The sequence below is a fragment of the Bradyrhizobium sp. LTSPM299 genome (assembly GCF_000938235.1).
Classification (GTDB): domain Bacteria; phylum Pseudomonadota; class Alphaproteobacteria; order Rhizobiales; family Xanthobacteraceae; genus Bradyrhizobium.
The window spans coordinates 1-461,373 of the sequence record NZ_JYMU01000085.1 but is presented as its reverse complement, the minus strand read 5'-3'; the positions used below and the strand labels follow the sequence as shown (position 1 = coordinate 461,373).

Sequence of the window (461,373 nt, the reverse complement as noted above, 5' to 3'; positions counted from 1 at the left end):
CAAGCAGGCCGCGGAGGCACGCGCTATCGAGATGCTGAATTTGGTCGGCATCCCGGAGCCGGCGCGGCGCGTGCGCGAGTATCCGCATCAGCTCTCGGGGGGTATGCGCCAGCGTGTGATGATCGCCATGGCGCTCGCCTGCAATCCAAAGCTCCTGATTGCCGACGAGCCGACCACGGCGCTGGACGTCACGATCCAGGCGCAGATCCTGCAATTGATGCTGGACCTCAAGCGCCGCGTCGGTGCGGCGATCGTCCTGATTACCCATGATCTCGGCGTGGTCGCCGAGATCGCCGAGCGCGTCATGGTGATGTATGCCGGCCGCAAGGTTGAGGAAGCGCCGGTGGCCGAGTTGTTCCGCTCCCCCCGCCATCCCTATACGCAGGGCCTGCTCGGTGCGGTGCCCAGGCTCGGCTCGTCCCTCAGCGGCACCGCGCGGCGGCTTGCCGAGATCCCCGGACAAGTGCCCAGCCTCAAGAAGGCGATCGTGGGCTGCGTGTTTGCCGGGCGGTGTGCGCTCGTGACCGATCTCTGCCGTCAGGTCGCGCCGGGTCTCGAAGAGAAGGGCCCCGGCCACATCGCCGCGTGCCACTACGCTGCCAAAGAAGCTGCCGCGGCATGAGCGTCCCGCTGCTCCAGGTCAACGACCTCAAGAAGCACTTCCCGGTTCGCGGCGGCCTGTTCGGCCGCAGCTCCGGTTTGGTCCACGCTGTGGATGGCGTGTCCTTCGAGGTCAAACGTGGCGAGACCCTGTCGCTTGTCGGTGAATCCGGCTGCGGAAAGTCGACGGTCGGTCGGGCCATCCTGCGTCTGTTTGACATCACCGCCGGCCAGGTGGTGCTTGATGGCCAACGAATCGACGATGCTTCACCTGCCGGGTTGCGCGTCATGCGCCGCCGCGTGCAGGTGGTGTTTCAGGATCCGTTCTCCAGTCTCAATCCGCGGATGCGCGTGCGCGATATCCTGGCCGAGCCGATCCGCAATTTTGGTCTCGCCAAATCCTCTGCCGACCTCGAGGCGCGCGTTGTCGCGCTGATGGACACCGTGCGCCTGCCACGCGACGCGCTGAACCGGCGGCCCCACGAATTCTCCGGCGGTCAGCGCCAGCGCATCGGAATCGCCCGCGCGCTTGCGGCGGAGCCTGACCTGATCGTTTGCGACGAGGCGGTGTCGGCGCTCGACGTCTCGGTCAAGGCCCAGATCGTCAATTTGCTGCAGGATCTGCAGCAGCAATTCGGTCTTGCGCTGCTCTTCATCAGCCATGACCTGGCGATCGTCGAGCATATGACACACCGGGTCGCCGTGATGTATCTCGGCAAGATCGTCGAGATGGCGCCGCGGCAGCAAATCTTCACCGCGCCGGGGCATCCCTACACCAAGGCCTTGCTCTCGGCCGTGCCGGTGCCGGAGCCTGACGCTATCAGAAACCCGATCATCCTGAAGGGTGACGTGCCGAGCCCGATCAACCCACCGAGCGGCTGCCGGTTCAACACCAGGTGTCCATTCGTGTTCGATCGTTGCAAGGCAGAGGAGCCGGTGCTGCGGTTGGCCGGAGACAATCAGTGGGTGGCGTGTCATCTCGAGGCGCTGCCGGAGACGCCGGCCTCCGCCGCGTGATCGTCAGGCTTCGGCGGTCACCTTCAAGGCCTCGGTACGGATTTCCTCGACCAGCCGCTCCTTCAAAGCGACGAATTCGGGCGCCGTCTTGATCTTGTAGGAGCGGGGATGCGGCAGATCGACGGCGATCTCCGCCTTGATGCGGCCCGGACGGGCACTCATGACGACGACGCGGCTGCCGAGAAAGATCGCTTCCTCGATGTCGTGGGTGACGAACAGCACCGTCTTCTGGTCGCGCTCCCAGATTCCGAGCAGCATCTCCTGCATCAATGCACGGGTTTGATTGTCGAGCGCGCCGAACGGCTCGTCGAGCAGCAGGATTTTGGGATCATTCGCCAGCGCGCGCGCAATCGCCGTGCGCTGCTGCATGCCGCCGGAGAGCTGCTTTGGCCAATGATTTTCAAAGCCGGACAGTCCGACCTGCCGGATGAACCGGTCAGCGACCTTGTTGCGTTCGGTTTGCGAGACCCCGCGCTCGCGCAGGCCGAAGGCGATGTTCTCGCGCACCGTCAGCCAGGGAAACAGCGTGTAGGACTGGAAAACCATGCCGCGATCGGCACCGGGACCGGTCACCTCGCGGCCGTCGAGCATGACACGTCCGCTGGTCGGCCGGTCGAGCCCAGCGACGATGCGGAGCAGGGTGGATTTTCCGCAGCCCGAGGGGCCGAGGATGGTGACGAAGTCATTGTCGCCGACGGTGAGATCGGTCGGTTCCAGCGCCCGGGTCGGCGCACGGCCGGCGCGCGCGAGGAAAATGCGGGACACCTGATCGATCCTGAGCGCGGTCATGCCAGCTTCCACGGAAACAGCCAGGCGTTGAACGCCTTGAACAGGAAGTCCGAGATGAGCCCGATCAGGCCGATGACGATGATGCCGAAGATGATCTGGCCGGTGTTGAGCAGTGCCTGGCTGTCGGTGATCATGTGCCCGATGCCGGACGATGAGCCGATCAGCTCGGCCACGATCACATAGGTCCAGGCCCAGCCCAGAACCAGCCGCAGAATTTCGGCGATGTCGGGAGCCGAGGAGGGCAGCAGCACGCGGCGGATGACGCCGCGGTCGCCGGCGCCGAGCGTATAAGCCGCCTCGACCAGATCGCGCCGCGTGCCGCCGACGGTGACCGCGACCATCAGGATGACCTGAAAGACCGAACCGATGAAGATCACCAGCAGCTTCTGCAATTCGCCGATGCCCGCCCACAGGATCAACAGCGGGATGAAGGCCGAAGCGGGCAGATAGCGCGCAAAGGAGACAAAGGGTTCGAGAAAGGCCTCGACCGGCTTGTAGGCGCCCATCAGCAGGCCGAGCGGCACCGCGATGATAGCGGCGAGCGCAAAGCCGCCGACGACCCGCCAGACGGTCATGCCGATGTCGAACAGGAAGCCTTGTTTCGCGAGCAGTTCATAGCCCTCCTGCACCATGGTCAGCGGGTTGGCGAGGAACGTCTTCGACACATGACCGCCGAAGGTTGCCCAGCCCCAGAGCGCAACGAACAACACGAAGAACGCGAGGCCGTAAACCACGCGTTGCTTCGATGTCACGGGATCGAGAGGCCGCATTGCACTATGTATCCGGATGATTGTCGATCGTGCCCCGGTTCGGCCCCGCGATGCCGCACGGCCGAACCGGCTGCTCGTGCGTGCGTCTACTTGATGTAGCTCGCGTCGAAGAGGTCCTTGACATCAGGTGCGGCCTTGATGATGCCGACCTCGAGCAGGAGGTCTGCGGCCTCCTTGTTAAAGGCGAGGAAGTCGCCCGCGAAGAATTTCTGGTTGGCGGCCTTATCCTGCCAGCGCAGATATTTCGCCGAGCTGCCGAACTGCTCGCCGGACTGCTTCACGTCGGCGCCCATGATCTCGTAGGCCTTGGCCTGATCCTTGGCGATCATGTCCAGCGCCTCGAAATAGCTGTCGGCCAGGGCCTGCGCGGCCTTCGGATTGTCGGTCAGGAATTTCGGTGTGCAGCCGAACGTATCCATCACGATCGGGTAATCCAACGTCGTCGCGATGATCTTGCCCTTGTCCGGTGCGGCGCGCACGGTGGAGAGGTAAGGCTCATAGGTCATCGCGGCATCGTTCTGGCCGGCGACGAAGGCCTGTGCGGCGGCGGCCGGCTCCAGATTGACCACGGTGACGTCCTTGACCGTGAGGCCGTTCTTCTTGAGCATCCAGGCCAGCGCGAAATAGGGCGAGGTACCCGGCGCTGACGCCGCGACCGTCTTGCCCTTGAGGTCCTTGATCGCGGCGATGTCGGTGCGCACGGCCATGCCGTCGGCGCCATAGCTCTTGTCGAGCTGGAAGATCTGCTTGGTCGCAACGCCATTGGCGTTCCAGGAGATCCAGGTCTCGACCGTCGTCGCCGCGCACTGGATGTCGCCGGAGGCAATGGCGAGATGCCGGTCCTTCTGCGGGATCTTCTTCAACGCCACGTCGAGGCCGTTCTTCTTGAAGATGCCGGCTTCCTTGGCGAGCGTCAGTGGCGCAAAGCCGGTCCATCCGGAAATGCCGACGCCGACTTTGACGTCGTCGGCGAATGCCGGTGCCGACACCACGAGAGCAATGATTGCGGTCATGAGTTTGGAGCTACGCATGATTGTCTTCCTCTTAACTGCCGATTGAACCCTGTTGATCTCTGCATCCGCCGCGGCGGGTTGTCGCATCACCCGCGGCGCGCGATTCGTGTTGCATAGGATCTGTTGCATGAATTGTGCCGCATCCGACATTCTCAGCCTCCCTTGAAGCGAGCGACAAGACGGTGCGTGTCGCCGGGATAATGCAAGCGCACCGCGGTCAGCGTGCGTGCGCTGCGCCATGTGTAGCGGTCGATCACGAGACAGGGCGCGCCGATGGCGACGCCCAGCGCAGCCGCCGTGCGCTCGTCCGCCACAACGGCGCTGATCGTATGTTCGGCTTCCGTCCATGGGACATGATGAAGCAGCCATGAGCCGGGTGGCTCGACCGCAAAATCGGCGGTCGTGGCTTCCGGTACGGAATCGAGATCGATCAGCCGGTCTTCGATGGCGAACGGCACGTTGTCGGCGCTGTGCCGGCAGGCAATCGCGACCACCTTGCCGGTCTTGCGCACGCCGAGGCGGGCGCAATCGGCTGATGTCGCGGCGCGGCGCACGCAACGAAAAAGCTGGTAGCCGTAGCTGCGGCCGAGGGCGGTGATCTCGGCGCGCATGTCTGATATCTTGAGCACCGCCGACAGATGCTGCGGGCGGCGGACGAAGCTGCCGGCCCGCCGCCGTCGCTCGATCAGGTCGGCTTGCGCGAGCTCCGACAGCGCCTTGCTCACGGTCATGCGCGAGCAGCCATAGCGCGCCATCAATTGATGCTCGAACGGAATGCGATGTCCCGGCGGCCATTCGCCGGTCAGGATCGATGTCTCGATGTCGTGCCGGATCTGCTTGTAGAGCGTCGGCCGGTCCGCCGCCTCGACCTTGCCGCGATCAGCCGTGAGGCTCATGCCACGAGCCTCCGCACCGCCGCGTTGAAACGGTCGCGCGCTTTCGAGCGGAGCCGGTGCCGTCCGCCTTCGACGACCTTGCTGCCGCCGGCCCAGACGCAATCGATCGCGCCGCTGCCTGCCGCGAAAATCCAGCCGTCGATCGCGGCATCACCGCGGCGTCCGGCCAGCGATGGATGGTCAAGATCGAGCGTGACGATGTCGGCGCGTGCACCCGGTTGCAGTCCCACTGTGTTCTGCGCCAGCGCCCGGGCGCCGCCCGCCAGCGCGCCGTCGAATAGCGCACGGCCGGTCGACGCACCGGGAGCTCCGGACAGCACATTGCGTTCGCGGTGCTTGAGCCGCTGGCCATATTCGAGCTGGCGCAACTCGTCGGCGATGCCGACCAGCACGTTGGAATCGGTGCCGATGCCGTACCGGCCTCCTGCGTCGCGGAATTCGCGGGCAGGGAAGATACCGTCGCCGAGGCTTGCTTCCGTCACCGGGCAGAGGCCCACGATGGCGCCGGTGCGGGCAAGCGCGGCGACTTCGGATGCCGTGGTGTGGGTCGCGTGAATCAGGCACCAGCGCTGGTCGACCGGTGCATGTTCGAGCAGCCACTCGACCGGCCGTTGGCCGGACCAGGCGAGGCAATCGTCGACCTCTCTAACCTGTTCGGCGGCGTGGATGTGGATCGGGCCTGCTTCGGCGAGGGGAATGATCGCCGCCAGTTCGTCCGGCGCTACGGCCCGCAGGCTGTGCGGCGCGATGCCGATATTGGCTCCGGGCAATCTGCCGATGATCTCGCGCGAGGCGTTCATCAGTGCGGCAAACTGATCGGCCGAACAGATGAAGCGGCGCTGGCCGGCATGTGGCGCCGCGCCGCCAAAGCCGCCATGCGCGTAAAAACTCGGCAGCAGCGTGAGGCCGATGCCGGCGGTCCCGGCGGCTTCCGCAATTCGCGCGGCCATCTCGGCAGGGTTGGCATAGGGCGATCCGTCGCGATCATGATGGAGATAGTGAAATTCGCCGACGCGGGTAAAGCCCTGCTCGAGCATCTCGACATAGAGCAGGGTTGCGACATCGGCGACATCGTCCGGCGTCATCTCCAGCGCGAAGCGATACATCGTCTCGCGCCAGGTCCAGAATGTATCGGTCGTGTTGCCGCGTAGTTCGGCAAGCCCGGCCATGCCGCGCTGAAACGCGTGGCTGTGGAGGCTCGCCAGTCCGGGAACCGCGATTGGGCGGCGTTCGTCGGCGGTATCAGGCGCGACCCCGGCCGCGACGTCCGTGATCGTGTCGCCGGTGACGACCACCTGCACGTTATCGGCCCAGCCCGTGGGCAACAGCGCGGAAGTGAAATGCAGTCGGGTCATGTTTCCAGCCGGCTGGACAGAACGTCGACACGATTATATGTCTAGACATATCTGTCAAGCATCCCGAGTCGAGGGACTATCGCATGGCTGAGCGCTTCGACCGTATCTGGCACAATGCCCGGCTGGCCACGATGCGCGGTGATCGTCCCGATCTCGGCGAGCTCGAGCGCGGCCTGATCGCAGCGCGCGATGGCCGCATCGTCTATGCCGGCGCGCAATCGGACTTCCCAGGTGATGCCGACGCGACCGAGCGGATCGATTGCGAGGGGCGCTGGATCACGCCCGGCCTTGTCGATTGCCACACCCATCTCGTCTATGGCGGCAACCGGGCGCATGAATTCGAGTTGCGGCTGAAGGGCGCAAGCTACGAAGAGATCGCACGCGCCGGTGGCGGCATCGTCTCGACGGTCGCGGCGACGCGGAAGGCGACCGAACCCGAACTGGTCGCCGGCGCGCTGCCGAGGCTCGATGCGCTGATCGGCGAGGGTGTGACGACCGTCGAGATCAAATCCGGCTACGGCCTCAACACCGAGACCGAGATGCGGCAGCTTTCCGCCGCGCGTCACCTCGGCACCAAGCGGCCGCTCGCGATCCGCACCTCGTTTCTCGGCGCGCACGCGCTGCCGCCGGAGGCCGATGGCGACAAGGACCGCTACATCGATCTGGTCTGCAACGAGATGCTTCCGGCGGTGGCGCAGGCCGGGCTTGCCGACGCGGTCGACGCCTTCATGGAAGGCATCGCGTTTTCTGCTGAGCAAACGGCGCGGATTTTTCGTGCCGCAAGAGCAGTGGGACTACGGGTCAAGCTCCACGCCGATCAGCTGTCGAATCTCGGGGGCGCGGCGCTTGCCGCAGATTTCTCCGCGCTCTCCGCCGATCATCTGGAGCACAGCGACGGCGCCGGTGCGGCGGCGATGGCAAAGGCCGGAACCGTGGCCGTCCTGCTCCCGGGGGCCTTCTACTTCATTCGCGAAACCCAGAAGCCACCGGTCGAGCAGTTCCGTAGCCATGGCGTCAGGATGGCGCTGGCGACCGATTGCAATCCAGGCAGCTCGCCGCTGACCTCGCTGCTTCTTGCCATGAACATGGGGGCGACGCTGTTCCGGATGACGGTCACCGAATGCATTGCCGGCACCACGCGGGAAGGCGCCCGCGCGCTCGGCCTTCTCGATGACACCGGCACGCTTGAGGCCGGCAAATGGTGCGATCTCGCGATCTGGGACATCGATCGTCCCGCCGAGCTGGTCTACCGGATCGGCTTCAATCCGTTGCACAGCCGGGTGTGGAGGGGACGATGACGGAAGGGGACGCCCCGCTTGTCGTAGCGCCAGGAACGGTCAGCCTCGAGGATCTGGCGCGGGTGCTCGCGGGCGCATCCGTCGTGCTCGAGCCTTCGTTCTGGCCGCGCGTCGAGGCGGCCTCGCAGATCGTCGCGAAGGCGGCGCGCGCCGACGTTCCCGCCTATGGCATCAACACCGGATTTGGCAAGCTGGCCTCGACGCGCATTGCCGCCGACCAGACCGAGCTGCTTCAGCGCAATCTGATCGTGTCACACTGCTGCGGCGTGGGCCCGGCGACGCCCGAGCCGGTCGTGCGCCTGATGATGGCCCTGAAAATTATCTCGCTCGGGTGCGGCGCTTCGGGCGTGCGACGGGACATCATCGAGCAATTGCAGGCGATGCTGGCAGGCGGCGTTTGTCCGCTGGTGCCGCAGCAGGGCTCGGTCGGCGCCTCCGGCGATCTGGCGCCTCTGGCGCATATGACGGCCGTGATGATCGGCGAAGGCGAGGCGATCGTCGATGGCCGGACCGTACCGGGCCGGGAGGCGCTGGCGGCCGTCGGTCTTTCGCCTGTGACGCTCGGGCCGAAGGAGGGGCTCGCGCTGATCAACGGTACTCAATTCTCGACCGCCTATGCGATTGCCGGCTTGCTGCGCGCCCATCGTCTCGCCTGCGCCGCGCTCGTGACGGGCGCCTTGTCCGTTGATGCGACGATGGCGTCGACGGCGCCGTTCCGCCCCGAGATCCAGCAGTTGCGCGGGCATGCCGGACAGATCGCAGCCGGCGTGGCCCTGATGTCCTTGCTGGATGGGAGCGATATCAGACAGTCGCATCTCGAAGGCGATGAGCGCGTGCAGGATCCTTATTGCCTGCGCTGCCAGCCGCAGGTTGCGGGCGCGGCGCTCGATGTGCTCACGCAGGCCGCGCGAACGCTGACCATCGAAGCCAATGCCGTCACCGACAACCCGCTGGTCCTGGTGGAGAGTGGCGAGATCGTCTCGGGCGGCAATTTTCACGCCGAGCCGGTCGCCTTTGCCGCAGACCAGATCGCGCTGGTGGTGTCGGAGATCGGCGCCATCAGCGAGCGGCGCATCGCGACCCTGGTCGATCCCGCCCTGAATTTCGGCCTGCCGCCGTTCCTGACGCCGGATCCCGGCCTCAACTCCGGCTTCATGATCGCCGAAGTGACGGCGGCCGCGCTCTATGCCGAGAACAAGCAGCGCGCGGCTCCCTGCTCGATCGATTCGACGCCGACCAGCGCCAACCAGGAAGACCACGTCTCGATGGCCGCGCATGCCGCGCGGCGGCTGTCGGATATGGCGGACAATCTTGCCGCCATTCTCGGCATCGAGCTATTGGTCGCGGCGCAAGGCATCGGCCTGCGTCTGCCGCATCTGACCAGTCCGGCACTTGCTGCCGTCATCGCCGCGTTGCGGGAGCAGGTGCCGGCGCTCGGGCCCGATCGCTACATGGCCGACGACCTCGCGAAGGCAAAGGCGCTGGTCGAGGCCGGCATGCTGCCGCGCGTCGCCATGTCGGTGCTCGGGCAAAATCCGTTTCCATCGCTTGCCTGAAAGGTCGCTCCATGAATCGCCGACTGGACAACGAACGCATAATCCGGGCGCCCCGCGGCTCTGACATCAGCGCCAAAAGCTGGCTCACGGAAGCGCCGCTTCGCATGCTGATGAACAATCTTGATCCTGATGTCGCCGAACGGCCGGGCGAACTTGTGGTTTACGGCGGGATCGGCCGTGCGGCGCGCGATTGGGACAGTTTCGATCGGATCGTTTCCTCGCTGCGCAAGCTCGAGGGCGACCAGACGCTGCTCGTTCAATCCGGCAAGCCGGTCGGTATTTTCCGCACCCACGCCGACGCGCCGCGGGTCCTGATCGCGAACTCGAATCTGGTGCCGCATTGGGCGACGCTCGAGCATTTCAACGAGCTCGACCGCAAGGGCCTGATGATGTTTGGGCAGATGACCGCGGGCTCCTGGATCTATATCGGCAGCCAGGGCATCGTGCAGGGCACCTATGAGACGTTTGTCGAGATCGGACGGCGGCATTACGGCGGCAGCCTTGCCGGCAAATGGATCCTGACGGCAGGCCTTGGCGGCATGGGCGGTGCCCAGCCGCTGGCCGCGACCATGGCGGGGGCCTCGATGCTCGCGATCGAGTGCCAGCCGAGCCGCATCGAGATGCGGCTGCGCACCGGCTACCTCGACCGTCAGGCCAGCACGCTTGACGAGGCGCTCGCCATCATGGCGGAGAGTGCTGTGAGCAAGAAACCGGTCTCGGTTGGCCTGCTCGGCAACGCGGCCGAGATTTATCCCGAGCTGGTGCGGCGCGGCGTGCGGCCCGACGTCGTGACCGACCAGACCAGCGCGCATGATCCCATCAACGGTTACCTGCCGAAGGGATGGTCGCTCGGCGAGTGGGAGGCGAAACGCGAAGCCAACCCCAAGGCCGTTGAACTCGCGGCCAAGACGTCGATGGTCGATCACGTTCAGGCGATGCTCGATTTCCACGCCATGGGCATTCCCACCCTCGACTACGGCAACAATATTCGCCAGATGGCAAAGGACATGGGGCTGAAGAACGCGTTCGATTTTCCCGGCTTCGTGCCGGCCTATATTCGCCCGCTGTTCTGCCGCGGTGTCGGACCATTCCGATGGGCGGCGCTGTCGGGAGACCCTGAGGATATCTTCCGCACCGACGCCAAGGTGAAGGAGCTGATGCCGCACGACAAGCACCTTCACAACTGGCTCGACATGGCGAAAGCACGGATCAAGTTCCAGGGGCTGCCGGCGCGGATCTGCTGGGTCGGCCTCGGTGATCGCCACCGGCTGGGCCTCGCCTTCAACGAGATGGTGGCGCGCGGTGAACTGAAGGCGCCGATCGTGATCGGCCGCGACCATCTGGACAGCGGCTCGGTTGCAAGTCCGAACCGCGAGACCGAAGCGATGCGCGACGGCTCGGATGCGGTGTCTGACTGGCCGCTGCTCAATGCGCTGCTCAACTGTGCGAGCGGGGCCACCTGGGTGTCGCTGCATCACGGCGGCGGCGTCGGCATTGGTTACTCGCAGCATGCCGGCATGGTGATCGTTGCCGACGGAACTCCGGACGCCGCGCGCCGCCTCGAACGTGTCTTGTGGAACGATCCGGCAACGGGTGTCATGCGTCACGCCGACGCCGGCTACGAAAGCGCGGTCGAATGCGCGCGCGCCAACGGGCTCGATCTGCCCGGTCTGCCATTGTAGCGCACGGCAGAGCTCAAGAGCGTAGGTCTGGTCGGCGAATGCGGTTCGGACCTAACGGGGTTCGAACGGTGCGAAAGATCCGAGGTACGGTTTTGGTCGCGGCTGCGCATAAGCCCCGATCTTTGATGTCTTGAGGCCCAACGTACCGAATGCCTCTGCCAGCTTAACCGCGCTCGCGACCCCGTCGATGACGGGCAGCCCGTGGCTTTCCGAAAGCCGTGCGGCCAAATCGGCCATGCCGGCGCATCCGAGTACGACCACTTCGGCGTTGTCCTCCCGCTTCGATCGCTCGATTTCCGCACTGATCTGCGCGGCTGCATTGGACGCGGGGTCCTCGAGTGACAGAACGGGGACTTCGCACGCGCGCACCTTGGCGCACCGGCTGGCCAGCCCGTACTTCAAAAGATTGTTCTCGATGGCCGCGATGGACCGGGAGAGCGTGGTCACGACCGTGAAGCGATGGCCGAGCATCGAGGCCAAATGAAACGCCGCCTCGCCGATACCGATGACAGGAGCCAGCGAGATGCAGCGCGCCGCCTCGAGGCCGGTGTCGTCGAAACAAGCAATGATGTGAGCGGAAACACCTGTTGCGTCGCCCTTGGCGATTTCGGCCAGCAGCCCGGGCACTGAAAATGCCTCGTCATAATAGCCTTCGATCGAAACAGGCCCATCCGCCGGATTGACGGCGATGATCTCGGTTCCCGGGGCCGCGGCGGCACGGCCGGCCTGGCCGATCTTCGCCGTCATGGCGGCTGACGTGTTCGGGTTGACGATCAAGATGCGCATGAGGTCGATTCTATACCATTCCCTTGCCTGCGTCCGACCCGTGACGTCTTTGCCGGGCCTGAAGCACAAGAATGACAACCAGCGCCAGGAAAATGACTAGAAAGGAAACGGCGCTCGTCAGTGTTCCAAGCGCGTAAATATCCGGCTTCGTAACTGTTGTCGTCAGGCCCTGCAGATCGAGGGGCAGTGTGTTGACAGAGCCGATGGTCTGGCTTGAGCGTGCGAGCTCATCCCAGGACAAGGTAAATCCGAACAGACCAATACCCACGACAGACGGCAATATGATTGGCAGCACGACATGCCGAAATGTCTGCCACGGTGTTGCGCCGAGGTCGCGCGCCGCCTCTTCAAGACGGCCATCGAACCTGTTGAAAATCGCAAACATGATCAGGAGGCCAAAAGGCAAGGTCCAGGTCAGATGTGCACCAAGGCCCGACGTAAACAGCCCCATCGCCGTTGTCCAATTTGCAGCACCACTCTTGATGATGACATCGTCAAGCAGGCGGAATTCCAGGGCGATACCGAGCGAGGTAATGATCGACGGCATGATCAGGCTGGCGATGGCAACATAAAACAGGATGCTCGCGCCGCGGAACGATCTGCGGAAAGCCAGGCCGGCCGAAACGGAGAGAACGACCGTAAACACCATGACGACGAGGCCGAGCTGAAGCGACCGCTTGAAAGCCGCCCCGATGTCGATGATGCCCGAACCGGAGAACACCTTGCCGAACCACACAAGGGACACGCCGTTCATGGGAAAGGTCAGGCCACCATCAGGCCCCTGAAACGACAAGATGTAGATCGCGAACATCGGCCCATAGAGGAACAGGACGTAGGCCGTGAAAAACGCAGCGAGAACATAGAAGGATCGCGGCCGCTTCTCGCCCATCTCACAGTTCCTTGCGAATATCGACGACCTTGGTCAGCGCCGAAATGATCAGGATCGTGATGCCGAGCAGGATAACCGCATTGGCTGCAGCCGCCGGGAATTGCAGCGCATTCAGGCGCGCCTCGATGATCTTGCCTGCAGATGCAATCTGTTGGCCGCCCATCACACCTATCGTGACAAAATCACCCATCACGATCGTGATCACGAAGATCGAGCCAATGACGATTCCGGGTTTTGCCAGGGGAATGATGATGTTCACCAGGGTCTGCCATCCGGTGGCGCCGGCATCATAGGAGGCTTCGATCAACCGCTTGTCGATGCGAATCATCGAATTGAAGATCGGTACCACCATGAAGAATGTGAAGAGGTGAACGAGGGCAAGTACGACGGAAAACTCCGAGAACAGCAGCCATTCCAGCGGCTGATGGATCAACCCGGCACCCTGGAGGCCCTTGTTGACCAACCCGTTGCGGCCAAGCAGCGGAATCCACGCGATCATGCGGATCACATTCGACGTCCAGAACGGGATGGTGCAAAGCAGGGTGAGCACGATCTGCCAGGTCTTGGACCGGACGTGGAACGCGAGAAAATAAGCGACGGTGAAGCCGATCAGAAGGGTCAGGCTCCAGGTCAGCAGACATAATTTCAGGGTCTTCAGATAGGTCTTCAGGATGGTGCAGAGATTGGGCAGATCGGCAATACATCCCTCGAACGTATCGCTGTAGCCACGCAGGCTGAAGGCCGGGATCATTTCATATTCGTTGTAGTCCCACGCGCTGACGATCGTCACGAAAATCAACGGCAACAGGAAGAACAGCGCGAACACGAGCATCATCGGTGCGGCCTGAAGCCACGCAACGAAGGTCTTGCGGTCTTGCGTCATTGAAAGGCCGATCGCAGTGATGGCGAAGAAGGACTTGCCATGCGCTTTGGCACGGCAAGTCCTTTAGATTAAGTCCTTTGGATTGCATCAAGCGGCGATGAATTCATTCCACTTGCGCACCATGTAATCGTTCTCGTCCATCACGGCGTTCCAGCAGGCGACGCCACCCATGCGGTCGTCGTAGGATCCGCCGTCGCGCTTGGCGCCGGCCTTCTCGAGGATCGTACCGTCGGGCGCCTTGATGTCGGCGACGGCGGCCTTGCCTTCCATCCAGTAGCCCCACTCGTCGGCCGTCATGTTGGCCTTGGCGGTGGACAGCACAGCCGAGTAGTAGCCCTGGCGATTGAGATAGGCGCCAGCCCACCCCGACAGATACCAGTTCACGAATTCATAGGCCCAATCGAGCTTCGGTCCCGAAACCGCCTTCGACACGCAGAACCCTGACGCCCACGAGCGATAGCCTTCCTTGAGCGGCTGGAACGTGCAGGCGATACCCATCGAGCGCACCTTGGTGACCGCGGGCGACCACATCGACTGGATGACGGTTTCACCCGACGCCATCAGGTTGACGGATTCATTGAAATCCTTCCAGAATGCGCGGAACTGGCCCGCCTTTTTGGCTTCCGTCATGATCTTCATGGTGAGATCAATCTCGGCCTTCGTCATGTTGCCCTTGTCGGCATAGGTGTGCTGACCGGTGGCTTCGACCACCATCGCGGCGTCCATGATTCCGATCGACGGAATGTTGAGAATCGAGGCCTTTCCCTTGAATTCGGGATTGAGCAGTTCGGTCCATGATGAGATGGGCCGCTTGATCAGATCGGGCCGGATGCCGAGCGTATCGGCATTATAGACCGTCGGGATCAGCGTCACGAACTCGGTCGGCGTTTTGGAGAACGTCTTGGAGTTCGCTCCCTCGAGATAGAGCACCTTCCACGGCGCGGTACCCTGATTGCCGATCTTCTTGCCGTTCGGCAACTGACCCTTGGTGAAGACAGGGGTGATGTTGTCGAATTCCTTGATCTTCTTGGAGTCGAGGGCAAAAATATTGCCCGACGGCACCAGCTTCTTCAGCGAGAAATATTCCGTATCCAGCACGTCGAACGAGTTCGGCTGGGTGATCACGCGCTTGGTCACGTCGTCGGTGGTTGCCGTGATGTATTCGATCTTGATCCCGGTATCTTCCAGACATTTCTTTGAAATGTCGTCACCTTCGTTCACCGCCGTCCCGAGATAACGCAGAACTTTCGGCTCGGCTGAATGGACATAGGGAAATCCGGTAATTGCGCCCGAACCTGCCGCCAGGCCGACGGCTCCGGCTGCGCCCTTCAGCATAGCGCGACGGCTAACGCCGCCATTGAGTTTCGAAGATTTGCTCATGATGTTCTCCCTTGAATGTCACGCCGCCTTTTCAGGCGATCGGACGGTTACAGAACTGGTGGTCTTAAGTGGGCTGGCTTGCGTCGGGTCCCATGTGGCGAGAACACGTTCACCTACGGCGTAGTTGGCGGCATCGAATTCAGTTTCCGTGACTTGGGCCGAGATCTCGGATCCGCCCTCGATGGCGATGACGATGCGGACATAGGTTCCCTGGTATTCGACCTCGGTGATGGTGCCAGCAATCGATGGACCAGCGACGGTTTCGTTCGGTTTTTTCAGCATCAGCCGATCAACCCGAACGGCGAAGGTCTCGGGGCCCACAGCAATGACGTTGTGGCCGCCGATGAATTTCGCCGTGAACTCGGTTCGGGGGTGGTTGAAGATTTCACGCGGCGAACCCTGCTGTTCGATCCGGCCGCCATTCATGAGAACTACGATATCGGCCAGGGCCATCGCCTCGTCCTGGCCATGCGTCACATGGATAAAGGTAATCCCAAGTTCGCGCTGCAGCTTTTTCAATTCGGCTCTCATCCGCAGTCGCAAGAACGGATCGAGCGCCGAAAGTGGCTCGTCCAGGAGCAGGATTTGAGGAGAGGTGATTAGTGCGCGCGCGAGCGCCACGCGCTGCTGCTGGCCTCCAGAAAGCTGGCCCGGTAGCCTTGCCGCATACGGCTGCATATCGACGAGCTCGAGCAACTTGTTGGCTTCGGCATGGCGCGCAGCTTTGGCAACGCCTTTCATTTTCAAAGCGAAGCCAACATTGTCGATGACGGAAAGATGCGGGAACAGGGCGTAAGACTGGAACATCATCGCCGTGCTTCGATTGGCAGGGGGCAGGTCGGTCACATTCTTCGGTCCAACCAGGATGTCGCCTGAAGTCACCGATTCATGGCCTGCCACCATGCGCAGCGTCGATGTCTTGCCACAGCCAGACGGCCCGAGCAGGCAACAATAGGAGCCGGCAGGAATCTTGAGGTTGATGGCGTCAACGGCGGTGACGCCGCCGTACATCTTCGTCAATTGCACCAGTTCGAGCGCCGCCGTGGTCGTCATCCGCACCATTCCGTATCGTCTTGCCGAGGACCCTGGGCGACCTGTCGCCCCTGGACGCTATCCGTAGTTAGATGCAACAGATGTGCCAAAAATTGCGACAGATGAGACAAAAAGTGGGCAAATTCGGCTGTCCATGAAGTCGACTGCGCTGCTCCGGCCGAGAAATCGGAGGCCGGTTGCCGCGTTACCCCGCATCCGCAGCTTTACACCCGAACCTAAGCAATTGAGGCTATGTTGGAAAACGATCCTTTCGCAAGCCATCTTGTAGCGATCAAGCCGTTGCGCGCCCGGAAATGCCGGGAGCCGTGATGGCTTGCCATATCCTTTCGTCGGCCCGAAGATATCCGAAGGGAAGGGCATGCGCACAAAATCGGTCAACGTCTTTCGGATTTCCACCAAAGGCCCCGGGGACGCCTCCGGCCTGCTGGACCTGATCGAGCAAGGCAAAATTGATCCACGGTCGATCGTCGCGATACTGGGCAAGACCGAGGGCAATGGTGGCGTCAACGATTTCACGCGCGAATACGCCGTTTCAGCTCTCAGCGCGACCCTGGCGCCTTATGTCGATCTGCTGCCGCACCGCGTTGAGCAACGGATCGCGTTCGTGATGTCGGGTGGTACGGAAGGTGTGCTCAGCCCACATATCACCGTCTTCACGCGTGACGCTGCTCCCGGTCGCGATTCCGAAGACGTTGCCGGGAAGCGCCTCAGCATCGGGATGGCACACACGCGGGATTTTTTGCCCGAGGAGATCGGGCGCGGCGTACAGATCAGGGAAACGGCAAGGGCCGTCGCCGCCGCCATGGCCGACGCTGCTATCGTCGATCCACAGGACGTCCATTTCGTGCAGATCAAGTGTCCGCTTTTGACGAGCGACCGTATCGAGGCCGCGAGGGCGCGAGGCAATGAGACCGTGACCAACAGTGCGTACGGCTCGATGGCGTATTCGCGTGGCGCATCGGCGCTGGGCGTGGCCGTCGCGCTTGGCGAGATTGACGGCGCGATTGACGATGAGCACGTCCTTCGGCGGTTCGATCTATTTTCGTCGGTCGCGTCGACGTCGGCGGGCATCGAGTTGATGCATAATGTTGTCATCGTGCTTGGCAATTCGGCATCGTCGGCGGCCCCCTTCGAGATCGGACACGCCGTGATGCAAGACGCCATCGATTCCGCAGCCGTGATCGATGCACTGAAAAGTGTGGGACTGCAGGTCGAATACGACTCCAAACCGCCGACGGCGAACCGCCAGCTCGTCAACATCTTCGCCAAGGCGGAAGCCTCGCCGAGCGGCAGCATCCGTGGATTTCGTCACATCATGCTTGAGGATACCGACATCAGCTCAACCCGGCACGCCCGCGCTGCTGTCGGCGGATTGATCAGTGGCTTGTCGGGAACAGGCGCCGTCTATGTTTCTGGTGGAGCCGAGCATCAGGGGCCGCCTGGGGGCGGGCCCGTAGCCGTCATCGCCCGACTATTGACGACTAATTAAGGCTGAAGATTAGGCTCCGTTGCCGTTACGAGCGCGTCAATTTCGTCATAACGCCGCTTCGGCACGAAGGTGATGCCGCGCACTTACTTGGTGCCAAACATTCTGTCTCCGGCATCGCCCAAGCCTGGCACGATATAGCCGTGATCGTTCAGTCTCTCGTCGATCGCAGCAGTCCAGATCGGGACGTCAGGACACTCATCCTGGAATCGGGCAATCCCCTCGGGGGCCGCGAGCAGGCAGACGAACCTGATATCTCGGGCACCTCGCGATTTGAGCAGGCTAACCGCGGCGCAGGCTGAATTTCCGGTAGCCAGCATCGGGTCCAACAGGATCACGATGCGGTCCGATACGTCCTGCGGCGCCTTGAAGAAGTATTCCACGGCTTCAAGCGTTTCGGGGTCCCGGTAGAGGCCGATATGCGCGACGCGCGCTGCCGGAACGAGCGCCAGCATCCCGTCGAGAAATCCGACACCCGCCCGCAAGATCGGAGCGAAAGTGAGTTTCTTGCCCGCGATCTTCGGCGCCTTCATCGCGGCGACCGGCGTATCGATGTCGACCATTTCCAGAGGCAAGTCCCGGGTGACCTCATAGCAGAGGAGCATTCCGATCTCGTTCAGAAGCTCGCGAAAGCCCTTGGTGGAGCGATCCTTGTCGCGCATCAGCGAGAGCTTGTGCTGGACCAGGGGATGGCTGACGAGGTTCACGCTTTTCTTGGTCATGAGATCGCTTTATCCGGGGTGGCGCGGGTAGGATGTCGTGCAAGTGGCGTGCCCCATGCTGCTTCTGACCATCGAGCGCCGCTTCGTTCATGGGGCGGGCAAACCGAGGCGGCCTTGGCTGCATGGGTCATGATCGCGTCGTAAACCATAAGGTTAATGCCCGCGACGCTCCAAAACGGCCGTTGTGTTCAGCCGCGGTTCCGCCATACTGGAGAATCCTTCGATTGCTGGCAACCGGGCCTTGTGCGCCCGGCGGCAGTCAACATCTATTGGTGCGTGACAATGACTCGCTCTAATCGAACTGATCATATTCGGATTACATCCCACCCGGCGCCGGGCGCGAAGGTTGATTTCCCGATTCATTGGGGAGCGGCCACGGCGCGTGAACGCGGGCCGGTGATTGGGACTGTTTCACGCCCCCAGCAGCGCAATGTGATAGGCACCCACAGCGGCTCCTATTCGATCTATCGCGCACTGGCGGTCTCATCGGGCGCGCTCGATCCGATCCGGCGTCCGGACCTGACCAATACGCAACCTGCCGCCACGGTTGGGCCATTCCCGCAATGGACGGATCCGAACCGGATCGTCTCGCTCGATCCATGGGGACACCTGGCTGCGGAAGCGTTCTCGAAAGACATTGCCGAGGGTGTCGATATCCGTCCGAGCATTGCCATCACCCGCGCCCGCCTCGATTTACCCGAATTGCAGGCCGCGATATCAGCCGGTCGGCTCAAGCGCGACGGTGCTGTCGTTCACGAGAACGGAAGCGTCTCGGTCGTCAAGATTGCGATCGACCCGGTCTGGTATCTGCCGGGCATCGCAGCGCGCTTCGCCACGACCGAAAACAATCTGCGCAGGCAGTTGTTCGAGCAGACCGCGGGCATGTTTCCGGAACTGGTGACACGGCCCGACCTTCATGTGTTTCTGCCGCCGATCGGTGGCACGACGGTCTATCTGTTCGGCGATGTCGCCAAACTGCCGGACCATCGCACCAGCATCACCTGCCGTGTGCATGACGAATGCAACGGCTCCGACGTGTTTGGCTCGGACATCTGCACCTGCCGCCCATACCTGCTGCACGGCATCGAGGAATGCGCGCGCGCCGGACAGACCGGCGGGCTCGGCATCATCATCTACAACCGCAAGGAAGGCCGCGCCCTTGGTGAGGTCACCAAATTCCTGGTCTACAATGCGCGCAAGCGGCAAGAAGGCGGCGATGCCGCCGCCCAGTATTTCGAGCGCACCGAATGCGTTGCGGGTGTTCAGGATGCCCGATTCCAGCAGTTGATGCCTGACGTCGTGAACTGGCTCGGACTGAAACGCATCGACCGCTTCGTTTCCATGAGCGACATGAAGTATGACGCGCTGGTGAGCCAGGGCATCGATATCGTCGAACGCGTACCGATCCCGGACGATCTGGTGCCGGCCGATGCTCAGGTGGAGATCGCAGCCAAGAAGGCTGCCGGCTACTACACACCCGAGGAGCCAACCCAGCGCGACTTCGTCGGCCGTTCGCTCGACAAATATTGAGCGCGACCGTGCCCTCCGTGAATTCCGAGACGTCGGCGGCTTTGTCATTGCTCAATGCCGGGGCGGTGCGGGAGCGCGCGCACCGGCTGCTTGCCATCGGCCTTGAGGACCGGCTGCCGAACTTCCGCGTCCATCTCGACCGCATGGACTCGACGGCCGAACTGGTGGTGGAGACCACGCGCAAGGCGTATCCCTCGTTGGCTGTGCCGTTTCACTCGCGCTGGCGGCATTTCTCCATGAATGGTGTCGATCGCTGGAGGGGCTTGGCCGACCAGATCGCATGGCCGGATCCCGCGACACGGGCGCGTGCCGAATTCGATCTGGCCATGGTCAGCGTCTTTCTCGACGCCGGCGCCGGGCCGTCATGGCGCTACCACGACCCCGTGACCGGATCGGCCATCGGCCGTTCGGAGGGATTGGGACTGGCGAGCCTTGCGATGTTCGCCGGTGGCGCATTCTCGTCGGATCCGCGACAGCCGCTTCGAGCCGATGCGGACGCGCTTGCGAATTTATCCGTTGCGGACCTCGCACGGGGCATGCAGGTGTCGGATGCCAATCCGTTGGTCGGCATCGAGGGCCGGGTGAATTTGTTGCGCAGCCTCGGCCGGCTGGTGGCTGCGAAGCCTGAAGTCTTCGGACGCTTCGATACGCCGCGGCCCGGCGGGCTATTCGACCGGCTGGCATCGCTGGCGGACGAAGGCAGGCTTCCGGCGCCCGCGATATTGTCGGAACTGCTCAAAGAACTCGGGCCGATCTGGCCGTCGCGGCTGACGCTCGGCGGTATCGCGCTCGGTGATTGCTGGAAGCATCCGATGCTGACGACCGTGGATGTGACCAGCCACCTGATGCCGTTGCACAAGCTCTCGCAATGGTTGGCCTATTCGCTGATCGAACCGCTGCAGAATGCCGGCATTGGTGTGACCGATATCGATGGGCTGACCGGCCTTGCCGAGTATCGAAACGGCGGTCTGTTCGTCGACAATGGCGTGCTGACATTCCGCGACGAAGGCGATGCGTTCCGGGAGCATGATGTCGCTTCGCCGCTTGTCGTGGAATGGCGAGCGCTGACGGTGGCGTTGCTCGACCGCGTCGCGGATCATGTGCGGCGCCGTCTCGGGCTCGACGCAAACGTATTGCCGCTGGCGAAAATCCTCGAAGGTGGAACCTGGGCCGCGGGCCGACGGTTGGCGCGTGAAAGCCGCGCTGACGCGTCGCCTCCGGTTAAAATTATCAGCGATGGCACTGTATTTTAAGGCAGTATTTTAGGGCAGGGGCTCGGCATGGAAGGCGTCACGATCGTTAGTCACCCGCTGGTGCAGCACAAGCTGACACTGTTGCGCAGAAAGGACACTTCGACCAAGTCGTTTCGCGAACTCCTCAAGGAGATCGGGATGCTGCTATGTTACGAAGTGACCCGCGATCTGCCGCTGGCCGATGTCGATATCGAGACGCCGCTGGCGAAAATGAAATCGCCGGCGATATCAGGCAAGAAGCTGGTGTTCGCGCCGGTGCTGCGTGCCGGCGTTACCTTTGCGGACGGCATGCTCGACCTCGTACCGACTGCGCGTGTCGCCCATATCGGGCTTTATCGTGAGCCCGAAACATTCGTGGCGGTGGAATATTTTTTCAAGGCGCCGAGCGATCTACACGAGAGGCTCGTGATCGTGATTTCGCCCGTGCTGGCGACAGCCAACCTGTCCGTCGCGGCGGTGGACCGGCTGAAGGAGCGCGGTGCCAACGACATCCGGGTGGTCAGTCTGATCGCCTCTCCTGAAGGGGTCGAGCGCATGCGTGGCATCCACCCGGATGTTCCGATCTGGCTCGCCGCCATCGACGAAGGGCTGGACGAAAACGCTTATATTCTGCCGGGCCTTGGCGATGCGGGTGACCGTGCCTACGGGACGCGATAGATTAGAAGTCGAATAGCAGCCGCGATGAGGCCAGGCCCTCTCCCGCTTGCGGTGGGCAGCGTTTGCGGTATTTCGGAATATTAGAATAGTATCGCTGATTTGCCCGACGTGTCAAGTTGTTTGGTCGAACGTCGTCCGCCGCCGGCTACTTTGCATGGGGTTGTTTTCGATATTTTGGCAACGCGCCCCTGCTGACCGAAGGCCGCGTGATTAATTGTTGTCTTCGGATACATCCGGCAGTTCTGCGAGCCTCGGTATGAACCGCACCACGACGTTTGCTTCCTTCAGCATCGTGCCGGCAATCGCAAAATCCTGGGACCAATTGGAATTGGGCTGGTCGGGTTCATACCCAACGACCTCCGATATGCCCGATTGGATAATCGCCTTTGTGCATTCCACGCAGGGAAACCAGGGAACGTAGATCGTGCAGCCCTTGAGCGCTATCCCGATGCGCGCAGCGTTGAAGATGGCGTTCTGCTCGGCATGGCAGCTCCAGACGTATTTTGCGCCGGTTATGCGGGAGTGTCGCTCTTCCACCGCATCGTTAACCCCGCGTGGCAACCCATTGTACCCGGTCGAGCGTACTTCATTATCGGGCCCGACCACGACGGCGCCCACGCGGCGTCCCTTTTCAATGCTCCAGTGCGCCAAATGATGCGCCAGAAGCATGAACCGCTCATCCCATTTCTTGTCTCGCAATTCGTCCGACCTTGTTACGTGTGCCCAGCATCAAATAGACGCGAAAAACAGTTAATAGCCGGTTTTCCAATGCCTGTCGCATTATTCCAGACCTGTGCACGGGAGTACGAGCGGTACTCGTCTCACACTGGCCCGTTGACGCCAAGGCGACAAGTTTCGCGTTATCGAGGTCGCACAAGCGTGTTGAGGCTCTCACGAAAGCTGCGCGGCTGCGCCAGCGATGCGCTGGCAAGCTTCCTCGATCTCCACGATCGAGGTCGCATAGGAAATCCTGAAATACGGTGCGAGGCCGAAGGCCGAACCCGGGACGACGGCAACGCCGACGGTGCGCAAGAGATATTGCGCAAAGACGGTATCGCTCTCGATGACCTGTCCTTCGGGTGTGGTCTTGCCGATCAGGCCAGCGCAGCTTGCGAATGTGTAGAAGGCGCCCTCCGGGACGCGGCAGGTGATGCCGTCGATCCTGTTCAAAGCGCCGACGACCAGATCGCGCCGCTCCTGGAACGAGCGACGGCGGTCGCGGATGAAATCTTGCGGACCGTTCAGCGCCTCGACGGCTGCAGCCTGGCTGACCGAAGAAGGGCAAGACGTCGACTGGCTCTGGACGACGGCCATCGCGCGGATTAGGGCGTTCGGTCCGCCGGCGTAGCCGATGCGCCAACCGGTCATCGCGTACGCCTTCGACACCCCGTTCACGGTCAGCGTGCGCGCCCGCAGCGCCGGTTCGATCGCCGCGGGCGTGACGAAACGAAAGTCGTCATAGACGATGTGCTCATACATGTCGTCGACCATCAGCCAGACATGCGGATGCTCGAGAAGCACGTCGAGGATCGGCCGGTACTGGCCTTCCGAATAGGCCGCTCCGGACGGGTTCGACGGTGAGTTCAGCATAACCCACCGCGTCCGCGGCGTGATCGCGCGTTCGAGGTCTTCGGCCGACAGCCGAAAGCCGTTGGTTTCCGAGCACGGCACCAGCACGGGCACGCCGCCGGTGATCTGTACGATGTCGGCATAGGTCACCCAGAACGGCGTCGGGATGATGACCTCGTCGCCGGGATTGATCGTCGCCATCATGGCGTTGAACAGCACCTGCTTGGCGCCGGCGGATACCGTGATCTCATCCTGCGTGAAGTCGAGCCCGTTGTCACGCTTGAACTTGGCACGGACGGCGGCCTTGAGCTCGGGCGCGCCGTCGAGAGCGGTGTATTTGGTGGCGCCGGCGCGCATGGCGCGCTCGGCCGCATCCTTGATCGGCTCCGGCGTATCGAAGTCGGGTTCGCCCGCGCCCAGGATGATAACGTCCTGGCCCTGGCGCTTCATCTCGGCTGCGAGCCCGCTGATCTTCAGAATCTCCGAGACGCCGATCGCGGAGAGGCGGTTCGCCGGCCGAAACAGCGACGAGGTGTGTACGGGGGCGTTCATGCCTGTTTTCCCCTCAAGTCACGTCAAACTTGACGCCCTGGGCGAGCGGCAATGTCCGGCCATAGTTGATGGTGTTAGTGGCGCGCCGCATATAGGCCTTCCACGCATCCGAGCCCGACTCGCGCCCGCCGCCGGTTTCTTTTTCGCCACCGAAAGCGCCGCCGATCTCGGCTCCCGACGGGCCAATATTGACGTTGGCGATGCCGCAATCGGAGCCTCGCGCCGACAGGAAGGCTTCCGCCTCGCGCAAATCGTTGGTGAAGATCGAGGACGAGAGCCCTTGCGGAACCGCGTTGTGCAGGCCGAGCACCGCGTCGAAGTCGCGATATTTGATGACGTAGAGGATGGGCGCGAAGGTCTCGTGCTCGACCGGTCCGGTCTGATCTGCGATCTCGACCAGCGCCGGTCGAACGTAGTAGGCCTCGTCGGCGCCCTCGAACACGACGCGATCGCCGCCGAGCACCGAGCCGCCGGCGGCGCGCGCCTCGCCGAGCGCCTTCTGCATGCAAGAATAGGCCATGCCATCGATCAGCGGGCCGACCAGATTGCCATCCTCGCGCGGATTACCAACCGTCACGCTTTGATAGGCCCGCTTCAGACGCGGAACGAATGTGTCGTAGATGCTCTCGTGGACGAAGAGACGGCGCAGCGTCGTGCAGCGCTGCCCGGCCGTGCCCATCGCCGCGAACGCGACACCACGCAATGTCAAATCGAGGTCGGCGGTCGGCGTGACGATGGCGGCGTTGTTGCCGCCGAGTTCCAGGATCGCGCGGGCAAAACGCCGGGCGAGCCGCGGCGCGACGGCGCGGCCCATGACCGTCGATCCGGTCGCTGAAACCAACGGCACCTTGGCATGGTCGGTGAGGATTTCGCCGATGTCGCGACCGCCGAACAGCACGATCGAAAGCGCGTCCGGCGCATGACCGCCCTCCTGCCTGAAGCGTTCGAGGGCGCGTGCGAACAGGGCTTCGGTCGCAAGCGCAGTCAGCGGCGTTTTCTCGGACGGCTTCCAGACGATGCTGTTGCCGCAGATCAGGGCCAGCGCCGCATTCCACGACCATACCGCGACCGGGAAATTGAATGCCGAGATGATGCCGGTGACGCCGAGCGGATGCCACGTCTCCATCATCCGGTGCTCGCTGCGCTCGGTTGTGATGGTCAGGCCATAGAGTTGACGCGACAGCCCCACGGCAAAGTCGCAGATGTCGATCATCTCCTGGACCTCGCCGAGGCCCTCCGACGTGATCTTGCCGACTTCGATCGAAACGAGCTTGCCGAGGGCCTGCTTGTTGGCGCGCAGTTCTTCGCCAAGAAGCCGGACGAGTTCGCCGCGTTTCGGAGCAGGAACCAGACGCCATTCGAGGAAGGCGGCATGAGCCTTGTCGATCGCCGCCCGCGTCTCCTCGGCGCCGATCTCGTGAACATGGGCGGTGATCTCGCCGGTGATCGGCGACCGTGCCGCAAGCGTGCCGCCGACATGGCGGCTCCGCGCCACGCCGAGCTGGCTCAGGAGCGCGTCGACCTCGCTTGCCTGGGGCGTGACGGTGCGCGATGGGGCGTTGGACGTGACGGTCATGACAAGATCTCTTGGATGGTTGGGCTGACAGGGAAGAAGTCGGATCGCGTCATCGGTATCTCCATTGTTACGGAACACGCCCGCGGCGGCGTGCCTGATCCCACGGCCCGTTCATGCGATTTCGTTATGATCGTTGAAAATAGGCTTGCGAATGGCGCTGATTCAATCAATGTTTTCGCAGGAGATCATTCTGATTTGGAATGACTATGCAAACGCCTCGCCGCTTCCTTCCTTCCACGGCTGTCTTGGCGGCGTTCGAGGCCACCGCTCGGACCGGCAGCATGACCTTGGCCGCGCGCGAACTCAGCCTGACCCAAAGCGCGGTCAGCCGTCAGATCAAGATCCTCGAGAAACAGCTCGAGGTCGAACTCTTCGTGCGCGAGCGTCAGACCATTCGGCTGACCGCCGTCGGCGACACCTATGCGCGCGAGGTTCGCGAGGCGCTGCACAAGATCAGCACCGCCTCCTTCAATCTTCACGCGAACCCGAGCGGGGGAACGCTCAATCTCGCCATCTTGCCGACATTCGGTACGCGCTGGCTCGCGCCGCGCCTGCCCAGGTTCCTGGCGGCAAATCCCGGAATCACGATCAACCTTGCGACGCGCTTGTCCTACTTCGATTTCCGTACGGAAGCGCTGGATGCCGCGATCCATTTCGGTCATCCGGAGTGGCCCGGCGCAGAGATGGTGCTGTTGCGATCCGAGGAAGTGGTTCCTGCCTGCAGCCCCGCACTGAAACGGCAACACGGCTTCCGCGTTGCAGGCGATCTCAAGCAGGCTCCGCTGCTCAGCATCTCCACTCGGCCTCAGGCCTGGGATCGCTGGTTTTCGCTTCACGATGTGCCGGGCAGAACCTTTCAGGGGATGGTGTTCGACCAATTCGCGACCGCGGCCCAGGCCGCGATTGCCGGCGTCGGCGTCGCGCTGCTCCCGACGTTCCTGATCAAGGACGAACTGGCGAGCCGCAAGCTGGTTCGCGCCATCAATCTGCCGATGGAGAGTCCCGAGCGATACCACCTCGTCTGGCCCTCCGAACGCGCGACGTACCCGCCGCTGCAGGCTTTCCGGGAGTGGCTGGTGGCGGAGACCGCCCCCGATCGGTAAGTAGGTACGCTAGACTTGGGCCGGCGAAGTGCAATAATTCCCCATCATTTGGTCGAAAAACTATCAATCCGAAGGGGTAAAAATGGCCCGTCCAGCGGACGCCAGGAAGGACCAGGATCTCCTCAACATCTTGATTGCGAATGCGCGGACCTCTGTCGCCGATATCGCCAAGGCGCTCGGCGTGTCCCGCGCGACCGCGCAGGGGCGAATGGCACGGCTGGAGAAGCAGGGAACGATCGCCGGCTACACCGCCATTCTAGGCAAGGGAGATCATGTTACGGCGATCTCGGCGATTATCCTGATCGAGCTCGAGGTCAGGCAGCAGGGCAACGTCATTGCAGCTTTGCGCAAGCGAGCCGAAGTGGTCAATTGCTATACGCTGAGCGGCCCCTTTGATCTCTTTGTGAAGATCAATTGCGCGACCTCCGTTCATCTCGACGAGGTCATCGACTGGATCGCCGAGATGGACGGCGTTAGGCGCACCACATCGTCCGTTTTGCTCGCCAGAAAATTCGAAAGGTGAGTAGAAGCCAGGCGAAAGCCTGCCTGCGAGACGATCAGCGCGCCACATTCATGTGCAAAATTTCTCATTTCCCATCGAAACGGAGGTTAAGCCAGCGGAATGTAACAATATTATTCCTATAGCCGGCGGTTTGGATATTTATGTCGCGCCTATGCTCCTGAATAACAAAACAAGATCAAGGAGCGTTCGAAATGAATGGTGCAACTGCTCTCGTGAGCATGCTGTCGGGATACGGTGTTGATGTCATTTTTGGCGTTCCCGGCGACACCAATGTCGCGCTCTACGAGGCATTGAGGACGGTCAAGGACGCTCCGCGTCACATCCTGTGTCGGGACGAACGCTCGGCAGTCTTTATGGCGGACTGCTACGCGCGCCTTTCGGGCAAACCGGGTGTCGCGGAGGTGCCGAGTGGCGCCGGCGCACTTTATGGTCTGCCGGGCGTGGCCGAAGCCAACAAGTCCTCGGTGCCCGTGATCCTTCTCGTCAACGACATCCCGCAGCCTGGTGTCGGGCGCGGCACCTTGACCGAATTGCCCGTCGAAGAATTGTTCAAGCCGGTCTGCAAGCGCGCCGAGACGTTGGGTCACGTCGGGAAGTTGCCCGAGATCATACGTCGTGCCTTCCGCGAGGCGACCGGTGGTCGTCCGGGGGCTGTCGTGCTCGCGCTGCCCGAGGACCTTCTCTACCAGGATATGCCGGAGGAGGGGGTGTCGCTGCATGTCGAACCGCAATGCCGACAGGCGCCATCCTATCGGAGCAGGCCGCCGGATTGCGACCTCGACCCGGCGATCGACGCCATTCTCACCGCCGAGCGCCCGCTGATCGTCGCCGGCGGTGGTGCCAATCGGTCCGGCGCCGCAGCTTCCATCACCGCGCTTGCCGAACGGCTCGGCATTCCGGTCGTCACCACGATCACCGGGCAGGGAGTCATTCGCGATGACCACAAGCTCGGCATCGGCATCATCGGCGATAATGGCTTTCATCCGCACGCGGTGTGGGCGCTCGGACGCGCCGACCTCGTGATCTATGTGGGCTGTCGCATGGGGTCGGTCGCCACCATGAACTGGCAGTGGCCGATCCCGAACGGAGCGACAAGGATCATTCAGGTCGATCTCGAACCGGAGGTCATCGGCAACACCTATGCCATCGATTTTCCGCTCGTGGGCGATGTCCGCGCGGTCGTCGATGCGCTACTCGCCAAGGTCCCCGCGGATCGCGCGTCGTCGTCGGCGGGATGGGTCGCCGAAATCAACGGCCGCCGTGCGGAGTTCTGGGATGCGATGGCGCCGCAATTGGAGAGCGACGAGGTCCCGCTGCGCCCCGAACGGGTGATTGAAACGCTCAACCGCTGCCTGCCGACGCCCTGCAACGTGGTGTCGGACGCTGGCACGCCGACGCCCTACGCGACGCGCTTCCTCCGACTGCGCGATCCGCAGTCCAGGCTCGTGATCCCGCGCTTCTATGGTGGATTGGGTTACGCCATTCCGGCCGTCGTCGGGGCCTATTTCGCCGCCCCGCATTTGAGGCCCGTGGGCCTGTTCGGCGACGGCTCGCTCGGCATGTCGGCCGGTGAACTCGAGACGCTCTCGCGCCTGCAGATCCCGGCCGTGTTGATCCACTTCAACAATGCTTGCTTCGGCTGGATCAAGGCGCTGCAGCGGGTCGTCGACCGCGATCATGCCCGCAAGGCTTCCGCGCGCGGTGGTCGGGACGCGGCGACCAACGACCCGACATTCGGCGTCGATTTCGGCAAATATGATATGAGCAAGCTGGCCGCCGTCTACGGGATCCGCAGCTACCGGGTCGAGACGCCGGCGCAACTGGAGACAGCTCTTGGCGAAGCTTTCACGCTCAGCGAGCCGGTCTTTCTCGACGTCGCGGTCGAATCCATCGCCGATCGGCTGCCGCCGGTGTTCTCATGGCTGACGAAGGTGGGCGCCGATCCGGCGGCCGTCGGCGTCCAGGCTGCGCTCTAGAGAGGTTTCAACATGGTTCATTCGTCGAAAAACATCGCCGTCCTTGGTGCCGGGCAGATCGGCGCCGTCATCGCCGGGATGCTGGCGGAGCAGGGGCACAAAGTCACATTGGCTGACGCTTCAGAGACGCAACTCGCCTTGAGTGCCGGCCCAACCTTCGCTACCAAGGTCGTGGATGCCGGAGACCTCAACGCGGTACGCGGTTTCTTGATTGATCAGGATATCGTCGTCAGCGCCTGTCCGTATTTTCTCAACCAGGGTATCGCACGGATCGCTGTGGAAACCGGAACGCACTATTTCGATCTGACCGAAGACGTGGCGACGACGACGTACATCAAGGAGATCGCGGCGGGCGCCGACGTGATGCTGGCGCCGCAGTGTGGCCTGGCGCCGGGCTTCATCTGCGTGCTCGGGGCCGATATGGCGGCACGCTTCGACACCGTGAAGACCATCAAGATGCGCGTCGGCGCGTTGCCGCTCTACCCCACCAACGCCTTGCGCTACAACGTCACCTGGTCCATCGACGGCCTGATCAATGAGTACTGCAATCCCTGCGAGATCGTATTCGACGGCAAGTCGATATCGGTGCCGGCACTCGAGGGCGCCGAGAGCGTCATGATCGACGGCGTCGCCTACGAGGCCTTCAACACCTCCGGGGGCCTCGGCACATTGACCGAGACGCTGGCCGGCAAGGTCCGCGACATGAGCTACAAGACACTGCGCTATCCCGGCCACGCCGAGATCATGAAGCTTCTGCTGCAAGGGCTGGGGCTCGCCGACGATCGCGACACCATGCGCCGCATTCTTAGCCGCGCTGCGCCGTTCACGCGCAGGGATGTCGTGGTGATCTTCGTCACCGGCATCGGTGAACGCAATGGCCGCATGGAGGAGGACAGCATCGTGCTGCGCTACGATGGACGGCCGGAACTCGGCGCGATCCAGCTGACGACGGCGGCCGGCTGCGTCGCCATGGTCGAACTCTTCCTGTCGGGCAAGCTTCCGGCAAAGGGCTTCGTGCGGCAGGAGGATGCGAGCCTGTCCGATTTCCTGTCCACGCGCGCAGGCGGCAGGTTGGTCAGGGAGGCACGCAGCTCCGAAACCAGTGACTTTGCCATTCAATTCGCTACCAAGAGGGCTGCGTAAGTGCTGTGAGCCGGAGGCAGAATTCCGCAGCATCACGGCTTGAGGAATTCAACAAGAGGGGAAGTTTGCTATGGTCAGTCGTCGTGAAATCGGATCACTCGTTGGGCTCGGCGCCGCAGCGGTCGCTATGGCCGCCGGCTCTGCCGTCTCGCAGGCTGCTGCCGAAGGCCAACCTCCGGCGGAGAGCACGTTCGCTCAAATTCGCAGGACGAGGAAGCTTCGGATTGCCGGAGTCGTCGGCACGGAACCTTACTACCACAAGGATATTGCGACGGGGCAATGGTCGGGTTTTTGCGTGAGCATGGCTACGGACCTCGCCAAATCCATGGAGGCAGAGGTCGAAATCATCGAGTCGACCTGGGGCAACTCTGTTCTCGATCTCCAGGCCAACAAGATCGACATCATGTTCGGACTCAGTCCAATACCTTCGCGCGCCTTGATCCTCGAATTTTCGCGCCCGATCATGAACAACACTTTTACCCTCATCGCCAAATCCGGTTTCGAGCCAAAATTATGGGAAGATCTCAACAAGCCGGAGGTGCGGGTCGCTGTGGACATCGGCTCCTCCCATGATCTCTTCGCACGGCGAACCATTCCCAAGGCAACGCTCGTCGCGCTCAAGACTGCAGATGATGCCGTACTTGCCGTGCAGTCGGGACGGGCGGATTGCCTGATCCAGGTGGCGATGCTCTCTCTGGTGACGGTCAAGAAGAATGCGAAAGTCGGCAAAGTCGTCGTCCCGGCGCCGGTCGCGTCCCAGCCGACCTGCTGCGGCGTGCGCGTGGATTCCGATAGCCGCTTCCGCACCTATGTCGACAACTGGCTCGAATACAACCGTTCCCTCGGTGCGATACGCGAGTGGATCCTGTCGAGTCTCTCGCTCGTCAATATCCAGGAGCAGGACGTTCCTCCCGGGCTCCAGTTTTGACCCTATCGATCAGGCTGCCCGTGTCTTCGCATGACGCGGGCAGTTTTGCATCAGGAAGGCATTCAGGTTTGGACCAATCTATATCCGACGCGCCGGGGGACATTTGATCGATGCAACATGGGCGACATCCTCCGCTGGGCATCATTATGCTCGACATAGAGATCGCGTGTCGCGCGCATTCGGATTGCCGGTCTACGACATCATCACGCTCGGGCGCTGGTTCTATTCGGAGCTGACCCAGACCGCCTATTCGCAATCGATTGGCATGGGATAGGTGCGATGCATTACGACTGGAGTTTCGGGTTCCTCCTGCAATACAGCAGGGTTATCGGCGTCGGCGCCGCCTATACGATCGGCTTTACGGTCCTCACCGCGGTGACCGGCTTTGCGGTCGGCTGCGTGGTGGCGATCGCAAGCCTGTCCAATCTGAGGTTCGTTTCGGCGCCGCTCGTCATGCTTGTCGAGGTCTTTCGCTGTACGCCCGTGCTGGTGCAGCTGGTGTGGATCTACTACGCGCTTCCGGTCCTGATTGGTGTCGAGCTTTCGCCCGCGGTCGCGGCCTTCGTCGCGCTCAGCCTCTACGGCGGCGCCTTCTATTCGGAGATCATTCGCGGCGGGATCGTGTCGGTCGATATGGGGCAGTGGGACGCCGGCCGCGCTCTGGGTATGCGCCGCTTCGACCTGATGAAGCGCATCGTCATGCCGCAGGCGTTGAAGCGAATGATCCCGCCGCTGGTCAATCAGGCCGTGCTGCAACTCAAGAACACGTCGCTGCTCTCGGTGCTGGCGGTGCCGGACCTGCTCTACCAGGGACAACTCATCACCTCCGCAACCTATCGACCGCTGGAGACCTATACGATGATCGCGGTCATCTACTTCATCATTCTGTTCCCGATGACTCGTGTCGCCCGCGTGCTCGAAGCACGGCTGGCGCGGTGAAGCACGGCAATGTCCATCAAAAAGGGAAGTGGTCCCGTGTCTGATGCTCCGATGATCGAAATGGTTCACGTAAAGAAGTCCTTCGGGGCTGTCAGCGTCCTGAAAGACATGTCGCTGCGTGTACCCCGCGGCGGTGTCGTCGCGCTCATCGGACCCAGCGGATCGGGCAAGTCGACGCTGCTACGCTGCCTCAATCTGTTGACGCTTCCTGACAGCGGCGCCATCCGGGTTGGCGAAAGCACGGTGGATTTCTCCAACGGCGACAAATTGCCCCGCGACAGGGAGCTCGCGGCATTCCGCGCGCGCACCGGCATGGTATTCCAGAACTTCAACCTGTTTCCCCATATGTCCACGCTGCAAAACGTGATGGAAGGACCGGTCACGGTCCTAAAGGTTCAGCCGGAGGCGGCGCGCGCGACCGCCCTCGGTCTGCTGGAGAAGGTTGGGCTAAAGGACAAGGCAGACGTCGCGCCGGACAAGCTGTCGGGCGGCCAAAAGCAGCGCGTGGCCATCGCGCGTGCCTTGGCGATGAAGCCGCAAGTGATGTTGTTCGACGAAGCGACGTCTGCGCTTGATCCTGAATTGGTTGGCGAGGTTCTCGCGGTCGTGCGCCAGCTCGCCGCTGAGGGAATGACCATGGTGCTTGTCACCCATGAAATGGCCTTTGCGCGCGAGGTCGCTGATACGGTCGTCTTCATGCGAGACGGCGTCGTCGTGGAGGAGGGACCGGCGCGGCAGGTCATCGACGCGCCGCGCGATCCTGCGACGCGCGCTTTCCTGAGTCATTTTCACCGCAGCGGCCTACCGGCGGCAGTCGTCGCAAGCAGCTGATCGGGCGACGAGGAAGGCCGGAAATGGCGCACCAATGGAGAGGTACTCTGTGATCGAGGCAACGATTGAGCGCTTGCGGATTTTCCTGATCGAAAGTCCGATCAAGATGGCGCGCCTGCAAGGCGTTGGGAACGTCAAGGGCACGGTGAAGCGCGTGCTGCTCGAACTGACGTCAAGCGACGGCGTGATCGGCTGGGGCGAAGCAGCACCGTGGGAAGTGTTTACGGGTACGCCGGAGGCAGCCTTTTCCGCGCTCGACATCTATCTGCGGCCGGTCCTGCTCGGCAAGCCGGTCCGCCGCATCCGCGCGCTAATGGCCGAACTCGACCGCGCGCTGGTCGGGCATGCCGAGGCGAAGGTCGCGATCGAGATGGCGCTGCTCGACATCGTCGGCAACTCATCGGGGCTCTCGGTCGCCGATCTCCTCGGGGGCCGCGTGCGCGACACGATCCCGCTCTCCTTTTCGATCGCCGACCCGGATTTCGCCGCCGATCTCGAGCGCATGCGTAAAATGGTCCCGGACGGCAATGTCATCTACAAGGTCAAGACCGGCGTGAAGCCGCATCGCGAGGATCTCGACCATCTCGAAGCGATCCGGAACGAATTCGGCGACAAGGTCGACCTTCGCGTCGATTACAACCAGGCGCTAGCGCCGTTCGGCGCCATCAAGATCTTGCGCGATGTCGAGCAGTTTGCGCCGACCTTCATCGAGCAGCCGGTGCCGCGCAGATTTCTCGACGTCATGGCGCAGCTCACCGCGGCGCTGGAAACGCCGGTACTCGCCGACGAAAGCTGTTTCGACCGCCGGGACATGATGGAGGTGGTGCGCCGCGAGGCGGCCGATGCCGTCTCGATCAAGCTGATGAAGGCCGGCGGCCTGTTCGAGGCGCAGGCGATCATGGCGATCGCCGATATTGCCGGCCTGCCCGGTTATGGCGGCACGCTGTGGGAAGGCGGCATAGGGCTAGCCGCCGGGACGCAACTGATCGCGGCGACGTCGGGCATCTCGCTCGGCTGCGAATTCTACATGCCGCACCATGTGCTCACCGAGGATGTGTTGGAAGAGCGGGTCCTCAACCGCGGCGGCCATGTGGTCGTTCCCGACGGCCCGGGCCTCGGCATTCGCGTCAGCGAAGCTTCGGTACGCGCCAATGCCCGCGTTCTCGCTACCGCTTAGCGGCATCGGTATCCGGTCCGTGGGAAGCATATGAGTCAGCATGTTGTCGTCATCGGAGCGGGCATCGTCGGAGCCGCGACAGCGTGGGAGCTGGTCGCTGATGGACATCAGGTAACGATCATCGAACCGGAATTGCCCGGCGGCCGCCAGGCGGCAAGCTACGGCAACGGCGCCTGGATCAGCCCCGCGTCGATCATCCCGATGTCGATGCCCGGCCTGTGGCGCAAGGTGCCGGGCTATCTGCTCGACCACAACGGACCGCTTGTGTTGCGCTGGACGGCATTGCCCGCATTGGCGCCGTGGTTGCTGAAATTCCTGGCGGCAGGATGGACTGTCCCGAAGGTCGAGGAAACCGCCCGCGTTCTCGCCTCGATCCTGCATGACAGTCCGGAGCGCCACGTCGTCCTGGCGAAAGAGATCGGCAAGCCCGACTATATATCACGGACGGGTCTGCTTTATGCCTATCCCGACCGGAAGGCCTTCGCGGACGACGCGTTTGCGTGGCGGCTTCGACGAGAGAATGGGGTACGATGGGTCGAGCTCGACACTGAGGAATTGCGACGGCGCGAGCCGGATTTGAGTTCTACCTATCGGTTCGGCGCCTTCGTCGCAGAGGGCGCACATTGTACCGATCCGGGCGCCTATGTGGCGGCCATCGTGCACGCTGCGCGTGAGCGCGACGCTGTCCTTCGCCAGGCGCGCGCGACGGGCTTTGCCGTGGTCAAGGGTCGTCTCGCGGCGGTGACGACCGACCAAGGCCGGATCGATTGTGATCGCGCCGTGATCTGCGCCGGCATCCATTCCAAGGGCCTGGCGCATGCGGCGGGCGACCGGGTGCTGCTTGCGAGTGAGCGCGGCTATCACGGTGTCATCGCATCACCAGCAGCCGGTCCGCGGCTCCCGATCATGCCGAGCGATGGGAGAATGGCCAATACGCCGACGCCCGCGGGCTTGCGGCTCTCCGGGCAGGTCGAGCTCGCGCACGTCGACGCAGAGCCTGACTGGGCCCGCGTTGAGATCCTTGTTCGGCATGCCCTTGCGACGTACCCCGCTCTTGGCCCGCGCGCGGGCCTGACGATTGACCGCTGGATGGGGCATCGGCCATCGACGCCTGACGGTCGTCCCGTCATCGGCGTAGCCTCGGCCTCGCCGGACATCTTCCACGCCTTCGGTCACGGACATGTCGGTCTGGCATCGGGCCCGGTCACAGGCCGGATCGTGGCCGATCTCATTGCGGGCAGGGACGCCGGCATCAATGTCCGGCCGTTCGCGATATCGCGATTTGCCTGATCCGACGGACAACCCTGAATTTCTGTCGACCCAAAACTCAGCCATTCCGGATACGATGATAAAGCGAAATAACATCAACATGTTAGCCTACCGCTTTTCCGTCGCGCTAATGATGGATTGGACCGGGACATCTCGAAAAGCGAAACGCTAACAACACTTGAGCGTTGTGCCAGAATCCTTGCAGTACCAACTGCTCGCCGACGAGTTCTCGCTGGCGTACAAATTTCGGCTTACGACGGCGTTTGGTTGATCGTGAGATTGCGCGCTTCGCGGGCGATGTCGATCGAAGGAAAATCATCGACTGCTTTGAAAGAGCGGTCGGCGCCGGTATGGCCCCGACGTAGTCTCGGTATGGCCCCGACGTAGTCTGGGAGAAACGGATAACGTTCAGTTCTTCGCCGCTGCGACCGCTTTGATCTCGATGATTAGGCCCGGACGGGCCAGGCCCGCGATGTCCAGAATGGTCCATGTCGGGAACGGCGCCGGCACATACTTCTCCTTGACCTTCATGAAATCGGCCAGATGGTTATTGGTATTCAAGCCGACATGATAGGAAACGAGCTCGACCAGGTCGCTCATCTGGCCACCGGCTTCTTCGAGAACCAGCTTGAGACGTTCGAACGCGTTGACGAACTGCTGCTCGGGCTTTTCGGGCATCGAGCCGTCGGCATTGAGTCCGATTTGACCAGCGACAAAGATGAGGCCTGCGGCTTTCACCGCGGAGGAATACTGAAATTTGTCGAAAATGGTCCCACCGCCTGCAGCAGTGAAGATCGGGTTCTTGGAGGCATAGGGAGTTTTTGTCATTCGAGATACCTTTGGTTACGAATGTTAGAGCCGGGTTCCGGGAGTTAGTTCGAGGCCGAGCAGTAGACGACCATAGGCTTCGGCGATGGGCTCGGGCTGCAGCAGATAATGTGAGCTCATCGCGTGGATATCCCTGAAAAGACGCTCGATCCGAGTACCCTCCGGCAGCAGTGAGCCACCCAGCGCGGTGAACAACCGTTGCGCCGAGCTCAGCGCCTGGCGGGAGGCGATCGCGACCTTTGCGCGGCTCAGTCCACGCTCCTCGTGAGTGAGGGGGCCGCTTTGAAGTATCCGGCTTTCGATCGCGACCGTTTCAGAAATCAGGAAATCGCGGAGAAGGCTCATGGTCGCTGCGCTGCTGCCGGCGTCCACCTGCGCGATCTTGTCGTTGATCTGGGCTTGCTGATTGCCGGAACTGACGCGGCCTCGAATGATCTTGATGCATTCCTCGCTGCATGCGCTTGCAACGCCAAGCGTCGGAGCAAGAACCGACATCGCGTTGGCTGTGTTCAAGGGAAACTCGTAAACCGGCTCGGTGTTTGGGCAGGTCGGATGCTTGTTGCCTGCTTGCAGTTCTGCCCAACTCAGGAAGCGATGTGACGGGATAAACGCCTTGCTGAGGGCGATGTTCTTGCTGCCGGTGCCCCGCATGCCCATCACGCGCCAGCTGGCGTGGTCGATCGCGAATTCGGATTGGGGAACGAGGACTACATGAGGAGCCGGTACCTCGCCGGAACCCGGAATGTTGACCAGGAGGCCAAGCCAATCCGAAATGTCCACACCAGACGCATATCGCCATCGGCCGCCCAGGACGATGCCGCCCTCGACCGGTTCGATCTTGATGTCCTGGCCGACGCCGCCCGTCAGCATTGGGACGATCGGCGATACGCCGGGAGCGAAGATCTCCCGTTGGGCGTCGGCAGCGAACTTGCCGAGCATGATGATGTTGGCGCTTGTCAGTCCCGCGAGCCAGGCGGACGACGAGCAACCGAATGCGACCTTGAAGGTCGCCTCCCAGGCAAAGCGGGGAGAGACACCAAAGCCGCCGAAGCGCGTAGGGCGCATCAGGTTGAAAAGCCCGGTTTCGAAAAGGCGTTCCGCCACATCGTCCGGTATCCGCCGCGCCTCTTCGACCCGCGCAGCCTGCTCGCTCAGCCACGGTACAAGCTCGGCCGTTCGTTCGAGCACCTTCTCGGCCCCGGCTTCCATCGAAGTGGGGACTGTGGTCCGCTGAGCCAAGCCCATTGCGATTGCCTCCTCTCGCGCTATCATTCGAACGGAGTATCGCGGGGGCGGCATCTTTGCTGTATCGCCGGATACGTGTCGGTCGTTCCTTTCGAGGAATCAGCGGAGGGGCACGAATGGCGAAGAAGCCCGCCGCGACTTGGCGCATGACGGATGCGCTCGCGGCCAAACTGCAATCGTTCGAAGGGAAAGTGCGGCTGCGTCGATTTGCCGAAGGTGAGCAACTTTATCGGCAGGATGAAGTCAACAGGTGCTTCTACTTCGTGAAATCGGGCCTTGTTCAAGTATCGATCTTCAGACGGGATGGCACCGAATTAGTGCTGGAGAACATGGGGCCGAACGCCCTGTGCGGCGAGGGCGCTGCCTTCGACGGATTGCCCAGGTTCTCGTCGGCAGTCGCCGTCGAGGCGACCGAAGCTCTCGAATTCGATACCGCGCGCCTCGAGGGGCTGATGCGGGAAGATCCTGAATTCGCGTTGGCCTTGCTGAGGTTGACCAGTCTCAAGCAACGGATTCTTGCGCTGCGGCTGGAGCACCTCGTCTCCAACGATCCCGAAGAGCGTATACTCGAACTGCTCAGCCGGTTGAGCAGGATGTTCGCTGTCGATCACGAACGGGGCCGGAAGATTCTGACGTATCTCACTCACGAACAGATCGCGTCGATGACCGGGACCTCACGCGTAACTGTCACACGGACGCTCGGTCGGCTGCGCGACAAGGGGATGTTGTCCGTCGAGGATGGTTACACGATCCTGGCCAGGGATCTCGACGCCTGACGCGATATCAGCCGGTCCACCAGAAATCGTCGATGCGCTCGTATGGATCGATTTCGTTGTAGGGCAGGCGTGCGTACTTGCCGCCGTGGTAGAGCAGCGGCGTCGCCGCGATAGCGGGGCCGAACATCTCGTCGATGCCGCCTACGAGGATGCGGTGATCGCCTCCGGGATGTTCCGCGACGAGCCGGCAGCGAAACGTCGCGTTCGCTCCCTCGATCCACGGTATGCATTCGCTTTCCCGCCAACGCCATGTCGGCTCCGGCAGAGGTCGGCCGGCATGATGCATGGAGACGTCCTGTTGGTCCGCCGATAGTACATTGACGGAGAACGACCCGACTGCGGCGATCCTCTTTGCCGTCGCGCTGGTCAGCGATGCACAAAACAGCAGCAGCGGCGGATCGAGGCTCACCGGAGTCAGCGAGTTCACTGTCATGCCAATGGGGCCCGCTTCTCCCGCTACCGCGATCAAAGTCACACCGGTGGTCAGCCTGCGGAATAGTGTCCGAAAATCCTGAGCGGTGCATCCGTTCATGCCGCGGCTCTCCCTTTGTTGGTCTGTTCAGTAGATCGGGGGTCTACCGCTCCGGAGCCGGTGCCGGCTGTATCCAGCAGCACAAAATCGCAGATGTATCCGTAGATACAGCACCCGCGGCGCGGCGGTGCCACGATCTCGTCGACAATGGCAACAGTGAGGGATACATGAGAACGTCCATGAAGCGCGGGTTCATCGCACTCGGCGTGTCGGCGTTACTGGCCGCTGTATCCATCTCGAGCGCGGCGATGGCGCAGGACAAGCCCGAACTGCGCATCGCCGCGATCATCGCCGTGACGGGGCCCGCGTCGGCGCTCGGTGCACCGGAGCGCAATGCGGTCGAGCTGTTCGACAAGGCCTGGTCGAGCCGGACCGATCTGCCCTTCAAGATCAAGGTCATTTCATACGATGACGGTTCCGACCCCACCAAGTCCGTCAGCCTCACGCGCAAGGCGATCGAAGAGGACAAGGCGCACGTCGTCGTCTGCTGCACGACCACGCCGGGCTCCATGGCCATCATCGACACGGTGAGCGCCGCCAAGGTCACGATGATCTCGATGGCTTCCTCGCTGTCGATCGTCGAGCCGGCGAGTGCTCGCCCGTTCACCTTCAAGACGCCGACGTCGGACAAGCTGATGCTCCAACGCACGCTGGACTACATGAAGCGTCAGGGCATCAAGAAGATCGGCTTCTTCGGTCTGGAGGACGCCTACGGCGAGGGCGGACTGAAGGAGCTTCAGAACGTCGCCAAGGATACCGGCGTCGAGCTGGTCGCGACCGAGCGCTTTGCACGTCAAGACACCAACTTCACACCCCAGGCGCTACGCCTGAAACAGGCTGGGCTGGACGCGGCATATATCCACGCAATTCCGCCGTCGGCCGACCTCGCCCATGAGGCGTTGAAGCGGGTCGGTTACACAGGGCCGATCTATCATGGGGGCGGTTCGTCGATCAACGCGTTCGTCGACATCGGCAAGGCCAACGTCGAAGGTGCGATCGTCGGCGTCGGCGCGCTGAACGTCTACGACCAGATCAAGAAGGACAATCCACTTCGCCCGGTGCTTGCGAAGTTCGCCGAGCTGTACGACGGCGCTTACGGGAAGGGGAAGGTGGACCTCTTCGCTGGCCAGTCCTGGGACGCGATGATGCTGGCCGTCGACGCTTATCAGCGCGCGACCGCTTCCGGAGCGAGGGTCGACGATCTCGCGGCGACGCGCGTCGCGATCAAGGACGCCATGGAGCACACCAAGGAATGGCCTGGCGTGAACGGTATCTTCAACATCACGCCGACCGATCATCTGGGTCTCGACAAGCGCTCGACCTTCCTTTCGCAAATCAAGGGCGGTAAGTTCGTCCTGATCGAGGAATGACCGTTGCTTGACACGCTGCTCTTTCTGGTCGCGGACGGCATCACGAACGGCGCCGTCTACGGGCTCCTCGCACTCAGCCTCATCGTGATCTACACGGTGACGCGCGTGGTCAACATTGCGCAAGGCGAGTACGTGACGTTGGGTGCGCTCTCTTTCGCGAGTGCGTTGTCGGGTACGTTCAGCGTGCTGAGCGCCATCGTGGCCGCCGGCCTGGCCGCGTTCGCGCTGAGGGACATCGCTGAACGGCGTCTGACGGGCACAATGAGGATGCGCATCGTCCTTTCGCGGGCGCTGTGGATCCTCATCGTGCTCGCGACGGCATGGCTCGCCAATCTCCTGCCGGGATCCTATTGGCTCGCAGTTCTCGCATCGCTTGTGGCGACCGCTTCGCTTGGCACGCTGATCTATCGCCTGACGGTGGAGCCGGTTTCCGACGCCTCGCCAATCGTGCTGCTGATCGTCAGCGTCGGCGTATACATGGTGCTTCACGGGACGGCGGTGGTGATCTGGGGCGCGGAACCGAGGTCCGTTCCCCCGGTGGTCGACGGGGGCGTTGAACTCGGTCCCGTCTTCGTCACCTATCAGAGCCTATGGATCTGCGCTTCGTCGTTGGTCGCGATGATCGCGCTCTATCTCTTCTCCGAGAGGACGTTGACCGGTCAGGCCCTGCAGGCCACGGCCGTCAACCGGACCGGTGCGCAGCTTTGCGGCATCCCGGTCGGCATCGCTGGCCAGTTGAGTTTCGCGATCGGCGCCGGTTTCAGCGCGCTGTCGGGCCTCCTGTTGGCGCCACTCATCACGGCGAACTACGACATGGGTCTTCCTATCGGCCTGAAAGGCTTCGTTGCCGCGGCCCTTGGCGGAATCGTTGAATATCCGACCGCGCTGGTCGGCGTCCTGCTGGTGGGACTGACCGAGTCCTTTTCTGCGTTCCAGGTCAGTGCGTACCGCGACGTCGTCGTCTACCTGATGGTGATACCGATCCTGCTCTGGCGGAACGCGGTGCGCCCTCCCGAAACGCATGGGCATTGAGCATGTCGTTCCCGTCCAAGCAGCGAGGTTCATGGCGTACGCCCAATGTCGCGTCGTTCGCGGTCGCCCTCGGGCTGTTCGTCGTTGCCTCGCTGATCGCTGTGTCCGGTCCTCAGTACGACGTCACGCTTCTGGTGACGGTGGGACTCTCGGCCGTGGCCGCGATGGGTCTGACTCTGCTGCTGATCTCGGGACAGGTCTCGCTGGGGCAGGCGGCGTTCATGGCCGTCGGCGCCTACGTTTCCGCGATACTCGCCCGCGATCACGGTTTCCCCGCGACTTTGGCCCTGCTCGTCGGCGTTGCCGCGTCTTCGGTCTGCGGAGCGATCGTGGGTGGGATCACCTTGAGACTGAAGGGACACTTCCTGCCGCTCGCGACGCTCGCGATGGGCATGGCCTGCAGCGCAGCGATCGTAGCCGCCGGTCCCGTGACGGGCGGCGCCTCTGGACTCGGCCAGATCCCCCCGTTGTCGATTGGTCGTTTCGAACTGGTGGACGATCGCGCGTTTGCGATCGTGGTCTGGTCGATCGTCGCGATTGCCGCTGGCGGATTCTCGCGGCTGCTTAACACCCGGACCGGCCGCGCTATCGCGGCATTGAAAACCGATATCGAGATGGCGGAAGTGTTCGGTGTGAACGCCGCGCGCCTGCGGCTTCTGGTGTTCGTCGTGGCCGCCACCCTGGCGGGCTTGTCCGGAGGGCTTTACGCCTTCTACTTCAAGTTTATCAGCCCGGCGCCCTTCGGCCTGACCTCGAGCATCAATCTTCTGATCGCATGCATCTTCGGTGGGATGTCGCACCCTTTCGGCGCCGTGCTCGGCGCGTCCGCCGTCGCCGCGCTTGAAATGTTCCTGCAGAACACTGTCGCACGCATGCTTGGACTTTCCGGGAACGTCGAGATGATCGTGTTCGGCGTCGTGCTGATCGGAGTCTTGCTGAGATGGCCGGGCGGCATCTGGTCTGCGCTGCATCGTGTCTGGCCGGTGTTCTCGACGTCCAGGCCCGCTCGCAACATCGAACTCACGCCGTCCAAGCGAGGGGCGGACGGCGACGATCTCCTGTCAATCAACGGAATAGGGAAGAAGTTCGGCGGCCTCACGGCGTTGCGCGGCGTGTCGTTCTCTGTCGGCGCCGATCAGATCGTCGGCCTCATCGGCCCCAACGGTGCGGGCAAATCCACGACGTTCAACATCGCGACGGGTTTGACCGCACCGTCCGAGGGAACCGTGCTTCTCATGGGAGCGCCGCCGCCGTCACGGGTTTCCGATCTCGTCCACCGCGGCGTATCCCGCACCTTCCAGCACGTGCGTATCGTTCCGGAACGGACGGTTCTCGAGAACGTCGCGTTCGGCGCCTATGCGCAGGGGCGGTCCGGCATGATCGCCGGCATGTTCGGCCTGGACCAGGCCGAGGAGGCCGCGACCTTCGCGAAGGCTTGGCGCGCGCTCGAGATCGTCGAACTGGACGGACTTGCCCATGAACCCGCTGCGCGGCTGGCGATGGGGCAGGCCAGGCTGGTGGAAGTCGCGCGCGCGCTGATCAGCCGGCCGCGACTGCTTCTGCTGGACGAACCGGCCGCCGGCCTGCGTACAGGCGAAAAGCTCAAGCTCGTTACCTTGCTCCATCGTCTCAAGCTGGCGGGCATGTCGGTCCTGCTCGTCGAACACGACATGGATCTGGTCATGAATTGCGTCGATAAGGTCGTCGTTCTTGACCGCGGGCAGGGTCTGATGACCGGTCATCCGGAAGAAGTCCGCCGGGACCAGCGCGTCATAGCTGCCTATCTGGGGGCGTGATCATGCCGGACCTGCGCATCAACGGATTGAACGTGGGATATGGTCGAGCGACCGTGATCGAATCTCTTGATCTCGACGTGAAGCCCGGCGAGTTGGTGACGGTCCTCGGCGCCAACGGTGCCGGCAAGTCGACCCTTCTAAACGGCATCATGGGCCTTTGCCCGCCGCGGGCGGGATCGGTTACGCTCGACGGCGTGGACCTCGCCGGCCTTCGTCCGGAGCAACTGGTTGCCCGCGGTGTGGTCCTCGTTCCGGAAAGGCGCGAGCTTTTCGGCAATCTCCCTGTGGAGGTCAATCTCCGGCTCGGAGGTTATCGGACCGGTGCGCCGGCGCAGTCGCTGGACAGGATTTACGGGCTGTTTCCGATCCTGGCCGAGCGCCGTCGCCAGAAAGCCGCGACGCTGTCGGGAGGCGAGCAGCAAATGCTCGCGGTCGGCAGGGCCTTGATGGCCGAGCCCCGCCTACTGATGCTCGACGAGCCGTCGATCGGTCTGGCCCCGCTCATCGTTCAGGAAATATTGCGCGTTATCTGGCAACTCAAGTCCGAAGGACTGACGATCATCCTGGTCGAACAGAACGCGCGCCTCGCGCTCTCGGTGGCGGACCGCGGCTACGTTCTTGAGGTCGGCCGCATCGTGCTCGAAGGCTCCAGTGCCGAGCTTTCGGCGGACCCACGCCTGGGTCAGGCTTATCTCGGAGGCGCAGCGGATTACGCTGCCGCTCGAGATCAAGTCTACGTCGATTGAGAGAGCAGTCACCCAGGCCCGTTCAATGAACTACGACTGGTATCGCGGGATACTTATTTTCATCACCCAGACCTCTATTGTTTGCCGAACGTTTTTGGCTGTGCGGCATGGGGTCGAGCTATGACGACGTACGACGGAATAATCATTGGGGCCGGTCACAACGGTTTGATCACGCAAGCCTACCTGGCGAAGGCAGGTCTCAAGGTGATCTCGCTCGATGCCGGTCCGGTTGCGGGGGGCGGCCTGTCGACCGTCGAAGACGAAAAGCATCCCGGCTTCTTTCATAACCTGCATTCCTACTTTCACCGTGGCATTACCAGCATGCCATGGTTTTCCGATCTCGAGCTCGCGCGCTACGGCGTAGAGTATCTCGAAAACGATCTGTACGTATCGGTCCTGCAGCGGGACGGGAATGTGCTGCAGTGGTGGAACGACTTCGAGCAGACTTATCGGTCGTTTGCTACGATCGATCGAGACGATGCCGATCGCCTGCGCTACTGGCGCGATCGATTCATTCCAATCACCCGCGATATCATTCGTCCGGAGGCGGCAGCACCACCAGAGCCGGCTGCGGTGCGTCGCGAGCGGCTGCAGAGGTCCGAGAATGGTCGTCTGTTGTTGCAGGTCAGCGAACTCAGCCCGTACGAATTTGTCTCGCAGGAATTCAATCACCCGGCAATCAAGGGGGCGCTACTTTTCATAAACGGGATGCGTGAGGTGGACCTCCGCGCCAAGGGCTTCGGGCACCACCTGCCGTCGCTGTTTGCGTCGTCGGCACAGGTTCAGACTTGTCGAGGTGGCGCCGCGTCGCTGGCGCGCGCCTTGGTCCGTTCGATCGAAGCTTCGGGCGGGACCGTACGTACCAACGCGCAGGTCAGGCGCATCCTCTCCGACGAAGGGCGCGCAACCGGCGTCGAGCTAGAGAGCGGCGAGGTTCTGAAAGCGAGCAGGTTCGTCGTATCGAGCGTCAATCCGCACATCACTTTTCTCGATCTGATGGATCGGTCGGAACTGGCTCCGGGGTGGGCAAGCAAGGCCGAAGGATTCGAATACAACACGCTCGGTCCACTGTTCACGCTGCACCTCAATCTCATGGAAGCGCCGGTCTACAAGGCTGCGGATCGCCATCCCGAAGTCCAGAAGTCACTGATGGTGATCATGGGAATCGATAAAATTGACACCTTCCTCGAACTCGTCCGCAGTCACGACGAAGGGACGATCGGACCGCCGGTGCTATGGGGCGGAACCCCCACCGCGATCGATCCGTCGCAGGCGCCTGCCGGGTATCACACCGCGTTCATGTGGGAAAAGACTCCGTACGCGCTGCGCGGGAATTCCCGGAACTGGGTCGACGAGAAGTCGAAGCATGCCCAGCGCATGTTCGACCTCTGGTGTGAGTACGCTCCCAATCTGCGTGCGGCGACGATCGATAGTTTCGCTCAGAGTCCTCACGAAACGGCAATTCGCTATCCCAACATGCGCGAAGCGGACTTGCTGATTGGCGCATTCAGGAATGGGCAAGTCGGAGCAGGTCGACCCTTCGCCGGTGCGGAAGACTATCGCACTTTCCTGGGCGGTCTCTATCTGTGCGGGTCGTCTTCGCACCCAGGCGGCAACATTACCGGTCTGCCAGGGTACAACGCGGCAAAAGTCATCATTGGCGACCAGTTCGCGCGGCACGGCAGTGAGACGAACCACGCTATGATCGGTGTGAGGTGAGATGAATCGTCTTGTTGCTTTCCGCGACCGCCAGGTAGAGCCCGCTATCAACACGGCGTTCTTTGCCGAGTTGTTGTCGGGCGATCCGACGACGACCGCATGGAGAATCGCGATGACCGATGATGGTCAGGTTTCTTCGGGTTTCTGGTCGGCTACCCCCGCCAAGTGGCGAATGGACTACAAGGTTTGGGAGTTTTGCCAGATTCTAGAAGGGACCTGCGTCATCACGCCGGAAGGCGGTCTTCCCCAGGAGTTTGGCCTAGGCGACACCTTCGTGTGCGAGCCTGGACTTTGTGGAACATGGGAAGTGACCTCGTCTCTGAGGAAAGCCTTCGTCATCAGAAGAATCTAGCTTCTCTCTGCACTTATACGGCGGCGTTGCCGCTGGACGGGATCAAGTCCATGTCGATCGACGGAGAAATCGTACCACTGCACGAGCGCTACAAGCGCTGTGACGTGTCGCCGGTAGAGGTCGCGCGGGCGCAGCTCGACGCGATCGGTCGTTTGAACCCAGGCGTCAACGCCTTCGTTCTGGTCGACGACTCCGTCGTTTTAAAAATGGCGCGAGCGTCAGAAGCGCGATATCGCAAAGGCGAGGCGCTCGGTCCGCTGGATGGCGTGCCGATCACCATCAAGGATACACTCAACGTCGCCGGCTGGCCGACGCGGCGGGGATCGCGTACGACGTCGGATGTGGCCGCGCCGAGAGACGCGATCTCGATCGCGCGCCTTCGCGCTGGTGGTGCCGTTTTCCTGGGCAAGACCACGACGCCCGAATTCGCCTGGAAGGGGCTGACCGAAAGTCCGCTCGCCGGCGTGACCTTGAACCCGCTAGATCCGCTTCATCATGCGGGCGGCAGTAGCGGCGGCGCTGCGGCAGCGACGGCCTTGGGGCTCGGCGTCGTGGGAATCGGCTCCGATGCGGCGGGGTCGGTCCGTATTCCGGCCGCATTCTGTGGCGTGGTCGGATACAAGCCGACTTTCGGGACGATACCGCTGGATCCATATCCGGCTGCGTTCTGGCAGCTTCCGCATATCGGACCGATCACGCGGAACGTTGCGGACGCGGCGCTCGCCGCCTCCGCCATGAGCGGCGCGGTCGGTATGGATTGGACGTCGCTGGCTCGGACTTCGCTCGATTTCCACCTGCCGGAACGGCAGTGGCCGTCGAAACTCCGCATCGGGGTGCCGGCTGGACTGGCCGGCCATCTCGATCCGATCGTGAATAAGGCTTGGGAGGATGCACTTGCCGTCATCGCCAAGGACTCGCGGATTACGACCGTCGATGTTCCGATCAACGAGTCCCGAGACATCGTCGGCGCGCTCTATCGTCTCGGCTGCAGCTATGCCGTATCGCAGGTTCCCGAAGAGAAACGCACCGGCCTGCACGCTGCCCTGCTCGAGTTCATTGCACCGGTGCAAAGCCTGACGGCGGCGGATCTGCTCAGGCTACAGCGACGGCGCGAAGAGATCGCCGTCCGATTGTCCGCGATTTTGATCGATGACATCGACGTTCTGCTCACGCCTACCATGCCCTGCCTGCCGTTGCGTACTGACGACCCGACTGCCGCAGCGGTCGACTGGTTCGAATGGTGTCCGTTCACGCCGCTGTTCAATCTATCGCATGGTCCAGCCGTTTCGGTGCCCTGGCATACGGATGCGGGCTTTTTCCCCATCGGGTTGCAGGTCGGCGCAGCCCCTGGAAGGGACCGCGTGGCCATCGCCGCGGCAACGATGATCGAGACGCTCGACGATTGCAGGAATCCAGCGCGATCTCGGGCTTCCGTCCATGTCGGATGATCGAACGATGCGACATATGCTGGACGTCGGCCGCCTGGCCGCGGGCGGACCGGCCTATGTCTCGTTCCTGAGGGCGGGACGAGGAGTACCAGTTCTCCTCCTGCACGGCTTCGCTTCCGATGCGAGCGACGATTGGATCGAGACCGGATGGTTCGATGCTCTGGTGGCGGCGGGATTTGACGTGATCGCCCCGGACCTGCGAGGACACGGCCAAAGCGTGAAATCGCGCTACCCCGCGGACTATCGGCTGGACGCGTTTACCCGTGACGTTACTGCGCTGTGCGACCACTGCTGGGGAGATCGTCGGTTCAGCTTGATCGGCTATTCGATGGGGGCGCATGTCGCGATGTCCGTGACGCTTGTGTCCGCCGATCGCGCCGTGAACCTGGTCCTGGGCGGCATGGGCGACCGGATTGCCGCGACCGTCGGGCTCGCACCGGAATTCGCCGACGCTCTCGACGAACAGAATAGTCGGTCGGGAGATCGACGAGAGCTTCCGTCCTACGCGGTTCGCTTTAGACAGCATGCGGCATCACGGGCGTTCAACGACCTCGGGGTTCTCGCCGCGTGTTTGCGCGGGCAGTCCAGCGTTTTCGATCTCGGACGTCTGTCGGCCGTGACTGCGCCCACATTGGTGATCGTGGGCGAACAGGACAAGTTGGCCGGAGCCCCGTATCCGGTAGCGGCGCTCTTTCCCGCAGGCATCGGGGAGACCGTGCCGGGCGTCAATCACGCATCGGCGCTCGCCGATCGAAATTTTCGCAAGCGAGCGGTGGCGTATCTCGAATGCATGGCAGTGAACCCCGAACAATGAACGACAAATTCCAGAGTGGCCCAGTGATGCGCGAAGTGTCGCTGTCGGACAAGTTCGACTTGACGAGCGGTACGATTTTCATCACCGGAAAGCAGGCCTTGTCGAGGGTCCCGTTGCTGCAACGGGAGCTCGACAGCAGGCGTGGCTTGCGCACAGCGGGCTACATCTCGGGTTACCGGGGCTCTCCACTCGGTACCATAGATAACGAGCTCCTGAAGATCGCCGACCGGTTGAAGGCTGCAGACATCGTCTTCGAGCCGGGGCTGAACGAAGATCTGGCGATGACCGCGGTGTGGGGCAGCCAGCAGATCGACTTCGTGCCCGGGCGTCGCGTCGATGGCGTGTTCGGCATGTGGTATGGCAAGGGCCCCGGTGTCGATCGGTCCGGCGATGCGATCAAGCATGCCAATATGTCGGGGACCCACCCCAACGGGGGCGTGCTGCTGGTATTTGGCGACGACCATGCCGGCAAGTCGTCGTCGCTGGCGCATCAGAGCGATCTCGCTCTTGCCGCGCATGAGGTACCGATCCTTTATCCGTCGGACGTGCACGACATTTTCAAGTTTGGTCTTGCTGGCTTCGCGATGTCGCGGGAATGCGGACTGCTCGCAGGGCTGAAGCTCGTCAACGAGACGGCCGACTGCACCCAGGCCGTTGAGTTTTCGCTCGACGAACTCGCTCCCGTCCTCGAAGAGGCGCCGAAGGCCCGTAACGACGTCAGCATTCGTGTGGAAATGCTGGCGGTGACGGCCCAGGACCAGAGGATGGTCCGGAACAAGCTTCCGCGCGTGCATGCGTTCGCTCGACGGAATGGGATCGATCGTGTCGCGTTTGGGGCGGAGCGGCCTTCTCGTCTGGGCATCGTGACGGCCGGCAAGGCATTCCAGGATGTCATCGACGGACTGCGGCTTGCCGGTATCGATGGCGTCGTCGCACGACGGCTGGGGATCGGCGTTCTGAAAGTGGGGCTGATCTATCCGCTCGATCCGGAGCCTTTGAATGCGTTCGCGCGGGACGCTGCGGAGCTTCTCTTTGTGGAGGAGAAACGCCCGCACATGGAGCTCCATGCGGCCGCGCTCATGTATCATTGGGCACGGCGGCCGAACATTTCGGGGAAGCGTACGCCGGAAGGAGAGGTGCTCCTGCCGGCGGACGAACCATTGGATGCCGCCACCGTCGCGTTGGCCATCGGCCGTCGTGTCCTTGCCGTCGTTCCCGCCGATCTCGCGGAAGCTGCTGTGCTGCGCGCGGCGATCGAGAGGCTTTTCGGACGCGTTGCCTCGTTTAAACAGATCGACGTCGGACCGCTTGCGCGCCGTCCTGTCTTCTGTTCGGGCTGCCCGCACAACCGGTCGACAAAGCTGCCGGACGGGTCGTTTGGCGTCGCCGGGATCGGCTGCCACGGTCTGGTGCAGTTCATGGATCGTAACCCGTTGCCCTGCACCCACATGGGGGCGGAAGGAGTGAATTGGATCGGGCTGTCGCATTTCACGGACACCAAGCACGTATTCGTCAATCTCGGTGACGGCACGTTCTCCCATTCGGGGTCGCTGGCGATCCGTGCGGCAACCACTTCCAACGCCAACGTGACCTTCAAGATACTTGTCAACGACGTTGTAGCGATGACGGGCGGCCAGGCCGTCGAGAGCGGTCTGTCGGTCGAAGCCATCGTGCGACAGGTCCTTTTGGAGGGGGTAAAGCGCGTCGTGGTCGTGGCCGAAGATCCGGACGCAGTGCGATCTGCACAATCGATGCCCGCCGGGGTCGCGGTCCTTGACCGCACGCTCATGGAGAACGTGCAGCGCGAACTGCGCGAGATTCCAGGAACGACCGTGATCGTCTATGTGCAGATCTGCGCGACCGAGAAGCGCAAGAGGCGTAAGCGAGGGCAGGTCGCCGTCGCCTCCAAACGTGTCGTCATCAACCCTGCGGTCTGCGAGGGCTGCGGGGATTGTTCCCGGGCCTCGAACTGCATGTCGGTACAGCCGCTGGAAACCGAATTCGGCCGCAAGCGCCGCATCGATCAGGCTAGTTGCAACAGCGACATGTCCTGCCTCGAAGGGTTTTGCCCTTCATTCGTGACCATCGAAGGCGGCAGGCTCATGAAGCCTAGACCCATCGATCTCGACGCGGCAGTCGCCGGTCTGCCGAAGCCGGAAGCCGCCGACCTCCACGATGGAGCGTTCGGCATGCTGCTGGCCGGCATCGGCGGGACCGGGGTGGTGACGGCTTCCGCGATCGTCGGCATGGCGGCTCATCTGGAGGGCCGGGGCGTCGGCATCTATGATATGACCGGCCTCGCTCAGAAGGGCGGGGCGGTCTACAGCCACCTGCGGATCCTTCCCACGCCAAGCAGCGGGGCGCCGCTGCGCCTCGGGCTGGAAGACGCTGACCTCGTGATCGCATCCGACGTCGTTGCGGCCACCCAACTCGAAGCATTGAAGACGGTAGGGCGCTCGACGACAGTCCTCGTCGACGATCAGGTGGTGGCGACGCAGACGTTTCATGAGAATGGCAATATTGATCTCGACGTCGAGCGTCTCGTCCGTCGCCTCGAACGGCGAGCCGAGCGGCAGCCGGTTCGCGTGCCGGCGAACGATCTTGCGAGGCGCGCGTTCGGCGATCCTGTCTCTGCCAACATGATCATGCTGGGATACGCGTTGCAGATGGGCGCGCTGCGGCTGTCGCCGGAGGCGATGGAGCAGGCGGTCCGGCTGAACGGTGCGGATGTGGCCGGAACGCTGAGCGCCTTCCGCCTCGGAAGATTGTACTTCGCGAGTCCGGCGACAGTGGAGACCCTGTTGTCCGCGGATGAGACGGCGATGGCAATGGCACCCAAGCCTGTCGATACGTTGCGGGAGCGTATCGCCGTTCGTATCGGCGCGTTACGGGCCTACCAGGATGTCGCTTACGCCGAACGCTTCCGCAGCCTGGTCGACCGCGTGCGAAATGCGGAAGACAGCGCGGCCGTCGGCTCGACCCGGCTGACTGAAGTGGTGGCCAGAAATGCCTTCAAACTCATGGCTTACAAGGACGAGTACGAAGTCGCGCGGCTACTGACCGAACCATCCTTCTGGGGTGACGTGAGGCGCCGGTTCGACGGCGGCGCGCTCAAGCTGCATCTGGCTCCGCCCATCCTCTTTGGTCGTGATCCGGCCACCGGCCGCCCGCGCAAAAGGGCGTTTTCGGCGAAGTATCTGTTGCCGATGTTGCGTTTGCTGGCGCGAGGAAGAGTCCTGCGCGGTTCCGTATTGGACCCATTCGGTTGGATGCGCGAGCGCCGCATGGAGCGGATGTCGCGCGATCGGTACTTCGCTCTGGTCGAGGAGATCATCGTCCGTCTCTGCGGCGCGAACCTCGAAGCGGCCGTGGCTCTGGCTTCTTATCCGGACGATATCCGAGGCTACGGCCGGGTGAAAGATGAATCGGTGAAACGAACCGAAGCCCAAGTCGAGACGTTGTGCGCGCAATTCTTTGAGGGTCTGCCCGAAGGCCTGAACGATCCCGCCTAGACGCATCACCACCAGACGACGGGTAAGACAGAAATCATACCAAGAGAAATTGCCTGCATGCATGGTGATCTGAAAGATTCGCGGTTCCTTGTGATTGGAGGCAGCTCCGGCATCGGCCTGGCCGTGGCATCGGTCGCCGCCAGCGCCGGCGCCGCTGTCACTATCGCTTCTCGTTCGCAGGCCAAGCTCGACTTGGCTCGCTCTCGAAGCTCAACCGGAAGAACGTAGACGCCGGTCCTGGACAAGTTCGATGATCGCAAACATAACGATTACGACGATGAGGACGCCAACTGACGCCGCAGCAATGACCGGGCTGACTTGGAGGAGAACCCCGTCCCACATCTGCTTGGGCAATGTTGTCTTGATCCCGCCGCCGATGAAGAGCGCGACCGTCAATTCTTCGAAGGATTGAAGGAATCCGGTCACAAAGCCCACCGCCAGCCCGCTCGCGACCAGCGGAAGTGTGACGCGCCAGAAAATGCGCAGACGTCCTGCCCCGAGCGTCGAGGCCGCCGCATCCAGATTCCAGTCGTATCCCTTGAAGGTCGCCAGCATCACCATGAACACGACGGGCATGGCAATGACGGTGTGGCCAATGATGATGCCGACATCGCTCGCGACCAGCGATATCCGCGCGAACAGGTAGAACAGAGCGATCGCGATCACGATCGATGGAACCATCATCGGAGACAGGCACAGCAGGAACGCGACGCTGCCGAGCCGGCTGCGGGTTCGCGCGACGCCGAGGGCCGCCATGGCTGCGAACACCAATGTAATTGCTGCGGCCGCAAAGCCGATGCTGAAGGACCGGACCATCGCGCCGAGCCAGAGCGGCGAAGCGGCAAACTGCTCGAACCAGCGCAGGCTCCAGCTCGGCGGCGGGAACGACAGAAAGGTGGATCCGGTAAAGGCCATCGGAATGAAGGCGATGATCGGAACCAGCAGCATCGCGATCATGGTCCAGGCATAGATGGAGAGAAGGGCTCCGCTGCCGAGGCCGCGAACGTTGCGTTTCCACGCCTCTTCGATACGCCCGAAGATCAACCCTAAGAGACTGACGATTGCGAGCCCTGCGCGGCGGACCAGGTCGTCCGGCCGCGTCGGCCGTTCGCCACCCGTCGTCGCCGACGACAAGCCGAAGATCCAGTCGTAGACGAAGCAGGTGGCGATCGTGGAGATCAGCAGGATCGTGGCCAGCGCACTGCCGAGCTGCCAGTTCTGCAGCTCATTGATCTGCAAGATGATCAGCTGCCCGATCATTGTATCCCTGGCGCCGCCCACCAGTGCGGGCGTGATGAAGAAGCCGAGCGACGCGACCAGGACCAGCAGGCCAGCCGCGGCCGCGCCGCGTATCGAGAGCTGGAAAAACACCCGCCAGAATGCTCGCGAGCTGTTGGCGCCCAGGGTCGACGCCGCCATCATCAGGCGGCGATCAATCTGGTTCATCACGGGCAGCATCGTCACCACCGCGAGCGGCAGCAAGGTATGCACCATCGCAAACACGACCGTCGTGCGCCCGAACAGCAGCTGGTCGCCGCCGCTGACGCCGATCGCGGCCATGGTCTTCGCAATGATTCCATTGCGTCCGAGCAGGACAAGCCAGGAGAAGTTCTTGATCAGCGCACTGGTCCAGAACGGCAGCAGCACGAACAGCGCGGCTATTCGCTGCTGCCGCGGCGGCTTGCGGGACAGCCAGTAGGCGAGGGGATAACCGAGCCCGACGCACAACGCGGTCGTCCAGAGCGCGACCGAGAAGGTCGTCGACAGCACGGCAAGGTAGGGACCTCCGTTCCAGATCCTGGCGAAGGCCGAAAGGGACAAGGCGCCCGTGACCTTGTCAAGGAAGCTCAGCGACAGCATCTGCACCGTCGGCAAGATCAGAAACAGAGCCAGGAATCCGAGGCCGGGCAGGGCAAGCCACAACGAATCAAGCTTCAGCTTCCGACGCCTTAGCCGCTCGGCTACTCCGAGGGAAGCGATCTCGGCCATCGGTCAGTGCCCCTGCTCGATCCGTTGCAGCAACTGGACGGTTCTGGCTACGCGCGCTTCGCGACCGGCGATCCGGGCGCGGACGAAGCGTAACGATTTTCCGGACGCGACAGGCCCAAATGCTCCCGCAGCGTGCGGCCCTCATAGTCCTGACGGAAGACACCGCGGCGCTGCAGTTCCGGTACCACCTTCTCGACGAAATCTGAGAGTGTGCTTGGCAGGGCGACGAACGAGATCATGAAGCCGTCGCAGGCGCCGGCCTCGATCCAGTGTTCCATGTGATCGGCGATCTGCTTGACGGTGCCACAGAAGGTCGCCTTGTTGCGATTGTAGCGCTTTGCGATCTCGCGCAAGGTCAGGCCCTCGCCGATCATGCCGGCGATCTCGTTGAAATAGGCCTGGTGGTGATTGGATGACGTCGGAACGCGATGTTTCGGCACCGGCTCGTCCAGCGGCAGGTCCGAGAGGTCGGTTTCGAGGTCCATGCCTAGCCGCATCACGCCGACGTCAGGATGAATGAGATCCTGCCAGCTCTCGAGCCTGTCGCGGGCTTCCTGCTCGCTCTCGCCGATCACGACCGAAATGCCCGATGCGATCTTCAGGTCGTCCGGCCGGCGGCCGAACTTGCCGATCCGCTCCTTGAGGTCGCGATAGAACGCCTTGGCACCTTCGAGATTGCCGCTCGATCCGAACACCACTTCGGCATATTCGGCCGCGAAATCCCTGCCGGTGTCGGACGCGCCGGCCTGGATGATGACCGGCCGCCCCTGCGGCGGCCGTTCGATGTTGAGGGCGCCGTGCACGGTGAAGTATTTGCCCTTGTGGTCGAGCAGGTGCTGCTTCTCCGGCAGGAAGCTCAGGCAGGCTGTCTTGTCGTAGACGAAAGCACCGTCTTCCCAGGTGTCCCACAACGCTTCGACGACATCGACGAATTCCTTCGCCTTGGCGTAGCGATCGGCGTGCGGGGGAAGGCGGTCGAGCCCGAAATTGCGCGCCGCGTAGTCGTTGGCGGAGGTGACGACATTCCACGCGGCCCGCCCGTGCGTAATGTGATCGAGCGAGGCGAACTGCCGGGCGAGATTATAGGGCTCGTAGAAGCTCGTGGAAGCGGTTGCGCCGAGGCCGATCCGAGTGGTGGCGCCGGCGATCGCCGACAAGAGCGTGATCGGCTCCAACACGTTCATGAACAGGGGCGAGCGGCTCCAGACCTTGAGGTTCTCGGTTCGTGCCGCCGGGGTGTCGGCGATGAAGAAGAAGTCGAACTTGCCGCGTTCGGCCAGTTGCGCCATTTCGCGATAATAGTCGATATCGGTCGAGGCGTGCGGCCGCGCCTCGTCCATCAGCCAGGACGCCGCATGTGATCCATTGGCGTGAATCAACGCGCCGATCACCATCTGTTTCTTCGTCATGATTGTCTCCCGATCTTCTTGTTTGTCCGCCTGACGTCGATCGTCAGCGCTTTCCGCCCATCAGCAGCCATTCCTGGAAGCGATCGGAGACCGCAGCGTAGTTCTTGCCCCAATAGGCGAAGTCGCGCACGGTCAGGCCAGCAAGATTTTCCGGAAGGGTCGGAAGCACCTTTGCGCGTTCCGGCGCAATGAATTTGTAGGCCTTCAGATTGCTCGGACCGTTCGCGACGATGGTCGAATAGGCCGCCTGCCGCTCGGGCTGCATGCAGAACTGCACGAACTGGCGTGCCTGCTTGAGCTTCGGCGTGCCGCGTGGGATCGACCAGCCGTCGATCGAATACAACCCCTTCCAGACGATGTTGACGGGAGCTCCGGCATCGATCGCGGCAAAGGCGCGCGCCGACCATGTATCGGCCATGTCGACTTCGCCGCTCTGCAGGATCTGGGTGTTCTGGGCGCCGCTCGTCCACCATACCGCCACGTCCGAGCGAAGCTTGTCCAGCTTGGCAAAGGCGCGATCGATATCCAGTGGATAGAGATCCTTCGGCGCGACGCCGTCAGCCAGCAGTGCTGCTTCCATCACGCCCTTCGGATTGCGATACAGGCCGCGGCGCCCGGGAAACCTGGTCGTGTCCCAGAAGTCCGCCCATCCGGTCGGCGCATCCTTCTTGTAGATGTCGCTGCGATAGGCCATCACGATGCCATAGGCCGAAAAGCCAAACCAGTTCGGCATCAGTGCGCCTGGAATGAGTTCGTCATCCGGCCCCTGGGAGACCTCAAGTGGCTCTAGGTAGTTCTTGTCCGCGGTCAGCCGCGCCACGTCATCCGGCGTCACCATGCAGACGTCCCAGATCTTGCTGCCGGTGTCGACGACCAGCTTGAACTGGGTTACGGGATCCGATTCATGGGCGACGCCTTCGACGCGAATGCCGGTCGCCTTCTCGAAGGGATCGTAGAAGGCGCTCCGCAGCGCCTGACCCGGCGCGCCGCCGACATCGGCAACCGTGATCTGCTCGGCCGCGCCGGCCCGTCCGCTCCAGACCGCCGGAAGTGCAATGCCCGATGCAGTCGCGCCGGCAGCCTTCAGAAGCTTGCGTCGCGTGATCGTGGTGATGGCAGACATTTACTTTTCTCCGTGATGCAAAAGTCGGTTTCCGCAATCGATTGGTGCGCGGCTTGGCTTGCAGGCCTCATGCGATCGCCGCGGCTGGGCGGTCCGCGAGCAGGCGGGCCTGGTCCCGGTCCCAGCGCATGAAGACATTTTCGCCGATCGCAACCGGCGGTAAGCCGGCGCCGCGGCGTACGGTCAAAACGGTGTCGCTGGGGAGGCGGACCAGAAGCCGCGTCTCCGAGCCGGCATAGATGCTTTCCTCGACGCGGCCGCACAGCAGGCGGTCGGCGCTCTCGCAGAGCTGGAGCTTTTCTGGGCGGACAACCAGTGCGGCTTGTTCGCCCTCCGGCATGGCGCAACCATCGGGCAGCGCCAACACGCCGTCCGCGGTCTCGATGCGACCGCCCGCGGCAATGGTCCCGTAGATCAGGTTGGACGCCCCGATGAAGTCGGCGACAAACGTGTTGGCGGGCCGCTCATAGATGTCCTCGGGCCTGCCGAGCTGCTCGATCCGCCCGTCGTTCATCAGACAGATGCGGTCGGCCAGCGCGAGCGCCTCCTCCTGGTCGTGCGTCACGAAGATGATGGTCGCGCCGGTCTCTCGGTGCAGCCGCTTGATCTCGATCCGCATGCTGTCGCGCAGCTTCTTGTCCAGCGCGGACAGCGATTCATCCATCAGGATCAGCGACGGCCGGTAGACGAAGCAGCGTGCGAGCGCCACGCGTTGCTGCTGTCCGCCTGATAGCTCGCGCGGAAAGCGGCTGGCGAAATCCGACAGGCCGACCATTGCGAGCGTCGCCTCGACGCTGCTCCGCACCTTGCCTGCCGGCATTCCGCGCATCTGCAGCGGAAATGCGACATTCTCCTGCACCGTGAGGTGAGGGAACAGCGCATAGTTTTGAAAGACAACGCCGATATCGCGCTTGTCGGCTGGATTGTCGGTCTCGTCACGGCCATCGATGATAAGCCGGCCGCCTGACGGCTCGACCAGTCCGCAGATGATCTGCAGCAGCGTCGTTTTTCCCGAGCCAGATGGACCGAGAACCGCCAATAGCTCTCCAGCAACGACCTTCAACTCGAGCGGCTTGAGCACCATCGATGTGCCGTACGCTTTCGCGATGCCGCGAACATGCAGCTTGACCCGCGAGGACGGCTCGGCAGGCTCACCGGCCGGAGCCTGCTCCGATGCCGCATCGTCCGCATCCGGACCGAGATCGTTACGCGCCAGTCGCCACAACATCCGAAGCGCATCGCTACGGCGGCTTCGAAGGGGTGGAAAGGCGCGGATTGCGTGCATTGCAGGTCCTGTCGGGGTCAACTTGCGCAAAGTAAGCCTGCCGGAGCTGCGATGTGTAAATTACGAAATCCGGGCCCTTTGCTTAGACGAGGCCTAATCGGCCGCACTGCGGAATTATTGGGCTTTGGTTGACTATGCATTGATCTTTACGCCCGATGCGGCGTCACCTTGCAGCTATAGCTTGGCGGTAATCACCGGCCACAATTTTCCTATTTTACCCCACTGAGGGGAATCCGTAAATCTCAACTGCATCATTCGGGATGCCTTCAGGTTTTCGGAGCGACAGATGAACCATTTCGCCGACGCGTCGGATGAACAGCAACTTCGCATCGATCTTGCTGCGGCGTTCCGCATCATCGCCAAGCTTGGCATGCATGAGGCTGTCGCGAACCACTTCAGCGCCGCCGTTTCGACCGACGGCCGCAGGTTCCTGATGAATCCGAAGTGGCGCCACTTTTCCCGCATCAAGGCCAGCGACCTCGTATTGTTCGATCTTGACGACGCGAGGAGCGCAAACGACAGACCCGATGTCGATCCGACCGCGTGGGCGATCCATGGCCAGATGCACAGGCAACTGCCCCAGGCCCGGGTCGTGATGCATCTGCATCCGCCCTTCGCGACCACGATCGCGGCGCTGGCCGATCCGAGCGTCAGGCCGATCGATCAGAATACTGCTCGCTATTTCAACCGACTTGCCATCGACGAAAGCTACGCCGGAATGGCCGACAGCGAGCAGGAAGGCGCCCGCCTGGCCCGGCTGCTCGGAAACAAGTCGCGGCTGATGATGGGGAATCACGGCGTGCTCGTCACCGCCAACACGATCGGCGAAGCCTTTGATGACATTTATACGCTCGAGCGCAGCTGTCAGATCCTGGTGCAGGCTTACGCAACCGGCCAGCCGCTAAGGGTTCTGCCCGACGAGGTCGCAGAAAACACCGCGCAGGATTGGGAGCGGATTACCGACTTCTCGATCGCTCATTTCGAGGAGATGAAGCGTGTTCTCGACGCCGAAGATCCGTCCTACGCACACTGAGGTGCGTCCGAGACCATGACGCTTCGGAGCGCCGTGGTTCGGCTGCCGCTAAGCAGAGCGCCGGAAAGTTCTAATTTTTCTTTGCACGCCGATACGCCAGAGTGCCAACCAGCCGGGGCCATGCCACCGACACGATCAAATAGGAGCGGACATGATACGGACCGGTGAAGAATACAAAGCCTCGATTCGGGATAGCCGCGCCGTCTACATGAACGGCGAGAGGATCAAGGACGTCACCACGCATCCGTCGTTCAAGCCGCTGGTCGATATCCGCGCCCGCATCTACGACCTCCAGCATGACCCGGCGACCCGTCACCTGATGACCTATCGGGAGGACGGCGAAGTCCATGCCATCAACAACAAGCTGCCGCTGAGCCAGCAGGACTGGTGGGACAAGCGCCGCGCAACCGATACGGTGCTGGAAGATATCGGCGGGGTGGTCACGCGCGTCGGCGACGAGACCGTCGGTGAAATGTGGTCACTGTTCGATGGGCAGGACGTGCTCAACGAGGTGGACCCGCAATTCTCGAAGAACATCCGCAACCATATCTTCAAGGTTCTTCATACCGATCCCTTTCATGTCTCGGCGAATACCGATCCCAAGGGCGATCGTTCGAAGGCGCCGCAGGAGCAGGATCCGGACATGCTGCTGCATGTCGTCAAGGAAACCGACGCCGGCATCATCGTCCGTGGGGCAAAATATGAAACAGCGGCTGCTTATGCCAACCAGGCCTTCACCAAGCCGACGATCGCCAATTGGGGAGATGCCGCCTATTCGGACTATGCTGTCGGCTTCATTTGTGATCTCGGTTCGCCCGGGCTGAAATTCATCTGCCGTACCGGTTTCGCCGGCCGCGCACCGATCGACGATTATCCGCTGTCGAACCGGTTCGATGAGGTCGACACGCTCGTCATCTTCGATAACGTCCTGATCCCCTGGGAGAACGTCCTGTTCTACCGGCACACTAAGGCCGCGGTGTTCATCCGCGCCACGCTGCATCGCTATTCGGCCTTTGCCTTCGTGCAGCGCAATCTCAAGCTCGCCGACATGCTGATCGGCGCGGCGCTGTTCAACGTCCGCCAAACCGGGCTCGAGAAGCAGCAGGCGGTGCAGGAAAAGCTCTCGCGGCTTGCCATCTATCGGGAGGGCATCAACGCCCATCTCACGGCGGCGATCGCGTTGCCCGAGCGCAGTCCCGGCGGCTTGATGATGCCGAACCAGTCGCTGCTCTATACCGGACGCGTGCTGGCCTGCTCGCAGCTCCACGAGATGATGCATATCGCACGCGAATTGTGCGGAGGCCAGATCTGCGTGACCCCGGACAAGGCGGCCTTCGAGGATGCCGAGACCGGCCCATGGCTCGAGAAGTTCTACACGATCAATGATAAATGGATCGCCGACGATAGGCGGCGGCTGCTCGCCTTTGCGCGCGATCTCCTGAACTCCGATTATGCCGGGCATCGCCTGACGTTCCAGTTGTTCGCGCAATCGGCGCCGTTCGCGCATCTTGCCGCTGTCTACCGCAATTTCGATTGGGACGGTCCGCTGGACTTCGTTCGCAGATCGGCGGGGCTGTCCAAAAAGGTCCTCGACGAGAAGGGCGGCCGGACCGGCGATCGCGCCGTGAGCCAGTGGTTCGGTCAGGTCAGGGACGCCGCCGAATAGCAACCCACGCAGAGGAGGTCTTTCGTGTCAGCCATCAGCCTGGAACAGGCCGCGCCGGACATTCGTGCGCAATTCCTCGATGGAATGAGCCGTGCCGCATTCTGCGTCAACGTCGTGACGACAGACGGTTCGGCAGGCCGCGCCGGCGTTACGGTCTCGGCGATGTCGTCAATTTCTGCTGACGGCAACAGCCCGACGGTGCTGGTTTGCATCCATCACCAAAGCAAGACGGCGGCGGCGATCGTCGAAAATGGCGTGTTCTGCATCAACATTCTGCGCGACGATCAGTCCGGCATCGCCGACTGCTTCGGCGGACGCAAGCCTGGGGATGCCGACAAGTTTGCCTACGGCAAATGGGTCGAGGGCGATACGCGGGCGCCGCGTCTGGCCGACGCCGTCGTGGCGTTTGATTGCCGCGTGCTGTCAGCCGAACGGGTCGGGACGCATCACATCTTCATCGGCGCGGTGGCCTCGGTGACGATGGGATTTGGCACGGCGTTGATCTACGCCGACCGCGCCTATGGCAAGGCCCAGCGCATCGTCGCGCCCGAGCCAAAGTGAACATAACCGCCTGTGGTACGAACTCGTGCCGCTGGTCAAATCATATCTTTCCAGTGACCCTACGGGACAGCCGATGACTCACACGCGCATTCGCAAGTTCAACACCAAGGACAGCTATCCCGAGCAGAAGCTCGACAATGATCTTTGCCAAGCCGTGGTCGCGAGGGGCAGCATGGTCTTTGTGCGCGGACAGGTCGGGCAGGATCTCGACACCGCGGTGAATGTCGCCATCGGCGATCCCGTTGGTCAGACCGACAAGGCGATGGCCAACGTCAAGACGCTTCTGGAGGAGGCTGGCTCGCGACTCGAAGACATCTGCAAGATCACCATCTACATCACCGACCCACGCTATCGCGAGCCGGTCTATCGCAAGATCGGTGAATACCTGAAGGGGGTCTTTCCGGTCTCGACTGGTCTGGTGGTGTCGGCGCTGGCGCGGCCGGAATGGCTGGTCGAGGTCGACGTCACCGCCGTCATTCCCGACAACCGATGAGGCCGGCATGACCTTTTCCCTGACGGCCCGGTGCGCGGACACCGGGATGTTTGGAATGGTGATTTCGTCCTCCTCGCCGGCAGTGGCGGCACGCTGCGTTCATCTGCGCGCCAAAGCCGGCGCGGTCGCGAGCCAGAACATCACCGATCCTGCGCTGGGCCAGATCGGCCTCGACCTGCTGGCGCGGGGTTTGAGCGCCGGTGAAGTTCGTGACGCGCTTGTCGCGTCGACCCCCTTTATCGCATATCGGCAGCTTGCGCTTGTCGACGCAGTCGGGCGCGTCGCGTTCCATTCCGGCAGCAACACCCTTGGCATCCACGCCATCCATCCTGGCGATGGCGTGATTGCTGCCGGCAATTTGCTGGCCAATGACCAGGTGCCGGCCACTATGGTCCAGGGTTATCAGGCCAGCGTCGGCAAGCCGTTTGCCATGCGGCTGCTCGCGGCCCTGCAGGTTGGGCTCGACCAGGGCGGGGAGGCCGGACCGGTGCGCTCTGCGGGTCTTTGCGTGGTGCGAGATGTGTCCTGGCCAATCGTGGATTTGCGGGTCGACTGGAGCGACCGGCCGATCGCAGCGTTGGCGGAGGCTTGGACCTGCTACGAACCCCAAGTCGAAGATTATGTCCGGCGTGCGAGCAACCCGTCCGAAGCGCCCCGCTTCGGCGTGGCCGGTGAAAGCCGAATCTGAAGGTGGTCCGGTTCGGTCCGGTCAATCCTGCTATATTCCGCCCGAAGAAACGCGACCCGCGCCCCGATCGGGAAGAGGGTGTGATCGCCATCGGTCATCTTCCGCAGGGGTCAATAGCACCACATGAGATACACGCTACGCCAGATCGAGTACTTCATCGCGACGGCCGAGACGGGAAGCATCACTCTGGCCTCCGAGCGCGTCAACATATCGCAGCCATCGATCTCGACGGCGATCGCGCATCTCGAGGAGGAACTCGGAACCCAGCTTTTCATCCGTCGCCATGCACAAGGGCTCTCGCTTACGTCGGCCGGCCGGCTTTTGCTGGTCGAGGCCAAGCAATTGATCGAACAGGCTGAGCATGTCTATTCTGTCGCCTCCGAGGTCGGGGAGCGCGTCCGTGGACAATTGTCGCTGGGCTGCTTCATAACGCTCGCGCCGATGGTGATGCCGGAGTTGTCGCATTCGTTCACGTCGACCTATCCGGAATCGCGTATCGTCCAAACGGTCGCCGACCATGAGCAGTTGCTGGAGCGTCTGCTGAGTGCCGAACTCGACGTCGCGATCACCTATGACCTGTTGATTCCCGACGAGTTCGAGTTTTTGCCGTTGGCGAGCCTGCCGCCGCACGTCATGGTCAGTGAGGCGGGGCCCTTGGCGCGACACTCTGCCGTCAGTCTGCAGGAACTGGCACGCGAGCCATTGATCCTTTTGGATCTGCCGATCAGCCGCGAATATTTCCTCAGCATGTTCATGAAGGAAGGCCTCGAGCCCAACATCGCATCGCGGTCGACACACCAGGATGTGATCCGGACCATGGTGGCTAACGGCTACGGCTATACGCTCGCGAACGTTCGCCCGCGTTGCGAACTTGCGCTTGACGGACGGCGCGTCTCGCGGGTTCGCTTGTCGGGTGACCATCGGCCGATGGTGATCGGCGTGCTGACGTTGTCGCAGAGCCGCAAGTCTCGCTTGGTCACAGTCTTCGAGGAGCACTGCCGCCGGTTCGTCTCCGACGCATACATTCCGGGCATGGTGGCGCCGGTCATGGAGCGCCGTATCTTTCTGGGGCCGGTCGTTGGCGACGGGTCACTGCCCGGCGACGACTCGTCGAGTTGATGCGCCGGACGGCGGTTGCGGGTCGGCGAGGCCGTTGCTTCGTCCCCGGACGGGCGACCCGTATCAAGTCGTGTCCATCCATAAATGGCAACGGAAGGAGTGTCTGCGCCAGCCGGGACCGATGTTTCCAGAAGGTGTGATCTAATTCGGCAAGCCATGAATCGTCAATGCCGACCTTTGCAGAAGTTCATTCGCGGTCGGTGCGGGAGAAGATTGGCGAGCCGATTAGTACTTCGATGACCGAAGCAGTCTTCGCCGCTCGGTGCCCTCGCTAGTTCTCGATCCAGACGGTCATGCCTGGCTCAAGGCCTGCCGGCTCTGCCTCCGGGTCGAGGCGCAAGCGCAGCGTGTTGCGGTCGTGATCGCCAATGACCCGCTCGGCCTGCCAGGTCGCGAACGTTCCGAGCGGCCGCAGCTCGGTGATGACGGCTTTGGTCGCGCCATCGGCTCCGTTCCGCTTCACGTTTACTGTCGATCCGACCGTAACGCCATTGAGATGGTCCTCGCGTACATTAAACGAGAGCCACTGCTTGCCCGATGCCTCGACCATCAGGATGGGTTGACCCGCGCGAACGTTCTCGCCCACCTCTGCGGCGACCACGCTGACGACACCGTCGGCCGGCGCACGCAACACCATCTTGTCGAGACGGCGCTCAAGCACCGCGACCGCGGCCGCAGCGGCCTCGACCTGCGCGTCGGCGATGGCGCGTTCCTCCCGGGTGGGGCCCGCCACAGCGGCATCGTAGTTCGCTTGGGCTTCGGCCACGTCGCCGCGTGCGCTCGCAACGTCGTTTTCGGCCTGGTCGAGCGTCTGTTGGGATTCAAAGCTCTGGCGGGCCAATGTGCTGGTTCTGGTGAGCTGAGCCTGGACATAGTCGAGGCGGGCAGTTGCCTTGGCGATTGCCGATTTCAGAGAGTCGACCTGTTCGCGACGGACGCCGGCATAGACGTTGTTGCGGTTCGCGGTTGCCGACGCGAGTGCGGCGCGGGCCTGGTCTGCCTGTGCCGTCAACTCGACGGCGGAGAGTCTCGCCAGGACGTCGCTCGCGCGCACCTGCGCGCCCTTCGCGACAACAATCGACACCAGTTGGCCGTTCACTTCCGGCTCGACCCTGACTTCGGTCGCGCGCACGACGCCAACGATTGGGGCCGGGGATTCGGGACGACGCTCGAAATAGATCAGAGCGCCCGCGACGAGCACAAGCGGGATCGCAACCATTGCGGCTCGGCTAGCCTTGTGCATGTCGCTGTCCTCTCTTGACGGCAATCGCCGAGATCACGGCGAGCGCGAAATAGCCCAGTGCAAGACACCACAGTCCGAGCCAGTCATGCGCGACCTCCCAGATGCTGGCTCCGAGCTGGTTGATGCGCACCAGGCCATCGATCGCGGCGTCCGCCGGGAACAGCCGACCCAGCGCGACGGCCACGTCGGGGATTGCTTCGCGCGGCCATGCGAAACCAGCGGTGAAGAACTGAGGCAGGCTGGTGGCAAGGAGCAGGATCGTCGCGTTTTCGGGCCGCGTGAACCAGGCCCCGATGGCTTGCCCCAGGAAGCTCGTCGCGAGCAGGAAGACGGTCGCGAGCGCGAACAATTGTGGGAGATGGCCGAGCGTCGAGAAGCCATAGATGCGCGGCAGCACGATGAGATAGAGCGCGAGCGCTGGAAGGTAGATGGTGAGGTGGGCGATGCCGCGACCGAACACACCGGAAATCGCTCCGCCGGAGCTCGCCAGCGACGTGCGCGTCAGCATCGCCGCACCGATCAGGAGGGTTTGTTGCAGGATCAGCACAAACGCCGCCGGGACGACGTAGCTGGCGTAGCCGCCCACCGGATTGAAGATCGGCTGCAGCAGGACGTCCGCCGGGCTCAAGCTTGCCAACTTCGCCTTAACAAGGCTTCCGTCCGAGCGAGCGCCTCGCGAAACGAGGTCAGATGTCAATGCTCCGACGGCTGTGGCGACGCCGCTTGCAGTCGATCTGAATATGAACAGGTAGGTGCCATCCGCGTAGACCGGGATGTGAGCGGTGATCCCCTTGAGTACGTCGCGCTCGGTGCCCGGCGGGATATCGACGGCGGCAAAGGCCTCGCCACGATCGATTGCGGCGCGCGCTTCGGCGAGGGTGCGGGCCCGAACCGTAACGCTCAACGCGCCACTTGCATCCAGCGTCTCGACGATCTGGCGGCTGAGATCGCTTAAGTCGTTGTCGACCACCGCGATGGGAAGCTTGCGAAGGATCTGATTCAGATAGGGTTGTGGGTAATAGACCCCGTAAACCAGGGGAGCCAGGAACAGCAGGCTGAAGGCACTCTTCGTTCCGAGCACGCGGTGCCACTCCGCCTTGAAGGCGCCGCCGATGCCGCGTGGCGTCGGTTTGCTCGCGGTTGGCTCGGCCGGCCGTATCGCCTCGAACCAGCCCTTGCGCTTGAGGCTTGCCATGCGCCACAAAGCGAGGCCGGCAAACAGCACCGCCAGGCCAGCGAGCGCAGCGAACGGAACGGCGGACTCCGAGACCGGCAGTCCCCGTGCCGCTTGTCCCAACAGGACGGCCATGTACCAGCGCAGTGGCAGGATCGAGCCCCAGACTTGCGCAAACGTATTCATGCCGACTGAAGGAAAGCCGACGCCCGCATAGCCGAATGCAGGAGAGGCAATCAGGCCCGCAAGTCCCAGCCCCGTCGCCAGCTCGCCGACCAGGAGTTGCAGCAAGGCCCCCAGCGACAGATAGGCAATAATGAGGAGGGAGCCGGCGGCAAGCATCAATGGCAAATCACCCTTAAAGGAGATTTGCAGCATGCCCTCCAGAAGAAGCGGCACGGCCAGCATGATCAGGAAGAAGACACCGAACAGCGGCGCAAGCTTGCCGACCAGCGCGACGACCGGATCACCGCCGGCGCTTTCGAGCCAGGCTCGGGCGTCGCGGCGGCGGAATTCGGAGCCGACGGAGTAGCCCGCGGCGAGCGTGATCACCACATGGATGATGGTCGGCAGCAGCGCGCGCAACAGAAACTGCGCATAGTTCTTTTGCGGATTGACCAGCGCGATGGTCTCCGCTGTCATCGTTCCCAGCGACGTCGGCGCAGGTGCCGCGCGGGTGGCAGGAGCGGCGACAGCCGCCGCGGCGGACAGTGCATCGCTCAGGCCCGAGGATGCAATACCGGATGCTGTCAGGAACTGCTGGTTATAGAAGCCGACCACCTGCGGGCGGCGCGCGGCCTTCAGGTCACGCTCGAAGTCCGGCGGGATGTAAATTGCCGAGATCGCCTTGCCGGACCGTATGTCCTGCGCGGCGGTGGACAACGTACCGGAGCGGTCAACGATCTTCAGGCTGGGAGACGCGGCGACGTACTGCACCAGAGCCCGCGAAGCGTCCGACTTGTCTTCGTCGACGATCGTCACCCCAAGTCCCCGTATCACCGGATGGCTGAACACCGTTGTGAGAACCACGAACGCAAAGAGCGGCACGCCGAAGATCAGGAGCAACGCCACGCGATCGTGAAACAGCCACTGACACTCGCGCCGCGCGACCGACAGAAATCCCGGTTTTGACGCCGCCCTCATTGCCGTGCCCGCCAGTCGAGATAGGCGCTCATTCCCGGCCGCAGCTCGGGCACCCGCTCGACCGGGTAGGCGCGGATCGAAAACGTCCGCAAGTCGAAATCGCCGGTGGCGCGCGTCGCCCGCCAGCTTGCATACTCGCCCTTGGTGGCGATGAGCTTGACCTCGACCGCAAGGCGACGATCGTCGAGGGCCGGAATACGGACATCGAAGCGATCGCCGACCTTCAGGTTCTTGACGAGATCCTCGCGAAGATCGAAGTGGATCCAGACATCGGCGAGGTCGATCAGGGTCACCAGCGGCACGCCCGGCGATACGTATTCGCCCGGCTCCACATTGCGCTGATAGATCTGCGTGGCGACGGGGGCATAGACCACGAGTTGATCGATGATCGACTGCACGCTCTGGATATCGGCGTTGGCTTTTTCGACGTTGGCTTTCGCGATGGCGCGTTCTTCCTTCGTGTAGCCATTGACCGCCTGTTCGTAGGCTGACTTGGCTTGATCGACCCCGCGTTCGCTCTCATGCAGCGCATCGGTCGCCTGATCGAGGCGGGCCTGCGGCGCATTGCCTTGCTCGGTCAGCGTATGGGTGCGTTCAAAGGTCTTCTGCGCCAGCACCAGGGCCGCCTGCGCGCGCTCCATTTCGGCTTTCCGTGCGGCTATGGTTTCCGCCCGCGTTCCGACGAGCACGTTGGCAAGCTGTGCCTCGGCAACAGCCATCGCCGTTCTCATTTGTTCGAGCTTGGCGACAGTCTCCGGATTGTCGATCCTTACGAGCACAGCGTTCGCAGCAACGTTTTGGCCGCGTTCGACGGGGATTTCCTTGACCCGTCCGTCGACCCGCGCGGCAATATCGAACCGCGTTGCATCGGCCTCGCCCTGCACGAGCAGCGGTACCGGCCGCAGTAGATAGAAGAGGGATAGCGCCACAACAATAGCTGCGACGATACCGACGACAATGGCAGGAGTACGCGTCGCCGTGCGCGTGTTATTGTCCTGTCCGTCACGCGGTACGTCGGGCGCAGTTTGAACGTCCTCGCCAGAGGTCGGCGTGTCCATGCCTGTCTCCACTTGGTTCATGACCGTCTTGGTTGTCAGGCCTCGCCGGACTTCCATGCACCGTGTCTGACTTGGCGGCAAGTCGACTTAGCCAGTGCACAAATTTCACCGCTTGTCTGGAAGCGCTCCGGTTTGCAGGTTCGTGCGCTCAATTCCAGCCTAACCGGGGGAATGAGAGGGGACAAGTAGCGAAAAATAAGCTGTCGTACATTGGACCGAGATAGCGACGCCAACGCAGCACGAAATGTGCAAGCGCGTAGCAGGGGTGAGCTGTGCTGTGCGACAGCGAAGAAGAAGCACGACCATTCCAGCGACGATCGTCTCATTCAATATCGTGGCGGATATTCCCGGCACAGTCACGGTCAAGCGCTGACCAATGTCGCGTCAAACCGTCATACAGGTGTCGCATGTCTGAAGCCGTCACGAGGAACAACCGAAGCTCGGTCGCCGGCGCCGTCGCCTCTCGTCTCTTTGTCCTTGAGCTGAACGCCGGCCGCATTCACTCCATGAATACGGACGGCTCCGACCGCAAGACTATCGTGTCGGATTGCCATTTGCCGGACGGCATCGTCGTGGATACCGAAGCGGGGCATATCTACTGGACCAATATGGGCATCCCAAGCCTGGATGACGGATCCATCGAGCGCGCCGATATCGACGGCAAGAACCGCAAGACAATCGTCCCACAGGGAAACACCCACACGCCAAAGCAGATCATTCTCGATAAAACGGCTGGCAAGCTCTATTGGTGCGACCGCGAAGGTATGCGCGTCATGCGCTGCAATCTCGACGGCTCGCAGCTGGAGACGCTGATCGAAGCCGGCCGCGGCGAGGCCGATAGCCGCGATCAGACGCGATGGTGCGTCGGGCTGACGATCGACCCGAAATTCGGACATCTCTACTGGACACAAAAAGGCCCTGATAATGCCGGGCTCGGCCGCCTGTTCCGCGCCAATCTCGAAATTCCTGCCGGCCAGACTGCAGCGACCAGGTCCGACATCGAGATATTCTACGACGGTCTGCCGGAGCCGATCGATCTCGAGCTCGACGTCAAGAACCGTGTCCTCTACTGGACCGACCGCGGCGACCCCCCGCGCGGCAACACCGTGAACCGGGCCTCGATCGACAACAAGCCCGCCGAACCGGAGATCGTGGTGACCCATCTCATGGAGGGGATCGGCATCGCGCTCGACGTTCCAAACGATCGCATGTTCGTGACCGATTTCGCCGGCTCAGTCTATTTCGCGCGGCTCGATGGATCGGGTGAACGAAATTTCCTCTTCGCCCAGGGCAATCTCACCGGCATCGCCTACGCCGAAATCTGACAACGCATCGGAGAAATGACATGACCGATACCAAGCCTATTCGCCGCATCGCCATCATCGGCACCGGCGTGATCGGCGCGAGCTGGAGCTCGCTGTATCTTGCCAAGGGACTGCAGGTCGTCGCCACCGACCCCGCTCCGAACGCGGAAGCCGCGCTGAGGAAGTTCGTCGAGACCGCCTGGCCTGCGCTGAAACGATTGGGCCTCTCGTCGGGAGCGTCGCAGTCGAACCTGACGTTCACGCCCGACCTTGCCAAGGCGCTCGCCGGCGTCGACCTCGTCCAGGAGAACGGGCCGGAGCGGATCGATTTCAAGCAGAAGCTCTATGGGCAGCTCGATGAGCTGCTACCGCCCGACGTGATCATCGCGTCGAGTTCGTCGGGGCTCACCATGAGCGAAATCCAGAAGGGCGCCGCGTCTCATCCCGAGCGCTGCGTGATTGGTCATCCGTTCAATCCGCCCCACCTGATCCCGCTGGTCGAGATCGTCGGCGGTGCCAAGACCTCGGCAGCAACGATCCAGCGCGCGGATGAATTTTACACCTCGATCGGGCAACGGACGGTGCGCGTCAACAAGGAGATGCCGGGGCATGTCGCCAATCGGCTGCAGGCGGCGTTGAGCCGCGAGATTTATTACCTCGTCGCCGAGGGAGTAGTGAGCGCCGCCGATGTCGACACCGCCCTGTCCTGGGGGCCGGGTCTGCGCTGGGGCGTCATGGGCGGCTTGATGCTCAACCATCTCGGCGGCGGTCCGGGCGGCATCGAGCACTTCTTCCAGCAGTTCACTGGCCCGATGACCGCCTGGTGGAAGACTCTCGGCTCGCCGGTGCTGACTCCGGAAGTGCAAAAGAAGCTGATCGACAGCGTGCATGCCGAGGCGGGCTCGCGCACCATCCAGGAGCTGGAGGCGGAGCGCGACGAAGTTTTGCTCGGCCTGATCGAGCTGCGCAACAAGGTGGCGAGGTCGAGCCGAACGAAATCGCCGGCGTCGGTTGCCTGAGGCAAGGCGCCCTCGGCGAGATCGATCATTACGTCCAATCCGGTCCTTCAACTTTCTAGGCTTCCGAGCCGCAGCGAGGAGAGATTTCCAATGCCCACAGCAACCGCAGCAGGCAAGACCGGCACACCGAGGCCGGTGCCCGTTCCAAATGGCGACTTCTATCAGTTGGTCGACCTTCTCACCCCCGAGGAGAGAGCGACCGTCAAGAAGGTGCGGACCTATATGGAGAGCAAAGTCCAGCCGATCATCAACAAATACTGGTCTGACGACGCCTTTCCGTTCGAGCTTTTGCCATCGTTCAAGGAGCTCGGCATCGGTGGCCTTGGCTTTGAGGGCTACGGCTGTGCTGGCGGCAACCAGAAGCTGTTTGGTTTCGTCGCGATGGAGATCGCACGCACCGACGCGTCGATCTGTACGTTCTGGGGCGTGCACAATGGCTTGGCGATGGGCTCGATCTATCTCGACGGATCGGAGGAGCAGAAGCAGAAATGGCTGCCGCAGATGGCGCGTTACGAAAAGATCGGCTGCTTCGGCCTCACCGAGCCGCTGGTCGGTTCGGGAACGAGCGGCGGCATGACCACGACGGCCAAGCGTGAAGGCGATACCTGGATTCTCAATGGCCAGAAGCGATGGATCGGCAACGCGCCGTGGTGCGATCTCTCCATCATCTGGGCGCGCGATCTCGCCGACAACCAGGTGAAGGGTTTCATCGTCGAGAACAAATCGACACCCGGGTTTAGCGTCGAGAAGATCGAGCACAAGATCGCGCTCAAGGTGGTCCAGAACGGCCAGATCACGCTGAAGGACGTAAGGGTGTCGGAGGCGAACCGCCTGCAGGGCGGCAACTCGTTCCGCGATACCGCCCGCGTGCTGCGGATGACGCGATACATGGTGGGGTGGGCATCGACCGGGATCCAGATGGGCGCATACGAAGCGACCCTCAAATATGCCCAGGAGCGACTGCAATTCGGCAAGCCGATCGCGTCGTTCCAGATGATCCAGGATCTGCTGGCCAAGATGCTCGCCAACCTGACGGCGTGCCAGTGCCTGATGCTGCGGCTGGCGCAGCTGGACGACGAAGGCAAGCTTGACGACCATCATGCGGCGCTGGCGAAGGCGTTCTGCACGGCGAAATCCCGGGAGACGGTCTCGTGGGGGCGCGAGGTCCTGGGCGGCAACGGCATCGTCGCCGACTACAACGTCGCGCGCTTCTTCGCCGATGCCGAAGCGCTGTACTCCTATGAAGGCACCTATCAGATGCAGAATCTGATCGTCGGCAAGGCCATCACTGGTCACGGCGCCTTCATCTGACATCCCGAGCGTCGCCGGCGCTCCGACGCCGGCTGCCCTCCCAATCCAGGAGATACGATTATGGCTTCGCAAGCTGCACCGCTCACCCCTTCGCCTGCAACAGTACCCAACTCCTTGCCGCGGGCAGCGTTGGCGCTTGCGAACGTCCTGTACGAGAAAAAGGGTTCGATCGCCTACGTGACGGTCAATCGGCCCAAGGTGCTCAACGCGCTCAATACGCCGACCTGGACCGATTTGCGCGCCGCATTCGAGGATGCAAAGGCCGACGCGTCGGTACACGGCGTGATCCTCACCGGCGCAGGCGACAAGGCCTTCATCGCCGGCGCCGACATCAGCGAACTTGCACATGTCGATGCCTACGATGCCGAAGAGTCCAGCCGGTTCGGGCAGGGTGTGCTGGACCTCATCGAAAACCTTGGCAAACCGGTGATCGCAGCGATCAACGGCTTTGCGCTCGGCGGCGGCTGCGAGACGGCGATGGCCTGCACGATGCGGATCGCGGTGGAGCACGCCAAATTTGGGCAACCCGAGGTCAAGCTGGGCCTGTTGCCCGGTGGTGGCGGAACGCAGCGCTTGCCGCGTCTGGTGGGCAAGGGGCGTGCGTTGCAGCTGATCCTCACGGGCGAGACGATTTCCGCACAGGAAGCCTATCGCATCGGCCTCGTCAACGAAGTCGTTCCTGCGGCCGGCCTGATCGACCGTGCCGAGACGATTCTGAAGCAGATCGCGGCCAATGCGCCGATCGCTGTGAAGTTCTCGCTGGAGGCGGCCAACAAGGGGATGGACACCAGCCAGGCCGAGGGGTTCGCGCTCGAGGCGTCCTATTTCGGAATCTGCGCGGCAACGGAAGACAAGAAGGAAGGCACAACGGCCTTCCTCGAAAAACGCGCGCCGCAGTTTCGCGGTCGGTGAAACATTCCACATACGGCGATTTGGAAGGGACAGCTATGGCAAGCGACAATATCTTCTCTGGACTGAAAGTGGTGGATCTCGCGAGCTTCATCGCAGGCCCCAGCGCCGCGGTGATCCTGTCGGATTTCGGTGCCGACGTCATCAAGGTGGAGCCGCCGAGCGGCGAACTGTGGCGCCATGCCAACCATCTCCCGCCGCAGCCGGTCGCCGAGGATGCCTACCCCTGGCACCTTGCCAATCGCAACAAGCGTGGCATCGCCCTTGATCTGAAATCCCCGAGCGCCCATCAGGTTCTCGAGAAGCTGGTCAAATGGGCCGACGTTCTCATCGTCAACACGCCGCATCCCGCGCGTGCACGATTGAAGCTCGAATATCAGGATGTTGTGCAGTGGAATTCGCGGCTGATCTACGCGGACATCTCAGGCTTCGGCGACAAGGGGCCGGATGCGAATCTCCCCGGCTTCGACATAACGTCCTATTGGGCACGCAGCGGTTTGCTGTCGATGACGCGCGATGCCGGCGCGCCGCCGACCTGGCCGGTCGCCGGCAGCGGTGACAATGCCACCGCCGTCGGGCTTTATTCGGCGATCGTCACGGCCCTTTATCGTCGCGAGCGGACGGGGGAGGGGGCGCATGTCACGACCTCGCTGCTTGCCGAAGGCGTGTGGTCCGCCAGCGTCTCGATCCAGGCAGCGCTTTGCGATGCGAAATTCTTCGGGCTGCACGATCGCAAGAATCCAGCGAATGCGGCGATGAACGTCTGGCGCGCCAAGGATGACACCTGGTTCGTTCTCATCATCACGCCCGACAAGCTGGCGGCCGTCGCCAAGGCCATCGGCCGCCCTGACCTTCTGACCGATCCCCGCTTCTCCGATCCGGCGAAGCTGACGGCGAATATGCCACAGCTCACGGCGATCCTCGACGAGATATTCTGTGGCGAGCCGATGGCCCACTGGTACGAGGTGTTCAATGGCGTCCACGTGACGTTCGGAGCGGTACGTGGGCCGCAGGAGGTGATCAACGATCCTCAGCTCCAGGCGAACGATATCATCGTTCCGCTTAGTGGTGCCGGCGGCAAGCTGACGTCCACGATCAGCAGCCCGATGCAGGTGCATGGCGTCGCCAAAGTACCCGCCAAGCGCGCCCCGAAGATTGGAGAGCACAATGAGGAGGTTCTCCGGCAACTCGGATTTAGCGCGGCCGAGATCGACGGTTTGCATGAAAGCGGTGCGATTCCGAAAGCAAAGGAACATGCGGCCTAGCTCGGCGACACGCTCCGGGCGGCGGCAGCCGCCCCGAACCTCGATTTGCCATGAAATTCAGCAAACAAACCCGGAATTTGACAATGGATGATATCATTACCGAACACGCGGGAAGCGTCTTGCGCGTCCAGTTCAACCGCCCGACAAAGCGGAATGCGATGACGTCAGCCATGTACGTGGCTCTCGCCGGCATCTTCAACAAGGCGGCGAGTGACGAGAGCACGCGTGTCGTGCTTTGGCATGGCGCGGGAGATTCGTTCTGCGCGGGCAACGATATCGAGGATTTTCTCAAGAATCCTCCAGGGCCGGGCGAATCGCCACAAGCCGGCCTCATGCATGCGTTCGTCAACTTCGACAAGCCAGTCGTGGTGGCGGTCCACGGCGCCGCCATCGGTGGCGGCACCACCATGCTGACGCACTGCGACTTCATTTACGCGGGCGAGAGCGCGAAATTCCAGATGCCCTTCATCAATCTTGCTGTCGTACCGGAGTTCGGATCGAGTTGCTCGGTGCCGGCGCGGATCGGTCAGCTCCGTGCCGCGGAGCTGATTTTGTTGGGATCTCCGTTTGATGCCGGGCGGGCCGCGGAGTTGGGTCTGGTGACCGAGGTCGTATCCGACAAGGACGTCTTGGTAAAGGCGACCGAAACGGCCCGGAAATTGGCAGCGAAGCCGGCCGCAGCGCTGCAAGCCAGCAAGAGGCTCATGAAGCAGCCATTTCGCGAGCAGATCAAGGCCGCAATGAAGGCCGAGAACGAAGAGTTCAGCGTGCAAGTCCGCTCTGAAGACGCAAAGGAGGCGTTCTCGGCTTTCCTGGAAAAGCGCAAGCCCGACTTCACGAAGAGCACGAAATCTCCGGCGACCGCATGAACGTGGATAAACCGATGAACGTGTGCGTATTGGTTGGGAGTCTGCGGAAGGCTTCGATCAACGGGATGCTGGCGAATGCGCTGATATCACTCGCGCCATCTTCGATGACGCTTGAAATTGTCGAGATCGGGCAATTGCCGCTGTTCAATCAGGATCTCGAGACCGGCGCTTCGCCCGCGCAATGGACCGCGTTCCGGCAGCGCGTCAGGGCCGCTGACGCGGTGCTGTTCGTCACGCCTGAATATAACCGTTCGGTGCCGGCGGCTCTCAAGAATGCACTGGACGTCGGCTCCAGGCCGTATGGAAGCAGCGTCTGGGACCGCAAACCCGGTGCGATCATGAGCGGCTCGCCGAGCGCGATCGGAGCCTTCGGTGCCAATCACCATCTCAGGCAGTCGCTCGTGTTTCTGAACGTGCCGACCATGCAGCAGCCCGAGGCCTATGTCGGCCATGCCGACAAGCTGTTCGATGAACATGGCAAGCTCGTCAACGATGGCACCCGTAAATTCCTGCAGGAGTTCATGCAGGCGTTCGCGAATTGGGTCGAGACGATCCGCTCTTAAGGTCAGTGCATCCGATGGCTTGCGGCGAGCGCGGGCGGCGCATCGAAATCGCGGGGTGAGGCTCAAAATCGCATTGGACGCATCTGCTCGAATTCGTCGTGGCACGCCTCGCTGAAGCCTCGCAACAGATCGATCGTGCCATCGATAGCCATCTTGCGCAGTTCGACGAAGCTCTTGTCCGGCTCCAAATAGGTGTCCAGGATTTTTCGGGCAATATCTTCGGCACGATGGAGCACCGGCTTTGAAGATATCGCTCGCATCGCACTCAGCTTCGCGTAAAGACCGACAAGGCCGGGAATGTCGGGCTCATCGTGCTGGAGCGCGTCAATGTAACATTTGGCCGCGCCTTCGATGAAATCCCTGTAAAGGGTCTGCCGGCGGCTTTTCTCGTGAAGTATCCATTCGACGCGGATCTGGCTGCGGTGGTTCAGCCAAGTCGCAATTCCGCTCGTCAAGCCGCCGACGGCTGCTCCGGTGAGGGCGGCGAGTGCCGAGATGATGGAGACGTCCACGGGTGCAATCCCCAACCAACTGCCGGATAGTGACGACTACCGGGCCTCACTGCTGCGACGCGGACGATCAGGGCCCTTCGGAAATCAGCCGTGAGCTCCGTTGCCCGGACAGATAAGACCAGAACCATTGCGTCTGAACGCGGAACCGGTTCTGAAGCTGCGGCAGCGCGAGCACGTGTAGTGCCGCCCACACCAGCCAGGTCACAAAGCCGCTGCTGCGCAAGCGGCCGGACTCGAGGATGGCGAAGTTCTTGCCGACCACCGCCATATTGCCTTTGTTGCGGTATCGAAACGGCCGGCCGTCCTTGCGCCCCCTGACTCGGTTGGTGATGACTTGCCCGACAAATCGGCCCTGTTGAATGGCTGCTTGCGCCACTCCGGGGACGGGGTGACCATCCTGGGTCATCGCGGCGGCGTCGCCCGCTACAAACACGTTGGGCGCCTCGGGAATGTCCATGAAAGCGCCAACGAGCGCGCGCCCGGCACGGTCGGTCTGCGTCCCCAGCATTTTCACAACCGGCGAGGCGCTGACGCCTGCCGTCCAGAGCACGGTGGCGCTGGGAATCCGCTCGCCGGCCGCGATCACGCCCTGGTCGTCAACTTTCTCGACCTTTACGCCCGTCGAAACCTCGACGCCGAGCTTCGTCAGCCGCTTTGCTGCTTTTCGCGATAGCGGCTCTGCAAAGGTCGGAAGAATACGAGCACCGCCGTCGAGTAACAGAATTCGGCTCTTGGCGGGGTCGATCCTGCGGAAATTGTTGTGCAGGGTCACCGAAACCAGTTGAGCGATCGAGGCGGCGAGCTCGACGCCGGTCGGGCCACCGCCTACCAACACAAAGGTCATTTGCCGAGCACGCTCGTTCGGATCATCGGTCGATTCAGCCAATTCGAACGCGCTCAGGATCTTGGTTCGGATCGCTTCAGCGTCGTTGAGACTCTTGAGGCCCGGCGCGAATCGCGCGAACTCGTCATGACCGAAGTAACTCGGCCGCATTCCGCTGGCGATGAGCAGGAAGTCGTAGTCGAGTTTCCGGCTGCCAACGCCCGGACAAATGGTCTCGACCGTGCGGGCTCCGAGATCGAGCCCCTTAACCTCGGCCAGCAACACGCTGAGGTTCTTCTGTTTCGCCTCGAGTTGACGGATCGGCGCCGCGATCTCGGCGGGCGACAAAACAGCGGTGGCGACCTGGTACAGCAGTGGCTGAAAGATATGGTGATTACGCCGATCGATCAGCGTGATTTCGACATCGGCGCGTTTTAGCGCGCGCGCTGCCGCGATACCGGCAAAGCCACCGCCGACGATCAAGACGCGTTTCTTGCCCGGATCCGCCTTTAATACAGTTGGCTTCTCTTGCGGAAAGGATTTGGTCAGAACTGTAGTCATGGGTACACCGACGCTCTCTGGGGCTAGCCCCCCGATTGGCATTGGTACGGCGGGGCCTCACGCTATTCTTGGACCGCGCTGCGGCACGTTGAACGATCGTGCCTCATCATGCGGAGGAGGCACTACACGTTCGAGCAGCGCGCGCTGGAGGATCAGCCCGACTTCACGGCCATTCAAATTCATCAATTGCGTTGCGCGGTCCAGTAGCCAGAGCATCGCGTGCCCGCCGCGCTGCCGTTCCATCTTCCGCGACCCGCGGTTCCGGAAAGCCGGCCCGTGCCGGACGCAAATTTGTCGTGAACCGTTACTGACGCACGAACGGAACCGGATTTGGCGACGTATCCCTTGAATTTTACGAGATTGGGATGGGTCACAACGCCGTTGGAAATATTGACGGTGAAGTTATAGGCGGGATCGCAGGTGCCCGTTTGCGTCACGAAGACGAGGTCCCAGGAGCCGTCGTAGGCGGAGCGCGCGTGCGCCAACGATGCCGGAGTGACTAGGCAGGCGACTGCAATGATCCAGAGCGAAGGTGTCTTCATTGATAGCTCTCCGTCAGGTGCAGCGGTCGCTTCCAGGTAAACAAAACAGACCTCGTCGATCAGAGCTGGGAAGCGGCCTGTTGCGGTTGTTCGAACAGGGTCTGCTTTAGGAAGAGCTGGCGCAGCGCGCTTGTTGAAATGTGCTCGAACTATCCTGAAACGTGCGATCGCGGCGCGGCTCGTTAGATCGGAACCCGACAGCTGACAGTTTTGAGCATGATTGGCCCCAATCGAGCAGCCGCGTTCAATCGCTGCCGAAACTGACGACGCATATTGAATGCACACAGCGACAATTGTCCGAACTGAGCACGACAGCTCTTATTTTACGAACTCGGAGCGGCGAGATGAACGTCAAATCCATTGCTGGCGAGCTTGGGGAAAGACGAGCTCACCTTGCACTGTCGCCCCATTCGGCTCCTGCGTTGGCGGACCATCGGAGCTTGTACGACTTTATCGCCCTCACAAAGCCACGGGTGATGATGCTTGCCGTCTTCACCGCGCTGGTCGGATTGAGCCGCGCTCCGGTTCGACTTGACCCGCTAACCACCTTTGTCGCGGTTTGTGCCATTGCCGCGGGAGCTGCGGCCGCCGGCGCACTCAACATGTGGTACGACGCCGATATCGATGCGGTCATGACCCGCACTGCGATGCGGCCAATTCCCCGGGGCAAGGTCCCCCGGTTCGAAGCGCTTGTCTTTGGTCTCGTTCTGAGCGCGCTGGCAGTGGTGGTTCTGGCCTTGGCGACGAATCTCACAGCAGCCGCATTGTTGGCCGGAACGATCCTCTTTTACGTTGTCGTGTACACGGTGTGGCTGAAGCGGGCTATGCCACAGAACATCGTCATCGGCGGCGCCGCTGGCGCGCTGCCGCCGGTGATCGGCTGGGCGGCAGCAACCGGAGACGTCGGGCTCGAGCCGCTTGCGCTGTTCCTCATTATCTTTCTTTGGACGCCGCCCCATTTCTGGGCTCTGGCGCTCAATCGCACCGATGATTATGCCCGTGCCGGCGTCCCCATGTTGCCGGTCGTTGCGGGAAGGGCTGCAACGACGCGTCAGATCCTGATCTATAGCAGCCTCCTGGTCCTGGCCTCGGAGCTGCCCTGGGTGCTCGGATTTGCAGGGACCATTTATGGCGCGCTCGCCGCGATCTGCGGGGCACTTTTCCTTCTGCTCGCACTCCAGCTGAACAGAAGCATCGAGGCTGATCGCCATGCGGCTCGCAGGCTGTTCGTGTTCTCGATCGTCTATTTGTTCGTGCTGTTTACCGGTCTTCTGATCGACCGCGGCGCATTCTCGTCCACGCGATCGTCGCATGGTGACCGTGGCGTCTCGGTGCATGCCGAACGGCCTTCAGGCGCGGACTGCAGCGCATGCCGCATCGCCAACTTCAGCGAGGTCTAACATGCGATACGGTTTGGTTGCCGCTGTCCTGATCGGCGTCGCGACACTCGGCGGCTGCGCAGAAGGCGTGCTCGACCCTAAAGGGCCGATTGCCGCCGCCGACCGGCAAATTCTGCTCAACTCGCTTGGCATCATGCTGGCGATCGTGATCCCGGTGATCGTTGCCACGCTTGGCGTTGCGTTCTGGTTTCGTGCATCGAATGAACGCGCGCGCTATCGGCCAGATTTCGCGTATTCCGGCCGCCTCGAGATGCTGGTCTGGTCGATCCCGGCCATGACCGTGTTTTTGGTTGGCGGCGTCGCGTGGGTCGGCTCACACGAGGTGAGCCCGCGCAAACCGATCGTATCCACGGTGAAGCCGCTGCGGGTCCAGGTCGCCTCGCTCGACTGGAAATGGCTGTTCATCTATCCCGATCAGGGCGTCGCGAGCGTCAATCGACTGATTGTTCCGGTCGGCACGCCGGTCAGTCTGGAGCTGACGTCGTCGGGCGTGATGAACAGCTTCTTTGTGCCGCAGCTTGGCAGCCAGATCTACACCATGGCGGGAATGATCACCCGTCTTCATCTACAGGCCGACCATTCGGGAACGTATCGCGGGTTTTCTGCCCAGTTCAGCGGCGAAGGCTTTGCCGACATGCATTTCGACGCCGACGCCGTTCCGGACGAAAAGTTTGCACAGTGGATTGACGTAGCGCGTAGCGCCGGTCCGGAACTCGACGGGCAGAGCTACGCGCAGCTGGCCAAGCCAAGCGCGGCGGTCGCGCCATTCACCTACCGCTCCGTCGCGCCCGGTCTATTCAACAGCATCCTGGTTTCCGAAATGCAATCCGACGACGCGATGTGCCGCAAAGACCCGACGTCAATGAGGGCGGAAAAATGAATCTACTCGGCAAGTTGGATTGGAGCGCGATTCCGTTCGACCAGCCCATCATCATGGGCGCGTCTGGCGGCATGGTCCTGGTCATCGTAGCCATCCTTTCGTGGGTCACCCTCAAGGGTTACGTGCCTTACCTCTGGCGCGAGTGGATCACCTCGGTTGACCACAAGCGCATCGGCATCATGTACATCATCCTTGCGCTGATCATGCTGCTGCGCGGCTTTGCCGATGCCATCATGATGCGGGCGCAGCAGGCGGTCGCCGCGGGTGGTGCGCAGGGATATCTGCCGCCCGAACACTTCGACCAGATCTTCTCGGCGCATGGCACGATCATGATCTTCTTCATGGCGATGCCGTTCGTGATCGGGATGATGAATTTCGTGGTGCCGCTGCAGCTCGGCGTCCGCGACATGGCATTTCCGACCCTGAACTCGGTGGCCCTTGGGTTGACTGCGTCGGGCATCCTGCTGACGAATATTTCGCTGACGGTCGGCGAGTTCTCGAAGGCCGGCTGGGTTGCCTATCCGCCGCTGAGCGAGCTGCAATATTCGCCCGGCGTCGGCGTCGACTACTATCTCTGGGCGCTGCAAATCTCCGGCGTCGGCACGTTGATGACGGGCATCAACTTCGTCGCGACCATCCTGAAAACGCGCGCGCCGGGGATGAGCTATATGCGGATGCCGGTGTTCTGCTGGACGTCGCTCGCCGCGAACCTCCTCATTGTCGCGGCGTTTCCGGTCCTGACCGCCACCCTGGCGATGCTGCTGCTGGATCGTTACCTCGGCTTTCACTTCTTCACGATCGACGGCCAGGGCAACGCGATGATGTATGTCAACCTGTTCTGGGTCTGGGGGCACCCTGAGGTCTACATCCTGGTGTTGCCGGCCTTCGGGATCTTCTCCGAGGTCGTCTCGACGTTCTCTGGCAAGCCGCTGTTTGGTTACCGCTCCATGGTTGCCGCGACGATGGCGATTTGCGTGCTGTCATTTATTGTTTGGCTGCACCACTTTTTCACCATGGGCGCCAGCGCCAACGTCAATGGCTTCTTCGGGGTCATGACCATGATCATAGCGGTGCCGACTGGTGTCAAAGTCTTCAACTGGCTGTTCACGATGTATGGCGGCCGCATCCGGTTTACCGTGCCGATCTTGTGGTCGATCGGCTTTATGGTGACGTTCGTGATCGGCGGCATGACCGGCGTGTTGATGGCGGTGCCTCCCGCGGACTTTCAGCTACACAACAGCCTGTTCCTGATCGCGCATTTCCACAATGTCATCATTGGTGGCACGGTGTTCGGCTTGATGGCCGGGTACAACTACTGGTTCCCCAAGGCATTCGGATTCAAGCTCGACGAACGTTGGGGCAGAATTTCGTTCTGGTGCTGGCTGATCGGCTTCTACGTCGCTTTCATGCCGCTCTACGCGCTTGGTCTGATGGGCATGACCCGCCGCATGCAGCATTACGATGTCGCCAGCTGGCAACCGTGGTTGGTGGCCGCGGCGGTCGGCGTCGTCATTATCCTCGCGGGGATCGTCAGCCAGGTTATCCAGCTTGTGGTGTCGATCCGCGACCGCGACCGGCTGAAGGTGACCGCAGACCCATGGAACGGCCGCACCCTGGAATGGGCGACCGCTTCGCCGCCGCCGGCATGGAATTTCGCCGTGCTTCCACAGGTCAGAGATCTCGATGCTCTCTGGAACAAGAAGCAGCGCGAGCGCACGCAGGCCCAGCCGGCGCAGGAGCGAAAATTCGAACCGATCGAGGTACCGAAGAACAGCGCGACCGGCTTCATCGTTGCGTTTTTTTCCGTCGTCGCCGGCTTTGCGATGATCTGGCACATCTGGTGGATGGCGGGTGTGGGGGTGATCGGAATCTTTCTGACCATGCTTGCCTTCGCGTTTCGCGATGAAGAAGAAATCGAGATTCCGGCTGAGCAAATTGCGCGTTTCGAACGGGCAAATCCGGTGGAGATTGCAGTATGAACGTTGCTGTCGCCGTGCATGATGAGGTTCGTTACGAAGCGCGACCGGGTGCAGGTGAGGCCGGTCCCGCTACCAAGCGGGTCGTCGTTGGCTACGGCTTCTGGGTCTTCCTGCTGAGCGACATCGTGATGTTTTCGGCAATCTTTGCCGCTTACGCGGTGCTCAACCATGCGACCGCCGGCGGGCCAAGCGGCGTGCAGCTGTTCAACCAGCGCAGCGTGGCAATCGAAACCGGCTGCCTTCTCGCATCGAGCTACACTTGCGGACTGATGTCCCTGGCGATCGGCTCGCGGCGTTATGCCGCCACTTATTGGGCTGCCCTTATTACCTTTGTGCTGGGGGCGTTGTTCCTGGCGCTGGAGCTGCGGGAGTTCGCCGGCATGATCGCCATCGGTGCGGGCCCGCAACGCAGCGCATTCCTCTCCGCCTTCTTTACGCTTGTCGGCTGCCACGGGCTGCATGTCACCGCCGGCCTGGTCTGGCTGGTGGTGATGATGGCCCAGGTTGCCGTCAGGGGATTTCGCCAGACTGTGGAGCGGCGCCTGCTTTGCTTCTCACTGTTCTGGCATGCGCTCGACATCGTCTGGGTCTGGCTGTTCACCGTGGTCTATCTGATGGGAGTCCTTTCATGACCGACACACAGTACGATCGCGCGCCCGGAGACGCATCAGCACTTCCCGACGTGGAACAGGGCGCGTCGTCCGGCGTGCTTGTCTACACGATCGGATTAGGGCTCGCGGTCGGCCTCACAGCTCTGTCGTTCTGGGTCGCCAACACGTCGCTGCTCTGGGTCGGGGGCATCTCTCTCGGCCTGACGGTCCTCGCGATCGCGCAAATGGGCGTCCACCTGGTGTTTTTCCTGCATGTTACCACGGGGCCGGATAACACCAACAACGTGATGGCGCTGGCGTTTGGTGTGTTGATCGTCGCTCTGGTTGTCGTCGGATCGCTGCTGATCATGGCGGACCTGAACGACAGCATGATGCCGGCGCCAGAGCTGATGAACCTGCAAATGCAGCACTGAAGGTTGCGCGGTTTCGTATCAGCGTAACATGCGCATGAACCACCAAACGGTCACACGTTCGTCCAAGCGTTGGGAACGAGACCAACGCTAGCATTTCATGTTGAGGTCATGCGCGGCCACTAGGGAGGAGAAATGCTGAAAGGATTCACTGCGCCCCGGTCACCTCTGAGCGCTGCTGCATTGGTCCCGCCGCCTCCCTGGCATTTTGCGGGTGACGTCCTGGCGGTGGAATTCTGGAACGATCCCGATGTGTCGGCCCATATCCTTCCAGCCGGTGTCGAGCTTGACAGGAAATGTCCGGGTCACTCCGTCGCGCTGTTCACGGACTACCAGTTCACCGCGCAGAACGATGAGTATCTGGATCCTGCCAGGTATCAGTGTCGCGGGTTCAGCGTCCTCCTCGACGCGTTTTGGAAGGGGACACGAATAGCGTGGTGTCCATATTGCTATGTCGACAACGATGCTGCGTTGATGAGGGGCTGGATCCAGGGCTATCCGAGAAAGCTCGGGACAGTGCATCAGACCCGTACTTTCGCCACCGCGAGCGCAGCTTCGGCGCCACTCGTGCATGATGGCAGGTTCTCAGCCTGCATGTCGGCTCACGGCCGTTTGTTGGTGCAGGCCCGCGTTACCTTGCACGAAAAGGCCGAGCGACTTGTTGGCCTGCTTGATCGCCGGATCGTGGGACGGCGATATTTTCCGCGGCTCTGTGCCGGCATGCACGACAAGCCGGCCGTCGATGAACTCGTTCGATGTGTCTCGAACCAGCTCCTGATCACGAACGTCTGGAGCGGCTCGGGCGAGCTTAATTTTCCAGAGGCCTATGGCGAAGAGCTGGAAGTGTTGGGGCCGCTGAAGGTGGGGCGCGGATATCGCTTCTCGTTTTCCTATTCCGTCACCGATATCGAGATCCTGGCAGACCTTACCGCCTAGCAGTCGCGGCGGATCCCAACGTTCTGGTTTTGCGGCAAGAATAGACAAGTCGACGCACTTCAAGCAAATCAATTGCGGCTGGTCTCGGTAGCTTCTTTACCGAAAGTGATGCATCGGAAAACGGGAATGCTCAGGGGCTTTACAGTTCCGAAATCGCCATTCGGTCAGGCCGCGCTAACTCCGCCTCCACCCTGGCACTACGCCGGCGACGTTGTCGGAGTCGAGTTCTGGACGGACGCCGACGCGACGGCGGCGACATTGCCGAATGGTCTTTCCCCGGATCCGAAGTCAAACGGTCACGCCGTCATGATGTTCCTGGATTGGCAATTCACGGCACAGGACGACGAATATCTAGAGCCGGCCCGTTATCAATATCGCGAGGCGTTTATTTTGGTCGACGCCATGTATCGCGACGAGCCGGTGATGTGGTGCCCCTACATTTATGTCGACAATGACGCTGCGCTGGCGCGCGGTTGGACGCAGGGATTTCCCAAGAAAATGGGGAGCATTTTTCAGACGCGCTCCTTTGCGGCGTCAGGTCCCGCCGCAGCGCCGGTGGCACCTGGCAGCCGGTTTGGCGCCAGTCTTTCGGCGCACGGCCAACGTCTTGCGGAAGCCTGCGTCACCTTGCACAGGCCAGTCGCGAACGGAATATCTCTCCTCAGCCGACCCACGGTCCTATTGCGATACTTTCCGAGACTGGCGGCCGGATACCAGGACAAGCCAGCGGTAAACGAACTAGCGATGTCGATCACCGACGATCTCACGGTTACCGGCGCATGGATCGGGCAGGGCGAACTTAACTTTCCGGAAGCGAATGGCGAAGAACTCAACGCGCTCGCGCCGAAAAGGATCGAGTCCGGGTTTCGTTACTCAGTTTCCTACTCAGTCAGCGATCTGAAGATCCTCGAGGACCACGGCTCGTAGGTAACTGAAAGGACTCTCACTGTGACGGCGAAGCGTACACTCCCACGCTTTGCCGGGAGGGTCTTCGCGGCCCCCCTCCGGCCGGCTGAGACCCTCGGCCGAGGCGCTGGTGCGGACCTCGCGTCATTCATCGCATTTTCGATTTGGGCGCTTGCCGAGGTGTTCTGAATTGTTACGCCGCCGCGTTATAAAGCACACAACATATTGATATTCAAAACGAAAATCGTTCAGTGCGGTGCGGCAGCATTAACCTTCCATAACGCTGATTAACGAGCCAGAAGGCGCTCGCTGCTGCACTCTCCCGCCGATCCGAAGCTTCGGATGGTTCGGGGAGGGAGTGACCATGGAAGGATTTCAAGCCACCACACCAGAGTCTGTCCCTGCAGAGGATCAACAGTTTCACTTGGTTGCTAACAGCGTGGCCAAGCTGCTCGAAACCGCAAGGCGGGAGTTGGGGCGCGATCAGGAGGCGGCCAAGGCGTCGCTAGCGACGGCATCGCACATCCTGCAAGCGGAGATCGAACGTTGTTCGGGCGCTAACGGCCTCACGAGGGGCGGTCTGGCGGCCTGGCAGATCCTTCGCGTACGAGCTTACATTGACGACAACCTACACCGCACCATCCACATCCGGGATCTCAGTGCGGTCGCACGTCGGAGCCCGGCGCACTTCTCCCGGAAATTCAAACTGGCGGTTGGCGAGTCGCCACATGCCTACGTGGTGAGAAGGCGTCTGGAGAAAGCCTGCCACCTGATGATCACCGGGGCGGCGTCTCTGAGTGAAATCGCGTTGAACGTGGGCTTTTCGGATCAAGCACATTTATGCAGGCTCTTCAGGCAGGCTTTTGGCCAAAGCCCGGCCAATTGGCGACGCGAGCGCGGAACGCCTGGCGAGGTCACCTCAAGAACCGACATGGACGAGAATATCCCATGAGCGATCAGCGCGGCAAAGTGCTGAGCTTCGGCCCTTTCGAGCTGTCGATCCGAAACCGGCTTCTGACAAATGGCGCAAGGGTCGTACCGCTCGGCGCGCGCGCCATGGATCTCCTCATCGTCCTGGTGGAGCAGGCAAACAAAGTCGTCGGCCGGAGAACGCTGACCGAACGGGTTTGGCCACAGCGAGGTGCTGAACAGGTCAGCCTGCGCGTCCATATCTCGGCGTTACGGAAAGCGCTCGATCAGAGTGACCCTGGCAGGCGGTATATCGCGAACGTGCCCGGGCGGGGGTACAGCTTTGTCGTACCCGTGACGTCAGTGTCCGCGCCAGCGTCGGAGGATTTCAAGCCATTATCGAGGTCCCGACTGCCTGCGCGCTCGATGCGGATGCTCGGACGTAGCGGCGCGCTCGCCGAGATCCAGATGAAGCTGGCCGAGCAGAAGTTTGTGACGATCGTCGGGCCCGGCGGCATCGGCAAGACCACGGTAGCGGTGGCGGTTGCCCACGAGATGAGTATCACTTTCAGCAGCAGGATCTATTTCGTCGACTTGAGCGCCGTCGGAGCCGCTTCGCTTGTCGCGCCGAGCATAGCTGCAGCACTCAGCGTGTCGGTGCGAGCAAACAATGTTGTCCCGGCCTTGATCGAATGCCTGCAGGAAAAGCCGGCGCTTATCATTCTCGACGGTTGCGAACGCCTTGTCGACGGGGTATCTGCGGTGGCGGAAGAACTCATTTGTCGTGTCCCGACGCTCCATTTGCTCGCGACCAGCCGGGAGGCCATGCGTGTTGAAGGCGAACATGTCTATGAACTCGGTGGGCTTGAATGCCCTGTGGAGGATGGCAGCCTGTCAGCGCGGGACGCGCTGCAATATCCCTCCATTCAACTGCTGGTCGACCGCGTACGGGCGGTGCGAAGTGACTTCGAGCTGACCGATCCGGATGCGCCGACTGCCGCGAAAATTTGCCGGCGGCTTGATGGTATTCCATTGGCGATCGAACTCGCAGCCTGCAGGGTTGACATATTTGGTCTTGGCAGGACCGCAAGCCTGCTTGACGAGCGACTAAACCTGTCGTGGGTAGGGCGCAGAACCGCGCCGTCGAGACACCAGACGCTGAACGCCACGTTGGAGTGGAGCTACGATCTGCTCGGCGAGGCCGAGAAGCGCGTATTGAGCCGGCTCGGCGTTTTTGCTGGTGGGTTTACCTTCGAAGCGGCGGTCGCCGTTGTCGCCGATGAGACGGTGGATGAAGCAAATGTATCGGATTGCGTTTGGGAGCTTCGTTCGAAATCGATGATTGCCGCTCAGGGACAGGAGGGGCGGCTTTGTTTGCTCGACACCACCCGCGCTTTTGCATTGCAACGACTGGCCGGGAGCGGCGAGCAGAATCTTCTTCACCGCCGCCACGCCCTCTATTTCACCGACCTGTTCAGACAGGGTGCCGGGATGGATGGATCGGGCTGGTCCAAGGGGCTCGAGATAGAGGTCGACAATCTCAGAGCCGCTCTGAATTGGGCGTTCTCTGCCGCGGGCGATGCGAAAGTCGGCGTCGAACTCGCCGCGGCATCGGCAAGCACATGGATGGGTATGGCGCTGCTCACCGAATGCCGGGAATGGATGACAAAGGCCATCAGCCATCTCGATGGCATGAATTCCGGCACACGACAGGAAATGGTCCTTCAATCCGCCCTCGCAAGTTGCATGATGTTCACGGCAGGCATGACGGAAACATCATACGCCACGTGGGCCAAAGCGCTGCTACTCGCCGAGGGGCTTGACGATATCGAACATCAGGTGGACGCCTTGCTGGTGCTGTGGGCCCATGCGTTGCGCGTTCCGAATTATCCGGACGCAATCAAATTGGCGGATCGCTGCGGCGAGGTTACGGAAGGAACCGGCCGCATCGGCGCTGTCGCAACGGCCAACTATATGAGAGGTATAACCTACTACCACGCCGGACGAATTGCGGAAGCTCAAGGTTTGCTGGAATTGTCGCTGCATCGCGATGACGAAGCTTCGCGACAATTGCTGATCAAGCGGTTTGGCTATGATCGCAAGGTCGATAACCTGGCCGGTCTCGCGACCTTGGCCTGGTTACGCGGCTCTCCGGATCAGGCCCGCAGATTCAATCAAATGGCCGTAGCCGAAGCGCGCCAGTCAAATCGGGCCGTGAATCTTTGTGGTGCGCTGACTTTTGCGGGCCTGATTGCATACTGGACAAACCCAGATGACGGCGAAGCGGAGGCGCTCGTGGACGAGCTCTCCGGCCATGCGGGAAAGTACGCTCTGCAGAACTACCAGGGTTTTTGTCTCGGCATGCAGGCTCTCCACAAAATCAGGCGAGGAGGAGGGATCAGCGCCGCGTCGGTGATGTTCTACGCAGGTCTTGAGAAGTTGTCCGCCGCACGCTACGGAATCTTCAACTGGATCTTGCAAGCAGAGTTTGCAAAATCCATGGCGGTTGCGAACTGGCCGAGGGAAGGGCTTGACGCCTTCCTGCGTGCGAAGATCGATCTTGACGAAAGCCGATGGTACGGCCCGGAATTGCACCGCATCAGGGGTGAACTGGCACTGCGTAACGGCGAGGGAGTGGCGGTTGGCAGGCAATATTTCCTGCGCGCGATCGAACTGTCGAACAAGCAGGCGAGCCTGTCGTGGGCGCTCAGGGCCGCGACCAGCCTTGTCATCGCCGAAAAGTCGCTTGGGCGAAAGGAGGCCGCGTGGCGGACCCTGCAAGCCACTTACGTTAAATTTCGCGAAGGCCTTGAGACCGTCGATCTACGGTTGGCCAAGCAGGTGTTGACCGGCTCATACGGGTCCGACAGCGCCATCAACTCGTTACACTGACGCTTGTTACTGGAGGAGGTTTCGGCTAACACTTGATCGGCTGGGAGTGTATTTGCACAAGACCGACGACGAACGGTGCAACGACCGGACCGTCGGCGGGCTTGGCGGAATAACTCATGTCGATTCGACAAATTGGCTCCCCCAGTGCAATGCGGCTCGGTTTTGGCCCATTCGAACTCAACGTCGCCGAGCGTTCCCTCAGGAAGGCGAACCAGGTCATTCCGCTCGGTGGCAGGGCCTACGACATCCTGATTGCGCTTCTTGAAAACGCCGGTGAGGTTGTCCGAAAAGCCGAACTGATCGCGCGGGCATGGCCCGACGTAACGGTCGAGGAAGGCAGTCTTCGCGTCCATCTGTCGGCGCTGCGCAAGGCACTGGGCGATGGTCAGTTCGGTAACAAGTACATTGCGAGCATACCGGGCCAGGGCTACAGCTTCATCGCGCCGGTCGCTCACCTTCCCGTGAACCATGAGAGGGGCAATGCATCCGCGGGAATGTCCAGCCTGCCGCCCGCATTGGGCCGCATGGTCGGTCGCAACAATGTTGTTCTTGAGATTCGGGGTTTGCTCCAGGCCGGACAGCGCCTGATTACAATTCTGGGTGCTGGCGGTATCGGCAAGACGACGGTTGCCCTGTCAGTCGGACACGGGGCGCTGGCCGACTTCTCCGGCGCGGTATTCTTTGTCGATCTTGCCACGGTAAACCAGGAGCATCTCATCGGGGCGATTGCTTCCGCGGTCGGGCTCGGCCCGCAGTTGGTCGATCCAAAGCCGGCGCTGCTTAATTTTCTGCGCCCTCGCAGAGCGCTTATCATTCTCGATAGTTGCGAGCATCTCATCGGGAAAACCGCGAACATCGCCGGCTATATTTTTCAAAATGCTCCTGACATCTGCATAGTTGCGACCAGCAGGGAGGCATTGCACCTTGCTGGCGAACGCGTACATCGTCTTTGTCCACTGGATTGCCCGCCGGATCAGCCGGGGCTGACGGCGTCAGAGGTGATTGCCTATCCGGCCGTACGATTGTTCGCGGAGCGCGTCAGTGCTCGCCGCGGTGAGTTCTCGCTTCGGGACGACGAAGCTCCTATGGTTGCCGAGCTTTGCCGCAAGCTTGACGGCATTCCTCTCGCCATCGAGCTTGCCGCCGGGAGGGCCGCTGTCTTCGGCATTGGGAGTACGGTGGCCAGACTGGGTTCGCGGCTCGATCTCTTGAAGTTCGGCCGGCGAACGGCCAATCCGCGGCATCAAACGCTGATCGCAACGCTGGACTGGAGCTACGACCATCTTTCGGAGATCGAGCGAGTCCTCTTGCGACGGGTCGCAATTTTCGTCGGGCATTTTACGCTGGAGGCGGCGTTCGCTGTCGCGGCAGAAGCGGGGATGGACGGGTCCGAGATCGCGAAGGCGCTGGGCAATCTCGTCAATAAATCTCTCATCTGGGTTTGGACCGGCTCGCGGGGACCGTGTTACCAGTTGCTGGATACGACACGCGCCTATGCGTTGGAGAAGTTGGCCGTCAGCGGCGAACAAGATTCCATCGCCGAACGGCACGCGAGCTTCTCGATCCAAATGCTGGAAAGCAACCCGGTCAATCTCTTCGATCTGGAGTCCACGGAAGCCGCAGCCGACGCCGTGCGAGACGATCTTGGAAATATCCGTGCCGCGCTTGAATGGAGCTTTGGTCTCAATGGAGACGACGTTAAAGCCATAAGATTGGCGGCCGCAGCTTCGCAGCCGCTGCTGGCCATGTCGGATCTTTTGGAATGCAGAAAGTGGATGGAGAGAGCGATCGATCGGATGGCTGCGGACTGTGATCCGCGGGACCAGATGGAAATCCTTGCTTCGCTCGCATTGTCGCTGATGTTCACGGCCGGAAACAGTGAAAGGGTTCGCGAGGCCTTCAATACGGCGCTGACGTTGGCAGAGCGGCTTGAAGATACCTACCATCAATTGCGGCTCCTCAGCGGGCTATCGATGTATCTTCATCGTACAATCGACGCGGCTGGTAGCCTCGAAGTTGCGCTGCGCGCCGAGTCTGTCGCGAAGAAGACGGGAAACCGGGATGATGCGGCCCTTGCGGATGCGATGCTGGGAACCGCGTACTACATGCTCGCCGACCACGTCCGCGCTCCAAAGCACCTCGAACGGGCTCTCCACAGGTCGCAGACTTCCCCACGGTTCAACGCAACTCAATATCTGTTTGATCTACGTACCACATCGCTGTTCAACCTTACCCGATCGCATTGGTTCGCCGGCAATCTTCATAGGGCCGCCGCTTATGCTGAAAGAACCATCGAGGAGGCCGGGAGATCGAACCATCCGATCGCGCTGTGTCGGGCACTTATTCTGACGATGCCGTTCCACTTCTGGATCGGTCAATTGGGAGGGATCGAGAGCAGCCTCTCTGAGCTTGAGCTGACCGCGGAGAAATATTCGTTAGAGCCATTTCGCGCGGTCGCCATTGGCCTGAGGGGACGGCATTTGATTCACATCGGCCAGACAATGGATGGCATACGTCACCTGCAAGATAGCTTGGAGAAGCTACGAAGTCTGCGATACGAGATGCTTGTAACAGATTTTGTTTCCGAGTTGGCGGTTAGTCTGGCGAAGCAAAACGAGCGCAGGCAAGCGTTGGCTCTCATCGATGATTCGATCGCAACCCAGCTGAGCTCGAAGAGGCCTCTTCACCTTCCGGCCCTCTTTTTGGCGAAAGGCATGGCGCTTATGTGCGGGGAAGCCCGGCAGAGTGACCTCGCTCTGGAGTGCTTCAAGGAAGCGATGACCCTGGCCGGGCAACAATCCGCGCTATCGTTCGAGCTGCGGGCTGGCTTGGAACTCGCGCAGCTTTGGATTGGTCGAGGTCAAATCCGAAGAGCCCATGATCTCATCGACCCTGTCTACGGTCGATTTATCGAAGGTCTCACAACACCCGATCTTGTCTTGGCGAGGCAAATCCTCGAACAGACCAGCGCTCCGAACGATGCTTCATTGCGTGGTGACAAGGCCCAGGGTCTGCGCGCGTGATACGGCTTGCGCGCGCCGCTCCACACCCAGCTTGGTGAAAACGCTCTTGAGGTGCGACTTCACGGTTTCCGGACCGATATAAAGGCTCCGGGCGATTTCCTTGTTGGACTGGCCTTCCGCGATCAGCGTGAGAATGTCAGTCTCGCGAGGACTCAATGCGTGCAAAGCCGGGCTCCTGAAGGTCGGTACCAGGCGATCTTGCTGCGCCCTTTGGGAATCGGACAGGAGCCGATCAACATAAGACATTAATTGCGTGCTGATGCTGCCGCTCTGCTGGACCATCTGGACGAGGTCGGAAGTGACCGAACCCGCGTCCAAAATGATCTGATAGAGACCCCCGCCTGCGCAGGCTGCGAGAATGCGGCGAAACCGGTTCGTTGCGTCCGTCGCTTTGCCGAGGCGTAGCTGAAGGGCCGAGATTAGAATCTCAACTCGGATCAGGAAGTAGCGATGGTGGGCCGCTTCGGTTTCGCGCTGTAGCTCCCGAAGGATTGACATTGCCTCCTCAGGACGCTCCCGTTGCCCCAGCAAATGAGCGCGAGCCAGTTTGTGGTCCCATTGAATTTCCGACCATGCACAGGGCCTGGGCGCAGGGTACTTTCTCGCAAGTTGCTCTAGGCGATCAATACATGCGGCGCCTTCATCCACGCGGCCTTCGTTGAGGTAAAGCCGCGCTCGTTCTGCTGTTGCAGCTGCCGTCAGCCGTCCCCAATCCCGTGAGATGCCATGGCTTTCAGCCCGCTCCAGCAGCGTGTGGGCACGTTCGAGGTTCATCCGGGCAGCCGCGACTCTGGCCATCACGAAATAGGCGCTGCGAACGCAGTCGAGCATTGTCCCGGAGTTGATCAGCGATGCGCGATCGATCACCAGGGTTTCTGCCTCGTTCAGGTGGCCCTGCTCGTACAAAATCCGTGCAATCAGACTGGTAGGCAAGGCCGCTGCCACCGAGTGCGTGCCGACATATTGCTCCGCGATTCGCAACCCCTCACGGTAATGAGCCTCCGCCACGGTGAGACGTAGCTGCCGGACCTCTGCGACACCTTGAAGGCAGCGCCGATATACCGATGCGAACACGTTTCTCCGGTCTTCCTCCGGCGAATAGGGCATCCAGGGCGTCGCATGGAACTGCTTGAGGTCACCGGCTTGCATGTGGCCGAAGCGAACGACGTTTGAGGCAACATTCGCGGTCCAGGGATCCGATGAACGGTTCACGCAATCCTGTGCCAGAGGCAGCGCCCGCTCGCTGTCATCCGTCAGCGCGATAGCAACGGAGCGGATTGCCTGGCATGCGCACAGCAAATCGTCCTCGGGCAGCTGCGCAGCAGCGATATCGTTCTCAATTTCAGTTGCGAGCTGCAGGGCCTCATCGGAACGTAGCGCGAGCGCCAATCCCCAGGCGATCGCCAACCTGACCTCGGGCTGACCCCGCAGCAGTTCGTCCGGAAACTGACGCTGCCATTCGAGCAACGTGAAGAGATCGCCACGCTTTATCAAGGCCATTGCGCAATTGTTGATCCAGCCGATCGCACGGTCGGAATCGCCGGCTGCAATCGCGTGCTGAACTGCCTCAGTCCACAATTCGTGGGAGGCATACCAACCTGCGGCGCGTCCGTGCAGCTCGGGAATTGCGATGCCGCGGTCCGCCTTCAGCCGCTGTCTCAAATATTCGGAGAGCAGCGTGTGATAGCGAAACCACGCACCGTCATTGTCGAGCGGAGTGAGCAGCATTCGGCGCTCGGCGAGCGATGCCAGGATCGTGCGGCCCGAGCCCGAACCGGTTACGGCCTCACATAGCGGACCGGAGAGCCGATCAAGAATGGCCGTTCGTAGCATGAAGTCGACCATTTCGACGGGAAGCGTATCCAGCATCTCCGACAAATACGCTGCGATTGGACGCTGCGATCCTGAGAGACTTTGTACGTACTCCTTGAAGGCCAATCCGAACCGTGAGGGCATGGACGCAACAATTCGCAGGGCGGCGGGCCAACCTTCAGTCTTGCGGTGCAGGAGTTGGATGTCGGCAAACGCCAGGACGCCGGGCCTGGCGAGATCCAGAAACGCCTGTGTCTCCTGCATGTCGAATCGCAGGGCTGCGGAATCAATCTCGACCAGCTGATTCTGGGCTCGCAGGGTCGCGAGTGACAGGGGAGGTTCGGTACGCGTCGTAAGCACCACATGACAGTGCGACGGTGCGTGCTTCAGGAAATACGCGACCGTCTGATGGATGCGAGAAGCGCTGAGCCAGTGATAGTCTTCGAGAAACAGGTATACATCATCATCTATCTCTGCCAGATCGTTGATCAGGCTCGACAGGATCACTGTCGGGTCGATCAGGTTGTTCTCGAGGATCAGCCCAATCGCGCCGGCGCCAACCTCCGGACAGGCATGGTGCAGGGCCTGAGATACGTAAAATAGAAACCGCGTGGCCTCGTCGTCGTCTGAATCGATGGTCAGCCACCCAACACAGTTGCCGTCTTGCTCGAGCTGCTCGGCGCAAGCCGCCGCCAGCGAGCTCTTGCCGAATCCCGCCGGCGCCTTGATGACGGCAAGTCGCTTGGCCGGGAGTTCGGACAAGATTGCGGAAAGCCGGGGACGTGCGACCAGCCCGCCGAACCGTGCGGGCAAGATCTTGGTCGCGAGGAATGGCAGCTGTCCACTGGCAGGCAAACAAGCCGTTCCCATCGCAAGATTGCCCGATTGCGGCTCGATCAAGGGCTCCCCCCTTTATCGCCGGGAGTTCTTCCCCCATTCGGGGGGTACCCCCCGTAACGAAAGTGTACGATCTCTGTTGGCGTGAGGGAAGCGCCGGGCGTCATTTGGGCGAAGCTACCCGCAGAGAGCCGAAGCAAGCTTATGTCCACCAGGAACGCACGCTTGGGTTTCGCACGAATAATTGACCACCCGGACAAGCGAACCAGGTCCAAGCCAAGAGCCATGGTTGACGATGATTCCCAAAGAAAACTGCAGTTTGGCCCCTTTGAGCTTTCGAGCAAGGAGAGGGTGCTGCGGCGCGACGGTGTGGTGTTGCCCCTTGGCAGCAGGGCCCTTGATATCCTGATCTATCTTGCCGGGCGTCCGGGTGAGGTGATCGCAAAGCAGGAACTGATCGATCACGTCTGGTCGGACGTGACCGTCGAGGAGGGGAGCATCCGGGTCCACGTGGCCGCTATCCGCAAGGCCCTTGGTGACGGCCAGTTTGGCAACCGATACATCGCCAACATCAAGGGACGAGGCTACTCATTCGTCGGCACCGTTGTCGCCCTCGATGGCGGCACGGAAAGCAGGAAGGACAAGCCCCGACACCAAGGCAGGCTCCCGGTGCGGCCGGTTGTGATGGTCGGGCGTGAAGCGTTCGTCAGCGAGGTTAGCAACAAGCTCCGGGATGAGCGGTTCGTAACACTGCTAGGCCCCGGCGGGATTGGCAAGACGACCATTGCCCTGGTTGTTGGCCGTGCCGCAGCCGAGGAGTTTGGCGGGGACGTCTATTTTGTTGATCTGGGAAGCGTGACCGATCGGCATCATGTCACGGAGGCTGTCGCGACATCCCTGGGATTTGCGCTCAAATCGAAAGATCCCGATCTACAGCTGGTCGACCGCGTTCGTTCGCAAAAGCTTCTTATCATTCTCGATAGCTGTGAGCACGTGATCGAGACCGTCGCGTTGCTTGCCGAGCAACTCTACCAGGAAACGGAGCAGGTCTATCTCCTGGCGACGAGTCGCGAATTGCTGAAAGTAGAGGGCGAGCATTGTTGCCGGGTCCTTCCCCTTGATGTTCCACCAGACGGCTCGGAGCAGACGGCACATGCCGTGCTTCGATATCCGGCGGCACAGTTGTTCGTACGGCGCGTCGCGGCGAGGGCGGGAAGCGTCGTTCTCACCGACGAGGAGGCGCCGCTTGTCGCGGAAATATGCCGAAAGCTCGATGGCATACCGCTGGCAATTGAGCTGGCAGCGGGTCAGGTGGCGGCCCTCGGCCTCAAGAACACGGCTTCCCGCCTGGTGTCTCGGCTGGAATTGCTGAAACTAAGCCATCGGACCGCCGTTTCCAGACATCGGACCCTCAAGGCGACCTTGGATTGGAGCTACGATCTGTTGTCCGACGCAGAGAGGATTGTCCTTCGACGGATCGCTCCTTTCGTCGGCCATTTCACCCTAGAGGGTGCGCGGTCTGTCGCAGGTGAAGTCGGCGGAGTCGACGGAGAGATATTTGACGCGATCGCCGGCCTGGCTGAGAAGTCATTGATAGTAACCCGGATCGATGAAGCGCAGCCGCAGTATCGGTTGCTGGACACGACCAGGGCGTACGCGCTCGAAAAACTGGAGGAGCATAACGAGTTCGATCCGATCTCCCGGCGGCATGCGGAATACGTCATCCAGCAGCTCGAATCACAAAAGGAGAAGCTATCGGCTCGAACAAGGGCTGAAAGAGTTGCGGCCTATTCCTGGCAACTCAGCAATGTCCGGTCGGCGCTGGAATGGAGTTTTGGATCGCACGGCAACGACGAGATCGCGACAAGATTTGCGGCCGCTTCAGCGCCGCTATTTATGGATCTGGGGCTATTGATCGAATGGCAGGCATGGGCAGAGCGGGCGTTAGCCCGGCTGGGAAACCAGCATAAAAACGCCCGCCAGGGCCTTGTGCGCGAACTCATGCTTTTGACCGGACTGTTCATGTCCTCGAGTTGGACATCCGACACTCACCTCGCGCTCGATGTCGCGACGCGAAGCCAAAAAGTGGCTTTGAAAACCCAAGATCCCGACGGCATGGCACACGTTGAGTCGATGCTGGGATACGCCAATCATTTGGCGGGAAGGCATTCTGTTGCACAGGGACATTTCGAAGCCGGCCTGCGCCGCTTAACACCCGGCTCGCGCCTGCGCGCTGGACACCAATTGTTTCATCCCGCCAGCGCCTTGCTTGTCGGCATGACGCGCTCCCTGTTTTACAGGGGGATACTCGATCAATCATTGGACTACGCACGGTTCGCGATAGAGGAAGGAGAAAAATCCGGTCTTCCATCGATATTGGGCCGATGCCTGATCCTGCTCCTCCCCGTCTATCTGGCGCTGGATGATTGGCAGAGGTCGGAGCACTACATCGCGCAATTGACCGACCTTTCCGCAACTCACTCCCTGAAGATATACCATGCGATTGCAACCGGCTTGCGAGGCAAGTGGTTTCTTCTTCAGAGCAACGTTCGCGATGGCATTCCGTTATTGAAGAGGTCGTCGGAAGAGCTTGAGGCTCAAGGTGATGAAATGCTGAATATGGGTTTTGTCAGCGATCTCGCCGAAGGTCTTGCTGCTTCTGGCCAGCACGAGGAGGCGTTGACGCTGGTGGTGAATGCCCTTGATTTCCAGCAACGGGGCGGAAAACTCCTGAACGTGCCCGACCTGATGAACGCGAAAGGCCTCATCCTGGCATCCAGGTCGGCCGAGGACTATCCCGAAGCAGAAAGAAGCCTGTTGTCATCGATCGAGTGGGCAAGAGGTCAGTCCGCTCCCTTGTTTGAGCTGAAGGCTGCGACGGACCTCGCGGAGCTATTGCTGAAACAGGGGCGTGTGCCTGAAGCCTACAAGCATCTCCGCGCGGCTCTTGATCGAACACCAGCCGGGATACTATCTCGCGATCACAAGCGCGCCCTGCAAATCCTCAACCAGCTCCAATCCGGCACCACGGCCGTCGGCTAAAGCGGACGCGTTCGATGACTGTATGCCGTCTACGCAGGCGGATTCAAATTCCCGCATTCCCATACAAGCCCTACGTCCGCGCTTGGGTGCAAATTGTGGCAGGATTGGCCACAGCAGGGTTTGAATGCAATGGGCAGACTGGTTGCGGATATCATCGTTGAAGTCCTGCAGAATGCGGGCGTCAAGCATTGTTACGGGATCGTGGGCGACACGCTCAACCTGATCGCTCGCTCGCTCGAAAAAAGCGAAATCGAGTGGGTGTCGATGAGACACGAAGAGGCGGGAGCGTTCGCCGCGCAGGCGGAGGCGCAGGTCGCGGATCGCCTGACGGCAGTTGCCGGCAGCTGCGGCCCCGGAAGTCTGCATTTCATCAACGGGATATACGAGGCCAATCGCAATCGTGCGCCCGTTATCCTGATCGCAAGTCAAATCATTCGCGACGAATTGGGCTTCGATTTCATCCAGGAGGTCGATTTCAAGCAGGTCTACAGGGACTGCAGCGTCTTCTGCGACATGATCCATACGCCGGAACAGGCGCGCCGCAAGACCGTGATCGCCTGCCAAACCGCCCTGGCGAAACGCGGTGTTGCCGTCCTGATTGTGCCGGCGGATATCTCCGCCTCGGTGGTGGATGATAACATCCCCTACGCGGTGCATGTCGCCAGGCCCGTGACGCGGCCGAACGACGCCGATCTCGCCGAGATCGCAGAAATTCTCAACGGAAGCGAAAATGTCGTGCTGTACGGCGGGTCGGGCTGCCAGGGCGCGCATCAGGAGATTCTCGCGGTTGCCAACAAGCTGAAGGCGCCGATCGCGCATACGTCGCGGGCAAAGGACTTCCTCGAGTATGACAATCCATACAACATCGGAATGACCGGAATGCTCGGCAATGAGGCCGGCTACCATGCCTTGCTGGACTGCGATGCGTTACTGATGCTGGGCGCGGACTTTGCCTGGCGGCAGTTTTACCCGAACAAGGCAAAGATCGTGCAGGTCGATATTGACCCCACTCATCTTGGGCGACGTCATCCGATCACGAAGGGTGTTATCGGCGATGTGAAGGCGACGATGGAGGCGTTGCTGCCGATGCTGGTTGAGCGCACCGATGCCTCGTTCCGGAGCGCCTACGTCAAGCGTTACACGAAGTATCGGGAGTCCGAACAGGCTAAAGTCGCTGCCGGCCATGATGGCAGTATTCCCGGAAGCTATCTGACAAAGGTCATCAACCGCCACGCGGCGAAGGATGCGTTGTTCACGGCCGACGACGGTACCCCGGCCGCCTGGGCCTACCGCCATATCGACGCGAACGGTCAGCGCCGCATTTTCGCGAGTCTGCTGCATGGAACGATGGCCAACGGCATGCCGGGAGCCATTGGGCTCCAGAAGGCGGAGCCTGGGCGACAAGTCGTGTGCTTGGCAGGCGATGGTGGAATTTCGATGTTGTTCGGAGACCTGATGACGGTCGTCGGACAGGAGCTGCCCATCAAGATTGCCGTCTATGACAACGGCAAGCTTGGCTTTGTGGAGATCGAGCAAAAGGCAGAGGGGATGCTCGATACCTTTACGAAGTTGAAGAATCCGAACTTCGCAGGAGTTGCGCGCGCGTTAGGTCTCTGGGGCCAGACAGTTTCGGATGCGGACCAGCTCGAAGCCGCTGTGAAGGATTGGCTGGCGCAACCGGGGCCAGCACTTCTGCACGTGCACGTCAACCCGATGCAGCTCGTCATGCCACCATTCATGCAGGTAGAGCCGGCGATCGGGATGGCGCTTTATTCGACTCGCGCCATCTTGCATGGCCGGGGAGGCGACGTCTGGGAAATGGTGAAGGAGAATTTCCTCTAAAGAGGCTCGGCTATCCCAGTGAGGGCAGCGGCAGCTATCGGTGGTGCCCTTAGCTGGATATTTTATGGTTGTCGGAAGCGCTCTTGCTGCGCAGGCAAGCTGTCGGCGAAAAAGATACCGCCTGTCACAGCTTCGATGCATTAACGATGAAGATTCGATATGCGCGCGTTGTCGCTCGCCCAACGTTGCGCTGCCAATGTCGTGACTGAGGTGGTGAGCTTTGGCTTCCGAGCGATGATCTAGCCGCCGCCTAAGGGCTTGCCGCCGAGCGCGTGGGTCGCGCGGAGGGCACTGGCGAGCAAGGATTTCACCTGCTCGCTCGCAGGCTCCGTCTTCATGGAGCCCCGGGTGCCGGCCAGGCTCAAGGTAAACCGAAGGTCGCCGTTCCAATCGACGACCGGTGCCGCGATCGAGACATAGCCGCTCAGGTCGGCGCGGACGATGGCCGTGTAACCCTTTCGTCTGAGCTCGCGAATCGCATCCTCGGTGAATTTCCCGACATCGGCCTTGCCGCCGAACACCGTTTCCCACTCCTGTTCGATCAGAGGTGCCGTCAGGCCCGTCGGCATGCGGGCCGCGTAGATCTTTCCTGCCGCGGACGTCAGCATCGGGATGAGGCCGGTCCGAAATTCAAACGCGCCGCGTTGATCTCCGTCCTGCTTGAACAGGCTGATCGGGCCGTCGTCGGTCCATGTGGTGACGGCGGCACTTCGCCTGGTCGTGTCACGCAAATTGGTCACCTCGCGCCGGACGATCTCAAAGCCGTCGATCTGCTGTATCGCGCTGACGCCAAGGGAGAGGGCCGCGGGCCCCAGGCGGTAATAGCCCGCCTTTTCATCCGCCGCGGCGAGCCCGATTCGCACGAGGCTGACCAGATAATTGTTCGCGGCGCTGGCTGATAGTCCGGCCGGCGACGCGATCTCCTTCAGCGCCATTGCCTGCGGGCTCTTCTGCAGAACGCTGAGGATACGAAAAGCAATCTCAACCGACTGAATGCCCCGACGAGGCTTCTTTTCCTGCATCTGCTTCTATCGACCGGTCCGGTGATTCTGAGATCAAGATTGACACAAAAGGATGATCGCTCCAGTATACAACAATAGCATATGCATTCAACTATATTAAATAACTTCGTTCGACGCAATCGAGATGACTTTGCTGGCGGCCACCAACAAGGATGCTCATCATGAAGTTTGGTGTTTTCGATCAGAACGACCGCTCCGGGCTTCCGCTGGCGGAGCAGTACGAAAAGCGGCTTGCACTCGCCGAGCTCTACGATCGGCTGGGTTTCCACTGCTTCCACATGAGCGAGCATCACGGCACATCGCTGAGCATGACCCCGTCGCCAAGCGTCTGGATGGCGGCCCTGACGCAACGGACCAAGCGACTGAGGCTCTGTCCGCTGGTTTATCTGCTACCGACCTACCATCCCGCGCGTCTGTTCGAGGAGATCTGCATTCTCGATCACCTGAGCGGAGGCCGGTTCGAGTTCGGGATGGGTCGCGGAGCCTCTCCACACGAGCTCGATGCGCTCGGCATTGAATCGGCCAAGGCTGCCAGGATGTATGCCGAAGCTTTCGACACGATCCGGCGTTGCTTCGCCCAGGAGTCGGTCACGACATCGGGCGAATTCTGGAGCCTGAAGGACTACGTGACGGAAATGAAGCCGCTGCAGCGGCCGCACCCTCCGATGTGGTATGCCGTTGGCTCGCCCGACTCTGTGGTCTGGCCAGCACGCAACGGGTTGAATGTGGTCTGCGGCGGCGCGGTCTCGCGCGTGCGTGCGATTTCGGACCGCTACCGCGAGGAGGCGGCCGCTGCCGGACTTCAGGGCGGTACTCCGCTCATCGGGGCCAATCGCTATATCATCGTCGGCGGCACCGACCAGGAGGCGCATGACATCGGCCGTAGGGCATGGCCGGCCTTCTATGAGAACTTCATCAAGCTCTGGCGCAAGCACGGCACGGAGCCGGTCAACTTGAAGCTGCCACCGGGCTTCGACCAGCTCGTCGAGTCCGGGCACGCCATCGCGGGGTCGGCCAGAACGGTCACGCAGATCCTGGCAGATCAGGTCTCGCGCGGAGGCCTGAACTACGTCATCGGAAGCTTCATGTTCGGGACGATGGCGCATGCGGAAGCAACGGCGTCGGTTCGCAGCTTCGCCGACGAGGTCATGCCTGCAGTGCAGCTGGCCGAAGCGACGGCAGCATAACAGCGTAGACGCGGAACGCATGGGAGGTCGAAATGCAGGTCATCAGGTTCGAACAGACAGACTCGGTTGGTCACATTGTTCTGGCCAATCCGCCAAAGAACCTTATTGCATCAGCGTTCTCGGATGCCCTGAAGCGCGCCGTGCATGACGCCGGCGAAAGCGATATCCGGGCATTGCTGGTCAGGGCAGAGGGCCCCAATTTCAGCCAGGGAGGCGACGTCCTCGACTTCCTGGAGAAGGACACCAACCAGTTCCGGACTTTCATCGGCGAATGCAATCAGTCGTTCCGCGCGATCGAGGCGCTGCAGATTCCGACGGTTGCCGCCGTCCGTGGCGCAGCGTTCGGGGGCGCCTTTGAACTTGCCCTGGCGTGCGATTTCATTGTTGTGGCCGAAGACGCAGTGTTTCGCTGCATCGAGGCTTCGGTCGGGTCCGCGCCGGTTGCCGGCGCGGTGCAAAGATTGGCGGAACGGATCGGCCGCTCGCGCGCCGCGCACTACGCAATGCTTTGCGAGCCGATGTCGGGCGCCACTGCCGGGCAACTGGGGATCGCCAGTTATGTGGTGCCGGTGCACGAGGTCGAGGCGACCGCGCTGAAGTTCGCGCAGGATCTGTCGATAGGACCGACGCGGTCCTATGCGGCGATAAGAACCCTGCTGAAGGCCTGGTCGGGTGGTGGCGTTCCGTCCGCCGACTCCGTGATTCTGGATGTCACCATGGCGCTCCACAGCTCTGAAGATGCAAGACGCGGCCGCACCGCCAGAGCCGAGGCCATAAGGCGTGGAATTGAGCCGGCGAAGATCGTCTTCACCGGCCGATAATGTGACCGGGAGAGAGTGGGCGGAAAACGGTGCGGGACTTTAACGACCTCCAGTTCTTTGCGGCCGTCGTCCTCAATCGCGGATTCTCGGCGGCCGCTCGTGTGCTCGGGGTGCCCAAATCGCGCGTCAGCCGCCGGGTCGCCTTGTTGGAGGAACGGCTCGGCGTGCGGCTGCTCGATCGCACCACGCGAGGCCTCGGCCTGACCGACGTCGGCCAGCAGGTCTTCGAGCATGCGCGGGCTGCGGTCATCGAGGCTGAAGCCGCCGAGGAGGTTGCGCTTCGAATGCAGAGCGAGCCTCGCGGGCTGGTCCGATTGAGCTGCCCGCTTGGACTTCAAGGTGCGATTGCCGATCCGCTACCCGGCTTCCTTGCTGCCCACCCACACCTGCGTATTCAATGCATCGCAACCAATCGCCTGGTCGACTTGATTCACGAAGGAGTCGATGTTGCGATCCGCGTTCGGGAACGCCTCGATACCGACGCCGATATGCAGGTGAAGCGGATCGGTGTCAGCCGGCGCATCCTGGTAGCGAGCCCGGATTTGCTGGCGAGGACAGGGGTTCCGATGCTGCCGGCCGACCTTGCCAATTTCCCTCTGCTGCATCAGGACGAGCAGAGCGGCGGTACCTGGCAGCTGACGGCCGACAACGGTGAAACCAGCAGCGTGCCGGTCGAGCCTCGCCTTGCCAGCGGCAGCTTCGACATTTTGATGGCGGCTGCGCGCCAAGGCGCCGGGATTACGCTGCTGCCGGTCAGGTATTGCCAGGACGCCCTTGCAGCCGGTGCACTCGTCCGCGTGTTGCCCGAATGGAGCGGCACCGAGGGCATCCTGCATCTCGTCTTTGCCTCGCGGCGCGGCATGTTGCCGAGCGTTCGGGCGGTGATCGATTTCGTTGCGGACGCCCTGAGATCGTCGGCTGTCTCCTAGAGCCCGGTCGGGCGTTCACCAGATAGAACGGCGTGTCCGCAATCTGCTGTCTAATCAAGCCGTGCCTTGAGCGCCATAACCATGGCCGAAACGGACAATCATCGAGTCCGAACCCGAGGCACGGTTATGCTGCAACTTCGATCCAAGGAAACGCTCGATCACGGTGATCGCGGCTGGCTCAAGGCACGCCATCACTTCGTGGTGTCGGCTGACGGCAACAAGGCCAATAGCGCCCTCGGTGCCCTGGTGGTCTGGAACGACGACGAGATCGCGCCCGGCGCAGGCTTTGGCCGCCACTCCCATGCCGACATGGAGATCGTGACCTATGTCCGGCAGGGCGCGGTAACCCACGAAGACAGTGCCGGCAATGTCGGCCGAACCGTGGCTGGCGACGTTCAGGTCATCAGCGCCGGAACCGGGATCAGTCATTCCGAGCACAACCGCGACCAGGACCCCCTCAAGCTCTTCCAGATCTGGTTGCTGCCCCGCCATCGCGGCGGCACGCCGCGCTGGGACAGCCGCAAATTCCCCAAGGCGGATCGCGCCGGACGCCTTATCGAGCTCGCGAGTGGAGATCCGGAGAATTCCGAGACTCTCACGATCCGTGCCGATGCGCGGATCCTCGGCGCCACGCTCCTTGCCGGGACGACTCTGACCCATGCGACGTCTCGATTTCGGCACAGCTATCTCGCTCCCGCCCAGGGCGTGATCCTCGTCAACGGGCAGCGGGTTGCTGCCGGTGACGGCATCGCCGCCATCGACGAGCCCGCACTCATCATCACGGCCGAGGAGCATGCTGAATTCATTCTCGTCGATGCCGCCTGACCTCGCACACCAGCAAAGGAATAAACCCATGGACGCTATCCGCTATCTTCCGTTTCTTGGCCGTCTGTTGATCGGCCTTCCGTTTGCCATGAGCGGCCTTGGCAAGCTCGCCGCTTACGGTCAGACGACCGCAATGATTGCCGCCGTGGGTCTGCCGGTCCCGCCGTTGGCCTATGCTGTGGCTGTCATCGTTGAGCTTGGCGGCGGCCTTCTGCTCATCGCAGGTTATCAGACGCGCCTTGTCGGAACTGCGCTGGCCTTGTTCTCGATCGCGACGGCGGTGTCGTTCCACAGCAACTTCGCGGACCAGAATCAGATGATCCACTTCCTCAAGAACGTGATGATGGCCGGCGGCCTGCTTCAGATATCCGCATTCGGCGCGGGCGCGTTCAGTCTCGACAACCGCAGTTCCGGGCGACACGCGGCCGTTGCGTCAGCCCGCTAGCGAGCCTCGACTCCGCTTTATCAAGGCTCCTGGACGCGCCGTCTATCAGAGCTTCAAGGGCCTCGTTCCGATGAAGGTGGAACGGGGCTCTTGATTTCTGCTTGACGCTGTTTTCTCGCGCGTAGGTCCGGCCTTTGCCTGCGCGGATTGTCTCACCGGTAGAACGAGGCGTTCCACGAGAGTGTGGGATTATACTTTACGATCGTAAAGTAAAATGCCATGGTCCGTTCAATCGAGCGGGAGGCTTGCCTTCGATCTTCTCGACAAATTCAGTCGCCCACCAAGGGCGGCGCGAACATCCGGGGTGAAACGATGATCGAGGAACGCGACATCACCGTCGTCATGCGGGACGGCACGCGGCTTGTGGTCGACGTCTACCGCCCGGACGCCGCTGCCAAGTACCCCGTGTTGTATGCGTCAGCGCTGCACAACAAGGACATCCAGGGGCCAGACATCGCGGATATCCTGCCGCCGCAACCGGCGCACGCACCGCTCTGGTTCGGTCCGATCGAGGCGGGGGACACGCGGCGCTTCATCGCCAATGGTTATGTCCATGTGATCGCGCAGCCGAGGGGCTCTGCCAAGTCGGAAGGGCACTATGGCCACGAGGACACGGACCACTACGACCTGATCGAATGGATCACGCAGCAGCCCTGGTCGGACGGCAAGGTCGGGATGGTCGGCATCTCCGGCTATGCCGGTGAACAATGGCGCGCCGCAGCCCAAGGACATCCGGCGCTGAAGGCTATCTTCCCCTATGACGCCTGCAGCGCCTATGGCGGCATGTTCGGCTTCAGGGATTTCAATCCAGGCGGCGTGCTGCACAGCTTCCCCTATCTGCTCGACGTCTTCAGCACGGTTCACGAGTCCCGCGACCGTCCCGGCGAGCTTCCTGCCGCAGAGGAAGAGCTCTGGCGTCGGGCCATGAAGAATCCGGACTTCAAGCAGTACATCAATCTCTACAACATCCTCACGCAGAAGGGGCAGCGGACGTTCATCATGTATCTCATGATGACCCACCCCTGGGAGTTCGACGGCACCGTCGAACGCGCGGAGGAAACCTTCAAGAAGATCAAAATCCCATTCTACACCGGCTCGGGCGCTTATGCGTATACCTACAAGCTCCATTGGCTCGGTGCGCAGCACTACTTTCAGAACGTCGATGCCCCGAAGAAATTGCTATTCACGGGGCCGGCTCACCTCGAGCGTCCGTTCCATCAATATCACGACGAGATTATCCGTTGGTACGACCATTGGCTGAAGGGGCACGACACCGGCATCATGGACGAACCGCCCGTGCGCTACTGGCTCATGGGTGCCAACGAGTGGCGGACCGGAGCGGCTTGGCCGCTGCCGGAAACGCAGTGGACGAAATACTATCTTTCGCATTGGGAGACGCTGTCGACCGAGCCGCCGCGGCCTGCCTCCGAGGTTGGCGCCGCGGCACGCGAGCCTGACGTCTTCACGCAGATGCCGGTGACGCGGACGACAAAGGTCGAGCGCCTGCGCTACATGACCGATCTGTTGCCGCAGGACGTCACCGTCGCCGGCCCGATCACGCTCACGCTCTACGCGGCGATTGATCGGGACGACACCAACTGGATCATCGTGCTCAAGGACGTCGGGCCGGACGTTTCCGTTCGCACTGCGCGCGAGGGCGAAAGGGATGTCCCGACGTCGTTGCCCGAGCGCGAACTGACGCGAGGCTGGCTGAAGGCGTCGTACCGGGCGCTCGATGAGAAGCGCTCTAAGCCCTGGGAGCCATTCCACAGGCTTACGCAGAATGCCATTGCTCCCGTCAAGCCGGGCGAAGTGGTTGAGTATCAGATCCAGATTCTGGCGACCGCGAACCAGTTCAAGGCGGGCCATCGGATCTGCGTCGACATCACGTCCATGGATGTGCCGACCGGCACCGGCGCCATGACCAACGTCGAATACATTCCCTACCACGTCTGCAGCAGCACGACCGTCACCCACCGGGTCTACCGCGACGCGGAGCGCCCCTCGCATCTGCTGCTGCCGATCATCCCCGAGCCCACCAACCGGCGTCCAGTCTGACCCTGCATAGGAGCACGTGCTGCAATGACGACAGTCCGATTTAAACGAGACGGCGCCATAGGAAATATTGTGCTGGCCGATCCGCCCTTCAACCGGGTCGACTTGCACTTCGCGGAGACCTTGCGAACCGCCGTGCACGAGGCCAGCGTCAGCGACATCCGCGTGCTGGTGGTCCGCGCCGAGGGGCCTCATTTCAGCTTTGGCGGCGAAGTGCGGGAATGGCCGGGCAAGGACATCAACTGGTTCAGGACATTTGTCGCCGACGTGAACGTGTCCTATCGTGCGATCGAGGCGCTGAAGGTCCCGACGGTCGCCGTGGTGCAGGGGATTGCCTTCGGCGGAGGTTTCGAGCTGGCGTTGGCATGTGATTTTCTCGTCGCGGCCGAGAATGCGACCTTTCGCTGCGTCGAGGTGACGACGGCAATGCTGCCGATCGCTGGTGCCCTGCAGCGGATCGCCGAGCGTGCCGGCCGGGCGCACGCATCACGCTTTGCCATGCTCGGTGAGCCGATCTCCGGGCGCGAAGCAGGCGTACTTGGAATTGCGACACATGTGGTGCCAGAGAACGAGCTGTCCACGACTGCGGTGGCATTGGTCCGGCAACTCGCGACAGGGCCAACCAGGTCTTATGCCGCGACGCGCACCTTGCTCAAGGCGTGGTCAAGCGGAGGCGTCGCCGCCGCGGACCTCGTGATGCTCGACGTCGCGATGGAGCTTTACGACGGTCCAGATGCACAGCGCGGCTTTGCGAACACCGCGAAAGCCTTCGACAAGGATATCGAGCCGCCGCCACTCGTCTTCGAAGGTAAATAGATCGCCTGCGCGGACATCTGTCCGCGCGAGGTCGAAGAGTATCTCTACCGACACCCCGATATCCGCGATGTTCAGGTATTTGGTGTGCCTGACGCGAGGTATGGCGAAGAACTCTGTGCCTGAATTATTTCGAAATCCGGTGCCGCGCTCGACGAGGAGAGTGTGCGCAGATTCTGCCAGGACCGCATCTCGCACTACAATATCCCGCGGCATATCCGGTTCGTGGAGGGCTTTCCGTCCACTGTGACCGGCAAGGTTCATAGGTTCGCGATGCGTGCGGCGATGATCGAGGAATTTGCGCGCGCGGCGAAAGTCAGCGCGTAGGTAACGCATGGGAAGGCGCCAATGAGGCGCCCCCGCCGGTTGGGCTCATGCCGGCCCATCCTATACTCCGCGTGGAGTTTGATAGGAAGTTATGCTAGTCGAAGACCAAATGGTGAAGAAAACGAGGCTGGCGGCCGAGCGTCGCGGCCGTCCGCGCAAGAGAGCCGAGCAACAACGTTCGATCGAGACGCGAGCCTCGATCCTCGATGCCGCTATCGCGGAATTCGCTGAGCGAGGGTTCGAAGCAGCCAGTATTCGTGCCATCGCCGATCGGCTCGGCCTGCAACACCCGTTGATCACCTATCACTATCGCAGCAAGGACATCCTGTGGCGGGCGGCAGCCGAGCATGCCTTCGCGCAGATTCGCGCCCAGTGGGATATCTCGGCGCCCGAAGGATCCGATTTGTCACCGCTGGCGCGGCTCCGTCAGGAATACACGACCCTTTTCCGATACACGGTCGCGTTTCCTGAATTCCATCGATTCATGCGGCAGGAGACGTTGTCGAACAGTCCACGGCTGAAATGGGTGGCTGACGCGGTGTTGGCTCCGCTGCTCGGGCGACTGCTGCCGCAGATCGTGGAGGCTCAGAGACAAGGCTTCCTCCCCGCCGTCGATCCCATCCTTTTCCACTATATGATGGTCAGCCTCACCGCGACGCTTTCCGAATTTGGTCCTGAAATGCAGGTGACGAGCGGACTATCGTCCGAGGACCCGAGGGTCGTCGAGGCGTATTGGCGCCTCGTCGAGGAAATTGTTTTCGGGAAAGGGCTTAAGGGCAACGGAAGCGTACACAAGCGCTGATGGTGTCCCAACGAATGACGCCAGGATGTGCAGGGGATGCCAGTCGAGACCGGTCACAACACGGATGCCCTAAGCGGCGAATTTGGACTGGGTGAACTGGGTCAGCACGTCGGTCGCGCTTCGCCGACGGCCGTTCCTGCAGGATGTATTTGGCGAACAGCGCGCCCTGCGCGACATCGACCGGGTCGAACGGAATGATCCAGGGGGATCAGAATGTGCCGGGATAGGCGCCGCCATCGATCAGGATGTTCTGCCCGGTGATGTAGCCGGCCTGCGCGGAGCACAGGAACGCGCAGGTTGCGCCAAACTCGTCGGGATGGCCGAACCGCTTGGTCGGATTGGCGGTGCGGATCTCTTCCGTGACCTCGGCGACGCCACGCGAGGCGTTCTTCGCCAGCGCCGCGAGGTTTGATTTGAGCCGGTCGGTGTCGAACGTGCCGGGCAGCAGGTTGTTGACGGTCACATTGTGCTCTGCGACCGACCGCGCGAGCCCGGCGACGAAGCCGGTGAGGCCGGTGCGCGCGCCGTTCGAGAGCGCGAGCATCGCGACCGGCGCCTTCACCGCGTGCGACGTCACGTTGACGATGCGGCCGAACCTGCGGGCGATCATCCCGTCAAGCGTCGCCTTGATCAGTGCGATCGGGGCCAGCATGTTGCCGTCGAGCGCCTTGATCCAGTCGTCGCGCTCGAATTTGCGGAAGTCGCCGGGCGGCGGCCCGCCGGCATTGGTGACGAGAATGTCGGGGGCGGGGCATGCGGCAAGCAGCGCGTTGCGGCCGTCACTGGTCGTCACGTCGGCGACAACGGCCATCGGCCGGTTCCCGGTGGCGGATGCGATCTCATCGGCGGCGCTCTCCAGCACCTCGCGGCGGCGCGCCGCAATGACGAGATCGACACCTTCGCGTGCTAGCGCCATCGCGCTCGCCTTGCCGAGCCCCTGGCTCGCCGCGCATACGATCGCTTTGCGGCCGCTCAATCCCAGATCCATGTGCCCTCGTTGAATGCCGCGTCGCCTGGTGGCGCGCGATGCCGTGGTCAGTTGTTGGGAAGCGCCATGCCGGCGGGCTTGGAGCCCCACATGCAGAAGCTGGTCGGCTCGAAACCGAACTGTCGCGGCCGATGCGTCGCCTCATCCTCGATCTCGTCGACGCCGACGGAATATTCGAAGATCATGCCGTCCGGTCCCTTGAAGTAGAGGAAGCGGGCGCCCGATGTCGGGTGACGGCCCGGGCCGAACACGATCGGCACACGCTTCTCGTTGAGGAGATAGTAGGAGCGCAGCACGTCGTCGCTGCTTTCGACCTGATGGTTGATGTGCTGGATGCCGGCGCGCGGCGCGCGCACCAACGCGATGGTGTGGTGAATGGCGTTGACGCGCATCAGGGGGATATCGCCGATGCGGTCACTGACCCGGGCGTTGCAGACCTGGGTCCAGAACCGCTCGTCCCGCGCCGGATCGGTCGAATTCAGTCCGATATGGCTGAAGCCGGTGATCCCGGCGTCGCGGCTGGCAAAATAGCGGCGGCCCGCGCGCTCCGGCCGCGCCACGAGTTCGACGTGATTTCCGGTCGGATCGCGGAAGCCGATAAAGGCCTTCACCTTGCGTTGCTCGGCCTCCTGCGCGGTGCCGGCATGGACGGGGTGGCCGAGCGATTCCAGTGTGGCTGCGGCATCCTGCAGGCTCGCCTCGTCCTCGACCTCGAAGCCGACCGTCTGGTTGTTCGGATCGCCTTCCGAATAGCACAGCGTATGGGCGCGCGCGTCGGAGCGCAGATAGAGGTCCTTGCTGCCGCGCTCGGCAATCTGCAGGCCGAGGCAGGCGGTGGCGAAATGCTCCGCCGATTCCAGGTCGGGCGAACCGAGACGGACGTAGCTGACATCCCTAAGCTGGATCATGTGAGGTCTCCATGTTGTGGTCAGCCGGGCGCGCCCAGTTCGGGCACGTCCTTGCTTTCGCTGCCCCAGTCGCACAGCGATGTCGCGATGAGCGGGAATTGCCGCGCCAGCCGCGGCTTGTCGCCAATTTCGGCCATGCCGTTGACGTAGGACAAGATCAGGCCGTCCGGCCCCTCGACGTGCAGGAATATCTGCCGGGATGCCGGTTCGCGGCCTGGGCCTTGCACGATCTTGATCTGGCTTTCCTGCATGAAATAGCTGTTCTGCATGATCTGATCGAGCGCTTCGACCTCGAAGGCCGCGTAGAGCAGGCCATTGCGTTTCGAGGGGTAGAGCGCGATGCGGTGATGCATCCCGTCGATCCGCAGATAGGCGATGTTGCCGACCCAGTCGCTGACCTCGGCGCCGAGCGCCTTCCAGAAGGCGAGATCGCGGATATGATCGGTAGTGCGAAGGCCGACGCCATGGAATTGCACAATGCCGGCGTCGCGGGGCGGGAAATAGCGCCGGCCGCTGCGGCGGGGGCGCACCACGAGGTCGATCCGGTTCCGGGAGGCGTCCTCCGCGAGCAGGGCGGACTGCACGTGGCGGCGACGGCATTCCGCCGGCGTGGCTTCCTTGGCCGTAAAGCCGAGATCGCGCAGCCGCGCGCCGATCTGCTCCAGCGCCTTATCGTCCCAGACCTCGACACCGATGCTCGCATCATCGGCCGGATTCTTGCCGAGGCTCACCGTGCGAAACCGGTCGTCGGAGCGGAACGCGATCTCGCCGTCGTCATCGGCCACACGCTGCAGGCCGAAAACGTCGGACACGAAGCGCGCGCTGGCGTTCGGGTCGTTTGCCGCGAGGCGAACGTAGCAGACCGAATTGATCAGCGGTGTCGCATGGCCGTTGTTCATCGTGCCCGCGCCTTCGGATGTTGCGCTTCGAGGAAGATCTTGATCATGCGCCGCCACACCGCGAACAGTTCATCGAACCATTTCGGGTCATTGTCCCAAAGTGTGCGCAGCGCCATGCCGCGGACCAGGCTGAGCGTCAGCGCAACGATGTCGGCCGCCAGCGACGGTGCCACGCCGCTCGCGGCGAGCGCCTCGGTCCAGGCCGTCTCGACCGGTCGGCGGGCCTTGCGGGAGATCTCGAGGATCTGCTTGCGTACGGCGTCATCGGTCGAGGTCGAGAGCACGATGTCGATTGCCACCATGAAATGCTCGCTGAAGAAGAATTCGCGGGCGTCCTCGATCACGGCCTCGATCAGGTCGCGCGGCCGGTTGACGGCGGCGGCGCGGCGGCGGCTGAGGACCTGCGCCTGCTCGAACACATATTCCAGCGTGGCGACGACCAGCGAATCCTTGGTCGGGAAGTGATGCAACTGCGCGCCGCGCGACAGGCCCGCTTCGGCGGCGACATCGGCGGTGCGGAAGCGGGCATAGCCGCGGCGGCGGATCAGGTTCGCGGCCGCTTTCAGGATCTGCGTGCGGGTGGCCTCGGTGCGTTCGGCCTGGGTCCGCCGGCGCGGCGGGGCGAGCGCGCGGCGCGCGGATTTCCGTGGAGCGGTGTCGGGACGGCTTGCCATGTCAAACCTCGATCTGAACCTTCCCGTCAACGATGCTGACGGGGTATGTTTTCAACGGAATCTCGCAGGGCATACCGGTCGGCGCGCCGGTAGTGACGTCGAACGTGCCGAAGTGAAAGGTGCACTCCACGATCTTGCCGTTGAGCATGCCTTCCAGCGACAGCGACGCCTCGCCATGTGTGCACATGTCGGCGGTGGCATAGATATGGTCCTCGACGCGGTAGAGCGCGACGTTGGAGCCATCGGGCAGGGGGGCCTGCCTGATCTCGCCTTCGACCACCTCGTCGGCGGCGCAGAGGACGATTGTCTCAGCCATTGCGATCATCCTACAGCATGGTGCTGCCGCCGTTCACGCTGATGACCTGGCCGGTCACGAACGAGGCTTCGGCGGAGGCGAGGTAGGAGACCATGGATGCGACTTCCTCCATTTCGGCCGGACGGCCCATGGGGATGACGCTGACGAATTTGGCGGCGAGCTCCGGATGGCTCTTGGTGATCGCGACCATCTGCGGCGTGTTGACCGCGCAGGGTGCCACCGTGTTGACGGTGATGCCGTCCTTGGCGAATTCGCGTGCCATGCCGGTGGTCAATCCGTGCACGCCGCCCTTGGCGGCGTTGTAGGCGGCGTGATCCCACAGGCCATTGCGCACGGAATCCGCGCCGAGATTGACGATGCGGCCGTATCGCTGCGCCCGCATCCTGGGAACGGCGTACCAGGAACACCACAGCACAGTCCACAGATTGCGGTCGATCGTGGTCTTCAGCGTCTCCGGTGAATGCTCTGCGAACGCCTTGATGATGCCGCCGCCGGCATTGTTGACGAGGATGTCGAGGCGGCCGAAGACTTCGGTTGCTAGATTGATCGTCTTCTCGGCGGTGGCCTGATCGGAGAGATCGCCGGTGTGGCTTGCGACGTCGGCGCCGAATTCCTTCTTGAGATGCGCAGATGCCTGCCTCAATCCGGCTTCGTCGAGATCGGCAATCACGAGCTTGGCACCGTCCCGCGCCAGCCGTTCGGCGATGGCTAGGCCGATGCCTTTGGCAGCGCCGGTGACGATGGCAATGTTGTTGTGAAGCTTCCTGTCCATGTCCGTCTTGCCGTTAGAGGATGATACTGACGCGGCCCTGCGTGCGCAGCCCGTCGCTGTCGAGCAGGCAGCGCTTTTCCTTGATGCGCAGGCGGCTATTCTCGGCCACCAGGCGGTAGCGGTTGCTGCCGAAATAGGTGTCGGTCACGCTGTCCTTGGTGCGGTAGGTGATGAAGGACGATCCGACCTCGATCTCGTCGTCGCTGCGGTTCCGGATCCGGACATTGCTGACGAGATGGCGGGTACGCGAATGCGGAAATTCGGCATGCGCGGTCCGCTTCATCAGCCGCTTGACGCGCTCGGAGAGGCGGAAACGGTCGTCGGCGACATAGAACAGCTTCTTGTCCGGTGAAGAGTCGGGCGCAACGTCGGTCGACGGCACGTAGTAGATCCCGTCTTCCGTGAACAGTTCGAGCCACTCGGGCAGCCGCCATTCGTCGAGCAGGTCGGCCTCGGTGAAGAGGAAGTCCTCGATGTCGGCGCGTGAGATGTTTTGCATGATCACCTCCGCGTCAAACCGAGGCCTGGAACACGTGCCTGTTCCAGTTCGACCAGAATGCTCGCATCTGCAACTCGTCGTCATAGGCCGGTGTCGCCTTGCCCATGCCCTTGGAGATGTCATTCCACTGTGCATCGGCCGAGTTGCGGAAGCCGCGCTGGCACTGCTCCAGCGCTTCGACGTCGTCAGGGGTAGCAAAACCGCCGGGGCCGAGGAATTCGAGGAAATTGTACAGGCGATATTTGCGCGCCCAGTCGGTTTCCTCCAGCGGCGCCAGTGCCCAGGCGCTGATGTTCATGAAGTCGGGAGCCTGCGGATAATAGGTGCGGATCGTCACCGCCATGATGTCGTTGACGACGAGGTTGGGAAATATGAAGAGGTTGCGGTTGTAGAGCGCGATGCGCTTGGCGCGCTCCTCGCCGTAACGCCGCACCAGGCCCTGATAAAGGCGGTCGATCTCCGTCTTGCCGTCCTCGCCCCACATCGGGACCCATTGCGCGACCGGGCGGCCCCACGGCGCCTTGTATTCGAGCACCGCGTGGCCGTTGCCGAGATCGCGTGCCGCACCATCCAGCGGCACCGGCGCAAGCCCGCCCGTAGTGGCCTTCAAATAGTCGAAATAGGTCGCGTGCGTGGTCAGCGCGTGATAGCCGTCGATCGAGTTCTCGGTCAGTAGCTTCCAGTTGGCCCGCATGGAGTATTCCTGCGTGCCGCCGACGATGGTCATGCCGGTCTCGGCCTGGTCGGCGATGACGTCGAGATATTCCTTCGCCGCGCCGAGATAGTCGTCGAGGCTTTCAGCGTTGCGGTCGAAGCAGATGAAGTTGAAGTCGCGATAGCCCTCGAAGCGGGCGACCTGCTGCATATTGGAGGTGCTGCGCTCCTTGAAGTCGGGGGCGTAGGAGGACTCGCCGGGCTGGCTGCGCAGCGTGCCGTCGAGGCCGAACACCCAACCGTGGTAGAAACACTGGAACGACTTGGCGTTGCCGCGCTTCTCACGGCAGACCTGCGCGCCGCGGTGCGGACAGGTGTTGAGCATCGCACGCAGCGTGCCCTTGGCATCGCGCGCGAACAGGATGGTGCGGCCGCCGACCTGGCGGGTGACGAAATCACCCGGCTTCGGAACCTCGGAGCTATGGCCGAGATAGAGCCAGCATTTGTCGAAGATTTGTGCACGTTCGGCTTCGAGGATATCAGGATCGACAAAGGCCTGACGCGAGACCTTGAAGATCTGCTTCGCCTCATCGACCATGAGCGCGGTGTTCATTCGCTGGAACGCGTTCATTGCTATATCTCCCTCAAATGTTCTTTGTTCTTCATTTTAGTGCGGCCCGCAGGTCATAGGCCGATGATTCCAGGTCTGAGCAGGCCGGGCGCTTACAGGCCGCAATGACCCGCCGCAGCATCGCCATGTCCTTGGCCGAATTGACCGACAGTGCACCGACGACGTCAGTGCCGCGAATCGCGATGACCGAGAATTTGCCCGATGCAACGTCGCCGCGGAGGATGTGGTCGCTGTCGAGCATATCGCCGGCGACCTGGATGTTGAGGTCGTACTGGTCGGTCCAGAACCACGGCGGGTCGTTGTAATCCCTGGGCTCGCCGATCATGTTGGCGGCGACCGCGATCGCCTGGTTCTGCGCATTGGCCCAGGTCTCGACCCGGATGGCGCGGCCGTGACAGCGGCTCCACTGCAACGCCGCGTCGCCGGCGCAGAACACGTCGGGCGCTGCCGTTCGGCCGCAGGCATCGACCGCGATCCCGCCCGCGGCGGGCAGGCCGAGCCGCTCGGCGACGGTGGCGACCGGCTCGACGCCGATGCCGACCAGCACGAGATCGGCGGCAATCTCCGTGCCGTCGCTGAGCCGCATGCCATCAGACGTGGCGCCGCTCACGGTGGCGCCCAGCCTGAACGCGACGCCATGGCTGCGATGCTTTGCTGCGACGAGGTCGCTGACGATGGAAGGGAACGCGCGCGCGAGCAGGCGCTGCTCACTCTCGATCACGGTGACGTGGCAGCCATGTTTGGCGGCCGCGCAGGCCGCCTCCAGCCCGATCACGCCGCCGCCGACAATGACGATGCGCGATTTGTCCTGGATCGATCTGCGAAAGCGCAGCGCGTCCTCGACATTGCGCAGGTACTGTACCTCGAGCCCGGAGTTCTCGATCTGGGTGAGGCGGCGAGGCCGGGTGCCGGTCGCGACCAGTAGTCGGTCGAAAGCGAAGACGCGGCCATCTGATGTCGCGACTGTGCGGCGGTCGGCGTCGCAATCGGTCACGGGAGCGCCGGTCTCCAATCTGACGTTAAGATCGCTCCAGCCACCGGCCTGTTTGATGTAGGCCACGGGCTTGTCGGCGGCTGCAAGCATCTCCTTTGAGAGCTGCGGCCGCTCGTAGGGCGGGTGGGGCTCTTCGCCGAGCATCGTGATCGCGCCCTGAAAGCCGCGTGCGCGCAAGGCCTCGGCGGCGCGTCCACCGGCCTGGCCCGCGCCTGCAATCACGATATGTCGAGGCTGGGTCGACACGTTCCGCCTTCGCTCCCTGATGCCCTTGCAATTCGGCGGTGCGGGATCCGCGAGGCCGTCGCAATGATTGTTTCGATTGCATCGAAGTTAAAAACAGTCCAACCTGATTGTAAAGAGATATCGCGCGGCACGGCCTTCTGGCCCAGCCGCCGCGGTGCATAACAATGCCAGAGGAAGCGTGCTGTGGCCGAGGCCATCGATACCCATACCCACTTCGTCCCGCGCAGCATTCCGGCGGAACCGGGGCGCAATCCGCTATGGCCGTCGATCGAGTTGTGGGGCAGCGATGGCGCCGCCGCAGTGATGGTCGGCGGAAAGGTGTTTCGCGTCATCGATTCCCGAAGCTGGGACGCAGGCCGCCGCATAGACGACATGGCGATCGACGATGTCGATGTGCAGGTGATTTCGCCGATGCCGGAACTGCTGTCGCACTGGTTTCCGGCTGCGGACGCGGATTCGCTCTGTCGTCACATCAATGAGGGAATCGCGTCGCTTTGCGGCGCGCATCCGCGTCATTTCATCGGTATCGGGATGGTGCCGATGCAGGACCCGTCGCTTGCGGCAAAACGTCTCGGCGAGGTCAAGGCGCTCGGCCTCACCGGAATCGAGATTGGAACCCACATCAACAGCATCCCGCTCGGCGACACCAGGCTCGACGAGGTCTATGCGGCGGCGGAGCAGGCCGAGCTGCTAGTGATGATCCATCCGCTGCACCCGCTCGGCCTCGACCGCATGGGCGGCCGGCCGGAGCTCGCGGCGGTCGCCGCATTTCCGCTCGAGACGGCATTTGCGGCGGTGTCGCTGATGACCAACGGGGTCACCGAGCGCTTTCCGAAACTGCGCATCCTGCTTAGCCATGGCGGCGGCGCGCTGTCCTGGATCCTGCCGCGGTTGCGGCATGCGCGCACCATCGGACCGCCGCTGGATAGCTTGTTTCCGCGGGATCCGAGCGAGATGGTCAAGGCCTTCTATTACGACAGCATCCTCTATGACCGCGAAGCGCTGGCATATCTGGTCGCCAAGGTCGGCAAGGACCGCATCGTCGTCGGATCGGACTATCCGTTCACCATCAAGCAGGATCGTCCCGCGGCGTTTGCGGAGGAAACGCTCGGCATCGCACGCGAGACCTTCGCCGCCAACGCGCGCCGCATGCTCGGCGTCGACGCCGGAGTATCATCGTGAAGGACGGCTCGATGACCGAGGCCAATCTTGCCATGTGTTACTCCTACCGCCAGTTCTGCTCGCTCGGGCCGTTGCCGCCGCGCACGCCGGCGCGGCCGGATCCGCAGGTGCCGCGCGACCGCAAGCTCGGGCCGTGCACGCACGGCAAGATCGGCGCGTTCTATTTCTTCCAGGACGGCTCGGAGGACGATCCCGCCTTCGGCTTCTGCGACATCGAACTGTCGGTCCAGCAGGTCGCTCCCGGCAAGGTGCGGCTTGAACTCTACTGCATTGCCGACGGTTACCAGAGCCTTCGCGGTGTCGGCGCGCGTTATCCGCTGGAGATTGCGGTCATGGCAAAGGATCGCGTGCTTGGCGTGGCCGACTGGCACTTCGCCGACGTGTTCTGCGGCCATGCCGATCCGATGAACTTTGCCGCTGACCTTGATATCGCTGACGAATTGTTCGCGCGGATCGACCGCATCGAACTGGTGGAAACCAGGGGCGAGGCGAGGCCGTGCGAATGATGCCGGCGTGCGGCGGAAATTTGTGGAGCGCGGTATTGCGACATAAGAAACAGGATAGACTGCTTGTAAGTTGCAAACGCGTAGGCTAGCGTTCGGCCAGCCACAAGACTTGCAGGCAAGCGGGCGATGGCGACAGGGAAGAGAAGCGTTGCGGGAGACTTCATCATGCTCGGGCTGATGATGGATGCGCCATTGCTGACGACGGGCATCCTCAACTATGCCGCAGTCGCGCACGGCGAGACGCAGGTCGTGTCGCGCTGCGTCGACGGCAGCATTTTCCGTTACGGCTACTCGGATGCGCTTGCTCGTTGCCGTAAACTCTCGGCCGCGCTGCTGTCGCTGGGTCTGAGGCCGGGCGATCGCGTCGGCTCGCTGCTGTGGAACACGCACCATCATTTCGAACTGTTCTACGGCGCGACCGGTGAGGGCCTCGTACTGCACACCATCAATCCGCGGCTGTTCGACGACACGCTTGTCACCATTATCAATCATGCGGAAGACCGCTGGATCGTGGTCGACGCCGCTACCTTGCCGCTCGCCGAGCGGCTGGCGCCGCGGCTTTCGACGATTGAAGGCTATATCTATGCCGACAAGAGCGAAGACCTGCCCGACAGCACGCTGCCGAACCTGATCTCCTACGAGGTGCTGCTGCAATCGCAGCGCGACGATCATCAATGGCCGGAGTTCGAGGAACGGTCGGCCAGCATTATGTGCTACACGTCAGGCACGACCGGCGACCCCAAGGGCGTCGTCTATTCGCATCGCTCGATCGTGCTGGCGTCGCTGTTCATGAGCATGGCCGACATGGTCGGCGTTTTCCGGCCCGGCGAGCTCGAAGCCGTCATGCCGATCGCCCCGCTGTTCCACGCCAATGGCTGGATGATGCCGTTCACGGCGCCGATGAGCGGCCAGAAGCTGGTGCTGCCCGGACGTAATTTCGAGCCCGCGATGCTCTGCGAGCTGATCGCAGCCGAAGGCGTCACCGCGTGCGCGGCGGTGCCGACGGTCTGGCTTGGCATTATCCAGTATCTGAAGGAAACGGCGACCGCGGTCCCGTCACTGCGAGCGGCGCTGGTGGCCGGCACCAAGGCACCGAAGCCGATGGTCGAGGACCTCGAACGTCGCGGCATCGCGGTCGGTCAGGTCTGGGGCATGACGGAGGCCGCCGGCGGCGTCCGCGGGACGCCGGCGCCTGATACCGCAAGGCTCGGCAAGGATGAGCAGCTCGATCGAAAATTGCGGCAGGGGCGGATGGGCTACGGCACGGAGCTGCGTATCGTCGGCGACGACGGTGCGCCGCTGCCGCACGATGGACGGACCCAAGGGCATCTCGAGGCGCGCGGGCCATGCATCGCATCCGGCTACTACAGACACGCGAGCGAGAATGCGTCCGGCTGGCTGACCACCGGCGACGTCGCGCGCATCCATCGCGACGGCACCATCGAGATCGTCGACCGCTCCAAGGACGTCATCAAGTCGGGCGGCGAATGGATTTCCAGCATCACGGTGGAGCAGGCGGCGATGGAGCATCCAGCGCTGGCGCTTGCGGCTGTGGTCGGCGTCTCGCATCCGCGCTGGCAGGAGCGGCCGTTGCTGTTCGCCACGCTGAAGCCGGGCAGCGCGGCCTCGCGCGACCAGGTGATCGACCATCTCGCGGCACGGCTGCCGAAATGGTGGCTGCCTGACGACGTGATCTTCGTCAACGCGTTGCCGATGACGGCGACGGGGAAAATACGCAAGGCCGAACTGCGCGACGCGATTGCAAGCGGCGCCTACGGCGCGCTCGCGTTGCCGGAGGTCGCGATCTCGGCAACGGGGCGGTGAATAGACAAAAGAAGATAATGGGGAGAGATTAATGAGCGGGACATTTCGATTGAGTACAACGATCGTTGCGATCGGGTTGCTGGCCGCAGGCGGCGCTTCCGCTGCGGAGAAGAAATACGGGCCCGGCGTCAGCGATACCGAGATCAAGCTCGGCCAGACCGTGCCTTATAGCGGCCCGGCGTCAGCGTTCTCCAGCTACGGCCGCACCATGACCGGCTATTTCCAGATGATCAACGAGGCCGGCGGCATCAACGGCCGCAAGGTCACGCTGGTCTCGCTCGACAACGCATATAGCCCTCCGAAAGCAATCGAGCAGACCCGCAAGCTCGTCGAGGACGAGGGCGTGCTCGCCGATGTCGGCACTGTCGGCACCACGCCGAATGTTGCGATCCAGCAATACCTCAACCGCGCCAAGGTGCCGCACATCTTCATCTCCGCGGGTGGCCGGCGCTTCGCCGACGCACAGAATTTCCCCTGGAGCGTGCCGATGTATCCGGGCTTCGAGATGGAGGGCAGAACCTTCGGCCAGTACATCATGAAGCACAAGCCGAACGCCAAGGTCGGCGTGCTCTACCAGAACGACGATTACGGCAAGGATTTCCTCGTCGGCCTGAAGTCCGTGCTCGGCGACAAGAACAAGCCGGTGGCGGAAGTCGCCTATGAGATCACCGAGCCGACGATCGATTCACAGATCGTGCGCCTGAAGGACTCCGGCGCCGACGTGCTGCTCTATTTCTCCACTCCGAAATTCACCGCGCAGGGCCTGCGCAAGGTGAAGGAGTCCGGCTGGACGCCGCTGCAGTTCCTGGCGAGCCCGACCAATTCGGTGAAGACGGTGCTGGAGCCGGCCGGCTTCGAGAATGCGCAGGGCATCATGACGACGCAGTTCACCAAGCAGGCCGGCGATCCGGCCTGGGACAATGATCCCGAGGTGAAGGAATATGTCGCGTTCATGAAGAAGTGGGTGCCGAACGACAATCCGGGCGATTTCGTCGCGCTGTCCGGTTACGTGATCGCGCAGGGCATCGCGCAGGGGATCAAGCAGTGCGGCGACGACCTGACGCGAGAGAACCTACTCAAGCAGGCGACCAGCATGAAGGGGCAGCACTTCAAGATGATGCTGCCGGGCATTCAGCTCAACACCACGCCGGAAGATTATGCGCCCTATCGGTCGCTGCGCATGGCGAAATTCGAGGGCAATTCCTGGAAGCTGATCGACGACGCCGAAACCTCCGCCATGGCGAAGTAAGCACGATGTTCTGGCGGTCAACCTAGCGGATAGACTGACATGCAATTCACGGAAGATCAGATCGCGTTTCGGGACACGTTGCGGCGATTCATCGACAAGGAGGTCGCGCCGATCGCGGACGAGGTCGACCGCAACGACCGCTTCCCCAAGGAGCTGGTGCCGAAATTCGGCGACATGGGCCTGTTGCAACTCCGACTGCCCGAAGCTTATGGCGGGCCGGGCGCGAACCTGACCACCGTCTGCATCGCCGCCGAGGAGTTCGCCAAGGTCTCGGAGTCGATCGCCTTGATCAGCGGCCAGAATGGCATCGCCATGATCGTGCCGCTGGTCTATTTCGGCAATGAGGAGCAGCGCCAGCGCTTCTTCCCGGAGATTGCGGAGGGACGGACGCTGACGGCGGTTGCAATCACCGAACCGCAGTCCGGTTCCGACGTCGGCAGCATGAAGACGCGGGCGGTCAGCGACGGCAATGGCGGCTACATCCTCAACGGCGAGAAGTGCTTCATCACCTTCGCGCCGGTGGCCGATTACATCCTCGTGTTTGCACGGGTCGGCGACATCTCGGGCGGCACCCGCAACATCAGCGCCTTCATCGTCGATGCCAAAACACCGGGCGTCACCATCGGCAAGAATGAGCGCAAGCTCGGCTTGAACGGCATCCCGAATGCCCCGGTCTATCTGGAGAACGTCAAGGTGCCGGTCGAAAACCGGGTCGGCGAGGAGGGCGACGGCTTCAAGATCTCGATGCGCATCCTCGACATGAACCGCCCGACCATCGGCGCGGTCTCCGTCGGCCTTGCGCAGGGCGCGCTCGACGCCGCGATCAAATACGCAAAAGAGCGCAAGCAGTTCGGCAAGGCGATCGCCGAATTCCAGGGGCTGCAGTTCATGCTCGCCGATATGGCGATGAATATCGAGGCCGCGCGTTCGCTGGTGTATGACTGCGCAAGCATCGCGGATGCCGGTTTCGAGTCCGATGCGGCATTCCGTGCGTTCTCCGCCAAGGCCTCGATGGCAAAATGCTTCGCCAGTGATATGGCGATGAAGGTGACAACCGACGCGGTGCAGATCTTCGGCGGCGCCGGCTATATGAAGGACTTCCCGGTTGAACGCTACATGCGCGACGCCAAGATCAACCAGATCTTTGAGGGCACAAACCAAATCCACCGATTGATCGTGGCCCGACATCTGCTCGCTTGAGCCACTTTCCGCCCGTAGCGACAAAAGCTGAACCTCTGCAACTGAGATCAGTCGTGGATTCTCGCGCTCGCTCCAAAAAAAGCTCCCACGACGCCGCGGCGAGACGTCGAACGGCGAGGCGTCTCTACTGCTCAGTTGGACGCTCAGGACAGGTACCACCATGTCCTCGAGCACTTCTGCGGCCGGCCTTTCTCTGTAGCATGCGCCGGCCAGATCGCGGCTCGGAGAAACCACAGAATCCCAAGGGCCAGCCGCGATTTGCGATCGGCTTTCGACGCAAAGGTCACGTCGGGCGTCAGTAGCCGGCGGGCGCGGAAAATCCGCGGGGGTAGCGATCGTCGGGCCGCGCTGCGGGAGCCGGCCAGGCGGCATAGGCATCCGTGTTAGGGCTCTGCTGCCGGGTTGGCACCGCATGAGCCGCCTTGACATGACCGCGCTGCGCGGCCGCGGCAAACTGCACGGAGGTTAAGACGATCAAGGCCGAGCCGAGAATGGCGAGGATTTTTCTGCGCATTGTTCTTCTCCCTTTGGCCCCTTTGACGCTTTCCTGGCGAGGCACACGTGCCTTGCTTCTCAGCGCTCTGGTTGAAACTTATGACCGCGCCTGACGATTGTTACGGGTGCGCACATCACGAAGCGGCGAGCAAATTTCTTGGTCACGGCTAATAATTCAGCAGCAACGCTCGTCGGGCTGTATTAGACTGGTTTTTAACGAAAGGGTTCAGTGCGAGAATGTCCGTTGTGGTGAGGCCGATGAAGATAATCCTGCCGCTTGTTCTGCTTATGGCGTCGCCCGCCTGGGCACAGACCCAATTGGTACCCAAAGTTGCGACCGCAAAGAGTGGTACCGCGCGCTCCGTCGATAACTGTGCCCCGATCGGTCGGACCGCTAATGGTGAGTTGGTCTATTCGATGAAGTGCAACAATCTCCCGGCGCCGCCTCCGCCACCCCCGCAGGCCGAAGTCAGGGAAGCGCCGTCTCCAGAGCCCGCAGTGCGGAGCACAGGCATTTTCGGTCTGTCCCGCGACCTCCGAAAAGAATCCGAATAATCGCCGTCCGCGACTAAATCCAAACAGCGTCCGGAATGGTCCTTGCTTCCGCAATCTCCCGCACCTCGCCGCCGACACATTTGATATCTGACCGTGAAAGCGTGACATGCAGCAGAGATCGCTCAGTGACTTGAACGCCTGCAACAAGGACGATTTTGTCGCAGCGCTTGCGAATATCTTTGAGTACTCGCCATGGATCGCCGAACAGGCCGTGCTGGCGCGGCCTTATGCGGGCATCCATCAACTATTCGACGCGATGAGGGCGGCGGTCGATCGTGCCCCGGCCGAATTGCGGCTCGCGTTGATCAAGGCCCATCCCGACCTCGCCAACAAGACGCAGCGCGCCGCAGGACTGACCGCGGAATCCAATGCCGAGCAGAACAGCGTCGGCCTCGACCGGTTGTCGGATGCCGAATACGACGCCTTCGAGCGCGTCAACAACGCCTATCGCTCGAAATTCGGCTTTCCCTATATCGTCTGCGTTCGCCGTCATACCAAGGAGTCGATCCTGCGTGACTTCGAGCGGAGGTTGCCGAACGATACGACGACGGAGACGCGAGTCTCGATCGCGGAAATTTGCCGGATCGCGGCGCTGCGGCTCGACCAACTTGTCACGTCCGAGGATCGGCTTCAGGTGGCGGGCCGCCTGTCGACCCATGTGCTGGATACCCATAGCGGCAGGCCGGCGGCGGGTATCTCGGTCGAACTCACGGAGTTGTCCGATCTCGGCGCTCCCCGCCTGGTGACGCGCACCGTGACCAACAGCGACGGCCGCACCGATGCGCCCTTGATCGGCGGCCGGCCGGTGCCGATCGGCCGCTATGAACTGATGTTCAGTGTCGGCGAATATTTCACCGCGCGGGGCGTGCCGACGTCCGATCCGCCGTTCCTCGATCGCATCCCCCTGCGGTTTTCGGTGAGCGATCCCGAAGGCCATCTCCACGTGCCGCTATTGGTCACGCCTTGGAGCTATGCGACCTATCGAGGGAGTTGAGAGGCAAGCACCGGTTTATCCCTGTCATGGCCGGGAGCGCGGACAGGCTTATGGAGCGGATGGCGCAGATTTCGCTACCGGAAGCTTGCCGGATGGCACGAACGTTGCTCATTATTGCGCTCGGATCGGGCGAAAACCCGCAAATTTGACCTATTGAACGGGAGGCTGTCACGTGCCGCTGATCAAGAACCGATACGGAAAGGGCCGCGTCCGGGTGATGCGGATTCATCGCGACGGCGACAGGCACGAGGTCAGCCAGCTCAGCATCAAGGCCATGCTCGAGGGTGACTTCGCGCGCGCCTATACCGATGGCGACAACTCCACCTCGGTCTCGACGGACACCATCAAGAACGTGGTCAATGTCGTCGCCCGCCAGAATACCGGGTTGAGCGTGGAAGAATTCTGCCAGGTGCTGGCAAAGAAATATCTCGACACCTATCCACAAGTGACGTCCGTCGCGGTCACGTCGCATGAGACCAGATGGAGCCGGCTAAGCTTTGGCGGCAAGCCACACCCGCACAGCTTTGTGCTCGACAACAATGGCAAGCCGACTGTGGAAGCGACCGCAACACGGGCGGGATCGTCAACGCTGATCTCCGGGATCGACGGTTTTACCTTTATGAAGTCGACCCAGTCGGGCTGGGAGAATTACGTCAGCGATCGCTACACGACGATCCCGCCGACGGCCGATCGGATGTGCGCGACCAGCATGGTGGCATCGTGGAAATGGTCGGCCGAGCTGCAAAACTATCCGGCCACCAATGCGAAGATACTCGATACCCTGCTCGAGGTGTTCGCAACCACCTACAGCAAGAGCGTACAGGATAGTCTCTACCGGATGGGCGAGGCGGCGCTCGCCGCGGTGCCCGAAATTTCCGAGATCAGCATGGCCTGTCCGAACATGCATTTCATTCCGATGAACCTCTCGGCGTTCGGGATGGATAACGATAACGATGTGTTCCTGCCGACCGATGAACCGCATGGCCAGATCGAATGCACGGTGGGGCGGGGGTAGGCCCTCTCGATTTGCGGACGCGGCGCACGAGCACGGAGGTGTTATCCAAATTTCTCATGCAGCAGCGGCCAGAGCCGATCCGGCTTGAACGGCACGGCCGTGAAGCGGATGCCGGTGGCGTTGGCTATCGCGTTGCCGAGGGCGGCCGCGACCGGGTTGTAGGGGCTCTCGCTCATCGACTTCGCGCCCATCGGTCCAATCGAGTCGGAAGTGTCCGCGAAAAATACTTCGGTGCGAGGCACGTCGGCGAGCGAGGGCAAATGGTAATCGCGGAATTTCGGGTTGATCACGCGCCCGCCCTCGTCGATCACCATCTCCTCATACAGCGTGGCCCCGAGCGACTGCGCCACGCCGCCTTCGACCTGTCCGCGGCATTGCATAGGATTGGCGACCCGACCGGCATCGGCCGCCTGCACGCTCTTCAGAATCTTGATCTCGCCGGTTCCCCTGTTCACGGCGACACGGAAACCCTGCACATTGAAGGCGATGGATCGCGGTGAGCCGGCGGAGTTGCCGGTTCCGACCAGTTTCTTTCCGCGTGTCTTCGCGGCCTCGGCGAGCTCGGCAAAGGACAGGCGCTCTCTGCCGAAAATGACGCTATCGTTCTCGATCGCGCACGCGCCGGGATCGATTTCCCTGATGCGCGATACAAACGCCCCGATCTCGGCGGCGAGGTGTTCCGCTGCCGCCTGGGTCGCGCGGCCGGCGACGAAGATGCCGGCGCTGCCATAGGCGCCGGTGTCGTGGCCGCCATGCGCGGTGTCGGATTGCCTGAGGTGGATGCGATCGACGGTGGTCGCCAGCGTGGTCGCAGCGATCTGGCGGTGCACTGTGGAAGTGCCGTTGCCGAACTCGGCGGTGCCGACGGTCAGCTCGAAGCCGCCGTCGTCGCGCAGTGAGATCATGCAGTCGGCCAAGTGCCCGGCGGGAGGCACGGTATCGATCATGGTCAACGCGATGCCTTCGCCGATCAGCCACTCGACCGAAAGCTGCGGCTTCGGTGCCACGGCGACCATCGCGCGCTCGACCAGGTCGAGGCACTGGTCCAGCCCGTATGAGCCATAGATCACGTCGTGATATTCGGAGCCCGGCGGCGACAGCATGGGGTCGCCGGGCTTGATGACGTTGCGGCGGCGCATCTCGAACGGGCTGATGTCAAGTTGTTTTGCGATTTCGTCGATCGCGGCTTCGACCGCGATCAGGGTCTGCGGCAAGCCGTAGCCACGGAATGCGCCTGCCGGCACCGTATTGGTGTAGGCCGCGACCGCGTCGACCTTCTTGTTCGGGCAGTTGTAGACGCTGATGCATTCGCCGACAGCGTGGAACAACACCGGACCGCCGTGATTGCCGTAGGCGCCGGTGTTGGAGAGCACGTCGAGCTGTAACGCGGTTAACTGGCCGTCCTTGTCGGCGCCGGCCTTCACTTCGACGCGCATCGGATGCCGCGTTGAGGTCGAAATGAACTGCTCCTCGCGGGTCAATTCGAGCTTCACCGGCCTTCCGGTTTTGAGCGCGGCGAGCGCCAGGATGTCTTCGACGAACATTTCCTGCTTGCCGCCAAAGCCGCCGCCGACGCGTTCGCAAAACACCCGGACCTTGTCCAGCGGCAGCTCAAACAAATCTGCGAGCGTACGTCGCGTCAGGAACGGCACCTGAGTGCTGGAGCGGACGTGCAACACGCCTGATGCGTCAACCCAGGCGAGCCCGCCATGGGTTTCCAACGCCGCGTGCTGGACGCGCTGGGTGGTGAAGGTTCCCTCATAGGTGACGGCTGCCTCGGCCAGCGCGCTCGCGACATCGCCGTACTCTCCATGGGTTTCCGCGACGATATTGCGTTGGGAGTGGGCGACACGATGCGCCGTCGTCTTGTCGCCGTGAATCACCGGCGCGCCCGGTGCAATCGCCAGCGCCGGATCGAACACGGCTGGCAGGGTCTCGTATACGACCTTGAGCCGGCGGCAGCCTTCTTCGGCGGCGGCCTCCGTATCAGCAATCACGGCTGCGATTCTTTGACCGATAAACCGCACCACATTGTCCAGCATGCGGGTATCGTCCGGATCCATCCAGTCCTTTTCGTGCCGTGCGGTCGAGTACAGGCGATCCGGAACGTCTTCATGGGTCAGCACGGCGTGAACACCAGAAGTGTCAAGCGCCGCACTCTTGTCGATCATGATGATTCTCGCATGGGGATGCGGCGAGCGGAGAAGCTTGATATGCAACAGGCCTTCGATCGCCATATCGAACGTATAGCGCGCCGCGCCGCGCACCACCTGCGGGCCGGCGGGTGCTGGCAGGCTGCGGCCGAACGCGGTGCCGGCGATAGCATCTTCGGTATTGGTCTTGCCGTTGAGGGCATCCTCGATCGCGCGATAGCCGGTGCAGCGGCAGATATTTCCTTTCAACGACGCGCCGAGATCCTGGCGCTGGGCTTGGTTCAGCGACGCGCAGGTCAGGATCATGCCTGCGGTGCAGAACCCGCACTGAAATCCCTGCGCATCCAGGAAGGCCTGCTGCATGGGATGGGTGCCGCCATCGCCGGCAAGACCTTCGATGGTGGTAACGGCATGGCCTTCGGCGCGGAAGGCCGGGATCAAACAGCTATGCACCGGTTCGCCGTCGATCAGGACCGTGCAAGCGCCGCAGTCGCCGGCATCACAGCCTTTCTTCACGCCGAAATGACCGAGTTCCCGCAGGAAGGTGCGCAGGCATTGTGCGGGCTTCGGCGTTTCGGCGAACGCCTTGCCGTTGATCTCGAACGTCATGGCAGCGTTTCCAATTCGCGGCGGATTTCCTCGGCAAACCGCAATGTCATGTGCTTGCGCCACACCGGTTTGCCATGAACGTCGGTGTGGTAGAGATCGTCGGAGATTTTTTGCAGGATCGTTTCGCGCAGTTCCTTCGCGTCAGGCATTCTGGCAAACGACACCTGCATCGGCAGCACCGTCGAGGCGGTGACCGTCAGCGCAAAGGCGCCGTCGCCGGCGACGCTGCCGATCAGCAGAGCCGCTGAGCGGCCGACCGGCGTTAGTGAAATCTGGCGAAACGCCGAACGGCGTTTCATGGCCGCAAGCGGGATGTCGATTTGGCGCAGGAGGTCGCCGGGCGCGAGCACGTTCGATTGGTTGCCGGTGACGAAGTCGGCGACTGGAATCTTCTGCTCGCTGCCGTCCGCCTGCCAGATCGTGCAGACGCCATCGAGCGCTGAGGTCAGCGAGATCATCGGGCCGGCTGGCAGCGACATACAGATGTTGCCGCCGACGGTCGCCGTCTTCCAAATCTTGAAGGAAGCCAGGAACGCCCGGCAGCATTGATTGATCAGCGGTGAGGCGATCCATTCCGGTGGACAGGCGAAGGCGTCGAGCTGCGCCACGGTGCAGGTCGCCGCTACGGATAGGTCGTTCTCAGTGACCGTCAGCGCTGGCCATTTCAGGTCGGTGAGATCGATCAGCCGGGTCAGGTGAACCTGCGGTTCGGAGAACAGCCAGGTCCCGCCTGCCAGCCAAGCATCACCCGCCGTCCAAACGGGCAATTGCGCCCGCGATCGCGGATGGGCAATTTCGGATATGGTGTTCAAATCCATGGATACGCCAACGCTTTCAACAAGATGCATCTCCACTTAAGACGTCTTGCAAGACCAGCGCCAATTGTCGTCAAGGTTGGGACAGACTTTGCATTGTAATGGCGGGGTACGGCCTTGCCTCAAGGAGATGGTGGGATCATGAACCAAACGCAGCCGATCTGGATCCGGGATCCCCTCGCCATTCTCGCTACGGGGGCAGAACGTGGCGTCGTGATCCAGGATGGGAAAATCGTTGAGCTGGTACCCCACGGCGGCAAGCCGTCCACCGCCAACGTCGCCTTCTATGATGCCACCGGGCATGTAGTGCTTCCTGGGCTGATCAACACCCACCACCATTTTTACCAGACCCTGACACGGGCGCTGCCGGCGGCGCTGGACCGCGAGCTGTTTCCCTGGTTGCAGGCGCTTTATCCGGTATGGGCCCGGCTGACGCCGGAATCGCTTGATCTCGGCTTCACGGTGGCGATGTCGGAATTGCTGCTGTCGGGCTGCACCACCACGACCGACCACCATTATGTCTTCCCGGCCGGGCTGGAAGATGCCATCGATATCGAGGTGGCCGCGGCGAAACGGCTCGGCATCCGCGTGCTGCTGACGCGCGGCTCGATGAACCTGTCGCAGCGGGACGGCGGCCTGCCGCCCGACAGTGTGGTGCAGGACGAAGACACGATTCTGGCGGACAGCGAGCGCGTGGTCGCCAAACATCATCAACGCGGCGAGGATGCGATGGTGCAGATCGCGCTCGCGCCATGCTCGCCGTTCTCGGTGACGACCTCGCTGATGCGTGCGACCGCCGAGCTCGCCGAAAGGCTCGACGTTCGCCTGCACACGCATCTTGCCGAAACCGAAGACGAGAACAAATTCTGCGAGCAGATGTTTCGTTGCCGGCCGCTGGATTATCTCGAGCAATGCGGCTGGCTCAATGCGCGGACCTGGCTCGCGCACGGTATTCATTTCAATCCGGATGAGATGAAGCGGCTCGGCAAGGCCAAGACCACCATCAGCCATTGCGCCTGTAGCAACCAGCTTTTGGCATCGGGTTGCTGCCCGGTCTGCGAGATGGAGGAGGCCGGCGTTTCGATCGGGCTCGGCGTCGACGGTTCGGCCTCCAACGATGGATCCAATCTGATGCAGGAAGTGCGCGCAGCGTTCCTGTTGCAGCGCGCGCGCTATGGTGTCGGCCGCGTCAGCCACAAGGACGCGCTGCGCTGGGCGACCAAGGGGTCGGCGGCGTGCGTCGGCCGCCCCGAACTCGGCGAGATCGCAGTCGGCAAGGCTGCCGATCTCGCGTTGTTCAAGCTCGACGAGTTGCGTTTCTCCGGACATGGCGATCCGCTGGCCGCGCTGGTGCTCTGCGGCGCGTATCGCGCCGACCGCGTGATGGTCGGCGGCAACTGGGCGGTGATCGATGGTGCGATCCCCTCGCTTGACGTGGCCGATCTGATCCGGCGTCACAACGCCGCAGCGCGCGCGATGCAGGCGGGATAAGTCCATTCCGCGACGCATAGAGGAACAAGGTCCGGGCGTTGTCGCCCGGACCCCGTGGTCTCGGAACTGTCCGGCGTTACTTGCCGGGGATGCTGTCGTCGATGCCTTTGACATAGAAGTTCATGCCGAGCACCTGGCCGTCGGCGAGATGGTCGCCGTCCTTGCATTCGACATCCTTGCCGTCCTGACCGACGACCGGGCATTTAAACGGTTGAAGCTTGCCGGAGGCGAGGGCCGCCTGGGTGTCTTCGGCCATTTTCTTCACGTCATCCGGCATGTTGGTGTAGGGCGCCATTTCGAACATCTTGGTGTCGAGCCCGCCCCAGGTGTCCTCTTGCTTCCAGGTGCCGGCCAGTTCGGCTTTCACGCGCGCGATGTAGTAGGGCGCCCAGGTGTCGAGGATCGAGGTGAGCTGCGCCTTGGGACCGAACTTGATCATTTCGGAGTCCTGTCCGAACGCGAACTTGCCGCGCTCGCTGACGATCTGCATCGGCGCCGGCGAGTCGGTATGTTGGGTGATCACGTCGACGCCCTGGTCGAGCAGCGCCTTGGCGGCGTCGGCCTCCTTGCCTGGATCGAACCACGAGTTCACCCAGATGATCTTGACCTTCATGTTGGGATTGACCGACTGCGCGCCCAGCATCGTGGCGTTGATGCCGGAGACGACTTCGGGGATCGGGAACGACCCGATATAGCCGAGCACGCCGGACTTTGACATCTTGGCCGCGATCTGGCCCTGGATGTAGCGGCCCTGGTACCAGCGCGCCGAATAGGTCGACATGTTCTTGTCGCGCTTGTAGCCCGAGCAGTGCTCGAAGTGGACGTTCGGATATTTCTTGGCCACTTTCAGCGTCGGGTCCATGTAACCGAACGAGGTGGTGAAGACCAACTTGTTGCCGGCGCGCACCAGCTGCTCGATGGCGCGCTCGGCGTCGGGGCCCTCGGGGACGTTCTCGAGGAAGGTGGTCTCGACCGCGTCGCCGAATTCCTTGGCGAGGGCCTGGCGCGCAAGGTCGTGCTGGTAGGTCCAGCCGAGGTCGCCGACCGGGCCGAGGTAGATGAACCCGACCTTCAGCTTGTCGGCGGCAGAGGCCGTCGATAGTCCCATGCCGGTCGCCAGCAACACGGCCGCCGCCGCTATCAAATGCTTCTTCATACGCTTCTCCTGTGAGCCGAGGGAAATGGTCTTCAAAACGTCGCGCCTTACTTCGTGCACCTATCCGCTGTCTCTCATGCAAGCTGCAATTCTTGCGCCGTCTTCGGTCAGCCGATAGGTGACGAGCGGCCGGGTCGAAGGGCCGGATCTCGACACCTCCAGCACAAGACCACGGGCCATCAGGGATTCGAATGTTCGATAGAACCCGAACATGCTGGCGTCACGGCCCAACGACAGATTGAATTCGCCGAGCACGCTCAACTCGTGCTGCGAGAGCGGTCGCCTGTGAACGCGTCGGACGAGGTCCTCGCGCTGCTGAAGCCATTTGAGATCGGGCAGGATGGTTGACGTTTCCGTCGCAGCTGATTTTCTCGTTGCCGGCGGACGCGCCGACGGCCGGTCCCCCTCGTTGGCCTGCAGATCTCGTGCACGCCGGATTGCTTCGAGGCGGCCGTCGAGCAGGTAGGCATTCCAGAGCGGTTTGCGATCGACCATGACCGGCTCGGGTATGACCTGCTCCCGCACCAATCGCTCGAACAGGCCGATGGTCACGCCGACATGAGCTGCCGCCGACCGGCGATCCAACAGACGTGTCCTCTCCAGAGCGGGGGCATCCTGATCGATGAGTTGCGTCAAGGGCATCTGCCTCGAGTACGGACTTGGTGGACGGTGGTCGTTTCGGCTGCAGAGCGGTGCGTTCAAACATCAGGAACGATCTGGCTTTAAAGCCATTGGGCAGACCAGCGCGACCGGCTCGCCGGATTGGCACGACCGATGGATTGATCCCATACGTCTCCGGACCTGCTCCGCGAGGTGCAGATCGGGAGAAAACCTAACGGAAACCGAGTGCTCTCAAATAGCAGAGATTCTCGCACGGCTTGATGCCGAATCGGCATCGGTCTAGATTGGCGTCTTTGGCGGGCTCGGTTATGCGCTTCCACGCACCGGCGATCTATTACTTCCAAGCGGTGCGCCGGGCCGGCTCCATCCGCGCGGCCGCTCGCGTCCTGAACGTCGCCTCATCGGCGGTGAACCGCCAGATTTTGAAACTTGAGGAAGATATTGGCACGCCGTTGTTTGAGCGGACCATTCGCGGCCTGAAGCTGACGTCGGTGGGGGAGATGTTCGCCCGTCACGTCATGACCGTCACGCAGGATGAGGATCGGTTCAGATCGGATTTGCAATCGCTCTCGGGCACTTGGCAGGGGACAATCCGCATCGCCTCCATCGAGGCATTGGCCGGGTCATTGCTGCCGGACGTCATGAAGTGGCATCGGGATCGGGCGAAACGCGTGACTTTTTCGGCCCGCACCATGGGCTCGTTCGAAGTTCACGACGTACTGGTTCGAGGCGAGGCGGATATTGGGATTGCGTTCGCGCTCCGACACAGTCCGGAACTGCGTCAGGTGGCACTAAAGCGTTTTCGCCTCGGCGCAGTGGTGGCACAGGACCATCCACTTGCCTCCAAGCGCAAGGTTACACTGCCGCAGTGCATGCCGTTTCCCTTCATTCTCGCGTTCCCTGAGCTATCGATCCACGATCTGCTTCAGCCGTTGTTGGCGAGGCTTCCGCAAGGGGCGGAGCCGGCGATCCAGACCAACTCCATGGACCTCATGCGCGAATTAGCCGAGCGCAGTGTCGCCATCTCGTTTCAAACCCAGCTCGGGATTGAACGGCATCTGGAGGCCGGCCGGCTCAGTTTCCTCCCGCTGTACAACGGGGGAAGGCCTGTATGGTCCGACCTTGGCGTTTATGTCCGGTCCGAGCGCGCACTTCCCGCCTACATGGAGAGCTGCCTGCAGGATCTGGTGCGGGAACTCGACGAACGCGAGCAGCGGGAGAATGCGGCGTTTGCGTGAGCGCCGGATCCCAAATCGGCGGCGCGCGCATAATCGATCTCCAAACATTCGGGGTGAACCACACCCAGAACGTCGCTCCCTATCGCCGCATCCCGAAAGCAGACTCAGCGATCGGGTACGAACACGGTACCGAGCGCAGCGGGCGCGGTCGATCCGCCGGTGCGCGCGCGAGAAATCAGAACCAGAACGATGACCGTGGCCAGGTAAGGTAGCGACGACATGAATTGAGACGGAATTCCGATACCCCAACCTTGCGCGTGCAATTGGAGAATGGTCACCGCGCCGAACAGGTAGGCGCCGATCACCAGCCAGCCCGGTCGCCAGGATGCAAACACGGTGAGCGCGAGCGCGATCCAGCCGCGTCCCGCGGTCATGCCCGGAATGAAGAACGGGGTGTAGGCGAGCGGCAGATAGGCACCGGCCAGGCCGGCGCAGGCGCCGCCGAACATCACGGCATACATCCGGATTCGCAGCACCGGATAGCCCAACGCATGGGCTGAGAGGTGATTGTCGCCGCACGCGCGCAGCACCAGTCCCGCCCGGGTCCGATACAGGAACCACCAGACCGCGACGACCAGCGCCAGCGAAAGATAGACGAAGCCGTCCTCGCCAAAGAGGATGCGCCCAACGAACGGAATATCCGTCAGGACGGGAATGTGGAGATGCGGCGCCGGCGCAATTCTTTCGCCGACGAAGCCGGCGCCGATCAGGCCGGAGAGGCCAATGCCGAGAATAGTGAGCGCGAGCCCGGTGGCGACCTGATTGACTGCCAATCCCAATGTCATCATCGCGAAGATCAGCGAGAGCAGCGTGCCCGCGACGATGCCGCAGAGCGCACCGATGATGATCGAGCCGCTGAGCCAGGCGGCGCCGAAGCCGCAAGCCGCGCCGACGATCATCATGCCCTCGACGCCGAGGTTGAGCACGCCCGCGCGCTCGGTCACCAACTCCCCGGTAGCCGCCAGCAACAGCGGGGTGGACGCCGCCAGCACCGAAAGGATGATGGCTTCGACGAGTGCCACTAGACCACCTGTCGTGACGGGAAAATCAGCCGGAAGCGATACAGAATGAGGGAATCGCAGGCGAGCACATAGAACAGCAGGATGCCCTGGAAGACCTTGGTGACGTCCAACGGGATTTTCATCGCAATCTGCGCCTGCTCGCCGCCAATAAAGGTGAGTGCAAGGAAAAGGCCTGCAATTAATATTCCAATCGGGTTCAACCGCCCGAGAAACGCAACGATGATCGCTGTGAAGCCATAGCCCGGCGAGATGCCGGGCTGGAGATGGCCAACGGGACCGGCGACCTCGATAATGCCGGCGAGCCCCGCCAGTGCGCCGGAGATCGCGAAGGTCAGCAGGATTAACTGGTTGGAATTGAAGCCGCCGAAGCGCGCCGCGCGCGGGGCGGCGCCGACGACGCGGATTTCAAAACCCTTGATGGTCTTGCCGAGCAGCAGCGCACCGGCGGCGACCACGATCAGCGCGATGACGGCACCGAGGTGTAGGCGGCCGCCTTCGACCAGCAGCGGAACGGTCGCGACCGGATCGAACTCGGCGGTGGTTGGAAAGTTGAAGCCGGCGGGATCGCGCCACGGGCCGCGCACCAGATAGTCAAGGAAGAGATCGGCGACATAGACCAGCATCAGGCTGGTGAGGATCTCGCTGGCGCCGAACCTGACCTTGCAGATCGCCGGGATCAGCGCGTAGAGCGCGCCGGCGACCGCGCCGAGCAACAGCATCGCCGGCAGCACCCAGTGGCCGGCGTCGGTGCCCTGCGTCTTGACCGCAAGCCAGCTTCCGGCGACGGCGCCGATCAGGAATTGTCCCTCGGCGCCGATATTCCAGGCGTTGGCGAGATAGCAGAGCGACAGGCCGATCGCGATCATCACCAGCGGCGTGGCCTTCACCGCGATCTCCTGGAGCGAATAGCTGTCGGTCAGGGGATCGATGAAGTAGACGCCAAGCGCCGAGATCGGGTTCTTGCCGAGGATCAAGAACAGGATGCTCATGGTCACGATAGTCAGGCCGATCGCGATCAAAGGGGAAACCAGCGCAATCGTGTTCGAGCGTTCGCCGCGCTTCTCAAGCACTAACTGCATGAGGGGCCTCCTTCTGATCCAGGCTGCTGCCGCCCATCAGGAGGCCGAGTTTCTCGCGGCTCGCATCGGCCGTCGCGAGTGGCTCCGACAGACGGCCGTGAAACATCACGGCGATGCGGTCGGTGATCTCGGCGAGCTCGTCGAGGTCCTGGCTTGTCACCAGGACGGCGGCGCCGGCGGTGGCGAGATCGAGCAGCGCCTGCCGGATCACGGCGGCGGCGCCCGCGTCGACGCCCCAGGTCGGTTGGCTGACGACGAGCACCGCCGGATTGCGCAGGATCTCGCGGCCGACGATAAATTTCTGCAAGTTTCCGCCGGACAGGCTCGCCGCTTCCGGATCGCGCTTGGCCTTGCGCACGTCAAACGTTTCGGTAGCGCGGTCGACCGTCTTCAGCGTCGCTGCGGTGTTGACGAAACCGTGCTGCACCATGCCGCTGGCGGCATGTCCCGTCAGCAGCGCGTTTTCGGAAAGCTTCATGCGCGGCGCGGTGCCGTGGCCAAGCCGCTCCTCGGGGACGAAGGCCGCGCCGAGCTTGCGCCGTTGCGTGATCGAAAGATGGCCGGCGGCGATGCCCTCGATCACCACCGTGCCGGGATCCTGCGAAAGCCGCTCGCCCGAAAGCGCTGCGAAAAGCTCGTCCTGGCCGTTGCCGGCAACGCCGGCGATGCCCAATATCTCACCACCTTTCAGCTCCAGCGAGATATGTTCGAGCCTTGTGCCGTGGGGATCGTCGGGCGCGAGGTTGAGGTCGTTGACGACAAGCCGCGGCACGGTGATCTGCCGGTTCGCGGCCGCCTTCACTTGCTTGATTTCGCTGCCGACCATCATGCGCGCCAGCGAGGCCGCGGTCTCCGCCTTGGGATTGCAGGTCGAAACCTTCTTGCCGCCGCGCAGGATGGTGGCGGTGTCGCACAGCCGCTTCACCTCTTCGAGCTTGTGGCTGATGTAGAGGATGGCGCGGCCCTCTGACTTCAGGCGGTTGAGCACCGTGAAGAGCTGGTCGGCCTCCTGCGGCGTCAGCACCGCGGTCGGCTCGTCGAGGATCAGGAATTTCGGATCCTGCATCAGCGCGCGGACGATTTCGATGCGCTGGCGCTCGCCGACCGAGAGTTGCCAGACCTCGCGTTTGGGATCGAGCGGAAGCCCGTAGACACTGGACACCTGCTCAAGGCGCGCCGACATGTCCTTGAACGATTCCTTGCCGTCGAGACCCAGCGCCACGTTCTCGGCGACGGTGAGATTGTCGAACAGCGAGAAATGCTGGAACACCATGCCGATGCCGCGCCCGCGCGCTTCCGACGGCCCGGACAGAACCATCTTTTCGCCCCGCCAGCGCATCTCGCCTTCGCTGGGCTGGATCAGTCCGTAGATGGTCTTGACCAGCGTCGATTTGCCGGCGCCGTTCTCGCCAAGCAGCGCGTGGATTTGCTGCGGCCAGATATCGATATCGATCTTCTCATTGGCCAGGAAGTTGCCGTAGCGCTTGGTCAGGCCGACTGTCTGGAGCAGCGGCGTTCCGGCGGGGGGCTGCGCAGCAGGCGTCGAATCTAGCATTCGTTGTCACGGTCAAGAGGAATTGGCTGCCTCAATACTGTGCTAGATCGGACGCCCACGTAAGTAGAGAAAAAGCGCCAGTGCTTGCTCAACTCCTTGGCACGCGAGCGCGAGAGTGATTCTTGTTGGATTTCCCTGCATTATTGCCATCCGGAGGCTTGGCGGCGCGCCGCGCGAGACGAAACCGCTCAATTAATTGTTGCAGAAATGTTACAATCCATGCAATTCGAGACAGCACGGTCAGTTATGACGCAGAATTGAGCAGCTTCGCTCCGCTTGTGTACGACGCGGCTTCGTAAGCTTTTTCTCACAGGCATCGCTGCGCCAAATCGCCGCAGAAATTCCAGCAGTAACAGGCACAAGCGGAAAATTTGCGTCTCTACCTCAGATTGTTTCGCTGCCCCTCCGATCCCACCGGATTTTGCCGGAAAGCCGCTGATGCCGCAGCGGCTCCTGATCAATCGTGCGCCAAGGCGTGGAGAAAGTTGAGGCTTCTCACTTCATTCCAACAGCGCAAGGCTCGCCCCCAGAAAAGGACGTTAATCGTTTTCGCTCGCACACTTGGGGGTATTGAGCATGTCCAGTCTTCGCCGATCATTGGCAGCCGCGGCACTGTCACTTGCTACGCTTGCACCGGCGGGCTTCGCCAACGCGGCCGACTTGCCGGTCAAGGCCAAACCGAAGCCGGCCGCCGAGGTGCCGTTCTTCTTCGTGATCGACAACCGGGTCACCTATTCATGGATGCCCAAAGGTACCGATCCTGGTGTGTTCAGCGTCCGACCGAATGGTACAATCAATGGCACCACGGCAAAGAGTGTCTATTCGTTTACGCACTTTGACGTCTGGGGCTACGGTACCAACTTCTTCACCATCTCGGCGTTGAAGTCGGACCATAACGACCCGGCTGCGCCTTGCACGAACGCCGGAACCATCTTCGGCACGCCGGCGACCTGTGCGGGCGCCACGGAAATCTATGGCCTGTTCCGCTCGACCTTCGGCTGGAACGAACTCTTCAACACCAAGGCTTTCACCGCCGGTCCGCTGCACAACGTCTCATTCGAAGTCGGCATGGATGCCAATTCGGAAAACAGCTTCCTGGCACCCGCCAAGCGTGACGTCGTCGCCGGTCTGCAGTTCGCCTTCGACCTGCCCTACAAGGGCTACATCGACGTCGCACCGTTGATGTACTATGAGTTTTCCAACCACAACGCGTTCGACCAGTGCGGTCTGTTCGGACCGGGTACCCCCGGCGTGACGTGTATTGCGGATGGCAACACCTCTTTCCGCCCGACCTGGGCGGTCGAAATCAACTACTATATGGATCTCGGTTTCCTCCCCGAGAACATGCAGTATTTCGCTATCAGCGGCCGTGCCGGCTTCTATGGACCGAAGGGCAACCAGAACGAACCCCTGGGCCTCGCTGGAGGTGGAACCGCAACCAAGGTCGAAATCAACAGCGAGCCGATCCGCCTGACGTTTGACGCCAGCAAGGCGTTCTGGGGTCCGAAATACTCGCAGTTCGTGACCACCTGGGTCGCCTATCGCTACTGGCAGAACAAGTTCGGCCTCGATGCCAACAACAGTCCTACCTGCCTCTTTGCCCCAGGCGTCAGCAACAACAGCTGCACCGAAAAGACCGTCTACGCCGGTGTGACCGTGAAGTTCTAGCCAACTGACTCCAGGTGAAAAGCGATGGCGCCGCGATGTTCCCCGCGGCGCCATATTTTTCGCCGTCGATTGAAATGCGCGAAGCTATTTGTCCCAGACGCCTGTGTGTAAGGCCGCAGCCTCGTCCTCGAGCAGGGGGCCAATCACTTCCGTCGCCCGCTGTCCGCTGTCGAACACCTCCCGGCAGGGCAGGTCGAGCGTTGGATTTTCCGGGTGATTGCCCGTGAACTGCCGCAGCCTGTGTTCGCTCAGGCCATAGACCAGGCGGCCGATGCCAGCCCAGTACATTGCGCCAGCGCACATCGCGCAGGGCTCAGCGGAGGAGTAGAGCGTTGACGTCTTCAGAACTTCCGCGCTTAGCGTGGTGCAGGCCTGCGTCGCCAGCAAACGTTCGGCGTGCGCGGTACCGTCATGCTCGGGCATGTAGGCGTTCTCGGCCTCGATCAGCACATTGCCGCTCTGATCAACCAGGATCGCGCCGAAGGGATGGTTGCCATGGGTGACGGCGCGCCGGGCGACGTCGAATGAGCGCCGCAAGAATTCCTGGTCGCGTCCGGACATATCAGCAGCCATCAACGCCCCACCAAGTGCCGGCCGATGTCGGTGAGGTCCGCTTCGCCGGCGCGGGCCTCGTGGAACGAATTCGCCATGGAATATCACCACTGACAATCCGACAATTCCAGCCGCTCATCAAGATATTCGCTGACCGCCGCTAGTTACATCCGTAGTTCGGATGCAGCATTCCCAGATACCGGTTGGCGAACGAACGCGACCGCTATCTTTTGGTCGTGGCACCGCTGGTAGCGCCTCGCACCATCAGGGCAATCTGCCGGCCGACGTCGTCAACGCTTAAGCGGCCGCCCGCGGCGTACCAGAACACGGTCCAGTTCATGGCGCCGAGGATCGACAGCCGGAACACATGCCGATCGCAATCGGCGCGCAGAGGCAAATCGTCGATGAGGCTCGCGAAGATCTGCTCGTACTCGTCGCGCTGGCGGACGAGTTTTCGGACGCCCTTGAGATTGTAGTAGCGCGGCGGCGCGAGGATCGCGCGAGTCACGCTGCCACCGAGCAATATCCGGCAGTGCGCAACGATGGCCTCGTCGAGCCGTTTCCAGGGCTCGCTGATTCCGGCAATGGCGGTCTCGACCTCCTGGCGCATCGCCGTGAGGCTTTCCTGGTGCACCGTGAAGAGCAGATCTTCCTTGGACGGAAAGTGATAGTACAGTGAACCGGATAGAACGCCTGACGCGGCTGCGATATCGCGGATCGATGTGCCTTCAAATCCGTTCCGTGCAAACAGTTCGGACGCGGCGGCAATAATCTGCCGGCGGCGGTCGGGGCCTTTTCGTAACGATTTCGGCTTTTTCGTACGAGCCTTCGCGCGCGCCAAGGGCTTCGTCATTTTTTCTCAGTCCGTCAATGATGAAAAGCCCGGTCGCACATATGAGACCTGGCAAACTCCTAGCTTCCGTTTGCCTCGGCGGTGTCCGCAGAAGCCATCGCGATGGATCGCCGATCTGTACACTTTTGCAGGGGGATTGTCGAGAATCGATCAAGCGACCGATAGGCAAACTGCTCTGCTTCAGTCCGGCTTGCAGGACCGTCACGTCAGCGCCGATTCGCAGCCATCAGTACTGGCGTGAGCGGACAGTGAAGCAACGAAGACGCAAAGTCCGACATTGATCATGCAGTGCATCAATACGTGCAGACGGGACAAGCCTGCTATCTCCCGATCCTGGATTCGGCTTGACTTTCTATTCAACCAAGCGAACGATAGAATAAGAACTTGGCTCTTCCTACTGCCTCCGACCGACTCTCGGGCGAACCGGAAGACAAGCCGAGCGGGCAAATACGGGCGACAAAATTCCCCGACACGGGGCGCCGACGCCTTCCAGCCCCAGGGAGAAATCAAATGTCCGATTTCCTGATCGAGCATACGCCGTCGGCCTACAAATATCCCCTGCTGATCAAGCACCTCCTTCACGCCCCGATGACCCAGTCGGCCGATCAGGAAATCGTCTACCGCGATCTCAGCCGCTACACCTACCGTGATCTGCGCGAGCGCATCGGGCGTCTTGCGAGCGGTCTGACGTCGAAGGGCGTCCGGCGCGGCGATGTCGTGGGCGTGCTGGACTGGGACAGCCACCGCTACCTGGAATCCTATTTCGCGATCCCGATGCTCGGCGCCACGCTTCAAACCGTCAATATAAGGCTGTCGCCCGAGCAGGTCATGTTCACGCTCAATCACGCGCGTCCCCGGCTGCTGTTGGTGAATGTCGAGTTTCTTCCGTTGATCGAGCAGTTGCAAGGGCAGCTTGAATCCGTCGAAGGCATCATTCTGATGTCGGACGACGGCGTGTTCCCGAGCAGTCCGAGCAAAGTCGTCGGCCAGTATGAGGAGATGCTGGCAAACAGTTCGCCGGACTTCACCTTCGAGGATTTCGACGAGAATACCCGCGCAACCATGTTCTACACGACGGGCACCACCGGCGCACCGAAGGGCGTCTACTTCAGCCATCGCCAGCTCGTGCTGCACACGCTGATCGATCTGGTCGGGTTCGGTTCACCGGCGCGGCAAGGGCGGTTTCACCGCGAAGACGTGTACATGCCGATCACGCCAATGTTTCACGTTCACGGCTGGGGATTGCCCTATGCCGCGACCGCAGCGGGGGTCAAACAGGTCTATCCCGGCCGGTATCAGCCCGAACTTCTCCTGAACCTGATCAAGACCGAGGGGGTGACGTTCAGCCATTGCGTTCCGACGATTCTGCAAATGTTGCTGTCGGCGCCCAACAGCAAGGATGTCGATCTCTCCGGGCTGAAAATGGTGATCGGGGGCGCAGCGCTGACCAAAGCGCTGGCCAAGGCCGCGATGCAGCGCGGTATCGACATCTTTGCCGGTTACGGAATGTCGGAGTCGGGCCCTATCCTGACGATCGCGCAGCTCAGGGAGCATGAGCTCACCGGAAATCCTGACGAGGAAGTCGAACTTCGTACCAAGACTGGAACGCCGGTGCCCCTGGTCGACTTCCGCATCGTGGATGCCGAGATGAAGGACGTCGCTCACGACGGCAGCACCGCTGGAGAAATCGTCGTCCGCGCACCGTGGCTGACGATGGGATACCTCAACAATCCGGCCTCTTCGGAAAAGCTCTGGGAAGGCGGCTATCTTCATACCGGCGACATCGGCACCATGACCGCGCACGGCGTCGTTCAGATCACCGACCGGATCAAGGACGTGATCAAGACCGGCGGTGAATGGATTTCGTCGATTGAGCTGGAGGACATCCTGCTCCAGATGCCAGGCCTGAGCGAGGCAGCGATCATCGGCGTGGCGGATGCGAAATGGGGCGAGCGTCCGCTCGCCATCCTTGTCGCCCATCCCGGCGGCCCCGTCGACGATGCAGCCGTGCAGAAGCACGTCAAAGCCTATGTCGACAAAGGTGTCATCTCGCGTTTCGCCATTCCGGACAGGATCAGGTTTGTCGATGCAATCGACAAGACGAGCGTCGGCAAGACCGACAAGAAGGCGTTGCGCGCCAAGTACGGGGACGGTTAGCCGAGGGGAGGATACACGATCACATCCGGTCTGGCTGGTTAATCGAAGCCGGTCTGACTACGATATACGCAAAACAGCGACGTGGCAGCGGACCAAACAGCTCCACGCACAAATCAATGGATACCGGGAGGGAAAAATGGCCGGCAAGACAATGACGGACATGTTCGCCGATATGGCGAAGCAGATTAATCTGCCAAAGATCGATTACGAGCCATTTCTCGACATCCACCGCAAGAACATCGAGGCGATGCAGAAGTCCGCGGCGGTGCTGTCGCAGGGAGGCCAGGCGGTTTTCGCAAAGCAACAGGAAATCCTGGCCGAGATCGGGCGCGAGGCGCGGCAACTGATCGCTGATTTCAAGCCGGACGGTACGCCTCAGGAAATCGCGACCAAGCAGGCGGAATTGGCGAAGCGCGTGTTCGAAGCGACGGTCAAGAACACCAAGGATATCGCTGAGCTGGTGCAGAAATCCAGCAGCGAAGCGCCAAAGATCATTCTTGATCGGATGCGCGAGAGCTTTGCCGAGGCGCGGGCGGCCATCGAGTCCAGGAAGGCTTGACGCGGGTGAACGGGCTCTGCTGCAGCGCGGGAGAATTTTAACGGCGCCAGTCCCTCAAGACAGGGCCGTGCCTTTCGCAATGAACCGGCTTGCAGTGACGAGCCCAAAGGTTCGTACTGTCGGCCGGTGCGGAGAGCCGTAAATATGCAGTAAGGCCGCCGCCGATACCGAATGCTGAAACGTCTAACTCATGGGGTGAGCGTCAAGATGAAAAAAGAGGACGTGCTCAAGCAGTATACCACGCCGACAGGAGCTCCGGCGTTTGTTCCAGGCCCGCATCGCTTCACGTCGCGCGAGTATCTGAACATCACCTACCGGACGGATCGGGAAGCTCTCCTCAAGCAGGTGCCCGAGCCGCTTGAAGTCGACGAGCCGCTGGTGCGCTTCGAAGTGATGAATATGCCCGATACGACGGGATACGGTTCGTATGTCGAGTGCGGGCAGGCCGCGGTCGTGCGGCACAAGGAAGAAGTCGGCGAATACATCATCGGCATGTATCTCGACAATCTGCCGGCGATTGCCGCAGGCCGCGAACTGAGTGCGTTTCCGAAAAAACTCGGATCGGCAAAGCTGTTCGTCGACTCCGACACGCTGGTCGGAACGCTGGATTACGGCACGCTCAGCGTCGCCCGTGCAACGATGGGCTACAAGCACAAGCCGATGGATCTGGAAAAGGCGCGGCAGGAAATCTGCGTGCCGACGTTCATGCTGAAAATCCTCCCGAGCTACGAGAAGCGCCCGCGTATTTGCGAACTGGTGCGCACCGAGATCACCAACATTGTAGTGAAGGGTGCATGGCGGGGGCCGGCCCGTCTGCAACTGTTCGAGCACGTTCTGGCGCCGCTCGCTGACCTTCCCGTACGTGAGATCGTTTCCGCCACGCACATCCTGACGGATCTCACGCTTTCGCCTGCCGTCGTCATCTACGACTATCTCACTGACAGCGCGCCTTCGGCCAGTCCAAGGAAATAGGCAGATATCATGGCTACAGCTCAGCAGGATATTCTGAACCGATATTCGAAGGTTACCGTGATCGGCGCCGGCGTCATCGGCGCGTCGTGGACGGCGCTCTTTCTGGCGCACGGGCTGACGGTGGTCGTCAACGATCCGCGCCCGGATGTCGAGGCCATCGTCCGCGATTATATCCGCAACAATCTGTCGACGCTCAAGGAGCTCGGGCTGCCGACGGACAATCTGGAGGAGAAACTGAGCTTCCAGGCCGATCTCGAGCGCTCGGTCGCGGGCGCCGATCTTGTACAGGAAAACGGACCGGAGCGGATCGAGTTCAAGCAGGACTTATGGGAACGCATCGGCAAGGTCGTAGGAGAGCATGCGCTGATGCTTTCGTCGAGCTCCGCCAAGACCGCGACGGAGCAAGCGCTCAAGATGTCCCGGCCCGAGCGGCTGCTGGTCGGGCATCCCTTTAACCCGCCTCATCTGATTCCGCTGGTTGAGGTCGTCCCCGGCGAGAAGACGAGCCCAGAGGCGGTGGACGACGCGGTCGCGTTCTACGCCGCGCTCGGCAAGGTGCCGCGCGTGGTGCGCAAGGAAATGCCCGGTTTCGTCGCCAACCGTCTGCAACGGGCAATTTTCCGGGAATGCTGCTACCTCGTCATTCAGGGCGTCGTCAAAGTCGATGAGCTCGACGATATCGTGACAAGTTCGATCGGCCTGCGCTGGGCGGCGGACGGCCCATTCCGCTCGTTCCATCTCGGCGGCGGTGCCGGTGGGTTCAAATCGTTTTTCAAGCAATTCGGCCCCGGTCTGAACGAGGCCTGGAAGAATATGGCGCCGGTCAATCTGGACGAGGCTGCGCAGGACAAGATCATCGCGCAGGCCGAGGCATCCTTCGCGGCGCAGCCTCCCGAGCAGCTCGAAAGTGAGCGCGACGCCAAGCAACTGGCGATCATCCGCGCGCTCAAGGCGGTGCGGGCAGGTAAATAGCGCACGCTGCGATCGCGTCATCGAGGGGCGGAGCGGAGCGCGATCAACGGGAGGGACGAGATGGGACTTTTGTTCGAAGGCTTGAAGGTGATCGATTGCGGCAGTTTCATCGCCGCGCCGGCAGCGGCCACGATTCTGTCCGACTTCGGCGCCGACGTCATCAAGATCGAACCGCCGGGGGCAGGGGATCCTTACCGGCATCTGACAAAGCTTCCCGGCCATCCCAGGAGCGATCAGAACTACGCGTGGATGCTCGGTTCGCGCAATAAGCGCAGCCTCGCGCTCGATATGGGAAAACCTGAGGGCAGGACTGTTATCCAGCGTCTTGCCGCGCAGGCGGACGTGTTTATCACAAACTATCCCGCCGCCGTTCGCAAAAAGCTTGGCATCGGATATGAAGCACTGTCCTCGCTTAACGACCGGCTGATCTATGCGTCGTTCTCCGGCTACGGCGAAAACGGCGCCGAGGCGACCAAGCCGGGTTTTGATGTGACGGCCTGGTGGGCGCGGTCGGGATTAATGGACACCGTTCGCGCGTCGTCGGAATCGGTGCCGGTGCGGCCTGCGAACGGCATGGGCGATCACTCGGCGGGGTTCACGCTTTTTTCCGGAATCGTGATGGCGCTCTATCAGCGCCAGACCACCGGCAAGGGCACGGAGGTCACATCGTCGCTGGTGGCGAACGGACTTTGGGCCAACGGCTACAACGCGCAAGCAGCACTATGCGGCGCCACCTTCACAGACCGCCCGGCACGCGAGGTCGCATTCAACGCGCTGACGAACTACTACAAATGCCGTGACGGTCGCTGGCTGATCCTGACCATTCTCAATGAAGAAAAGCAGTGGCCGGAGTTCATGAAGTGCCTCGATCGCGAGGATCTGATCGATGACCCGCGTTTTGCCAAGAAGGTGGATCGGTTGTCGCGCTCGCGCGAACTGATCGCCTTGCTCGACAAGGAGTTCGAGAAGCAGGATCGCGCGGAACTGCGCAAGCGCCTGACGGAGAGGGGGATCGTGTTCGACGTCGTGGCCACTCCCGAGGATATTCCGTCGGACCAGCAGCTCCTCGACAACGATATTCTCATTCCCTTCGCCGGCAGCGAAACAAAGACGATCAACAGCCCGATTGCGCTGCGTGGCGCAGACAAGGTGCAACCAAGGATGCCGCCTTCGGTGGGCCAGCACAGCGACGAGATCCTGAAGGAAACGGGGTTCGATGCGGCGACTATCGCCCAGATGCGCGCCGCCGGCGCCGTTGGCTGAGTAACGACTACCACAACGCATTCCAGTTCAGCAGGAGCGACGCATGAAAATCGAAGAGCTGTTCTCGGTTCGGGGAAAGGTCGCCCTGGTCACCGGCGGTAGTCGCGGCCTCGGCGAAATGATCGCCCGCGCCTATGTGGAAAACGGCGCAAAAGTTTACATCACGGCGCGCAAAGCGGAGGCATGCGAGGCGCTTGCAAGAGAACTGTCGCAGTTCGGCGAATGTATCGCCATCCCGGCGGATCTGTCGCGCATGGAGGAGATCGCGCGCCTGTCCGGCGAACTTCACAAGCGGGAGAAAAAGCTCGACATTCTGGTCAACAATGCGGGCGCGAGCTGGGGCGCGACTTTCGCCGAGTTTCCCGAAAACGGCTGGGACAAGGTGATGGACCTCAACGTGAAGTCGGTGTTCTTCCTGACCCAGAGTCTGCTCGATCTGCTGGAAGCGGCGGGATCGGCGAATTCCTATTCGCGGGTGATCAACATCGGCTCGATCGAGGGCATCAGGACGTCGCATCTCGAAGCCTATTCCTATGCGGCGTCGAAAGCCGGCGTGAACCATCTGACACGCATCATGGCAAAGTTCCTGGCGCCGAAGCACATCGCGGTCAATGCGATTGCGCCGGGTTACTTCCCGTCGAAAATGACGGATGCGATCGATGAGCACGGCGCGAAGGAGGTCGTCGACGACGCGCCCATGAAGCGCATGGGACATGCGGACGATCTTGCGGGCATCGCCATCTACCTCGCCTCGCGGGCCAGCGGCTTCGTCTGCGGTGCGGTCATTCCGGTCGACGGCGGGTTGGCCACGACGGCTTGAGGCTGCGCGACGCCAGCGTTGCGCCGGCGGCGACGAACGAACTTCGTGAAATTCCCAAGAATTGGCGCCGTTTCAAGCGGCGCCGTTTCTCGTCGTGGTCAGGATCAGCAGACGTCTTTCGTCAGACGTCGGAGCATGATCCGGAAAAGTGTGTAGCGGTTTTCCGAAAAGATCATGCTCAAAACAAAAAGATAGGGCGGGGTGACGATTCGAAGAAGAGTCATCCCGCTCTGGTCCGATCCTGACGACCTTGCCGGCTCAGGTTTCGTCCGGGTCAGCGGCGCGCACGATCTTCAGCAGCAGCACGCCAGAGAGCAGATATGCTGCCACGATGAGATATGTGCTGTAGAGCGAGCTGCCTGTTGTCGCGGTAATATAGCCCGTGACGGACGGCGCGACTGCCGGGCCGAGATTACCAAGGCTGCTGATAAGCGCGATACCGCCGGCGGCGCTCGCCTTGGAAAGGTATTCAGTCGTTGTGGTGAAGAACAGCGGTGTCGCCGAGATGAACCCAAGGCCGGCGAGTGTCAGGCCTAGGATCGACGCCAGCAAATTGCCGTTGGAGAATGTTATGGCCAAAAGACCGATGGCTGCGACGGCCACGCAGGTCGCGTAATGCCATCGCCGCTCTCTTGTCTTGTCCGAGTGGCGTCCCATCAGAATCGTCCCGATGATGCCCGCGATCTGCGGCAAGGTGGCCAGCAGGCCTACGTGGAACAGATCGGCGACGCCCCAGCTTTTGATGAGCGAGGGAATCCAGAACACCATGGTGTAGGTCGCACCCAGCAGCAGGAAGTATGTGAACGCGAGACCGTAGACCTTCGGATCCTTCAGCATCTGGAAGAACCCGGCGTGGGACGCAGTCTCAACGTCTTTATGATCGTGATCGAGTTGGAAACGCAGCGCAGTTTTTTCTTCGGCGCTTAACCACTTGGCATCCTCGGGCTTGTCCTGAAGATAGAAGTAGGCAACGAGACCGAGGATCGTCGCTGGTAAGCCCTGCGAAATGAAGAGCCACTGCCAGCCGTGCCAACCCTCGATGTCGTTGAAATATTTCATCGTTGCACCGGAAAGCGGACCTGCGATCACGGACGCGATGGCCGTCGCGGTCATGAACATCGCGATGATCTGGCCGCGCCGCGCCGAGGGGTACCAGTATGTCAGATAAAGGATGATACCCGGAAAGAAGCCGGCCTCGAGCACGCCAAGCAGGAATCGGGCGATATAGAATTGCACCGGTGTCTGCACGAACGCCATCGCACAAGCGACAATTCCCCACGTGAACATGATGCGCAGCAGCGTCTTGCGAACACCAATGCGCTCAAGGAGCAGGTTGCTGGGGACTTCAAACAGGAAGTAGCCGACGAAGAATATGCCCGCGCCGAAGCCGTACGTCGCATCGCTGAAAGTCAGCGTCTGCTTCATTTGAAGCTGGGCATACCCGATATTGATGCGGTCCAGGAACGCAATCATGTAACAAAGAATCAGGAAGGGTAGAATCCGCCAACCGATCTTGGCGAACAGCTTTGTGACGGCGATCGGCTCCTTTTCAGCGGAAGGAATTGTACCGACGCTGGTTGCATGGATTGCCATTTGTTTGCTCCCCTCATTTGTATTCCCACGGAGTCTTTTGCTCCGATTTTGAACGTATTTTCTGCTTCACTCCTTGACATCAGGTGCGCCGCGATAACCGCGGCGGCTGGTCATAAAAATCTAAAGTGTTGGACGAGGGCCGTTCAGGATCGTGGCCGGTCGCGCCGTGCGCACGGCTCCGGATCCCTTGTGCGCTCTCTAGCACGCAGCCGGCATCGTGATCGACTTTCGGGCAAGAACCAAGGCCAAACGGCCATGCCAGCTTCAAAAGATCATTACTAATCTATCACTCGCTTGATTGTTTAGCAACAAACCGTGGCGGGAGCCAATTCGCGCCCAAGCGCCGTGTTGGTTATCAGGCAATAGGCATTGGGTACCCGTGATTTGTTTCCGGTCAGCCGGTTGCACCGAACGAACCCGTATGAACTGCGCGAGGATTGCCGATCGATCGGGGTCTGCGTCCCGGCGGTACCATTCCCGCTTCAAATTCGAGGAGTTGGGCGCAGCCAAAGTATTTGTCGAGGCCCTGTACTGCGCTGGCATCTTGGTACTGCCGTGCAGTACCGGGTCAGGTTGAAACAAGCGAAAATAATCGAGTGGTCGGATCAAGCCGTTGAAAAGAAAGCAAAATGCTTTAGGTCTATGCCTTCGATCATCTTTCGGCCCAGAAATCGGTTGGACCGACTCCGTCTGCGAAGATCAATGAAATCAACATGTTAATCCACCGCTTTTCCGTTGCACCCATGATGGATTGGGTAGAGAGTTTATAGAAATCAAATAGTTAGATGGGGGACGTGTGCAAATCCTGTGCACGAAGGTTCTACTTTTCTTTCACTTTCGTTCTCACGAAATGGCACGCGACGGCCGTCGAACGCTGCCGATGGCCGTTGTTACGCTTAGCCGTTGGCGGAAACAGCGAACCGATGAGCGACGAAGTCCCGGCGACCAGTGTTGGCCGGCAGGCCTCCGATCAGGAAGTCATCGAAAGCAGGACCAGTTTGCGATCTGCGTCTGTCAGCAAAGCTGAACGACGTCAGGTCATGCAATAAGACAGCTTTTGATTTCAACAGGGTCCACGCATCAGTCGGTTCGGCGACCGAACCTGATGGGTCCCGTCTGAGCGGCTACTGAATTCGGCGCTTTCCGGGGGCACCCATAGCGCAGCGTACTACGCCAATCTGTGCGATGGTGCTCCTTCGAACGAAAGGCGGCGTTCTGTCTCGTTTATCGAGGTGATGAGGCTGCGAATATCGCGCCCGCCGTTGTCACCGTTCGATGTTTGGGTTCAGCCGAATTTGAAAAGCTCAGCGGCCTTTCTCTACGCCTTTCGTCTCAACAAAAATGATCGAGGCCAGTCGTCGTCAGAGCTCAATTCGCAGAATGATGGATAGAATGACCGCTCTTTCTCGGTGGACTGATCGCGAGCGCGTCGCCAACTCGGAGTGCGCGAACGCTGGGGGTCCGGTACTTCGAGCGTCGCGAGCAACCGTTAGCCGATATCGCCCTGATCTGACCGACCCGCTCGACTCATAACTGAAGGTCACAGGTTCAAATCCTGTCCCCACAACCAAGTTGGTGAAAAGCTCCAGCGATCCCAATATATTGCTGGGGTTCTTTTTTGTGTGGTAATCGACCCTAACAACGATGACTTAGCTTATAGGCTCAAATCACCCTGCAACCGCTCCATTGATAGACACTTTCGTGGTGCCCAGTGAAATGATGAATTGGGATCTTTACCGAATTTTTCTGGCAGTCGCGGATGCCGGAAGCTTGTTGACCGCCAGCAAGCGTCTCAAGCTGAGCGCCCAGACGGTGAGCCGACGCGTTGCGGAGCTTGAGGATGGTCTCGGCCTTAAATTGCTGGCACGCAGCCGCGTCGGTCATTCACTCACACCTGCGGGCGAGCAGTTACGCGCGCGCATCGAAAGCATGGGGGACGTCGCGAGCAAGGTCGAGACGGCAATGGCCGACGCCAAGCATACGCCGGCAGGTGTGGTCCGAATTTCGATAAATGAGGTTTTGTCCGGCCCATGGTTGCTTGGGCACCTCGCCTCCTTCTACAAGGAGTTTCCAAGTCTGAATCTTGAAATTCGCGTTAGCGGCTGGCCAGCAAGTGTGCGCCGCCGGGAAGCCGATATCGTCTTGCGGCTGTTTGGGCCGGGCGAAGAAAATCTGGTCGGCCGTCGCATCGGCCGGGTCGGTGTGGCAATTTACTGCGCGCGATCCTATGCGCGCGACCATGGCCTTCCGACTTCCAGCGCAGAATGGGCAACACATAGCTCTATAGGCATGGTCGCCGATATACCGCTAATGAGCTGGTTCAACAGCGTCGCCGGGACGTCTCGGCGGGTACTTCAATGTTCGTCCCACACCGATGTTGTCGCCGCCGCCAAGGCCGGTCTGGGACTCGCGCCCTTGCTCTGCATCACCGCGGATCAGGAGCCGAATCTGGTACGGGTTCTTCCCGTCAAATTGCACCGCGCTGCGGATTTGTGGCTGTTGTCGCACCCTGATCTTGCCGATGCGCCTCAGGTCCGCGCCGTTCTGAATTTTATCGCCAATTGCGCCAAACGCGATGCCGCCATTCTGCTCGGCCATGATCCAATTCTGGAGTTACGAGATTCCAGATCTGGTAAACACGGCGCTGCCAGGAAACGTTAGGGTCAGGTCCTTGATGCAAAGGAACTCCCGATGTCGCTTCCCGAACTTCTCCATGGTCGGCTGTCGCTTCCCGTCGTCGCTTCGCCGCTATTCATCGTGTCCGGTCCTGAGCTGGTGGCCGCACAATGCAAAGCGGGAATCGTGGGGTCATTCCCGGCCCTGAATGCGAGGCCTGCGGAAATGCTCGACGACTGGCTGGTTCAAATCAAGGAGGAGGTTACGGAATACGCCCTTCAAAACCCGCTTCTGCCGGTCGCGCCATTCGCGGTAAACCAGATTTGCCATCCCTCCAATGATCGCCTGCAAGTTGATATGGCCGTCTGTGTGCGGCATCGCGTCCCGATCATCATCACGAGCCTTCAGTTGCCGCAGTGGATCGTCGATGCCACGCATTCCTACGGCGGGCTAGTGTTTCACGACGTCACCAACATCCAGCACGCCTGCCGGGCAGCGGCGATGGGCGTCGATGGTCTCATCCTGGTCTGTGCCGGGGCCGGCGGCCATGCCGGCACCCATTCGCCTTTTGCGCTGCTGCGAGAAATTCGCCAGTGGTTCGACAAGACTGTTCTTCTGTCGGGCGCGATTTCCGATGGTTTTGGCATCGCGTCGGCGCAAATGCTGGGTGCGGACATGGCCTATATCGGAACGCGCTTTATCGCCACCGAAGAAGCCAATGCAACGTCCGCCCATAAGCAGATGTTGATCGATTATGCTGCGAGCGACATCGTCTACACCAATCTGATTACTGGCGTTCATGGCAACTATCTGGGGCCCTCGCTGGTCGCCGCCGGGCTCGATCCGGCCAATCTGCCTCAGTCCGACAAATCGAAGATGAATTTCGGCTCGGGCGGCAACACCAAAGCGAAAGCCTGGAAGGATATCTGGAGCGCGGGGCAGGGCATCGGCGGCATTAAGGATGCGCCGGCGGTGGCGCGGGTCGTTGCGACCATGCGGGACGATTACGACAAGGCGGTCGCGAGTTTCGGCCACAAATACCCCGCGCCCGCGCCGAACGTTCGGGCATGATGACTTCATTTTCCGATATCAAGCCCCGGCTGAAGGTACCTCTGATCGCAGCGCCGATATTTCGCGTGTCAGGTCCGGACCTCGTCATTGCGGCTTGCCGTGCCGGCGTAGTCGGTTCGTTTCCCAGCACAAACTGCCGAACGCCTGACGAGTTCGACCAGTGGATCCACACCATAAAGTCGGCACTGCGGCCGCAGGATGCGCCGTTCTGCCCCAATCTCATCGTTCGCCGAGAGACGCTGTGGGATGATGTTGCTGCCGTGGTGCGTCATCGGTGCGAGATGGTGATCACAAGCGTGGGGGCGCCCGATGCGGTGGTCGTGCCGCTGCACGAAGCCGGATGCCTGGTATTTGCGGATGTTGCCTCGGTCCGTCACGCGAGAAAGGCCATCGCCGCCGGCGTCGATGGCTTGGTCCTGTTCTCCACGGGCGCGGGCGGGCAGACCGGCTGGGCCAACGCCGTTGCCTTTGTTAGCGCCGTGCGATCGTTCTACGACGGGTCCATCGTGCTGGCCGGAGGCGCTCCGGACGGAAGCGCGGTATTTGCTGCTGAGGTATTGGGTTGCGACCTTTGTTACATGGGAACGAAGTTCATTGCGACGAAAGAGAGCATGGCAGCGGAGGAATACAAGGCCATGCTCGTATCCTCTCAGCTCGACGACGTTTTGTTGTCGAAAGTGTTCACCCTTGAGTCCAATATACCTATCCCGTCCATTGTTGCGGCCGGTCTCGGCTCCGAAAATCCCCCCACTGACATGACAAATGAGCGCGCCAACGAGCTTTACGGCCGCAACGCGACGTTCGGTGTCAAGCGTAGGCACGACACCTGGAGCGCCGGACATTCGGTTTCGGACGTTAGCTCAATCCCGACCGTACACGAATTGATCGCGCAGACATTCGAGGAATATGCCGCCGCGCGACGGGCAACCCGCCGCCTTCTTGAGGAAGGTCGCCCGATGTCGTCGTCCCGACACACTTCAACCAGGACGAGCCTCTGACATGACGATTCAAGCGCTACCCACAATCTTTTCACTGACAGCCCGCGCGCTCACAGGTTGCGGCGATCGCATAGCTTTCAAAACCCGGACCGTACAATGGACGGGGACGGCGACGCTGGATTTCATCTCGCGCGCACAGCGGGTACTCGCGGGAAATGGAATAGAGACCGGTAGCAAGGTCGCACTGCTGACCGCCAATCGCGTCGATTCGTGGTGTTTTGGTGTCGCAGCGCAGGGACTCGGCGCTGCTGTCACATCGCTTCATTCAATGGGTTCCACCGACGCTCATCGCTTTCAGCTCGAGGATGCGGAAGTCTCAGTACTCGTCCTCGACAGCACCAATTATCTCGCGCGGGGCGCAGAACTGGCGGAGTTGCTGCCTGGCATCATCATCCTGACGCTCGGCGAGGCGCCATACGGAAAGAACGCGCTGACTCTTGTCGAGAGCGCGGGCACCGCGCGGCTCGGAGACGTTTCCTCACCGCAGGATATCGGAATGCTCAGCTACACGGGCGGCACGACGGGGCGACCAAAGGGTGTCGCGCGCTCAAACGCCGGTTCGGTCGCGGTGACGCTCAGTGTGCTGGCGGAGTTCGAGCTGCCGCATACGCCGCGCTATCTTGCTATTGCACCGATCAGCCATGTGAGCGGTACCAACGTGGTGCCGACGCTGTTGCGTGGTGGCACCGTCCATCTGCTCGAACGGTTCGACCCAGACGTATTGTTATCGACGATCGCGCGCGAGAAAATCAATTTCACGCTGATGGTCCCGACAATGATCTACGGTCTTCTCGATCATCCCGCGCTTGAAAAACACGACGTGTCGTCGCTGGAACTGCTTCTCTATGGCGCCGCGGCGATGTCGCCGGACCGTTTGCTGGAAGGCATAGAACGAATTGGGCCGATTTTCTCCCAGCTATATGGCCAGACCGAATGTTATCCGATTGCCGTGCTGCGCAAGGGCGATCACGATCGGGCGCGGCCAAAATTGTTCGAGGCGTGCGGCTTCCCGACCGCGGCCTGTTCGGTGCGGCTGCTTGACGACAACAATCAAGATGTTGCTCCCGGCGAGCCGGGTGAAATTTGCGTGCGCGGGCCGATGGTCATGAGTCACTACTGGAATCAGCCGGAGCAGACCGAGTCGGCGCTCGCAGGTGGTTGGCTGCACACCGGCGACATCGCGCGTGCCGATGCTGAGGGCCGCCTCTATATCGTTGACCGCAAGAAAGACATGATCGTCTCGGGCGGCTTCAACATCTACCCACGCGAGGTCGAGGATGTCTTGGCCAGCCATCCGGGTGTCAGCATGGCTACTGTGATCGGCGTGCCTGACAAAAAATGGGGCGAAAGTGTTTTCGCGCTCATTGTCCGCAAGCCGGATAGCGACGTTAGCGAAGCCGAACTCGTCGCGCTCGTCAAAGAGCGCAAGGGAAGCCTGCACGCGCCGAAAGAAGTGTCCTTTGTCGCGCAGCTTCCGCTGACGGCCGTGGGCAAGATTGACAAAAAGGCGATACGGGCTTCGTTCTGGCCCGCTCACGGTCGCATGGTCGGATGACCAAGCACGTCCGCCGCGTCAAAAAAAATGAAGGGATGAAGCATGAGATTTCGAGTGAAGATGGCGTCGCTTTTCGCAACCATTTTGGTGGCACCGGCTGCATATGCGCAGTCACCTGGTGTTACGCCGCAGCAGATTACGCTCGGGACCGTCCTTCCCTTTAGCGGGCCGGCGTCATCTTACAGCGTCAGCGGACAGGCCTCGATCGCCTATTTTGACAAGATCAATGCTGAGGGGGGCATTAACGGCCGCAAGATCAAGGTCATTTCCTATGATGATGCCTACAGCCCTTCGAAGACAGTTGAACAAGCCCGCAGGCTCATCGAGAGCGATGAGGTTCTGCTGCTGTACGGCACTTTCGGTACGCCCACCAATGTCGCAATCATGCGTTACATGAATGCCAAAAAGGTACCGCTGCTTTTCATCGTCAGCGGCGGGACGATCTTCGGCGACTATCGCAAGAGCCCCTGGACGATGGGATTTCGGCCGAGCTATCAGAGCGAAGGGCAGATTTACGCGAAGTATATTCTGAAAACGAAGCCGGACGCCAAAATCGCGGTACTCTATCAGAACGACGATTTCGGAAAGGATCATCTCACGGGTCTCAAGGCCGGCCTCCAAGATAAGGCTTCCAAAATGATCGTCGCGGAGGCGCCCTACGAGACGGCCGAGCCAACGATCGACTCCCAGATCGTCAGACTGAAAGCATCAGGTGCCGATGTTTTCATCTTGTTTTCCTCGAATAAGTTCAGTGCGCAAGCTCTGCGCAAATCCGCCGAAATTGGCTGGGGTGCCTTGAGGATCCTCGCTGGCGCGTCCTCGTCAGTGGGCGCTGTCATGAAGACCGCCGGATTCAGCAACGTTCAAGGCGTGGTTTCGGCGACGACGCAAAAGGATCCCGATGATTCGCAGTGGAGGGACGATGCCGGCGTCAAGCGCTGGCGCGAATTCATGGATAAATACTATCCGTCGGGTGATCAGCACGATCTGACTGTTGTGAGCGGATACAGTACCGCGCAGATACTCACCGGCATCTTAGGCGAATTAGGTCAAGATATCACGCGTGAACGCGTAATGGATGCCGCCTCAAATCTCCAGATCAACCAGCTCGACATGCTGTTGCCCGGCATTCAGCTGAAGACGTCTTCGACCGACCACTATCCGATCGAGCAGATGCAGCTTGTCAAATTTTCAGGCGAGCACTGGGCGCTCTTTGGTGACATCATCGATGCAGGTAAGATCGTTATCTCGGATTAATGGAATCCGCCGAGACTCCCGAAAGTTAGAGTTTGATGCTGCCGGGTCTCTCCGTAACCAACCCACCGTTTCGATTTTCCAGGGGCCGCGCGTTGGCGCGCGATAAGATCGCAGCTCTAGGAGAAGACAGCGAGACGATTCTGCAATCGGAGCTCGGTCTCAGTGCCGACGATATTCGCAAGCTGCGCGAGGCCGGCATCGTCGGCTGACGCCAAGGAAGCCCTGCCATGTTCCGATGATGCGGACCGTAGAAATCCCGACAGCGGGTAGACGACGCTTCGGCATTTTCGTTCTGGCGGACCTGCTGATGGGCGGATTTATCGCTCCGGGCAGCATTTAGTGCCAACTTGGCAAACACGCGCTTGACAAGATGCATCTTGTTCTCGATGACTAACAATATACGTCAAATAAGTAACTCGCTATGCAAATAACGAGGGTGGACTTGTTTGCCGCTGATGGCCGCGGGAACCGCCGGCTCACTTAGAACAATATTTGACGATCGCTCACCACGAGTCGTTCAGTCGAGACGCAGGGTTTGGAACGGCCACGATGGGCAACGAACGTGAAGTGAAGGTGGCTACGGAATTTTCCGGGGACGAAGATGCAGTTGTCCGCAAAGTTTATCGGCGGCTGGTGTGGTTCCTGATCCTGCTTTTCATCTGCTCGTATCTCGATCGCATCAACATCAGCTTCGCTGCCCTGGCGATGAACAAGGACCTCAATCTCACGGCGACCATGTTTGGGCTGGCGAGCAGCATCTTTTATGTTGCGTACATCGCCGCGGAAATCCCCAGCAATATGATGATGCCGAGGTTCGGTGCTCGGATATGGATACCCCGGATCATGATTACCTGGGGCTTGGCGTCCGCCGCGACGATGTTTGCGACCGGGCCGTACAGCCTCTATGCCTTGCGTGCGCTGACCGGTCTGGCCGAGGCCGGGTTCATGCCGGGCATCCTGCTCTACCTGACATATTGGTTTCCCTCCTCCTATCGCGCGCGTGCCACCGCGTTTTTCATCATGGCGCAGCCGATTACCATCATGTTCGGCTCATCCTTGTCCGGACTGATTCTCGATATGCACGGCTTCCTCGGCCTGGCCGGGTGGAAATGGCTGTTCCTGCTTGAGGGATTGCCCGCAGTCGTCCTCGGTGTCATCGCCTATTTCTATCTTGCCGACCGGCCCGAAACTGCGAAATGGTTGTCGCCGCGCGAGCGAGAGGTGTTGCTAGGGGCGCTCGCACGTGACGAGGCAAATACCCAAAAATCGCGTTCCGTCGCTTCGCAAGGCGGGATCTTCCGCGAGGTCATGAGCCCGCCGGTTCTGCTCCTTGCATTTACATATCTTGGCCTCGTCGTGTCGTTGATCACGAACTCGACGTGGGTGCCGCAGATCGTGCGCGCTGTTGTGCCTGATGGAAGTTTCGCAACCATCGGATTGATCGCGGCAATTCCACCGTTCGCGGCCATCTTGACAATGTCGTTCTGGGGAAAGCATTCCGATCGCCATCAGGAACGGCGATGGCACATCGTGCTTCCCATGAGTCTTGCGGCCTTGGGCTGGCTCTGCGTCGCACTGCTCGACAATCCGACCGGTAGGCTCATCGGGTTAGTGTTCTGCGCAGTTGGAACATTTTCCGCCCAAGGAATTTTCTGGACGTTGCCCGCAACTTTCCTGTCCACCGAGGCGAGGCCGATTGGCATCGCGATGATCAACACCATCGGAATGCTTGGTACGACGGTCGGTCCGATCGCCGTCGGCTGGCTCAAGGACTACACCGGGACTTTTGCTGCCGGTCTCGTGTTTGTCGCCGGCTGCATCTTGCTCGGTACCGTCTGCGTATTCGCAATACCAAGGGAGAGGAAAGGCATCTTGCAACCAGCCGCAGTCTAGGACGCGCGCTGTAGCTGTTGCCAGTTCTAGTTTTTGGAAAAAAATCAGGAGAGTAACTCGTGGGAATGTCCGGACCTAGCGACTTGCAAGGCACCAGCCGCAACGCGGTGCTGAAGCGCATGATGCAGCCGAAGTCTGTCGCGATCATCGGCATGTCGACCAAGCCCAATACTGTCGGGCATCTGGTTCTTCAGAATATCCGGGCAAACGGCTTCACCGGCGACATCCATCTGGTCGGCCGCAGCGCCGGCGAAATCGACGGGCTTCCAATTCGCGCGAACATCGCCGATCTTCCGGAGAATGTCGACGTCGCGGTGCTGTCCGTGCCGGCGGCAGGCGTGAGCGAAGCGCTTCAGGGTTGCATTTTGCGCAAGGTGGGGTCAGCTGTCGTCTTTGCGGGTGGCTTTGCGGAACTCGGTGATAAGGAGCGCGGCGAGCAAGAAAAGATCGGTCAGTTGGCCCGTGACAGCGGGATCGGCGTTATTGGTCCCAACTGCTTAGGCTACAACAACTACGTCAACGGCTTTTTGGTTAGCTTCACGGGTGTCACCAAACTTCCTCGTGTCGCACCCGGTACCAGCGACGGCGTGGCTTTGGTTGCCCAAAGCGGCGGTCTTGTCGGTCATTTACGATTGGCGCTGCTGTCACGCTCGGTACCTGTCACCTATTCGATTGCGACTGGAAATGAGGCGGATCTCGGACTTGGGGATTTCGTTCGTTATCTCATCCATGACGAGGCCACTCGGGTCATTACGATCTATGCTGAATCAGTGCGCCATGCGGGATCCTTCCTGCAGGCGGCCCAGGAAGCGCGTGCGCATGGCAAGCCAATCGTCATGCTGCACACCGGGCGCGGGGTGCGCGCGCAGGAGGCGGCAAAATCCCACACCGGCGCTCTCGCAGGTAACTATGCCGTCATGCGTTCCAAGGTGGAACGCGCCGGCGTTATCCTCGTCGAAACCATGGATGAACTCCTGGACGTCAGCGAAATCCTGTCGCGCTACCCGAAACCGCAAAAGGGAGGGCTCGGGATCGTGTCCTTTTCAGGCGCGTTTTGCAGTATCGCCCATGATATCTGCGAAGACCTTGGTGTTGAGGTGCCATCACTGTCTCCCGAGATTGAAGCGGCGCTCAAGCCGCAGGTTCCGGCCTTCATTCCTCCGAAGAATCCACTTGATTTGGGGACGCAGCCGCTTTGGCAGCCCGAACTTGTCCAGATCGGCGTCGAAGCGTTGCTGAGCGATCCGGCGATCGGCGGCGTGGCGATTTCGATTCCGCCCGCGGCTCCGGCCAACGCCAACGCATTTATCCAAAAGATCATTGCCGCCAAAAGCAAGAGCGACAAACCGGTCATGCTCGCGATGCTGGGCGATTCGTCGACGCTGCCGCCGGAGTTCATGGACGCCGCGCGCGAGAGCAAGGTCGTATTGTCGCGTTCGTCGGATCGAACTCTGCGAGCGATGGCCAAGGTCGTTGCTTACGGCAATCATCCCTACCTGGCTCCGACGTCTCAGGCGGTTCCGTTCGACGAACTGCCCGGGATGACTTCGGGAACGCAGCCCGAATGGCTTGGGAAAAAGGTACTCAGCGCGGCAGGGATATCGGTGCCGCACGGCGATCTGGCCAAGACAGTGGAACAAGCGCTCGAGATCGCAAACCGGATCGGCTTTCCGGTCGTGCTCAAGGCTCAAGCTGGCGCTCTCGCTCACAAGACCGAAGCGGGCGGCGTCATCCTGAATCGTGGGGATAGCGACGGAGTCCGCGTCGCGTGGAAAGACCTGCACGATAACGTTCAGCGCGCGAAACCCGGTCTGCAGCTCGACGGTGTCCTCGTCGAAACCATGTCGCCGCGCGGCCTCGAACTCGTTGTCGGTGCGCGACGCGATCCGCAATGGGGTACGGTGGTGCTTGTCGGACTCGGCGGAGTGCTCGTCGAGGCTCTGCAGGACGTACGCTTGCTTGCGCCCGATGCGACGGAGTCCGAGATTCTCTGCGAGCTTGATAAATTGAAGACGGCGAAGCTGCTTCATGGTTTTCGCAACATTCCGCCCGTGGACCGCGAGGCCGTTGCAAAGGCCGCGATGGCAATCGGACGCTTGATGCTGACGCATCCGGAAATCGTTGAGATCGATGTCAATCCGCTGATGGTTTACGGGAAGGGGCAGGGAGCGGTCGCTCTCGATGCGCTCATCGTGACGAACTAAGAGGGGGGCAACACGATGTCCACGGGATTGATCACATACGATGTCGAAGGCAAGGTCGCCCTCATCGGCCTCAATCGGGCTGACAAGCGTAACGCCATTAGCGAAGCTGTAATCACCGAACTTCGCGACGCGGTGCTTCGAGCCGGAGACGAAGCCGATGCCGGCGTTCTGTTCGGGCATGGCCAGAATTTTTCAGCCGGCCTTGATTTGGCGGAGTTGGCCGCGCGAATAGCGCCGGAAGCTCAGCGTCCGCGCAAGCGGCGCCCTCACTCTTGGCACACCACGTTCGACCTTATCTCGCGCGGCACGATTCCCTTCGTCGCGGCTGTTCAAGGTGCCGTAATCGGTGGAGGGCTGGAACTCGCGGCAGCCGCGCATATCCGCGTCGCCGACGACACTGCTTTTTTTGGCTTGCCGGAAGGTCAACGCGGAATTTTCGTGGGCGGAGGCGGCTCGGTTCGGATTCAACGGATCGTCGGATACGAGACGATGGCCGACATGATGCTGACGGGACGCCTGTTGTCGGCCGAGGAAGGGCGGCAGGCAAAGCTCGTCCAGTATATCGTGAAGCAGGGCGAAGCGCTGGCGAAGGCCAAGGAACTCGCTGGGAAGATCGCGCAGAACGCGCCCCAGACGAACTGGCAGATTACCAACGTGCTTCCGCGCATCAACGACATGTCGCATGATGATGGATTGTTCATGGAGTACATGAATTCAGCGATGACGAAACCCCCGGAATCGCTGGAGCGTCTTCGCGCGTTCCTCGACAAGCGTGCCGCCCCGTTGGACAAACCGCAGGGCGGAAAGCTGTCGTCAAAATAGATAGTTGGACGGCAATTGAAATGGAAAAGATCGAACCCGCTCTCGGATTGAGGGGTTCGTTTCTTCCGCTTCGCGGAGCCCGAGCGCCAGGGCCCGCCGTCATCATCACGCCGATCGGCAATGGAGCTATTGCTGGAACGCGCCGACATAGACGGCTGCCGTATCGTGACCTCGGGCTTTTGTGTCGGCGGGACCTTTCATAAGTTTCGCTCTGGCCTTAATCGCTGGCGCAGGGACATGCATCCCCAACCGGGAAGACACGAGCTGACGATAAGCGCTCTGCAACAAGTCTAGCCGAAAGCAGTTTTTCAACCGGCCGAGCTAGTCAAACTGCTTTTTATCTGCTCTGCCGGCTGTCGCGGCGTTTCGCTCGAAGCGTTTTGACCGGCGATGCGTCCGAATACCAGACATTGCGTGAGGTTTCCCGCACCATCATAGAGCGGTCCCCAAATCGAGCCAAGTTCGCCCGCTGCATATAGCCGGGGTATTGGGTTGTTGTTGGGATCGATGACCCGGGCCCTTGCGTCGCGTTTCGGTCCGCCTTGGGTATTGACCATCACGGGATGCAGGGGAATCGCATAAAATGGCGGCATGAGCTGTTCAAGCGAGGTGGGCTCCCTGTCGAATACGGAATCTTTTCCAGTCTCACATGCGGTGTTGTAGGTGAAGAAGGTATGTTTGAGGGTTTCTGAATGAACGCCAAGCCGTTCTGCCAAAAGATCAAGTGTGGCGGCCTTGACGATCCAGCCTCGATCAATCTCGGCCTGATTGTCCGCGCTCCATTGATATATATCCCGATTGTATCCGGCGATTGACCAGGTTAGTGGTCCTGCTTTCAAAGTCTTCTCGTTGAAGATCGCCCAACTCGGGATACGCGGATATTCGATGTTGACCGGATCGAAATGGGAAAAGACGCGATCGAAGTCATGCAACTCGATTGCAGTCTCATCTACGTAACGTTTCCCGTATTTATCTACATAGATGAAGCCGGGGCCGCGGAAGAAAATGCAGAACGCCGCATCATATTCAGCCGCTTTGTAGCCAATCAACGTTGCAGTCTGCGCCATGTGCCAAAGATCGGCGCCGACGAGTTGAGCCATTTTCACGCCATCTCCCGTGTTTCCCGGGCTACCAGCGAACATGATGGGTTTGGACGCCACGAAGTTATTCAGCAGTTCAGGGGCATTTTCGAATCCGCCACATGTTAGAACCACCGCGCGATTGGCGGAGACTCTTCGGAGTTGCCCATTGTGCTCGACAACTGCTCCGACAATTGCGCCATCGGCACCGCGTGTCAGTTCGCGCGCTCTGCAACTCAGCTGGATCTCGATACCCCTCCTGCTCACATGGCGCGATAGAAAATCCCACATGCGAAGGGCGGGCGGAAATTCCGCCGGCCCCTTGGCGACGCGGATGTCGAACATATCACGGGATGGCGCGATCTTTGGAAAGGCAGGACCTTCGACGACACCTGGAAATGTATTCGCCAACGCGCTGATACGAGGCACCAATTCACCACCAAGCGCAGAAAACCATTTTTCGAGTTGTTCTGAACCTTGGGCGTAGGCCTCGAAGACATCGTACGGTGTCATACCAAGGTTTAAACGGTCGAGATATTGGGCGAATGCAGCGGAGGCTCGGGGTCGGACGACGCCAAAAGTGCCCGCGCTATAGCACGAATTGCCACCTGCTCTCGGCATCTTCTCAACAATCATGACCTTCGCGCCGCAATCGTGAGCAGTAATTGCAGCTACGGCTCCTGCAAAGCCGTAGCCGATGATCAGGACATCGGTCTCCATATGCGGTATCGGCATTTCATTCAGGTGTTTCTGGAAAGCCGCTACAAAATGCTCGAGCGGGCAAATTTTTCAGTTGTATGTTGGTTCGCTTTTGCAAGGCGCGCGATCGATAAACTTGGGTGAGACCTAGTTTCCAGGAATGTTGGCCTCTTCAATTGCCGCTCGCCATCTAGCCCGGTCGGCTGCGACCGTCGCTTCCATTTGATTTGGCGTCATTCTTGCGACCTGAAGGCCCAATTCAGCATATTGATTGACGATATCTTGATCTTGTAGCGCTTCATTTACTGACTGATTGAGCTTTTCCACGACTGCAGATGTCGTATTCGGCGGCGCGAACAAACCAAACCAGGTGGTTAGGACGAGACCCTTGTAGCCGGCCTCTTCGAAAGTCGGGACATCCGGTAAGGAGGAAGAGCGCTCCTTGGAGCCGACGGCCAAAATGCGCATTTTACCCTCTCGAACGAACGGCAGAGCAGAAGACATACTGTCGATATAAAACTGAGCATCGCCCGAGAGCACAGCCAGCAGTGCTGGCGACGCGCCGTTATAGGGGATATGAACAGGCCCGGTTATGCCAGCAGCCTTCATGAGCAGGAGGGCACCGATATGAGCGTTTCCGCCGATGCCATTCGAGGCATAACCGATTTTTTCCGCGTTGGCATTTACGTACGAGACAAACTCTTTCATGTCCCGGGCGGGAAAATCAGCCCGCACCGTCAATACGAGCGGGGCGACCGCCAAGAGAGCGATTGAACGAAGCTTTTCGGGCTCATATGCAATTGACTTCTGAATGAACTGATTGACGATAATCGGGGAACTGGGTGAACTTAGAAGAGTGTACCCGTCCGGTTGCGCACGGTAGACAAAGGTCGACCCAATTGATCCCGATGCCCCAGGTCGATTTTCGACGATCATAGCGCGGTTCATCCGCTGATGAAGCTTTTCGCCGATTTTCCTTGTAATCGAATCGGCTATACCGCCTGGCTGGTACGGTACAGTGATCGAGACATTGCGACGCGGATAGCCTTCAGCATCGGGCTGTGCCTGAGCCTGGCTTGAGAGTGATGCCGCTAGGAGCGCAGTCGTTGCAATTGTTTTAACGATGGATCGATTTGCACTCACTGCGTTCCTCCGGTTGTTGGTGCCTCTTCGGGAAACTTTACGTCGTACCGTTTCGAGGTCAGTTATATTTGCTAAGCAAATAGATTATTTGAAAATACGATAGCGCCGGGATTAAGTCAATTTGCGTGCTCGTGGGCAATGCGGGCCGCTTTAGCCGTTAAGCAGCAGGTTACGTGCGACTGGAGTCGGAGACGAAGGCAGCGCCCGTTGGAGAGGGTCGTAAGGCGCTATCGCGCAGCCTTCGTGGGTGGTGAATGATTATCCGCGCTCGGACGAAACCGTGACGCAGGTCTTAATGACCCCGGACCACGACCGTAATTTCTGTGGAAGTGCCTTATCCTGGCGGGCTCCAATGGTTTCACCGCTGTCAGCCAGCCGATGGCTCGACTTGACAACCGGAGCTGGTCGGCAGATATTGCAAATAGGATATTCACCACGCAAATTGTGCGGAGCAACGGAGCCTGCAAACGATGTTCCGGACCTACCTAAGTCGGCTGTTAGACCTGGATTGGGTCTCGATGACGATGGCCGTGGCATACGGATCCGACGGCTTCGGTATCGTCAGACATGCAGAAGACTGGCCGTTGGCGAGTGTCCTTTCCAGGCCTTCCGCCGATGACACGAGCGCAGCGCGCTACGAGACAACCTCAGAGTAGGATAATCATGAAGCTTGTTAGGTTCGGCGGAGGCCGTATCGGTGTATTGCGGGACGGCAAGGTTTACGACGCGACGGATGCGGTCGGGGCGGATCCGAAAGCCTGGCCGCCGACCGGCATGATTCAACTTATCGCGGATTACGAGTCGCTCCGCCCCAAGCTTGAGCAGGCTCTGAAGGGCGAGGGGAGGCCGGTAGACAGCGTTGCCCTGGAGGCTCCGCTGGTCTGGCCGCATAAGCTCCTGGCCTACCCCGTTAACTACCTTGCGCACGGTCACGAGATGAACTCGAAGAACCGCGCTAATATTAATGGCTTCTTCCTGAAGTCGAATTCCTCGATCAGCGGCCCGCGGGATCCAATTGTTCTGCCGGACGTACCGTCGCGGGAGATCCATCACGAGTGCGAGTTGGGTCTGATCATCGGGAAGCGGGGGCGCCACATCGCGCTCGCCGACGCGCTGGATCACGTCTTTGGATACTGCTGCCTGATCGATTGTACGGTACGTGGCCAGGAGGAACGTGTGATGCGGAAATCGTATGACACCTTCACGCCGATCGGCCCCGCAATCGTCACCAAGGACGAGGTGGGTGATGCCTCCAACCTCGGCATGAAGCTGTGGGTCAATGATCAACTCAAGCAGGATGCCAACACCAGGGATCTGCTGGTCGACATTCCGAACATGATCGCTCTTGCGGCATCGGTCCTGACGCTGGAGCCTGGGGACATCATCGCGACCGGCACGCCGGCGGGCGTCGGCCCGATCCGGGCCGGGGATACCGTCAAAATCGAGATCGAGCGCGTAGGTCGGATGGAAATCCCGGTCGTGCAAGGCGAGGGTGGATCTAATCTCGCGATCAAAAAGGAGCAGGCACAATGAACAGGATGGTCTCCTCACCGGCAAGTCTCTCCAAGGCGCCGGATCTCGAAACTCTCTACCAGATGCTCGCGCCGTTATCGGTCGGCGCGGGCTGGGCGAAGCCGACGCCGTCGCTGTGGCCGGCTCCGCACAAGACGTTTCTTCCCGCGCACTGGTCCTATGAGCAGGGCAAGGCCGCGCTCGACGCCGCGGGCCGGCTGATCGACACCAAGCTCGCTGAGCGGCGCAATCTGATCCTGGCCAACCCTCTGGAAGGCAACACTTACGCCACCGCACGTACATTGATCGCGGCCTATCAGATGATCCTTCCTGGCGAAAAGGCGCGGTCGCACCGGCACACGCCGAATGCCTTGCGCCTGATCGTCGATGCCGAACCCGGCACCTACACCGTCGTCGACGGCGAGAAGTTGCCGATGCTGCCGGGCGACGTGCTGTTGACGCCGAATTGGCGCTGGCACGGGCACGGCAACGATGGAGTGGCTGCCGCCTATTGGATCGATTTTCTCGACGCCCCTTTGATTCAGCTCCTGGAACCGATGTTCCTCGAACAGCACCCTGATACGTATGAGCCGATCAAGGGCAGCGTGCAGAGCTCACCCATGTGGTTTCCCTGGACGGAAACGCAAAGGCGGCTGGCGCTCGCAAGCAAGACGCCTACGGCTGCCTATGCCACGTCGGTCGCACTTGGCGATCCTGCCATGGAGACGATCGGGCTTGCCATGATGGAACTCGCGCCGGGGATTTCGACTCAGACGCTTCGCACGACGGTGAATAACGTCTACGCCGTGGTCGAAGGCGCCGGCGAGAGCGACATCGACGAGCAAACGATCGAGTGGAACCGCGGAGATGTCTTCGTGGCTCCCTCTTGGCGGCCGCATTCGCACCGCTCGGAGGGCGGCGCGGTGCTGTTGCGCGTCAGCGACGAGCCGGTGATGTCTAAGCTCAATCTACTCCGCGCGCAGGTCAAGTCCGAGGCGGGGGCGGACTGGGAATGGGTCGCGGCGAAGTCGAAATAGTCTGTTGGAGTGATTGTCGTGACCTTCCGAACTCCGATTCTAATCGTCGGCGCCGGCCCGATCGGACTTGCCCTTGCAGGCGATCTTGCGTGGCGTGGAATTTCCTGCACGCTGATCGAACGTACGGACGGCAGCATCACGCAGCCGAAGATGGATCTGATCGGGCCGCGGACGATGGAGTTCTGTCGCCGTTGGGGCATCGCCGACCATGTTCGCGACTGCCCCTACAATCCCGACCAGCCACAGGACAACGTCTGGCTTGAAAGTTTTACCGGATACGAGTTCGGACGTGAACCCTTTCCGGCACCACGAGACGCGAAACCGCCGGCGCAGAGCCCCGTCAGACGGGAGCGATGTCCGCAGGATATGTTCGATCCTATTCTCAAGAAATGGGTCGAAGGCTTGCCGCAAGCGACGTTACGGTATCACACTGAATTACTTAGCTTCACCGAAAAGGTGGATGGCGTAACCGCCAAGTTACGCAACGCAGCCGGGCAAGAAGAGACGGTCGAGTCTGATTATTTGGTGGGAACGGATGGCGGCGCCAGTATCGTTCGTCAGTCGCTCGGCATCGAAATGACCGGCAAACCGGCGCTCACCTACACGACCAACGTCATCTTCAAGTGCAATAATTTCTGGCAGCTTCACGACAAGAAGAAGGGCTACCGCTTCATCTTCATCGGTCCGGAGGGGACCTGGAGCACGCTGGTTGCGATCGACGGCTTCGATCGCTTCAGGTTCTCTGTGGTAGGCGACGAGACGAAGCGCACGCTTTCGGAGGCCGATGTCCGCGCGCTCATCGTGCGCGCCATGGGCAAAGACTTCGACTTCGAGGTCCTGTCGATCGTGCCGTGGGTCCGGCGGGAGTTGGTGGCGGACAGCTACGGCTCGAACCGCGTCTTCATTGCCGGCGACGCCGCTCATCTGAATTCACCAACCGGTGCGTTTGGCATGAATACCGGAATGCAGGATTCGGTCGATCTCGGGTGGAAACTCGCGGCAATGATTGAGGGCTGGGGAGGGCAGCATCTGCTCGCCTCCTATGAGCCGGAGCGCCGGCCGGTTGCGCTACGAAATGTTGAGGAGGCCAGCGAAAACCTTCGTCGTATGCTCTCGCCTCGCCTCAAGCTGTCGCCGACGGTATTCGCGACGGGTGCTGCCGGAGACACAGCTCGGAGAGAATTCGGCGATGCCTACACCGAAATGATGAAGCGAGAGTGGTTCACCTTGCACATTCATCTCGGGTACATCTATGAGGACTCGCCGATTATCTGGCCGGATGGGACGCCTGCTCCCGACGATCCCGTCACGACATATACCCAGACGGCGCGTCCGGGCTCGCGCGCGCCACATGTTTGGCTGTCATCCGATCGCTCTACACTGGATCTGTTTGGGCGAGAGTTTGTGCTGTTGAAGTTTGATACCAGATTGCATGTGTCACCGTTTGTGCAGGCGGCGGAGCAGCGGAACGTTCCACTCAAGGTCGTCGAATTGCAACCTACCGAAGTCAAAAGCTGTTACGGCAGCAAGTTGGTGCTGGTGCGGCCGGACGGCTTTGTGTGCTGGCGCTCAGACAAAGTTCCGGCAAATCCTCTGGGCGTCATCGATCGAGTTCGCGGCGAGGTCATCGCTCAGGTTCGCAAAAATGCGCCCCTACAGGAACGAGCCGGTGAAACGTCGATTGGCACGCTCGCGGGTATCGCTGAGTCGCCCTAACAACCACGCAATATACAAGGCGCTGGGTTCGGGCTGCAGGTGACACGAGCCGCGCCATCCGGATGCAGTGGCGCATCAGGCCGGGACTATCATGATGGAAGCGATCCAACTGCGTGTTAACGGCGAACTTCGTTCAGTCGACGTCGAAGGGCGAACCCTTCTGGTCGAGCTGCTCCGTGACAAGCTTGGACTGACCGGAACGCATGTGGGTTGCGATACCAGCCAATGTGGCGCGTGCGTGGTTCACATCGACGGTGATTCCGTCAAATCCTGTACGATGCTTGCAAGGCAGGCGAACGGCCGCACGGTCACGACCATCGAAGGGCTCGCAGGTGACAGTGGCGAGCTTCATCCCTTGCAGGCGATGTTCAGGGAGCATCACGGTTTGCAATGTGGGTTTTGTACGCCGGGCATGATCATGAGCGGAGTCGACTTGATTCAAAGAAGCCCCGGAGAACTCAGTGAAAGTGACGTCCGCCACGGTCTGGAGGGCAACATTTGCCGTTGCACGGGTTACCACAATATCGTCAAGGCTATTCTTGCTGCGGCCAAGATGATGGCGAGCGATCGGGCGATTTCCCCCAAATCCGCTGGTGCATAGGCAGAAGCCGCGATGTACGATTTCGAATTCCTCTCACCGCATAGTGTTGCCGAAGCGGTCGCGATGTTGCGCGATCATGAGGAGAGCAAGCTTCTCGCCGGCGGACAAACGTTTATTCCCGTCCTGAAGCAGCGATTGAGCCGGCTATCGCACGTGATCGATCTCTCGGGGGTGGGCCTCGCGGGCATTTCATTTCAGTCGGACCGCATCGTCATTGGCGCGATGACGACGCACGCGACCGTTGCAGCCCATGCGGTCATCGGCGAGCGGATTCCGGGAATCAGCAGACTCGCGTCCTGGATCGGCGACCGTCAGGTTCGCCATCGTGGCACAATTGGCGGATCGCTCGCGAACAACGATCCGACGGCGTGCTATCCATCCGCGGTGCTCGCGCTGAACGCAACAATCAGGACCGATCGCCGCACAATCAGCGCCGACGACTTCTTCGATGGCCTCTTCACCACAGCTCTTGAGCCGGATGAAATAATCGAGGCTATCGAATTTCCCATTCCTGAAAAGTCGAATTATGCGAAATTTCGTCATCCGGCATCGCGATACGCGATGGTGGGCGTGTTCGTCGCCAAGACCGGCTCGGGCGTGCGCGTCGCCGTCACCGGGGCGAGCAACAATGGTGTCTTCAGACACCGGGCGATGGAGCTTGCTCTAAGCCAGGACTGGTCTCCCGGTGCCGTTGTCGGAATAGAGACGCCCTCCGATGATCTGAATGACGACCACCACGGAAGCTCAGCTTACCGCGCTCATTTGGTGAACGTAATGACGCGGCGCGCGGTGGCAGACGCCTCTTGAATAAATTGCATTCGATTGAACAATAAAAGTTATCAGAGGAAGCATGACAACAGGATCGGCGACATGGACTTAACCGGTGAGCGCAACATTGCGGCATCTCGGGACGTAGTATGGTCGGCACTCAACGATCCAATGATCTTGAAGAACTCGATTCCAGGATGCGAGGAGCTGGAAGCGCTGCTTGACGGAGGATTCACCGCTTCCGTGGGCGTTAAGATGGGATCTGGGCTTCAAGGCGCCAGAACTCGTTATTTCGGGATGATTGCCCGCGCGGCGATCCAATCGTCGTAGAACTCCTGCGTATAGGCTTGCTCCGGCGCTCGACGAACGAGTTCGTCGATTATATGGGCGTGGTGGCCGACCAATATACGCCACCGATCCGACTTGACACCGTCGAGGATGATCTTTGCGGCCGCCGCGGCCGTGAGGGGAGCGTTATCTTGGAAAGCGCGGTCTTGGTCGTCTATCATTCGTTGGATATCCAGATCCGACATGGCATCGTGATCCACCCCCGTGCGCGTTAATGTCAGACGCATTTTCGTGAGTTCGTCGGCACTGAGCTGGTCGCAATCTGCTCCGCTCAGTACCTTGCGCGTGTTAGCGTTCACAGCGGTCCCAACATGACCTGGCATGACCACGGCGCATTTGACGTGAGGCGCATTTAAGCGAAGATCATTGATCAGTGCCTCGGTAAAGCCCTTCACCGCGAACTTCGCGGCACTGTAAGCAGTGTGAGGTTGGCTAGGGCGGATCGCTGCCCAAAAGCCACTGATACTTGATGTGTTGACGATGCGCGCCTCGTCAGCTTTGATTAACAGCGGCAAGAAGGTACGCACGCCCAGATACACCCCACCCCAGCAAATATTAAAGGTGCGCTCCCATTCTTCGCGTGGGTCGGTCACAACACTGCCACCGCCCCCGATGCCGGCGTTGTTAAACAGGAGGTGGATCTTGTCGGTCGAATGCTGCTCGATGAGCTGCCCGCGAAAGCGCTTGTAATGATCTTCGACCGACACGTCGGCGAAATGGGTGGTCACGCGAACTTGCGCCGGATTTTGCTCTTCACATAGGCGTTTCGTTTCGTTCATTGCTTCAGTCGAGACGTCACAAATCGCCACATTACAGCCTTCCACGACCAGCTGGCGCGCCAACTCGCGGCCCATTCCTGAGCCGCCGCCGGTTATTACGGCTATCCTTTCGGCAAAATCTTTCATTGAGACTATTTCCTCCGTCTATGGCTCTCTTTAAAGAGCTCTCTGTTGTTCTGGCCGTTCAATCATCGTGGGATGAAGCAAGCTCTGATCTTCCTTGCACCGCTAAATTGTCCGTAGCCGAATGGATGGAGTATTACAGAACGTGAGGTAATGCACAATGCAGATAACTTACTCGAATGTGATTGCTAGTTGGCCTCCACCATTGTGACCGCAGAGCGCATTTCGGTTCCGCGGAAGACGGCGGCCGACAACGCCTGAACACCGGTTCGTCGCTCGCTACCCGAAAACGAATGTTCCGCAGCGGCAACTCGTGGTATCCGCACCCAAAAATGCTTGGCGATGCGCGTGGCCGCTCAAACCAGTCTCTTTCAGCGCGTCGACTTCGCGGCGCACAAGCACCTCTCAAGCCTTCGGCGCTAGATCGCTTGCCTAAGCCTTGCCTGTCCCGGTCGTAAGCATGGAAGAATCCCCTAAATCGCATATCAAATAAACTATTTGCATAGCAAACGGCCAATCGATACTATCCGGCAACGGCGGGCGGTGCCGATAGGGTTCCTTTAGAGGCCCAGTGGACCGTGACGCTTGGTAGCCAGCGCTTTGAATGTTCGCAAACTCAATGCGATGAAAGCAGCGCTACTGAAGACGGGAGGAAGAATGCAATGCCGTACTCACCGGTAAAGTCTAGTTGCCTGTTGCCTTACCTCACAAGGACGGTGGCGACCGCCGCGTTGGTTGCCCTTTTTGGGGTTGGCACGGTTCGCGCAGAGCCAAAGTATGGGCCTGGCGTCAGTGACAAGGAGATCAAGCTTGGTCAGACCGCTCCTTACAGCGGGCCAGCTTCAATATTCAGTATTAACGCCAAAGTCGAGTTGGCCTACTTCAAGATGCTTAATGAGACGCAGGGGGGCATCAACGGTAGGAAGATCAACCTGATATCTCTTGACGATGCCTACTCTCCACCCAAGACTGTTGAACAGACCAGAAAGTTGGTCGAGGACGACGAGGTACTTGCGATCGTCGGCATGGTTGGCACACTGGCTAACGTCTCGGTTGCAAAATATCTGAACTCCAAAAAGGTGCCTCAGATCCTGGGAACTACAGGTACCGACAAGCTGAACGATCCTAAGGCGTATCCCTGGACGACGACGTTTCTTTCAAGCCAGGATGTCGAGGGGAGGATGTACGCACGCTATATTCTGGATCAAATGCCGAAGGCACGGATTGGCGTATTGTATCAGAATGACGACTACGGGAAGGGTTATTACAATCCATTCAAGAGCGAGTTCGGCGAACGAGCCGATCAGATGATCGTTAAGGCGGAGCCCTACGAGATCAGCTCGCCAACGGTCGATTCGTATATTGTCTCCTTGAAGGCCGCTGGAGCGGATCTACTATATCTGGCGGTCACCCCCAAATTTGCAGCACAGGCGATCCGAAAGATCTACGAGCTTGCTTGGCATCCTACCGTGATCACTCTGACATCGACGGCGTCGATTTCATCCGTGTTTCAGCCTGCTGGCGTGGAGGCCTCTAAGGGAGTATTGACGGCTCTCTGGCGCAAAGACGTCGACGATCCGAAGTGGAGTGATGACCCCGACGTCGTTGAATACCGTGCGTTCATCAAGCAGTGGGTGCCAGAGTTTTCGCTTAATGATTCTACACAAGGCTATCAGACGGCGGTGATCATCGCCGAGGTGCTCAGGCGATGCGGCGACAACTTGACTAGGGAAAACCTCATGATGGAGGCGACGAACATCAAGGGCCTTCGTCTCCCGTTGAACTTAACTGGCGTTACGATCAATGTTTCGCCCGAGGATCGAATTCCCTGGCGCTCGGCCCATATGGCCAAGTTCGACGGCACAGGCTGGCAGTTCGTCACTGATCTTATGACCATCCCGCCGCGTCCGTAGTGCTCCCGGGCCTTCTGATCAAGAAAGAGGGCTGGTCGCTTCTTGATCGATAAGCCAGGTGACGCTCAATGAACTCGACCCGCCGGACGGTTACAAGATCTCGCGCGAGGGCGGGGCGGCCGGTCTCGCTAAGGGTGGCGCGACCGTGAAGCTGTCGGAGACCCATTCGAGGCAACGTCGCGCCATTCCATGGTCGGGACGACTTCACTTAAAGGACTATGGTCACTTAGAAAACACTTCGCTATTGGAGGAAACATGGTGGACGGCGCCAAGTACTCGAGTTGTCTAATCAGTGACTTCGATCCGTTTTGCAGGAAGTCCATGATTGATCCCTACCCAGAGTATGGGCGATTGCGGACAATCGGTCCTATCGCCCGTCTCGAGAAGTATGGGGTGTGGGCAATATCTCGATTTTCCGATGTCAACGCAGTTCTGTCGAACTCCGCGGTGTTTAGTAGTGCCGGCGGAACGGGGCTTGCCAACTATTTCAAGCAAAAGCCCTGGCGAACGCCGAGTTTATTGCTCGAAACGGATCCCCCTCTCCACACGAGAACACGGGCGGTGGTGGTTCGCACCATGACTCCGGTCGCTTTGCGGAAGCTACAAGACGGCTTTCGAAGAGAGGCGGAAACTTTGGTCGAAAAACTAATAGAGCGTGGCAAATTTGACGCCGTAAGGGACCTCGCAGAGGTCTTTCCGCTATCGGTATTCCCCCAGGCGCTCGGGATCGACAGCGATAACGATGAGATGTTGCTCACATATGGCGCAATGGTGTTCGCCATTTTTGGTCCAGAAGACGACTACTCCCGGGAGGCGATGTCACACGCATCTACCGTACTTCCGTGGATCGAGTCGAAGTGCCGGCGAGATACGTTGCGACCCGACGGCTTTGGCGCGCAGATCTACGAAGCAGCGGACGCCGGAGAGATCACGCCGGAAGAAGCTCCCCTCCTCGTTAGATCCTTTTTGTCGGCCGGCTTGGATACAACAATCAGTAGTATCGGCATGGCCATCAATTGTTTTGTCCGACATCCAGAACAATGGGCGGTCCTAACCGAAGATCCTTCGCTCGCGCGAAGTGCCTTCGACGAGGTGCTTCGATTTCAGACGCCAGGCCATGCACAGTTTAGGACGACAACTGACGAAACGGACTATGCAGGCGTTAGGATCGCAAAGCACGAGAAAGTCATGCTGCTGATGGCGTCTGCCAATCGCGACGAAGCGCGATGGGAAGAGCCGGACGCTTTCGACATTAGACGCAAGCCGGGGCATATTGCCTTCGGGACAGGGATTCACACTTGTGCTGGTCAAATGCTGGCAAGGATGGAGGGCGAAGCACTGCTGAAAGCTCTGGCGAGCCGGGTCAAATCGATCGAATTGGCGGGCGAGCCAGTGTGGCGACCGACCACTGCCTTGCGCGTCTTCTCATCTCTTCCAGTCTCGGTACAGGCAAAATGAAGCCGCGCGGTCGGAACGTTCCTGACCGAAAGTCTCCATCAAGTTTCTAAAGCAGTTCATGGCAACGCTGAATCGTCAGAAGGGACATGTGATGAGTCGAGCTCCTTCCAACCATCTCTGTGTTTGTGCGGTTACGGCGTTAATTGCGGCGGGGTTTAAAGTCCTAGCTCAGGATACATAGCTATCCTCTCTGATTATGCGTAGCAGCTGCCGCTGCAGTCATTGTGCTGGAGCGACATAAATCGTCATCCCCTCCAAGCCCACATGTGCCTTTACTTGGCAACTCAAGCGGCTGTTCGATTTCCGTGGCGCCGCTACGCCTTCGAGTAAGGCATTCTCTTCTTCTGACATCAACGGAAGATCGGCCATACGCTCCGGCTCGATATAAACGTGGCAAGTGGCGCACATCGCGTTGCCTCCGCATTCGGCGACGATTCCATCAACTCCGCTCGCGAGTGCGCCCTGCATTAGCGATGTACCATCCGCGAGGTCAACCGTCTGAGCAGCGTTTCTTGGGTCGACGTAGATAATCTTAGTCATGACGCGTCCGCTCTCTTTCGCACAATGCTATATAGTTAGACGAGCACGATCGACGAGGAATTCAGCACCTGGCGCAAGTCGCGCGCGTCATCGAGGGTGCGCATTTGAAAGACCCCAGGAAGGGTCTCTCCAGGCAGAAAGAGATCGGCCCCACGCACCAACGGCCAGTGTCAGATCGTCATTCCCATATTCTCTTAGCGCGTTTGCCACGATCATCCTCCGCGTTCGATCAATGCGTTTAAAAGACTCACCCAGGTTGAGTTCGATCGCCTGGTCCGAGTAAGAGGCTCGCGGACGCAACTCGATGGAAGGCGCCCCTCGATAAGATACGTCTTTGAAAGTGACGCATGGGTGAAGTCAACAAATGCGAATAAGTTACTCGAATAACAAATTGTCGATGACAATCTCCCCAATTGGCTGCCTTGTCCAGTACTTTTAGTCGGGAAGCAAAACAGGCTTGTGTCGTCTTGTGTCAAGAGGGGTAATGTCGTCGTCGGTCAAGGTTCCCCTCTCGTCGCATGAGATTTGGCCGATATGCACGACCATCTGCCCCTTCAATTTTGAAGCCTCGCGGTTTCGATCCATAAATCTGCTCATGCGATGCAAAGTACCCGCAAGTTGACTTGCCCTAAAATGTGGATAGATTATTCGCAAAATGGAACGGGGGATAACGCTTTGTGGATGCTGCGACCGGGCAAAATATGAACTTCCAGATGCCATGCGCGGTGCGCGATTGTCGCACCTCTGTTACCGCATCGACTAGAAGAGAGAGTGTCCAGCGGCTGGATTTTAGGGGGCTTCCTTCCCGATCCATCAAGAGCTGCAGCGCGCAGACATTCCTTGGCCTTGTGCGTTTCGTGCGTCGTCGCTCAAGGGACCGTTCCTTCGTAGCATTTGCTTTTTCCTTTGACGCTGCGGTCTTCGGCGGCCGGCGCAATCCTCGTTTTCTCTAATCAATCGCTTGCTGGTCGGATGCTACGATGAATCGCCGCAAGAAGATAAGCACCTCGCAGTTTCGGACTTAGATGCATTGCAGATCAATCTACGCGCAGGGCCTGAAGCGAGAACAGGCAAGGAGAGGAATAAGTGTACCCATCCGAGATCGAGGGTTACGTGGCGCCTTGCACGGTTCAGGAGGCCACGGAGGCTTTTGCGAAGTGGGGTGAAGAAACCCACTACATTGCGGGCGGCCAAAGTCTAATGCAGGCCGTGAAATCGCGCATGATCCGCCCGAGGTGCCTGGTAGATTTGCAGAAGATCGCCTCTATCCGGGGGCTACATGAGGACGGTTCTGGCCATCATATTGGTGCGATGACACCCTACTGCGACATCGCCAACAATCGTCGCCTGGTTGGAACTTTTGCAGCCCTGGTCGATGCTGCAAGCCATGTCGGCGATCGTCAGGTTCGACACCGCGGCACGATCGGCGGTAGCTTGTGCTGGAACTACATTTCAGCGTGCATGCCGGTGACTAACCTCGCTATCGGATCACAAATGAGCCTGGTTTCACCATCCGGAGCAACGCGCGAGCTCGGCGTCGACGCGTTTCTCGGAGCGCCAATGGAAACCGGACGAGAAGAAGGCGAGATCCTCATATCGATCAAGCTAACGCAACCCGCTGGGCGCGCCGGCAGCGCCTACCGAAAATGGAGCCTTCTGACGGACGGGCTTCCCGTGATCGGGGTCGCTGCCTTCCTCGTACTTGACGAGACCGACCGCTGCGCGCTGGCTCGAATAGCGGTGACGGGCCTTGAAAGCGGGCCTACGAGAGTGCCCACGGCAGAGCGTGCTTTGTTGGGACTTACAGGATCGGATCGTGCGGAAATCAATACGTTGTTGAAGGATAGTGCAGGCTCGCTTCAAGTCCATTCGGATGAAGCTGGTGATGCAGACTACCGAAAAGTCTTGTTTCATCAGTTGGGTCTCGAAGTGGTCATCAAGGCCTTCGGCCGCGCACTCGGGGCAAAAGAATGAAAGCAGAAGTTTCGATCACAATAAACGGAGTTGCATACGGGCGGACTGTCCCAATCAGGATGCTGCTGGTTGACTTCATACGATACGAAGCGGGGCTCACCGGCACTCATGTCGGATGTACGTTCGAAGGGGTCTGCGGCGCCTGTACGGTTCATCTCGATGGTAACGCGATCAAAGCGTGTCTCATGCTGGCGGTGCAAGCAGATGGTCGAAACATCACGACCGTGGAAGGGTTGGCCAAGGGCAACGAGCTGCACCCGCTGCAAGTTGCCTTCAACCGGCATCATGCTCTCCAGTGCGGCTTCTGCACGAGCGGGATGTTGATGTCGGGCTTAGATCTTATCGGGAAGACCCCTGAACTGAGCGAGGAGAAGGTTCGGCATGGGCTCGTGGGAAATATTTGCCGATGCGCGGGATACGCCAACATCGTGGATGCGATCTTGAGCGTTGCGCAGCAGGAGGAACATGAGAATGAACAATAATCAATTGAAAGACAAACAGGCAGACGGCATCGGCGCTCGGCTTCCTCGCAAGGAGGACATTCCAATCCTTAGGGGCGAAGGACACTATTTTTCTGACATCGCGGTCGAACGACAACTGCACGTGATGTTCCTTCGCTCGGTACACGCTCATGCGCGCATTTTGTCTATCGATACGTCAGCGGCAAGTAAGATGCCGGGAGTAGTTGCTGTGGTTACCGGCGCCATGCTCCAGGACGAAATTCTGCCTCTTCCGCAGGCAAGTACCTCAGCGGGACTTCCAGGGAGACTTCCGACATTCTGGCCGCTTGCCGTAGACAAGGTGAAGTTCCACGGAGAGCCCGTAGCGGCGGTTGTGGCGGAGACGCCCTATCTGGCCGAGGACGCGCTTGAAGGGATTACGGTCGAGTACGAACCTTTGCCATATGTGGGAGATATGGAGGCCGCCCTTGAGCCGTCATCACCACTTGTTCACGAGGACTGGAACGACAACGAGATTTTCAGATCCAACTATCAGGCGCTCCGGACGGCGGATGAGCACGCGGCTCACATCGAAGAGGCTAGGCGCCGGATCGCTGAGGCACCGTATGTAGTGAAGCAGCGGTTCAGGACGCATCGATGTGGCGTTACAGCTCTTGAACCGCGGGGAGCGCTGGCGGTCTGGGACAACAGAGATGGACTGACCATTTGGATGACGACGCAGCGGCCTCATGCGCAACGAGCGTGTTTTGCCGACGTGCTTCAGTTACCCCTTGCTAAAGTTCGTGTCATCACTCCACGAAACCAGGGCGGCGGCTTTGGAATGAAGGCGTCAGTTTACCGTGAGCCACTGTTGGTTGCCCATCTTGCGAGATGCCTGCGGCGTCCTGTGCGATGGCTGGAGACTCGCGAAGAGAACTTGATGAGTGCCGGGCAGGAGCGTGATCAGATACATGACCTCGAGATCGCAGCGGACGCCGAGGGAAATCTCGTGGCTTTGGCTGACGGGATAGTAGCTGATGCCGGCGACGCTTGCTTGGGCGGTAGTTGGGCCTTTCCGATAGCGAACGTCGGGGGCTTGCGGCTGCCGAATGCTTACGAGATACCATTTTGCGACATCGAACTGCGCGTGGCGGTAACCAACAAGGCATCGTTATGCGGAGCTCGTGGTCTCGGGATCTATCCGGGAAGGTTCGCAATGGAGCGGGCGATCGACATGCTGTCATGGAAGATCGGTATGGAGCCTGCGGAGTTCCGACGAAAAAATTTCATTACAACGTTTCCGGCACGTTTGGCGACCGGTCTCGGGTACAGTAACGGAGACTTCCTGAAGACGTTCGATAGGTTGATAGAAACCCTGGATATTGCCGCTTTCCGCGAGCGGCAGAAAGAAGCTTGGAGTCAGGGACGTTTTCTCGGGCTCGGCATCGCCGTGGGCGCAGAAGTCTCGGGTGTCGACAGTCTATCATATGTCTCGATGATGGGAACACCCAGCTATGCTTCGGTCGAAGTACGAGTAGATCCAGAAGGTCATGTTCAGATTTTCTACGGTGACGGCCCATCCGGTCAGGGTGAGGAGACGACGATTGCTCAGGTCGTCGCTGAAGAGCTAGGCATCGATTCAGAACATGTGTCCATAATAGTAGGCGACACGCAAACATCCACCTTCGCTCCCGGAACAGTTGCTTCGCGCGGAGCCGCAATGGTGCTGCCTTCCGTTGCGATGGCCTGTTGGAATCTAAAGAAGAAGATAGCGCGCGTCCTGGCCCACGATGCAGCCATCTTAGCCGGGGAAGACGATTTTATCTTTAAGGGCGGTTATGTCGTACATCGTGGAAACAGCAACATCAGGCGCAGTTTTGCTGAGCTTGCTTTCCGGATCGTAATGAAACCGATCGATCTTCCACCAGGTGATTCCGGAGGGCTGGATGAGCGAGCGACATTTGAGTCGACCAGAGGAAATATCTGCTTTGGAGCACATGCTGCGTTTGTGGAAGTCTGGCCGGAAACGGGTCGTGTAAAGATCGAGCGCTATGTTACGTCGGACGATGCCGGGGTGGTCATCAACCCCCTGATTGTCGAGGGGCAGATCCAAGGGGGCGTGGTTCAGGGTATTTCGAATTTCTTCTTCGAAGAGTATGTCTACGACGATCACGGACAACAGATGACCTCAACGCTGGAAGCCTACAAGATCGCAACGGCTGCCGATGTTCCACGGATCGAGATGTACCACGATGCGGGGACGCCAAATCCAACCAATCCGCTCGGAACGCGCGGGATAGGCGAGGGTTGTATTGCGCCGGTGCCTGGTGCACTCGGCAACGCGATCAGCGACGCCTTGCGTCCTCTTGGTATCGAGATCACGGACCTGCCCGTCCGCCCGTCGACGCTATTCCGCCAGATCGATGCTTCACGTCAGCGCAAACAGCAAGCGTCGTGACCAAACCTGGTTGTCAACGCGATGGAGCGACCTGCAGGTCCTCATCCGCTGCGAGAACGTTCGAAGTCGAATCTGGCAGACAGAAACCGCCTTGACAGAAAATGCAAATAGGTTATTCGTTTGTAGAATAACTTCAGAAACTATCCGAACGAGCATTTGTGGGGCGCCTTATCCCGGCCTGCCATCACTTCAGGCTGCTAGTTGTGTCAAGCCGTTAGCCTGCTCAAGCTGCAAGCCATAACTCGAAGAGCCGCAGCAATCTTGCTGGGTTGAGAAGAGGGCTCCGAGCAAAGGAGTCCCAAAATAAGGAGAGAAACATGAATAAGCATGAGCCCAGTCTGCGTCCCTCGTATCCCGGCTATTCGCTGAAGGAGCGCGATCGCCGGTGGGCGTTGGCCCGAACGCTCATGGATGAGGAGGGGTTGGATGGGCTTTTGGTCGCAGGGCAAGCGAACCGTGGGGCTCCGAACGTGGCTCCGGACGTGTACCTTTCCAACGATCGCGCCGGAGGCTGGTTGATCTTCCCGCGCAAGGGCGTTCCGTCATTGCTGTCGTGGAACGGCATGCACATACTCTGCCATGCGGTTGAAACGAAACTTGGGCATACTCCTTGGATTACGCCTGAGAACTTTTGGCCGACCAAAGATCCAAAAAATCTAAAGAAGGTCTTTGAGGCTGAGGGCCTGCAGTCGGCGCGGATCGGCATCATTGGGCTTGATGGAGGCGGACCGCGTCTAGAAAGCGCGATTTCCCAATCCGCCTGGGAAAATATTCAGGAGGCGTTGCCGAAGGTCAAGTTCGTCAAGGTTTGGCATAAATTTGCTCGAATGATCGTGGAACTAAGCCCCGAGGAAATTGAGGTTCTCAAGCAGTGTGCGGACGCTGGGGAGCGGATGTCTGAAGCCTTCGTTGACGCCGTTAAGGTGGGTGCGAACGAGACTGACGTTTATTCAGCCGTGATGGCCGCTTGCGTTGACGCTGGAGCGAATTGCTCCGGCTTTATCATCCATAGCGGCCCGAATACCCCCGCGTGGGGATTCCCCGACTGGCTCGTGCGTCCGGTCCGGCCGCGTGCGCTCCAAAACGGGGATATCGTGCAATGCGAGTTGTTTCCAAGTTACGGAACTATGGAGACCCAGCAGCAAGTTTGCGTAGCCTTGGGAGACGTACATCCCGATCATCTGAAGGCCGCGGAAGTGGCGAGGCAGGCTTACGAGGTCGGCCTGCAGAAGCTCCGTGTCGGGGTATCTTTCGGGGAGGTCAGTGAGGCCATGGACGCCGTCGTCAAGGGAGTTGGTGGTTGGTTCGTCACGCCGCATATTCATTCGCTGAACCCGATCGCAATTATGGCGGGTCTCTCCTCCTATGGAATGGACAAGTTTTCTGAAGCTGGCCGATATCCGCCGGTGGCGGAGAAACCCATGATTGGCGCTGACATCGTCATCAAGGCGGGAATGTCATTTGCGTTCGAACCGAATTGTCATCTCGGCGACCGGCGCATCAACATTGGTGGTACCGTTCTGGCCACCGACGCGGGACCGATCGAACTCAATAAGGTTGCCAATCGCATGGTGATGAAGCCGGCCTAGAGACAGCCGGCCGCGCAAGGAAATGCTAAGCCGGATGATACTTGAGCAGGTGTTTCATTATGAAGCCTGCGACAAACCGCATCGCGGAGAGTCACATCCGGCTTAGCCTGTCACTTTAGCTCGCCGCAGAGCACACCTCAGTATTCGCTTAGGGATCGGACGCTCCGCGTTCGTAACCTGTCCAGATATCTAGTTTGCGGTGAGGTTCACCCCCTTCGCGAGGCTGACGCGAGCACGCGCTCCAGCCTACCAGATTGCTCAAGCTTCGGAGTGCAGGATGCAGTTAAACGGTGTCGCCGTTTTCATCACCGGTGGGGGCTCCGGACTGGGAGCCGCTACCGCCCGTGCGATGGCCGCGAAGGGTGCGAAAATAACTGTCCTCGACCAGAGTAAGGGAAATGCGGAAAAAGTGGCGGCCGAGTTGAGGGGGGTCGCGATCGAGGCAGACGTCACCAGTGAGGAGCAAGTGAAGGCTGGCTTGGCAGAGGCAGAAGCCGCGCATGGCGTTGCTCGTGTGCTGGTGAATTGCGCTGGCATCGGCGGCACGCAGCGACTGCTCGACAGAGACGGGATCATTTACCCGCTCGAGAAGTTCTTTCGCATTATCAGTGTCAACCTCGGCGGCACCTTCAACTGCGTGCGGCTGTTCGCTCAGCGCCTAGTATCAGTCGAGGCTATTGGTGAGGAGCGTGGCGTTGTCATCAATGCCGCGAGCGTTGCCGCCTTCGAAGGTCGGGGCGACGGGATCCCCTATGCTGCTTCGAAAGCGGGGGTCGTCGGCCTCACGCTGCCGGCGGCGCGTGACCTCGCCGAGTACAAGATACGGGTCAATACGATTGCGCCTGGCTCGTTCGAAACTCCTCTGTTGATGGGTCTGCCAGAGGAATACCGAAAGCGTATCGGTGAACTTGTGCCTCATCCGGCGCGGCTTGGGCAGGCCTCGGAGTTCGCGGGACTCGCTGTTCACATAGTCGAGAATGGAATGCTAAACGGTGAAACCATCCGCCTCGACGGAGCCTATAGATGAGCATCTGGGTAAGCGGCATTAGAGCCGCTGTTGGGTAGAATACTTGACCGTCGAGTGCACGAAATTCGTTGCCCAGCAAACAGACATCGCTAGTCTAGAGGTCGATCCCGCGCTTGCGATGTCAATGATCGCGCAAACAAGCCGATACAAGGCTCGAGGTGGTAGTTTTTCAGTTGTATGTTGATTCGCTTTCGCGAGGCGCCCGTTCGAGAAACTTGGATGAGCCCTAGTTTTCAGAAATGTTGGCTTCTTCAATTATCGCCCGCCACTTGGCCCGTTCGGCTGCAACCGCCGCTTCCATTTGATTTGGCGTCATTCGTTCAATCTGAAGGCCCAATTCAGCATATTGATTGACGATGTCCTGATCTTGTAGCCCTTCGTTTACTGACTGATTGAGCTTTTCCATAACCGCAGTTGGTGTATTTGGCGGCGCGAACAATCCAAACCAGGTAGTTAGGACGAGATCCTTGTAGCCAGTCTCTTCGAAAGTCGGGACATCCGGTAAAGAGGAAGAGCGCTCCTTGGAGCCGATAGCCAAAATGCGCATTTTACCCTCTCGAACGAACGGCAACGTTGAAGACATGTTGTCGATAAAAAACTGCGCATCGCCCGAGAGCACGGCCAGCAGTGCCGGCGCCGCGCCGTTATAGGGAACATGAACAGGTCCAGTTATACCGGCAGCCCTCATGAGCAGGAGGGTAGCGACATGAGCGCCGATGCCATTCGAGGCGTAACTTATCCTTTCCGCATTGGCATTTACGTACGAGACGAACTCCTTCATGTTCCGGGCGGGAAAATCAGCCCGCACGGTCAATACGAGCGGGGCGACCGCCAAGAGAGCGACTGAACGAAGCTTTTCGGGCTCATATGCGATGGACTTCTGAATGAACTGATTGACTATAATCGGAGTGGGGGGCGAACTTAGAAGAGTGTACCCGTCCGGTTGTGCTCGGTAGACAAAGTTCGACCCAATTGATCCCGATGCCCCAGGCCGATTTTCGACGATCACCGCGCGGTTCAGCCGCTGATGAAGTTTTTCGCTGATTTTCCTTGTAACTAAATCGGCAGTACCGCCTGCCTGGTACGGTACCGTGATCGAAACATTGCGACGCGGATAACCTTCAGCATCTGACTGTGCCCGAGCTTGGCCCGAGAATGATGCCGTTAGGAGCACAGTCGCTGCAATTGTTTGAATGGCTCGATTTGCACTCACTGCGTTTCTCCGGTCGTTGGCGCCTCTTCGGAAAGTTTTACACCATGCTGTTCCGGGGCTGGACGGTCACCAATTTGCTAAGCAAATAGGATAGTTGAAAAATACGACAGCGCCGGGTCTGAGTCAATTTGCGTGCTCCCGGGCAATGCGGGCCGCATTAAGCATTGGGCAGCGGGTTACTTGCGACTGGAGTCCGATACCAAGCAGCGTCACGCCAGGGTGTTCAACGCACGCGGTGACACCTTGCGGTCTGCCGTCGAGCGCAAGCGACTGGACATCCAACTAGCACGGCGATCGAGATCGGGCTTCTTAATAGGGAATAGCCTGGCCGGAGCGCATGATGCCGCAGACTGTCGCAAGAATGATTACAACGATTGCCTCGATACTAGTTGAAGCGCTGGTTTTCGAGATGGTCGTAAGACCTATCGCGCAGCCGCTCATGGGACGCAGATGATTATCCGCGCTTGGACGGAGCCGAGACGCAGGTCTTAACGGGCTCAGACTCCGACCGTAATGACGGTGGAAGTGCTCCATCTGACGTTTTCATCGCTGTCTGCCAGCCGCGCCTGAGCCCGTAGGGTTGACTTATTCGTCGAGCGAATATCTTAGTTAGATGTTCATCCGGTCCGATTCTAGGTCTGCATATGACTAAAACCGCCAAGAAGAGACCCCCGAAGGACAGACAGTTCATCGCAGCTCTCGCAAAGGGGCTGCAGGTTTTGCAATGCTTCAGCCCTTCGACCCCCGAACTGGGTGCAAGCGAGATAGCGCGCATGACGGGAATGCCGCAGCCGTCAGTTTGGCGAATTTGTCACACCCTCATCCAGCTCGGCTTTCTCGTGGTGCTTCCCGGCAGGCAAACGATGCGCCCTGGGATTCCACTGCTGGGTCTTGGTCATGCGGTCCTGGCGGGATTGCCGATAGGCGATCTCGCACTGCCGGATATGCAATCGATCGCCAGCCGTTACGAGGGGGCCGTTTCGCTGGGAGCGCGCGACGGACTTAGCATGATCTACCTGCAGCGATGCCAGGGATCCGCAATTATCCTGGCGGATCTGAGGGTGGGGTCACGCGTTCCAATGGCGACGTCCGCCACGGGCTGGGCGTATCTCGCGGGACTCGAGACGGCGGAGCGAAACAAGTTAATGGCTGAGTTAAGCGCGTCGCTGGGCAGGCAATGGTCTACGGTCGAACCGAAACTTACCACTGCGCTTCGCCAATTCGAGAAGCAGGGCTATATCGTCAACAAGGGGTCGCTGCATGCGCGCATCAACAGCGTTGCAGTCCCCGTCAAATCACCTGACGGTTCCATTACCCTGTCTATCAGTTCGGGGGGCATCAGCGAAGTGTTCAACTCCGAAAAGTTGGCGGAAATCGGTTCGGAACTCACGGTATTGGCTGCCAAGCTCGGACCGTTGCTGTCCTACCAGCCGACGACCTGATTGATTGCGGGATTCACTCTTCTCTAGCGATTTTGGGAAGATAGAACGGTCGCAATGATACTCGAGGCCAATGAGACCTGTGCGTCCGGCTCCAGCCTTGCCGCGTGACGGAGATACTCCTTGACCCCTTGCAGCGCGGCTGCGGTGTTTTTCAGCATAAGATCGACCAGTTCGTCGCTTGCCGTGCCAAGCGAATCAGGTGGTACTACCTGACCCACAATTCCGATCTCGGCGGCCTGCCGGGCGGAAATTCGTTGTCGGGAATAGACGAGGTGGCTGATTGCCTTGTAAGGGATCCGTTCGGCCAGCGCAGAAATCACCAGCGTCGGCGGAATTCCATGGTCCATCTCCGGGACTGCAAACACGGCTGTCTCGCTTGCGATCGTGAGATCACACAGCGCCGCCAGGGCGCAGCCGACGCCGAGGGCTTCGCCTTGCACTACGCCGATGATGGGCGCGCGACACGCGCGGAAGGCCTGATAGAGACGAAGCGGCCCTTCGGCAATCGTCTGGCGAAACGCCAGCGCTGTGGCGGTGGCGCGATCGATGGGAGGAGATTTACGGCCACGGCAGAAATGATCGCCGTTTGCGCGCAGGCGCAAGAGCTTGATTTCGGAGCCGACGTTTCTGAGCGTTTGCTCCAAGGTCTGCGCCATGTCCTCGGTGACGACATTCCCGGTCTCTGGGCTATTCAACACGAGTTCAAGGACGACGTCCTTCTGCTCGATCACAATTGAAGAGGGCATCGGATTCTCCGGTTCTATGAAATCTGTGCGGCGCGCGCTGACTGAATGGAAGCCCAAACCCGTGCCGGAGTTGCGGGCATTTCGATATGCTCAACGCCGCACGGTTTCAAGGCGTTAATGAGCGCGTTGATGACCACCGCGGTGGCGGGGGTTATTCCGCCTTCGCCGCCACCCTTGATCCTGAATCTATTGTCGGGATGCGGAGTCGGATCCTCCACCAGAAAAACGTTGAAACTCGGGAGATTGTCTGCATGCGGCACGCCGTAGTCCATGAACGATGCCCCCAGCACCTGGCCGGTCGCCTCGTCGACTTCGAGGCCCTCGTGTAGTGCCTGTCCGACGCCTTGTGCGATGCCGCCGTGCACCTGACCGTCCACCACAAGAGGATTGATCGGCTGTCCGACGTCATCGACCGTTGTGTAATTCTGAATCTCCACCACGCCTGTCTCTGGATCCACCTCTAGCTCGCAAACAGCGCAGCCGGTAGGGTAGGCGGGAATGCGGACTTCGATGGTTTCGGTAACCGTGAAGGCGTTTCCCATCTGTGTGGGAAGGCTACCGTCTTCGAGATGTTTTGCGATATCGAAAATGCTCAGTCGCTTGTTGTGACCAATCCCGGAGAAATGACCTTTCTCGAACGTTATGTTTTCGGGTTTCACGTCGGCCAGCAAGGCATAGGCGTTCTTTCCCAGTTCGATCAGCTTATGGCACGAGCGGTCGAGCAGTGCGCCCATCAATCTCGCGGAACGGTCCGAATGCGATCCGCCCCCCTCCGAAACGAAGCGTGTATCGCCGGTGAGCAGGCGGACATGATGCACGTCGACGTCGAGCAGAGCTGCCGTGACCTGAGCGAAAGTCGTCTCGTGACCCTGGCCCGAAGACTGGGTGCCGGAGATGACTTCGACGGTCCCCTCCGGCTTGACCGTCAGGACGACCCGCTCCCGTTGGGCTCCGACCGGCGATTCGATATAATTCGCCACGCCAATGCCGCGCATCATACCTCGCGATGCGCTGTCGGTGCGGCGTTTTTCGAACCCATCCCAATCGGCGGATCCCAAAGCTTGCTTCATGTTGCCGATCAGATCGCCACTGTCATAGGTAAGACCGGTCGCCGTGCGATATGGCATGCGCGATTTGGGAATGAGGTTACGGCGGCGCATTTCGATGCGATCGATACCGAGGCGTTCTGCCGCTATGTCGATCAAGCGCTCCAACGCGAGATGGGCCTCGGGTCGTCCCGCGCCCCGATAAGGGCACGTTGACGTGGTGTTCGTCAGGATGCCCCGGGTCTCTACCAGGACGCTTCCGATGTCATAACATGTCGGAACAATCTTCTGGCCGTTGCCGGCCGGTGCGAACGAAACCGGATAGGCACCGAGATTGAAGTATTGCTCGGATTTCATCGCCAAAATGCGACCGTCTGCTTTGACGGCGATCGCCGCCCGCGTGGTTTGCCCGCGGCCTTGATAATCGACGAGGAACGCCTCGGTCCGATCGCTGGTCCAGCGGACCGGATGCTGGAGTTTTCGAGATGCCCAGGCGACTAACACCACTTCCAGATTGAGCGCCGTTCGAGGCCCAAATCCGCCGCCGACATCCGGCGATATGACGCGCATCTTTTCCGGGGAAACTCCAAGCGCTTGGGCAAGAGCGCGCCGCTGTCTCATGACGCCTTGGCTGCCGGCGACGACCATATATCCCTCGTTGTCGTCAAAGGAGCTGAAGGCGGATCGCGGCTCCATCTGGCAGTTCACGATGCGCTGGTTTCGGAACGTGCGTTCCAGGACGAGATGCGCCTCAGCAAAAATGCGCTCGACCGCCGCCTTGTCGCCCAAGGTCGCGGACAGCGCGAGATTTCGAGGCGCATCCGTCCAGAGCTGAGGCGCATCCGGCGCGTAGGCGTCGAGTTCGCGCACGATGGTGGGCAGTACATCGTAATCGACTTCCACCAGTTCCGCTGCATCGCGGGCCTGCGCCAATGTATCGGCGACGACGAACGCGACCGCCTCGCCGACGAAGCGGACGCGATCCTCCGCGAGTGGTGGCTGCCCCCATTCGTGGATCACTGCATCTGGCGCTGGTGTAAACCACGGTGCGGATGGATCGATGGCTCCGGGCGGATTGGAGGCATGGTTGACTGGGGAATGGCCGTCAGCACGATAGTCTGCAGCCGTCAGAACCGCGCGAACGCCAGGAGCATTCCGTGCCGCGTCCACGGATATCGTCTTAATCGCAGCATGTGCATGGGGCGATCTGACGACAAAGGAGCGTAATGCGCCCTTGGGAGCGAGGTCGTCCGTATAACGCCCCTTACCCTGGATAAGCCGGACATCTTCCAGCCTCGGCAACCATCTATCGAGCTTAACTTCCATCAGTTCATCCCGTCGCAGCGTACTAATCCACCTCCTAGCCCAATCCCGCCGCCGTCAAACTTGGCTGGAAAATCCGACCAACTCAGTGGAATGTGGCCTTCAATTTTCAATTTGAATAGTCTATCCAATTATACCTCGCCTAGGAAGTGACCTTGTCAAGCGCGAATTGGTGCAGGACTTCGTTGTGGACAACGGGCAAACCATCATCGTCGGGGGCTGCCGCGCGATGGAGTAGCCGATTGCCTCGTGGAAGAGAGAAAGCCAATCTCGGTCTTGACCGCAGTGTCCTCTACCGCGTTGCCGCCAGCAGCCGACTGGTCTGTTCTGAAGCGGTCAGCATGCACAGGTGACCCGCATCCATAACGTGCGTTTCCACCGCCGGGTCTTTCTTCATCTCCTCCAAAAAGAATGCGAATGGTGGGAAGTTGAAACCTTCACAACGGATGTAAGTCGTAGGAATTGCTGGCTGCTGGTTCAGGCCAAGGAGGGGTTGATAGAACGTCCTCCAAGGCTGGTTGGTCAGCCGTTCCTTGACGAACGTCAGTATCTCGGCTGTCGCGGGCCCGAATGCTTCAAGAGGCGGGGGAGGCACCGGCATATCAGCATTTTTTGCATCGTCTAGTTTTTCCCGCCTTGTGGGATCAATAAAGTCGATGAGCGCCTTCGATTCGGTCGGGACGAAGGCGTCGAGGTAGATGACCGATCGGATCCGTGCGGGTATTCGCGAGCGGACACCTGTGATGACCATGCCGCCATAGCTCCACCCGACGAGATCGACGTTGGCAAGATCCTCCATTTCGATGTGGGCGATAACATCTTCGATGTGAGTGTCGAGATCGATCGTCCCGCTGCTGACGTGCCGTCGTTCGCCAAGGCCGCTGAGTGTCGGTGGCGAGACGGTGTGCCCCTTCGCGCGCAGGCTTCTGACGACATCGCGCCACACCCAACCTCCATGCCACGCGCCATGCACGAGTACGAAGGTTCTCGCTGAAAGATATTCCGACAAAACTTGTCTCCGGGTTGGAGGATGATTGACGGGCAGCCCTTAGGAGCCGTTCCGCTAACGATGGTGGCTCGCCAGCATGTCCGGTCCTCGTCGATCGCGCGCTGCATGACTCGGGGCGGCGTCTGTCCGGAGGTCAGCTTTCTCGGATCGCTCGCGGATTTCGTTGTTTCTGGTTGTGATCGCCGCGACAACGACCCCAACCATACATTTGGTCACATTGACTGCTTTCCGTCTCGCTCTCTCAAAAACTCCCTTCAGTTGGAGCTTTTTGCCGTGGTCGGATTATCAGTTTATTTGCATAGCGAGTATCTAATTTGATTTCTATTGACTCCGCTGCGCGATGTCAATCTTATGAAGCCAACATCGTGTGTCGCCGCCGCCGCTGGACGTAAATTGACACGTAAGCCCGCTCGATGACCGCCGACAGCGGACGCGTATCGTCACCGGCTTGGATGTGCACCACCCCCGCCGAAGGGGGGCGGGAAGAAACCAAAGGGATTGAAATGTACCAAAAGGATGCAGTCATTGTCGGCTACGCCGAAACCAAAATCGTCGACAAGAGTGATAGAGACATATGGGAGTTGAGCGCGGAGATTCTCGAGAAGGTCATTATTCAGACCGGAATTGAGAAGGACGAAATCGATGGTCTGGTATTGTCGTCTTCGATGACGGCTGCCGGCAGTGTGTTTTGGTCGCAAACCAATGCTGACATGCTCGGCCTCGACCTCAAATTCACCCAGACCGTCGACATCGGTGGATGCGCGCCGCTGGGATCTGTCGCGCGAGCCGTGATGGCAATCAATGCTGGGCTGTGTACGAACGTCCTGTGTCTGTTCTCCGATACGCAGGCGACGGAAGACAACAGGAGAGTGCGCGCTTTTCAGCAGGAGTGGACCAACTCACTTGGTTATATGGGACCGCCGGCGGCGTTCGGCTTTATCACCAGGCGATACGAGCATCAGTTCGGCCTTGACTATGCAGCGCTTGGAAAGCTTGCCGTCGCGCAACGCAATCACGCCATTCTCAACGACATGGCGGTTGAGAAGTTGCGCAAGCCGATTACGGTTGATGACTACTTGAACTCCCGCATGATCGCAGACCCAATTCGGCTTCTCGACTGTGTCATGGTCTGCGACGGTGCGTCAGGGGTCCTGGTGACGAGCCGCAAGAATGCGGAACGCAAGGGATTCTCGAAAATCGCGGTGCCGATCGGTTACGGCGAGCGTACTAACTTTCGCGCAAACGAATCCATCATTGATATCACCGATACCGGCCATCGGGCCGCCGGTGAAGTGGCGCTCGCGCAAGCTGGCATCAAGCTTTCGGATTTCGGTTCATTCCATCCCTATGATGACTTCATCATCGCGATTGTCATGCAGCTCGAAATGCTCGGGTTCTGCAAGCCCGGACAGGGCTGCGATTTCGTGCGCGAGAGAAGTTTCTCCTTCGACGGCGATCTTCCGCTTAATACCGGCGGCGGCCAGATATCCGCCGGCCAGTGCGGCCTTGCAGGTGGCGGAACCAATCTCGTCGAGGCTGTGCGACAGATGTTTGGTGAAGCGGGCAGCCGGCAAGTGTCGGATACGAAAACCGCACTCGTGACGGGAATTGGCGGCATTCCATATGGGCGCAACTGGGCAACCAGCGCTGTCATGGCGCTGACCGCGAACGGGTAGGGGATAAACCATGGCACAATTGAACAACACGACTGAGGTCGTCCGCGATCCACCCACTCCGCGCAGCTTCTCTAAGGCATTTTGGGACGCCACCCGCGAGAAGCGCCTGCTGCTTCAATACGATCCTCGCAACCAGAGATATCAATTCATCCCGCGCCCGACCAGCATCTACGACGGACGACGTCAGCTGGAATGGCGCGAGGCGTCGGGGCGAGGTGAGATTTTCTCATTCCTGATTGCCTCGCATGCCAATCCTCCCTTCCGCGGCCACACTCCATTTGCGATCGCGTTGGTTACACTCGAAGAAGGGGTAAACATCATGGCCAATATCGTGAATTGCGAGCTCAATAAAGTCAGGATCGGACTGCCGGTAAAACTGTCGTGGCTGGCGCTTGCTAACGGCGCAAATCTGCCGACGTTCGAACCGCTGGATTAGGGAATCGGCTGTCAGCTCGACCTGATCGGCGATCCGCAATTTGTCAACAACTCCGCCGACCATTGCTTCGCGCCACAGATGGCCCGAAGCAAGCGATCGCAATTCGCTTTCAAATCGAAAATTTTCTCGGAAGGAAATCATGACCTCGACTACTAAAGCGCGGTCTTCATGCGGATGGAAACGCTTGCAATGCGTGGGTGCTATCGCGCTCTTTGTGGGCATTGGTATTGCGGCAACGCCGCTCGCTCGTGCGGAATCGAAGTATGGTCCTGGGGTGACCGACAAGGAAATTAGGCTTGGTCAGACCGCGCCATATAGCGGGCCGGCGTCAGCATTCAGCACGACGGCCCGCGTCGAAAACGATTACCTAAAAATGATAAACGCAGCCGGAGGAATCGGCGGTCGACAGATCAATATGATTTCATTGGATGACGGATATAGTCCGCCGAAGACGATCGAGCAGACACGAAAACTAGTTGAAAGCGAAGAGGTTCTTGCAATTGTCGGTACCGTCGGAACGCTCGCGAACGTCACGATAGCCAAGTATGTCAATTCCAAGAAGGTGCCGCATTTATTCGGCACAACCGGCTCGGACAAGCTGAACGATCCAGTGCGCTATCCATGGACCGTGCCTTTTTTTGCGTCCCAAGACGTCGAAGGAAGGACGTACGCCCGTTACATCTTGCAGACCAAGCCAGACGCAAAAATAGCGGTCCTTTATCAGAACGACGACTTCGGCAGAGGATACCTGGATGCATTCAAGGCTGAGCTGGGCGAAAAGGCATCGAAAATGATCGTCAAGGAAGAACCTTACGATGTAACGGTGCCGACCATCGACTCGCAAATTGTTTCGTTGAAGGCGTCTGGCGCGGATGTTTTTCTTCAAGCGACAACGCCGAAATTCGCAGCTCAGGCGATTCGAAAGACCTATGAAGTCGGTTGGAAACCGCTTCAAATCATCCCGACGGCGGTAGCTCAAATTTCCAATGTATTACAACCTGCAGGTATCGAGGCTTCGACCGGAGTTCTGACGGCGATTTGGCGAAAGGAGCCAAGCGATCCAAAGTGGGAGAACGATCCCGAGATGAAGGATTATCGCGCGTTCATGAGACAGTGGGCTCCCGGTGAGCCGGTAGAGGACGGCTTTTCAATGAACGGTTACGTGACAGGCAAAATGATCGTCGAAATCTTGAAGCGGTGTGGTGATGATCTGACGCGCGAAAATCTGATAAAGCAGGCGACTAGCGTGAAGGATCTACACCTGCCGCTCTTTCTTGCCGGGATCAATCTTAATATTTCGCACGACGATCGAGTGGCCTGGCGATCGTCGCGCATCGCTAAATTCGATGGCAAGGGATGGGAATTTATAAGCGACCTCATCACTATTCCGCCGTCGAGATGATGCAGCGGCATCTCTAACGCCAGAGCAGCTTAACGACGACATTCACGGTACAGCGGTCTACCGGGCGCACCTGGCGAAAGTGTTGCCGCAAAGGCCCATAAAGGCAATCACGCCGCCCCAACAAGAGGAACTACCGATGCAGATGAAAGGTGAGCGCAAGATTGCGGCTACACGAGAGAAGGTCTGGGCGGCGCTCAACGAGCCGACGGTCCTCAAGGCGTCGATTCCTGGCTGCGAGGCGCTAGACGGGACAGTCTCGGAAGGCATGACGGCTACCGCAGCCTTCAAAGTCGGACCCATCTCGGCACGCTTCAGCGGCAAAGTCAGTTTCTTGGAAGTGGATCCGCCAAACGGCTATGTCATGGCGGGCGAAGGCGCCGGCGGAATCGCGGGATTTGCCAAGGGCGGCGCGAGGGTATCGTTGGAGGACGTGGAGGACGGTACCTTGCTGCGCTACAACGTTGACGCGCAAGTCGGCGGAAAGATCGCGCAACTCGGAGCCAGGTTGATCGATGCGACCGCGAAGAAAATGGCGGATCAGTTCTTTGTGCGCTTCGCGTCAGAGGTCGAGCAATCGAACTCCGACCCCGGAAAACCGACGGACGAGGCGGTTCAGGCAGCATCGACGGAATTGCCGGTGTCCGGCGCAACCGACCTCAGTCCTTCATCCATCCAGGCCGCCCCGGCTCCCGTAGCTGCGGGACCAAGGGATTACCCGAACGTGCTGGCACTTTCGGCGATGGTGGCCGTTGTCGGGATCGTAGCCATCGTAGCGATGTTGACCTATGCGCTTGCGCGATAGATCGCTCTCGGATTTGCCCGATGTTATAATGGATGACCTAGATCGGCGCTAATGGGTCCCTGCCTATATAAAGCCCAAAGAGTTGGGTCGGATGTGCGGTGCCAACGAACGGCTCGCGATAACCGGTTAGCTTGAGGATTGAGAAATGAGCAAGTTGAGGAACAAGATTGCCATTGTTACCGGAGGTGCCGGCGGTATCGGTCGGGCTTATGCGCTACGGCTCGCGCAACTGGGCGCCGACGTTGCTATCATCGATATCGATCTTGATGTCGCAGCGAAATTTGGCGAAGCGCTCACGGCCGCGACGGTGATGGACGAAGTGAGGGCGCTGGGCGGCCGAAGTACGGGGCTGCAGGCCGACCTGTCGGACCGGAAGCAAGCAATCGCCGCGATTGAGCAAGCAGTGAAGGACTTGGGGCGGATTGACATCCTGATCAACAATGCCGGCGGTGCTACAACTTCGATTGAACGCAGCCGGCCGTCCGAAGTTTCCCTTGAGGATACGGAAAAACTCTTCGCAATCAATTTCTACAGTATGATGCATTGTTGCCAGGCGGCGGCTCCCTATCTGCGCAAACAGGGCGGCGCGGTAGTCAACATCGTCACGAACGCGATGGATCGTACTCCGGGGGGAGGCCGGCTGGCGATGTACGGAGCCGCGAAGGCCGCTGTGCTGCAATATACTCGAAGCATGGCGGTGGAGCTTGGGCCTGACGGTGTGCGGGTCAATTGCATCTCTCCCGGCATTATCGAGAGCGCGCGAGTCAAGGCGCAAGCCGCCGCGCGCAATCTGGGCACGGAGGCTCAGGCAAAGGCCAATCCGCTTCGCAGACTGGGTACGCCCGAAGATTGCGCCGGCGTAATGGAGTTCTTGGTAACCGACCTGTCGCGTTATGTGACCGGTGAATGCGTTCGCGTATCCGGCGGTGCGACACTTTGATCGCGCAATGAGCGCGTTTTCCGGAGAGAAGCCCGCAGATTTACGACGGCGGCACGCTGCACGAAATTTGCAGCCGATAAAGAATAGGTCGAAGAAATGCGCATCTGTGCCTTCGCCATAGCAGGCGAGGCAATGGAAAGATCATGTTTCACGTGAGGCGATCCGGCTTGGGTCAAAGCCAGTTTGGTCACCGGCTTGAAGCGGCTGCTACACATCGCACGAGAAAGCGAGATGATCACGGCATGCACGACGCGCAACGATGAGCCACATTGCGTGAGACGGCCTCCAATTTCAGTACGACTGCCGAGGTTGAAGCGGCGGCATACCTGAACTAGGACACCGTCGCTTTATGGCTGACGTAGCCGGGCAAAAATTGCGTTCTACTTGTCGCCAGGCGCGGTAACGATGCCACCAATGAATTCGTAGGATCTGCCGTCGAACCGCACCATCTGCGCCTGCTTCCAAGGTACGCGGTCTTCGGGTGTGACGTTGATCTTGATGCCGCTAACGAACATGGGAATCTGAAAGTCCTTAATATGGGTCGCGTGATACAGCAAATTCTCCCGCGTTAGGTCGTCACCGCAGCGCATCAGTATTTCGACCATCATTTGTGCCGCGATATACCCGATCCTTCCGGTGGAGTCGGTCGGTGGCTCGCCAGGCGCCCACTCCTTCATGAATTTGTAATAGTCCTGCACGGCGGGATCGTCCCGCCATTTCGGATCGCCGGGGTCCTTAGAGTATATCGATGTGACCGCACCAATCGCGTGTTCAAGGCCTGCCGGCTTTAATGTGGTTTCGATCGAGGAGGCAGGAAATGTCAGCAGCATTAGCGGCTTCCAGCCAAGCTCCCCTATCTTGCGAATCCCCTGGGCCACAAATTTTGGCGTAGTCGTAGCAAAGAAAATCGTATCCGCACCGGCCGCTTGGAGCGAAAGGATTTGAGAGTCAATCGTGGGATAGGTGAGGTCGAAGCCGACCTCTTTTACCAACATCGTCGCCGCCTTTTCGCCGAGACCAGACTTCATTCCTTCCATATAGCTTCTGCCATTGTCATCGTTTTGATAGATGATTCCGACTTTGGCGTTGGCCTTGGTCTCCAGCAAAAAGACCGCGAGCTGCCTCCCTTCCAGGGACGACGTTGTGTAAAATGTCGTCGTCCACGGCAAATTTGTCGGATCGACGAGCTTTGGCGAGCCGGCTTGCCCCAAGAGTTGCGGCACTTTTCTTGAGTTCATGTATTTGGCGATGGCCAAGTTAGGAGCCGACCCTTCGGTAGAGAAAATCGCAAGCACCTCGTCCCCTTCGACCAGCTTTCGGGTCTGCTCGACGGTCTTGGCGGGATTAAAGCCGTCATCCAGCGAGATCAAGTTGATCTTGCGCCCATTTACGCCGCCTCCGGCATTGATCATCTTGAAATAGGCGACTTCGACCTTTCCGATTAAACTCAAGCTCGAGGCTGGCCCGCTATAGGGCATGGTTTGGCCGAGCTTGATCTCATTGTCTGTTACGCCTGGGCCGTATTTTTTTTCGCCCTGAGCGAAGCTTGGCGACGCAGCGGCCGCAGTCAACGTCACAAGTGTGACAAGTGTGATGACCTTGTTCAACGCGTTCCTCCATTGATGCAGTGCGGGCATTGTTTGTTGCTCTCTTCGCGCAGGACGTTTCTCTACTGTTCGCGTTCCGCGCCGCTATTCGTTAGATGAATAGTGAATTACTCATGCGAATTGGCACGTTGGAAGGCTCCGCGTCAACTACTGCGACTTGATGCCGCTATAACCCGGCCTGGTGCGATGGTGATAGGAAGTTCTCCTGCCCAGTCGCTCTGTTCGTAATGGGAACTCCGTCGGCCCAAAGATTGACTCGATTGTATATTTTGGATAGCCTATTCGAAAGTTGGCCTAGTCGGCAATCGCCAACATAGCGCCGGCACGGGGACGAAAATGCGAGTTGAGGTCGATCAAGGAAGATGCTGTGGAGCCGGGCAGTGCGTGATAAGCGCGCCACAAGTGTTCGACCAACGCGAAAGCGACGGCGTCGTGATCGTACTGAACGACCAGCCGGCGGAATCGTTGAGGGAGGACGTCGAACGGGCAGTTCAGCTTTGTCCGTCGTGCGCGATTTCGATCAGCGCGTGACCTCCGGACGCTCTGTTGTGCCGAAGCCCGGGGCATATCGCTCTCGGCTTAAGCCGTGACCGATCGCCCGCCTCATATCATTTCCATCTCACTCGGAGATCATCATGGCCGACACCTCGCAAGCACAGGCGAACGCTGCTACGCAACCCGCCGGATGCCCGTTTTCTGGATCTTCCTCTTCGCAAATTCCGCCATTCCCGCGGCCGCGTCAGCGCGTCTTTGATCCACCTCTTGAATACATTGGATTGGAGGACGACCGATCCGTGTTTCGTGTCCGGCTTTGGAACGGCGACATCGCATGGGTGATCACGAACCACGCGGATTACAAGACGGTGCTGGGCGATCCTCGCTTTAGCGCCGATCCGACCACTCCGGGTTTTCCGGGACAGAGCGCCGCTCTCCAGGCATCGAGGAAGAAGTACCCATCCTTCGTGTCCATGGATCCGCCGAAGCACACGGCACAGCGGCGTATGGTGACGGGAGAGTTCGCCGCCAGGCGTATCGGGCAGATGCGTCCCAAGCTGCAGAAGATCGTTGACGACTTGATCGATACGATGATCGAGAAGGGTCCTCCCGCCGACCTGGTCGAATGTTTCGCGCTCGCAGTTCCTTCTTTCGTAATCTGCGAGCTGATGGGAATACCCTATTCGGATCACGAGTTTTTTCAATCGCGGACGCGGATATTCACCTCGAACGCAGCGTCGATGGAAGCGGCGCTCGCGGCCAATCGTGAGCTCGTCGACGAATATCTCGCGGGCCTGCTGAAGCGCAAAAATGAGGATCCGCAGGACGATCTGCTGAGCCGTCTTATGATCGAGCATGTGAGAACCGGCCATCTGACCGAACATGAGGTGCTCAGCATGGCGCGGATGCTCCTCATAGCCGGGCACGAAACGACGGCGAACATGATCGCGCTCGGCACGTTGCTCTTTCTCCAGCACCCGGACCAACTTGAATTCCTTCGCAGGGATCCGGGACTGGCTCCGGCAGCCGTCGAGGAAATTATGAGATACTTGTCGATTGCCCATTCGGGGCAAAGAAGGGTCGCCAAGGAGGATGTCGAGATCTCGGGGCAACTTATCCGAGCTGGCGAAGGTATCGTCGCGTTCCAATCAGCCGCCAACCGCGACAGCAAAGTGTTCTCCGATCCCGACAAATTCGATATCCGACGCGACGCCCGCCAACAGGTCGGGTTCGGTTTCGGCGTGCATGGATGCTTGGGCCAGTACCTTGCACGCGTCGAACTGCAAATCGTATTCACGACGCTTTTCAGCCGACTGCCGAACCTGGCGCTCGCTGCCCCGATCGAAACGTTGAAATTCAAGGACGACATGCTGGTCTACGGCGTCGAGCACGTACCGGTCACCTGGTAGCCTGCCGCTCCGTACGATCAACTTCGTCCAGAGGAATCAAGCATAGTCAGCCGCAGTGTTTTGCTGGGTCCGATACGAAGAGGAACCAATGAATTCCGAATTGAATGCAAAATCAGAATTACAGCCCTCGTTTCCCGGTTATTCGATGAAGGAGCGGGACCGCCGCTGGGCGCTGGCGCGAAAGCTCATGGATGATGAGGGCTTGGACGGACTGCTTGTGACCGGCCAAGCAAACCGCGGCGCTCCGAACGTTGCGCCCGACGTTTATCTCTCAAACGACCGCGCCGGCGGCTGGGTCGTGTTCCCGCGAGAAGGCGAGCCTATTTTACTTTCCTGGTCCGGATTACACCTCATCTGTCAAGCGGTTGAGTCGAAGCGGGGGATGACGCCGTGGATCCGACCGGATCATCATTGGCTGGGCAGAGATGCCGCCATGGTCAAGAAGGCTTTCGAAGCAAATGGTCTGATGTCGGCGCGTGTGGGCGTCATTGGCCTGGAGCCGGCTGGTCCCCGGCAAGAAAGCTTCTTGTCGCATTCTGCATGGGAAAGCGTGTCGGCCGAGCTCCCGAATGTCAAGTTCGTCCACGTCTGGCGACGTCTCGCACGCATGATGCTGGTCAAGAGTCAGGAAGAAATCGAAGTCATCAGACACTGTGCCAACGCCGGGGAGAAGATGTCCGAGGCATTTGTGGCCGCCGCGAGGCCCGGGATGACCGAGGCTGACGTTTATGCGCAGGCTATGGCGGCGGCTTTCACCGGAGGAGCCAACTCGGCCGCCCTGATTATTCAAAGCGGACCCGACAATCCATCTTGGGGCTTTCCCGATTGGTTGGTGCGTCCGGTGCGGTCCCGCACGTTGGACCGGGGCGACCTCGTCCAGTCCGAACTGTTTCCTACCTACGGGCTGATGGAGACGCAGCAACAAGTCTGCGTTTCATTGGGAAAGATGCATCCCGTCCACCAAAAGGCCGCCGAAGTAGCCCGGGAAGCCTATGATGTGGGCCTGGAAAAGATGCGCGTCGGAACCACCTTCGGAGAAGTCGACGACGCCATGACCGATGTTGTTAAGCGGGCCGGTGGTTGGTTTGTTACGCCGCAGATCCACTCACTCAATCCCATTTCAGTCTTGTCAGGCTTATCAACATTTGGAATGGAGAATTTCTCGGGTGCGGGCAGTTACGCGCCAATTCCACCAAAGGCCGCAAGAAATAAGGAAATAGTCCTTCAGGCGGGCATGACCTTCGCCATGGAGCCTAACTGCCACTTCGGAGACCGCCGGATCAACATTGGCGGCACGGTGTTGGTGACGCAGTCTGGGCCGGTCGAAATGAATACAATTGCCAATCATGTCGTCGAGGTGTGAGCGTGCAACGCAGGATGCCGACCCGACAAGTCCGTTGGCGACTGTGGCTACATTGAATAGGTCGCCTTGGAAGGGCACGGTCCAGCTCCAAAAATTTGCTTCTCGCTCGCGCGAGCGCACGTCGTGGAGTGTCACGCTGATGCAGATTGTTAATCGACTGGTTCCGAGGCCGGGGCGATTCAAGGATCGACGATCGAAGGGGAAAGGCGCCGGACAAGTAGTCCCAGCTTTCTTCCGCTACGAATAAGTAATCAGAAAAACAGATGAAATTTGGAGGCGACAGGCCATGGGGCAGCATGTGAACGTAGGCGACATCATCAATCGCTCCCCAATCAGTCCGATTCAGATCCTTGTGCTTTCGCTCGGAGTTGCAGTTGCGCTTATTGACGGATTCGACACCTCATCCATTTCGTTTGCCTTGAGCTCGATTGCCGCGGATTGGAAGGTCAAGCCGCAGGCGTTTGCACCTGCGCTTACTGCCGGCCTATTCGGACTTATGATAGGCGCCATGGCGATGGGTCAGCTCGGTGACAAGATCGGCCGCAAGCCGATGACAATTGCCGCTACCATCATCTTCGGCATCAGCACACTTGCCATCGCCTTCGTTCGAGATGCGGACGATCTCTTCTGGGTTCGACTGGTCGGAGGTGTCGGCCTGGGTGGTGTTTTACCCAATATAACGACAATAGTCGCGGATTACGCGCCCGAGCATCGGCGGAGGACGGCCGTCATGATCGTTATCGGGGCCATCGCGGCTGGAGCGTCTCTCGGCGGAATCCTCGCCAGTTATATAATCCCGGTGTTCGGTTGGCGCTTGATTTTCATCGTCGGGGGATTGATCAGCCTGGTCATGGCGCTTGTTTGTCAGGTTCTTCTTCCGGAGTCGCCGTTGTTTTTGGCGACGCGCAATTCCTCTGATCCACGCGTCGGACATATATTGAAGCGAATCTCGCCAAAGACGGTTGGAGGCGCTGATGCAATATTTATCGCCCACGTCGGCCAGGAAAGGCGGGCCTCCTTGTCCCGTCTGTTTGCCGCCGGCCGCTCACCTGTGACGTGCCTCCTTTGGCTGTCGATGGTCAGCCAGTTCGTGATGGTCTATATTTTCGCGCTCTGGCAGCCCACGCTGGTCCGCGAGAGCGGCAATCCCGTCGAAGTCTCGATATTCGCTTCAGCTTTATTCCCCTTGGGCGGGTTGGTGGGATCGCTCGTGCTTGGACCAATATCCGAAAGAATCGGGCCGCATCTCACCTTGTCGGCAAGCTATGCCTTCGTCGCGATGGCGAGCGCGGCACTCTCATTTTCGGGAACCAATCTATTGCTGCTATACCCGGCCTCGTTTCTCGCTGGCATGTTCGCGTTTGGCGCCTGGTCGGCTCTGACGGCCTTGGTAACCAAATACTACCCGCCCGAGATTCGCGCCACGGGCGTCGGATATGCGTCCGGAATAGGACGGTTCGGATCGATGCTGAGTCCTTGGGTCGTCGGCATCGCATTGGCCGCCGGATGGAAGGCGCCCCAGATTCTCTTGTTGCCGATCATCCCGGCAACAGTGGCGGCAATCTGCATCGTCGGCGTTGGTTTCCTCCGACAACGGTCGACCGATGACGATGGTTCAAAGCTGATAACAGCGATGGAATTGCCCGTCCGTTGAAGATCCGGTGGGCTGCAGGCCGGGCGCATGCAATAGGCTTCGCTTATGGGAATATCGAAGTTGGCGAGTCGACGCGCGAATAACGCCTCGCCGCTCTGAAAGCTTGACAACCGCCGCACGGCATTGGATATCGTTGAATAGAATATTCATAATGCGAATAGCTCCGTCGGTGGGCGCGCAGGTGCGTTCCGGTGTGGATTGGAACGAATGAGCGGCAGGGAACGAAGCTGCCACACCGCGTGAAGATAGTGAGGAAGGATGCTCGGAGGACGCAAGATACTGGTTACGGGAGGCGGCTCCGGCATTGGCGCGGCCACAGTTGCCGTCATCCGTGACCGTGGGGCGCAGGCATACATTATCGATGCTGCTTCTTCGCCGGATGCAAACGATCAGGACTTCTCGCAAGCCGACGTCACTGACTTTTCTGCTGTTGAGCGGGCAGTCGCAGAAGCGGCTAGTCGCATGAGCGGAATAGACGGACTCGTCAATGTCGCCGGCGTGACGGGCGGTAGCCCGCTCGAAAGCACGGATATGGCTCAGTGGGATCGCGTCTTCGCAGTCAACCTCACAGGCACCCTCAATGTCGCGCGCGCGGCCCTGCCGTTTCTTCGTCAAGCTGAAGACGCCAGCATCGTGAATGTTTCTTCTGGGGTAGCGCTTAACCCGTTTCCTGGACTGGGGGCCTATGCGGCTTCCAAGCGGGCCGTTCTCAGTCTTACTCAGACCTGGGCGATGGAGCTAGCGCCGCGCATCCGGGTCAACGTGGTCTGTCCGGGGGCAGTCGATACGCCGATGATAAAGAATGCAAGCCGGTTGAACGGCGATCTCTATGCGCTGAAGCGGATCGCGCGTCCCGAGGAAGTCGCAACCGCCATCGCGTTTCTGTTGGGGACGGATGCCTCCTACGTGACGGGAATCATTCTGCCGGTCGATGGTGGACGAACCTATTATTGAAGTGTCGAACAACCGCAGGGCGGGGACATAAATGTACCCATCTCCGATCGAGGGCTACGTCGCGCCGACCACGGTGGATGAAGCCGTGACGGCGTTTGCGCGCTGGGGGGAGGAAACTCACTACATTGCTGGCGGCCAGAGTCTCATGCAGGCCATCAAGTCACGTATGGTCCGGCCAAGATGTCTGGTGGATTTGCAGAAGATCGACGTAATCCAGGGTATTCATCAGGAACCCGGCACCATTCGTATTGGCGCGATGACACGCTACTGCGACATTGCCTCAAGTGAGCTTTTGGACGGCCCGTTCGCCGCGCTAGTTGACGGCGCGGCTCACGTCGGCGACCGTCAAGTGCGTCACCGCGGGACGATCGGCGGCAGCCTGTGCTGGAACTACATATCGGCCTGCATGCCGGCGGTTAACCTCGCGATCGGATCACGGCTCACGTTGGCTTCTTCGTCCGGGGAAACGCGGGCGCTCGATATTGAGGACTTTCTCGGCGCGCCGCTGGAAACGAGCCGCCACGAAGGCGAGCTCTTGCTGTCGGTGGAGCTGCCGCAAATCTTTGGGCGAGCCGGCAGTGCTTATCGAAAATGGAGCCTGATGACCGACGGGCTTCCCGTAATCGGTGTCAGCGCCTTCCTGCAACTGGACGACATGGGTACCTGTTCCTCGGCACGGATCTCGGTTACCGGGCTTGAAAGCGGGCCTATAAGAGTCCTGACGGCGGAGCGCGCGCTGATTGGCGTCTCGCATTCAAACACAAAGGGGATCGAGGAGGCGTTGAACGACAGTTCGACCTCACTCGATACTCACTCGGACGAGGAGGCCGACGCGGAATACCGAAGGGTGCTATTCCGCCACTTGGGCCGGGACGTCGTCAATAGGGCGTTTATGCGCGCGCTGGGTAATCGGGAATGAATACATCAGTTTCGATCACGATAAATGGCGTCGCTTACGAACGGAGCATCCCCATCAGAATGCTGCTGGTGGATTTCATTCGGTATGAAGCGGGACTCACCGGCACCCATGTGGGATGTACATTCGAGGGAGCCTGCGGCGCATGCACCGTCCATCTCGATGGCGATGCCATCAAATCGTGTCTCGTTCTGGCCGTCCAGTGTGATGGTCGTTGGATCACCACGGTAGAGGGGTTAGCGGAGGGTAGCGAGTTGCATCCGCTGCAAATCGCCTTCAACGAGTATCATGCCCTACAGTGCGGCTATTGCACGAGCGGACTGTTGATGACCGGCGTCGACCTCATTGAGAAAGACTCGGAACTAAACGAGGAAAAAGTCCGTCACGGTATAACGGGCAACCTCTGCAGGTGCGCCGGCTATTCCAACATTGTGGATGCGATCCTTAGCGTGGCCCGTGCGAGGACTCGTGAGGAGGAGGAATAGTCTTTGAAAGAACTTCATGCCGGTGGGATCGGCGCGCGCCTTCCTCGCAAGGAAGACATCCCGATCCTGAGGGGAGAGGGGCGCTACTTCGCCGATATCTCGATTGCCGGCCAGCTTCACGTGATGTTCTTGCGTTCACCGCACGCTCACGCACGCATCCTCTCGATCGATGTGTCGGCCGCGGAGGAATTGCCGGGAGTCGTGGCCGTGGTCACCGGCGAAATGATCCGAAATGAAATGTTGCCTTTGCCGCAGCCTAGCGTCGGAGGCGGACTACCGGGACGGAAGCCAAAATTCTGGCCTCTCGCCGTCGAAAAGGTGAAGTTTCACGGCGAGCCGGTTGCGGCAGTCGTAGCAGAGACGCCGTATTTGGCGGAGGATGCGCTCGAAGCGATCTTCGTGGAATACGAGCCGTTGCCCTATGTAGGCGACATGGAGGCGGCGCTTGATCCATCGTCGCCCCGCGTCCACGAGGATTGGAATGACAACGAGATCTTCAAGTCCAATTTTCGAGCGACCCGCTCAGCTGATGAACACGCGGCCCACATAGAAGAAGCGAAGCGTCGGATTGCGGAAGCGCCGTTTGTTGTGAGGCAACGTTTTCGGACACATCGCTGCGGAATTACCGCGCTTGAACCTCGGGGAGCGCTTGCTGTTTGGGACGCGACCGAAGGGATAACGACGTGGATGACGACCCAGCGTCCGCACCTGCAGCGGTTGAGCCTGGCGGAAGTCCTCAAGTTGCCGCAGGCGAAAGTCCGGGTCATTACGCCGCGCGATCAGGGCGGCGGTTTCGGGATGAAGGGATCGGTCTACCGCGAACCGTTGCTCGTAGCCTATCTCGCGCGGCATCTTCGTCGCCCGGTACGGTGGCTGGAAACCCGCGAGGAGAACCTGATGGCGGCCGGTCAGGGCCGGGATCAGATACATGATATCGAGCTGGCGGCCGATGCCGACGGAAGGCTGGTCGCCTTACGTGACAAAATCCATACCGACGCCGGCGACGGATGTCTGGGAGGTACTTGGGGTTACGCCATGCCGATGGTGGGAGGAATGCGGCTTCCAAATGCCTACATTCTACCGTTCTGCGATATTGAGTTGCGAGTGGCGGTAACCAACAAAGCCTCGTTATGCCCGGCACGCGGTTTCGGGATTTTCGCTCCGCGATTCGCGCTCGAACGCGCGCTGGATATGCTTGCCCGGAAGATCGGTGTTGAGCCGGCGGAATTCTTGCGGAAGAATTTCATCACGACGTTTCCAGCGCGTCTGTCGACCGGCCTGGGCTACAGCAGCGGCGACTTTGTCAAGACCTTCGATCGACTTGTAGAATTGGTCGATATTCCGGAATTTCGCAGGCGTCAAAAAGAGGCATTGAGTCTAGGCCGTTATATTGGCCTGGGGATCTCCACGGGTGTCGAGGTCTCCGGCGTCGACAATTTATCATACCTTATGGCAACGGGTGGGCCGAGCTACGCGACGGTTGATTTGCGAGTGGATCCCGAAGGTCACGTAACGGTTGCCTATGGTGATGGACCAACCGGTCAGGGCTCCCAGACGACGATTGCTCAGGTCGTTGCCGAGGAGCTTGGCATAGATCCCCAAAACGTCACTGTCTTGTCAGGCGATACCCTTACGACAACGTATAGTCCTGGGACCGTCTCCGGGCGTGGTGCCTCGATGGTTTTGCCGGCCGTGGCGCTGGCATGCCGCGATCTGAAGAAGAAGATAGTTCGTGTTATTGCGAATGACGCGTCCATCGTTGCAGGCGACGATGAGTTTAGTTTCGCGGATGGCTACATAACCTGTGGCGGCAACAGCAATCTGAGGCGCAGCTTCGCCGAACTTGCTCATCGCATCGTGATTGGTGCTGTTGATCTTCCGCCGGGTGACACGGGTGGCTTGGAGCAACGAGTAGTTTTCGAGGCCACAAGAGGAAATGTCTGCTTCAGTGCGCATGCCGCGTTTGTGGAGGTCTCGCCGGAAACCGGCCGCGTCAAGATTACGAGATATGTCACCTCAGACGATGCCGGCGTTGTCATCAACCCCTTGATTGTGGAAGGACAGATACAAGGCGGCGTCGTTCAAGGCATCTCGAATTTCTTTTTCGAGGAGTATGTGTACAACGATGAAGGACAGCAGATGACGTCGACGCTCGAAAGCTACAAGATCGCCAAGGCGGCTGATGTCCCACGTATCGAAATTCACCATGACGCCGGGACACCAAATCCAACCAATCCGCTCGGCACACGAGGCATCGGCGAGGGCTGTATTGCGCCGGTACCGGGCGCGCTCGGCAACGCGATTAGCGATGCGCTGCGTCCTCTCGGAATCGAAATAACGGACCTTCCGGTTCGTCCGGGCCCCCTGTTTCATAGGATGGACGGTATGCTAAAGCAGGCTTCAACGAACGCCGGTAACTGATGCTCAACTGCGGGTCTGCGGCGAAAAGGATCCGTTGTTCTATTTTTGAGTGTTCCGGCGGAGGAATTCCGAACGGACCACCGAGATCAGAAGAGCCGCCCGCTGCATGGGAACGAAAATCCCAGGCCTTCACGGAGTGCGCCCGTGCCGAGAGCAGATGTCGAACGCATTCTTCGACACGATAGGGTTCGCTGTGACGGAATCCGCGTCTATGCGGGCGCGTTCGCCTCGTCCGGCTTCGCCGCTTCAAAGCATGGATACTGCGCTAACGCAGAGCTCGACGAGCGCAGTCCAGTCTTGGCCGACTGAGTTGATGCATGGTCGACCGGACGATGGACCGTTTTATCAGGTACCAGAAGAAGCTGACGCAAATGCTGTACCCTTCACTTTCACTTTCCATCAGCCCCACCTACCTGCCTGACTTATTCGCTGACCGAATATCCGACTTCTTTTCACGTAGCTAATCAGGTTTACAATGGCAAGAGACGGCAAAAACGTGCGTCCGAAGAATGGACAGTTCGTCGCGGCGCTGGCGAAAGGGCTCGAGGTGCTGCAATGTTTCAGCCCTTCGACGCCGGAATTAGGATCAAGTGAAATCGCCCGCATGACGGGTATGCCGCAGCCGACGGTTTGGCGCCTCTGCTACACACTCATCGAGCTTGGTTTTCTCGTAGTGGTTCCCGGCAGGCAGACGATGCGTCTAGGGATTTCACTTCTTGGCTTGGGGCATGCAGTTCTGGCGGGACTCCCCATCGGCGAACTCGCGCTGACAGACATGCAATCCATGGCCAGCCGCCACGAGGGTGCGGTCTCCCTGGGGGCACGCAACGGACAAAGCATGCTCTTTTTGCAGCGGTGCCAAGGATCGGCGATCATCGTAGCGGATCTGAGAGTAGGGTCACGCATTCCGATTGCAACGTCGGCAACGGGCTGGGCCTATCTCGCCGCGCTGGATACCGTCGCACGCAACAGGTTGATTTCGGAATTGAGCGCGTCGCTGGGCAAGCAATGGTCTATGATCGAACCAAAGCTTGCCACCGCGCTTCGTCAATTCGCGAAGCAGGGTTATGTGGTCAGCAAGGGGTCGTCTAACGCGCGGATTAACGCCGTGGCTGTCCCGGTCAAATCGCCTGACGGTTCAGTCATCCTTTCGCTCAGCTCGGCTGGCATCAGCGAGATATTCCGCGCCGAAAAGCTGGCCCAGCTCGGGGCGGAACTAAAGCTGCTGGCAGCAAAGCTGGCGCCCCTACTTACTTACCAGCGGGTGTCTTGATCGTTCCCGAGACCGCCACTATGCAACGCCGCATCCGCCATCAGGCGACTGCTTGGAAGGCGGTTCTCCGCTCTTGAGCCTTCGCGATCCGGTAGCCGCAGCTGGAAATGCCACAAGAACAGCCTTCGTAGTCGATCGGAAGCCTTAATCGACCTTACCCATTTCCTTCAGCACTTCGTTGGCAGCCTTGAAGGCATCAAGGCCGGCTGGGATGCCGCAATAGACGGTAGCGTGCAAAAGTACTTCCTTGATTTCCTCGACGGTGACGCCGTTGCTGATCGCGCCACGCGTGTGCAGCTTGATTTCCGGCGCGCGGTTGAGCGCCGTCAGCATCGCCAGGTTCAGCATGCTGCGAGTCTTACGATCCAGGCCCGGTCTGGTCCAGGCATAGCCCCAGCACCATTCGGTAGTGATGTGCTGAAATGCCATCATGAAATCATTGGTGGTCTGGATCGACTTGTCGACATAGGACGCGCCGAGAACTTCACGGCGTAACTCAAGGCCTTTATCGAAAAGACCGCCGAGCGTGATCGTCTGGTCGTAACTCATCTTACTCCCCCTTTTTGTTGGATGGGTCCGATTGCCGGGTGTGGCGGCCCTGGTATCGGCCTGAGCCGATCAATATTTCATCGCCTCGGGATGCGACTGTCACAAAATCAAAAGTCTCGCGGGGGTTCAAGCGCGCTCGACCTGCTTGGCGTGCTGTTGCGGGACACCGTCAGCTTTTCTCACACAGCGTCAGCTTATTTGAATTGCCCTGTTCCTGCCGGCTAAGACATCAGTTGCGTCTTGTCGACCTGTATCGGATTGCACGGAGCGGATATTTTGTGCGACCGCGGGACCATCAACTTCGAAATGCGCCGTGAACTGTCCGGCACAGCGGATCTGAATAGCGCCTTGAAAAACGAAAGATGTTGGCCATGAAGAAGGAACTGTCGGTTGCCATTATCGGTGCGGGCATGGGCGGCCTGGCATCTGCTGCTTCGCTCCGGCGCGCGGGTGTCGGCGTCACCGTCTACGAGCAGGCGGCGCAGTTCAGCCGGCTGGGCGCAGGCATCCAGATCGGATGTAATGCGATGCAGGTCCTGCGTGTGCTGGGCCTCGAGAACAAGCTGCGCTCGGAGGCGTTTTATCCGCGCTCCTGGAACAACAAGGACTGGCGCACTGGCGAGATTCGCTTCGACATGATCTTCGGTGAAGCCGCCGAGAAAAAATTTGGCGCACCATATCTTCTAGCGCATCGCGGCGATCTGCACTCGGCGCTGGCCAGCGCCGTTCCGGACGAATGTATCAAGCTGAACCACAAGCTGACCGGCTTGGAAGAAGGGGCCGACGGCGTAAAGCTGACATTTGCCAATGGATCGACCGCCGTGGCCGACGCTGTGATCGGTGCTGACGGCGTCCATTCCATCGTCAAGACGATCCTGTTCGGCGCAACGGAACCGAACTTCACCGGCCGTATCGCCTACCGCACCACGTTCCCGGCCAGGCTGCTGAACGGATTAGAGATCGACGAATGCACCAAGTGGTGGGGCGAAGACCGGCACATCGTGATCTACTATGTGAAGCCGGATCGCAGTGAGGTCTACTTCGTGACCAGCCAGCCGGAGCCGGACTTCCACACCGAGTCATGGTCGGCCAAAGGTGACGTCAAAGTGTTGCGCGCGGCGTTTGAAGGGTTTCACCCTCAGGTCCAACATGTGCTCAACGCCTGCCCGACGGTGCACAAGTGGGCGCTGGTCGACCGCGATCCACTTCCGAGCTGGGCTGCCGGCAATGTGACCTTGCTCGGTGATTCCTGTCATCCGATGACGCCCTATATGGCCCAAGGCGCGGCCATGGCGATCGAGGACTCGGCGGTGCTGTCACGCTGCCTCCAAGGCGTCGAACGGGAGGGTGTCGCGGATGCGTTCCGCCGCTTCGAAGCGACGCGCAAGGAGCGCACATCCCGCGTACAGGGAACCTCGCGCACCAACACCTGGCTGAAAGACAAGACCGACACCGATTGGGTCTACGCCTACAATGCCTGGACCACGCCACTGGCGGCATAGTCGCGACACACCGAGCAGCCAGGCAATGCCACTGTTTATCATTTTGAAGTTTGCGAAAGAGTGCTTGAAAGAGGCTGTATATGACCACAGCGACAACCGCAAACGGAGACAAACCCGTCGTCGCGAAAGACTGGCTTCCTGCCGGCTTCTCGCGCATCAAGCTCGACGGTACGGAGAACGGCAAGTATCTGGCGGCCTATGTCGCTGGGCCTGAGGATGCGGAGGCAGTTCTATTCAACACCTCAATTCTCACCGACAGCCGGGTCTGGAAGGACCAAGCCGCTCGCGCCTTGGCGCTGGGCTACCGGGTTGTTTGCGTTGATTTCCGCGGCCACGGCGCCTCGTCACCGTTTTCGCCGCCCTATACCATGCAGGGATTGATCGCGGACAACATCTCCATCTTCGACGACCTGAACATTGACCGGGCGCATCTCGTCGGCGTGTCGATGGGCGGGATGGTTGGATTGGGCTTGGGCATCTTGCATCCCGACCGGATCCAGAGCCTGACTCTGTGCGCGACACGTGGGGATGCGCCGGCGGCTTTCGCGGTCGGCTGGGATGAGCGAATCGCCTTGGCGACGAAACAGGGGACTGGTTCGCTGGTGCAATCCACCTGTGAGCGCTGGCTTGGCGCGAACTACGTCAGTCATCCCGCTTACGGATTGATAGCGCAAATGATCCAGGACACCTCTACAGAAGGTTTCGTCGGAGGCGCGCAGGCGATTCAGAAGCTGGATTTTCTGGGCGATGCCGGCAAGGTCATCGCTCCGACGCTGCTCATCGTCGGACAGAATGACGCCGGAATGCTGCAGCCGATGCACGCGCTTCGCGAGGCTATCAATGGTGCGCGATTTGAGACACTGGCGAGCGCCGGTCACTTGCCGCAGCTCGATAATGCTAATGAATTCAATAAGCTGCTGTTCGATCATATGTTCGCAAACAAACGAAACGCCGTCTGATTGTCTAGAGGGCCCCCGGTGTGAGAAAAACTCACTTGCCAGGACGTTGTGCTGTGGCACATACACGTCGCCATGGCGCGGAAACTTCCCCCCTTAAATGCAATACGCGCCTTTGAAGCGGCAGGCCGGCATGTGAGTTTTACTAGAGCCGCGGTCGAACTGAACGTGACTCACGGCGCGGTCAGCCGGCAGGTCGGATTGTTGGAGAGCTGGTTGGGGACGCCGTTGTTTCGGCGCAGCGCATCGCAACTGGCTTTGACAGAAGCTGGCCGCATCTACCTCGCTGAAGTCACCTCAATGCTGGACCGACTGGCGGTCGCCTCGATGCATATGCTGGACCAAGCAGTGCCGACGGCACTTAGGATCAACGCTCCGCCAACCTTTGCGATGCGCTGGCTGTTGTCGCGGATATCCGGTTTTCAGCGCAGGCGGCCAGATATCGAAATCCGGCTGACGACATCCACCGCTCCAGTAAATTTCCACGACAACGCCTACGACATAGCGATACGTGGAGCGCAGGAGCCTCTGTCAGGCTACGTCTCGCAGCCTTTCATGACCGAGCTGATCGTTCCCGTCTGCCATATCGATCTCCTCGACGGTGGACAGATGTGCAAACCACGGGATCTAGCGGAACAGGTACTGATCAGCTATGCGACTGAGCCCTATTCGTGGTCCGATTGGTTGCAGGCTGCGGATGTCCCGGATATTAAACCACGCGGCTCGCTCAGATTCGAGCAAATGTATTTCGCATTGCAGGCGGCGGTAGACGGACTCGGCGTCGTGCTTGTTCCGCTCTTCCTTGTGATCGATGACATCATTACAGGCAGCCTGTGCATGCCGTTCGGTGTGCTCGCGGCAAAACAGCGTCAGTATTTTGCCAATGCGGTTCATTCAACACCGACCGTCGAGGCGTTTTATGAATGGCTGCTCCGCGAAGGCCACGACACCGAGCGGTCGATGGCCGACTGGTCGCTGTCGATGAAGTCGGGAACGGCGAATCCCTAGTTATAACGAGCTACTCCACGCGACTTTTTGCGTTCTGAAAACAAGAGCAACACTCTGAAACGAGGACCGATTTTATATCGATTACATATGGCGCGAAAGCCTGTCGGGAAAGACGATTGCGGTCACGAAACCCGCGACCGAGAAAACCATTGGTCAGGGTGTTGCGTGTCCCCGCAACCAGTACACCCCTAGACTCTAGGGGATCGGCCGCCGCCCTCTCAGACATCCTGAGCAGGGCGGCGATTTCGCCGTAAATCTCGATCTCCACGGGCTTGTAGGGCCCTTGTGGATGAATGACGACCTTCTCAACAATCTCCCGAATGGCATCGTGCACCGCCGCACGGTTATCGCCATCTGACTCGGCGAGAGCCTTTTTCAGATCGCGGACCTTTTCCCGGTAGGCATTCGCCGCATTCGGGTGGAACTCGACTGTCGGGGGACGATATCGGCGATGGTGGCCTCGATCTGGTCGCGCTCAGCCTCCAGCGCCGCCAGTCGCTCGCGCAGGGCACGGCTCGGGTTATCGCCCAGGAGGGCGTCGACCGCTTTTGAGATCGAGCAGTTGATGTTCCCCAGCCGCTTTTCGAGGTCCCGGCGGCGGTGGGCCGTTGATCCATGCAACTCGCGGGATGCCCGGTGGTACTCGCGAACATACTCGGCAATCAGGGCAGGCGAGGCCAGGTTCTCCTCGATCCCTTTCAGGACCAGGCTCTCGATCGCCAGCCGGGACACGCTTCGCCGGTTTTCACAGAGGCCGGTCTCTTTCATGCGGGTGCAGAGTAAGAGAGGGCCGCGCTTGTCGTTACCTGCGACCACGTAGCCGGACCCGCAGCACCCGCACTTGACTAGGCCAGACAGGAGATTTTTCGGCCGCGTCGCATAGACGGCTTTGGGACCACCGCGATCTTCCCGCCGAGCGCGGACTTTTGCTCAGGTATCGGCATCGATAATGCGCAAGTGTTCGGCCTCGGCGGTCATCCATTGGTCCCGCGGATTTTCACGGCTGATGCGCTTGCCAGTCTCGGGGTCCTTGATGAACGTCTGGCGGTTCCAGACGATCCGGCCGGCGTAGAGTTCATTTTGCAGGATGCCGTTCAGGCGCTTGCGGCTGCCGGCGATCGTCGATGCATTCCAGACGCCGCCGCGTGGACCCACAATGCCCTTCTTGTTCAAGGCCGCGGCGATTTCTCGCGGCGATCGTGCATCGAGGTAGTCAGTGAAGATTTGGCGAACGATCGTTGCTTCCGTCCGATCGATCTCCAGCTCTCCGGGTTTTCCCGGTATGGGCTGATAGCCGTAGCTGCGCCCGCCGTTGTGACGGCCGTCGCGATTAACACCGGCCTGTCCACGTCGCGTTTTCTGGGCAAGGTCCTTGAGATACAGCGAACCGAGCAGCCCCTTCACGCCGATATGAATGTCGCCGGCAATGCCGTCTTGCGCCGTCCGGATAACCGGTCTCGCGACTGCAGTCGGTCCCGCGTCCCGCCGCGTTCCGCGTCGGCGCTATGCTGACGCTCCTGCGGCTGCCTTTTTCTCCCGGGCATAGCTTGCACCAACCAACAGGTCTCTTCCTTTCGTAGGAAGGCTAATGGGCTCCGCCCCTCGCGCGCACCAGGGTGAAGCGCCGGAAAACGCCGGCGCCGACCCGAGTGGTATCCCCGGTCTTCCGCGCTTCCTCAGATCCTGAATCGTCGCGGCCAGTCATACGCTTGTGCAGACCCGCTCTCCGAGCGGCCCTGCGGGCGGGCGATCCCCCTCCACTCGGGTCGCCCTGGCACTTGCTACCCCCCGGTCTCGCCGACGGGCAGGGGCGCAGGCGCAGGTGCGCTCTGCGCCCTTAACTCAAAGGAGATCAATCATGTCGGCCAAGCACGCAGAAACCATCGTGGAGAGCGGGACGGAGGTTTTCATCCCGCTCAACAAGCTCAAGAAGTCCCCGAAGAACGCCCGCAAGACGCCGCACAGCGAGGCGGCTATCGAAGCCTATGCGGCGAGCATCGCCGCCATAGGCATTTTGCAAAATCTGGTCGTCGAACCGGAATTGGACACCGAAGGTGCCGCAACCGGCTCTTATCTCGTCACCATCGGCGAGGGCAGGCGGCTTGCCCAGCTTCTGCGGGTGAAGCGCAAGGAGATCAAGAAGACCGAGCCGATCCGCTGTATCGTGGATACGGCGAACGACCCACACGAGATCAGCCTGGACGAAAACGTCACCCGGGAAAACATGCATCCCGCCGACCAGTTCGAGGCGTTCAAAAAGCTCGCAGACGAACGCGGTTTCGGCGTGGAGGAGATTGCGGCCCGGTTCGGCGTGACGCCGCACGTGGTGCGGCAGCGCCTGCGCTTAGGTGCGGTCTCGCCGAAACTGATGGAAATCTATCGCAACGGCGATCTGGCGCTCGACCAATTGATGGCCTTCGCCCTCACCGAGGACCATGCCCGGCAGGAAGCAGCCTTCGAGCGGCTGTCCCATAACCGGGATGCCAGCACGATCCGACGCATGCTCACCGAAACCAATGTTGCCGCTACGGATCGCCGGGCGACCTTTGTCGGCGCAGAAAAGTATACGGAGGTTGGTGGTACGATCCTGCGCGACCTCTTCACCGAGGATCGCGGCGGCTATTTCGAGGACGTGGCGCTTCTCGATATGCTGGTCTTGGCGAAACTCGGGCGGGAGGCCAATGCCCTGATGGAGGCGGAGGGGTGGAAATGGGCGCAAGTCTTCCTCGACTACCCCCACAGCCACGGGCTGCGCCGGACTTATCCGCAGCCGGTTGACCTGTCGGCGGAAGATCAGGCTGCCCTGGATGCCGCGCAGTCCGAATTCAACGGCCTGACGGCGCAATATGAGAGCGCCGAAGAACTGCCTGATGAAGTCGATGCGCGTTTCGGCGAGCTTGAAGCCGAAATCGAGCGGCTTGAGGCGAAGCGCTTGACCTACGACCCCGCCGACATCGCCCGGTGCGGGGCCTTCGTCATCCTCAGCCATGATGGGTCGTTGCGGGTTGAACGCGGTTTCATGCGCGCTGAGGACGAGAAACCGGAACCGGAAACGGAAACGCAGAACGAGAGCGGCGAAGGCGAGGGCGGCCACACCGTCTATGAGGATGGCGGAACAGGTCCGAACGGTGAAGCTGGAGGTGAGGGTTTGGACGGGGAGGACGAGGACGGCGACGGTCACAAGCCGCTGTCGGACATCCTGATCCGCGACCTCAGCGCGCATCGTACCCTCGGACTTCGCCTCGCCTTGCGCGAGCAGCCGGACGTCGCCATCGTGGCCGTCACCCACGCACTCGCCGCGCAAATCTTCTATCGCGGCGGGGACGCTCACGTTCTCGACATCCGTCCCGTCAGCGCGGTGCTGGCCTCCCATGCTGATGGCATAGAGGACACCAAAGCGGGGAAGGGGTGGGCGGATCACCACGCTCGTTGGGCGGCGCAGATGCCGCGCGACGTGACCGACCTGTGGGCTTTTGTCGTGGAGCTTGACCATGACAGCCGCATGGCGCTGTTTGCGCATTGCGTTGCGCTCACGGTCAATGCGGTGAGATTGCCGTCGGAGCGTAGGCCTCGTGCGGTCGCAACGGCGGACAGGCTGGCGGAGGCCGTATCGCTCGACATGACCGCGCATTGGACACCAACCGCGCGAACCTATCTGGGGCGTGTCACCAAGACGCATATTCTTGCAGCCGCGCGGGAAGCTGTCAGCGATGAAGCCGCTGCCCGGATGGCGGATATGAAGAAGCAGGACATGGCGGAAGCCGCCGAGCAGTTATTGGTCGGAACCGGCTGGTTGCCCGCGCCGATGCGGACGCCACGAGCGGCCCAAGAGCCTGCCGAACCACCGCAGGCGGATGCCGTCACGGATACGAACCCTGACGCGTACTCCGTCGCCGCCGAGTAGACGGCATCGCCGGGACCGCTCGCGCGGTCCCGGCTTGTCATCGAGCGACTGTAGAAATGTTGGCCGCGCGTCTTTAGGCGCGCGGCCAACCTCATGATGCTCACGCCGTCGACCGGGTGCATTCTCAAGGAAAGCTAGACGCTTTCTGGCCTGAAGGCAGTGGGGAAGGGCGTGTTGTGGTCAGCGCTCGGGGACCCGCCCGACGGACGGCACGTCGCATCGATCCGGTTGGATTCAGTCGCCGTTGCAGCGGGACCAGATCAGCGTGGAGCTGTCGTCGCCATCCCCCTTCACCAGCGAGGCGTAGGTCGGGGCTGACCTATCGGTCATCTGTGACATCGAGATTGCGAGCTGGACTCCGCTGGTTTTGGTCCGAGGCGCGTGACCCGCCGCGCCACGATGCGAAATTCTACGCCGTCGTTCGCCGGGTCACGCCTTCGCCTTTCGTTAATGCGCGGACGCACGTCTTTATCCGATCGGTGATTCCTGTCCTTGTGCGGCGACGATGATGGCAGTCATGGTGGTCTCCATCGGTCTGTTTGACGGGCGCGTCCCACGCAACCTCGAATGGACGGATCAGGCCCGAGGGGCGGCTTCGCCTCGATCGCCTTCCCGCAACGGCTACGCCGACTTTTTTCCCCTGCCGCGAAGTGGCGGCATTCCTCGCGAGGCAAAAAAGCCGTCTACCGCCGTCCTCTGCTGCGCTGCGGGCCTGGCGGCTGCGGGCCGATCGCTCCCCGGGCCAAGGACCGCCATCGAGGCTGCGACGGTCGCGGCCCGAAAACAGAACGGAGACCACCATGGCTACCATCGGAACCTTCACCGCAGCGGACAACGGCTACACCGGCTCGGTCAAGACGCTCACGCTCAACGTCAAGGCGAAGTTCGTCGCGACCGAAAAGGAGAACGAAAAGGCGCCCGACTATCGCATCTTCGCGGGCGCCACCGAGTTCGGCGCCGCCTGGAAAAAGACCGCGCGGGAGACCGAGCGCGAATATCTCTCGGTCAAGCTCGACGATCCGAGCTTCCCGGCCCCGATCTACGCTTCGCTGGTGAAGGGGGATGGCGACGACAGCTTCACGCTGATCTGGTCCCGCCGCAACGGCGACTGATCCAACCGGATCGACGCGCCCCGCCTCTTCGGAGGCGGGGCTTTTGCTGCGCTCATGGCCACAAGGCGCAGAAAGTATGGGGAGAAGGCCTTCGGCCTCCTTGTTCGCATAGTGACCGCTAAGGGCTCCGCCCTCGCGCGCGCAAGGGTGAAGCGCCGAAGCCGGCGCCGGCCGGAGTGGTTTCCCCGGTCTTCCGCGCCGTCGCAGAATTTTCATGACGACATGAGCGCCAGGCGCGTGCAGACGCGCAGTAACGCGCGCCCCCTTGGGCGGGTGATCCCCCTCCACTCGGGCCGCCCTTGCCCTTGCTACCCCGGTCTCGCCGACGGGCAGGGTTGCAGCGCAGCGCTGCGCTTTAACCCAGCCACCAAAGGAGAATGAGCGATGACCATGATAACCCTGCCCCAGAACGAGCAGCCTGTTTCCAGCAGCTTTCGCGTGGACATATCGCGTGGCGAGCGTATTGGTCGCGTGTCGTCGGAATGGTTTTCCCGACCGGACGATGAGCGCTATCTCAGCCTGACCGATCTTTATGACGCGGTACGCCGCCGCGCCGAGCGTGCGCAGACCCGCACCGTTGAAAGCCGTGCCGTCAAGGTAGAGGCAAGCCGTGACAGCGCCGAGCGGCTGGCCTTGATCGTACCGGGACGTGATGAACCCGTCGCGCCGACGCATTGGAGCTTTGGGCAATTGTGCACCCTTGTCGGCGCGCCATCTTCCTATATGCGGCAGCTCCCAGCGCCATTGGCCGGGATCAATCTGCAACACGGTTTGCTGTCGCATCGCGCCGAGCTTGTGAAAACACTGGAGGCCGATGACGGTCGCGTCGAGCTTCGCGCCGTCACCGGGCCGGATTATGGCCGCATCTGGGATCACGAACTTGTCGCGGCGGTGAGGAAAATCGCGGGCAACGGCACTGGTGACACACGGTGGAAGGTGCCGGGGGTGCTCGACTGGAATACCATGACGCACAACCCATTCGTGGACATCACCAACGACACCACGACACTTTACGCCAGCGACCGCGACGTGTTCCTGTTCTTGGTGGATGACACGCACCCCATCGAGGCGGGACGCTTGCCGGATGGATCGCCGGATTTGTATTTTCGGGGGTTCTATTGCTGGAACAGCGAAGTCGGATCGAAAACACTGGGCATTGCCTCGTTTTATCTCCGTGCCGTCTGCATGAACCGCAATCTTTGGGGCGTCGAGAATTTCGAGGAAATCACCATCCGGCATTCCAAATTCGCTGCGCAACGTTTTGCGCATGAGGCGGCACCAGCTCTGACGAGCTTTGCCAATTCCTCGCCTGCACCGTTCATTGCCGGCATCAAGGCCGCCCGGGAACGAATCGTTGCCCGTACCGACGATGACCGGGAAACATTCCTGCGTAAGCGCGGGTTCTCCAAGTCAGAGACGGCGAAAATCGTCGAGACCGTCTTGCACGAGGAAGGTCGACCGCCGGAAAGCGTGTTTGACTTCGTGCAGGGGATCACCGCGCTTGCGCGCGGCAAGGCGCATCAGGACGCTCGTCTTGAGCTTGAGGGAAGGGCGAAACGATTGCTGGAACGGGCTAACTGAATGGCGGAAGCCGCACAGCCGAAAGTCCGGCTGCGCGGCTTCCTTTCGAAATGGGTAGCTTTGCGATTTTCCGCCGATCCGGCTTCCGGATCGGCGGCGGACGCGTATCCACGTCCGCGGCTCGCCTGGCCTGTGGCCCGGCTCGCGGAACGTCACATGCCCGACATTCGTTATTTGTTGGATTTCGAACCGCCCCGCTTACTTCCGCTTGGAAGTCTTGGCTCGCTCGGTGCGTGCTTCGTCATCTGGTAGTATCAGGTCGACGTGGTTCACACCCAATGTGCTCGCAAGTTCAAAGAGGGTAACTACCGTTGGATTCCGTCGGCCCCGCTCCAGATCGCTAATATATTGCTGGGTGAAGCCGGAGGCTTCGGCAAAGCGCTCCTGGGTGAAGCCTTTTTCCTTCCGTATCCTCCCGAAATTTCGGCCGACCAACTTGCGCATGTCCATCTGCGCAAATTGCGTCTTACATACTATGAGGTTTATCTCCTATAGTATGTATCTGCACATGCTGCTGGCGGTGCAGAATTGATTTGGGCTAAAATTTGGCGATCGGTCTCGAGAAATTAGAATTCATGAAAAAGCCGCCGCTCGATCCTGACGTCGCCGATGTGGCGCCGACAAATTCGGCCCTGACCACATACGACGAGGAGCACATCATCACCTATCTGCGGCTGCTCGATGCCGACACGGAGGGCGCGGATTGGCGCGAGGTGTCGCGGCTTGTGCTTCATATTGATCCGGAACTTGAACCCGCTCGCGCAAGAACTGCATTTGATAGCCACCTGACCCGCGCGAAATGGATGACGGAGCAGGGATATCGCCATTTGCTACGGGGCGGCGCATCCAACTCAGAATAATCACCCCCATTCTTACAGCTCGTTGAAAAAAGCTCCTTTCAGTATCGAGGGTCCTTCTGATTGCATCACGTGATGCATTATCGGGAGCTTCCACAACCATTGCTTATCAGAAATATCGCGTTGCAATTTCTTGCAGCAAAAGGTGAGGACGCGAATGTCTGGATTTGATTGGAGGTCGGCGAACGGCTACGACCGCGCTCAAGATGCGGAGATGACCGGATTGGCGTGGGAGTGCCTCCGTCGTAATCCAAACTATCAACGGGACCACCGCGGTAATTCGCGGAGCTCCCTTGTGAATGCCGAGTTCCGTCAAAGATGGGGGCTGTGTTTTCGCAGCTAACCCCGACCAATCTTTCTTTGAACAGGTAGTGTTTTGGGCGCCGGAGGTCTTGCCGACGGTGATCCCAATTCGTCCGGCGGTGCCGGTCGGCACAGACACCCGCGTCAGCCTCAAGCTGGATGAATTGACCGCGGGAGAGCTGCGGCAAGCGCCCGACGGCTGGTACGCCGTGCTGTTTCTGCGCGGCGTCGAACACCGCGTGTGGCTGAAGGAACCACCAGTCATCGCCGACACCTATGCGGTTGAGCTTCCACTCGATCGCGACTTTGAATTTCGTGCACATGCGGCGCGGCGGCTGTGGCGAACGCTGAACGACCGTCCACCGGGACCTCCGTTGCACGTATTTTCCGTGCAGCGTCGCCGTCGGCTGGCGCTCGCGCTTCGCGCGCTCGATGCACGGATGGACGGCAGTACGTACCGCGAAATCGCGGAAGTCCTGTTTGGCACCAGACAGATTCCCGAACGCGCCTGGAAAACCCACGACCTGCGCAATCGAACCATTCGCCTGGTTCAAACCGGCTTCGCCCTGATGCGCGGTGGCTATCGCGCATTGCTGCGGCCGCCATCTCGCAAAAAGTAACAAGCTCGACGGGGTATCGAAAACCTATCCCCCGTTCTTCGGCATCCCTCTTTGCCGGTCCTCTCCGCGATCGTAGCCGCCAACGCGCCGCCATCCGCGCCGGCGCTCCAGACGATCACGGAGCTTCTCCAATGCCCGATCCCAACGCCGGCTTGCCGCCGCGTTACCTGCGCACGGCCGAAGCTGCCCGGTTCCTCAGTCTCTCGGGCCGGACGCTGGAAAAACATCGGACCTACGGCACCGGTCCCGCCTATCGAAAGATCGGTGGTCGCGTCGTCTACGCGCTCGACGATCTCAAAGCCTGGGCCGACCGCGGGACCAAAACATCAACCTCCGATCCCGGCAACGGAACGGTGCTGCCGGCCAAACGACAGGCCGCGCCCATTCCCTATGCCGGCAAGCGGCGCTGACGCGATTGGAGTGCGACGTGTCGGCATCACGAAGACATCGATCAGAGCGTGACCAACTCGACCTGTTTCGCGCATTGCCGGGCGACCTGGCGCCACGCGACGCGCAGGATTTGATGGCCTATCCATTCTTTTCGCTAGCGAAGTCAAAGCGCATCACACCGATCGATTTTCGGGCCGGGACCATCACCATTCGGGTCGAAGCTGTGCCGGAGCATGGCATGGCGACGATCTGGGACGCGGATGTTCTGATCTGGGCCGCCTCGCAGATCGTGGAGGCTCGCGATGCCGGTCTAAAGACGTCCCGTTTGATGGCCGCAACGCCGTACGAAATCCTGACCTTCGTCGGTCGGGGCACCAGCGTGAGGGACTACGATCGCCTCAAGGCTGCGCTCGACCGGCTTCAGTCGACCACCGTGATGACCTCGATCCGCCAGCCGACGGAACGTCGGCGGCATCGGTTCTCCTGGATCAATGAATGGAAAGAGACAGCCGATGTGCACGGCAACGCCAGAGGACTAGAGCTGATCTTGCCGGATTGGTTCTATACCGGCGTCTTGAATGAGGCGCTCGTCCTCACGATCGACCGCACGTACTTCAACCTAACGGGGGGATTGGAGCGCTGGCTCTACCGCCTAGTGCGCAAGCACGGCGGTCGCCAGCAGGGCGGCTGGAGTTTTGATCTTGTGCATCTCCATGCCAAATCCGGCAGCCTCTCACCGCTCAAGCATTTTGCCTACGACCTGCGCGAGATCGTCCATCGCCAGACATTGCCCGGCTACCGGCTGGTCATCACGCATGACCCACGCGGTGCAGAGCGACTGAACTTCGCGCCCGTTCTGATCGATGCCTTAGCGGAGCGGTTACGCAAACGCGGGCTCGTTCCTCCGTCAGGAGGCACCCTGTGAATCATCTCGTGCTATCGGGGACCGCGACTGTCGTGCCATCGGGGACCCGATCCTCGTGCTATCGGGGACCGGAATCGGAGCTAACTCCTTGGCGTTCAATACCTAGTTCGCCCCGTAACTTTCCTAACCCGGAATCCTTCGGATTCCTTCTAACGGATCGCGCCTCCCGGTGGACTGTGGATAGCGCGCTGGCCGCAAAGTCAGATGCATGCGCCCGGCGATCGCTTGGCCAAAGCTTCCGCCAACAAGCGGTCGTAAACGGGTACCCCAACGGCAAGATGGCTACCCGAACCAGACGCGATCTTCCCGGCGCGCGTCGGAGTCTGGCCTTCCACAATCTCCCTCTACCAACTCCGGAGGACGACGTGACTGATCTCACGACGGTCGAGCTGTTGTGGCTCGAAAAGCGTATCGAGAACCGAATTCGTTTCGGTCGTGCGGTGGAGGAACGGATCATCGACCGGCGCCGGCGTGTCCTGTCATTCGCGCCTGGCACTGTCTTTGCGTTCGTTCGATGGGCCTCCAACGACTTCGGTACGGTCATGTCGCGTGTCGACATTCTGCGTGCCGCGACGCCCGGACAGCGCTATTCAACGGTGCCTTGGGTTACGCCCGGTGGTGACATTTTATTACGGCTAACCGGCTGGCCGAGAGTCGAGCGCGTGCTGCAATTGATCGATGCAGTGGAGGCGCTCGACATCCACCCCGCCGACGTCGCGCCGGAATATTGGCATCACGTCCACAACCGCTTGTCGGTGAATGAGACGCCGCGGCCGTACACCCGCGGGCGCCATCAGGCATGGCTGCGTCGGCGGAGAATCACGCCATGAGAACCCGGACGGCGACAATTTTGATGACGTTCACAGCCGTGGCTCTTGTCCTGTCGACGATGGGAGAGGCGACGCCAGCCTACATTTGGAACGTCTCCAAGAGCGTTCCGATCGGTCTCTACCAGCTGCAGCCCGTTGGCAGGCTCGCCGTCACCGAACTCGTGGCTGTTCGACCGCCCGAACCGCTTGCCACCTTTCTCGATCTGAACGGCTATCTGCCGATCGGCGTTCCCATGCTCAAGCGCGTGCTGGCGCTTCCGGGACAGACAGTCTGCAGGAAGGGGCTGACGATCTCCGTCGACGGGATCGACATGCGAGATGCGCTGTCACGCGACAGCCGCGGCCGTCCCTTGCCTGTCTGGCAGGGATGTCACGCCGTTGAGGCGGACGAGCTCTTTCTGATGAACTGGCAATCGGAAGACTCTCTGGACGGTCGCTACTTTGGCTTTGTTCCGAACTCTTCCGTCATCGGCAAGGCACTCCCTGTGTGGACCAGGGAGGAGTGATCGTGAGCACTCTTACCGATAGATCTGTCATTCCTCTGTTCGATCCAACGCAGCACCATTCCTCCGTCCCGACCATCTTCGCGACCGCCGTCGCGCGCAGCGGCAGTCCAGGGCGGCTGCTAGGCCGGCGCGATAGCGCTTCACCCTTGACGGCCGCGAGTACGATGGCACGCTTGCGATCCCTCGGGGCGATCATGTGCATTGTCGTGATTGTCGCGTCGTTCGCGTTGTGGGGTAGCGCGGTGAGCGCCAAAAGGCTGTCGTCACCAACGCATCGAGCAGGCGCGGCGCTTCTCGCCCCCTTCGCAGCTTTTGTGACCGAAGCCTCACTCCGCTTCGGCGTGCCGGAACATTGGATACGCGCGGTTATGCGCGTTGAAAGTGCTGGCGACATACGAGCGCGCTCCCGAAAAGGCGCCATGGGACTGACTCAGATCATGCCAGAGACATGGACCGAGTTGCGCGCCCGCTATAATCTCGGCACCGATCCCTACGATCCGCGCGACAATATTCTGGCTGGCGCCGCGTATCTGCGCGAGATGTACGACCGCTATGGCGCGCCTGGGTTCCTCGCCGCCTACAACGCCGGGCCTGGACGATATGAGAACCATCTGGCAACCGGTCGGCCGCTGCCGGATGAGACCCAAGACTATATCGCGATGCTCGCGCCAATGATCGGAGGCAAACAAGCTAACGGGAAGATCGTCGCCGCCGCGGATTCACTCACGTCGGCTCGCTCAACGCTGTTCGTTGTGCGCCCTGTGAACAGCTCTTCCAACGATCGCCGAGCATCTGGTGTGTGGCCAGATCGTCGATCAACCGTTCGTCCTATTGTTGATCTATCCGCTCTCGTGCCGCAGTCGGGCAACTTGTTTGTGCACCATGCCAGTGAGGCCCGATCGCAATGATCCTGATCGTGCTTCATCGCGGGTTATTGTTGGTCATTGCATATTCTGATGGGATGCAGTGGGAGTGGGGAGAGACGAGCCACGGATGGCAAGATAAAAGCCCCGACCTTCGTCTGGGGCATGTGGTTGGTTGGATTGAGAGTTTTGGGCATTGGGGCAGGGGTACCTGCTGGCGCCTATTTCGCAAAGTTCAACGAATTCAACACATCGAGCGCCATCGGTCATTCTTTTGCGGGTGCCGATCGCTATGACCACGCGGGACGACGAGATCAATGTTCGGCCAGGTCGCATCCGGCACGGAAATCGGGGCGCCAAACGTCCAAAGAGCTTCGTCGGTCAGGTCATGCGGGCCGCCAGGAAGGCTGGACATACGGGCAAGGAGTTCGGGCGCGGCGGGAGTAGGGGCAGTTCGACGTTTGGCCGGGGCCGGCGTGCCGCGCTCACACTTGCTGCGCGTTCGCCAGGTCGGCGGGTCGTCGTCATGGCTCGGATCGTTCGCCATCAAGGCAAGCGATTTCGCTCGGCGCCACTTTCGAAACACGTCGCGTATCTCAAGCGCGAGGGCGTCACCCGTGATGGCGCCGACGCGCGAATGTTCGGTGCGACCACCGAGGATGCCGACACAAAGGCCTTTGCGGAGCGGTGTGAGGATGATCGGCATCATTTCCGTTTCACAGTTTCGCCCGAGGACGCGCCCGAGATGGCGGACCTTCGCACCTTTACCCGCGAACTGATGGCTGACGCCGAGCGTGACCTTGATACAAGCCTGGACTGGGTGGCGGTGGATCATTGGAACACCAACAATCCTCATGTGCACGTCCTTGTGCGCGGCCGCGGCGATGACGGCAAAGATCTGGTGATCAGCCGGGACTACATCAGCCGCGGCTTTCGGGCGCGTGCTGAAGAGCGCGTCACGCTGGGACTAGGCCCGCGCACAGAGCAGGAAATTCGCTCCGGCTTGGAAAAGGAAGTGGGGGCTGAGCGTTGGACTAGCCTCGACAGGGTACTCCGTGGCGCTGCGGATGATGGAGCCGGTGTGGCTGATCTCAGACCAGGCGTTCCGGACAGTGATCCCGAACTTCGAAGGTTGATGATTGGGCGAGCCGCCAAGCTCGAGCGGCTCGGCCTGGCCGAACAGCTCGCGCCCGGATGCTGGACGTTGAAGCCTGGAATTGAAGGAACGTTGCGAGATCTCTCGGTCCGCGGGGACATCATCAAGACCATGCATCGCGCGATCACAGGTGCCGGACGTGAGCCGGACTTGACGGGGTTCGCCTTGCATGGCGACCAGGTTGCGGAGCCGGTGCAGGGTCGACTTGTGGCTCGGGGACTTCACGATGAACTGCGAGGCTCAGCCTATGCGGTGATTGATGGTGTCGATGGACGCACGCATCACCTCGTTTTCTCTGATCTCGAGGTGACAGGAGACGCCAAACCCGGTGCGGTGGTCGAGGTGCGCGCTTACGAGGACGGCCAGGGGCGAAAACGCTCGTCGCTTGCGACGAGATCGGATCTGACGATCGAAGCGCAAGTCACGGCGCCGGGCGCGACCTGGATCGATCGCCAGCTTCTCGCAAAGGAAGCGACCCTGAGTGGAAGCGGATTTGGCGCGGAGGTTCGGGAGGCGATGGATCGCCGCCTCGAACATCTTGCCGGCGAAGGGCTCGTTCGCCGGCAGGGACAGCGGGTCATCTTCGCTCGAGATCTGCTGGATACGTTGCGGAAACGGGATCTGACCGCCGCCGCAGCAAGGCTTTCCGCCGAGACTGGACTCACCCACCGTTCGTCCATCGAGGGCGAACATGTCACCGGTGTCTACCGCCAACGTCTCACGCTGAGTTCGGGGCGCTTTGCGATGATCGACAATGGGCTCGGCTTTCAGCTCGTGCCGTGGCGACCAGCGTTGGAACAGCAACTTGGCCAGCAAGTCAGTGGTGTATTGGGGCCGGGTGGAAACGTCGACTGGAGTTTCGGACGTAAACGCGGATTGGGATTATAGGCCGCGGTTGATGGACCGACCGTCCGAATTGTACGCCGCTGCCGCGCCATGCACACCTTGCTCGGTTCAACTCTTGTCTGTTGCGGATGGCAGCACTTGATCCCTGATCAGCCATGTCCGCGACCAAGATTCTTTGGGGTCAGATCCTCGTTGTTTTCGCTATCGTGCTCATCACCATGTGGGCGGCGACGCAATGGGTCGCGTGGAAACTTGGCTACCAACCACAACTCGGACAACCATGGTTCGAACTCGTGCCGGGCGTGCCGGTCTACCTGCCGCCGGCGTTCTTCTGGTGGTGGTACGCCTACGACGCCTATGCGCCCCATGTCTTCGTCGAGGGCGCCTATATCGCGGCCTCCGGCGGCATTATCTCAATCGTAGCCGCCATCGGAATGTCGGTATGGCGGGCACGCGAGGCGAAGATCGCCGCAACCTATGGCTCGGCACGCTGGGCGGCTCCAGCTGAGGTTCAGGCTGCTGGTCTCGTCGCGCCGGACGGTGTCGTACTCGGTCGCTTTGAGCGGAACTACCTTCGCCATGATGGTCCCGAACACGTGCTGTGCTTCGCGCCCACCCGGTCCGGCAAGGGCGTCGGCTTGGTGGTGCCGACCCTGCTGACCTGGCCAGGCAGTTGCATTGTCCACGACATCAAGGGGGAGAACTGGACTCTGACATCGGGTTTCCGCGCCCGACACGGTCGCGTGCTGCTGTTCGACCCGACCAACGCGAAGTCGGCAGCGTACAATCCGTTGCTGGAGGTGAGACGGGGGGAATGGGAGGTGCGCGACGTCCAGAATGTCGCCGATGTCCTGGTGGACCCCGAAGGATCGCTCGAACGACGGAACCATTGGGAGAAAACCAGCCACGCCTTGCTGGTCGGCGCCATCCTCCACGTCCTCTATGCCGAACCGGACAAGACGCTGGCAGGTGTTGCCGGCTTTCTCTCTGATCCGAAGCGCCCGATCGAGACCACGCTCCGGGCCATGATGACGACCGCGCATCTTGGGGAAGCCGGGCCGCACCCGGTTATCGCCTCGGCCGCACGGGAACTTCTCAACAAGAGCGAGAACGAGCGATCCGGGGTGCTTTCTACCGCGATGTCGTTCCTTGGACTCTATCGCGACCCCGTCGTGGCGAAAGTGACCAGCCGCTGCGACTGGCGAATCCGCGATCTGGTCGAAGGTGATCGGCCTGTGACCCTTTACCTGGTCGTGCCGCCATCCGACATCAGCCGGACCAAACCACTCGTGCGTCTGATCCTCAATCAAATCGGCCGGCGTCTGACGGAAGATCTGCATGCGAAGGGACGTCGCCATCGGTTGCTACTGATGCTTGACGAGTTTCCGGCGCTCGGCCGGCTCGATTTCTTCGAGTCGGCGCTGGCGTTTATGGCCGGATATGGCCTCAAGAGCTTCCTGATCGCGCAGTCGTTGAACCAGATCGAAAAGGCCTACGGGCCGAACAACGCCATTCTCGACAACTGCCACGTGCGCGTGTCCTTTGCGACAAATGACGAGCGCACCGCCAAGCGCGTCTCGGACGCGCTGGGAACTGCGACCGAGATGCGAGCGATGAAGAATTATGCCGGCCACAGGCTCAGCCCCTGGCTCGGCCACTTGATGGTCTCACGACAGGAGACGGCGCGACCGCTGCTTACGCCCGGTGAGGTGATGCAGCTACCGCCCGATGATGAACTGGTGCTGGTCTCAGGCGTCCCACCGATCCGGGCCAAGAAGGCGCGCTATTTTGAAGATCCGCGATTGACCGAACGGGTGCTAGCGCCGCCTGCCGCGACTGAGCAAGGTGGTGCTCCCTCGGTCGATGATTGGAGCTTATTGCCGGTTCCCGCTCTTAGCGCTGGCCGGGAAGTCAGCTCCTCGGCTGAGACGCTGACCGACGATCCAGCGAACGGCGGCATCCGCCGCGAGCCGGAACTTCCTCAACACGAGGAGATCGTCCCGGAGCAGGCGAAGCCGGCGCCAGAGTTCACCTTCGGGGAGGATGATTCCGACGATGATGCCGCGCGCGCTCGCGCGCTCCGCCAGCAAGCCCGGGGGATCGCGCGACAAGCAGCGCTGGATCCTGGCGATGGCATGCAGCTCTGAGGCCGGCTGTGCGAACCAAGCATACCTTTCGTCTCCCACCGGATCTCGCAGGACGACTCGCTGACTACGCCGACCGCAAGCGTGTGGCGCAAGCGTTAGTCGTCGAAACGGCGCTCTCGTCGTACCTGTCGCCGGATAACTCAGAGCGGATGGAGGCGGCGCTCGGGCGTAGGCTTGATCGCCTGACGCGGCAGGTCGAGCGGTTGGAGCGTCACCTCACGATCTCGAACGAGGCACTAGCGCTCTTCGTGCGTTTCTGGCTCACGGTCACGCCACCGTTGCCGGATACAGCGCAGCCGGCCGCCCAGGCCAAAGGCCGCGAGCGCTATGAGGGATTTGTCGAGGCACTCGGACGACGGCTGGCCAAAGGCCAAAGCTTGGCCCAGGAAATATCGCAAGAAGTCATTCCTACGGCTGGTGCCTCGGACCGAACAGAGTAGTTCTTCCTAGGCAATCCCGCCGTCTCCCTGCTTTTCTACGCCAGAGCGCTACGCCTAATCCGATCTTGTTGCGCGGTCGCCCGTCCTGCCTCTTCTAATCATCCCCGACATCACGACCGTAGCTCGCGGTCGCCACGCTGGGGACGCAAGTGGCAATTCACCATCTCAATCAGGAAGCGACTTCGCGTGGCGCACGCATGCTGCGCACCGCGCTCGGTCCAGCCATAGCGCTCTTCCTGGAAGACCCCCAAGTTGTCGAGGTCATGCTCAATCCAGACGGTCGTCTCTGGATCGATCGGCTGGCGGGCGGTCTGGTCGACACCGGCGAGCGTTTGTCGCCAAATGATGGCGAACGCATCGTACGCCTTGTCGCACACCATGTCGGTGCCGAGGTGCATCCGGGTTCACCGCGGGTATCAGCTGAATTGCCCGAAACCGGCGAGCGGTTTGAAGGCTTGCTCCCGCCGGTGGTGGCGGCGCCAGCCTTCGCGATCCGCAAACCCGCTGTCGCGGTCTTTACCCTCGACAACTACGTGGCCGCCGGCATCATGCGTGCGGACCAGGCCGAGGCATTGCGCACAGCCGTTGCCGATCGCCGCAATATCCTGGTGGCTGGCGGCACCTCGACTGGCAAGACAACACTCACCAATGCGCTGCTGGCGGAGGTCGCAAAGACCACCGATCGGGTCGTACTGATCGAGGACACCCGCGAGCTCCAATGCAAGGCCCCGAACCTTGTTGCGCTGCGTACCAAGGACGGCGTTGCCTCACTCTCTGATCTGGTCCGCTCTGCGCTGCGGTTACGGCCGGATCGCATTCCGATCGGTGAGGTGCGCGGCGCGGAGGCACTCGATCTGCTGAAGGCGTGGGGCACCGGCCATCCCGGGGGCGTCGGTACTATTCATGCCGGCTCAGCGCTCGGCGCGCTACGCAGGATGGAGCAGCTGATTCAGGAAGCCGTCGTCACCGTTCCCCGCGCGCTGATCGCCGAGACCATTCAATTCATCGCCGTACTAGCCGGTCGCGGGTCCAATCGGCGTCTCGCCGAGCTCGCCCGCGTCGAGGGGCTGGGGCCGAACAGCGACTACGTCCTTCACGCCATCGGAGATCAACCATGACCCAAGAACGTCGTCGTATCCATCGAAGCGCCGCAACGGCGACAATCACCTGTATCGTCACTCTGACTTCAATTCCTGCCTGGGCTGCTGGCTCAAACATGCCGTGGGAGCAGCCACTCAATCAAATCCTGCAATCGGTTGAAGGTCCTGTCGCCAAGATCCTCGCGGTGATCGTCATCATCGTCACCGGTCTCTCATTGGCCTTCGGCGATACATCGGGTGGTTTCCGACGGCTGATCCAGATCGTGTTCGGTCTGTCGATCGCATTCGCGGCGAGTTCCTTCTTCCTGTCGTTCTTCTCCTTCGGTGGTGGAGTGCTGGTGTGATGGAAGGATCTGAACCGATCCTTGGCTTCAGTGTGCCGGTGCATCGCGCTTTGACCGAACCGATCCTGCTTGGCGGGGCGCCGCGTGCGGTCGCCATCCTCAATGGCACGCTGGCGGCAGCACTCGGTCTCGGTCTGCGGCTGTGGATCGCTGGAATTCTCTTGGGCGTGATGGGGCAGGCCGCGGCGGTGTGGGCCGCAAAGCGTGATCCGCAATTCGTCGACGTGGTGCGCCGGCACCTTCGCATTGCCGGCTATTTGGGGATTTGAAGCCATGATGAACCTCGCAGAATATCGCCGGTCGACCACGCAACTTGCGGATTTCCTGCCCTGGGCTGCACTCGTTGATGAAGGGGTGGTCCTCAACAAGGACGGCTCGTTCCAACGTACCGCGAAGTTTCGTGGACCGGATCTGGATTCCGCCGTGTCGGCCGAACTGGTCGGCGTCGCCGGCCGCCTGAACAACGCGTTCCGGCGGCTGGGTTCGGGTTGGGCGGTCTTCGTTGAGGCGCAGCGTCATGCTGCTGGTCGGTATCCGCCAAGTCAATTTCCCGACGTGGCTTCAGCCCTGGTCGACCTGGAACGCCGTGAGGAATTCGAGGAGGAGGGCGCCCACTACGAGTCGAGCTATTTTCTGACCTTCCTATATCTCCCGCCACCTGAAGACGCCGCGCGGGCCGAGCGCTTTCTTTACGAAGGTCGCGACCGCCAGGAAGGCGCGGATGCCCGCGAGGTCTTGCGCGGTTTTGTCGATCGCACCGACCGCGTTCTCCAACTCGTCGAGGGCTTCATGCCCGAGATCCGGTGGCTCGATGACACGCAAACGCTGACCTACCTCCACTCCACTGTCTCGACCAACCGCCAGCGCGTTCGCTTGCCCGAGATCCCGATGTATCTCGATGCATTGCTGGCGGACCAGCCGCTGACCGGAGGCCTTGAGCCGTCGCTCGGTGACAAGCATCTGCGTGTTCTCACCCTCGTCGGGTTCCCGACCGCCACAACGCCCGGGATTCTGGACGAACTCAATCGGCTGGCCTTTGCCTATCGGTGGTCGACCCGCGCGATCATGCTCGACAAGACTGACGCGACCAGGCTGTTGGTCAAGATCCGTCGTCAATGGTTCGCCAAGCGCAAGTCGATCGCCGCAATCCTCAAGGAGGTGATGACCAACGAGGCCTCGACGCTCGTCGACACCGATGCCCATAACAAGGCAATGGACGCCGATGCCGCGCTGCAGGAACTCGGGTCAGACGCGATCGGGCAGGCGTTCGTCACAGCAACCGTAACGGTATGGGACGGCGACCCGCGTGCTGCCGACGAAAAACTCCGGTTGGTCGAGAAAGTCATCCAGGGGCGCGACTTCACCTGCATGGCGGAGAGCGTTAACGCCGTGGAAGCATGGCTCGGCTCGCTGCCGGGACACGTCTACGCCAACGTGCGGCAACCGCCGGTATCGACGCTCAATCTCGCCCATATGATTCCGCTCTCCGCGGTTTGGGCTGGACCTATCCGCGACGAGCATTTCGATGCACCGCCTCTGTTGTTCGGCAAGACCGAGGGCTCGACCCCGTTCCGTTTCTCGCTTCACGTGGGGGATGTCGGCCATACGCTGGTGGTGGGGCCGACCGGCGCCGGCAAATCGGTGCTGCTGGCGCTGATGGCGCTGCAGTTCCGGCGCTATGCAGGTGCCCAAGTATTCGCATTCGACTTCGGCGGCTCGATCCGCGCCGCTGCACTGGCGATGAATGGCGATTGGCACGATCTCGGCGGCGCATTGTCCGATGATGCCAGCGAACCGGTCGCTCTGCAGCCCCTGGCCTTGATCGACGATGCCGCGGAACGCGGCTGGGCTGCGGAATGGATCGCGAATATTCTGGCGCGGGAAACAATCAGCATCACGCCGGAGGCAAAGGACCACCTCTGGTCCGCGCTGTCATCACTGGCTTCGGCACCAGTCGCCGAGCGCACGCTCACCGGGTTATCCGTGCTGCTGCAGTCGCAGCCCCTGAAGCGGGCGCTGCAACCATATTGCCTCGGCGGTCCCTATGGCCGTCTGCTCGACGCCGAGGCTGAGCGGTTGGGAGAGGCCGAAGTCCAGGCCTTTGAAACCGAGGGCTTGATTGGGACCGCCGCAGCGCCCGCGGTACTGGCCTATCTCTTCCATCGCATTGAGGGCAGCCTTGATGGCCGTCCGACGTTGCTGATCGTCGACGAAGGCTGGCTTGCGCTCGACGACGAGGGTTTCGCTAGCCAGCTCCGCGAGTGGTTGAAGACGCTGCGCAAGAAGAACGCCTCGGTGATCTTTGCGACCCAATCGCTATCGGACATCGACGGCTCGGCTATCGCACCCGCCATCATCGAGAGTTGCCCGACGCGCCTATTCCTGCCGAATGAGCGGGCGATCGAACCGCAGATTACAGCCATTTACCGCCGCTTCGGTCTGAACGACCGCCAGATCGAGATCCTCGCCCGGGCAACACCGAAGCGCGATTACTACTGCCAGTCGCGGCGCGGGAATCGACTGTTCGAGCTCGGTCTTGGGAAGGTCGCGCTGGCTTTTACCGCCGCTTCATCTAAGTCCGATCAGGCCGCGATGGAAAAGGTCCTCGCCGAACATGGCCGCGACAGTTTCGTTGCTGGCTGGCTCGCTCACCGCGGCGTCGGGTGGGCTGCCGATATCCTCCCAAATCTCTCGAACGGAGAATCATTGTCATGAGAATCCGTCATCTCGTGGCGGCAGGTGCCTTTGTAATCTCGATCGTGTCGCTGGATGTTTCGTCTTCGGCGCAGGTCGTGGTGTTCGATCCCAACAATTACGCGCAGAACGTACTCACCGCCGCTCGGGCGCTGCAGCAGATTAACAATCAGATCACGTCGCTTCAAAATCAAGCCCAGATGCTGATCAACCAGGCGAGGAACCTCGCCAACCTGCCATTTTCGTCATTGCAGCAGCTTCAGCAGTCAATCCAGCGCACCCAACAGCTTCTGAACCAGGCCCAGCGGATCGCCTACGACGTCCAGCAGATCAACAACGCCTTTTCCACGACTTACGCGCCGGCATCAGCATCCATATCCAACCAGGCGCTGATAGCGAACGCGCAGTCCCGCTGGCAGACTTCAGTTGCCGCGCTTCAGGACGCGCTCAAGGTTCAAGCCGGTGTTGTCGGCAATCTCGACACCAACCGCACCCAGACGTCGGCGCTGGTGACGTCGAGTCAGTCAGCGACTGGTGCGCTGCAGGCAACACAAGCCGGTAATCAGCTGATGGCCCTGCAGGCTCAGCAACTGGCCGATTTGACTGCGACCGTCGCAGCGCAAGGTCGCGCCCAGAGTTTGGATGCCGCCCAGCGTACGGCTGCACAGGACCAGGGCAGGGAGCAACTTCGTCGCTTCCTCACACCCGGCGTCGGCTACCAGCCCTCCACTGTTCAGATGTTTCACTAATGATGCCGCACCTCACACCTCGTCAGCTTGCGCGGATCGCAGCCGTCGGTCTTGTCGTGTTGATCGTCGCGCTGACGATCGTACGGAGCCGGCAAAGCGAACCGAACGTAGTTCTTGCCGCGCCTGAGCATGGCGCCGCGGAGGCACTTGTCCAAGAACTCGCTCGCTGCCGAACGATCACATCAGATGAAGCCGCCCCGCTCGAGACCTGCCGGCGCGCGTGGGCCGAGAACCGTCGCCAGTTCTTTGGGTCGGGGAGACCTCCGCAATCTTCAATCGATCCGGTCCTGACTCCGCCCTCTGCGCCGGTGAAGAACCAGGACCGGGTCATGCCACGCGAAGTCGAACCTCAACAGGACGAGGCACGCTGATGGGCAGCACCGGCGTCATCGACAGCTTTCTCTCGGTCTTTACCAATTATATCGATTCAGGCTTCGGGTTGCTCAACGGTGAGGTGGCATTCCTCGCCACAACGCTTGCGGCGATCGACATCACTCTCGCGGCCATATTCTGGAGCTGGGCTCGGGATGAGGACATCATTGCGCGGCTGGCGAAGAAGACGCTGTTCGTCGGCGTGTTCGCTTATCTGATCGGCAACTGGAACAATCTAGCCCGTATCGTCTTCGAGAGTTTTGCCGGGCTTGGCCTCAAGGCATCCGGTACCGGCATGTCCACCTCGAATTTCCTGAGCCCTGGCCGGGTCGCGCAGGTCGGGATCGATGCCGGCCGTCCGATCCTCGATTCGATCTCCGGCTTGATGGGCTACGTCAGCTTTTTCGAGAACTTCGTGCAGATCGTGGTGCTGCTGTTCGCCTGGATCGTCGTGCTTTTGGCCTTCTTCACCCTGGCGATCCAGCTCTTCGTGACGCTCATCGAGTTCAAGCTGACGACATTGGCGGGATTCGTGCTGATCCCGTTCGGCCTGTTCGGCAAGACGGCGTTCGCCGCCGAACGTGTGCTCGGTAACGTCATCTCGTCGGGTGTCAAGGTTCTGGTGCTCGCCGTCATCGTCGGTATTGGGTCGACTTTATTCTCCCAGTTTACAACGGGATTCGGGGGCAATCAGCCGACCATCGAAAGTGCCATGTCGATGGTGCTGGCGGCGCTCTCGCTGTTGGGCTTGGGCATTTTCGGCCCCGGTATCGCCAACGGCATTGTGTCCGGAGGTCCGCAACTCGGCGCTGGCGCCGCAATCGGTACGGGGGTTGCTGCGGGAGGCGTGGTTGCCGCTGGCGTGGCTGGTGCCGGGCTCGCGGCGGGAGCAGCAGGGGGAGCATTGGCCGGTGCGGCCCGAGGAAGTGCGTCAGTTGTCGCCGCAGCTTCAAATGTCGCGAGCCCTCTCCCTCGTACTGTGGGAGTAGCAGCGTCGAGTGCCGGTGGAGTAGGGCAGGGCACAGCTTCCAGTGGGTCGCCTTCCGCCAACGGGCCGCCAGCCTGGGCAACGCGTATGAAGCGCGCGCAGACCATAAGCCAGGGTGCCTCCGCGGCAACCCATTCGGTTCGCTCCGCCGATCATGCGGGTGGTGGTGCATCAGTTGATCTCTCCGAAGGAGAACGTTGATGCGCAAGCGCTCACGCGGAGGCGATGGCTGCGCGCCTGGATGTGCAATGTATCGAGACGATAAGGTCTGGAACCGACAGGGTGATTCCGCCGTAGCTCAGGCGACGCGTCGAAGTGTGCCGGTGATTGGTTTGTGGCTGGTTTCGGCTAGCATGGTGTCCGGACTGCTCTGGCAAGTCATCTGGATCGTCGATGTCAATCGTCTCGTACAGATCGAGAACATTACCTCGGAAGACATTGATGATCTGCCGGGTCGACCGCGAGGCACCCTTCATCTAGCTCACGTGCTGGCCGACGCGCGCGGACTGGGCATCGCTGTTCAGCGTCGCCGTTGCCGGGATTGCGGACAGCTTAATTGCGACTGCGCCGTCTGGCGGGCCGTCTGCGAGGGCCGCCACGCATGACACCCGTGGCCCTAAGCCCAACGTCTGTCCCGTCACGTGTAACGTGCGATCCGACATCTTTGATCACGGCGGTTACGCCGTTTCTTACTCAAGGTGAACGCTGATGTTTAGAAGATCTTCCGTGCGCTACGGCCGCACCCCCAAGCCCGAAACTCCCTATCAGAAGGCAGCGCAAGTGTGGGACGAGCGTATTGGCTCGGCCAGGGTCCAGGCTAAGAACTGGCGGCTGATGGCGTTCGGTTGCTTGTTGCTATCTGGCGGTCTCGCTTCTGCTCTCGTTTGGCAATCCCTTCGCGGCACGGTGACGCCCTGGGTTGTCCAAGTCGATCACGTCGGTCAGGCCCAGGCAGTGGCACCGGCCGACGGCAGCTATCAGCCGACCGATCCGCAGATCGTGTTCCATCTGGCGCGCTTTATCGAGGACGTGCGCGGATTGCCAGCCGACGGCATCGTGCTGCGCCAGGACTGGCTGCGCGCTTACGACTTCACCACGGACCGCGGCGCCGCCGCCCTCAACGATTATGCGCGAACCAACGATCCCTTTGCCAATCTGGGCAAGCTGCAAATTTCGGTTGAGGTCACCAGCGTCATCCGCGCTTCACCGGCCTCGTTCCGGGTCGCCTGGATCCAGCGTTCTTACGAGAACGGTAGCTTAAGTGCGACCGAGCGCTGGACCGCGATCCTCACTGTCGTGATCGACACGCCGCGCGATGCCGATCGCCTGCGCAAGAATCCTCTTGGGGTCTACGTCAACGCCATCAACTGGTCGAAGGAGCTGGGGCAATGAGATCATCTTCCATTCGCAAAACCGCATTGCCGGTTCTGCTGTTTTCCGTTTCCGCGCTGGCCGGCTGCGCTGTTCCACTAAAGCCTCCGCCGCAGATCTCCTATGATGACGCAGAGCCGGCCGTGCAACTCGCCGATCCGCCCAAGCCGGTGGAGGTCGTCGAATTACCAAAGCTGCTGCCGCTTCCAGGTCAACTCAAGCCGCTGCATGGGACGCCTTCGAAGCCGGAGTCTGGCGATCCCCGTAAACGGATCGAGAAAGCCAATGCCGCGGCCCGGGTGCAGCCGACTCGCAACGGTTACATCAACGCGGTGCAAGTCTACCCATTCTCGTCGGGCGCGCTCTATCAGGTCTATGCCGCACCTGGACAGGTAACTGACGTCGCCTTGCAGGAAGGCGAGCAGCTTGTGGGTTCCGGCCCGGTCGCGGCCGGGGATACGGTGCGCTGGATCATCGGCGATACCGAGAGTGGGGCAGGTCCGACCAAACGCATTCATATACTGGTCAAACCCACGAGGCCCGACCTCGTCTCTAATCTCGTGATCAACACAGATCGCCGAACTTATCTCTTAGAGCTTCGCTCTGCGGAGAAGACCTACATGGCGTCGGTGTCCTGGCAATATGCGCAGGACCAATTGATCGCGCTGCGCCGTCAGAACGCGAGTGCCGAGGCAGCCACGCCAATTGTTGAAGGTGTCGATATCTCGCGATTGCGGTTTCGCTACGCGATAGAAGGCGACAACCCTCCCTGGCGTCCGGTCTCCGCGTTCGACGATGGGTCCAAAGTCTATATCGAGATGCCCAGCGGGATTGCACAGGGAGAGGCGCCGCCATTGTTCGTCATCGGGCCTGAGGGGGATGGTCAGCTCGTCAATTATCGCGTGAGGCAGAACTATTATATTGTGGACCGACTGTTCGCCGCGGCTGAGCTCCGCATGGGAGGTGAACATCAGCAGACCGTCCGCATCAGCCGCACGGACGGGAGGCTGCGGTGAGTCTGGAGCCGGAACCCGACATTCGACCCGGACGTGACAATGAGCCAGACCGGGCGGCATCGATGCGTTTGCGCGCGGAGCGCCCCCGCGTCACCAGGCTCTCCCGAAAGGTCCTGGCCGGAGGGGCTGCGATCGGATCGCTTGCAATCTGCGGCGCGGTACTTTGGGCGCTGCAGAACAATCGCTCGCATACATCCGCGCCGTCTGAACTCTATACGACCGATCATCACAATGTCGCCGACGGACTGACCGGTCTTCCACGAGACTATGCTGGCGTACCCCGCCAAGCTCCGCCGCTCGGGCCGGCGTTACCAGGCGATCTTGGTCGTCCGATGCTGAACGCGCAAAATGCGCCTTCAGGGGTAATCCCTTCCGTTGATGGGGAGCAACAGCGCATAGGGCAGGAGATCGAAGCCGCCCGTCTGAGCAAGTTGTTTGCCTCCACCAGCATTCGCGAGCTGGCCTCCTTGACCGGTCAGCTGGCTTCGGCCAGTGCTGCGGCGGCCACGTCGAGCCAATCGACCCAACCAGCTCAACCCGCGGCAGACGAGACGTTCACGCAGAACGGCCAGGATCGCAAACTTGCCTTCGTCAATGCTTCCGTCGACCGGCGTACCACAAGCCCGGACAGGATTGAGGCACCGGCTTCATCTTTTGTGGTGCAGGCCGGCAATATTATTTCGGCATCACTCATCACCGGCATTCGCTCGGATCTACCAGGCCAAATCACCGCTCAGGTGACCGAGAATGTCTACGACAGCCCAACCGGGCGCTTCCTTCTCGTTCCGCAAGGGACGAGACTGATCGGCGTTTACGACAGCCAGGTTTCGTTCGGACAGTCACGCGTGCTGCTGGTTTGGAGCCGCCTGATCATGCCGAACGGTCGCTCGATCGTGCTAGAACGTCAGCCCGGCGCCGACACTGCAGGCTATGCTGGTCTGGAGGATGAGGTCGATAATCACTGGGGGGCGTTGTTCAAGGCCGCGTTTCTGTCCACGCTGCTTGGCGTTGGAAGCGAACTCGGTGCCGGCTCCGATAGTGGTACCGGCAACAACGGGGGTCTCATTCAGGCGCTTCGGCTCGGAACCAGCGATAGCCTGAATCAGACTGGACAGAAGATCGTTCAGCGCAATCTCAACGTACAGCCGACGCTGACGATCCGGCCGGGTTTTCCGGTGCGTGTGATCGTTAATCGTGACCTCATGCTTGCGCCATACAAGGGGTGAGGTCATAAACATGGCAAAGCTCAAGCTCGGCCTCATCGCTGACGACAAGCCAGTGAAGCTGACGGTCGAATTCCCCGCACCCGTGCACCGCGATCTCCTTGCATACGCCGCGGTACTTGCGCGCGAAACCGGACAGCCGATCCCGGATCCGCAGAAGCTTGTCGCGCCTATGCTGGCGCGGTTCATGGCAACGGACCGTGCCTTCGCAAGAGCGCGGCGCAGGAATCAAACGGCTGGTGAGGGATAGCGGTCCCCCAGCATCTTCAGAAAGCTTGCCAGTGCGGGGTTATCGTTGTCAGCCCTCCAACGGGCCGAGTAGCCGATCCGGCTCGGGCCGGTGCCGTCGCGGAGTTCCCGATAGGACAGAGTAGGGAAGCTGGTGCCAACATCAGATTCCGTCACAAGGCTGACTCCGAATCCGGCTCCTACGAGGCTCTTAATATTCGCCCAGCTCGCGCCGTGACAGACCGCCTTGGGCCGGTCTCCCGGTGAGGCAAGCTTGGTAAGGAGGAGTTCTTGGATCTCGGGCCCGGGGTCGTGCCGGCTCATTAGAAGCGTCTCTCCCTTCAGATCGGTCCAATAGACGGCCTCGCCGTCGGCAAGTGGATGGCCTTCTGGCAGTACGACCACGACGCGCTCGCTCCAAAGCGACATGATTTTGCTGTCCAGGAGCGGTGTCTCGCCGGTGACGATCGCGACGTCTATCGCACCATTGCGGAGGGCCGTAGTGAGACGCGTCCGCGAACTCTCGGTCATGCCGACCTCTATTCGTGGAAACTGTTGCGCAAAATCAATGAGCGTTGCACGTAAGTTGCCGGCCGAAAGGGACGTATAGAAGCCGACCGCCAGTCGGCCGGCTTCTCCGCGGCCGGCGCTGTGCGCGCTCGCCATTAGCGTGTCCATCTGTTCGAGAATAGACCGCGCCATGCGAAGGAAGTCGCGGCCCGCTTGTGTGGCTCGTACGCCACCACTCGATCGCTCGAAGACGATCAGCTCGATGCGTTCCTCAAGCTGGCGAACGCAACGGCTCAACTTTGTTTGCGGAAGTAATAACGCTTCGGCCGCCTGCCGAAAGCTCCCGTGATCCGCGGCCGCGACGGCATATCGTAGATGCACGAGGTCGACGGCCGATGTTAGGCTACGACGGGGGACATTCCTCGATTTGGAGTCGCGATCCATATGCTTCACCACGTTCCTCCTGAAGTTCAAGATTGCGACGCAAATAGAGTCGCTGTCGCCAAGCAGCGCTTGGCGACGAAAGGACCGCTCCCTCGTTGGGAGCGGTAACAACCCCTAAAGAAGTACACAGAACATCGGTGCAACGGAACGTCGTGTTCAGCGTTGGTTGCCCGACATCATCGCACCGATGCGGTCCCTAATGATGGTCTCTGCGTCGCGCACTATGCGCGCTATCAATTCGGCGCACGTCGGAATGTCGTGGATCAGTCCCTGGATTTGTCCCGCAGACCATATCCCGTCTCTCCAGTCGCCTGTCACGTATACCTGCTTGCCGCGGGCGCCAGCAACGAGGTCGCGAACATCCTCGAACTTGGCGCCTTGTCGCTCCATTTCGACGACTTGTGTGCTTATCGGATTCTTGGCAACACGAGAGGTGTTACGCATCGTGCGGAAGATTAATTCTGTCGACCGCTCGTCGTTCGCGACAATCTGTTCCTTCACGAACTGATGGATCGGGCTTTCCTTCGTCGCCATGAAGCGTGTGCCCATATTGATGCCTTCCGCACCGAGGCAAAGTGCAGCGGCGAGCCCGCGCCCGTCGCCGAATCCTCCCGAGGCGATCATCGGGATCTTTACCTTATCAGCCGCTGCCGGGATCAGAATGAGGCCCGGGGTGTCGTCTTCACCCGGATGACCTGCACACTCAAAGCCGTCGATCGAAATGGCATCGACCCCCATGCGCTCGGCTGAAAGCGCGTGTCGGACGCTCGTGCATTTGTGAATGACTTTGATACCGTTCTTCTTGAATTCCTCGACATGGTCCTGCGGCTTGTTGCCGGCGGTTTCGACGACCTGGATGCCGCTGTCGATGATCGCCTGGCGATATTCTGCATAGGGCGGCGCCTTTATCGTCGGGAGGATCGTGAGGTTCACGGCGATCGGTTTCTTAGTCAGTTCCCGCGCGCGGGCGATCTCCTTCCGCAAATCGTCCGGCGTTGGCTGCGTCAGTGCGGTGATGATCCCCAAGCCGCCAGCTTCCGAGACAGCCGCGGCGAGTTCGGCGCGACCAACCCATTGCATGCCCCCTTGGACAATCGGATGTTCGATACCGACCAATTCTGTAAATCTCGTCTTCAACCGTCTATTCCCTTCTGATCAATTTCTGGTCGCGTCCGGACAACTGCCCGCTCGCTATAATCGGATGATTTCGATGAGAACTAAGCCCTATAGACAACGCTCTATGATGGTGGCGTTTGCCATTCCTCCGGCCTCGCACATTGTCTGGAGGCCATATCGGCCGCCCGTCTGCTCCAGGGCATTCAGCATCGTGGTCATGAGACGGGTCCCAGAAGCTCCAAGAGGATGTCCCAACGCAATTGCGCCGCCCCTGGGATTAAGCCTCGTCATGTCGACACCAAATTCTTTCTGCCAGGCCAGCGGTACCGAAGCGAACGCCTCATTGACTTCAAAATGATCGATAGCGCCCACGTCCAAGTCAGCCTTCTCAAGAACCCGACGGGTGGCGGGAATGGGAGCGGTGAGCATCAGAAGCGGATCGTCACCGCAAACATCGAACGCCACGAAGCGGGCCCGTGGCTTCAAGCCGAGCTTGTCTGCGGCCCGGCGGCTCACGATCAAGACGGCCGAGGCCCCATCGGTAATTTGCGAAGAATTTCCGGCGGTGACACGCCAGCCAATCTCTGGAAATCGCGAGCCGGCTTGTTCGTCGACAAACGATGGCTTTAAGGTCGCCAGAGTGTCCAGCGTTGTGGAGGGCCGGATCGTTTCGTCGATCTCAATCCGCCCGCCTGGGCCGTCGAGGGCAATGATCTCGTTGTCGAACTGTCCAGACTTCTGCGCTCTCGCTGCGCGTTGATGGGAGTTTGCGGAATACAAGTCGAGATCTCTGCGTGACAGGCCGAATCTTCCTGCGACAATCTCTGCCGAAATCCCCTGAGAGACCAATCCAGGCGCAAATCGCTCGCGTACGGAGGTTCCAATTGAATCGGCGTTCAGCCGCGCCGATCCCATCGGCACGCGGCTCATCGATTCGACGCCGCCGGCGATAACCACGTCGTAGACGCCAGCCATGATCCCCTGTGCGGCGAAGTGCACGGCCTGCTGACTAGAGCCGCACTTGCGATCGATCGTCGTCGAGGGGACATGTACCGGAAAGCCCGCCGCGAGCAGCGCCATTCGCCCCGGCGTAGCCGATTGCTCAGCGACTTGGCTCACGCAGCCCACGATGACATCGTCAACCTGTCCCGAGTCCAAGCTGTTGCGCCGTACGAGTTCCTTGAGAACGTGTGCAAGCAAATCCACTGGATGAACGTTTGATAGGGCTCCTCCGGGCTTGCCTCGTCCCATCGGCGTGCGCACCGCGTCGACGATCACAGGTTCGTTCAACATGACTTCACTCCAAAAAGGGACCGATATCCGACATTCGATCCGACCTTAGCTTGCTTATTGAATAACAAGTATTTTACGACTAAAAAGGCGTTGTCAAGGTTCATTAGCCGGGAGTGAGGACATCGTGACAGCAGACTTTGCCGACGATCTACTAAAAGGAAAGCGTATCCTGATTACTGGTGGTGGCACCGGCCTAGGTAAGAGCATGGGTCATCGTTTCATGGAATTGGGAGCGGACCTCATCATCTGCGGCCGACGGTTGGAAGTCCTGGAAGCGACGGCGCAGGAGTTCAAACAGGCCTTTGGCAGAACGGTGCAGACCATAGCTTGCGACGTGCGTTCTGCAGAGAGCGTCGAAAGCATGCTCGATGACGCCTGGTGGAACGGAAAGGTGGATGTCCTTGTCAACAACGCAGCGGGTAACTTCATCGCCCAAACCCACAAGCTTTCGTCACGCGCTATCGATTCAGTTCTTGGGATTTGCTTGCACGGCGGTGCTTATTGCACGACCGGCATGGGCCGACGATGGATCGAAGCAAACCGGCCAGGGACGGTCCTTAGCATTCTCACAGTCTCAGCGTTGATGGGGGCACCCTTTACCGTCCCCTCTGCCATGGCGAAGGCTGGCATCGAAGCGATGACCAAGAGTCTGGCGGTGGAGTGGGGCCCGAAGGGAATTCGGCTAGTAGCAGTTGTGCCAGGTAGCTTCCCAACGGAGGGAGCAACGTCGCGCCTGACACCTGCCGGAAGCGCCACCAGCTCGCACGAGGGCATACCATTGCGGCGTACTGGCAAGCATATCGAGCTTGCCAACCTTTGCGCCTTCCTGGTCTCTGATCTCGCTGGTTATATTACCGGCGAGACTGTCGTGATCGACGGCGGCTCACGCTATCTTGGTGGAGCTCGGGGCGGTGTACGAGAGATGCTTAATTGGACCGATGAAGACTGGGAGAAACAGCGCGCCTCGATGCCAGTCAGCAGATCCGCGCAAGTCACTTCGTAGAGATTGCAACTATTTTTCGGGACTTGACCGTGAGTTGCTTAGCTTGCGAGACCAGACCGCGACTGGGGCGTGAACCCATAAAATTCAGAGGGTTCGGCGAAACGTCGGCTTAGGCGTTACACCCCGAGAGTCATCACAACGGTTCGAGTCGGGACGTCCTATACCGATATTTTACCCTAATCCGTAACCGCAACTTAGGCGCAAACCTGTATCTCTCTGTTACAGGATCACCACAGAGCAGCTTCCTGGGGGGAGGAGCATGGCATCGGGCGAGGCCAATTTTCGAGCTTTTGTGGCACTTAGCGCCGCTAACGAAGCAATTCTTCGAAGTGCGTCCGAAAACGACCTGTATAAACGGGTCTGCGATGCTGCAGTCGCGGGAGGGGGGCGGCTCGGTGCTGCAGCGCTGCTTGCCGAGGATGACACCTGGATGCGGGTGGTCGCGGCTTGCGGTGATCAGACTGGGCCTCCAGTCCTCGGATTTTCCGCGGATCAGCTATCGGGATTTAGTCGGGGAATTGCTGCAATCGCCTTTCGAACGGGTCGTCCATTGATTTCGAACGATTGCTTGCGTCATAACGATTGCGATCGGCAAGAGGAAGTGAATTGCGGTGCAGCGCGATCAGTGGCCGCGGTACCGATCAAGAAAAATGGCGCAAGTATCGGCGCGCTCCTGTTTGATTTTGATGAACCTGACGCGCTCGATGTCGAAAGCGAACGTCTTCTCAATCGAATGATTACAAACGTTTCGTTTGCGCTCGACAATTTTGAACGAGAGGAACGGCGTCGGCAATCGGACAAAGCGAACGAGCGGCTCGCGCGAATGTTTATTGCTCTCAGTCAAACGAACGAAGCGATTCATTCGCACTCGCAAATTTCGACCGAGCCGACGAAAAGGCGAAGGCTGACGAGCGCATCAAATATCTCGCAACTCATGATGGACTGACAGGACTGGCAAACCGCGGTATGTTCGGTCATCTATTGAAGACTTCGATTGAGGTGTCGGAGCGCCACGATCGAGAATTCGCTCTCTTGTTCATCGATCTTGACGGCTTCAAGACCATCAACGATACGCTTGGCCATTTTCATGGAGATGCGCTTCTTGTCGAAATTGGAAAGAGATTTCAGGCTACCGCGCGCGAAGGCGATGTCGTCGCCCGACTCGGGGGCGATGAGTTCGTCATCATTCTTCAAGAGATAACGAGCCATCAACAGGTGGCGAAAGTCGCAAATGAAGTCCTATCGGCCGCTGTTAAGCCGGTTCTGTTGGGTGGTCAGGAATGCCGGGTCACCGCCAGTATTGGCGTCGCAATGTTTCCGGGCGACGGCACTGACGAGCAGACGCTGACAAAAAACGCCGACACAGCAATGTATCTTGCCAAAGGCGGGGGAAAGAATGGCGTACGCTTCTGTTCCAAGGCAATCGAGGCCCATGGTGAAGGACATGGTTCCCTATTTAGCCAGGTAGTTCCAGCGGAGGCCACTGCAAGCCCTTACGCGTCTCTTTTGCAGTCTCCAAGCCTGCAACCAGGCGAACCCGAAGTTGACCTCGGCAAGGGTACTTCAATCCTTAATTTGCATTCAAGAGTCTGAGAAGCAAAACTTAGCTGGCTGAAGGGCCGCGGAGTCATCTCCGCCAGTAAGCAGTTTCCTCCGTATTGGGCCGGCTAAAGTTTGTATGCGGTGCGGAAGCCGCCCCAGTGGCGGCTGTTGACGCGGATCGGCACATCGATCTCCCGCATCATGATGGTCTTGCCGTTGCCCATATCAGCATGAGGTCTGGCCGCGTCAAAAGGACCCGCAAGCTACCTTGCCCTTACGGTATTTTTGTTATTTGATCAACAACTAGGTTGGTAGTGCGTGCTGGGCCGATTTCAGCCGCCTCGGCAGCCCGAGCAAATGATTCCAGCGGGGGCCGATGGATACTTTACGAAGGTGGATAGGAACCTGCTTGCCCCGCGTAAGACAACAGACGTGTTGCTGAGTTGCCTTTTTTCAACTCCGTAAATCGGATAGTGCTATCATGTTGTGCACATTCAGAGACACCCTATGGCGCCGAAATTGAACGTAAAAGAGCCGTTGAGGCGAACGCAGTCCGACCGCCGCGAAGCAGCGGAAGGTGCATTGCTTCAGGCTGCACTTTCGTTGATAGCGAATCGCGGAGTAAAAGGCACTACATTAGCGGAAGTAGGCGAGGCTGCGGGCTACAGCCGAGGCATTGCCACGCATTATTTCAAGACAAAGGATGGGCTCCTTCAGGCCACCGCGAAATACGTTCACGAGCGGTATGCCTCTCTCCTAGCCGGAAAGAAGGCCGAGCCGGGTCTCGAAACGATAGTTCAGATTGTGGAGCTGTCTTGTACGGTGCGAAGCGTTGAGGCGGCGAGGGCCATGTACCTAATGCAGAAGGAAGCGCTTTTCGATACGTCCGGATTGAGAGACGTCTTCAAGAAATATAACCGGGCGGCGCTTCAAAGGATCGAAAATGAAATACGGACCGGAATGGCAAACGGGGAGATTAGGAAGAGGATCAATCCCAGGGCTGAGGCCGCCACACTGCTCGCCCTGATCCGAGGTGTCCGCGCCCAAGGGGTTTTGGCCTCCGAGAAGGTCAACCTTCCCAAAACGAAGCGTGAGCTTACTGAGTTCGCTAGACGGAACCTTGCGGTGGAGACGTAGCCCGCTCGAAGCTTTTTCGGCTCATCGGTGCATTCGTTCGCGATGTAGGCCAGAGAAACCCCGCCATTTAGGGACTGGAACGTACAAGGATAACCGGAAGGCATTATGGATAAGAAGATTTCCGAAATGACCGCAAAACGGAGCTCCCTGGAGAGACCTCATACTCATGCAGAGCGGCGCGATGAGGCTGAGAAGCGAATGTTAACGGCTGCGTCCGAGATCATTTCGATACACGGGGTCGATGGGATGACCCTCGCCGACGTGGGCATTGCAGCGGGCTATAGTCGCGGGCTCCCGGCGCATTATTTTGGCAATAAGACCGGTCTGCTCGAGGCTATCGCGACTCATATTGTCGATGGGTTCGCAAACCGGCTCGCGGAGACGCCGCAGTTTAAACCCGGCCTCGAATCACTCTTGGGTTCGATCGAGACATACCTGTCCGTAGGACCCCGTTCGCGTAAACACGCCACCGCACTTCAAGCGGTGATCGCCGAGTCGCTCAGTGAGGTGGCTCTGCGTCCAACTATCACCGGCCTGAATAACCGCTCGATCGGCCGATTGGCTAAGATGATAAAGATAGGGATTTCGAACGGTGAAATTCGTCCAGACATCGACGTCGAAGCGCAGGCGACCATGATCCTGGGAGCGCTTCGCGCGACGATCACTATGTGGTTGATAGATTCAGGAGCGTTTGATCTCGAAGAACTCAGAAACGCTTTCATTGCTTCGGTAAGACGCACACTTGCGCCCTAAGGCTTAGTACAAAAGCAATTGGGCCGGCAAAGGTCCGCCGGACGAGTACAGCTTACTCAAGACAATACGGGCCTTATTCACCCTTCATCAAAATCAGGGGAGCACAACAGCTGCGATAAACACTTGCTTTCCGCCCAACAAATGTTATCGGTACGAAAAATCTAGTCCGAGACGCTGTTGGGAGGTATTCTTGCGTTCGATCTTTCTTGCAGCGCTGTCTGCGATATGCGTGCTTTGTTCGGCACCTATTACGGCACAGGAAGGGCCCCAGCGCGGAGGCACGCTGTCGATCGGCCTTGCCCAGGACCCGCCGGTCGTCGACCCGTTGCGGACCGGAACTTTCACCGAGCGCCAGTTCTCCCGGCCGGTCTACGAAGCCTTGTTCGATATTGACGAACATGGGCGCCCCGTTCCGTTCCTCGCCGAGAGCTATGAAGTTCTAGCAGAGGGCCAAGTCTACAGAATCAAGTTGCGCCCCAGCGTGCAATTTCACGACGGGACGCCATTTAACGCAGACGCCGTCGTCGCGAACTTCGAGCGTCTCCGGAACCCGCAGAACAATTGCCGCTGCCTGAGCCAGATGCAGGACATCAAGGAAGTCGTCGCGATCGACGGGATGACGGTGGAGTTCCGACTGCAATTTGCCAACGCCGCCTTTCCCGCGCTGCTCGCGGACGTTCCAGGAACCATGGTGTCTCCTACGGCGTTTCTAGCTAACCCTTCCGAGATCGGCATCAAGCCGGTAGGCACGGGGCCTTTCAAATTCAAGGAATGGATTCGGAACAGTCGTCTCATCTACGTCCGCAATCCCGATTATTGGCAGCCCAACCGACCTTATCTGGATCAGGTCGTGTTCCGCGGTTTTCAGAATTCGGAGACCTCGCAGGCCGCCTTCCTGTCCGGCCAAACCGACATCATTCTCCAGTCCCCAAGCCGGTTCGTGGCCCAATCGGAAAAAGACTCGCGGTTCATCGTCTATAAGCCGGCGGGTTTCGGTTACGACGGCGTTTATTTGAATCTGACGCAACCGCCGTTCGACGACATCAGGATACGCAAGGCAATCGCCCATGCCACTGACCGGGAGCTCTTGCGCAAGACATTGGAATTTGGCATTCCTACGCTGGCGTACAGTCCATTTGGACCCGGCATGTGGGCCAATCAGCCTGTACCCAACTATCCAAAATTTGATCCGGCTCTCGCGAAATCGTTGGTCGAGTCATACGGCAAGCCGGTGAAGTTCGTTCTCCAACACAACAATGGACCCGCAGCTCAGAGGATCGCGCAATCGCTAAGCGAGATGTGGGCTGCGGTTGGAATTCAGGCCGAACTCCAGCCGCTCGACCAGAATAGACTCGTTCAGAACATGTCGTCGAAGCAGTTCGTTGCCTCGCTGTACCGCTTCACCGGCAGATCCGACCCACATATCAATACCTACTCGTTTTTTCATTCGAAGTTCGCCGATGTCACGCCTTCGTCGAACTATACGCACTACAAAAACAGCCAAATCGATGCGTTGCTCGAGCAGGGCATGGCCACGACCGATATGGAAGCACGCAAACCAATCTACGCAAAGATTTCCGCAATCCTCGCCGAAGAGCTGCCTTACGTCTTCCTGTTCCATCCCGCTGATGGCGTCATCGTAAGCAAAAAGGTGCAAGGTTTCACGGCGATGCCGGACGGGTTGGTCCGACCGTCCGAAATCTGGCTACGTTGAAATGCTGATCCGCAGATGGGCCGTCAACGGTCTCAGCGTCGTGGGGACGCTTCTCGCCGTTTCGTTGGTCGCGTTCCTGCTGATTGCGCTCTTGCCAGGCGATCTTGCGGTATTGATTTTAGCCGATTCTGCGACGCCGGAGCGCGTTGCGGCACTTCGCACCCAGCTCGGACTTGATCAACCGCTTTACGTTCAATACTTCCACTGGCTTGGCAACGTGCTGTCGGGAAATTTCGGCCGCTCCGTTCATTCGGGTGAAGCGACACTACACGTGATCCTGTCTCGGCTGCCGGTAACAATAGAATTGATCGGTCTCACCCAGGTCGTTGCTCTGGGATTATCGATCCCGCTCGGGATCCTCAGCGCGCATAAGCGCGGCTCGGCGTTCGATGGCTCGATACTGGTCGGTTGTCTGGCGCTGCTATCGACGCCTGCCTTCGTCATCGCGCTCTCTCTGATCTATGTTTTCGCGCTTCATCTGCATGTTCTTCCCGCGACGGGCTTCGTTTCATTGCACGAAAGCGTCGCCGAGAATCTACGCGGCATGGTGCTTCCCGTGGTATCTCTCGCCCTCATAGAAGTCCCCGTCTATCTGCGATTGCTGCGCAGTGAAATGATCGGAACCCTTCAACAGAACTACATTTCACTTGCGAGGGGAGTGGGGCTGCCGACCGCCCGTATTCTTTTCGAAAACGCTCTCAGGCCTTCATCACTGAACTTGATCACCGTGGTCGGCATCAATATGGGAAGATTGATGGGCGGTGCGGTCATCATCGAACAAATGTTCGCGCTGCCGGGCATTGGTCAGCTCCTGGTCGAATCGGTCTATCAGCAGGACTATCTCATGACCCAGGGAATTGTCCTGTTCGTCGGGGCCGCTTTCGTTGCAATCAATCTGCTCACCGACCTCCTGTATGCGCTGGCCGATCCACGCCTCCTGCGCGAGGGGGGTCCGTCATGAAGCGGTTGAACCCCGGGATATTGATCTCGGCAATTTGGTTGGCGGTCGTCTTCATGTCTAGTTTGACCGCGGCGTGGTTGCCGATCGAGGACCCTTCGCGCCAGAGCCTACTAAGAATGCTGGCGCAACCCAGCTTGGAAAATTGGTTTGGGACGGACTCACTGGGCAGGGACGTATTCGCCAGGACGCTGTACGGGTTTCGCGTTACGTTCACAGTTAGCGTGGGCTCGGTGACGCTGGCCATCCTGGTGGGCGGGACCTTGGGAGTCGTAGCTGGTTATTTTCGAGGGTGGATTGAAGCTACGATCCTTGCTCTGACCAATATTGTCCTGGCGTTTCCACCGCTAGTCCTGATCATCGCGATGGTCGCCCATCCAGGGAGTCCGATCGCAAAGGTAATTGTGGCGCTCAGTATCGTGTTCACGCCCGCGGTAATCAGGATCGCACGTGCGAACACCCTGCTTTTCGCTGAGCGAGAATTCGTCACCGCGGCTCGCGCTGTGGGAATGAGCGATCTTCGCCTGATAGTGCGGGAGATACTGCCTAACCTTCTGCCGGCGTTTTTTGCCTACGGACTGCTCCTGGTCGCGATCGGAGCCATGGCAGAGGCGGGACTGAGCTATCTAGGCCTGAGCGTGCCGCCGCCGGCGTCCACGCTCGGCGCCATGATGGCTTCGGAACAGGCGAACGTTATGGAAGCCCCTCATGCCGTATTTTTTCCCGCGGCGACGCTGTTCGCGACGATATTTGCGCTCAACTTCATTGGCGAATTCGTGCAGCGGAAGTTCGCGGGTGGAGGTAGGTCTCGATGAGTTCCCCGCTATTGGTGGTCGAGAATTTGCGAACCTATTTCAAATTGAGAGGTGTCGACCTGCGTGCAGTCGACGGGGTGTCGTTCGGACTCTCTCCGGGACGTACATTGGGCGTGATAGGCGAGTCCGGTTCGGGAAAGTCGGTTATGGCTCGGTCAATCATCGGCCTACTGTCATCGAGCGTGCAGACCGAGGTCAGCGGCGCCGTCAAGTTTGACGGACGTAACCTGTTGAATTTGTCCGAATCGGAAATGCGAACGGTACGCGGTCGCGACATAGCGATGATATTTCAGGATCCCATGACATCCTTGAATCCGGTCATGTCGATCGGACGGCAGATCGTCCAGGTCCTGCGCAATCACACCGATCTATCGAGAAACGCTGCCAAGGAGCGGGCCGTCGAGCTCCTCGCCGAGGTAGGCATCCCGGCGCCCAGGCAACGCGCAACGGAGTACGCTCATCGTATGTCCGGCGGAATGCGGCAGCGGATTGTTATTGCAATTGCACTTGCTTGCAATCCGCGACTGCTCATAGCCGATGAGCCGACCACGGCTTTGGACGTCACTGTTCAAGCGCAAATTTTGAACTTGCTGCGCACGCTGCAGCAAAAACATGACATGGCCCTAATGCTCATTACACACAATTTCGGGGTGATCGCCGAAATGTGCGATGACGTGGCTGTAATGTACGCGGGTCGGATGGTGGAGAAGGGGAGTGTCACCGATCTTCTCGAGAACCCGCAGATGCGATATACGCAGGCGCTTCTCGAGTCCGTGCCGAAGCTGAACGTCGCCCGCCACGCCCGGTTGCCGGTGCTGAGTGGCCGTCCTCCCAACCTGTCATTCTTGCCGCCAGGTTGTGCCTTTTCTCCACGCTGCAAGTATCGGCTGGATCGCTGCTCGGAATACCCCGAGCCGGTCCAACGAGAGCCCGGGCATTTCTTCAATTGCTGGAATCCGGTGACGGAGGCTCAGCATGGCGGGTAGCGGAGACGATCATCTGCGTTCTGCCGCGCTGTTGTCGGCTCGGGGACTTGTCCAGACTTACAGATCGAGCGGGGGAGGTCGGGTCCAAGCCCTGTCGGACGTATCTCTGGACATCGTCAAGGGGGAAACGCTGGGCGTTGTGGGCGAGTCCGGCAGCGGAAAATCCACTCTTGCGCGTGCTATTCTTGCACTTCCCCGCCCGGAGCGCGGCGAGGTCGAAATTGACGGGGAGCCGATCCTAAAGGCGACCAGGCAACGGTTGCAGCGCATCCGACACAAGTTGCAAATGGTGTTCCAGGATCCGCTGTCCTCGCTGAACCCCTGTCATCGAATTTCCGATATCGTGGAAATGCCGTTAATAGTCGCGAACCGGGGCTCCGCCGTTGAACGTCGCGAGATCGTGGCAGGGACCTTGCTCAGCGTCGGGCTGGACGTCGAGCAAATCGGAAGCCGGCGCCCGTCTGAACTTTCCGGAGGTCAATGCCAGCGCGTCAGCCTGGCCAGATCGCTCGTTCTCCGGCCGGAAATTCTCATTTGCGACGAGCCTGTTTCGGCGCTTGACGTCTCCGTTCAGGCGCAGGTTCTGAATCTTCTCGAAGATTCGAAGATGGCGTACAATTTGACCATGCTGTTCATCTCACACGATCTGAGCGTGGTGCGGGGAATCAGCGATCGTGTCGTCGTGATGTATCTGGGAAAGATATGCGAAGTCGGAGCGACTGACGAAGTCTATTTTTCAGCTCGTCATCCATACACCGCCATGTTGCTCGATTCCGTTCCTACCATGGACCCTCGCGCCCGCAGCCAGTCGGTTCCGCGAGGAGAGACCCCGTCTCCGCTCAATGTGCCGCCGGGCTGTCGATTCAACACCCGATGTTCCCGAGCGTCGTCGATTTGCGAAGTGCAGGAGCCGAAAATCTCAAAGGTTTCGGGAACCGTTGACCATTTCGTGGCCTGCCATCATCCGCTGCCCGCTACAGGTGCTACGGGCAACAGGTACCCATAACCCGGCGGCACCGCGGCGCGGGATTAGGAGTGCGAGGCAGGTTCCGGAGGTCCGGCCACCGAAGGGTGTTTAACTCGGAGGCGGAATCACTATTGCGCGCACATCGCCATCACTCGCAGCGGCCTCGATGGCCTCACGGAGTTGCATCTCCATTGCGGGAGTCCATGCGTTCATTCGGTCCGGCCGATTGAGCGTGATTGTAGTCACGCGTTCTGAAGTGCCGACCAGAGCATGTGGCTGGTCAATCATGGGGGCTCCAATCGATTGAATGCGGGTCTCCTCGCGGAGCTTTCCGTCCGTCCGGACTTACGATGAACCATATCGTCAATTTCATTTATTGACTAGTTGACAAGCAAATCTTTTTAGGTGGCAGTTGGGAAAAACGAGGCGGGCGATCTGCCGGGGAGCTGACTTTGACTGACTTTTTGCTTGTTCATGGAGGCTGGCACGGGGCGTGGTGTTGGAGTGGCGTGTTGCAGCGCCTCAGGTCCAGTGGCCACCGAGCCTTCGCCCCAACGCTCACCGGATTGGCTGATCGTAGCCATCTTTTTGGCTCCGACATTGGACTAGACACTCATATCGCCGACGTCGTGAGCACTGTTCGTTGGGAGGAGATGGACGGCATCGTCCTTTGTGGCCATTCCTACGGCGGCATGGTGATTAGCGGTGCGGCGGAGCAACTCGAAGGGAAGCTGGCGGGCATTGCTTTCATCGATGCGTTCTTTCCGTTGGATGGGCAGTCATGCAGTGACCTAAGCGGGCGTGTCGTGGCGCGAGACGCCGCGATTCCTCCGCCTCCAGCCGAGTCGTTTGGAATCGCCGATGCAGACGAATGCGCCCGAGTTGCGCGCCTGATGACGCCTCATCCCTCAAACACAGTCAGCGACAAGATTGCGCTGAGTGGCGCTAGGGAGAGAGTTGCCAAAAAGGCATACATCGTGGCGGGCAATCGCGAGCGGTCCTATTTCCAGAAGCCCTACGAAACCCTTTCGCAGGATCCCGCTTGGCAGACATTCGCTTTGCCGACCGGACATCACCCGATGCTGGACGCGCCGGACGCCTTGGTGGACGTACTAAAGGGGCAATTTGCATCGGCATAGGGTGGAGCCGGCGGCCCGGTGGGGCGGGATGAGGAAATCTTCATGTTATTATGCTTGCTAACTAACAAGCAAATATATATGGGTTATGCGCCAGGTAATGTTGAACAAAAAAGACGGGAGCGGCGGTAGGGATGGTGGGATGTTGAACGATATCCGCGTGCTTGAAATTTCAGCGCCAGAAACAATGTTGGGCGGGCAGATTCTCGGCGACCTTGGTGCCAACGTTATCGTAATCGAACCCCCGAACGGCGCGGCCGGTCGGCGGATTGAGCCCTTTCTGGACGGTGTACCCGGGCTTGATCGAAGCCTGACTTGGCATGCGCTCAATCGGAATAAACGCGCAATCACCCTGGATATCAAAAGCCCAGACGGAAAAAAGATTCTTGGCGAACTAGCGGCCAAGGCCGACATCGTTCTCGAAGCGGGTTACGACAGCGGTTTCGATGAACTTGATGTCAGCGTCACGAAGGATCCGATTCGGTGCAGGATTACGCCGTTCTCGAGGGGCGGTCCCAAATCGACTTATCGCGCTGCAGATCTAATCTATATGGCGGCCAGCGGAGCGCCGTCCCTCGCGGGCGATGCTGACAGGCAGCCGTTATTCTTTCCCATTCCGCAAGCGATGATGGAAGCCGGTGCCGAAGCCGCTGTTGCGGCACTCGCCGGACTGGCGGCGCGCGATCGGGTCGGTATCTCGCAGACCGTCGAACTGAGTGTTCGAATGGCGGCACTTCTGAGCTCGCTGACCCGAGCTGTGGCCGGAGGCTCGGGCGATTCCCCCGGCAAACGTGGTGCAGACGACATGGTGCGCGTACCCAATATGTACGAATGCGCCGATGGCTTCATGCTCATTTCGATTTCGATGAATCGTTCCCTGATTCATCTGACTAAGGGCGCGGCCGAATGGGCAGCCGATGAGGGAGTGTTTCCGCGGGAACTCGCAAACATCGACTGGGCAAATTTCGAGCATCTGACGACGTCAGGTCAGGCTCCGGCCAACATAATGTCTGAATTGGTAGCGGCGATTAAGACCCTCTGCCTTTCAAAAACGAAGGCCGATCTCACGATCATTGCTCACGAACGCGGCTTCATGGCGGCACCGGTTGCGACGATGAAAGACATTCACGTATCCGACCAGTTCCGTGAGCGAGGGCTATTCGAAGAGACGCAACTAGCTGGTGACGGGCGCCTTGTCCGCGTCCCGCTCAGGTTCGCTCAATTCTCTGATTATTCAATCGAGCTTCGGCGGCCGGCGCCATTGCTTTCGCAGCATTCGCACGAAGTATTGAGCGAGGAACTCGGATTGAGCTCAACAGAGATCCAGACATTATTTGTCCACGGAGTGATTTGAGATGAGTGCTCCGCTATCAGGACTCAAGGTGTTGGATATGGGATGGCTGATGGTAGGGCCCATGAGTGCCCGATACCTGACAGACCTTGGTGCGTACACGGTCAAGCTCGAAAGCAGAAAGCGGCGAGATCCGCTGCGCGCTCTGGGGCCGTTCAAGGATGGAAAGCAGGGACCGGAACGCTCGCTATCCTATCACATGATTAACGCCGGCAAGCACAGCGTTGCAATGAACATACGGAAGGACGCCGGCCGCGATATCGTGTTGAAGCTGGTTGAATGGGCAGACGTCCTAATCGAAAGCTTCTCGCCGGGTGTTATTGACGAGATGGGGTATTCCTACGAAACCCTCAAGACCGTTAATCCGAAACTGATCATGGTTTCCACGGGCATTCTTGGCCGGAGCGGACCGCGTGGCATCGGGACCAGCGGAACAGGAATCACCGGCTCTGCGTTTGCGGGGGCGACCGCCTTAATGGGTTGGCCGGACAGGAAGCCGACGGGGCCGCACGGGCCGTGGACGGATTCGGTTGCTCCACGGTTCGTCGTATCCTCAATCTTGGCGGCATTGCATCGACGCAAGCTGACGAACGCGGGCTGTTATATTGACGTTGCGCAGGCTGAGTGTGGCTTGCAGTTCCTGCTTCCAGCCTTCCTGGAGCACTCTGCCAACGGAACCAATCCCGCGCGCGTGGGCTATGCTGGATCGAAGTTGCGATCGCCTTGCGGCATCTTCCGATGCAAGGGTGAGGATCGGTGGATAGCGATCGACGCATCTGATCAGCAGGATTGGATTTCGCTAAAGGGCGTTATCGGATCACCGCTGGCAGATCCTGGATTTGACACGATTGTTGGTCGCATTCGCGGACGCGAAGCGATCGAAGCCGCACTCACGGCCTGGACCACGCCACAAGACGCAAAGAGCGTAGAGACTCTCTTACAGAATGCCGGCGTTCCCGCCCACGTGGTGTGTCAGGCGCATGATCTCATCGTCGATTCGGATCTGAGGCATCACAATCATTACCGGAAGATTTCGGATGCGGAAGTCGGCGAGACCGAGACGACCGGACCTCAATTCCGTTTGTCTCTGACGCCGCATGTCGAAACGAGAGCCGCGCCGAGAATCGGTGACTCCACGGGAGAGATCCTGAGAGATCTCTGTGGACTTTCCGATGACGAAATCACTCGTCTGGAGCGCGCTGGAATTGTCGAATAGCCGCGTTCCCGTGAGGGATTTGACTTTGGCAAGCATGATCGAATCGCGAATATCGTGAAAAGATTCAACAGGAAGAAAAGAAGGGATCAAGCGTGAGTGAAATTCTGGATCTAGCCGGACGCGTTGCGCTCATAACGGGAGCGGGTCAGGGCGTTGGGCGGCGAATTGCGCTGCACTTCGCTGCTCACAATGCTGGATGCGTTGCTGTCAACGACTACCATCTCGATCGGGCGCAATCCGTCGTCGACGAAATCACTGCGCTTGGCGGCAAGGCAATAGCCGTGCAGGCCGACGTAACCGATCTCGATGCGGTGAAGGGCATGGTGAAAACAGTTGCGGATGCATACGGGTCCATCGGCGTGCTCGTCAATAACGCTGGGAACCAGGGCATCCACCCCCGCGCGGAGGTAAGGCAGCCATTCTGGGAAGTTGGACCTGATAGCTGGAATAAGACCATCGGCGTCAACCTGTACGGCGTGATGAACTGTACTTCGGCCGTCATTCCCGGAATGATTGCGCGGAACGCGGCAGGCCGCATCATCACCATCATCTCTGATGCCGGTCGGTGGGGAGACGCTGGTATGGAGACGTACGCCGCTGCAAAGGCCGGTGCGGCGGGATTTATGCGCAGCGTCGCTCGGACCCTCGGGCGTTATCAAATTACGGCCAATTCTATTGCGATCGCAGCGACGGCGACGGAAACCAACGCCCGAGTGAATCCAAAAGCAGATGTCGATAAGAAGATTCTCGAAAAATACATCATTCGGCGTCGGGGAGACCCGGTCGACGTTGCGAACATGGCCCTGTTCATCGCGTCGGACGCCAGTCCCTGGATAACCGGTCAAACCTATCCGGTAAACGGCGGCTTTTCGTTCGCGCTCTAGGAGGCAATCTCGGGTCGCATGTTGAACAATCGCGACGCGACTGCTTTGCACGGAATTCCAAAGGAAGACGACGATGACGGACGAAGTTCTCTACGAAACGAAGGATCGAATTGCGACTCTCACCCTCAACAGGCCGGATCGCGCAAACACGATCAATCACGAGCTAATCAGTCTCCTGCAATCATTGGCGCTTAGGGCCGCTAACGATAGCGATGTTCGCGTCCTGATCGTGACAGGTGCAGGAAAGCACTTCTGCGGCGGCGCCGACCTGCGTTCCTCGTCTCGGCAGCCTGGTGCACCGCGCTCCATTTCACCCCCTGGCGCTGGGTTGGGATTGGACTGGGTCCCTAAACCCGTGATAGCGGCCATCAATGGGTCCTGCATGGGTGGCGGCTGTGAGATAGCCCTGTCGTGCGACTTCCGCTTCCTGTCGACCACCGCCAAAATCGGGCTTACCGAGATCAGGTTCGGCGCGCTGCCGGCCGGCGGGGGAACGGCTCGGGCGCCACGCCTGGTCGGGCTGTCGAACGCGAAACGCCTGATCATGGTAGGAGAACCGGTCGATGCCGAAGAGGCAAAGCGCATCGGTCTCGTTGATGAGGTGTGTCCGCCTGACGAATTGTTGCCGAAGGTAATTGAACTGGCCAACGTGCTCGCCTCGCGTGCTCCGTATGCGATGCGAACGGCAAAGCAGATTCTGAACAGAACGCTACAGATCGACCTTGCGAGCGCGCTCGAGTTGGAGCGGTCGCTGATCAACCGGATGGGTTCTCCCGAGGAAATACAGGAGGCGAGACGGGAGGCGTCGGAAAAGAGCGCAACGTATGCCAACATTTTCTCGAAACCTGACTGACGCTCTTTGACGACAATTGACGGGTCGTCGGTGAACGACGACGTGAATGGGAAGCGGAAAGGCTCATTATGAAAACAGATGCTGCCGTTGTTGCGCAGGAGGTTTCGAAACCAGTGCTGCCTCTGGTGGGAGGCAAGTGCCGTTGCGGTTACGTCTTCTTTCCGATGCAGACATTCGGTTGCGAGATGTGCGGACGCAACGGGGATGATTTGATGCCGGTGACGTTATCCGGTCGGGGGCAGGTCGTTTCGAAAGCTGTGGTGCATATTCACGCGGATCCCAAGCGTCCGCCGCCCTTCGCTGTCGCGATAGTGGAGCTGGAGGAGGGACCTCAGATCAGGGCGCTCTTGGCGGACCCGCCGGACGTCTCTGCAGAGCCAGGCGATGTCGTCACAGCACGACTGTTTCCCTCTAACTACAGCGATAGCGAAAGCCGGTTGGACGTCGGATTTGCTCGCAACGCGCCTAAGGAGTGACAAATGGCAAAACGTCTGTCTGATCTTCGTCCCGTATATGTCATCGGCATCGGTTGGCATCGCTATCAATCACTCAGTGACAAGCCGTACGTCGAACTTGGACTGAAGGCGATTAGAGACGCGCTCGCCGACGCCGCCATCGAATGGTCCGAAGTCGAATCCAGCTACGTCGCCACAGCGCGGCTCGGGATGGCTGTGGGCCGTCCCATGCTGCGTCATCTCGGTGCTTTGGGTAAACCGCTCATTCATATTGAGAACGCGTCCGCGTCGGGATCTGCGGCGTTCAGGCAGGCTTGCATTGAAGTGGGGGCGGGAATTAGCGATGTTGTGCTCGCCGTCGGCGTCGACAAACCATCCGCCCCGGTAAAGCGGGCAAGCACTGGCGTGCAGGGCCTGGCAGATGGCGCAATCGTGCCGTTTACAAGCTTCGCGCTCCTGACCAATGAATATGCCCGCAAGAATGGCATTGCTCCCGAGGATATCGCCCTCGTCGCCGTCAAAAATCATCGAAATGGAGCAACAAACGTCAACGCGCAGCGTCAACAAGTCAGGACTCTTGAGGAGATTTTGGGCGGCAAGCGGGTATCGGGTACTCTGACCGCGCTCCAGTGTACTCCCGTTGGGGAAGGAGCGGCCGCGGTGATTGTGGCCTCCGAAGATGCGATCAAACGCTTGGGGGTTGATCCATCGCGCGTGGTTCGTGTTGCTGCTTCCGCCGCGGCCAGCGAACGAGGAGGGTCGGCGCGCGCCGACAAGGAATTAACTCAGGAGGTGGTGGCAGCAGTCCTCGACGAAGCTGGTCTATCGCCGACTGATCTTGACCTTATCGAACTCCACGATGCCTTTACGATCGAAGAGCTTCATTACGCCGAGGCGACCGGCGTTTGCCCCGAAGGCCAGTTCATTCCCAGGCTGAAAGAGGGTGAGTTCGACATCGGAGGACGTTGCGCCATCAGCACCTCCGGAGGTCTGATTGCATTTGGTCACCCGATCGGCCCCACCGGCATTGGTCAAGTGGGCGAGGTTACGTTGCAACTGCGGGGCGAAGCGGGTGTACGTCAACACAAGGGCGCCCGAGTCGGTTTAGCCCATATGGTGGGCGTGGGTGCCGTTTGCTACGGACACATACTGGTCAAGCCCTAACATTCACAAGACGAGGTGAGAGATAACGAACGCATGCCACACGTATCGAGGGGTGTCCCTCTTTCAGAAAAATTCAAAGGCCGCTTGCGTCTGCCAATAATCTCGGCCCCCATGTTGAGGGTTTCCGGTCCGGATCTGGTGATAGCTGCGTGCCGGGCAGGCGTGATCGGCGCATTTCCGACTGCCAACGCCAAATCTCCAGAGGAGCTTGATGCCTGGCTGACGAGGATGACGTCCGAGATTTCGCGGGCACCCGGCCACCGTGCACCGATTTGCCCAAATCTGATCATCCGTCGTGCCAGTCTCGCGGACGACCTCGCGTGCCTTGTCCGGCACAAGGTGGAGGTCGTCATCACCAGCGTCGGTTCTCCCGAAGCGGTCGTCAAACCACTTCACGACGTAGGTTGCCTGGTTTTTGCCGATATCGCGTCGATCCGACACGCGGAAAAGGCAATTCAAGCAGGCGCGGACGGGCTCATCCTTCTGACCGCCGGCGCAGGCGGGAATACGGGTTGGGCCAATCCTTTCGCCTTTGTGCGGGCGGTCCGGAGGATTTTTGATGGTCCTCTTGTGCTGGCGGGAGGCATATCTGATGGACAATCTTTGCACGCCGCCCAGGTCCTGGGCTGCGATCTCGCATACATGGGCACCCGCTTTATCGCGACCACGGAGAGTATGGCCTCCGACAAGTACAAATCGATGCTCGTGACCTCTACCTTAGACGACGTGATGTTGACCAAGGCGCTGACCGGTCCAGGTCTTCAGGTTAACATGTTGCGCCCGTCGCTCGTCGCTGCGGGGTTGGATCCCGAGAATCTCGACGAGCAAGTAAGCGCGGAACGCGCCAAGGAACAATTCGGCGGCGGGAGCGCAAACGTGCGCAGCGAGCGGCCCAAACGTTGGGTCGATATCTGGAGCGCCGGCCATTCGGTCTCGGCCGTCGACGGCATCACGGATGTTTCCACGCTGGTCGGTCGCTTGGAGCAGGAGTATGTGGGCGCTCGCAACGGTAAGTGAGCGTCCTAATTCTGATCGCTCACCCCTGGTCGATAAGGCCGTCCATCGACTGAGGCGGTCGAAACCAGATCGTTTAGGTGACCTCGGTTCGAAAGGTTCATGTGATGCTGGATGAGCAATCTACGATGATCGCAGCGACGGTCACTAAGTTTGTGGACCGAGAGCTCATTCCACTCGAAAACGAGGTGCTGAAGGCAAAAGCTTCCGGCGAGGGTCACCGCGGACTTAATGCAACCCAGACCGAACACCTGCGAAAAGTATCAAAAGATCTTGGGCTATGGGGTTTGGATGCTCCGGTCGAACTCGGCGGATACGATCTTCCCGCGGTCACGATGGCGGCGGTCAACGAGGAAATGGGACGAAGCGCCGTATCCTTTACGCCGCCGCCGGACTCGCCGAATCTACGCATGCTTCAGGCGGTCGGTACCGAGGCGCAGAAGGAGCGCTATCTCAAGCCGTATATCGAGGGAAGGATGACTTCAGCCATCGGCATTTCCGAGCCTGGGGCCGGAGGTGATCCGGCGGGCATGAAGACGAAGGCGGTGCTCGAAGGAAACGAATGGGTGATCAATGGCCGGAAAATATGGATCAGTGCGGCCAAAACCGCAGACTTCATAATTGTCATGGCTCGCGTTGGCGATGGCCAGCGTCGTGGTGGGATCACCTCATTCATAGTTGATCAGGGTAGTCCGGGATTTATCATCGAGCACGAAATACCCATGATTGGCGGCGGAAAGACGTACGAGATTGTCTTCGATAATTGCCGCATTCCTGCCGATTCTGTCCTCGGTCAAGTCGGGCAAGGCTACGCGCCCATGCAGCTTCGTCTGCAGACGCGCCGGCTGGAAATGGGGCCGACCGCGATCGGGATGGCCCGCCGTGCTCTCGATATGTTGTGCGAGCATGCCAAACAGCGGGAAACCTTTGGAGTGAAACTGGCCGATCGTCAGGCTATCCAATGGTGGATTGCAGACATAGCAACGCGTATCCATGCGTGTCGCCTGATGGTCCAGGACGCGGCGGAGAAGGTTGATCGGGGGGAGGACGTCCGTCTCGAAGCCTCAATGATCAAAGTATCCGCAACAGAGCTTGCATACGACGCCTGCGATCATGCCATGCAGACGCTAGGTGCACTTGGAATGACGACCGAGCTTCCCCTCAACACGCTTTGGCAGCGCGCGCGCCTAATGCGAATGTATGAAGGCCCAAGCGAGGTACATCGTCAGTCGATCGCCAGACGTGTGCTGGGCCACTAAAGAGCGAGAAGCGGCTCTGTGGTCTTCCTGTCACCAGCTCATGCAGACGTGCTAACCGGCATCGAGGCGCGTTTCTCTCCGACTTCGTCGGTACCGCGCTGGCCGTTCAACCATGAAGAGGAATCGATTACAGCGATGCAATGAAGTTTATCCAGAAGTAGCTCAACGGGACTCCGGACACTTTTTCGACTGCTGGAACCCTGTGACGGGGGGCCAGCATGGCCGGTAGTGGAAGTGAACACTTACGAACAGAGGGCGTGCACCTGTCGGCTCGCGGGCTCGTCCAGACTTATCGGACAAGTGGCGCAGGTCGTGTCCAAGCGTTGTCAGACGTCACTCTGGATATTGTCAGGGGTGAGACGTTGGGGGTTGTTGGAGAGTCAGGCAGCGGAAAGTCGACGCTCGCCCGCGCGATTCTTGCTCTGCCGCGCCCTGAACGTGCTGAGATCGAGATTGACGGGGAGCCCATTCTGTTGGCAACCAAGGATCGGCTGCGGCGCATCCGACATAAGATGCAGATGGTATTCCAGAATCCGCTGTCCTCGCTAAATCCTCACCATCAAATACTCGACATCGTGGAAATGCCACTGATCGTCGCGAAGCGGGGCTCCCGTTCCGAGCGCCGCAAGATCGTGGCGGAGACTTTGCTCAGCGTCGGGCTCGACCCCGACCACATCGGGAATCGTCGTCCATCCGACCTTTCTGGGGGGCAATGTCAGCGCGTCAGCTTAGCCCGATCACTTGTTCTCCGGCCGGAGATTCTCATTTGCGACGAACCCGTTTCGGCCCTGGACGTATCCGTACAGGCGCAGGTGCTGAACCTCCTCGAAGATTCGAAACTTGCTTACAATCTGACCATGCTGTTTATTTCGCACGATCTCAGCGTCGTCCGGGGAATCAGCGACCGGGTTGTTGTGATGTACTTGGGCAAGATATGCGAGGTCGGAGCGACGGACGATCTCTATTGTTCGCCCCGCCATCCATATACCGCGATGTTGCTCGATTCCATTCCCACATTGGATGCCCGTAAGCGCAGTCGTGCGGTTTCGACGGGAGAAACTCCATCTCCCCTCGACGTGCCAAAGGGATGTCGGTTCCACACGCGATGTTCCCTTGCATCGTCAACTTGCGAAGTGCATGAGCCACAAATTTCAAGAGTTCCGGGTGCAGTCGATCAATTCGTGGCTTGCCACCATCCACTGCCCGCTGACCGAAATCCGAGTCTCGGCCATCGACCAATAAATCGTGACGTGGGCTCCGATTCAAAGCATTCGCAAGTCAGCCTATCAAGCGCGCGATAGATCGTTCCCGGACCAGGCTCGGGTTTGGGTGCTTGACTGCTGGCCAAGCACCCAATTGAGTCCGCTTGAGGGGTCATCGATCCGGCGATTGTCGGTAAGGTCAGAACTTAATTGAGATACCGGAATACAACGACGAGATCCTGCAGCTGTTTCGAGCGCATGCAGGACTGTTTTCATTGTCCAGTCCGAGTGTGTTCAAACGATACTTGTAAGCAACCCAGATATCCGCGAAGTGGGAGTACTTTGGTCCCCAGAGAACCTTACTCGCGTCAAGCGTCAGACGGATTGGTTCACTCACGAGCTCGATTTTTGTGGGAGCAAGGATGGAAGCTGGAAGAACGCCGGGACTTAGACCCGTTGCGAGCGGTCCAATCCAAGTAAACCGGCCACTGACGGCAAGTGGGATGGTCTCGGGCAGAAAGCCAAGATCCATGTAGTAGTTCATATCGATTGACCAAGTGCCGTTGTAATCCAGCCATCCGTTAGGAGCGCCAGGATAGGCTGGTCCGAGTACCGCCGAGGTATATGAGCCGGTGTACTGCCATCCCTTGTAGAATTGCGGCGTGACGTTGAAGTATCCCTTGTAGGGCAAATCAAACGCGAACTGCAGACCGGCGGTGAGATATTTTCGGTCAATTCCGGATGTTGTATTTTTGATTCCTTCTCCGGCACCGACTGCGAGAGAGACATTTCGCATCGGTCCGATGGAGAAGGCGGACGTGTTGAAGATCTGATTGAATCCCAATGTACTCTTGATCGTTGCTCCGAACTCCATCGAGCCGCCGCAGCCCTGCCCTGGTAATTTGCAAGGGGCCGCCGGATCGTTTGCGCTGGCTTTGCCCATTAGAATGTTGACGACGTTGGTGCCGTATGCCCACGCGTCGAAGTGCGTGAAGGCGAGTATCTGCTTTCCCCCGGTTGCGACGTTGCCGGGAGATATGGAGCTGAATTCGTAGGCGTAGGTCAGGCGGTTGTCGATCAGGGAGAAGAACGGCGTATCGAGAAACGAAACGGCTTTGGTGTGCTTGCTGGGCAAGTCTGCCGCTCTCGTGAGATCGATCGGGGCAACGATCGCAAGAGACAGCGTTGCCGCAGCGATGAGTCGCTGACAGTGAAGCATTGGTTTCCTCCGTAAGAGTTTTTGTCTGATCATAGGCGTCAGTGTTCGCGCGACGTGCGTCGTGCGACCACGGCATTTGAAAACCCGAGAAGATGACTTCTGGTTTACCGGCGCTGCCCTTCCTCAACGCTGCGGCTTTGGTGTCTACGCCGGCGTGGCGCAGCTACAGTCGAGTGCCGTCGGCTGACCTCAGTGCCACGTCGGGTGCGCGGCGCAGATTGCGACGAGCTCTGAAGGTGGCTGGGCCAACGATTGTTTCTCATAATTTCTGACCGTCACGATACTTGCTATTCAAACAACAAGTAATTCAAGTGTGGCAGGGTGCGACCAATTGGCTCGGCCTGAGAATAATCGGGCAATCGGATGACCTCCGAGCACGCCAAGCTCGATTGAACCAAAAGCTGGGTCCGTCGATCTGTGCCTCGGTTGATTCGCTCAGGTCTGCCGAGAGGTGTTGGATGACGCTCAACCCTCCAATTGGCATCCTCAGGCGAATGTCGTGTCGAGCTGTGACATCCGTTGGTCCGTGCAGCTCTCGTCAACGGGGTTGCCGATAGCCCCGTCAAAACAAGACGCAAGGCTCCGTTGCGTGAGCGAGCCGCTCTGCCGGGCCTCCTCTCGCATAAGTCGGTTGTAAAATATGCGTTAGCTAATCGGACTTGGATTGCGGTTTCCATTCTCAACATGCCCTGCGCGGAATGATGAGCTCGCGCGGGAGCCGATCGATCTGCGGCATGGAAATTGAGACGGATGGCCGCGGTGCACGGCCGCGGGCTAGTTGAAGGTGTCTCGGTGGCGCCCCAAATGGGCCCGGAACCCGGACGTAGATTCAACTTTACGTCCGGCTGTCGTTCGCCGGTTCATCTCGCGCGGTCCGAACATCGGCGATTTGAAAGTATTCAGACCAGTCGTGACGAACTCGAACTCATTTCTGGTGGCTGGATTGGGTGCGACAACCATGTCGCGCGAAGAGATGTTGACAGTGCATGGCGACTTGTCACCAAGCACTGTCAACATACGGGTTTGCCCGTCGGCGGGGGGCAATCGTTCCGATGGGCAGACCGGCGGTAGACGGGTCAGAACTTTATTGTGACGCCAGTGTACAACGATGAAACAAGGCAACTGTTTCGGGCGCAGCCTGGATTCGTATCATTATCCAGTCCAAGTATGTTTCGCTGATATCGGTAAGCAATCCATACATCGGTGAGGTGAGAGTATTTGGGCCCCCAGACAGCTTTGCTGGCATCGAGCGTCAACCGGATTGGCTCGCTGTACAATTCGGTCTTCGTGCGAGCAAGCAGGATGGCCGGCAAGGCATTAGCGGCCACGCCGTTCGACAATGGCCCAATCCAAACGGCGAATCCGCTAATGGCGAGCGGGACACTCTCGGGCAAGAAGCCGAGGTTCATGTAATAGTTCACATCGACCGACCAGGTGGCGTTGTAATCCAGCCATCCGCCGGGAACGCCCGGAAATGCGGGAGCGAATGCTGCTGCCGTGTAGAAGGAGGTGTACTGCCATCCCTTGTACACTTGCGGTGTGAAATTGATGTACCCTTTGTACGGCAGGGCGAACGCGAATTGCACGCCGGCGGTGAGGTATTTTCGGTCGATTGCGGACGAGATATTCTTTATGCCTTCGCCAGCGCCTACGGCGAGTGAGACATTCGTCAACGGCCCGACGGAAAATGCATGTGTATCGAAGAGCTGATTGAATCCTAGCGTGCTTTTGATTTGCCCAAAAAACTCCGTCGAACCGCCGCAACCTTGGGTCGGCAGCGAGCAGGGACCCGCAGGATCGTTTGCGGTGGACTTACCCATTCCAACGTTGATGTAGTTGGTGCCGTAGGCCCAGATGTCGAAGTGGGTGAAGGCAAGTACGCTCTTTCCTCCTGGGGCAATGTTGCCCGGAGACATTGCGCGAGGCTCGTAGGCGTAGGTCAGGCGATTGTCGATCAAGCTGAAGAACGGAACATCGAGAAAGGGTATAGCTTTTGCGGGCGGGGGTGGCAGATCCGCCGCGGTGGCGGGCCTGCCTGGAGCAAGTGCCATCAGGGACAGAACTCCCGTCGCGAAGACATATCGTCGGTGAGACATGCGAATTTCCTCCATAACTATTTTGTCTGATTGCTCGAAGGCATAGATGTGCGGAGCCACAAGCGTCGTGCGAACGACGGTGGTTGAAGAAAGCTTAAGTCGAAGATTCTGGTGTGCCGACGTTGCCCTCCCTCAACGCTGCGGCATCGATCCTGCGCAGGGCGCAGCTACGGTCGAACGTTGCCGGCTAACCGCGCAGCGCAATCGGATACGATCTGTGGTTCACAAATTCGGGTCCGAGGCGCAGGCGTTCGCCGATCGTCTCTTATGACTTTCGCCGACTATAATACTTGCTAATTAGAAAGCAAGTCAATTTGTCGCACCCCTGCTGTACGATCTGATAGATGACTTAGACGTCATACGGTGGTGGCGACGAGCTGCGTGAAAAACCCTTTGCGGAAAGGGGTGGGATCACAGTGCCGTACCGGATCAACAAAGTCGCCGGGCTGCGAGATGACCTGTAGTAAATAATATTGGCTTGACAACAAGTAAGTATGAGGCTGATCCTCCTCTAGCGCGCAGGGTGGCTTACGATCACTTACGCGCAGGAGGAAGCCCAGAAGCTCCACGTTGATTTCACATGCGCCGCGCCTTCGCGCCGTGCATTTGAATGCGTGAGAGATCGGTCACAAAACCGTGGCCAGTAGAGGAAGCAGACCTAATGTCAGTCTACAGGAAGGGATGGTTCGCCGGCGCGCGCATTGGCGTTCGTCGTGCGGCGGGACCATCGAAACTCGACCTAAACGCGCCGCAAGCTGTCGTGGTTGCTCAGGTAGGTGGGCGTCGATGACCGAAATAATTGTGCCTCAAGCTCCCTTTTTGGCTGCATCGGCCAGTACGCGGCCCATCCACTTGGGGCGGGGAGGATGGTCCTGGGTTGTGTTCGAATGTGCTCGGATTCCGCAACTGCTTCTGGTGTCTGGGTTCGTCTTCGCTCCCTATTTCGCAAATGTAGTCGTAGGCGACGCCGTACGTGGCCAGAGCCTGATCGGTGCGGTTACGGCATCGGCCGGACTTATGGTCGCGGTCCTTGCGCCCCTTATTGGCGCGACCGTGGATAAATCGGGGCCACGAAAGCCTCTGCTCGCTGCTTGCGTGTTCTGTTTGACGCCCCTGCTGTTCAGCCTTTGGTGGGCGCGTGCGGACGGGGCGGGCCTACCGATTCTCGCTATCCTCACCATCATGACCCTTATCGGTGTCCTTGGTGGGATCATCGATTTGCTGTTCAACTCTCTGCTCCCCGTTTCCGTAGGACGCAGGGGGGCAGCAAAAGCGTCCGGCTATGCACTCGCGCTTGCCAACATCGTGGGAGTGCTCGCGCTCGTGATCGTCCTTTGGTGCTTCGAATTGCCGGGGAAGATGCACTTGGCGGGTTTGTCCGATTCTCCGCTCTTCGGTCTCGACCAAGCCACATACGAACCTAGGCGTATCGTCGGGCCCATTGCTGGGATGCTCTGGGTGATATTCTGTCTCCCGCTATTTCTCTACGCGTCTGATGGTCTACGTACGGGTCTTTCACTCAGCGCGGCTGCCAAGTCAGGCGTGAAGGACCTCGTTGCCCTGGTCAAGAACGCGCGAACTGTCCATCGAAATTTGGCGCTATTTCTGCTCGCAAGGGTTGCCTTCTTCGATGCGATTGGGGCAAGCATTGCCTTCAACGGGGTCTATACTTCGGGCGTGATGGGATGGAAGGGGCCGGAAATGCTGCTTTCCGGAATTCTGATCGCGGTATTCTGTGGAATTGGCGCCCTCGTGGGCCAAGCGCTCGACCGTACGATTGGACCACGCCGAGCGCTGTTGGTGGAATTGGCCGGTCTCTTGGTTTTCATTCTGGGCCAAATCGGGATGAGCACGTCACGCGTCCTATTTGTTCCATACGATACGAAGACTCACGGAGCCGTGTGGGCATCACCGATTTTTGCTCACCTTCCCGACCTCGTCTTCTTGGGCCTGGCGTTGGGTGCGGCAGTTACAATGATCGGTGCGTTCTCGTCAGCGCGCACCCTTCTCGTGCGTCTTACGCCCGTTGACCAGGTGGGAAGCGTATTCGGTCTAGCCGCGCTCACAGGCTCGGCAACAAACTGGCTCGCGCCGCTCTTCATCAGCATTTTTACAGCGAGATGGGGATCGCAGCAGGCGGGGTTCGTGCCGCTTCTGATCCTTCTGGGCTTGGGCCTCTTAACGATGTGCTTCGTACGCGGGGGTGATGTCGTGTCCGGCGTTGATAACTAGATCGGGAGGCGTGGCGACCCGGCCTAGTTAAGCGGAGGCCGTGAAGGCGGACTTATCGGTCGGCCTCACGGTCTGGAGGCACTAAGCCACCCACGTCCTACAAATGCGATGCGCTGCCTGCGAAAGTACTCTGAGCATCGACTGTTTAGTCGGAGATGATGAGACCTCGCCAACCGCTCAGCCCCCGATATTGTCAGAACGCTCACACGTGCTGTTTCCCATTGGTTTGCAACAAATCCCAGTCATTCCGAAACGCCGGTGTCGATGACGTCGCCGAATAACTTCCAAGCGTGCCCATCGAATTGCATCATCTGCATTTGCTCGATTGGATAGAAGTCCGTTGGGCTGGTATTTATCTTGATCCCAGGAAGCAGCATCTCGCTGGTAAAGTCCTTGAGGTTCGCTGCCTGCATCATGATATTTTCCCGCGTGAGATTTTCGCTGTCCATGGCCTTGCCAGAAACCTGCTTAGTGGCCTCTACCGAAAGGGGAGCACGAGATGCGATCCGCTGGGTCAAAGCTATGGCGGCGCTGCGAAGAGCCTCAGGCGCATGAAGTCCGGTGACCAGTCCATAATGCTCCGCAGTTTGAGCATTGAAGGGCAAACCCGTCAGCAACATGGCATTAGCGCGGGAAACACCGATCAACCGGGGAAGACGATAGGCAGATGCCATCAAGCCCATGTTGACACCCGCGCAGGTAAAGCTGGCTTCAGTCGAGGCAATCCTGATGTCGCAGCACAGTGCCAGTTCGAATCCGCCGCCGATGCACCAACCATTGATCGCAGCCACGACAGGTCGACGAATGCTGTCCAGCCGCTGCAAGAGCCGACCGAAACCCGTCGTGCGACCGTTCTTTCCCTGGTCTTGTTTCAGATCATCCCCGGCGCAAAAGGAGCGACCTGCGCCTGTGATCAGGATTGCGCGAAGGTCCATATTCGCCTCGGTCTCATCAAGGGCGGCAACCAGCGCCCCGCGCATTGCTTCGTTCAGCGGATTCATCGGGGGGTTGTCAATCGTCAGAACGCAAACGTCTTTGCCAATATTTTCGACGTGGACGGTCCCCGACATCCGATCCTCCTTTTTGGCAATCCGCGAAGCGACGGCGGAATTCTAGACCTTCGCCGTTCCGGTCCATGTCGCATGATAGTTGCTTGACAACCAACAAGGCAAATCTATAAATGCTGTCATTCTGAATGTTGGTTTCCTCCCTGACTGAGAGCCTCGCGCATCGCCGCGAGGCTCTTTCTTTCGGGACATGATGCCAAGGGCGCGAAGACAGATGTGTCGACGCATTCAGAAATAGCGATCTGGAGGTCGGAGTCGCCCGGCCGTCTTCGTTAGGAGAAAATTATGAAGGCTGTCGTGGTCGAGACGTACGATACCATCGACCACATTCTCCTGAAGGAGGTGCCGTTGCCGGAAGTCGCGGCCGGCGAAGTGCGCGTCAGGGTGCAGGCGGCAAGCGTTGGCTTCGTTGACGGGCTCAAGGTACAAGGACTTTACCAGACCAAAGATCTGCTTCCCTTCACGCCCGGGTCTGAATTCGCCGGCGTAGTTGACGCCAAGGCGACTGACGTTGAGGGCTTTGCTCGGGGCGTACCCGTTATGGGTCGGGCGCGATCAGGTGGACTTGCGGAATATATCTCAGTGCCGGCTGCGGCGCTTGAGGTCACGCCCGAAGGAATCGCCCCGGCAGCGGCCGCTTCATTCCGCGCCAACTACCTGACATCGCTTTATGCGCTGACCGAACGCGGAGCGTTGTGCAAGGGTGAAAATCTTCTCGTGCTAGGTGCTTCAGGTGGCGTCGGGATCGCTGCGGTTCAAATTGGCAAGCTCCTAGGCGCCCGCGTCGTCGCTGCGGCTTCGACCGAGGAAAAACGAAAATTCGCGGCTCGCTTTGGTGCTGATGCAACGGTGGATTATACGCAGTCGGGCTGGCGCGATGAATTCAAGAGAATCACAGGTGGCCACGGTGCCGATGTGATCTTTGATCCAATCGGAGGCGACGTGGCGCTGCAGGCCTTCCGCTCAATCGCGTGGCGCGGACGCCATCTCGTTGTCGGGTTCGCGTCGGGAAAGATTCCGGCGCTTCCATTCAACCTTCCGCTGCTCAAGGGGGGCACCCTCATGGGAGTCGATTTGGCGCAAATCGGTCTGCGCGAGCCTGAGATACACGCTCGTGCCATGGCCCTGCTGTCGACGTGGCTTCGGGAGCAAAAATTGATACCCGTTGTCGGTCAGGTATTCGCATTCGAAGATTTTCGAGAAGCGTTCAAGGCCATGACCTCACGCGCGGCCATGGGAAAGATGGTGGTACAGATCAGCTAGTCTGCTCACGAAACAAAGCAAACAATCCAGAACCTTGGGGGAGAGACGTAATCCGAAGCACGGCAATATGGAGACGGTATGAAGCGATTTCTGATGTTTGTCGTTGTCGGTCCGGCTGTGGGGTTCGCCGTCTCTTATGCTCTGGAGGCAACCCTTGGGAGAAACGGAGGTACGGAAGGTTTCATCCTCAAGCTTCCGCTCGCCTATATGTTCGGATTGCTTCCTTCGCTCGTCATGTGGCTCGAGGATTGGCTGCTATTCGACAAAATACGGCCGTGGTTGAAGATCGTGACTTCTGCCGTCGTGGGTTATGCAGCGAGCATTGCGATGCTTCTCATTTGGACACCTGTTCCAAGTTCTCTTCGTACAGTGCTAATTTTCGGAATAGTCGGCGCCGTCCAAGCAGCGGTCTCTTCGTGGTTGGCGAATTACAAAGCCAACGCGAAAACAGTCAGTTGAAATGAACTTCCGTCTAACGCGCCGGCATCCAAGATCGCCGTCACGTCCGGGAAATTACCATTGGTGCGAACGGTCAAGTTTCACGGATCCTCCAAGAAGGCAGCCGACCGGTCTGTCGCCGGCAAAGCCGAGTCGGATGCCTATTTCGGACAAAGAATTCATGGCCCGCCCTTGCAGGACGGTGATGCGCTCACTGTCAGCTTTGACGAGGCCATTTTTGAGCAACCCGAATGCGAGCGCCGCAGCAGCGATTCCTGTCGCTGCGTCCTCAGGGTAGCCCGACGACTTCGGGAACTGTCTGGCTTCGAAACGACGACCGCCCTGATGGTTGATCGCATAAGGGTAGAGTCCGGTCGACCCAATGTTTTCGCAACACTGCTCGGTCGTTAGCATGTTCGAGGTCAGATTGTTCAGGAGGTCGATGGTTTTCATGGGAATAAGCGTCTTCACGCGCGACGTGACGGCGTTTTGAATCGGCAGGTCGAGAAGGTCTGCGCGGGAAATGTGAAGCGCCGCCAGCACCATCCCTTCTTCTTCACGCGACAGGTCGACCACCTTTCCGACCGGCTGAGTGATCTCTACATAGGGATCGTCGGGCCGAGCCATATCGACGAAACCGGTCACTGGTCCGCTGCGGGTGTCGATACGCACCTGCTCGGTTCGCAGATGTCCGGCCGTTGCCAGGGCCCAAAGTGCGCCGATCGTAGCGTGGCCACACATTTCCATCTCATGGCGGGGGACCCAGAACCGGAAGATGTAGTCCGCGTCAGGGCCGGCAGCCGCCAGGACGAACCCAGACTCGTGCCCGAAATGTCTGGCGATCCCCTGCATATCATCAGTCGGGAGCGCCGAAGCGCGGGCGACGATCGGACAGGGATTGCCGCCGGCGCCCATGTGAGTGAAGACATTGACTAACTTGATCTCCGTCATCTCAATGGCCAGCTTTCAATTCATCGATGGGGCAACGGCGTCGACGACGGCGTTCGTGTAGGAGTCGGTGATCGGCACGGTTACCGGCTTCTGCTCACCCTCCTCAAGAAACTTATAGTTCTTCAACATGCCATTCTCTTCGATCCTCGGATTGTCGCGGAAGGACGGAAGGGTCAATTTCCATGCCAGATCGAACTCGGCCTTGGGAACCTGAGTGAAGAACGGCCGTACTGCCTCCCGCGCTTCGTCCGGATTGGACTTCATGTAGCGAAGACCCTTCCAGAGCCCGCGCACCACCTTCTGCGCAAGTTCCGACTTTCCTGTGATCCAATCATTACGGGCAATGAGGGTATAGAAAAGAATATCGGCGAACGGGGGGTATTCACCTCTGGCGAAGTCGAACAGCATCGCACCGCCGAAGCGCTCGATTCCCGTGGTCGAGGTCGGCGCGGACAACGCGTATCCATCTATCCGCTTCTGGCCGAACGCGGCCAGCATGCTGCCGCCACCGCCGATCGGCGTGATGGTCACATCCCGGTCCGGATTCAGACCGCCGAACACAGCGATGTGTCGGACCATCAGGTCTGTAAGGCTTCCAGGACCCGCCACCGCGATGGTCAGGCCCTTCAAGGCGGCTGCCTTCGCCTTCGGGTCCTTCAAATTCGCAAGATCGATCTTCTTCGCCGCGTCGGCGGAAAGCACCAGATCCGATCCAAACTGCGTCTGAACCGCTGCGAAGGATTGAACAGGCTGCCGCTTTTCCTGAGCCCGCAATTGAACGCTCGGGCTGCCGACGTAAATATCCGATTGACCACCCAGAACCGCGGCTAACGCCTCGGCTCCGCCTTTCGAGAACGTGATCACCTCCACGTTCAAGCCTTCTTCTTCGAAGAAGCCCTTCGTACGCGCCACATAAATGGGGAGGTAGATGAACCCCTCGCTTGGCTGTCCCATCACAACCTTCTGCCTGGATTGAGCGATCGCCGGAGAGCCCAGCAAGTTGGCAGCTCCAAGGCCGGCAAGGGCTATCGCCTGTCTTCTTGAAACTTGCATGAGTATCTCCCGATACGAAAAGGAAAGTGGACCGAACTGCGGATTGACTAAACTGTTACTTCGCGTTGTTCTTCAGCCTCTTTCCAGGGCATCAGGACGCGTTCCAGCGTCTTGACTGCGAAGTTCAACAGCATGGTGAGTGCGACGATCGCGATCAGGGCAGCGAAGACGCCGGGAGTGTCGAACTTCGACGCGGCATTGGAGATCAGATAGCCGAGGCCTCGGTTCGAAGCGATGATCTCGCCGACGATAGCTCCGATGAGGGCGTACGGTACGGATAGCCGCAAGCCGGCAAAGACCCAGGTGATGGCCGATGGAAGCACCAGCTTCAACACCAACTGCCGCTCGGACGCTCCCATCAATCGGATAACGGTTAGCTGTTCCCTGCTTACGCTTCGCACGCCGGTGTACGTGTTCAGGAAGACGAGAAAGAACACCGTGACGGCAGCCAACACGATCTTCATCTCGATGCCGATGCCGAACCAAAGCACGAACAGCGGCGCCAATGCCACCTTCGGAAGGCTGTAGATCGCTGTCAGGAAGGGATCGAGGATGTCGGCGAGGATGCGTGAACGCCCGAGGATTAGCCCAACGAGGACTCCCGCGCTTCCGCCGATCAGAAAGCCGGCGAGCGCTTCCACCGTCGTGATCGAGGCGTGAAACAACAACTCACCGCTGCGCAGAATCGCCCAGAAGCTTGCGGCGATGTCCGATGGCGTCGAGATGTAGAACTCGCTTCCGGACCAGGCCGAGCCCAGCTGCCAGACGATAACGAGGGTGGCGAACAACCCCAGACGCGCAAGCATGATTGAGCGATATGAGAGGTCCTTTTCCATTGTGGCTCTCCCTAGGCCGAGGCCGCCGTCGCAGACGGCGAGGGCGTCGTCGCCAGGTCCGGTGTCAGCATCGCCCAGAGTTCGTTGGTGAAATCGTGATGACGGGGGTCGAACCTCAACCTCGCCAGGTCGCGGTCTTTGGGCAGAGGATTGTCGAAGACTTTCGCGATCGTTCCCGGGCGACCTTGAAACACGGCGCACTTATCGCCCAACGCCGCCGCCTCCTCGATGTCGTGCGTCACGAACATCACGGTCAGATTGAGCTTGCGGCAGATCCTGAGCAGTTCGGCCTGAAGTGTCAGCCTGAGTTGCGCATCGAGTGCGCCAAACGGTTCGTCGAGCAGAAGCGTTTCCCGGTCGGCCGCGAGTAGGCGCGCAAGCGCGCAACGCTTGCGCATTCCGCCCGAAATCTGGTTGGGATAGGATTTGGCAAAGTCGCTGAGCCCCACGAGCGAGAGAAGTTCCTCTACACGGGCTTCTCGATCGCGTTTCGCAAGCCCTGCGACCTCCAGTGGGAGCGAAACGTTCCCGGAGACCGTCCTCCATGGGAGCAGGTGATCCTGCTGCGTCATATAGGCGACTCGATGGTTCAACCCGCCGACCGGTGCTCCGTCGTATGTCACCGCACCTTGGCTTGGCCCGATGAGTCCTGCCGTCAGATTTAGAAGCGTGGACTTGCCGCACCCGGACGGCCCGAGCAGCATGGTGAGCTCGCCGCGTCTTACCGAAAGTGTGACGTCGCGGATCGCGGTGTAGCTCTGAGAGCCTGATTGGAATGTCTTCGTGACATCGGAGAAAACGATGAAGCCGTCTGGCTGAAGAACTTTCATCCCGCTGTCACCCTCTCCCGGCAATCGCAGGAGAGTAGGGGCAAGACCGACCTAAGGCGCGACCGAGCGGGCCTTACTGCTTGTCAAATCGGGCCATGCCTGCGCGCGGCGGTAGGCGTGATGCCGGCGACGCGCCGCATCATCCTTGCGAGCGCCGAGCCGGATTCCATTCCAATTCTCCAGGCGACCTCCCCGACGGACAGATCCGTCTCGGTAAGCAGTTGGCGTGCTCGGACGATCCGTTCCTGCTCATGGAATTCGCTCATTGTCATGCCGGTCTTTTCGCGGAATAACCGGGTGACATGACGTCTGGAAAGGCCGAAAGCGCTGGCGATCAGGTCCAAGGAAAGGTCACTGGCAGCGTTGTCTTGGATAAAGCATTTTATTTCCGTGACAAGCGCATCACCATGGCTTCCCGGATTCGACGTCGACACGTGATCATTACGCTCGATCCGGCTGAGGCAGTTGATGAGCAATGCGGCGACGAGATAGCTACGTGCCGACCTTGCCGCCAAGTCATCGGGATCGCCGGCTTGACACAGACTGAGCAGAGAACGCATCTCACGTGACATTGCGAAGAACGTAGGAGTGTTGAGCTTGGCCCGGACGCGGTTCAGAGACCCAAGCCGTGGTTCCATTCTGGCCAGTTGATCGTCCGTTGCATAGATAGCCAAGTGTTCATGACCGCGGCGGGGCGCCGTTGTCTGATGAGAGAGGTTTTTGGGTACAACAACGAACCGGTCTTCGCTCAGCCAGGCACCGGCTTTTCTTGTCTCGTCCCAAAAATCGACGGAACCAACTCGTGGCAAGAGAATCATCAGGCAATCATGCCAATGCCAAGGCATGTGGTAATTGTCACCGCCTCCGACCAACACAAGCTGGCCGTCATCGGCCGCAAGTATCCGGGCATCGGATGATGTACTACGAAGCGTTTGAATGGATCGGAGCATTTTTTAAACTAACATCTGCCGGCCTATTGGCAAGCCATCGAATGCTCGGGACGAGCCGGTTGGTCGCATTTCAGCTCGTGGGGAGTGGTCTCTAGGCGGATGACCAGAGGAAATATCGCAGATTTGCGTGCAGGGAAAAGCAGTAGCGATCGCTCACTACAAAAATCATATGTAAATCAATCGTTTAGATGGTCGAGTTTTTTTGGTGCTTAGCATTTGGGTTCGCATTAGGCACCGGGTGCTTTCAGCTTTGAAGAAATGCAGACGACGACATCAACGAGTCGGCCGACTTGCTGCCGAAGGGCACCTTGGCCTTCAATCCGAATGAGGCCTGCTCACCATTGCCGCGCGCCTATCGATGGTGCGACGGTAGCACTTACATGGCTCACACAGAAAGAACGTATCGCTGGCGTCAAATCGAAATTCCAAAGGTGCTGTTCGAGGAGCCGCTGGTTTATCAAGGAGGCTCTGATACTTTCGTGGGGGCCTGTGATCCAATCGAATTGACGTCGGAGGAGTGGGGGCTGGATTTCGAAGCCGAAATCGCAGTCATTACCGGCGCCGTTCGCATGGGTACACCTGCTTCGCGCGCAGGCGCGCACATCAAGCCCTTGATGCTGTGCAACGACGTTTCCCCGCGACGAAGCCGAGACCTAAACCACAGGTTAAGCCACGACTTTCGTCAGGACGGTGAACCTGAAAGGGCAGCGCTTGCTGTCGTATTATTGCCTACGACGATACCTATCGAGCAATGTCTTCCTGGCAGGGCAGCCCACTCGGCAACCACGTGTCCAATGATGGATTCGAGCAAGAATTCAGAGTTTTCAATCGTTTGGAACGCGGCGTGTGCACGACGTGTGCACCGAGAGATCAAAGAAAATCTAGCTACTCCTTGTCTGAGCAAACTGAATTGAACGCGCGGAGATGCCAGCCGTAGGGGCGGTTTGCGAGGCTAGTGGGCTCGTCGGCAAGTTCCAAAGCGCCGATCACTTGCCGGAGGGCCGGTTGAACTCGCCGCGCAAAGCGGAGGCTCATATCCGCTCAATGAAGTATCGGAACGACGCCAAGAATGCCCGCGACGACCAATATGACGAACATCAACAAAAATGCCCATTTGAGGGTGAAGCGTTGATGTGCTCCGAATTCGACGCCGGCCAACCCGATCAGCACGTAGTTTGCTGCTACCAACGGACTTAGTTGATGGACGGGCTGTCCGATCAATGACGCTCTGGCGATGACTTCGGGTGCGATGCCGTAGCCCTTGGCGGCTTCAGCAAGGAGCGGAACCACACCGAAATAGAATGCATCGTTTGAAATAAAGAACGTGAATGGTGCGCTGAGCAACGCAGTAATCAGCGGCAAATGCGGTCCCGCCGAGGCGGGGATCATCTGGATTATGCTCTGTGCAATGGCATCAGTCATCTTTGTACCCGACAGGATGCCTGTAAAGACACCGGCGGCGAAGATGACCGCTACCACCGATAGCGCACTTGCCGCATGCCTTGCCATGCATTCCTTCTGATCGCTGAGCTTCGGAAAGTTAATCGTAATCGCGATCCCGTAAGCGACCATGAATAGGAGCGGCAGCGGTACGAGACCAGAGACAAGCAGAACCATCAAGGTTACGGTCAGCAGAAAATTGAAGGCCGTCAGAACCGGCGACTTTTCGTCCTTGACCTCGCCCGTCGGATCGATTTCCACCTTGCCACCGAGCGCGGATGGCTCGGAATGCCCATTGGGGAGGCTTACTAGACCGGTCCTTTTTCGTTCCTTCACGCCAAGATACCAAGCGACTAGTACCGTTGCGAGACACGCCATTAGCATGCTCGGGACGAGCGGAAGAAACACTTGGCTCGCATCCAGCTTGAGTACCGTCATGACGCGGGCGGTCGGCCCGCCCCACGGAGCGACGTTCAGGATGCTGTTGCTCAGCATCGTCACGCACGGAAGTATAAGTGGATTAATTCCAAGATGACGGTGGAGCGGCAGCATCGCCGTAATGCAAAGCAGATAGGTCGTTGAGCCGTCGCCGTCGAGCGATATTACAAGGGCGAGCACGGCGGAGCCGATGATCAGTCGAACTGGATCTCCGTTGGCCAGACGCACGATGAGCCGAACGAGCGGATCGAACAGCCCGACATCAATCATCAACCCGAAATACAGGATTGCAAATAGAAGCAGGATTCCGGTGGGTGTAATGGTTCGAATGCCATTCAAGACCATGGGTCCGATGGTGAATCCAAACCCACCGATCAGGGCGAATCCGATCGGTACCAGGATTAGAGCGATCAGAGCGGTCATCCGCTCCATCATGATCAACGCCATGAAAGCGATAACCATGGAGTAGCCCAGAATAGTTAGCGACATTTCATCCCCTATGTTTGATTTCGATTGGGTTCATTCGGGGCAAATTCGCCGTGCCAGAATCCGAGTCCCAACTCGATCGTTTGCGCGGCTACTAGGCGTCTGCGAATACGACGCAAACCGGGCTTCCCGTTTCTATTGTTTGGCCCGTGTGCCGCAGCCTTCCCGTGGGGGTGTCGATTTCGAACTGAACGATTGAATCCGTCAGCTCGTTTGCCGCATAGAGATGCCGATCGAATGGACCAAGGGCGAAGAAGCGCGGACCGTTGCCTTGAGCCGGCGTCCACTCAACGGATGAAAGCAGACCGGAGCGATCATCAGCGGAAAACAAACCGATGCTGTCATGGCCGCGATTGGACACGTAAACATGTCGACCAGATGCTGCGATCGCGATCTCAGCCGCCCGATTGTTTCCGACGTGATCTGGCGGCGTTGAGGGCAGGATCTGCAGGGGCTTCAATGCGCCGAGATCCGGATTCCATGCATAGGTGGTCAGCGTGGAATTCAACTCGTTGACGACATAAGCGAGGTTTTTGGTCGGATGAAACGCGATGTGACGCGGGCCAGCTCCCTCCTGCGTTTCGGTCAACGGAGGATCATTGGGAAGTAGCTGGCCGTCAGCATCCAGTTTGAACACGAAAATCCTGTCGAGGCCCTTGTCGGGCACCGCGATGAAACGACGATTGCGATCAAACGCAGCTTGGTGGGGATGCGAGCTCTTTTGTTCGATGCGATGAGGGCCAGGTTCACCTAGAAGCGCTGACTGATGGCGGACTTGGCCAAGCGCGCCGTTCTCGTCAATGGGCAAGGTTACGACCGTGCCTGTGGCGTAATTGGCGAGGACAAGATGTCGATTGGATGCATCGACCGTCGAATGGACGGGATTGGATCCTTTGGTTGATTGGGTGTTGATGAAATCCAGTCGGCCGCTTCGAGCATCGATCCGAAACGCGCTGACCTCGCTCTTGTCGCCGTGGACGCTGTAAAGAAATCGTCTCTGCTGATCGAGCGTCAAAAAGGACGGATTGACGAGATCTCTCTTGACCTCGACCAGGGTCCACTTCGAGGTCATCCGATCTACCTGGTAGACGCTGATCCCTTCGCCGCGCGCATTCCGTTCCTTGGATGTGCGGCTGCCAACGTAAGCAAAGAATTCGGCCGGTCGGTCCGGGCTCGAGAGCGTTTCCGGCACGCTGGATCGGGGCTCCGCGCCACGAGCGGGTCGCGGGACGATGGCCGTCAATCCGAAACTGCCCGCGATACTGAGTGCGCTTTCAAGCAAGCGTCGTCGTGAGACCGTTGCACGGTCTGCTTCCGGAAATTGACGCAAAAAGGCAGGTAAATCGCAGTGATTCATCAGTCTCTCCTCCCAGAGCAACACCATGGCGGCTTGATCGCCACTCTTGCTCGGACAATAATTGTCTTTTGAGGTTCCGTAGCACTTGTTTTTTGGATATTCAAGAAATAATATAGAATGAAAGAAAACCCGCGTTGGAGGCGCCCCCTTTGTCAAACAGCCTGAATCCCACCCTTCAGTTTGCCGGACGAAGCGTCGGCTATGTGCCGATCTCGGCGGTCCCCAATCTGTCGCGACTTCCATTTGCGCTGCGCGTGTTGCTGGAGAATCTACTTCGGCAGCAGGCGGTGCGCGGCGAGGACACAGCGGGGCAGGTGAGCGACCTTCTGGCGCGCCGGATTGGAGCGGCGCTTAATTTCTATCCAGCGCGGATCTACGGCCAGGATATTTTGGCCAAGGTCATGCTCGTTGATATGGCGGCGCTGCGCGATGCGCTGGCGCAGTCAGGGCGCGACCCGAGAATGGTCAATCCGGCGGTGCCGGTCGATATCATCATCGATCACTCGTTGCAGGTCGACGTGGCAGGAACGCGCGACGCATCGCGCTTGAATCTTGAAATGGAGTATCACCGCAACTCGGAGCGGTTCGCCTTCCTGCGCTGGTGTTCCGAAAGCTTCGACAACGTGCGCGTAGTTCCGCCCGGCAAGGGGATCATGCACCAGATTCATCTGGAGAAGATCGCCGATGTGATCCGGCACGATCCACTGACCAATCTGGTCTATCCAGATACCTGCGTCGGCACTGATAGCCATACCCCGATGGTGAATGGCCTTGGCGTGCTCGGCTGGGGCGTCGGCGGCATCGAGGCCGAAGCCGTCATGCTTGGCAAGCCGCTGTCGATCGCCCTGCCTCGTGTCATCGGTGTCGAAGTGCGCGGCACCCTCAATGAAGGCGTTATGCCGACTGACCTGGTGCTCGCGTTGACCGAAAAACTTCGCGCCTTCGGTGTGGTCGGCGAGTTTGTCGAGTTCTTCGGGCCGGGAACCGCCGCGCTTTCCCTGGCCGATCGTGGAACGATCGCCAACATGGCGCCGGAATACGGAGCAACCGCGGTCTATTTTCCGATAGATAGCCGAACCATCGACTACCTGCGAATGACGGCGCGTCCTGCAGGGCAGATCGAGCTTATCGAGGCCTATGCGCGCGAGCAGCAATTGTGGCGCGACGAAGCCACGATCGCGCCGGAATACGATGCGTTGATTTCGTTCGATCTCGCATCGGTGCGGCCGTGCATTGCGGGGCCGAAAAACCCCGAGGACAAAGTCGATCTGACCGAGGCAGCGAAGGCGTTTCCCGGCCACGTCCGGCAAATTGTCAATCGGCCACTCTCCGCGAAGCCGTCACCAGTCGAAGGCGTCGACTATGCGCTCAAAGACGGCGATATCGTTATAGCCGCGATCACAAGCTGCACCAATACGGCAAACCCGGTTGGCATGATCGCCGCAGGACTTGTGGCGCGCAACGCACGTGCCCGCGGGCTCGCCACCAAACCCTGGGTTAAGACGTCGCTGACGCCGGGCAGCCACGTGGTTGCTGCAGTGTTGGAGAGATGTGGTCTGCAGGGCGATCTCGACGCCCTGGGCTTCCATATTGCCGGCTTCGGCTGTGCCACCTGCAACGGCGGATCCGGACCGCTCTCGGCGCCGATTGCCGAGGCTATCGAGTCGAACAAGCTCGTTGCGGTCGCAGTACTTTCAGGTAACAGGAATTTCAGAGGACGTATCCATCCCAATGTGCAGGCGGCGTACCTGGCGTCTCCCGCGCTTGTGGTGGTTTACGCAATCGCGGGCTCGATGACCGCCGACATCACCACCGAGCCGCTTGGCGTGGGAAATGATGGTCAGCCGGTATTCCTGAAGGACATCTGGCCGTCCACTGCGGAAGTAGAGCAGATCAGCGGCCGGGCCTATACGTCTGACGTGTTTGCGGAGAAATATGCGGACCTGTTTGACGGTGGAGAGATGTGGGACCGGCTGCCGCGGACGCCTTCTGCGTTGTTCGGCTGGCAGCCGGACAGCACCTACGTACGGCGACCGCCTTACTTCGAGGGGCTGGCGCGCGAAGCCGACAAGAACTTCGATGTAAGGGGAGGGCGGGCGCTGGTATTGCTTGGCGACTCCGTTACCACCGACGACATCTCGCCTTCGGGTGCCATCAGCCTGGGAACGCCTTCTGCGGACTTCCTGCTGTCGAAGGGCGTAGCCAGGGCTGATTTCAACAACTACACCACCCGACGGGGTAACCATGAGATCGCTGTGCGCGCGACTTTCGCCAATACCCGGTTGAAGAACCTCATGGTCCCCGGCATCGAGGGTGGGTTCACCAAACTGCAGCCGGAAGGTTCGGTCGCGAGGGTATTCGAGGCGGCGGAGGAATATCTGAAGCGAAAAACACCGCTCGTGATCGTTGCTGGCAAGAACTATGGCTGCGGCTCGTCGCGTGACTGGGCCGCAAAAGGCGTGGCGCTGGTCGGTGCAAAGGCCGTGATCGCTGAAAGCTTCGAACGCATCCATCGCGCCAATCTGGTCGGAATGGGTGTACTGCCACTCCAATTTGAAGCAGGAACTTCGATCGCATCGTTGCAACTCGACGGGTCCGAGACATTCGATATTTCCGGTCTGGACGCCGAATTCGGGGTACAGGGCAAGGCGCGGTGCGTCGTCACGCGCCGGGATGGCACACGCACCGAAATTCCACTGCTCATTCGGCTTGATACGCCGGAGGACATAGCCTATTGGCGCCACGGTGGCATTCTGCCTTTCGTGTGGCGCGAATACATGGACAACGATGGCCCGCTCGCGAGGACCGCATGAGCCAGCACTTTATTCCTGCCGTCTTCTACAGGGGCGGCACCAGCAAAGGCGTATTCTTCCACGCGCGCGATTTGCCCGAGGACCGCAAGGAATGTGACCAGATCCTGCTTGCGGTGCTTGGCAGTCCCGATCCATATGAACGGCAACTCAATGGCATGGGCGGAGGGATTTCGTCGCTTTCGAAGGCTGTCATCATCGGGCCGTCGACCCACCCGGACGCCGACATAGACTATACGTTCGTTCAACTCGCTGTTGACGAGCCGGTGGCCGACTGGAGCAACAATTGCGGAAATCTGTCCTCAGCCGTCGGACATTTCGCGGTCGACCAGGGTCTCGTTCGCGCGCGTGACGGGGAGACATTGGTACGTATCCACCAGACGAATACGAAAAAGCTGATTCACTCCCGTTTTCAGGTGAAGGACGGCAAGGCCGAAACGGCGGGCGACTATGCCATCGCCGGCGTGGCCGGAACGGGATCGAGAGTCCGTCTTGACTTTCTTGCTCCGGATGGCGCGGTCACCGGCAAGTTGTTGCCTACCGGAAACCCGGTCGACAAGATTGATCTCGGCGCCGATGGCACGATCGAGATATCGATTATCGATGCGACTTCTGCGGTAGCCTATGTTGATGCGCACGCGCTGGGACTGGAAGGTTCGGAATCGCCCGAGCAAATCGAGGCGCAGCCACGCGTGATGAAAATCCTGGAAAGGCTTCGTCGGCATGCTGGCGTCATGATCGGATTGTCATCCGAACCGGACAAGATAGGACTGCAGACTCCGCGTATTGCACTTGTCGCCGCTCCCATATCATTCAGGAGCCTCGATGGCGCGACTTACGAGGCTGATGGTTTCGACGTCGCCACGCGGATGATGTCAATGCAGCGCGCGCACCGCGCCATTCCCGGTACGGGTGGCCTCAATCTGGGTGTCGCAACCCAGGTGAGGGGGTCTATTCCAAACCGGTTGTCGCGTCCTGCGAATACGGCCGGGGAAGTCCGGGTGGCCAATCCCTCAGGGTTGGTATCCGTCGGCGCTGTCGTCCGCCAAATCGGTAGTGACTGGACGGCGGATAGCGCGGTATTATTCCGAACCGCCCGCCGCTTGATGCAAGGTGAAGTGGCGGTACCTTGGAACGCAGTGACCTAGAACCATGCATGGACCGCCGACCGCGCTTCATATCAGTCTCGCCAACCAAATCCTGTCGCAGGCGCGGTTGTCCGGTTGGAAAGCCGGCCATCATCTGACAGAGGATTCACTTCAGTTGATGCTCGGCACATCCCGCACGCCGATCCGGGCGGCCATGTCGCACCTTGAAACGATCGGAGTTCTGGAAAAGAGGCCGAATCGTGGGTTTTTCCTCAAGAAGATTCCTCCATCGGACCTCGACGACGAAACGGTGGCGACCGCTCAGGATGACGAGCGCATCTATTTTGCCATTGCGATGGATCGGTTGTCGAACGCCCTTCCGGAATCGGTCAGCGAAAATGAGCTCATTCGCCGTTACGATATTTCGCGGGCGCGCCTGCGACACGTCCTGGCGCGAATCGCAACCGAGGGCTGGATCGAACGCAGGCAGAGCCGCGGCTGGGCATTCCAGCCCCTGATTGATTCGCTCGAGGCCTACCGTGAAAACTACCGATTCCGCCAGATTATGGAGCCGGCTGCGATCCGGTCGGCGGAATTCGAGGTCGACACGCAAAAGATCGAGTCGCTGAGTGCGCAACAGGAATTCGTGCGTGATCGTGGGTACCGCACACTCAGTCAGGTCGAACTATTCGAGATCCATTCGAACTTCCATGAGACACTGGCGACTATGTCGCACAACCGCTTCTTCGTGCAAACGCTCGCGCGACTCAATCAATTGAGGCGACTCATGGAATATGGCCGGCCACTTGACCGTCAGCGTGTGCGCAGGGTGTGTGATGAGCACCTTAGTATCCTCTATCCGTTGAAAAAGGGCGACAAGGAGAGGGCCGCCCAACGGCTGGAACAGCATCTGAGCTCCGCGGCGGACGAGAAAACGGGTGGTTCGTTTCAGTCTCGTTTGACGCAAGCAAGCGGTGCAGATTAACGATCGAGGCCTGTGAGTTGATTGTCGGCAGGCGGCGGGTGGCGCGCCAAAATCGACGATATCTACGACATTATCCGCGGGTGTCGGCCGAGCGGCGTCGCAAAGCTATCGGCGGCGATTTCGCCCAAGGCTTATTAGCGGATTGAGCGGCTATGGAACGGCCGTTATTGGCGCGCACAGCGGACATTCGGTTAACCGAGAACGCAATCCGCACAACCTTTCGGCTCGACGGCGCTATCGCGGTGGATACTCATAATTCGAAGTTCGTGCGCGGCTTGACACATGTCCGCTATCCGGCGAAGTGCAGATTCAAACCGGACATTGCGCCGCGTTTTCTAATTGGAATCGTTTGGTGACGGTACTTTGCAGACGGAGATCGAACACGGCGCCGGCCGCTTCGAAGTGCTACAATCGACCGAATGATGCCGATAGCTAGCGAAACCACAAAAATATTTTTGCGATGATTTTTCCTTTAAAATCAAAAGCGTAACTTTTTGGCGGACCCATCGTCGGAATATGTTCGGCCGCAGAAAAAATTTCGGAGGAGTTTCAATATGCTATGCGTGATTTGAACAATCGAGTGGGAGTAGGGGCCCCGGCTGCGATCGCGCATTTTAGCGTAGTCTGGTGGATTTGTTCTCGCTCCTCTCGCATTGAGGCGGTGACCGAGGTGGTGAGTCTTGCTTACCCTGATCGAGGTCTGTAATCCACCGCGGTTCGCTAATGGAGAATTGCAGCGCAGTTAATCGTGCAGAAGGGCGGGCTGTCCAAAGCTCCAGTTTCGAGCACCGGCAGGTTTTGGCGCAAAGCGGCCGTTGACCTGGCTGTTACCGATGCGCGCCTTTCCTAAAATCTCACCTCTACGGTGTTGACGTCCCGGAATCGGCGCCGTCGGACGAATGAATTCGATCAAGACCGCAGAATGATCCCTTACGCGCGTTTTCCCATCGGCACCACTTTTCCACTCCGCGGCACCAGGGGCACGACTGCCGCCCTTGCGAGGTCTTCCAAGGCGGTCGCAATGTATTTCGCGTAGTGCCGCTCGATCATTTTGACTGAAGTGTTGTGCAGTTTGGCGACCTGTTGGATGGGCAAGCCCTTTCGGAGACCGCGCACGATGCTCGAGTGCCGCAAAGCATAGGGAATCACCTCCGGCATACCGGCGTGCTCGCGAATGGCCTTCCACGGAAGTGTAAGTTCGCCTCTTTTCCACGGACCGCGTTCAGACTTCTTCCACGCGATGCCCCCGGCTCCTGTTCATGGATCCATCGCTCGAAAAGAGGTGCATCGCTTGGCCGCCCGGCGATTGCGGGCAAAAGCACCTCAATCACATCGTCGCCCACTGGGACCGGGTCTAAGCCGCTATTGCCGCCGCGCCCCTTGTAGGAGCCCGACACCATCAAACGCCGTGCAGAAGCCTGTACGTCGCCCACGCGCATTCGCCTGACCTGGGTATACCGCGCGCCGGTCGCGGCCAGACATACGACGACCCGATACAGATCGGCTTCGAATCCTTGCGCCTGATCGACTTCACACGCAGCTTGAAGGATGGCGCCAACCTCTTCATCCGTGAGGATCTGGTTATCCCGAGCAACCGATACATCATCATCATCGAGCCGCTCGGCTTTGAAGCCGGCCTTCACAATGGCAAGGAACGTCGGAGTTAGTTTCTTCCGATCTTCGGAAAGCCGCGGCCACGCGGCATCTAGTGCGGCCTTGAGGTCAGGGTCGCGAAGTCATTGAATGATTTCGACGTCCCGGTCGGGCTCGCGGTATTGGGCGCAATTTAAGTCCGGCCATAGACGCCGCGACGGCTAGACCTGGCCCAATCCTCCATCAACGCACAGGTCAATGCCCGTAATGAACGAGCTATCGTCGCTGGCGAGGAACAGGGCCGCCGACGCAACCTCAGCAGGCGCTCCCATGCGCCCAAGCGGAATGCGGGCAAGGAGGTTCGGTCTGCCTTGCATTACCTGCTCGAGGGAAACGCCCATTTTTCCTGAGAGCGGCGTCTCTGTCGGTCCGGGGCTGAGACAATTGACGCGGATCTTGCGGTCCTTCAAATCCGTCGTCCAACCTCGCGCGAATGAACGCACGGCGGCCTTTGCCGCTCCATACAACTGAAAGCCTGGCGTCGCCTTAAAGTGGGCGACGGAAGAGGTCAGGATGATGGATGACCCGTCTGGTAACAAAGGAAGAGATTTCTGCACGGTGAAGTACAAGCCGCGCACGTTGACACCGAACTCGCGGTCGAAGTGCTCCGGGGTAACAGCCGCTATCGGCGCGACCGTCATGATCGCGGCATTCGCAAAGACAATGTCCAGGCGGCCGTATCGCTTGCCTATCTCGGCATAAAGGCGGTCAAGATCGTCGAGATTTGCGACGTCACACCGAATCCCGATCGCACTTGATCCAACCTCGGACAGAGCAGCATCCAGGGCGTCTTGGCGCCGGCCGGCTATGACGACGGTCGCACCTTCGGCTGCGAATAGCTTAGCTGAGGCGAGGCCGATGCCGCTGTTGCCGCCGGTGATAAGTGCGATCTTCCTGTCAAGCTTTGCCATTATCTCTCTTCCTTCTCGTATTGTTGGGTCCGCCTCTTGCGCGTCAATCCCTGCGCGAAGCAGCGGCTTTAAAATAAGAATGTGTGACGACGACGGATCAGACAAAACGCGGCCTAATCATCTGGCACTTCAATCAAGTCGGTGATGGGGACCCACCTCGTGCCATCGAAACGCACAATCTTCCCTTGATTCCATGGCGTATAGTTCGAGGGAGACATGTTGATCCTGATTCCTGGCAGGAACATTGGCATCTGCAAATCTTTGACTGTTGTCGCCTGTTTGATCAGGTTTTCCCGCGTCAGTTCCTCGCCACATTTCTTTAGCAGCACAACTGCCATCTCGGCGGTCGAGTACGCATATTGTGCCGCCGAATCCGCTGCGTTTTCCGATGGCGCCCACTTTTTCATGAAGGCGTAGTAGTCGCGCATGTCACCGTCAGTCTCCCAGATGGTGTCGCCCGGCGCCTTAGCGAAAACGGCGGCGAGAGCGCCGGTCGAGGCTTCAAGGCCCGCGGGCTGCAGCACGGTCGCAATCTGGGACGCGCCAATCGGCAATATCTGTAATGGTCGCCAACCGATCTCGCTTGCCTTGCGGATCGCTTGCGCGGCAAATTTGGGAGTAGTCGCCTGAAAGAAAGTGTCCGCCCCCGACGACTTAAGCGAGGCGATCTGGGAATCGATCGTTGGCGAGGAGAGCTCGTAACTCAACTCCTGGACGATCATGGCGGCGGCCTTGTCGCCTAGTCCGGCGCGAAACGCACTTACGAACCCCCTGCCGAAGTCATCATTCTGGAACAGTATTCCGATTTTAGCGTCGGGCTTGCTCGCCAGAAGATACCGCGCGTGTATCTTGGCCTCCACTTCCAGCGACATGACGAACGTGGTCGTCCACGGCAGGTTCTTCGGATCGGAGAATTTTGGCGAACCCGTGCCGATGAGGATTTGCGGCACCTTGTTCCTGTTCAGGTATTTGGAGATCGCGAGGTTACCCGGCGTTCCAAAGGTGCCGACGATTGCGAAGACCTCATCCTGCTCGATCAGCTTGCGAGTCTGCTCGACCGTCTTGGGCGGACTGTAGGCGTCATCGAGGGAAATCAATTTGATCTTTCTACCGTTTACGCCGCCGCTGGCATTGATCATTTCGTAATAGGCGCCTTCGATGCGCCCAATTATGCCGAGCGCGGAAGCAGGCCCGCTATAGGGAACGGTTTGCCCAATCTTGATCTCTGTATCGGTAACGCCGGGGCCGTATTGCCTTTCGGCGGCCCCGGCTCCGGCTACGAATGCCAGCAGAAAGACGGTGGTGAACGCACATATCGGAGCCTTCATCTTGTTCTCCCGGTCACGTTTCCTGCCGTATCACCGCCGGACAAAAAACTTGACATAACCTATCCCTGACACTCTTCTTCATTGGCTGACGCGTGGCCGTACGGAGCAATCCCACGCTGCGCGGCGATGCGATCCAAAGTTAAGCAAGCATTGGCGGTTGGACAATTCGTTGATGTTGGAACAACCTGTGCAGAAGCCCTTACCAATCCAGCGCGCCCATCTTGATGGGCTCGTGACGTTTCTGGTCGTAGCCGAGCTGCGTGGCTTTCGGGCTGCCGCGCGCCATCTCGGGGTCACGCCATCGGCGGTAAGCCAGATGATTGGTTCTTTGGAACGCCGGGTTGGAACACCGCTGATCTCGCGAACCACGCGCAGTCTCGCCCTGACGGAAGCTGGAGAACGGCTGTTGGCGCATGCGCGGCCCGGTATCGAAATGCTCACCCTGGGCTTGAGTGCTGCAGGAAGACTCGGCGAGGAGGTGAGCGGTCGTCTCCGCATAAATTCTCCACGCTCCACGCTGCCTCTTCTCGCTAATCGACTTCTGCCTGACTTTTGCGAGCTGTATCCCAAATTGCAGCTTGAAATCATTGGAGAGGATCGCCTGGTCGACATCGTAGCCGAAGGCTTTGACGGAGGTATTCGGCGCGCAGATTTTGTCCCGGTGGACATGATTGCTACCCGGCTAACGCCCTCGATTCGTTTCGCCGTAGTGGGGACCCCGCTATTCTTTCAAAGGTTTGGTCGTCCCATCCAACCCAACGATCTGTCGCAGTTCAGGTGCATCCAGATGCGGCGTTCGGCCACCGCGATGTTTGACTGGGAATTCAATATCGAAGCGGGACGCAGAAAAATTCAAGTTGATGGCCCACTAATATTGAACGACGTGCATATGGTGACGCGAGCAGCGCTGAGGGGGGTGGGTCTGGCCCGCGTGCCGGTACCCCTCATCATGAGTCAGCTCGTACGAGGCGAATTGGAAATAGTTCTCGATGAGTTCGCAGTGCAGGAGGCGGGCCTGATGTTCTACTACCCGAACCATAATCATACCCAAGCCAAGCTAAGGGCATTTGCAGACTTCGCTTACGCGCGGATGCGCCAGGATTTTGAGCCCGACGACTACCTTCCCGTCTTGTACCAGGGTGCAGGGGTGGCATTGGAAGTCGACGCGCGCCACGAACGCATCTAGACGCCAGGCCCTGCAGCGGACAAAAGCGCGACAGCATTAGGTACGCTCACGCGACATTCGCTTCTGTATTTCGGACCGGCTACCGTGAAAGCCGGTGGCAACCAGATTACGCCCGGAGACGAATTTCGTCAGCAGATTTCATGAGCGGCAACAATCGTTCCCGGCATTCTTCGACCGTGATCAACTCTTCCGGCGGGCAGCGTGCGATATGCATGTCGGCCCCGTGATAGACTATTTCCCCCTTGAGAATTCCGTGCTCGTTGTAGGGAAAGAAATTGTTGAGGCTCTGGCTGACAATATAGTGCGCGTTGGGTCCGTCACTCAAAACGACACCCTGCGCCTGCAGCTTGTGACCGGGCCAGAACCGATGGCTGATGTAGTTGGTCATCAACCCTTCGTCAGAAACCATGATATACTCGTCGGTGTGGTAGATAACGGTACTCTCCGCCTCTACCAGCGAGCGATAGAGACTTCTTACGGCGGCCATTCCGTCAGCGATGCGTAACTGATCGCGGTTATGAATCCGGTAAACGGGTTCTGGCACCGTCATATCCGGAGTCAGGATCTGCTCCCACAGACCGCAGACCTCAAGATTGGCGTGACGTCGATAATTTTCCAGAATCGCCTTGTGCAATTTATTCCTTGTGGCGTCTATCGCGGCGTCAACGACATGTATACGTTGCGTGATATCGAATTTCATTGCTTGCTCCACTGGCTGTCATCTTGCAAAGTCCCAAGGACAGCGTGCGCCTACCGACAAAGCTGGACCTTGCGAGTCACCAATCATCATTGACCGGCCGTTCCGAAGGCGATGATTACAATTCCCCGGGTGTCCAACAATCATCGTTGTCGATAACAGGCTGTGAAGCTGCGCTTAACATGACTGCCACCAAGTGCTTATGCCCGTCCCTGTTCGCGCTTTCCGGTGGAGCCATTGTAATTGACAGTTGAACCCAAACTGCTGGAACGGACGGAGGATTATTGAGTGCCCGGGTCTTTGTTCCGCCATTGGTTACAACGCTCACAGGCATGCGCCAAATCGCTTTGAGATTGTTGCTTGAGGTCGAATTAGGAACCCACATTTTGGTGGGCGGAGAGCGACTCTCGATGGCCTCCGGTGAGGTCGTGCTCACGCTAGGCCTCGGGCTGTCACAGCAACGATAGCGAAGTGCGACGCCATGGGATCGATTAATACGAAGCCTGTCGTAGCGCCGCTTGAGTCTCAGGGCCTCGTGAGACCTCTCTCTCGCTGGCTTTTCTCTCTGGCTTTCCATCGGCCAAAATTCACATTTAGGTGCTTAGTCAGGTCGCACGGGACGGCTTGACCGCGAGGGTCTTGACACTTTAAAATGGTCGGACCATTAGGTAGGGCCTGAATGCTTGCGCGGATGTGACCCCCGTGCCTGTCATGACAGTCGCTCCGTCTTGGGGAGAAGGAACCTGCGAGTGAGCGTAGACACCTCGGATTTCGACGCCATCGTCGTCGGCGCGGGCATGGCCGGACACTGCGCGGCTTTGGAGGCGGCGCGACACAATGCTTCGGTACTGCTTCTGGAGAAGACGGAGAGATACGGCGGCAGCACGCGAATGTGCGGTGGCGCCTTCGCTTTCGCCGGCACCGAGGTGCAAAAGCAGAATGGGATCGCGGACACGCCGGAACTGCTTGAAGAAGACCTGATGAAGGTAGGCGCGTATCGGAGCGACCGCTCACTGGTACATGTTTATGCCGAACGTCAATTTGAGGCGTATCAATGGTTACAGGCGCTGGGGATACGGTTTGACAAGGTCTCGTTGAGCGGAGGCCAATCGGTTCCCCGAAACCACAGCACGGATCCGGCGGAGGTCCTCGAAACGCTTCACAAGCTCGTTCTCAAGGCGAATGTAACTTATGTGTCCGGCGCTGCCGTCGGCAGATTGTTGAGCGAGCCTGAAGGGCAGGGGCGCAGAGTGACTGGAGTCACCCTTGCGTCCGGACAGATCTACCGCGCGAGAGGAGGGGTCATCCTAGCCAGCGGTGGCTTTTCGCGCGCTCCGGACCTGGTCGAGCGTTTCGTGCCTCACTTGCGTGCGGCGAGGCCGATGGGGGGCCACGGCAACACCGGAGACGGTTTGCGCATGGCTTGGGCCATCGGAGCCGATCTCCTGGACATGCCCTACGCGAAGGGTACGTTCGGCGCACCCTTCGATCCGCCTAGTGCGGATATCGAGGACCACGTTCCTCGCCTCGTATCGGCTATGTACCGGGGAGCAATCATCGTCAACAGCGTCGGCAAACGATTTGTCAACGAATCCATATCGTACAAGACGATAGGGGACCGGTGCTTGATGCAACCGGAAGCACGGGCGTTTCAGATTTTCGACCAGGTCGTGATGGATCAGTCGTCGCCGCTGCCCACGGTAGCCGACTTCAAGGGCGCACTGAACGCAGGAATGATCGAGCAAGCCGATTCCATCGAACAGCTCGCCGCGAAACTGAATATCGATGGCCAGGCGCTGCAAGCGACGATCCGAAGCTACAATGAAGCCTGTCTGGGAACCGTTCAAGACGAATTCGGCAGGACTTCGCTGAGCACTGGATACGGTAAGCCCACTCCCGTCGAGGCGCCATCCTTCTACGGCTACGCCTGCACGACCGGCCTGACATCGACTTACTGTGGTCTTCACGCCGACATCGACGGTCGTGTGCTCGACGTCTTCGGTGAACCAATCGAAGGTCTTTACGCCGCCGGCGAAATCATGGGCGGCTTCCACGGCGAGGCCTACATGAGCGGCTCTTCGCTCGGGAAGGGGTGCGTGTTCGGCCGGCTGGCAGCGCAGCACGCAGTTCGTCGTGCTTCGCGGAGTATTCGATCGTCGCCGATTCGGGCGTCGATGGCGTGATGCGACGCTGAGTGCAGTGATCGCCGGGCCGCCGCTACATGCGCAGGGTTCGAGCCCCTCTTTTGGAAGAGGTCACGGGATGGAAGTCACACAACAGCTCGCGGAATACGCGCTCTCTGTCCGTTTCGAGGACTTGCCCGAATCCATCGCGCGTTCCGCGAAGCTTCTCATGCTGGACACCATAGGCTGCGCCATGGGCGCCATCGGCACGACTTCCGGATTGGCCGTACGTCGGATCGTCCGCCAATCTGGCGAAGGCGGGAAAGCCACGGTCCTGGGAAGCGGCCAGCGAACCAATCCTGCAACCGCGGCTTGGGCTAACGGTCGTCTTGCGAACATCCTCGACATGGACGAGTGCTACAAGGTCCAAGGCCACCACGCCCAGGCCGCTCTCGGAGTAGCGCTCGCGCTCGCAGAGACGGGAGGCCAAGACGGCAAGTCGCTCCTGAGCGCCTTCACTCTTGGCTTTGAAGTCGGCGTGCGCCTTGGCAATTTCTTGAGTCCCCGCGTCACAGTCGATGAGCAAGGAAGGACGAAGGGCTGGACAGGCCTCGTAGGTCCGGGTCAAGGCGTCCATGCTGCGTGTACCGCAGCCGCGAGACTTCTGGCGATGACGCCGGCGGAGCTTTCCGATGCTTACGGCAACTGTGCGCAATATATGGTTGGGCGGGACTGGTCGAAACAATGGGGACGCGACGAGGATCTCGGAATGCTCAAGTACGCCGATACGGGCTGGAATGCGCAGGGCGGTCTGATGGCTGCCTTGCACGCCCGAGAGGGTGTCCGAGGTATCCGCAACATCTTCGATTCCGACAGCTACGCGCAGGTCTTTCAAGGCGTCATTCTCAACCCGGAGGCCATGCTGCGCGGCAGAGGATCCGAATGGTACTTGCCGGAAACCTCGATCAAGTTCTGGCCGTGCTGCCGCTGGATTCACTACGCGCTCACCGCCTTCCACGAAGTCGTGCGGAAAAATAAACTTCTTCCCAACGAGATCGAATGCGTCGACTTGCTTACTTTCCCGATGATCCCTTACCCGCGATTTGCGTCCACCGGCGATCCGCCGAACCTGGTTGCAGCAACGTTCAGCTTCGCTCACGCCGCCGCGATGGTCGCAATGGGCGTTCCGCCGGGTCCCGACTGGTTCACCAAGGAGAACCTCGCAGGCGACAAGGCGCGACGATTGCGCCAAAGGGTTCGAGTCCGCAACGACGAACGGGGATTCGATCCGAAGAGCTGGGGTTTGGAAGAGGGAGTGCTCAAGGTTCCCTCGCGAGCGGTCGTCAACGCACGCGGCCGACAGTTCGAGGCGCAGAGCGATTTTGCCTTCGGAGATGCATGGCCGGGAGCGCGCCGCTATACGGAAGGCGATGTTATCGAAAAGTTCAAGCGAATGGTGCGCCCGATGGCGCCGCTATCCGATCGGTGGGATGCCCGGATTGATCAAATGGTGGATCAGGTCCTCAACGTCGAAAAGATTGGAGATGTGCGGGAGCTCGTTGCGAGCCTCAGTCTCGACGAACGCTGATTTACATCATCCGCCCATTCAAGCAGTTACAAACTCATTTCGGGGGCACCACGCGTGAAGAAGCTTCTCGGTAAGGTCGCCATCGTCACGGGCGGAGCCAGGGGGCTCGGTCGTGCATCTGCTCACCGTTTGGCGGAGATGGGTGCGGACGTAGCCCTGCTCGACATCGATATGAAAGCTGCGGCCCGGTACGACGAGCAACTGTCCGCTCCCACCGTAGCCGGGGAGCTGATCGCAAAGGGCGTAGGCAGCCTCGAGCTCGAGGTAGACCTGACCCGTAAGTCAGACACCGATCAGGCATTCGCGCATATCAAGAGTGAACTCGGCCGCATCGACATCCTGGTCAACGTCGCCAGGGGGGCTGACTACATCCGGTAACGGGACCGCGGCGGAGATTCCTCCAGAAGACATTCGTACGAACTTGGACGTCAATTTGATGACGATGGTCCACTGCTGTCAGGCCGCCACTCCCGTGATGCGTTCCTTAAACGGTGGCGTGATCGTAAATGTATCTTCCGCAGCGGGATTGTGGACTTATCCAGCGGGAAAATACGCGGGATATGCGGCCGCCAAAGCTGCCGTAAACCACTATACCCGACACTTAGCCGCCGAGCTGAGCCCGGAAAATATCAGAGTGAATAGCATGGCTCCCGGCTTATTCCTGACATCGCGGGTGGCAGCGCTCTCTGCAGCCAGAGGAATCGGGGGAGCAGCTGAATTGCAGTACATTCCACTGAGGCGCCACGGTAGGCTCGAGGACTTCACCGGCGTACTCGAGTTCTTGGTTACGGACATGTCGTCATATGTAACGGGCGAATGTATCGCCGCGTGCGGTGGCTCATTGTTGACTGGCGGGCCGCAAGTTCGTGCCGGCTAACAATAGCAATTCAACGCGGATCTCCGTCCTGAAGTAAAGCAAATGTCCGCGCGGTGGGTCGCTACAACTCGGACCCCGGAGTTGTAGAAGCGACACCAATTCGATGATCCCCGCGCCCGCCGCTCCCCAACGCCATTCATCCTCGATTCTGGAGTTCGACAGTTTCGACAATATGAATAAATGGTCGTACCATTCGTGGTGAGAAAGAGCGCAAGCGGGTGCTGTCTGTCCCGCGGCCTCTTACTAATTCACGTTAAATGGTCAAATGCGTACTCCACGTTGGAAGGATGGCAGTTCTGCAGATTTGGAGTTTGACAGTTTTCTCGGCAAAAGTTAAAAGGTCGGACCAATTAAGAGATGGGACCTCATGGAAGGCAAATTGGTGATGTGCAACGCAACCAAGCTGGGGCTCATTGGATGACTAACCCGAAGATACCAGTACTGATCGTGGGTGCGGGGCCGGTCGGACTTGCTTTGGCCGGAGATCTGGGCTGGCGGGGCGTGCAATGCTGTCTGGTCGAAAAATCGGATGGGTCAATCTATCAGCCGAAGATGGACATGGTTGGTATCCGCACGATGGAATTCTGTCGCCGCTGGGGTATTGCCAGTTGGGTGGAGAATTCGCCATATCCGCGGGACTATCCGCAGGACAACGTTTGGGTGGAGTCGCTCACTGGCCTCGAATTTGGCCGCGAGCGCATGCCCACCAAGGATGAAGAGCCGTGTCCACCCCAGAGCGCTCAAAAGCGGGAGCGTTGCCCACAAGACATGTTCGATCCGATCCTTCAGCGTTTTGCGAGTCAGTACGGCGTGGTGGAGTTCAGCTATCGAACGGAACTGGTCGACTTCAACGAGACCAAAACCGGAGTCTTAGCGACGCTGCGCGACCCAAAGGGGGAGCAGTATCAGGTTTCCTGCGATTACCTGGTAGGAACTGACGGGGCGGCGAGCGTCGTTCGCGAGAAGCTGGGGATTCCGATGCACGGAGAACCGGTTCTCACCTACACTACCAACGTGATATTCCGGTGTAAGGATCTTCCTGCGCTTCACGACAAGGGTAAGGCGTATCGCTTCATTTTCATCGGCCCGGAAGGAACGTGGCTTACCATCGTCGCCATCGACGGCGCGAATCGATGGCGAATGTCGATCATCGGCGACAAGTCGAAACGAGAGATTTCCGAAACTGAAATCCGCGCACTGATCTTGCGCGCGATGGGCAAGCCATTTGAGTTCGAGATCGAGTCGATCATGCCGTGGGCGCGAAGGGAGCTCGTCGCCGAGAGTTTCGGCACGGAGCGCGTCTTCCTTGCTGGTGACGCTTGCCACCTGATGTCCCCTACGGGCGGCTTCGGGATGAATACCGGTATTGCAGATGCGATCGATTTGTCGTGGAAGCTTGAGGGGGTCCTTAAAGGATGGGGTGGTCCTGAATTGTTGCGTTCCTACGGCATCGAGCGAAAGCCCGTCGCCGAACGAGCCGTGAAGGAGGCGAGCGCGAATCTCGGCCGTATGCTGGCTGCGCGCCGCAAGGCCCCGCCGGAAATCGCCTTCAGGCCAGGGCCCGAAGGCGAGGCTGCCCGACGGGAATATGGCGACTGGTATACGGAGATTATGAAACAGGAATGGTATTCCACCGGCATCCACTTGGGCTTCAACTACTATCATTCACCGGTGGTGTGCCCCGACGGCAGCACGGCTCCTCATGATCAGGTATCGAACTACGTTCAAACCGGGCGGCCCGGTCATCGCGCCCCGCACGTCTGGTTGAAAGACGGCAGTTCTACCTTGGACCTGTTCGGTCGCAGCTTCGTCCTTCTGTGCTTCGCGCCCAACCGTCAAGCCGGAAGTAACAGCTTCGTTGATGCCGCAAAGGAGCGAGGAATTCCCTTGAAGGTCGTCGATTTGGACGAGGAGCGCGAAGCTCGCGAAGCGTATGGCGCCGATTACGTTCTGGTTCGGCCCGACGGACATGTTGCCTGGCGCGGCAACTCGCCGGCGGACGATGTCGGAAGCCTCATGGACACCGTCCGTGGCTTCGGGAAGGCAACTGAGCGGTCGCTCGCGAAAAACAACCGCTTGTCTTCCAAGGATAATGTCTCGGCGGGGAGCGCTCATTGACCTATCTCACCTCCACATCTCTCGATCCGCGTCCGGCGGGAGATCGTCTCCGAGACCTCCTCTCGGGTCCTGGTCTCCTGCAGATTCCTGGCGCCTACAACGGCTTGGCAGCCCTCCAGGCGAAGCGCGCTGGCTTTGAAGCCGTGTACCTGTCAGGCGCTGCGGTGTCGGCATCCATGGGAATTCCGGACCTCGGGATCCTCGGCAAGGAAGACGTCTGCTTTTTCATCCGGCAGATCCGCCGCGCCACCGACCTTCCGGTGGTCGTTGACGGTGATACGGGGTACGGAGGCGTTCTGAACGCCATGGATACGGTCCGTAGCTTCGAGGAAGCCGGCGCGGCGGCAGTACATTTCGAAGATCAGGAACTGCCGAAGAAGTGCGGCCATCTGAACGATAAAAAGCTGATCTCGCCCGAAGAAATGGCCGCCAAGGTCTCCGCCGCGTCCCGGACCCGTAGGCACCTCTATATCATCGCCAGAACGGATGCGGCTGCCAGCGAGGGGTTTGACGCCGCCGTCCGGCGGGCCAAACTGTATTTGGAGGCCGGCGCCGACGCGATTTTCCCCGAGGCTCTCACGAGCGAAGACATGTTTCGGGAGTTCGCCAAACAGGTTAAGGCGCCCTTACTTGCCAACATGACGGAGTTCGGTCGGACGCCTTACCTCTCCGCCGCCGAGTTCGGGTCGCTGGGTTATAGGATGGTTATCTGGCCGGTAAGTGCGCTCAGGATCGCGGCCAAGGCGCAAGAGCGTTTCTACGGGAAGCTGCGAGATGAGGGGCGTGCCGACGGGATGCTGGACGCCATGCAAACTCGTGCAGAGCTCTACGATCTCATCCACTACGCAGATTACGAGGCTCTCGACAATTCAATCAAGAAGACGGTGGTGACCGATTCAATGCGTGGTCTACGCGCGAAAACTACCTGAGGACTCCCGTAACCATAAGGATAACAGGAGAAACCATGGCCTCTGAAGTCATGACCGACGCCAAGCCGCGTCAAGAGCTGGCCGAAGAACTTGCGAAGTACGGAGTTCGGGTCGCGCAACCGGACGATCCGCCCGTTTTCACGAGGGAGCCGAAGAGCACCATGCAACCCTTCCATTGGAAGGCGGCTGACCTGTCGAGATTGCTCGAAAAGATTGGAGCTTCGTTGAAGCTCGAGCAGGGCGGACAACGGCGGACGTTGCGTCTCACCAATCCTGGTTTACCCTACGGTACAACTCCGACGTTCTGGGCATCAATCCAATATATCTTGCCCGGCGAGATCGCGAGCGCGCACCGTCACACCGCAACGGCACTTCGGTTTATCATGGAAGGTAGCGGCGCCGATACGATCGTAGACGGCGAGCAGTACGTGATCAACGAGGGCGATCTCGTATTGACACCCAGCTGGACTTGGCATGATCACGAACACAAGGGCACCAAGCCAATGGTTTGGCTGGACGTCCTTGACATTTCACTCGTCCGATCACTACACGCAACCTTTTTTGAGGGTTCCGATGCGCCGCGGCAATCGGTCAATCAGATTTCGGACCGTTCCTACCGCGAGTTCGGGAGTGGTCTGCTGCGACCCATGAACGAGAAACGAAGCGGCGGTCCGAGCCCCGTTCTCGCTTACAAATGGGCCAGAGCAGAGGAAGCGCTGTCGCAAGCGGTTGGTCTTGATCCGGACCCGTTCGACGACACGCTCCTTGAGTACCAGAATCCGCTGACCGGCGGTCCCGCCCTGCCGACGATCGGCACCGCCATACAAGCGTTGCGGCCCAGTGCGAAATGCAAGGCCCACCGACATACGGGCAGCGTCGTCTATTACGTAGTCCGCGGTGAAGGCATGACGGTGATTGACGGAACCCAGTTCGAATGGTCGAAGGGTGATTTTCTGGCATTGCCACCTTGGGCCGTGCACGCGCACCAGAACCGTTCTGAAAAGGCCGATGCCGTACTGTTCCAGGTGAACGACATTCCGGTCCTGAAATCACTTGGTCTGTATCGGGAAGAGGCGGCTTGACGGCCTGAACCCCGCCATAGACGGAGCAAAAAATGAAGATAGCGAACTTCAATCAAGGGCGCATCGGTATCATCGATGGCGAATTCATCGCCGACGTCTCTCGTGTCGTGAATTATGATCCGGTCAGCTGGCCGCCGACCGGTATGTTGCGTTTCATCGCATCGCTGAAACACATCAAGCCGCGGTTGCTGAATGAGCTTAAGAGTGCCAAGCGGATTCCGCTTACCGAGGCGCAGTTCAATTGTCCGATCGCCTGGCCAAACAAGGTGATTGCCTATCCGGCGAACTACCATGCACATATCGACGAGATGAAGGCGGGAACGGGACTTATCTCGAAGTTCAACGCGAGTGGGCAAGGCTTCTTTCTCAAGTCAAACTCGAGTCTCAGTGGTCCCGGCGACCCAATTGTGCTCCCGGCTCTGCCGGATCGCGAGATCCACCACGAGTGCGAACTCGCTATCATCATAGGAAAGGGTGGACGCGGGATTCCTGTCGAACGTGCACTCGACCATATCTTCGGTTACTCCTGCCTTATCGATGTCGTCGTCCGCGGTAAGGAGGAACGCGTGATGCGGAAGTCGTTCGACTCGTTCTGTCCGATGGGCCCTTACATCACAACGGCGGACGAAGTGCCGCGGTACTACGACATCGACCTGCAGCTGACGGTGAACGGGGATTTACGGCAGAAAGCGAATACGCGGGATCTGATCGTGGGCGTGCCTGAAATGATCTCCATGGCATCGTCGGTGATGACGCTATACCCAGGCGACATCATCGCGAGCGGGACGCCCGCGGGCGTCGGTCCATTGAGGGCAGGGGACCGTGTCGAAATCCGGATTGCCGGCGTGGGCGAGATGGTGCTCGACGTGGAGCAGGGGAAGGAGGGCGCACATCCTGTATGGGAGAAGGCGTCCGTTGCGACGGCTTGAGGCGCCGAAGACGCCTGCCGGCCTCCGGATGGAATGATCAATCGCGCCTTTGGTATCGCGAACGGTGCGGGAGGATAGGTTGGACCAGCTAAGACTTAAGGCCGCTTTCTATCGCGGTGGAACCAGCAAGGCCGTGATCTTCCATAAGAAGGATCTCCCTCAGGGGGAACCGCCTGACAATTGTGACGGATGGGATCGCTTATTCCTGTCGCTTATGGGTAGTCCCGACAGCGCTGAGCGCCAGTTGGACGGCATGGGCGGGGGAATCTCTTCACTCTCGAAAGTGGCTATCATTTCTCCCTCGGAGAGGGAAGACGTGGACGTCGACTACACTTTCGCGCAGATCGGCATCGACAAGCCGATCGTGAGCTATCGGGCGAACTGCGGAAACATCAGCTCCGCCGTAGGTCCGTTCGCACTCGACGAAGGCCTTGTCTCCGTCAAAGGGGAACAAGCCACAGTCCGGATCTTCAATACCAACACCCAGAAGAAATTAGTCGCCCAGTTCGAGACCGAGAATGGCAAAGCAAAGGTCGGGGGCAACTTCAAAATCGATGGTGTTTCGCGGGCGGGCTCGCCGATCAGGCTGACATTCGTCGATCCTGCGGGCGCGGCAACGGGCAAGCTGCTTCCAACCGGAAATGTCCGCGATATTTTGGAGATTGGTAACGGGCGAAAAATCGAAGCATCGCTGATCGACGTCGCCAACCCGGTCGTTATCGTCGACATGGACGATGTCGGCACGGATTCATCCGGTTTCGATACCGCATGGTTCCAGTCCGCCGAAAAGCGCAAACTACTCGAGGACATCAGGGTCGCAGCTGCGCAAAAAATGGGCCTCGTCGCCGATGCGGAAGCAGCCCGAAATCGAATGACGAATCTTCCCTTGGTCGCGATCGTCAGGAGGCCGACAAGCTATCGATCGAACTCCGGCGTCGAGATCGACGGAAAGAGGCTGGATGTCGTCACCCAAATGATGTCGATGGGCCTGCCGCACAAGGCGACTCCGCTGACCGGCGCGATGTGTCTTGCGGCGGCATGCAAGATCGAGGGAACCATCGCCAATGTTCTCGCGAATCCCGAGAGCTTCAGCCGGGACGCTTTTAGGATCGGTCATCCATCGGGAGTCTTGGAGCTCACCGCGGCTTGCGACCGTAGCGGTGGAAATTGGCGCGTAACGGAAGCGGGTGTTTTTCGGACGGCGCGTCGGCTGTTCGATGGTCACGTGCTAGTTCCGTAGTGCCGCAGAGCATTCGCTGCAACGTGCGCGGAAAAGAGGAGCTGTCCAGATTGTTCGCATCGTGGTTTTGCGGATTGCGACGGTATTCCGTCAGAGGCGCCGCTGTTGCTCTCGTAGCAACCGCCTTTGTCGCGTTGCCGCAGACGGCGGAATTCGCAGGTGCCGCTGCCGACAAAGATTATCCGACGCGTCTCGTTCGGATCATCGTGCCATTCCCGCCGGGCGGAGCGGTCGATCTCGTCATTCGCGCCGTCGCGCAGGAGCTGAGTTCGAAGTGGGGCACGCCCGTGATCGTCGAGAATCGGACCGGTGCGGGAGGCACGATCGGGACGGAAGCGGTCTACCGGGCGGCGCCCGATGGCTACACGCTGCTTGCGACGGTCAATCAGACCGTCACGACGGCCCCTTATCTTTTCAAATCGCTACCGTACGATCCGTCGAAGCTCACGCCGATAACGCTCATGGTGGAGAGCGACAATCTCGTGCTGGCCAATTCGCAAGTGAAGGCTGAAACCCTGCGCGAACTAGTGGATCTGGTCAAAAGCGAACCGAAAAAATGGACTTACGGGTCATATGGGCGGGGGTCGCAACCGCAGCTTTTCTTCGAGTACCTCAATAGCAACGAAAGTCTCGACCTCCTGCATGTAGCCTACAACGGCGTCTCGCCACTTCTAATCGCAATGATCACAGGCGAGGTGCCGTTGACGGTCGGCAGCGCGGGAGTGGCGGGTGAGTTCTTGCGCGCAGGTAAGCTGAAAGCCCTCGCCATAGCCGGGAAGAAGCGCTCGGCGCAGTTTCCTGACGTGCCGACCACCGAAGAAGCGGGGTTCGGCTACTTACAATCGTCGATATGGTATGCGGTGTTTGCACCGCCCGGCACCCCGGCCGGGATCGTCAACAAGCTCGGAAGCGACATCCGGAACATCCTCCGGCGTCCCGATTTCAACGAGCGCCATCTGTCGTCGAAAGGGCTCGACACGGTCGCAAGTACGTCCGAAGAGCTTGCCGATATCGTGCGGAACGAGACAGTCACCGTCAAGGACCTGATAGAGGCCGCGAAGATTCAGCCCGAATAGGCGACGACGAGCGGCGAGGAGCGGTGCAGCGAAATGAATAAGCTTTCGCCAAAACCACTGCAATGTCTGTGATCGGTCGCGCGTTAGCTCCTGGAGGGAACACGCGAACCTGACAGACGGCAGCAGGGTCTGCTCTGTACGGCGGTAGAAAGCGTTGTCGCATTTCTCGAGGGGGAGCTTTCAATGTCGTCGGTCCGCAAGCTCTCTCCGTCGAAAGGTGAGACGGACGCGGCGCAGAGCTAATGCGACAATAAACGCCCCGAAAACGTGTTGGCTTGCTCGAGGAAAACGGTAGGACCATTACCATAAGACCGAGAGCAAAGGCGGAGGAACCGCGGTCCTCACCGCTCGGTAGATCGAGCAGGGAGAGAAATACCGCCGTAAAATAGGCCAAGTGGTGGGAGCGCCATGCAGGTACGCCATTGGAGCGGGTTACGAAGCCTGGACTCGAGGCAGCTCAGCTCCGCACCTCTTGACGTAATGGTTCGACCAATTATAATCTACTCAAGCAGCCGGGGACCTTCGGGGGCAGGGAGCGGGACCAGACGATTGCACAGGCGCTCTAGCGTCGTCGCGAATAGTTCAGTCGTGCCGTCGAGCGCGACTTCAGCAAGAGCGCGGTGCCCAAAGCCGGACCAATTGATGTGTGCATTCTGCTCGGAGTCGCAGGAGCCTCGAGCTTACAACTAATAGAACGGGGAGTACGCTTGGTGAGTAGACTGTTCGGAAACGTCCGTCAAAACGGCTACGTGGTGAAGGATATCAACATAGCGTTGGATCACTGGACCAAAACGCTAGGCATCGGACCTTTTTACAAGATCGACAAGATTCCGCTGAGCTCCTATCGCTACCGCGGTGAGGAGAGCCCGGTTGAGCTCGCTGTGGCTCTCGGCTTCTCGGGCGGGATCCAGTTCGAGCTTATTCAACAGCTGAACGACGCGCCTTCGCCATACCTCGATTTCGTCAGAGACCGCGGATTCGGGCTCCAGCACATCAGTTCCTGGAGTGCGCAGTATGACAGGGATCTACGGACGGTCGCGGCGGCGGGCATCTCGGTGATCGCTGAAGGTAAGGTCACCAACGGACCACGCTTTTGCTACTTCGACACCGGCATGATCGGTGGGACCATGATGGAGATGGCCGAGTTCTCTCCCGAGTTCGCCGCGCGTGCCGCAAAGATGGAGCGGGCGGCTCGTGAATGGGATGGCCGCGAGCCTGTGCGGCCATACGCATCTCTTCTGCAGCCAAGCTGACCTGCGATAAACCGATAGAGACAAGACGGAGAAAAGGCATGGAATTCGACATCAGAAACTTGACCAACGGTGTGGACACAGCCTTGTCGAAGACGACGAACCGGCTGCATCGAGCGATCCTGCTCAATTATCGCAGGCACCAAATGTTGGAGGTCTCAGGACGCTATCAAGAGATCTTCGTCCCCGAGATGACTGTCGGGGAGCCCGAGTATTTCATCTACGGCGGATTTCACGCGAGTGGCGTCGTGCATCTCAAGGGCGAGACCGCGGTAAAGAACCACTACAAGAGCATGGTAGATCGCAAGGTGACCGTGATCCTGCTTGAGGAGGAGAAGGTCGCGGTCGCCGACTGGGGTTTCGCCTCCGAAGCGCTGTTCCATACATTCAAGCCCGGCCGAGAATGCCTGAATTCTTTCGGGGCAGAGATCGATGATCCTGAGGCCGTCTTTCTTGAATCTCGTTCGGTATGTATGGCGTGGCGATACGACGAGCGCGGCCGGATGATCGGCGAGAGTGTGTATTCGGCGCCGAAGGCCACACTGCGTAAAGTTCAGCCAGCAGAACTTCTTACGGTTGAGCAAGTTCGTGAGACACTTGCACCTTTGATCAACGAAGTAGAGCCGCTGGAGTTTGCCTAGCGCATTTGGGTGAGGTGGGTCGGCATCGGTCAGGAACGGGCCTGGCGCGCCCCCGGCTTGTTCCGCGTCAGCTTGTCCGATCTTAATTTGGGAGAATGGGTATGAGGATGGTGACCGTCGGGCCACCTTGGGGCCTTGAGGCGCTTGCGTTTACCGATCAGGATGTTCCTGATCCAAAACCAGGAGAAGTCCTCGTTCGTATTCAAGCCAGTTCGCTGAACTATCACGATTATCTCCTCCTGTCTGGGCGAGTGCGTTCAGCGGATCGGTTCATTCCGCTCGCCGATGGTGCGGGTGAAGTCGTGTCGGTGGGGGCGGATGTGTCGCGCTTTGCGGTCGGCGACCGCGTCTTATCCACCTTTTTCCCAGGTTGGCATGATGGACCGGTAGGAGCTGACAAGAAGGGACGTATTCCTGGAACGCACGGGCACGGTTTTGCCGTCGAATATGTTGCTTGCCCCGAAGCAGCCTTCACGCGGCAGCCCGAGGGATTCACGATGACGGAAGCGGCGACGCTTCCCTGTGCCGGCCTTACCGCTTGGAATGCGCTAAATGTATGCGCGCGGATCACGCCCGGTGACTGGGTCCTCACCCAAGGGACCGGAGCGGTATCCATATTCGCGTTGCAGTTTGCCAAGGCCGGCGGAGCGCGCGTAATCGCAACGTCCTCTTCGGATGGTAAGCTTGAGCGCCTCAAGGCGCTGGGAGCAGATTACGTCATCAACTATAAGACCGAGCCGAAATGGGGCGCCTTCGCGAAGGAAATCACGAATGGCCGTGGCGTCGACATTGTCGTTGACGTCGGAGGTGGACCTGTGCGTGAATCGATCGCTGCGTGCCGCATCGGTGGCAGTATCTCCGTAGTGGGTCACCTCGCCGGGGGCGCCGGAGAATTTCCGACCGTTGAAATCGTGTTGAAGTCGATCTCAATCTCGGGCGTGAGCGTTGGATCGCATGCAAGCCAAAGAGCCATGATTTCCGCCATCGAGGCCAACAAGATCAAGCCGGTCGTCGATTCGACGTTTCCCCTCGATAGGATCAAGGAAGCATTCGCCTATCAGGAGTCGCAGCGCCATTTCGGTAAGATTGCGATTGAGATCTAGAACCGTGTGAGCAAGGGCGAACGACGTCGACATGGATATAAAATTTCGGGAAAAACGCACGCCCTTCAGTTTGCTCAATCGGGCGGGCGAGACGAGATGACGCAGGCACTGCTCGCGCAGGGAAATTCTCCCCTGCTTGCGGTTCGCGACGTCAGCGTCGTGTTCGGCGGCATCATCGCGTTGAATGGCGTTTCCTTCGACATGCATCAGGGCCAGATCCTTGGGCTGATCGGACCGAACGGCGCCGGCAAGACGACGTTGTTCAACTGCCTTTCCAGGCTCTATCAGCCGAGCGCCGGCGACATCCTGATGGATGGCGAGAGCATCCTGAAGCGGCCGCCGCACCGGATCGCCGAGATCGGCATCGGCCGCACCTTCCAGAACGTGGCGCTGTTTCCGAACCTGTCGGTCATGGACAATGTCCGCGTCGGCACCCATGCCCGTACCTCCAGCGACATCATCTCGGACTCGCTGAAGCTCGCCTGGGTCCGCCGCACCGAGGTCTCGGTCAACAAGAAGGTGCACGAGATTCTGGCCTATCTCGATCTTGAGGACGTCGCCCATACCGTGGTGTCCGGCCTGCCATTCGGCACCCAGAAGCGCGTCGAGCTGGCGCGCGCATTGGCCGCAGATCCCAGGATCCTGCTGCTCGACGAACCCGCCGGTGGTCTCAACCACGAAGAAGTCTACGTACTCGGCGACCTCATCAAGCGGATTCGCAACGAGCGCAAGATGACCGTGCTGCTGGTCGAGCATCACATGGGCCTCGTGATGTCGATCGCCGATCACGTCGTCGCACTCAACTTCGGCAAGAAGCTCGCCGAAGGAACGCCGGCCCAGGTTCAAGCCGACCCGGATGTCATCAAGGCCTATCTGGGGAGCAAGGACCAATGACCGCGATGCTCAACGTCAAGGATCTGCGCGCCTATTACGGCCAGGTCCAGGCGCTTCACGGCCTCTCCTTCGCGCTCGACGAGGGCAGCCTGACCACGCTGCTCGGGGCCAACGGCGCCGGCAAGACCACGACCTTGCGCGCGATCTGCAGCATGGTGCGCTCGACCGGCGCGATCGAATTCGACGGCAAGCCGCTGGCGGGACGCTCGACCGAAAACGTCGTCCGTCTCGGCATCGCGCATGTGCCGCAGGGCCGCGGCACCTTCACCACCATGACGGTGGAAGAGAACCTTCAGCTTGGCGCCATCAGCCGCTCCGACAAGAAGAACATCGTCTCCGATATCGAGCGCATGTACGACCATTTCCCGGTGCTGAAGCAGCGCTATACCCAGCAGGCCGGCACGCTGTCCGGTGGCGAGCAGCAGATGCTCGCGGTCGCCCGCGCGCTGATGCTGCGGCCGCGGCTGATGCTGCTGGACGAGCCGTCGTTCGGGCTGGCGCCGCTGATCGTGCGCGATCTCTTCCGCATCCTCGGCAAGATCAACCGCGAAGACAAGGTCACCATCCTGGTGGTGGAACAGAACGCGCAGCTGGCGCTGGAACTGGCCGACCAGGCCTATGTGATCGAAACCGGACGGATCGTGATGTCGGGCAATGCCAAGGACATCGCGAACAACGAAGACGTCCGTAAATCCTATCTCGGATATTGAGGAGCGCGGCCGTGGAGCTTTTCGTCAATCAAGTCCTGGCCGGCGTCGCCACCGGTGCCATCTATGCCTGTATGGCGCTCGCCGTGGTGATGATCTACCAGGCGATCGACCATCTCAATTTCGCCCAGGGCGAAATGGCGATGTTCTCGACCTTTATCTCCTGGCAGATGATGCAATGGGGCGTGCCGTATTGGGGCGCCTTCGTGCTGACCATCATGTTTTCGTTCGCCGGCGGCATCGCCATCGAGCGATTGCTGTTCAAGCCGCTCGCCAAGGCGCCGATCCTGACCAACGTCGCCGGCTTCATCGCGCTGTACGCGATCATCAACAGCGTCGCCGGCCTGATCTGGGACTTCACCATCAAGCAATATCCGACGCCGTTCGGGTCTTCGCCCTTCCTCGGCAGCCAGCTGATCTCGACCCACCAGGCCGGAATGATTGGCGTCACGATACTGCTGCTGATCCTGCTCTACTTCTTCTTCCAGTTCACGCGGATCGGCCTCGCGATGCGGGCGGCGGCCTCGCTGCCTGAATCGGCGCGGCTCGTCGGCATCAACACCTCATGGATGATAGCGCTCGGCTGGGGCATGGCGGCGGCGATCGGCTCGATCGCCGGCATGCTGATCGCGCCGGTGGTGTTCCTGGAACCGAACATGATGGGCGGCGTGCTGATCTATGGCTTTGCTGCGGCCGTGCTTGGCGGCCTGACCAGCCCGCTCGGCGCCGTGGTCGGCGGCTTCCTGGTCGGCGTGTTCGAGAATCTCGCCGGAACCTACATTCCCGGGGTCGGTAACGAGTTGAAACTTCCGATCGCGCTCGCGCTGATCATCGTCGTATTGGTCGTCAAACCGGCTGGGCTGTTTGGCCGGCCCATCGTGAAGCGAGTCTGATCATGAGCGCTGTCGAAGACGTCGTCACCGAAGCCCCGGCCGTCGAAGCCGGTCCGAAGCGTGCCATGACGCTCGGCTTCGGCACCCCGCTCGTGGTTCTGGCTGTACTCATCCTCGTTCCGCTGTTCGCGAAGAATTTCATTATTTTCCAGTTGACGCAGTTGCTGTATTTGGGCCTCGCCGTGCTTGCGTTGAACATCCTGACCGGCGGCAGCGGCCAGTTCTCGCTCGGCCAGAGTGCGTTCTACGCGGTCGGCGCCTATACGTCGGCGATCCTGATGGAACACGGCGACGTGAACTATGCCTTGACGTTGCCGATCGCCGGCATCGTCTGCTTCGGCTTCGGCTTCCTGTTCGGCCAGCCGGCGCTGCGGCTCAGCGGGGTCTATCTGGCGCTCGCGACGTTTGCACTCGCCACCGCGATGCCGCAGCTGTTGAAACTCGGCTATTTCGAGTACTGGACAGGCGGCGTGCAGGGCCTCGTCGTGACCAAGCCCGACGCGCCGTTCGGCCTGCCGATCTCGCAGGACATGTGGTTCTATTACTTTACACTGGCGATCGGCATCGGGATTTATACCGCATCGGTGAACCTACTGAACTCTCGTTCGGGGCGCGCCTTCATGGCGATCCGCGACAACGAGATCGCGGCCTCGGCGATGGGCGTCGACGTCGCGCTGTACAAGACGCTGGCGTTCGGAGTCAGCGCCGGTATTACGGGCGTCGCCGGCGCGCTCGGTGCCATCGCCGTGCAGTTCGTGGCGCCGGACAGCTTCACCATCACGCTCGCGATTCAGCTGTTCCTGGGCATGGTGGTCGGCGGCGTCGGTTGGCTGCCCGGTTCGATCGTCGGCGCGGCCTTTATCATCTTCGTGCCGAACATCGCGGAAGACGTCTCCAAGGGCCTCTCCGGCGCCGTGTTCGGCGTGATGCTGTTCCTCGTCATCTTCCTCGTGCCGCATGGCGCAAGGCAGATCGCAGTCCTTGGTCTGCAACTGGTTGCGAAGCTCAAAAGGAACTGATGCGCCGCTTCATGTGCCACCCAGCTAACTTATTGAGAGACTTATGGCTAAAGTGATTCGCATTCGACGACATGGTGGCCCGGCCGTAATGGAGCTTGTCGATGTCGAGCTACCGAGTCCAGCACCGGATGAGGTTCGGGTGCGTCATACAGCGATCGGAGTGAATTTCTCCGACGTTAACGTAAGGCGGGGTGGCTTCTATCCTAATTACAACCCCTCCTTCCCCTTAGGTATCGGAAACGAAGCCGCGGGCATCGTCGAAGGCGTGGGTGCCGAGGTCGTCGATTTCAAAGCGGGCGACCGCGTCGCCTATGCAGGAATGCGGAGTCAGTTCTACCAAGATACTGGGGCGTATGCAGAAGCGCGCAACGTGCCGGCAGACCGCTTGGTCGCGGTTCCTCCGGGCGTCAGCGATCAGCAGGCGGCGGCTCTGCTCCTCAAGGGGTGCACGGCATCGCTGATCATAACCGACGTGTATAAGCCCGAACGTGATGACATTATCCTGATCCATACAGGCGCCGCCGGCGTCGGCTCGATACTGGTCCAATGGTCGAAACATCTTGGCGCAACAGTGATTGGCACTGTCGGTTCGATCCAAAAGGTTGAGATCGCCAAGCGCTTCGGCTGCGACCACGTCATTCTCTACCGGGAAGTTGACTTCGTCACCGAAGTGAAGAGGATCGCACCGAACGGTCTCACCGCCGTGTTCGACGGCGTGGGCAAGGACACGTTCTTGGCGTCGTTACCTTTGCTGCGCCAGTTGGGTCGTGCCGTCAACTACGGCAATGCGTCGGGGAACGTGCCGCCGTTCAACGTGATGTTGCTTGCGTCCAAATCGCTTTCCGTGACTCGCGTGGGGGTGACGGGACATATCCAGGATACGACGTCGTTCCGGCGAGTCGCCAACAGAGTCTTCGATCTCGTTCAGAATGGAACGATCACAGTTAACATCGACCGCACCTATCCACTGGCCGAAGCATCCACCGCACATGCCGACCTCGAAGAGGGCAGGTTCTCCGGCTCAGTCTTGCTGCTTCCGTGAGACGGCCGATTTGTACTCGATGCCGAGTTCGTCGACACGATCCTTAGTTTTCGGGCCAGGGCGATCCACGCTAACTAGCAACTGACCTATATTGGTCGAACCATAGTTTGTTACCACATTGCACGCGTCGACCTCGCTCTCTTTCCGTGGACCAATTCTCCTTTTCCTTTCGCGCTAAACGCGCTCTGTATGTAGGCTGGTGGCGCATTTTCTGCTTGAATCAGCGATGCGTGGATCCGACGTCCAACGCCAATATCGGTCGCGTCTGCTCCTAGCGGGCGTCAAAAATCGCTTGCCTCAACTGCATTTTATGATAATGGTCGGACCAATATCTGGTTGGCGTGCGCTCGACGAATTGGCTTGCCCGTTTGGATGAAGCCTTGTCTGGGAGCCGTTCACTGACGAGACAATTTCAATCTATGGGAGGTATCATGGCCAAGCTCGATATCACCGAGCACCCGCGCGCGATCGACAAGGAGCTCGAGCGGCCGGATTTGACGCGTCTGCAGCGTCAGATGCTCGAAAACTACCACCGGCATTCTCTCCTCGAGATTAGCGGACAATGGGAGCGGATCTTTGAGGATCCCCGCATGTTCGTTGAAGAGCCTCACTACATACTTTCGTTCAAAGGCGGTGGCGTTGAGGTGAGGGGTATTGAAGCTCTGAAGGAGTTCTACCGACAGATTGGGAGTCCCGTTATTGTTCTTCAGAACCAAAAATTCTTCATCGCTGAGCGGGCGTTTACTTCCATGTCCGTATCAAATCACTTTGTCACCGGCGCTATGCTGAATTCGATGGGCTCTCACCCGAGCGATCCAAACGGCTTCTATATTCGCCGAAAGATGGGCCTCACGCTGTGGCTCTTTGATGAGCGAGGTCGGTTGATCGGTGAGCGTGGCGGTGAGGCGGGTCCCGTAGAGACAATTCCAATTCCCGCGGAGGACTTCATTACCCCGGAGGAAGTGCGCGATGTCGTCGGCCCGCTGGTTCGGCCTTTGCCTGCGTTCGAGCCGAACCGGTCGCGTGCCTGACGCTCTAATCAACGAAGTCGTGCCCTTGGAGTTAGCTTGGCTGGCTGGGGCATCAGGTCATGCACGAATTTCAAAGTGCTGATTGGCTACAAACCACCGTGAGGGAGGTCGCTATGAGATGGAGTGCGCTGCTGGCGGTACTTTTCATAGGGGTTCAAATTGGTCACTCCAGTGCTGCCGAGAATCAAAAGAAATACGGCCCTGGTGTCACAGATGGCGAGATATTGATCGGCCAGACGATCCCTTACAGCGGGCCAAACTCTGCCGCTTCGGGTGCGGTAAAAGGGCAGAACGCTTACTTCGACATGCTCAACAAGAAGGGTGGTATCAACGGACGCAAAATACGTATCATCTCACTAGACGACGGTTATAGCCCGCCAAAGACCGTCGAACAGACGAGAAAGCTGGTTGAGCAAGAAGAGGTACTGGCGATCGTCGGGGCGATCGGAACGCCGACAGGTTTGGCAGTCCAGAAATATCTGAACACCAAAGGGGTGCCTCAACTGCTTCAGACAACGGGCATGAGCCGTTTTAATGCGCCCAAGCAATTTCCGTGGACCACGCCATTCTTCTTCCCCTTCAAGCTTGAGGGAGCATTGTACGCGAAATATATCAGGGACCATATGCCCAACGCAAAGATTGCAGTGCTTTCGCCGAACGACGATCTTGGGAAGGAGTATTTAGCAGGGTTCCGGGAAGGTCTTGGTCCGAGCGCTGATTCAATGATAGTGAAGGCTCTTACCTACGAGAGTAGCGATCCGACCGCGGACTCGCAGATTGCAACGCTTATGGCGTCCGGAGCCGACGTCTTCTTCAACGTGTCTCTAGGTAAGTTCGCACCTCAGACAATTCGCAAGTCCCGCGAATTGAATCCGAGGATGACGATGATCGTGCCGTCAGGTTCGACCTCCGTCGGATCGACGCTGCAGCCAGCCGGACGCGACAACGCGAAGGGACTCATTGCCGGTCTTTGGTTCAAACAGCCCTTTTCGAAGGACTGGGCCAACGATAACGGCGTAAAAGAATATTTGGATCTCCTAAGGGAGCATCTTCCGGGCGCCGACCCCGACAATATTACGTATATGCTCGGGACCATGATCGCTCAAATTACAGAGATTATCCTCCGCAATTGTGGAGACGATCTTACTCGAGAAAACGTCCTAAAGCAGGCGACGAACCTGAAGGACGTTAGCTTACCGATGACCTTGCCAGGCGTAAGGTTGACCAACGATCCCGCCGATTACAACATGCTCCGTCAAATCATGCTGGCGCGATTTGACGGAGAGCAGTGGGTGCCGTTTACAGACGCTTTGACAGTTGAATAAGCGACGAGATCGCTATCAGAAGGCCACACGTACGATATCGATGTCGCAGCTCGGCTACCACGATCTGCGCTACCGCAAGCAGCAAGGCAAATACTGTAATAAAGACAAAGCCTGTAATGGAGCCGGGGACGATTGGCCGGCGTGGAAATCGAACAGCTGCCTGAAAGCAATCGAAATCATACCTCAGGTGCCCGACAATTTGGCATTCCGGGCGCGCCATAGATATCTGTGAAGATCTTTGAGATGGTCACTCATCAATTTGCATGCCTTATCGCAGTCGCGCGCTTGCAGAGCTGCGATTATTCTCCGAAATGTTGCGACTGTTTCGACTTTGGGGCGCGGTGATACTTCCAACAGTACGCTCCTCAGAATCTCCGTAATCGACCGAACTAGAATGACCAGCACTTCGTTTCCCGTTGCTGTGGTCAAAGCGTCATAGAAACCTCCGATTGCCAGCTGTCGCGGTCCTGGCGATGTCGCAATCGTGTGTTTCTCGATCAAATCGACCGCTGTAGTCATCGCCGCAAAGTCCTGTGCCTTCGCGTTCTGACAGGCAAGTTCAACGACAATCTTCAGAAATAATACTCGAACCTCGGTCAGGCTTTCGAGTGAGATGCTCCCAAGGCTGATCATGTCTCCCAAGAGCCGGGTAAGGAGTTGCGGGTCCGCTTCTTTTATAAACGCGCCTCCGTCCCTCCCGGGGTGTGAAATAATGATTCCTGCGTTCTCGAGAGCCCGAAATGCCTCCCTTACGGCCGTCCTGCTCGCTCCAAACTGTTGCGCCAAGTCACGCTCGCCCGGCAACTTGTCGCCTGGTCTTAAGTTGCCGTTGGTGAGCTCTCGCCGGATTTGTAGAACAATATCTTCAAACACCCGCTTCGCTTTGGCAGGTGTGAAGCCAATCTGTCGTGCAGGCGCTGGCTCCAACTCAAGAGATTTGGATCCGATCGCCCCGACCTCTTCTTTTCCTCGACCGCCCCGTCGAAGCGGCGTTAGCTTTTTCATAAAGTCTCCCGTTCGCTCAAGGACAGACATTGTTAGGGACGACGTCTATTCCAACGACACATCCCGGTCTGCTTGAAACATACCCGAATCAAAAATGAATGACCATAAGCGGGAGAGCAGGTTATCGCACATCCCGCTATTGGTCACACCGTCAGAACGCCTTGCCTTACGGCCTAGGTATGGCCGGTCCGCCTAGTCAGATCGAACAGAGCAGTTCCAAGGTGAAGGTCGGGCCAAGTTGACTTCTGAAAAGGTCTGGCCATTAACTGCGTTCGAAAGCTGCAACTGTCTCAACGGACGTACGTATGCTTGATCGAACGGCCAAGATTGATGTGCGAGCATCGCTAGTGCCAAGGGAAATTTTGCGGATGATGCAGATCGGCCTGTGGAAGGCGGTGAGGGTGTTGCCCCGGCATCTGCCAAGAGCGTCGGTTAAACGCCAGAGCGTTTGCCTGGAGCGGCAGTTGCCCAAATTGGGTCCCGTACAATCAGGACGCGTTGCTCGAGGGCGAGATCGTCTATCATGGGACTAATATGCGAGCGCGCTATTGCCGCCAGACGAATTGATCACCGCTGATAAGTGCCGCGAAAAGCTATTTCTCCGCATGAAGCGGATCGATGAGATCCGGCTACTTCGAGCAGTTGAGCGCTTACGGTCTGGAGAAACGGGTAGCAAGCGTAGCCCGGATGAGTATCCAGGGATCCTTACATCAGCGCGTGGCGTCTTGTCCGCGTCTTGCCCTGCTCATGCGGGCTACGCGGTTAGGCAGCCCGGTCATCACGCCGGGAGAGCTCGCTCCGCGGAACGTATTCACGTCCGCTTTGGTGCCACCACGGCTTCGATCGCCTGGCCTACCGCCAAGATATGCTGATCCTGGTTCTGTGTTCCGGCAATCATCAATCCGACGGGGGCTGCTCTGGATTCATGGCAGGGAACGGATAGAGCGCAACCGTCGAAGATGTTGACGGCGGAAGGATTGCGCAACATCCTGCCATTGATCCTGTAGTAGGTTTCGTCGTCCTTGATCACTTCGGAAATCGGCGGCGCAATATCCGGCGTGGTAGGCATCAGCATGGCATCGAAGTCTTTGGCTGCGGCGTTGACCTTGCGGATGAACTGACGGCGCAACGTCTGCAATTCCACATAATCGGCTGCCAATATGGTCTCACCGGTCCTGATGCGGGCAAGGACGCGCGGATCATATTTGTCGGCACCGTCCTTGATGAACTTGCGATGCCAGGCATAGGCTTCAGAGGCGGTGATCATGCCCTTGGGATTGATGGTCGGGGTCATTGCGAATTCCGTCATTGGAAGCTCGACAACCTTTGCCCCTGCTGCCGACAGCTTTGACAATGCCGCACCGAATGCCTTGGCCACTTCCGGAGAGAGTTCGTTCAGGAAATAGGTTTGCGGTACGGCAAGGCGAAGCTGCTTCACGTTCAAGGGAGCTGCCGGTTCCAGCTTCTGATCGGCAATGATGCGATCGAGCAGGGCGCAGTCCTCGACGCTCCATCCGATCGGACCGGCCGAGTCGAACGAGCTGGACAGCGGCATGACACCGTCAAGCGAGACGCGCCTTTGGGTTGGCTTGAAACCGACGAGACCATTCAGCCCCGAAGGAATGCGCAACGAGCCCCCGGTATCGGTGCCGATTGCCGCAGCCGCCATGCCGTCGGCAACGGAAATGGCGCCACCTGATGTCGATCCGCCGGGAATGCGTCCCGTCGCACGATCAAAGACGTTTTTGGGTGTGCCATAATGCGGATTGATGCCGAGGCCGGTATAGGCAAACTCCACCGTGTTGGTGCGTCCTATGATGATAGCGCCGGCTTCTCTTAAACGGCGTACGACAGCTGCATCCTGTGTCGCTGCGGGCTGCCCGATCAGGACGGTGGAACCGCCAAGTGTCGTCTCGCCGGCCTCGTCGAACAGGTCCTTTAGCGAGATTGGAATTCCGGCGAGATTTGGTAGCGCATGGCCCTTCTTGCGTTGCGCGTCGATTGCATCGGCGGCCTGCAGGGCCTCTTTAGCATGAACCTTGATGAAGGATGCTTTGCCTTCCCCATTGGGATCATTGATCGCAGCCAGTGCCTCTTCCACGAGTTGCCGGCTCGTCACGCTGCCGTTCGAGAGGCCGCGCTTGAGGTTTGTAATCGATCGTCCGTGCATGGAATGTCCCGAATCGGAAGCCGGCTGCGCGAGGGCGCGTGGGAAAATCGCATTGACGCCGGCTATAGCTCCGGCAATGGCACCTGATTGGAGAATAACGCGCCGTCTCCGGTCCATGGTCTGCACCTCATGATCTTGTGTCGCAATCTAGTATGGGCACATCACTTGCGGCAAAGGCAATAGCGTCGAACAACCGCCTGCGTCGGGTGCTCAGTCATTTCGGTCGTCACCTGCCAAACAACACGACCGCGCTTACGCCGTTACAGACCCTCGACAACAAAGCCTCGATAGGACGCGCCCTTAAAGCGGTGCTGCGCGACGGCCTGATAGTCCGGGCTGCGATACCAGGCTAAAGCTGCATCGATTGTTGGAAATCTGGCGATCGCCACAGCCTCGGGGGCCGACCCTTCCAGGACTTCCAATCTGCCATTTGCGGCAAGGAACTGCATTGGGAATTTTTCGAGTACCGGTCCTACAGAGTTGCTGTAGATATCCAGCTCTTTCTGATCGAATGTCTGCTCGCGGATATAGATGACATAGGCGGTCATTTGCCTTTCTCCGATTAGACCAGGTGCGCAGACCAGGCGGTTGTTCACGCCCGGTCTGCGCTGCTTTGAGTCCGGCAAGAGATCAGTGCTGAATGACGACCTTGCCTGCGATATTGCGCGCGCCGAAGTGCGCGATGGCTGCCTTGGCGTCGTCGAATGCGTAGACGCTATCGATGACCGGCCGGATGCCATGCTGTTCCATCGCCCGGCACATGTCCTCGAGGTCCCGGCGGCTTCCAACGGTCACCGCGCGAAAGCCAACCCGGCTCCTGAACATGGTCATGAAGTCGACGCCACCTTCATGTCCTGCCAGGATGCCAATGATGGAGATGTCCGCTCCGACCGCGGAGGCCTTCATCGACTGGGGCAGGGTCGCGGGGCCGCCCACCTCGACAACGCGATCGACGCCGCGGCCGTTGGTGAGTTCGCGAACCGCGTCACCCCATTCGGGCGTCGCATTGTAATTGATGACATCGCGCGCGCCCAGCCTGCGAAGCATCTCGGCCTTCTCATCGCGAGAGGTCGTCGAAATCACCCTGGCGCCAAGCGCTGTGGCCAGCTGCACGGCGAACAGTGACACACCACCGGTCCCCTGAGTGAGCACCACATCGCCGGCGCGAACACCCGCAAGTGCCGACCATGCCGTCACAGCGGCGCAGGAAAGCGTAGCGCCTTCCTCGAAGCTCATGTGAGATGGCATAGGAACAAGGATCTCCGCGTTGACCACCTTGTATTCCGTCAGCCAGCCATCGTGATCGAGGCTCCACTGCTCGGCTCGCGTGTTCAGCGTTCCGCCAAACCAGTTGGGAAGGAAGGAATTGACGACCTTGTCGCCGACCCGGAAGCGCTTGACGCCTTCGCCGAGCGCCTCGATTTCGCCGGCGCCATCCGACAACGGCACGCGGCCAATTTGAATCGGTGGCTGATACTGGCCGGCAAAAATGATCAGATCGCGGAAGTTGAGCGACGATGCCCTGACGCGGACCAGGACTTCACCGCGACCGGGCTTCGGAAGCTCGCTCTCTTTGATGATCAGGCTGTCGGGTCCGCCGAAACTGTTGATGTGGAATGAACGCATGGGGCTTGCTCCTGGACTTGATGCCTTGTGATTTCTGTCTACCGGGAGCATGATTGTTTGATAATCGACCTATATTGGTACAGGCCGTGCAGTCAGACTTCACAATAGATCGAACGCGTATGGACGGCGTGGTCATGTTTCTGGCCGTTGCCGAGCTGCGGGGATTTCGGGTCGCGGCTGCGCGTCTCGGGGTGACGCCTTCCGCTGTCAGCCAGGCAATTCGCAACCTTGAGGCCCGGATCGGCTCGCCTCTTTTTGTGCGGACGACCAGAAGTGTAAATCTGACGGAAGCAGGCGAGCGGCTTCTTGCCCACGCGCGGCCGGCTGCGGATATGTTGAGCGCCGGCATCGATGCCGCTGGCAGGTTGGGCGACGACGCGCGGGGAAAGCTGCGCATCAACGCGCCGCGGCCGGCGCTGCCGTTGCTGATCAACCGCCTGCTGCCCGATTTTCTGGCTGCCCACCCACAGATCCAGCTCGAATTCGTTGGCGAGGATCGTCCGATTGATATTGTCGCGGAGGGGTATGATGCGGGCATACGGCTCGGCGATTTCGTCGAAATGGATATGGTCTCCGTTCGCCTGACGCCGGCCGAGCGGTTTGTCGTGGTGGGGACGCCGAGCATCTTCAAGGCGCAGGGCCGGCCGGTCCGCCCCGAAGATCTGCAGCGCTTCCGCTGCATCCTTTATCGGACCGATGCGAGTGGTGCGGACCACTGGCGATTTGTCGTGCGGCGGCGGCCTGTCACGATCGCGGTCACAGGTCCCCTAGTGATCTCTGATGTTGATCTGTGCATCAGGGCGGCACTGCGCGGTGTCGGATTGTTTCGGCTGCCGCGTTCGCTCGTCATCCCCTATCTGGATGCGGGGGCGCTTGAGACCGTGCTCGACGCTTTTGGCGAAGATGTGCCTGGGCTTTCGCTCTATCACCCAAGTCGCAGCCAGGCGCTGCCAAAACTGCGTGCCTTTATCGAGTTTGCGGTCACGCGCATGCGTCATCCGGTGAACGCGACCGACTATCTGCCCACGGCGGCGGATTAGCGGGCTTTTGGGCTATCGGGTTGCGTCGAGGATCCGCAGCTCGGACAGGGTGTCGGCCAGAGTCTTGTGTTCAAGCATCTGCAGGACGGCGTCGTCCGCCTTGGCGGCCAAGTCGACGAAATAGCGTTCGATGTTGGAGCTTACGAGACACTGATGGGGAACCGCCCGCGACGCCCAGAGGCTCTCCTCACCGAGCACGGCGCTGTAGATTTCCCGCAAGGTGATCGCGTCGGCCGGCCGGCCGAGGCGGATACCGCCGTCGCGGCCAAAGCTCGATCGGACGAGCCCGGAGTTGGCCAGGGGACTCAACAGTTTGCGGACCAAACTAGGGTTTGTCCCCAGCGCGCCGGCCAGTTGAGAGGAACTCAACTGCGCGACACCCTCCGCGTGGGCCAGCGCGAGGTTGAGCATCAACTGGAGCGCTGTCGGAAACCGGACATCGATCATGGCGTGGCATCAGCCCAGGAGCGTTTTCGGATCGGGTCTACAATATGAAACAATCATTGTTGCATATCAAGCCGGAAATATGTATCAATGACAATTACGATTAAAGAATGGAGACTCCGATGATGTCTGACGAACTGGCCGTGCAACAGGTCCTCGCCCACTACGTCCGCGCCCACGACCAGCGTGACGGCGCCGCCATGGCGGCGCTTTTCAAGCCGCAGGCGCGGGTGACGATCTTCTACAACAACAATCCCGACGGGAAGCCGGAGATGATCGGGGAGCTCACGGGACGCGAGGCGATCGCCCATGCGACCGCACATATGATGAAGCCGCACCCGCCGCGGGGGTGGAGCCACAACGCCACCGACGGCCTGCTTGTCGACATCGACGGAGACCGGGCGACGGTCGATGCCCAGTTCATGGTCTTCAGCATCCTCGGTGCCGCGAAGCCGGCGAGTGGCTGGCCGGCGGGCGCGGCGGGTGCGATGGGCACGATCACGCCGATCGAATCCGGCTACTACCATCAGAAGCTGGTTCGCGTGGATGGACAGTGGCTCATCGAGTCGCTGCAGGTTCGTCATAACCTGCCGTTTGCCTTCTGAGGCGAACGGCTGAGATGAAAGCGGTTGCCCGGGCGGCCGCGCTCAAGAATCTCGCGGAAAGAGCACGCCCAAGGTTCGTCCCTGTATGAGGGGGCATCTAAGGTCATCTTTCTATCGGTATAAGTATCCTGTCTGAATTGGAAAGCGGGGCAATGCTTCGTGGCGGTGGGAGTCATTCGATGATTGAACTTTACTACGCTGGCACTCCTAACGGAATGAAGATCGCCATTATGCTCGAGGAGGTCGGGCTCCCGTACAACATTAACATTATCGATATTTTTGAAGGCGATCAGCTCACGCCTGGATTCCGAAAAATAAATCCAAACAATAAGATTCCTGCCATTATCGATACAGAACCGACTGACGGCGGATCGGCGTTGCCCATCTTTGAGTCCGGAGCCATCTTGCAATATCTTGCTGAGAAGACTGGCATGCTGCTTCCGACCTCCCCGCGGGAGCGAAGTATCGCAATCCAGTGGCTAACCTGGCAGATGTCATCGCTAGGTCCGATGACCGGGCAGGCCAGCCATTTCGTGCGCTATGCGCCGCCAGGCAATGAATACGGCATTTCCCGATATACAAAGGAACTGCAGCGGTTGCTGCGGGTTCTTGAGGCCCGGCTCACCGAGGTTTCGTATGTTGGAGGCGACGAGTATACGATCGCTGACATCGCCATCTGGCCCGGAAGAACGACCAACTTAATTGAAGGATGTAAGCTCCAAGACTTCCCGGTGACGCGCCGGTGGTTCGAAAGACTTAAGGAGCGGCCTGCCATCCAGCGTGTTCTGGGCGCGGAGCAACTCAGGGCGCCGGCCAAGTATATGGGTCAGAAGCAAGTACTGAGCGAAACGGAGTGGTCCAACATGTTTGGTGATGCTCAGCACACGGCGGGAACGGTTAAGGTCGTGTAAGAATCGTCCCTGATTGAGGTCGCTGTAGTGAAGCTGTTCCTGTTCGATCATCCCGAATGTTGGTCGTCAGCTTGAGGCGAGAAGCGGGCGGCTTAAAAGGTGGGATTGTTCGTCGAGTTTTTCGGAATGCCCGTTGCCGCGTCTCGCCACTGAAACGTAGCAGCTATCATAGCGATTGTGACGGGTCGGATCAGTCGAGAGAGAATGATCATGATTTTCGAGATGCGGCAATATCTGATTGAACGCGGACGGATCAACGACAATCACGACCGCATGCAGAATCACCTGCCACCGCTGCTCGCAAAGCACGGGATTCGGGTCATTGGCCGATGGGTCGCGTTGGCCGGGCCGCGCATGCCGCTATTCTGTTACATCATGGAGTGGGACGACTTTGACGAGAGGGAGGCTTGTTGGGCCGCATTTTATGCGGACCCGGAATGGACGCGTGTACGCGCGGCAACGAACGCGGGCAGCGAGCTTGTGGAAGGCCAGGAACTTGTGTTCTTGCGGCCCAACCCCGCATTCAGGCAGGTAGATATAGATCTCGATCGGCGCATTGGCGGTCTTCATCAAATCATCACGCAGAAAACCCTGGTTGGACGAAATCCCGCCCTCGCCGATTTTCTCCAAGCGACTTATTTTCCGCGCCTGCGCGCTGCCGGCGCTCACATTATCGGTGCGTGCGACCTGATTAGCGGACCGGGAATGCCCGCTACCGTAATGATAATCGCCTGGCCGGACGAGACGGCCTGGGCAAGGGGCTGGCGGCACTTTCAGAACGACAGCGAATTGCTCGATGCCTTTCGAAAGCAGCGAGCACAGTATGGCACCACCCTGTTCGGCAGCAGCGACACGTTCCTGCTGGAGCCTGCCTCTTATGCGCTGCCATTTGCGTCGTTGAGAACACAGGCGCGTTAATTCTTACTGCCATCGCCGGAAAGACTGGATCGTGTCGTAGCTGCGAAGCGGTCTCACTGGCGCCTGGCGGCAGCTATCGCCCGCTAGTTTTTCTTCGGCAGATCGAATCCCGGGCGAGGGACGGTGGTCAGCAGCGCAGTGCTCCATCCGCCGTCGACCAGAACTTCCTGCCCGCTGACATAGCTCGCGCGGTCGCTGGCAAGAAAACAAATCGCGTCGGCAATATCCTGCGGCTGCCCGATGCGGCGAACCGGAACGACTTTCTCGCGTATCGCTCTCACAGACGGATCGCGATAGATGGTCTCCGACATCGGCGTAATCACCATGGCAGGACTGACCACATTGCTGCGTACGCCCATCTCACCCCACTCCAGCGCGATGTTTCTGGACAGCATCAGAACGCCGGCCTTGCTGACGCTATAGGCGCCGCTTGTCGGCTGCGGAAACGAACCTGACAGCGACGAGACGTGCACGATGCTGCCGCCGCCGTTCTCCCGCATGCTGCGGCCGAAGATCTGCGAGCAGATGAAGAATCCCGTCAGGTTGACGTTGATCACGGCGTTCCAGTCCGCTACCGATAGTTCGGCGAGCGGTCCGTTCCTCACCAGGGCGGCATTATTGACGAGCACGTTGCAGCGGCCAAATGCCTCTTCGGCTTCCTTGCAGGCACGTTCCACGCTCGCCGGGTCGGCGATGTCGCATTCAACGGCGACCGCATTGCCACCGCCGCTTCGGATCTGGGCGGTAGTGTCCCGGGCAGTTTGAACATCGCGGTCGACCACGGCTACCTTGCCGCCGGCATCGGCCATGCTTTGGGCGATCGTCCGTCCAATGCCGCCTCCCGCGCCTGTGACCACGCAGACGCGCCCGCCAATATTCAGCCAGTCCTTGCTCATCGGTCCCTCGTTATATGGCGCTTGTCCACGACCTGAACGGTCATATCGGATGACGCAGTCGGCTCCTACCGACAAGAAAAAAGGCGCTTCCGTCCGAAGGTCCGGTAGCGCCTCTATTCACGAACTCTATTGATCAATCAAGGCGCCCGGCGTTTCGGATGCAACCTAGTGAGCCGCACCATTGCGGGCTTCGCGCCGCTCCTGAGCCAACTTGATCAGGGCGTCGACCACATTACGGCCTTCCGTCCTGGCCTTTTCCTTGGTGCCGACCCAAAGAGCGAAGTCTTCTTTGGCGTCCTTGGTATGGTTGTTCCAGTCCTTGTCGAGCGGAGTCGTGATTTCGAGACGCACGCCGTTCGGATCGAAAAAGTAGATGCTGTAGATGATGCCGTGATCGGTCGGACCGACGATGTCGATGTCATTCTCCTTCAGCCAACTGCACCATGTGTCAACGTCTTCCTTTGACGAAACTTCAAGAGCGATGTGAGTGAAGATGTCATAGGCGGGATGGGTCGACTTTGCCGGTGCCGGCAACCCAGGCGCTTCGAAGAAGGCGAGCGTCGAGCCGTCCTTCATTTTGAAGAAAATATGAAAATAGGGAAATGAATCGCCGGTGGAAGGAACCTTGTCGTCAATCACCGTGCTCGCGATTTCCATGCCCATGATGCGCGTGTAGAAATCGTAGGTGGCGGCAACATCGTGCGTCACCCAAGCTGCGTGATTCAGCATCGTCGGGGTCAGTCCGGGGTTACGTGGGGCGACCTTCGGTGTTTGCAGCCCCGTCGGGGTCTTCGCTGCTTCCAGAGTAGACATTTAAGATTTTCCTCGAAGTTCGGTTGTCAGAAGGGTCCGGGGACCAGAATCGTCCTGATCAGGATTTGTCGATTCCAGAGGGACCAGGCGTGGCGCGCCTTACGATGCGACTTTAGCATTTATGATGTGAGCTGACGGGCTTAAAGTATGTCCCCTCTTGGCGGGACGGTGTTGCTTAGAACGGTTCGACACTGCCGCAAAAAGGCGCCAAACTCGCTTTTCCCAGCCGGAGGTTTATTCACCCTCACTTCGATCTTTGGGAACGCTGCCATATCCGTATTGCTCCAGCAGCACTTGCCAGTCGCAATCCTCTCCCAAACGCTGTGCCGATCGTTCGAGCATGCGCTCCATGATTCGGCGAAGTGCTGTCTCATCGCTTTTGGAGAAGCCCGATACCAGAGCCCTTTCACCTGCGTAGAGGAGGGGCACGATCTGGTTATAGACTTCCTCGCCCTTCTTGCTCAGTCGCAATACGACCCTGCGCCGGTCCGCCAAATCCACACGGCGCGAAACCAGCTTCTTGCCCGCAAGCATTTCCACCGCGCGGCTGACGCTGACCTGATCCATTGCGGTCAATTCGCCGAGCGCCTTGGCGGAGAGGGGGAAATGGGTGCCCAGAATGGCGACAATGCGCCAGCCCACCACGGAGAGGCCGAACTGCTGGCTATACATTTTTTCCAGCATCAGGCTGATGCGGCTTGCGACAACGCTGAACGCGTGAGGCAGCGAGTGTTCCGGTGAAAAATGACCGGGCGGCAGCTGGTGGGATCGCTGCTCATCCACTTTGTCACCGGCCACCGCTACGGCCTTCTTCATCGACGTCATCCATGCCTCCGAGACCAGCCTACGATGCCCCTGACGGTGTGTCGAAGAATGTAACAACAGGAGGGGACATTGCGGACTGGAAAAACAGCTTAGCGGCTATGGCGAACGACGGGGATCGTGTTTTCCCCATGATATTCGTGGGAATGATCATTTGCCGACCGCGCGGCGCGAATGCGGGAATAGAGGAAGCAGCCCATGGCGAACCACGATATCGAGTTCACTTGGCTTCATATTCAATATGAAGAAAAGTCTGCTTTCGTAGAGACCTACGGTTTTTCCGGCAACCAGGGAGCGGTGAATCTCGAGGGAATCCTGATCCGGCCGAAGGGGCGTCCTTCGGACACGCTGATGATCTTCATGCACCCGGCCTCGACGCTGCAGCTCCTGCCAGTGCCGCGCGCTGCGGCACTCCATGGCACGCACGTGCTTTGCGCCGCCAGCCGCTATGCGAAGAACGACGCGGCCCTGATCATGGAGAAAGTGTTGCTCGACCTCGGTGCCTACGTGCGCCACGCCAAGGACGTGCTTGGCTACAAAAAGATCGTGATCGTAGGCTGGAGCGGGGGCGGCTCGCTGGCTCTCTTTTACCAATCGCAGGCCGAGAATCCGACCATCACCCACACGCCTGCGGGCGATGCCGTGGACATCAGGGGCGCCGGCTTGATCCCGGCCGATGCCCTGATTTTTCAGGCTGCGCACATCTCGCGGGCGCAATTGCTGGTCGACAGCATCGATCCCTCGATCCGCCGCGAGAACGACCCCGACGACCGGATTCGCGAACTCGACATCTACGATCCAGCTAATCCGAACCAGCCGCCTTATTCTGCCGACTTCATCGCGCAGTACCGCAAGGCGCAGCGTGCCCGAATCGATCGGATACGGGGTTGGGTCTGGGAAACGATGGAAGCCCTAAAGAAGCGCAATACTGCCGAGCTTGAAAGAGGATTTGTAACCCACCGTACCTTCGCCGATCCGCGCTTCATCGATCCGGCGATCGATCCGAACGACCGCAAGCCGCGCTGGTCCTATCTCGGCAATCCGGAAACCGTGAATACCGGTCCGGTTGCGCTCGGGCGTTTTTCGACGCTCCGTTCATGGCTGTCGCAATGGTCGATCCAGGATTCTCGCGCGGACGGCGTGGCATGCGCCGCCTATATCCGGGTGCCGTTCCTCGCAATCGAGAACAGCGCGGATGACGCGGCGCCGCAACCTCACACCGGGATGATCTATCGGGCCGCGGCAAGCACGGACAAGACCTTCCATGTTATCAAAGGCGCAACGCACTATTATGCGGGACAGCCCGAGCAACTCGCCGAGGCGGTTACCCTGCAGCGACGTTGGCTTGTAACGCGAGGCCTGCTGGTCGAATGAAAGTGGGCAGGAGCGGATACCATACAGCGTGGGTCAGCCTCGGACGCCGTTCTGGACAGCAATTTTGCGTCTTCACCCGTTTTCGCGATGGTCGCCGGTTCTTAAGTGAAGAAACCGGTCAACAGGAGAGATAAGATGGCACCGAACGAGTCGAACTTGCGTGCGATCGACTGGATGAGAAATTCGCGCATAAGTGGGCTGGTCGCTCTGGTTGCCGGCGGCGGCAGCGGCATCGGCGAAGCGACGGCGAGAGCGTTTGCCGCAAACGGTGCGTCGGTGGTGATCGCCGACCGGAGAACGGAGCCTGCCGAGCGCGTCGCTGCCGATATCGTCAAGACAGGTGGCAGGGCGATTGCGGTGACGATGGACGTTTCAGTTCAGCCGGAGATCGATGCGGCGATCGCCCGGACCATCGATGCGTACGGTCAGTTGGATATCCTGGTGAATTCCGCCGGTGTCGTTCTTCATGGTGATCTGGAAGATTGTTCGTTGGACGACTGGCACTTGTCCTTTCTGGTCAATGTCGAAGGCGCCCTCATTCTGGGTCGTTCGTGCCTTCCTCATCTGCGCAGAAGTAAAGCAGCGGCAATCGTGAATATTTCCTCGCTTGCGGGCGGTCGTGGTTACCCGAACGGCGGCGCGTACGGGCCGAGCAAAGCGGCGCTGATCTCGTTGACGCGGCAGATGGCGATGGAATGGGCGAGGGATGGCATTCGCGTCAACGTGGTCAGCCCGGGTACGGTCGACACGCCGCTACTGCATGCCAAGCTGACCCCAGCCATCAAGGCAGAGCGAGCAGCGAAAATTCCACTTGGCCGTTTGGGAATGCCAGAAGAAGTCGCTGATACAGTGCTGTTTCTGGCTTCTCCGGCGGCATCTTTCGTGACCGGGCAGGAACTGAATTGCGACGGTGGCCTCTCTCAAAGCCTCATGGTGCAGAAGCTTGCTGCGAGCAGGTGAATGGCGTGCGGGACCGTCACGCCGTTGAGATAGTGCGGTCCATAGGAAGCGAGGAGTTCATCTCAACTATCGGCACGGTGGCAAATGCGAAAGATGTCCTGCCTGGCGTCTTTCGCAAAATCCCGATGCAGGACGCAACGCCAACCAGACGCCCGCGGCTTGCCACCGCATGAAGTAAGGTTCGGTCCCCTTGAATCTCTATTCGCTTCTCGATCAGGCAGCGACCCGATTTCCCGAAAGGGGGGCGGTGTTCTCAGGAGAACTGCAGGTATCCAGCTTCGCCGAACTTCGGTCGCGTGCGCTCAAGATTGCTGCGGCGCTGCGACGGGATTTTGCGCCCGGCGATCGTATCGCCATCATGAGTGAAAACCGGCCGGAATACATCGAATTGCTATTTGGCATCTGGGCGGCCGGTATGGTGGCGACGCCGGTCAATGCCAAGCTTCATGCCAGGGAAGCGGTGCAGATCCTCGAAGACTCCGGGGCTGTGGTTCTATTCGTGTCGTCAAAACTTGCCGGCGAAGTCACCCAGGCCATCGCGACGTCAGGGGCGCGGGACTGCCGGCGGATATTGATCGACCGTCCAGACTATCTCGCGCTGTTTCAGGACGAATGGCGCGGCAGTATCGTTGCATCTCCGGATGCGTTGGCTTGGCTCTTCTTCACCAGCGGCACCACGGGGCGCTCCAAGGGTGCGATGCTGTCGCATCGCAATCTGATGGCCATGACCGTTACCCATCTGGCCGACATGGACCCGATTGACGAGAATTGCAGCCTGTTGCATCCGGCGCCGATGTCGCACGGATCCGGGCTTTATATCCCGGCCTATATCGCACGCGGCGCCCGCCAGGTGGTGCCTGTGTCGAAGGGATTCGACCCGACCGAATTCATCGAGCTTTGCGGTATTCATCCGGGATGCGAAGTGTTCTTCGCGCCGACGATGGTGCAGCGGCTGCGGCTTGAGGCCGAACGGACCGGACGCCGCCCCGCTAACCTTCGGACCCTTATCTATGGTGGCGGCCCGATGTATGTCGAGGAGCTCAGGAAATCTCTCGTAACGTTTGGCCAGGTCTTTGTTCAGATTTACGGGCAGGGGGAGTCACCGATGACGATCACCGGCCTTCGCCGCGCGGATCATTCCGGCGACGATGCGGCTATTCTCGGGTCGGTCGGCTTTCCGCGCACTGGCGTCGCCGTTGCCGTGGTCTCGCAGGACGGTGAACCGCTCGCTTCCGGCGAGGTCGGCGAGATCATCTGCCGCGGCGATGTCGTGATGTCCGGTTACTGGAACAACCCAAAGGCGACAACGGAGGCGCTGAAGGATGGCTGGCTCTACACCGGCGACATGGGGTCGTTTGATGATCGCGGCTACCTGACGCTTCGCGACCGTTCCAAGGATCTCGTCATCAGCGGCGGCACCAATATCTATCCGCGCGAGGTCGAAGAAGTGCTGCTCAAGCATCCTGATGTCGCCGAAGTTTGCGTCACCGGACAGCGTCATGCCGAATGGGGCGAGATCGTGGTCGCGTTTGTTGTCCGAAGGCCGGGTGCGATAATCGACGACAAGGAACTCGATCGCCATTGTACCGAACAGATCGCGCGGTTCAAACGGCCGAAACGCTACGTGTTCGTCGAGGAGCTACCGAAGAACAACTACGGCAAGGTACTCAAACGCGAACTGCGGGAACAATTGCCGCCCCTTGAACAATAACCTGAATTTGAATCCGGTTTCCTGTCTGTCGCCGTGTCCCCGTGGCGGGGACGCGCGATGTCGCAGCTTCCATGCGTAGCATGATTGAACCGCCGCGCTTCTTCAGCGCGGCCGACGCATCGATTGCTGTTTCGCATCTTTTCGTGAGGCCCGACATGCTGATCACGCTCGGTTTCTACAAGCGCAAACCCGGTCTGAGCCGCGAACAATTCTCCCAGCATTGGCGCGAGGTGCGTGGCCCGTTGATCGCAAGCAACCCGATCTTGTCGAAATATCTGACGCGATATGTCCAGCATCATTGCGTGCCCAGCAACGGCTGGCCGAATGTCGGCGACCTCGAATATGACGGCTTTTCCGAGTCCTGGTTCGATAGCCTCGAGGCGCGCAAGGAGATGCATGCGCTTCCCTATTTTCAGAGCGAGATGATCGCGGACGAGCACAGGTTTCTCGACATGAAGGCGACGCGAATCCTGATGTTCGACAATCAGGTGGTGCAGGTCGGCAGGGATTACTCGGCCGAGATCGCGGCAGGCAAGGCGTGACGCGAACCCTCGTCTGGCTCCATTTGTATATAAGGCGCGAAGCATGAAGGGACTGACAGATCGAACGGCGATTGTCACCGGCGCGGGTCAGGGCATCGGTCGGGCGGTCGCGGAGCGGCTTCTGGATGAAGGGGCCCACGTGCTGGCGGTCGATATCAGGGCCGAGGGTCTTTCCGCCTTCCCGACGCATGATCGTCTGGCGACGATGATCGCCGATGTCACGGTCGACGAGGCGCCTGCACAGATCATCGGCCGTTGCGTTTCGGCGTTCGGAGACGTGTCGATCCTCGTCAACAACGTTGGTGTCGGCAACGCCCCGCCGGTGCACGAGACGACGGACGAGATATTCGACCACTACATGGATATCAATTTGCGCGGTACGTTCCGTCTTTCCCGGGATGTGCTGCCCGAGCTGCGCAAAACCCGCGGCGCTATCGTCAATATCGCCTCCAGCATTGCCCTGTCCGGCTATCGGCGGTGGGCTGCTTACGCGATGGCGAAGGCCGGCGTCGTTGCGCTGACCCGCAACATGGCTTCGGACTATGGCCCTGAAGGGATCCGGGTCAATGCCGTCGCGCCCGGTATCATTGCCACGCCGCTAACGGCAGATCGGCTCAAGACGGCGCGCTTTCAGGCGACCATCGTCGGCACTATGCCGCTCGGTAAGGTTGGCAAGCCGGAAGATGTCGCATCCGCGGTGGCATTTTTGGCCAGCGACGAGGCATCGATGATCACCGGACAGATTCTGGCGGTGGATGGCGGTCAAACGTCGTCGGTCTTCATCAGCGACGAGATCGTCGCAAACTGGGAATCCACCAGAGGGGCGAATTGACATGCGGATCGCGTTGGTAACCGGCGGCGTCGGCGGGTTGGGCCTTGCGACCGCGAAGCAGTTCGCAAGCGACGGCATGACGGTCATCATTGCGGATCTCGATGGTACGATAGCGGAGAGAGCCGCGGCGACGCTTGAGGGTGACGGCCATCGCGGCATCGCGTTCGACGCCGGCAACGAGCAGAAGGTGATCGCCGCTTTCAAGCAGGTCGAAAGCGAGATAGGCCCGATCGCGGTGTTGGCGCATTTTGCGGGCATGCTCGGAACCGGCGGAACGGCAACCGGCATTTCGCTGGCGGATGCTTCGCTTGACGACTGGGACAAGGTCACCGGCCTAAATGCGCGAGGCACTTTCATCTGCGTGCGTGAGATGGCGCGTTGCCGCCGCGCCAGGCCGGTAGAGCATGGCCGCATCATCACCGTGTCGTCGCTGGCCGGCCAAACCGGCGGGTTGCAGTCCGGCGTTGCCTATTCCGCCTCGAAGGCGGCTGTTCTCGGTATCACCCGCGCTGCGGCGCGCGATCTTGCGTCGCTCGGCATCACTGTCAACGCCATCGCGCCGGGACCGATCGATACGCCGATGCTAGCGCAGGCAACCGGACAGAACAATACGGGCACCAAGTACACCAAGCTCGATTCCATTCCTCTCGGCCGCGTCGGCCTTCCCGAAGAGATCGCCGCGGCCGCGTCGTTCCTCGCCTCCGTCAACGGCGGCTATGTGACCGGCGCCACCATAGACGTTAATGGCGGTCTATTCATGCATTGAGACAGCACGCTGCGCCAATTTCGGCCGCGTCGATATTGAGGACAACGATCGATGACGCAAACCATGCGCGCCGGAGTCGCGAGCGAAAACGGACTCGAACTACGTGAAGTCGCCCGCCCGTTGCCTGCCGCGGAGCAGATTCTGGTGCGGGTAGCGGCGGCTGGAATGAATCGTGCCGACCTCAACGCCGCAAAAGGCGCGGGCGTCGCCAGCAAGGATGGCTTAGGCAAGCCGATAGGCATGGAATGGGCCGGCGAAGTCGTCAACGTCGGGCGCGACGTCAGGGATTTTAAAGCCGGCGATATGGTGATGTGCTCCGGCACCGGCGGCTATGCGGAGTTCGCCGTCGCGGACGCTGGCCGCGCGCTGAAGCTGAAGCCGGGTTTCGACATGAGAACGGCCGCCGTTCTGCCGCTTGCGCTGCTTACGGCGCACGATGCCGTGGTCACGAACGGTCAATTGCGCAGGGGTGATGCTGTTCTCGTGCAGGGCGCGAGCTCGGCCGTGGGGTTAATGTCGCTGCAGATCGCGAAGCTCAAGGGAGCAAGTGTTATTGCGGGGACCTCCACCAATGCGGGGCGGCGCGGTCGTCTGCACGAGTTCGGTGCAACGCTGGCACTCGATCCGGCGAATGTGACCTGGACCGACGATCTGATGCAGGCGACAAATGGGGCGGGCGCAAACCTTATCGTCGACATGATTTCAGGCCCCTCAGTGGGTCTATCCATGAAAGTAGCCGCGGTGCGCGGTCGCGTGATCAATGTTGGCCGTCTCGGCGGTACAAAGGCCGAATTCGACTTCGATCTTCACGCTGCGAAGCGGCTCGATTACATCGGAGTCACCTTCCGCACGCGCACCCGCGATGAGATCAGGCAGATCGTTTCGCGCATGCGCGACGATCTGTGGGAGCATATCGAGGCGGGAACACTGGTGCTGCCGCTGGACAGCAGTTTTCCGTTGGCCGATGCCCGAGCCGCCCACAAGCACATGGCTGCCAACGCCCATTTCGGAAAGATCGTGTTGATCCCGTGACACGGCTGTTCGTAACGCTCAAGAAGGTCCTATGAAAGTCTTCGATGTCATCGTGGTCGGCTCAGGAGTCGGCGGAATGACCGCGGCCGTGGTCGCCGCCCAGCACGGGCTCGAGGTACTGGTCGTCGAGAAAACCGAATCGTTTGGCGGGACGACGGCGTTTTCCGGCGGCGTTGCATGGATTCCGAATAATCATCACATGGACGATGTCGGCGTCGCGGACAGCCGCGAGAAAGCGCTGGAATATCTGAGGAATGTGCTCGGCAATCATTACGATGCGGCGAAGATCGAGGCTTTTGTCGATAACGCGCCAGCGATGCTGCGATACATGGAGGCCAATACCGCGCTCGATTTCGTTCCCACGCCGACGCCGGACTATGAACAGCAGCATTCGGGCGCCTCACGCTATCGCGGCGTGCTCGCGAAGGAATTCGACGGCCGCCGGCTCGGGTCGCATTTCAAATATCTCCGCAGGCCCCGTTCCGAGTTGACAGTCTTCGAGAGCATGCAAGTGGCCGGCGCCGATATCATTCCTCTGCGCAAGGCGTTCCGCACTGTTCAGGGCTTTTCACATACGACAAAAATGGTGTGGAGCTACGCCGTTCAGAAGCTGCTGTACGGCCGGGGAACACGCGTCGTCAGCGGCAACGCCCTCGCGGCGCGGCTGCTCCGCTCGGCGCTCGACGCTAAGGTGACCCTGTGGCGAGAAGCACCGGCGCGAAAATTGGTGATCGAAAACAATTGTGTAACTGGGCTTGTGGTGCTGCGTGATGGCAGCGAAGTTGCGATTCGCGCCCGGCAGGCTGTCGTGATGGCCAGCGGCGGCTTTGGCTCCAACGAGGAGATGCGCAAACAGTTCATGCCGCTTGCCGAGCATCACGTCTCGGTTCAGCCGGAAGGCAATGTCGGCGACGGTATCAGGATGGGCGTCGGAGCCGGGGCCGATCTCGTCACGACGAATCCGGCAAACGCCATCTTCATTCCGGTTTCCATGGCGCAGCGTCCGGATGGATCCTGGGTGAAATTCCCACACATCATGATCGACCGCTATATGCCAGGTTCGATCGCCGTCGATCCGGCCGGTAGGCGGTTCGCCAACGAGGGCGGCTCGTACCACAACTTCGTTATGAAGATGCAGCAGCGCGGGTTGCCGAAAGTGTACATGATCGCGGACCGTCGCTTCCTGAGAACCTATGGCATGGGACTCGCGAGACCGTTTCCGTATCCGGTGCGTCCATGGGTCAGGAACGGATATCTCGCCGAGGCACCGACGATCGGCGCGCTTGCGGAGAAGATAGGTATCTCGCCAAAGGTGCTGGAACAGACGATCGCCCGATTCAACGAGCATGCGTCAAAGGGCGAAGACCCCGATTTTGCGCGCGGTGCCGACGTCCATTCGCGGTTCCGTGGTGACCAGGAGAACAAGCCGAATCCGAGTCTCGGGCCGATCTTGAAACCGCCGTTCTATGCGATGGCGATGCTGCCGGGAGATCTCAGTTCGGTTGCCGGTCTCAATACCGATGAAAGGGCACGGGTTCTGACCAAGGCGGGGGAGGTCATCCCCGGATTCTATGCCCTGGGTCTCGACATGAATTCGATGACCAAAGGCTTCTATCCTGGCGGAGGCTCCAGTCTTGGGCCCGCTCTGACCTTTGGCTATATCGCCGCGCGCGACATCGCGGCGGCAGCAGGAAAGCAGTTGCGCAATTGACATCAGGCTCTCGCTCGCAGAGCAAGCTCGCGCGTCCCATTGCGGGCGGTCGCGGTTACGCGAACGGCCGCGCCTATGGGCCGAGAAGAGGCGCCGATCTCCTTGACGCGGCAGCAGCTATCGGTTGCGTGATTTTGCGGACGCCAAAGAGCGTGTCGTGGGGCATGTCCTAGAGGCAGCAAACAGGGTGACAGCAAACAGGCGAATTTTCGGCTTTTTGGCCTTCGCTGGATAGAGCGCGCGTCCCATGGCGCGGTGACAGGCCGGATGCGGGGATGGGTTAGAATATGACCAAATAAACGAGACGGATGCGATCGGTCTTCGTGGCCTGTGAAGCATTCCGGAGGTGAAATTCGGAGGGGATTGATGATGTTGAGCACCCAGGCGGTTCTGGGCAGCGGAGGCGTGTGGCCGTTGCGCGATATCCCGGCGCTGTGCCCGGCAACTCCTACGCGTTCGGTCGGCGCGGGAGCGCGCGTGCCATGTTGATGCAGCAGATTCTCAACGGCGTGGTTGTGGGAAGTGTTTATGGCCTTTTTGCACTTGGCTTTACCCTGGTTTTCGGCGTCAACCACATCATGAATCTGGCTCACGGCAGTGTCTTCATGCTGGGCGCCTTTGCCGGACTGTATTCGGTCATCCTTTTCGACGCGCCTTTCCCTGTCGCCCTGCTTGTCGGCGCCCTGGGCGGAGGCCTGGTGTCGGTCGTTCTGGACCTGGTTGCGTTCAGGCCGCTTCGACGGCATGGGTCGCTTGAATTTTCCTCGATCGTCTCGTCGATTGGCGCCAGTCTCATTTTGCTGTCGCTTGCCCAGCAGTTGACGGCGACGCGAGTGATGCGGTTTCCGTTCGACACTTTCCCGATCGTCGTGTTCAATTTCCTCGGTCTGAGAATTCAGCTCCTTCAGCTCGTCATCATCGGCATCGTCGTGCTGATGGTGGTTGGACTGCTGTATTATCTCTATCGCACCAGCTTCGGCCGCCAGATTCGTGCCGTAGCGTTTTCGGAACATACCTCGAAGCTGCTCGGTATCAATCCGACGGGGATCAATTTCCAGGTGTTCTTCCTCTCCGGTGCGCTTGCCGGCATTGCCGGCGTCTTGATTGGCATTGTCTTCAACTCGGTGCATTTCATGATGGGAGAGCCGCTGCTTCTCAGGGCTTTTGTGGTGATCGTTCTGGGCGGCTTGGGAAGCATCCCCGGAGCGCTGATCGCCGGCTTGCTGATTGGTGTCATTCAGACGTTGACCGTCGCTTACCTGTCTGCCGGGCTGGCCGACGCCCTTGTGTTCTCGATCCTGTTTCTTGTGCTGTTGATCAGGCCGACCGGCTTGTTTGGCGGCGCGGGTGCTGTCGCCCGGGTAACGCGCCGATGATGACATTCCTCTATGCCTATGAACCGCTTTTTGAACTCGCGCTTTTCAACGTCCTGCTGGCGTTCAGCCAGTATATCGTCCTGAAGGCCGGGGTCTTCTCGCTTGGCACCGCGGCGTTCGCCGCCATTGGATCCTACACCGCTGCGATCATGGTAACGAAGCTCGGGCTTTCGCCCTGGCTGGGTTTGGCGGTCGCCACCGCCCTTGGCATCGCCGCCGGGGCGATTGTCGCCATCCCGCTGGCGCGGCTGCGCGGCGTGTTCCAGGCGCTCGCGACGCTGGCGTTGGTCCAGATCGTACTTTCCGTCACGTTGAACTGGGTCGATGTGACGAATGGTGCGCTCGGTATCAACAGTATTCCAAAGACCGTCGGCCTCGTCGGGTTATTGTGCGTCGTAGGGTTGCTGGCCTACTTCATGTTGGCAATCGGCTCGTCGAGCATCGGCCGGGCCTTCGACGTGATCCGTGAAGATGAAACGGTCGCCGTTTCGCTCGGCATCTCCGTGCAAAAGCATCACATGATTGCCTTCATTCTGTCCGGAGCGATTGCCGGGCTGGCGGGGGCGCTGCACGCCTACAACAGCTATTCGATCACGCCTAACGAGTACGGTTTCAACATGGTGGTGATGGCGCTTGCCATGGTGGTACTCGGCGGACGCGTATCCGTCTGGGGACCGATCGTGGGCGCGGTCGTACTGACGGGGCTTCCCGAGTTGCTGCGCGGATTTCAGGAATACCGCATGGTGGTGCAGGGCGCCCTGCTGTTGCTATCGATCATCTTCCTTCCGCAGGGTGTTGCCGACACGCTGATCTCGGTGATCGCGCGGAAGCGGATCGCTACCGGAAACGCGAAGACCAAAGTGGTGGTGGCATGAAAGCTCTGGTCCTGGACAACATCGCGCGGAGTTTCGGGGGATTGCGCGCAGTGAATGGCGTAAGCCTGACAGCGCCCAGCGGCCGCATTACCGGTCTTATCGGACCGAACGGAGCCGGCAAGACCACGGTGGTCAATCTGATCACCGGCCTTCTCAAGGTGACGCAGGGACGGATATTGCTCGGCAATCAGGATGTCACCGAGGCCGATGCCACGATGCTGGCGCGTGCTGGAGTGTCGCGCACATTTCAGAATATCCGCCTTATCAGCGGGGCAAGCGTTCTCGACAACGTCGTCGCCGGCTTTCACCGCCACGAGACGTCCGGAACGCTGGCGAATCTTCTCGGCCTGCCGTCTGCGATTCGTGAGCGGCGGGCGCTGGAGGCGCGGGCGGAGGCATTGCTCGAACGCTTTGGCATGGCGACGCTGGCGAAACATCCCGCCGGCGGCCTTTCCTACGGGCATCAACGCCGAATCGAGATGATGCGCGCGCTTGCCATGGAACCGGCGGTGCTGCTGCTGGACGAACCGGTCGCCGGAATGAACGATAATGAGGCGTTCAGTCTTGCAGATATCTTCAGGACCGTCGCGCAGCAGGGCGTGGCTGTTCTCCTGATCGAGCACAACATGCGGTTCGTGATGTCCTTGTGCGAACATATCTACGTTCTCGCGTCGGGTCAGTTGATCGCCGAGGGCGAGCCTGACGCGATCGGGCGGAATCCGAAAGTTATCGAAGCGTATCTCGGAGCCTGATGATGTTGACAATCGACAACCTCTCGGTGTCCTACAAAGGCATCCGCGCGCTACGCGGCGTTAGCATTGAGGTCAAGAAGGGCGAGATTTTTGCACTGATTGGCCCGAACGGTGCCGGAAAATCGACGCTTCTCAATGCAGCGAGCGGCATCGTTCCGGTCGCCGAAGGTCGCATTCAGCTTGAGGGCGAAGTCATCAGCGGCCGGCCCGCGCATCTGATCGCCCGTGCCGGGTTGATCCAGGTTCCCGAAGGACGGCGGATGATCGGACCGCTGACGGTGATGGAAAACCTTCTGCTCGGCAGGCAGGCGGTGGGCGCGCGAGGCAGGAATCCGAAGGATCTGGAGCAGGTCCATGACCTGTTTCCGCTTCTCGCCGAGCGCCGCGACCAACTCGCGGGCCTGCTCTCCGGCGGACAGCAACAGATGCTGGCGATCGGCCGCGCGTTGATGGGGCGTCCGCGCATCCTTCTTCTTGACGAACCGAGTCTCGGTCTGGCGCCGGTCATCATCCGGGAGGTTTTCGATGCGCTGATCCGGCTCAACAAGGAAGGACTGACGATTTTGTTGGTCGAGCAGAACGCACGCATGGCGCTTGAAGCAGCGACCAGAGCGGCGGTCATCGAACAGGGCAGGATCGTTCATCAGGGACCTGCATCCGAGCTCGCTAACGACCCTGTGGTGGCCGACCACTATTTCGGCCGTGCCGCGAAAGTCGCATGAAACGCCTGAAAAGGGTGGCCTGATCCAATGGAGAAGAAAATGCAATTATCACACAGAAGTATGTTTGCAGGCGGTATTGCCGTGATCGCAATGACCATCGGCGCGGTGCCGGTTATGGCGCAGGAAACCATCAAGCTCGGCATCATGAATGCGTTGACCGGCGCCTATGCCTTCGGTGGCGTGCCGATCCAGAACGGCATGAAGCTTGCGATCATGCAGGCCAACGACGCGGGCGTGCTCGGCAGTACGAAGATCACCTATGTCGAGGCGGACTCCGCCGGCGACAAGGGGCAGACCATCACGCTGGTTAGCAAATTCGCCCAGAGCGACAACGTGCTGATGATCCTCGGTCCGACCACAAGTCTCGAGTCGACCGGGGGGGCGCCGGTGGCTAACCAGCTCAAAGTTCCGATGTTCGTGATCGGGTCGTCGAAGGCCATTCTTGCTGCCGGTCCTTACTCGTCGAAAGTCCAGGCCGTCGGCTCCGACATCATGGGTAATTTGAGCAAATATGCCGCGCAGAAGCTCGGCGTGAAGAAGGTCAGTCTCGTGTTCGATCGTTCGAACGACGGGTACGTCGGGCAGAAGGATGGGTTCAAGAAAATCCTGCAAGATGCCGGCGTGACGATCGTATCCGAGGAGGGCATCCTTGCCTCGGATACGGACTTCCTTGCGCTTGCGACCAAGCTCGCCGGACAGGATATCGATGCATTCTTCGCGGCGGCGCCCGCTGAAGTCGGCGCGAACGTTCTGTTGCAGGCGCGACAGGGCGGTGTTCCGAAGAAGGTGCTCTTCCTCGCACCGTCAACCTTCGCATCCGATTCCTTCATCACCACCGCGGGATCCGCGTCGGAAGGCGCTTATATTGTCGCCGACTATTTCGCGAGCGATCCGGGCGAGCTGAACCAGGAGTTCGTCAAGGCGTATCGGAAAGCCTACAAGGTCGAGCCCGACAATTGGGCCGCTATGGGTTACGCGCTCGCGGCGCTCGCCGTTCAGGCCATCAAGGATGCCGGTCCAAACCCTAATCGTGAAACGGTGATGAAGGCGATGAACGCGCTACGTGATCAGCCCACGGTCATGGGTAACCATACCTGGACGATGGACGACGACCGCAACCCGAGCTATGGCGCGGCTCTGCTCACCGTCAAGGGCGGTAAGTTCGTGCTCGCGCCATAAGAAAGGACAAGGGCTCGCCGCAAACGCGAAAAGCCCGCGTCTCATATCGGAAGCCGCCTTCCCGCGAGGGGAGGAAAAATCCAGCGGCGTTTTCTCAATTGTCGCCTCGCGCCGGACCAGTCCATCGACCACGCCTACACTTATGTGTTCCGCGCACCGCTCTCGCTGCTGGTCGAGCTTCGATGGTTTAAAAGCGGAGTATACGAATGAGTGATCTCGCAAGGGTCTGGGATACCCCGAAAGCCGTGTGTCCCGTCGGCAGCATCGGGCGCAACTATGCACCGTTCGATCATGAGCGTATGCACGAGTCTCTCGCCGTCGCTCGCAGGAGCGAACCGGTGTTTTATTCGCCGGATATCGATTACTGGGTGGTGACGCGCTACGACGACGTGTTCGCGATCCTGCGCGATCCGGATCGGTTCTCGGCTGCAAACGCCAACACCCCGATTTCGCCGGTGCCGCAGGAAGCGCTCGACCTGCTGAAGGAAGGCGGCTACGCCCTTGAGGGTATCCAGGTCAATTGCGATCCTCCGCGTCATACCCGGATCCGGAATTCGGCGTTCCAGCTTCTGAACATGAAGCAGTTCGGGTATCTGGAAGACGACATCCGCCGGCTGGTAATAGACTCGCTGGATCGTATGAAGGGTAAATCGCGTGTCAACCTCATGGAGGAGTTCACGTACGAGCTGCCGGCCAAGGTGATTTTTCTGATTCTTGGCATTCCCGAGGATGAGGCGGCTCAGGTCAAGAAATGGGCGACCAATCGCCTGCTGCTCTCGTTCTCGCGACCGACCCATCAGGAACAAATGGATGCGGCGCGCAATCTTCTGAAATTCTGGCACTATTGCGTTGGCCTCGTCGCCAGACGCATTGACAGCCCGCAAAATGACTTCGCCAGCAATATGCTGCGTTTGCGGAACGGCGACGATACCGTGTTGACTGTCAACGAAATCAACTCCGTTGCCTTCGGCCTGCTGTTCGCGGGACACGAGACTACCACGACCCAGGCGACCAATACGATCAACGCGCTGCTGACCGAGCGGGATAGCTGGGAAGCGATCTGTGCCGACCCCTCATTAATTCCGAATGCGGTCGAAGAGGGTTTGCGGATGTACGGTGCGGTCGTGAACTGGCGGCGGCGCACGAGATGCGACGTCGAAATATCGGGAGTTCGGATTCCGGCCGGGTCGAATATCCTGATGTCGTTCATGTCGGCGAATCGCGACGAGAAATATTTCGACAGGCCAGACCATTTCGACCTGCGCCGCGCCAATGGACGCAAACATCTCACATTCGGCAATGGCATTCATGTCTGCCTGGGCGCGCCGCTGGCTCGGCTTGAAGTCAGGATCATGCTCGAAGAACTCAGCAAGCGCTATCCGGACGCCAGGCTTGTCGGCGATCGGAAAGTTGAATATGTCCCGGCTTTCGCTTTCCGGGTTCCAAAGTCCCTGTGGGTCGATCTCGAAGCATAAAGGTCGTTTCCTGACCGCTATCCGATCCCGCGACGCCAGGTCTCAAGAGGACGCCAAGATGATCCTGCCCGGCCGGTTTCAGCCGCCGTCCCGCCAACTGGTGGTGTACGGAGAATCTCTCGCGCAAGCGCTTCCTCGCGTCGTCAAGCAATTCTGGGTCGGGCAGGCGGTGGTCGTAACCAACACCAGCCTCGCGGCTAAACACGGCCTGGGAGGCAAGGTCTCGGCTATCCTCGGCGAGACATTGAGAAATACCGTAACCGGTATTCGGGAGAACTCTCCACGCGAGGACGTCATGCGCGTCGCAACTGCCTTGCGCAGCAAGGGCGTGGACGCCGTTGTAGCGGTCGGCGGCGGTTCGGTTGTGGAAGCGGTGAAGGCGGCACGTATTTGCCTGACAAATAATGTGAAGGATGCCGCCGATCTCGACAGACTCAAGACAGCGACCACGGCGGCATCGCCGCGGCCCTATCTCATCTCGGTTCCGACAACGCTTTCAGGCGCGGAATTCACGCAATTCGCCGGGATTACGGACGAGCGAACCGGCATCAAGGATGCTTTCCACCATAAGGACCTCGCGCCGGATGTTGTTATTCTGGATCCCGAGGCCACGCTGACGACGCCTGAGCGACTCTGGCTGTGCACCGGTGTGCGCGCGCTCGACCACGCGGTCGAGACATGGTGTGCCAAAGAACCGACGCCTTATTCCGATGCGACGTCCCTCTATGCGGCGCGTACCCTGGCGCATTGGCTGCCGATAACGAAGATTGCGCCCGGTGACATCCAGGCGCGGCTTGGATGTCAGGTCGGCGGCTGGATGGCCATTCAGGGTACCACCATCGGCGTGTCACACGGCGCAAGCTATGGCATCGGCCACGCGCTCAGCGCGGTTACCGGCATGACGCACGGCATCACGTCATGCATTATGCTGCCGCATGTTCTTCGCTACAATTTTCCGGCCTCGCACGACCGCCAGGCCGTCGTCGCCCAGGCGATGGGAAAGCCGGACGAAACGCTCGCGGATATCGTTGCCGGCCTCGTGGTCAATCTTGGATTGCCGACGCGCCTTCGGGATGCGGGCGTGCGTCACGATCAAATATCGACCATCGCCAAAGTGGCACTGGCCAAACCGTGTGTCAGGGCCAATATTCGCCCGATCGATACCGAGCATGCCATGACCCAACTGATCGAATCCGCGTTCTAGAAAGGCTGTTCAACAGCGCGCCTTCGAACGCCGATATGGGTGGTGAAGCGAAACCCGAATCGAACTGGCTTCAGAGCATCTCGAAGATTTCGTAGATTGATCTCCGATCCTCCTCAAACCAACTCCCGAGACGATTGGCCAGGCCGGCGCTTTGGAGAGTCCCCGGCATCAGGGACAGAATCGGGGCGGGTCTGCCGTTAGACTTGGCGGAGCTACCGGCGGCTTATCTTCCCATTCGACGAACAGGAACGAGCTCAATGTTGAATTTCGGCCTGAATGATCGCGTTGTCTGCGTGACTGGTGGTGCGTCGGGAATAGGGCGGGCGTCTTCACTCGGAAGCAGGGTGGCGATTACTCGTCGAAAAAGCTGCTTGAAGCCGGCGTCTATAGGGACTGAATAGCCGCTGCTGCGTCATCTCTGTGGAGTAAGCACCTCATGCCCGACGCCCAGCTTCCTGTTGCCGACGAATTGGCGCTTCGCAATCTAATCGCACGCTATGCCCATTTTGCAGACGCCGGCGATCTCGACGCTTTCGCAAACCTCTTTGTCAAGGACGGCACCTGGACGCGGGAGAATTCGCCGCCGGAGGCGCTCGGTGGCTCGGGATTGCCTTCCGAAACCGTGGCTGGCCACGACAGCCTGAAGACAATGATTGAGAATTCAATCATCAAACGATTCAATCGCAAGTTCCGACACCAGATGACGGATGTGCTGATCGAGCCCGGCAACGGTCCTGACGAAGCGAGAGGGCTTTGCCGCGCGTTGATCACCGATTGGCGTGACGGGCCTGGGAAAATCGCCATGTGCGGAGCCTACACCTCGACATTCGTGCGCACAGCTGACGGCTGGCGCTTCAAAAGCGTCAGCGTCAACGTCCTGCCGGCTTGAGACAAACCTGGGACGGCGGTGCGAGACTGGTACGCGGGATACCGCAAGGGAGCGGCCGCAGTGTCCCGAACCATGTGGAGACTATTCCAGAAACCTCGGCTCCTCGCGCCGTGAGGAAGGGCAGGTCGCTCTCTGCGGTCGCCAACCCATGAAATTGCAATTCCCCAAAGGGGGGGACATACGGGAGGGCAGCGTTCTTATTATGCTGTCCGGCGGGCGCTCGGTTGGGAGTGGCGATGACAGTTCGATCGGGCGCGCCGCTGGAGGCGCAGCCGGGATCGGGAGTTTCGGATGACGAGAGTTGCGGAACAGCGCAGGTTGATCGAGGCGCCTGTTCTCGATATCGATCCCAATGCGATCGGAGTTCTTGGGAACCCGTATCCGTTTCATGAAGAGCTGCGCGACACTGGTCCGGTCGTGCGAATCAAGGCCCACGGTGTCTACGCGGTCGGACGGCATGCGGAGGCTGCGGAAGTTCTGAACGTTAAGTAGGTGGGGGAGTGATGATGAATGCCAATCCAATTGCCAGCGGCGGACCGACTCTCGCTGGTGCGCCGCCTTACAGGATCGTCAAAACGTTGCGAACCCCGAAAGAGCTTCCGTTGCGCGAAGGCGTAGCGGCTGCCGGCCCGCCAAGAAGGACATGCTCATGACCCATGCAACTACAACGACGAGTCTGCCCGAAGCTCCGATCCTTGATATTGACCCGTTCTCGGACAACAATATCGAGAATCCTTACGAATTCCATCGGGCGTTGCGCGAGACCGGTCCGGTCGTATTAATCGAAAAGTACAATATGTATGCGGTTGGTCGATATGAATCGGTTCGAACCGTGATGACCGATTTCGCGCGCTTCACATCGGAGGGAGGCATCGGCCTTTCCGATATTCGCAAGCCCGGCGCGTGGCGGACGCCAAGCCCTATCACCGAGCTCGACCCACCGCGGCACACCAGGGTTCGCGGCACGCTGACCAAAATATTGTCGCCGATCGTGATCCGCCGCTGGCGTGAGGTGTTCGCCGCCGAAGCTGAAAAAGTGGCCGAACGGGTCGTCGAAAAAGGAGAGATCGAGGCCGTTCACGATCTGGTGGAAGCTTTTGTGCTCAAGGTTTTCCCGGACGTTCTGGGCGTCGACATGCCGCGTGACAATTTTCTCGAGATCGGCGAGTTGAATTTCAATCAGATCGGCCCGAACAACGAGCTGCTGCGAAAATCGTTGCAGAAAGTGGAGCCGATCCTCCCGGCGTTCCAAAATGCCTTCCAGCGCGAAAGTGCGATCCCGGGTGGCTTTGCCGAAAAAATCTACGAGGCTGAGGATCGTGGCGAATTCGACGCCGGAACCGGCGGGCCGCATGTTCGCTCCTTCTTGCGAGCGGGCGTCGATACGACGATCGCCGGTATCGGCCATACGCTCAATCTTCTGGCGCAGAATCCGGAAGAGTGGGCCAAGATCAAAGCCGACCCCTCGAAAGTGCGCGGGGCATTCGACGAGGCGATACGGCTTCAATCGCCGTCACAGGTGATGTTTCGCACCACCGTGGATGACACGGAATTCGATGGCTTCAGGATGGCTGGCGATGCGAAAGTCGGCGCTTTTCTCGGGGCGGCCAATCGCGACCAGCAGAGGTTTGCCGATCCCGATCGCTTCGACGTCGATCGCGGGAGCGCGGGAATCCATCTGGCGCTGGGTGTCGGGCATCACATCTGCATTGGCCAGATGATCGCCCGGCTTGAAGCGGAGTGCATTCTCGGAGCGGTTGCGCGCCGTGTCGCGCGCATCGAGCGCATCGGAGAACCAAAATACCGCCTGGTCAACACGCTGCGCACGCTGCAAAGCCTCCCGCTTCGCCTTGTACCCGCCTGAACGATCAAAGAGCTCCCGACATGCCGAAGGTTGTCTTCATCAATCCTGATCAGACCCACCTGGAGCTGGACATTCCGGTTGGAACCAGCCTGATGCGCGCTGCAATCGCAAATGGCATAGCGGGGATCGTAGGCGATTGTGGCGGTGGCCTTACTTGCGCGACCTGCCACGTGCTGGTCGATGAGGAATTCCTGGCGAAAACGTCGCCGATGACGCACAACGAAGATCAGATGCTGGACTTCACGGCGATGGGCCGGCAGCCAAATAGTCGCCTGAGCTGCCAGCTGGTCATGCAAGATGAGCTCGAAGGGCTAACCGTCCGGATCGCAGATCATCAAGTGTAAATCCCGTCGGTATCCCGATAAAGATCTCGATTCTCCCGAGATGTGAAACAATCCCTGCGATCGCGACAGTGCGGCGGCAGCCGCGCACTCGCTTTCGTTGGTGAAGTTGCGATTCTGCCAACCGCACATCAGAGCCGTGTCGACCGCCCAAAAATCTCGACAACATATGGCCGTGTTCGGGATTCGATGGATGCGGCCTTTTCGCTGATATTGCGGCGCAACATTAGTTTCATATTGCGATAGTTTCATTTTGAAAGTAATATTTCGAACCGGAATAAGCAAAACGGAGGGACCGCGATGACGGCAGCATTGTCGCTTAGCGAGACGGAACGGCGTCAAAGCCGCGTTTTTGGAATTTCCTGCTTTTCCGCCGTGATCGAGGAAATCGGTCGCGAGGGCTTCGCTGACCGCCTGCTCGATTTCCTGGATTGCACTGTAGGTGCCGACCACTGCGCGATCTTCCAGCTTAGGGACCATGAACTGACGGAGGTCGGATCTGCATACCGCAGCGGCTCGGCGGCGATGTCGAAGTCGGATCTCACGCCTTATGAAGTCAAACGTCAGCAAAGCCAGACCAGGCTGCCATCCGCGCGGCTTGATGTGTGCAACATCGCTGACGCGAACGAGGGGCGGTTGGACGGCTTGCACAAACGGCAGCGCATCATGATCTGCGCGCAGAAGCCGAAAGCGTTTTATTGCCTGCGCATCCTGCGCCTCGCACACCGGGGCAGAATTCCGGACGGCAAAATGGATCACCTGCGGGAGATTGCCGACCTTCTCGTCTCGCTGGTCGCACAGCACATCGAGTTACAGGTGAGAAAGCCAAATCTGACGCCCGCCCTAACCTCGCTCGACGAAATTCAGGAATGCATCAGTAGTGCCACAGACTTGTCGCGTCGGGAGGGCGAGGTCTGCGCGCGTATCTTGTATGGTTATTCGTCCTGCGGCATCGCGCTCGATCTCGGCATAGGCAAGGAAACCGTGATGACGTACCGCAAGCGCTCCTATCAGCGCCTCGGCATAGGAAGCCAACGCGAACTGTTGATGTGGTATCTCGCCCTTTGGAGTGCCTTGCGCGGCCGCACGGGTGCCAATGACGTCGATCTGCTGACCAATGCGGAACTTAATTCGAGGATTCGAAGCAAGCCGCCAAGGGCTGCGGCGATCGCGGCTGTTTTGGCATTGGCCTGAAGGAAACAGTCGATCGGTGCACGCGGCCCAGCAGGGATAGTTCCCGGTAGGAGATATCATCAGTTCGGGGCACACTCGGTTGGACAAAGCGGTCATATGAAGCTCTTAACTTTTGAACACAATGGCAGTCGTCATATCGGCGCGCTGCTGGCCGATAGCGGAACGATTTCGGATTTTACGGCGTCGGAGCCCTCCGCTCCGTACTTTCGTGACATGCTTTCCTTGATCGATGCGGGCGCTGATGCTTCCGCGGAAGCTCGAGATCTGGTCGAGAGACCAAAAGTTTGCCTATCTTATTCCTCGGTGCGTTTGTTGGCACCCGTTCCCGAACCGCGCCAGATGCGAGATTTTCTGTGCTTTGAGAAACATTTGCGGCAGGCGCGCGCTAACCGCTATCTATTCGGCATCGGCGACAAAGCAATGGATCCAGCCAACGTCGAAGTCCCAGCGATTTGGTACGAGCAGCCAATTTATTATAAGTGCAATCGTTTCAGCGTCATCGGATCAGATCAGGATGTCCGATGGCCACGATATTGCAAGATTTTCGACTATGAGCTGGAGTTCGGCATCTTTCTTGGTGGCGGGGGCAAGAATATTCCCCGCGACGACGCCCACAAGCATATCTTCGGTTATTGCATCTTCAATGACTTCAGTGCTCGCGATGCCCAAATGCGCGAGATGCAGGGTCAACTCGGACCGGCCAAGGGCAAAGACTTTGATACCGGAAACGTTCTTGGGCCTTGGCTGGTCACCGCGGATGAAATTGCAGACCCCTACAGTCTCGGCATGATTGCTCGAGTGAACGGGGACGAATGGTCGCGAGGAAATTCTGCAGAGATGAACCATAAATTTGAAGATATCTTGGTTCACGCGTCGAGCGAAGAGACGCTGCATCCTGGCGAGTTTTTTGGATCCGGCACGGTCGGTAATGGATGCGGACTGGAGTTGGGTCGGTTCCTTAAGCCCGGTGACCTCGTTGAACTGGAGGTAGAAAGGTTGGGGGTATTGCGAAACCGAGTCGTCACAAATCCCTAGCTTTCGCACGAACCAGATTCCATTCCGGGTCGGCCCACCATTTTGCGTCGGAGATCGTGGTCTATGCGCGCGCCAAAAACCTCAAGCCCGAGGAGTTTCCGTACGCAAAGGCCGTACGCATCTATGCCGAGGCCGGAAAGAAATACGAACTTACCGAGCTGAAGCTGCCGCTGGTTGAAGCCACGTTCCGCAAAGCCTTGTCGGCCGAAGACATAGTGCGCTCCCGCCTTGCCTCCATTTGATCGTGTCGTTCACGGTTTATTGAGGCGTTTCCTGAACTGCGCCGACGTTGCGGCAAGTGTGATTGTTTCCTCAATACGTTTGACCAACAAGACTTCGTTGCCAAAGCTGTAATTCTGATTGAACGCGCTGCAGTGTCAGCGGTGGGTTTCGAGAGTATCGTTGCGGCAAGTCAGCGCAATCTCAGCCGGTGATTCTCACTCGCGGGGATCGGAGCACGTAACTCCTCAGACGCGCTGAAATCTCGCGGACAAGCGGCGATTGCTGACGCCTTTGTCGTATGCATAAGGCCCAGGAAATAAAAGCGCCGGCTATGGGCCACGCTGCGATGCCCTCGCCGCGAAACATCGCAACGGCGGATTGGGGCGCAATGGAGAACAGCGCTCCATCGGCAATGAGATCGTTGACGAGTTGTATCGAGTCGACCTCGATGGCGACCCGGACGGCCCTGCCTTGTCTCCTGAACAACTCCTCGATCTGCTGGCGCACATGATTTCCGGCTCCCGGAAGGACGAATTCCTTGTCGCAAAGGTCTTTGACCTTGAAGCGAGTATCCGACGGAAAGGCGGAGCGCTTGCCCACGAGTTGCAGGGGTTCGCGTGCCAGCGGGCTCTGGTCGACGCCATCGATCACCCGCTCGGTATCATGAACGAGGACTCCAATATCCACGTTCCCCTCCCGTAGCTGGTGGTGCACCACGGCCTCGAAACCATCGATGACGCGAAGGCGCACGCCCGGCATGTCTCGCCGGATGTCGGAGAGCAGCGGAGCGGTCACCGAACGATGCATCGATGCGGGCATGCAAATGGCGACGTCTCCGGACAATGAACCCAGCCGCGCCGACAGCTCCTCGCCCATGAGCTCCGCCTGATCGAGAAGCGGCCCGGCGCGAGATAGCAGGAATTCGCCGATCTCCGTGAGCTGAACGCCGCGAGAATTACGAACCAGGAGCTCGGTTTTCAGCGCGTGCTCGAGCCGCTTGATCTGCCGGGTGAGCGCGGGCTGCGATATTCCGAGTTCGGAAGCAGCCTTGGACAGACTCCCGAGCGCGACGATTCGGCGAAAACTTTTCAGGACATCGAGGTCCATGGATCGCGGCTATCCAAACTGGGCATGGGAGCGATAGTCGATCGGCATTTCCTTGTTTCCTCCGGTTACTGAATTCTCGCCAGATCAAGAAGGAGATTGAAATCTCTCAAGATCAAGGGAGGCGGCCGTGCTGGAATTGTACCATGCACTTGTTTCCACATGCAGCCAAAAAGTCAGATTGGTGTTGACGGAAAAGAAGCTTGAATGGGCGAGCCGCCTGATCTCGCTCGATGCGGGTGAACATCTTTCCCCGCAATACCTCAAAATAAATCCGAACGGTGTCGTCCCCACGCTGGTCGATGGCGGCGATGCCGTGACCGATAGTTCCGTGATCAACGAGTATCTCGACGACGTTTATCCCGCAATACCGGTGAGACCGGGAAATCCCAAGACATTGGCGCAGATGCGCGCTTGGCGACAGTATATCGACGAGGTGCCCACGCCGGCCATTCGGGTCCCTTCCTTCAATGCATTCTTCGTTCCGCAGTGGTCCGGCATGACCGACCGCCAGTTCTTCGACTTTACGGAAACGCTCCCGCTCCGGAAGCACTTCTTTCGCAAAATGGGCAAAACCGGTTTTGGCGAGGCGGACATGGCGGAGGCGCTGGACAAGCTTGGACAAACTCTCGGCCGGATCGATGCTGCACTGGCTTCGGGCCCCTGGCTCGTCGATGGCCATTATTCTCTCGCCGATGCCAGCATTACGCCGACGATCGTCCGCATGGAGGATCTCGGCCTTTCGCAGATGTGGGCGGAGCTGCCGCGCGTGAAGCAATGGTATGGGCGCATCCAAGCCAGGCCGAATTTTAATGCCGCCTACATGCCCGGATCGCGCCACTTGGGCCGGTCCCGCCGGGACGCAAGCCTCGAGAGCTGCCCGTAACAAGACCACGAAAATCAACGATCTGTTGGGGAGGATAAATCCGTGAATGATGCGCAGCCATCCATATTGCCAGAAGGGCTGATCCGGCCGTCCGCCACGGCGGCGCGGCTTGGCGAGTTTCGTCGATCATGGACGATCGTGACCGCCGCAGCCTTAGGCTCCGGACTCGGGATATCCGGATTGCTGACTTACAATTCGGGTCTGTTCGTGAAAGACCTCGAAGGCGCAATCGGTCTCAGCCGCACGCAGTTCGGCTTTGCGTTTTTTCTGGCAACCCTCGCCCTTGCCTGTGCGATGCCGGTCGTCGGCCGCGTCATCGACGAAAGAGGTGTACGCCTCCCGACGATCGCGGGCTCGATCGCTCTGGCAATCGGCTTTGTCGCACTCGGCACGCTGACCGCGTCGGTTTCCATTTATGTCGCGATCATGGCGGCGATCGGTCTGTTCGCGTCCGCGTCGTGCCCGGTTGGTTACACGCGCGCCGTCAACGGTGCTTTCGATAAAGCCCGCGGGCTCGCCCTCGGACTCACGCAGCTTGGGGTGGGGCTCGCAGGGGCGATCATCCCCCCCGTTTTGGGTGGCGTGATCCAGACACATGGCTGGCGCTTCGGCTTCTTTTTCCTGGCCGGCCTGGCGCTGCTGGGCACGCTGCCTTCGCTGATCGGCTTGCGCCGCAACGGGGCTTCCGGATCGGGAGTTCGCAGTGAGGGTCCCGCTTTTGCAGAGGTGCGCAAGAGCCGTTTATTCTGGCTGCAAATGGCCGCTTTTGTCGTGATGGCTTTGGGTTTTGCCGGGATGCTTCCGCATTTTGTGCCGATGCTGCGTGATGCCGGAATGTCGCCCCAAGCCGCGGCGGAGCAAGCTGGATTAATCGGGCTTGCAGTTATCGTAAGCCGTGTCGTCGTCGGCTGGTTGGCAGACATTACCGAGGCACCCTGGATCGCCGCGACCGTGTGCGCCATCTGCGGGCTTGCCTGTATCACATTGGCATTGGGCGGCCCGCAATATGTGACGGTAGCCGCCCTTGCGCTTGGCTGCGCGATGGGATGCGAAGCTGATCTGATCGGCTACATGACGGTGCGGTATTTCGGGCTCGCGTCGTATGGCCGTGCTTACGCCCGGCAATACGCGGCCTTCATTCTGGCTACCGGCATCGGCCCATTCTGGATTGGACTGCTGGTCGACCGCACCGGCGGTTACAAGGCGCCGCTGATCGTATGTGCGGCGCTCTTGATGGTCGCTCTCATCATTTTTTCGTTCCTGCCGCGGACGACCACGAGAGGCGATCAAGCGAAGGGACGGTCATGACACGACGCTTTGTGGACATTTCCGTGCCGCTACGGGCGGGGATCAAATCCGATCCGCCCGGACTGGGACCAAAGATTCAATATCTCGGTCACAAGGACGGGTTGGATGACTTGAAAAACCTGATGGGCATCAGCAACGACGAGCTCCCTGACGGCGAGGCTTGGGCTGTCGAGAACGTCCAGATCAGCACGCATAACGGCACCCATCTCGATGCGCCCTGGCATTATCACTCCACGATGGATGGCGGCAAACCGTCGGCGACGATTGACGAAATACCTCTCGACTGGTGTTTCAGGCCCGGCGTCAAACTCGACTTTCGGGAAAAGCCCGATGGCCACATCTGCACCGCGGCCGATGTCGAGCAAGAATTGTTGCGCATCAACTATGAACTTCAGCCGTTCGACATCGTCCTCATCAATACATCGGCGGGAACGCGATATGGCGAAGACGATTATGTCGATCGCGGCTGCGGGATGGGCCGCGACGCCACGCTCTATCTGCTCAATCGCGGTGTGCGGCTAGCCGGTACCGACGGCTGGAGTTGGGATGCACCATTCAAGTTTACCCGCCAGCGCATTGCGGCAACCGGTGACTATTCGTTGTTCTGGGAAGGACATAAGGCAGGCCGCGAGATCGGTTATTGCCACCTGGAGAAGCTGCACAATCTCGAATGCCTTCCGGCAACCGGATTCACGGTTTGCTGTTTTCCAGTCAAAGTGGAGCGCGCATCGGCCGGCTGGACCCGAGCCGTTGCGATTTTCGAATGATCATCCGTTCGCCTCTCCGCAACAGTATTGAAGGACAATCATGAAACTCGCCACGCTCAAATCTACCTCACTCGACGGCCAACTGGTGGTCGTATCGGGCGATTTGCGGTTCGCCAAAGCCGTTCCAAATATTGCTTCTACCCTGCAGCAAGCCCTCGATCGGTGGGATGACGTCTCGGGAGCGCTCAAGAGAGTGTACGACGACATCAACGAGTCGGCCGACTTGCTGCCGAAGGGCACCGTGGCCTTCAATCCGAATGAGGTCTGCTCACCATTGCCGCGCGCCTATCAATGGTGCGACGGTAGCACTTACATGGCCCACACAGAAAGAATGTATCGCTGGCGTCAAATCGAAATTCCAAAGGTGCTGTTCGAGGAGCCGCTGGTTTATCAAGGAGGCTCGGATACTTTCCTGGGACCCTGTGATCCGATCGAATTGACGTCGGAGGAGTGGGGGCTGGATTTCGAAGCCGAAATCGCAGTCATTACCGGCGCCGTTCGCATGGGTACACCTGCTTCGCGCGCGGGCGCGCACATCAAGCTCTTGATGCTGTGCAACGACGTTTCGCTGCGAAATCTCATTCCGAGAGAACTGGGCAAGGGTTTTGGGTTCTACCAGTCAAAACCATCCAGCGCATTTTCGCCCGTTGCGGTAACCCCCGACGAGCTTGGCCGGGATTGGGACGGAAACAAGCTTCATGCGACGGTCGTCTCAAATCTGAACGGAACAGAATTCGGCCGACCGAATTCCGGCGTCGAGATGCAATTCGGATTCGCCGATATCATTGCGCATGCCGCCAAGACCCGCGACCTCGGCCCGGGCTCGATCTTCGGCTCCGGAACGGTTGCCAACCGCGATATTTCGGTTGGGTCGAGCTGCATTGCCGAAAAGCGGATGATCGAGACCGTCGAGAACGGCGAGGCGAAGACCGACTATTTGCAAATCGGCGATCGTGTTCGGATAGAAGCAATAGGCAGCGATGGCGCCTCGTTGTTTGGCGCTATAAATCAGTTGGTCGAGCCTTTTCGTGGCTGAGCGGCGGCCAACGGACGGGCGTGGGCGAGCAAAAATCAAACTCTCTCGCTTTGATGTACGAATCGCGTGGTTTGCGTCGCCATACCAAGTTCGGATGCTTCATCTGTTACTGGCAACAAGGGATAACAAGTCATGATCACCTCAGATCTTGTGGACCGTTTGGCCATCCGCGAATTGATCGAGAACTGGGTCGTTTGGCGCGATGCGGGCGACTGGGATCGTTTTGCGATGGTGTGGCACGACGATGGATGGATGTCGGCTACCTGGTTTCAGGGCTCGGCTTCAGAGTTCATCCGCGTGAGCAGGGAAGGGTGGAGCAAGGGCGTCAGTATCCTGCATTTCCTCGGCGGCATCGGGATCGACGTCACCGGCGCGCGCGCCATTGCTCAGACCAAGATGACGATCTCGCAGCGTGGCGCCGTTCACGACGCGGTGTGTGACGTCGTTTGCACCGGCCGGTTCTACGATTTCCTGGAAAAGCGCGACAGCCGTTGGGGTATTGTCCGCCGCCAGCCGATTTACGAGAAAGACAGGCTCGACCTCGTCGACCCTTCGGCCCAGCTGAAACTGGATCAGGCAAAGCTCAAGCAATTCCCCGAGGGCTATCGCCACCTCGCTTACATGCAGGAAGAGATCGGATATCGCGTCAAGCGCGATATGCCGGGCTTGAAGGGAGCGGAAGTCGAAGCGCTCTATGCGCAAGGCGCCGACTGGCTTCGCGGTCATTCATCGCTTTGGAAGTAACCGCATCTTCCTGATTTCACAGCCGACCGGTAGCCCGCATTGATCGTCAACGTGGGATTTTTCCCAAGGCAATTCGTCGCGATGTGCGGCCGGTACTTGTCGCGGCGGCATGGAGCAAGTCGCGACAGTTCAACACCGCATAATATGGTTCGTACAACAACGCTTGCAAATGGAGAACGGCATGCTTTCGGTTTGGACATCCAAGGCCTTGGCGGGTTTACGCATCGTGTCGAGCTTGCTTTTCATCGAGCATGGCACGCAAAAGCTGTTCGGTTTCCCGACTCCGATTCATGGCATGCCGCCGATTCTTTCGCTCCACGAGATCGGCGGGTGCCTGGAACTGGTGGGGGGAATTCTTCTTCTTGTCGGTGTTAAGACACGCCCCGTAGCCCTTATTCTCTCCGGCGAAATGGCTGTGGCCTACTGGGTGTTCCTTGCGCCCAAGAGCTTTTTCCCCGCGGTCAATGGCGGCGATGCGGCAGTTCTATTCTGCTTCCTGTTCCTGTTCTTTGTGTTTTCGGGGGCGGGCGCATGGAGCTGGGATGAGCGTTCATCATCCTCGCGTCTTCCAGACAACGCTGCCGTTTCAGGATAAAGCACGACACGGTCCGTTATCTACGAGGCACTTCCATCCCGTGTGATCTTAAGGTGTTGGAATACACCAACGTCCCGGACCCGAAGCTCTCGCAAAACAGCGTGCTGGTGCGCGCGTATGGGCGGCCGCACTCAATCCGGCGGACCATCACGATCGCGTGTGCCCCGATGATAATCTTGAATGATTGTTCCAGATGGACTAGATGCAGCCTCATGGGTAGATCAAGGGAATTCGATGCGGACACGGCGCTCGATGGCGCGATCGACGTATTCCGCGAACATGGGTTTGAGGGCGCCTCCGCGGAGATGCTCGTCAACGCAATGGGTATCGGACGCCAGAGTCTCTACGACACATTCGGCGACAAGTGGCAGCTCTACCGCTCGGCGGTGCGGCGCTATGGGATGGGCGAGTGTTCTGCGCATTTTGACGCGCTTCGCAGCGGCGTTCGGGCCATCGACGGGATCAATGCGATGCTGCGTCGAGTCGTCGAGACGGCTTGCCAGCCTTGCCTGGGCGTTGGCTCAATCTGTGAGTTCGGCGTTTCCCGCCCCGATCTTGCCGAGGTCCACGCGCCGTTGGCCAACACCCTGCGCGATACGATCGCCGCCCGTGTCCGCGACGCCAAGCGGGAGGGTGACGTGGCGTCCAATCTCGACCCTGAGGCGGCCTCCGAATTTCTGATCGCGAACATCGCCGGCATCCGCCTCGCCGGGCGCGGCGGCGCCAACCGCGCGGCTTTGACCAGCCTCGCCGACATGGCGCTCAGGGCGCTGCGCTAACACCCCTTTTTTTAGCCAATTACGGAACGATCATTCAAATAAGGAGGAAGTCGATGAAAGCGGTCGTTATGAACGGTAGTGGGGGCCGTGAGATGTTGGAGCATGTCGAGCGCCCGGACCCGGTGGCGGGTCCGGGCCAGGCGCTGGTCGATATCGCCTTCGCGGGCGTCAACTTCATGGACATCGGCGTGCGGCAGGGCATGGCCTGGAGCGATACGCCCAACCCCAAGATCCTCGGCGTCGAAGGCGTCGGCCGGGTCGTGGCGGTGGGCGGCGGCGTCGAGGGCATCGCACCTGGCCAGCGCGTAGCCTGGGTCTATGCACCCGGAAGCTATGCGCAGCGGATCGCTATCCCGGCCGCCTCGCTCGTCCCGGTTCCCGACGCGATCGACGACCGCACGGCGGCCTCGGTGATGATGCAGGGACTCACCGCCAGCCACTTCGCGACCGACTTTTATCCGGTGCAGCCCGGCGACGTTGCCTTCGTCCACGCGGCGGCGGGCGGACTCGGTCTGCTACTGACCCAGATCGTCAAGCTGCGGGGTGGGGACGTCATCGGACGCGTGTCGTCGGACGAAAAGGTAGCCGCGGCGAGTGAGGCCGGCGCCGATCACGTGATCGTCGACGCCGAGGGCCGCTTCGCCGAGGAGGCGCTTCGTCTGACAGACGGTGAGGGCGTGCATGTCGTCTATGACGGGTCTGGGCCGAAGACCTTCCAGGGGTCGCTCGACGTGCTGCGCCGATCAGGCGTCTTCTGCTGGTATGGCCCCGTCCTCGGCGGTCCCGGACCGCTCAACATCATAAGCCTGCCGAAAAGTATCAAGATCGGCTACGCGGTCTTCCTCGACCACATTCATACGCCGGAACTGCTGCGCGCTCGCTCAGCGCAGCTGTTTGACTGGATCAGGGAAGGGAAGCTCAGAGTCCGGATTGGTGGCGAATATCCACTGGCGGATGCAGCCAGGGCCCATGCCGACATGGAGAGCCGCAAGACGACGGGTAAGCTGCTGCTTGTCCCATGACGGGTGAGGCGAAATCCCTTTCGATGAAAACGCTGGCGCCTGACGATGTTTTTGGGTCGCGCGCACCGACGTGTTCATGCCGGCCGATAGACGCTGCCTAGCTCGGTGCTCGAGGCTATTGTTGGACGAGCAAGTGGGCATCGTCTCGTCGGGGAAGTTGATTTGGCGCGTTGGCAGCAAAGAGCGGCGTGCACTCTTAAACTGATTCAAGGGGTCGAGATCCGTTCCACTTCAGCCGCACTAGAGCGTGCTGAAGCGGTCATCGCGAAGGCGGAAGCCGCCATAGCTGGGCCGGAGTCTCGGGGCTTGCGAAGAGGATGCTGCTCAAGCGACGGGACAACCTTGAGGGCTCAGATTGGACAATGGGCACACGGTCAAGGCAAGCCGCCGCTCAATGATTTCCTGGACAAGGCTGATCGGACAGGCAGGCGTTCCCGTGATCGATGCGATCGACACCAAGCAGCTCGACAGCTTGGCTTACATAGGCTGCCGGACCTTCCTCACCGGCATGGATTGTAATACGAAAACCTTTATCGCGGCAGATACGGAAGAAATTCACGAATTTGGACGGGCGATTGCCAACCTCGCGCCTCCCATACCGATCCCAAGAATTTTGTCCGACCATGGCATTATTTGCTCGAGGAGCAACATAGCGTCGGCTTCGGTCCGGTGGCGCTGAGCGCTCGGAAGCAGGCCCGCGCTTATCCCAAGGTCGCATCGTCGTCAGCGAATTGGTCGTTCGTCCGACGGCGAGTCCCTTCTGATATCAGGAAGCGGGCACGTCCCTCTCTGACGCGCCGGCACCGGTTACGACTGAGCCTTGGCGGTAGCGGCCGCACTCCAGAGGGAGCCGGGATTAACGCGATCGGGGTAAAGCTCCAGCATCTTGTCGTAGAGCTCCGCCGCGGTTTTCGTCGCGTCATTCAACCGGATGAAGTCGCGAATGTACTGGCGCGTTTCTTCGGCATGTCGCGGACTATCATCGTTGCCGGGAATCTTGTGCCCGGCAACGATTGCCGACGGTTTGAGGGCGGCGATCTTATCAAGCGCGGCAATCCATTCCAGCCGGGTTTGCCTGTTGGATTCGCTGAGAAACGGGTGAATGCCGTTATAGACAACGTCGCCGGCGACGACCAATCCGATGGACGGGACGTGAAGGCATGTCGTGTCGTCGGTGTCCGTATGACCGACCCTTACGACCACTAGTTTGTTTCCTTCCAGTTCGATCTCGTTGCCTTCCAGCGGATTCGCGATGGAAATAACGTCCGGAAGGCCTGGAAACTGCTTGCGGCGATCGTCCAATTTTTCCGGCGTGATCTGAAGCCTCATTTTCGCAACGATCTCCCGTGTCGCCAGCGCTTGCGCTTTGGGGAAGCGATCCTGCAAGACCTTGAGCCCGAAAAAGTGGTCCGGATGTCCGTGGGTGACATAGATCGCCTTCAGCGTTTTTCCGCTTGCCACGATGGCGTCCGCCAATCCACTGCACTGCTCCACCGTCATGAAGGTGTCCACCAGGACCGCATCCCGCTCTCCGGTGATCAGGGTCGCCGAATTGGCGATCCATTTCAGCGACTCCTTGCCCGGCAGCAGGTGACCCGGCGGCACGTCCCGGCCAGGGCGAATGGCGGTGAAGACCCTGTACCTCAAGGCAGCTTTGTTCTCCGAGTTTGCCTTCGCCAGTCCCGGCATACTCGGGAGCAGGACTGCCAGTGCGGCCAGCTTCATCATCTCTCGGCGCTTCATTTCGGATCTCGCTTTCAGGGACGCGATGAGGATGGATGTCCGGAACCAGTCGCGCACCATCGTATTAATGATGCCCATCATGATTATATTCATGATACTCATCATGTATGGAGTCAAGCGGGTTTGGAGACGCGCACATGAAAGTGAGCAGAGAACAGGTCGCAGAGCATCGGACGAGGATCCTGGCCGCGGCGGCGCGCCTGTTCCGGCTGCGCGGCTTCGACGAGGTCACGGTGGCCGAGGTCATGAAGGACGCCGGTCTGACACACGGCGCCTTTTACGGATACTTTCCGTCTAAAGAGGCACTCATTGCCGAGGCCGTCCGGCATGCGTTGCCCCCGGCTCCTGACGAAGCAAAGCCGCGCAGGCCGGCGGCGGACTATGCCGACGGCTACCTCAGCGTCAGGCACCGCGACAACCGCGCGACCTCCTGTCTGTTTTCAGGCTTAGGAACGGAAGCCGCGCGGGGCTCAGCCGAACTCCGGCACGGTATGACGGAGGGCGTTCGTCGCCGCATCGATCATCTCAGTGTCGAGGCGGAAGGCGATAAGCCCAAGGACAAACGGCGTGCGGCGATTGCCGCGTGGTCAGCCATGGTCGGCGCGATGGTTCTTGCCCGTCTCGTTGACGATGAGAAACTCTCGAAGGAAATCCTGAGCGCGACGCGTGCGTCGCTACCACTGACTTAGCCGATGCAGCCCAGGGAACCCACCGGCATCTCCACCAACAACGCAGTTCGTTGCTGGTGTTTGCCACCTCGGTCATCGAATTGCCCAGCGACGGCCGACAATATCCGTTCAGGCAGCTGCTTCAAGCAGCAATTTGAGATGGTTGCATGTCCCCGCAATAAAGCTGACAGGCTAAACACGGGTTGAACCACGACTTCCGTCGGCATGGTGAACCTGAAATGGTGTCCAGGTGGGTCGTGCGCTGATGCGGCTGGCCTCGAAGCCGACCCCGGACTAGAGGCCTGTTCTGATCCCCGCGATCTTGGATGTCGCTCGGTTGCCTCCAAATGAGACGACGGATCAGGAGCGAATCGCAGGCGGTCCTAACCGACACCAACACCAACCGGGCAGGGCGTCCGAGTCGGTGAATCAAGCGTTAATTTTCCGGCAAATTTCGCCGCTCGGCGATCCCGCGACTCAGTCTATGACGTCTTCGTCGCACGAAAAATGCGGGTGCATACAGATGCCAAATTCGACTGACGCCGCCAGCAACGAGCTGCTTTGGGAACGGGCGTTGTCCGTGCTCGTCGTGGGTGCCAGCATGTTGGGCGGAAGCACCGTGTTGCTGATACAGGTACTACCACCATTACTTCACGGATTTCCATGAGGCGCAAAACGGGGCAACTGCGACCGTCAAGTTTGCACCGCCATTCTGACAACAACAAATTCTGTAATGATCTCAATGGGTCAAAAACACAGAAAATGTCAGAATGGTCGCTGAAAACACTACAGTATTTTGAGACTTCCAAGCTGAACACATCCGGCCGTTATCTCAAATGGTTACCATCCGCGATTGCCGGCCCGGGACCTTGAAGTGTCGAGGGCGAGCGCCACATCTATAGTGATTCAGGGTCGCCGCGAAAATCGTCGGCATTGAGAAGAACCGCCTGCAGCGAGAGCTGTAGTAGCTGAACTGCCCGGTCAACGGGCCGCCGCTGATCTGCTCCGCGATTGCGCGGGCGGGTCTCGGCTGTGCGGTTCACCGACCCCGTAAACACCATTGAACCGCTTCACTTTCCGAGGAGGTTCTGATGGGTCAGATCCTAAATTTTCCTACCAAGAAGATAGAACCGGTTACCGTCAGGTCCCGGCAGAAGCATCGCATTGCCATCGAAATTCTCGACGGCGTGTGGGCGAGACGCACTCGCTGGATCGTGCAGTTTGAGATCCAGGAGGTTGCGGGTTACGGCGCCCTGAAGGGGTTCAAGGATGCCGCGGTTGCCATCGGATACCGTCACCGTTTTTGGGTGGTTGGGACGCGTCCCGCGCGCGAATTCGTGGCGGAGACGGCTGATCTTGTCGCAGCCGGAAAGGTAACGATCTGGATCGACGGTGCACGGGTGCAACCGCGGATCAAGCGCAGTGCATGAAAAGAGGGGTGGAGCGAGACTTGTCGCTGCAGCCCTCTCTCATTCAGCCACGACGAGCTAGCGTGCGTATCGAGGGCCTGCATGTTCATTGGACCAATCTACACCACGGGCGCTGGAAGGCCTTCGCGCAGAGTGCGCGGGCAGGCTCGTTCAAGGTCGTTTCAGCTTTTGCGTGGGCCAGAAAAGTTTACAGCAAAGTAGTCGATCAGCTCAGACGCCTGGGTGCCTTGCCTAAAACGGCGTTGTTCCTCGAAGTCGATGGATGGGATCAGATGGATAAATTGATTGTCGGCGTAAAGTGACATCACCGCCTCGGGGTCTAGCCCGCCGGATCGCAACCCAGTTAGGCTAGTTGCCGCCTCGATCGCTGCGCCGATCATGACGTCGGCCAGTTGTACCGCGGGACTCGTCTTGGAATCGACCTGGGTGACTTCTGCGAGCTTGAGCGGGAACTTCAGGGATGCAATTTCGGTCTGGTGAAACTCGATTTCCTGGTCGTGGTCGATGAAGCGCTGGAGCAGGTCGTGATAGGTCAGTAGGTTCTTCGACTGGTCGTGCTCGACCCGATACGCGCTCTCGGCCATCACTTCCATTCGATTGATCAGCGACTGCAACACTACCAGGGCAGCGTCGGTGTTCACGCCGGGTGTCGCGATTGCCGACAGGCATTCCGGCGCCGCGTACTGGGCAAGTGGTCCCAGGGCTTCTGGGAGCTCTCGCCAGCGGGTCGCGCGTGCGGCGGCAACTAGAGCCGTCAAAGCTTCGGGCGTCTTGGCCTTGGCGGCGTGTTGGAACTGCGCGAGAAGAGCGTCGAAGGCAGCCTGTCCGAGAATTGTCGGGCCTGCCATGGTGAGCAACGACGCCATCGCGTAGTTCTGGCCATTCTCGTAGAAGTCGATGCCGCGCTCGTAATAGAATGGCTCAACGGCGTAATCCACGAACATGAGCACTAGAAGAAAGCGCTTGTCGCAAACGTAACTCACACTTTTGTAGTGGGTAAGAAGATCTCGCTGCAGCGCAAGCAGCGGCTGGTGATTGCCGGGGCGGCGCGAGAGCGAGCGGTACTTCAGCTCGGGTGTCTGCAGCCTCGGGAAGTGTTCCTTGATGAGGAGTGCGGCATCTTCATCGCGGATGGCAATTGCCGAGGCACCCTGGAAACGCTGGTCAGGGTTGAGAAGATCGAATCCCGTATATCCGCTTTCGTCGATACGAAAGCACTCCATGTCGGCGTTCTGTGACACTGTCGGACGTCTTTCGCTCTTCGTTAGTTCAGGCTCGTGCGTGGATTTCCGGGGCCGCTCGAAGCATCAATCTTTCAGATCGCCTTCTCAGCCTTCAACAGGTCGCGAACGAGTGCGCCAAGGGGCGTTACGACATAGACCGTTCCGCGGTATGTCCCGTCGGGAAAGTGCGTTTTCTTCGGGACTGCGAGCCGGTGTACTGCTTGATCATGGAAGAAGACTGATTTCAGCGCCTTCGAGATAGCACCCATGGCGTTCCGCAAGGCTGGATCGGGTTCACCGCGTTGGTCGCTGAATGTGTCATGCCTGCCCAACAGCTTCCGCAAGGCCTCTTTGCGCAGCGGTTGGGTCGGCTTCGGCCGAACGGCGGCGACGACGGACTGCGCGAGCTGTGTGAGCTCGTCTTCGTTCTGGACGGGCGGCAAGGGGACGGGGTCAAAGAGTTTGATGCTCTCCGGTGCGATGAAAGGGGCCAACGCGTCGAGAACGCCTTTGACGCTCTGATCCGGGATTTCGGCCAAAAGCATAGTCATGTGCAATCCTCATTGGTAACTACTAATGAGAAAACTAATGGGAATAATTGCGCCTTTCAAGGCCAGATGCGAGAAATCAACGAAAATCCAGGGTTTTCACCACGATCGTATCGATCGTGAAGGTCGGGACGTAAATATCGCGCCCACGCAGGCTCTTGGTCGGCAGAAGTATTTTTTCGCTTTCGCTAAGTCATTGAAAGTCAGAGAGATTGCCGTGCGCATCTGCGTTACAAATGCCGAAAGACAAAAATGATTTCAGGGGTGGGGATGCAGTGGATATTCGACGACACGCTATTTTGAGTTGGACGGCAGGTGAGCACAGCGCCGGTTTCAAAGGTCAACCGAGCCTCGAGCACCAGGTGGTTGCGTAATGGGCGCTGCATCGCCGCCGTCGTCTGCTGCCTCTCGGAGGATCTACGGTGACGACGTCCGGACGCTGATCGAAGCCCAATTGGCTGCTCATAGCGGAGGCCTTCTTGCGGTCCTCGCGCGATATCGGCCAAGGGAGGCTATCGCTTCTTGGCATGGGACGATCCGGGCCGTCGAGGAATTCATCAATCTGCCACGGTTCGGCATCGATGATCTGCGTGTAAGGGCGCAGCTCTGTTCAATTCCTCTCGACGATCGGCTCTTGTCCAATGTCGAGTCGAACTTTCGGGCTGTTCGGGAAATATTGTCCCCGCAGTTTGAAGCTGGCGTCGTCGGGCGCTACCTCCAGACGATGCTACAGACGGCAGCCATTGCCAGCGCTTTCAAGACCCATGGCCAAACCTTCGGACCTGGGATCACGCTCGAGACAGTGGGCGCTGCCGTCGACTATTTCCAATCCCGCCGCCGGCACATGGTCTCGTTGCTTTACACCATGCCCTCTGCCTGCAAGGGAACCGACGTGCTCGTGCCGCTCGACACGTTGAATGTCCTTCTGCCCCAAGTCGAGCATAGCTGCGTTACGATAACCGGTTTCCACCTCAAGCTGGCGCAATTGGATATTCTCGACGACTTCAGCATGGAGATCGATGAGATCGGCGCGATGGCCAGCCATGGGTTCGATACGCTCGATGAGAATTTTCTCGAGCCGGAACGGGCGTCCATCCAGGTCATGACCGAACTTCGCGGAGACCAGATTGTGTTGCCTCCATTGGAGGAGCTCGATCCGAGTAAGATTTTCTCGGCGGCTGAACTGCGAAATTCCGTGAGGTTGGTCGGAGCGACCTATTCGGCATTCGGTCTGAACGATTCCGATTTTTCAGCGATGGCGCTGTTGATGGTCGCGTTTGCGCGCCACGCCCGCGATGACTATTTCGTTGAGATCGAGAAGCCAAAATTCCAGACGATGCTTCGGGCACAGGCGGTATTCGCCCCAGAAGAGCTTGAACGCTTGCTGGTGAACGAACCTTCGGATTACGCCACCAACAGCAACGCCTATGAGCCGTTTATCGACGCGGGTGATGTCGTGATTTCTAACGTCAACCTACTATCGCGCTTCCTCTATGCCTTCAAAAATATCCACCTGGGCAGTCGCCGCCGCTTCCAGATTCATGCCGGTTTTATCTTCGAGGACATGGTGAAGCGCGATCTGTCCGCTATGGGGTTCCAGGTGACAGATGTGAAGCGCATCAATCGCAAGGAATTCGACGTGGTAGCGGTCCATCGCGACGTGATCTACAATTTCCAGTGCAAGAACAACTGGATTGATCTGGCGAAAGTGGAGTCGGACCGGGCCCTGTTCGTCCGCTACAATCGGTCCCTGATGAATTACTATCGCCGCGCTCTTCAAAAGGAGCGCAAACGTGAAAGTTTGCTCAAGGAGAAGCTGGCTCTTGATCGGGTGGAGCATTACGTGATCAGCCGCTTTCCGGTGATCGGATCCGACGCTCGGGTCATCAACTACAATCAGATCGACCGGTTGAAGGTGGTCTTGGGGGACGTCACGTGAAGTCGGATCCGGCCAAGGTCATCCATCTCCTGTCAAAATTCACCGGCCAGGACTTGACCCGTACGCTCGGGCGGATCGAGGCGGAGGTGCGCGGACTATCGGCTGACGATTGCGACGCGTTCCTCGAACAGGCTGGCGCGGGTCGGGAAGTGCTAGCTGCGGCCGCGGAGATGAAGCGCTTAGCCGGCCAGATCAATGTGACGATCCACGCGCTCGGCATCCTGTTGTGCTTGCCGCATATTCTAGAGCAAGGAGAAACGGTCGAGTATGTCTCGCTCGGCGCCGGCAATACGGGTCGGGAATTCGACCTCGAGACGAACCTGAGAGTGGCGGAGTTCAAGTTCATCCGCTGGCGCGGCGGTGCGGAATCGATCCGGCAAAACTCAATCTTCAAGGACTATGTTCTACTGGCCGAGAATCCGACACCCAAGCGGAAGTATCTGTACTTGGTGGGAACTGAGCATGCCCTCAAATTTTTGCACGGGGGCAGGGCGCTTTCCAGCGTGCTCAGCCGAAATGACAAACTTCAGAAGATGTTTTCAGAGCGTTTCGGCAGTCAGTTTTCGAAGGTCCGCGACTATTATGACGCTCATCGCGATGCGGTGCAGATTGAGGACGTGTCAGCTTGGCTTTTGGAACTGGCGGAGGTGCTGATTGTCGATGAGGTTGAGGACGATCTCGTCGAATCACAATCGCATCGTCCAAGCTAAGCCTCGGATGCACCCAGTAAGGAATCGTCGGACATAGATATCGGGTAGCAGTGCCGAAAAGTCTCTAAGATTTTGGCCAAACGGCACTGTCCTCCGTTTGACTTGGCAATCAGCCTGTCGCCATGACCTTGTGCAACGCCCAGAGCCGATCGAAAAACCGCTCAATCAAGGCTGCGGCATTCTGTCCGACAACTTCGTTCGAACCGAATCGGTAGACCTCATAACCGGCCAAACGCAGATCGCGATCGGCGCCCACCATCTCCGAATATGCAGCGAGCGAGGGCTTGTCGTCTCGGCTGAAGTGCTGCGATCCGTCGACCTCAATGACAACACGCTGGTTATTCGGAAGCAAAAGGAGAAAGTCCATCCGCTGCCGTGGCAGTCCGGCCCGATGACGCAGTAGTTTCACGACGGCCGGATCGTAATGGAGATAGACTTGCGGAATCAGCGCGGGCAGAGCGCCGGCGAACTTCGCACGATAGAGCCTGAAGTATGTATCGAAGAGATTGCGCTCCGCGTCAGACGCCAGGGATGCGCGTAAGCGCAGTCCAAGGGTGCGGGCGGTTTCGTCGGGCTCCACGCCCGGAATGCCGCGCCACCATTCGATCAGTTCACTCCAGAGGAGGCCATCGCGCCGGATTGGCCTATCATAGACCAGACAACTCGAAGCATTCGACAGGATGACTATGTCGTTATTGATGGCGTCGCTGAAGCCAATTTCTGGCTTCGGACCGTTCGAGGCAAAGATAAGATTCTTCGGTGAACCAGCCGGACCCCTTCCCATGGGAACGACCCGATAAATCGGATAACCGGACTCCTCCGCAACAACATTGAGCACGTATCCATCGCGTCGGAGAACCACATTGAGCTCGTCGACAAGTGCCACTTGGTCAGGGCCCCTTCGTCCGAGAGGGTGAAGCGCGACCTCGATGAGACGGGTGAAGCGATCTCGCGAACAGGTAAGTGCGCCAATTTGATCGAACAAAAGCTCCACACTCCAGTCGCCCTGGTTATGGATCATATGCTGCTCGATCTCGCGCGCGAGACTTCGGCTGGAGAAGAATGCAGCACCCATCATGTCGATCGGGAAGAGCTTGCGTACGATTTCCACGACATCCTGTTCACCGCAAAGATCGTCTCCAAAGCATTTGGCCGCGTCGCGCCGGGTGATCTCTGTGATCGCCGCCGTGCCGAATTCGATAACGGCAAGCCCCGCTTCCTCAAGCGAATAGTCATTGAACTGCACACCAAGCAGGCGCGCGATCTCACCCAGTTCCCGTTCGGTCTTGCCCGCGAGAGCTCGGCGAGCGCGATCTTTCTTGCTCACGCCCTCTTCGTAGTCGGGGACCACCAAGCCGGCACCTCTTGCAACGGACGGCATCTGCTCGTTTGTCGCACGCTGTTTCAGCGTTTCGGCAATAAGGTCTGATAGTTGTGATGCTCCACTCATATCGCGATCTCGGGCACGCCGGCGTTCGAGAGAAGTTGGAATAGCTCGGCGACGCGCCGGCGTTGGCCGCGCTCCTGGCAGAAAGCGAAAATCGCGCGCTGCTTGGCGCGGGAGAGCGCTACGAAAAAGGTGGCTAGGCCTTCTGGGTTGCCCGGCGTGTGCGCCCACCAAGCCTGATCGTCGAGCCCAATGAAAACGATGGTATCGTACTCCAGGCCTTTGCTTTTGTGGACCGTCATCAAGGGGATCTGACCGACCCCCTCGAATGCATCCAGACATGCCGTCCAGTCAGGCACGCTTGCGGCCGACGCCACAAAATGCTCCTGGAAGGCATCCACCATGATCGTCAGGAGGTCGCCCGACGAATATTCCAGGTAGGTTCGAGCGACAGCGGCCAAATCGAGGAATGCCACGACGCGTGCAGCGAAGATCGCGGCATTCGCCGGTGACGGGAGGGTGTTGGCCATGTCAGCGCGCAGGGCTGTCAGAAATACTGTGAGATCGGTCTCGGCGCGTGCTTCCGCGACTTCGTCCCCCGACGAAATTGCCCGTATCTCCAGCAGCGCGGCGGAACAAAGTTGCCATGCGTCGGGCGCTCGGCGGGTCGCGCCGAGCCGGAGTAGGCCGATCGCAATTCGCGAGAACTGGTCAAATAAAAGATCTTGTAGCGTGGTTCGTCCAAGCGCGTGGCTCTCGTTCCGCAGCGTTAGGCCTTCCCGGGCCAGCGGCTCAGCCAGATCGGACTCGAAGTCGTCGGACTTCTGCTTGACCAAGATGGCATAGTCACGTGGCACGCAACCTCGCGTAGCCATGTCATTCGCCAGCCAGCGAGCTAAGTGGCCGGCCTCGACTCCCTTGTTGGGGCTGTTCCAGACTTGAGCCACATCGCCGTCCACTTGCCGCACTGCCTGGGCCACCGTCGGCGCCGTGTTCGGATCGAGCGCTCTCGCAACGACATGCTGAATTCGAACGAGGTCCGGTGAGGATCGAAAATTGAAAAGAAGTGGGATCCGAACGGCAGCGAAGTCGGCGGTAATGCGGTCGAAGGCGTCGGTCCGCGCGCCGGCCCACGTCATAATGCGTTGCTTGTCATCTCCAACACCCGTTACGGCGATATTGGCGCCGCCGAACGCGGAGAGCAGGAAGTCGTACTGCGCGTACGTCGTATCTTGAAATTCGTCTACGAACACGAAGGGGTAGGTCAGCTGAAGCGCGCGACGGACATCTGGGCTGGCGCGCAATAGCAGTTCGGCGAGCCGGTTCAGGCTGACAAAACTGACGGCTGATCGAGGTTGGATTCTAAGCTGGCCCGCCCACCAACGTTGGATCGTAAACTCTATGCCGGATTGCGGCGGCGGTCGCGCAATCGGCAAGCGGTAGGCGCCGACAAAACGTGATTCGAAATTGCCGGCACCAAGACCGGCAATTTCGGGCTGCCATTGGGGTGGAGCAGCAAGGCGCGAGAGGTCGAGGAAGCCGACGACCTGTCGGTACACCGGAAACGCAATGTCGTAGGGCCGATCTGGTCTCCATTCGGCGGGTATCGCGCTATGGAAGCGGTCGACCAAGCTTTTAGTAAAGGCGTCGAACGTGATTGACGTGAAGCGGTTCGCTAGTTCGGGCGGGCAGCGCTTACGCACGCGAGCGGCAAGGTTATCCGCGGCGTCGCCTTTGAAGGAAATCGCCAGGACACGGTACGGCGCTGGACATAGCCCCGTCTCCAGCAGATAGGCGGCTCGCTGCGCGAGGAATTCGGTTTTCCCTGCACCGGGTCCGGCTACAACACACGCTGAGCCGCCCTGCCGAAGTGCGCGCCAAGCGTCTGGTTCGAGGTCATCTATCCCTCGTGGTCGCCAGTCTTGTGGCCGGACGAGCACCATAATCAAGCCACCGGTGGCAGGGGCAACGGAGGAGGGGGGAGTGCTGCCGGAGCTAGGCGGGCTGCGATTGAGCTAAGAAGCGCACGCAATTCCTCTGGCGCGCCGGCAGCTAATGCTTGATGCGTTTGTCCGCTTAGGACGCGAACGTGTGTGCTGGGTTTGCCCCGGCCGAGAAATAGATAGCGATACCAGCGCAGGACCTGATCCTGTTCATTGCCATAGAGATCACCGCGGCCCTCATCGCCGAGAACGGCGGTGCGGGGATTTCCTTGCTGCGAAGGGCCTTGTCGTCCGGGCTCGATGACTTGATAGGGCGCGGGAAACGCGCGCAGCATTGAGTAATCAAGATCGAGCGGTGTGCAGAAAAATACGTTGTGCTGACGCAGTGCATTTGCCCAATTGGTTAGGCTGGCGAAATCCTCAATTGGGTTCGCATCGAAGGCGGCGAGATTGGCCGCCGGTCCTGCAGGGTTGGGCTGGGCGAAGATTGCCTGCGGCGCAACTCCGTTCTCAAGAAGCTGCGCACATGCCGTCTTGATACGGCCCCATCCGCCTCCGTCGCGGCCCCAGTCTAGGTCGAGAAGCGTCGCATAAGGAATATCGAGATCTGTCAGCAGACGCCACAGGTGGTTGACGTGCCTTCCGCCGAGCGGGACAACCGCTACGAAAGATCGATCAATGTCAAAGCCCATCGCCTCGGCGAGGCGCGGCAAGACTACCTCTTCTGACGCGCCTTCACCAAGGACAGCGAAGCGGGCAAAGTAGAGTTCGGGATAGGTGCGGACGGCCTCGCGCACGAACTTGGACGCGTCCTCCAGGCCAACCGGAAGCCGGATGGCGCGGACCCGCGCTGTTCGATCGGTAGGGTTGAGACGGAAATGCCTGACCTGTGATGGATCGGCTCGCGCTAAAATACTCGCAGAATGGCTGGAAACGACCGCCTGAGCCCGGTTTCCCTTTGTCAGGTCGTCGATCTGCCGGACGATGCGGGAGAGATAGAACGGTGCGAGATTGTTCTCTGGCTCCTCGATGGCAATGAGCGTCAAAGCCGGCAAAGGTACGCCGCCGGCCTGAAAACCCGCCGCGACTGGATCAGCGGCTATGCTGCTTTCGACGTCCAATGTCGCGGCCGTCATTGCCAAATGGAAAAGTGAGCGTTGTCCGTCGCTAAGATCGTCCAAAGCTCGTTCGCGGCCCGCTTCGTCAGGGCGAAAGATGACCTCGACTTTTCGGATAAATTCCTGAAAGCGCAGGTCGACCGGTCGAAAAAGCGGAGTGGTGTCGGTCCCGGCAGTATAGACCTCCTGCCAGCGTCGCCGTACGGCGGCCGCTACGATGTCGACGGCCGCTTCTCCAGAAAATGCGTTGTTGAGTGTTGAACCTGCTTCAGAAAACGTATCCCTAACGCCCTGCGACCAGTTGATGGCCCGCCAGAGGCGGCCGCGCAGAAACGCCGTGACCTGGGACGCGCCGTCTCGCGACGCGGGTACGTAGATCATTTGGATCCGCGCACGGTCGAGTGCCTTTAGCTCGATACAATCGACCTCATCAAACGGACCGAGTGTCCGAACGGCCCGATACCTTTGCTCAATCGTTCCCTCTAGCGAACCATCGTCCGTCCAGGTCGCCTCCAGCCGCAACCGGCATTTTAGCCGACCTGCCTCGTCGGTCGCCATTTGTTGGAAAAACTCGGGAACAGCTCCGGCGTCGACAGCGCCGGCGTCCAGTTCGGGGAAGGCAAGGATTACCTCAAGAACGAAAGAGCGTTGAAGCGGCGCGATCAGCTCAGCAGCGGGCACGTGGAAATCTTGCCGACGGAGTCGCCGGTGGTCACCGGTGATACCGAACAGGCGCTGCAGTGCCTGCATAACCGCAGTCTTGCCTGCACCGTTGACGCCGACGAACGTGGTGAGACCGGAAATAAGATCAATCACGGTGGGGGCAGGACCGAAGCAACGGAAGTTGGTCAGAGCAAGTCGTTCAATAAACATTTCCGTTCGACCTCCGCGGATTGAAGATCGATGGCTGAATGCGCCCGCTATGCGACATTTTTTTCCCCCGGTTGTAATTGTTACTTTTGACTATGCGCCTTATGCCTACCCCGCGACTGGAAAAAATGGTCGCGTAGATTGCATCGGCTACGCCCGACAGGGGGAGTTTGCTGAAAACTCATGCCTACCGCCCGAGGTGCAGCCGACGCAAGAACGTACGGGCGGTCACAAGCACCACATGCAGGCGGAAGGTGCTGTGAAGCGCGCCGGACTGGATCATGCGCAGCGTTTGATCGATCAATGCCACGCGCGCTGTGAGGGACGCCTCGCATGCGCAGGGTCAAACTCAAGATCATTCTCGATGGCTGAATCGGGCATGGAGCGGGGGCAGGGCCTACCAAAAGTTCATGTTATGTTCTTTTGAGCGACAATGCAATCGGAATACTCCGGACGGAAGATGGACACCTGATATCGGTTTCCCGGCCGTAGTCCCGCGCCGCGTCCGCCCAGACGAAAAGATCCTCTAACCGCTCGAGGCCTTCTTGGGCTTTGGCGCGCCTTTTTCGTCCGAGGCGCAGGTTGCGCACAGACGAGTTGGAATGTCGCTCTCATGAAGCGTCGTGTCTTGAGGACCGTCTGACGCTTCGGCCCTTCGGCTCGCAAGTGCTGTCAAACGTTTGGCCAGCTGATCGCGCGTCATCGCCATCATGACACCGCGTGCGCCTTCATATCCGCAATTGACCGCGGCAAGCGCCTGTCCGAACCGCAAAGCCGAAAGCAACCGCGGCTTTTGCAGCGTTTCGAACACCTTGGCGCCCGTTGTGCCCAACTGGTGCAAAAGACCCGCACTGGTCCAGTCGCCTGCGCCGGCGCCATCGACAAAAGCCGGCGTCTTGAAAGCAGGCAGCTCACCCCAGTGGCCGCGCCACCTGACCCTCAAGCCCTCTTCGGCGAGTGTTTCCACAATCACCTTGGGCTGCTGCGCCTCACGCAGGTCGCGCATGTGGCCGAGACGATCATGGGAAAACTTCAAGATATGGCAAAGATCGACCGCTTTTTGAAATTGTCGCTCATCTCCGATGGAAGATGGCTCGAAGACGACGAGAGCACCGTTGTCCTTTGCCCACCCCGCAAGCTTCAGTGCAGCGGGAGAGAGGCGGTCCATGTAGAACGACTTCGGGGCGATCGCAGACTCTGTCACTTCGGTGGCCTGCTGGAGTGTCGACGCGCGAAAGCGAGGCAGCCAACCGCCGCATTCCGGACAGGCTAAAGAAAATCGATGGACGCGCTTGCCCGCTTTATCCTCCACAAACCGCTGGATGACGATCGGGGTCTGGACGGATTTTTCATCGGACAGGAAGTCGCCTTCGACACCGATGCTTTTGAATTCCTTCCGGATCACGGTGGCTGCCCAATCACGACCAAGGCGCGCCACCGGGTAGCTCGTCCAGCCGAGCCAGGCCAGGATCGCCAACACATTGCCGCACGACCCGCCGGCGGCCACGAACTCTTCCGTCCGGCCTTCAACGATGTCAGCCGCGACGAAGCCGGCGCCGACACAGATCGGATGACGGGGCGCGGGTTTCAGTGTCAGATCGACGCGTGTCATTTTTCCCAATCTCCTCGTACCCAGAGCGAATACACGTCAATGCCGGGGTCCACGGCATCACTCGGCTCTCCGTAACTAACCGATTCGACATAGGGAATGCCGACATTCACCCGGTCGGGCCCGGCGCTGTCGCTCTTGTGATCATAGCAGGCCAGCAGCGCCCCCACGGACAGCAGCTTGCTCGATAACGGCGACACGTAGACCTTACATCCACCAAGGTCGCTCAACGAGTCCCGGTAACGGCTAATCGCACCATAAATCTGGCGGTAGGCTTCGAACGGGTTGTACTCGGAGGCGTAGAGGATATTGGCGGGCTCGACACGGAAGTCGTCGAAAAGAAGCTGCCGGTACTCCTCGATCAACCGGTCGCCGCGTCGCGGGTCGCGGCTTGGAAAGGGGATGGTCGGACAGATTTCGTCCGGATCCAGCTCGTCGCGAATGCGCTCCAGCCGGGCGCTTTGCCCTTCGCCCAGAACGGGGAACCAGACGCGGGGAAGGTTGATCGTGCTTTCCGCAGTCAACTGGCCTGAGAACCCAGACAGGGATGTCACAGTATCACTCAAGCTCCCCGCTGTGAGGCGCTTGTCTGCAACGACGCTCTCCGCGACGACGACATGGAGGTTGATCGACGGGCCGCCTCTGAACGCGAACTCATCAAGCAGTGCGATGAGTTGGGCGATCGCCGTCAATCCGATTGTGCGCGGCATCGCGCTGATGTCGACGATCACATCCGTATATTGCACGAGCTCATCACGACGCGTCACGGCTCTGCGCGTGTTGCGAGACGTCGCGTGACTGTTGCCAGCCCCGCGCATGTGGACGTCGATCTCGGTCAGGCCGCTGCCGAAAATGTGCTGGAACGCAGCCGCATTGGCGTCGATGCGCTGCTGCGCCTGCGCGCTGTTCGGCTGGCCGTTTTGATAGTGAAGCACCCATCCATGCAATGCTGCAACCTTGCCGCGCCCCAAAATGCGCTGCGGGACCATCGCTGCGCGCGCGTCAAATCCGCGTCCTACGATGAAGAGGAGCTTGCGGGAGCCGTCCGCCAGATGGCCGCTCCAAAACGCGTCGAATTCGCCACCCGCGTAGAGCTGATACGGATCCCACCGCATTGTCCGTTTGATTTTAGACAAGCGACTTCTCCGTCACCGCTGAACGCCCATGCGCGAGCCAGTCGGATAAGTCTTTGAGGCTCTTCTTGCGCCAACCGCCATAGCCGAGAGGAAGGTCAAAATGGGCGCAAAGAACGCGGTTGAGATAGAAGACGATCAGGCTCTCGCCCTTGTTCTTGTGATCGAGATTTGGCTCAAGCAAATTCTGCGACACGAGCGCTGCCAGCATGGTCCGCAACTCGGCGAATGCGACCGAGTCCCGGCTGCCGTCGATGAGACGTGCGCGATCTTGCATTGTGATTCCGAAGCCAGTCACACCTGGCGGATAAGGGGCGGACGGACGGTAGGTCTGCCCCTCACAGAATGCACCGACAGCCTCAAGGAATCGCCGCGCTTCATACCCGCGCTGAACGCGTCGTGGAATCCCGTCCCAGCGCCGTTCAGCCGCGCGTTTCAGGATTTGATGCTGTCGCTCGGCGCTCAGCACAGAGTCCGCACCACGCCGAACGGCCGTTTTGGCCGCAAGCTCTTCGAAGAGATCGCCGGCCAGCTCGACGAATTGATCGACGTTCGAGGACGACAGGGATGCCAGCTTCTGCCGTCCGAAGTAGATCGGCGCTTTCGCTTCGCGCGAGAGGAAAAGCTCGGCAGCCGACTTCACGCCGGCGTTTTCCTTGTCGTCAAGATCTTGCTCCGTCAGCGCATCGAAATCGAACGCCCGTTGCGATTTGCCGAGATCGCGCTCAATGAGAATCTCAAGCTCGCGCCAGCCTAGGGCACGATCGCGAGGGCTTCCCGGAACCGCCCTGCGTTGCGCCATCCATTGTTCGTAACGCTGCTGGTGACCGACCCGCAGAACAAGGCGCTTTTCAATCACTCCACTTTGAGCATCGAATACCGCATCCCAGGATGCAGGATCGAGCTCTTCGGCCAGCGCCGGGAAGAACGCACGCCCCTGAAAACCATCGGCGTCGCGCGCCCGTAGGTCGGCGATCTGATCGACAAATTTGACGTAGGCGACACTCCGTTTGCGCCAGCGTCGTTCAAGCCGGATCTCGCCGTCATAATCCCTGTCTTCAAGGGCACCTTCGGCAAGCAAGTCCTCGGCCGGCAACGCTTCAAGCCTCTCGGCGATCCATATGCCGCACGACAAGCGGGCATTCGTCACGCTCTCGCGCAGCCAGTTGCTTTGATCGTCGCTGAGAAATTGCAGATCGTCCAGCAGCAAAACACGTTTCTGATTGATCGGCCCCGACGCATCCGTGAGGGTCGCGGTCGCCAGCCAGTGCAACGCTTCAAGTCCAGAGGCCGCCCGCGGGACCGACTTGTTCTCACCGCCAAGGTCGTCGAGGATATCGAAGACTCCTTCTTCAATCTGCGATGCCCATCTGTGCAAGTCGCTGCCAGTTGCATTGGCTGGCAGGGTGGCGCCGTCGACCGGTTGCCACGCCGCCTGAATCTGTCCGAGATCGTCAGGATAAGACTTTTCCGAACGCTCAAGAGCCGCGCGCAGCGTCGCAAGCACGATGCGTGCATTCACGAGCGCGCGGAAGACGGCCGTCGCTCTCGCGCCTGTTTCGCCAATTTCTTCGAGGTCGCGGTATTCGTTGGTGAAGCCGATCACGACGCCCAAAATTGCAGGGCCGTCGGCCGTGATTGCGCCGGCCTTGAAGAGGGCATCGCGCGTCGGCCGAATATCCTGGTCGTCCTGCATGCGGAAGACCTTGCGTAGGGGACCAGGCGTCAGGAGTCGCAGCAGCGTTGTCTTGCCGCCGCCGGGCGCACTTCTCAAAAACACGACACCCGCCCAGGGATCGTCGACATCGTTCAACAGATCCAGCGCGCCGGCCGCGAACAGCCGCACGAATTGCTCATCATGCACCGACCGTTTGGAAGCCCGGAGGCGAAACGGATTTCGCATTCAGCCTCCTCGCTTGTGTCGGCTCACCCGGGGAAACAGTCCGGTGAAAGTCTGTTCATACTCGCCCCACAGAAGATAGAGCGAATTGTTCGGCGCATTGTGAGGCAAGATCAGCGGCAGCCGGCAATCGGCGTAGCCAAACCTCATAGAGGTGCCGCCGACGTCGGCGTGTTCGTCATCAACGACCTTGTCGAAATACCGATCGTCCATGGCAAGCGCGATGATCTTGTCATCGTCGGGCGATCGCAGGCGGGCCTCCGGCGGCAGTGCATGAACGACCTTCAGCCGCACGCGCCCTTTTGGGAAGTTGAATGTCTTCAGGTCTGACTCGATATGCTCGATCGCCTGATGCGCGGCCACGTAGATGCACACGACGACTTCAATATCATCCTTGGCGAAGATCTTGCTCAGCGCGCCGTTGTCCTCGCAAAGCTTTTGCAGAATTTTCGGGATCTTGCCGTCCCATTGGCCATCCTCCAGGCGAATATAGGATGTTCCGCTGGCTGTAAAATCATCGAGCAGGCAAAGCGTGTGGAATTTGCACTCGTCCTCGGTCGGCTCACGCGCCAGCTGCTGCTCCAGCGCCTTTTTCAGCTTCTTGTGCATCGAGGCTGCCTTCTCATCCGAGATGTCATAGGCATGCCAGAGCTGCTCGTTGCTGATCTGCGGGTGCGACCGGCGAAACACGTCGGTCCGCGCGCCATCGCTCAAGCCCAGGAACAGCGTCTGTCGCAGGACCTGCGTATAGACAGGGCTCGACACGACATACTTGGATCGCTGCGGGTCTACGGATAGGGCGGCTGCTGCCTTCGCGATAAAACCCGGCTGGATGACCACGGGGAAAGCCAGCTCAACGAGATGGCGGATTTCCGCGGTGGAAATGAAGATCAGGCGCGTTCGGAAGAAGTCGTACGCGACCTTGCGTTCGGCCAGGGTCTTAAATTGCCGCAGCCAGAGCGCGAGGCTCTCGATAAACCGCCGGCCAGGCGCGTATTGCTGGTACTCGTCGTATTTATAGCGTGCAAAGTCCTGCAGGATCGGACGTTCCCGCGCCTTTTCTTCGTCCGACCAGCCCATGACCTTGGCTAGGAGAGCTTCTGCGAGCTCGTCCCTCATCCGTTAATTCCTATTCCAGCTGGATACAACCCGCTCCACCGTGCCAATCGATTCGATCAAGATAGTAAAGGGTCGCCTGCACGCCAAGGAAGCCGCGTGGCGACAATCCCCAGCAAGATTCGGCACTCGCGCTCACCTCATCGACGCTCAACCCGAACGGGTCGTCAAGCAGCTCGCAGTCATTGCCCGGCCACCGTCCCTTGTCTCCCAATCGGAGCACGGGGGCGTTGGCGTCACATTGCGCGCGCTCCCGAATGGCCCGCACGACCGCCGTCTTGCCGCCACCTTCGAGAATGACATCAACCGAATGATTGGAGCACGCAACCGACGCCTTCACACCTGACTGCTCAACAATTGCGGCCGCAACGCGAACAGAGGTGGTTGCCTCCTCAAGCGTCGGGAGAGATATCGCAATCTGGCTTGTGTTCGATCGGAATGAGCAGGTCGAAAAATAGCGTGTCGATCGCAGGAGATTTTCGAGCCGGAGTACCTCAGGCGACGGGTCACCGCTATTCGGGGGGCCGTCTGACAGGGGCTGAACGACCGCGCCGTTATAGAACCCGACAATCACATTCGACCAATAGGTCTGTTTGATCGCTTCGCGGATGCGGTCGGCGGCAGAGCCGCCGCGCCCCGTCGCGATCCCAACAAGTGCTCCGGCAGCGAGCAGCTTGTTCAAGCTGTTTGCGACATCCGTTGACAGCGGCTTGAAACGCGCATCCGGTTCGCAAAGCGTCCCGTCATAATCGAAGACCACGCCTGCAAAGCTGGACCGATTGATCTTTTCAATACCGATCTTGCAAAACTCACGTAGCTCTTCAATCTTCGTGGATGCCCGCAGGCCTCCAGCCATTTCCTTTCGCCAGACCGCAACATCGGTCACATCCACGCGGCGCGCCTGACGCCTGCGCGCAGGAGCCAGATGATAGAGCTTGCGGCCGAATTCAGGGACGCCTGGCTTACCCGGATCTATCTTTCGAACCTGCCCGGCTGCTGCAGCAAGGTGGAGGCTGACAACCAAGCCTGCGAGTGCCTGTTCATCGCGCGGGCCCCGGAAATCGATGCGTGCCCGAGGCACTTCGGCTGGAACGAGCTCGAGTGTCCGGGTCGCAAGGGCCTCCTGATCGTCGCCGATCAGCGCCAAAATGGCGGTCGTCTCAGGCCTCTTCGCGAACCAATGGTGCCGGCCATGCCCAAAATTGCGTAAGTCCGTGACATGCACATTGCCAAGAGCCGCTTCGACAAAGCGTGACTCGATGTCGACCGTGCCAGGTCGCAAGGCCGTGGAACACAAGACGCTCGTTGTCTCGCGTGTCACCGCCGGGAGCGTGTGCTCGACTAACTCATCGAGCGGAACGCTGATGCGGCTCTCCATGAACTCGTTGAATGTCGCCGGAAGCGGCGTGTGCTCACCGACCAGTTCCCGGTACGCTCTCAGCAGAAGAATTGAGGCGCCAAGCAGAGAGGAGACCGCGAGAAAGCCGTCCTCGAACAGGTCCGACGCTGCCGAGACGACCCGGCTGTATGTGTAGCGTGCCGCAAGATCATGAAGCGGCGACTGCTCCCGCATGACGAGGCCGACCAAGGGTTTGGCTTCTCGCTGTGCGGCTTCGTCGAAGGCGGCGCAAATATCCTTGTTGCGACCACTGGCGGTGAAACACATCACCGACGCATCGCGCAGCGGAAGCGTCATGTAATCGAGTGGCGTACATGCACTCGCTAGGCGACCGGTCCGGAGCTGGTGGATGTAGGCCGCAAACGAGGCCACCGAATACGAACCGCCCGATCCCAGCATGACGGCGGAGCGCGTGGCGACGCCTTCAATTGCGGCCTTCAACGGGGCGGGATCGATGAGGTTCGCGGCCTCATACACCGCGTGAAGGTTTGCCAACTCTTTAAGATATCGTGCAGTCACTGAAACCTCGGCCGACAACGGCGGGTTGAAATCAAATCCACGACTTGTCGCAGAGGCTTCCAACCTACGGCGGCGGGCGGTCTGGGAGAAGCCATAAGGTCCAACTTATCACAGGAACGAAACAAGAACAAACGAAGCGTGATCATAGCCCGACCGGTCGGCATTCATAGCATAAATGATTGAAATATAACAGTAATTTATGATATTTTATTTCTGGCGCGTGACGCGCTTCTGGCCCGATACCGCGGTTGTGCCCGCCTGCGTCATCTCACGGCGCACCCTCCAAAGCTGTCCGGAGCGGTTTGCCCACGCAGCCGCCCCCGCACTGACCCATTTCGCCGCCTCTTCACCAGCGCCATCCACTCTGAACGATAAGCCGTGCGATCGGTGATGGTCGCACGGCTCATATTGCCGGGACAACGTCTCCGCCGATCCGCAAGCCGGATCGGCGGCGCGCCGCGTGTCCGCGGCGCTCGCTCGCCGGGCCTGTGGTCCGGCTCGCGAACGACGATCTAACGATCGTCGGGATCATCGACGCTTGGGAATGGGGCCAACAACACGGCATCAGATCGGTCGCCGAACAACCCCGCTGCTACCTGAATAACCGTCCGGCTTGATGAAAAAAGCCACCGACCGCCCGTGTGGGATTGGTCACGACAATCGTGACGGTCTTCCCTAATTCGCCCGCGGCGTGTCCGACGGCACTGTCAGTCGGAAACGCGCGCGCGGCCAGGTCCCTCACATCGTCGGCAGCTTTTTTCGTCGCGGCGTCATAGCTGCCGGCAGCAGCGGTCATACGATCAAGAAGCTTCACCACCTCGTTGTTCTTGCCCGGCCCCTTAGTGATGTCGTTCCACGCATTTCTCAGGAACTTCATGATTTCGCCGTTGGGACCGATTTCGAGATCGCCCACTTCGATCCGAATGCTGGGCAGGTCAGGGCAGGGCTGACGCATGCCCGCATTCCAGTGATCGATGGCGGCCTTCCGCACTCGCGCCATGTCGTCCGGCGAGGGTAAGGCAAACGGCTGGTTGGCGAGGGCGACGGTAAAGCTCGACGAAAGGCGATATCCCGCGGGGACAAACTCGGCAGCGAAATCATCCAGGGAGAGGGAAGCGAACAGCCCGTCCACGACGGACAGACGGGCCGTCTCGCGCACCTCCGGTTTGGTCGGCGGCAGGACGGTCATCCCGATCGGAGCACCCGCAATAAACGACGGCGCCAGCGGTTTCGCACCGACCAGCACGCCGACCTTGGCGCCAAACTGAGGGACCGTTGCGACGCCATCGCCAATCTTGAGCTTGCCATCGGTCCGGGCATCGATGTCGAGCAGTCCGCAGCTCAAGACCGGTCCGGCCATCGCGACGGTCCGGCCCTCGAAGGCAAACGTTGTCGCGCCGAACCAGGCGCGCAGCTTCGTGCTGGCCGAACCCTGCATGCCAATCGAGGTCCCGATGCCGCCGCCGATCAAGGGATCGAAATGGACATGCACGGGCGCACTGAAGGACGCGCTGACCGGCAGCGAGAACGAGGGACCGTGTTCCTGATCGAGGACAATGATGGGCTTGGCAAAATTAACGCGCCCCTGGATCCGTCCAGCATCCTGGATCTCGGCGAAGAAGCCGCCGTCGCCAAGAATATTGTCGTGCCACTGCTTATCGAACAACCGGCCGCTGATCGATTTGCCTTGAATTGCAATATTGAAGCCGGCCAAGGCATTGGCTAACTGATCCGTCAGCCTCGTGAATGCCGGCTTTCCGATCGTGACCGCAACATCGCGCGCGAACAGTCCATCCAAGACGCCAGACTTCGCCTGCACGTCCTGGCGGGCGCGTGCGAGGTTGTCCGCACTGACATTGTCTGGCGGCGTTGCGACGACGGCACCCGGGACCTGTCGTGTCGGGCCGAGCGTCGCCGTCAGGACAACACCTTTCGGCGTGAACACGGGGGCGACGACCGTCAGCCATTGGTCGAAGTGAAAAGGCGAGGGCGTCGCCACAAGCTCGACCGTGCCGGAATTTTGATCCCCGAAATGCTGGGTAATCGTTTGAGGTTCGCCAAGCGAAAAGCTCACATGCGGACGATATGTCGCCTTCCAGGCAAGTTTGTCGAACAGGAACGATAACGTGCCGGCCGTGATCGTGTCGCTGGCCAATCGGCGCGCCCGCAGGTTCAGAAAACCATATTTGATCTCGGGCGTGACTTTGACCGGAATGAACTTGAAATTCGCCGCATTGGTCGGGCCGTCCTGTAACGCGGCATCCTCCTCCGTCGTTCCCGCATAGAACAGGAAGCCCTCCACGTGAAGACCAGCCGTCAAGCCACGCTTTGAATCGGAAGCGGCCAGGTCGAGCTGCGCCACCATGCGACCAGGTTCAGAGCGGAGTGCGACGGACATCACGGTCAGCCGAAGGTCATCGTCAAGATCCTTCGAGTGAACCGTGACAGTCTGCCCTGCGAGAGCTGCACTCAACTTGTCGAAGATCGACTTGTCGAGTGCAACATAAGCGCCGTCGCCATTCAGCTGCGTCACATTTTGCAGGCCGTCCAGGCTCTGCCGAAGTCCGACGAACTCGGCCTTGTTGGTTTCCGTCAAGACATAGGCGCGCGGATACGTCGCATAGAGCGTTGCCGCTCCGGCAACGGCCAAACCCGCCACACCCACGGCAACCCAGGCTCCACGTCGCATTTGGCACCTATCAAATATGGCCCCAATGCATATGGGGCGGGCCTCTAATTCAAGGAAGGCGTCAATAAATAAACATTTCGCGCCTAGGCTGCATATTGGCCTTTACGTTCCTGAACGCAGAATGAATGCTACATGTCGAGTGATGACAACTTTGGAAGGGCCCATGACGCAGGTTCAACTGAGCAAAGTATGGTTCGTCGTAAGCGCTGCGCTCCTTTATTACGCCTTGAATTCCTGGATCGTCGCACAAGGCGGCAATGAAGTGTTCGGTGCCAAGCTTGTCCTCTCGCAACGCGTGCCGGCGGCGATGATAGCCATCCTGGTTTGCTCGGTCCTCGCGATCGCGTCCTCTGCGATCGGTCTGTTGTACGCCCGACGAGGCGGCACGCAATGGCACGAACGGATTCCGATTGTCGGCTTTGAAGAGATCAAGACGGGTTCTAATGAGGGACGTGTCTATCAGGCGACGATGCTCGCGCTTCTGTCGGGGTTGCCTTTCATTGCGATGATATATTTTTGGCACTCCCTGCTGACGGCAAAAGTTATGGCGAGCGATGGCAGCGAAAAGCTCATTGGCCTGTGGAATTTGGACTGGCTCTGGAGTTTGAGACTGAGCGATCCGGCCCGCATTTGTACAAACTTTGCCGCTGGCACGCACGATCCATGCTCGGGGAGTGCGACGATCCTCCCGGGTGTTGAGCCGGCCTTGTTTGCCTGCCTGACCCTGGTGGCGCTGATCGCCGTCATCCAACACTGGCGCGCTGTCCTGCGGTGAAGCTAGAGTGCTTGAAGACGCATAACGCCTACCGCACACTTTGAAGGAAACTACGTGGGCGCAGCCGGCACCGAAGCGTTTGGTAACCTGACAGCGCGTTTCTCTAGGCGGTGGAGCGGACCGGGACCGACTACATCCGAATATCCATTTCTGATTGGAATCATTTGGTGACGGTACTTTGCAGACGGAGATCGAACACCGCGCCGTCGGCTTGGAGGTGCTACAATCGATCGAATGATGTCGATAGCTGGCGAAACCACAAAAATATTTTTGCGATGATTTTCCCTTTAAAATCAAAAGCGTAACTTTTTGACGGGCCCATCGTCGGAATATGTTTGGCCGCAGAAAAAATTTCAGAGGAATTTCAATACGCTATGCGCGATTTGAACAATCGAGTGGGATTCATGCAGCCTCGTCACCTCGTTTATTATGAAGGGATTCCGGTTTGAGGTGAGTGTATCGACGGAGCATCTTCCAATCTTTGTGGCCGGTGACCAGAGCGACTTGTTCGATCGAAAAGCCCGCCTCAAACAATCGGCTTGTCCCTTCATGACGAAGGTCGTGAAAATGAAGGTCCTCAATTTTTAGTTTGCCGCATTCACGCCGAAACGCAGTGCCGACCGAACGCCCGTTGTACGGAAAAATTCTGCCTTCGCGAATGTTTGAAAAGCGTCCTTGTTCTTCAATTATCTTGCATGCGTCATATCCCGATACGTCTAGCAGCGGGATGCGTTGATCGTTACCTTTCTTCTTCCGAGGGTCCTTGCGATCTCGAATGAGAAGCATCTTACTTTCAGGATCAAAGTCACGCCACTCGACGCGGGCAATTTCGTCCTGCCGCATTGCCGTTGCGACAGCAAATCGAATGATCCCGCCAACAGGAATTTGCTGCCGAACATTGGCTTCGAGACTCGCAATAATTCGATCGAGCTCGTTCTGTGTTGGGCGCCGGTCGCGCTCGTTGCCCTTACCGACAAGGCCAAGACGTCCGAGAGCAATACGCGCGAGATCGATTGGTTCGATCGAGACGGTCACGCCATGCACAGCGGCGGCGTGCGATAGGATCGTTTTGATGTATCCCAAATCGATGCCAACGGTCACGGGACCGGCCCCCTCTTGCGCGCGCCCTTTTCCAAACTTGATGAGACGCTCTCGATCGAGTTCGCCCAAACGAAGATGTCCGAGCCTCTCGTCAAGGAATGTTAGACTAGCGTCCTTCGATCGCCCGATTTTCTTGCCGACTTCTTCAAGGTCTTGACGGTGAAGCGCGATAAGATCGCCGAAAAGCTTGGCTTCTCGGGCCCGCGAAGTCGCGGGCTCCTGCCGATCAATTCTTCGCTCGATATCCAGCGCCCATTCCTCGGCGTCCTTACGGCGGACGAACGTCTCGTTGACGTATTTTCCTTTACGCCGGACCTGGGCACGCCACGAACCTGACTTTAATCTGCTAAAGGTAGCCACGCGTGTGCGCTCCGTGTGCACTGAGGCGTCGAAAAGCCGGAAAAAACGTCGCATTGTGGCGTAGAATAGAGTGCACACGGCGCGACCTAACGACTTGAATGTACTCGAAAAATGCAGCTAAATCAATTACATAGATTTGCCGTGGCGCCTATGATGGATTGGACTGACCGGCATTGCCGCGTCTTCCATCGGCTGATGTCGCGGCGGGCGCGGCTTTATACGGAGATGCTGACGACGGGTGCGGTGATCCGCGGCGATCGGGCGCGGCTGCTCTCTTTCGACGTGAGCGAACATCCGGTGGCCCTGCAGCTTGGTGGCTCGGATCCGCGTGATCTCGCCACCGCGGCCGTCATTGGCGAGGATTTCGGTTACGACGAGATCAATCTCAATGTCGGCTGTCCTTCCGACCGCGTGAAGGATGGCCGCTTCGGCGCTTGCCTGATGGCGGAGCCCGCGCTGGTCGCCGACGGCGTCGCGGCGATGAAGCGGGCCGTGAAAATTCCGGTCACGGTGAAATGCCGGATCGGCATCGACGATCAGGATCCGGAAATCGCGCTCGACGTGCTGGCGCGCGGCGTGATTGCCGCGGGCGCGGATGCGCTGGTCGTGCACGCGCGCAAGGCCTGGCTCAATGGTTTGTCGCCGAAGGAAAACCGCGACATCCCGCCGCTCGATTACAATCGCGTCTACCGGTTGAAGGCGGCGCTGCCTGATGTCCCCATCATCATCAATGGTGGCATCGCTGATATCGTCGAGGCGAAGCAGCATCTTTCGCATGTCGACGGCGTCATGCTCGGGCGGGCGGCTTATCAGGAGCCGTGGCGGCTGCTCGCGGTCGATTCCGAATTGTTCCGCGAGACCGCGCCGCATGCGACGATGAAGGACGTGTTCGTGGCGATGATGCCCTATATCGAGGCGCAGCTGGCGCAGGGGACGCGGCTGCATGCCATCACGCGGCATTTCGTCGGCGCGTTCCACGGCATCCCCGGCGCGCGTGCATTCCGCCGCCATCTCGCGGAGAACGGCGTCAAACCGGGGGCGGGCGCGGACGTGCTGCGCGACGCGATTGCACTTGTTGATGACCGCGCGCCGGCGTCGATCGCCGCCTGAGCTGATACGGTCGGGACAAACCCGGTCGTGCGTCTAGCGCGCGGTGGGGAAAATCCCCTGCATCAGGCGGGCAATCGCATGCCCCATCTCGTCGCCTTCGGCGCGCAATCCGGCGATCGTGCCGTCGGCATCGGCGCCGGGCTTGTCCTGACCGAGTTTCTCGACGCATTCGAGCCGGCACGGGCCGATGCGGAAGGCGACGATGCCGCCGAGCAGCCGCGCGACAAGGTCTTGCGGCGCGTCGCTGAGCCGCCAGGGCACTGCGGCGCGGTGCTCGAATTCGTCGACGGTGCGCTCCAGCACATAGCGCCGATCCGCCTCGGTGGGCAGGAGTTCGATCGGTCCGCGCAATTGCAGGCCGACATAATTCCAGGTCGGCACATTGGCTGATTGTGCGTACCAGCGCGGCGAGATGTAGGCGCTCGGGCCGTTGGCGACGATCAGCGCTTCAGCCGCAAAAGAGAGCTCGGCGGCGTGGGCGTTGCGCGTCGCGACGTGTCCCAGAAGCTGGATGTCGGCGGGATCGTCTTTCTCCACGACGAAGGGCAGGGACGTCGCGCGCGGACCGGACGCACCTGACGTGATCAAGGCGGCGAACGGATAAAGGCGCAGCCATTGCAATGCCTGGGCCGGATCGGGCTGACGAAAATGCGGCGCGGAGAAGAACTTGTCGCCGGTCGCGGGCGGCGAGCCGCTGGTTGATTGCTGGGCCATGAGGTCAGTCCTTCCACACGCCCCAGGCGATCGGCCGGTCCGGCGCCCAGACACGATAGCCGTGCACGTGCTTCGTCACTGCGTCGACCGCCGGCTCGTAGAGCAGCCCGATCGTCGGCAGTTGCTTGATAAGCAGACCGTGCAGGTCGAGGAAGAGTTGCTTGCGCCTCGCATCATCAGGTGTCTCCATCGCCTCGCGCAGCATCCCGAGCGCGTTCGGGTCGTCCCATTGCGCCCATTTGAACTTCGTGCGGTCGGCGAGAAAGGTGGCATAGGTCAGGGCCGGGTCGAAGCGGCCGGAATAGGTGAAGGACTGCAGCTGGAAGTCGCCCTTCACGTAATGGTCAAGCTGCGTCGCCCAATCCAGGGTTTCGATCTGCACGTTGAGGCCGACCGCCGACAGCATCGCCTGCACTAGGATGGAGTTCGCGTCCATGCCGGGATAGCGCTTGTTGGTCTGCAGCTTGATCGGCTCGCCGCGATAGCCGGCCTCTTTCAGCAGCGCCGCGGCGCGGCCCGGGTCATAGGCGGGCCAGGCGAGAAAGGCCGGATCGAAATAGGCCATCGAGGCGCTGACCGCCGAGGAGTTGGCTTTGACGAGGCCAAGCGTGCGGGCCTCCGCGATCTGCTCGCGGTCGATGGCCACGGCGATCGCCCCGCGCATCTTCGGATTGGCGAGCAGCGGATCCTTGTCGTTGATCAACAGCGCGTCGCGGGCAAGCCCGGGCGCCGTCTGCACGTTCATTCCGGCGGCCTGCAACTCGGCGATCCGCTCAGGCTGCAATTCGGCGATCACATCGACGGCGTCGGTCCGCAACGCCGCGCGTGCCGCGCTGTCGTCGGGAATGATCCTGAAGCTGACACGGTCGACATGGGCGATCCGCGCACCGGCGTAACCGCTCGCCGGCGTAGGACTTGGTTGATACTCGGCGACGCGGTCGAGGTCTACAGACTGATCATGCTTCCATTCCGCGAGCTTGAACGGGCCGGTGCCAACAGGGGCGCGCCATTGGCCTTGCGCGTCGACACTATCGGGGTGAGCGACGAGCACCGCGCACTGGATATTCGCCAGTTGCCTGATGAACATGCCGCTTGGCTTTTCCAGGCGGTAGATGACGATACGTGGCTCCGGCGCCTCGACGTCGGTCACTTTGACGCCCTGGCTGCCGTCGAACACGTTGCGGCACTGCCAGCCGGCGTTGGCCTGCAATCGCGACCAGCTCCACTTGACCTCGGCCGATGTCAACGCCGCGCCGTTGTGAAATGTGACGCCGTCGCGCAGCACGAAGCGATAGCTCTTGCCGTCGTCGGAGACGCTCCAGGACTCCGCAAGCGCGGGGCCGACGCTCATGTCGGCGCGATAGGCGACCAGGCCTTCGAAGATATGGTTGAGGACATTGTCGGTGTTGGTATCCCTGTTGACGCCCGGCTCCAGACTGCGAATGTCGGAGTTGAGCCGGATCGTCAGCACGCCGCCTAGCTTCGGCTGCTCGTCGGCGAAGGCTTGCGTCACCAGCATCGCGCATAGCCAGCTCGTCACAAGCATTCGTTTCATCACACACTCCCCACGAAATTCGCCTCGCCAGAGGCCTTGTCGAAGAAATCCTCCACCACCGGCAGCAGGCCGGGCAGCGTGTGCGCAATGCCGGGAACGATGTCCCGCCGCACCGAAATCCCCTGCGCTTCGAAACTCGCCTTGAGGGCATCGAGCCGGGCCGGCCGGTCGGCGCCGGCGATATTGGCGTCCGGCTGCCACCATGGATCACCGGGCTTGATCGTGATTTCCCAGGTGTCCCTGTCCGCGGCGCCGACGACCATCTGCACGGCGACGCGGCGCATGGCGGCGAGATCGAGCGGCTTGCCGAAACGCTCGGCAAAGTCGCGGACGCCGACCCAATGGTCGCGCGCGAGATCGAGCAGCGTGACGACGCCGGGCGAGGCGATCGACACGGCACTCAGCCGTTCCGGATGCAGCGTGAAGAAGCGCTGGGCGAACTGCGCGCCGCCGGAAAAACCGAACAGGGCGAAGCGGTCGGCGTCGAGCCGGTAGCGTGCTTCAAGCTCCGCGATCATCGCGAACAGCACGGCGTCGTAGTGCATCGCGCCGACGCGCAGCATCTTGTAGCTCGAATGATCGTTGGCTGCGAGAATGCCGGCAGGAAACAGCGGCGCGAGGACGATCAGCCTGCGCCGCTCGGCCAGCGCAATGAAGGCATCGCGATAGGCGACCATTTCGCGGCGCGAGCCATGGATGGCGACGAGCAGGCGATAGCGATCGGCGCCGTCCTCGGCATAGCTTTCCGGAACATAGGCGCAGTAGGAAAACCGCGGATCGCTCTGGCAACAAAAGGCCGTGGTGCGGCCGAAATCGTAATAGGAGAGGCGCACGCCGTGGCCCTGGCGCTGCGGGGCGGGCGTGCTCATCGCGCAGGCTCAGGCGGAAACGCCGGTGGCAGCCGTGCCTCGATCGCCTCGGCCGCGTCGAAGCAGAGATCTTCGCGGAACGGCGCGGCGACAAGCTGGACGCCGATCGGCAGCCCGTCGGAGACAAGCGCCGGCGCCGATATCGCCGGCAGGCCGAGCAGCGAGACCGCGGTCATCGGGCGCTGCGACCGGACGATCGCGCTTGTCGTTGCCGCATCGCGCGTATCGGCATCGACTTCGAAGGCCGGCTCGGTTGAGGCCGGCATCAGGATGAGCGGATAGCGGATCAGGAAAACCTGCCAAAGCCGCAGCAGCCTGAGCCGCTCGCCAAGCGCGACGAGGACCTCGGCCGGATCGCGCTGCGGCCAGACGTGTCGCCAGAGGCCCGCAGCACGGCGAACGCCGTCATCGCCGTTCTTCTCGATATACGGCTCGAGCTGGGCCAGAAGATCGGGCATCGCAAGGCGCGGCCAGGTTTCGGCGGCGGTGGTGAGCTCCGGCGGCGATGCGGGCTCGACGCGATAGCCGGCGTCTTCGAGCGCGCGCGCCGCGGCGCTCAAGGCTGCGCTCACTGCCGGATGATAGGGGATGCCGTCAAAGCTTTCGACCAGCGCCACCTGGATGGGTTGATGCGCCGGAGGGAAGGCGGCCGGTGCAAGCGTCCGCGGATCAAGCACGTCCGGCTTGGCCATCGCCGCGAAGGCCAGCCGCAAATCCCGGACGCGGCGCGTCAATGGACCCTGCACCGCCATCAGTTGCGAGGAGATCGGCGACAGGCCCTGGAAGCTCGGATTGTAGGAGGGAACGCGTCCATAGGACGGCTTCAGACCGAACAGGCCACAGCAGAATGCCGGATAGCGGATCGAGCCGGCGATATCGTTGCCGTGGGAGATCGGCGCCATGCCGGCGGCGGTCGCGACTGCCGCGCCGCCGCTGGAGCCGCCACAGGTGCGATCGGCGCGCCAGGGATTGCGCGTCTCGCCGTGCAGCGCGTTGCCGGTGTGCCAGCGCATCGAATAGCCCGGCGCATTGGTGCGCCCGATCAGGATGGCGCCAGCCGCACGAAGGTTGGCGACGACCGGATTGTCCTGCTCGGCGATGAGACCCTTGTTAGCGACGATGCCATTGTCGGTCGGGCAACCGCGCTGATCGATGTTGATCTTGATCGTGGCGGGCACGCCGTGCAGTGGGCCAAGCTCCGTCCCGGCGCGCTGCTTGGCGTCCAATGCGTCGGCGGTGGCGAGCGCTTCGTCCGCCAGCGTCAGGACGACGGCATTGAGTGCGGGATTGACCTCGGCGAGGCGCTCGAGGGTCGCTTCGACCACCTCGCGCGCCGAAATCGTTCGGGCGCGGATCGCTGCCGTGAGGGCCGCGGCATCGGCGCGCCAGATCGGGCCGTCGAGCGATCCGGACGCGGCCTGTGCTCCCCCGCCGTGAGCTGTCCGCCCGATCATGCTCAGTCTCCTCTGGCAACCGAGAAGACAATAGTGTATTTTATAATGATATGAAACACAAATCAAAATCCCGACCCACCCGGCTGCAACAGGACCTGTTGCCGCAGATCGTCGAACTCATGCGGGGCGACGGTCTCGGGCCTGGCGCGCGATTGACCGAGGTCGAAGTCGCCGAGCGGCTGCAGGTGTCGCGCACGCCGGTGCGCGCCGCGCTTCAGCATCTGGCGCGGCGCGGTTTCGTCGAGGCGCGGCCGCGCCGCGGCTTCGTGCTGCGCAAGAGCGCCGCGAGCCTCACGCTCGACGATGCGCCGGCGGTATCCGACGAAACGAACGAGCTCTGCGTCGAGATCGCGCGCGATCGCCTCGCTGGCCGCCTGCCGCTCGAAATCTCGGAATCGGACCTGATGCGGCGCTATCAGGTGACGCGGCCGTTCCTGCTCAAGGTTCTCAACCAGCTGGCAGGCGTTGCGCTAATCGAGCGCAAGCCGGGCCGCGGCTGGCTGTTTTCGCAGGCGATGGGCGATTCGAAGGCGCGAGCCGAGAGTTACGCCTTCTGTCGATTGCTGGAGCCGGCGGCAATCCTGACGCCGGGATTCCATCTCGACCCGGCCTGGATCGCCGAGATGCGCGAACGTCATCGCGCGGTGCTGGCCGCGCCCTGGCGCAAAGCCTCGAGCGTCGGCTTTTTCGAGATGAACGCCGCCTTTCACCTGGGGATCGCCGCCGGTGCCGACAATCGCTATTTGCTGCTTGCGCTTGAGCAGCAGACCAGGCTCCGGCGCCTCGTCAATTACGATTGGACGTTCGGCCATGAACGCGTCGTCACATCCTGCAACGAGCATCTCGCGATGCTGGATTGGATCGAGCGCGGCGAGTTGGACGTCGCGGCGGCGCTGATGCGCAGCCACATCGATGCGGCGAGCCGGCTCCCGCATCCGCAGCGGGACGAGGCGTCCTAGTGTATTATGTCATGAAATAAGTCGTGAACAGAAAAGCCGCGCGACGCGCATCACTTCACAAAGACGTCCTGCACGCGTTTCAAATGTTGCTTCAAGGCGGCACGAGCCTCGGCGGGCTTGCGGCTGCGAATTGCTGCCACGATCCTGCGGTGGTCTTTCAAGACAGCCGTCCGCTCTTTCCTGTCATTTGAAAAATGCTCTTCGAATTTTCGGAACGTTGGCTGATAGCGAAGCGCCCAGAGATGTTCCAGTTGGTCGACCATGACCTGATTGCCCGACGCCATCGCAATCGCGGCATGAAAGGCATGGTCGGAATCGAGGAAGCGGGCGGGATCGGATAGCGCTTGATACATGGCATCGAGCGTTGCTTCCAATGCTTCGAGTTGTTCCGGTGAGGCGTTCCTGGCGGCCAGTGCGGCGATTTCTCCTTCAATCAAACTGCGGGCTTGCAGTTGGTCGAGGGCGCTTCGCTCGCTAGTTAACTCCGAAGCAGGGCTGCCGCGTGTTTCACAAATCTGTGCGCCATCGCCAACGCGGATCTCCACGAGACCCTTGACCTCAAGGGCAATCAGGGCCTCCCGAACGGACGTGCGGCTGACCCTCATTTGGGCTGCCAAATCACGTTCTGGCGGGAGATAGCTGCCGGGTGGGACGGCGCCGGACCGAATGCGCTCCTCGAGGATCTCGGCTATTTGCTTGTAGAGGCGTTGCGACTGCAGGACCGGCAACTCCAACCGCCTGTCCGATGCCGCCTTGTTGTCGCTTGCCATGTCCATCCCTGAAGACCGCCCATATGGCTGCGATTATCGCAGACTTTCGCCAATGGTCCAAAGGTACGACCAGCAATCCTCCGCAGATCATAGAACGGAAGGGTTGCGGCGATCGACCACTTGCCGACCGCCGCTGTTCGTCTTGGCCACAATCTCGTCGACCGCCTCCAGACCCTGACGTTTGCAATGTTCGCCGAGGGTTGTCTCGGAATGGCGACAACGTCACCTGAACTGCGAACCTTCATCGTCCGCACGATAGCCCTGCATGAGATACTCGATCGCACTGGGCAGCGTCTGAGCTTTGGTCGCCGGGTCCACGTGCACGGCATTGCGAGCGAAGATGAACTGGTACTCGTACCCTTTCGCGGCCAGCACCTTGGCCATGTTCTCGGCACAGAGCACGTAATCGTGCATCCCGTCCGCCATGGGATTCGGATACCAGCCGTCTTGATCACCCATCTCGAACCACATTCGGATCGGCTTCTTCGGGCTGGTGAGGACGAGTGGCGAGCCCGAAGGCTGGGTCGACGTCGTGGGGCCGTTAAGGCTCAGGTTCTCGGTGTTCAGCAAGGGATTGGGTTGTGGGCCAGCATACGGGCTGTGATATTGCCAGCCCCCGCCCGGCAGATTGGGGTCATGCGGCCACTGCTGGTTAGTAAAGGTCGGAGAATAGGACAGCACCTTGCCGAACAGCTCGGGGTGGAACCAAGCCATGGTGAAGGCGCCTCCGCCGCTCGCACTCTGCCCCATGGCGATCCGGCCTGCGGGATTCCGCGTCAGGCGAATGCCCGCAACTTGCTCGACCAGGGGAAGGACCTCGGTCTGAATAAACTCGGCGTAGAGCCCATTGATGGCGTCATATTCAAAACCGCGCTGGCTTCCCTGCGCGTCCTGGCCGCCATTCTCAACGATGATCGCGACCATCGGGGGCACCCGCCGCAGCTGAACCAGATTGTCGATGGTCGGGAAAAGCAAAGGCTCCAGAGTGAACGCGGCCACGGGACCCGAAGTCGGGCCGTTGCCGTCTCCGCTGACGATGAACGGCAGGGGCTGATCTCCGCGCGCGAGCCGGGGCACGTAGACCAGCACCTTGCGCGTCCATGTCCCGACCTCACCGCAATATTTGGCGTCGGGCGTGAAGCAATTGGGCACGAGCATGGTCGAGAAGTCGCCCGGCGCGGTCTGCCCGTAGGAGTTAATGTAATCGAAGAATGGCTCCACCCGCACGTGGCCATTGTGAAAAATCGTGCTGTCCTTCGACTGCATGATGAAGCTGTACACTTTTCCTGAGAGCAAGCCGTTCGGGGCAACCGTCTCGGGCGCGGGGGGGTGGGTTGGGCCGAGGATGAAATTCCCGTTGAGGCCGATCGGAGGTAGCGCGCCATTCGGGAGTGCTGTCGCCGACGGGTAATTCGGGTTCAGGGGATTTCGGGTGGGTGGATTGGTTCTGAAGTCGAGACCGGTTAGGTCGATATAGAAGGGCGCACTCGGATTTGTGGTGTTAGCGCCGGCCGGCAGCAAACCGGGCGGAACGCTCTGCGCGTGGGCTGATGGCATGGCCGGCTCGAGCAGCAGCACTGCGAAGGCTGCCATAACTAGTCTGCGCGTTCTCATGATGTTGTTTCCTCCCTTTGCAATTTTTTAGTGGCTTCGTTGCGGTGAAAGTGCCGGAAATGACCTCCCATTGACGGGAGGAAGAGGTTCAACCTTGCGGACGATGAACAGGTAGGACAGCGCGCCTGCATCGCGCAGAGCGCCAGCACACACGGACGCCGGCGAGAGAAAGGCTGGCACAGGCATGGGCAAGCAGGGCCATGCATGCTCCGGTGCATTCGACGAAGGCTGACAGGGCGATCGACAGGGATGTCCGAGGTGGTCGAGACGATTCCGCGCATCCCCGGAATCTGGCGGATGCGCCCAAGCGGTATCGTTCCTGCCTAGCCGGCGAGAAGACATTTTCACGACGACGCCCCTCCCGAAAGTCGTCTTCGATCAAGCCCCTCAAGATCGTAAGGACCGATGGTCTGAATCTATGTGGCCTAAAGGTCTACTGGTTGGACCAATGTACCAGAACTCGCATTTGGTTGCAAGGGAGCTTCAGACGAAGGCATCCTGCGCATGTCGACGGCGTGATGCTGGGTGGGCAGCCCATTAGGCGCGGTGGCGGCTGCTCGGGGGCGATCCCGAGCTGTTCGGGCAGGGGTGCTGCACGCGATCATGAAGAACGTGTTTTGCCGCGATGATGCCCGACATCGAGGCGCGGCTCGCATAAGATGTGCTGCTACGTGCGATGGCGCCGGTTCGTCGGCGCATTCCACGGCGCGCGTTACGCAAGCACCTCGCCGAGCACGGCGTCCGGCCCCGGGACCGGCGTCGAGCTGCCTGCGCGATACAATCGCCCTAATCGACGGCCGTGTGCGGACGCCGATGAGTGCTCGCCGAGAGTTCGGGATAGCCGTTCAGCATCAGCTTGTCGGCGCGGACGCCCCAACTCTCGAGGCGGTCGAGGAAGCTCATGCCGAGCAGATTGGTCTTCATCTGTCCGCGCTGCACCACCAGCGCCGGCACCGATTTCTCGACCAGTTTACCAACCGCAAGGCGATCGAGCGTCAGCCGCGCCGCCTTGGTGTGGCCGCCCGCGGTTTCGAGATCGACATTGTATTCGAGCATTTCGGTCGGCAAGCCGATCGCCTTCGCCGTCTCCCAGGTCAGCACGACCGACGTCGCGCCGGTGTCGATCACCATCGGCGCGACGACGCCGTTGATCTTGGCGCGGAACGCGAACTCGCCGCCCTGGCTGCGTGTGATCTGCACCGCGGGCGCAGGGGCGGCGGACACATCGCTATCGTTGCGGTCGAAAATTTGCGAGATGTTGTCCCTGGCGCGGGCGATCTGATCGGGGTCGCCATAGGTGACGATTGCGCCGGCGGTTGCCATCAGCAACAGCACGATGAGGAGGATACGACTCACCGGGCACCTCCTTGCATGGAGGCCGTGCTCAGGCGCGCTTCGGACGGGGCTCCATAAGCTGGAGTCCGGCCTCCGCCATCCGCGCAGGCAACGTCGTCATGACCGCCAGCCGTTCCGCGCTGTCCATCTTGTGCCAGCGCGCGATCTCCGGAAGCGTACGCCCGCATCCGAAGCAGAGCTTGGTCCTGGGGTCCATCATGCAGACTGCGATACACGGCGATTCTGAGCTCATTCTTCAAGTGTTGAACGGTTTCAACCGCTTCTGCAAGCCGACCAAAACGCAACGCCCCCATCGCGCTTCAGCCTGTTGTTTGAGCACGATCTCAGCGTAAAACGCGGCGCGCTTGTCGCAAGGGAAAGTCGCATCGCGCATGCTCTACAATCCGGTGCCGGCACTCATGATCGATTTGCGGCGTACGCGCTTGCGGTCGGCGCCCGGCTCGGTCTCCGTGGGCTCCGGCTGCACCGGTGGCGCTTCCTCCACCATCGGCGCCAGCGCACTCATGACGCGCTCCGGCGGCAAGGTGACGATCACCTCGGTACCGATCCGCAGTTTCGACTTCAGCGTGAAGGTGCCGCCATGCATGTCGATCAGGCTCTTGGCGATCGGTAGCCCGAGGCCCGCACCCTGTTCCGCCGACTTGATCGAGTTGGAGCCTTGCCCGAACGAGGCCAGCACGATCGGGATTTCGTCCTCGGCGATGCCGCTTCCGGTGTCCTTGACGCTCAGATATTGGCCGCCCGACGCGGTCCAGCCGACCTTCAGCCAGATCTCGCCGCCCTGCGGGGTGAACTTGATCGAGTTGGAGAGCAAATTGAGTACGACCTGGCGAATGGCGCGCTCATCGCCCCAGATTCGCGGCATGCCGTGCTCGAACACCTCGTGGATGGTGATGCCGCGGCTGGACGCGCGCAGCTTCAACAAATGGTGGCAGTCGGCGACGACATGCACCAGCGCGACGGCCTCTTCGTTCAGCTCGTAGCGGCCCGCCTCGATCCGCGACAAATCGAGGATCTCGTTGATGAGATTGAGTAGGTGCACGCCGGAATTATGGATGTCGGCGGAATATTCCTTGTACACCGGCACCGCGTGCGCACCGAAGATCTCGCTCTTCATCACCTCGGAGAAGCCCAGGATCGCGTTGAGCGGCGTCCGCAGCTCGTGGCTCATCTGGGCGAGGAAGCGCGACTTGGCGACGTTGGCGGATTCGGCACGGTGCCGCGCTTCGTCCGAGATCGCCTTGGCCTGCTCCAGCTCGCCGATCAGCGCGTCCTTTTCGGCGCGGGCCTCCAGCGTCGCCAGTGTGGTCGAATGCAGGCGGTGGGCGAGCAGGGCGAAATAGCCTTCGGCCGCCAGCGCCAGCAGCGCCAGCACATAATTGTCGAACGCGCCGTTCAGCACGAGATCGAGCGCAATCGCCACCGTCACCGGGATGGTTGCCGCGAGTGCCGCGATCGGCAGGCTCGCCGCCAGCATGCTGGAGACCGCGATCACCAGCAGCATCAGGAACATCATCAGCGTGTTGGAGGCGAGGTCGCGGCCGGCGGGGTGGATCAGGATCGCGGTCCAGCACAGGCCGTAGAGCAGGTCCAGCAGCACGAAGCGCGTCCGCCATTTGCGGGTCACCGCGAGCGAGGGCTGCTCGGCAAGGAAACGGGCGCAAGCGCGGATGATGGCGGCATGGACGCAGAGCATGCCGACCGTCCAGGCCGCGGCAATGGTCGGCTGCATCCACAGGCCAAACAGGAGGCCGGTTGCAACCACCAGCAGCATGACGACGTAGGACGCGGAGATCCGGGTCTGGGCGTATTGCCGGAGCAGTTCGGCGTCGAAGGCGGGCCGGGTTCCACTGGTTGACGTTAACCGATCGCGCGCCTCGCGCACCCGCTGCGCAGCCACGCGCCGGCTGTTGACCGGCGCTGCCACCTGAGGCCCTGCCGGAAGCTGTACAACTTCAGGCTTTTCTGCGGGATTACTCATAAACAACACAAACCTCGCCCGCGAACCGCGCGGGCTTTTTGCATTGTCTATCTGTGACGCCAAATCCTTAAGCGATGACTTAAAGAGCTAAAGAAACTCCTTAACGGGAGGTTAAATTAACCTCTCGGCGCTGCACGCACTCGGCCTCGCAAAACCCCTCCGCGGCCGGGGCATGGAGGCGTGGCTGAGCGACGCCTGTGCCGTTTCGCTCCGAACGCGGAACTTAGCGCTGCAGCCGGGCCAACAGGCTCGACGTATCCCAGCGCTTGCCGCCCATCTTCTCGACCTCGGCATAGAACTGGTCGACCAGTGCGGTTGCGGGCAGGGTGGCGCCGTTGCGGCGGGCTTCCGCCAGCGCAATCGAGAGATCCTTGCGCATCCACTCGACCGCGAAGCCGAAATCGTACTTGTCGTCGTTCATGGTCTTGTAGCGGTTCTCCATCTGCCAGGACTGCGCTGCGCCCTTGGAGATGGTCTCGATCACGGCGGCGACATCGAGGCCGGATTTCTTGGCGAAGTGGATACCCTCGGAGAGGCCCTGAACCAGGCCGGCGATGCAGATCTGGTTGACCATCTTGGTCAGCTGGCCGGCGCCTGCCGGGCCGAGCCGCTTGCACATCCGCGCATAGGCGCCGGTGATGATCGGCTCCGCGCCCGCGTAGGCGTCTTCGCTGCCGCCGCACATCACCGTCAGCGCGCCGTTCTCGGCGCCGGCCTGGCCGCCGGACACCGGAGCGTCGACGAACTTGAAGCCGGCCTTGGTGGCGGCGGCATCGAGCTCGCGGGCGACCTCGGCGGAGGCGGTGGTGTGGTCGACGAAGGTCGCGCCCTTCTTGATGCCGGCGAAGGCGCCGTCGGGGCCGATTGTGACGGCGCGCAGGTCGTTGTCATTGCCGACGCAGCACATCACGAAGTCCTGGCCTTCGGCCGCCGCCTTCGGGGTTGCTGCGGTCTTGCCGCCGAACTTGTCGGCCCATTCCTTCGCCTTCGCAGCGGTCCGGTTGTAAACGGTGACCTCATGGCCGCCTTTTTTCACGAGGTGTCCCGCCATCGGGAAACCCATCACGCCGAGACCGAGAAAAGCGACTTTAGCCATGTCTGCTACCTTGTTATTTGCGTTTATTTGCCTTGGCGATCGCCCCTGAAGCCGCGCCGGCAAGGCTGGACGGGCCGGGGATACCTTCCATCAGGGAGCCGCACCATACCCCCTGCGCAGCCGAGGGCAACGGCTTCGTGGGATGGCAGGTCCCGGTTTTGTGCTAGGGTCGGGGTACCAAATAACGTCACAAAAAAGGGAGCGTATCGCATGGGCGTGAGCGTGGGTGTGCTCGATCATTTCAACATCCGGACCCGGAATCTTGCCGATACGGTCCGGTTCTATGAGGACGTTCTGGGCCTCGAAAAGGGTGCCCGGCCGAACTTCGCGTTCCCCGGGGCGTGGATGTACAGCGAAGGCAAGGCGGTGGTGCATCTGGTCGATATTTCGAAGACCGACGAGGCGCAAAAGCCGGATTCCGGCGTCGTCCATCACGTCGCCTTCGCCAGCCAGGGCTTTGCCGGGATGAAGACGCGGCTGCACTCCAAGGGCATGGAATTCGACTCCCGTCAGGTCCCGGGCGGCGACCTCTGGCAGATCTTCGTCAACGACCCCAACGGGGTCATGATCGAGCTGAACTATGAGGCCGCCAAGGAAGGCGGCGGTGCGGCCCCGGTCGAGCGCCGGGACGACGTCGGAGCGAGGTAGCCTTTTGCGCCGCAACGCTCTATGGGTCGCCTCTCTAACCATCCAGGAGATGCGCGGGTGAGCGTGACGGAGCAACAGGTCCTCGAGTGCCTCGCCAAGGTGATGTCGCCGCGCGGCACCGCCTTGACCAATGCCAATGTGCTGTCGGCGATCACGGTCACCGACGGCAAGGTATTCTTCTCGATCAATGTCGATGCCGCCGAAGCCCGCGCCTGGGAAAACGTGCGCGCGCAAGCCGAGACCGCCGTCCGTGCGCTTCCCGGCGTCAGCGTGGCGATGATCGCACTCACTGCGGAGCGCAAGGCGGGCGGTGCTGCCGCCGCACCGCCGCCCCCGCCGGCCGGCGGTGTCCCGCCGGCGTCGGCACATCGCCATCCGCATCCACCGGGTGCGGCTTCGCCGATGGCGCGGCAGGCCGAGATTCCCGGCATCTCCGCGGTCATCGCGGTCGCCTCCGGCAAGGGCGGGGTCGGCAAGTCGACCACCGCGCTCAATCTTGCGCTGGGCTTGCGCGATCTGGGCCTGCGGGTCGGGCTGCTCGATGCCGACATCTACGGGCCGTCGGTGCCGCGGCTGACCGGCATTCGCGAGAAGCCGCAGCTCAACGACGACAAGAAGATGATTCCGCTTAACCGCTTCGGCCTGGCGATCATGTCGATCGGCTTCCTGGTCGAGGAAGACACTGCGATGATCTGGCGCGGGCCGATGGTGATGTCGGCGATCACGCAGATGCTGCGCGATGTCGCCTGGGGTACGCTCGACGTGCTCGTCGTCGACATGCCGCCCGGCACCGGCGATGCCCAGCTCACATTGGCGCAGAATGTCCCGCTGAAGGGCGCCGTCATCATCTCGACCCCGCAGGACCTCTCGCTGATCGACGCGCGGCGGGGATTGGCGATGTTCGAGAAGGTCAACGTGCCCGTGCTCGGCATCGTCGAGAACATGAGCTACTTCCAGTGCCCGCATTGCGGCACGCGCTCGGATATCTTCGGCCATGGCGGTGCGCGCCACGAGGCCGAGCGGCTCGGGGTGCCGTTCCTCGGTGAAATCCCCTTGCACATGGCGATCCGCGCCGCCTCCGATTCCGGCAATCCGGTGGTCGAGAGCGAGCCGGACGGCCCGCACGCGGCGATTTACCGCGCGATCGGCGCCAAGGTCCGCGAGCAGCTCGGGGGCGTCATCGCCGCGGCCTGAGGCTGTATGGCGGGCCGGCAGGCCTTGAAGGCCAGGCTTTGACGGCCAGGCTTCAGTGGGCTTTGTTCACAGAACTGTCGCCCGGCATGATTGCCGGATCGGTTCCAGCCTGTATGTTTGTCCACAGAGCCGAATCGTAGCGCCCGCCTGTCAGCTTGATGGAGTCAATGGGTGAAGAGACCGCGGAAGGGCCGTGAGACGGCGAACAAGATGGCAGCATCGCGCTTTGCATTGGAAGAGGGCCGCAAGCATCTCACGCGAGAGAGGCGTGCAGAGGCTTCCTTAGCCGCGTTCAACCTCTCGAAGAAGACCGACTCGCTCGGTGAAGCTGCGGCGACGGTCGCGAAGATGTTTGGCATCAGCTTCACGACAGCGCAAAGCTGGATCCGGCGCGGGCGCCATTTGGCCAACAAGCCCAAGACATCGAAGGCGGCGACGAAGCGCTGATTGGTCATCCGGTGGTGGAGCGCGAGCCGGACGGTCCGCACGCGGCGATTTACCGCGCGATCGGGGCTCGGGTCCGCGAGCAGATCGAGGGCGTCATCGCCGCGGCCTGAGCCGGTTTTTCCCGAGCAATTGCTGCGTCATGAGACTTTCGTTTAATTGGCGAGGTCATGCCATTGTCGCGTTTCCGCGCGGCAACTTCCGTGTTAAATGGCCCCCAGCGAGAGCACCCCGGCAGCCCATGGAATCGTGCTGCGGGAGGAGATGCTTGCGAACACCGGGAAACGCCCCTCAAGGAGATGCCTTAAGATGAAGCGTCGTGATTTTTTGAAAGTTTCTGCGGCCGGTGCTGCCGCGACGGCCGTTGCCTCGCCGGCGATCGCGCAGTCCTCGCCTGAAATCAAATGGCGCTTGACCTCGAGCTTCCCGAAGTCGCTTGACACCATCTATGGCGGTGCCGACCAGCTGGCGAAGTACGTCGCCGAAATGACCGACAACAAGTTCCAGATCCAGGTGTTCGCGGCCGGTGAAATCGTGCCCGGCCTGCAGGCGCTCGACGCGACCTCCAACGGCACCGTCGAGATGTGCCACACCGTGTCCTACTACTATGTCGGCAAGGACCCAACGTTCGCGATCTACGCCTCGGTGCCGTTCGGCCTCAATGCGCGCATGCAGAATTCCTGGTGGTACCAGGGCGGCGGTGAGGCGCTCGGCAACGAGTTCTTCAAGAAGTTTGGCGTGATCGGCTTCCCCTGCGGCAACACCGGCACCCAAATGGGCGGCTGGTTCCGCAAGGAGATCAAGACGGTTGCCGACATGTCCGGCCTGAAGATGCGGATCGGCGGCATCGCCGGCCAGGTGCTGCAGAAGGTCGGCGTGGTGCCGCAGCAGCTCGCCGGCGGCGACATCTATCCGGCGCTGGAAAAGGGCACCATCGACGCCGCCGAGTGGGTCGGTCCGTATGACGATGAGAAGCTCGGCTTCCAGAAGGTCGCGAAGTACTACTACTATCCGGGCTTCTGGGAAGGCGGCCCGACCGTGCACGCTTATTGCAACCTCGAAAAATGGAATTCGCTGCCGAAGAACTATCAGGCGATCCTGACCAACGCGATGGCCAACGCCAACAGCTGGATGGCCGCGCGCTACGACATGCAGAACCCGTCGGCCCTGAAGCGCCTCGTCGCCGGCGGCACGCAGCTGCGTCCGTTCACCAACGAAGTGCTCGAGGCCTGCCTCAAGGCGACCAACGAGCTGTGGGCCGAGATCTCGGCCAAGAACGCCGACTTCAAGAAGTCGATCGACGCCATGCAGGCCTACCGTTCCGACCAGTATCTGTGGTGGCAGGTCGCCGAATACACCTTCGACAGCTTTATGATCCGCTCGCGCACCCGCGGCTGATCAACCCTCATACGCAGCTCCGGCTGTTCGACTTAAGTAGCCCGGCCTTCGCGAGAAGGCCGGGCTTTTTGCGTCTGGCGCTCGGGGGGCGGATGTTCCATGCTCCAGCCCAAGCCTCGGCATGAAGGCGGCACCTGACGACACAATCGACAAAGGGAGGATTCATATGAAGCGAAGGGATTTCATCAAGGTCACCGGTTTAGGCGTTGCAGGTGCGGCGACGATCGCAGCGCCCGCGATCGCGCAGTCGATGCCCGAGCTCAAATGGCGCATGACGACGAGCTGGCCGAAGTCGCTCGACACGCTGCACGGCGGTGCCGAGATGATGGCCAAGATGGTCGGTGAGGCGACCGACAACAAATTCCAGATCCAGACCTTTGCCGCCGGCGAAATCGTGCCGGGCCTGCAGGTGCTCGACGCCGTGCAGAACGGCACCGTCGAGATGGGGCACACCGCATCCTACTATTATTTCGGCAAGGACCCGACTTTCACGTTCGGTTCGTCGGTGCCGTTCGGGCCGAACATGCGCATCAACCAGGCCTGGTACATGTTCGGTGGCGGCAAGGAGCTGCTGAATGAGTTCTACAAGGGCTACAACGTCACCTCGCTGCTGGCCGGCAACACCGGCTGCCAGATGGGCGGCTGGTTCCGCAAGGAGATCAACACCGTCGACGATCTGAAGGGCCTCAAATTCCGCATCGGCGGTTTCGCCGGACGCGTGATGCAGAAGCTCGGCTGCGTGCCGCAACAGCTCGCCGGCGGCGACATCTATCCGGCGCTCGAGAAGGGCACGATCGATGCGGCCGAGTGGGTCGGTCCCTATGACGACGAGAAGCTCGGCCTCTACAAGGTCGCGCCGCATTACTACTATCCCGGCTGGTGGGAAGGCGGCCCGATGCTGCTGGCGATGGTCAATCTCGACAAGTGGAATGCGCTGCCGAAATACTATCAAAGCATTCTCGAGCAGGCCGGCCATCTCGCCAACAACTGGATGATGGCGAAATACGACACGGTGAATCCGACCGCGTTGAAGAAGCTGCTCGCCGGCGGCGCCAAGCTGCACGGCTTCTCGCCGCCGATCATGGAGGCGAGCTACAAGGCGGCAAAGGAGCTGCACGCCGAGGTCGCGGCCGGTAACGCCAACTTCAAGAAGCTGCTGGATTCGCTGACGGCCTATTCCAGCGGCGGCTACCAGTGGTTCCAGGTCGCCGAGGTCGGCTACGACAATTTCATGGCGCGCCACGCCCAGACCTGATCGCGGTCTTCAAGTCGCGAGGTGCACCTTCACCTCGCCCCGCTTGCGGGGAGAGGTCGGATTGCGCTCGGCGATGCGAAGCATCGTCCGAAGCAATCCGGGTGAGGGGGACTCTCCCCACTCATCGTCTTTCGAACTTGCGGAAGCAGCCCCTCACCCCGACCCTCTCCCCGTAAGAACGGGGCGAGGGGGAAGAGACCTCTGATCACGTCTTCGACGCGACGCGGGTCTCGAATACGCAACTCCGCCAGTCGCTGGTCGGACAATCGGTCGGCCAGCCGCCGCCGAGTGCCATGAACAGCGCCGCGGTGTCGGACAGCCGCGTCGCCACCGCCTGCACGCGGGTGATCGCAGCATTGAGATAGACCTGCTGCGCGGTGAGCACGATGACCTGGTTGACCTGGCCGAGCACGAGCTGCTTCTGGATGATGTCGACGCTGGCCTTCGCGGCGTTCTCGGCCTTGATCGCGGCCTGCACGGAGCGAGCGTCCGCCTGCAGGCTGCGCAGCGCATCGGCGACGTTCTGGAACGCGGTGATGACGGCCTGCCGGTACTGCGCGTTGGCCTGGTCGAGCGCGGCTTCGGCGGCCTTCTGCTTGTGGTACAGCGTGAAGCCGTCGAACACGGTCTGCGTCGCGCTCCCGGCGATCGTGTAGAACAGCGTTCCCGGCGTGAACAGCTGGGCGGCGTTGAAGGCAGTCGAGCCGGGGTTGGCCGAGATGACAAAATTCGGCAGCCGTGCGGCGATCGCGACGCCGACCAATGCGCTTGCCGAATGCAAACTGGCCTCGGCCGCCCGCACGTCGGGCCGTTGCGCCACCAGCGTGCTCGGCAGGCTCACTGGCGGATTGGCCGGCAGCGCGAGGCGTGCGAGGTCGAACTTCTGCAGGATCTCGTCGGCGGAGAATTGGCCGGCCAGCGCGGTGAGCAGGTCGCGCTGGATCGCGAGCTGTTTCTGCAGCGGCGGCAGGGTCTGCTCGGACTGAGCCAGTGCGGCCTCCTGCGCCAGCACGTCGACCTGGGCAGCCTGGCCTGCATCGAACTGGTTCTTGAGGATGCCGAGGATGTCGCGCTCGATCTTGATGATGCGCTCGGTGGCGGCAATCTGGCCGCGCAGCGATGCCTCCTGGATCGCCGCCGTCACCACGTTGGCTGAGAGCGTCAGGTAGGCCGCCTCGAGCTGGAACTGGGCCTGTTCGGTGACGGCGTCGAGGTTCTCGACGTTGCGGATGTTCTCGCCCCAGACGTCCGGCACGAAGCTGATATTGAGCTGGGCGGTGTGCAGCGAGTATTCATCCTGCGCCGTATTGCCGGGCCCCGACACTGCGTTGGAGACCAGCTGTCGGGAAGCGGTATAGTTCGCCCCGACCTGCGGGAAGAACAGGCCGCGCTGCGCCAGCGCGTTGAAGTTGGCCACCTTGATCGCCGCCTCGGCCGATTGCAGCGACGGATTGCGTTCGACCGACAGGCGGATCAGGTCGTTGAGCGGGACGGACCTGAAGGCCGCCCACCAGCGCGTCGGGATATCCGCGCCATTGACGAAGCGCTGCTTCGCCACGCGCGGGCCGCCCGGATCGGTGCCGGGCGATTGCAGCTTCTCCGGCGTATATCCGGCGACATCGGGGGCCGGCGGCGACGAGAAATTCGGACCGACCGCGCAGCTCGCGAGCATTAGCGCGCCGGCAGCGACGGCGAGTGCGCGCGTCGCGGCGGCATGATGTGGTATCCTGGCGCTGAAGGCGTGCATTGCGGGGTGCCTTTAATGCGCGGCTTCAGGCGGCGCCGCGGCAGCCGTCTCTTCTGGGACGGCGGCGCGCTCGCGCGACAGGAATATCTTGCGCAGCGCCGGTGCGACGATCAGCAGCAGCAGCGGCCCGATAAACATGCCGCCGACCACGACGGTTGCGAGCGGCCGCTGCACCTGGCTGCCGATGCCATGCGACAGTGCAGCCGGGAACAGGCCGACACCGGCGGACAGCGCGGTCATCAACATCGGACGCATGCGCTGCTCGGCACCATTGAACACCGCCTCCGCGATGCTCAGCCCCGAGGCTCGCAGCTCGCGGAAATAGGTGATGTTGAGGATGCCGTCCATGACCGCGACGCCGAACAGCGAGATGAAGCCGATGGCGACCGAGATCGAGAAATCGAGCCCGGTGAGAAACAGTGCGATCAGGCCGCCGCCGACCGCGAAGGGGATGCCGGCCAGCGCCAGCAGGCTGTCGCGCAGCGAGTTGAACAGGCTGTAGAGCAGCACGAAGATCAACAGCAGCGTCACCGGCACCACGATCATCAGCCGCGCCTTGGCGGATTCGAGATTGTCGAACTCGCCCGACCAGACCATCCGGTAGCCGGGTGGAAGCTGGACCGCCTCGGCGATCCGCGTCTGCGCTTCCGACACCGTACTGCCGAGGTCGCGGCCGCGGACGCTGAACTTGATCGGGATATAGCGCTGGCTGCGCTCGCGATAGATGAACAGCGCACCGGTATCGAGCGAGATGTCGGCGAGCTCGCTTAACGGGATATAGGCATTGGTGCCCGAGGGGGTCGAGTAGGCGACCTTGATCTCGCGCACGGCATCGATGCTCTGCCGGAATTTTGGATCAAGCCGCACCACCACGCCGAACTGCCGGTCGCCCTCCAGCACCGTCGTGGCACTGGTGCCCCCGAGCGCCGCCTGCACCACGGTGGTGATGTCGCCGGTGTTGAGGCCGTAACGCGCGGCCTTCTCCCTGTTGACGCGGATGTTGAGGTTGGGTTGCCCGACCAGATGGAAGATGCCGAGATCGGCGACGCCGCTGATCTTGGCCATTTCCTGCGAGACCTTGGTCGCGAGCCCTTCGAGCACGTCGAGGTTGGGGCCGATGATCTTGATCGAGTTCGCGCCCTTCACCCCCGACAGCGCCTCCTCGATATTGTCCTGGATGTATTGCGAGAAGTTGAGGGTGACGCCGGGCATCTCCTCGTCGAATTCCTTCTGCAGCTCCTCGGTGAGCTTTTCCTTGGTCAGGCCCGGCGGCCATTGATCGAACGGCTTGATCGGCGCGAATAGCTCGACGTTGGAGAACGGCGAAGCGTCGCTGCCGTTGTCGGGGCGGCCGTGCTGCGATACCACGGTGATGATTTCAGGATGGCGCAGCAGGATCTCGCGCATCTTGCGGGTCGGTTCGGTGCCGGCATCGAGCGAGATGGTCGGCGGCATCGAGGCGCGGATCCAGAAATTGCCTTCCTCGAGCGCGGGCAGGAACTCGCTGCCGAGCCGGCTCGCCGCCAGCGTGCTGATGCCGAGGAAGATGATGCCGGCCGCGACCGCGACCTTCACATTTGCCAGCGACCAGCGCAGCACCGGCGTGTAGCTCCTGCGCAGCCAGCGCACGATGACGGTTTCAGTCTCCTCGATATGCTTCGGCAGCAAGAGCGAAGCCAGCACCGGCGTCACGGTAAATGTCGCCAGCAGCGCGCCGGCGAGCGCGTAGCCATAGGTGCGCGCCATCGGTCCAAAGATCTGGCCTTCGACGCCCTGCATCGTGAACAGCGGCACGAACGCGGTGACCGTGATGGCCGCGGTGAAGAACACGGCCTTGTCGACCTGCAATGCGCTGACGAAGATCATGCGCAGCCGTTCGGTCCAGCCCGGTGCCGGATGGCCGTGCGACGCGGTCGGATCGGTGCCCCAATAACCGTCCGCGAGGCTTTGCAGCACACGCAGCCTGCTTTCGGGCGTGGACTGGAAGTTGCGGAAGATGTTCTCCATCATGATGACGGCTGAATCGACGATGATGCCGAAATCGACCGCGCCGAGCGACAGCAGATTGGCGTCCTCGCCCTGCAGCACCAGGATGATGATGGCGAAGAACAGCGCGAACGGGATGTTGGCGCTGACGATCAGCGCGCTGCGCAGGTCGCCCAGGAAGACCCACTGGATCACGAACACCAGAAGGCAGCCGAACACCAGATTGTGCAGCACCGTGTGGGTCGTCACATTGACCAGCGAGCTGCGATCGTAATAGGGAACGATCTTGACGCCGGGAGGCAGGGTGCCGTCGCTGTTCATTTTGGCGACCTCCTCCTCGACCTTGGGAATGATCTCGTTGGTGTGCTGGGTGCGCCCCATCACCACGATCGCCGCGGCGACGTCGTCGTCCTTGTCCTTTCCGGCGATGCCGAGCCGCGGCACATAGCCGACCGACACCTTGGCGACATCCTTGATCTGGATCGGCAGTCCGTTCGACTGCGTCAGGACGATGTTCTCGATGTCCTGGACCTTGTAGCCCTTGGTGACGTCGTCATCGCCTCCGGAATTGATCAGGCCGATGCCGCGGATGTTGACGGATTGCTGGCCGATCGCGATTTCACGGCCGCCGACATTGACATTGGCATTGCCGAGCGAGCTGATCAGCTGCGGCACGGTGATATTGTAGGCCTCGAGCTTCGCGAGGTCTGCGTCGACGTTGAACTGCTTGGTGGTGCCGCCCCAGGCGTTGATCTGCACCACGCCCGGAAGCGTCATCAGGCGGCGCGTGACGACATAGTCCTGCAACGTCCTGAGATTGGTCAGGCCGAAATTCGGCGGACCGACGAGCTGGTAGCGGTAGATCTCGCCGACCAGGCTCGACTGCTGGATCTGCGGGATCTGGTTGGCGGGCAGCTGGACGTTCTGCGTCAGGCTGTTGGTGGCTTGGCTGAGCGCGAAATAATAGTCCACGCCGTATCGGAAGGTGACCCGCACGAAGGCCAGGCCGTAGAACGACGTCGATCGGATGTTGACGACGCCAGGCGTCGGGTAAAGTCCGACCTCCATCGGGATCGTGTAGTACTTCTCCATCTCCTCGGCGGAGAGGCCGGCGGCTTGCGCGGTGATCTCCAGGATCACCGGTGCTGGATTCGGATAGGCTTCGATGTTCAGCTTGGTGAACGCAGCAAAGCCGGCGGCGCAAAACACGGCGAGGCCGAGCACGATGACGGCGCTTCGGGTCAGACCGAACTGAAGGAGACTCTTGATCACTGGACTGCACTTGGTCTTGAACGGGGGAGGGCACGGCTAGCGTCGCAAGCCATGTCTATCCCGTGGCCGCGTTGGCGAATTTGTTGCTGAGGAAGATCGCCCCGGTGGAGGCGATCTTCTCGCCCGCGCCGAGGCCATCGAGAATCTGGCGCCAGCCGTCCTGCTCCATTCCGATCTTCACCGACCGCCGATCGAATTTGTGCCCGTCGGTCGTGACCCACACCGTCATCGTTCCGTCGCCCTCGCGCACGATGGCGTCCGTGGGCACGCTGACCGACATCTTCGGCGGCTCGGTTTCGATGGTGAAGCTCGCCAGCATGCCGGCGCGCAGCCTGTGCTGGGGATCGTCGATCACCGAACGCACCAGCTGGCGGTGCGAATTCGGATCGATGTTCAGCCCGAGCGTGGTCACCCGCCCGCGAAACGCCTCGTTGGGATAGGCCGGTACGCGGACTTCGACCGGCTGGCCGATCTTGTAGTCGGGCGCATCGGTCTCGATCACATTGGCGACCATCCACATCGTCGAGATGTCGGCCAGCGAATAGGGCGCCGGTGCGTTGCCCGGCTGCAAGTAGAGACCCGGCGCGGCGTTCCGCGCGATGATCCGCCCGGAGATCGTACTTGGAACGACCAGGATGGAATCGACCTTGCGGTCGGCGACGATGCGATCGATCTCGGCATCGGTCTTGCCGAAGATGCGGACCGCGTCGCGTGCGGCCTTGAAGTTGCCTTCGGCCGTCTGCTGGTCGGACGTTGCCTGGTCGACGTCCTTCTGCGCGCCGCCGCCGGTCTTGAGCAACTGCTTGACCCGCGCCAGCGTCCTGGTCTGCAGTTCGAGCACGCCCGCTGCAGCCAGCAGCGCCGACTCCGCCTGCAGCAGGTCGGGGCTGTCGATCGTAAACAGTGTGTCGCCCGTTTTCACTTCGTCGCCGACGTTCAACAGCGTGTCGACGATCCTGCCCGGATTCGGCGTGAAGGCCTGCACCAGCATGTTCTGGTTGAAGTCGATCGAGCCGACCGCATTCTTCAACGTCCGGAACGAGCGCTGCTCCGTGGCCATGACCTTGAGGTTCGCGGCCTGCTTGTCGGTCATGATGACATATTGCTGCTCGACGTTGACGTCCTCGATCGTGTTGGTCGGGGCCGCGCTGGCGCTCTCAAGGCCATCGGTACGCGTCAGCAGCCAAGCGCCTGCAAGGATCACAGCCAGTGCCGGCAACGCCACGTAACCCGTATATTTCATCTGAAACGACATCGCCTGCCCGATTCGCCGAGATATGGAGAAACCGCACGAGGACCCGAGACCCCGCCGCATCGTGCTGCAAGGACATCGGTCTCGGCGAGGCCGGGCATTAGTTATCAGGACCAGCTTACGCCAGCCTTACATTGCTTTGCACAACGTCGCGGGCGCGCACGGATTTCCGTTGCAGCGGCGGCGCTTTTATCTATTTTCTGTGGGCGTTAGCGGAGCTGCGCATAGAAAAATCATAGCGTGTGCTGTGCGTGCGGTACGATCTGCCGAAATGTGCGTCGTTTGCTCCGCGCAATGCCCAATCGGCGATCTATCGACGAATTTGTTGTGTGGCTGGCCTATCGCATTCGGGTGTGCGAACACGGCTCGGCTACGATGCTGGTGACGGGACTGTTACGATGCGCCTTTTGATCGTCGAGGATAATGTCGAACTGTCGCGCCTCATCGCGAATGGGTTGATGGCGGCGGGATATGCGGCCGACGTCGTGCACGGCGTTGCCGAGGCGCGCGACGCGCTGCGCAGCGTCAGTTATGCCGCCATGATCCTCGATCTCGGTCTGCCCGACGGCGACGGGCTGTCGGTGCTGTCCGAACTCCGCCGCAAGATGGACCCGCTGCCCGTGCTTGTGCTGACTGCGCGAAACGGACTGCGGGATCGGGTCAACGGCCTGCGCAGCGGCGCCGACGACTATCTGGCAAAGCCGTTCGCGCTGGAAGAGCTGGTGGCGCGGCTGGAAGCCATTCTGCGCCGGCCGGGCCAGTTGCTCGGCTCCTCGCTCAACCTTGCCAATCTGGTCTACGATACCGAAAGCCGGCAGGTCTTCATCGACGGCATGCCGCGGGTCTTTTCTGCCCGCGAGACGTCAGTGCTGGAGATCCTGCTGCGGCGGCAGGGACGGGTGGTGCCGAAGAAGAACGTCGAGGACCATATCTTCGGGTTGGCGGGCGAGGTCGCCTCGAACGCCGTCGAGGTTTACGTGTCGCGGTTGCGCAAGCTGCTCGCCGAGCACAATGCGAAGATCATGATCCACACCATCCGCGGCGTCGGCTATTTGATGGCCGAGGAGAAATAGCGTGTTCCGCTTCAAGTCGCTGACGTCGCGGATCGTCTTCTTGCACATCGTCGCGGTCGCGGTCGCCGCTGTCTTCCTGCCGCTGCTGCTGCTGTGGCTGCTGAACTCGGAGATCAACCAGTTGCATCGCGAGGCGATGCGCGACCAGGCCGACGTGCTCGGCGAGAGGCTTTCCGTCGATCCCGGCGGCAAGGTGGTTCTGAACCTGCCCGAGAGCCTCAAGGGCCTCTATTCCGACGCCTATGGCCGATATCGGTACGACATCTTCGATGCCGACGGCCATGTGCTGTTTTCATCGCATCGCGCCGAGCCGCCGAAGCAGGCCTTGTCCGGCACGATTTCCGGTGCGAGCGTGATCAGGGACATCGGCGATCAGACGGTGCGCATCCATGTCGCCGAGGACCTGTCGCATCGCGACGTCATCATCGACGACATCGTCAGCAATTTCTTCCGGCGGGTCGGTTGGATCACGATCCCGATCCTGCTGATCCTGCTCGCCGCTGATATCGTGATCTTCCGCCGCGCCGTGATTCCGCTGCTGCAGGCCTCCGAGGAGGCGAGGAACATCGGACCGGCGCGGACCGGCATCCGGCTGCCGACGGAGCGGATTCCGAGCGAGATCCTGCCGCTGGTGACCGCCGTCAACCAGGCCTTCGATCGGCTCGAGGAGGGCTTTCACGCGCAGCGCCAGTTCACCGCCGATGCGGCACATCAGCTCCGCACGCCGCTCGCGATCCTGCGGACCCGGATCGAGACGCTGGAGGCGGGCAAGGGCACCAGGGAGCTTCATGCCGACATCGAGAGCATGGGCCGCATCGTCAACCAGTTGCTCGAGATCGCCGAGCTCGACACGCTGGTGCTCGATCCCGGCGAGACCGCCGATCTGCGCGCGGTCTGCGCCGAGGTGGTCGGCTCGATCGCGCCATATGCGCTGGCGCAGCAGAAGGATATCGCGCTGCGCGGCACCGACGGCCCGGTGCAGGTCAAGGGCAATGCGGAAATGTTGCAGCGAGCGATCTTCAATCTCGCGGAGAACGCCATCAAGTACACCGCCGACGATACCTCAGTCGACGTCGAGGTGCGCGACGACGGTTCGGTGCGGGTGCGCGACTGCGGGCCGGGCATTCCGCTCGCCGAGCAGGACCTGATCTTCCGGCGGTTCTGGCGCGGCGACCGCCGGCGCACCGACGGCGCCGGCCTCGGACTGTCGATCGTGCAGGGCGTGGTGGACGACCACGCCGCGACGGTCGCGGTAGAGAATCTCCCAACCGGCGGCGCGCAATTCACGTTGAGCTTTCACCTTGCGAGCGCGGAGCCGACCGGGGCCTCATGAAGGGTGCCCGGCGACCGGATCAGGTCAAGAACTGATCAATGGCCCGATGGGACGTGTGCTTTCGGGAGTGCAGCAGACCAATGGCGCGCAAGCGAGTTGCTGGATTTTCCTCGAAAGCCGACGACTGCGCCTGATGGAGAAAACGTTCCGATCAATCGCAAAACACGTCCTTTTGCTTCCGGTAATCCTCCCACCGCGTCGTGGCATTGGCAGACGCGGGAACTTTTATGCAGCGTTTCTCACCCTGAGTTTTGAGGCGTGCATTTTCATCCCATGGCCCGCCACCGAAAACACGAACGGCACCATATATTGCTTCGATTTTCCATCTCGGAATACGAAGGTCCTCCATACCGAACTTGAAAATCTCGTCTGCCTCGTCCCTGGCGCGCCCCTGGTCCCAATATAGATAGTCGTGAACAATCGCTGGATACGTGTATTCTCCATCGGGAGGGAGCAGAGGCCAGAATGGCGCGGGAATGCTGGCAAAATCGGTAATGAAGCCCACCGGCACGTCTACCTGCCGAAAACGCTCCTGACCGGGATTTGGGGCCCAAGCAATCGGCTTTGTTAGATAATAAATTCGCTCTACGAACCGGGAAACATGCAGCGGCGCGCCGAGAGCTTTATTCTTCGAGAAGGCATCAAGCCAATCTTCCTTGGTAAGATCAAACGTAGCCTGGGGCTGCGCGGGAGAAGCTGGCGTCGACGAGATGCCGAGGCCTAACGCCGTGGCGACGGATCCGAGAAAGCTGCGGCGGCTAAATGTCATAGGACTTCTCCCGAATGTTGGGTCGGCCTTTTGCTTCCGAGCGAAAAACGCCCTTGTCGGTCGGTCCGACGACAACTCTACCTTCTGCAAGACGACCGCTTTGTGAAAAAGTCGCGTCGCAAGGTGCTTCAACAGCCGTCGGTGTGAGCTGCTGATGTCCGTGCCGCGCATCTAAGGCTTCAGAGTTCGGGCGACGTGAAAGCTGGTGAAGGCCTCGCGCGCATCGGCATTGGCGGCCCATCGATACTCCATGTACGGCCCGCTATAGAACGTCTCCCTCACCTTCGCGCCAACGATCGTATGGGACTTACAATTTTCCTTGGTCCAGGGGCTTCCGTCGTTTGGGATGACCTGGAATGTGACGTCACTCCAGCAATCCGCTAGCAATTCATCTACGTTGTCGGTGATGCCATAGAGTCCCCACGCGTTCGGCACGAAAGCATGTACTGGAAGCGTCGTTGCGCGCGCCTTCGCCACGAGCGTTGGTCTGCTTTCCACATGGCCGGGGCCACCCCTATAATCAGGGACGAAGACCTGCGTGGTGCCAGGCACGAGGTCGTCGCAATTGCTGCAATGCCCGGAAGCGTTGAGCTCTTTCCCTTTCAAATATTCGCGTTCTGATTCGGACAGAAGCCGGTAATCTTGACCGGTTCGGCCATTCAGCCACGTGAGGTAGTTTGTTGCATCATTCCAGGAGACGTTGACGACCGGATAGCCGTATCTTCCCCATCCTCCGTCTGCCGGTTGGTATTGCTTGCAACCACCATCGACGACGCAAGCGTCCCATTCATCGAACGTAACTGGAAACCGGCTGACAGCGATGGTCTTGGCGAGGCCGACCCTGTAGACGGGTCGCAAATCCGCTGATGTGACGATTTGTCGAAAACTGTTTCCGAAGCTGAGCGGGCCGTAGAAGTTAACGCTTCCAGGCGGAATTAGCACCATTTCCGGGCAGGCTTTACAATCTTTGAAGAGCTGTCCATCTCCAGGAATTCGGCATATCTCCTGCTTGTCCGCGACGAGTTTGACGGCGTTGCATTTCTTGTCCGGAGGCGCGGCCGCGAGGTACGTTTCATCGATTCCCGCGATGTAAAACGGCTTCTGACCCATCCTAGCCTTGGCGTTAAGCTGCACATTGCGGAAGACTTGCGCAACCTCGATACCCGGGCGCAAGAGTTCTTCCGCCAAAATGCTCGCAAACACGCCATTATCTTTCGCGGTTTGATTCTCCTCGGTTGCATAGGCGATCAGCATGCCGACATGTTTCGGAATGCCTATAAAGCCCTTGTCCCCGCCAACCCCCTTCGTCGCCGGCTTCGATAAATTGAGTTCGTTGCGGCAGGCGTCAAAGACGACAATGTGCCTGGCGTCGGGGGCGCCGTTTTCCAGTTCACGGATGACATCTGCCAGCTTCATCGAGTGAGTCCACAGACTTGCGTTATCCGTGGTCTTTATGTCGGCAGGGATCAGATAGTTGTCATGAGTGGTTGTCTCCGCGGCGCCATGACCAGAATAATAGAAAAAGCTGATCAAATTGGGATCGGTCTTGGCAGCTTCCTTCACGTCTTGAAGGTAAGTCCTGATCGCGGTCAACATGTCGTCGCGCCCGAGATCTCGCAACGGCGTGATCTTGAATCCAAGTTGATTCAGCGAGCGATAAACGTTGTCCGCGTCTTGATACGGGTGGGTCAGCTCATCGCCCACCTTGGTGTCGTATTTCTGATTGGCGATCAGGAGCGCGAAGCGTTGCTCCGCTTGGCAGGGGAGCGGTAACAGTAGTCCTAAAAAAACAATCCAAACTGAAATGCTGCTCTTCATGCCGACAGCCCGTTCAATTCTTCGACCGTACGGGATGGTTACAGACGTGACGAGAAACAACCTATACGGGTTTCTGGCGCCTAGCAACCATTGATGAAATACCGAGTAGATTTTCGGCCACAAGCGGGCTTCGGAGAAGATAACCTATTGAAATTCTGGAATCCTGCTTACCCATCGAAAGCGATGGACGGGTTCTGTTTCTGGACCAACGTCGACCTCAAACGTGCCTTCGCGCAAACGCTTAGCGCCTATCGCGACGAAAAATCGCCACTCGTGCTGCGCTGACCCGGCCCTTCAGCCGAGTCATATTCCTGCGTCACTGTTTCGGCGGCCCGAAATCGAGCGGTGGCAGCTCGATCTGCGGCACGTCGATCCTGACCTTGTCGAGGTCGACCGCGATCGGTTTGTCGAGCAGTCCGGTGACGGTGATCGGGAATGCGATCACCAGGATCACCATGATCGCCTGCAGGCCGATCCAGGGCATCGCGCCCCAATAGATGTCGGAGCTCTTCACTTCCTTCGGCGCCACGCCGCGCAAATAGAACAGCGCAAAGCCGAACGGCGGATGCAGGAACGAGGTCTGCATGTTGACGCACAGCATCACGCCGAACCAGATCAGCGCAGCATCAGGACCGACCACCGGCGCCAGCACCTTCTGCGCGATCGGCGCGATCATCGGCAGGATGATGAAGGCGATCTCGAAGAAGTCGAGGAAGAACGCCAGGAAGAAGATGAAGATGTTGATGAAGATCAGGAAGCCCCAGACGCCGCCGGGCAGCGAGGTCAGGAGATGCTCCAGCCACACGCCGCCCGACACGCCGAGGAACACCACCGAGAAGCAGGTCGATCCAATCAGGATGAAGGTCACCATGCAGGTGATGCGCATGGTGGTCTCGTAGCCTTGCTTGATCAGGTCGCGCAGATCCGGGATCTTCACGGCCTCGAGGCAGATCCAGACCACCGCGATATAGGTGATTGCGAACGCAAGCTTGAAAATCAGGTTCTCGGTGAAGAGCATCGCAACGATGGTGCCGATGCCGCCCGCGATCACGCCGATGATCAGTATCTTGCGCCCGGTCGCGCTGAAATCCTTGTGATGGATAGCGGCCAGCACGATCGCACCGACCGCGCCCATGGCGCCCGCCTCGGTCGGCGTCGCAAGGCCCATCATCATGGTGCCGAGCACGACGAAGATCAGCACGGCGGAGGGAATGATGCCGAGCAGGCATTTCTTCCAGAGCGGCCAGCCGGTCAGCGTCAATGCCGTCTTCGGCACCGCCGGCACATGGCTTGGCTTGACGATGCTGAGCACGAAGGTGTAGCCGGCGAACAGCAGGATCTGGAATACAGACGGGCCCCAGGCGCCGAGATACATGTCGCCGACCGACTTGCCGAGCTGGTCGGCGAGCACGATCAGCACCAGCGACGGCGGCACCAGCTGGGTGATGGTGCCGGAGGCGGCCAGCACGCCGGTGATGTAGCGGATGTTGTAGCCGTAGCGGATCATCACCGGCATCGAGATCATCGCCATGGCGATCACCTGCGCCGCCACGGTGCCGGTGATGGCACCGAGGATGAAGCCGACGAGGATGACCGAATAGCCGAGGCCGCCGCGGATAGGGCCGAACAGCTGGCCCATCGAGTCGAGCATGTCCTCGGCGAGCCCGCACCGCTCCAGGATCGCGCCCATGAAGGTGAAGAAAGGGATCGCGAGCAAAAGCTCATTGGAGAGCACGCTGCCGAAGATGCGGCCCGGGATCGCCTGCAGGAAGTTGAGGTCGAAGAACCCGAGGTGGATGGCGAGGAAGCCGAACGACAGGCCGACGGCGGCCAGCGTGAACGCCACCGGATAGCCGATCAGCATCGCTATGATCAGGCCGCCGAACATCAGAGGCGGCATCATCTCCAGCGTAATCGTCATTGCGTCGGCCTCTCGTACTTCGCGTCGATTGTCACGTAGCCCTGCAGCGCGGCGATCCGCTTGATCACCTCTGAGACGCCTTGCAACGCGAGCATCACGAAGCCGGACGGAATAACGAACTTGATCGGCCAGCGCACCAGGCCGCCGGCATTGCCGGACACCTCGCTCACCGCATAGGCCTGGTAGAAGAACGGCCAGGACAGATAGGCGAGCAGCAGGCAGGACGGGATCAGGAAGAACAGCGTGCCGATCATGTCGAGCCAGAGCTGGCCGCGCTCGGGCAGCATCAGATACATGATCTCGACGCGGACATGCTCGTTGCGCTTGAAAGTGTAGGAGGCGCCGAACATCACCATGATGGCGAACATGTACCACTGCGCCTCGAGCCAGCCGTTCGACGAGTAGCTGAACGCGTAGCGGATCATCGCGTTGCCGGCGCTGACCAGGCAGGCCAGCAGCACGAGCAGGTTGCAGACATAGCCGATCTTCTCGTTGAGCCGGTCGATGGCCGTACTGAGAGCCAACAATGGACGCATCACGGTCTCCGCGGCCGCGCTGCGCGCGCGCCGAATATCTTTCCAAGCATCGTCAGGCCGCCGCGCCTGCGCGCGCGGAGCCACGGCTCACTTCCCGGGAGTCGTTGCAAACGGTCGTCCTCCCCCGAAATCCCGCTTCCGCCGTTGTTGGCTGCGCCCGTCGGGGCAGCGGCCTGTCCGACCGGCCAGCGTGAAGCCGGGGCACCAAACCAGCGCCGTCGAACGCCGTCAATTGGAAAATGGGCAAATTGACTGATAGCCAAACCGTTGTCCCGCCTTGGTAAATCGGGCACGGCGAGGGGCGTCGGGGAGGGGTGATTGAGGCTCTGGCGCTATTTTGGCGGCGGCAAGCGATCGCTGCTGCCGCGGATCCCGTGGTTTGTGCGGCGCAGGCAGAGCGAGTTCCGCGTGGCATCCATCTTACGAGTTTCGGAAATTCGGGAGGCGGTGGGCGGGTTGCGTGCAAGTCCTGGCCATTGCTCGCTCAGGATTTGATCGTTTTCATTCAAGAAGATTGCCGTCGACCGATGAAGAACAAATAGAACAACACCGGCAGTCCGAGTGCGGCCCATGACACCGCGTCCCACCAACCATCGCCGATGAGTGCACTCAACAAGCCGACGACGGTGATGATCATGACTGCAAAAGGAATCCCGAATATCTGCTTTTGCGAAAGCTGCGGTCTCATGGGGGCAATTGCGATGTCAAAGCTCGATCATTGGCGATCGAGAGGGCGGTCGCATGTTCGACGCTCGCGCCTCTCCTGCGGCGACGTAGCCAAAGATAGATGCCGGTCACCAGAATGACGATCGTCAGCACATCAAGTGCTGCCCAGACGATCTTTAGTGGCATCCCTCCATAGTCCCCAAAATGCAGCGGTTGCGAGATGTACAGGGCTGACGAGTACCAGGGCATGTCGCGACTGTCGGTGAGCTTGCCGGTCTCCGCATCAATCAGTGCCGGCTTCAACAATCGCGAGGTCAGCGGAGTTTCACCGCGCAGGAAGACGGCGTAGTGACTTTTGCTGCTGAATATCGTTCCGGGGAACGCAACGAAGCTGGGCACCATGCCAGGTACGGCGCGGGACGCCACCTCGACGGCAGAATTGACAGAGGCGGGATGAGAAGGCACCGGCCGGTCGCGGTACTGCGCGGTCATCTCGGCGAGTTGCCCGAACTGCCACATCTTCAGGATCAGATCGGCCCAGGTATTGATGACGCCGGTAAAGCCGACCACCAGCGTCCACGCGACCAACAAAATACCTGCGAGATTATGGACGTCCAGCCAGCGGACCACTCGGGTGCGGTGTGCCCGGTAGGTCCCGAACTGGAGCTTCCTCATCGAAGGTCCGTAGACAACAATTCCGGAGCACACCCAGGAACAGCTTGCCGGGAAGACCCGCAAACATGTCGGTGTGAAGCTTCAGCATGATGGTGGTGAAGCGCATCGTGAAATCGGGCGCATCGAGATAGGCACCCGTGTGCGTATCCATCCGAACCAAAAGATTTTTTGATGAATCGGCGTCAATCGTGGGACCGACGCTGACGAACATCGCATTGGGATCATCATGGTCCCAAATCAGGAAGTGCGGAACTCCCCGTGCCTGAGCCAGGGCATTGCCGAGCAATCGATCGAGATTGGCGGCAGGTGTGCCCTCCGGCACATCCGAAGGTTTGACCTCGGTGTGAAGCAGACCGTCAATCTCGTCATGGAAGATGAGTGGCAACCCGGTGATGCACAGCATCAACATAAATAACGTGCAGATGAGGCTGGTCCATTTGTGGACGAAGCTCCACCGCCGCAGTGTCGTTGTGGCCATCAGGCGCGTCGCCTAGTTCCAGTTGTACGTCATCGTGCCGAGGACGGTGCGACCATTGCGGACACCAAGTCATCGAGTCACTAACACGATGAAGCGACTGCGCATCGCGCGGACATTTAGAATGTCTTGAATGTCGTGCCGAGTTCGCAATTCAATCTATTCTATGTTGCGTGTGTGGAATTTCGCTGATGTCACCGATAGAAGGCCGCATCGCTCGATGCATGCTGTGTGCTTGCCACGGCGCACGAGCGATACATGCGTGGGTAATCTGGGGGTTATTCAGTGGGGACTGCTTCGTCGCGGAGCAAGCGTTGCTTGCTCCGAACAACGGCTGCGATCAATGCAGCGTTTCTCGGCTCGGTCATACTCGTCCCCGCTGATGGTGCGATCTTCAGCGCGCAAGCGCAGACCAGCGTGTCGCAGAACAACGTAACTTCGCTTCCCGCTGTGACTGTGGACGGGCCCGGCGCGCCGAAGACGCGCGGCACCGTCGCTTCCACGCGCAGCACGAGGTCTTCGCGCGCAGTTGCGGCAAACCGACGCGGTCGTGCGCCGACGGTTCAGAGCGCGGCACTACAGCCGCAAGCGGCCGGACGCGCGATCGGCACGACGACCGGTTATGTGGCGACCAACAGCGCTGCCGGCACCAAAATCAACACGCCGCTGATCGAAACGCCGCAGTCGCTGTCGGTCGTGACGCGGAAGGAACTCGATGATCGTAACGTCCAGACGCTCAAGGACGCGGTCAACTATACGCCCGGCGTCACGACGTCGGCGTTCGGGTACGATCCTCGCTTTGATAGCTTCTACATCCGCGGCTTCGACGTAACGTACACCGGCATCTATCGAGATGGCCTGCGTCAAGGCGGCGGCAACTTCGCTATTCCCAAGATCGAACCCTACGGCGTGGAGAGCGTGTCGATCTTGCGGGGCCCGGCTTCAGGGCTCTACGGCCTCGGCTCTCCGGGCGGCATTGTCGACGTTACCACCAAACGGCCGACGTCGACGCCGTTCGGCGAGGTCCAGCTGCAGGCCGGCAACTATGATCGTTACCAGGGCAGTTTCGACATCGGCGGCCCGGTGCCGGGGAGCGACCAGCTGTATTACCGGCTGACGGGGCTGCTGCGTGATGCAAAGACCTGGTATCCCGGCAATGACGACGATCGTGCGTACATCGCACCGGCCGTGACATGGCGGCCGAACACCGATACGTCCTTCACGATCCTTAGCGAGTATCAAGCCAGCCGGACTGCCGCGAGCATCGGTAATTTCCGCACGCCCGACGGGCAGCTGACGAATATCTACTCGAATGATCCAGCGTTCAGCGCGATGGACCAGAAGCAGTACCGCATCGGTTATGCGTTCGCGCATGACGTCGACGACGTGTGGACCGTGCGGCAGAACTTCCGCTTCTATCAGGTCGATACGGACGCGAAATACACCCAGATCGATTCCATCGATACGTCAACCAATCTGGCATCCCGGTCGGCCTGGCGGATCCTGGACCACTTCAACACGGTGACGCTCGACAACCAGGCCGAAGCCAAATTCGCGCTGGGCGCGGTCAAGAACACGCTCCTGTTCGGTGTTGACTACGGTCATTCCTATTACGACGACAAGATCGGTTACGGACCGGTGCCCGATCTCAACCTCCTGACGATGAATTACGGCGCGCAGGCCATTGCCTCGCCGGCCTTCTCGATCTTCAACAAGCAGTCGACCGACGAGGTCGGTGTCTATGTGCAGGAACAGGCCAGGCTTGGTGGCTTCATCCTGACGCTCAATGGCCGCGAGAGCTGGGTATCGCAGACCACGACGGCCGGTTTGGACGGCGTGCCGGCGGCGCAAAAGGCGGCCGCCTTCACCGGACGTGCGGGCCTCAGCTACCTCTTTGACAACGGGCTTGCACCTTATGTCAGCTACGCCACGGCGTTCAGCCCGCAAGTCGGTGTCGATGCGTCGGGACTGCCGTTCAAGCCGACGACGGGTGAGCAGACAGAAGCGGGCATCAAGTATCAGATGCCTCAAATTCCGCTGCTGTTGACCGCCGCGGTGTTCGACATCACGCAGAATAATGTCTTGCGCACCGATCCCAACGCGATCGCTTTCCAGGTGGCAACGGGGGAGGTCGAGTCCAAGGGGGTGGAGCTCGAGGCCAAGCTCACGCTCAGCCAAGGCTTCGATCTCACCGCCGCCTACACCCATCTCAACGTCGTGATCACGCAGGGCAATGCCGACACCACCGGCAATGAATTCTCCGGCATTCCGAGGAATTCATTCGGAACGTTCGGCAAATACACCTTCCAGTCAGGCAATCCTCTGGAAGGGCTCGGGTTGGGTCTGGGCGTGCGCTACATCGGGGCAAACTTTGGCAACGACCAGAACACGTTCCAGAACGCGGCCACGACATTGTTCGACGCCGTGATCGACTACGATCTGGGCAAGCTCGATCGACGATTTCGTGGGGCCTACATGCGGGTGAACGCCACCAATCTATTCGACAAGCAATATCAGACCTGCCAGTCCGGCTACTGCTATTCCGGCGAACGGCGCCAGGTCATCGGGAGCTTGAGCTATCGCTGGTAACGAGCTAGCCGCCGGTCACGCTCATATGGCGGCTGACGCTCGGGCGGTTGTGGCGGCGGTCGATGATGAAATCGTGCCCCTTGGGCTTTAGCCCGATCGCGCGGTCGATCGCGGCCGAGAGCAGGTCGTTATCATCAGAGGCGCGCAGCGGCCGGCGCAGGTCGGAGGCATCTTCGTGGCCGAGGCAGGTGTGCAGCGTGCCGGTGCAGGTGATGCGCACCCGGTTGCACGATTCGCAGAAATTGTGGGTCATCGGCGTGATGAAGCCGAGCTTGCCACCGGTCTCGGCGATCCGGACATAGCGGGCCGGCCCGCCGGTGTCGTCGGCGAGATCGCCCAGCGTGTAGTGCTTCTCGAGCCGCGCGCGCATCAGCGACAGCGGCACATATTGATCGATGCGGCCCTCGCCGATGTCGCCCATCGGCATCACCTCGATCAAGGTCAGGCCCATCCCCTTGCCATGCGCCCATTCCATCAGCGCAGGGATCTCATCCTCGTTCATGTTCTTTAGCGCGACCGCGTTGATCTTGACCGCGAGGCCCGCGGTGCGCGCCGCCTCGATGCCGGCGAGCACCTTGTCGATGTCGCCCCAGCGGGTGATGGCGCGGAACTTCGCCGCATCCAGCGTGTCGAGCGAAACGTTGACGCGGCGCACGCCGCAATCGGCGAGTTCCTGCGCAAAGCGCGCCAGCTGCGAGCCGTTGGTGGTCAGCGTCAGCTCGTCGAGCGCGCCGCTTCCCAGGTGACGCGACAGCGAACGGATCAGGCCCATCACGTTGCGGCGGACCAGCGGCTCGCCGCCGGTGAGGCGGATCTTGCGCACGCCCTTGGCGATGAAGGCCGAGCACAGACGATCGAGCTCTTCCAGCGTCAGCAGATCGGCCTTCGGCAGGAAGGTCATGTCCTCCGACATGCAGTAGAAGCAGCGCAGGTCGCAGCGGTCGGTGACGGAGACGCGCAAGTAACGGATCGTCCGCCCGAACGGATCGGTCATCGGACGGAACAGGGATTCGGAGAGGGTTTGCGTGGATCCGCTCATGAGACCCAATCTAGGCATGTTGGCATGCACTCACAATGCGTCCGTTGGGATGATCCGCAACATGCAAAAACGCTATCGCACGATAGGCAGGGGGCATGATCTGCCGTGGGGCTGTCAGCGCCCCCGCAAAGCAAAGAGCCCGGCGGTTGGGCCGGGCTCTTGTGCAGTGCAATCGAATCGTTAGCGCGTCGGCGCGGCTGCGGGCGGAGGCGCTGCGGCGGGCGGCGGAGCCGCGCTCGGATCGGGGAATGCCGAGCCGGCCGGAGCAGGAGCGCCGGCTGCGGGAGTCGCGGGCCTCGGCTTCTTCTTCTTGGGCCGCATCGGCTTGCGCGGCGGACGCGGCGGCGGGCCGGCGGGCTGCAATTGGGCGAACACCGGGCTCGGGTCGAGCACGGTCGTCGCCGGCGAGGTGAAATCACCCGGCGTGCGGGTCACCGTCACCGGGATGTTCGCCGGCTGGAACCTCGGCATATTGAAAGTGACCGAGAAGCCGCTTTCAGGCGCCGGTATCGACACCGAGCAGGGCGTCTTGCAGCCCGGCCCAAGCGAGGTCACGGCATCCGCGCCCTGCGGCTGCGAATCCAGCTGGACCTGCATCGGCGGCGGTGCAGACTTGAAGTAATCCATTGAAAACGAGGAGCAGCCGGCCAGACTCATCCCGGCGACCGCAATCGCGATAACACGACGCATGATCCACACTCTACTGCGGCAATCAGCCACAATCCCCGAAACGGACCATAAGAGCGTCGGAACAGAGGCGCAACAGCGCGAGGCCTGTTCGTTAAAGGATGGTTAACGGACAATTTGCATGTCTATATATTCGCAAGCGATATCAATTACTTGTGTTTTGGCTTAGGGCTTCCTGAGGCTCGCCACCGCATCCGGCAAGTCGGCCATATGGCTGATCAGCCGGTCCGGCTTGAGCTCCACCATGGGAACATCGGTGTAGCCGAAATCGACCCCGATGACGGGGACACCGGCCCGCCGCGCCACCCCGACATCGGGCCCGGCATCGCCGACCATGATCGCATCCGGAAGGCGGCCGCCGGCGCGGGCGACGGTCTCGCGCAGGAATGCGGGATCCGGCTTGGCGACACCGAATGTGTCGGCGCCACAGATCGCGGCAAAGCGCGGGGTGAGGCCGAGCCGGTCGAGCAGGAGCTTTGACAGCCACTCCAGCTTGTTGGTGCAGACCGCAAGGAGATGTCCCTGCGCCGCAAGGCTGTCGAGCGTGGCCTCCAGTCCGTCGAACGGGCGCGAGCCGTCGGCGATGTGATCGGCGTAATAGGCGACGAAGTCCTTGGTCAGGCGGTCGAGTTCGGCGACGCTGACCGCGCGTCCTTCGACCTCCAACCCGCGCTCGATCAGTTTGCGCGCGCCGGCGCCGATCATGTTGCGCGCCGAAGCGAGTGGCACCGGTGGCAGGCCTTCGCGATCGAGCACGTAATTCAGCGCGCCGATCAGGTCGGGTGCGGTTTCGACCAGCGTGCCGTCGAGATCGAACACGATGATGGGGGGAGAGGAGGCGGGCATGACCTTTTCGCTATCGGTGATGCCGCCTGATGGCAAGAGACTTGGTGTTTCGCATCGCCCGGCGGGCCATGCCCCGCCGGGCGCCCAAACATATGGCAAAACCATGCATTCATGCCTGTTCCTGCCGGCAAAACGACGCTAGACATGCGCCCGCCGGGCGGGGCCGATCACGTGCCCCGGCGCGGCGCAAACAGGGGCTTGGTCGGCACGGTGGATATGGACGGACTGAAACGCGAGGCGGCGGCACGCGCGCTTGAAGAGGTGCGCGACGGCATGAAGCTCGGGCTCGGCACCGGTTCCACCGCCAAGCATTTCGTTGAGCTGCTCGGCGAGAAGGTCCGTGCCGGCATGCGGGTGATCGGTGTTCCGACCTCGGAGGTGACCCGCGCCGATGCGATCCGCTGCGGCATTCCGCTGACTACGCTGGACGAGATCGATCACCTCGACCTCACCGTCGACGGCGCCGACGAGATCGACCCCGCGCTGAACCTGATCAAGGGCGGCGGTGGCGCGCTGTTGCGCGAGAAGATCGTAGCAAGCGCCAGTGATCGCATGATCGTGATCGCCGACGACAGCAAATGGGTCGATGTGCTCGGTCGCTTTCCGCTGCCGGTCGAAGTTATTCCGTTCGGGCTTGCTGCGACCCAGGCCGCGATCGCGCGGGCCTTCGCGCTGTCAGGCGTGTCCGGCCAGATGGTCATCCGCAAAGGCAAGGACGGTCACGTTTTCGTCACCGACGGCGGCCACTGGATCATCGACGCCCATTTGGGTCGGATCGGTGACCCGCCGCGCCTGGCAGGTCTGCTCAGCGTGATCCCGGGCGTGGTCGAACATGGCCTGTTCATCGGGCTTGGCACCAGCGCCGTTCTGGCCGGCGCACAGGGAATTCGGGTTGTTGAACGGCGATGACGCCGCAAGCAAGGAGACTTGGAATGAAGCGTTTCTCGGGATTTATGTCGGCTGCCACCCTGGCCGTCGGATTGGCGCTGGTGACGGCGCCGGCCATGGCGCAGCAGCAGCCCGCAGCGCCTGCGGCACCTGCCATCAAGCCGTCGACACCCGCGGCGGTCGCGGCCGCCAAGGAGATCCTGGCGATGAAGAACGTGTCGGTCATGTATGCCGGCGCCGTTCCGGGCATCATCGAAAAGACCAAGACCGGTCTGCTGCAGCAGTATCTCAACTACCAGAAGGACCTCGACGAGGTCGCGCTGATCGTCGCCAAGAGCTATGCCGGCCGTGAGTCGGAGATCGGCGACGGCATGGCGAAGATCTACGCCGCCGAGTTCACCGAGCAGGAGTTGAAGGACCTGGTCGTGTTCTACAAGTCGCCGCTCGGCCAGAAGCTTCTGGTCGCCGAGCCCAAGGCAATCAACGGTTCGCTGAACTATATGCAGCAATGGGCGCGAGATTTCGGCGTGACCGTCAACTCCGCGTTCAAGGCCGAAATGAAGAAGCGCGGCAAGGACATCTGATCGCCGTCCTTACCTCGCCCCGCTTGCGGGGAGAGGTCGATCGCGAAGCGATCGGGTGAGGGGGACTCTCAACGAGTCGGATCGTGGAGACAGCCCCTCACCCCAACCCTCTCCCCGCAAGGGCGGGGCGAGGGGGAAGAGAAAGAAGGTTACCATGGCCGAGTATGACGTCGACCTGTTTGTCATCGGTGGTGGTTCGGGCGGGGTTCGCGCCGCCCGCATCGCCGCCAACTATGGCGCCAGGGTCATGGTCGCCGAAGAGTACCGGATGGGCGGCACCTGCGTGATCCGCGGGTGCGTGCCGAAGAAGCTGTTCGTCATGGGCTCGCATGTTCATGACGAGATCGAGGACGCCGCCGGTTTCGGCTGGACCATCGGTCAGGTCTCGTTCGACTGGGCGACGCTGGTCGCCAACAAGGACAAGGAGATCGGCCGGCTCGAGGGCATTTACACCAGCAATGTCGAGAAATCCGGCGCCAGGGTCGTGAAGACCCGCGCGGTGCTGGAGGACGCCCACACGCTGCGGCTCGCCACCGGCGAGAAAGTCACGGCGAAGACCATCCTGATCGCGACCGGCGGCGCACCCAATCACGGCCCCGCCATTCCCGGCATCGAACATGTGATCTCCTCGAACGAGGCGTTTCACCTCAAGGAGCTGCCGAAGCGCATCGTGATCCAGGGCGGCGGCTACATCGCGCTGGAATTCGCCGGCATCTTCGCAGGCTTCGGCTCCGACGTCACGGTGATCTATCGCGGCGAGAATATCCTGCGCGGCTTCGACGAGGACGTGCGCAAGCATGTCCGCGCCGAGATGGAGAAGCACGGCATCACCATCATCACCGGCTGCACGATTGCGAAGATCGACAAGCACGGCAAGGATTTCACCACGCATCTGTCCAGCGGCTCGAGCATTGCATCCGACCAGGTGATGTTCGCGATCGGCCGGCATCCCAACGTCGCCGATCTCGGACTCGAGGCGGCCGGTGTTGCCATCAATCCGGCCAATGGCGGCATCCAGGTCGACGGCTGGTCGAAGACCTCGATGCCGAACATCTACGCGATCGGCGACGTCACCCATCGCACCAATTTGACGCCGGTCGCGATCCGCGAGGGCCACGCCTTCGCCGACACCGTGTTCGGCAAGCGTCCCGTTCAGGTCGATCACGCGACGATCCCGACCGCGGTGTTCTCGCAGCCGGAGGTCGGCACGGTCGGGCTGACCGAGGAAGAGGCGCGGGCGCAGTTTTCCCACGTCGACATCTACAAGGCCGATTTCCGCCCGATCAAGGCGACGATGTCCGGCCGCGACACCCGCGTGCTGATGAAACTCGTGGTCGACGGCACGAGCGATCGCGTGCTCGGTTGCCACATCGTCGGCGATGCCGCTGCCGAAATCACGCAAGCGGTCGCGATCGCCGTGAAGATGAAGGCGACGAAAGCGGATTTCGACGCCACCATCGCGCTGCATCCGACCGCCGCCGAGGAGCTGGTGACGATGCGCACGCCGACCGCACGGCATGTAAGGCAGGCGGCGGAGTAGGGGGCGAGACCCGGGTTACGTGTACAGTTAGGTGGGCGACCTAGAGGCAGGCACTGTGCCGAATTTAGATTTCTACGCTGTGGGAGCGGATTTCGACACGGTATTGAACTATATCTTTAAGGAGTGCGGTTGCCGGGTATTCGAAAACTACTCCCGGCTCGGCGAGGAAATTGCTGAGTTCAAGTCAACCGCTGAAGTAGCTGCCCGATACCCGATAGGCATTTGCAGGGGTTCTAGTGCTTCCATATTTCTGCAATTGGTGCCGCAAAGTGCTGCTGACCTTTTCGCCATTCGGCGGGTGGCTCTGTCGCCCGATGTGAACGAAGGGCATACCTTCCGATACGCTGTGGCCGGATGGGGTCTAATTCAATTGTATTTGGGCGGTCAGGGGCCTCACGGTCTCGTAGCTTCCCATACGAACCACAACACCGAAGCGCACGCGCGTAAGTGGCAAGGGGTACATCAAGAACTTGGGTCAGTGGAGGCTTGGGACTGGCGTGAGGTCACACATGTTTCATCGGGCTTCAATCGGTTCATTCGCACAAAGTTGGCAGTCTCCAAGATTGGTAGCCGCCCGGTGCTCCCCAATGCAGCCGAAGCAATTTCCAATGGAGCGCACCTAGTCGGCACAGCACCGGGGACGGGAGATTAGAACAGGGTCCACGCGCACCTCATTGTGTCGGTTCTGACAGGCTAGCAACTTGCCAACTTGGCCCACAGATAGGGTCGGCGTATTTTCGGTCGGGCTGCGCGCGACCCTCTCAGCCGCGATCACGCTTATCTCTGCCGTTGTCAGCGGCAGCATGAAGGCGGATTTCGACGCCACCATCGCGCTGCATCCGACCGCTGCCGAGGAGTTGGTGACGATGCGCACGCCGACCGCGCGTTTCGTGCGGCAGGCGGCGGAGTAGGGCGACGCGCGGCTCGCCGGAACGGTGCCAGTCGGCGCCGTGAAATATCCGGAAACACACAGCTAGACCGCGAACAGCAACTGCATCGGGACTGCACGCGCCCGCGGACAAACTCGCGAATTGCATCTGCGATTGCCTTCCGCGCGACATGCATCGCGAGGGACCGGAACTCAGTCGACGTCGTGCCACTGGGACATCAGCCACAGCCGCATCCCTGGGATCGAAGCCTCGCTCCGATTGTTGCTTCGCGGCACGCACGCCAAAATAGCGCTTGCCTTGCTGTCGGGTGCGGACAATCATTGGGATTCCGCGAAGTACGACTGAAGGCTCTGAATGGTTCTATTCTGATTGCCAGGCTCTCAACTGGCCACAAACGAAGGGGACGTCGTTATGTCGGACATGGGTTTGATGACGCGAAAGTCGGTCGCCTCCATCATCGCTGAAGCAGGTGAGCACGCGCTCGGCAAGACGCTTGGGGCATTGAGCATCACCGCGCTTGGTATCGGCTGCATCATCGGCGCCGGCATCTTCGTTCTCACCGGCACCGCGGCGGCGCACTATGCCGGCCCCGGGATCATGTTTTCCTTCATCGTTGGCGGCGTCGCATGTGCCTTCGTCGGCCTGTGCTACGCCGAACTCGCCGCGCTGCTGCCGGTCTCCGGCAGCACCTACACCTACACCTACGCGACCCTGGGCGAGATCTTCGCCTGGATCATCGGGTGGGACCTGATCCTCGAATACGCCATGGGCGCCTCCACCGTCGCCGTCGGCTGGTCGGGCTATATCGTCTCGCTGCTGCATAATTTCGGCATCAACATTCCACCGCAATATGCCGCGGCGCCCTGGACGGAGTTCAAGCTGCCGGACGGCACCACTGTCGAAGGCGTCGTCAACCTGCCGGCGGCGCTGATTGTCCTGGCGCTCACAGCCATGCTGATGGGCGGGACCAAGGAATCGGCCCGGCTCAACAACATCATGGTCGGCATCAAGCTGTTTGTCGTATGCGCCTTCATCCTGTTCGGCATCGGCTACGTCACGCCGGCGAATTGGCATCCCTTCGTTCCTGACAACACCGGCACATTCGGTCAGTTCGGCTGGAGCGGCGTGATGCGCGGCGCCTCGGTCGTGTTCTTCGCTTTCATCGGCTTCGACGCCGTATCGACCGCCGCCCAGGAAGCCAAGAATCCGCAGACCGATATGCCGATCGGCATTCTCGGCTCGCTCTTGATCTGCACCATCCTCTATGTCGCGGTCTCCGCTGTCCTCACGGGCCTCGTGCCCTACACCGAGCTCGGCGTGCCCGATCCGATCGCCAAGGCCGTCGATGTCATCGGGCAGACCTGGTTCTCGGTGCTGATCAAGATCGGCGCGCTCTGCGGCCTCACCACGGTGATCCTGGTGCTGCTCTATGGCCAGAGCCGCATCTTCTTCCAGATCGCCAAGGACGGTCTGCTGCCCAAGATGTTCTCCGATGTGCATCCCTCGCTCGGGACGCCCTATAAGAGCCAGCTTCTGATCGGTCTCATCGTGGCCGTCGTCGCGGCGCTGACCCCGATCGATATCCTCGGTGAAATGGTCTCTATCGGCACGCTGTTTGCCTTCGTGCTGGTCTGCGGCGCGGTGATCTATCTGCGCAAGAGCGATGCGGACATCGCCCGCCCGTTCCGTACACCCGGCGTGCCGGTGGTTCCGGTCCTTGGCATGCTCTTCTCGCTGCTGCTGATGGCGTTCCTGCCGTTGGCGACCTGGATCCGTCTGTTCGTCTGGCTGGTGATCGGTCTTGCCCTCTACTTCGCCTATGGCCGCAGTCACTCGGTCCTGCTCAACCCTGGTAAGTCTCGCTAGTAGGCGGTGATCGGGAAAATCTGGATCAGGCTTCTGTGCCTGATCCTGGTCGCGGCATCGGATGTTGCGTACGCGGGTGACGCCGTCTTCAAGGTCGGCGTCACCACGCGCGACTTCGTTCCTGCTGAACCCTACGATTGGCGCGGCGCCGGCACGCACGTGCTCCGTGCCATGATCTGGTACCCGGCCGTATCAGATGCGCGCGAGCAGCCGCAATGGATCGGGCCGCCCCTCATCCCCTTCGTCAGCACCGGACGCGCCGCGCCTGACGCGGCGCCGGCGGAGGGGCCGCGGCGTCCGCTCGTTCTGCTGTCCCATGGCTTCGGCGGTATCGCGATTGATCTGGCCTGGCTCGGCGCGGGGCTTGCGGCGCATGGATTCATCGCGGTTGCGATCGACCATCCCGGCAACAACAGGTCCGAGGACAGGACGGTCGACGGTTATGCGCTGAAATGGCTGCGCGCCGTCGATCTCGGCGCCGTCATCGACGCCATGCGCGCCGACAGCACCTTCGGCGACCGGATCGACTTGGGCCGGATCGGCGCCGCCGGCCATTCCTACGGCGGCTACACCGTCATCGCGATCGCCGGCGGCATCACCGATCCGGATCGGACAGAGGCGTTCTGCCGCTCGCCCGCTGCGGACGCGTTGTGCACGTCGCAGCCTGACGCGACAGAGCTGCGCCAGAAGAGCGAGATACGCCTGACGACCGATCCCGATTTCCGGCAGCGCTACAGCTTTGCCGGCCGGTCCTGGCGCGATCAGCGCGTTCGTGCCGTGTTCGCGATGGCGCCGGGGCCGGTGCCGGCCTTCACGCCGGAGAGCCTTGGCGCGATATCGATCCCGGTCGCGATCGTCGCGGGAAGCGCCGACGAGATCGCGCCGACTGCCTCGGGGGCCGAGGCGCTCGGCAAGCTGATCCCCCATGCGACGCTCAAGTTGTTTCCGTACGCGGGCCACTTCGTCTTCTTCGACACCTGTACCGCGGTAGGGCGCCTGGTCGTCCGGACCGCATGCCGCGACCCTGACGGTACCGATCGCGACGCGGTTCATGCCGAAACGATCGGGCTTGCGCTCGATTTCTTCACCGCGAACCTGCGCTGACCGGTCGCGGCGGCTTCGCCCGATGCTTTGCGCGGCCTGGAACCTTGCGCGGGCCTGGAAGTTGGATTCTCATACAAAGAACTGCGCAGCTGGCTCGGAGATGGTGCCAAATCCAGGCGCGGCAGGGTAAGCTGCCACCCATAAGGCAGCGAGTCCATTTCTCAGACGATTTGACGTCCTCAGATTAGGGAGCCGCCCATGACTGGTCCAACCGAGCAGGAGATCCGGACCCGAGCCTACGAGCTCTGGAAGGACGCCGGCGAACCGCCAGGCAAAATGGATGTGCTTTGGTATCAGGCCGAAAAGGAGTTGCTGGCACGAAAGGCCGGCAACGGAGAAGCGCCGCCCGCAGTGAACGGGCATCACAAGGCGGCCACGTTCCAGTAGGGCGGGCAAACCAACAAGACGCCGCGCGGGGGATCGCGCTAACGTGCCCGACCGAGCCCGGACGCACCGATGAGCGACGCGATCGATCTCGACCAAAAGCTATCCACATTTTCCGATCACTGGTCACCACGCACCGTCGCGCAGTTCAACGCGTGCGATGTCATGGTCGTGAAGGTGAAGGGCGAGTTCGTCTGGCACAAGCATGACGACACCGACGACTTCTTCCTCGTCCTGAAGGGCGTGCTCGACATTCAGCTTCGCGATCGCACCGTCACGCTGCGAGAAGGCCAGATGTACATCGTGCCGAAAGGCGTCGAGCACCGTCCCGTCGCACGGGAGGAAGTGCATCTGCTGCTGATCGAGCCGAGCGGGACGCCGAATACCGGTAGCGCCGAGACGGCGGCGCCGCGGAAGGTGGTGTGAGCGTTGCGCCTTGGCACTGAGTTGCCCGACGGCGCAAGTGCCCGGATGAGAAACATTTCGCTTTATCAGAAGCGCAACTCCAGTGTATAGATGTCCCCGTCCCACTGCCCACACCTTGTCGATTTGCTCGACTTTCGCAAAGCCCTCGCATGCGCGGGTGATGACACCAGTTGTTTGATTGCGCGGGATCGCGCCACACTGCACTTACCCCTCCGCCTCGATCCATTCCGCCGCACCCCGCCACAGCGTGTCGCGGTGTTCGCTGCGGAAGAAGCCGAGATGACCGATCATTGTCGCGCCGGCATCCGCGGGGCGGATCGAGATGATGTCCGGGGTCACCGAGGTGAAAGCCGAGCACAGCAATTCGACCGCGGGCCGCGTCGCCCAGGGATCGTCGGTCATGCTGAGTGCGCGCAGCGCGCCCTTGAATTTCGGAAAATTGTCGCGTGCGGCGAGCGTGGTGTCGTCGAGCAGATAGCGCGGCGACATCACCCAGCGCGTCCATTGCTCGAACACGCCCTTCGGCAGGTCCATGCCGAGGCCGGCCCAGGCCGGCATATAGCCGAGCGCGCGGGTCAGCGGCAGGCCGCCGTTCAAAAGCGCATAGACGCGGTAGCGCTCGGGCGCGGTCATCAGCTTCCAATAACCGGCTTGGGCCGCGATCAGCAGCGCGCGCGGAATGTCCGTGTTGTTGGCCAGCAGCCCGAGCGCCTGGCCGCCAAAGGAGTGGCCGACATAGGCGAATGGCAGATCGCGGTAGCGTCCGCGCATCCAGCTCACGGTCGCCGTGATATCGAGCGCGGCCCAGTCGGCCATGCTGGCCTTGAAGCCGACCAGCGATTTCGGCTGGTTGTAGCCGGTCATCGCCTGCTGCCTGCTGTCGCCGGTGCCGCGGTAATCGTAGGTCAGGACCGCGCAGCCGCGGCGGGCGAGATAGCCGGCAAAGCCGCGATAGAGCTTTCGGGGAACGGCGGTCGCCGAATTGATCAGCACGGCATGGCGTTTGACGCCACGGGGCAGGAACAGCGTCGCGCCGAGCGGATAGCCGTCTGCCGCCGGCACGACGATGTCGTCGCTAAAAACGTCGTCCAGCGCGGCCCCGGACACGGCATTTCCCCGATCATTCATGTTATGGTCTAACAAATGTGAATTCGGCTTTTCCCGCAAGAGCTTGACCGAATTGCAGGAATCCTCCTAGCGGGGAGCAGGGCGCCTGTGTATAACCCGGGACCTTTCCTCAAGTCCGTGGACTAAGTTGCGGTTTTTGCTCAGGAGTTGACGTTATGTCCGAGCGGTGGACACCCGATAGCTGGCGCGCCAAGCCGGTGTTGCAGGTGCCCGACTATCCCAATGCCAAGGCATTGGCCGATGTCGAGGCCCAGCTTGCGACCTTTCCGCCGCTGGTGTTCGCCGGCGAAGCGCGCAACCTGAAGAAGTCGCTGGCGCGGGTCGCCGCGGGTGAAGCCTTCCTGCTGCAGGGCGGCGATTGCGCCGAGAGCTTTGCCGAGCACGGCGCCAACAACATCCGCGACTTCTTCCGCGTGCTGCTGCAGATGGCGGTCGTGATGACCTACGCCGGCGCGCTGCCGGTGGTGAAGGTCGGGCGCATCGCCGGCCAGTTTGCAAAACCGCGCTCGTCGAACACCGAAAAAATCAATGGCGTCGAGTTGCCGAGCTATCGCGGCGACATCATCAACGACATCGCGTTCACGCCGGAAGCGCGGATTCCCGATCCGCAGCGCCAGCTGATGGCGTATCGGCAGTCGGCGGCAACGCTCAATTTGCTGCGTGCCTTCGCCACCGGCGGTTTCGCCAATCTCGGCAGCGTGCATCAGTGGATGCTCGGCTTCCTGAAGGATTCGCCGCAGTCGCGCCGTTACAAGGAGCTGGCCGACCGCATCTCGGACGCGCTGAACTTCATGCGCGCCTGCGGCCTCGATCTCGAAAGCCATCCCGAACTGCGTGCCACCGATTTCTACACCAGCCATGAAGCGCTGCTGCTCGGCTACGAGCAGGCCTTTACCCGGGTCGATTCCACCACCGGCGACTGGTACGCGACCTCGGGCCACATGATCTGGATCGGCGACCGCACCCGCCAGCTCGACCACGGGCATGTCGAATATTTCCGCGGCATCAAGAACCCGATCGGGTTGAAATGTGGCCCGTCGCTGAAGCCGGACGAGCTGTTGAAGCTGATCGACGTGCTGAGCCCGGACAATGAGCCGGGACGGCTGACGCTGATCAATCGCTTCGGTTCCGACAAGGTCGCCGACCATCTGCCGGGCCTGATCCGCGCCGTGCAGCGGGAAGGCCGCACAGTGGTGTGGTCGTGCGATCCGATGCACGGCAACACCATCACCGCGACCTCGGGCTACAAGACCCGGCCGTTCGACCGCGTGCTGTCGGAGGTCAAGTCGTTCTTCGCGATCCACGCCGCCGAAGGCACCCATGCCGGCGGCGTGCATCTGGAGATGACCGGGCAGGACGTCACCGAATGCATCGGTGGCGCGCGCGCCATCACCGATGAAGATCTCAACGACCGCTACCACACGGTCTGCGATCCCAGACTGAACGCCGAACAGTCGATCGACATGGCCTTCCTGATCGCCGAGCTGCTCAAGCAGGACCGCGTCGGCAAGGCCAAGCCGATGCCGGCCGCCTCAGGTTTGTGACTTGGGGGCTGTGACTTGCTGAGGTTCTGGCGGGCCACCATCAACTCGCGCAACGGGCTGGCTTTCGCCATTCGCTCGGAGCAGGCGATTCGCGAAGAGGTGGTGGCACTCGTGCTGTCGCTGCCGCTGGCCTGGCTGGTCGGCGCCACCGTGATGCGGCGCGTCGAGCTGGTCGCGACCGTCGTGCTGGTGCTGGTGGTCGAACTGCTCAACACCGCGATCGAGAAGCTCTCCGATCGCCTGACCACCGACCATGATCCGCAGATCGGGCGGGTCAAGGACATGGGCTCGGCCGCGGTCGGCGTCGCGCTGATCATGGCCGGGCTGTTCTGGCTGTTCGCCCTCGCCGAACGCATGGGCGCGTTCTGATCCCAGCGATTGAAGTTTGCTCTGGTGCGGGACAACATAAAGACATGAGCGAACAACAGATCAAGATCACCCTGGCGCAACTCAATCCGACGGTCGGTGACGTCACCGGCAACGCCGCGAAGGCGCGCACCGCGCGCGACAAGGCGAAAGCCGATGGCGCCGATCTGGTGGTGCTCTCGGAACTGTTCATCGCCGGCTATCCGCCGGAGGATCTGGTCCTCAAGCCCGCGTTCCAGTCGGCCTGCCGGGTCGCGATCGAGGAACTGGCGCGCGAGACCGCCGATGGCGGTCCGGCGATGCTGATCGGCACGCCCTGGGTCGAGGACGGCAAGCTCTATAATGCCTGCGCGCTGCTCGACGAGGGTCGTATCGCGGCGCTGCGCTTCAAGGCGAATCTGCCAAATTACGGTGTGTTCGACGAAAAGCGGCTGTTCGCGCGCGGACCGGCCTCGGGCCCGGTGACGGTGCGTGGCGTGCGCATCGGCGTTCCGATCTGCGAGGACATCTGGCTCGAGGAGTCAGAGGACTACGAGAACGTTGTCGAGTGCCTGGCCGAGACCGGCGCCGAAATCCTGATCGTGCCGAACGGCTCGCCCTACGCGCGCGACAAGAATGATCTGCGGCTGTCGATCGTGGTGGCGCGGGTCACCGAGAGCGGGCTGCCGCTGATCTATCTCAACGAGATCGGCGGCCAGGACGAGCTGATTTTTGACGGCGCCTCGTTTGCGCTGAATGCCGACCTCTCCGTCGCGACGCAGCTTCCGGCGTTCGAGGAGAACATCACGACGCTGACATGGCGCAAGACGGCGGACGGCTGGCGCTGCAATGGGCCGACGACTGCCGTCCTCGAGGGCGACAAGGCGGATTATGCGGCCTGCGTGCTGGGTCTGCGCGACTATGTCCGCAAGACCGGCTTTCCCGGCGTGCTGCTCGGCGTCTCCGGCGGCATCGACTCGGCGCTGTGCGCGGCGATCGCGGTCGATGCGCTCGGCGCCGACAAGGTGCGCGGCGTGATGCTGCCGTTCCGTTATACCGCGCAGGTCTCGCTCGACGATGCCGCCAAGCTCGCGACCGCGCTCGGCACCCGCTACGAGGTGTTGCCGATCGCGGATGCCGTGAACGGATTCGAAAAAATCCTGGCGCCGGTGTTCGAGGGTCTCGAGCGCGACATCACCGAGGAGAATTTGCAGGCGCGCGCCCGCGGCACGCTGTTGATGGCGATCTCCAACAAGACCGGCGCGATGGTGGTGACGACAGGCAACAAGTCGGAAATGTCGGTCGGCTACGCCACGCTTTACGGCGACATGAATGGCGGCTTCAACCCGATCAAGGACCTCTACAAGACCGAAGTGTTCCGGCTGTCGTCCCTGCGCAATTCCTGGAAGCCGGAAGGCGCGCTCGGGCCGTCGGGCGAGGTGATCCCGGTCAACATTATCATCCGGCCGCCGACCGCGGAATTGCGCGAGAACCAGACCGACCAGGATTCGCTGCCGCCCTACGACATGCTGGATGCGATCCTCGAACGCCTGGTCGAGCGCGAGGAGCCGCTGGCCGCGATCATCGCGGCCGGTTTCCCGGCCGATGTGGTGACCCGCATCGATCGGCTGCTCAACATCGCCGAATACAAGCGCCGGCAGGCAGCACCTGGCGTCAAGGTCACGCGCAAGAATTTTGGCCGCGACCGCCGCTATCCCATCACCAACCGCTTTCGCGATACCGGCAAGACCTTGCCCGAGCCGGACGAGAAGCTTGTTACCCGCGGGTCGCGTGCGTCGGGGGAGGCGTTCGAAGGTTGAGGTCTACGGCTTCGGCGGGATGAACGTCGGGCCGACGGTGCGGATCTGCCCATCGCCGGATGGCGGGGCGGGAGTCGTAGCGTCGGCCGCGGCGGGTTGCAGTGGAGCTGCCGCCGGCGCGCCCTTCTTGCCGGCGGGCGATTTGTTGCCCTGCTGCTGACCGCGCTGCTGCATCTTCTTGGCGCTCTCCTCGGTGACGATGATGTCACCCTGCTGCTCGACAGAGGCTTTGTCGTCGACGGTTTTCAGCGCGTCGGCCCAGCTCTGGCCGGCCGGCTTGCAGGAGCAGGACGGATTGAACTCGGTGCGGTATTTGAACGCGTTCGGCAGCGAGGAGTAGGACTGGCCGTTGATCGACACCGCCTGGTTGATGTCTTCGCCGGGATTGCGATAGGCGAACAGGCTCGCTTCCGCGGCGGGGCACTGCGCCTTGCAGACCTGCTCATCGGCGGCGAAGCGCGCCTGCACGGTTGCGAACGAGACCGGGAAATAGGCGCCGTCGCAGGTGCGGACGCAGACGGTGCGGAAGGTGCCGGACGGACCGCTGTAATCGGCGCCGGGCGGCGGCAGCGGATTGGTGTTGCCACCACCGAACAGATTGTCGATGAAATTGCCCGGGCCGCGCGCCGCCGCGGCGGCATATTGCGGGCCGCAATTGTTTTGCGCGAGCGCGGTCAACACCGAGCGGCGCTGGTTCTCGCGGTCGGCGCCGCCGAGCCCGCCGGAGCGCAGTCGCTCGAGGTTCGCGGTGATCTGGTCGAGGTTGGCGCGCATCTGCTGGATCTGGTTGTTGACCGGTCCGCACTGTGCCGAATTGTTGTTGAACAGCGAGAAGAAGCCAGAACTGTCGCAGCCCATGCGCCGGGCCTGCGATGTCACGCGGTCGAGCTCGGACTGCTGCTTGGCCGCTGCATCCTGGTAGCGACGGATCTGGTCGTCCTTGGCGGGGTCGCCGCTGCCGCCACCGCGGTCAATCGTCGCCAATTGTCCTTCGAGCCTGACGCAGATCGGGTTGGCTTGCGCGCCCTGTTGCGGCGGCGGGCCGGGCGGGCCCGGATTCACCTGCGCGAATGCGCGAGAGGCCGGCAGGGCAAGGCCGGCCAATACGGCGCAGGTCAAAAGCCATCGGGACAAACGACGAGTGGGAGTATGGGGCATATCCAGCCATTAAAACGATGCCGCGCAGGCGATGAACGCCAAAGCGCGCGGCCAAGGCGGCCTGCAATAGCCTGTTCTCGGGGCAGCGTCACGTCGTTTCCGGGGCGCCGATGTGGCAAAAAGCCGGGCCCGACCAGCCGCTTGGGAGCAGTTCAGCGCTGGCAGGTGATCGCGACGTATTCGCCGCAGCCGTTTGCGTTGCATTTCTCGTTCGCCGCGTGCGGAACCGCGCCGGTGATCTCGTCGGGATCGACGCGGCGGAAATTGGTAGCCTGTGCAAAATCGTGTGACTGGCAATAGGCACGGGCTGCGGACACACCGCATTTGTCGCCGCGCGCCAGGCACTGGTCGATGCCGTAGCCGTCGGCCTGGTTGGCGATGATGAAGACGCGGCTGTCGGCCAACGCCGCCGAGGCAATGAGCAGAGACGTGCAGGCAATCAATGCTGAAATAGGCCGCATGGTGCACCGATGAAATTGCGGGGAATCCGCTGGTCCATCCGATACGCCCAAATCCTTAATAATGATTAACCATGAGGAACTTGATGCTGATTTCGCCGCCGTGGGGGTGCAAAAGGCTCGAAAGTAGCCCCTTGACGCATTGGAGGGGTCGTGAGAGAGGTGGAACCATGAACGGCCACCTCGCCATCTGCAGCATTTGCCGCGAGATTATGAGCTAGCGATTCGCTGGCTGAGGCCGTCTTTTCTCAATCATCCTGAGATCATTGGACGCCCGGCCGCAAGGGACGGGAATCCATGCAATTAAAGCTCTACGATACGTTGACCCGGGAGAAGCGGCCATTCGTGCCGCTCGATGCCGATAACGTCCGCATGTATGCCTGCGGACCGACGGTCTACGACTTCGCCCACATCGGCAACGGCCGCGCCGCCATTGTGTTCGACGTGCTGTTCCGCGTGCTGCGCCATCGCTATGGCGCCGATCACGTCACATATGTCCGCAACATCACCGACGTCGACGACAAGATCAACGTCCGCGCCGCGCGGGATTATCCCGGCGTGCCCTTGAACGAGGCGATCCGCAAGGTCACCGAACTGACCTACCAGCAGTACCAGGACGACGTCGCGGCGCTGGGCTGCTTGCCCCCGACCGTGCAGCCGCGCGCGACCGAGCACATCCCGGAGATGCGCGCGATCATCGACAGACTGGTTGCCGGCGGCTTCGCCTATGTCGCCGAGGATCACGTGCTGTTTTCGCCGCAGGCGATGAATTCGGCCAATTCAGTGCTGCCGCGCTACGGCGCGCTGTCGAACCGCTCGCTCGACGAGATGATCGCGGGCGCCCGCGTCGATGTCGCGCCCTACAAGCGCGACAACACCGACTTCGTGCTGTGGAAGCCGTCGAAGCCGGGCGAGCCGTCGTGGCCGTCGCCAGCCGGAATCGCGGTCGAGGGACGTCCCGGCTGGCACATCGAGTGCTCGGCGATGGCCTGGAAGCATCTCGGCGAGAAATTCGACATCCATGGCGGCGGCATCGACCTCGTGTTCCCGCACCATGAGAACGAGCTCGCGCAGACCTGCTGCGCGTTCCATTCCGACCGCATGGCCAATGTCTGGATGCACAACGGATTCCTGCAGATCGAAAGCGAGAAGATGTCGAAGTCGCTCGGCAACTTCTTCACGATCCGCGAGATGCTGGCCGATTGGCCGGGCGAAGTGCTGCGCCTCAGCATGCTGAAGACGCATTACCGTTCGCCGCTCGACTGGACGCTGAAGAGCGCTGAAGAGGCGGCCAAGACGCTCGACGATTGGTATGCGGTTGCGGCCGATGCCGAGCCCGGTCCGCCGTCACCAGTGATGATCGAGGCGCTTTCCGACGACCTCAACACGGCACAGGCGATGGCGGTGTTGCACGGGCTGCGTAATGCGGCGTCGAGCGACGAGCAGAGCCGCAAGGAGTTCACCGGATCGCTTCGGCTGCTCGGCTTCCTGTCGGAGAGCGCGGCCGCATGGAAGGGTCGAAAGCAAGCGGCGAGCGGGGTCGATGCCAACGCAGTCGACGTGCTGATCGCCGAACGCACCGCGGCCCGCGCCCGCAAAGACTTCAAGGAGTCCGATCGTATCCGCGACCAACTTGCCGCGATGGGCGTGGTGATCAAGGACTCCAAGGACGGCACCACCTGGGAGGTCACGCGATGAGCCACTCCGCACCCGCGCTGCGTCCGTATCTGCCGGAGGATACGCCGGTGCTGGCTGCGATCTTCGCCGCGTCGATCATGGATCTGACGGGCGAAGATTACAGCGAGGCGCAACAGGAAGCCTGGGCGTCGGCCGCCGCCGACGAGGACGCCTTCGGCAAGAAGTTCGCCGGCCAGCTCACGCTGATTGCGACGCTGGAGGGCGAACCGGTCGGTTTCGCCTCGCTCAGGGGGACCGACCACATCGACATGCTCTATGTGCATCCGAGCGCAGCGGGGCAAGGCGCAGGTCGCGCGCTGTGCGACGCGCTGGAGAGGATCGCGGGTGCGCGGGGCGCCAAGAAGCTGACCGTGGATGCCAGCGACACCGCGCTCGAGTTCTTCCGCAAGCGCGGCTACGTCGCGCAGCAGCGCAACACGGTCACCGTCGGCGATGAATGGCTCGCCAACACCACGATGCAGAAGACGCTTAATGGCGTCGCTGTTACGGGAGGCCACGCATGAGCCGCGAACGCCTCTATCTGTTCGACACCACGCTGCGCGACGGCGCGCAGACCAACGGCGTCGACTTCACGCTGCAGGACAAGCAGGTGATCGCGAAGATGCTGGATGAACTCGGCATCGACTATGTCGAGGGCGGCTATCCCGGCGCCAACCCAACCGACAGCGAGTTCTTCAGCAAGAAGCCGGACTTCGGTCACGCGCGCTTCACCGCGTTCGGCATGACGCGCCGGCCCGGCCGCTCGGCATCGAACGATCCGGGCCTGGCCGGCATCCTCGAGGCCAAGGCGGATGCGATCTGCTTCGTCGCAAAAGCCTCGGCCTACCAGGTCCGCGTCGCGCTCGAGACCACGAACGACGAGAACCTGGCCTCGATCCGCGACAGCGTCGGTGCGGCGAAAGCACTCGGCCGCGAAGTCCTGGTCGACTGCGAACACTTCTTCGACGGCTACAAGGAGAATCGCGACTTCGCGCTGGCCTGTGCCAAGGCGGCCTATGAGTCGGGCGCGCGTTGGGTGGTGCTGTGTGACACCAATGGCGGCACCATGCCGCACGAGATCGAGACCATCGTCGGCGATGTTGTCAAACATGTGCCGGGCGCGAATCTCGGCATTCATGCCCATAACGACACCGAGCAGGCGGTGGCCAATTCGCTGGCCGCGGTGCGCGCTGGGGCGCGGCAGATCCAGGGTACGCTGAATGGGCTCGGCGAGCGCTGCGGCAACGCCAATCTGTGCTCGCTGATCCCGACGCTGCGGCTGAAGGGTGAGTTCTCCGACAAGTTCGAGATCGGCGTCACCGCGGAGAAGATGGCGACCCTGATGAAGGTGTCGCGCACACTCGACGATATGCTCAACCGCGCGCCCAATCGCCATGCGGCTTACGTCGGCGAGAGCGCCTTCGTCACCAAGACGGGGATCCATGCCTCTGCGATGATGAAGGATCCGCAGACCTACGAGCACGTGTTGCCTGATGCCGTCGGCAATCACCGCAAGGTGCTGGTCTCAGACCAGGCCGGCCGCTCCAACGTGATCGCCGAGCTTGATCGCGCCGGTATCGCCTATGACAAGAGCGATCCGCGGCTGACCCGCCTGGTCGAGGAGTTGAAGGAACGCGAGGCGGCGGGCTTCGCCTATGAATCCGCCAACGCCTCGTTCGATCTGTTGGCGCGGCGCACCCTCGGCAAGGTGCCGGAATATTTCAAGGTCGAGCAGTTCGACGTCAATGTCGAGCAGCGCTACAACGCCAACGGCCAGCGCGTGACGGTGGCGCTTGCGGTGGTGAAGGTCGACGTCGACGGCGAGCGGCTGATCTCGGCCGCGGAGGGCAACGGCCCGGTCAATGCGCTCGACGTCGCGCTGCGCAAGGATCTCGGCAAGTACCAGAAATACATCGATTGTCTGAGGCTGATCGATTACCGCGTGCGTATCCTCAATGGCGGCACCGGCGCGGTCACGCGCGTGCTGATCGAGAGCGAGGACGAGACCGGCGAAAAGTGGATCACGGTCGGGGTGTCGCCGAACATCATCGACGCCTCGTTCCAGGCACTGATGGATTCGGTGATCTACAAATTGGTGAAGTCGGGCGCGCCGACTTAGGCTGGCGGTGAATAACGCCGTCATTGCGAGCGTAGCGAAGCAATCCATCTCTCCGCGCATGCGGCTGCATGGATTGCTTCGTCGCTGACGCTCCTCGCAATGACGAGAGGAGAGGCCCAATGATTGACCACGTCTCCGTCGGCGTCAGTGACCTCGAGCGCGCCGCGCGGTTCTATGAGGCGACACTGGCCGCGCTCGGCCTGGCCCGCGTCGTGACGCGGCCGGCGACGATCGGCTTCGGCAAGGCCTATCCCGAATTTTGGATCAACCTGCGTGCATCAATGCCGCCGGTGCCGCAAGAAAGCGGGACGCATATCTGCCTGCGGGCGAAGACGACCGCCGAAGTCGATGCGTTTCACGCCGCCGCGGTTGCCGCAGGCGGTCGCTCCGACGGCGCGCCGGGCCTGCGTCCGCATGACCGCGTGCGTTACTACGCAGCCTTCGTCCTCGACCCCGACGGCAACCGCATCGAGGCCGTGACGTTTCCGAGCGAGTAGGATCAGAGCCGCCGCGCCACTTCCGGGGCGAGCTCCTTCGCGCTTTCCGGTGTTCGCGCTGCTGCCGAACGCAACCGCGGCAGGATCTCGTCGACGCGGTCGGCCATCAGGATGTCGACGGCCATCGTCGGGCGGATGAATTCGGTCGCGCGCATATGGCTCAGCAGCGAGAGCAGGGGCTCCCAGAAATTGTCGATGTTGGCGAGCAGCACCGGCTTGGAATGGCGGCCGAGCTGCTGCCAGGTCACCTGCTCGACCAGCTCCTCCAGCGTGCCGATGCCGCCGGGCAGGGCGACGAACGCGTCCGAGCGTTCGAACATCAGCCGCTTGCGCTCATGCATGTCGGGCGTGACGATCATTTCCTGAACTGATGTCAGCGCGTTCTCGCGCGCCCGCAAAAATTCCGGAATGATGCCGGTGACGGAGCCGCCGTGATCAAGCGTGGACTTTGCGACCGCGCCCATCAGGCCGACCGAGCCGCCGCCATAGACCAGGCGGACATTGTTCTCGGCAAAGATCTTGCCGAGCGCAATGGCGGCTTCAGTAAAGCGGGGATTGTTGCCGGGGCCGGAGCCGCAATAGACACAGACGGTTTTGATTTGGTTCATGCGATCTATGTGGCACTGCAACGTAAATAGCGTCAAGAGTCCGATATGGGGATTGAGAGCCAAAAAATCCCGTAAATCCCCTCGAATCGCGAAAGAATTTCGCCACAAGGCTGTACGACGCATTCAAACGATCTATATGACGGGCAGAATGTCAAACCATGGAAAAGATGTGACGGCGAGCCCGCACGCCATCCTGGCAGCGGCGGGCGCCTGATGACGCCTCCGCACCCGCATGTGCCCGCGGTCGAGCCGCCCGCGGCCTCCGCGTCGGCCGCAGAGAAGGCCACGCTGATCGGGACGCTCGTCCATCTCTGGCCCTATATCTGGCCCGGCGATCGCGCCGATTTGAAGATGCGGGTCGTCTGGTCGATGGTGCTGTTGCTGTTCGCGAAGCTCGCGACGCTGTCGGTGCCCTTCACCTTCAAATGGGCGATCGATGCGCTGAACGGCACGGGCTCGGCGCCGGTCGCACCGTCGAACTGGATGATCTGGCTGATTGCCTCGCCGCTGCTGATGACGATCAGCTATGGTGCGGTGCGCATCATCATGGCGGTGCTGACGCAGTGGCGTGACGGCATCTTCGCCAGTGTCGCGATGCATGCGGTGCGGCGGCTCGCCTACATCACCTTCGTGCACATGCACGAGTTGTCGCTGCGCTTCCATCTCGAACGCAAGACCGGCGGTCTGACCCGTGTCCTGGAGCGCGGCCGCACCGGCATCGAGACGATCGTGCGGATGGTGATCCTCCAGTTGATCCCCACCATCGTGGAAGTCGGGCTGCTCTCGGCGGTGCTGCTGTGGCAGTTCGACTGGCGCTACGTGCTGGCGGTGCTGATCACAGTCGTCGTGTTCATGTACTTCACCTATATCGCGACCCAATGGCGGATCGAGATCCGCCGCAAAATGAACGATTCCGACACCGAGGCGAACACCAAGGCGATCGACTCGCTGCTCAACTACGAGACCGTGAAATATTTCGGCGCCGAGGAGCGAGAGGCACAGCGCTACGACCGCTCGATGGAGCGCTACGAGCAGGCCAGTGTGAAGACCTACACGTCGCTGGCACTGCTCAACACCGGGCAGGCGATCATCTTCACGGCAGGGCTGACCGCGACCATGCTGATGTGCGCGTTCGGCATCCGCAACGGCACCCACACAGTCGGCGATTTCGTGCTGATCAACTCGATGATGATCCAGCTGTACCAGCCGCTGAATTTCATGGGCATGGTCTATCGCGAGATCAAGCAGGCGATCATCGACATCGAGAAGATGTTCGAGGTGCTGGCGCGCGATGCCGAGGTGAAGGATGCGCCTGGTGCCAAGGCGCTCGCCGTCTCCGCAGGCAGCGTTCGCTTCGAGGACGTCCGCTTTGCCTATGAACCTGAACGGCCGATCCTGAAAGGCCTGAGCTTCGAGGTGCCTGCCGGCAAGACGGTCGCGATCGTCGGCCCCTCCGGCGCCGGCAAGTCGACGATCTCGCGGCTGTTGTTCCGGCTCTATGACGTCTCCGGAGGCCGCATCCTGATCGACGGCCAGGACATCAAATCGGTCACGCAGGCCTCGCTGCGATCGGCGATCGGCATGGTGCCGCAGGACACCGTGCTGTTCAACGACACCATCCGTTACAATATCCGCTACGGCCGCTGGGGCGCCAGCGATGCGGAAGTGGAGGAAGCGGCGGGGCTGGCACAGATCGACAATTTCATCCGGATGTCACCGAAGGGCTATGAAACCCAGGTCGGCGAGCGCGGGCTAAAACTGTCCGGCGGCGAGAAGCAGCGTGTCGCGATCGCGCGCACCGTGCTGAAGGCGCCGCCGATCCTGGTGCTCGACGAGGCGACGTCGGCACTCGACAGCCATACCGAGCACGAGATCCAGGGCGCGCTCGAGCGCGTCTCGCGCAACCGCACCTCGCTGGTGATCGCGCACCGTTTGTCGACCATCGTCGGCGCCGACGAGATCATCGTGCTGGATCAGGGCCAGATCGCCGAGCGCGGCACCCATGCGCGGCTTTTGGCCTCGGGTGGGCTGTATGCCAGTATGTGGAACCGGCAGCGCGAGGCCGAGGAAGCCCGCGAAAAGCTGGCGCAGATCGACGATAACGGCGAGGCGCCGAACCGCCAGCCGCCGTCGGCCGCCGAGCCGGGCCCCGATTCCACCTCCGATCCGGTCGAGAAACCCTTGCCGACCGCCGCGGAATAGTCGAAGTAGGGCGCCTCCGGCCAGAGGGGCGGGAAACCCTGAAGCGAGCTTTGATGTCGATCGCCAACTCCATCCGCGCGCAGATTCCCCCTGTTCACCCCGAGGGCTATCCTTTCATCGGCGGCTTCGCGCTGGCGAGCCTGGTCCTGTTCTGGATCTGGACCCCGCTGGGCTGGATCGGCACGCTGCTCACCGTCTGGTGCGCGCTGTTCTTCCGTGATCCCATCAGAGTGACGCCGGTGCGCGACGGCATCGTGGTGTCGCCGGCCGATGGCCGCGTCTCGATGGTGGTGCAGGCGCTGCCGCCGGCCGAACTCGGCCTCGGCGACAAGCCGCTGCCGCGGGTGTCGATCTTCATGAGCGTGTTCAACTGTCATGTGAACCGCAGTCCGGTGGCCGGCCGCATCGATCGCATCGCCTATCGCCCCGGCGCCTTCATCAACGCCGAGCTCGACAAGGCGAGCGAGGACAATGAGCGCAATTCGCTGGTGATCTCGATGCCGAACGGCCGGATCGGCGTGGTCCAGATCGCCGGGCTCGTGGCGCGGCGGATCGTCTGCTTCGTCAAGGAAGGGCAGTCGATCGGCGGCGGTGAACGCTTCGGCCTGATCCGCTTCGGCTCGCGGCTCGACGTCTATCTCCCCGAGGGCACCAAGGCGCTGGTCTCCGAGGGACAGACCGCGATCGCCGGTGAGACGATTCTCGCGGATTTCAATGGCGCCGATCCCGGGCGGACGTTCCGCGCCGATTAACCGTGTTTTTTGCGGCTAATCAGCCAATTCCCGCCGCAATGGCGGAGGAGGGCGATGCTTGCTATATTGAGCGGGCCATGATGCCGACAGATCCCAGCTCTCCCGAATATCGCCGCCGCCGGTTCCGCCCGATTCCGGTGCGCATGCTGGTGCCGAACATGATCACGCTGCTGGCGATCTGCGCCGGCCTGACCGCGATCCGGCTGTCGACGGAAGGGCGGATGGAGCTTGCGGTCGCCGCGATCGTGTTCGCCGCCGTGCTTGACGGCATTGACGGCCGTGTCGCGCGCATGATCAAGGGCCAGTCGAAATTCGGCGCTGAACTCGATAGTCTCGCCGACTTCGTCAATTTCGGCGTCGCGCCGGGTTTGATCCTGTATTTCTGGCAGCTGCATGAGCTGAACAATGGCGGCTGGATCGCCGCGATGGTGTTCGCGATCTCAGGCGGCCTGCGACTGGCGCGCTTCAATGCCTCGATCGACGACCCGAACAAGCCGGCCTTCGCCGCCAATTATTTCACCGGTGTGCCGGCGCCGGCCGGCGCGATCACCGTGCTGCTGCCGATCTATCTCGCCTTCCTCGGCGTGCCGATGCCGCCAGCGACGCTGACCGCGTTCTACACGCTGCTGATCGCGTTCCTGATGGTGTCGCGGCTGCCGGTGTTCTCCGGCAAGACCGTGAAGATGCGCGTGCCGCCGGAGATGGTGCTGCCGGTGTTCGTCTCGGTGGTGTTCTTTGTCGCGCTGCTGATCGGCTATCCCTGGCACATCCTGTCGGCGGGCACGGTGGCCTATCTGATCAGCCTGCCCTGGGGCTGGAAGTCCTATCGCGACCAGGAGCGCAGCCTTGCTGCACAGGAGCTGGCCGCGCGTGCGCCGGCGCCCGCCGCGGCACCGACTTACGCGCCGCCGGTCGCAAAGACTGACGAAGACGATCGTCCGGCGCACCTGCACTGAGCGCGCTCAGTCAGATATCAGCCATGAGCGTTCCCTGAGTTGGGTTCGCGTCCGATCTCGGCTATAGGCTGAATTCGGCCCGCGAACGCCAAAAATCAGGAGAGAAACGCCGTGACGACAACAGCTTCAGCCCCGCTTCCCGCGTCCGTTCTCGAAGCGCTGGCGCGCTATGACACGCCGACGATCTGCAACGCGATGGAGATCGTGGCGCCGGAGCGGCGCCTGATCGGCTACACGGTGAAGCCGCTGGTCTGTCCGTTTCCGACCCTGCCGCCGATTGTCGGCTATGCCCGTACGGTGGCGATCCGCTCGGTGCTGAAATCCGGGCTGTCGGCCGAAGAGCAGTCGAAGCGCCGCATCGACTATTACGACTATGTCGGCACCGGCTTCGGTCCGCGCATCTCCGTGATCCAGGACATCGACGGCCCCGACGTCGGCTACGGCGCGTTCTGGGGCGAAGTGCAGAGCAGCGTCCATAAGGCATTGGGCTGCCTCGGCGTCATCACCGACGGTTCGATCCGTGACATCCCGCAATGGGCCCCTGGCTTCCAGGCGCTGGCCGGCTCGATCGGCCCGTCGCATGCCTGGGTGCATGCGGAAAGCTTTGGTGGCGAAGTTCGTGTTGCCGGCATGACGGTACGTTCCGACGATTTGATTCACGCCGACAGCCACGGCGCGATCGTGATCCCCTACGAGATCGCGGCGAAGTTGCCCGAAGCGGCCGAGCTGTGCGGTCGCCGCGAGACGCCGATCCTGGAGATCGCGCGCTCGAAGGATTTCTCGCTCGAAAAGCTGAAGGACGCGCTGAAGCGTTCGGCGGAAATCCACTAGAGCATTTCGGTTCTGATTGAATCAGAACCGAAGTTCTAGATTCTTGTTTTGACGCGTTTTCTTCACGCGAACCGGTGTCCACTTCGCACGAAAACGCTCTAACAGAGATCATCGGTCGCTTCGGGCGGTCTGCGCTGCGTGGCATCGTCACGCAGCCGGTCGATCCGCTGCATGATCTCGATAGCAAGATATCCGCCATCGTGGTAGCGATCGCCGACCTGCCGAGCGTCGCTGCCGCAATGCGGACAGGTGATGGTACGGTCGAATACGTAGCGGAGGCACTGGCGGCATAGCACCAGCACTGGCGCAGCCTTGCCTTGTATGGTCATGCGTGCGGGGCTCCGGCCGGAAGCGGCTCTTCGATCAGCGCAAAGCGCCCGGTGGCGAAGGGCAGCGCGGGCGCGTCCTCAATTTTGACGATCCGCTCGCGAATGCCGCGTTCGGCCAGCGTCAAGACGCGGTGATGGCAATAGGGATTGTTGCCGCGGCGGCCGAGCAGCGAGTCGGCTGTCCAGGTGCAGCCGCCACGGCAGGCCTCGGCGTAGTAGCAGTCGCGGCAGAAGCCCCAGAGATCGTCGGTGCCGCGATTGCGGTTGAACTGCAGCGCCGGATGGGTCGCCCACAGTTCCGCGATCGAGGCGCTGCGCACGTCACCGGCGCCGTAGCGGTCGGTCGCCAGCGACGGACATCCCTTCACCGTGCCGTCGGCCTCGAGCCCGATCACATTCTGCCCGGCCGGGCAGCCGCTGTAATAGCCGCGGTCCGGGCCGCGCCATAGCACGTCGTAGGGACCGAAATAGCCGACATTGTTGCCGGGCAGCAGCACCAGATTGCGCTCACGCCCCTTCAGATGCAGCTCAGCCAGCAGCGGCATCAGCGTCGTGAGGTCGTAGGGCTGCAGCAATATGTCGTCGTGATCGACCGCGTTGCCCATCGCGACCGTGAGCTGCACCTGCCAGTATTTTGCGCCGGCATCGATGATGATCTCCATCACCTGCGGAAGCTCGCTCATCACGGCTGAGGTGATCTGGGTGTTGACGCTTGCGGTCAGTCCGAGGCGCCTGCAATCGTCGAGCACGCGCAGCGCCTCGCGATAGGAGCCGCGCACGCCGCGCAGCCGGTCATGCAGCGGCTCTAACCCGTCGACGGAGACGCCGAGACCGAGCAGGCCGGCGTCGGCCGCGGACCGGATCATGTCTCCCGAGAGCTTGTAGCCGCCGGTCTGCATCGTGCAGTCGATGCCGTGGTCGCGGATCGCGCGGATGATGGTCAGCCAGTCCCTGCGGATGAAGGCTTCGCCGCCGATCACGGAGATCTCGCGGGTGCCGAGCTCAGCGAGCTGGCGGATGACGTCGACGCACTCGTCCGTGGTCAGTTCCTTCGCGCGCTTGTGCCCGGCACGCGAGCCGCAATGGATGCATTTCAGGTTGCAGGCCAGCGTGAGCTCCCAGACCACGTAAACCGGCACGCAATCGAGCTGGTCGCTCAGTGACAGCCGCCGTCGCGGCGTGTCGTCGGGAGCCTGGTCCATGATGTGCCGCCTGTGCTTGATCGCCGTTCCGGCCGCGTGCGCGGCAAGGCACCGAGGCGCGGCGCAAGACGCGCCTCGGTGACATGCTGTCTCAGGTCGCCTTGTGTTGCAGCGGCGCTAGCCGCCCTTCGCCGAGATTGCGGTGTCGAGTTCCTTCAGCGACGCCTTGAGGTCGTCGGCGTCCGAGCCGTGGTAATCCTTGAGCAGGTCGTGGCCCACGGTCTTGTAGGCCTTCAATGTGTTGAGGTCGGCATATTTGCACTTGTCGCGAATGATGACGCCGTAGAGCGGGCGGATCGGGCCAGAAGATGCTGCCATTGCATGTCTCCAAATGGGTTGGTTCTTCCAATTGGCAGAGGTGACGGATCACCTCCGTCGGCTTCAGTTCGGTCCCCAATCGCGATACTGCGACCCGATATTTCTGAATGCAACCTAAAAGTTAGTGATGGAACATTGCAGTCTTGACGGTTGTTGGACCGTCGAACCGCCGTGGCAATTCCGGTATGGCGTATTATCTTCGCAATGGCGCAAGAGAAACGACCGAAGGACGATGGCAATGAAGATGGATGGCAAGACCGTGCTGATTACCGGTTCGACCGACGGCGTCGGCCGCTATGTCGCGATGAAACTCGCGGCGGCCGGAGCCAGGGTCCTGATCCACGGCCGCGATACGACGCGCGCGCAAACGCTGGCCGACGAGATCAAGCGGGCCGGCGGAGCTGAGCCGATGTTCTATCAGGCCGATCTTTCCTCGCTCTCCGAGGTCGGTGAATTCGCCGAGGCCGTGCTCGCCGATCAGGAGCGCATCGATGTCTTCATCAGCAACGCCGGCATCGGCTCGCAGAACGCAGGCCCAGAGCGGCAGACCAGCAAGGACGGCCACGAGTTGCGCTTTGCGGTGAACTATCTCGCCGGCTTCCTGCTCGCGCATCTGCTGCTGCCGCGGCTGAAAGCGAGCGCGCCGGCGCGCATCGTCAATGTCGCCTCGCTCGGCCAACACCCGATCGATTTCGACGACGTGATGATCACGCGGAACTATAGCGGCGGCCGTGCCTATTCGCAGAGCAAGCTGTCGCAGATCATGTTCACGATCGATCTTGCCGAACAGCTGCGGGGCACCGGCGTGACGGTGAATTCGCTGCATCCGGCGACTTACATGAACACCACCATGGTGCGCGCAGGCGGCATCACCCCGATCTCGACCGTGGAGCAGGGCGGCGACGCCATCCTGCGATTGGTGCATGGCGACGATGTCGCTGACAGGAGCGGACTGTTCTTCAACGGCATGAACGAGGCGCGCGCCAATCCGCAGGCCTATGATGCCGATGCGCGGAAGCGGCTGCGGGCCTTGAGCCTGAAGCTGACGGGCGTGCCGGGTTGAATGCAAGGGTGGGCAAAGCGAAGCGTGCCCACCATCACGAGCACGGCGCTTGATGCTGGGCACGGCGCTATGCGCCTTTGCCCACTCTACGCATTCACGAGCCCTGCTTCACCTCGGCAGGCTTCGTCGCGAACTGCGGAAACATCTCGGCCACCACGGGACCATCCAGTCGCCACGAATGGCAGCCGCCGACGAAGAACGGTGGCTCCTTGGCCTCCGTCTGGTGGTCGAGCGCGCCGCGGCCTTGCGGGTCCTTGCCTGCGGTCGCCGTCTGGAACAGGGTCGTCACCGCCGGGCCCAACAGCTCGGCGAGATGCGTGCAGGTCTCGAGCTTGCCGATCTTGCGCCGGAGCACGTCGCGCCAGCCCTTGCCGATGCGCTCGCCGACCAGCCGTTGCAAAATGCCCTCGACGTCGAGGCAGGACGGGTAGGGCGTCGAGGCCATCGTGGTGCCGGTCTCGCGGATCGTAAAGCTGTCGTCGACCGCGAGCCGCAGCCGGATGTCGTGCACGGGATCCTCGGGCTGCTGCAGGCCGCGATGACGATCCTGTCGCGGATAGGGCTTGGTGTCGACCAGCCGCGCCTCGACCTCCCAGAGACCATCGTCTCTGAGATAGCCCAGGCATTCGACGGAGCGGCGGTGCATCAGGCGACGGCCCTTGCCGTCGGCATTGCTGTCAGGTGTCGACATCGGAACTCGCAGGAATGAATTGGATCAATCCAATCGGCCGCATGCTCCGATGTCAACGCCCGCTGTCGGCACCGCGCTATGCGGGCACGCAAAGGGGCATTGTCATTCCGGGGCGATGCGAAGCATCGAACCCGGAATCTCGAGATTCCGGGTCTGGTCCTTCGGACCATCCCGGAATGACGGGGTTAGAGTTTGCGCGCGTCAGCTCACACGCCGCTCGCGGTTCTCCCAATACGGCTTGCGCAGCTCCCGCTTCAATATCTTGCCGGCACCGGAGAGCGGCAGCGGTGTCGAGGTAATGTCGACGCTGCGCGGGCATTTGTAGCCAGCGATCAGCGTCTTGCAGTGCTCCATGAGCTCCTCCGGCGTGGCACCGGCGCCGCCCTTCATCACCACGACGGCATGGACCTGCTCGCCCCAGCGCTCGCTCGGGATGCCGATCACGGCGCATTGCGCTACGGCTGGATGCTGGGCGAGGGCGTTCTCGACCTCGGCTGAATAGACATTCTCGCCGCCGGAGATGATCATGTCCTTGACGCGGTCCACGACGTAGACATAGCCGTCCGCGTCCATGTAGCCGCCGTCGCCGGTGTGCATCCAGCCGTCGATCACGGCACGCGCGGTCTCCTCGGGCCGCTCCCAGTAGCCCATCATCACCATATCGCCGCGCACCGCGATCTCGCCGACGGTGCCCAACGGCACGACCTTGTCCTCCGCATCGACGATCTTCACTTCGGCGCCAAGGGTGGCGCGTCCGGCGCCGCGATGCCGGCCCTTGGCGCGGCCGTCGCCGATATGTTCTCTCCAGTGCAGGATGGTCGCGATCGGCGACAGCTCGGTCATGCCATAGGCCTGCGTGAACTCGACATGCGGCAGAGCCTTCATCGCACGCATCAGCACGGCGTCGCTGATCACGGAGGCCCCGTAGGAGATCCGCTTCAGCGACGACAGGTCGTAATTGCCGAGCGTCGGGTGATCGACGAACATCTGGATCATCGTCGGCACCAGCAGCACGTCGGTGACGCGCTCTCTCTGCACCGCGGCCGCGACGCCGTCGGGCGTAAAGCCCTGGATCACGACGTTGGAGCCGCCCGACAGCAGAACCGAATACATCGCCGCACCATTGGCGAGGTGGAACATCGGCGCCGCATGCAGATAGACCGATGTGCCCGGCCACAGACCTTCGCCGAGCGCATTCAGCGCGTTGGCCATCAGATTGCCGTGGCTCAGCATCACGCCCTTGGAGCGGCCGGTGGTGCCGCCGGTGTAGAAGATGCCGGCGAGATCGTCGCGCTTGCGCATCGCATCCGGAACAGGCTCGCTGCGCGCGATCAGCGCCTCGTAATTCTCCATGCCTTCAGGCGTCTCGCCTTCATCGGCATAGACCAGCTTCAGCTCGGGGATCGCCTTGGCCAGCGTCGCGCCGACCGGCGCAAACGCCTTGTCGACGAACAGGATAGTTGCGCGGCAATCGCGCATCGCGTCCTCGTTTTCGAGCTGAGACCAGCGGATATTCAGCGGCACGATCACCGCGCCGGCCCAGCCGACGGCAAGATAAAGCTCGAGATAACGGTCGGAGTTCAGCGACAGGATTGCGACGCGGTCGCCATCCTTGGCGCCAAGTCCGCGGATCGCTGCGGCGAGGCGGGCGACGCGTGCGCCGACCTCGCCCCAGTTGCGGCGCCGCTCACCGCAGACGACCGCGAGCCCGTTTGGATTGACCTGCAGCGCGCGCCGCAGTCCGTGCGTGATGTTCACTCCCGTCCTCCCTTGGTGCGTTTCCCTTGCGCGGCGGTTTGTCCGCCTTCTTTCGCATTGATGGCGTGGCGATTCCCTCGGTGAGGCGGATCGCGAATTGTTCGGCCACGGCGTCTCCGGTCATCGGACCGCCCGGCTGGAACCAGTGGCCGATCCAGTTCAGCGAGCCCGCGATCGCAAACGCCGAGAGTTTCGGGTCACAGGGCTTGATCGTGCCGTCCGATATCCCGTCGCAGATGTAGTCGCGGAAGGCACGGTCGATCTTCTTCTTGGCGGTGTTGACGACCTTGCGATTGTGTTCGGTGAGGTCGCGGACGTCGAAGCGGACCAGGCTCTTGCCGTAGTCCGTCGTCATCACTTCGGCATAGCGGACGATCAGCTTGCGCAGCTTGTCGAGCCCCTTGCCGCCGCCGGCCGCGATCTCGGTGATGCAGTCGTCGACCCGCTCGTTGCCGATCGCCCAGCACTCGAACAGGATCTCGTCCTTGCCGCCGAAGTAATTGTAGAGCGCGGGCTTGGTGATGTTGAGCCGCTCAGCAACGTCGTTGAGCGTGGTGCGGTGGTAACCCTGCTCGAGGAACAGTGCGACGGCCGTGCGCAGCACCGCCTCGCGCTTCTCGTCGCGCGCGCGCCGGCGGGTCTCAAAAGGCAGCCAGGGCGACTGGTGATTGGCGGGTGAGCGGGCGTCCATGTCGTAAGGCCGGTTTGTCGCGAGGTGAGTGTCGCATTGACTCGGAGGGCACGTCCCGTATATTACCCACGGGTAATAAATAGTCCAGCGGGTAATCTTCGGGAGGACAACAATGACGTCACGCACCTATGTGGCCGGGGTCGGCATGATCCCGTTCGTCAAGCCAGGGGCCAATGCGCCGTATCACGTGATGGGCGCGGAGGCCGCGAAGCTTGCGCTGGCTGACGCTGGGCTCGATTACGGCAAGGTGCAGCAAGCCTATGTCGGCTACGTCTATGGCGACTCCACCTGCGGACAGCGTGCGCTCTATCCGGTCGGCATGACCGGCATCCCGATCGTCAACGTCAACAACAACTGCTCGACCGGGTCGACCGCGCTGTTCCTGGCGCGGCAGGCGATTGAATCCGGTGCGGCCGATTGCGTGATGGCGCTCGGCTTCGAGCAGATGAAGCCGGGAGCATTAGGGGCCGTGTTCACCGATCGTCCCAGCGCCTTCGATGATTTCGATGCCGCTGCCGACAAGCTCGTCGATGCCCCCGGCGTGCCGCTGGCGCTGCGCTATTTCGGCGGCGCGGGCCTCAGCCACATGACAAAATACGGCACGCCGCTGTCGGCCTTCGCCAAGGTGCGCGCGAAGGCGAGCCGGCATGCCAAGAACAATCCGCTGGCGCTGTTCCGCAAGGAAGTCACGGCCGACGACGTCTTGAACGATCAGGTGATCTGGCCGGGCGTCATGACGCGGCTGATGGCGTGCCCGCCGACCTGTGGCGCCGCAGCGGCGATCCTGGTCTCGGAGAAATTCGCCGAGCAGCACGGCCTCAACAAGCAGGTCAAAATCGCCGCGCAGGCGATGACGACGGATACGCCGTCGACCTTCGGTGCCGCTGACATGATGCAGGTGGTCGGCTACGACATGGCGCGCGATGCGGCGAAGAAAGTCTATGAGGCCGCCGGTATCGGCCCTGATGATCTCGACGTCGTCGAGCTGCATGACTGTTTCGCGCACAACGAGCTCATCACCTATGAGGGGCTCGGCCTTTGCCCGGAAGGCGAAGCCGCGCGCTTCATTGATGACGGCGACAACACCTATGGCGGCAAGTTCGTGACAAATCCGTCCGGTGGCCTGCTGTCGAAGGGGCATCCGCTCGGCGCCACCGGTCTGGCGCAATGCTACGAGCTGACGCGGCAGTTGCGCGGCACGGCAGCGACCACCCAGGTCGAGGGCGCACGGCTCGGCCTGCAGCACAATCTCGGCCTCGGCGGCGCTTGCGTCGTGACGCTGTACGAACGCGTCTGAGGGCAGCCCATGGTCGATCAATCCGCCGTCGGGCGGATGTTTACGCCCGTCACCGCGCGCGTCGAGCCGGGGCGTCTGCGCTTCTTCCTCGATACGCTCGGCGAGCGCAATCCGGTCTATCGCAATGAGGCGGCGCCGGTGCCGCCGACTTACCTGTTCTGCCTGGAGATGATGGACGCATCAGAGCCGTTCGAATTCCTGAACACGCTCGACATCGATCTCGCCCGCGTGCTGCATGGAGAACAGCGCTTCGACTATCACGCGCCCGTTGTCGTTGGCGACACGCTGACCTTCAGGTCCCGCGTCGAAAGCGTCACCGACAAGAAGGGCGGGGCGATGACGCTGATCGTGGTCGAGACTGCGGTCACTAACCAGAACGGCGCCCATGTCGCCGACACCTCGCGCACCATCGTGGTGCGCAATGCGAGGCCGTCATGAGCGCGAATTCTCCATCAATCGGCGAATGCCTTGTCCACAAGGAGTTTCCCGCGATCACCCGCCACCGCCTCGCACTGTATTGCGGCGCTTCCGGCGACCATAATCCGATCCATGTCGATCTCGACTTCGCGAAGGCCGCCAGCTTCCCCGACGTGTTCTCGCACGGCATGCTCGTCATGGGCTATCTCGGCCAGGCGCTGACGGACGCCGTCGCGCCATCGCGCATCCGCTCGTTCTCGACGCGCTTCGCCGCCATCACGCAGCTCGGGGCCAAGCTGACCTGCGAGGGTGTTGTGACCGAGCTGATGGAGCAGGGCGGCGAGAAACGGGCAAAGCTCGCGCTCACGACAAAAGACCAGAACGGCGAGATCAAGCTCGCCGGGGAAGCTGTTATCGCGGTGTAGCGCGGCGAGAAGGCCGTGCTGCGACCGCAACGGGACTGCGTTCCCTCTCCCGCTCTTGCGGGGAGAGGGTTGGGGTGAGGGGCTGCTTCCGAGAGCTCTGCAAGCGGTGAGACCTGTACCCCTCGCCCGGAACGCATCTAACGATGCGTTCCGACCTCTCCCCGCAGGCGGGGCGAGGTAAAGCAGAGCCAACCGAGATTGTTTTGAGGGAGAAACCATGTCGAAACTAAAAGGCAAAGTGGCGCTCGTCTCCGGTTCGGGCCGCGGCATCGGGCGGGCGATTGCGCTGAAGCTTGCGAGCGAAGGTGCGCGCGTCGTGGTCAACGATCTCGATGCCGAGCCGGGCGACGCCGTCGTGGCCGAGATCAAGGCCGCGGGCGGCGAGGCTGTCGCGGTCAATGGCAGCGTCACCGAGGCGGGCTTTGCCGATCGTTTTGTCAGTGCTGCGCTGGAGAAGTTCGGTGGCCTCGACATCATCGTCAACAACGCGGGCTACACTTGGGACTCGACGATCCAGAAGATGAGCGACGAGCAGTTCCAGGCGATGCTCGACGTCCATCTCGTAGCACCCTTCCGTCTGCTGCGCGCGGCGTCGGAGCCGATCCGGGTGATGGCGAAGAAGGAGGCCGAGGCCGGCCGCGAGGTGTTCCGCAAGGTCGTCAACATCTCCTCGATCGCGGGCCTCTACGGCAATGCCGGGCAGGCGAGCTATTCGTCGGCGAAGGCGTCGCTGATCGGGCTGACGCGCACGATGTGCAAGGAGTGGGGCCGCTACAAGGTCAACGTCAATTGCGTCGCCTTCGGCCTGATCAACACCCGCCTGACCCAGCCGATCGAGACGCAGCAGACAACCATCGACGTCGCCGGCCGCGACATCAAGGTCGGCGTGCAGCCGCAGATGCTGGAAGCGATGGGCCGGATGATCCCGCTCGGTCGCGGCGGCACGCCCGAAGAGGCGGCGGACGCGGTCTATCTGTTTTGTTCGCCGGAATCGAACTACATCAGCGGTCAGGTGATCGTCGCCGGCGGCGGTTTGATTGTCTAGTCTCGCTGCATCAAGAAGCTTCGTTGCGTCCCCTCGTCATTGCGAGGAGCGATAGCGACGAAGAAATCCATCGGTGCGCATATGCCGTGCGATGGATTGCTTCGCTCCGCTCGCAATGACGGGGATAGCATCGCGGTATATCGGCATAAGCCGCTTATGACGCAGTGAGACCAACAAAGAGGGAATGATGCACTACCGATCGTCCTGGATGACCGAGGAGCTGGACACGTTCCGTGACCAGTTCCGCAAATTCCTCGCCAAGGATCTGGCGCCGCACGCCGAGAAATGGCGCCAGCAGAAGCTGGTCGACCGCTCGGCGTGGCGCGCGCTCGGCGAGATGGGCGCGCTGCTGACCAGTGTTCCAGAGGCCTATGGCGGCCTCGGCGCCACCTTCGCCTATGACGCGGCGGTGCTCGAGGACCTCGAGAGCACGGTGCCGGAGTTGACCACCGGCGTCTCCGTGCACAGCGCGATCGTCGCGCATTACATCGTCAATTACGGCTCGGAGGAGCAGAAGACGCGCTGGCTGCCGAAGATGGCGTCGGGCGAGATGGTCGGCGCCATCGCGATGACCGAGCCCGGCACCGGTTCCGATTTGCAGGCCGTCAAGACTACCGCCAAAAGACAAGGCAATTCCTACTTCATCAACGGCCAGAAGACTTTTATCACCAACGGGCAGGCCGCCGATCTCGTCATCGTGGTGGCACGCACCGGCGGCGCCGGCTCGAAAGGCATCTCGCTGATCGTCGTCGAGACTGAGGGCGCCGAGGGCTATCGGCGCGGGCGCAACCTCGACAAGATCGGGCTCCACGCCTCGGATACCTCGGAGCTGTTTTTCGACAACGTCACGGTGCCGCCGGAAAACCTGCTCGGCAACGAGGAGGGCAACGGCTTCGTGCAACTGATGCAGCAACTGCCGCAGGAGCGGCTGTCGCTCGCAGTCGGCGCGGTGGCTTCGATGGAGCGCGCGGTCAAGATCACCGCCGATTACACCAAGGAGCGTACTGCGTTCGGCAAGCCGCTGATCGAATTCCAGAACACCGCGTTCAAGCTCGCCGAACGCAAGACCGAGGCGATGATCGCGCGCGTCTTCGTCGACTGGTGCGTCGAGCGCCTGGTCGCCGGCGACCTCGACACCGTCACGGCGTCGATGGCGAAGTGGTGGTGCTCGCAGAAACAGGTCGAGACCGCGGACGAATGCCTGCAGCTGTTCGGCGGCTACGGCTACATGCAGGAATATCCGATCTCGCGGATGTTCATCGATTCCCGGATCCAGAAGATCTACGGCGGCACCAACGAGATCATGAAGCTCTTGATTGCGCGCTCGCTTTAGCGGTCATTCCGGGGCGGCTCGAAGAGCCGAACCCGGAATCTCGAGATTCCGGGTCTGGTTCTTCGGACCATCCCGGAATGACGGGAATCACCCGGCCCCGTGAAACCGGCTGAGGAACGCCTTTAGCCGCTCGCTCTTCGGCTGGCGGATGATCTCGTCGGCGGTGCCGACTTCGGCCATGACGCCGTCATTCATGAAGCCGACCCGGCTCGACACGTCGGCGGCAAAGGCCATTTCGTGCGTCACCAGCACCAGGGTCATGCCCTCGGCGGCGAGGTTGCGGATCACGGCGAGAACCTCGCCGACCAATTCAGGATCGAGCGCGGAGGTCGGCTCGTCGAACAGCATCACCTCGGGCTTCATGGCGAGCGCGCGCGCGATTGCGACGCGCTGCTTCTGGCCGCCGGACAGCCGGCTCGGATAGGCATCGGCCTTGTCGGCGAGGCCGACCTTGGCCAAGAGGTCGCGGCCGAGCGCATCGGCCTCGGCCTGCGACAGGCCCTTCACCTGCACCGGCCCTTCGGTGAGATTGCGCAGCACCGACATGTGCGGGAACAGGTTGAAGTGCTGGAACACCATGCCGACGTTCTGGCGCAATTGCGCAAGCTGCGCGTCGGCAGGCGCGCGAAGGCCGGTGCCGAAGGTGAAGCGATGCGTACCGATCGCAAGCTCGCCCTGCTGCGGCATCTCGAGCAAATTGAGGCAGCGCAGGAAGGTCGACTTGCCGGAGCCGCTGGCGCCGATCAGGGTTACCACCTCGCCACGCGACACCGCAAGCGAGGCGCCCTTCAGCACCAGGTTGTCGCCGAACGACTTGTGGATGTTGCAGGCGGCCAGCGTCGCGCCGTCGGCGGTCATCGGTGCGCTCCCAGCCTGAGCTCGATCTGGTCGGCGATCAAGGTGAGCGGAAACAGCACCGCGAAATACAGCACCGCGATCGTCGAGTAGACCTCGAGCGGCCGGTAGCTCGTCGCCGTGATCACCGAGCCCTGGTAGAGCAGGTCGCCGACCGCGACCACCGAGACCAGCGAGGTGTTCTTCAGTTGCATGATGGTCTGGTTGATGAAGGAGGGGATCATCACCTGGATCGCCTGCGGCAGCACGATGCGCCGGAAAATCTTGCCGCGCCGCATGCCGATGGCGCGTCCGGCCTCCCACTGGCCTTTATCGACAGCCTCGATGCCGCCGCGGAAGATCTCCGCATAGAACGAGCCGGCGTAGAGCGAGAGCGTGACGAAGCAGGCCATCGCCGGCGACATATCGACGCCGATCAGCACGGGCAGGGCGTAGTAGACCCAGACCAGCTGTACCAAGAGCGGGGTGCAGCGGAACACTTCGATGTAGAAGCGTAACGGCATCGTGATCCAGCGCGGCGAATTGGTGCGCAGGATGCCGACGACGAGCCCGATCACGAGTCCGGCGACCACCGTGGTCACCGTATAGAAGATGGTGACCAGCAGGCCCTGCCAGATCAGGGGCCAGTAGGGCTTGAGCGCCGCGAAATCCCAGACGTACATTGGCGGTCAGAACTGCACTTCGGGCGGGATGTCGTCCGGGGCGAGGCCAACCGCATCAAAGCCCTTCAGCATCCATTCGCGGGTCTGGCCGAGGGTGCGGTTGTAGTCGGCCCAGGCGCTGAGAAAATCCTTGTAGCGGCGATCGGACTCGGCGCGGATTCCCATGTTGGTCGGCAGCGTCAAGAGCGGCCGCGGGATCGCGAGCTCGCCGAGATTGGGGTTCTTCTTCAGCGTCGACACCGAGAGCACCGCCAACGACACGTTGCAGTCGGCACGGCCGGTGGCGACCGCCAGGATCGCCTCGTCGCGGTTCTTGAAGCCGAGGATGGTCGCCTTCGGGCAATAGCGTCGCGCGATCAGCTCATGCGTCGAGCCGATGTCGACTGCGATCTTCACCTCGGGCTTGTTGATCTCGGCCCAGGTCTGCGGCTTGGCAAAGCCCTTCTTGGTGATGACGGTGAAGGCGTGCACCAGGATCGGGGTGGAGAAGTCGATGACCAGCGAGCGCTCCGGCGTCGGGTTGACGGCGAAGGCGAGGTCGACCTTGCCGCCCTGCAGATCGAGGATCTGGTTGCCCCAGGTCGATTCCAGCGTCTCGACCTTGGCGCCGAGCTTGGAGGCGATGTCGTTGGCCATGTCGATGCAGGCGCCCGACCACTGGCCGCTGGCGAGGTCCTTGTGGAAGTAGGGCTCCTGGCCGACGATCACGGCGACCCGCAGCACGCCGCTCTTCTTGATGCGCTCGAGCGTCGATTCCGGCGCCGTATCGGCCTTGACTGATGCGGTCGTAGCAATCGCGGCGGCGCCCGCCAGTGCCACGGTGGTGAGTGCGTTCCTGCGATTCATGTCAGTCCTCGTCCTCTCTTGCGGATGCGTTCAGCATTCTGGGCTGGACTATTTCTGTATTCAGCCTAAAATGCAATCCAGTATTTTGATTTGCTGACCATTTGAGCGGCAAAGGCATAGAATGCCCAATCGCTCGGCAAGGCTTCAGGTGGGCAGCTAAAATCCTTCACCGAAGGGGGTTGCAAATGGCATTCAATCCTGAATACAAGATTGAACGCAGTCAAGTGCGGCTTTCGGATCGTCACCCGCGCCGCTCAGGCGAAGACCCGCCGCTGCCCTGTTCATGATTTGGAAGGAGAGGCCTGTGCGCGCTCTATTCGTCGATGCCAACGACACGCTGGCGGCGGTCACTGAAAAGCTGCTGGGCTCGCAAGGCCTGCCCGTCGCCATTAACCGCAATGCGGGCATCAGGCCCGACGATCTGCCCGGCCTGCTCGACGGCGCCGAGATCATGATCGTCGATCACACCGCGGTGCCGACCGCGATCGCCGCCAAATGCAGCGGGCTCAAGCACGTCGTGTTCCTCGGCACCGGCGCGCGCAGCTACATGAATCCGGACGAGCTTGGCGAGCACGGCATCGCGGTCCACACCATCAAGGGCTATGGCGACACGGCCGTGGCCGAATGCGCGATCGCGCTGATGTGGGCGTCGTCGAAGAGCTTTGGCGAGATGGATCGCGGCATGCGCGCCGGCAACTGGCTGCGCCGCGACGCCCTTCAACTCACCGGCAAGACGCTCGGGCTGATCGGCTTCGGCGGCATCGCCGCGGAAGCCGCGCGCATGGCGATCGGCTGCGGCATGAAGGTGCTGGCCTGGAACCGGACGGCGAAGGCGCATCCCGGCGTCGAGTTCGTGCCGCTCGAGCGTCTGCTCGCCGAGAGCCATGTCGTCTCGCTGCATCTGCTGCTCAGCGACGACACCAAGAATTTCCTGTCCCGCGAGCGGATCGCCGCAATGCGTCCCGGCGCCATCCTGATCAACACCGCGCGTGGTGCGCTGGTCGATGAGGACGCCATGATCGACGCATTGCGCTCGGGCCACATCGCCCATGCCGGCCTCGACGTCTTCACCGTCGAGCCGCTGCCGGCCGGCCATGTGCTGACCACGCTGCCGAACGTGACGCTGTCGGCGCATTCGGCGTTCCGCACCCCCGAGGCGAGCGACAATCTGATCGACGCCGCGCTCGAGCATTGCCGCCGCATCATCGCGACCGGCCGCTGACTTCATCCGAACCAACAGGAATCTCGCATGTCCGACATCACCCGCATCGACCAGAATGCGCGCCGCAGCCGCGCCAGCGTGTTCGGCGATCTCGTCTTCCTCGCCGGCCAGGTCGCCGACACGAAGACCGCTGACATCGCCCAGCAGACGCGCGAGGCGCTCGCCAAGGTCGACGACATGCTGGCGCAGGCCGGCACCGACAAGTCGCGCCTGCTCAGCGTGCAGGTCTGGCTCAAGAGCATGGACGATTTCGCCGCGATGAACGCGGTCTATGACGCCTGGGTGGTGCCGGGCAATGCGCCGACCCGCGCCTGCGGCAAGGTCGAACTCGCCGATCCCGCTTTTCGCATCGAGGTCATCGCAATCGCCGCGCGTCGCTGATGCATCGGAGCTTTCAGTGACCGTCCAGGAAACGCCATCGAGCTTCCGCCCCGCCCAGCGCATCGGCGCGGTCGGCGTGTCCGAGATCCTCAAGATCGGTGCCGTCGCGCAGCGGTTGAAGCGGGAAGGGCGGCCGGTGATCATTCTCGGCGCCGGCGAGCCGGATTTCGACACGCCCGACCACGTCAAGGCCGCCGCCGAACAGGCGATCCGCGCCGGCCAGACCAAATACACGATCCTCGACGGCACGCCCGAGCTGAAGTCCGCGATCGCTGCGAAGTTCCGCCGCGAGAACCGCGTCGATTATGCCAGTGACGAGATCACGGCCGGCGCCGGCGCCAAGCAGGTGATCCACAACGCCTTCATGGCGACGCTCAGTCCGGGTGACGAGGTGATTCTCGCCGCGCCGTATTGGACCAGCTACGCCGACATGGTGAAGATCGCCGACGGCACGCCGGTTGACGTCGCCTGCCGCCAGGACAACGGCTTTCGTCTCGATGCCGATGATCTCGAACGCGCGATCACGCCGCGGACGCGCTGGCTGCTGTTGAACTCGCCGTCCAATCCAACCGGTGCGGCGTATTCCGAAGCGCAATTGCGCCCGATCCTCGACGTGCTGTTGCGCCACCCGCAGGTCTGGCTGATGTCAGACGATATCTACGAGCACCTGACCTATGACGGCATGCCCTTCGTCACCGCGGCAGCGCTCGAGCCTCGGTTGAAGTCGCGCACGCTGACCGTCAACGGGGTTTCAAAAGCCTATGAGATGACCGGCTGGCGCATCGGTTATGGCGGCGGCCCGCGCGAGCTGATCGCGGCAATGGCCGTGGTGCAGAGCCAGAGCACCACCAATCCGTCCTCGGTGAGCCAGGCCGCGGCGATTGCGGCGCTGACCGGGCCGCAAGGTATCCTGGTCGAACGCCGCGACGCCTTCCAGCGCCGTCGCGACCTCGTGGTCGGCGCGCTCAATGCGATCGAGGGCGTGAGCTGCCGCCGGCCGGAGGGCGCGTTTTATACCTTCGCAAGCTGCGCCGGCCTGATCGGGCGGCGGACGCCCGGCGGCGGGCCAATCGACAGCGACAGCAGCTTTTGCCGCTATTTGCTGGAACAGCATGACGTCGCCGTAGTCCCCGGCAGTTGCTTCGGCCTTGCGCCGTATTTCCGTCTATCCTACGCAACCTCGGACCAAAATCTGCGCGAAGCGCTCAACCGTATCGCCAAAGCCTGCAGGGAGCTGTCATGACTAAAACCAACGCCCGCACCGGGGGCCAGATCCTCATCGACCAGCTGGTCGCCCAAGGCGTCGAGCGCGTCACCTGCGTGCCCGGAGAAAGCTATCTCGCGGCCTTGGACGCGCTGCATGACAGCCCGATCGACGTCGTGATCTGCCGCGCCGAAGGGGGCGCGGCGATGATGGCGGAAGCCTATGGCAAGCTCACGGGACGCCCCGGCATCTGTTTCGTCACCCGCGGCCCCGGCGCGACCAATGCCGCCCATGGCGTGCACATCGCGATGCAGGACTCGACCCCGATGATCCTGTTCGTCGGCCAGGTCGACACCGCCATGCGCGAGCGCGAGGCGTTCCAGGAGCTCGACTACAAGGCAGTGTTCGGACCGATGGCGAAATGGGCGGTCGAGATCGATTCGCCCGACCGCATTCCGGAACTGGTCGCACGCGCCTTCCGCGTCGCGCTGCAGGGACGCCCAGGTCCGGTCGTGATCGCGCTGCCGGAGAACATGCTGACCGAGACCGCGGCGGTCGCCGATGCGCCGCGCGTCGAGCCGGCGGTGAGCTGGCCGGCGCCGTCAGACCTCGAACGCGTCGGCGCGATGCTCGCGGGCGCCAAGGCGCCGATCGTGATCCTCGGCGGCTCCGGCTGGACCGCTGATGCCGCCAAGGGCATCGCGCGCTTTGCCGAGCGCTTCGATCTGCCTGTGACGACTTCGTTCCGCCGCGCCTCGCTGTTCGACGCCGATCATTCGCATTATGCCGGCGATCTCGGTATCGGGCCGAGCCCCAAGCTGAAGGATCGCATCACCGGCGCCGACGTGATCCTTTTGATCGGCGGCCGCATGTCGGAAATGCCGTCGTCGTCCTACACTTTGTTCGATATTCCGGTGCCGAGCCAGAAGCTCATTCACGTGCACCCGGGATCAGAAGAGCTCGGCCGCATCTATCAGCCGGCGCTCGCGATCCAGGCGACGCCGGCCGCGTTCGCCGCCGCGGTCGAGACGATGAAGCCATCAGCCGCTCCGGCCTGGAAGGGCGAAGCCGCCAAGGCGCATGCGGATTATCTGGCCTGGACCGACAAACCGCGCGAACTGCCCGGCAACTTCCAGTACGGTCAGGTCATGACGTGGCTGCGCGATCGGCTTCCCAAAGATGCGATCGTCTGCAACGGCGCCGGCAATTACGCCGGCTGGATTCATCGCCACCATCGCTTCCACGCCTTCGCCACCCAGCTCGCGCCGACCTCGGGCTCGATGGGCTATGGCGTGCCGGCGGCGGTGCTGGCCAAGCGGCAGTTTCCCGATCGCGTCGTCGTTGCCTTCGCCGGTGACGGCTGCTTCCTGATGAACGGGCAGGAGTTTGCCACCGCCGTGCAGTACGACGCGGCGCTGATCGTCGTCGTGATCGACAACGGCCAATACGGCACCATCCGCATGCATCAGGAGCGCGACTATCCCGGCCGCGTCGTCGGCACGCAGCTCAAGAACCCGGATTTCGCCCTTTACGCCAAGGCATTCGGCGGCCATGGCGAGCGGATCGAGCGCACCGAGGAGTTCGCGCCCGCCTTCGAGCGCGCGCTGGCGTCCGGCAAGCCTGCGATCCTGCATTGCCTGGTCGATCCGCGCGCGATGTCGGTGGGCAAGGATTTCGTGCCCGAGGAGGCGAAGCGCTGATGACCGGCGCGGGCCGCCACGTTGCGATCATCGGCGCCGGCGCGGTCGGCGTGATCAGCGCCATCGAGGCGCTGCGCGAGGGCCATCGCGTCACGCTGATCGATCCCGGCGAGCCCGGTGGTGAGCAGGCCGCGAGCTACGGCAATGCCGGCTGGCTGTCGTCGCATTCGGTGATCCCGCCGGCCGAGCCCGGCACCTGGAAGAAGGTCCCGGGTTATCTGATGGACCCGATGGGGCCGCTCGCGATCCGCTGGTCGTATCTGCCGAAGGCCTTGCCGTGGCTGATCAAGTATCTGCTGTCGAGCTGGACCGAGGCTCAGGTCGAGGCCACGGCGCGGGCGCTGCGCGATCTCCTCAAGGATGCGCCATCGCTGCACAAGCAACTGGCGGACGAAGCCGGCGTCCCCGAACTGATCGAGCGTCGCGGAGTGATGCATGTGTATCCCTCGCGCGCGCCGTTTGATAGGGATCTCGGCTGGCGCATCCGCAAGCGCGTCGGCATCGAATGGCTCGAGCTCGACGAAGACGAGATGCGCCAGCGCGAGCCGGATCTCGATCCGCGCTACAAGTTCGGCGTCGTGGTCGAGGAGGCCGGCCGTTGCCGCGATCCCGGCAGCTATGTTGCAGCGCTTGCGGCACACGCGATCGCCAACGGCGCCGTGCGCGTTACCGCCAAGGCGACCGGTCTCGGGCTCGATGGCAACAAGCTCGTCGCCGTCATCACCGACAGCGGCGAGATCGCCTGCGATGCGGCTGTCGTGGCCGCCGGCGCGCGCTCGAAACAGCTCTCCGCGTCGATCGGCGATCCGCTGCCGCTGGAAACCGAGCGCGGCTATCACGTCATGATCGAGAATCCGGAATCTGGTCCGCGCAACTCGATGATGGCGTCGGATGCCAAAATGGTCGTCAACTGGACCGACAAGGGCCTGCGCGCCGCTGGCACCGTGGAGATCGCGGGCCTCGACGCCGCGCCGAACTGGAAGCGCGCCGAGATCCTGCGCGACAACCTCCTCAGCATGTTCCCGAAACTGCCGAAGGACATTCCGGCCTCGCGCATCAAAACCTGGTTCGGTCATCGCCCGAGCATGCCGGACGGCCGTCCCTGCATCGGCTATGCGCGCGCCACGCGCGACGTGGTCTACGCCTTCGGCCATGGCCATGTCGGCCTGGTCGGCTCGGCTCGCACCGGCCGGCTGGTCGCGCAATTGCTCAGCGGCAAGCCGTCGGAAATCCCGCTTCAACCTTTCGCACCCTCCCGCTTCCTCTGAGGCATCGACGCCATGACGTACCCTGCGAATTCTTCCCGTATCGCCCGCGGCGGCAAGGCGCTCTATGGCGCGCCGCTCGGCATCCTGATGCTGGAGGCGCGCTTTCCCCGGATTCCCGGCGACATGGGCAATGGCACCACCTGGCCGTTCCCGGTGCTGTATCGTGTGGTGAGCGGGGCGTCGCCCGAGAAGGTCGTGCTCAAGGGCGCGGCCGGCCTGCTGCCTGACTTCATCGATGCCGCCAAGGACCTGGTGCGGCTCGGCGCCGAAGCCATCACCACCAATTGCGGCTTCCTGGCGCTGTTCCAGAAGGAACTCGCGGCCGCCGTCGGCGTGCCGGTCGCAACCTCGTCGCTGATGCAGGTGCCGTGGGTGCAGGCGACGCTGCCGCCGGGCAAGCGCGTCGGTCTCGTCACCGTGTCGGGCTCGACCCTGTCGCCGGCGCATCTCGCAGGCGCCGGCGTGCCGCTCGATACGCCGCTGGTCGGCACCGAGAACGGCAAGGAATTCTTCCGCGTGCTGATCAAGGCCGAGAAGGACGACATGGACATCGCCCAGGCCGAACGCGATGTCGTCGAGGCCGGCAAGGAGTTGGTCGCCCGCCACCCCGATGTCGGCGCCATCGTGCTCGAATGCACCAATATGCCGCCTTACGCTGCCGCGCTGCAGGCCGAGGTCGGGCTGCCCGTCTACGACATCTATTCGATGATCACCTGGTTTCACGCCGGCCTGCGCCCGCGTGTCTTTGGGTGATAGTATCGTGGTGTAATCTCGATTCCCTTCAACCATGAAGACACCAGTGGACCTCAGCTCCGACAGCATCGTCGATCGCGTCTACGAGCAGCTCAAGGCGATGGCGATCAGCTATGAGTTCAAGCCGGGCGAACGGCTGAACGAGGGCGAGCTGGCCAAGCGGCTCGGCGTCAGCCGCACGCCGCTGCGCGAGGCGTTGAACCGGCTGAACACCGAAGGCTTCCTGCGCTTCATGCCCGGTAAGGGCTTCTTCTGCCGCGAGCTCGACGCCCACGAGATCTTCGATCTCTATGAACTGCGCAAGTCGCTGGAGATCGCCTCGGTTCGGCTGGCGATCAAGCGCGCCAGGGATGAGGACATCGACGCGCTGCTGGCGTTCCTGCAGGCCACCGGTCCCGATCCCGGCGAGCGATCGTCGGTCGAACTGGTCGAGCTCGACGAGACCTTCCACGAGCGGCTGATGGCAATGTCCAACAATGCCGAGATGCTGCGCGTGCTGCGCAACGTCAATGCGCGGATTCGTTTCGTGCGCTGGATCGACATGGACCGCATCAACCGCTCCAACACCCAGGCCGAACATCGCGCCGTCGTCGAGGGCCTGAAGGCGCGCGACGAGGAGACCTGCGTCTCCGTGCTCGAGAAGCACATCGACCGCCGCCTCGACCGCATCACCTCGGCGATCAAGGAAGGCTACGCCCAGATCTACATGCCGGCGGCGCGATCGGGGGCGAACTGACCGACAGACCCTTTTAGCACTACTTTGGCAGATTTTGGCGATTGATTGGCGAAACTGGATTCCCGAATCAGATTTTCAATGATTCATGGGTGGTCGGCTTTGGAGGGCCGACCATGGTGGACACGAAGTCGAAGTGGGAAGACGAGCTTGGGCGCTGGCTCAAGCCATTCCTGGATCGTTTAGGTCACAAGGCGCGGCGGCGGATGTGTCCGCTTTATATCTCGGGATTGATTGGACCGGGCGATCGCAAGAGCGTCCAGCCAATGGCGGCGCGGCTGGCACCGGGCGAGTATGACCAGTTGCACCATTTCATCGCTGATGGCCTCTGGGATGCGGCGCCATTGGAGGCAGAATTGCTCGTTCAGGCCGATCGCCTGGTCGGCGGCAAAGATGCGGTGCTGGTCATCGACGACACGGCGATGCCGAAGAAGGGCGATCGTTCGGTTGGCGTCGCTCCACAATATGCCTCGTCTCTCGGCAAGACGGCTAATTGCCAAACATTGGTGTCGCTGACGCTTGCGCGGGGTGAAGTGCCGGTCATGGTGGCATTACGTCTCTTCGTTCCCGAGAGTTGGACGAGCAATCCGGTGCGTTTGAAGCGTGCGGGCGTTCCTGTAGAGTACCGCGCAGCGCGGACCAAGCCAGAGATCGCCTTGGCGGAGATCGATCGCGTGATGGCAGCCGGTATGCGCTTTGGCTGTGTGCTGGCCGATGCCGGTTACGGCCTCAGCGCGCCGTTCCGTCAGGGGCTCACGACACGCGGCCTGGCCTGGGCCGTCGGTATCCCTCGTCATCAGAAGGTTTATCCGGTGGAGGTTAAATTGATCTGGCCGGTCGCCGGTCGAGGTCGTCCCCGCAAGCGGCACATTCCCGACGTATTGTCGACGGCGGCCGAAGACATGCTGGCCAATGCTAAGTGGCAAAATGTGAGTTGGCGAAACGGGACCAAGGGCCGGCTGGAAGCTCGCTTCGCCGCGGTTCGCGTGCGAACCGCTGATGGACCTCCGCAGCGGATCAAGGACATGGGCCAGCAGCATCTTCCGGGGGACGAAGCCTGGCTCATCGGCGAACACAGGACGTCGGGAGAGAAGAAATATTATCTCGCCAATATGCCGGCCAAGACGAATCTGCGCACGTTAGCTGCTACGATCAAAGCTCGATGGATTTGCGAACAGGCCCATCAGCAGCTGAAAGAGGAACTCGGGCTTGATCACTTCGAGGGACGATCCTGGCAGGGCCTTCATCGTCATGCGCTCATGACTATGATCGCTTACGCATTCCTCCAGCATCGCCGTCTCGCACAAGCGGGGCGGAAAAAAA

The 461,373-nt window shown here is 60.6% G+C and carries 414 protein-coding genes and 4 pseudogenes (1 of these 418 only partly in view); 278 read left to right on the top strand and 140 right to left on the bottom strand.

Going from position 1 to position 461,373, the window contains the following annotated elements; translation table 11 throughout:
- Positions 1–622 carry the 3' portion of an ABC transporter ATP-binding protein gene (locus tag UP10_RS37800; protein WP_044592187.1) on the top strand. The gene continues 368 nt to the left of window position 1, outside the view, so 622 of the gene's 990 nt are visible here — the last part of the coding sequence; the start codon falls outside the window, past its left edge; its stop codon occupies positions 620–622.
- Positions 619–1,617 (top strand): ABC transporter ATP-binding protein, encoded by a 999-nt coding sequence (locus UP10_RS37795; RefSeq protein ID WP_044592186.1) that lies wholly within the window; start codon positions 619–621, stop codon positions 1,615–1,617. The genes UP10_RS37800 and UP10_RS37795 overlap by 4 nt, the downstream gene beginning before the upstream one ends.
- A 3-nt stretch (positions 1,618–1,620) precedes the next feature.
- Here the strand turns inward: UP10_RS37795 and UP10_RS37790 are convergent, their stop codons facing one another.
- The 5 genes from UP10_RS37790 to UP10_RS37770 form a co-directional block, all read right to left on the bottom strand.
- Entirely contained in the window at positions 1,621–2,406 is a 786-nt protein-coding gene (locus tag UP10_RS37790) for an ABC transporter ATP-binding protein (protein ID WP_044592185.1), read from the bottom strand.
- Positions 2,403–3,176 (bottom strand): ABC transporter permease, encoded by a 774-nt coding sequence (locus UP10_RS37785; protein WP_044592184.1) that lies wholly within the window; start codon positions 3,174–3,176, stop codon positions 2,403–2,405. The genes UP10_RS37790 and UP10_RS37785 overlap by 4 nt, the downstream gene beginning before the upstream one ends.
- Before the next feature lie 86 nt (positions 3,177–3,262).
- Entirely contained in the window at positions 3,263–4,207 is a 945-nt protein-coding gene (locus tag UP10_RS37780) for an ABC transporter substrate-binding protein (RefSeq protein WP_044536807.1), read from the bottom strand.
- Positions 4,208–4,341: 134 nt separating this feature from the next.
- The gene (hutC, locus tag UP10_RS37775) at positions 4,342–5,085 is read right to left on the bottom strand and encodes a histidine utilization transcriptional repressor HutC (protein WP_044536806.1); all 744 of its coding nucleotides are present in this window, start codon (positions 5,083–5,085) and stop codon (positions 4,342–4,344) included.
- A complete protein-coding gene (locus tag UP10_RS37770) occupies positions 5,082–6,440 on the bottom strand; it encodes a formimidoylglutamate deiminase (protein WP_044592183.1) in 1,359 nt (452 codons plus the stop codon). Before UP10_RS37770 ends, hutC begins: the two co-directional genes overlap by 4 nt.
- 83 nt (positions 6,441–6,523) lie before the next feature.
- Here UP10_RS37770 and hutI point away from each other — a divergent pair, with 83 nt between their 5' ends.
- The 3 genes from hutI to hutU are packed head-to-tail and all read left to right on the top strand — an operon-like array spanning position 6,524 to position 10,976.
- Positions 6,524–7,738 (top strand): imidazolonepropionase, encoded by a 1,215-nt coding sequence (gene hutI / locus UP10_RS37765; RefSeq protein ID WP_044592182.1) that lies wholly within the window; start codon positions 6,524–6,526, stop codon positions 7,736–7,738.
- Positions 7,735–9,294 (top strand): histidine ammonia-lyase, encoded by a 1,560-nt coding sequence (gene hutH, locus UP10_RS37760; RefSeq protein WP_044592181.1) that lies wholly within the window; start codon positions 7,735–7,737, stop codon positions 9,292–9,294. Before hutI ends, hutH begins: the two co-directional genes overlap by 4 nt.
- Before the next feature lie 11 nt (positions 9,295–9,305).
- Entirely contained in the window at positions 9,306–10,976 is a 1,671-nt protein-coding gene (hutU, locus tag UP10_RS37755) for a urocanate hydratase (protein ID WP_044592180.1), read from the top strand.
- Between the two features lie 51 nt (positions 10,977–11,027).
- Here hutU and UP10_RS37750 read toward each other — a convergent pair whose 3' ends face one another.
- From UP10_RS37750 to UP10_RS37730, 5 genes are all read right to left on the bottom strand, one after another.
- Complete coding sequence (locus UP10_RS37750) at positions 11,028–11,762, bottom strand: aspartate/glutamate racemase family protein (protein WP_044592179.1); 735 nt, start codon at positions 11,760–11,762, stop codon at positions 11,028–11,030.
- A 10-nt stretch (positions 11,763–11,772) separates the two neighbouring features.
- Positions 11,773–12,651: an ABC transporter permease gene (locus UP10_RS37745; protein WP_044592178.1), complete on the bottom strand. Its 879-nt coding sequence runs from the start codon at positions 12,649–12,651 to the stop codon at positions 11,773–11,775.
- A gap of 1 nt (position 12,652) precedes the next feature.
- Positions 12,653–13,534, bottom strand: coding sequence for an ABC transporter permease (locus UP10_RS37740; RefSeq protein WP_044536799.1), 882 nt, complete (start codon positions 13,532–13,534; stop codon positions 12,653–12,655).
- A gap of 87 nt (positions 13,535–13,621) precedes the next feature.
- Positions 13,622–14,914 (bottom strand): ABC transporter substrate-binding protein, encoded by a 1,293-nt coding sequence (locus UP10_RS37735; RefSeq protein ID WP_044592177.1) that lies wholly within the window; start codon positions 14,912–14,914, stop codon positions 13,622–13,624.
- 18 nt (positions 14,915–14,932) lie between these two features.
- Entirely contained in the window at positions 14,933–15,967 is a 1,035-nt protein-coding gene (locus UP10_RS37730; protein ID WP_044592309.1) for an ABC transporter ATP-binding protein, read from the bottom strand.
- 358 nt (positions 15,968–16,325) lie between these two features.
- Here UP10_RS37730 and atzD point away from each other — a divergent pair, with 358 nt between their 5' ends.
- Positions 16,326–17,456: a cyanuric acid amidohydrolase gene (gene atzD / locus UP10_RS37725; RefSeq protein ID WP_044592308.1), complete on the top strand. Its 1,131-nt coding sequence runs from the start codon at positions 16,326–16,328 to the stop codon at positions 17,454–17,456.
- Between the two features lie 83 nt (positions 17,457–17,539).
- On the opposite strand, the gene upp (UP10_RS37720) is transcribed toward atzD, so the two are convergent.
- Positions 17,540–18,175, bottom strand: coding sequence for a uracil phosphoribosyltransferase (gene upp / locus UP10_RS37720; RefSeq protein WP_044536797.1), 636 nt, complete (start codon positions 18,173–18,175; stop codon positions 17,540–17,542).
- A gap of 282 nt (positions 18,176–18,457) precedes the next feature.
- Between upp (UP10_RS37720) and UP10_RS37715 the strand changes: the two genes are divergently transcribed.
- From UP10_RS37715 to upp (UP10_RS37705), 3 genes are read left to right on the top strand one after another with little or no spacing between them, the layout of a single operon-like run.
- On the top strand, positions 18,458–19,705 hold the full coding sequence (locus UP10_RS37715) for a GTP cyclohydrolase II (protein ID WP_044592176.1): 1,248 nt from the start codon (positions 18,458–18,460) through the stop codon (positions 19,703–19,705).
- 8 nt (positions 19,706–19,713) lie between these two features.
- Positions 19,714–20,958, top strand: a complete 1,245-nt coding sequence (locus UP10_RS37710; protein ID WP_245322160.1) for a URC4/urg3 family protein — start codon at positions 19,714–19,716, stop codon at positions 20,956–20,958.
- Positions 20,959–20,985: 27 nt separating this feature from the next.
- The gene (gene upp, locus UP10_RS37705; RefSeq protein WP_044592175.1) at positions 20,986–21,615 is read left to right on the top strand and encodes a uracil phosphoribosyltransferase; all 630 of its coding nucleotides are present in this window, start codon (positions 20,986–20,988) and stop codon (positions 21,613–21,615) included.
- Positions 21,616–21,825: 210 nt separating this feature from the next.
- Here upp (UP10_RS37705) and UP10_RS37700 read toward each other — a convergent pair whose 3' ends face one another.
- The 3 genes from UP10_RS37700 to amaB all read right to left on the bottom strand — a co-directional run bounded on the left by UP10_RS37700 (position 21,826) and on the right by amaB (position 25,312).
- A complete protein-coding gene (locus tag UP10_RS37700; protein ID WP_283807712.1) occupies positions 21,826–22,314 on the bottom strand; it encodes a deoxycytidylate deaminase in 489 nt (162 codons plus the stop codon).
- A gap of 192 nt (positions 22,315–22,506) precedes the next feature.
- Positions 22,507–23,736 carry a pyridoxal phosphate-dependent aminotransferase gene (locus UP10_RS37695; protein ID WP_044592174.1) on the bottom strand — a complete coding sequence of 410 codons (1,230 nt, stop codon included), beginning with the start codon at positions 23,734–23,736 and terminating at the stop codon, positions 22,507–22,509.
- 13 nt (positions 23,737–23,749) lie between these two features.
- Positions 23,750–25,312: an L-piperidine-6-carboxylate dehydrogenase gene (amaB, locus tag UP10_RS37690; RefSeq protein ID WP_044592173.1), complete on the bottom strand. Its 1,563-nt coding sequence runs from the start codon at positions 25,310–25,312 to the stop codon at positions 23,750–23,752.
- A gap of 15 nt (positions 25,313–25,327) precedes the next feature.
- Between amaB and UP10_RS44910 the strand changes: the two genes are divergently transcribed.
- The 10 genes from UP10_RS44910 (at position 25,328) to UP10_RS37645 (ending at position 35,222) form a co-directional block, all read left to right on the top strand.
- Positions 25,328–25,516, top strand: coding sequence for a hypothetical protein (locus UP10_RS44910; protein ID WP_156180645.1), 189 nt, complete (start codon positions 25,328–25,330; stop codon positions 25,514–25,516).
- Entirely contained in the window at positions 25,513–26,415 is a 903-nt protein-coding gene (locus tag UP10_RS37685; RefSeq protein WP_245322159.1) for a LysR family transcriptional regulator, read from the top strand. The genes UP10_RS44910 and UP10_RS37685 overlap by 4 nt, the downstream gene beginning before the upstream one ends.
- An 82-nt stretch (positions 26,416–26,497) precedes the next feature.
- The gene (locus UP10_RS37680; RefSeq protein ID WP_044592171.1) at positions 26,498–26,938 is read left to right on the top strand and encodes an Lrp/AsnC family transcriptional regulator; all 441 of its coding nucleotides are present in this window, start codon (positions 26,498–26,500) and stop codon (positions 26,936–26,938) included.
- A 191-nt stretch (positions 26,939–27,129) separates the two neighbouring features.
- A complete protein-coding gene (locus UP10_RS37675) occupies positions 27,130–28,914 on the top strand; it encodes a thiamine pyrophosphate-binding protein (protein WP_044592170.1) in 1,785 nt (594 codons plus the stop codon).
- 12 nt (positions 28,915–28,926) lie between these two features.
- A complete protein-coding gene (locus UP10_RS37670; protein ID WP_044592169.1) occupies positions 28,927–30,057 on the top strand; it encodes a saccharopine dehydrogenase family protein in 1,131 nt (376 codons plus the stop codon).
- 70 nt (positions 30,058–30,127) lie between these two features.
- Positions 30,128–30,985: a transporter substrate-binding domain-containing protein gene (locus UP10_RS37665; RefSeq protein WP_044592168.1), complete on the top strand. Its 858-nt coding sequence runs from the start codon at positions 30,128–30,130 to the stop codon at positions 30,983–30,985.
- Positions 30,986–31,264: 279 nt separating this feature from the next.
- Positions 31,265–31,924, top strand: coding sequence for an amino acid ABC transporter permease (locus UP10_RS37660; RefSeq protein ID WP_044592167.1), 660 nt, complete (start codon positions 31,265–31,267; stop codon positions 31,922–31,924).
- 36 nt (positions 31,925–31,960) lie between these two features.
- Complete coding sequence (locus tag UP10_RS37655; protein ID WP_044592166.1) at positions 31,961–32,755, top strand: amino acid ABC transporter ATP-binding protein; 795 nt, start codon at positions 31,961–31,963, stop codon at positions 32,753–32,755.
- 49 nt (positions 32,756–32,804) lie between these two features.
- The gene (locus tag UP10_RS37650; protein WP_044592306.1) at positions 32,805–33,932 is read left to right on the top strand and encodes a muconate cycloisomerase family protein; all 1,128 of its coding nucleotides are present in this window, start codon (positions 32,805–32,807) and stop codon (positions 33,930–33,932) included.
- 30 nt (positions 33,933–33,962) lie between these two features.
- On the top strand, positions 33,963–35,222 hold the full coding sequence (locus UP10_RS37645) for an NAD(P)/FAD-dependent oxidoreductase (protein ID WP_044592165.1): 1,260 nt from the start codon (positions 33,963–33,965) through the stop codon (positions 35,220–35,222).
- Positions 35,223–35,609: 387 nt separating this feature from the next.
- On the opposite strand, the gene UP10_RS37640 is transcribed toward UP10_RS37645, so the two are convergent.
- Positions 35,610–36,029 (bottom strand): RidA family protein, encoded by a 420-nt coding sequence (locus UP10_RS37640; RefSeq protein ID WP_044592164.1) that lies wholly within the window; start codon positions 36,027–36,029, stop codon positions 35,610–35,612.
- Between the two features lie 24 nt (positions 36,030–36,053).
- Entirely contained in the window at positions 36,054–37,274 is a 1,221-nt protein-coding gene (locus UP10_RS37635) for an acyl-CoA dehydrogenase family protein (RefSeq protein ID WP_197087003.1), read from the bottom strand.
- A 116-nt stretch (positions 37,275–37,390) separates the two neighbouring features.
- Here UP10_RS37635 and UP10_RS37630 point away from each other — a divergent pair, with 116 nt between their 5' ends.
- Positions 37,391–38,050, top strand: coding sequence for a Crp/Fnr family transcriptional regulator (locus UP10_RS37630; protein WP_044592162.1), 660 nt, complete (start codon positions 37,391–37,393; stop codon positions 38,048–38,050).
- Positions 38,051–38,057: 7 nt separating this feature from the next.
- Here UP10_RS37630 and UP10_RS37625 read toward each other — a convergent pair whose 3' ends face one another.
- The gene (locus UP10_RS37625) at positions 38,058–38,582 is read right to left on the bottom strand and encodes a flavin reductase family protein (RefSeq protein ID WP_044592161.1); all 525 of its coding nucleotides are present in this window, start codon (positions 38,580–38,582) and stop codon (positions 38,058–38,060) included.
- Between the two features lie 179 nt (positions 38,583–38,761).
- Between UP10_RS37625 and UP10_RS37620 the strand changes: the two genes are divergently transcribed.
- The 9 genes from UP10_RS37620 (at position 38,762) to UP10_RS37580 (ending at position 51,371) form a co-directional block, all read left to right on the top strand.
- A complete protein-coding gene (locus UP10_RS37620) occupies positions 38,762–39,952 on the top strand; it encodes an ABC transporter substrate-binding protein (protein ID WP_044592160.1) in 1,191 nt (396 codons plus the stop codon).
- 3 nt (positions 39,953–39,955) lie between these two features.
- Positions 39,956–40,984, top strand: coding sequence for a branched-chain amino acid ABC transporter permease (locus tag UP10_RS37615; RefSeq protein ID WP_044592159.1), 1,029 nt, complete (start codon positions 39,956–39,958; stop codon positions 40,982–40,984).
- A gap of 2 nt (positions 40,985–40,986) precedes the next feature.
- On the top strand, positions 40,987–42,780 hold the full coding sequence (locus UP10_RS37610) for a branched-chain amino acid ABC transporter ATP-binding protein/permease (RefSeq protein ID WP_044592158.1): 1,794 nt from the start codon (positions 40,987–40,989) through the stop codon (positions 42,778–42,780).
- 2 nt (positions 42,781–42,782) lie between these two features.
- Complete coding sequence (locus tag UP10_RS37605) at positions 42,783–43,526, top strand: ABC transporter ATP-binding protein (RefSeq protein WP_044592157.1); 744 nt, start codon at positions 42,783–42,785, stop codon at positions 43,524–43,526.
- 120 nt (positions 43,527–43,646) lie between these two features.
- Positions 43,647–45,245, top strand: a complete 1,599-nt coding sequence (locus UP10_RS37600; protein WP_082077490.1) for a phytoene desaturase family protein — start codon at positions 43,647–43,649, stop codon at positions 45,243–45,245.
- 1 nt (position 45,246) lies between these two features.
- Positions 45,247–45,597, top strand: coding sequence for a cupin domain-containing protein (locus UP10_RS37595; RefSeq protein ID WP_044592155.1), 351 nt, complete (start codon positions 45,247–45,249; stop codon positions 45,595–45,597).
- A gap of 50 nt (positions 45,598–45,647) precedes the next feature.
- On the top strand, positions 45,648–47,045 hold the full coding sequence (locus tag UP10_RS37590) for an amidase (RefSeq protein ID WP_044592305.1): 1,398 nt from the start codon (positions 45,648–45,650) through the stop codon (positions 47,043–47,045).
- A 16-nt stretch (positions 47,046–47,061) separates the two neighbouring features.
- Positions 47,062–47,859, top strand: coding sequence for an alpha/beta fold hydrolase (locus UP10_RS37585; protein ID WP_044592154.1), 798 nt, complete (start codon positions 47,062–47,064; stop codon positions 47,857–47,859).
- The gene (locus UP10_RS37580) at positions 47,856–51,371 is read left to right on the top strand and encodes an indolepyruvate ferredoxin oxidoreductase family protein (RefSeq protein ID WP_044592153.1); all 3,516 of its coding nucleotides are present in this window, start codon (positions 47,856–47,858) and stop codon (positions 51,369–51,371) included. Before UP10_RS37585 ends, UP10_RS37580 begins: the two co-directional genes overlap by 4 nt.
- Positions 51,372–51,581: 210 nt before the next feature.
- On the opposite strand, the gene UP10_RS37575 is transcribed toward UP10_RS37580, so the two are convergent.
- The 4 genes from UP10_RS37575 to UP10_RS37560 all read right to left on the bottom strand — a co-directional run bounded on the left by UP10_RS37575 (position 51,582) and on the right by UP10_RS37560 (position 57,120).
- Complete coding sequence (locus UP10_RS37575) at positions 51,582–53,360, bottom strand: ABC transporter permease subunit (RefSeq protein ID WP_044592152.1); 1,779 nt, start codon at positions 53,358–53,360, stop codon at positions 51,582–51,584.
- Positions 53,361–53,407: 47 nt separating this feature from the next.
- Positions 53,408–54,769 carry an LLM class flavin-dependent oxidoreductase gene (locus UP10_RS37570; RefSeq protein ID WP_245322157.1) on the bottom strand — a complete coding sequence of 454 codons (1,362 nt, stop codon included), beginning with the start codon at positions 54,767–54,769 and terminating at the stop codon, positions 53,408–53,410.
- 43 nt (positions 54,770–54,812) lie between these two features.
- Positions 54,813–55,892 (bottom strand): ABC transporter substrate-binding protein, encoded by a 1,080-nt coding sequence (locus UP10_RS37565; RefSeq protein ID WP_044592151.1) that lies wholly within the window; start codon positions 55,890–55,892, stop codon positions 54,813–54,815.
- A gap of 67 nt (positions 55,893–55,959) precedes the next feature.
- On the bottom strand, positions 55,960–57,120 hold the full coding sequence (locus UP10_RS37560) for an ABC transporter ATP-binding protein (protein WP_245322156.1): 1,161 nt from the start codon (positions 57,118–57,120) through the stop codon (positions 55,960–55,962).
- A 343-nt stretch (positions 57,121–57,463) separates the two neighbouring features.
- On the opposite strand from UP10_RS37560, the gene UP10_RS37555 reads away from it, so the two are divergent.
- The 6 genes from UP10_RS37555 to UP10_RS37530 all read left to right on the top strand — a co-directional run bounded on the left by UP10_RS37555 (position 57,464) and on the right by UP10_RS37530 (position 62,737).
- Positions 57,464–58,210: a class II aldolase and adducin N-terminal domain-containing protein gene (locus tag UP10_RS37555; RefSeq protein WP_044592150.1), complete on the top strand. Its 747-nt coding sequence runs from the start codon at positions 57,464–57,466 to the stop codon at positions 58,208–58,210.
- 151 nt (positions 58,211–58,361) lie between these two features.
- Positions 58,362–59,876 (top strand): 4-hydroxyphenylacetate 3-hydroxylase family protein, encoded by a 1,515-nt coding sequence (locus UP10_RS37550; RefSeq protein WP_044592149.1) that lies wholly within the window; start codon positions 58,362–58,364, stop codon positions 59,874–59,876.
- A 24-nt stretch (positions 59,877–59,900) separates the two neighbouring features.
- Complete coding sequence (locus tag UP10_RS37545) at positions 59,901–60,437, top strand: flavin reductase family protein (RefSeq protein ID WP_044592148.1); 537 nt, start codon at positions 59,901–59,903, stop codon at positions 60,435–60,437.
- 73 nt (positions 60,438–60,510) lie between these two features.
- Positions 60,511–60,930, top strand: coding sequence for a RidA family protein (locus tag UP10_RS37540; RefSeq protein WP_044592147.1), 420 nt, complete (start codon positions 60,511–60,513; stop codon positions 60,928–60,930).
- A 7-nt stretch (positions 60,931–60,937) separates the two neighbouring features.
- Positions 60,938–61,618 (top strand): DUF1028 domain-containing protein, encoded by a 681-nt coding sequence (locus UP10_RS37535; protein ID WP_044592146.1) that lies wholly within the window; start codon positions 60,938–60,940, stop codon positions 61,616–61,618.
- Between the two features lie 123 nt (positions 61,619–61,741).
- Positions 61,742–62,737 (top strand): LysR family transcriptional regulator, encoded by a 996-nt coding sequence (locus UP10_RS37530; RefSeq protein WP_044592145.1) that lies wholly within the window; start codon positions 61,742–61,744, stop codon positions 62,735–62,737.
- 271 nt (positions 62,738–63,008) lie between these two features.
- Here the strand turns inward: UP10_RS37530 and UP10_RS37525 are convergent, their stop codons facing one another.
- Genes UP10_RS37525 through UP10_RS37515 form a run of 3 tightly spaced genes read right to left on the bottom strand, consistent with a single transcriptional unit; the run spans position 63,009 to position 67,355 of the window.
- Positions 63,009–63,956, bottom strand: a complete 948-nt coding sequence (locus UP10_RS37525) for an HlyD family secretion protein (protein WP_245322155.1) — start codon at positions 63,954–63,956, stop codon at positions 63,009–63,011.
- Between the two features lie 10 nt (positions 63,957–63,966).
- Positions 63,967–66,297, bottom strand: a complete 2,331-nt coding sequence (locus tag UP10_RS37520) for an ABC transporter permease (protein ID WP_044592143.1) — start codon at positions 66,295–66,297, stop codon at positions 63,967–63,969.
- Entirely contained in the window at positions 66,294–67,355 is a 1,062-nt protein-coding gene (locus UP10_RS37515; RefSeq protein ID WP_050044024.1) for an HlyD family secretion protein, read from the bottom strand. Before UP10_RS37515 ends, UP10_RS37520 begins: the two co-directional genes overlap by 4 nt.
- Before the next feature lie 407 nt (positions 67,356–67,762).
- Here UP10_RS37515 and UP10_RS37510 point away from each other — a divergent pair, with 407 nt between their 5' ends.
- The 7 genes from UP10_RS37510 (at position 67,763) to UP10_RS37480 (ending at position 74,595) form a co-directional block, all read left to right on the top strand.
- On the top strand, positions 67,763–68,680 hold the full coding sequence (locus tag UP10_RS37510) for a DUF5050 domain-containing protein (RefSeq protein WP_044592142.1): 918 nt from the start codon (positions 67,763–67,765) through the stop codon (positions 68,678–68,680).
- A gap of 20 nt (positions 68,681–68,700) precedes the next feature.
- A complete protein-coding gene (locus UP10_RS37505) occupies positions 68,701–69,678 on the top strand; it encodes a 3-hydroxyacyl-CoA dehydrogenase NAD-binding domain-containing protein (RefSeq protein WP_044592141.1) in 978 nt (325 codons plus the stop codon).
- A 90-nt stretch (positions 69,679–69,768) separates the two neighbouring features.
- Positions 69,769–70,989, top strand: a complete 1,221-nt coding sequence (locus UP10_RS37500) for an acyl-CoA dehydrogenase family protein (RefSeq protein ID WP_044592140.1) — start codon at positions 69,769–69,771, stop codon at positions 70,987–70,989.
- Positions 70,990–71,049: 60 nt separating this feature from the next.
- On the top strand, positions 71,050–71,901 hold the full coding sequence (locus UP10_RS37495; RefSeq protein ID WP_082077485.1) for an enoyl-CoA hydratase-related protein: 852 nt from the start codon (positions 71,050–71,052) through the stop codon (positions 71,899–71,901).
- A 35-nt stretch (positions 71,902–71,936) separates the two neighbouring features.
- On the top strand, positions 71,937–73,163 hold the full coding sequence (locus UP10_RS37490) for a CaiB/BaiF CoA transferase family protein (RefSeq protein WP_044592138.1): 1,227 nt from the start codon (positions 71,937–71,939) through the stop codon (positions 73,161–73,163).
- Between the two features lie 83 nt (positions 73,164–73,246).
- Entirely contained in the window at positions 73,247–74,032 is a 786-nt protein-coding gene (locus UP10_RS37485; protein WP_044592137.1) for an enoyl-CoA hydratase, read from the top strand.
- Positions 74,029–74,595: an NADPH-dependent FMN reductase gene (locus UP10_RS37480; protein ID WP_044592136.1), complete on the top strand. Its 567-nt coding sequence runs from the start codon at positions 74,029–74,031 to the stop codon at positions 74,593–74,595. Before UP10_RS37485 ends, UP10_RS37480 begins: the two co-directional genes overlap by 4 nt.
- A gap of 62 nt (positions 74,596–74,657) precedes the next feature.
- Here UP10_RS37480 and UP10_RS37475 read toward each other — a convergent pair whose 3' ends face one another.
- From UP10_RS37475 to UP10_RS46180, 3 genes are all read right to left on the bottom strand, one after another.
- A complete protein-coding gene (locus tag UP10_RS37475) occupies positions 74,658–75,107 on the bottom strand; it encodes a hypothetical protein (RefSeq protein WP_044592135.1) in 450 nt (149 codons plus the stop codon).
- Positions 75,108–75,174: 67 nt separating this feature from the next.
- The gene (locus UP10_RS37470; RefSeq protein ID WP_245322154.1) at positions 75,175–76,413 is read right to left on the bottom strand and encodes an NAD(P)/FAD-dependent oxidoreductase; all 1,239 of its coding nucleotides are present in this window, start codon (positions 76,411–76,413) and stop codon (positions 75,175–75,177) included.
- Positions 76,414–76,673: 260 nt separating this feature from the next.
- A complete protein-coding gene (locus UP10_RS46180) occupies positions 76,674–77,318 on the bottom strand; it encodes a hypothetical protein (protein ID WP_245322153.1) in 645 nt (214 codons plus the stop codon).
- A gap of 59 nt (positions 77,319–77,377) precedes the next feature.
- On the opposite strand from UP10_RS46180, the gene UP10_RS37460 reads away from it, so the two are divergent.
- From UP10_RS37460 to UP10_RS37415, 10 genes are all read left to right on the top strand, one after another.
- Positions 77,378–78,433 (top strand): heme o synthase, encoded by a 1,056-nt coding sequence (locus UP10_RS37460; RefSeq protein WP_082077483.1) that lies wholly within the window; start codon positions 77,378–77,380, stop codon positions 78,431–78,433.
- A 1-nt stretch (position 78,434) separates the two neighbouring features.
- A complete protein-coding gene (gene cyoA / locus UP10_RS37455; protein WP_050044018.1) occupies positions 78,435–79,313 on the top strand; it encodes a ubiquinol oxidase subunit II in 879 nt (292 codons plus the stop codon).
- Positions 79,310–81,292 carry a cytochrome o ubiquinol oxidase subunit I gene (cyoB, locus tag UP10_RS37450; protein WP_044592133.1) on the top strand — a complete coding sequence of 661 codons (1,983 nt, stop codon included), beginning with the start codon at positions 79,310–79,312 and terminating at the stop codon, positions 81,290–81,292. The genes cyoA and cyoB overlap by 4 nt, the downstream gene beginning before the upstream one ends.
- Positions 81,289–81,924, top strand: coding sequence for a cytochrome o ubiquinol oxidase subunit III (cyoC, locus tag UP10_RS37445; RefSeq protein ID WP_050044017.1), 636 nt, complete (start codon positions 81,289–81,291; stop codon positions 81,922–81,924). The genes cyoB and cyoC overlap by 4 nt, the downstream gene beginning before the upstream one ends.
- The gene (locus tag UP10_RS37440; protein WP_044538345.1) at positions 81,921–82,316 is read left to right on the top strand and encodes a cytochrome o ubiquinol oxidase subunit IV; all 396 of its coding nucleotides are present in this window, start codon (positions 81,921–81,923) and stop codon (positions 82,314–82,316) included. Before cyoC ends, UP10_RS37440 begins: the two co-directional genes overlap by 4 nt.
- 132 nt (positions 82,317–82,448) lie before the next feature.
- On the top strand, positions 82,449–83,249 hold the full coding sequence (locus tag UP10_RS37435) for an acetoacetate decarboxylase family protein (RefSeq protein ID WP_044592132.1): 801 nt from the start codon (positions 82,449–82,451) through the stop codon (positions 83,247–83,249).
- A gap of 72 nt (positions 83,250–83,321) precedes the next feature.
- Complete coding sequence (locus tag UP10_RS37430) at positions 83,322–84,176, top strand: acetoacetate decarboxylase family protein (RefSeq protein WP_245322152.1); 855 nt, start codon at positions 83,322–83,324, stop codon at positions 84,174–84,176.
- A gap of 343 nt (positions 84,177–84,519) precedes the next feature.
- A complete protein-coding gene (locus tag UP10_RS37425; protein ID WP_050044016.1) occupies positions 84,520–85,107 on the top strand; it encodes a helix-turn-helix domain-containing protein in 588 nt (195 codons plus the stop codon).
- Positions 85,104–87,956, top strand: a complete 2,853-nt coding sequence (locus UP10_RS37420) for an ATP-binding protein (protein WP_044592131.1) — start codon at positions 85,104–85,106, stop codon at positions 87,954–87,956. Before UP10_RS37425 ends, UP10_RS37420 begins: the two co-directional genes overlap by 4 nt.
- Positions 87,957–88,072: 116 nt before the next feature.
- Positions 88,073–90,979 (top strand): ATP-binding protein, encoded by a 2,907-nt coding sequence (locus UP10_RS37415; protein WP_082077480.1) that lies wholly within the window; start codon positions 88,073–88,075, stop codon positions 90,977–90,979.
- Here UP10_RS37415 and UP10_RS37410 read toward each other — a convergent pair.
- Positions 90,941–93,691, bottom strand: coding sequence for a winged helix-turn-helix domain-containing protein (locus UP10_RS37410; protein ID WP_156180641.1), 2,751 nt, complete (start codon positions 93,689–93,691; stop codon positions 90,941–90,943). The two genes, UP10_RS37415 and UP10_RS37410, sit on opposite strands and share 39 nt — an antisense overlap.
- A 222-nt stretch (positions 93,692–93,913) precedes the next feature.
- Between UP10_RS37410 and UP10_RS37405 the strand changes: the two genes are divergently transcribed.
- Positions 93,914–96,670 carry an ATP-binding protein gene (locus tag UP10_RS37405; RefSeq protein WP_197087002.1) on the top strand — a complete coding sequence of 919 codons (2,757 nt, stop codon included), beginning with the start codon at positions 93,914–93,916 and terminating at the stop codon, positions 96,668–96,670.
- Between the two features lie 129 nt (positions 96,671–96,799).
- Positions 96,800–98,512, top strand: coding sequence for a thiamine pyrophosphate-dependent enzyme (locus UP10_RS37400; RefSeq protein ID WP_044592129.1), 1,713 nt, complete (start codon positions 96,800–96,802; stop codon positions 98,510–98,512).
- Positions 98,513–98,751: 239 nt separating this feature from the next.
- Here the strand turns inward: UP10_RS37400 and UP10_RS37395 are convergent, their stop codons facing one another.
- Complete coding sequence (locus UP10_RS37395; protein ID WP_044592128.1) at positions 98,752–99,534, bottom strand: IclR family transcriptional regulator; 783 nt, start codon at positions 99,532–99,534, stop codon at positions 98,752–98,754.
- 161 nt (positions 99,535–99,695) lie between these two features.
- On the opposite strand from UP10_RS37395, the gene UP10_RS37390 reads away from it, so the two are divergent.
- The 10 genes from UP10_RS37390 to UP10_RS37355 all read left to right on the top strand — a co-directional run bounded on the left by UP10_RS37390 (position 99,696) and on the right by UP10_RS37355 (position 107,738).
- Positions 99,696–100,721 carry an LLM class flavin-dependent oxidoreductase gene (locus tag UP10_RS37390; protein ID WP_044592293.1) on the top strand — a complete coding sequence of 342 codons (1,026 nt, stop codon included), beginning with the start codon at positions 99,696–99,698 and terminating at the stop codon, positions 100,719–100,721.
- A gap of 32 nt (positions 100,722–100,753) precedes the next feature.
- Positions 100,754–101,542, top strand: a complete 789-nt coding sequence (locus UP10_RS37385; protein WP_044592127.1) for an enoyl-CoA hydratase/isomerase family protein — start codon at positions 100,754–100,756, stop codon at positions 101,540–101,542.
- 29 nt (positions 101,543–101,571) lie between these two features.
- Complete coding sequence (locus UP10_RS37380) at positions 101,572–102,471, top strand: LysR family transcriptional regulator (RefSeq protein ID WP_044592126.1); 900 nt, start codon at positions 101,572–101,574, stop codon at positions 102,469–102,471.
- A gap of 126 nt (positions 102,472–102,597) precedes the next feature.
- Entirely contained in the window at positions 102,598–103,296 is a 699-nt protein-coding gene (locus tag UP10_RS37375; protein WP_044592125.1) for a pirin family protein, read from the top strand.
- 28 nt (positions 103,297–103,324) lie between these two features.
- Complete coding sequence (locus tag UP10_RS37370) at positions 103,325–103,741, top strand: DoxX family protein (protein ID WP_044592124.1); 417 nt, start codon at positions 103,325–103,327, stop codon at positions 103,739–103,741.
- A gap of 312 nt (positions 103,742–104,053) precedes the next feature.
- Positions 104,054–105,799 (top strand): CocE/NonD family hydrolase, encoded by a 1,746-nt coding sequence (locus tag UP10_RS37365; RefSeq protein WP_044592123.1) that lies wholly within the window; start codon positions 104,054–104,056, stop codon positions 105,797–105,799.
- Positions 105,800–105,823: 24 nt separating this feature from the next.
- Positions 105,824–106,612, top strand: coding sequence for an enoyl-CoA hydratase/isomerase family protein (locus UP10_RS37360; protein ID WP_044592122.1), 789 nt, complete (start codon positions 105,824–105,826; stop codon positions 106,610–106,612).
- Entirely contained in the window at positions 106,613–106,735 is a 123-nt protein-coding gene (locus UP10_RS46435; protein WP_197087006.1) for an AMP-binding enzyme, read from the top strand.
- Positions 106,736–106,774: 39 nt separating this feature from the next.
- A complete protein-coding gene (locus UP10_RS45560; RefSeq protein WP_197087000.1) occupies positions 106,775–106,936 on the top strand; it encodes a hypothetical protein in 162 nt (53 codons plus the stop codon).
- Between the two features lie 109 nt (positions 106,937–107,045).
- A complete protein-coding gene (locus UP10_RS37355) occupies positions 107,046–107,738 on the top strand; it encodes a TetR/AcrR family transcriptional regulator (protein WP_044592121.1) in 693 nt (230 codons plus the stop codon).
- 208 nt (positions 107,739–107,946) lie between these two features.
- Here the strand turns inward: UP10_RS37355 and UP10_RS37350 are convergent, their stop codons facing one another.
- The 9 genes from UP10_RS37350 to UP10_RS37310 are packed head-to-tail and all read right to left on the bottom strand — an operon-like array spanning position 107,947 to position 115,319.
- Positions 107,947–108,726 carry an SDR family oxidoreductase gene (locus UP10_RS37350; protein ID WP_044592120.1) on the bottom strand — a complete coding sequence of 260 codons (780 nt, stop codon included), beginning with the start codon at positions 108,724–108,726 and terminating at the stop codon, positions 107,947–107,949.
- A gap of 47 nt (positions 108,727–108,773) precedes the next feature.
- A complete protein-coding gene (locus UP10_RS37345) occupies positions 108,774–109,634 on the bottom strand; it encodes a VOC family protein (RefSeq protein WP_044592119.1) in 861 nt (286 codons plus the stop codon).
- Positions 109,635–109,654: 20 nt separating this feature from the next.
- A complete protein-coding gene (locus UP10_RS37340; RefSeq protein ID WP_044592118.1) occupies positions 109,655–110,533 on the bottom strand; it encodes a VOC family protein in 879 nt (292 codons plus the stop codon).
- Positions 110,530–111,207, bottom strand: a complete 678-nt coding sequence (locus UP10_RS37335; protein ID WP_050044013.1) for a TetR/AcrR family transcriptional regulator — start codon at positions 111,205–111,207, stop codon at positions 110,530–110,532. The genes UP10_RS37340 and UP10_RS37335 overlap by 4 nt, the downstream gene beginning before the upstream one ends.
- Position 111,208: 1 nt before the next feature.
- Positions 111,209–111,523, bottom strand: a complete 315-nt coding sequence (locus UP10_RS37330) for a non-heme iron oxygenase ferredoxin subunit (protein WP_044592291.1) — start codon at positions 111,521–111,523, stop codon at positions 111,209–111,211.
- A gap of 10 nt (positions 111,524–111,533) precedes the next feature.
- On the bottom strand, positions 111,534–112,295 hold the full coding sequence (locus UP10_RS37325) for an SDR family NAD(P)-dependent oxidoreductase (RefSeq protein WP_044592117.1): 762 nt from the start codon (positions 112,293–112,295) through the stop codon (positions 111,534–111,536).
- A gap of 13 nt (positions 112,296–112,308) precedes the next feature.
- Positions 112,309–112,794, bottom strand: coding sequence for an aromatic-ring-hydroxylating dioxygenase subunit beta (locus UP10_RS37320; RefSeq protein ID WP_044592290.1), 486 nt, complete (start codon positions 112,792–112,794; stop codon positions 112,309–112,311).
- A gap of 13 nt (positions 112,795–112,807) precedes the next feature.
- Positions 112,808–114,079 carry an aromatic ring-hydroxylating oxygenase subunit alpha gene (locus UP10_RS37315; RefSeq protein WP_044592116.1) on the bottom strand — a complete coding sequence of 424 codons (1,272 nt, stop codon included), beginning with the start codon at positions 114,077–114,079 and terminating at the stop codon, positions 112,808–112,810.
- 31 nt (positions 114,080–114,110) lie between these two features.
- A complete protein-coding gene (locus tag UP10_RS37310) occupies positions 114,111–115,319 on the bottom strand; it encodes an NAD(P)/FAD-dependent oxidoreductase (RefSeq protein ID WP_050044011.1) in 1,209 nt (402 codons plus the stop codon).
- 183 nt (positions 115,320–115,502) lie between these two features.
- Between UP10_RS37310 and UP10_RS37305 the strand changes: the two genes are divergently transcribed.
- The 5 genes from UP10_RS37305 (at position 115,503) to UP10_RS37285 (ending at position 121,280) form a co-directional block, all read left to right on the top strand.
- On the top strand, positions 115,503–116,501 hold the full coding sequence (locus tag UP10_RS37305) for an amidohydrolase family protein (protein WP_050044010.1): 999 nt from the start codon (positions 115,503–115,505) through the stop codon (positions 116,499–116,501).
- The gene (locus UP10_RS37300) at positions 116,498–117,007 is read left to right on the top strand and encodes a hypothetical protein (RefSeq protein ID WP_044592115.1); all 510 of its coding nucleotides are present in this window, start codon (positions 116,498–116,500) and stop codon (positions 117,005–117,007) included. Before UP10_RS37305 ends, UP10_RS37300 begins: the two co-directional genes overlap by 4 nt.
- A gap of 165 nt (positions 117,008–117,172) precedes the next feature.
- Positions 117,173–118,831, top strand: coding sequence for a long-chain-fatty-acid--CoA ligase (locus UP10_RS37295; RefSeq protein WP_044592114.1), 1,659 nt, complete (start codon positions 117,173–117,175; stop codon positions 118,829–118,831).
- A gap of 31 nt (positions 118,832–118,862) precedes the next feature.
- Positions 118,863–120,080: an ABC transporter substrate-binding protein gene (locus UP10_RS37290; RefSeq protein WP_044592113.1), complete on the top strand. Its 1,218-nt coding sequence runs from the start codon at positions 118,863–118,865 to the stop codon at positions 120,078–120,080.
- 39 nt (positions 120,081–120,119) lie between these two features.
- Complete coding sequence (locus UP10_RS37285) at positions 120,120–121,280, top strand: acyl-CoA dehydrogenase family protein (RefSeq protein WP_044592112.1); 1,161 nt, start codon at positions 120,120–120,122, stop codon at positions 121,278–121,280.
- 295 nt (positions 121,281–121,575) lie between these two features.
- Here UP10_RS37285 and UP10_RS37280 read toward each other — a convergent pair whose 3' ends face one another.
- Positions 121,576–121,794, bottom strand: a complete 219-nt coding sequence (locus tag UP10_RS37280; RefSeq protein ID WP_044592111.1) for a hypothetical protein — start codon at positions 121,792–121,794, stop codon at positions 121,576–121,578.
- Between the two features lie 642 nt (positions 121,795–122,436).
- Between UP10_RS37280 and uraD the strand changes: the two genes are divergently transcribed.
- The gene (gene uraD, locus UP10_RS37275) at positions 122,437–123,324 is read left to right on the top strand and encodes a 2-oxo-4-hydroxy-4-carboxy-5-ureidoimidazoline decarboxylase (protein ID WP_044592110.1); all 888 of its coding nucleotides are present in this window, start codon (positions 122,437–122,439) and stop codon (positions 123,322–123,324) included.
- 172 nt (positions 123,325–123,496) lie between these two features.
- Entirely contained in the window at positions 123,497–124,339 is an 843-nt protein-coding gene (gene pucL / locus UP10_RS37270; protein WP_044592109.1) for a factor-independent urate hydroxylase, read from the top strand.
- A 41-nt stretch (positions 124,340–124,380) separates the two neighbouring features.
- Here the strand turns inward: pucL and UP10_RS37265 are convergent, their stop codons facing one another.
- Positions 124,381–127,101, bottom strand: coding sequence for a molybdopterin-dependent oxidoreductase (locus tag UP10_RS37265; protein WP_044592108.1), 2,721 nt, complete (start codon positions 127,099–127,101; stop codon positions 124,381–124,383).
- Positions 127,098–127,919, bottom strand: a complete 822-nt coding sequence (locus UP10_RS37260) for an FAD binding domain-containing protein (RefSeq protein WP_044592287.1) — start codon at positions 127,917–127,919, stop codon at positions 127,098–127,100. The genes UP10_RS37265 and UP10_RS37260 overlap by 4 nt, the downstream gene beginning before the upstream one ends.
- A 138-nt stretch (positions 127,920–128,057) precedes the next feature.
- Between UP10_RS37260 and UP10_RS37255 the strand changes: the two genes are divergently transcribed.
- Entirely contained in the window at positions 128,058–129,407 is a 1,350-nt protein-coding gene (locus UP10_RS37255; protein WP_044592107.1) for an 8-oxoguanine deaminase, read from the top strand.
- Positions 129,408–129,483: 76 nt separating this feature from the next.
- Here the strand turns inward: UP10_RS37255 and UP10_RS37250 are convergent, their stop codons facing one another.
- Both UP10_RS37250 and UP10_RS37245 read right to left on the bottom strand, forming a co-directional pair.
- Positions 129,484–130,563, bottom strand: coding sequence for a BMP family ABC transporter substrate-binding protein (locus UP10_RS37250; RefSeq protein WP_044592106.1), 1,080 nt, complete (start codon positions 130,561–130,563; stop codon positions 129,484–129,486).
- Positions 130,564–130,623: 60 nt separating this feature from the next.
- A complete protein-coding gene (locus UP10_RS37245) occupies positions 130,624–131,148 on the bottom strand; it encodes a hypothetical protein (RefSeq protein WP_050044009.1) in 525 nt (174 codons plus the stop codon).
- Between the two features lie 344 nt (positions 131,149–131,492).
- Here UP10_RS37245 and UP10_RS37240 point away from each other — a divergent pair, with 344 nt between their 5' ends.
- The gene (locus UP10_RS37240; RefSeq protein WP_044592104.1) at positions 131,493–132,422 is read left to right on the top strand and encodes a LysR family transcriptional regulator; all 930 of its coding nucleotides are present in this window, start codon (positions 131,493–131,495) and stop codon (positions 132,420–132,422) included.
- A gap of 104 nt (positions 132,423–132,526) precedes the next feature.
- Here UP10_RS37240 and UP10_RS37235 read toward each other — a convergent pair whose 3' ends face one another.
- The 3 genes from UP10_RS37235 to UP10_RS37225 are packed head-to-tail and all read right to left on the bottom strand — an operon-like array spanning position 132,527 to position 136,078.
- Positions 132,527–133,444 carry an ABC transporter permease gene (locus UP10_RS37235; RefSeq protein WP_044592103.1) on the bottom strand — a complete coding sequence of 306 codons (918 nt, stop codon included), beginning with the start codon at positions 133,442–133,444 and terminating at the stop codon, positions 132,527–132,529.
- Positions 133,444–134,523: an ABC transporter permease gene (locus UP10_RS37230; RefSeq protein ID WP_044536770.1), complete on the bottom strand. Its 1,080-nt coding sequence runs from the start codon at positions 134,521–134,523 to the stop codon at positions 133,444–133,446. The genes UP10_RS37235 and UP10_RS37230 overlap by 1 nt, the downstream gene beginning before the upstream one ends.
- Positions 134,507–136,078: an ABC transporter ATP-binding protein gene (locus tag UP10_RS37225; RefSeq protein WP_044592102.1), complete on the bottom strand. Its 1,572-nt coding sequence runs from the start codon at positions 136,076–136,078 to the stop codon at positions 134,507–134,509. Before UP10_RS37225 ends, UP10_RS37230 begins: the two co-directional genes overlap by 17 nt.
- 576 nt (positions 136,079–136,654) lie before the next feature.
- Here UP10_RS37225 and UP10_RS37220 point away from each other — a divergent pair.
- Entirely contained in the window at positions 136,655–137,746 is a 1,092-nt protein-coding gene (locus UP10_RS37220; protein ID WP_044592101.1) for a hypothetical protein, read from the top strand.
- Between the two features lie 84 nt (positions 137,747–137,830).
- Here UP10_RS37220 and UP10_RS37215 read toward each other — a convergent pair whose 3' ends face one another.
- The gene (locus UP10_RS37215) at positions 137,831–138,319 is read right to left on the bottom strand and encodes a nucleoside deaminase (protein ID WP_502692401.1); all 489 of its coding nucleotides are present in this window, start codon (positions 138,317–138,319) and stop codon (positions 137,831–137,833) included.
- 202 nt (positions 138,320–138,521) lie between these two features.
- On the bottom strand, positions 138,522–139,151 hold the full coding sequence (locus UP10_RS37210) for a TetR/AcrR family transcriptional regulator (protein ID WP_044592099.1): 630 nt from the start codon (positions 139,149–139,151) through the stop codon (positions 138,522–138,524).
- Positions 139,152–139,661: 510 nt separating this feature from the next.
- On the opposite strand from UP10_RS37210, the gene UP10_RS37205 reads away from it, so the two are divergent.
- The 6 genes from UP10_RS37205 to UP10_RS37180 all read left to right on the top strand — a co-directional run bounded on the left by UP10_RS37205 (position 139,662) and on the right by UP10_RS37180 (position 145,894).
- Complete coding sequence (locus UP10_RS37205) at positions 139,662–141,308, top strand: fatty acid--CoA ligase (protein ID WP_044592098.1); 1,647 nt, start codon at positions 139,662–139,664, stop codon at positions 141,306–141,308.
- Between the two features lie 136 nt (positions 141,309–141,444).
- The gene (locus tag UP10_RS37200) at positions 141,445–141,867 is read left to right on the top strand and encodes a phasin family protein (protein ID WP_044592097.1); all 423 of its coding nucleotides are present in this window, start codon (positions 141,445–141,447) and stop codon (positions 141,865–141,867) included.
- A 207-nt stretch (positions 141,868–142,074) separates the two neighbouring features.
- Positions 142,075–142,839, top strand: a complete 765-nt coding sequence (locus UP10_RS37195; protein ID WP_044536889.1) for an acetoacetate decarboxylase — start codon at positions 142,075–142,077, stop codon at positions 142,837–142,839.
- A gap of 57 nt (positions 142,840–142,896) precedes the next feature.
- The gene (locus UP10_RS37190) at positions 142,897–143,811 is read left to right on the top strand and encodes a 3-hydroxyacyl-CoA dehydrogenase NAD-binding domain-containing protein (protein WP_245322151.1); all 915 of its coding nucleotides are present in this window, start codon (positions 142,897–142,899) and stop codon (positions 143,809–143,811) included.
- A 60-nt stretch (positions 143,812–143,871) separates the two neighbouring features.
- Complete coding sequence (locus tag UP10_RS37185) at positions 143,872–145,074, top strand: CaiB/BaiF CoA transferase family protein (protein ID WP_044592095.1); 1,203 nt, start codon at positions 143,872–143,874, stop codon at positions 145,072–145,074.
- A 43-nt stretch (positions 145,075–145,117) separates the two neighbouring features.
- A complete protein-coding gene (locus UP10_RS37180) occupies positions 145,118–145,894 on the top strand; it encodes an SDR family oxidoreductase (RefSeq protein WP_044536760.1) in 777 nt (258 codons plus the stop codon).
- A 258-nt stretch (positions 145,895–146,152) separates the two neighbouring features.
- Here the strand turns inward: UP10_RS37180 and UP10_RS37175 are convergent, their stop codons facing one another.
- The gene (locus UP10_RS37175; protein WP_082077476.1) at positions 146,153–147,487 is read right to left on the bottom strand and encodes an MFS transporter; all 1,335 of its coding nucleotides are present in this window, start codon (positions 147,485–147,487) and stop codon (positions 146,153–146,155) included.
- A gap of 1,716 nt (positions 147,488–149,203) precedes the next feature.
- On the opposite strand from UP10_RS37175, the gene UP10_RS37170 reads away from it, so the two are divergent.
- The 8 genes from UP10_RS37170 (at position 149,204) to UP10_RS37135 (ending at position 159,903) form a co-directional block, all read left to right on the top strand.
- The gene (locus UP10_RS37170; RefSeq protein ID WP_050044008.1) at positions 149,204–150,148 is read left to right on the top strand and encodes a LysR family transcriptional regulator; all 945 of its coding nucleotides are present in this window, start codon (positions 149,204–149,206) and stop codon (positions 150,146–150,148) included.
- 30 nt (positions 150,149–150,178) lie between these two features.
- Complete coding sequence (locus UP10_RS37165) at positions 150,179–151,174, top strand: NAD(P)H-dependent flavin oxidoreductase (RefSeq protein WP_044592094.1); 996 nt, start codon at positions 150,179–150,181, stop codon at positions 151,172–151,174.
- Positions 151,171–152,172, top strand: a complete 1,002-nt coding sequence (locus tag UP10_RS37160) for an NAD(P)H-dependent flavin oxidoreductase (protein ID WP_044592093.1) — start codon at positions 151,171–151,173, stop codon at positions 152,170–152,172. Before UP10_RS37165 ends, UP10_RS37160 begins: the two co-directional genes overlap by 4 nt.
- A gap of 1 nt (position 152,173) precedes the next feature.
- A complete protein-coding gene (locus UP10_RS37155; RefSeq protein ID WP_044592092.1) occupies positions 152,174–153,727 on the top strand; it encodes an AMP-binding protein in 1,554 nt (517 codons plus the stop codon).
- A gap of 60 nt (positions 153,728–153,787) precedes the next feature.
- Positions 153,788–154,984 (top strand): ABC transporter substrate-binding protein, encoded by a 1,197-nt coding sequence (locus UP10_RS37150; protein WP_044592091.1) that lies wholly within the window; start codon positions 153,788–153,790, stop codon positions 154,982–154,984.
- Between the two features lie 549 nt (positions 154,985–155,533).
- Positions 155,534–156,877 (top strand): MFS transporter, encoded by a 1,344-nt coding sequence (locus UP10_RS37145; RefSeq protein ID WP_044592090.1) that lies wholly within the window; start codon positions 155,534–155,536, stop codon positions 156,875–156,877.
- 83 nt (positions 156,878–156,960) lie between these two features.
- Entirely contained in the window at positions 156,961–159,081 is a 2,121-nt protein-coding gene (locus UP10_RS37140) for an acetate--CoA ligase family protein (RefSeq protein ID WP_197086999.1), read from the top strand.
- Positions 159,082–159,096: 15 nt separating this feature from the next.
- A complete protein-coding gene (locus UP10_RS37135) occupies positions 159,097–159,903 on the top strand; it encodes a crotonase/enoyl-CoA hydratase family protein (protein WP_044592088.1) in 807 nt (268 codons plus the stop codon).
- A 308-nt stretch (positions 159,904–160,211) separates the two neighbouring features.
- Here UP10_RS37135 and UP10_RS37130 read toward each other — a convergent pair whose 3' ends face one another.
- On the bottom strand, positions 160,212–161,702 hold the full coding sequence (locus UP10_RS37130) for an FAD-dependent oxidoreductase (RefSeq protein ID WP_063775430.1): 1,491 nt from the start codon (positions 161,700–161,702) through the stop codon (positions 160,212–160,214).
- A 126-nt stretch (positions 161,703–161,828) separates the two neighbouring features.
- Positions 161,829–162,824 (bottom strand): Bug family tripartite tricarboxylate transporter substrate binding protein, encoded by a 996-nt coding sequence (locus UP10_RS37125; protein WP_156180639.1) that lies wholly within the window; start codon positions 162,822–162,824, stop codon positions 161,829–161,831.
- A 702-nt stretch (positions 162,825–163,526) separates the two neighbouring features.
- On the opposite strand from UP10_RS37125, the gene UP10_RS37115 reads away from it, so the two are divergent.
- The 6 genes from UP10_RS37115 to UP10_RS43625 all read left to right on the top strand — a co-directional run bounded on the left by UP10_RS37115 (position 163,527) and on the right by UP10_RS43625 (position 168,788).
- Positions 163,527–164,357, top strand: a complete 831-nt coding sequence (locus UP10_RS37115) for a fumarylacetoacetate hydrolase family protein (protein ID WP_245322150.1) — start codon at positions 163,527–163,529, stop codon at positions 164,355–164,357.
- Positions 164,354–165,373, top strand: a complete 1,020-nt coding sequence (locus UP10_RS37110) for a cupin domain-containing protein (RefSeq protein ID WP_044592084.1) — start codon at positions 164,354–164,356, stop codon at positions 165,371–165,373. Before UP10_RS37115 ends, UP10_RS37110 begins: the two co-directional genes overlap by 4 nt.
- An 18-nt stretch (positions 165,374–165,391) precedes the next feature.
- Entirely contained in the window at positions 165,392–167,089 is a 1,698-nt protein-coding gene (locus tag UP10_RS37105; RefSeq protein ID WP_197086998.1) for an FAD-dependent oxidoreductase, read from the top strand.
- 94 nt (positions 167,090–167,183) lie between these two features.
- Positions 167,184–167,690, top strand: coding sequence for a (2Fe-2S)-binding protein (locus tag UP10_RS37100; protein ID WP_044592282.1), 507 nt, complete (start codon positions 167,184–167,186; stop codon positions 167,688–167,690).
- A 12-nt stretch (positions 167,691–167,702) separates the two neighbouring features.
- The gene (locus UP10_RS37095; RefSeq protein ID WP_044592083.1) at positions 167,703–168,497 is read left to right on the top strand and encodes an FAD binding domain-containing protein; all 795 of its coding nucleotides are present in this window, start codon (positions 167,703–167,705) and stop codon (positions 168,495–168,497) included.
- Positions 168,498–168,560: 63 nt separating this feature from the next.
- Positions 168,561–168,788, top strand: a complete 228-nt coding sequence (locus tag UP10_RS43625) for an SRPBCC domain-containing protein (RefSeq protein WP_082077500.1) — start codon at positions 168,561–168,563, stop codon at positions 168,786–168,788.
- Here the strand turns inward: UP10_RS43625 and UP10_RS37090 are convergent.
- The gene (locus UP10_RS37090) at positions 168,746–169,711 is read right to left on the bottom strand and encodes an SDR family NAD(P)-dependent oxidoreductase (RefSeq protein ID WP_044592082.1); all 966 of its coding nucleotides are present in this window, start codon (positions 169,709–169,711) and stop codon (positions 168,746–168,748) included. The two genes, UP10_RS43625 and UP10_RS37090, sit on opposite strands and share 43 nt — an antisense overlap.
- Positions 169,712–170,370: 659 nt before the next feature.
- On the opposite strand from UP10_RS37090, the gene UP10_RS37085 reads away from it, so the two are divergent.
- From UP10_RS37085 to UP10_RS37080, 3 genes and pseudogenes are all read left to right on the top strand, one after another.
- The gene (locus tag UP10_RS37085; protein ID WP_082077475.1) at positions 170,371–171,621 is read left to right on the top strand and encodes an ABC transporter substrate-binding protein; all 1,251 of its coding nucleotides are present in this window, start codon (positions 170,371–170,373) and stop codon (positions 171,619–171,621) included.
- A gap of 55 nt (positions 171,622–171,676) precedes the next feature.
- Positions 171,677–171,781: pseudogene (locus UP10_RS46170) on the top strand (carbon monoxide dehydrogenase); the annotation flags it as partial.
- Positions 171,782–171,942: 161 nt separating this feature from the next.
- Positions 171,943–173,079, top strand: coding sequence for a cytochrome P450 (locus UP10_RS37080; protein ID WP_245322148.1), 1,137 nt, complete (start codon positions 171,943–171,945; stop codon positions 173,077–173,079).
- A gap of 219 nt (positions 173,080–173,298) precedes the next feature.
- Here UP10_RS37080 and UP10_RS37075 read toward each other — a convergent pair whose 3' ends face one another.
- Entirely contained in the window at positions 173,299–173,619 is a 321-nt protein-coding gene (locus UP10_RS37075) for a 2Fe-2S iron-sulfur cluster-binding protein (protein ID WP_044592081.1), read from the bottom strand.
- Positions 173,620–174,705: 1,086 nt separating this feature from the next.
- On the opposite strand from UP10_RS37075, the gene UP10_RS37070 reads away from it, so the two are divergent.
- The 5 genes from UP10_RS37070 (at position 174,706) to UP10_RS37050 (ending at position 181,107) form a co-directional block, all read left to right on the top strand.
- Complete coding sequence (locus UP10_RS37070) at positions 174,706–175,593, top strand: FAD binding domain-containing protein (protein ID WP_044592080.1); 888 nt, start codon at positions 174,706–174,708, stop codon at positions 175,591–175,593.
- On the top strand, positions 175,590–176,075 hold the full coding sequence (locus tag UP10_RS37065; RefSeq protein WP_044592079.1) for a (2Fe-2S)-binding protein: 486 nt from the start codon (positions 175,590–175,592) through the stop codon (positions 176,073–176,075). Before UP10_RS37070 ends, UP10_RS37065 begins: the two co-directional genes overlap by 4 nt.
- Positions 176,065–178,491, top strand: a complete 2,427-nt coding sequence (locus UP10_RS37060) for a xanthine dehydrogenase family protein molybdopterin-binding subunit (protein ID WP_044592078.1) — start codon at positions 176,065–176,067, stop codon at positions 178,489–178,491. Before UP10_RS37065 ends, UP10_RS37060 begins: the two co-directional genes overlap by 11 nt.
- A gap of 317 nt (positions 178,492–178,808) precedes the next feature.
- Positions 178,809–180,080, top strand: a complete 1,272-nt coding sequence (locus tag UP10_RS37055; protein WP_082077473.1) for a M24 family metallopeptidase — start codon at positions 178,809–178,811, stop codon at positions 180,078–180,080.
- Between the two features lie 277 nt (positions 180,081–180,357).
- Positions 180,358–181,107: an SDR family NAD(P)-dependent oxidoreductase gene (locus UP10_RS37050; RefSeq protein ID WP_044592076.1), complete on the top strand. Its 750-nt coding sequence runs from the start codon at positions 180,358–180,360 to the stop codon at positions 181,105–181,107.
- A 226-nt stretch (positions 181,108–181,333) separates the two neighbouring features.
- On the opposite strand, the gene UP10_RS42670 is transcribed toward UP10_RS37050, so the two are convergent.
- On the bottom strand, positions 181,334–182,320 hold the full coding sequence (locus UP10_RS42670; protein ID WP_044592075.1) for a Bug family tripartite tricarboxylate transporter substrate binding protein: 987 nt from the start codon (positions 182,318–182,320) through the stop codon (positions 181,334–181,336).
- Between the two features lie 644 nt (positions 182,321–182,964).
- Between UP10_RS42670 and UP10_RS37040 the strand changes: the two genes are divergently transcribed.
- Positions 182,965–183,762, top strand: a complete 798-nt coding sequence (locus UP10_RS37040; RefSeq protein WP_044592074.1) for an IclR family transcriptional regulator — start codon at positions 182,965–182,967, stop codon at positions 183,760–183,762.
- 23 nt (positions 183,763–183,785) lie between these two features.
- Here UP10_RS37040 and UP10_RS37035 read toward each other — a convergent pair whose 3' ends face one another.
- From UP10_RS37035 to UP10_RS37025, 3 genes are all read right to left on the bottom strand, one after another.
- Complete coding sequence (locus UP10_RS37035) at positions 183,786–184,508, bottom strand: enoyl-CoA hydratase/isomerase family protein (RefSeq protein ID WP_044592073.1); 723 nt, start codon at positions 184,506–184,508, stop codon at positions 183,786–183,788.
- A 14-nt stretch (positions 184,509–184,522) separates the two neighbouring features.
- Entirely contained in the window at positions 184,523–186,880 is a 2,358-nt protein-coding gene (locus UP10_RS37030) for a xanthine dehydrogenase family protein molybdopterin-binding subunit (RefSeq protein ID WP_044592072.1), read from the bottom strand.
- A gap of 289 nt (positions 186,881–187,169) precedes the next feature.
- Positions 187,170–187,886 carry an alpha/beta fold hydrolase gene (locus UP10_RS37025; RefSeq protein ID WP_197086997.1) on the bottom strand — a complete coding sequence of 239 codons (717 nt, stop codon included), beginning with the start codon at positions 187,884–187,886 and terminating at the stop codon, positions 187,170–187,172.
- Positions 187,887–188,299: 413 nt separating this feature from the next.
- On the opposite strand from UP10_RS37025, the gene UP10_RS37020 reads away from it, so the two are divergent.
- The 5 genes and pseudogenes from UP10_RS37020 to UP10_RS37000 all read left to right on the top strand — a co-directional run bounded on the left by UP10_RS37020 (position 188,300) and on the right by UP10_RS37000 (position 193,142).
- Entirely contained in the window at positions 188,300–189,562 is a 1,263-nt protein-coding gene (locus UP10_RS37020) for a thiolase family protein (protein ID WP_245322147.1), read from the top strand.
- Positions 189,563–189,572: 10 nt separating this feature from the next.
- A complete protein-coding gene (locus UP10_RS37015; protein WP_044592070.1) occupies positions 189,573–189,998 on the top strand; it encodes a Zn-ribbon domain-containing OB-fold protein in 426 nt (141 codons plus the stop codon).
- A 139-nt stretch (positions 189,999–190,137) separates the two neighbouring features.
- Positions 190,138–191,400 carry an ABC transporter substrate-binding protein gene (locus UP10_RS37010; RefSeq protein WP_044592069.1) on the top strand — a complete coding sequence of 421 codons (1,263 nt, stop codon included), beginning with the start codon at positions 190,138–190,140 and terminating at the stop codon, positions 191,398–191,400.
- 136 nt (positions 191,401–191,536) lie between these two features.
- Positions 191,537–191,971: pseudogene (locus tag UP10_RS37005) on the top strand (SRPBCC family protein); the annotation flags it as partial.
- A gap of 376 nt (positions 191,972–192,347) precedes the next feature.
- Positions 192,348–193,142, top strand: a complete 795-nt coding sequence (locus tag UP10_RS37000) for an SDR family NAD(P)-dependent oxidoreductase (RefSeq protein ID WP_044592067.1) — start codon at positions 192,348–192,350, stop codon at positions 193,140–193,142.
- A 380-nt stretch (positions 193,143–193,522) separates the two neighbouring features.
- On the opposite strand, the gene UP10_RS36995 is transcribed toward UP10_RS37000, so the two are convergent.
- Complete coding sequence (locus UP10_RS36995) at positions 193,523–194,749, bottom strand: ABC transporter substrate-binding protein (RefSeq protein ID WP_245322146.1); 1,227 nt, start codon at positions 194,747–194,749, stop codon at positions 193,523–193,525.
- Between the two features lie 336 nt (positions 194,750–195,085).
- Here UP10_RS36995 and UP10_RS46550 point away from each other — a divergent pair, with 336 nt between their 5' ends.
- The 9 genes from UP10_RS46550 to UP10_RS36955 all read left to right on the top strand — a co-directional run bounded on the left by UP10_RS46550 (position 195,086) and on the right by UP10_RS36955 (position 205,719).
- Positions 195,086–195,280, top strand: coding sequence for a ferredoxin (locus UP10_RS46550; RefSeq protein WP_082077471.1), 195 nt, complete (start codon positions 195,086–195,088; stop codon positions 195,278–195,280).
- 104 nt (positions 195,281–195,384) lie between these two features.
- Positions 195,385–196,653, top strand: coding sequence for a cytochrome P450 (locus UP10_RS36990; RefSeq protein WP_082077470.1), 1,269 nt, complete (start codon positions 195,385–195,387; stop codon positions 196,651–196,653).
- Between the two features lie 88 nt (positions 196,654–196,741).
- Complete coding sequence (locus tag UP10_RS36985; protein WP_082077469.1) at positions 196,742–198,016, top strand: M24 family metallopeptidase; 1,275 nt, start codon at positions 196,742–196,744, stop codon at positions 198,014–198,016.
- 286 nt (positions 198,017–198,302) lie between these two features.
- Positions 198,303–199,670 carry an MFS transporter gene (locus UP10_RS36980; protein WP_044592064.1) on the top strand — a complete coding sequence of 456 codons (1,368 nt, stop codon included), beginning with the start codon at positions 198,303–198,305 and terminating at the stop codon, positions 199,668–199,670.
- Between the two features lie 258 nt (positions 199,671–199,928).
- Positions 199,929–200,624, top strand: a complete 696-nt coding sequence (locus UP10_RS36975; RefSeq protein ID WP_044592063.1) for an SDR family NAD(P)-dependent oxidoreductase — start codon at positions 199,929–199,931, stop codon at positions 200,622–200,624.
- Between the two features lie 31 nt (positions 200,625–200,655).
- Entirely contained in the window at positions 200,656–201,543 is an 888-nt protein-coding gene (locus tag UP10_RS36970; RefSeq protein ID WP_044592062.1) for an FAD binding domain-containing protein, read from the top strand.
- On the top strand, positions 201,540–202,025 hold the full coding sequence (locus tag UP10_RS36965) for a (2Fe-2S)-binding protein (protein WP_044592061.1): 486 nt from the start codon (positions 201,540–201,542) through the stop codon (positions 202,023–202,025). Before UP10_RS36970 ends, UP10_RS36965 begins: the two co-directional genes overlap by 4 nt.
- A gap of 3 nt (positions 202,026–202,028) precedes the next feature.
- Entirely contained in the window at positions 202,029–204,446 is a 2,418-nt protein-coding gene (locus UP10_RS36960) for a xanthine dehydrogenase family protein molybdopterin-binding subunit (protein WP_044592060.1), read from the top strand.
- Between the two features lie 475 nt (positions 204,447–204,921).
- The gene (locus tag UP10_RS36955) at positions 204,922–205,719 is read left to right on the top strand and encodes an IclR family transcriptional regulator (RefSeq protein WP_050044002.1); all 798 of its coding nucleotides are present in this window, start codon (positions 204,922–204,924) and stop codon (positions 205,717–205,719) included.
- 144 nt (positions 205,720–205,863) lie between these two features.
- Here UP10_RS36955 and UP10_RS36950 read toward each other — a convergent pair whose 3' ends face one another.
- Complete coding sequence (locus UP10_RS36950) at positions 205,864–206,268, bottom strand: carboxymuconolactone decarboxylase family protein (RefSeq protein ID WP_044592059.1); 405 nt, start codon at positions 206,266–206,268, stop codon at positions 205,864–205,866.
- 371 nt (positions 206,269–206,639) lie between these two features.
- Between UP10_RS36950 and UP10_RS36945 the strand changes: the two genes are divergently transcribed.
- The 3 genes from UP10_RS36945 to UP10_RS36935 all read left to right on the top strand — a co-directional run bounded on the left by UP10_RS36945 (position 206,640) and on the right by UP10_RS36935 (position 209,734).
- On the top strand, positions 206,640–207,770 hold the full coding sequence (locus UP10_RS36945; RefSeq protein ID WP_044592276.1) for an FAD-dependent monooxygenase: 1,131 nt from the start codon (positions 206,640–206,642) through the stop codon (positions 207,768–207,770).
- A gap of 80 nt (positions 207,771–207,850) precedes the next feature.
- Positions 207,851–208,729: an alpha/beta fold hydrolase gene (locus tag UP10_RS36940; protein ID WP_050044001.1), complete on the top strand. Its 879-nt coding sequence runs from the start codon at positions 207,851–207,853 to the stop codon at positions 208,727–208,729.
- A gap of 72 nt (positions 208,730–208,801) precedes the next feature.
- Positions 208,802–209,734 (top strand): LysR substrate-binding domain-containing protein, encoded by a 933-nt coding sequence (locus tag UP10_RS36935; protein WP_063775427.1) that lies wholly within the window; start codon positions 208,802–208,804, stop codon positions 209,732–209,734.
- Positions 209,735–210,109: 375 nt separating this feature from the next.
- Here the strand turns inward: UP10_RS36935 and UP10_RS46165 are convergent, their stop codons facing one another.
- Together UP10_RS46165 and UP10_RS46160 are read right to left on the bottom strand one after the other, a co-directional pair.
- Positions 210,110–210,550 (bottom strand): hypothetical protein, encoded by a 441-nt coding sequence (locus tag UP10_RS46165; protein WP_245322144.1) that lies wholly within the window; start codon positions 210,548–210,550, stop codon positions 210,110–210,112.
- Between the two features lie 114 nt (positions 210,551–210,664).
- Positions 210,665–211,138 (bottom strand): recombinase family protein, encoded by a 474-nt coding sequence (locus UP10_RS46160; protein ID WP_245322142.1) that lies wholly within the window; start codon positions 211,136–211,138, stop codon positions 210,665–210,667.
- A gap of 454 nt (positions 211,139–211,592) precedes the next feature.
- On the opposite strand from UP10_RS46160, the gene UP10_RS36925 reads away from it, so the two are divergent.
- The gene (locus tag UP10_RS36925; protein WP_044592058.1) at positions 211,593–213,638 is read left to right on the top strand and encodes a ParB/RepB/Spo0J family partition protein; all 2,046 of its coding nucleotides are present in this window, start codon (positions 211,593–211,595) and stop codon (positions 213,636–213,638) included.
- 234 nt (positions 213,639–213,872) lie between these two features.
- Here UP10_RS36925 and UP10_RS44900 read toward each other — a convergent pair whose 3' ends face one another.
- On the bottom strand, positions 213,873–213,968 hold the full coding sequence (locus tag UP10_RS44900) for a DUF736 domain-containing protein (RefSeq protein WP_245322140.1): 96 nt from the start codon (positions 213,966–213,968) through the stop codon (positions 213,873–213,875).
- 470 nt (positions 213,969–214,438) lie between these two features.
- Between UP10_RS44900 and UP10_RS36920 the strand changes: the two genes are divergently transcribed.
- Complete coding sequence (locus UP10_RS36920) at positions 214,439–214,750, top strand: DUF736 domain-containing protein (protein WP_044592057.1); 312 nt, start codon at positions 214,439–214,441, stop codon at positions 214,748–214,750.
- Between the two features lie 390 nt (positions 214,751–215,140).
- Complete coding sequence (locus UP10_RS36915) at positions 215,141–216,331, top strand: DUF932 domain-containing protein (RefSeq protein WP_197087005.1); 1,191 nt, start codon at positions 215,141–215,143, stop codon at positions 216,329–216,331.
- 198 nt (positions 216,332–216,529) lie between these two features.
- On the opposite strand, the gene UP10_RS36910 is transcribed toward UP10_RS36915, so the two are convergent.
- Complete coding sequence (locus tag UP10_RS36910; protein ID WP_044592055.1) at positions 216,530–216,781, bottom strand: helix-turn-helix domain-containing protein; 252 nt, start codon at positions 216,779–216,781, stop codon at positions 216,530–216,532.
- Between the two features lie 125 nt (positions 216,782–216,906).
- On the opposite strand from UP10_RS36910, the gene UP10_RS36905 reads away from it, so the two are divergent.
- From UP10_RS36905 to UP10_RS36805, 23 genes are all read left to right on the top strand, one after another.
- Positions 216,907–217,191 (top strand): DNA -binding domain-containing protein, encoded by a 285-nt coding sequence (locus tag UP10_RS36905; protein ID WP_044592273.1) that lies wholly within the window; start codon positions 216,907–216,909, stop codon positions 217,189–217,191.
- Positions 217,192–217,345: 154 nt separating this feature from the next.
- Entirely contained in the window at positions 217,346–217,531 is a 186-nt protein-coding gene (locus UP10_RS46155; protein ID WP_082077499.1) for a transcriptional regulator domain-containing protein, read from the top strand.
- Entirely contained in the window at positions 217,488–218,111 is a 624-nt protein-coding gene (locus tag UP10_RS36900) for a DUF2285 domain-containing protein (RefSeq protein WP_082077467.1), read from the top strand. The genes UP10_RS46155 and UP10_RS36900 overlap by 44 nt, the downstream gene beginning before the upstream one ends.
- Positions 218,112–218,242: 131 nt before the next feature.
- Positions 218,243–218,521 carry a helix-turn-helix transcriptional regulator gene (locus UP10_RS36895; protein WP_044592053.1) on the top strand — a complete coding sequence of 93 codons (279 nt, stop codon included), beginning with the start codon at positions 218,243–218,245 and terminating at the stop codon, positions 218,519–218,521.
- Positions 218,522–218,538: 17 nt separating this feature from the next.
- Positions 218,539–219,426, top strand: a complete 888-nt coding sequence (locus UP10_RS36890; RefSeq protein WP_156180637.1) for a replication initiator protein A — start codon at positions 218,539–218,541, stop codon at positions 219,424–219,426.
- 365 nt (positions 219,427–219,791) lie between these two features.
- Positions 219,792–220,256, top strand: coding sequence for a DUF2840 domain-containing protein (locus UP10_RS36885; RefSeq protein WP_044592051.1), 465 nt, complete (start codon positions 219,792–219,794; stop codon positions 220,254–220,256).
- A gap of 23 nt (positions 220,257–220,279) precedes the next feature.
- Positions 220,280–220,762, top strand: a complete 483-nt coding sequence (locus tag UP10_RS36880; RefSeq protein ID WP_245322138.1) for a S26 family signal peptidase — start codon at positions 220,280–220,282, stop codon at positions 220,760–220,762.
- Between the two features lie 2 nt (positions 220,763–220,764).
- A complete protein-coding gene (locus UP10_RS36875; RefSeq protein WP_050044021.1) occupies positions 220,765–221,670 on the top strand; it encodes a lytic transglycosylase domain-containing protein in 906 nt (301 codons plus the stop codon).
- A gap of 247 nt (positions 221,671–221,917) precedes the next feature.
- Complete coding sequence (locus tag UP10_RS36870; protein WP_044592049.1) at positions 221,918–223,669, top strand: relaxase/mobilization nuclease domain-containing protein; 1,752 nt, start codon at positions 221,918–221,920, stop codon at positions 223,667–223,669.
- A gap of 113 nt (positions 223,670–223,782) precedes the next feature.
- Entirely contained in the window at positions 223,783–225,774 is a 1,992-nt protein-coding gene (locus UP10_RS36865) for a conjugal transfer protein TraG (RefSeq protein ID WP_044592048.1), read from the top strand.
- An 8-nt stretch (positions 225,775–225,782) separates the two neighbouring features.
- Positions 225,783–226,214, top strand: a complete 432-nt coding sequence (locus tag UP10_RS36860) for a CopG family transcriptional regulator (RefSeq protein ID WP_082077466.1) — start codon at positions 225,783–225,785, stop codon at positions 226,212–226,214.
- 197 nt (positions 226,215–226,411) lie between these two features.
- Entirely contained in the window at positions 226,412–227,332 is a 921-nt protein-coding gene (gene trbB, locus UP10_RS36855; protein WP_044592046.1) for a P-type conjugative transfer ATPase TrbB, read from the top strand.
- Complete coding sequence (locus UP10_RS36850) at positions 227,329–227,658, top strand: TrbC/VirB2 family type IV secretion system protein (protein WP_044592045.1); 330 nt, start codon at positions 227,329–227,331, stop codon at positions 227,656–227,658. The genes trbB and UP10_RS36850 overlap by 4 nt, the downstream gene beginning before the upstream one ends.
- Positions 227,658–227,927, top strand: a complete 270-nt coding sequence (locus UP10_RS36845) for a VirB3 family type IV secretion system protein (protein WP_044592044.1) — start codon at positions 227,658–227,660, stop codon at positions 227,925–227,927. Before UP10_RS36850 ends, UP10_RS36845 begins: the two co-directional genes overlap by 1 nt.
- A 4-nt stretch (positions 227,928–227,931) precedes the next feature.
- Entirely contained in the window at positions 227,932–230,373 is a 2,442-nt protein-coding gene (gene trbE, locus UP10_RS36840; protein ID WP_044592043.1) for a conjugal transfer protein TrbE, read from the top strand.
- Positions 230,370–231,101: a P-type conjugative transfer protein TrbJ gene (gene trbJ, locus UP10_RS36835; RefSeq protein WP_044592042.1), complete on the top strand. Its 732-nt coding sequence runs from the start codon at positions 230,370–230,372 to the stop codon at positions 231,099–231,101. Before trbE ends, trbJ begins: the two co-directional genes overlap by 4 nt.
- Positions 231,101–231,472 carry a putative entry exclusion protein TrbK-alt gene (trbK-alt, locus tag UP10_RS46830; RefSeq protein WP_082077465.1) on the top strand — a complete coding sequence of 124 codons (372 nt, stop codon included), beginning with the start codon at positions 231,101–231,103 and terminating at the stop codon, positions 231,470–231,472. The genes trbJ and trbK-alt overlap by 1 nt, the downstream gene beginning before the upstream one ends.
- Positions 231,472–232,662 (top strand): P-type conjugative transfer protein TrbL, encoded by a 1,191-nt coding sequence (trbL, locus tag UP10_RS36830; protein WP_044592041.1) that lies wholly within the window; start codon positions 231,472–231,474, stop codon positions 232,660–232,662. The genes trbK-alt and trbL overlap by 1 nt, the downstream gene beginning before the upstream one ends.
- Positions 232,663–232,709: 47 nt before the next feature.
- The gene (locus tag UP10_RS36825) at positions 232,710–233,066 is read left to right on the top strand and encodes a VirB8 family type IV secretion system protein (protein ID WP_156180635.1); all 357 of its coding nucleotides are present in this window, start codon (positions 232,710–232,712) and stop codon (positions 233,064–233,066) included.
- Between the two features lie 103 nt (positions 233,067–233,169).
- On the top strand, positions 233,170–233,853 hold the full coding sequence (trbF, locus tag UP10_RS36820; protein WP_044592039.1) for a conjugal transfer protein TrbF: 684 nt from the start codon (positions 233,170–233,172) through the stop codon (positions 233,851–233,853).
- Entirely contained in the window at positions 233,850–234,848 is a 999-nt protein-coding gene (gene trbG, locus UP10_RS36815) for a P-type conjugative transfer protein TrbG (protein ID WP_044592038.1), read from the top strand. The genes trbF and trbG overlap by 4 nt, the downstream gene beginning before the upstream one ends.
- Positions 234,849–234,910: 62 nt before the next feature.
- On the top strand, positions 234,911–236,074 hold the full coding sequence (locus UP10_RS36810; RefSeq protein ID WP_082077464.1) for a TraB/TrbI/VirB10 family type IV secretion system protein: 1,164 nt from the start codon (positions 234,911–234,913) through the stop codon (positions 236,072–236,074).
- 10 nt (positions 236,075–236,084) lie between these two features.
- Complete coding sequence (locus tag UP10_RS36805) at positions 236,085–236,321, top strand: DUF2274 domain-containing protein (RefSeq protein WP_044592037.1); 237 nt, start codon at positions 236,085–236,087, stop codon at positions 236,319–236,321.
- On the opposite strand, the gene UP10_RS36800 is transcribed toward UP10_RS36805, so the two are convergent.
- The 3 genes from UP10_RS36800 to UP10_RS36790 form a co-directional block, all read right to left on the bottom strand.
- Complete coding sequence (locus tag UP10_RS36800) at positions 236,300–237,253, bottom strand: LysR family transcriptional regulator (RefSeq protein WP_044592036.1); 954 nt, start codon at positions 237,251–237,253, stop codon at positions 236,300–236,302. The genes UP10_RS36805 and UP10_RS36800 overlap by 22 nt on opposite strands.
- A gap of 156 nt (positions 237,254–237,409) precedes the next feature.
- The gene (locus tag UP10_RS36795; RefSeq protein WP_082077463.1) at positions 237,410–238,390 is read right to left on the bottom strand and encodes an NAD(P)H-dependent flavin oxidoreductase; all 981 of its coding nucleotides are present in this window, start codon (positions 238,388–238,390) and stop codon (positions 237,410–237,412) included.
- Positions 238,391–238,477: 87 nt separating this feature from the next.
- Positions 238,478–239,659: a thiolase family protein gene (locus UP10_RS36790; RefSeq protein WP_044592270.1), complete on the bottom strand. Its 1,182-nt coding sequence runs from the start codon at positions 239,657–239,659 to the stop codon at positions 238,478–238,480.
- 127 nt (positions 239,660–239,786) lie between these two features.
- On the opposite strand from UP10_RS36790, the gene UP10_RS36785 reads away from it, so the two are divergent.
- The 10 genes from UP10_RS36785 to UP10_RS36740 all read left to right on the top strand — a co-directional run bounded on the left by UP10_RS36785 (position 239,787) and on the right by UP10_RS36740 (position 249,576).
- Positions 239,787–240,665, top strand: a complete 879-nt coding sequence (locus UP10_RS36785; RefSeq protein WP_044592034.1) for an SDR family oxidoreductase — start codon at positions 239,787–239,789, stop codon at positions 240,663–240,665.
- 259 nt (positions 240,666–240,924) lie between these two features.
- Entirely contained in the window at positions 240,925–241,611 is a 687-nt protein-coding gene (locus UP10_RS43600; RefSeq protein ID WP_082077461.1) for a GAF domain-containing protein, read from the top strand.
- Positions 241,612–241,631: 20 nt separating this feature from the next.
- Positions 241,632–242,258, top strand: a complete 627-nt coding sequence (locus UP10_RS43595) for a GGDEF domain-containing protein (RefSeq protein WP_082077460.1) — start codon at positions 241,632–241,634, stop codon at positions 242,256–242,258.
- A gap of 456 nt (positions 242,259–242,714) precedes the next feature.
- Positions 242,715–243,344, top strand: a complete 630-nt coding sequence (locus UP10_RS42425) for a TetR/AcrR family transcriptional regulator (protein ID WP_050043998.1) — start codon at positions 242,715–242,717, stop codon at positions 243,342–243,344.
- 105 nt (positions 243,345–243,449) lie between these two features.
- Positions 243,450–244,097 (top strand): TetR/AcrR family transcriptional regulator, encoded by a 648-nt coding sequence (locus tag UP10_RS36765; RefSeq protein WP_044592031.1) that lies wholly within the window; start codon positions 243,450–243,452, stop codon positions 244,095–244,097.
- Between the two features lie 190 nt (positions 244,098–244,287).
- Entirely contained in the window at positions 244,288–245,811 is a 1,524-nt protein-coding gene (locus UP10_RS36760; RefSeq protein WP_044592030.1) for an ABC transporter substrate-binding protein, read from the top strand.
- A 1-nt stretch (position 245,812) separates the two neighbouring features.
- The gene (locus UP10_RS36755) at positions 245,813–246,772 is read left to right on the top strand and encodes an ABC transporter permease (RefSeq protein WP_044592029.1); all 960 of its coding nucleotides are present in this window, start codon (positions 245,813–245,815) and stop codon (positions 246,770–246,772) included.
- Positions 246,769–247,584, top strand: a complete 816-nt coding sequence (locus tag UP10_RS36750) for an ABC transporter permease (RefSeq protein WP_044592028.1) — start codon at positions 246,769–246,771, stop codon at positions 247,582–247,584. Before UP10_RS36755 ends, UP10_RS36750 begins: the two co-directional genes overlap by 4 nt.
- Positions 247,581–248,570, top strand: coding sequence for an ABC transporter ATP-binding protein (locus UP10_RS36745; protein ID WP_044592027.1), 990 nt, complete (start codon positions 247,581–247,583; stop codon positions 248,568–248,570). The genes UP10_RS36750 and UP10_RS36745 overlap by 4 nt, the downstream gene beginning before the upstream one ends.
- Entirely contained in the window at positions 248,560–249,576 is a 1,017-nt protein-coding gene (locus UP10_RS36740; RefSeq protein ID WP_044592026.1) for an ABC transporter ATP-binding protein, read from the top strand. The genes UP10_RS36745 and UP10_RS36740 overlap by 11 nt, the downstream gene beginning before the upstream one ends.
- 84 nt (positions 249,577–249,660) lie before the next feature.
- Here UP10_RS36740 and UP10_RS46150 read toward each other — a convergent pair.
- Positions 249,661–249,825, bottom strand: a pseudogene (locus tag UP10_RS46150) (enoyl-CoA hydratase); the annotation flags it as partial.
- Between the two features lie 164 nt (positions 249,826–249,989).
- On the opposite strand from UP10_RS46150, the gene UP10_RS36735 reads away from it, so the two are divergent.
- The 10 genes from UP10_RS36735 to UP10_RS43585 all read left to right on the top strand — a co-directional run bounded on the left by UP10_RS36735 (position 249,990) and on the right by UP10_RS43585 (position 260,170).
- Positions 249,990–250,676 (top strand): alpha/beta fold hydrolase, encoded by a 687-nt coding sequence (locus UP10_RS36735; RefSeq protein ID WP_044592025.1) that lies wholly within the window; start codon positions 249,990–249,992, stop codon positions 250,674–250,676.
- 139 nt (positions 250,677–250,815) lie between these two features.
- The gene (locus UP10_RS36730; RefSeq protein WP_197086996.1) at positions 250,816–252,027 is read left to right on the top strand and encodes a CoA transferase; all 1,212 of its coding nucleotides are present in this window, start codon (positions 250,816–250,818) and stop codon (positions 252,025–252,027) included.
- Between the two features lies 1 nt (position 252,028).
- Positions 252,029–253,240 (top strand): CaiB/BaiF CoA transferase family protein, encoded by a 1,212-nt coding sequence (locus UP10_RS36725; RefSeq protein WP_044592023.1) that lies wholly within the window; start codon positions 252,029–252,031, stop codon positions 253,238–253,240.
- Positions 253,241–253,332: 92 nt separating this feature from the next.
- Positions 253,333–254,124, top strand: a complete 792-nt coding sequence (locus UP10_RS36720; protein ID WP_044592022.1) for an SDR family NAD(P)-dependent oxidoreductase — start codon at positions 253,333–253,335, stop codon at positions 254,122–254,124.
- Positions 254,125–254,197: 73 nt separating this feature from the next.
- Entirely contained in the window at positions 254,198–254,977 is a 780-nt protein-coding gene (locus tag UP10_RS36715) for an enoyl-CoA hydratase/isomerase family protein (RefSeq protein WP_044592021.1), read from the top strand.
- A gap of 68 nt (positions 254,978–255,045) precedes the next feature.
- Positions 255,046–255,453 carry a Zn-ribbon domain-containing OB-fold protein gene (locus UP10_RS36710; protein ID WP_050043996.1) on the top strand — a complete coding sequence of 136 codons (408 nt, stop codon included), beginning with the start codon at positions 255,046–255,048 and terminating at the stop codon, positions 255,451–255,453.
- 3 nt (positions 255,454–255,456) lie between these two features.
- The gene (locus UP10_RS36705) at positions 255,457–256,596 is read left to right on the top strand and encodes a thiolase family protein (protein ID WP_044592020.1); all 1,140 of its coding nucleotides are present in this window, start codon (positions 255,457–255,459) and stop codon (positions 256,594–256,596) included.
- 111 nt (positions 256,597–256,707) lie between these two features.
- Positions 256,708–257,613 carry an NAD(P)H-dependent flavin oxidoreductase gene (locus UP10_RS36700; RefSeq protein WP_156180633.1) on the top strand — a complete coding sequence of 302 codons (906 nt, stop codon included), beginning with the start codon at positions 256,708–256,710 and terminating at the stop codon, positions 257,611–257,613.
- A gap of 125 nt (positions 257,614–257,738) precedes the next feature.
- On the top strand, positions 257,739–258,869 hold the full coding sequence (locus UP10_RS36695; RefSeq protein ID WP_245322134.1) for an acyl-CoA dehydrogenase family protein: 1,131 nt from the start codon (positions 257,739–257,741) through the stop codon (positions 258,867–258,869).
- Positions 258,870–259,087: 218 nt separating this feature from the next.
- Positions 259,088–260,170, top strand: a complete 1,083-nt coding sequence (locus UP10_RS43585) for an oligopeptide/dipeptide ABC transporter ATP-binding protein (RefSeq protein ID WP_082077457.1) — start codon at positions 259,088–259,090, stop codon at positions 260,168–260,170.
- 100 nt (positions 260,171–260,270) lie between these two features.
- On the opposite strand, the gene UP10_RS36685 is transcribed toward UP10_RS43585, so the two are convergent.
- Together UP10_RS36685 and UP10_RS36680 are read right to left on the bottom strand one after the other, a co-directional pair.
- Positions 260,271–261,290, bottom strand: a complete 1,020-nt coding sequence (locus tag UP10_RS36685) for a hypothetical protein (protein ID WP_044592016.1) — start codon at positions 261,288–261,290, stop codon at positions 260,271–260,273.
- Positions 261,291–262,366: 1,076 nt separating this feature from the next.
- Positions 262,367–263,341, bottom strand: coding sequence for a hypothetical protein (locus UP10_RS36680; protein ID WP_245322133.1), 975 nt, complete (start codon positions 263,339–263,341; stop codon positions 262,367–262,369).
- 831 nt (positions 263,342–264,172) lie between these two features.
- On the opposite strand from UP10_RS36680, the gene UP10_RS36675 reads away from it, so the two are divergent.
- Positions 264,173–265,618, top strand: coding sequence for an MFS transporter (locus UP10_RS36675; protein WP_197086995.1), 1,446 nt, complete (start codon positions 264,173–264,175; stop codon positions 265,616–265,618).
- A gap of 242 nt (positions 265,619–265,860) precedes the next feature.
- Here UP10_RS36675 and UP10_RS36670 read toward each other — a convergent pair whose 3' ends face one another.
- Complete coding sequence (locus UP10_RS36670; RefSeq protein WP_050043993.1) at positions 265,861–266,688, bottom strand: enoyl-CoA hydratase/isomerase family protein; 828 nt, start codon at positions 266,686–266,688, stop codon at positions 265,861–265,863.
- 282 nt (positions 266,689–266,970) lie between these two features.
- Here UP10_RS36670 and UP10_RS36665 point away from each other — a divergent pair, with 282 nt between their 5' ends.
- Together UP10_RS36665 and UP10_RS36660 are read left to right on the top strand one after the other, a co-directional pair.
- Entirely contained in the window at positions 266,971–267,948 is a 978-nt protein-coding gene (locus UP10_RS36665; protein WP_044592015.1) for an NADPH:quinone oxidoreductase family protein, read from the top strand.
- 78 nt (positions 267,949–268,026) lie between these two features.
- Positions 268,027–268,407 carry a DUF5413 family protein gene (locus UP10_RS36660; RefSeq protein ID WP_156180631.1) on the top strand — a complete coding sequence of 127 codons (381 nt, stop codon included), beginning with the start codon at positions 268,027–268,029 and terminating at the stop codon, positions 268,405–268,407.
- A 54-nt stretch (positions 268,408–268,461) separates the two neighbouring features.
- Here UP10_RS36660 and UP10_RS36655 read toward each other — a convergent pair whose 3' ends face one another.
- From UP10_RS36655 to UP10_RS36635, 5 genes are all read right to left on the bottom strand, one after another.
- The gene (locus tag UP10_RS36655; RefSeq protein ID WP_044592013.1) at positions 268,462–269,337 is read right to left on the bottom strand and encodes a PhzF family phenazine biosynthesis protein; all 876 of its coding nucleotides are present in this window, start codon (positions 269,335–269,337) and stop codon (positions 268,462–268,464) included.
- A 15-nt stretch (positions 269,338–269,352) separates the two neighbouring features.
- Positions 269,353–270,390 (bottom strand): ABC transporter substrate-binding protein, encoded by a 1,038-nt coding sequence (locus UP10_RS36650; RefSeq protein ID WP_044592012.1) that lies wholly within the window; start codon positions 270,388–270,390, stop codon positions 269,353–269,355.
- A 47-nt stretch (positions 270,391–270,437) separates the two neighbouring features.
- Positions 270,438–271,226: an ABC transporter permease gene (locus tag UP10_RS36645; protein ID WP_197086994.1), complete on the bottom strand. Its 789-nt coding sequence runs from the start codon at positions 271,224–271,226 to the stop codon at positions 270,438–270,440.
- An 11-nt stretch (positions 271,227–271,237) separates the two neighbouring features.
- Positions 271,238–272,056: an ABC transporter ATP-binding protein gene (locus tag UP10_RS36640; protein ID WP_044592011.1), complete on the bottom strand. Its 819-nt coding sequence runs from the start codon at positions 272,054–272,056 to the stop codon at positions 271,238–271,240.
- 83 nt (positions 272,057–272,139) lie between these two features.
- Positions 272,140–272,874 (bottom strand): helix-turn-helix domain-containing protein, encoded by a 735-nt coding sequence (locus UP10_RS36635; protein WP_044592010.1) that lies wholly within the window; start codon positions 272,872–272,874, stop codon positions 272,140–272,142.
- A 422-nt stretch (positions 272,875–273,296) separates the two neighbouring features.
- Here UP10_RS36635 and UP10_RS43580 point away from each other — a divergent pair, with 422 nt between their 5' ends.
- Positions 273,297–273,920, top strand: a complete 624-nt coding sequence (locus tag UP10_RS43580) for a fumarylacetoacetate hydrolase family protein (protein ID WP_156180629.1) — start codon at positions 273,297–273,299, stop codon at positions 273,918–273,920.
- A gap of 127 nt (positions 273,921–274,047) precedes the next feature.
- On the opposite strand, the gene UP10_RS36630 is transcribed toward UP10_RS43580, so the two are convergent.
- Positions 274,048–275,373 (bottom strand): CitMHS family transporter, encoded by a 1,326-nt coding sequence (locus tag UP10_RS36630; protein ID WP_044592009.1) that lies wholly within the window; start codon positions 275,371–275,373, stop codon positions 274,048–274,050.
- Positions 275,374–275,464: 91 nt separating this feature from the next.
- Positions 275,465–276,727 (bottom strand): lactonase family protein, encoded by a 1,263-nt coding sequence (locus UP10_RS36625; protein ID WP_082077497.1) that lies wholly within the window; start codon positions 276,725–276,727, stop codon positions 275,465–275,467.
- 149 nt (positions 276,728–276,876) lie between these two features.
- Between UP10_RS36625 and acnA the strand changes: the two genes are divergently transcribed.
- The 3 genes from acnA to UP10_RS36610 are packed head-to-tail and all read left to right on the top strand — an operon-like array spanning position 276,877 to position 281,610.
- A complete protein-coding gene (acnA, locus tag UP10_RS36620) occupies positions 276,877–279,540 on the top strand; it encodes an aconitate hydratase AcnA (protein ID WP_044592007.1) in 2,664 nt (887 codons plus the stop codon).
- Positions 279,537–280,685 (top strand): 2-methylaconitate cis-trans isomerase PrpF family protein, encoded by a 1,149-nt coding sequence (locus UP10_RS36615; protein WP_044592006.1) that lies wholly within the window; start codon positions 279,537–279,539, stop codon positions 280,683–280,685. Before acnA ends, UP10_RS36615 begins: the two co-directional genes overlap by 4 nt.
- A 4-nt stretch (positions 280,686–280,689) precedes the next feature.
- Complete coding sequence (locus UP10_RS36610) at positions 280,690–281,610, top strand: GntR family transcriptional regulator (RefSeq protein ID WP_044592005.1); 921 nt, start codon at positions 280,690–280,692, stop codon at positions 281,608–281,610.
- Positions 281,611–282,540: 930 nt separating this feature from the next.
- On the opposite strand, the gene UP10_RS46145 is transcribed toward UP10_RS36610, so the two are convergent.
- Complete coding sequence (locus tag UP10_RS46145) at positions 282,541–282,768, bottom strand: hypothetical protein (RefSeq protein ID WP_245322131.1); 228 nt, start codon at positions 282,766–282,768, stop codon at positions 282,541–282,543.
- Between the two features lie 356 nt (positions 282,769–283,124).
- Between UP10_RS46145 and UP10_RS46140 the strand changes: the two genes are divergently transcribed.
- On the top strand, positions 283,125–283,277 hold the full coding sequence (locus UP10_RS46140) for a hypothetical protein (protein WP_245322129.1): 153 nt from the start codon (positions 283,125–283,127) through the stop codon (positions 283,275–283,277).
- Positions 283,278–283,424: 147 nt separating this feature from the next.
- Here the strand turns inward: UP10_RS46140 and UP10_RS36600 are convergent, their stop codons facing one another.
- Entirely contained in the window at positions 283,425–284,174 is a 750-nt protein-coding gene (locus UP10_RS36600) for a glucose 1-dehydrogenase (RefSeq protein WP_044592263.1), read from the bottom strand.
- A 113-nt stretch (positions 284,175–284,287) separates the two neighbouring features.
- Positions 284,288–285,502 (bottom strand): ABC transporter substrate-binding protein, encoded by a 1,215-nt coding sequence (locus UP10_RS36595; protein ID WP_044592004.1) that lies wholly within the window; start codon positions 285,500–285,502, stop codon positions 284,288–284,290.
- Positions 285,503–285,659: 157 nt separating this feature from the next.
- On the opposite strand from UP10_RS36595, the gene UP10_RS36590 reads away from it, so the two are divergent.
- Positions 285,660–286,688 carry a LysR family transcriptional regulator gene (locus tag UP10_RS36590; RefSeq protein ID WP_156180627.1) on the top strand — a complete coding sequence of 343 codons (1,029 nt, stop codon included), beginning with the start codon at positions 285,660–285,662 and terminating at the stop codon, positions 286,686–286,688.
- A gap of 106 nt (positions 286,689–286,794) precedes the next feature.
- Here the strand turns inward: UP10_RS36590 and UP10_RS36585 are convergent, their stop codons facing one another.
- Positions 286,795–287,388 (bottom strand): hypothetical protein, encoded by a 594-nt coding sequence (locus tag UP10_RS36585; protein WP_050043990.1) that lies wholly within the window; start codon positions 287,386–287,388, stop codon positions 286,795–286,797.
- Positions 287,389–288,134: 746 nt separating this feature from the next.
- On the opposite strand from UP10_RS36585, the gene UP10_RS36580 reads away from it, so the two are divergent.
- The 20 genes from UP10_RS36580 (at position 288,135) to UP10_RS36490 (ending at position 309,252) form a co-directional block, all read left to right on the top strand.
- The gene (locus UP10_RS36580) at positions 288,135–289,568 is read left to right on the top strand and encodes an FAD-dependent oxidoreductase (protein ID WP_050043989.1); all 1,434 of its coding nucleotides are present in this window, start codon (positions 288,135–288,137) and stop codon (positions 289,566–289,568) included.
- Between the two features lie 79 nt (positions 289,569–289,647).
- Positions 289,648–291,096 (top strand): MmgE/PrpD family protein, encoded by a 1,449-nt coding sequence (locus UP10_RS36575; RefSeq protein WP_044592003.1) that lies wholly within the window; start codon positions 289,648–289,650, stop codon positions 291,094–291,096.
- Positions 291,097–291,150: 54 nt separating this feature from the next.
- Positions 291,151–291,474, top strand: coding sequence for an SDR family NAD(P)-dependent oxidoreductase (locus UP10_RS43575; RefSeq protein WP_044592002.1), 324 nt, complete (start codon positions 291,151–291,153; stop codon positions 291,472–291,474).
- Complete coding sequence (locus UP10_RS46825; protein ID WP_197086993.1) at positions 291,413–291,973, top strand: SDR family oxidoreductase; 561 nt, start codon at positions 291,413–291,415, stop codon at positions 291,971–291,973. The genes UP10_RS43575 and UP10_RS46825 overlap by 62 nt, the downstream gene beginning before the upstream one ends.
- Positions 291,974–292,390: 417 nt before the next feature.
- Entirely contained in the window at positions 292,391–294,091 is a 1,701-nt protein-coding gene (locus UP10_RS36565; protein WP_063775423.1) for an FAD-dependent oxidoreductase, read from the top strand.
- Positions 294,088–295,020, top strand: coding sequence for a methylisocitrate lyase (prpB, locus tag UP10_RS36560; RefSeq protein ID WP_044592001.1), 933 nt, complete (start codon positions 294,088–294,090; stop codon positions 295,018–295,020). Before UP10_RS36565 ends, prpB begins: the two co-directional genes overlap by 4 nt.
- 35 nt (positions 295,021–295,055) lie before the next feature.
- On the top strand, positions 295,056–296,102 hold the full coding sequence (locus tag UP10_RS36555) for a cupin domain-containing protein (RefSeq protein WP_050043988.1): 1,047 nt from the start codon (positions 295,056–295,058) through the stop codon (positions 296,100–296,102).
- Between the two features lie 32 nt (positions 296,103–296,134).
- Positions 296,135–297,031 carry a fumarylacetoacetate hydrolase family protein gene (locus UP10_RS36550; protein ID WP_044592000.1) on the top strand — a complete coding sequence of 299 codons (897 nt, stop codon included), beginning with the start codon at positions 296,135–296,137 and terminating at the stop codon, positions 297,029–297,031.
- Positions 297,032–297,095: 64 nt separating this feature from the next.
- Positions 297,096–298,271 carry a 2-methylaconitate cis-trans isomerase PrpF family protein gene (locus UP10_RS36545; RefSeq protein WP_283807713.1) on the top strand — a complete coding sequence of 392 codons (1,176 nt, stop codon included), beginning with the start codon at positions 297,096–297,098 and terminating at the stop codon, positions 298,269–298,271.
- Positions 298,272–298,321: 50 nt separating this feature from the next.
- Positions 298,322–299,347 carry a Bug family tripartite tricarboxylate transporter substrate binding protein gene (locus tag UP10_RS36540; RefSeq protein WP_197086992.1) on the top strand — a complete coding sequence of 342 codons (1,026 nt, stop codon included), beginning with the start codon at positions 298,322–298,324 and terminating at the stop codon, positions 299,345–299,347.
- A gap of 710 nt (positions 299,348–300,057) precedes the next feature.
- Positions 300,058–300,600 carry a VOC family protein gene (locus UP10_RS36535; RefSeq protein WP_044592256.1) on the top strand — a complete coding sequence of 181 codons (543 nt, stop codon included), beginning with the start codon at positions 300,058–300,060 and terminating at the stop codon, positions 300,598–300,600.
- A gap of 38 nt (positions 300,601–300,638) precedes the next feature.
- Positions 300,639–301,238: a hypothetical protein gene (locus UP10_RS36530; protein WP_044591998.1), complete on the top strand. Its 600-nt coding sequence runs from the start codon at positions 300,639–300,641 to the stop codon at positions 301,236–301,238.
- 101 nt (positions 301,239–301,339) lie between these two features.
- Positions 301,340–302,341 carry a zinc-dependent alcohol dehydrogenase family protein gene (locus UP10_RS36525; RefSeq protein WP_082077450.1) on the top strand — a complete coding sequence of 334 codons (1,002 nt, stop codon included), beginning with the start codon at positions 301,340–301,342 and terminating at the stop codon, positions 302,339–302,341.
- A 96-nt stretch (positions 302,342–302,437) separates the two neighbouring features.
- Complete coding sequence (locus UP10_RS36520; protein WP_044591996.1) at positions 302,438–303,235, top strand: ABC transporter ATP-binding protein; 798 nt, start codon at positions 302,438–302,440, stop codon at positions 303,233–303,235.
- Positions 303,232–303,945, top strand: coding sequence for an ABC transporter ATP-binding protein (locus tag UP10_RS36515; protein WP_044591995.1), 714 nt, complete (start codon positions 303,232–303,234; stop codon positions 303,943–303,945). Before UP10_RS36520 ends, UP10_RS36515 begins: the two co-directional genes overlap by 4 nt.
- Before the next feature lie 11 nt (positions 303,946–303,956).
- Positions 303,957–304,835 carry a branched-chain amino acid ABC transporter permease gene (locus tag UP10_RS36510; RefSeq protein ID WP_044591994.1) on the top strand — a complete coding sequence of 293 codons (879 nt, stop codon included), beginning with the start codon at positions 303,957–303,959 and terminating at the stop codon, positions 304,833–304,835.
- A 2-nt stretch (positions 304,836–304,837) separates the two neighbouring features.
- Positions 304,838–305,854 carry a branched-chain amino acid ABC transporter permease gene (locus UP10_RS36505; RefSeq protein ID WP_044591993.1) on the top strand — a complete coding sequence of 339 codons (1,017 nt, stop codon included), beginning with the start codon at positions 304,838–304,840 and terminating at the stop codon, positions 305,852–305,854.
- A 43-nt stretch (positions 305,855–305,897) separates the two neighbouring features.
- Positions 305,898–306,896 (top strand): quinone oxidoreductase family protein, encoded by a 999-nt coding sequence (locus UP10_RS36500; RefSeq protein ID WP_044591992.1) that lies wholly within the window; start codon positions 305,898–305,900, stop codon positions 306,894–306,896.
- A 431-nt stretch (positions 306,897–307,327) separates the two neighbouring features.
- Positions 307,328–307,927: a hypothetical protein gene (locus UP10_RS36495; protein ID WP_156180625.1), complete on the top strand. Its 600-nt coding sequence runs from the start codon at positions 307,328–307,330 to the stop codon at positions 307,925–307,927.
- A 59-nt stretch (positions 307,928–307,986) separates the two neighbouring features.
- On the top strand, positions 307,987–309,252 hold the full coding sequence (locus UP10_RS36490) for an ABC transporter substrate-binding protein (protein ID WP_245322127.1): 1,266 nt from the start codon (positions 307,987–307,989) through the stop codon (positions 309,250–309,252).
- A gap of 183 nt (positions 309,253–309,435) precedes the next feature.
- Here the strand turns inward: UP10_RS36490 and UP10_RS42420 are convergent, their stop codons facing one another.
- The 4 genes from UP10_RS42420 to UP10_RS36470 all read right to left on the bottom strand — a co-directional run bounded on the left by UP10_RS42420 (position 309,436) and on the right by UP10_RS36470 (position 314,053).
- A complete protein-coding gene (locus tag UP10_RS42420; RefSeq protein ID WP_197086991.1) occupies positions 309,436–310,257 on the bottom strand; it encodes a FadR/GntR family transcriptional regulator in 822 nt (273 codons plus the stop codon).
- An 811-nt stretch (positions 310,258–311,068) separates the two neighbouring features.
- Positions 311,069–312,544, bottom strand: a complete 1,476-nt coding sequence (locus tag UP10_RS36480) for an amidase (RefSeq protein WP_082077448.1) — start codon at positions 312,542–312,544, stop codon at positions 311,069–311,071.
- Between the two features lie 143 nt (positions 312,545–312,687).
- A complete protein-coding gene (locus UP10_RS36475) occupies positions 312,688–312,975 on the bottom strand; it encodes a DUF1330 domain-containing protein (protein ID WP_044591989.1) in 288 nt (95 codons plus the stop codon).
- Between the two features lie 82 nt (positions 312,976–313,057).
- A complete protein-coding gene (locus tag UP10_RS36470) occupies positions 313,058–314,053 on the bottom strand; it encodes a zinc-dependent alcohol dehydrogenase family protein (protein WP_044591988.1) in 996 nt (331 codons plus the stop codon).
- A gap of 119 nt (positions 314,054–314,172) precedes the next feature.
- On the opposite strand from UP10_RS36470, the gene UP10_RS36465 reads away from it, so the two are divergent.
- Positions 314,173–315,093, top strand: a complete 921-nt coding sequence (locus UP10_RS36465; protein ID WP_082077447.1) for a LysR family transcriptional regulator — start codon at positions 314,173–314,175, stop codon at positions 315,091–315,093.
- A 12-nt stretch (positions 315,094–315,105) separates the two neighbouring features.
- Here the strand turns inward: UP10_RS36465 and UP10_RS36460 are convergent, their stop codons facing one another.
- Positions 315,106–315,540 (bottom strand): RrF2 family transcriptional regulator, encoded by a 435-nt coding sequence (locus tag UP10_RS36460; protein WP_044591987.1) that lies wholly within the window; start codon positions 315,538–315,540, stop codon positions 315,106–315,108.
- Positions 315,541–315,662: 122 nt separating this feature from the next.
- Between UP10_RS36460 and UP10_RS36455 the strand changes: the two genes are divergently transcribed.
- The 3 genes from UP10_RS36455 to UP10_RS42415 all read left to right on the top strand — a co-directional run bounded on the left by UP10_RS36455 (position 315,663) and on the right by UP10_RS42415 (position 317,971).
- Positions 315,663–316,142, top strand: coding sequence for a nuclear transport factor 2 family protein (locus tag UP10_RS36455; RefSeq protein ID WP_044592252.1), 480 nt, complete (start codon positions 315,663–315,665; stop codon positions 316,140–316,142).
- Positions 316,143–316,321: 179 nt separating this feature from the next.
- On the top strand, positions 316,322–317,053 hold the full coding sequence (locus UP10_RS36450) for a glutathione S-transferase N-terminal domain-containing protein (protein ID WP_044591986.1): 732 nt from the start codon (positions 316,322–316,324) through the stop codon (positions 317,051–317,053).
- Positions 317,054–317,257: 204 nt separating this feature from the next.
- Positions 317,258–317,971 (top strand): NIPSNAP family protein, encoded by a 714-nt coding sequence (locus UP10_RS42415; RefSeq protein WP_050043985.1) that lies wholly within the window; start codon positions 317,258–317,260, stop codon positions 317,969–317,971.
- A gap of 83 nt (positions 317,972–318,054) precedes the next feature.
- Here UP10_RS42415 and UP10_RS36440 read toward each other — a convergent pair whose 3' ends face one another.
- The 3 genes from UP10_RS36440 to UP10_RS36430 form a co-directional block, all read right to left on the bottom strand.
- Positions 318,055–318,867 carry an SDR family NAD(P)-dependent oxidoreductase gene (locus UP10_RS36440; protein ID WP_044591985.1) on the bottom strand — a complete coding sequence of 271 codons (813 nt, stop codon included), beginning with the start codon at positions 318,865–318,867 and terminating at the stop codon, positions 318,055–318,057.
- A 165-nt stretch (positions 318,868–319,032) separates the two neighbouring features.
- The gene (locus UP10_RS36435; protein WP_197086989.1) at positions 319,033–319,680 is read right to left on the bottom strand and encodes a VOC family protein; all 648 of its coding nucleotides are present in this window, start codon (positions 319,678–319,680) and stop codon (positions 319,033–319,035) included.
- A gap of 234 nt (positions 319,681–319,914) precedes the next feature.
- Positions 319,915–320,505, bottom strand: a complete 591-nt coding sequence (locus tag UP10_RS36430) for a MarR family winged helix-turn-helix transcriptional regulator (RefSeq protein WP_050043983.1) — start codon at positions 320,503–320,505, stop codon at positions 319,915–319,917.
- A gap of 195 nt (positions 320,506–320,700) precedes the next feature.
- Here UP10_RS36430 and UP10_RS36425 point away from each other — a divergent pair, with 195 nt between their 5' ends.
- The 22 genes from UP10_RS36425 to UP10_RS45555 all read left to right on the top strand — a co-directional run bounded on the left by UP10_RS36425 (position 320,701) and on the right by UP10_RS45555 (position 342,578).
- Entirely contained in the window at positions 320,701–321,876 is a 1,176-nt protein-coding gene (locus UP10_RS36425) for an alpha/beta hydrolase (protein ID WP_044591984.1), read from the top strand.
- A 135-nt stretch (positions 321,877–322,011) separates the two neighbouring features.
- Complete coding sequence (locus UP10_RS36420) at positions 322,012–322,836, top strand: SDR family NAD(P)-dependent oxidoreductase (RefSeq protein ID WP_156180623.1); 825 nt, start codon at positions 322,012–322,014, stop codon at positions 322,834–322,836.
- A gap of 190 nt (positions 322,837–323,026) precedes the next feature.
- Positions 323,027–324,547 carry an AMP-binding protein gene (locus UP10_RS36415; protein WP_044591983.1) on the top strand — a complete coding sequence of 507 codons (1,521 nt, stop codon included), beginning with the start codon at positions 323,027–323,029 and terminating at the stop codon, positions 324,545–324,547.
- Between the two features lie 71 nt (positions 324,548–324,618).
- Positions 324,619–325,089 (top strand): EthD domain-containing protein, encoded by a 471-nt coding sequence (locus UP10_RS36410; RefSeq protein ID WP_156180622.1) that lies wholly within the window; start codon positions 324,619–324,621, stop codon positions 325,087–325,089.
- Between the two features lie 43 nt (positions 325,090–325,132).
- The gene (locus UP10_RS36405) at positions 325,133–325,921 is read left to right on the top strand and encodes an SDR family NAD(P)-dependent oxidoreductase (protein WP_044591981.1); all 789 of its coding nucleotides are present in this window, start codon (positions 325,133–325,135) and stop codon (positions 325,919–325,921) included.
- 1 nt (position 325,922) lies between these two features.
- Positions 325,923–326,687 (top strand): SDR family NAD(P)-dependent oxidoreductase, encoded by a 765-nt coding sequence (locus tag UP10_RS36400; protein ID WP_044591980.1) that lies wholly within the window; start codon positions 325,923–325,925, stop codon positions 326,685–326,687.
- Positions 326,688–326,738: 51 nt separating this feature from the next.
- Positions 326,739–327,719 carry a zinc-binding dehydrogenase gene (locus UP10_RS36395; protein ID WP_245322125.1) on the top strand — a complete coding sequence of 327 codons (981 nt, stop codon included), beginning with the start codon at positions 326,739–326,741 and terminating at the stop codon, positions 327,717–327,719.
- A gap of 31 nt (positions 327,720–327,750) precedes the next feature.
- Positions 327,751–329,430 carry an FAD-dependent oxidoreductase gene (locus UP10_RS36390; RefSeq protein WP_044591979.1) on the top strand — a complete coding sequence of 560 codons (1,680 nt, stop codon included), beginning with the start codon at positions 327,751–327,753 and terminating at the stop codon, positions 329,428–329,430.
- 482 nt (positions 329,431–329,912) lie between these two features.
- Positions 329,913–330,806: a branched-chain amino acid ABC transporter permease gene (locus UP10_RS36385; protein ID WP_044592246.1), complete on the top strand. Its 894-nt coding sequence runs from the start codon at positions 329,913–329,915 to the stop codon at positions 330,804–330,806.
- On the top strand, positions 330,803–331,681 hold the full coding sequence (locus UP10_RS36380) for a branched-chain amino acid ABC transporter permease (RefSeq protein WP_044591978.1): 879 nt from the start codon (positions 330,803–330,805) through the stop codon (positions 331,679–331,681). Before UP10_RS36385 ends, UP10_RS36380 begins: the two co-directional genes overlap by 4 nt.
- Positions 331,678–332,433, top strand: a complete 756-nt coding sequence (locus UP10_RS36375; protein ID WP_044591977.1) for an ABC transporter ATP-binding protein — start codon at positions 331,678–331,680, stop codon at positions 332,431–332,433. Before UP10_RS36380 ends, UP10_RS36375 begins: the two co-directional genes overlap by 4 nt.
- A gap of 2 nt (positions 332,434–332,435) precedes the next feature.
- Complete coding sequence (locus UP10_RS36370; protein WP_044592245.1) at positions 332,436–333,155, top strand: ABC transporter ATP-binding protein; 720 nt, start codon at positions 332,436–332,438, stop codon at positions 333,153–333,155.
- A gap of 39 nt (positions 333,156–333,194) precedes the next feature.
- Positions 333,195–334,334, top strand: a complete 1,140-nt coding sequence (locus UP10_RS36365; RefSeq protein WP_197086988.1) for an ABC transporter substrate-binding protein — start codon at positions 333,195–333,197, stop codon at positions 334,332–334,334.
- Between the two features lie 206 nt (positions 334,335–334,540).
- Positions 334,541–335,809 carry a cytochrome P450 gene (locus UP10_RS36360; RefSeq protein WP_082077442.1) on the top strand — a complete coding sequence of 423 codons (1,269 nt, stop codon included), beginning with the start codon at positions 334,541–334,543 and terminating at the stop codon, positions 335,807–335,809.
- Positions 335,810–335,867: 58 nt separating this feature from the next.
- The gene (locus tag UP10_RS36355; protein ID WP_050043979.1) at positions 335,868–337,013 is read left to right on the top strand and encodes an iron-containing alcohol dehydrogenase; all 1,146 of its coding nucleotides are present in this window, start codon (positions 335,868–335,870) and stop codon (positions 337,011–337,013) included.
- Positions 337,014–337,449: 436 nt separating this feature from the next.
- Positions 337,450–337,902 (top strand): nuclear transport factor 2 family protein, encoded by a 453-nt coding sequence (locus tag UP10_RS36350; RefSeq protein ID WP_044591975.1) that lies wholly within the window; start codon positions 337,450–337,452, stop codon positions 337,900–337,902.
- 291 nt (positions 337,903–338,193) lie between these two features.
- Positions 338,194–338,394, top strand: a complete 201-nt coding sequence (locus tag UP10_RS36345) for a hypothetical protein (protein ID WP_044591974.1) — start codon at positions 338,194–338,196, stop codon at positions 338,392–338,394.
- A 157-nt stretch (positions 338,395–338,551) separates the two neighbouring features.
- The gene (locus UP10_RS36340) at positions 338,552–339,766 is read left to right on the top strand and encodes a cytochrome P450 (protein ID WP_044592242.1); all 1,215 of its coding nucleotides are present in this window, start codon (positions 338,552–338,554) and stop codon (positions 339,764–339,766) included.
- Positions 339,767–339,786: 20 nt separating this feature from the next.
- Positions 339,787–340,110, top strand: coding sequence for a 2Fe-2S iron-sulfur cluster-binding protein (locus tag UP10_RS36335; RefSeq protein ID WP_044591973.1), 324 nt, complete (start codon positions 339,787–339,789; stop codon positions 340,108–340,110).
- A 297-nt stretch (positions 340,111–340,407) separates the two neighbouring features.
- On the top strand, positions 340,408–341,301 hold the full coding sequence (locus UP10_RS42405) for a helix-turn-helix transcriptional regulator (RefSeq protein ID WP_082077440.1): 894 nt from the start codon (positions 340,408–340,410) through the stop codon (positions 341,299–341,301).
- 96 nt (positions 341,302–341,397) lie between these two features.
- Positions 341,398–342,336 carry a fumarylacetoacetate hydrolase family protein gene (locus tag UP10_RS36325; protein ID WP_044591972.1) on the top strand — a complete coding sequence of 313 codons (939 nt, stop codon included), beginning with the start codon at positions 341,398–341,400 and terminating at the stop codon, positions 342,334–342,336.
- A gap of 56 nt (positions 342,337–342,392) precedes the next feature.
- Positions 342,393–342,578: a hypothetical protein gene (locus tag UP10_RS45555; RefSeq protein ID WP_044591971.1), complete on the top strand. Its 186-nt coding sequence runs from the start codon at positions 342,393–342,395 to the stop codon at positions 342,576–342,578.
- A 181-nt stretch (positions 342,579–342,759) separates the two neighbouring features.
- On the opposite strand, the gene UP10_RS36315 is transcribed toward UP10_RS45555, so the two are convergent.
- Positions 342,760–343,665 (bottom strand): LysR family transcriptional regulator, encoded by a 906-nt coding sequence (locus UP10_RS36315; RefSeq protein WP_044591970.1) that lies wholly within the window; start codon positions 343,663–343,665, stop codon positions 342,760–342,762.
- A 127-nt stretch (positions 343,666–343,792) separates the two neighbouring features.
- On the opposite strand from UP10_RS36315, the gene UP10_RS36310 reads away from it, so the two are divergent.
- The 8 genes from UP10_RS36310 to UP10_RS36270 all read left to right on the top strand — a co-directional run bounded on the left by UP10_RS36310 (position 343,793) and on the right by UP10_RS36270 (position 350,799).
- Positions 343,793–344,548, top strand: a complete 756-nt coding sequence (locus UP10_RS36310) for a glutathione S-transferase family protein (protein ID WP_044591969.1) — start codon at positions 343,793–343,795, stop codon at positions 344,546–344,548.
- Between the two features lie 42 nt (positions 344,549–344,590).
- Positions 344,591–345,856: an MFS transporter gene (locus tag UP10_RS36305; RefSeq protein ID WP_082077439.1), complete on the top strand. Its 1,266-nt coding sequence runs from the start codon at positions 344,591–344,593 to the stop codon at positions 345,854–345,856.
- Positions 345,853–346,623: a cyclase family protein gene (locus tag UP10_RS36300; protein ID WP_044591968.1), complete on the top strand. Its 771-nt coding sequence runs from the start codon at positions 345,853–345,855 to the stop codon at positions 346,621–346,623. Before UP10_RS36305 ends, UP10_RS36300 begins: the two co-directional genes overlap by 4 nt.
- 40 nt (positions 346,624–346,663) lie before the next feature.
- Positions 346,664–347,659 (top strand): fumarylacetoacetate hydrolase family protein, encoded by a 996-nt coding sequence (locus UP10_RS36295; RefSeq protein ID WP_044591967.1) that lies wholly within the window; start codon positions 346,664–346,666, stop codon positions 347,657–347,659.
- Between the two features lie 132 nt (positions 347,660–347,791).
- Positions 347,792–348,403, top strand: coding sequence for a nuclear transport factor 2 family protein (locus tag UP10_RS36290; RefSeq protein WP_044591966.1), 612 nt, complete (start codon positions 347,792–347,794; stop codon positions 348,401–348,403).
- A 181-nt stretch (positions 348,404–348,584) separates the two neighbouring features.
- On the top strand, positions 348,585–348,998 hold the full coding sequence (locus UP10_RS36285; RefSeq protein WP_245322123.1) for a DoxX family protein: 414 nt from the start codon (positions 348,585–348,587) through the stop codon (positions 348,996–348,998).
- Positions 348,999–349,210: 212 nt separating this feature from the next.
- Positions 349,211–349,777: a TetR/AcrR family transcriptional regulator gene (locus tag UP10_RS36275; protein ID WP_044591964.1), complete on the top strand. Its 567-nt coding sequence runs from the start codon at positions 349,211–349,213 to the stop codon at positions 349,775–349,777.
- A 53-nt stretch (positions 349,778–349,830) separates the two neighbouring features.
- Positions 349,831–350,799 carry a quinone oxidoreductase family protein gene (locus UP10_RS36270; RefSeq protein ID WP_044591963.1) on the top strand — a complete coding sequence of 323 codons (969 nt, stop codon included), beginning with the start codon at positions 349,831–349,833 and terminating at the stop codon, positions 350,797–350,799.
- Positions 350,800–351,190: 391 nt separating this feature from the next.
- Here UP10_RS36270 and UP10_RS46135 read toward each other — a convergent pair whose 3' ends face one another.
- Positions 351,191–351,424 (bottom strand): hypothetical protein, encoded by a 234-nt coding sequence (locus UP10_RS46135; RefSeq protein WP_245322121.1) that lies wholly within the window; start codon positions 351,422–351,424, stop codon positions 351,191–351,193.
- 182 nt (positions 351,425–351,606) lie between these two features.
- The gene (locus UP10_RS36260; RefSeq protein WP_245322119.1) at positions 351,607–352,623 is read right to left on the bottom strand and encodes an MBL fold metallo-hydrolase; all 1,017 of its coding nucleotides are present in this window, start codon (positions 352,621–352,623) and stop codon (positions 351,607–351,609) included.
- A 56-nt stretch (positions 352,624–352,679) separates the two neighbouring features.
- On the opposite strand from UP10_RS36260, the gene UP10_RS36255 reads away from it, so the two are divergent.
- Together UP10_RS36255 and UP10_RS36250 are read left to right on the top strand one after the other, a co-directional pair.
- Positions 352,680–353,231, top strand: coding sequence for a TetR/AcrR family transcriptional regulator (locus UP10_RS36255; protein ID WP_044592237.1), 552 nt, complete (start codon positions 352,680–352,682; stop codon positions 353,229–353,231).
- A gap of 1,070 nt (positions 353,232–354,301) precedes the next feature.
- Entirely contained in the window at positions 354,302–354,640 is a 339-nt protein-coding gene (locus UP10_RS36250) for a hypothetical protein (RefSeq protein ID WP_044591961.1), read from the top strand.
- 161 nt (positions 354,641–354,801) lie between these two features.
- Here UP10_RS36250 and UP10_RS36245 read toward each other — a convergent pair whose 3' ends face one another.
- The gene (locus UP10_RS36245) at positions 354,802–355,881 is read right to left on the bottom strand and encodes a DUF3800 domain-containing protein (RefSeq protein ID WP_245322117.1); all 1,080 of its coding nucleotides are present in this window, start codon (positions 355,879–355,881) and stop codon (positions 354,802–354,804) included.
- A 74-nt stretch (positions 355,882–355,955) separates the two neighbouring features.
- Positions 355,956–356,414, bottom strand: coding sequence for a hypothetical protein (locus tag UP10_RS36240; RefSeq protein WP_044591959.1), 459 nt, complete (start codon positions 356,412–356,414; stop codon positions 355,956–355,958).
- 370 nt (positions 356,415–356,784) lie between these two features.
- Between UP10_RS36240 and UP10_RS36235 the strand changes: the two genes are divergently transcribed.
- Positions 356,785–358,350 (top strand): hypothetical protein, encoded by a 1,566-nt coding sequence (locus UP10_RS36235; protein ID WP_156180620.1) that lies wholly within the window; start codon positions 356,785–356,787, stop codon positions 358,348–358,350.
- Positions 358,347–359,060, top strand: coding sequence for a hypothetical protein (locus tag UP10_RS36230; protein WP_044591957.1), 714 nt, complete (start codon positions 358,347–358,349; stop codon positions 359,058–359,060). Before UP10_RS36235 ends, UP10_RS36230 begins: the two co-directional genes overlap by 4 nt.
- A gap of 109 nt (positions 359,061–359,169) precedes the next feature.
- Here the strand turns inward: UP10_RS36230 and UP10_RS36225 are convergent, their stop codons facing one another.
- The 9 genes from UP10_RS36225 to UP10_RS36185 all read right to left on the bottom strand — a co-directional run bounded on the left by UP10_RS36225 (position 359,170) and on the right by UP10_RS36185 (position 374,719).
- Positions 359,170–360,510, bottom strand: a complete 1,341-nt coding sequence (locus UP10_RS36225) for an AbiJ-related protein (protein ID WP_044591956.1) — start codon at positions 360,508–360,510, stop codon at positions 359,170–359,172.
- Positions 360,507–362,390, bottom strand: a complete 1,884-nt coding sequence (locus tag UP10_RS36220; protein WP_044591955.1) for a UvrD-helicase domain-containing protein — start codon at positions 362,388–362,390, stop codon at positions 360,507–360,509. Before UP10_RS36220 ends, UP10_RS36225 begins: the two co-directional genes overlap by 4 nt.
- Positions 362,391–362,392: 2 nt before the next feature.
- On the bottom strand, positions 362,393–364,381 hold the full coding sequence (locus UP10_RS36215; protein ID WP_044591954.1) for an ATP-dependent nuclease: 1,989 nt from the start codon (positions 364,379–364,381) through the stop codon (positions 362,393–362,395).
- A gap of 523 nt (positions 364,382–364,904) precedes the next feature.
- On the bottom strand, positions 364,905–365,990 hold the full coding sequence (locus UP10_RS36210) for a PfkB family carbohydrate kinase (protein WP_050043974.1): 1,086 nt from the start codon (positions 365,988–365,990) through the stop codon (positions 364,905–364,907).
- A complete protein-coding gene (locus tag UP10_RS36205) occupies positions 365,987–367,123 on the bottom strand; it encodes a hypothetical protein (RefSeq protein WP_156180618.1) in 1,137 nt (378 codons plus the stop codon). Before UP10_RS36205 ends, UP10_RS36210 begins: the two co-directional genes overlap by 4 nt.
- Complete coding sequence (locus UP10_RS36200; RefSeq protein WP_044591952.1) at positions 367,116–369,023, bottom strand: ORC-CDC6 family AAA ATPase; 1,908 nt, start codon at positions 369,021–369,023, stop codon at positions 367,116–367,118. Before UP10_RS36200 ends, UP10_RS36205 begins: the two co-directional genes overlap by 8 nt.
- Positions 369,024–370,139: a phosphoribosyltransferase-like protein gene (locus tag UP10_RS36195; RefSeq protein ID WP_044591951.1), complete on the bottom strand. Its 1,116-nt coding sequence runs from the start codon at positions 370,137–370,139 to the stop codon at positions 369,024–369,026. It abuts the gene before it with no gap.
- Between the two features lie 10 nt (positions 370,140–370,149).
- A complete protein-coding gene (locus tag UP10_RS36190; protein ID WP_156180616.1) occupies positions 370,150–372,054 on the bottom strand; it encodes an HAD hydrolase family protein in 1,905 nt (634 codons plus the stop codon).
- A gap of 592 nt (positions 372,055–372,646) precedes the next feature.
- Complete coding sequence (locus UP10_RS36185; RefSeq protein ID WP_156180614.1) at positions 372,647–374,719, bottom strand: hypothetical protein; 2,073 nt, start codon at positions 374,717–374,719, stop codon at positions 372,647–372,649.
- Between the two features lie 187 nt (positions 374,720–374,906).
- Here UP10_RS36185 and UP10_RS36180 point away from each other — a divergent pair, with 187 nt between their 5' ends.
- Positions 374,907–375,518, top strand: coding sequence for a hypothetical protein (locus UP10_RS36180; protein WP_156180612.1), 612 nt, complete (start codon positions 374,907–374,909; stop codon positions 375,516–375,518).
- Positions 375,519–375,920: 402 nt separating this feature from the next.
- Here UP10_RS36180 and UP10_RS43565 read toward each other — a convergent pair whose 3' ends face one another.
- Entirely contained in the window at positions 375,921–376,979 is a 1,059-nt protein-coding gene (locus UP10_RS43565) for a site-specific integrase (protein WP_082077496.1), read from the bottom strand.
- 111 nt (positions 376,980–377,090) lie between these two features.
- Here UP10_RS43565 and dusA point away from each other — a divergent pair, with 111 nt between their 5' ends.
- Positions 377,091–378,089, top strand: a complete 999-nt coding sequence (gene dusA, locus UP10_RS36165; protein ID WP_082077438.1) for a tRNA dihydrouridine(20/20a) synthase DusA — start codon at positions 377,091–377,093, stop codon at positions 378,087–378,089.
- A gap of 33 nt (positions 378,090–378,122) precedes the next feature.
- Here the strand turns inward: dusA and UP10_RS36160 are convergent, their stop codons facing one another.
- From UP10_RS36160 to UP10_RS36145, 4 genes are read right to left on the bottom strand one after another with little or no spacing between them, the layout of a single operon-like run.
- On the bottom strand, positions 378,123–378,803 hold the full coding sequence (locus UP10_RS36160; RefSeq protein ID WP_050043973.1) for an FMN-binding negative transcriptional regulator: 681 nt from the start codon (positions 378,801–378,803) through the stop codon (positions 378,123–378,125).
- A gap of 4 nt (positions 378,804–378,807) precedes the next feature.
- Entirely contained in the window at positions 378,808–380,358 is a 1,551-nt protein-coding gene (locus UP10_RS36155; protein WP_044591944.1) for an ABC transporter substrate-binding protein, read from the bottom strand.
- A complete protein-coding gene (locus tag UP10_RS36150; protein ID WP_044591943.1) occupies positions 380,358–381,227 on the bottom strand; it encodes an alpha/beta hydrolase family protein in 870 nt (289 codons plus the stop codon). The genes UP10_RS36155 and UP10_RS36150 overlap by 1 nt, the downstream gene beginning before the upstream one ends.
- Positions 381,224–382,681, bottom strand: coding sequence for an amidase (locus UP10_RS36145; protein WP_082077437.1), 1,458 nt, complete (start codon positions 382,679–382,681; stop codon positions 381,224–381,226). Before UP10_RS36145 ends, UP10_RS36150 begins: the two co-directional genes overlap by 4 nt.
- A gap of 50 nt (positions 382,682–382,731) precedes the next feature.
- Here UP10_RS36145 and UP10_RS36140 point away from each other — a divergent pair, with 50 nt between their 5' ends.
- Positions 382,732–383,640, top strand: coding sequence for a GntR family transcriptional regulator (locus UP10_RS36140; protein ID WP_044591942.1), 909 nt, complete (start codon positions 382,732–382,734; stop codon positions 383,638–383,640).
- Positions 383,641–383,690: 50 nt separating this feature from the next.
- Here UP10_RS36140 and UP10_RS36135 read toward each other — a convergent pair whose 3' ends face one another.
- The 7 genes from UP10_RS36135 to UP10_RS36110 all read right to left on the bottom strand — a co-directional run bounded on the left by UP10_RS36135 (position 383,691) and on the right by UP10_RS36110 (position 390,457).
- On the bottom strand, positions 383,691–384,410 hold the full coding sequence (locus tag UP10_RS36135) for a FadR/GntR family transcriptional regulator (protein ID WP_197086987.1): 720 nt from the start codon (positions 384,408–384,410) through the stop codon (positions 383,691–383,693).
- 222 nt (positions 384,411–384,632) lie between these two features.
- The gene (locus tag UP10_RS36130) at positions 384,633–386,003 is read right to left on the bottom strand and encodes an alpha/beta hydrolase (RefSeq protein WP_245322115.1); all 1,371 of its coding nucleotides are present in this window, start codon (positions 386,001–386,003) and stop codon (positions 384,633–384,635) included.
- An 807-nt stretch (positions 386,004–386,810) separates the two neighbouring features.
- Entirely contained in the window at positions 386,811–387,380 is a 570-nt protein-coding gene (locus tag UP10_RS36125; RefSeq protein ID WP_044591940.1) for a TIGR02281 family clan AA aspartic protease, read from the bottom strand.
- Positions 387,381–387,408: 28 nt separating this feature from the next.
- Positions 387,409–387,612: a DUF1289 domain-containing protein gene (locus UP10_RS36120; protein WP_044591939.1), complete on the bottom strand. Its 204-nt coding sequence runs from the start codon at positions 387,610–387,612 to the stop codon at positions 387,409–387,411.
- A 3-nt stretch (positions 387,613–387,615) separates the two neighbouring features.
- Positions 387,616–387,753, bottom strand: a complete 138-nt coding sequence (locus UP10_RS44890) for a hypothetical protein (RefSeq protein WP_156180610.1) — start codon at positions 387,751–387,753, stop codon at positions 387,616–387,618.
- A 3-nt stretch (positions 387,754–387,756) separates the two neighbouring features.
- Entirely contained in the window at positions 387,757–389,361 is a 1,605-nt protein-coding gene (locus tag UP10_RS36115) for a sensor histidine kinase (RefSeq protein ID WP_044536752.1), read from the bottom strand.
- A 223-nt stretch (positions 389,362–389,584) separates the two neighbouring features.
- On the bottom strand, positions 389,585–390,457 hold the full coding sequence (locus UP10_RS36110) for an NAD(P)-dependent oxidoreductase (RefSeq protein WP_044591938.1): 873 nt from the start codon (positions 390,455–390,457) through the stop codon (positions 389,585–389,587).
- Positions 390,458–390,667: 210 nt separating this feature from the next.
- Between UP10_RS36110 and UP10_RS36105 the strand changes: the two genes are divergently transcribed.
- From UP10_RS36105 to UP10_RS36085, 5 genes are all read left to right on the top strand, one after another.
- Positions 390,668–391,105 carry a VOC family protein gene (locus tag UP10_RS36105; RefSeq protein WP_044536750.1) on the top strand — a complete coding sequence of 146 codons (438 nt, stop codon included), beginning with the start codon at positions 390,668–390,670 and terminating at the stop codon, positions 391,103–391,105.
- A 57-nt stretch (positions 391,106–391,162) separates the two neighbouring features.
- Entirely contained in the window at positions 391,163–392,299 is a 1,137-nt protein-coding gene (locus UP10_RS36100) for an Mrp/NBP35 family ATP-binding protein (RefSeq protein ID WP_044591937.1), read from the top strand.
- Between the two features lie 210 nt (positions 392,300–392,509).
- On the top strand, positions 392,510–392,746 hold the full coding sequence (locus UP10_RS36095) for a hypothetical protein (RefSeq protein WP_044592232.1): 237 nt from the start codon (positions 392,510–392,512) through the stop codon (positions 392,744–392,746).
- A 306-nt stretch (positions 392,747–393,052) separates the two neighbouring features.
- A complete protein-coding gene (locus UP10_RS36090) occupies positions 393,053–394,141 on the top strand; it encodes a TRAP transporter substrate-binding protein (protein WP_044591936.1) in 1,089 nt (362 codons plus the stop codon).
- Between the two features lie 166 nt (positions 394,142–394,307).
- The gene (locus tag UP10_RS36085; RefSeq protein WP_044591935.1) at positions 394,308–395,396 is read left to right on the top strand and encodes a TRAP transporter substrate-binding protein; all 1,089 of its coding nucleotides are present in this window, start codon (positions 394,308–394,310) and stop codon (positions 395,394–395,396) included.
- Between the two features lie 205 nt (positions 395,397–395,601).
- Here UP10_RS36085 and UP10_RS36080 read toward each other — a convergent pair whose 3' ends face one another.
- The 3 genes from UP10_RS36080 to UP10_RS36070 are packed head-to-tail and all read right to left on the bottom strand — an operon-like array spanning position 395,602 to position 401,656.
- A complete protein-coding gene (locus UP10_RS36080; protein WP_044591934.1) occupies positions 395,602–397,143 on the bottom strand; it encodes an efflux transporter outer membrane subunit in 1,542 nt (513 codons plus the stop codon).
- Positions 397,144–397,155: 12 nt separating this feature from the next.
- Positions 397,156–400,401 (bottom strand): efflux RND transporter permease subunit, encoded by a 3,246-nt coding sequence (locus tag UP10_RS36075; protein ID WP_044591933.1) that lies wholly within the window; start codon positions 400,399–400,401, stop codon positions 397,156–397,158.
- A gap of 55 nt (positions 400,402–400,456) precedes the next feature.
- Positions 400,457–401,656, bottom strand: a complete 1,200-nt coding sequence (locus UP10_RS36070; protein ID WP_245322113.1) for an efflux RND transporter periplasmic adaptor subunit — start codon at positions 401,654–401,656, stop codon at positions 400,457–400,459.
- A 395-nt stretch (positions 401,657–402,051) separates the two neighbouring features.
- Between UP10_RS36070 and UP10_RS36065 the strand changes: the two genes are divergently transcribed.
- Positions 402,052–402,726 carry a response regulator gene (locus tag UP10_RS36065; RefSeq protein ID WP_044536743.1) on the top strand — a complete coding sequence of 225 codons (675 nt, stop codon included), beginning with the start codon at positions 402,052–402,054 and terminating at the stop codon, positions 402,724–402,726.
- Between the two features lies 1 nt (position 402,727).
- Positions 402,728–404,059 (top strand): sensor histidine kinase, encoded by a 1,332-nt coding sequence (locus tag UP10_RS36060; RefSeq protein ID WP_044591932.1) that lies wholly within the window; start codon positions 402,728–402,730, stop codon positions 404,057–404,059.
- Positions 404,060–404,210: 151 nt separating this feature from the next.
- On the opposite strand, the gene UP10_RS42400 is transcribed toward UP10_RS36060, so the two are convergent.
- Both UP10_RS42400 and UP10_RS36050 read right to left on the bottom strand, forming a co-directional pair.
- A complete protein-coding gene (locus UP10_RS42400; RefSeq protein WP_156180606.1) occupies positions 404,211–404,828 on the bottom strand; it encodes a DUF1353 domain-containing protein in 618 nt (205 codons plus the stop codon).
- Positions 404,829–404,999: 171 nt separating this feature from the next.
- The gene (locus tag UP10_RS36050) at positions 405,000–406,646 is read right to left on the bottom strand and encodes a caspase family protein (protein WP_044591931.1); all 1,647 of its coding nucleotides are present in this window, start codon (positions 406,644–406,646) and stop codon (positions 405,000–405,002) included.
- Positions 406,647–406,739: 93 nt separating this feature from the next.
- Between UP10_RS36050 and UP10_RS44885 the strand changes: the two genes are divergently transcribed.
- The gene (locus UP10_RS44885) at positions 406,740–406,931 is read left to right on the top strand and encodes a hypothetical protein (protein ID WP_156180604.1); all 192 of its coding nucleotides are present in this window, start codon (positions 406,740–406,742) and stop codon (positions 406,929–406,931) included.
- 31 nt (positions 406,932–406,962) lie between these two features.
- On the opposite strand, the gene UP10_RS36045 is transcribed toward UP10_RS44885, so the two are convergent.
- The 4 genes and pseudogenes from UP10_RS36045 to UP10_RS36030 all read right to left on the bottom strand — a co-directional run bounded on the left by UP10_RS36045 (position 406,963) and on the right by UP10_RS36030 (position 410,853).
- Positions 406,963–408,567 (bottom strand): TRAP transporter large permease, encoded by a 1,605-nt coding sequence (locus UP10_RS36045; RefSeq protein WP_044591930.1) that lies wholly within the window; start codon positions 408,565–408,567, stop codon positions 406,963–406,965.
- The gene (locus UP10_RS36040; protein ID WP_044536884.1) at positions 408,564–409,103 is read right to left on the bottom strand and encodes a TRAP transporter small permease subunit; all 540 of its coding nucleotides are present in this window, start codon (positions 409,101–409,103) and stop codon (positions 408,564–408,566) included. The genes UP10_RS36045 and UP10_RS36040 overlap by 4 nt, the downstream gene beginning before the upstream one ends.
- 505 nt (positions 409,104–409,608) lie before the next feature.
- A complete protein-coding gene (locus UP10_RS36035) occupies positions 409,609–409,740 on the bottom strand; it encodes a hypothetical protein (protein ID WP_349644001.1) in 132 nt (43 codons plus the stop codon).
- Positions 409,741–409,787: 47 nt separating this feature from the next.
- A pseudogene (locus UP10_RS36030) lies at positions 409,788–410,853 on the bottom strand (PepSY-associated TM helix domain-containing protein).
- Between the two features lie 384 nt (positions 410,854–411,237).
- Here UP10_RS36030 and UP10_RS36025 point away from each other — a divergent pair.
- Positions 411,238–413,508 (top strand): TonB-dependent siderophore receptor, encoded by a 2,271-nt coding sequence (locus tag UP10_RS36025; RefSeq protein WP_245322111.1) that lies wholly within the window; start codon positions 411,238–411,240, stop codon positions 413,506–413,508.
- Between the two features lie 4 nt (positions 413,509–413,512).
- Here UP10_RS36025 and moaA read toward each other — a convergent pair whose 3' ends face one another.
- The 3 genes from moaA to UP10_RS36010 form a co-directional block, all read right to left on the bottom strand.
- Positions 413,513–414,547 carry a GTP 3',8-cyclase MoaA gene (gene moaA / locus UP10_RS36020; protein WP_044591928.1) on the bottom strand — a complete coding sequence of 345 codons (1,035 nt, stop codon included), beginning with the start codon at positions 414,545–414,547 and terminating at the stop codon, positions 413,513–413,515.
- Positions 414,548–414,727: 180 nt separating this feature from the next.
- Positions 414,728–415,237, bottom strand: coding sequence for a hypothetical protein (locus UP10_RS36015; RefSeq protein ID WP_044591927.1), 510 nt, complete (start codon positions 415,235–415,237; stop codon positions 414,728–414,730).
- Positions 415,238–415,399: 162 nt separating this feature from the next.
- Entirely contained in the window at positions 415,400–416,080 is a 681-nt protein-coding gene (locus UP10_RS36010) for an HAD hydrolase-like protein (protein ID WP_044592228.1), read from the bottom strand.
- A 210-nt stretch (positions 416,081–416,290) separates the two neighbouring features.
- Here UP10_RS36010 and rpiA point away from each other — a divergent pair, with 210 nt between their 5' ends.
- The 8 genes from rpiA (at position 416,291) to UP10_RS35975 (ending at position 423,762) form a co-directional block, all read left to right on the top strand.
- On the top strand, positions 416,291–416,989 hold the full coding sequence (gene rpiA, locus UP10_RS36005; RefSeq protein WP_156180657.1) for a ribose-5-phosphate isomerase RpiA: 699 nt from the start codon (positions 416,291–416,293) through the stop codon (positions 416,987–416,989).
- A gap of 23 nt (positions 416,990–417,012) precedes the next feature.
- Positions 417,013–417,552, top strand: a complete 540-nt coding sequence (locus tag UP10_RS36000) for a DUF2059 domain-containing protein (RefSeq protein WP_044591926.1) — start codon at positions 417,013–417,015, stop codon at positions 417,550–417,552.
- A 154-nt stretch (positions 417,553–417,706) separates the two neighbouring features.
- Positions 417,707–419,092, top strand: a complete 1,386-nt coding sequence (gor, locus tag UP10_RS35995; protein WP_044591925.1) for a glutathione-disulfide reductase — start codon at positions 417,707–417,709, stop codon at positions 419,090–419,092.
- Between the two features lie 701 nt (positions 419,093–419,793).
- Positions 419,794–420,003 carry a hypothetical protein gene (locus tag UP10_RS44880; RefSeq protein WP_156180602.1) on the top strand — a complete coding sequence of 70 codons (210 nt, stop codon included), beginning with the start codon at positions 419,794–419,796 and terminating at the stop codon, positions 420,001–420,003.
- Between the two features lie 390 nt (positions 420,004–420,393).
- The gene (locus UP10_RS35990) at positions 420,394–421,848 is read left to right on the top strand and encodes an amino acid permease (protein WP_044591924.1); all 1,455 of its coding nucleotides are present in this window, start codon (positions 420,394–420,396) and stop codon (positions 421,846–421,848) included.
- 6 nt (positions 421,849–421,854) lie between these two features.
- Positions 421,855–422,952 carry an alpha/beta hydrolase family protein gene (locus UP10_RS35985; protein ID WP_044591923.1) on the top strand — a complete coding sequence of 366 codons (1,098 nt, stop codon included), beginning with the start codon at positions 421,855–421,857 and terminating at the stop codon, positions 422,950–422,952.
- A 198-nt stretch (positions 422,953–423,150) separates the two neighbouring features.
- A complete protein-coding gene (locus UP10_RS35980; RefSeq protein ID WP_044591922.1) occupies positions 423,151–423,339 on the top strand; it encodes a DUF2934 domain-containing protein in 189 nt (62 codons plus the stop codon).
- Between the two features lie 69 nt (positions 423,340–423,408).
- Entirely contained in the window at positions 423,409–423,762 is a 354-nt protein-coding gene (locus UP10_RS35975) for a cupin domain-containing protein (RefSeq protein WP_044591921.1), read from the top strand.
- Between the two features lie 204 nt (positions 423,763–423,966).
- Here the strand turns inward: UP10_RS35975 and UP10_RS35970 are convergent, their stop codons facing one another.
- Complete coding sequence (locus UP10_RS35970) at positions 423,967–424,890, bottom strand: alpha/beta hydrolase family protein (RefSeq protein WP_044591920.1); 924 nt, start codon at positions 424,888–424,890, stop codon at positions 423,967–423,969.
- 155 nt (positions 424,891–425,045) lie between these two features.
- Between UP10_RS35970 and UP10_RS35965 the strand changes: the two genes are divergently transcribed.
- From UP10_RS35965 to UP10_RS35955, 3 genes are read left to right on the top strand one after another with little or no spacing between them, the layout of a single operon-like run.
- Positions 425,046–426,434, top strand: a complete 1,389-nt coding sequence (locus tag UP10_RS35965) for a class II 3-deoxy-7-phosphoheptulonate synthase (protein WP_044591919.1) — start codon at positions 425,046–425,048, stop codon at positions 426,432–426,434.
- Positions 426,435–426,449: 15 nt separating this feature from the next.
- Complete coding sequence (locus UP10_RS35960; RefSeq protein WP_044536729.1) at positions 426,450–426,803, top strand: diacylglycerol kinase; 354 nt, start codon at positions 426,450–426,452, stop codon at positions 426,801–426,803.
- 44 nt (positions 426,804–426,847) lie between these two features.
- Positions 426,848–428,599 (top strand): NAD+ synthase, encoded by a 1,752-nt coding sequence (locus tag UP10_RS35955; RefSeq protein WP_044591918.1) that lies wholly within the window; start codon positions 426,848–426,850, stop codon positions 428,597–428,599.
- 3 nt (positions 428,600–428,602) lie between these two features.
- On the opposite strand, the gene UP10_RS35950 is transcribed toward UP10_RS35955, so the two are convergent.
- Positions 428,603–429,757, bottom strand: coding sequence for a DUF2865 domain-containing protein (locus UP10_RS35950; RefSeq protein WP_044591917.1), 1,155 nt, complete (start codon positions 429,755–429,757; stop codon positions 428,603–428,605).
- Between the two features lie 152 nt (positions 429,758–429,909).
- Complete coding sequence (locus tag UP10_RS35945; RefSeq protein WP_044591916.1) at positions 429,910–430,218, bottom strand: hypothetical protein; 309 nt, start codon at positions 430,216–430,218, stop codon at positions 429,910–429,912.
- A 294-nt stretch (positions 430,219–430,512) separates the two neighbouring features.
- Between UP10_RS35945 and cysS the strand changes: the two genes are divergently transcribed.
- The 4 genes from cysS (at position 430,513) to UP10_RS35925 (ending at position 434,508) form a co-directional block, all read left to right on the top strand.
- Entirely contained in the window at positions 430,513–431,913 is a 1,401-nt protein-coding gene (gene cysS, locus UP10_RS35940) for a cysteine--tRNA ligase (protein ID WP_044591915.1), read from the top strand.
- Positions 431,910–432,416: a GNAT family N-acetyltransferase gene (locus UP10_RS35935; RefSeq protein ID WP_044591914.1), complete on the top strand. Its 507-nt coding sequence runs from the start codon at positions 431,910–431,912 to the stop codon at positions 432,414–432,416. Before cysS ends, UP10_RS35935 begins: the two co-directional genes overlap by 4 nt.
- Positions 432,413–434,011 (top strand): citramalate synthase, encoded by a 1,599-nt coding sequence (gene cimA / locus UP10_RS35930; RefSeq protein ID WP_044591913.1) that lies wholly within the window; start codon positions 432,413–432,415, stop codon positions 434,009–434,011. Before UP10_RS35935 ends, cimA begins: the two co-directional genes overlap by 4 nt.
- A gap of 119 nt (positions 434,012–434,130) precedes the next feature.
- Positions 434,131–434,508, top strand: a complete 378-nt coding sequence (locus UP10_RS35925) for a VOC family protein (protein ID WP_044591912.1) — start codon at positions 434,131–434,133, stop codon at positions 434,506–434,508.
- A 2-nt stretch (positions 434,509–434,510) separates the two neighbouring features.
- Here the strand turns inward: UP10_RS35925 and UP10_RS35920 are convergent, their stop codons facing one another.
- On the bottom strand, positions 434,511–435,116 hold the full coding sequence (locus tag UP10_RS35920) for an LOG family protein (protein ID WP_044591911.1): 606 nt from the start codon (positions 435,114–435,116) through the stop codon (positions 434,511–434,513).
- 213 nt (positions 435,117–435,329) lie between these two features.
- Between UP10_RS35920 and UP10_RS35915 the strand changes: the two genes are divergently transcribed.
- The 4 genes from UP10_RS35915 to UP10_RS35900 all read left to right on the top strand — a co-directional run bounded on the left by UP10_RS35915 (position 435,330) and on the right by UP10_RS35900 (position 439,857).
- Positions 435,330–437,318, top strand: a complete 1,989-nt coding sequence (locus UP10_RS35915; protein WP_044591910.1) for an ABCB family ABC transporter ATP-binding protein/permease — start codon at positions 435,330–435,332, stop codon at positions 437,316–437,318.
- Between the two features lie 50 nt (positions 437,319–437,368).
- Positions 437,369–438,070 (top strand): phosphatidylserine decarboxylase, encoded by a 702-nt coding sequence (locus UP10_RS35910; protein WP_283805949.1) that lies wholly within the window; start codon positions 437,369–437,371, stop codon positions 438,068–438,070.
- 80 nt (positions 438,071–438,150) lie between these two features.
- Positions 438,151–439,026, top strand: a complete 876-nt coding sequence (gene pssA, locus UP10_RS35905; protein ID WP_044592226.1) for a CDP-diacylglycerol--serine O-phosphatidyltransferase — start codon at positions 438,151–438,153, stop codon at positions 439,024–439,026.
- Between the two features lie 111 nt (positions 439,027–439,137).
- Entirely contained in the window at positions 439,138–439,857 is a 720-nt protein-coding gene (locus tag UP10_RS35900) for an RraA family protein (protein WP_044591909.1), read from the top strand.
- Positions 439,858–439,955: 98 nt separating this feature from the next.
- Here UP10_RS35900 and UP10_RS42395 read toward each other — a convergent pair whose 3' ends face one another.
- The 3 genes from UP10_RS42395 to UP10_RS35890 all read right to left on the bottom strand — a co-directional run bounded on the left by UP10_RS42395 (position 439,956) and on the right by UP10_RS35890 (position 441,706).
- The gene (locus tag UP10_RS42395; RefSeq protein WP_050043970.1) at positions 439,956–440,186 is read right to left on the bottom strand and encodes a hypothetical protein; all 231 of its coding nucleotides are present in this window, start codon (positions 440,184–440,186) and stop codon (positions 439,956–439,958) included.
- A complete protein-coding gene (locus UP10_RS35895) occupies positions 440,183–441,388 on the bottom strand; it encodes a radical SAM/SPASM domain-containing protein (RefSeq protein WP_050043969.1) in 1,206 nt (401 codons plus the stop codon). Before UP10_RS35895 ends, UP10_RS42395 begins: the two co-directional genes overlap by 4 nt.
- A gap of 117 nt (positions 441,389–441,505) precedes the next feature.
- A complete protein-coding gene (locus tag UP10_RS35890) occupies positions 441,506–441,706 on the bottom strand; it encodes a hypothetical protein (RefSeq protein ID WP_044536717.1) in 201 nt (66 codons plus the stop codon).
- Positions 441,707–441,944: 238 nt separating this feature from the next.
- Here UP10_RS35890 and UP10_RS35885 point away from each other — a divergent pair, with 238 nt between their 5' ends.
- Complete coding sequence (locus UP10_RS35885; RefSeq protein WP_044592225.1) at positions 441,945–442,769, top strand: SDR family NAD(P)-dependent oxidoreductase; 825 nt, start codon at positions 441,945–441,947, stop codon at positions 442,767–442,769.
- Positions 442,770–442,863: 94 nt separating this feature from the next.
- Here UP10_RS35885 and UP10_RS35880 read toward each other — a convergent pair whose 3' ends face one another.
- The 3 genes from UP10_RS35880 to UP10_RS35870 form a co-directional block, all read right to left on the bottom strand.
- Positions 442,864–443,460, bottom strand: a complete 597-nt coding sequence (locus UP10_RS35880; protein ID WP_044591908.1) for a DUF2889 domain-containing protein — start codon at positions 443,458–443,460, stop codon at positions 442,864–442,866.
- 201 nt (positions 443,461–443,661) lie between these two features.
- Complete coding sequence (locus tag UP10_RS35875) at positions 443,662–445,218, bottom strand: long-chain-fatty-acid--CoA ligase (RefSeq protein WP_044591907.1); 1,557 nt, start codon at positions 445,216–445,218, stop codon at positions 443,662–443,664.
- Positions 445,148–445,909, bottom strand: coding sequence for a TetR/AcrR family transcriptional regulator (locus UP10_RS35870; RefSeq protein WP_044591906.1), 762 nt, complete (start codon positions 445,907–445,909; stop codon positions 445,148–445,150). Before UP10_RS35870 ends, UP10_RS35875 begins: the two co-directional genes overlap by 71 nt.
- A 112-nt stretch (positions 445,910–446,021) precedes the next feature.
- On the opposite strand from UP10_RS35870, the gene UP10_RS35865 reads away from it, so the two are divergent.
- The 5 genes from UP10_RS35865 to UP10_RS35845 all read left to right on the top strand — a co-directional run bounded on the left by UP10_RS35865 (position 446,022) and on the right by UP10_RS35845 (position 450,426).
- Positions 446,022–447,206 (top strand): lipid-transfer protein, encoded by a 1,185-nt coding sequence (locus UP10_RS35865; protein WP_044591905.1) that lies wholly within the window; start codon positions 446,022–446,024, stop codon positions 447,204–447,206.
- 9 nt (positions 447,207–447,215) lie between these two features.
- Complete coding sequence (locus UP10_RS35860; protein ID WP_044591904.1) at positions 447,216–447,644, top strand: MaoC family dehydratase N-terminal domain-containing protein; 429 nt, start codon at positions 447,216–447,218, stop codon at positions 447,642–447,644.
- Complete coding sequence (locus tag UP10_RS35855; RefSeq protein ID WP_044591903.1) at positions 447,641–448,048, top strand: MaoC family dehydratase; 408 nt, start codon at positions 447,641–447,643, stop codon at positions 448,046–448,048. The genes UP10_RS35860 and UP10_RS35855 overlap by 4 nt, the downstream gene beginning before the upstream one ends.
- 217 nt (positions 448,049–448,265) lie before the next feature.
- Positions 448,266–449,093 carry an SDR family NAD(P)-dependent oxidoreductase gene (locus UP10_RS35850; protein ID WP_044591902.1) on the top strand — a complete coding sequence of 276 codons (828 nt, stop codon included), beginning with the start codon at positions 448,266–448,268 and terminating at the stop codon, positions 449,091–449,093.
- A 187-nt stretch (positions 449,094–449,280) separates the two neighbouring features.
- Positions 449,281–450,426, top strand: coding sequence for an acyl-CoA dehydrogenase family protein (locus UP10_RS35845; protein WP_044592224.1), 1,146 nt, complete (start codon positions 449,281–449,283; stop codon positions 450,424–450,426).
- Between the two features lie 87 nt (positions 450,427–450,513).
- On the opposite strand, the gene UP10_RS35840 is transcribed toward UP10_RS35845, so the two are convergent.
- Genes UP10_RS35840 through UP10_RS35830 form a run of 3 tightly spaced genes read right to left on the bottom strand, consistent with a single transcriptional unit; the run spans position 450,514 to position 452,789 of the window.
- A complete protein-coding gene (locus tag UP10_RS35840) occupies positions 450,514–451,284 on the bottom strand; it encodes an amino acid ABC transporter ATP-binding protein (protein ID WP_044591901.1) in 771 nt (256 codons plus the stop codon).
- The gene (locus tag UP10_RS35835) at positions 451,281–451,943 is read right to left on the bottom strand and encodes an amino acid ABC transporter permease (RefSeq protein ID WP_044591900.1); all 663 of its coding nucleotides are present in this window, start codon (positions 451,941–451,943) and stop codon (positions 451,281–451,283) included. Before UP10_RS35835 ends, UP10_RS35840 begins: the two co-directional genes overlap by 4 nt.
- 6 nt (positions 451,944–451,949) lie before the next feature.
- The gene (locus tag UP10_RS35830; RefSeq protein ID WP_044591899.1) at positions 451,950–452,789 is read right to left on the bottom strand and encodes a transporter substrate-binding domain-containing protein; all 840 of its coding nucleotides are present in this window, start codon (positions 452,787–452,789) and stop codon (positions 451,950–451,952) included.
- Between the two features lie 304 nt (positions 452,790–453,093).
- Between UP10_RS35830 and UP10_RS35825 the strand changes: the two genes are divergently transcribed.
- The 8 genes from UP10_RS35825 to UP10_RS35790 all read left to right on the top strand — a co-directional run.
- Positions 453,094–454,011, top strand: coding sequence for an NAD(P)-dependent oxidoreductase (locus UP10_RS35825; protein WP_044591898.1), 918 nt, complete (start codon positions 453,094–453,096; stop codon positions 454,009–454,011).
- A gap of 27 nt (positions 454,012–454,038) precedes the next feature.
- Entirely contained in the window at positions 454,039–454,392 is a 354-nt protein-coding gene (locus UP10_RS35820) for a RidA family protein (RefSeq protein WP_044591897.1), read from the top strand.
- Positions 454,393–454,408: 16 nt separating this feature from the next.
- Positions 454,409–455,635, top strand: a complete 1,227-nt coding sequence (locus UP10_RS35815) for a pyridoxal phosphate-dependent aminotransferase (RefSeq protein WP_044591896.1) — start codon at positions 454,409–454,411, stop codon at positions 455,633–455,635.
- Positions 455,632–457,296, top strand: coding sequence for a thiamine pyrophosphate-binding protein (locus tag UP10_RS35810; protein WP_044591895.1), 1,665 nt, complete (start codon positions 455,632–455,634; stop codon positions 457,294–457,296). The genes UP10_RS35815 and UP10_RS35810 overlap by 4 nt, the downstream gene beginning before the upstream one ends.
- On the top strand, positions 457,296–458,564 hold the full coding sequence (locus UP10_RS35805) for an NAD(P)/FAD-dependent oxidoreductase (RefSeq protein WP_044591894.1): 1,269 nt from the start codon (positions 457,296–457,298) through the stop codon (positions 458,562–458,564). Before UP10_RS35810 ends, UP10_RS35805 begins: the two co-directional genes overlap by 1 nt.
- Before the next feature lie 12 nt (positions 458,565–458,576).
- On the top strand, positions 458,577–459,317 hold the full coding sequence (locus tag UP10_RS35800; RefSeq protein ID WP_044591893.1) for an aspartate/glutamate racemase family protein: 741 nt from the start codon (positions 458,577–458,579) through the stop codon (positions 459,315–459,317).
- Between the two features lie 34 nt (positions 459,318–459,351).
- Positions 459,352–460,053, top strand: coding sequence for a GntR family transcriptional regulator (locus UP10_RS35795; protein WP_044591892.1), 702 nt, complete (start codon positions 459,352–459,354; stop codon positions 460,051–460,053).
- 113 nt (positions 460,054–460,166) lie between these two features.
- The coding region (locus tag UP10_RS35790; protein WP_044591034.1) for an IS701 family transposase at positions 460,167–461,373 on the top strand (1,207 nt) is incomplete at its 3' end.

Coding starts and splice junctions, on each gene's coding strand:
- UP10_RS37265 (WP_044592108.1), bottom strand. CDS start 127,101: ATGACGTTCGAGATCAACGGCAAGGCGTTCGCCGAAACGCCGAAGCCC.
- trbE (WP_044592043.1), top strand. CDS start 227,932: ATGATGAACCTCGCAGAATATCGCCGGTCGACCACGCAACTTGCGGAT.
- UP10_RS36250 (WP_044591961.1), top strand. CDS start 354,302: ATGGGTCAGATCCTAAATTTTCCTACCAAGAAGATAGAACCGGTTACC.
- UP10_RS36675 (WP_197086995.1), top strand. CDS start 264,173: ATGACCGAAATAATTGTGCCTCAAGCTCCCTTTTTGGCTGCATCGGCC.
- UP10_RS36970 (WP_044592062.1), top strand. CDS start 200,656: ATGTACCCATCTCCGATCGAGGGCTACGTCGCGCCGACCACGGTGGAT.
- UP10_RS35965 (WP_044591919.1), top strand. CDS start 425,046: ATGTCCGAGCGGTGGACACCCGATAGCTGGCGCGCCAAGCCGGTGTTG.
- UP10_RS36240 (WP_044591959.1), bottom strand. CDS start 356,414: ATGACTATGCTTTTGGCCGAAATCCCGGATCAGAGCGTCAAAGGCGTT.
- UP10_RS35870 (WP_044591906.1), bottom strand. CDS start 445,909: ATGGACGCCCGCTCACCCGCCAATCACCAGTCGCCCTGGCTGCCTTTT.
- UP10_RS46550 (WP_082077471.1), top strand. CDS start 195,086: ATGCGAGTTGAGGTCGATCAAGGAAGATGCTGTGGAGCCGGGCAGTGC.
- UP10_RS37255 (WP_044592107.1), top strand. CDS start 128,058: ATGAACCAAACGCAGCCGATCTGGATCCGGGATCCCCTCGCCATTCTC.
- UP10_RS37065 (WP_044592079.1), top strand. CDS start 175,590: ATGAAAGCAGAAGTTTCGATCACAATAAACGGAGTTGCATACGGGCGG.
- UP10_RS37595 (WP_044592155.1), top strand. CDS start 45,247: ATGAATCGTCTTGTTGCTTTCCGCGACCGCCAGGTAGAGCCCGCTATC.
- UP10_RS36400 (WP_044591980.1), top strand. CDS start 325,923: ATGCGGATCGCGTTGGTAACCGGCGGCGTCGGCGGGTTGGGCCTTGCG.
- UP10_RS36450 (WP_044591986.1), top strand. CDS start 316,322: ATGATTGAACTTTACTACGCTGGCACTCCTAACGGAATGAAGATCGCC.
- UP10_RS37540 (WP_044592147.1), top strand. CDS start 60,511: ATGACTCACACGCGCATTCGCAAGTTCAACACCAAGGACAGCTATCCC.
- UP10_RS42400 (WP_156180606.1), bottom strand. CDS start 404,828: ATGACATTTAGCCGCCGCAGCTTTCTCGGATCCGTCGCCACGGCGTTA.
- UP10_RS36805 (WP_044592037.1), top strand. CDS start 236,085: ATGGCAAAGCTCAAGCTCGGCCTCATCGCTGACGACAAGCCAGTGAAG.
- UP10_RS37020 (WP_245322147.1), top strand. CDS start 188,300: ATGACCGCCGACAGCGGACGCGTATCGTCACCGGCTTGGATGTGCACC.
- UP10_RS36435 (WP_197086989.1), bottom strand. CDS start 319,680: ATGTCTACTCTGGAAGCAGCGAAGACCCCGACGGGGCTGCAAACACCG.
- UP10_RS36460 (WP_044591987.1), bottom strand. CDS start 315,540: ATGATCGATGTCCGGTTTCCGACAGCGCTCCAGTTGATGCTCAACCTC.
- UP10_RS36085 (WP_044591935.1), top strand. CDS start 394,308: ATGAAGCGAAGGGATTTCATCAAGGTCACCGGTTTAGGCGTTGCAGGT.
- UP10_RS36440 (WP_044591985.1), bottom strand. CDS start 318,867: ATGAGCAAGGACTGGCTGAATATTGGCGGGCGCGTCTGCGTGGTCACA.
- UP10_RS37335 (WP_050044013.1), bottom strand. CDS start 111,207: ATGGCAAGCCGTCCCGACACCGCTCCACGGAAATCCGCGCGCCGCGCG.
- UP10_RS35925 (WP_044591912.1), top strand. CDS start 434,131: ATGATTGACCACGTCTCCGTCGGCGTCAGTGACCTCGAGCGCGCCGCG.
- UP10_RS35820 (WP_044591897.1), top strand. CDS start 454,039: ATGTCCGACATCACCCGCATCGACCAGAATGCGCGCCGCAGCCGCGCC.
- UP10_RS36275 (WP_044591964.1), top strand. CDS start 349,211: ATGGGTAGATCAAGGGAATTCGATGCGGACACGGCGCTCGATGGCGCG.
- UP10_RS36665 (WP_044592015.1), top strand. CDS start 266,971: ATGAAGGCTGTCGTGGTCGAGACGTACGATACCATCGACCACATTCTC.
- UP10_RS36825 (WP_156180635.1), top strand. CDS start 232,710: ATGTATCGAGACGATAAGGTCTGGAACCGACAGGGTGATTCCGCCGTA.
- UP10_RS36680 (WP_245322133.1), bottom strand. CDS start 263,341: ATGGCACTTGCTCCAGGCAGGCCCGCCACCGCGGCGGATCTGCCACCC.
- UP10_RS37580 (WP_044592153.1), top strand. CDS start 47,856: ATGAACGACAAATTCCAGAGTGGCCCAGTGATGCGCGAAGTGTCGCTG.
- UP10_RS35945 (WP_044591916.1), bottom strand. CDS start 430,218: ATGCGGCCTATTTCAGCATTGATTGCCTGCACGTCTCTGCTCATTGCC.
- UP10_RS37210 (WP_044592099.1), bottom strand. CDS start 139,151: ATGACGAAGCCCTTGGCGCGCGCGAAGGCTCGTACGAAAAAGCCGAAA.
- UP10_RS37500 (WP_044592140.1), top strand. CDS start 69,769: ATGCCCACAGCAACCGCAGCAGGCAAGACCGGCACACCGAGGCCGGTG.
- UP10_RS36065 (WP_044536743.1), top strand. CDS start 402,052: ATGCGCCTTTTGATCGTCGAGGATAATGTCGAACTGTCGCGCCTCATC.
- UP10_RS36935 (WP_063775427.1), top strand. CDS start 208,802: ATGGCGCGGAAACTTCCCCCCTTAAATGCAATACGCGCCTTTGAAGCG.
- UP10_RS37015 (WP_044592070.1), top strand. CDS start 189,573: ATGGCACAATTGAACAACACGACTGAGGTCGTCCGCGATCCACCCACT.
- UP10_RS36335 (WP_044591973.1), top strand. CDS start 339,787: ATGCCGAAGGTTGTCTTCATCAATCCTGATCAGACCCACCTGGAGCTG.
- cyoB (WP_044592133.1), top strand. CDS start 79,310: ATGAATCTACTCGGCAAGTTGGATTGGAGCGCGATTCCGTTCGACCAG.
- UP10_RS37520 (WP_044592143.1), bottom strand. CDS start 66,297: ATGAGGGCGGCGTCAAAACCGGGATTTCTGTCGGTCGCGCGGCGCGAG.
- UP10_RS36455 (WP_044592252.1), top strand. CDS start 315,663: ATGTCTGACGAACTGGCCGTGCAACAGGTCCTCGCCCACTACGTCCGC.
- UP10_RS36410 (WP_156180622.1), top strand. CDS start 324,619: ATGCGTAGCATGATTGAACCGCCGCGCTTCTTCAGCGCGGCCGACGCA.
- UP10_RS36000 (WP_044591926.1), top strand. CDS start 417,013: ATGAAGCGTTTCTCGGGATTTATGTCGGCTGCCACCCTGGCCGTCGGA.
- UP10_RS36660 (WP_156180631.1), top strand. CDS start 268,027: ATGAAGCGATTTCTGATGTTTGTCGTTGTCGGTCCGGCTGTGGGGTTC.
- UP10_RS37695 (WP_044592174.1), bottom strand. CDS start 23,736: ATGAACGCCCCCGTACACACCTCGTCGCTGTTTCGGCCGGCGAACCGC.
- UP10_RS37050 (WP_044592076.1), top strand. CDS start 180,358: ATGCAGTTAAACGGTGTCGCCGTTTTCATCACCGGTGGGGGCTCCGGA.
- UP10_RS37250 (WP_044592106.1), bottom strand. CDS start 130,563: ATGAAGAAGCATTTGATAGCGGCGGCGGCCGTGTTGCTGGCGACCGGC.
- UP10_RS42415 (WP_050043985.1), top strand. CDS start 317,258: ATGATCATGATTTTCGAGATGCGGCAATATCTGATTGAACGCGGACGG.
- UP10_RS35890 (WP_044536717.1), bottom strand. CDS start 441,706: ATGGCAGCATCTTCTGGCCCGATCCGCCCGCTCTACGGCGTCATCATT.
- UP10_RS37630 (WP_044592162.1), top strand. CDS start 37,391: ATGGCGAAGAAGCCCGCCGCGACTTGGCGCATGACGGATGCGCTCGCG.
- UP10_RS36655 (WP_044592013.1), bottom strand. CDS start 269,337: ATGACGGAGATCAAGTTAGTCAATGTCTTCACTCACATGGGCGCCGGC.
- UP10_RS36980 (WP_044592064.1), top strand. CDS start 198,303: ATGGGGCAGCATGTGAACGTAGGCGACATCATCAATCGCTCCCCAATC.
- UP10_RS37670 (WP_044592169.1), top strand. CDS start 28,927: ATGGTTCATTCGTCGAAAAACATCGCCGTCCTTGGTGCCGGGCAGATC.
- UP10_RS37080 (WP_245322148.1), top strand. CDS start 171,943: ATGATTGATCCCTACCCAGAGTATGGGCGATTGCGGACAATCGGTCCT.
- UP10_RS36910 (WP_044592055.1), bottom strand. CDS start 216,781: ATGGACATGCGCAAGTTGGTCGGCCGAAATTTCGGGAGGATACGGAAG.
- UP10_RS36985 (WP_082077469.1), top strand. CDS start 196,742: ATGAATTCCGAATTGAATGCAAAATCAGAATTACAGCCCTCGTTTCCC.
- UP10_RS37185 (WP_044592095.1), top strand. CDS start 143,872: ATGGGACTTTTGTTCGAAGGCTTGAAGGTGATCGATTGCGGCAGTTTC.
- UP10_RS37100 (WP_044592282.1), top strand. CDS start 167,184: ATGGAAGCGATCCAACTGCGTGTTAACGGCGAACTTCGTTCAGTCGAC.
- UP10_RS36515 (WP_044591995.1), top strand. CDS start 303,232: ATGACCGCGATGCTCAACGTCAAGGATCTGCGCGCCTATTACGGCCAG.
- UP10_RS36585 (WP_050043990.1), bottom strand. CDS start 287,388: ATGAAATTCGATATCACGCAACGTATACATGTCGTTGACGCCGCGATA.
- UP10_RS35920 (WP_044591911.1), bottom strand. CDS start 435,116: ATGAACCAAATCAAAACCGTCTGTGTCTATTGCGGCTCCGGCCCCGGC.
- UP10_RS43595 (WP_082077460.1), top strand. CDS start 241,632: ATGTTCGGTCATCTATTGAAGACTTCGATTGAGGTGTCGGAGCGCCAC.
- UP10_RS36800 (WP_044592036.1), bottom strand. CDS start 237,253: ATGGATCGCGACTCCAAATCGAGGAATGTCCCCCGTCGTAGCCTAACA.
- UP10_RS36975 (WP_044592063.1), top strand. CDS start 199,929: ATGCTCGGAGGACGCAAGATACTGGTTACGGGAGGCGGCTCCGGCATT.
- hutC (WP_044536806.1), bottom strand. CDS start 5,085: ATGAGCCTCACGGCTGATCGCGGCAAGGTCGAGGCGGCGGACCGGCCG.
- UP10_RS37230 (WP_044536770.1), bottom strand. CDS start 134,523: ATGCAGTTAGTGCTTGAGAAGCGCGGCGAACGCTCGAACACGATTGCG.
- UP10_RS36200 (WP_044591952.1), bottom strand. CDS start 369,023: ATGCGAAATCCGTTTCGCCTCCGGGCTTCCAAACGGTCGGTGCATGAT.
- UP10_RS36595 (WP_044592004.1), bottom strand. CDS start 285,502: ATGAAGGCTCCGATATGTGCGTTCACCACCGTCTTTCTGCTGGCATTC.
- UP10_RS37000 (WP_044592067.1), top strand. CDS start 192,348: ATGAGCAAGTTGAGGAACAAGATTGCCATTGTTACCGGAGGTGCCGGC.
- UP10_RS36630 (WP_044592009.1), bottom strand. CDS start 275,373: ATGTCGCTAACTATTCTGGGCTACTCCATGGTTATCGCTTTCATGGCG.
- UP10_RS37745 (WP_044592178.1), bottom strand. CDS start 12,651: ATGGGCGAGAAGCGGCCGCGATCCTTCTATGTTCTCGCTGCGTTTTTC.
- UP10_RS36895 (WP_044592053.1), top strand. CDS start 218,243: ATGCCCGATCCCAACGCCGGCTTGCCGCCGCGTTACCTGCGCACGGCC.
- UP10_RS37605 (WP_044592157.1), top strand. CDS start 42,783: ATGCCGGACCTGCGCATCAACGGATTGAACGTGGGATATGGTCGAGCG.
- UP10_RS37560 (WP_245322156.1), bottom strand. CDS start 57,120: ATGTTGTGGCGACTGGCGCGTAACGATCTCGGTCCGGATGCGGACGAT.
- UP10_RS37145 (WP_044592090.1), top strand. CDS start 155,534: ATGGGCAACGAACGTGAAGTGAAGGTGGCTACGGAATTTTCCGGGGAC.
- UP10_RS36500 (WP_044591992.1), top strand. CDS start 305,898: ATGGCTAAAGTGATTCGCATTCGACGACATGGTGGCCCGGCCGTAATG.
- UP10_RS36625 (WP_082077497.1), bottom strand. CDS start 276,727: ATGAATCACTGCGATTTACCTGCCTTTTTGCGTCAATTTCCGGAAGCA.
- UP10_RS37290 (WP_044592113.1), top strand. CDS start 118,863: ATGAGCGGGACATTTCGATTGAGTACAACGATCGTTGCGATCGGGTTG.
- UP10_RS37330 (WP_044592291.1), bottom strand. CDS start 111,523: ATGGCTGAGACAATCGTCCTCTGCGCCGCCGACGAGGTGGTCGAAGGC.
- UP10_RS36195 (WP_044591951.1), bottom strand. CDS start 370,139: ATGAGGGACGAGCTCGCAGAAGCTCTCCTAGCCAAGGTCATGGGCTGG.
- UP10_RS37360 (WP_044592122.1), top strand. CDS start 105,824: ATGACGACAGTCCGATTTAAACGAGACGGCGCCATAGGAAATATTGTG.
- UP10_RS36925 (WP_044592058.1), top strand. CDS start 211,593: ATGTCGGCCAAGCACGCAGAAACCATCGTGGAGAGCGGGACGGAGGTT.
- UP10_RS37035 (WP_044592073.1), bottom strand. CDS start 184,508: ATGCCCTCTTCAATTGTGATCGAGCAGAAGGACGTCGTCCTTGAACTC.
- UP10_RS37570 (WP_245322157.1), bottom strand. CDS start 54,769: ATGACGAAGAAACAGATGGTGATCGGCGCGTTGATTCACGCCAATGGA.
- UP10_RS37565 (WP_044592151.1), bottom strand. CDS start 55,892: ATGTCTGCCATCACCACGATCACGCGACGCAAGCTTCTGAAGGCTGCC.
- UP10_RS37180 (WP_044536760.1), top strand. CDS start 145,118: ATGAAAATCGAAGAGCTGTTCTCGGTTCGGGGAAAGGTCGCCCTGGTC.
- UP10_RS37680 (WP_044592171.1), top strand. CDS start 26,498: ATGGCCCGTCCAGCGGACGCCAGGAAGGACCAGGATCTCCTCAACATC.
- UP10_RS37675 (WP_044592170.1), top strand. CDS start 27,130: ATGAATGGTGCAACTGCTCTCGTGAGCATGCTGTCGGGATACGGTGTT.
- UP10_RS36300 (WP_044591968.1), top strand. CDS start 345,853: ATGACACGACGCTTTGTGGACATTTCCGTGCCGCTACGGGCGGGGATC.
- UP10_RS37350 (WP_044592120.1), bottom strand. CDS start 108,726: ATGGATCTGGGATTGAGCGGCCGCAAAGCGATCGTATGCGCGGCGAGC.
- UP10_RS37575 (WP_044592152.1), bottom strand. CDS start 53,360: ATGGCCGAGATCGCTTCCCTCGGAGTAGCCGAGCGGCTAAGGCGTCGG.
- hutH (WP_044592181.1), top strand. CDS start 7,735: ATGACGGAAGGGGACGCCCCGCTTGTCGTAGCGCCAGGAACGGTCAGC.
- UP10_RS36520 (WP_044591996.1), top strand. CDS start 302,438: ATGACGCAGGCACTGCTCGCGCAGGGAAATTCTCCCCTGCTTGCGGTT.
- UP10_RS37480 (WP_044592136.1), top strand. CDS start 74,029: ATGAACGTGGATAAACCGATGAACGTGTGCGTATTGGTTGGGAGTCTG.
- UP10_RS36745 (WP_044592027.1), top strand. CDS start 247,581: ATGAGTTCCCCGCTATTGGTGGTCGAGAATTTGCGAACCTATTTCAAA.
- UP10_RS37515 (WP_050044024.1), bottom strand. CDS start 67,355: ATGGACACGCCGACCTCTGGCGAGGACGTTCAAACTGCGCCCGACGTA.
- UP10_RS43600 (WP_082077461.1), top strand. CDS start 240,925: ATGGCATCGGGCGAGGCCAATTTTCGAGCTTTTGTGGCACTTAGCGCC.
- UP10_RS36150 (WP_044591943.1), bottom strand. CDS start 381,227: ATGAGCACGCCCGCCCCGCAGCGCCAGGGCCACGGCGTGCGCCTCTCC.
- UP10_RS36465 (WP_082077447.1), top strand. CDS start 314,173: ATGGACGGCGTGGTCATGTTTCTGGCCGTTGCCGAGCTGCGGGGATTT.
- UP10_RS37085 (WP_082077475.1), top strand. CDS start 170,371: ATGCCGTACTCACCGGTAAAGTCTAGTTGCCTGTTGCCTTACCTCACA.
- UP10_RS36900 (WP_082077467.1), top strand. CDS start 217,488: ATGCCGAGTTCCGTCAAAGATGGGGGCTGTGTTTTCGCAGCTAACCCC.
- UP10_RS36255 (WP_044592237.1), top strand. CDS start 352,680: ATGAAAGTGAGCAGAGAACAGGTCGCAGAGCATCGGACGAGGATCCTG.
- UP10_RS36120 (WP_044591939.1), bottom strand. CDS start 387,612: ATGAGCTCAGAATCGCCGTGTATCGCAGTCTGCATGATGGACCCCAGG.
- atzD (WP_044592308.1), top strand. CDS start 16,326: ATGCGCACAAAATCGGTCAACGTCTTTCGGATTTCCACCAAAGGCCCC.
- UP10_RS37385 (WP_044592127.1), top strand. CDS start 100,754: ATGCAGGTCATCAGGTTCGAACAGACAGACTCGGTTGGTCACATTGTT.
- UP10_RS36730 (WP_197086996.1), top strand. CDS start 250,816: ATGTTGAACGATATCCGCGTGCTTGAAATTTCAGCGCCAGAAACAATG.
- UP10_RS36155 (WP_044591944.1), bottom strand. CDS start 380,358: ATGAAACGAATGCTTGTGACGAGCTGGCTATGCGCGATGCTGGTGACG.
- UP10_RS37040 (WP_044592074.1), top strand. CDS start 182,965: ATGACTAAAACCGCCAAGAAGAGACCCCCGAAGGACAGACAGTTCATC.
- UP10_RS37645 (WP_044592165.1), top strand. CDS start 33,963: ATGAGTCAGCATGTTGTCGTCATCGGAGCGGGCATCGTCGGAGCCGCG.
- UP10_RS42395 (WP_050043970.1), bottom strand. CDS start 440,186: ATGACCATACAAGGCAAGGCTGCGCCAGTGCTGGTGCTATGCCGCCAG.
- UP10_RS36210 (WP_050043974.1), bottom strand. CDS start 365,990: ATGACACGCGTCGATCTGACACTGAAACCCGCGCCCCGTCATCCGATC.
- UP10_RS37285 (WP_044592112.1), top strand. CDS start 120,120: ATGCAATTCACGGAAGATCAGATCGCGTTTCGGGACACGTTGCGGCGA.
- UP10_RS37030 (WP_044592072.1), bottom strand. CDS start 186,880: ATGGAAGTTAAGCTCGATAGATGGTTGCCGAGGCTGGAAGATGTCCGG.
- UP10_RS37490 (WP_044592138.1), top strand. CDS start 71,937: ATGGCAAGCGACAATATCTTCTCTGGACTGAAAGTGGTGGATCTCGCG.
- UP10_RS37365 (WP_044592123.1), top strand. CDS start 104,054: ATGATCGAGGAACGCGACATCACCGTCGTCATGCGGGACGGCACGCGG.
- UP10_RS36725 (WP_044592023.1), top strand. CDS start 252,029: ATGAGTGCTCCGCTATCAGGACTCAAGGTGTTGGATATGGGATGGCTG.
- UP10_RS35840 (WP_044591901.1), bottom strand. CDS start 451,284: ATGACCGCCGACGGCGCGACGCTGGCCGCCTGCAACATCCACAAGTCG.
- UP10_RS36050 (WP_044591931.1), bottom strand. CDS start 406,646: ATGAAGAGCAGCATTTCAGTTTGGATTGTTTTTTTAGGACTACTGTTA.
- UP10_RS37260 (WP_044592287.1), bottom strand. CDS start 127,919: ATGGATTTGAACACCATATCCGAAATTGCCCATCCGCGATCGCGGGCG.
- UP10_RS35990 (WP_044591924.1), top strand. CDS start 420,394: ATGTCGGACATGGGTTTGATGACGCGAAAGTCGGTCGCCTCCATCATC.
- amaB (WP_044592173.1), bottom strand. CDS start 25,312: ATGACCGTCACGTCCAACGCCCCATCGCGCACCGTCACGCCCCAGGCA.
- UP10_RS37225 (WP_044592102.1), bottom strand. CDS start 136,078: ATGCTAGATTCGACGCCTGCTGCGCAGCCCCCCGCCGGAACGCCGCTG.
- UP10_RS35885 (WP_044592225.1), top strand. CDS start 441,945: ATGAAGATGGATGGCAAGACCGTGCTGATTACCGGTTCGACCGACGGC.
- UP10_RS37780 (WP_044536807.1), bottom strand. CDS start 4,207: ATGCGTAGCTCCAAACTCATGACCGCAATCATTGCTCTCGTGGTGTCG.
- UP10_RS37295 (WP_044592114.1), top strand. CDS start 117,173: ATGCTCGGGCTGATGATGGATGCGCCATTGCTGACGACGGGCATCCTC.
- UP10_RS36870 (WP_044592049.1), top strand. CDS start 221,918: ATGACCACGCGGGACGACGAGATCAATGTTCGGCCAGGTCGCATCCGG.
- UP10_RS36235 (WP_156180620.1), top strand. CDS start 356,785: ATGGGCGCTGCATCGCCGCCGTCGTCTGCTGCCTCTCGGAGGATCTAC.
- UP10_RS36750 (WP_044592028.1), top strand. CDS start 246,769: ATGAAGCGGTTGAACCCCGGGATATTGATCTCGGCAATTTGGTTGGCG.
- UP10_RS37090 (WP_044592082.1), bottom strand. CDS start 169,711: ATGAAAGATTTTGCCGAAAGGATAGCCGTAATAACCGGCGGCGGCTCA.
- UP10_RS42405 (WP_082077440.1), top strand. CDS start 340,408: ATGACGGCAGCATTGTCGCTTAGCGAGACGGAACGGCGTCAAAGCCGC.
- dusA (WP_082077438.1), top strand. CDS start 377,091: ATGCAGCTAAATCAATTACATAGATTTGCCGTGGCGCCTATGATGGAT.
- UP10_RS37790 (WP_044592185.1), bottom strand. CDS start 2,406: ATGACCGCGCTCAGGATCGATCAGGTGTCCCGCATTTTCCTCGCGCGC.
- UP10_RS36015 (WP_044591927.1), bottom strand. CDS start 415,237: ATGCGTCGTGTTATCGCGATTGCGGTCGCCGGGATGAGTCTGGCCGGC.
- UP10_RS37495 (WP_082077485.1), top strand. CDS start 71,050: ATGGCTTCGCAAGCTGCACCGCTCACCCCTTCGCCTGCAACAGTACCC.
- UP10_RS37750 (WP_044592179.1), bottom strand. CDS start 11,762: ATGCGCATCTTGATCGTCAACCCGAACACGTCAGCCGCCATGACGGCG.
- UP10_RS37200 (WP_044592097.1), top strand. CDS start 141,445: ATGGCCGGCAAGACAATGACGGACATGTTCGCCGATATGGCGAAGCAG.
- UP10_RS37665 (WP_044592168.1), top strand. CDS start 30,128: ATGGTCAGTCGTCGTGAAATCGGATCACTCGTTGGGCTCGGCGCCGCA.
- UP10_RS37460 (WP_082077483.1), top strand. CDS start 77,378: ATGAACGTCAAATCCATTGCTGGCGAGCTTGGGGAAAGACGAGCTCAC.
- pssA (WP_044592226.1), top strand. CDS start 438,151: ATGCCGACAGATCCCAGCTCTCCCGAATATCGCCGCCGCCGGTTCCGC.
- UP10_RS36765 (WP_044592031.1), top strand. CDS start 243,450: ATGGATAAGAAGATTTCCGAAATGACCGCAAAACGGAGCTCCCTGGAG.
- UP10_RS36115 (WP_044536752.1), bottom strand. CDS start 389,361: ATGAGTAATCCCGCAGAAAAGCCTGAAGTTGTACAGCTTCCGGCAGGG.
- UP10_RS37400 (WP_044592129.1), top strand. CDS start 96,800: ATGGGCAGACTGGTTGCGGATATCATCGTTGAAGTCCTGCAGAATGCG.
- UP10_RS36905 (WP_044592273.1), top strand. CDS start 216,907: ATGAAAAAGCCGCCGCTCGATCCTGACGTCGCCGATGTGGCGCCGACA.
- UP10_RS37370 (WP_044592124.1), top strand. CDS start 103,325: ATGGACGCTATCCGCTATCTTCCGTTTCTTGGCCGTCTGTTGATCGGC.
- UP10_RS36295 (WP_044591967.1), top strand. CDS start 346,664: ATGAAACTCGCCACGCTCAAATCTACCTCACTCGACGGCCAACTGGTG.
- UP10_RS36670 (WP_050043993.1), bottom strand. CDS start 266,688: ATGTCGGGGACCGTCCACGTCGAAAATATTGGCAAAGACGTTTGCGTT.
- UP10_RS46135 (WP_245322121.1), bottom strand. CDS start 351,424: ATGGTCGGACAAAATTCTTGGGATCGGTATGGGAGGCGCGAGGTTGGC.
- UP10_RS37320 (WP_044592290.1), bottom strand. CDS start 112,794: ATGCAAAACATCTCACGCGCCGACATCGAGGACTTCCTCTTCACCGAG.
- uraD (WP_044592110.1), top strand. CDS start 122,437: ATGCAGCAGAGATCGCTCAGTGACTTGAACGCCTGCAACAAGGACGAT.
- UP10_RS35860 (WP_044591904.1), top strand. CDS start 447,216: ATGGTCGATCAATCCGCCGTCGGGCGGATGTTTACGCCCGTCACCGCG.
- UP10_RS36160 (WP_050043973.1), bottom strand. CDS start 378,803: ATGGCCCAGCAATCAACCAGCGGCTCGCCGCCCGCGACCGGCGACAAG.
- UP10_RS43585 (WP_082077457.1), top strand. CDS start 259,088: ATGGCCGGTAGTGGAAGTGAACACTTACGAACAGAGGGCGTGCACCTG.
- UP10_RS36360 (WP_082077442.1), top strand. CDS start 334,541: ATGAGTGATCTCGCAAGGGTCTGGGATACCCCGAAAGCCGTGTGTCCC.
- UP10_RS36385 (WP_044592246.1), top strand. CDS start 329,913: ATGTTGATGCAGCAGATTCTCAACGGCGTGGTTGTGGGAAGTGTTTAT.
- UP10_RS36370 (WP_044592245.1), top strand. CDS start 332,436: ATGTTGACAATCGACAACCTCTCGGTGTCCTACAAAGGCATCCGCGCG.
- UP10_RS36700 (WP_156180633.1), top strand. CDS start 256,708: ATGTTGAGGGTTTCCGGTCCGGATCTGGTGATAGCTGCGTGCCGGGCA.
- UP10_RS37280 (WP_044592111.1), bottom strand. CDS start 121,794: ATGCGCAGAAAAATCCTCGCCATTCTCGGCTCGGCCTTGATCGTCTTA.
- UP10_RS35880 (WP_044591908.1), bottom strand. CDS start 443,460: ATGTCGACACCTGACAGCAATGCCGACGGCAAGGGCCGTCGCCTGATG.
- UP10_RS37635 (WP_197087003.1), bottom strand. CDS start 37,274: ATGGGCTTGGCTCAGCGGACCACAGTCCCCACTTCGATGGAAGCCGGG.
- UP10_RS36380 (WP_044591978.1), top strand. CDS start 330,803: ATGATGACATTCCTCTATGCCTATGAACCGCTTTTTGAACTCGCGCTT.
- cimA (WP_044591913.1), top strand. CDS start 432,413: ATGAGCCGCGAACGCCTCTATCTGTTCGACACCACGCTGCGCGACGGC.
- UP10_RS36990 (WP_082077470.1), top strand. CDS start 195,385: ATGGCCGACACCTCGCAAGCACAGGCGAACGCTGCTACGCAACCCGCC.
- UP10_RS37165 (WP_044592094.1), top strand. CDS start 150,179: ATGTCGCTTCCCGAACTTCTCCATGGTCGGCTGTCGCTTCCCGTCGTC.
- UP10_RS37795 (WP_044592186.1), top strand. CDS start 619: ATGAGCGTCCCGCTGCTCCAGGTCAACGACCTCAAGAAGCACTTCCCG.
- UP10_RS37075 (WP_044592081.1), bottom strand. CDS start 173,619: ATGACTAAGATTATCTACGTCGACCCAAGAAACGCTGCTCAGACGGTT.
- UP10_RS35865 (WP_044591905.1), top strand. CDS start 446,022: ATGACGTCACGCACCTATGTGGCCGGGGTCGGCATGATCCCGTTCGTC.
- UP10_RS37425 (WP_050044016.1), top strand. CDS start 84,520: ATGGAAGGATTTCAAGCCACCACACCAGAGTCTGTCCCTGCAGAGGAT.
- UP10_RS37620 (WP_044592160.1), top strand. CDS start 38,762: ATGAAGCGCGGGTTCATCGCACTCGGCGTGTCGGCGTTACTGGCCGCT.
- UP10_RS36575 (WP_044592003.1), top strand. CDS start 289,648: ATGGAAGTCACACAACAGCTCGCGGAATACGCGCTCTCTGTCCGTTTC.
- UP10_RS37155 (WP_044592092.1), top strand. CDS start 152,174: ATGACGATTCAAGCGCTACCCACAATCTTTTCACTGACAGCCCGCGCG.
- UP10_RS36035 (WP_349644001.1), bottom strand. CDS start 409,740: ATGATCATCACCGTCGTCGGCTTGTTGAGTGCACTCATCGGCGATGGT.
- cyoA (WP_050044018.1), top strand. CDS start 78,435: ATGCGATACGGTTTGGTTGCCGCTGTCCTGATCGGCGTCGCGACACTC.
- UP10_RS37625 (WP_044592161.1), bottom strand. CDS start 38,582: ATGAACGGATGCACCGCTCAGGATTTTCGGACACTATTCCGCAGGCTG.
- UP10_RS36340 (WP_044592242.1), top strand. CDS start 338,552: ATGACCCATGCAACTACAACGACGAGTCTGCCCGAAGCTCCGATCCTT.
- UP10_RS36705 (WP_044592020.1), top strand. CDS start 255,457: ATGGCAAAACGTCTGTCTGATCTTCGTCCCGTATATGTCATCGGCATC.
- UP10_RS35835 (WP_044591900.1), bottom strand. CDS start 451,943: ATGTACGTCTGGGATTTCGCGGCGCTCAAGCCCTACTGGCCCCTGATC.
- UP10_RS36315 (WP_044591970.1), bottom strand. CDS start 343,665: ATGGACCTCGATGTCCTGAAAAGTTTTCGCCGAATCGTCGCGCTCGGG.
- UP10_RS36955 (WP_050044002.1), top strand. CDS start 204,922: ATGGCAAGAGACGGCAAAAACGTGCGTCCGAAGAATGGACAGTTCGTC.
- UP10_RS36810 (WP_082077464.1), top strand. CDS start 234,911: ATGCGTTTGCGCGCGGAGCGCCCCCGCGTCACCAGGCTCTCCCGAAAG.
- UP10_RS36565 (WP_063775423.1), top strand. CDS start 292,391: ATGACTAACCCGAAGATACCAGTACTGATCGTGGGTGCGGGGCCGGTC.
- UP10_RS37685 (WP_245322159.1), top strand. CDS start 25,513: ATGACTATGCAAACGCCTCGCCGCTTCCTTCCTTCCACGGCTGTCTTG.
- UP10_RS36355 (WP_050043979.1), top strand. CDS start 335,868: ATGATCCTGCCCGGCCGGTTTCAGCCGCCGTCCCGCCAACTGGTGGTG.
- UP10_RS37770 (WP_044592183.1), bottom strand. CDS start 6,440: ATGACCCGACTGCATTTCACTTCCGCGCTGTTGCCCACGGGCTGGGCC.
- UP10_RS37345 (WP_044592119.1), bottom strand. CDS start 109,634: ATGATCCAGCTTAGGGATGTCAGCTACGTCCGTCTCGGTTCGCCCGAC.
- UP10_RS36940 (WP_050044001.1), top strand. CDS start 207,851: ATGACCACAGCGACAACCGCAAACGGAGACAAACCCGTCGTCGCGAAA.
- UP10_RS44890 (WP_156180610.1), bottom strand. CDS start 387,753: ATGCGCGATGCGACTTTCCCTTGCGACAAGCGCGCCGCGTTTTACGCT.
- UP10_RS37355 (WP_044592121.1), top strand. CDS start 107,046: ATGGTGAAGAAAACGAGGCTGGCGGCCGAGCGTCGCGGCCGTCCGCGC.
- UP10_RS37010 (WP_044592069.1), top strand. CDS start 190,138: ATGACCTCGACTACTAAAGCGCGGTCTTCATGCGGATGGAAACGCTTG.
- UP10_RS36345 (WP_044591974.1), top strand. CDS start 338,194: ATGACGAGAGTTGCGGAACAGCGCAGGTTGATCGAGGCGCCTGTTCTC.
- UP10_RS37550 (WP_044592149.1), top strand. CDS start 58,362: ATGATACGGACCGGTGAAGAATACAAAGCCTCGATTCGGGATAGCCGC.
- UP10_RS36090 (WP_044591936.1), top strand. CDS start 393,053: ATGAAGCGTCGTGATTTTTTGAAAGTTTCTGCGGCCGGTGCTGCCGCG.
- UP10_RS36615 (WP_044592006.1), top strand. CDS start 279,537: ATGAGCCAGCACTTTATTCCTGCCGTCTTCTACAGGGGCGGCACCAGC.
- UP10_RS36920 (WP_044592057.1), top strand. CDS start 214,439: ATGGCTACCATCGGAACCTTCACCGCAGCGGACAACGGCTACACCGGC.
- UP10_RS36555 (WP_050043988.1), top strand. CDS start 295,056: ATGGCCTCTGAAGTCATGACCGACGCCAAGCCGCGTCAAGAGCTGGCC.
- UP10_RS36640 (WP_044592011.1), bottom strand. CDS start 272,056: ATGAAAGTTCTTCAGCCAGACGGCTTCATCGTTTTCTCCGATGTCACG.
- hutI (WP_044592182.1), top strand. CDS start 6,524: ATGGCTGAGCGCTTCGACCGTATCTGGCACAATGCCCGGCTGGCCACG.
- UP10_RS37215 (WP_502692401.1), bottom strand. CDS start 138,319: ATGGCTGCTGATATGTCCGGACGCGACCAGGAATTCTTGCGGCGCTCA.
- UP10_RS37150 (WP_044592091.1), top strand. CDS start 153,788: ATGGCGTCGCTTTTCGCAACCATTTTGGTGGCACCGGCTGCATATGCG.
- UP10_RS35850 (WP_044591902.1), top strand. CDS start 448,266: ATGTCGAAACTAAAAGGCAAAGTGGCGCTCGTCTCCGGTTCGGGCCGC.
- trbJ (WP_044592042.1), top strand. CDS start 230,370: ATGAGAATCCGTCATCTCGTGGCGGCAGGTGCCTTTGTAATCTCGATC.
- UP10_RS35975 (WP_044591921.1), top strand. CDS start 423,409: ATGAGCGACGCGATCGATCTCGACCAAAAGCTATCCACATTTTCCGAT.
- UP10_RS36080 (WP_044591934.1), bottom strand. CDS start 397,143: ATGCACGCCTTCAGCGCCAGGATACCACATCATGCCGCCGCGACGCGC.
- UP10_RS36105 (WP_044536750.1), top strand. CDS start 390,668: ATGGGCGTGAGCGTGGGTGTGCTCGATCATTTCAACATCCGGACCCGG.
- UP10_RS36645 (WP_197086994.1), bottom strand. CDS start 271,226: ATGGAAAAGGACCTCTCATATCGCTCAATCATGCTTGCGCGTCTGGGG.
- trbG (WP_044592038.1), top strand. CDS start 233,850: ATGAGATCATCTTCCATTCGCAAAACCGCATTGCCGGTTCTGCTGTTT.
- UP10_RS36850 (WP_044592045.1), top strand. CDS start 227,329: ATGACCCAAGAACGTCGTCGTATCCATCGAAGCGCCGCAACGGCGACA.
- UP10_RS36550 (WP_044592000.1), top strand. CDS start 296,135: ATGAAGATAGCGAACTTCAATCAAGGGCGCATCGGTATCATCGATGGC.
- UP10_RS36475 (WP_044591989.1), bottom strand. CDS start 312,975: ATGACCGCCTATGTCATCTATATCCGCGAGCAGACATTCGATCAGAAA.
- UP10_RS36145 (WP_082077437.1), bottom strand. CDS start 382,681: ATGATCGGGCGGACAGCTCACGGCGGGGGAGCACAGGCCGCGTCCGGA.
- gor (WP_044591925.1), top strand. CDS start 417,707: ATGGCCGAGTATGACGTCGACCTGTTTGTCATCGGTGGTGGTTCGGGC.
- UP10_RS37170 (WP_050044008.1), top strand. CDS start 149,204: ATGATGAATTGGGATCTTTACCGAATTTTTCTGGCAGTCGCGGATGCC.
- UP10_RS46155 (WP_082077499.1), top strand. CDS start 217,346: ATGTCTGGATTTGATTGGAGGTCGGCGAACGGCTACGACCGCGCTCAA.
- UP10_RS36325 (WP_044591972.1), top strand. CDS start 341,398: ATGAAGCTCTTAACTTTTGAACACAATGGCAGTCGTCATATCGGCGCG.
- UP10_RS36220 (WP_044591955.1), bottom strand. CDS start 362,390: ATGGTGCTCGTCCGGCCACAAGACTGGCGACCACGAGGGATAGATGAC.
- UP10_RS36070 (WP_245322113.1), bottom strand. CDS start 401,656: ATGTCGTTTCAGATGAAATATACGGGTTACGTGGCGTTGCCGGCACTG.
- UP10_RS36865 (WP_044592048.1), top strand. CDS start 223,783: ATGTCCGCGACCAAGATTCTTTGGGGTCAGATCCTCGTTGTTTTCGCT.
- UP10_RS36610 (WP_044592005.1), top strand. CDS start 280,690: ATGCATGGACCGCCGACCGCGCTTCATATCAGTCTCGCCAACCAAATC.
- UP10_RS36405 (WP_044591981.1), top strand. CDS start 325,133: ATGAAGGGACTGACAGATCGAACGGCGATTGTCACCGGCGCGGGTCAG.
- UP10_RS43625 (WP_082077500.1), top strand. CDS start 168,561: ATGGACTTAACCGGTGAGCGCAACATTGCGGCATCTCGGGACGTAGTA.
- UP10_RS36095 (WP_044592232.1), top strand. CDS start 392,510: ATGGCAGCATCGCGCTTTGCATTGGAAGAGGGCCGCAAGCATCTCACG.
- UP10_RS37110 (WP_044592084.1), top strand. CDS start 164,354: ATGAACAGGATGGTCTCCTCACCGGCAAGTCTCTCCAAGGCGCCGGAT.
- UP10_RS35955 (WP_044591918.1), top strand. CDS start 426,848: ATGAGCGAACAACAGATCAAGATCACCCTGGCGCAACTCAATCCGACG.
- UP10_RS36710 (WP_050043996.1), top strand. CDS start 255,046: ATGAAAACAGATGCTGCCGTTGTTGCGCAGGAGGTTTCGAAACCAGTG.
- UP10_RS36505 (WP_044591993.1), top strand. CDS start 304,838: ATGAGCGCTGTCGAAGACGTCGTCACCGAAGCCCCGGCCGTCGAAGCC.
- UP10_RS37640 (WP_044592164.1), bottom strand. CDS start 36,029: ATGACAAAAACTCCCTATGCCTCCAAGAACCCGATCTTCACTGCTGCA.
- UP10_RS36915 (WP_197087005.1), top strand. CDS start 215,141: ATGATAACCCTGCCCCAGAACGAGCAGCCTGTTTCCAGCAGCTTTCGC.
- UP10_RS37590 (WP_044592305.1), top strand. CDS start 45,648: ATGTCGATCGACGGAGAAATCGTACCACTGCACGAGCGCTACAAGCGC.
- UP10_RS36285 (WP_245322123.1), top strand. CDS start 348,585: ATGCTTTCGGTTTGGACATCCAAGGCCTTGGCGGGTTTACGCATCGTG.
- UP10_RS37440 (WP_044538345.1), top strand. CDS start 81,921: ATGACCGACACACAGTACGATCGCGCGCCCGGAGACGCATCAGCACTT.
- UP10_RS37375 (WP_044592125.1), top strand. CDS start 102,598: ATGCTGCAACTTCGATCCAAGGAAACGCTCGATCACGGTGATCGCGGC.
- UP10_RS44910 (WP_156180645.1), top strand. CDS start 25,328: ATGGTTGGGCTGACAGGGAAGAAGTCGGATCGCGTCATCGGTATCTCC.
- UP10_RS35895 (WP_050043969.1), bottom strand. CDS start 441,388: ATGGACCAGGCTCCCGACGACACGCCGCGACGGCGGCTGTCACTGAGC.
- UP10_RS36965 (WP_044592061.1), top strand. CDS start 201,540: ATGAATACATCAGTTTCGATCACGATAAATGGCGTCGCTTACGAACGG.
- UP10_RS36880 (WP_245322138.1), top strand. CDS start 220,280: ATGACGTTCACAGCCGTGGCTCTTGTCCTGTCGACGATGGGAGAGGCG.
- UP10_RS37325 (WP_044592117.1), bottom strand. CDS start 112,295: ATGGACAGGAAGCTTCACAACAACATTGCCATCGTCACCGGCGCTGCC.
- UP10_RS37535 (WP_044592146.1), top strand. CDS start 60,938: ATGACCTTTTCCCTGACGGCCCGGTGCGCGGACACCGGGATGTTTGGA.
- UP10_RS37135 (WP_044592088.1), top strand. CDS start 159,097: ATGTCCACGGGATTGATCACATACGATGTCGAAGGCAAGGTCGCCCTC.
- UP10_RS37660 (WP_044592167.1), top strand. CDS start 31,265: ATGCATTACGACTGGAGTTTCGGGTTCCTCCTGCAATACAGCAGGGTT.
- trbK-alt (WP_082077465.1), top strand. CDS start 231,101: ATGATGCCGCACCTCACACCTCGTCAGCTTGCGCGGATCGCAGCCGTC.
- cyoC (WP_050044017.1), top strand. CDS start 81,289: ATGAACGTTGCTGTCGCCGTGCATGATGAGGTTCGTTACGAAGCGCGA.
- UP10_RS35795 (WP_044591892.1), top strand. CDS start 459,352: ATGAAGACACCAGTGGACCTCAGCTCCGACAGCATCGTCGATCGCGTC.
- UP10_RS37315 (WP_044592116.1), bottom strand. CDS start 114,079: ATGAACGCGTTCCAGCGAATGAACACCGCGCTCATGGTCGATGAGGCG.
- UP10_RS44900 (WP_245322140.1), bottom strand. CDS start 213,968: ATGACCGATAGGTCAGCCCCGACCTACGCCTCGCTGGTGAAGGGGGAT.
- UP10_RS36135 (WP_197086987.1), bottom strand. CDS start 384,410: ATGGCAAGCGACAACAAGGCGGCATCGGACAGGCGGTTGGAGTTGCCG.
- UP10_RS36480 (WP_082077448.1), bottom strand. CDS start 312,544: ATGGACCGGAGACGGCGCGTTATTCTCCAATCAGGTGCCATTGCCGGA.
- UP10_RS36525 (WP_082077450.1), top strand. CDS start 301,340: ATGAGGATGGTGACCGTCGGGCCACCTTGGGGCCTTGAGGCGCTTGCG.
- UP10_RS37095 (WP_044592083.1), top strand. CDS start 167,703: ATGTACGATTTCGAATTCCTCTCACCGCATAGTGTTGCCGAAGCGGTC.
- UP10_RS36740 (WP_044592026.1), top strand. CDS start 248,560: ATGGCGGGTAGCGGAGACGATCATCTGCGTTCTGCCGCGCTGTTGTCG.
- UP10_RS37055 (WP_082077473.1), top strand. CDS start 178,809: ATGAATAAGCATGAGCCCAGTCTGCGTCCCTCGTATCCCGGCTATTCG.
- UP10_RS36290 (WP_044591966.1), top strand. CDS start 347,792: ATGATCACCTCAGATCTTGTGGACCGTTTGGCCATCCGCGAATTGATC.
- UP10_RS36270 (WP_044591963.1), top strand. CDS start 349,831: ATGAAAGCGGTCGTTATGAACGGTAGTGGGGGCCGTGAGATGTTGGAG.
- UP10_RS44885 (WP_156180604.1), top strand. CDS start 406,740: ATGAAATACCGAGTAGATTTTCGGCCACAAGCGGGCTTCGGAGAAGAT.
- UP10_RS37600 (WP_082077490.1), top strand. CDS start 43,647: ATGACGACGTACGACGGAATAATCATTGGGGCCGGTCACAACGGTTTG.
- trbB (WP_044592046.1), top strand. CDS start 226,412: ATGCTGCGCACCGCGCTCGGTCCAGCCATAGCGCTCTTCCTGGAAGAC.
- upp (WP_044592175.1), top strand. CDS start 20,986: ATGGAAGGCGTCACGATCGTTAGTCACCCGCTGGTGCAGCACAAGCTG.
- UP10_RS37785 (WP_044592184.1), bottom strand. CDS start 3,176: ATGCGGCCTCTCGATCCCGTGACATCGAAGCAACGCGTGGTTTACGGC.
- UP10_RS42420 (WP_197086991.1), bottom strand. CDS start 310,257: ATGAAAAAGCTAACGCCGCTTCGACGGGGCGGTCGAGGAAAAGAAGAG.
- UP10_RS36225 (WP_044591956.1), bottom strand. CDS start 360,510: ATGAGTGGAGCATCACAACTATCAGACCTTATTGCCGAAACGCTGAAA.
- UP10_RS36845 (WP_044592044.1), top strand. CDS start 227,658: ATGGAAGGATCTGAACCGATCCTTGGCTTCAGTGTGCCGGTGCATCGC.
- trbF (WP_044592039.1), top strand. CDS start 233,170: ATGTTTAGAAGATCTTCCGTGCGCTACGGCCGCACCCCCAAGCCCGAA.
- UP10_RS37730 (WP_044592309.1), bottom strand. CDS start 15,967: ATGACGACCACGGCGGCGCTCGAACTGGTGCAATTGACGAAGATGTAC.
- UP10_RS37220 (WP_044592101.1), top strand. CDS start 136,655: ATGTCCAGTCTTCGCCGATCATTGGCAGCCGCGGCACTGTCACTTGCT.
- UP10_RS37205 (WP_044592098.1), top strand. CDS start 139,662: ATGTCCGATTTCCTGATCGAGCATACGCCGTCGGCCTACAAATATCCC.
- UP10_RS35810 (WP_044591895.1), top strand. CDS start 455,632: ATGACTAAAACCAACGCCCGCACCGGGGGCCAGATCCTCATCGACCAG.
- UP10_RS36375 (WP_044591977.1), top strand. CDS start 331,678: ATGAAAGCTCTGGTCCTGGACAACATCGCGCGGAGTTTCGGGGGATTG.
- UP10_RS37415 (WP_082077480.1), top strand. CDS start 88,073: ATGTCGATTCGACAAATTGGCTCCCCCAGTGCAATGCGGCTCGGTTTT.
- UP10_RS36365 (WP_197086988.1), top strand. CDS start 333,195: ATGCAATTATCACACAGAAGTATGTTTGCAGGCGGTATTGCCGTGATC.
- UP10_RS37505 (WP_044592141.1), top strand. CDS start 68,701: ATGACCGATACCAAGCCTATTCGCCGCATCGCCATCATCGGCACCGGC.
- UP10_RS37390 (WP_044592293.1), top strand. CDS start 99,696: ATGAAGTTTGGTGTTTTCGATCAGAACGACCGCTCCGGGCTTCCGCTG.
- UP10_RS37740 (WP_044536799.1), bottom strand. CDS start 13,534: ATGACGCAAGACCGCAAGACCTTCGTTGCGTGGCTTCAGGCCGCACCG.
- UP10_RS36425 (WP_044591984.1), top strand. CDS start 320,701: ATGGCGAACCACGATATCGAGTTCACTTGGCTTCATATTCAATATGAA.
- UP10_RS36215 (WP_044591954.1), bottom strand. CDS start 364,381: ATGTTTATTGAACGACTTGCTCTGACCAACTTCCGTTGCTTCGGTCCT.
- UP10_RS37160 (WP_044592093.1), top strand. CDS start 151,171: ATGATGACTTCATTTTCCGATATCAAGCCCCGGCTGAAGGTACCTCTG.
- UP10_RS35970 (WP_044591920.1), bottom strand. CDS start 424,890: ATGAATGATCGGGGAAATGCCGTGTCCGGGGCCGCGCTGGACGACGTT.
- UP10_RS37195 (WP_044536889.1), top strand. CDS start 142,075: ATGAAAAAAGAGGACGTGCTCAAGCAGTATACCACGCCGACAGGAGCT.
- UP10_RS36945 (WP_044592276.1), top strand. CDS start 206,640: ATGAAGAAGGAACTGTCGGTTGCCATTATCGGTGCGGGCATGGGCGGC.
- hutU (WP_044592180.1), top strand. CDS start 9,306: ATGAATCGCCGACTGGACAACGAACGCATAATCCGGGCGCCCCGCGGC.
- UP10_RS35855 (WP_044591903.1), top strand. CDS start 447,641: ATGAGCGCGAATTCTCCATCAATCGGCGAATGCCTTGTCCACAAGGAG.
- UP10_RS36490 (WP_245322127.1), top strand. CDS start 307,987: ATGCACGAATTTCAAAGTGCTGATTGGCTACAAACCACCGTGAGGGAG.
- UP10_RS35980 (WP_044591922.1), top strand. CDS start 423,151: ATGACTGGTCCAACCGAGCAGGAGATCCGGACCCGAGCCTACGAGCTC.
- UP10_RS36045 (WP_044591930.1), bottom strand. CDS start 408,567: ATGACGATTACGCTGGAGATGATGCCGCCTCTGATGTTCGGCGGCCTG.
- UP10_RS36430 (WP_050043983.1), bottom strand. CDS start 320,505: ATGACGTCGATGAAGAAGGCCGTAGCGGTGGCCGGTGACAAAGTGGAT.
- cysS (WP_044591915.1), top strand. CDS start 430,513: ATGCAATTAAAGCTCTACGATACGTTGACCCGGGAGAAGCGGCCATTC.
- upp (WP_044536797.1), bottom strand. CDS start 18,175: ATGACCAAGAAAAGCGTGAACCTCGTCAGCCATCCCCTGGTCCAGCAC.
- UP10_RS46145 (WP_245322131.1), bottom strand. CDS start 282,768: ATGCCGGAGGTGATTCCCTATGCTTTGCGGCACTCGAGCATCGTGCGC.
- UP10_RS37525 (WP_245322155.1), bottom strand. CDS start 63,956: ATGGTTGCGATCCCGCTTGTGCTCGTCGCGGGCGCTCTGATCTATTTC.
- UP10_RS35800 (WP_044591893.1), top strand. CDS start 458,577: ATGACGTACCCTGCGAATTCTTCCCGTATCGCCCGCGGCGGCAAGGCG.
- UP10_RS36260 (WP_245322119.1), bottom strand. CDS start 352,623: ATGATGGGCATCATTAATACGATGGTGCGCGACTGGTTCCGGACATCC.
- UP10_RS36110 (WP_044591938.1), bottom strand. CDS start 390,457: ATGGCTAAAGTCGCTTTTCTCGGTCTCGGCGTGATGGGTTTCCCGATG.
- UP10_RS36140 (WP_044591942.1), top strand. CDS start 382,732: ATGAAACACAAATCAAAATCCCGACCCACCCGGCTGCAACAGGACCTG.
- UP10_RS36420 (WP_156180623.1), top strand. CDS start 322,012: ATGGCACCGAACGAGTCGAACTTGCGTGCGATCGACTGGATGAGAAAT.
- UP10_RS35950 (WP_044591917.1), bottom strand. CDS start 429,757: ATGCCCCATACTCCCACTCGTCGTTTGTCCCGATGGCTTTTGACCTGC.
- UP10_RS35830 (WP_044591899.1), bottom strand. CDS start 452,789: ATGAATCGCAGGAACGCACTCACCACCGTGGCACTGGCGGGCGCCGCC.
- UP10_RS37340 (WP_044592118.1), bottom strand. CDS start 110,533: ATGAACAACGGCCATGCGACACCGCTGATCAATTCGGTCTGCTACGTT.
- UP10_RS36010 (WP_044592228.1), bottom strand. CDS start 416,080: ATGCCCGCCTCCTCTCCCCCCATCATCGTGTTCGATCTCGACGGCACG.
- UP10_RS36600 (WP_044592263.1), bottom strand. CDS start 284,174: ATGGCAAAGCTTGACAGGAAGATCGCACTTATCACCGGCGGCAACAGC.
- UP10_RS37395 (WP_044592128.1), bottom strand. CDS start 99,534: ATGCAGGAAAAGAAGCCTCGTCGGGGCATTCAGTCGGTTGAGATTGCT.
- UP10_RS37175 (WP_082077476.1), bottom strand. CDS start 147,487: ATGGCAATCCATGCAACCAGCGTCGGTACAATTCCTTCCGCTGAAAAG.
- UP10_RS37130 (WP_063775430.1), bottom strand. CDS start 161,702: ATGGAGACCGATGTCCTGATCATCGGCTACGGCTTTGCAGGAGCCGTA.
- UP10_RS37420 (WP_044592131.1), top strand. CDS start 85,104: ATGAGCGATCAGCGCGGCAAAGTGCTGAGCTTCGGCCCTTTCGAGCTG.
- UP10_RS36180 (WP_156180612.1), top strand. CDS start 374,907: ATGACGCAGGTTCAACTGAGCAAAGTATGGTTCGTCGTAAGCGCTGCG.
- UP10_RS36650 (WP_044592012.1), bottom strand. CDS start 270,390: ATGCAAGTTTCAAGAAGACAGGCGATAGCCCTTGCCGGCCTTGGAGCT.
- UP10_RS36530 (WP_044591998.1), top strand. CDS start 300,639: ATGGAATTCGACATCAGAAACTTGACCAACGGTGTGGACACAGCCTTG.
- UP10_RS36755 (WP_044592029.1), top strand. CDS start 245,813: ATGCTGATCCGCAGATGGGCCGTCAACGGTCTCAGCGTCGTGGGGACG.
- UP10_RS37585 (WP_044592154.1), top strand. CDS start 47,062: ATGCTGGACGTCGGCCGCCTGGCCGCGGGCGGACCGGCCTATGTCTCG.
- UP10_RS36695 (WP_245322134.1), top strand. CDS start 257,739: ATGATCGCAGCGACGGTCACTAAGTTTGTGGACCGAGAGCTCATTCCA.
- UP10_RS36495 (WP_156180625.1), top strand. CDS start 307,328: ATGGCCAAGCTCGATATCACCGAGCACCCGCGCGCGATCGACAAGGAG.
- UP10_RS36715 (WP_044592021.1), top strand. CDS start 254,198: ATGACGGACGAAGTTCTCTACGAAACGAAGGATCGAATTGCGACTCTC.
- UP10_RS36950 (WP_044592059.1), bottom strand. CDS start 206,268: ATGAGTTACGACCAGACGATCACGCTCGGCGGTCTTTTCGATAAAGGC.
- UP10_RS36040 (WP_044536884.1), bottom strand. CDS start 409,103: ATGCGTCCATTGTTGGCTCTCAGTACGGCCATCGACCGGCTCAACGAG.
- UP10_RS42425 (WP_050043998.1), top strand. CDS start 242,715: ATGGCGCCGAAATTGAACGTAAAAGAGCCGTTGAGGCGAACGCAGTCC.
- UP10_RS36395 (WP_245322125.1), top strand. CDS start 326,739: ATGACGCAAACCATGCGCGCCGGAGTCGCGAGCGAAAACGGACTCGAA.
- UP10_RS37735 (WP_044592177.1), bottom strand. CDS start 14,914: ATGAGCAAATCTTCGAAACTCAATGGCGGCGTTAGCCGTCGCGCTATG.
- UP10_RS36685 (WP_044592016.1), bottom strand. CDS start 261,290: ATGCTTCACTGTCAGCGACTCATCGCTGCGGCAACGCTGTCTCTTGCG.
- UP10_RS35845 (WP_044592224.1), top strand. CDS start 449,281: ATGCACTACCGATCGTCCTGGATGACCGAGGAGCTGGACACGTTCCGT.
- UP10_RS37435 (WP_044592132.1), top strand. CDS start 82,449: ATGCTGAAAGGATTCACTGCGCCCCGGTCACCTCTGAGCGCTGCTGCA.
- UP10_RS36470 (WP_044591988.1), bottom strand. CDS start 314,053: ATGCGTTCATTCCACATCAACAGTTTCGGCGGACCCGACAGCCTGATC.
- UP10_RS37715 (WP_044592176.1), top strand. CDS start 18,458: ATGACTCGCTCTAATCGAACTGATCATATTCGGATTACATCCCACCCG.
- UP10_RS37060 (WP_044592078.1), top strand. CDS start 176,065: ATGAACAATAATCAATTGAAAGACAAACAGGCAGACGGCATCGGCGCT.
- UP10_RS36635 (WP_044592010.1), bottom strand. CDS start 272,874: ATGATTCTCTTGCCACGAGTTGGTTCCGTCGATTTTTGGGACGAGACA.
- UP10_RS35805 (WP_044591894.1), top strand. CDS start 457,296: ATGACCGGCGCGGGCCGCCACGTTGCGATCATCGGCGCCGGCGCGGTC.
- UP10_RS36350 (WP_044591975.1), top strand. CDS start 337,450: ATGCCCGACGCCCAGCTTCCTGTTGCCGACGAATTGGCGCTTCGCAAT.
- trbL (WP_044592041.1), top strand. CDS start 231,472: ATGGGCAGCACCGGCGTCATCGACAGCTTTCTCTCGGTCTTTACCAAT.
- UP10_RS35935 (WP_044591914.1), top strand. CDS start 431,910: ATGAGCCACTCCGCACCCGCGCTGCGTCCGTATCTGCCGGAGGATACG.
- moaA (WP_044591928.1), bottom strand. CDS start 414,547: ATGAGCGGATCCACGCAAACCCTCTCCGAATCCCTGTTCCGTCCGATG.
- UP10_RS37510 (WP_044592142.1), top strand. CDS start 67,763: ATGTCTGAAGCCGTCACGAGGAACAACCGAAGCTCGGTCGCCGGCGCC.
- UP10_RS37610 (WP_044592158.1), top strand. CDS start 40,987: ATGTCGTTCCCGTCCAAGCAGCGAGGTTCATGGCGTACGCCCAATGTC.
- UP10_RS36390 (WP_044591979.1), top strand. CDS start 327,751: ATGAAAGTCTTCGATGTCATCGTGGTCGGCTCAGGAGTCGGCGGAATG.
- UP10_RS37530 (WP_044592145.1), top strand. CDS start 61,742: ATGAGATACACGCTACGCCAGATCGAGTACTTCATCGCGACGGCCGAG.
- UP10_RS37240 (WP_044592104.1), top strand. CDS start 131,493: ATGCGCTTCCACGCACCGGCGATCTATTACTTCCAAGCGGTGCGCCGG.
- UP10_RS37485 (WP_044592137.1), top strand. CDS start 73,247: ATGGATGATATCATTACCGAACACGCGGGAAGCGTCTTGCGCGTCCAG.
- UP10_RS35915 (WP_044591910.1), top strand. CDS start 435,330: ATGACGCCTCCGCACCCGCATGTGCCCGCGGTCGAGCCGCCCGCGGCC.
- UP10_RS37555 (WP_044592150.1), top strand. CDS start 57,464: ATGAACCATTTCGCCGACGCGTCGGATGAACAGCAACTTCGCATCGAT.
- UP10_RS37405 (WP_197087002.1), top strand. CDS start 93,914: ATGGTTGACGATGATTCCCAAAGAAAACTGCAGTTTGGCCCCTTTGAG.
- UP10_RS36130 (WP_245322115.1), bottom strand. CDS start 386,003: ATGGCAGCCTTCGCAGTGCTGCTGCTCGAGCCGGCCATGCCATCAGCC.